General features: G+C 44.3%; 392 protein-coding genes, 27 tRNA genes, 13 rRNA genes, 1 other RNA gene, 1 pseudogene and 4 riboswitches (2 of these 438 running past the window's edge). Of the genes and pseudogenes, 262 read left to right on the top strand and 172 right to left on the bottom strand.

From position 1 onward, the window contains the following. Nucleotides 1-1,366: the 3' portion of a class I adenylate cyclase gene (locus Vgang_RS11720; RefSeq protein ID WP_105903715.1), read on the top strand. Its footprint begins 1,175 nt before the window's first position; 1,366 of the gene's 2,541 nt are visible here — the last part of the coding sequence; the start codon falls outside the window, past its left edge; its stop codon occupies nucleotides 1,364-1,366. A gap of 95 nt (nucleotides 1,367-1,461) precedes the next feature. Here the strand turns inward: Vgang_RS11720 and fadA are convergent, their stop codons facing one another. Continuing rightward, a complete protein-coding gene (gene fadA / locus Vgang_RS11715; RefSeq protein ID WP_105903716.1) occupies nucleotides 1,462-2,628 on the bottom strand; it encodes an acetyl-CoA C-acyltransferase FadA in 1,167 nt (388 codons plus the stop codon). A gap of 24 nt (nucleotides 2,629-2,652) precedes the next feature. Continuing rightward, entirely contained in the window at nucleotides 2,653-4,818 is a 2,166-nt protein-coding gene (fadB, locus tag Vgang_RS11710; RefSeq protein WP_105903717.1) for a fatty acid oxidation complex subunit alpha FadB, read from the bottom strand. Between the two features lie 213 nt (nucleotides 4,819-5,031). On the opposite strand from fadB, the gene Vgang_RS11705 reads away from it, so the two are divergent. From Vgang_RS11705 to thiH, 17 genes are all read left to right on the top strand, one after another. Then, nucleotides 5,032-5,652 (top strand): YigZ family protein, encoded by a 621-nt coding sequence (locus Vgang_RS11705; RefSeq protein WP_105903718.1) that lies wholly within the window; start codon nucleotides 5,032-5,034, stop codon nucleotides 5,650-5,652. A gap of 48 nt (nucleotides 5,653-5,700) precedes the next feature. Continuing rightward, the gene (locus Vgang_RS11700) at nucleotides 5,701-7,158 is read left to right on the top strand and encodes a TrkH family potassium uptake protein (protein ID WP_105903719.1); all 1,458 of its coding nucleotides are present in this window, start codon (nucleotides 5,701-5,703) and stop codon (nucleotides 7,156-7,158) included. Between the two features lie 6 nt (nucleotides 7,159-7,164). Then, on the top strand, nucleotides 7,165-7,680 hold the full coding sequence (gene hemG / locus Vgang_RS11695; RefSeq protein WP_105903720.1) for a menaquinone-dependent protoporphyrinogen IX dehydrogenase: 516 nt from the start codon (nucleotides 7,165-7,167) through the stop codon (nucleotides 7,678-7,680). Between the two features lie 516 nt (nucleotides 7,681-8,196). Next, a 16S ribosomal RNA gene (locus Vgang_RS11690) occupies nucleotides 8,197-9,738 on the top strand. A 93-nt stretch (nucleotides 9,739-9,831) separates the two neighbouring features. Beyond that, nucleotides 9,832-9,907: transfer RNA gene (locus Vgang_RS11685), tRNA-Glu, on the top strand. Between the two features lie 20 nt (nucleotides 9,908-9,927). Continuing rightward, nucleotides 9,928-10,003, top strand: a tRNA-Lys gene (locus tag Vgang_RS11680). Between the two features lie 41 nt (nucleotides 10,004-10,044). Further along, a tRNA-Val gene (locus tag Vgang_RS11675) sits at nucleotides 10,045-10,120 on the top strand. Nucleotides 10,121-10,463: 343 nt separating this feature from the next. After that, nucleotides 10,464-13,351 (top strand): 23S ribosomal RNA (locus Vgang_RS11670). A gap of 136 nt (nucleotides 13,352-13,487) precedes the next feature. Further along, a 5S ribosomal RNA gene (rrf, locus tag Vgang_RS11665) occupies nucleotides 13,488-13,603 on the top strand. The 16S, 23S and 5S rRNA genes sit together here with 4 tRNA genes alongside, the layout of an rRNA operon. Nucleotides 13,604-13,633: 30 nt before the next feature. Beyond that, nucleotides 13,634-13,710: transfer RNA gene (locus Vgang_RS11660), tRNA-Asp, on the top strand. A 200-nt stretch (nucleotides 13,711-13,910) separates the two neighbouring features. Further along, nucleotides 13,911-13,978, top strand: a riboswitch (Fluoride riboswitch). Between the two features lie 80 nt (nucleotides 13,979-14,058). Beyond that, the gene (locus Vgang_RS11655) at nucleotides 14,059-15,429 is read left to right on the top strand and encodes a voltage-gated chloride channel family protein (protein WP_105903667.1); all 1,371 of its coding nucleotides are present in this window, start codon (nucleotides 14,059-14,061) and stop codon (nucleotides 15,427-15,429) included. Between the two features lie 70 nt (nucleotides 15,430-15,499). Further along, a riboswitch (TPP riboswitch) is annotated at nucleotides 15,500-15,597 on the top strand. A gap of 118 nt (nucleotides 15,598-15,715) precedes the next feature. Then, nucleotides 15,716-17,680 carry a phosphomethylpyrimidine synthase ThiC gene (thiC, locus tag Vgang_RS11650; RefSeq protein ID WP_105903668.1) on the top strand — a complete coding sequence of 655 codons (1,965 nt, stop codon included), beginning with the start codon at nucleotides 15,716-15,718 and terminating at the stop codon, nucleotides 17,678-17,680. Further along, entirely contained in the window at nucleotides 17,673-18,899 is a 1,227-nt protein-coding gene (gene thiE, locus Vgang_RS11645; RefSeq protein ID WP_105903669.1) for a thiamine phosphate synthase, read from the top strand. The genes thiC and thiE overlap by 8 nt, the downstream gene beginning before the upstream one ends. A 26-nt stretch (nucleotides 18,900-18,925) precedes the next feature. Next, the gene (locus tag Vgang_RS11640; RefSeq protein WP_105903670.1) at nucleotides 18,926-19,684 is read left to right on the top strand and encodes a HesA/MoeB/ThiF family protein; all 759 of its coding nucleotides are present in this window, start codon (nucleotides 18,926-18,928) and stop codon (nucleotides 19,682-19,684) included. A gap of 36 nt (nucleotides 19,685-19,720) precedes the next feature. Next, nucleotides 19,721-19,924: a sulfur carrier protein ThiS gene (gene thiS / locus Vgang_RS11635; protein WP_105903671.1), complete on the top strand. Its 204-nt coding sequence runs from the start codon at nucleotides 19,721-19,723 to the stop codon at nucleotides 19,922-19,924. A gap of 4 nt (nucleotides 19,925-19,928) precedes the next feature. Beyond that, the gene (locus Vgang_RS11630; protein WP_105903672.1) at nucleotides 19,929-20,744 is read left to right on the top strand and encodes a thiazole synthase; all 816 of its coding nucleotides are present in this window, start codon (nucleotides 19,929-19,931) and stop codon (nucleotides 20,742-20,744) included. 5 nt (nucleotides 20,745-20,749) lie between these two features. After that, the gene (gene thiH, locus Vgang_RS11625; protein ID WP_105903673.1) at nucleotides 20,750-21,862 is read left to right on the top strand and encodes a 2-iminoacetate synthase ThiH; all 1,113 of its coding nucleotides are present in this window, start codon (nucleotides 20,750-20,752) and stop codon (nucleotides 21,860-21,862) included. Nucleotides 21,863-21,960: 98 nt separating this feature from the next. Here thiH and Vgang_RS11620 read toward each other — a convergent pair whose 3' ends face one another. Beyond that, complete coding sequence (locus Vgang_RS11620; protein WP_105903674.1) at nucleotides 21,961-23,742, bottom strand: aminopeptidase P family protein; 1,782 nt, start codon at nucleotides 23,740-23,742, stop codon at nucleotides 21,961-21,963. 289 nt (nucleotides 23,743-24,031) lie between these two features. Between Vgang_RS11620 and tsrA the strand changes: the two genes are divergently transcribed. Next, nucleotides 24,032-24,319, top strand: coding sequence for an H-NS-like global regulator TsrA (gene tsrA / locus Vgang_RS11615; protein WP_105903675.1), 288 nt, complete (start codon nucleotides 24,032-24,034; stop codon nucleotides 24,317-24,319). Here the strand turns inward: tsrA and Vgang_RS11610 are convergent, their stop codons facing one another. After that, complete coding sequence (locus Vgang_RS11610) at nucleotides 24,320-25,240, bottom strand: DMT family transporter (protein WP_105903676.1); 921 nt, start codon at nucleotides 25,238-25,240, stop codon at nucleotides 24,320-24,322. Between the two features lie 91 nt (nucleotides 25,241-25,331). On the opposite strand from Vgang_RS11610, the gene rmuC reads away from it, so the two are divergent. The 7 genes from rmuC to tatC all read left to right on the top strand — a co-directional run bounded on the left by rmuC (nucleotide 25,332) and on the right by tatC (nucleotide 31,522). Further along, nucleotides 25,332-26,846, top strand: a complete 1,515-nt coding sequence (gene rmuC / locus Vgang_RS11605; RefSeq protein WP_105903677.1) for a DNA recombination protein RmuC — start codon at nucleotides 25,332-25,334, stop codon at nucleotides 26,844-26,846. A gap of 50 nt (nucleotides 26,847-26,896) precedes the next feature. Further along, nucleotides 26,897-27,679, top strand: a complete 783-nt coding sequence (gene ubiE, locus Vgang_RS11600) for a bifunctional demethylmenaquinone methyltransferase/2-methoxy-6-polyprenyl-1,4-benzoquinol methylase UbiE (RefSeq protein ID WP_105903678.1) — start codon at nucleotides 26,897-26,899, stop codon at nucleotides 27,677-27,679. A 9-nt stretch (nucleotides 27,680-27,688) separates the two neighbouring features. Then, nucleotides 27,689-28,294 (top strand): ubiquinone biosynthesis accessory factor UbiJ, encoded by a 606-nt coding sequence (locus tag Vgang_RS11595; protein WP_105903679.1) that lies wholly within the window; start codon nucleotides 27,689-27,691, stop codon nucleotides 28,292-28,294. After that, nucleotides 28,291-29,934, top strand: coding sequence for a ubiquinone biosynthesis regulatory protein kinase UbiB (ubiB, locus tag Vgang_RS11590; protein ID WP_105903680.1), 1,644 nt, complete (start codon nucleotides 28,291-28,293; stop codon nucleotides 29,932-29,934). The genes Vgang_RS11595 and ubiB overlap by 4 nt, the downstream gene beginning before the upstream one ends. A gap of 57 nt (nucleotides 29,935-29,991) precedes the next feature. Next, complete coding sequence (tatA, locus tag Vgang_RS11585) at nucleotides 29,992-30,255, top strand: Sec-independent protein translocase subunit TatA (protein ID WP_105903681.1); 264 nt, start codon at nucleotides 29,992-29,994, stop codon at nucleotides 30,253-30,255. 3 nt (nucleotides 30,256-30,258) lie between these two features. Beyond that, the gene (gene tatB, locus Vgang_RS11580) at nucleotides 30,259-30,699 is read left to right on the top strand and encodes a Sec-independent protein translocase protein TatB (RefSeq protein ID WP_105903682.1); all 441 of its coding nucleotides are present in this window, start codon (nucleotides 30,259-30,261) and stop codon (nucleotides 30,697-30,699) included. Nucleotides 30,700-30,766: 67 nt separating this feature from the next. Then, nucleotides 30,767-31,522, top strand: coding sequence for a twin-arginine translocase subunit TatC (tatC, locus tag Vgang_RS11575; RefSeq protein ID WP_105903683.1), 756 nt, complete (start codon nucleotides 30,767-30,769; stop codon nucleotides 31,520-31,522). Between the two features lie 87 nt (nucleotides 31,523-31,609). Here tatC and Vgang_RS11570 read toward each other — a convergent pair whose 3' ends face one another. Continuing rightward, complete coding sequence (locus Vgang_RS11570) at nucleotides 31,610-32,374, bottom strand: TatD family hydrolase (protein WP_105903684.1); 765 nt, start codon at nucleotides 32,372-32,374, stop codon at nucleotides 31,610-31,612. Between the two features lie 211 nt (nucleotides 32,375-32,585). On the opposite strand from Vgang_RS11570, the gene hemB reads away from it, so the two are divergent. Beyond that, nucleotides 32,586-33,623 carry a porphobilinogen synthase gene (gene hemB / locus Vgang_RS11565; protein ID WP_105903685.1) on the top strand — a complete coding sequence of 346 codons (1,038 nt, stop codon included), beginning with the start codon at nucleotides 32,586-32,588 and terminating at the stop codon, nucleotides 33,621-33,623. A 96-nt stretch (nucleotides 33,624-33,719) separates the two neighbouring features. Here the strand turns inward: hemB and gppA are convergent, their stop codons facing one another. Beyond that, nucleotides 33,720-35,213: a guanosine-5'-triphosphate,3'-diphosphate diphosphatase gene (gppA, locus tag Vgang_RS11560; RefSeq protein WP_105903686.1), complete on the bottom strand. Its 1,494-nt coding sequence runs from the start codon at nucleotides 35,211-35,213 to the stop codon at nucleotides 33,720-33,722. A gap of 18 nt (nucleotides 35,214-35,231) precedes the next feature. Further along, a complete protein-coding gene (gene rhlB, locus Vgang_RS11555; RefSeq protein ID WP_105903687.1) occupies nucleotides 35,232-36,560 on the bottom strand; it encodes an ATP-dependent RNA helicase RhlB in 1,329 nt (442 codons plus the stop codon). Nucleotides 36,561-36,673: 113 nt separating this feature from the next. Here rhlB and trxA point away from each other — a divergent pair, with 113 nt between their 5' ends. The 13 genes and pseudogenes from trxA to rrf (Vgang_RS11495) all read left to right on the top strand — a co-directional run bounded on the left by trxA (nucleotide 36,674) and on the right by rrf (Vgang_RS11495) (nucleotide 48,585). Then, on the top strand, nucleotides 36,674-37,000 hold the full coding sequence (gene trxA, locus Vgang_RS11550) for a thioredoxin TrxA (protein WP_027695437.1): 327 nt from the start codon (nucleotides 36,674-36,676) through the stop codon (nucleotides 36,998-37,000). Between the two features lie 206 nt (nucleotides 37,001-37,206). Next, a complete protein-coding gene (gene rho / locus Vgang_RS11545; protein WP_105903688.1) occupies nucleotides 37,207-38,466 on the top strand; it encodes a transcription termination factor Rho in 1,260 nt (419 codons plus the stop codon). 121 nt (nucleotides 38,467-38,587) lie between these two features. Beyond that, nucleotides 38,588-39,598, top strand: a complete 1,011-nt coding sequence (locus tag Vgang_RS11540; protein WP_105903689.1) for a hypothetical protein — start codon at nucleotides 38,588-38,590, stop codon at nucleotides 39,596-39,598. Nucleotides 39,599-39,713: 115 nt separating this feature from the next. After that, nucleotides 39,714-41,091, top strand: a pseudogene (gene ubiD, locus Vgang_RS11535) (4-hydroxy-3-polyprenylbenzoate decarboxylase); the annotation flags it as partial. 26 nt (nucleotides 41,092-41,117) lie between these two features. Beyond that, on the top strand, nucleotides 41,118-41,579 hold the full coding sequence (locus Vgang_RS17110; protein WP_406708312.1) for a UbiD family decarboxylase: 462 nt from the start codon (nucleotides 41,118-41,120) through the stop codon (nucleotides 41,577-41,579). Next, entirely contained in the window at nucleotides 41,580-41,849 is a 270-nt protein-coding gene (locus Vgang_RS11530) for a 2Fe-2S iron-sulfur cluster-binding protein (RefSeq protein ID WP_105903691.1), read from the top strand. 12 nt (nucleotides 41,850-41,861) lie between these two features. Next, nucleotides 41,862-42,578 carry an NAD(P)H-flavin reductase gene (fre, locus tag Vgang_RS11525; protein WP_105903692.1) on the top strand — a complete coding sequence of 239 codons (717 nt, stop codon included), beginning with the start codon at nucleotides 41,862-41,864 and terminating at the stop codon, nucleotides 42,576-42,578. A gap of 526 nt (nucleotides 42,579-43,104) precedes the next feature. Continuing rightward, nucleotides 43,105-44,646 (top strand): 16S ribosomal RNA (locus tag Vgang_RS11520). 93 nt (nucleotides 44,647-44,739) lie between these two features. Then, nucleotides 44,740-44,815 (top strand) — tRNA-Glu (locus Vgang_RS11515). Between the two features lie 304 nt (nucleotides 44,816-45,119). Continuing rightward, nucleotides 45,120-48,007 (top strand): 23S ribosomal RNA (locus tag Vgang_RS11510). Between the two features lie 136 nt (nucleotides 48,008-48,143). Next, nucleotides 48,144-48,259 (top strand): 5S ribosomal RNA (gene rrf / locus Vgang_RS11505). An 86-nt stretch (nucleotides 48,260-48,345) separates the two neighbouring features. Beyond that, nucleotides 48,346-48,421: transfer RNA gene (locus Vgang_RS11500), tRNA-Thr, on the top strand. Nucleotides 48,422-48,469: 48 nt separating this feature from the next. Beyond that, nucleotides 48,470-48,585: ribosomal RNA gene (gene rrf / locus Vgang_RS11495) — 5S ribosomal RNA — on the top strand. Between the two features lie 54 nt (nucleotides 48,586-48,639). Here rrf (Vgang_RS11495) and ilvY read toward each other — a convergent pair. After that, complete coding sequence (ilvY, locus tag Vgang_RS11490) at nucleotides 48,640-49,533, bottom strand: HTH-type transcriptional activator IlvY (RefSeq protein ID WP_105903736.1); 894 nt, start codon at nucleotides 49,531-49,533, stop codon at nucleotides 48,640-48,642. Between the two features lie 156 nt (nucleotides 49,534-49,689). On the opposite strand from ilvY, the gene ilvC reads away from it, so the two are divergent. Next, nucleotides 49,690-51,174 (top strand): ketol-acid reductoisomerase, encoded by a 1,485-nt coding sequence (gene ilvC / locus Vgang_RS11485; protein ID WP_105903735.1) that lies wholly within the window; start codon nucleotides 49,690-49,692, stop codon nucleotides 51,172-51,174. Nucleotides 51,175-51,483: 309 nt separating this feature from the next. On the opposite strand, the gene ubiK is transcribed toward ilvC, so the two are convergent. The 4 genes from ubiK to Vgang_RS11465 all read right to left on the bottom strand — a co-directional run bounded on the left by ubiK (nucleotide 51,484) and on the right by Vgang_RS11465 (nucleotide 56,711). Continuing rightward, nucleotides 51,484-51,738, bottom strand: a complete 255-nt coding sequence (ubiK, locus tag Vgang_RS11480; protein WP_105903734.1) for a ubiquinone biosynthesis accessory factor UbiK — start codon at nucleotides 51,736-51,738, stop codon at nucleotides 51,484-51,486. 153 nt (nucleotides 51,739-51,891) lie between these two features. Continuing rightward, a complete protein-coding gene (locus Vgang_RS11475; protein WP_105903733.1) occupies nucleotides 51,892-54,978 on the bottom strand; it encodes a multidrug efflux RND transporter permease subunit in 3,087 nt (1,028 codons plus the stop codon). Between the two features lie 14 nt (nucleotides 54,979-54,992). Next, the gene (locus Vgang_RS11470) at nucleotides 54,993-56,099 is read right to left on the bottom strand and encodes an efflux RND transporter periplasmic adaptor subunit (RefSeq protein ID WP_105903732.1); all 1,107 of its coding nucleotides are present in this window, start codon (nucleotides 56,097-56,099) and stop codon (nucleotides 54,993-54,995) included. Between the two features lie 18 nt (nucleotides 56,100-56,117). Next, complete coding sequence (locus Vgang_RS11465; protein ID WP_245879977.1) at nucleotides 56,118-56,711, bottom strand: TetR/AcrR family transcriptional regulator; 594 nt, start codon at nucleotides 56,709-56,711, stop codon at nucleotides 56,118-56,120. A 134-nt stretch (nucleotides 56,712-56,845) separates the two neighbouring features. Between Vgang_RS11465 and rep the strand changes: the two genes are divergently transcribed. After that, complete coding sequence (gene rep / locus Vgang_RS11460) at nucleotides 56,846-58,861, top strand: DNA helicase Rep (RefSeq protein ID WP_105903730.1); 2,016 nt, start codon at nucleotides 56,846-56,848, stop codon at nucleotides 58,859-58,861. A 350-nt stretch (nucleotides 58,862-59,211) separates the two neighbouring features. Here rep and Vgang_RS11455 read toward each other — a convergent pair whose 3' ends face one another. Beyond that, nucleotides 59,212-59,622, bottom strand: a complete 411-nt coding sequence (locus tag Vgang_RS11455; protein ID WP_105903800.1) for a c-type cytochrome — start codon at nucleotides 59,620-59,622, stop codon at nucleotides 59,212-59,214. A gap of 267 nt (nucleotides 59,623-59,889) precedes the next feature. On the opposite strand from Vgang_RS11455, the gene Vgang_RS11450 reads away from it, so the two are divergent. From Vgang_RS11450 to Vgang_RS11405, 10 genes are all read left to right on the top strand, one after another. Then, a tRNA-Arg gene (locus tag Vgang_RS11450) sits at nucleotides 59,890-59,966 on the top strand. Nucleotides 59,967-60,002: 36 nt separating this feature from the next. Then, nucleotides 60,003-60,078, top strand: a tRNA-His gene (locus tag Vgang_RS11445). Between the two features lie 189 nt (nucleotides 60,079-60,267). Continuing rightward, nucleotides 60,268-60,344 (top strand) — tRNA-Pro (locus Vgang_RS11440). Nucleotides 60,345-60,386: 42 nt separating this feature from the next. After that, nucleotides 60,387-60,462: transfer RNA gene (locus Vgang_RS11435), tRNA-His, on the top strand. A gap of 89 nt (nucleotides 60,463-60,551) precedes the next feature. After that, a tRNA-Pro gene (locus Vgang_RS11430) sits at nucleotides 60,552-60,628 on the top strand. 687 nt (nucleotides 60,629-61,315) lie between these two features. After that, on the top strand, nucleotides 61,316-63,031 hold the full coding sequence (locus tag Vgang_RS11425) for a dipeptide ABC transporter ATP-binding protein (protein ID WP_105902812.1): 1,716 nt from the start codon (nucleotides 61,316-61,318) through the stop codon (nucleotides 63,029-63,031). Between the two features lie 115 nt (nucleotides 63,032-63,146). Continuing rightward, the gene (locus tag Vgang_RS11420) at nucleotides 63,147-64,694 is read left to right on the top strand and encodes an ABC transporter substrate-binding protein (protein ID WP_105902813.1); all 1,548 of its coding nucleotides are present in this window, start codon (nucleotides 63,147-63,149) and stop codon (nucleotides 64,692-64,694) included. Between the two features lie 169 nt (nucleotides 64,695-64,863). Next, on the top strand, nucleotides 64,864-65,841 hold the full coding sequence (locus Vgang_RS11415; protein WP_105902814.1) for an ABC transporter permease: 978 nt from the start codon (nucleotides 64,864-64,866) through the stop codon (nucleotides 65,839-65,841). A 2-nt stretch (nucleotides 65,842-65,843) separates the two neighbouring features. Then, on the top strand, nucleotides 65,844-66,788 hold the full coding sequence (locus tag Vgang_RS11410; RefSeq protein ID WP_105902815.1) for an ABC transporter permease: 945 nt from the start codon (nucleotides 65,844-65,846) through the stop codon (nucleotides 66,786-66,788). 156 nt (nucleotides 66,789-66,944) lie between these two features. After that, nucleotides 66,945-67,925, top strand: coding sequence for a Gfo/Idh/MocA family protein (locus tag Vgang_RS11405; protein WP_105902816.1), 981 nt, complete (start codon nucleotides 66,945-66,947; stop codon nucleotides 67,923-67,925). A gap of 115 nt (nucleotides 67,926-68,040) precedes the next feature. On the opposite strand, the gene Vgang_RS11400 is transcribed toward Vgang_RS11405, so the two are convergent. The 4 genes from Vgang_RS11400 to Vgang_RS11385 form a co-directional block, all read right to left on the bottom strand. Beyond that, entirely contained in the window at nucleotides 68,041-69,168 is a 1,128-nt protein-coding gene (locus Vgang_RS11400; RefSeq protein ID WP_105902817.1) for a hypothetical protein, read from the bottom strand. A gap of 281 nt (nucleotides 69,169-69,449) precedes the next feature. Beyond that, nucleotides 69,450-70,091, bottom strand: coding sequence for a DUF481 domain-containing protein (locus Vgang_RS11395; RefSeq protein ID WP_105902818.1), 642 nt, complete (start codon nucleotides 70,089-70,091; stop codon nucleotides 69,450-69,452). Nucleotides 70,092-70,582: 491 nt separating this feature from the next. Beyond that, nucleotides 70,583-71,938, bottom strand: coding sequence for a glutathione-disulfide reductase (gorA, locus tag Vgang_RS11390; RefSeq protein ID WP_105902819.1), 1,356 nt, complete (start codon nucleotides 71,936-71,938; stop codon nucleotides 70,583-70,585). Between the two features lie 136 nt (nucleotides 71,939-72,074). Continuing rightward, nucleotides 72,075-72,911, bottom strand: a complete 837-nt coding sequence (locus Vgang_RS11385) for a 23S rRNA (adenine(2030)-N(6))-methyltransferase RlmJ (RefSeq protein ID WP_105902820.1) — start codon at nucleotides 72,909-72,911, stop codon at nucleotides 72,075-72,077. Nucleotides 72,912-73,091: 180 nt separating this feature from the next. Between Vgang_RS11385 and prlC the strand changes: the two genes are divergently transcribed. Beyond that, nucleotides 73,092-75,146 carry an oligopeptidase A gene (prlC, locus tag Vgang_RS11380; RefSeq protein WP_105902821.1) on the top strand — a complete coding sequence of 685 codons (2,055 nt, stop codon included), beginning with the start codon at nucleotides 73,092-73,094 and terminating at the stop codon, nucleotides 75,144-75,146. 155 nt (nucleotides 75,147-75,301) lie between these two features. Here the strand turns inward: prlC and Vgang_RS11375 are convergent, their stop codons facing one another. Next, nucleotides 75,302-76,189 (bottom strand): ArgP/LysG family DNA-binding transcriptional regulator, encoded by an 888-nt coding sequence (locus Vgang_RS11375; protein WP_105902822.1) that lies wholly within the window; start codon nucleotides 76,187-76,189, stop codon nucleotides 75,302-75,304. A 108-nt stretch (nucleotides 76,190-76,297) separates the two neighbouring features. Between Vgang_RS11375 and Vgang_RS11370 the strand changes: the two genes are divergently transcribed. Then, a complete protein-coding gene (locus Vgang_RS11370; protein WP_105902823.1) occupies nucleotides 76,298-76,924 on the top strand; it encodes a LysE/ArgO family amino acid transporter in 627 nt (208 codons plus the stop codon). Between the two features lie 567 nt (nucleotides 76,925-77,491). Here the strand turns inward: Vgang_RS11370 and Vgang_RS11365 are convergent. Both Vgang_RS11365 and Vgang_RS11360 read right to left on the bottom strand, forming a co-directional pair. Continuing rightward, the gene (locus tag Vgang_RS11365; protein WP_105902824.1) at nucleotides 77,492-79,105 is read right to left on the bottom strand and encodes an isocitrate lyase; all 1,614 of its coding nucleotides are present in this window, start codon (nucleotides 79,103-79,105) and stop codon (nucleotides 77,492-77,494) included. A 202-nt stretch (nucleotides 79,106-79,307) separates the two neighbouring features. Beyond that, nucleotides 79,308-81,506 carry a malate synthase G gene (locus Vgang_RS11360; RefSeq protein ID WP_105902825.1) on the bottom strand — a complete coding sequence of 733 codons (2,199 nt, stop codon included), beginning with the start codon at nucleotides 81,504-81,506 and terminating at the stop codon, nucleotides 79,308-79,310. Nucleotides 81,507-81,705: 199 nt separating this feature from the next. Here Vgang_RS11360 and Vgang_RS11355 point away from each other — a divergent pair, with 199 nt between their 5' ends. Next, nucleotides 81,706-83,259, top strand: coding sequence for a DUF3612 domain-containing protein (locus tag Vgang_RS11355; protein ID WP_105902826.1), 1,554 nt, complete (start codon nucleotides 81,706-81,708; stop codon nucleotides 83,257-83,259). 212 nt (nucleotides 83,260-83,471) lie between these two features. Here the strand turns inward: Vgang_RS11355 and Vgang_RS11350 are convergent, their stop codons facing one another. Both Vgang_RS11350 and asnC read right to left on the bottom strand, forming a co-directional pair. Then, nucleotides 83,472-85,355, bottom strand: a complete 1,884-nt coding sequence (locus tag Vgang_RS11350) for a PhoX family protein (RefSeq protein WP_105902827.1) — start codon at nucleotides 85,353-85,355, stop codon at nucleotides 83,472-83,474. A 142-nt stretch (nucleotides 85,356-85,497) separates the two neighbouring features. Beyond that, entirely contained in the window at nucleotides 85,498-85,962 is a 465-nt protein-coding gene (asnC, locus tag Vgang_RS11345) for a transcriptional regulator AsnC (RefSeq protein WP_105902828.1), read from the bottom strand. Nucleotides 85,963-86,223: 261 nt separating this feature from the next. Here asnC and Vgang_RS11340 point away from each other — a divergent pair, with 261 nt between their 5' ends. The 4 genes from Vgang_RS11340 to Vgang_RS11325 all read left to right on the top strand — a co-directional run bounded on the left by Vgang_RS11340 (nucleotide 86,224) and on the right by Vgang_RS11325 (nucleotide 90,798). Beyond that, nucleotides 86,224-88,398, top strand: coding sequence for a sensor domain-containing protein (locus Vgang_RS11340; RefSeq protein WP_105902829.1), 2,175 nt, complete (start codon nucleotides 86,224-86,226; stop codon nucleotides 88,396-88,398). A gap of 52 nt (nucleotides 88,399-88,450) precedes the next feature. Beyond that, complete coding sequence (locus tag Vgang_RS11335; RefSeq protein ID WP_105902910.1) at nucleotides 88,451-89,233, top strand: class I SAM-dependent methyltransferase; 783 nt, start codon at nucleotides 88,451-88,453, stop codon at nucleotides 89,231-89,233. A 141-nt stretch (nucleotides 89,234-89,374) separates the two neighbouring features. Continuing rightward, nucleotides 89,375-89,893, top strand: a complete 519-nt coding sequence (locus Vgang_RS11330; RefSeq protein ID WP_105902830.1) for an ATP-dependent zinc protease family protein — start codon at nucleotides 89,375-89,377, stop codon at nucleotides 89,891-89,893. A 209-nt stretch (nucleotides 89,894-90,102) separates the two neighbouring features. Next, complete coding sequence (locus Vgang_RS11325) at nucleotides 90,103-90,798, top strand: hypothetical protein (RefSeq protein ID WP_105902831.1); 696 nt, start codon at nucleotides 90,103-90,105, stop codon at nucleotides 90,796-90,798. A gap of 100 nt (nucleotides 90,799-90,898) precedes the next feature. Here Vgang_RS11325 and Vgang_RS11320 read toward each other — a convergent pair whose 3' ends face one another. Together Vgang_RS11320 and Vgang_RS11315 are read right to left on the bottom strand one after the other, a co-directional pair. Then, complete coding sequence (locus Vgang_RS11320; protein ID WP_105902832.1) at nucleotides 90,899-91,771, bottom strand: carboxylate/amino acid/amine transporter; 873 nt, start codon at nucleotides 91,769-91,771, stop codon at nucleotides 90,899-90,901. A 73-nt stretch (nucleotides 91,772-91,844) separates the two neighbouring features. Continuing rightward, entirely contained in the window at nucleotides 91,845-92,270 is a 426-nt protein-coding gene (locus tag Vgang_RS11315) for a universal stress protein (protein WP_105902833.1), read from the bottom strand. Nucleotides 92,271-92,542: 272 nt separating this feature from the next. Between Vgang_RS11315 and ftnA the strand changes: the two genes are divergently transcribed. The 3 genes from ftnA to Vgang_RS11300 all read left to right on the top strand — a co-directional run bounded on the left by ftnA (nucleotide 92,543) and on the right by Vgang_RS11300 (nucleotide 94,807). Continuing rightward, nucleotides 92,543-93,073 (top strand): non-heme ferritin, encoded by a 531-nt coding sequence (gene ftnA, locus Vgang_RS11310; RefSeq protein ID WP_105902834.1) that lies wholly within the window; start codon nucleotides 92,543-92,545, stop codon nucleotides 93,071-93,073. Between the two features lie 88 nt (nucleotides 93,074-93,161). Beyond that, nucleotides 93,162-93,485 carry a universal stress protein UspB gene (gene uspB / locus Vgang_RS11305; protein WP_105902835.1) on the top strand — a complete coding sequence of 108 codons (324 nt, stop codon included), beginning with the start codon at nucleotides 93,162-93,164 and terminating at the stop codon, nucleotides 93,483-93,485. Between the two features lie 134 nt (nucleotides 93,486-93,619). Further along, the gene (locus tag Vgang_RS11300) at nucleotides 93,620-94,807 is read left to right on the top strand and encodes a BaiN/RdsA family NAD(P)/FAD-dependent oxidoreductase (RefSeq protein WP_105902836.1); all 1,188 of its coding nucleotides are present in this window, start codon (nucleotides 93,620-93,622) and stop codon (nucleotides 94,805-94,807) included. A 284-nt stretch (nucleotides 94,808-95,091) separates the two neighbouring features. Here Vgang_RS11300 and norW read toward each other — a convergent pair whose 3' ends face one another. Continuing rightward, complete coding sequence (gene norW, locus Vgang_RS11295; protein WP_105902837.1) at nucleotides 95,092-96,267, bottom strand: NADH:flavorubredoxin reductase NorW; 1,176 nt, start codon at nucleotides 96,265-96,267, stop codon at nucleotides 95,092-95,094. Further along, nucleotides 96,267-97,853, bottom strand: coding sequence for an anaerobic nitric oxide reductase flavorubredoxin (gene norV, locus Vgang_RS11290; RefSeq protein ID WP_105902838.1), 1,587 nt, complete (start codon nucleotides 97,851-97,853; stop codon nucleotides 96,267-96,269). Before norV ends, norW begins: the two co-directional genes overlap by 1 nt. Before the next feature lie 237 nt (nucleotides 97,854-98,090). On the opposite strand from norV, the gene norR reads away from it, so the two are divergent. The 4 genes from norR to Vgang_RS11270 all read left to right on the top strand — a co-directional run bounded on the left by norR (nucleotide 98,091) and on the right by Vgang_RS11270 (nucleotide 102,419). Next, complete coding sequence (norR, locus tag Vgang_RS11285) at nucleotides 98,091-99,656, top strand: nitric oxide reductase transcriptional regulator NorR (RefSeq protein WP_105902911.1); 1,566 nt, start codon at nucleotides 98,091-98,093, stop codon at nucleotides 99,654-99,656. An 80-nt stretch (nucleotides 99,657-99,736) separates the two neighbouring features. Continuing rightward, entirely contained in the window at nucleotides 99,737-100,114 is a 378-nt protein-coding gene (locus tag Vgang_RS11280; protein WP_051241245.1) for a DUF1971 domain-containing protein, read from the top strand. Nucleotides 100,115-100,258: 144 nt separating this feature from the next. Further along, entirely contained in the window at nucleotides 100,259-100,729 is a 471-nt protein-coding gene (locus tag Vgang_RS11275) for a Dps family protein (protein WP_105902839.1), read from the top strand. A 226-nt stretch (nucleotides 100,730-100,955) separates the two neighbouring features. Continuing rightward, nucleotides 100,956-102,419, top strand: coding sequence for an SLC13 family permease (locus tag Vgang_RS11270; protein ID WP_105902840.1), 1,464 nt, complete (start codon nucleotides 100,956-100,958; stop codon nucleotides 102,417-102,419). Between the two features lie 261 nt (nucleotides 102,420-102,680). Here the strand turns inward: Vgang_RS11270 and Vgang_RS11265 are convergent, their stop codons facing one another. Both Vgang_RS11265 and Vgang_RS11260 read right to left on the bottom strand, forming a co-directional pair. Then, entirely contained in the window at nucleotides 102,681-104,423 is a 1,743-nt protein-coding gene (locus Vgang_RS11265; RefSeq protein WP_105902841.1) for a lysophospholipid acyltransferase family protein, read from the bottom strand. Nucleotides 104,424-104,534: 111 nt separating this feature from the next. Next, complete coding sequence (locus Vgang_RS11260; protein ID WP_105902842.1) at nucleotides 104,535-104,843, bottom strand: DUF4870 domain-containing protein; 309 nt, start codon at nucleotides 104,841-104,843, stop codon at nucleotides 104,535-104,537. Between the two features lie 137 nt (nucleotides 104,844-104,980). Here Vgang_RS11260 and uvrD point away from each other — a divergent pair, with 137 nt between their 5' ends. From uvrD to pfkA, 3 genes are all read left to right on the top strand, one after another. Then, nucleotides 104,981-107,152, top strand: coding sequence for a DNA helicase II (gene uvrD, locus Vgang_RS11255; protein WP_105902843.1), 2,172 nt, complete (start codon nucleotides 104,981-104,983; stop codon nucleotides 107,150-107,152). A gap of 24 nt (nucleotides 107,153-107,176) precedes the next feature. Then, a complete protein-coding gene (gene fieF / locus Vgang_RS11250; RefSeq protein WP_105902844.1) occupies nucleotides 107,177-108,076 on the top strand; it encodes a CDF family cation-efflux transporter FieF in 900 nt (299 codons plus the stop codon). A gap of 363 nt (nucleotides 108,077-108,439) precedes the next feature. Next, nucleotides 108,440-109,402 carry a 6-phosphofructokinase gene (gene pfkA, locus Vgang_RS11245; RefSeq protein WP_105902845.1) on the top strand — a complete coding sequence of 321 codons (963 nt, stop codon included), beginning with the start codon at nucleotides 108,440-108,442 and terminating at the stop codon, nucleotides 109,400-109,402. 165 nt (nucleotides 109,403-109,567) lie between these two features. Here pfkA and tpiA read toward each other — a convergent pair whose 3' ends face one another. Continuing rightward, complete coding sequence (gene tpiA, locus Vgang_RS11240) at nucleotides 109,568-110,338, bottom strand: triose-phosphate isomerase (RefSeq protein WP_105902846.1); 771 nt, start codon at nucleotides 110,336-110,338, stop codon at nucleotides 109,568-109,570. Nucleotides 110,339-110,534: 196 nt separating this feature from the next. On the opposite strand from tpiA, the gene Vgang_RS11235 reads away from it, so the two are divergent. Continuing rightward, nucleotides 110,535-110,894: a 5-carboxymethyl-2-hydroxymuconate Delta-isomerase gene (locus Vgang_RS11235; protein ID WP_105902847.1), complete on the top strand. Its 360-nt coding sequence runs from the start codon at nucleotides 110,535-110,537 to the stop codon at nucleotides 110,892-110,894. 12 nt (nucleotides 110,895-110,906) lie between these two features. Then, the gene (locus Vgang_RS11230; protein WP_105902848.1) at nucleotides 110,907-111,329 is read left to right on the top strand and encodes a DUF805 domain-containing protein; all 423 of its coding nucleotides are present in this window, start codon (nucleotides 110,907-110,909) and stop codon (nucleotides 111,327-111,329) included. Nucleotides 111,330-111,451: 122 nt separating this feature from the next. Here the strand turns inward: Vgang_RS11230 and Vgang_RS11225 are convergent, their stop codons facing one another. The 3 genes from Vgang_RS11225 to glpX form a co-directional block, all read right to left on the bottom strand. Then, on the bottom strand, nucleotides 111,452-112,717 hold the full coding sequence (locus Vgang_RS11225; RefSeq protein WP_105902912.1) for an MATE family efflux transporter: 1,266 nt from the start codon (nucleotides 112,715-112,717) through the stop codon (nucleotides 111,452-111,454). Nucleotides 112,718-112,825: 108 nt separating this feature from the next. Beyond that, complete coding sequence (locus tag Vgang_RS11220) at nucleotides 112,826-113,443, bottom strand: helix-turn-helix transcriptional regulator (RefSeq protein WP_105902849.1); 618 nt, start codon at nucleotides 113,441-113,443, stop codon at nucleotides 112,826-112,828. A gap of 162 nt (nucleotides 113,444-113,605) precedes the next feature. Continuing rightward, nucleotides 113,606-114,613 carry a class II fructose-bisphosphatase gene (glpX, locus tag Vgang_RS11215; protein ID WP_105902850.1) on the bottom strand — a complete coding sequence of 336 codons (1,008 nt, stop codon included), beginning with the start codon at nucleotides 114,611-114,613 and terminating at the stop codon, nucleotides 113,606-113,608. Nucleotides 114,614-114,932: 319 nt separating this feature from the next. Between glpX and zapB the strand changes: the two genes are divergently transcribed. After that, on the top strand, nucleotides 114,933-115,175 hold the full coding sequence (gene zapB, locus Vgang_RS11210) for a cell division protein ZapB (protein ID WP_105902851.1): 243 nt from the start codon (nucleotides 114,933-114,935) through the stop codon (nucleotides 115,173-115,175). 91 nt (nucleotides 115,176-115,266) lie between these two features. Here the strand turns inward: zapB and rraA are convergent, their stop codons facing one another. The 7 genes from rraA to priA form a co-directional block, all read right to left on the bottom strand. After that, on the bottom strand, nucleotides 115,267-115,791 hold the full coding sequence (rraA, locus tag Vgang_RS11205; RefSeq protein WP_105902852.1) for a ribonuclease E activity regulator RraA: 525 nt from the start codon (nucleotides 115,789-115,791) through the stop codon (nucleotides 115,267-115,269). Nucleotides 115,792-115,941: 150 nt separating this feature from the next. Continuing rightward, nucleotides 115,942-116,856, bottom strand: a complete 915-nt coding sequence (locus Vgang_RS11200; RefSeq protein WP_105902853.1) for a 1,4-dihydroxy-2-naphthoate polyprenyltransferase — start codon at nucleotides 116,854-116,856, stop codon at nucleotides 115,942-115,944. A 379-nt stretch (nucleotides 116,857-117,235) separates the two neighbouring features. After that, nucleotides 117,236-118,573 carry an HslU--HslV peptidase ATPase subunit gene (hslU, locus tag Vgang_RS11195; RefSeq protein WP_105902854.1) on the bottom strand — a complete coding sequence of 446 codons (1,338 nt, stop codon included), beginning with the start codon at nucleotides 118,571-118,573 and terminating at the stop codon, nucleotides 117,236-117,238. 119 nt (nucleotides 118,574-118,692) lie between these two features. After that, nucleotides 118,693-119,211 carry an ATP-dependent protease subunit HslV gene (gene hslV / locus Vgang_RS11190; protein ID WP_105902855.1) on the bottom strand — a complete coding sequence of 173 codons (519 nt, stop codon included), beginning with the start codon at nucleotides 119,209-119,211 and terminating at the stop codon, nucleotides 118,693-118,695. 351 nt (nucleotides 119,212-119,562) lie between these two features. After that, on the bottom strand, nucleotides 119,563-120,144 hold the full coding sequence (locus tag Vgang_RS11185; protein WP_105902856.1) for an SPOR domain-containing protein: 582 nt from the start codon (nucleotides 120,142-120,144) through the stop codon (nucleotides 119,563-119,565). Nucleotides 120,145-120,297: 153 nt separating this feature from the next. Further along, the gene (gene cytR / locus Vgang_RS11180) at nucleotides 120,298-121,302 is read right to left on the bottom strand and encodes a DNA-binding transcriptional regulator CytR (RefSeq protein ID WP_105902857.1); all 1,005 of its coding nucleotides are present in this window, start codon (nucleotides 121,300-121,302) and stop codon (nucleotides 120,298-120,300) included. A gap of 685 nt (nucleotides 121,303-121,987) precedes the next feature. After that, the gene (gene priA, locus Vgang_RS11175) at nucleotides 121,988-124,189 is read right to left on the bottom strand and encodes a primosomal protein N' (protein WP_105902858.1); all 2,202 of its coding nucleotides are present in this window, start codon (nucleotides 124,187-124,189) and stop codon (nucleotides 121,988-121,990) included. Between the two features lie 259 nt (nucleotides 124,190-124,448). Between priA and rpmE the strand changes: the two genes are divergently transcribed. Both rpmE and Vgang_RS11165 read left to right on the top strand, forming a co-directional pair. Continuing rightward, nucleotides 124,449-124,667: a 50S ribosomal protein L31 gene (rpmE, locus tag Vgang_RS11170; protein WP_105902859.1), complete on the top strand. Its 219-nt coding sequence runs from the start codon at nucleotides 124,449-124,451 to the stop codon at nucleotides 124,665-124,667. A gap of 156 nt (nucleotides 124,668-124,823) precedes the next feature. Then, a complete protein-coding gene (locus Vgang_RS11165; protein WP_105902860.1) occupies nucleotides 124,824-126,083 on the top strand; it encodes a malic enzyme-like NAD(P)-binding protein in 1,260 nt (419 codons plus the stop codon). Between the two features lie 137 nt (nucleotides 126,084-126,220). Here the strand turns inward: Vgang_RS11165 and metJ are convergent, their stop codons facing one another. Beyond that, on the bottom strand, nucleotides 126,221-126,538 hold the full coding sequence (gene metJ, locus Vgang_RS11160; RefSeq protein WP_105902861.1) for a met regulon transcriptional regulator MetJ: 318 nt from the start codon (nucleotides 126,536-126,538) through the stop codon (nucleotides 126,221-126,223). A 281-nt stretch (nucleotides 126,539-126,819) separates the two neighbouring features. Here metJ and Vgang_RS11155 point away from each other — a divergent pair, with 281 nt between their 5' ends. From Vgang_RS11155 to metF, 3 genes are all read left to right on the top strand, one after another. Next, a complete protein-coding gene (locus Vgang_RS11155) occupies nucleotides 126,820-127,986 on the top strand; it encodes an O-succinylhomoserine (thiol)-lyase (RefSeq protein WP_105902862.1) in 1,167 nt (388 codons plus the stop codon). After that, nucleotides 127,987-130,398: a bifunctional aspartate kinase/homoserine dehydrogenase II gene (locus Vgang_RS11150; RefSeq protein WP_105902863.1), complete on the top strand. Its 2,412-nt coding sequence runs from the start codon at nucleotides 127,987-127,989 to the stop codon at nucleotides 130,396-130,398. 261 nt (nucleotides 130,399-130,659) lie between these two features. Beyond that, the gene (gene metF / locus Vgang_RS11145; protein ID WP_105902864.1) at nucleotides 130,660-131,547 is read left to right on the top strand and encodes a methylenetetrahydrofolate reductase; all 888 of its coding nucleotides are present in this window, start codon (nucleotides 130,660-130,662) and stop codon (nucleotides 131,545-131,547) included. 149 nt (nucleotides 131,548-131,696) lie between these two features. Here the strand turns inward: metF and ppc are convergent, their stop codons facing one another. Next, complete coding sequence (gene ppc / locus Vgang_RS11140; RefSeq protein ID WP_105902913.1) at nucleotides 131,697-134,327, bottom strand: phosphoenolpyruvate carboxylase; 2,631 nt, start codon at nucleotides 134,325-134,327, stop codon at nucleotides 131,697-131,699. Between the two features lie 373 nt (nucleotides 134,328-134,700). Continuing rightward, a complete protein-coding gene (gene argE, locus Vgang_RS11135; RefSeq protein ID WP_105902865.1) occupies nucleotides 134,701-135,855 on the bottom strand; it encodes an acetylornithine deacetylase in 1,155 nt (384 codons plus the stop codon). Nucleotides 135,856-136,157: 302 nt separating this feature from the next. Between argE and argC the strand changes: the two genes are divergently transcribed. The 8 genes from argC to oxyR all read left to right on the top strand — a co-directional run bounded on the left by argC (nucleotide 136,158) and on the right by oxyR (nucleotide 146,270). Next, complete coding sequence (gene argC, locus Vgang_RS11130) at nucleotides 136,158-137,159, top strand: N-acetyl-gamma-glutamyl-phosphate reductase (protein WP_105902866.1); 1,002 nt, start codon at nucleotides 136,158-136,160, stop codon at nucleotides 137,157-137,159. 9 nt (nucleotides 137,160-137,168) lie between these two features. Next, nucleotides 137,169-137,948 carry an acetylglutamate kinase gene (argB, locus tag Vgang_RS11125; protein WP_105902867.1) on the top strand — a complete coding sequence of 260 codons (780 nt, stop codon included), beginning with the start codon at nucleotides 137,169-137,171 and terminating at the stop codon, nucleotides 137,946-137,948. A 113-nt stretch (nucleotides 137,949-138,061) separates the two neighbouring features. Next, nucleotides 138,062-139,294, top strand: coding sequence for an argininosuccinate synthase (locus Vgang_RS11120; protein ID WP_105902868.1), 1,233 nt, complete (start codon nucleotides 138,062-138,064; stop codon nucleotides 139,292-139,294). Nucleotides 139,295-139,489: 195 nt separating this feature from the next. Then, nucleotides 139,490-141,364, top strand: a complete 1,875-nt coding sequence (gene argH, locus Vgang_RS11115) for an argininosuccinate lyase (RefSeq protein WP_105902869.1) — start codon at nucleotides 139,490-139,492, stop codon at nucleotides 141,362-141,364. A 327-nt stretch (nucleotides 141,365-141,691) separates the two neighbouring features. Then, on the top strand, nucleotides 141,692-141,928 hold the full coding sequence (locus tag Vgang_RS11110; RefSeq protein WP_170066848.1) for a DUF1656 domain-containing protein: 237 nt from the start codon (nucleotides 141,692-141,694) through the stop codon (nucleotides 141,926-141,928). A 1-nt stretch (nucleotide 141,929) separates the two neighbouring features. Further along, nucleotides 141,930-142,784 (top strand): efflux RND transporter periplasmic adaptor subunit, encoded by an 855-nt coding sequence (locus Vgang_RS11105; RefSeq protein WP_245879953.1) that lies wholly within the window; start codon nucleotides 141,930-141,932, stop codon nucleotides 142,782-142,784. A gap of 6 nt (nucleotides 142,785-142,790) precedes the next feature. Next, nucleotides 142,791-144,872, top strand: coding sequence for an FUSC family protein (locus Vgang_RS11100; protein ID WP_105902870.1), 2,082 nt, complete (start codon nucleotides 142,791-142,793; stop codon nucleotides 144,870-144,872). 510 nt (nucleotides 144,873-145,382) lie between these two features. Then, a complete protein-coding gene (gene oxyR, locus Vgang_RS11095; RefSeq protein ID WP_105902871.1) occupies nucleotides 145,383-146,270 on the top strand; it encodes a DNA-binding transcriptional regulator OxyR in 888 nt (295 codons plus the stop codon). Nucleotides 146,271-146,332: 62 nt separating this feature from the next. On the opposite strand, the gene Vgang_RS11090 is transcribed toward oxyR, so the two are convergent. Continuing rightward, the gene (locus Vgang_RS11090) at nucleotides 146,333-148,885 is read right to left on the bottom strand and encodes a penicillin-binding protein 1A (RefSeq protein ID WP_105902872.1); all 2,553 of its coding nucleotides are present in this window, start codon (nucleotides 148,883-148,885) and stop codon (nucleotides 146,333-146,335) included. Nucleotides 148,886-149,154: 269 nt separating this feature from the next. On the opposite strand from Vgang_RS11090, the gene pilM reads away from it, so the two are divergent. The 12 genes from pilM (at nucleotide 149,155) to trpS (ending at nucleotide 161,106) form a co-directional block, all read left to right on the top strand. Beyond that, nucleotides 149,155-150,165 (top strand): type IV pilus assembly protein PilM, encoded by a 1,011-nt coding sequence (gene pilM, locus Vgang_RS11085; RefSeq protein WP_105902873.1) that lies wholly within the window; start codon nucleotides 149,155-149,157, stop codon nucleotides 150,163-150,165. After that, nucleotides 150,155-150,754: a PilN domain-containing protein gene (locus tag Vgang_RS11080; protein WP_105902874.1), complete on the top strand. Its 600-nt coding sequence runs from the start codon at nucleotides 150,155-150,157 to the stop codon at nucleotides 150,752-150,754. The genes pilM and Vgang_RS11080 overlap by 11 nt, the downstream gene beginning before the upstream one ends. Further along, nucleotides 150,754-151,338, top strand: a complete 585-nt coding sequence (gene pilO / locus Vgang_RS11075; protein ID WP_105902875.1) for a type IV pilus inner membrane component PilO — start codon at nucleotides 150,754-150,756, stop codon at nucleotides 151,336-151,338. The genes Vgang_RS11080 and pilO overlap by 1 nt, the downstream gene beginning before the upstream one ends. Continuing rightward, nucleotides 151,335-151,844: a pilus assembly protein PilP gene (locus Vgang_RS11070; RefSeq protein ID WP_105902876.1), complete on the top strand. Its 510-nt coding sequence runs from the start codon at nucleotides 151,335-151,337 to the stop codon at nucleotides 151,842-151,844. Before pilO ends, Vgang_RS11070 begins: the two co-directional genes overlap by 4 nt. A 42-nt stretch (nucleotides 151,845-151,886) precedes the next feature. After that, complete coding sequence (locus Vgang_RS11065) at nucleotides 151,887-153,689, top strand: type IV pilus secretin PilQ (RefSeq protein WP_211294085.1); 1,803 nt, start codon at nucleotides 151,887-151,889, stop codon at nucleotides 153,687-153,689. A 230-nt stretch (nucleotides 153,690-153,919) separates the two neighbouring features. Next, a complete protein-coding gene (aroK, locus tag Vgang_RS11060; protein ID WP_105902877.1) occupies nucleotides 153,920-154,438 on the top strand; it encodes a shikimate kinase AroK in 519 nt (172 codons plus the stop codon). A gap of 24 nt (nucleotides 154,439-154,462) precedes the next feature. Further along, entirely contained in the window at nucleotides 154,463-155,545 is a 1,083-nt protein-coding gene (aroB, locus tag Vgang_RS11055) for a 3-dehydroquinate synthase (RefSeq protein ID WP_105902878.1), read from the top strand. A gap of 135 nt (nucleotides 155,546-155,680) precedes the next feature. Then, entirely contained in the window at nucleotides 155,681-157,087 is a 1,407-nt protein-coding gene (locus Vgang_RS11050; RefSeq protein WP_105902879.1) for an SPOR domain-containing protein, read from the top strand. A 111-nt stretch (nucleotides 157,088-157,198) separates the two neighbouring features. Next, nucleotides 157,199-158,020 carry an adenine-specific DNA-methyltransferase gene (gene dam, locus Vgang_RS11045; protein ID WP_105902880.1) on the top strand — a complete coding sequence of 274 codons (822 nt, stop codon included), beginning with the start codon at nucleotides 157,199-157,201 and terminating at the stop codon, nucleotides 158,018-158,020. Nucleotides 158,021-158,504: 484 nt separating this feature from the next. Then, complete coding sequence (gene rpe / locus Vgang_RS11040) at nucleotides 158,505-159,176, top strand: ribulose-phosphate 3-epimerase (protein ID WP_105902881.1); 672 nt, start codon at nucleotides 158,505-158,507, stop codon at nucleotides 159,174-159,176. A 77-nt stretch (nucleotides 159,177-159,253) separates the two neighbouring features. Then, nucleotides 159,254-159,940 carry a phosphoglycolate phosphatase gene (locus Vgang_RS11035; protein ID WP_105902882.1) on the top strand — a complete coding sequence of 229 codons (687 nt, stop codon included), beginning with the start codon at nucleotides 159,254-159,256 and terminating at the stop codon, nucleotides 159,938-159,940. Nucleotides 159,941-160,089: 149 nt separating this feature from the next. Continuing rightward, entirely contained in the window at nucleotides 160,090-161,106 is a 1,017-nt protein-coding gene (gene trpS / locus Vgang_RS11030; protein ID WP_105902883.1) for a tryptophan--tRNA ligase, read from the top strand. 96 nt (nucleotides 161,107-161,202) lie between these two features. Here the strand turns inward: trpS and Vgang_RS11025 are convergent, their stop codons facing one another. Continuing rightward, entirely contained in the window at nucleotides 161,203-162,774 is a 1,572-nt protein-coding gene (locus tag Vgang_RS11025) for a long-chain-fatty-acid--CoA ligase (protein WP_105902884.1), read from the bottom strand. A gap of 390 nt (nucleotides 162,775-163,164) precedes the next feature. Here Vgang_RS11025 and Vgang_RS11020 point away from each other — a divergent pair, with 390 nt between their 5' ends. The 3 genes from Vgang_RS11020 to Vgang_RS11010 all read left to right on the top strand — a co-directional run bounded on the left by Vgang_RS11020 (nucleotide 163,165) and on the right by Vgang_RS11010 (nucleotide 166,161). Beyond that, nucleotides 163,165-163,746 (top strand): aminodeoxychorismate/anthranilate synthase component II, encoded by a 582-nt coding sequence (locus tag Vgang_RS11020; RefSeq protein WP_105902885.1) that lies wholly within the window; start codon nucleotides 163,165-163,167, stop codon nucleotides 163,744-163,746. A 229-nt stretch (nucleotides 163,747-163,975) separates the two neighbouring features. Beyond that, nucleotides 163,976-165,190, top strand: a complete 1,215-nt coding sequence (locus Vgang_RS11015; protein WP_105902886.1) for an aspartate aminotransferase family protein — start codon at nucleotides 163,976-163,978, stop codon at nucleotides 165,188-165,190. A 170-nt stretch (nucleotides 165,191-165,360) separates the two neighbouring features. Beyond that, nucleotides 165,361-166,161 carry a DUF1338 domain-containing protein gene (locus tag Vgang_RS11010; RefSeq protein WP_170066849.1) on the top strand — a complete coding sequence of 267 codons (801 nt, stop codon included), beginning with the start codon at nucleotides 165,361-165,363 and terminating at the stop codon, nucleotides 166,159-166,161. Nucleotides 166,162-166,259: 98 nt separating this feature from the next. Here Vgang_RS11010 and spoT read toward each other — a convergent pair whose 3' ends face one another. From spoT to gmk, 3 genes are all read right to left on the bottom strand, one after another. Continuing rightward, on the bottom strand, nucleotides 166,260-168,389 hold the full coding sequence (spoT, locus tag Vgang_RS11005) for a bifunctional GTP diphosphokinase/guanosine-3',5'-bis pyrophosphate 3'-pyrophosphohydrolase (protein ID WP_105902888.1): 2,130 nt from the start codon (nucleotides 168,387-168,389) through the stop codon (nucleotides 166,260-166,262). A gap of 24 nt (nucleotides 168,390-168,413) precedes the next feature. Continuing rightward, nucleotides 168,414-168,686: a DNA-directed RNA polymerase subunit omega gene (rpoZ, locus tag Vgang_RS11000; RefSeq protein ID WP_105902889.1), complete on the bottom strand. Its 273-nt coding sequence runs from the start codon at nucleotides 168,684-168,686 to the stop codon at nucleotides 168,414-168,416. Between the two features lie 103 nt (nucleotides 168,687-168,789). Further along, nucleotides 168,790-169,413, bottom strand: coding sequence for a guanylate kinase (gmk, locus tag Vgang_RS10995; protein ID WP_105902917.1), 624 nt, complete (start codon nucleotides 169,411-169,413; stop codon nucleotides 168,790-168,792). A 204-nt stretch (nucleotides 169,414-169,617) separates the two neighbouring features. Here gmk and fdhD point away from each other — a divergent pair, with 204 nt between their 5' ends. After that, entirely contained in the window at nucleotides 169,618-170,457 is an 840-nt protein-coding gene (gene fdhD, locus Vgang_RS10990; protein ID WP_211294086.1) for a formate dehydrogenase accessory sulfurtransferase FdhD, read from the top strand. Nucleotides 170,458-170,583: 126 nt separating this feature from the next. Here fdhD and Vgang_RS10985 read toward each other — a convergent pair whose 3' ends face one another. The 3 genes from Vgang_RS10985 to Vgang_RS10975 form a co-directional block, all read right to left on the bottom strand. Next, nucleotides 170,584-172,914, bottom strand: a complete 2,331-nt coding sequence (locus tag Vgang_RS10985) for an FdhF/YdeP family oxidoreductase (protein WP_105902890.1) — start codon at nucleotides 172,912-172,914, stop codon at nucleotides 170,584-170,586. A gap of 219 nt (nucleotides 172,915-173,133) precedes the next feature. After that, the gene (locus Vgang_RS10980; RefSeq protein WP_105902891.1) at nucleotides 173,134-174,480 is read right to left on the bottom strand and encodes a Na+/H+ antiporter NhaC family protein; all 1,347 of its coding nucleotides are present in this window, start codon (nucleotides 174,478-174,480) and stop codon (nucleotides 173,134-173,136) included. 169 nt (nucleotides 174,481-174,649) lie between these two features. Beyond that, nucleotides 174,650-175,516, bottom strand: a complete 867-nt coding sequence (locus Vgang_RS10975) for a YicC/YloC family endoribonuclease (protein ID WP_105902892.1) — start codon at nucleotides 175,514-175,516, stop codon at nucleotides 174,650-174,652. Between the two features lie 174 nt (nucleotides 175,517-175,690). Here Vgang_RS10975 and rph point away from each other — a divergent pair, with 174 nt between their 5' ends. From rph to Vgang_RS10960, 3 genes are all read left to right on the top strand, one after another. After that, nucleotides 175,691-176,419 carry a ribonuclease PH gene (rph, locus tag Vgang_RS10970; protein ID WP_105902893.1) on the top strand — a complete coding sequence of 243 codons (729 nt, stop codon included), beginning with the start codon at nucleotides 175,691-175,693 and terminating at the stop codon, nucleotides 176,417-176,419. Nucleotides 176,420-176,542: 123 nt separating this feature from the next. Further along, on the top strand, nucleotides 176,543-177,184 hold the full coding sequence (gene pyrE, locus Vgang_RS10965; protein ID WP_105902894.1) for an orotate phosphoribosyltransferase: 642 nt from the start codon (nucleotides 176,543-176,545) through the stop codon (nucleotides 177,182-177,184). Nucleotides 177,185-177,411: 227 nt separating this feature from the next. After that, nucleotides 177,412-178,617 carry an aromatic amino acid transport family protein gene (locus Vgang_RS10960; protein WP_105902895.1) on the top strand — a complete coding sequence of 402 codons (1,206 nt, stop codon included), beginning with the start codon at nucleotides 177,412-177,414 and terminating at the stop codon, nucleotides 178,615-178,617. A gap of 339 nt (nucleotides 178,618-178,956) precedes the next feature. On the opposite strand, the gene crp is transcribed toward Vgang_RS10960, so the two are convergent. The 5 genes from crp to Vgang_RS10935 form a co-directional block, all read right to left on the bottom strand. After that, nucleotides 178,957-179,589 (bottom strand): cAMP-activated global transcriptional regulator CRP, encoded by a 633-nt coding sequence (crp, locus tag Vgang_RS10955; protein WP_086982043.1) that lies wholly within the window; start codon nucleotides 179,587-179,589, stop codon nucleotides 178,957-178,959. A 244-nt stretch (nucleotides 179,590-179,833) separates the two neighbouring features. Next, nucleotides 179,834-180,703, bottom strand: coding sequence for a phosphoribulokinase (locus Vgang_RS10950; RefSeq protein WP_105902896.1), 870 nt, complete (start codon nucleotides 180,701-180,703; stop codon nucleotides 179,834-179,836). A 109-nt stretch (nucleotides 180,704-180,812) separates the two neighbouring features. Then, nucleotides 180,813-181,028, bottom strand: coding sequence for a YheU family protein (locus Vgang_RS10945; RefSeq protein ID WP_105902897.1), 216 nt, complete (start codon nucleotides 181,026-181,028; stop codon nucleotides 180,813-180,815). A gap of 78 nt (nucleotides 181,029-181,106) precedes the next feature. Beyond that, nucleotides 181,107-181,577 carry a TIGR02444 family protein gene (locus Vgang_RS10940; RefSeq protein WP_105902898.1) on the bottom strand — a complete coding sequence of 157 codons (471 nt, stop codon included), beginning with the start codon at nucleotides 181,575-181,577 and terminating at the stop codon, nucleotides 181,107-181,109. 1 nt (nucleotide 181,578) lies between these two features. Continuing rightward, the gene (locus tag Vgang_RS10935) at nucleotides 181,579-183,486 is read right to left on the bottom strand and encodes an ABC transporter ATP-binding protein (protein ID WP_105902899.1); all 1,908 of its coding nucleotides are present in this window, start codon (nucleotides 183,484-183,486) and stop codon (nucleotides 181,579-181,581) included. A gap of 453 nt (nucleotides 183,487-183,939) precedes the next feature. Here Vgang_RS10935 and kefG point away from each other — a divergent pair, with 453 nt between their 5' ends. The 4 genes from kefG to slyD all read left to right on the top strand — a co-directional run bounded on the left by kefG (nucleotide 183,940) and on the right by slyD (nucleotide 187,367). After that, nucleotides 183,940-184,584 carry a glutathione-regulated potassium-efflux system ancillary protein KefG gene (gene kefG / locus Vgang_RS10930; RefSeq protein WP_105902900.1) on the top strand — a complete coding sequence of 215 codons (645 nt, stop codon included), beginning with the start codon at nucleotides 183,940-183,942 and terminating at the stop codon, nucleotides 184,582-184,584. A gap of 12 nt (nucleotides 184,585-184,596) precedes the next feature. Next, nucleotides 184,597-186,390, top strand: a complete 1,794-nt coding sequence (kefB, locus tag Vgang_RS10925; protein WP_105902901.1) for a glutathione-regulated potassium-efflux system protein KefB — start codon at nucleotides 184,597-184,599, stop codon at nucleotides 186,388-186,390. 56 nt (nucleotides 186,391-186,446) lie between these two features. Beyond that, complete coding sequence (locus Vgang_RS10920; RefSeq protein ID WP_105902902.1) at nucleotides 186,447-186,653, top strand: YheV family putative zinc ribbon protein; 207 nt, start codon at nucleotides 186,447-186,449, stop codon at nucleotides 186,651-186,653. Nucleotides 186,654-186,794: 141 nt separating this feature from the next. Next, complete coding sequence (gene slyD / locus Vgang_RS10915) at nucleotides 186,795-187,367, top strand: peptidylprolyl isomerase (RefSeq protein ID WP_105902903.1); 573 nt, start codon at nucleotides 186,795-186,797, stop codon at nucleotides 187,365-187,367. A gap of 103 nt (nucleotides 187,368-187,470) precedes the next feature. Here the strand turns inward: slyD and Vgang_RS10910 are convergent, their stop codons facing one another. Next, the gene (locus tag Vgang_RS10910) at nucleotides 187,471-187,701 is read right to left on the bottom strand and encodes a SlyX family protein (protein ID WP_105902904.1); all 231 of its coding nucleotides are present in this window, start codon (nucleotides 187,699-187,701) and stop codon (nucleotides 187,471-187,473) included. Between the two features lie 346 nt (nucleotides 187,702-188,047). On the opposite strand from Vgang_RS10910, the gene fkpA reads away from it, so the two are divergent. The 37 genes from fkpA (at nucleotide 188,048) to rplQ (ending at nucleotide 209,806) form a co-directional block, all read left to right on the top strand. Then, entirely contained in the window at nucleotides 188,048-188,839 is a 792-nt protein-coding gene (gene fkpA, locus Vgang_RS10905) for an FKBP-type peptidyl-prolyl cis-trans isomerase (protein ID WP_105902905.1), read from the top strand. A gap of 261 nt (nucleotides 188,840-189,100) precedes the next feature. Next, the gene (locus Vgang_RS10900) at nucleotides 189,101-189,805 is read left to right on the top strand and encodes a helix-turn-helix transcriptional regulator (RefSeq protein WP_211294088.1); all 705 of its coding nucleotides are present in this window, start codon (nucleotides 189,101-189,103) and stop codon (nucleotides 189,803-189,805) included. Beyond that, complete coding sequence (gene tusD, locus Vgang_RS10895) at nucleotides 189,802-190,206, top strand: sulfurtransferase complex subunit TusD (protein WP_105902906.1); 405 nt, start codon at nucleotides 189,802-189,804, stop codon at nucleotides 190,204-190,206. The genes Vgang_RS10900 and tusD overlap by 4 nt, the downstream gene beginning before the upstream one ends. Then, on the top strand, nucleotides 190,206-190,559 hold the full coding sequence (gene tusC / locus Vgang_RS10890) for a sulfurtransferase complex subunit TusC (RefSeq protein WP_105902907.1): 354 nt from the start codon (nucleotides 190,206-190,208) through the stop codon (nucleotides 190,557-190,559). The genes tusD and tusC overlap by 1 nt, the downstream gene beginning before the upstream one ends. Before the next feature lie 13 nt (nucleotides 190,560-190,572). Then, complete coding sequence (gene tusB, locus Vgang_RS10885) at nucleotides 190,573-190,854, top strand: sulfurtransferase complex subunit TusB (protein ID WP_105902908.1); 282 nt, start codon at nucleotides 190,573-190,575, stop codon at nucleotides 190,852-190,854. Nucleotides 190,855-191,041: 187 nt separating this feature from the next. After that, nucleotides 191,042-191,416 (top strand): 30S ribosomal protein S12, encoded by a 375-nt coding sequence (rpsL, locus tag Vgang_RS10880; protein ID WP_004737194.1) that lies wholly within the window; start codon nucleotides 191,042-191,044, stop codon nucleotides 191,414-191,416. Between the two features lie 115 nt (nucleotides 191,417-191,531). Next, a complete protein-coding gene (rpsG, locus tag Vgang_RS10875) occupies nucleotides 191,532-192,002 on the top strand; it encodes a 30S ribosomal protein S7 (protein ID WP_045957025.1) in 471 nt (156 codons plus the stop codon). 150 nt (nucleotides 192,003-192,152) lie between these two features. Next, a complete protein-coding gene (fusA, locus tag Vgang_RS10870; protein ID WP_105902909.1) occupies nucleotides 192,153-194,249 on the top strand; it encodes an elongation factor G in 2,097 nt (698 codons plus the stop codon). A 150-nt stretch (nucleotides 194,250-194,399) separates the two neighbouring features. Then, a complete protein-coding gene (gene tuf / locus Vgang_RS10865; protein WP_264923430.1) occupies nucleotides 194,400-195,584 on the top strand; it encodes an elongation factor Tu in 1,185 nt (394 codons plus the stop codon). Nucleotides 195,585-196,144: 560 nt separating this feature from the next. Beyond that, nucleotides 196,145-196,456, top strand: coding sequence for a 30S ribosomal protein S10 (gene rpsJ, locus Vgang_RS10860; protein ID WP_086982059.1), 312 nt, complete (start codon nucleotides 196,145-196,147; stop codon nucleotides 196,454-196,456). A gap of 13 nt (nucleotides 196,457-196,469) precedes the next feature. Further along, entirely contained in the window at nucleotides 196,470-197,099 is a 630-nt protein-coding gene (gene rplC / locus Vgang_RS10855) for a 50S ribosomal protein L3 (protein WP_105903563.1), read from the top strand. Between the two features lie 16 nt (nucleotides 197,100-197,115). Beyond that, on the top strand, nucleotides 197,116-197,718 hold the full coding sequence (gene rplD, locus Vgang_RS10850; protein WP_105903564.1) for a 50S ribosomal protein L4: 603 nt from the start codon (nucleotides 197,116-197,118) through the stop codon (nucleotides 197,716-197,718). Next, the gene (gene rplW, locus Vgang_RS10845; protein ID WP_105903565.1) at nucleotides 197,715-198,017 is read left to right on the top strand and encodes a 50S ribosomal protein L23; all 303 of its coding nucleotides are present in this window, start codon (nucleotides 197,715-197,717) and stop codon (nucleotides 198,015-198,017) included. Before rplD ends, rplW begins: the two co-directional genes overlap by 4 nt. Nucleotides 198,018-198,032: 15 nt before the next feature. After that, a complete protein-coding gene (rplB, locus tag Vgang_RS10840) occupies nucleotides 198,033-198,857 on the top strand; it encodes a 50S ribosomal protein L2 (RefSeq protein WP_105903566.1) in 825 nt (274 codons plus the stop codon). A gap of 19 nt (nucleotides 198,858-198,876) precedes the next feature. Beyond that, nucleotides 198,877-199,155 carry a 30S ribosomal protein S19 gene (gene rpsS, locus Vgang_RS10835; protein ID WP_004398469.1) on the top strand — a complete coding sequence of 93 codons (279 nt, stop codon included), beginning with the start codon at nucleotides 198,877-198,879 and terminating at the stop codon, nucleotides 199,153-199,155. Between the two features lie 10 nt (nucleotides 199,156-199,165). Continuing rightward, entirely contained in the window at nucleotides 199,166-199,498 is a 333-nt protein-coding gene (gene rplV, locus Vgang_RS10830) for a 50S ribosomal protein L22 (protein WP_086982064.1), read from the top strand. 20 nt (nucleotides 199,499-199,518) lie between these two features. Beyond that, the gene (rpsC, locus tag Vgang_RS10825) at nucleotides 199,519-200,220 is read left to right on the top strand and encodes a 30S ribosomal protein S3 (protein WP_017026389.1); all 702 of its coding nucleotides are present in this window, start codon (nucleotides 199,519-199,521) and stop codon (nucleotides 200,218-200,220) included. 11 nt (nucleotides 200,221-200,231) lie between these two features. Further along, nucleotides 200,232-200,642, top strand: coding sequence for a 50S ribosomal protein L16 (gene rplP, locus Vgang_RS10820; RefSeq protein ID WP_017026388.1), 411 nt, complete (start codon nucleotides 200,232-200,234; stop codon nucleotides 200,640-200,642). Beyond that, complete coding sequence (rpmC, locus tag Vgang_RS10815; RefSeq protein WP_105903567.1) at nucleotides 200,642-200,833, top strand: 50S ribosomal protein L29; 192 nt, start codon at nucleotides 200,642-200,644, stop codon at nucleotides 200,831-200,833. The genes rplP and rpmC overlap by 1 nt, the downstream gene beginning before the upstream one ends. Next, nucleotides 200,833-201,087, top strand: a complete 255-nt coding sequence (gene rpsQ / locus Vgang_RS10810) for a 30S ribosomal protein S17 (RefSeq protein WP_105903568.1) — start codon at nucleotides 200,833-200,835, stop codon at nucleotides 201,085-201,087. Before rpmC ends, rpsQ begins: the two co-directional genes overlap by 1 nt. Before the next feature lie 165 nt (nucleotides 201,088-201,252). After that, on the top strand, nucleotides 201,253-201,624 hold the full coding sequence (gene rplN, locus Vgang_RS10805) for a 50S ribosomal protein L14 (protein ID WP_017026385.1): 372 nt from the start codon (nucleotides 201,253-201,255) through the stop codon (nucleotides 201,622-201,624). A 14-nt stretch (nucleotides 201,625-201,638) separates the two neighbouring features. Beyond that, nucleotides 201,639-201,953, top strand: coding sequence for a 50S ribosomal protein L24 (gene rplX / locus Vgang_RS10800; protein ID WP_105903569.1), 315 nt, complete (start codon nucleotides 201,639-201,641; stop codon nucleotides 201,951-201,953). Nucleotides 201,954-201,967: 14 nt separating this feature from the next. Beyond that, nucleotides 201,968-202,507: a 50S ribosomal protein L5 gene (gene rplE / locus Vgang_RS10795; protein ID WP_086982067.1), complete on the top strand. Its 540-nt coding sequence runs from the start codon at nucleotides 201,968-201,970 to the stop codon at nucleotides 202,505-202,507. 17 nt (nucleotides 202,508-202,524) lie between these two features. Then, nucleotides 202,525-202,830 (top strand): 30S ribosomal protein S14, encoded by a 306-nt coding sequence (gene rpsN / locus Vgang_RS10790; RefSeq protein WP_105903570.1) that lies wholly within the window; start codon nucleotides 202,525-202,527, stop codon nucleotides 202,828-202,830. Nucleotides 202,831-202,859: 29 nt separating this feature from the next. Further along, nucleotides 202,860-203,252 (top strand): 30S ribosomal protein S8, encoded by a 393-nt coding sequence (gene rpsH, locus Vgang_RS10785; RefSeq protein WP_086982068.1) that lies wholly within the window; start codon nucleotides 202,860-202,862, stop codon nucleotides 203,250-203,252. 10 nt (nucleotides 203,253-203,262) lie between these two features. Continuing rightward, on the top strand, nucleotides 203,263-203,796 hold the full coding sequence (gene rplF / locus Vgang_RS10780; protein ID WP_105903571.1) for a 50S ribosomal protein L6: 534 nt from the start codon (nucleotides 203,263-203,265) through the stop codon (nucleotides 203,794-203,796). A gap of 9 nt (nucleotides 203,797-203,805) precedes the next feature. Then, entirely contained in the window at nucleotides 203,806-204,159 is a 354-nt protein-coding gene (rplR, locus tag Vgang_RS10775; protein ID WP_086982070.1) for a 50S ribosomal protein L18, read from the top strand. A 14-nt stretch (nucleotides 204,160-204,173) separates the two neighbouring features. Next, nucleotides 204,174-204,677, top strand: a complete 504-nt coding sequence (gene rpsE / locus Vgang_RS10770) for a 30S ribosomal protein S5 (protein WP_105903572.1) — start codon at nucleotides 204,174-204,176, stop codon at nucleotides 204,675-204,677. A 7-nt stretch (nucleotides 204,678-204,684) separates the two neighbouring features. Further along, a complete protein-coding gene (gene rpmD / locus Vgang_RS10765) occupies nucleotides 204,685-204,861 on the top strand; it encodes a 50S ribosomal protein L30 (protein ID WP_086982072.1) in 177 nt (58 codons plus the stop codon). 5 nt (nucleotides 204,862-204,866) lie between these two features. After that, a complete protein-coding gene (rplO, locus tag Vgang_RS10760; RefSeq protein WP_086982073.1) occupies nucleotides 204,867-205,301 on the top strand; it encodes a 50S ribosomal protein L15 in 435 nt (144 codons plus the stop codon). A gap of 20 nt (nucleotides 205,302-205,321) precedes the next feature. Continuing rightward, nucleotides 205,322-206,656: a preprotein translocase subunit SecY gene (gene secY / locus Vgang_RS10755; protein ID WP_105903573.1), complete on the top strand. Its 1,335-nt coding sequence runs from the start codon at nucleotides 205,322-205,324 to the stop codon at nucleotides 206,654-206,656. 41 nt (nucleotides 206,657-206,697) lie between these two features. Then, nucleotides 206,698-206,811, top strand: a complete 114-nt coding sequence (rpmJ, locus tag Vgang_RS10750; protein ID WP_000868186.1) for a 50S ribosomal protein L36 — start codon at nucleotides 206,698-206,700, stop codon at nucleotides 206,809-206,811. A 147-nt stretch (nucleotides 206,812-206,958) separates the two neighbouring features. Beyond that, nucleotides 206,959-207,315, top strand: a complete 357-nt coding sequence (gene rpsM, locus Vgang_RS10745) for a 30S ribosomal protein S13 (RefSeq protein ID WP_005450559.1) — start codon at nucleotides 206,959-206,961, stop codon at nucleotides 207,313-207,315. 21 nt (nucleotides 207,316-207,336) lie between these two features. Continuing rightward, complete coding sequence (gene rpsK, locus Vgang_RS10740; protein WP_105903574.1) at nucleotides 207,337-207,726, top strand: 30S ribosomal protein S11; 390 nt, start codon at nucleotides 207,337-207,339, stop codon at nucleotides 207,724-207,726. Nucleotides 207,727-207,755: 29 nt separating this feature from the next. After that, nucleotides 207,756-208,376 (top strand): 30S ribosomal protein S4, encoded by a 621-nt coding sequence (gene rpsD / locus Vgang_RS10735; protein WP_105903575.1) that lies wholly within the window; start codon nucleotides 207,756-207,758, stop codon nucleotides 208,374-208,376. Between the two features lie 24 nt (nucleotides 208,377-208,400). Then, entirely contained in the window at nucleotides 208,401-209,393 is a 993-nt protein-coding gene (locus tag Vgang_RS10730) for a DNA-directed RNA polymerase subunit alpha (protein ID WP_105903576.1), read from the top strand. A 26-nt stretch (nucleotides 209,394-209,419) separates the two neighbouring features. After that, nucleotides 209,420-209,806, top strand: coding sequence for a 50S ribosomal protein L17 (gene rplQ, locus Vgang_RS10725; protein ID WP_086982079.1), 387 nt, complete (start codon nucleotides 209,420-209,422; stop codon nucleotides 209,804-209,806). A gap of 238 nt (nucleotides 209,807-210,044) precedes the next feature. Here rplQ and Vgang_RS10720 read toward each other — a convergent pair whose 3' ends face one another. Together Vgang_RS10720 and Vgang_RS10715 are read right to left on the bottom strand one after the other, a co-directional pair. Further along, complete coding sequence (locus tag Vgang_RS10720) at nucleotides 210,045-210,509, bottom strand: DUF2780 domain-containing protein (protein WP_105903577.1); 465 nt, start codon at nucleotides 210,507-210,509, stop codon at nucleotides 210,045-210,047. Nucleotides 210,510-210,618: 109 nt separating this feature from the next. After that, complete coding sequence (locus Vgang_RS10715; RefSeq protein ID WP_105903578.1) at nucleotides 210,619-211,239, bottom strand: FKBP-type peptidyl-prolyl cis-trans isomerase; 621 nt, start codon at nucleotides 211,237-211,239, stop codon at nucleotides 210,619-210,621. Between the two features lie 176 nt (nucleotides 211,240-211,415). Here Vgang_RS10715 and Vgang_RS10710 point away from each other — a divergent pair, with 176 nt between their 5' ends. Then, nucleotides 211,416-212,060, top strand: coding sequence for a LysM-like peptidoglycan-binding domain-containing protein (locus Vgang_RS10710; protein ID WP_157946051.1), 645 nt, complete (start codon nucleotides 211,416-211,418; stop codon nucleotides 212,058-212,060). A gap of 61 nt (nucleotides 212,061-212,121) precedes the next feature. Here the strand turns inward: Vgang_RS10710 and Vgang_RS10705 are convergent, their stop codons facing one another. Beyond that, nucleotides 212,122-212,586, bottom strand: a complete 465-nt coding sequence (locus Vgang_RS10705; RefSeq protein ID WP_105903579.1) for a GNAT family N-acetyltransferase — start codon at nucleotides 212,584-212,586, stop codon at nucleotides 212,122-212,124. A 225-nt stretch (nucleotides 212,587-212,811) separates the two neighbouring features. Here Vgang_RS10705 and cobA point away from each other — a divergent pair, with 225 nt between their 5' ends. The 5 genes from cobA to cysC all read left to right on the top strand — a co-directional run bounded on the left by cobA (nucleotide 212,812) and on the right by cysC (nucleotide 218,635). Beyond that, nucleotides 212,812-213,693, top strand: coding sequence for a uroporphyrinogen-III C-methyltransferase (gene cobA, locus Vgang_RS10700; protein ID WP_406708276.1), 882 nt, complete (start codon nucleotides 212,812-212,814; stop codon nucleotides 213,691-213,693). Nucleotides 213,694-213,772: 79 nt separating this feature from the next. After that, a complete protein-coding gene (cysD, locus tag Vgang_RS10695; protein ID WP_105903581.1) occupies nucleotides 213,773-214,681 on the top strand; it encodes a sulfate adenylyltransferase subunit CysD in 909 nt (302 codons plus the stop codon). Between the two features lie 33 nt (nucleotides 214,682-214,714). Then, complete coding sequence (gene cysN, locus Vgang_RS10690) at nucleotides 214,715-216,166, top strand: sulfate adenylyltransferase subunit CysN (RefSeq protein ID WP_105903582.1); 1,452 nt, start codon at nucleotides 214,715-214,717, stop codon at nucleotides 216,164-216,166. A 24-nt stretch (nucleotides 216,167-216,190) separates the two neighbouring features. Continuing rightward, nucleotides 216,191-217,915: an SLC13 family permease gene (locus Vgang_RS10685; RefSeq protein WP_105903583.1), complete on the top strand. Its 1,725-nt coding sequence runs from the start codon at nucleotides 216,191-216,193 to the stop codon at nucleotides 217,913-217,915. A 108-nt stretch (nucleotides 217,916-218,023) separates the two neighbouring features. Then, the gene (cysC, locus tag Vgang_RS10680; RefSeq protein WP_105903584.1) at nucleotides 218,024-218,635 is read left to right on the top strand and encodes an adenylyl-sulfate kinase; all 612 of its coding nucleotides are present in this window, start codon (nucleotides 218,024-218,026) and stop codon (nucleotides 218,633-218,635) included. Nucleotides 218,636-218,752: 117 nt separating this feature from the next. On the opposite strand, the gene Vgang_RS10675 is transcribed toward cysC, so the two are convergent. The 5 genes from Vgang_RS10675 to Vgang_RS10655 all read right to left on the bottom strand — a co-directional run bounded on the left by Vgang_RS10675 (nucleotide 218,753) and on the right by Vgang_RS10655 (nucleotide 222,744). Beyond that, nucleotides 218,753-219,289 (bottom strand): DUF3299 domain-containing protein, encoded by a 537-nt coding sequence (locus Vgang_RS10675; protein WP_406708275.1) that lies wholly within the window; start codon nucleotides 219,287-219,289, stop codon nucleotides 218,753-218,755. Between the two features lie 2 nt (nucleotides 219,290-219,291). Continuing rightward, the gene (locus Vgang_RS10670) at nucleotides 219,292-220,551 is read right to left on the bottom strand and encodes an ABC transporter permease (protein ID WP_105903585.1); all 1,260 of its coding nucleotides are present in this window, start codon (nucleotides 220,549-220,551) and stop codon (nucleotides 219,292-219,294) included. After that, nucleotides 220,551-221,273, bottom strand: a complete 723-nt coding sequence (locus tag Vgang_RS10665) for an ABC transporter ATP-binding protein (RefSeq protein WP_105903586.1) — start codon at nucleotides 221,271-221,273, stop codon at nucleotides 220,551-220,553. Before Vgang_RS10665 ends, Vgang_RS10670 begins: the two co-directional genes overlap by 1 nt. 108 nt (nucleotides 221,274-221,381) lie before the next feature. Then, complete coding sequence (gene zrgA / locus Vgang_RS10660; RefSeq protein ID WP_264923428.1) at nucleotides 221,382-222,038, bottom strand: zinc uptake protein ZrgA; 657 nt, start codon at nucleotides 222,036-222,038, stop codon at nucleotides 221,382-221,384. Between the two features lie 154 nt (nucleotides 222,039-222,192). Further along, complete coding sequence (locus Vgang_RS10655) at nucleotides 222,193-222,744, bottom strand: YtfJ family protein (protein WP_105903588.1); 552 nt, start codon at nucleotides 222,742-222,744, stop codon at nucleotides 222,193-222,195. A 317-nt stretch (nucleotides 222,745-223,061) separates the two neighbouring features. Between Vgang_RS10655 and Vgang_RS10650 the strand changes: the two genes are divergently transcribed. Next, nucleotides 223,062-223,274, top strand: coding sequence for a DUF1107 family protein (locus tag Vgang_RS10650; RefSeq protein ID WP_105903589.1), 213 nt, complete (start codon nucleotides 223,062-223,064; stop codon nucleotides 223,272-223,274). 91 nt (nucleotides 223,275-223,365) lie between these two features. Here Vgang_RS10650 and msrA read toward each other — a convergent pair whose 3' ends face one another. Further along, nucleotides 223,366-224,004 carry a peptide-methionine (S)-S-oxide reductase MsrA gene (msrA, locus tag Vgang_RS10645; protein WP_105903590.1) on the bottom strand — a complete coding sequence of 213 codons (639 nt, stop codon included), beginning with the start codon at nucleotides 224,002-224,004 and terminating at the stop codon, nucleotides 223,366-223,368. A gap of 198 nt (nucleotides 224,005-224,202) precedes the next feature. Here msrA and tamA point away from each other — a divergent pair, with 198 nt between their 5' ends. The 4 genes from tamA (at nucleotide 224,203) to Vgang_RS10625 (ending at nucleotide 230,590) form a co-directional block, all read left to right on the top strand. Further along, nucleotides 224,203-225,939: an autotransporter assembly complex protein TamA gene (gene tamA, locus Vgang_RS10640; protein ID WP_170066863.1), complete on the top strand. Its 1,737-nt coding sequence runs from the start codon at nucleotides 224,203-224,205 to the stop codon at nucleotides 225,937-225,939. Beyond that, complete coding sequence (gene tamB / locus Vgang_RS10635) at nucleotides 225,939-229,727, top strand: autotransporter assembly complex protein TamB (protein ID WP_105903591.1); 3,789 nt, start codon at nucleotides 225,939-225,941, stop codon at nucleotides 229,725-229,727. The genes tamA and tamB overlap by 1 nt, the downstream gene beginning before the upstream one ends. Before the next feature lie 55 nt (nucleotides 229,728-229,782). Further along, nucleotides 229,783-230,136, top strand: a complete 354-nt coding sequence (locus Vgang_RS10630) for a gamma-glutamylcyclotransferase family protein (protein WP_105903592.1) — start codon at nucleotides 229,783-229,785, stop codon at nucleotides 230,134-230,136. A gap of 97 nt (nucleotides 230,137-230,233) precedes the next feature. After that, nucleotides 230,234-230,590 carry a DUF2799 domain-containing protein gene (locus tag Vgang_RS10625; RefSeq protein ID WP_105903593.1) on the top strand — a complete coding sequence of 119 codons (357 nt, stop codon included), beginning with the start codon at nucleotides 230,234-230,236 and terminating at the stop codon, nucleotides 230,588-230,590. A gap of 134 nt (nucleotides 230,591-230,724) precedes the next feature. Here the strand turns inward: Vgang_RS10625 and zur are convergent, their stop codons facing one another. After that, nucleotides 230,725-231,192 (bottom strand): zinc uptake transcriptional repressor Zur, encoded by a 468-nt coding sequence (zur, locus tag Vgang_RS10620; protein WP_105903594.1) that lies wholly within the window; start codon nucleotides 231,190-231,192, stop codon nucleotides 230,725-230,727. A 119-nt stretch (nucleotides 231,193-231,311) separates the two neighbouring features. On the opposite strand from zur, the gene dusA reads away from it, so the two are divergent. The 23 genes from dusA to Vgang_RS10505 all read left to right on the top strand — a co-directional run bounded on the left by dusA (nucleotide 231,312) and on the right by Vgang_RS10505 (nucleotide 255,738). Beyond that, nucleotides 231,312-232,298 carry a tRNA dihydrouridine(20/20a) synthase DusA gene (gene dusA / locus Vgang_RS10615; protein WP_105903595.1) on the top strand — a complete coding sequence of 329 codons (987 nt, stop codon included), beginning with the start codon at nucleotides 231,312-231,314 and terminating at the stop codon, nucleotides 232,296-232,298. A 290-nt stretch (nucleotides 232,299-232,588) separates the two neighbouring features. Then, nucleotides 232,589-232,801, top strand: coding sequence for an envelope stress response protein PspG (locus Vgang_RS10610; protein WP_105903596.1), 213 nt, complete (start codon nucleotides 232,589-232,591; stop codon nucleotides 232,799-232,801). Between the two features lie 160 nt (nucleotides 232,802-232,961). Further along, on the top strand, nucleotides 232,962-233,192 hold the full coding sequence (locus Vgang_RS10605) for a hypothetical protein (protein WP_105903597.1): 231 nt from the start codon (nucleotides 232,962-232,964) through the stop codon (nucleotides 233,190-233,192). A gap of 207 nt (nucleotides 233,193-233,399) precedes the next feature. Next, on the top strand, nucleotides 233,400-235,211 hold the full coding sequence (locus Vgang_RS10600) for an assimilatory sulfite reductase (NADPH) flavoprotein subunit (RefSeq protein ID WP_105903598.1): 1,812 nt from the start codon (nucleotides 233,400-233,402) through the stop codon (nucleotides 235,209-235,211). After that, on the top strand, nucleotides 235,211-236,938 hold the full coding sequence (gene cysI, locus Vgang_RS10595) for an assimilatory sulfite reductase (NADPH) hemoprotein subunit (RefSeq protein WP_105903599.1): 1,728 nt from the start codon (nucleotides 235,211-235,213) through the stop codon (nucleotides 236,936-236,938). Before Vgang_RS10600 ends, cysI begins: the two co-directional genes overlap by 1 nt. Then, nucleotides 236,931-237,713, top strand: a complete 783-nt coding sequence (locus Vgang_RS10590; protein WP_105903600.1) for a phosphoadenylyl-sulfate reductase — start codon at nucleotides 236,931-236,933, stop codon at nucleotides 237,711-237,713. Before cysI ends, Vgang_RS10590 begins: the two co-directional genes overlap by 8 nt. A gap of 632 nt (nucleotides 237,714-238,345) precedes the next feature. Continuing rightward, nucleotides 238,346-239,887: ribosomal RNA gene (locus tag Vgang_RS10585) — 16S ribosomal RNA — on the top strand. A 67-nt stretch (nucleotides 239,888-239,954) separates the two neighbouring features. Continuing rightward, nucleotides 239,955-240,030: transfer RNA gene (locus tag Vgang_RS10580), tRNA-Ala, on the top strand. A gap of 292 nt (nucleotides 240,031-240,322) precedes the next feature. Then, nucleotides 240,323-243,210, top strand: a 23S ribosomal RNA gene (locus Vgang_RS10575). Between the two features lie 136 nt (nucleotides 243,211-243,346). After that, a 5S ribosomal RNA gene (gene rrf / locus Vgang_RS10570) occupies nucleotides 243,347-243,462 on the top strand. 371 nt (nucleotides 243,463-243,833) lie between these two features. Further along, nucleotides 243,834-245,375: ribosomal RNA gene (locus tag Vgang_RS10565) — 16S ribosomal RNA — on the top strand. A gap of 93 nt (nucleotides 245,376-245,468) precedes the next feature. Next, a tRNA-Glu gene (locus Vgang_RS10560) sits at nucleotides 245,469-245,544 on the top strand. 20 nt (nucleotides 245,545-245,564) lie between these two features. Further along, nucleotides 245,565-245,640 (top strand) — tRNA-Lys (locus tag Vgang_RS10555). Nucleotides 245,641-245,681: 41 nt separating this feature from the next. After that, a tRNA-Val gene (locus tag Vgang_RS10550) sits at nucleotides 245,682-245,757 on the top strand. Between the two features lie 343 nt (nucleotides 245,758-246,100). Next, a 23S ribosomal RNA gene (locus tag Vgang_RS10545) occupies nucleotides 246,101-248,988 on the top strand. Nucleotides 248,989-249,125: 137 nt separating this feature from the next. Continuing rightward, nucleotides 249,126-249,241 (top strand): 5S ribosomal RNA (gene rrf, locus Vgang_RS10540). A gap of 30 nt (nucleotides 249,242-249,271) precedes the next feature. Next, nucleotides 249,272-249,348: transfer RNA gene (locus tag Vgang_RS10535), tRNA-Asp, on the top strand. Nucleotides 249,349-249,588: 240 nt separating this feature from the next. Continuing rightward, nucleotides 249,589-249,951, top strand: coding sequence for a YacL family protein (locus tag Vgang_RS10530; protein ID WP_105900683.1), 363 nt, complete (start codon nucleotides 249,589-249,591; stop codon nucleotides 249,949-249,951). 181 nt (nucleotides 249,952-250,132) lie between these two features. Beyond that, the gene (gene glnK, locus Vgang_RS10525) at nucleotides 250,133-250,471 is read left to right on the top strand and encodes a P-II family nitrogen regulator (RefSeq protein WP_086981597.1); all 339 of its coding nucleotides are present in this window, start codon (nucleotides 250,133-250,135) and stop codon (nucleotides 250,469-250,471) included. Nucleotides 250,472-250,498: 27 nt separating this feature from the next. Beyond that, nucleotides 250,499-251,716 carry an ammonium transporter gene (locus Vgang_RS10520; RefSeq protein ID WP_105900684.1) on the top strand — a complete coding sequence of 406 codons (1,218 nt, stop codon included), beginning with the start codon at nucleotides 250,499-250,501 and terminating at the stop codon, nucleotides 251,714-251,716. 152 nt (nucleotides 251,717-251,868) lie between these two features. Further along, a complete protein-coding gene (locus tag Vgang_RS10515; protein ID WP_105900685.1) occupies nucleotides 251,869-252,882 on the top strand; it encodes a Fe(3+) ABC transporter substrate-binding protein in 1,014 nt (337 codons plus the stop codon). An 87-nt stretch (nucleotides 252,883-252,969) separates the two neighbouring features. Next, nucleotides 252,970-254,610 (top strand): ABC transporter permease, encoded by a 1,641-nt coding sequence (locus Vgang_RS10510; protein ID WP_105900686.1) that lies wholly within the window; start codon nucleotides 252,970-252,972, stop codon nucleotides 254,608-254,610. Beyond that, the gene (locus tag Vgang_RS10505) at nucleotides 254,611-255,738 is read left to right on the top strand and encodes an ABC transporter ATP-binding protein (protein WP_105900687.1); all 1,128 of its coding nucleotides are present in this window, start codon (nucleotides 254,611-254,613) and stop codon (nucleotides 255,736-255,738) included. A 77-nt stretch (nucleotides 255,739-255,815) separates the two neighbouring features. Here Vgang_RS10505 and Vgang_RS10500 read toward each other — a convergent pair whose 3' ends face one another. The 4 genes from Vgang_RS10500 to Vgang_RS10485 are packed head-to-tail and all read right to left on the bottom strand — an operon-like array spanning nucleotide 255,816 to nucleotide 259,310. Next, on the bottom strand, nucleotides 255,816-256,526 hold the full coding sequence (locus tag Vgang_RS10500) for a BON domain-containing protein (protein WP_105900688.1): 711 nt from the start codon (nucleotides 256,524-256,526) through the stop codon (nucleotides 255,816-255,818). 5 nt (nucleotides 256,527-256,531) lie between these two features. After that, a complete protein-coding gene (locus tag Vgang_RS10495; protein ID WP_105900689.1) occupies nucleotides 256,532-257,122 on the bottom strand; it encodes a phosphoheptose isomerase in 591 nt (196 codons plus the stop codon). Nucleotides 257,123-257,125: 3 nt separating this feature from the next. Next, the gene (locus tag Vgang_RS10490) at nucleotides 257,126-257,515 is read right to left on the bottom strand and encodes a YraN family protein (RefSeq protein WP_105900690.1); all 390 of its coding nucleotides are present in this window, start codon (nucleotides 257,513-257,515) and stop codon (nucleotides 257,126-257,128) included. Next, nucleotides 257,478-259,310: a penicillin-binding protein activator gene (locus Vgang_RS10485; RefSeq protein WP_105900691.1), complete on the bottom strand. Its 1,833-nt coding sequence runs from the start codon at nucleotides 259,308-259,310 to the stop codon at nucleotides 257,478-257,480. Before Vgang_RS10485 ends, Vgang_RS10490 begins: the two co-directional genes overlap by 38 nt. A gap of 61 nt (nucleotides 259,311-259,371) precedes the next feature. Here Vgang_RS10485 and rsmI point away from each other — a divergent pair, with 61 nt between their 5' ends. The 17 genes from rsmI (at nucleotide 259,372) to lpxC (ending at nucleotide 278,738) form a co-directional block, all read left to right on the top strand. Continuing rightward, entirely contained in the window at nucleotides 259,372-260,238 is an 867-nt protein-coding gene (rsmI, locus tag Vgang_RS10480) for a 16S rRNA (cytidine(1402)-2'-O)-methyltransferase (protein WP_105900692.1), read from the top strand. Nucleotides 260,239-260,265: 27 nt separating this feature from the next. Continuing rightward, nucleotides 260,266-261,288: a beta-propeller fold lactonase family protein gene (locus tag Vgang_RS10475; RefSeq protein WP_105900693.1), complete on the top strand. Its 1,023-nt coding sequence runs from the start codon at nucleotides 260,266-260,268 to the stop codon at nucleotides 261,286-261,288. 66 nt (nucleotides 261,289-261,354) lie between these two features. Further along, nucleotides 261,355-261,781, top strand: an RNA gene (gene rnpB, locus Vgang_RS10470) — RNase P RNA component class A. A 184-nt stretch (nucleotides 261,782-261,965) separates the two neighbouring features. Then, on the top strand, nucleotides 261,966-262,916 hold the full coding sequence (gene rsmH, locus Vgang_RS10465) for a 16S rRNA (cytosine(1402)-N(4))-methyltransferase RsmH (RefSeq protein ID WP_105900694.1): 951 nt from the start codon (nucleotides 261,966-261,968) through the stop codon (nucleotides 262,914-262,916). Nucleotides 262,917-262,946: 30 nt separating this feature from the next. Further along, nucleotides 262,947-263,267 (top strand): cell division protein FtsL, encoded by a 321-nt coding sequence (gene ftsL, locus Vgang_RS10460; protein ID WP_105900695.1) that lies wholly within the window; start codon nucleotides 262,947-262,949, stop codon nucleotides 263,265-263,267. Further along, nucleotides 263,264-265,027: a penicillin-binding transpeptidase domain-containing protein gene (locus Vgang_RS10455; protein WP_105900696.1), complete on the top strand. Its 1,764-nt coding sequence runs from the start codon at nucleotides 263,264-263,266 to the stop codon at nucleotides 265,025-265,027. Before ftsL ends, Vgang_RS10455 begins: the two co-directional genes overlap by 4 nt. 12 nt (nucleotides 265,028-265,039) lie before the next feature. Beyond that, complete coding sequence (gene murE / locus Vgang_RS10450; RefSeq protein ID WP_105900697.1) at nucleotides 265,040-266,563, top strand: UDP-N-acetylmuramoyl-L-alanyl-D-glutamate--2,6-diaminopimelate ligase; 1,524 nt, start codon at nucleotides 265,040-265,042, stop codon at nucleotides 266,561-266,563. Beyond that, nucleotides 266,560-267,951, top strand: a complete 1,392-nt coding sequence (gene murF, locus Vgang_RS10445) for a UDP-N-acetylmuramoyl-tripeptide--D-alanyl-D-alanine ligase (protein WP_105900698.1) — start codon at nucleotides 266,560-266,562, stop codon at nucleotides 267,949-267,951. Before murE ends, murF begins: the two co-directional genes overlap by 4 nt. Then, entirely contained in the window at nucleotides 267,948-269,030 is a 1,083-nt protein-coding gene (gene mraY, locus Vgang_RS10440) for a phospho-N-acetylmuramoyl-pentapeptide-transferase (RefSeq protein WP_105900699.1), read from the top strand. The genes murF and mraY overlap by 4 nt, the downstream gene beginning before the upstream one ends. A gap of 36 nt (nucleotides 269,031-269,066) precedes the next feature. Further along, nucleotides 269,067-270,407 carry a UDP-N-acetylmuramoyl-L-alanine--D-glutamate ligase gene (gene murD / locus Vgang_RS10435; protein WP_105900700.1) on the top strand — a complete coding sequence of 447 codons (1,341 nt, stop codon included), beginning with the start codon at nucleotides 269,067-269,069 and terminating at the stop codon, nucleotides 270,405-270,407. Nucleotides 270,408-270,471: 64 nt separating this feature from the next. Beyond that, nucleotides 270,472-271,713 (top strand): cell division protein FtsW, encoded by a 1,242-nt coding sequence (ftsW, locus tag Vgang_RS10430; RefSeq protein ID WP_170066805.1) that lies wholly within the window; start codon nucleotides 270,472-270,474, stop codon nucleotides 271,711-271,713. Beyond that, nucleotides 271,700-272,758 carry an undecaprenyldiphospho-muramoylpentapeptide beta-N-acetylglucosaminyltransferase gene (gene murG / locus Vgang_RS10425; protein WP_105900701.1) on the top strand — a complete coding sequence of 353 codons (1,059 nt, stop codon included), beginning with the start codon at nucleotides 271,700-271,702 and terminating at the stop codon, nucleotides 272,756-272,758. The genes ftsW and murG overlap by 14 nt, the downstream gene beginning before the upstream one ends. A gap of 29 nt (nucleotides 272,759-272,787) precedes the next feature. Next, nucleotides 272,788-274,254, top strand: coding sequence for a UDP-N-acetylmuramate--L-alanine ligase (gene murC, locus Vgang_RS10420; protein ID WP_170066806.1), 1,467 nt, complete (start codon nucleotides 272,788-272,790; stop codon nucleotides 274,252-274,254). A 158-nt stretch (nucleotides 274,255-274,412) separates the two neighbouring features. After that, nucleotides 274,413-275,189: a cell division protein FtsQ/DivIB gene (locus tag Vgang_RS10415; protein ID WP_406708311.1), complete on the top strand. Its 777-nt coding sequence runs from the start codon at nucleotides 274,413-274,415 to the stop codon at nucleotides 275,187-275,189. Beyond that, nucleotides 275,186-276,463: a cell division protein FtsA gene (gene ftsA, locus Vgang_RS10410; RefSeq protein WP_105900704.1), complete on the top strand. Its 1,278-nt coding sequence runs from the start codon at nucleotides 275,186-275,188 to the stop codon at nucleotides 276,461-276,463. Before Vgang_RS10415 ends, ftsA begins: the two co-directional genes overlap by 4 nt. Before the next feature lie 33 nt (nucleotides 276,464-276,496). Next, nucleotides 276,497-277,714: a cell division protein FtsZ gene (gene ftsZ / locus Vgang_RS10405; RefSeq protein ID WP_105900705.1), complete on the top strand. Its 1,218-nt coding sequence runs from the start codon at nucleotides 276,497-276,499 to the stop codon at nucleotides 277,712-277,714. A gap of 100 nt (nucleotides 277,715-277,814) precedes the next feature. Beyond that, a complete protein-coding gene (lpxC, locus tag Vgang_RS10400) occupies nucleotides 277,815-278,738 on the top strand; it encodes a UDP-3-O-acyl-N-acetylglucosamine deacetylase (protein WP_105900706.1) in 924 nt (307 codons plus the stop codon). 471 nt (nucleotides 278,739-279,209) lie between these two features. Here the strand turns inward: lpxC and Vgang_RS10395 are convergent, their stop codons facing one another. Both Vgang_RS10395 and Vgang_RS10390 read right to left on the bottom strand, forming a co-directional pair. After that, nucleotides 279,210-280,340, bottom strand: a complete 1,131-nt coding sequence (locus Vgang_RS10395) for an HlyD family secretion protein (protein WP_105900707.1) — start codon at nucleotides 280,338-280,340, stop codon at nucleotides 279,210-279,212. Continuing rightward, nucleotides 280,340-280,726, bottom strand: a complete 387-nt coding sequence (locus tag Vgang_RS10390; protein WP_105900708.1) for a DUF3302 domain-containing protein — start codon at nucleotides 280,724-280,726, stop codon at nucleotides 280,340-280,342. Before Vgang_RS10390 ends, Vgang_RS10395 begins: the two co-directional genes overlap by 1 nt. 245 nt (nucleotides 280,727-280,971) lie before the next feature. Here Vgang_RS10390 and Vgang_RS10385 point away from each other — a divergent pair, with 245 nt between their 5' ends. The 4 genes from Vgang_RS10385 (at nucleotide 280,972) to ribB (ending at nucleotide 284,448) form a co-directional block, all read left to right on the top strand. Next, nucleotides 280,972-281,985: a bile acid:sodium symporter family protein gene (locus Vgang_RS10385; protein ID WP_105900709.1), complete on the top strand. Its 1,014-nt coding sequence runs from the start codon at nucleotides 280,972-280,974 to the stop codon at nucleotides 281,983-281,985. After that, a complete protein-coding gene (locus tag Vgang_RS10380; protein ID WP_105900710.1) occupies nucleotides 281,985-282,572 on the top strand; it encodes a mechanosensitive ion channel domain-containing protein in 588 nt (195 codons plus the stop codon). Before Vgang_RS10385 ends, Vgang_RS10380 begins: the two co-directional genes overlap by 1 nt. Before the next feature lie 201 nt (nucleotides 282,573-282,773). Beyond that, nucleotides 282,774-283,388, top strand: a complete 615-nt coding sequence (locus Vgang_RS10375) for an acetate uptake transporter (RefSeq protein WP_105900711.1) — start codon at nucleotides 282,774-282,776, stop codon at nucleotides 283,386-283,388. A gap of 122 nt (nucleotides 283,389-283,510) precedes the next feature. After that, nucleotides 283,511-283,672: riboswitch (FMN riboswitch) on the top strand. Between the two features lie 113 nt (nucleotides 283,673-283,785). Continuing rightward, nucleotides 283,786-284,448, top strand: a complete 663-nt coding sequence (gene ribB / locus Vgang_RS10370) for a 3,4-dihydroxy-2-butanone-4-phosphate synthase (RefSeq protein WP_105900712.1) — start codon at nucleotides 283,786-283,788, stop codon at nucleotides 284,446-284,448. Nucleotides 284,449-284,562: 114 nt separating this feature from the next. Here the strand turns inward: ribB and Vgang_RS10365 are convergent. The 5 genes from Vgang_RS10365 to rpsU all read right to left on the bottom strand — a co-directional run bounded on the left by Vgang_RS10365 (nucleotide 284,563) and on the right by rpsU (nucleotide 289,398). Further along, a tRNA-Ile gene (locus tag Vgang_RS10365) sits at nucleotides 284,563-284,639 on the bottom strand. A 175-nt stretch (nucleotides 284,640-284,814) separates the two neighbouring features. Next, nucleotides 284,815-286,665 (bottom strand): RNA polymerase sigma factor RpoD, encoded by a 1,851-nt coding sequence (gene rpoD / locus Vgang_RS10360; protein ID WP_105900713.1) that lies wholly within the window; start codon nucleotides 286,663-286,665, stop codon nucleotides 284,815-284,817. A gap of 117 nt (nucleotides 286,666-286,782) precedes the next feature. Then, entirely contained in the window at nucleotides 286,783-288,546 is a 1,764-nt protein-coding gene (gene dnaG / locus Vgang_RS10355) for a DNA primase (protein ID WP_105900714.1), read from the bottom strand. Nucleotides 288,547-288,709: 163 nt separating this feature from the next. Next, nucleotides 288,710-289,153, bottom strand: a complete 444-nt coding sequence (locus Vgang_RS10350; protein ID WP_105900715.1) for a GatB/YqeY domain-containing protein — start codon at nucleotides 289,151-289,153, stop codon at nucleotides 288,710-288,712. Between the two features lie 29 nt (nucleotides 289,154-289,182). Next, the gene (rpsU, locus tag Vgang_RS10345; protein ID WP_017024921.1) at nucleotides 289,183-289,398 is read right to left on the bottom strand and encodes a 30S ribosomal protein S21; all 216 of its coding nucleotides are present in this window, start codon (nucleotides 289,396-289,398) and stop codon (nucleotides 289,183-289,185) included. Nucleotides 289,399-289,626: 228 nt separating this feature from the next. On the opposite strand from rpsU, the gene tsaD reads away from it, so the two are divergent. After that, entirely contained in the window at nucleotides 289,627-290,649 is a 1,023-nt protein-coding gene (gene tsaD, locus Vgang_RS10340; RefSeq protein WP_105900716.1) for a tRNA (adenosine(37)-N6)-threonylcarbamoyltransferase complex transferase subunit TsaD, read from the top strand. A gap of 82 nt (nucleotides 290,650-290,731) precedes the next feature. Here tsaD and plsY read toward each other — a convergent pair whose 3' ends face one another. Beyond that, the gene (gene plsY / locus Vgang_RS10335; RefSeq protein ID WP_105900717.1) at nucleotides 290,732-291,337 is read right to left on the bottom strand and encodes a glycerol-3-phosphate 1-O-acyltransferase PlsY; all 606 of its coding nucleotides are present in this window, start codon (nucleotides 291,335-291,337) and stop codon (nucleotides 290,732-290,734) included. A gap of 228 nt (nucleotides 291,338-291,565) precedes the next feature. Between plsY and folB the strand changes: the two genes are divergently transcribed. Together folB and folK (Vgang_RS10325) are read left to right on the top strand one after the other, a co-directional pair. After that, nucleotides 291,566-291,925 carry a dihydroneopterin aldolase gene (gene folB / locus Vgang_RS10330; protein WP_105900718.1) on the top strand — a complete coding sequence of 120 codons (360 nt, stop codon included), beginning with the start codon at nucleotides 291,566-291,568 and terminating at the stop codon, nucleotides 291,923-291,925. Beyond that, nucleotides 291,922-292,404 (top strand): 2-amino-4-hydroxy-6-hydroxymethyldihydropteridine diphosphokinase, encoded by a 483-nt coding sequence (folK, locus tag Vgang_RS10325; RefSeq protein ID WP_105900719.1) that lies wholly within the window; start codon nucleotides 291,922-291,924, stop codon nucleotides 292,402-292,404. The genes folB and folK (Vgang_RS10325) overlap by 4 nt, the downstream gene beginning before the upstream one ends. A gap of 102 nt (nucleotides 292,405-292,506) precedes the next feature. On the opposite strand, the gene Vgang_RS10320 is transcribed toward folK (Vgang_RS10325), so the two are convergent. Beyond that, complete coding sequence (locus tag Vgang_RS10320) at nucleotides 292,507-293,271, bottom strand: undecaprenyl-diphosphate phosphatase (protein WP_105900720.1); 765 nt, start codon at nucleotides 293,269-293,271, stop codon at nucleotides 292,507-292,509. A gap of 140 nt (nucleotides 293,272-293,411) precedes the next feature. Beyond that, nucleotides 293,412-294,644 (bottom strand): multifunctional CCA addition/repair protein, encoded by a 1,233-nt coding sequence (locus Vgang_RS10315; protein WP_105900721.1) that lies wholly within the window; start codon nucleotides 294,642-294,644, stop codon nucleotides 293,412-293,414. A 415-nt stretch (nucleotides 294,645-295,059) separates the two neighbouring features. On the opposite strand from Vgang_RS10315, the gene Vgang_RS10310 reads away from it, so the two are divergent. From Vgang_RS10310 to acnB, 5 genes are all read left to right on the top strand, one after another. Next, nucleotides 295,060-296,817 (top strand): ExeA family protein, encoded by a 1,758-nt coding sequence (locus tag Vgang_RS10310; RefSeq protein ID WP_105900722.1) that lies wholly within the window; start codon nucleotides 295,060-295,062, stop codon nucleotides 296,815-296,817. Continuing rightward, complete coding sequence (locus tag Vgang_RS10305; protein WP_105900723.1) at nucleotides 296,817-297,722, top strand: general secretion pathway protein GspB; 906 nt, start codon at nucleotides 296,817-296,819, stop codon at nucleotides 297,720-297,722. Before Vgang_RS10310 ends, Vgang_RS10305 begins: the two co-directional genes overlap by 1 nt. Before the next feature lie 86 nt (nucleotides 297,723-297,808). Next, nucleotides 297,809-299,062 carry a uracil-xanthine permease family protein gene (locus Vgang_RS10300; protein ID WP_105900724.1) on the top strand — a complete coding sequence of 418 codons (1,254 nt, stop codon included), beginning with the start codon at nucleotides 297,809-297,811 and terminating at the stop codon, nucleotides 299,060-299,062. Between the two features lie 175 nt (nucleotides 299,063-299,237). Further along, nucleotides 299,238-301,457 (top strand): patatin-like phospholipase family protein, encoded by a 2,220-nt coding sequence (locus tag Vgang_RS10295; RefSeq protein WP_105900924.1) that lies wholly within the window; start codon nucleotides 299,238-299,240, stop codon nucleotides 301,455-301,457. 313 nt (nucleotides 301,458-301,770) lie between these two features. Beyond that, nucleotides 301,771-304,368: a bifunctional aconitate hydratase 2/2-methylisocitrate dehydratase gene (acnB, locus tag Vgang_RS10290; protein ID WP_105900725.1), complete on the top strand. Its 2,598-nt coding sequence runs from the start codon at nucleotides 301,771-301,773 to the stop codon at nucleotides 304,366-304,368. 99 nt (nucleotides 304,369-304,467) lie between these two features. On the opposite strand, the gene Vgang_RS10285 is transcribed toward acnB, so the two are convergent. Continuing rightward, entirely contained in the window at nucleotides 304,468-305,076 is a 609-nt protein-coding gene (locus tag Vgang_RS10285) for a TetR/AcrR family transcriptional regulator (RefSeq protein ID WP_105900726.1), read from the bottom strand. A gap of 265 nt (nucleotides 305,077-305,341) precedes the next feature. Between Vgang_RS10285 and hpt the strand changes: the two genes are divergently transcribed. Continuing rightward, the gene (hpt, locus tag Vgang_RS10280; protein WP_105900727.1) at nucleotides 305,342-305,872 is read left to right on the top strand and encodes a hypoxanthine phosphoribosyltransferase; all 531 of its coding nucleotides are present in this window, start codon (nucleotides 305,342-305,344) and stop codon (nucleotides 305,870-305,872) included. Nucleotides 305,873-306,037: 165 nt separating this feature from the next. Here hpt and can read toward each other — a convergent pair whose 3' ends face one another. Next, on the bottom strand, nucleotides 306,038-306,694 hold the full coding sequence (can, locus tag Vgang_RS10275) for a carbonate dehydratase (protein ID WP_105900728.1): 657 nt from the start codon (nucleotides 306,692-306,694) through the stop codon (nucleotides 306,038-306,040). A 93-nt stretch (nucleotides 306,695-306,787) separates the two neighbouring features. On the opposite strand from can, the gene Vgang_RS10270 reads away from it, so the two are divergent. Then, nucleotides 306,788-307,726 (top strand): ABC transporter ATP-binding protein, encoded by a 939-nt coding sequence (locus Vgang_RS10270; RefSeq protein WP_105900729.1) that lies wholly within the window; start codon nucleotides 306,788-306,790, stop codon nucleotides 307,724-307,726. Then, a complete protein-coding gene (locus Vgang_RS10265) occupies nucleotides 307,726-308,496 on the top strand; it encodes an ABC transporter permease (RefSeq protein ID WP_105900730.1) in 771 nt (256 codons plus the stop codon). Before Vgang_RS10270 ends, Vgang_RS10265 begins: the two co-directional genes overlap by 1 nt. 135 nt (nucleotides 308,497-308,631) lie before the next feature. Here the strand turns inward: Vgang_RS10265 and panC are convergent, their stop codons facing one another. The 7 genes from panC to sfsA form a co-directional block, all read right to left on the bottom strand. Then, the gene (gene panC / locus Vgang_RS10260; RefSeq protein ID WP_105900731.1) at nucleotides 308,632-309,507 is read right to left on the bottom strand and encodes a pantoate--beta-alanine ligase; all 876 of its coding nucleotides are present in this window, start codon (nucleotides 309,505-309,507) and stop codon (nucleotides 308,632-308,634) included. 17 nt (nucleotides 309,508-309,524) lie between these two features. Next, a complete protein-coding gene (gene panB / locus Vgang_RS10255) occupies nucleotides 309,525-310,319 on the bottom strand; it encodes a 3-methyl-2-oxobutanoate hydroxymethyltransferase (protein ID WP_105900732.1) in 795 nt (264 codons plus the stop codon). 49 nt (nucleotides 310,320-310,368) lie between these two features. Then, nucleotides 310,369-310,854: a 2-amino-4-hydroxy-6-hydroxymethyldihydropteridine diphosphokinase gene (gene folK / locus Vgang_RS10250; protein ID WP_105900733.1), complete on the bottom strand. Its 486-nt coding sequence runs from the start codon at nucleotides 310,852-310,854 to the stop codon at nucleotides 310,369-310,371. After that, nucleotides 310,851-312,227 (bottom strand): polynucleotide adenylyltransferase PcnB, encoded by a 1,377-nt coding sequence (gene pcnB / locus Vgang_RS10245; RefSeq protein WP_245879862.1) that lies wholly within the window; start codon nucleotides 312,225-312,227, stop codon nucleotides 310,851-310,853. Before pcnB ends, folK (Vgang_RS10250) begins: the two co-directional genes overlap by 4 nt. 178 nt (nucleotides 312,228-312,405) lie before the next feature. Then, nucleotides 312,406-313,314 (bottom strand): tRNA glutamyl-Q(34) synthetase GluQRS, encoded by a 909-nt coding sequence (gene gluQRS, locus Vgang_RS10240; protein ID WP_105900734.1) that lies wholly within the window; start codon nucleotides 313,312-313,314, stop codon nucleotides 312,406-312,408. A gap of 58 nt (nucleotides 313,315-313,372) precedes the next feature. Next, nucleotides 313,373-313,822: an RNA polymerase-binding protein DksA gene (gene dksA, locus Vgang_RS10235; protein ID WP_105900735.1), complete on the bottom strand. Its 450-nt coding sequence runs from the start codon at nucleotides 313,820-313,822 to the stop codon at nucleotides 313,373-313,375. Between the two features lie 135 nt (nucleotides 313,823-313,957). Next, nucleotides 313,958-314,674, bottom strand: a complete 717-nt coding sequence (gene sfsA / locus Vgang_RS10230; protein WP_105900736.1) for a DNA/RNA nuclease SfsA — start codon at nucleotides 314,672-314,674, stop codon at nucleotides 313,958-313,960. A gap of 71 nt (nucleotides 314,675-314,745) precedes the next feature. Here sfsA and hrpB point away from each other — a divergent pair, with 71 nt between their 5' ends. After that, the gene (gene hrpB / locus Vgang_RS10225) at nucleotides 314,746-317,259 is read left to right on the top strand and encodes an ATP-dependent helicase HrpB (RefSeq protein ID WP_264923427.1); all 2,514 of its coding nucleotides are present in this window, start codon (nucleotides 314,746-314,748) and stop codon (nucleotides 317,257-317,259) included. 64 nt (nucleotides 317,260-317,323) lie between these two features. After that, complete coding sequence (gene mrcB, locus Vgang_RS10220) at nucleotides 317,324-319,699, top strand: penicillin-binding protein 1B (protein WP_105900737.1); 2,376 nt, start codon at nucleotides 317,324-317,326, stop codon at nucleotides 319,697-319,699. An 80-nt stretch (nucleotides 319,700-319,779) separates the two neighbouring features. On the opposite strand, the gene emrD is transcribed toward mrcB, so the two are convergent. Then, nucleotides 319,780-320,985: a multidrug efflux MFS transporter EmrD gene (gene emrD / locus Vgang_RS10215; RefSeq protein WP_105900738.1), complete on the bottom strand. Its 1,206-nt coding sequence runs from the start codon at nucleotides 320,983-320,985 to the stop codon at nucleotides 319,780-319,782. Nucleotides 320,986-321,143: 158 nt separating this feature from the next. Between emrD and Vgang_RS10210 the strand changes: the two genes are divergently transcribed. Continuing rightward, nucleotides 321,144-321,812, top strand: a complete 669-nt coding sequence (locus Vgang_RS10210) for a hypothetical protein (protein ID WP_264923426.1) — start codon at nucleotides 321,144-321,146, stop codon at nucleotides 321,810-321,812. A gap of 16 nt (nucleotides 321,813-321,828) precedes the next feature. Here Vgang_RS10210 and Vgang_RS10205 read toward each other — a convergent pair whose 3' ends face one another. The 21 genes from Vgang_RS10205 to hemL all read right to left on the bottom strand — a co-directional run bounded on the left by Vgang_RS10205 (nucleotide 321,829) and on the right by hemL (nucleotide 354,985). Then, nucleotides 321,829-322,182: a hypothetical protein gene (locus Vgang_RS10205; protein ID WP_105900740.1), complete on the bottom strand. Its 354-nt coding sequence runs from the start codon at nucleotides 322,180-322,182 to the stop codon at nucleotides 321,829-321,831. A gap of 13 nt (nucleotides 322,183-322,195) precedes the next feature. Next, nucleotides 322,196-322,576: a hypothetical protein gene (locus tag Vgang_RS10200; protein ID WP_105900741.1), complete on the bottom strand. Its 381-nt coding sequence runs from the start codon at nucleotides 322,574-322,576 to the stop codon at nucleotides 322,196-322,198. A gap of 21 nt (nucleotides 322,577-322,597) precedes the next feature. Next, nucleotides 322,598-322,927 (bottom strand): hypothetical protein, encoded by a 330-nt coding sequence (locus tag Vgang_RS10195; protein ID WP_105900742.1) that lies wholly within the window; start codon nucleotides 322,925-322,927, stop codon nucleotides 322,598-322,600. An 18-nt stretch (nucleotides 322,928-322,945) separates the two neighbouring features. Beyond that, the gene (locus tag Vgang_RS10190; protein WP_157945980.1) at nucleotides 322,946-323,284 is read right to left on the bottom strand and encodes a hypothetical protein; all 339 of its coding nucleotides are present in this window, start codon (nucleotides 323,282-323,284) and stop codon (nucleotides 322,946-322,948) included. A 57-nt stretch (nucleotides 323,285-323,341) separates the two neighbouring features. Further along, nucleotides 323,342-323,917: a hypothetical protein gene (locus Vgang_RS10185; protein WP_105900744.1), complete on the bottom strand. Its 576-nt coding sequence runs from the start codon at nucleotides 323,915-323,917 to the stop codon at nucleotides 323,342-323,344. 9 nt (nucleotides 323,918-323,926) lie between these two features. Next, entirely contained in the window at nucleotides 323,927-330,985 is a 7,059-nt protein-coding gene (locus Vgang_RS10180) for an RHS repeat-associated core domain-containing protein (protein ID WP_105900745.1), read from the bottom strand. A 29-nt stretch (nucleotides 330,986-331,014) separates the two neighbouring features. Then, nucleotides 331,015-331,467, bottom strand: a complete 453-nt coding sequence (locus Vgang_RS10175) for a hypothetical protein (protein ID WP_157945981.1) — start codon at nucleotides 331,465-331,467, stop codon at nucleotides 331,015-331,017. 257 nt (nucleotides 331,468-331,724) lie between these two features. Next, nucleotides 331,725-333,137, bottom strand: a complete 1,413-nt coding sequence (locus tag Vgang_RS10170; protein ID WP_105900747.1) for a phosphoglucomutase/phosphomannomutase family protein — start codon at nucleotides 333,135-333,137, stop codon at nucleotides 331,725-331,727. Between the two features lie 141 nt (nucleotides 333,138-333,278). Then, the gene (locus Vgang_RS10165; RefSeq protein ID WP_105900748.1) at nucleotides 333,279-335,684 is read right to left on the bottom strand and encodes a GH36-type glycosyl hydrolase domain-containing protein; all 2,406 of its coding nucleotides are present in this window, start codon (nucleotides 335,682-335,684) and stop codon (nucleotides 333,279-333,281) included. Between the two features lie 65 nt (nucleotides 335,685-335,749). Beyond that, nucleotides 335,750-337,666, bottom strand: coding sequence for a beta-N-acetylhexosaminidase (locus tag Vgang_RS10160; protein WP_105900749.1), 1,917 nt, complete (start codon nucleotides 337,664-337,666; stop codon nucleotides 335,750-335,752). A 72-nt stretch (nucleotides 337,667-337,738) separates the two neighbouring features. Next, on the bottom strand, nucleotides 337,739-338,632 hold the full coding sequence (locus tag Vgang_RS10155) for an N-acetylglucosamine kinase (protein ID WP_105900750.1): 894 nt from the start codon (nucleotides 338,630-338,632) through the stop codon (nucleotides 337,739-337,741). Further along, the gene (locus tag Vgang_RS10150) at nucleotides 338,629-340,368 is read right to left on the bottom strand and encodes a glycoside hydrolase family 9 protein (protein WP_105900751.1); all 1,740 of its coding nucleotides are present in this window, start codon (nucleotides 340,366-340,368) and stop codon (nucleotides 338,629-338,631) included. Before Vgang_RS10150 ends, Vgang_RS10155 begins: the two co-directional genes overlap by 4 nt. Before the next feature lie 126 nt (nucleotides 340,369-340,494). After that, nucleotides 340,495-341,496: an ABC transporter ATP-binding protein gene (locus Vgang_RS10145; RefSeq protein WP_105900752.1), complete on the bottom strand. Its 1,002-nt coding sequence runs from the start codon at nucleotides 341,494-341,496 to the stop codon at nucleotides 340,495-340,497. Nucleotides 341,497-341,553: 57 nt separating this feature from the next. Beyond that, nucleotides 341,554-342,552 carry an ABC transporter ATP-binding protein gene (locus tag Vgang_RS10140; protein WP_105900753.1) on the bottom strand — a complete coding sequence of 333 codons (999 nt, stop codon included), beginning with the start codon at nucleotides 342,550-342,552 and terminating at the stop codon, nucleotides 341,554-341,556. 2 nt (nucleotides 342,553-342,554) lie between these two features. After that, a complete protein-coding gene (locus Vgang_RS10135) occupies nucleotides 342,555-343,580 on the bottom strand; it encodes an ABC transporter permease (RefSeq protein WP_105900754.1) in 1,026 nt (341 codons plus the stop codon). A 2-nt stretch (nucleotides 343,581-343,582) separates the two neighbouring features. After that, the gene (locus Vgang_RS10130; RefSeq protein WP_105900755.1) at nucleotides 343,583-344,569 is read right to left on the bottom strand and encodes an ABC transporter permease; all 987 of its coding nucleotides are present in this window, start codon (nucleotides 344,567-344,569) and stop codon (nucleotides 343,583-343,585) included. Between the two features lie 176 nt (nucleotides 344,570-344,745). Continuing rightward, nucleotides 344,746-346,428 (bottom strand): ABC transporter substrate-binding protein, encoded by a 1,683-nt coding sequence (locus tag Vgang_RS10125; RefSeq protein WP_105900756.1) that lies wholly within the window; start codon nucleotides 346,426-346,428, stop codon nucleotides 344,746-344,748. Nucleotides 346,429-347,445: 1,017 nt separating this feature from the next. After that, nucleotides 347,446-350,829: a response regulator gene (locus Vgang_RS10120; protein ID WP_105900757.1), complete on the bottom strand. Its 3,384-nt coding sequence runs from the start codon at nucleotides 350,827-350,829 to the stop codon at nucleotides 347,446-347,448. Between the two features lie 313 nt (nucleotides 350,830-351,142). Beyond that, nucleotides 351,143-352,168, bottom strand: a complete 1,026-nt coding sequence (rsmC, locus tag Vgang_RS10115) for a 16S rRNA (guanine(1207)-N(2))-methyltransferase RsmC (RefSeq protein WP_105900758.1) — start codon at nucleotides 352,166-352,168, stop codon at nucleotides 351,143-351,145. 85 nt (nucleotides 352,169-352,253) lie between these two features. Further along, on the bottom strand, nucleotides 352,254-353,339 hold the full coding sequence (locus tag Vgang_RS10110; protein ID WP_105900759.1) for an AI-2E family transporter: 1,086 nt from the start codon (nucleotides 353,337-353,339) through the stop codon (nucleotides 352,254-352,256). Nucleotides 353,340-353,695: 356 nt separating this feature from the next. Next, nucleotides 353,696-354,985 (bottom strand): glutamate-1-semialdehyde 2,1-aminomutase, encoded by a 1,290-nt coding sequence (hemL, locus tag Vgang_RS10105; RefSeq protein WP_105900760.1) that lies wholly within the window; start codon nucleotides 354,983-354,985, stop codon nucleotides 353,696-353,698. A gap of 324 nt (nucleotides 354,986-355,309) precedes the next feature. On the opposite strand from hemL, the gene erpA reads away from it, so the two are divergent. Next, on the top strand, nucleotides 355,310-355,651 hold the full coding sequence (gene erpA / locus Vgang_RS10100) for an iron-sulfur cluster insertion protein ErpA (protein ID WP_105900761.1): 342 nt from the start codon (nucleotides 355,310-355,312) through the stop codon (nucleotides 355,649-355,651). A gap of 113 nt (nucleotides 355,652-355,764) precedes the next feature. Here erpA and Vgang_RS10095 read toward each other — a convergent pair whose 3' ends face one another. Then, on the bottom strand, nucleotides 355,765-357,051 hold the full coding sequence (locus tag Vgang_RS10095; RefSeq protein ID WP_105900762.1) for a peptidoglycan DD-metalloendopeptidase family protein: 1,287 nt from the start codon (nucleotides 357,049-357,051) through the stop codon (nucleotides 355,765-355,767). Between the two features lie 139 nt (nucleotides 357,052-357,190). Here Vgang_RS10095 and tyrS point away from each other — a divergent pair, with 139 nt between their 5' ends. After that, entirely contained in the window at nucleotides 357,191-358,378 is a 1,188-nt protein-coding gene (gene tyrS / locus Vgang_RS10090; RefSeq protein WP_105900763.1) for a tyrosine--tRNA ligase, read from the top strand. Between the two features lie 314 nt (nucleotides 358,379-358,692). Further along, nucleotides 358,693-358,854, top strand: coding sequence for a hypothetical protein (locus Vgang_RS10085; RefSeq protein ID WP_157945982.1), 162 nt, complete (start codon nucleotides 358,693-358,695; stop codon nucleotides 358,852-358,854). A gap of 118 nt (nucleotides 358,855-358,972) precedes the next feature. Here the strand turns inward: Vgang_RS10085 and Vgang_RS10080 are convergent, their stop codons facing one another. After that, on the bottom strand, nucleotides 358,973-360,319 hold the full coding sequence (locus tag Vgang_RS10080; RefSeq protein WP_105900764.1) for a cation:proton antiporter: 1,347 nt from the start codon (nucleotides 360,317-360,319) through the stop codon (nucleotides 358,973-358,975). Nucleotides 360,320-360,827: 508 nt separating this feature from the next. Between Vgang_RS10080 and metH the strand changes: the two genes are divergently transcribed. After that, nucleotides 360,828-364,526 (top strand): methionine synthase, encoded by a 3,699-nt coding sequence (metH, locus tag Vgang_RS10075; RefSeq protein ID WP_105900765.1) that lies wholly within the window; start codon nucleotides 360,828-360,830, stop codon nucleotides 364,524-364,526. A 199-nt stretch (nucleotides 364,527-364,725) separates the two neighbouring features. Here the strand turns inward: metH and lysC are convergent, their stop codons facing one another. Beyond that, nucleotides 364,726-366,075, bottom strand: a complete 1,350-nt coding sequence (lysC, locus tag Vgang_RS10070) for a lysine-sensitive aspartokinase 3 (protein WP_105900766.1) — start codon at nucleotides 366,073-366,075, stop codon at nucleotides 364,726-364,728. A 128-nt stretch (nucleotides 366,076-366,203) separates the two neighbouring features. Continuing rightward, nucleotides 366,204-366,400: riboswitch (Lysine riboswitch) on the bottom strand. A gap of 352 nt (nucleotides 366,401-366,752) precedes the next feature. Here lysC and Vgang_RS10065 point away from each other — a divergent pair. Continuing rightward, nucleotides 366,753-367,874 (top strand): pyridoxal-phosphate-dependent aminotransferase family protein, encoded by a 1,122-nt coding sequence (locus tag Vgang_RS10065; protein WP_105900767.1) that lies wholly within the window; start codon nucleotides 366,753-366,755, stop codon nucleotides 367,872-367,874. Between the two features lie 189 nt (nucleotides 367,875-368,063). Here Vgang_RS10065 and Vgang_RS10060 read toward each other — a convergent pair whose 3' ends face one another. The 4 genes from Vgang_RS10060 to Vgang_RS10045 form a co-directional block, all read right to left on the bottom strand. Further along, the gene (locus Vgang_RS10060) at nucleotides 368,064-369,851 is read right to left on the bottom strand and encodes a PglL family O-oligosaccharyltransferase (protein ID WP_105900768.1); all 1,788 of its coding nucleotides are present in this window, start codon (nucleotides 369,849-369,851) and stop codon (nucleotides 368,064-368,066) included. Between the two features lie 283 nt (nucleotides 369,852-370,134). Continuing rightward, the gene (gene uvrA, locus Vgang_RS10055; RefSeq protein WP_105900770.1) at nucleotides 370,135-372,963 is read right to left on the bottom strand and encodes an excinuclease ABC subunit UvrA; all 2,829 of its coding nucleotides are present in this window, start codon (nucleotides 372,961-372,963) and stop codon (nucleotides 370,135-370,137) included. Nucleotides 372,964-373,114: 151 nt separating this feature from the next. After that, nucleotides 373,115-373,966, bottom strand: a complete 852-nt coding sequence (galU, locus tag Vgang_RS10050; protein WP_105900771.1) for a UTP--glucose-1-phosphate uridylyltransferase GalU — start codon at nucleotides 373,964-373,966, stop codon at nucleotides 373,115-373,117. Nucleotides 373,967-374,195: 229 nt separating this feature from the next. After that, on the bottom strand, nucleotides 374,196-374,846 hold the full coding sequence (locus Vgang_RS10045) for a helix-turn-helix transcriptional regulator (protein ID WP_105900772.1): 651 nt from the start codon (nucleotides 374,844-374,846) through the stop codon (nucleotides 374,196-374,198). 340 nt (nucleotides 374,847-375,186) lie between these two features. Here Vgang_RS10045 and Vgang_RS10040 point away from each other — a divergent pair, with 340 nt between their 5' ends. From Vgang_RS10040 to tldD, 16 genes are all read left to right on the top strand, one after another. Continuing rightward, the gene (locus tag Vgang_RS10040; RefSeq protein ID WP_105900773.1) at nucleotides 375,187-375,714 is read left to right on the top strand and encodes a single-stranded DNA-binding protein; all 528 of its coding nucleotides are present in this window, start codon (nucleotides 375,187-375,189) and stop codon (nucleotides 375,712-375,714) included. A gap of 450 nt (nucleotides 375,715-376,164) precedes the next feature. Continuing rightward, entirely contained in the window at nucleotides 376,165-378,177 is a 2,013-nt protein-coding gene (csrD, locus tag Vgang_RS10035) for an RNase E specificity factor CsrD (protein WP_105900774.1), read from the top strand. A gap of 17 nt (nucleotides 378,178-378,194) precedes the next feature. Beyond that, on the top strand, nucleotides 378,195-378,350 hold the full coding sequence (locus Vgang_RS10030) for a hypothetical protein (RefSeq protein ID WP_157945983.1): 156 nt from the start codon (nucleotides 378,195-378,197) through the stop codon (nucleotides 378,348-378,350). 45 nt (nucleotides 378,351-378,395) lie between these two features. After that, a complete protein-coding gene (locus Vgang_RS10025; RefSeq protein WP_105900775.1) occupies nucleotides 378,396-378,896 on the top strand; it encodes a hypothetical protein in 501 nt (166 codons plus the stop codon). 21 nt (nucleotides 378,897-378,917) lie between these two features. Then, nucleotides 378,918-379,649: a hypothetical protein gene (locus Vgang_RS10020; protein WP_105900776.1), complete on the top strand. Its 732-nt coding sequence runs from the start codon at nucleotides 378,918-378,920 to the stop codon at nucleotides 379,647-379,649. Further along, nucleotides 379,649-379,981 carry a type II secretion system protein GspM gene (gspM, locus tag Vgang_RS10015; RefSeq protein WP_105900777.1) on the top strand — a complete coding sequence of 111 codons (333 nt, stop codon included), beginning with the start codon at nucleotides 379,649-379,651 and terminating at the stop codon, nucleotides 379,979-379,981. The genes Vgang_RS10020 and gspM overlap by 1 nt, the downstream gene beginning before the upstream one ends. Then, entirely contained in the window at nucleotides 379,951-380,208 is a 258-nt protein-coding gene (locus Vgang_RS10010) for a hypothetical protein (RefSeq protein WP_157945985.1), read from the top strand. The genes gspM and Vgang_RS10010 overlap by 31 nt, the downstream gene beginning before the upstream one ends. Then, nucleotides 380,205-380,636 (top strand): DUF6701 domain-containing protein, encoded by a 432-nt coding sequence (locus Vgang_RS10005; RefSeq protein WP_105900779.1) that lies wholly within the window; start codon nucleotides 380,205-380,207, stop codon nucleotides 380,634-380,636. The genes Vgang_RS10010 and Vgang_RS10005 overlap by 4 nt, the downstream gene beginning before the upstream one ends. A 496-nt stretch (nucleotides 380,637-381,132) precedes the next feature. Continuing rightward, complete coding sequence (locus Vgang_RS10000; protein WP_105900781.1) at nucleotides 381,133-382,176, top strand: rod shape-determining protein; 1,044 nt, start codon at nucleotides 381,133-381,135, stop codon at nucleotides 382,174-382,176. 111 nt (nucleotides 382,177-382,287) lie between these two features. Then, nucleotides 382,288-383,169 (top strand): rod shape-determining protein MreC, encoded by an 882-nt coding sequence (gene mreC, locus Vgang_RS09995; RefSeq protein WP_105900782.1) that lies wholly within the window; start codon nucleotides 382,288-382,290, stop codon nucleotides 383,167-383,169. After that, the gene (gene mreD / locus Vgang_RS09990; RefSeq protein WP_105900783.1) at nucleotides 383,159-383,647 is read left to right on the top strand and encodes a rod shape-determining protein MreD; all 489 of its coding nucleotides are present in this window, start codon (nucleotides 383,159-383,161) and stop codon (nucleotides 383,645-383,647) included. The genes mreC and mreD overlap by 11 nt, the downstream gene beginning before the upstream one ends. Nucleotides 383,648-383,705: 58 nt before the next feature. Continuing rightward, nucleotides 383,706-384,320: a Maf family protein gene (locus Vgang_RS09985; protein ID WP_105900784.1), complete on the top strand. Its 615-nt coding sequence runs from the start codon at nucleotides 383,706-383,708 to the stop codon at nucleotides 384,318-384,320. Between the two features lie 124 nt (nucleotides 384,321-384,444). Continuing rightward, a complete protein-coding gene (gene rng, locus Vgang_RS09980) occupies nucleotides 384,445-385,914 on the top strand; it encodes a ribonuclease G (RefSeq protein WP_105900785.1) in 1,470 nt (489 codons plus the stop codon). Further along, entirely contained in the window at nucleotides 385,914-389,876 is a 3,963-nt protein-coding gene (locus Vgang_RS09975) for a YhdP family protein (protein WP_170066807.1), read from the top strand. The genes rng and Vgang_RS09975 overlap by 1 nt, the downstream gene beginning before the upstream one ends. Before the next feature lie 109 nt (nucleotides 389,877-389,985). Then, nucleotides 389,986-390,813 carry a carbon-nitrogen hydrolase family protein gene (locus tag Vgang_RS09970; RefSeq protein WP_105900786.1) on the top strand — a complete coding sequence of 276 codons (828 nt, stop codon included), beginning with the start codon at nucleotides 389,986-389,988 and terminating at the stop codon, nucleotides 390,811-390,813. Between the two features lie 13 nt (nucleotides 390,814-390,826). After that, complete coding sequence (gene tldD, locus Vgang_RS09965) at nucleotides 390,827-392,275, top strand: metalloprotease TldD (protein WP_105900787.1); 1,449 nt, start codon at nucleotides 390,827-390,829, stop codon at nucleotides 392,273-392,275. Between the two features lie 180 nt (nucleotides 392,276-392,455). On the opposite strand, the gene yjgA is transcribed toward tldD, so the two are convergent. Continuing rightward, nucleotides 392,456-392,977 carry a ribosome biogenesis factor YjgA gene (gene yjgA, locus Vgang_RS09960; RefSeq protein WP_105900788.1) on the bottom strand — a complete coding sequence of 174 codons (522 nt, stop codon included), beginning with the start codon at nucleotides 392,975-392,977 and terminating at the stop codon, nucleotides 392,456-392,458. Nucleotides 392,978-393,103: 126 nt separating this feature from the next. On the opposite strand from yjgA, the gene pmbA reads away from it, so the two are divergent. After that, nucleotides 393,104-394,447 carry a metalloprotease PmbA gene (gene pmbA / locus Vgang_RS09955; protein ID WP_105900789.1) on the top strand — a complete coding sequence of 448 codons (1,344 nt, stop codon included), beginning with the start codon at nucleotides 393,104-393,106 and terminating at the stop codon, nucleotides 394,445-394,447. A 286-nt stretch (nucleotides 394,448-394,733) separates the two neighbouring features. Here pmbA and mgtE read toward each other — a convergent pair whose 3' ends face one another. The 12 genes from mgtE to Vgang_RS09895 form a co-directional block, all read right to left on the bottom strand. Continuing rightward, nucleotides 394,734-396,104, bottom strand: a complete 1,371-nt coding sequence (gene mgtE, locus Vgang_RS09950; RefSeq protein WP_105900790.1) for a magnesium transporter — start codon at nucleotides 396,102-396,104, stop codon at nucleotides 394,734-394,736. Nucleotides 396,105-396,272: 168 nt separating this feature from the next. Continuing rightward, nucleotides 396,273-396,548, bottom strand: a complete 276-nt coding sequence (locus tag Vgang_RS09945) for an HPr family phosphocarrier protein (RefSeq protein WP_105900791.1) — start codon at nucleotides 396,546-396,548, stop codon at nucleotides 396,273-396,275. Continuing rightward, nucleotides 396,545-397,429 carry an RNase adapter RapZ gene (gene rapZ, locus Vgang_RS09940; protein ID WP_105900792.1) on the bottom strand — a complete coding sequence of 295 codons (885 nt, stop codon included), beginning with the start codon at nucleotides 397,427-397,429 and terminating at the stop codon, nucleotides 396,545-396,547. Before rapZ ends, Vgang_RS09945 begins: the two co-directional genes overlap by 4 nt. A gap of 3 nt (nucleotides 397,430-397,432) precedes the next feature. Further along, a complete protein-coding gene (gene ptsN / locus Vgang_RS09935) occupies nucleotides 397,433-397,876 on the bottom strand; it encodes a PTS IIA-like nitrogen regulatory protein PtsN (RefSeq protein WP_105900793.1) in 444 nt (147 codons plus the stop codon). Between the two features lie 2 nt (nucleotides 397,877-397,878). Then, complete coding sequence (hpf, locus tag Vgang_RS09930; protein ID WP_105900794.1) at nucleotides 397,879-398,166, bottom strand: ribosome hibernation promoting factor; 288 nt, start codon at nucleotides 398,164-398,166, stop codon at nucleotides 397,879-397,881. 27 nt (nucleotides 398,167-398,193) lie between these two features. Beyond that, nucleotides 398,194-399,624, bottom strand: coding sequence for an RNA polymerase factor sigma-54 (locus tag Vgang_RS09925; protein WP_406708310.1), 1,431 nt, complete (start codon nucleotides 399,622-399,624; stop codon nucleotides 398,194-398,196). Between the two features lie 308 nt (nucleotides 399,625-399,932). Continuing rightward, entirely contained in the window at nucleotides 399,933-400,658 is a 726-nt protein-coding gene (lptB, locus tag Vgang_RS09920; RefSeq protein WP_105900796.1) for an LPS export ABC transporter ATP-binding protein, read from the bottom strand. Between the two features lie 2 nt (nucleotides 400,659-400,660). Further along, the gene (gene lptA / locus Vgang_RS09915) at nucleotides 400,661-401,173 is read right to left on the bottom strand and encodes a lipopolysaccharide transport periplasmic protein LptA (protein ID WP_105900797.1); all 513 of its coding nucleotides are present in this window, start codon (nucleotides 401,171-401,173) and stop codon (nucleotides 400,661-400,663) included. Further along, a complete protein-coding gene (lptC, locus tag Vgang_RS09910; protein ID WP_105900798.1) occupies nucleotides 401,154-401,717 on the bottom strand; it encodes an LPS export ABC transporter periplasmic protein LptC in 564 nt (187 codons plus the stop codon). Before lptC ends, lptA begins: the two co-directional genes overlap by 20 nt. Then, nucleotides 401,717-402,274: a 3-deoxy-manno-octulosonate-8-phosphatase KdsC gene (gene kdsC, locus Vgang_RS09905; RefSeq protein ID WP_105900799.1), complete on the bottom strand. Its 558-nt coding sequence runs from the start codon at nucleotides 402,272-402,274 to the stop codon at nucleotides 401,717-401,719. The genes lptC and kdsC overlap by 1 nt, the downstream gene beginning before the upstream one ends. Next, a complete protein-coding gene (gene kdsD, locus Vgang_RS09900) occupies nucleotides 402,274-403,245 on the bottom strand; it encodes an arabinose-5-phosphate isomerase KdsD (RefSeq protein ID WP_105900800.1) in 972 nt (323 codons plus the stop codon). The genes kdsC and kdsD overlap by 1 nt, the downstream gene beginning before the upstream one ends. Before the next feature lie 86 nt (nucleotides 403,246-403,331). Continuing rightward, nucleotides 403,332-404,297 (bottom strand): calcium/sodium antiporter, encoded by a 966-nt coding sequence (locus tag Vgang_RS09895; protein ID WP_105900801.1) that lies wholly within the window; start codon nucleotides 404,295-404,297, stop codon nucleotides 403,332-403,334. 293 nt (nucleotides 404,298-404,590) lie between these two features. Between Vgang_RS09895 and mlaF the strand changes: the two genes are divergently transcribed. The 8 genes from mlaF to Vgang_RS09855 all read left to right on the top strand — a co-directional run bounded on the left by mlaF (nucleotide 404,591) and on the right by Vgang_RS09855 (nucleotide 410,235). Then, entirely contained in the window at nucleotides 404,591-405,391 is an 801-nt protein-coding gene (gene mlaF, locus Vgang_RS09890) for a phospholipid ABC transporter ATP-binding protein MlaF (RefSeq protein ID WP_105900802.1), read from the top strand. A 25-nt stretch (nucleotides 405,392-405,416) separates the two neighbouring features. Beyond that, complete coding sequence (gene mlaE / locus Vgang_RS09885) at nucleotides 405,417-406,193, top strand: lipid asymmetry maintenance ABC transporter permease subunit MlaE (RefSeq protein WP_406708309.1); 777 nt, start codon at nucleotides 405,417-405,419, stop codon at nucleotides 406,191-406,193. 73 nt (nucleotides 406,194-406,266) lie between these two features. Then, nucleotides 406,267-406,773, top strand: coding sequence for an outer membrane lipid asymmetry maintenance protein MlaD (gene mlaD, locus Vgang_RS09880; protein WP_105900804.1), 507 nt, complete (start codon nucleotides 406,267-406,269; stop codon nucleotides 406,771-406,773). A gap of 68 nt (nucleotides 406,774-406,841) precedes the next feature. Beyond that, nucleotides 406,842-407,453 (top strand): phospholipid-binding protein MlaC, encoded by a 612-nt coding sequence (gene mlaC / locus Vgang_RS09875; protein WP_105900928.1) that lies wholly within the window; start codon nucleotides 406,842-406,844, stop codon nucleotides 407,451-407,453. Further along, nucleotides 407,453-407,770 carry an STAS domain-containing protein gene (locus tag Vgang_RS09870; protein WP_105900805.1) on the top strand — a complete coding sequence of 106 codons (318 nt, stop codon included), beginning with the start codon at nucleotides 407,453-407,455 and terminating at the stop codon, nucleotides 407,768-407,770. Before mlaC ends, Vgang_RS09870 begins: the two co-directional genes overlap by 1 nt. Before the next feature lie 15 nt (nucleotides 407,771-407,785). Continuing rightward, complete coding sequence (gene ibaG / locus Vgang_RS09865; protein ID WP_105900806.1) at nucleotides 407,786-408,040, top strand: BolA family iron metabolism protein IbaG; 255 nt, start codon at nucleotides 407,786-407,788, stop codon at nucleotides 408,038-408,040. Nucleotides 408,041-408,121: 81 nt separating this feature from the next. After that, nucleotides 408,122-409,378: a UDP-N-acetylglucosamine 1-carboxyvinyltransferase gene (murA, locus tag Vgang_RS09860; RefSeq protein ID WP_105900807.1), complete on the top strand. Its 1,257-nt coding sequence runs from the start codon at nucleotides 408,122-408,124 to the stop codon at nucleotides 409,376-409,378. Nucleotides 409,379-409,509: 131 nt separating this feature from the next. Then, nucleotides 409,510-410,235: a 1-acylglycerol-3-phosphate O-acyltransferase gene (locus Vgang_RS09855; protein ID WP_105900808.1), complete on the top strand. Its 726-nt coding sequence runs from the start codon at nucleotides 409,510-409,512 to the stop codon at nucleotides 410,233-410,235. A 163-nt stretch (nucleotides 410,236-410,398) separates the two neighbouring features. Here Vgang_RS09855 and corA read toward each other — a convergent pair whose 3' ends face one another. Beyond that, the gene (gene corA, locus Vgang_RS09850) at nucleotides 410,399-411,352 is read right to left on the bottom strand and encodes a magnesium/cobalt transporter CorA (RefSeq protein WP_105900809.1); all 954 of its coding nucleotides are present in this window, start codon (nucleotides 411,350-411,352) and stop codon (nucleotides 410,399-410,401) included. A gap of 324 nt (nucleotides 411,353-411,676) precedes the next feature. Here corA and Vgang_RS09845 point away from each other — a divergent pair, with 324 nt between their 5' ends. From Vgang_RS09845 to Vgang_RS09835, 3 genes are all read left to right on the top strand, one after another. Next, complete coding sequence (locus tag Vgang_RS09845) at nucleotides 411,677-412,117, top strand: MarR family transcriptional regulator (protein WP_105900810.1); 441 nt, start codon at nucleotides 411,677-411,679, stop codon at nucleotides 412,115-412,117. Between the two features lie 77 nt (nucleotides 412,118-412,194). Continuing rightward, nucleotides 412,195-413,379 (top strand): efflux RND transporter periplasmic adaptor subunit, encoded by a 1,185-nt coding sequence (locus Vgang_RS09840; RefSeq protein WP_105900811.1) that lies wholly within the window; start codon nucleotides 412,195-412,197, stop codon nucleotides 413,377-413,379. A gap of 9 nt (nucleotides 413,380-413,388) precedes the next feature. After that, nucleotides 413,389-414,927 (top strand): DHA2 family efflux MFS transporter permease subunit, encoded by a 1,539-nt coding sequence (locus Vgang_RS09835; RefSeq protein ID WP_105900812.1) that lies wholly within the window; start codon nucleotides 413,389-413,391, stop codon nucleotides 414,925-414,927. A 114-nt stretch (nucleotides 414,928-415,041) separates the two neighbouring features. On the opposite strand, the gene Vgang_RS09830 is transcribed toward Vgang_RS09835, so the two are convergent. From Vgang_RS09830 to Vgang_RS09805, 6 genes are all read right to left on the bottom strand, one after another. Then, entirely contained in the window at nucleotides 415,042-416,751 is a 1,710-nt protein-coding gene (locus tag Vgang_RS09830) for a GGDEF domain-containing protein (protein ID WP_105900813.1), read from the bottom strand. Continuing rightward, nucleotides 416,748-417,236, bottom strand: a complete 489-nt coding sequence (locus Vgang_RS09825) for a hypothetical protein (RefSeq protein WP_105900814.1) — start codon at nucleotides 417,234-417,236, stop codon at nucleotides 416,748-416,750. Before Vgang_RS09825 ends, Vgang_RS09830 begins: the two co-directional genes overlap by 4 nt. 179 nt (nucleotides 417,237-417,415) lie before the next feature. Then, nucleotides 417,416-417,805, bottom strand: coding sequence for a RidA family protein (locus tag Vgang_RS09820; protein ID WP_105900815.1), 390 nt, complete (start codon nucleotides 417,803-417,805; stop codon nucleotides 417,416-417,418). Nucleotides 417,806-417,864: 59 nt separating this feature from the next. After that, nucleotides 417,865-418,326: an aspartate carbamoyltransferase regulatory subunit gene (pyrI, locus tag Vgang_RS09815; RefSeq protein WP_105900816.1), complete on the bottom strand. Its 462-nt coding sequence runs from the start codon at nucleotides 418,324-418,326 to the stop codon at nucleotides 417,865-417,867. Between the two features lie 14 nt (nucleotides 418,327-418,340). Continuing rightward, complete coding sequence (gene pyrB / locus Vgang_RS09810) at nucleotides 418,341-419,270, bottom strand: aspartate carbamoyltransferase (protein ID WP_105900817.1); 930 nt, start codon at nucleotides 419,268-419,270, stop codon at nucleotides 418,341-418,343. A gap of 271 nt (nucleotides 419,271-419,541) precedes the next feature. Then, nucleotides 419,542-420,546, bottom strand: a complete 1,005-nt coding sequence (locus Vgang_RS09805; RefSeq protein WP_105900818.1) for an ornithine carbamoyltransferase — start codon at nucleotides 420,544-420,546, stop codon at nucleotides 419,542-419,544. Nucleotides 420,547-420,773: 227 nt separating this feature from the next. On the opposite strand from Vgang_RS09805, the gene rraB reads away from it, so the two are divergent. Beyond that, nucleotides 420,774-421,208, top strand: a complete 435-nt coding sequence (gene rraB / locus Vgang_RS09800; RefSeq protein ID WP_245879858.1) for a ribonuclease E inhibitor RraB — start codon at nucleotides 420,774-420,776, stop codon at nucleotides 421,206-421,208. A gap of 94 nt (nucleotides 421,209-421,302) precedes the next feature. Then, entirely contained in the window at nucleotides 421,303-422,109 is an 807-nt protein-coding gene (locus Vgang_RS09795; protein WP_105900819.1) for a glycosyl hydrolase 2 galactose-binding domain-containing protein, read from the top strand. Between the two features lie 37 nt (nucleotides 422,110-422,146). On the opposite strand, the gene Vgang_RS09790 is transcribed toward Vgang_RS09795, so the two are convergent. The 5 genes from Vgang_RS09790 to pepA all read right to left on the bottom strand — a co-directional run bounded on the left by Vgang_RS09790 (nucleotide 422,147) and on the right by pepA (nucleotide 428,680). Then, nucleotides 422,147-422,635 (bottom strand): GNAT family N-acetyltransferase, encoded by a 489-nt coding sequence (locus Vgang_RS09790; protein ID WP_105900820.1) that lies wholly within the window; start codon nucleotides 422,633-422,635, stop codon nucleotides 422,147-422,149. A gap of 137 nt (nucleotides 422,636-422,772) precedes the next feature. Further along, nucleotides 422,773-423,228, bottom strand: coding sequence for a DUF2061 domain-containing protein (locus Vgang_RS09785; RefSeq protein ID WP_105900821.1), 456 nt, complete (start codon nucleotides 423,226-423,228; stop codon nucleotides 422,773-422,775). A gap of 385 nt (nucleotides 423,229-423,613) precedes the next feature. After that, entirely contained in the window at nucleotides 423,614-426,472 is a 2,859-nt protein-coding gene (locus Vgang_RS09780) for a valine--tRNA ligase (protein ID WP_105900822.1), read from the bottom strand. A 108-nt stretch (nucleotides 426,473-426,580) separates the two neighbouring features. After that, nucleotides 426,581-427,057 (bottom strand): DNA polymerase III subunit chi, encoded by a 477-nt coding sequence (locus Vgang_RS09775; protein ID WP_105900823.1) that lies wholly within the window; start codon nucleotides 427,055-427,057, stop codon nucleotides 426,581-426,583. Between the two features lie 108 nt (nucleotides 427,058-427,165). Beyond that, nucleotides 427,166-428,680 carry a leucyl aminopeptidase gene (gene pepA / locus Vgang_RS09770; RefSeq protein WP_105900824.1) on the bottom strand — a complete coding sequence of 505 codons (1,515 nt, stop codon included), beginning with the start codon at nucleotides 428,678-428,680 and terminating at the stop codon, nucleotides 427,166-427,168. Between the two features lie 246 nt (nucleotides 428,681-428,926). Here pepA and lptF point away from each other — a divergent pair, with 246 nt between their 5' ends. Then, nucleotides 428,927-430,033, top strand: coding sequence for an LPS export ABC transporter permease LptF (lptF, locus tag Vgang_RS09765; RefSeq protein WP_105900825.1), 1,107 nt, complete (start codon nucleotides 428,927-428,929; stop codon nucleotides 430,031-430,033). Next, entirely contained in the window at nucleotides 430,026-431,099 is a 1,074-nt protein-coding gene (gene lptG / locus Vgang_RS09760; RefSeq protein ID WP_105900826.1) for an LPS export ABC transporter permease LptG, read from the top strand. The genes lptF and lptG overlap by 8 nt, the downstream gene beginning before the upstream one ends. A 57-nt stretch (nucleotides 431,100-431,156) precedes the next feature. On the opposite strand, the gene Vgang_RS09755 is transcribed toward lptG, so the two are convergent. Beyond that, the gene (locus tag Vgang_RS09755) at nucleotides 431,157-431,642 is read right to left on the bottom strand and encodes an RDD family protein (protein ID WP_105900827.1); all 486 of its coding nucleotides are present in this window, start codon (nucleotides 431,640-431,642) and stop codon (nucleotides 431,157-431,159) included. A gap of 200 nt (nucleotides 431,643-431,842) precedes the next feature. Here Vgang_RS09755 and Vgang_RS09750 point away from each other — a divergent pair. The 4 genes from Vgang_RS09750 (at nucleotide 431,843) to Vgang_RS09735 (ending at nucleotide 436,576) form a co-directional block, all read left to right on the top strand. Beyond that, nucleotides 431,843-431,927: transfer RNA gene (locus Vgang_RS09750), tRNA-Leu, on the top strand. 271 nt (nucleotides 431,928-432,198) lie between these two features. Next, nucleotides 432,199-433,158, top strand: coding sequence for a glycosyltransferase family 2 protein (locus Vgang_RS09745; RefSeq protein WP_105900828.1), 960 nt, complete (start codon nucleotides 432,199-432,201; stop codon nucleotides 433,156-433,158). Next, a complete protein-coding gene (locus Vgang_RS09740; RefSeq protein WP_105900829.1) occupies nucleotides 433,127-434,917 on the top strand; it encodes a GtrA family protein in 1,791 nt (596 codons plus the stop codon). The genes Vgang_RS09745 and Vgang_RS09740 overlap by 32 nt, the downstream gene beginning before the upstream one ends. Nucleotides 434,918-435,145: 228 nt before the next feature. Further along, complete coding sequence (locus Vgang_RS09735; RefSeq protein ID WP_105900830.1) at nucleotides 435,146-436,576, top strand: NAD-dependent succinate-semialdehyde dehydrogenase; 1,431 nt, start codon at nucleotides 435,146-435,148, stop codon at nucleotides 436,574-436,576. 151 nt (nucleotides 436,577-436,727) lie between these two features. Here the strand turns inward: Vgang_RS09735 and Vgang_RS09730 are convergent. The 5 genes from Vgang_RS09730 to Vgang_RS09710 all read right to left on the bottom strand — a co-directional run bounded on the left by Vgang_RS09730 (nucleotide 436,728) and on the right by Vgang_RS09710 (nucleotide 437,268). Further along, nucleotides 436,728-436,803, bottom strand: a tRNA-Asn gene (locus tag Vgang_RS09730). A 34-nt stretch (nucleotides 436,804-436,837) separates the two neighbouring features. Beyond that, nucleotides 436,838-436,913: transfer RNA gene (locus Vgang_RS09725), tRNA-Thr, on the bottom strand. A gap of 38 nt (nucleotides 436,914-436,951) precedes the next feature. Then, nucleotides 436,952-437,027 (bottom strand) — tRNA-Asn (locus Vgang_RS09720). Nucleotides 437,028-437,061: 34 nt separating this feature from the next. Continuing rightward, nucleotides 437,062-437,137 (bottom strand) — tRNA-Thr (locus Vgang_RS09715). 55 nt (nucleotides 437,138-437,192) lie between these two features. Further along, nucleotides 437,193-437,268: transfer RNA gene (locus Vgang_RS09710), tRNA-Phe, on the bottom strand. A gap of 326 nt (nucleotides 437,269-437,594) precedes the next feature. Between Vgang_RS09710 and Vgang_RS09705 the strand changes: the two genes are divergently transcribed. Continuing rightward, nucleotides 437,595-438,467, top strand: a complete 873-nt coding sequence (locus Vgang_RS09705) for a polysaccharide lyase family 7 protein (RefSeq protein WP_157946061.1) — start codon at nucleotides 437,595-437,597, stop codon at nucleotides 438,465-438,467. A 113-nt stretch (nucleotides 438,468-438,580) separates the two neighbouring features. Here Vgang_RS09705 and Vgang_RS09700 read toward each other — a convergent pair whose 3' ends face one another. The 8 genes from Vgang_RS09700 to mutY form a co-directional block, all read right to left on the bottom strand. Continuing rightward, nucleotides 438,581-440,203: a lytic polysaccharide monooxygenase gene (locus tag Vgang_RS09700; RefSeq protein WP_105903783.1), complete on the bottom strand. Its 1,623-nt coding sequence runs from the start codon at nucleotides 440,201-440,203 to the stop codon at nucleotides 438,581-438,583. Between the two features lie 306 nt (nucleotides 440,204-440,509). Continuing rightward, a tRNA-Asn gene (locus Vgang_RS09695) sits at nucleotides 440,510-440,585 on the bottom strand. Nucleotides 440,586-440,638: 53 nt separating this feature from the next. Next, nucleotides 440,639-440,714, bottom strand: a tRNA-Phe gene (locus Vgang_RS09690). Between the two features lie 6 nt (nucleotides 440,715-440,720). Then, nucleotides 440,721-440,796 (bottom strand) — tRNA-Thr (locus Vgang_RS09685). 58 nt (nucleotides 440,797-440,854) lie between these two features. Then, a tRNA-Phe gene (locus Vgang_RS09680) sits at nucleotides 440,855-440,930 on the bottom strand. Between the two features lie 170 nt (nucleotides 440,931-441,100). After that, complete coding sequence (gene mltC, locus Vgang_RS09675; protein WP_105900831.1) at nucleotides 441,101-442,237, bottom strand: membrane-bound lytic murein transglycosylase MltC; 1,137 nt, start codon at nucleotides 442,235-442,237, stop codon at nucleotides 441,101-441,103. A 193-nt stretch (nucleotides 442,238-442,430) separates the two neighbouring features. Beyond that, the gene (locus tag Vgang_RS09670) at nucleotides 442,431-442,703 is read right to left on the bottom strand and encodes an oxidative damage protection protein (RefSeq protein WP_105900832.1); all 273 of its coding nucleotides are present in this window, start codon (nucleotides 442,701-442,703) and stop codon (nucleotides 442,431-442,433) included. 9 nt (nucleotides 442,704-442,712) lie between these two features. After that, entirely contained in the window at nucleotides 442,713-443,813 is a 1,101-nt protein-coding gene (gene mutY / locus Vgang_RS09665) for an A/G-specific adenine glycosylase (protein ID WP_406708270.1), read from the bottom strand. 209 nt (nucleotides 443,814-444,022) lie between these two features. Between mutY and trmB the strand changes: the two genes are divergently transcribed. Together trmB and glsB are read left to right on the top strand one after the other, a co-directional pair. Further along, a complete protein-coding gene (trmB, locus tag Vgang_RS09660; protein ID WP_105900833.1) occupies nucleotides 444,023-444,742 on the top strand; it encodes a tRNA (guanosine(46)-N7)-methyltransferase TrmB in 720 nt (239 codons plus the stop codon). Nucleotides 444,743-444,839: 97 nt separating this feature from the next. Further along, a complete protein-coding gene (gene glsB / locus Vgang_RS09655; RefSeq protein WP_105900834.1) occupies nucleotides 444,840-445,763 on the top strand; it encodes a glutaminase B in 924 nt (307 codons plus the stop codon). Nucleotides 445,764-445,857: 94 nt separating this feature from the next. Here glsB and hemW read toward each other — a convergent pair whose 3' ends face one another. The 7 genes from hemW to Vgang_RS09620 form a co-directional block, all read right to left on the bottom strand. Further along, nucleotides 445,858-447,033 (bottom strand): radical SAM family heme chaperone HemW, encoded by a 1,176-nt coding sequence (gene hemW / locus Vgang_RS09650; protein ID WP_170066808.1) that lies wholly within the window; start codon nucleotides 447,031-447,033, stop codon nucleotides 445,858-445,860. A gap of 3 nt (nucleotides 447,034-447,036) precedes the next feature. Then, complete coding sequence (locus Vgang_RS09645; RefSeq protein WP_105900836.1) at nucleotides 447,037-447,645, bottom strand: XTP/dITP diphosphatase; 609 nt, start codon at nucleotides 447,643-447,645, stop codon at nucleotides 447,037-447,039. Nucleotides 447,646-447,663: 18 nt separating this feature from the next. Continuing rightward, a complete protein-coding gene (locus Vgang_RS09640; protein WP_105900837.1) occupies nucleotides 447,664-448,104 on the bottom strand; it encodes a DUF4426 domain-containing protein in 441 nt (146 codons plus the stop codon). After that, nucleotides 448,101-448,415 (bottom strand): DUF167 family protein YggU, encoded by a 315-nt coding sequence (gene yggU / locus Vgang_RS09635; protein WP_105900838.1) that lies wholly within the window; start codon nucleotides 448,413-448,415, stop codon nucleotides 448,101-448,103. Before yggU ends, Vgang_RS09640 begins: the two co-directional genes overlap by 4 nt. Before the next feature lie 10 nt (nucleotides 448,416-448,425). Beyond that, nucleotides 448,426-448,980, bottom strand: coding sequence for a YggT family protein (locus Vgang_RS09630; RefSeq protein WP_105900839.1), 555 nt, complete (start codon nucleotides 448,978-448,980; stop codon nucleotides 448,426-448,428). Between the two features lie 39 nt (nucleotides 448,981-449,019). Next, nucleotides 449,020-449,838 (bottom strand): pyrroline-5-carboxylate reductase, encoded by an 819-nt coding sequence (gene proC, locus Vgang_RS09625; RefSeq protein ID WP_105900840.1) that lies wholly within the window; start codon nucleotides 449,836-449,838, stop codon nucleotides 449,020-449,022. Between the two features lie 134 nt (nucleotides 449,839-449,972). Continuing rightward, on the bottom strand, nucleotides 449,973-450,689 hold the full coding sequence (locus Vgang_RS09620; RefSeq protein ID WP_105900841.1) for a YggS family pyridoxal phosphate-dependent enzyme: 717 nt from the start codon (nucleotides 450,687-450,689) through the stop codon (nucleotides 449,973-449,975). Between the two features lie 25 nt (nucleotides 450,690-450,714). Here Vgang_RS09620 and Vgang_RS09615 point away from each other — a divergent pair, with 25 nt between their 5' ends. From Vgang_RS09615 to Vgang_RS09605, 3 genes are read left to right on the top strand one after another with little or no spacing between them, the layout of a single operon-like run. Further along, nucleotides 450,715-451,752: a type IV pilus twitching motility protein PilT gene (locus Vgang_RS09615; RefSeq protein WP_105900842.1), complete on the top strand. Its 1,038-nt coding sequence runs from the start codon at nucleotides 450,715-450,717 to the stop codon at nucleotides 451,750-451,752. Between the two features lie 29 nt (nucleotides 451,753-451,781). Continuing rightward, nucleotides 451,782-452,888 (top strand): PilT/PilU family type 4a pilus ATPase, encoded by a 1,107-nt coding sequence (locus Vgang_RS09610; RefSeq protein WP_105900843.1) that lies wholly within the window; start codon nucleotides 451,782-451,784, stop codon nucleotides 452,886-452,888. 18 nt (nucleotides 452,889-452,906) lie between these two features. Continuing rightward, nucleotides 452,907-453,332: a DUF3293 domain-containing protein gene (locus Vgang_RS09605; RefSeq protein ID WP_105900844.1), complete on the top strand. Its 426-nt coding sequence runs from the start codon at nucleotides 452,907-452,909 to the stop codon at nucleotides 453,330-453,332. A 16-nt stretch (nucleotides 453,333-453,348) separates the two neighbouring features. Here the strand turns inward: Vgang_RS09605 and ruvX are convergent, their stop codons facing one another. The 8 genes from ruvX to metK form a co-directional block, all read right to left on the bottom strand. Continuing rightward, nucleotides 453,349-453,771 carry a Holliday junction resolvase RuvX gene (gene ruvX / locus Vgang_RS09600; protein WP_105900845.1) on the bottom strand — a complete coding sequence of 141 codons (423 nt, stop codon included), beginning with the start codon at nucleotides 453,769-453,771 and terminating at the stop codon, nucleotides 453,349-453,351. A 55-nt stretch (nucleotides 453,772-453,826) separates the two neighbouring features. Next, complete coding sequence (locus Vgang_RS09595) at nucleotides 453,827-454,390, bottom strand: YqgE/AlgH family protein (protein WP_105900846.1); 564 nt, start codon at nucleotides 454,388-454,390, stop codon at nucleotides 453,827-453,829. 61 nt (nucleotides 454,391-454,451) lie between these two features. Next, nucleotides 454,452-455,402, bottom strand: a complete 951-nt coding sequence (gene gshB, locus Vgang_RS09590) for a glutathione synthase (RefSeq protein ID WP_105900931.1) — start codon at nucleotides 455,400-455,402, stop codon at nucleotides 454,452-454,454. Between the two features lie 63 nt (nucleotides 455,403-455,465). Continuing rightward, nucleotides 455,466-456,197 carry a 16S rRNA (uracil(1498)-N(3))-methyltransferase gene (gene rsmE / locus Vgang_RS09585; protein ID WP_105900847.1) on the bottom strand — a complete coding sequence of 244 codons (732 nt, stop codon included), beginning with the start codon at nucleotides 456,195-456,197 and terminating at the stop codon, nucleotides 455,466-455,468. A 130-nt stretch (nucleotides 456,198-456,327) separates the two neighbouring features. Further along, nucleotides 456,328-457,209, bottom strand: a complete 882-nt coding sequence (locus Vgang_RS09580; RefSeq protein ID WP_105900848.1) for a GGDEF domain-containing protein — start codon at nucleotides 457,207-457,209, stop codon at nucleotides 456,328-456,330. Between the two features lie 94 nt (nucleotides 457,210-457,303). Further along, nucleotides 457,304-457,786, bottom strand: coding sequence for a SprT family zinc-dependent metalloprotease (locus Vgang_RS09575; protein ID WP_406708308.1), 483 nt, complete (start codon nucleotides 457,784-457,786; stop codon nucleotides 457,304-457,306). 182 nt (nucleotides 457,787-457,968) lie between these two features. After that, nucleotides 457,969-458,745 (bottom strand): DUF2189 domain-containing protein, encoded by a 777-nt coding sequence (locus Vgang_RS09570; RefSeq protein WP_105900850.1) that lies wholly within the window; start codon nucleotides 458,743-458,745, stop codon nucleotides 457,969-457,971. Nucleotides 458,746-458,998: 253 nt separating this feature from the next. After that, nucleotides 458,999-460,150, bottom strand: coding sequence for a methionine adenosyltransferase (gene metK / locus Vgang_RS09565; RefSeq protein WP_105900851.1), 1,152 nt, complete (start codon nucleotides 460,148-460,150; stop codon nucleotides 458,999-459,001). 554 nt (nucleotides 460,151-460,704) lie between these two features. On the opposite strand from metK, the gene tkt reads away from it, so the two are divergent. Next, nucleotides 460,705-461,373, top strand: partial view of a transketolase gene (gene tkt / locus Vgang_RS09560; RefSeq protein ID WP_105900852.1) — the start only. 1,326 nt of this gene lie beyond the right edge of the window; only the first 669 of its 1,995 coding nucleotides appear in the window; its start codon is at nucleotides 460,705-460,707; the stop codon falls past the right edge of the window.

The raw sequence follows: 461,373 nt of genomic DNA, 5'->3' as shown, positions 1-461,373 counted from the left end.
TGCCTTAATGCTCAGTTATCGTAATTTGATTCAATTTGCGCGTCGACATGACATTACTTCGGCGATCAGCCCGCAAGATATTAGTATTTTAGCTCGAAAACTTTATGCGGCGTTTGAAACCTTGCCAGGTAAAGTGACGCTATTAAATACACAAATTTCACCAGACTTACATGAGCCGAATTTAACCTTTATTCAGGTGCCGGAAGGGCGAACCAATAAATCTGGTTGGTATTTATACAAACAGTCATTGAACCCGTATGACATTATTGGCCGAGCACCGCTCGAACATAACCAATATTTAAGTAAGCTGGTGGCGTGGGGATTTTTTAATGGCTTGATTACGGAAGCTACTCACCTAGAAGCCGTAGTTCGCCATGCTGATCTTGATATAGATAAGCTCTATCAGATGGTGAGTGATTTACGTAATACCTTCTCTTTACGTAAGCGTCAGCCAACCATGCAAGCTTTGGCTAGCCCTTGTGAAGTGAGTCAGTTGTCGATTTTCATCAACTTGGAAAGCGACCCCACTGCACAACTAAAACCGCAGCAACTCAAAACGGTTTCTAATACCAATGTGGATGTGTTTAGTTTTTCTGAGCAACAACAATGTTTGGTATCGAGTGTTGATTTGGTCTATCGCAACTCTTGGCATGAAGTCCGTACTCTGCATTTTTCTGGTGAAACTGCGATTATTGATGCGTTAAAAACGATTCTGGGTAAGATGCACCAAGATGCGCTTCCTCCTGAATCGGTTGACGTGTTCTGTTATAGCGAACACATGCGCGGCATGATGCGTAATATGGTGTATCAATTGCTAGCAGAGTGTATCGAATTACGTTTAAAACCGGTTGAAAATGAAAAGCGTCGCCGATTTAAAGTGCTGAAAGTGGCGAATCAGATGTATGGCTTGTTCTTTGAGCGTCGCGGTGTGTCAGTGATGAAGCTGGAAAATTCGATCGATTTTTATAGCAGCATTTCAACCAATAAACTGCAAGGTGCGCCCTTACTTAAAGTGGGTAAGAATCAAGAGTTACCGCCACCTGATGTAGTCGATGCCTATGCTAGTGAAGGTCTGATTCAATTCTTCTTTGAAGGTGATGATGACGGTTTCAATATTTACGTGTTAGATGAAAATAACCACGTCGAAGTGTATCGTCAGTTTGATGGTAGTCGTGATGATATGATCCGTACAGTGAACCGTTTTTACACCAATAACACTCAAGATTCAGGTTCTGATTCTCAATGTAACTTTAACTTACCGCAGTACTATCAGATTATTCATCCTGATGGTGGAGAGAGTTATGTGGTGCCTTATCGCAGTAATACCATGCATGTTACCACTCAAGCGGAAATGAATGTGAAATAGTTGGTGGCTTTAAAGATTGGTCGCAAATAAGAAGGGCTTCTCATCGAGAGAAGCCCTTTGTTTATTAATTTAGCTCTTCGTATTTAAGTGGATGCTTATTCCACTCGCTCAAATACTGTGGCGATGCCCTGACCTAAACCGATACACATAGTAGCAAGGCCAAACTGCACATCGTTTGCTTCCATGAGGTTAATCAGTGTGGTTGAGATGCGCGAGCCTGAACAACCCAGTGGGTGGCCAAGTGCAATCGCACCACCATTTAAGTTGACTTTTTCATCCATCACTTCAAGTAAGCCTAGGTCTTTCGCACAAGGTAATGCTTGCGCTGCGAACGCTTCATTGAGCTCAACCATTCCCATGTCTTCAATGGATAGGCCGGCACGTTTCAGGGCTTTTTGAGTCGCCGGTACCGGGCCGTAACCCATGGTGGATGGATCGCAACCAGCCACTGCCATCGCACGAATGCGCGCACGAATTGGTAGCCCGAGCTCTTTGGCTTTCTTCTCGCTCATGACAAGCATGGCTGAAGCTCCATCAGATAGAGCCGATGATGTACCTGCGGTTACCGTACCGTTTGCTGGGTCAAATACCGGGCGTAACTGAGACAAACTTTCTGCTGTCGTTTCTGGGCGAATCACTTCGTCAAAATCAAACAGTTGCAGTGTGCCGTCTGGAGCATGACCTTCCGTTGGCAGGATTTCATTTTTAAAGCGACCTTCTACCGTTGCAGCGTGAGCACGTTGATGAGAACGAGCACCGAACGCATCTTGCGCTTCACGGCTGATCCCGTGCACTTTTCCGAGCATTTCTGCGGTTAAACCCATCATTCCAGCGGCTTTCGCGACATTTTTGGCAAGACCTGGGTGGAAATCAACACCGTGATTCATTGGTACATGGCCCATGTGCTCGACACCACCGATTAGGCAGATTTCGGCATCGCCGACCATGATGGCACGTGATGCATCATGCAGAGCTTGCATCGATGAACCACATAAACGGTTAACCGTCACCGCCCCCACATTTTTAGGGATACCGGCAAGCAGTGACGCATTACGTGCAATGTTGAAGCCTTGTTCTAGTGTTTGTTGCACACAACCCCAGTACACATCTTCGATTTGAGTCGGATCGACTTTCGGGTTACGTTTTAAAATGCCTTTCATTAAGTGTGCTGATAGATCTTCTGCACGGACGTGGCGGAATGCACCAGCTTTAGAGCGCCCCATTGGGGTACGAATACAATCGACAATTACTACATTATTCATTTTGATGTTCCTTATCCCGCGTCGTTAAATGTCTACTTTCTGGCTTGAGTAAAATGTCTCGCCTTTTTCTGCCATATCAAGTAGCAGTTGTGGTACGCGATACATTGGACCTAAGTCAGAGTATTGAGACGCCGTTTGGATGTAGCTTTGTAGGCCAATACTGTCTAAGTAACGGAATACGCCTCCTCGGAATGGAGGGAAACCTAATCCATAAACCAGAGCCATGTCCGCTTCTTGAGGTGTCGCGATAATGCCTTCTTCAAGACACAATGCCACTTCATTAATCATAGGGATCATGGTGCGGTTAATGATGTCTTCATCAGAGAAGGTTTTGCTTTCAGTGGTGACCTCTTTAAACAGCTCTAATACGCTAGAATCGAATGTTTTAGCTGGTTTACCTTTCTTATCTAATGCATAAGTGTAGAAACCGCTGCCATTTTTCTGGCCGTATTTATTCGCTTCAAATAAAGCATCAATGGTATCTCGACCTTGTTTCCCCATGCGCTCAGGGAAACCTTCAGCCATGACTTCTTGTGCGTGGTGCGCGGTATCAATACCCACTACATCAAGCAAGTAAGCAGGGCCCATTGGCCAACCGAATTTACGCTCCATCACTTTATCAATTTGAGTGAAATCACCACCATCACGCATCAATAGGCTAAAGCCACCAAAGTATGGGAATAATACGCGGTTGACGAAGAACCCTGGGCAGTCATTAACCACGATAGGGGATTTACCCATTTGCGCCGCATAGGCAACGACTTTGTTAATGGTATCTTCAGAAGTGTGTTCACCACGGATGATTTCGACTAATGGCATACGATGCACAGGGTTAAAGAAGTGCATACCACAGAAGTTTTCTGGGTGTTTTACTGATTTTGCCAATTGATTGATTGGGATCGTCGATGTGTTTGATGCGATGATGGCGCCTTCTTTGGTTTGTTGTTCGACTTCGGCCAATACTGCGGCTTTGACTTTTGGATTTTCAACGACCGCTTCCACCACGATATCCGCTTGCTCGATGCCGGCGTAGTGTAGGCTAGGGGTAATAGAGCCTAAGACTTTTGCTAATTTAAAGCCGTCGATCTTGCCGCGTTCTAGCTGTTTGTTAAGCAGCTTAGAGGCTTCAGACATACCCAAATCAAGAGACGCTTGCGCAATATCTTTCATCAATACCGGTACGCCTTTCGACGCGGATTGATAAGCGATACCACCGCCCATGATACCTGCACCTAATACGGCTGCGCGCTCTGTTTTCGGCGCGGCTTTACCGGCTTTTTTGGCGAGAGATTTGATGTATTGATCGTTTAAGAACAAGCCGATCAGTGATTGAGCGACTTCCCCTTGAGCGACTTCGGCAAAGTATTTCCCTTCCACTTCAAGCGCGCCATCACGATCCAGTGTGGCCGCTTCTTCAATAGCTTTCACAGAAGCGATAGGGGCTGGGTAGTGAGGACCTGCTTTTGCTGAAATCATGCCTTTTGCCATGGTAAAGCTCATGAGTGCTTCAATCTTGCTTAATGGCAGAGGGGATTTTTTCTCTTGGCGACGAGCTTGCCAATCTATTTGGCCCGCTTGTGCTTGCTTTAATGTCGCGATGGCGGACTCGTGTAGCTTTTCGGTTTCAACCAGAGCGTCGAGTAAACCGAGCTTGATCGCTTCATCTGCTTTTTGCGATTTCGCGGTGGCAATCATTTCCATTGCGTTATCGGCACCAATGACGCGAGGTAAGCGTACTGTGCCACCGAAGCCAGGAATAATCCCGAGTTTGGTTTCTGGCAATCCAATTAATGCGGTTTGGTCGCCAATACGTAAATCGGTCGATAAGATCAACTCACAGCCACCACCGAGTGCGAAGCCTTTAATTACGGAAAGTGTCGGGAATGGTAGATCTTCAAGTTTACAGAAAATATCGTTGGCGAATTTACCCCAACGTTGTAATTCTTCTTTTGGCTTAGCAAAAAGGCCTAAAAACTCTTTGATATCGGCGCCAACGATAAAAGTATCTTTATCCGAAGCGAGAATTAATCCGGTAATACCTGGCTGTGCTTTGATGGCATCAAGTGCTTCATCCAGGGCTTTGAGTACGGCAGATCCGAGTGTATTGACAGAGGCATCAGCACTGAAAGTCAGTTGAGCAATACCATCCTGCAATTCCTTCACGTGTAGGGACGTATGTTGGTAAATCATTGTCTATCTCCATGACGAACAAACGTTATTGTTGTAGAGAAACTTATTATCTTTCTTCTCTGGTTTGACCAGGTTGTTATAGTTTTGATCGTCTCAATGTTAACTTCAATAACAATTCAAACAATTGTTTGAAATATGTGCGCGAGGTCATTTTGTGCATTAATTGCTCGTCATCACGTGATAGACTGTCGCACTTTATTTTGAGGGCGTGTTATGAATGACCAACCGTACTTAATTCCAACGGCTAGCGTCACGTTTGAAGAAGAAATTAAAAAGAGTGTGTTTATTACAAAGATTGCTCATACGCCAAGTGTAGAGACGGCTAAAGAGTTTATCGAACAAGTGAAAGCCGAGCATGCGAGCGCACGACATAATTGTTGGGCATTTGTGGCTGGACGCCCTGAAAATTCATTATTGTGGGGCTTTAGTGATGATGGAGAACCCTCGGGTACAGCAGGCAAGCCGATATTGGCACAATTGTCTGGCTCAGGCGTGGGGGAAATGACAGCAGTCGTCACTCGCTATTCTGGTGGGATTAAACTGGGCACTGGCGGTTTAGTGAAAGCTTACGGTGGTGGTGTTCAGCAAGCTCTTAAGCAACTTCAAACTATTGAAAAAAAGATCACGACACAATTGCGGCTAAGGTTAGACTATTCCTTATTGCCATTAGTACAAGCTATGATGTCGCAATTCGAGGCGATTCAATTAGATGCTTTATTTGAAAGTGATGTGATGCTGGTGGTTGAAATCGATAAACGCGATGCGGCGATTTTTTCACAAGCATTGATTAATAAAAGTGGCGCGAAAGTGCTGATTAATGAGGTAGAAAATTGACCTCAATAATAGAAAAAGGAATTTGGGAGCGCTTCGCTTCTTAGCATTATGCAGTTTCGTTCAATTATTCGAATTATTGGCTTATTACTGGCTCTGTTTAGCGTATCAATGTTAGTGCCTGCGCTGGTGGCATTGATTTATCGTGATGGGGCTGGTGTGCCTTTTGTGACAACCTTCTTTATTTTATTGCTTTGTGGCGGCCTATGTTGGTTTCCCAATCGCTATAAAAAGTCAGAATTAAAAGCCCGTGATGGCTTCTTGATTGTGGTGCTTTTCTGGACGGTAATCGGAAGCGCCGGCGCCTTACCGTTTTGGTTGTCACCCACCCCTGATGTGTCTGTAACGGATGCTTTCTTTGAATCTTTTTCTGCATTAACGACTACAGGTGCGACGACGATTGTTGGTTTGGATCACTTGCCCAAAGCGATTTTATTTTACCGACAGTTACTGCAGTGGTTCGGCGGTATGGGGATCATTGTTCTCGCGGTCGCGATATTACCGATACTCGGCATTGGTGGGATGCAGTTATATCGAGCTGAAATACCAGGCCCGGTTAAAGATAATAAAATGACGCCGCGTATTGCCGAGACGGCGAAAGTACTTTGGTATATTTATCTTAGCTTGACCATTGCTTGTGCTTTGGCATTTTGGTTCGCTGGCATGAGTGTATTTGATGCCATTTGTCATAGCTTCTCAACCATTGCGATTGGCGGGTTTTCAACTCATGACGCCAGTATGGGGTACTTTAATAGCCCTGTGATCAACATGATTACAGTGGTGTTTTTATTGATTTCAGCGTGTAATTTCTCATTGCACTTTGCTGCATTTGCTTCGGGTGGAGTGCATCCTAAGTATTATTGGCGAGATCCAGAGTTTAGAGCTTTTATTACCTTTCAAGTTATTTTGTTTTTATTGTGTTTTATCATTTTGCTGGCACACAATACCAATTTAACTACATTTGAAGCATTCGATCAGGTCCTTTTCCAAACGGTTTCGATATCCACCACGGCGGGCTTTACCACAACAGGTTTTTCTCAGTGGCCACTATTCTTACCCGTATTATTATTGTTTTCTTCTTTTATTGGTGGTTGTGCCGGTTCTACCGGTGGTGGTTTAAAAGTGATTCGAGTGTTGTTATTAACCTTGCAAGGTGGCCGTGAACTCAAGCGTTTGGTTCATCCTAAAGCCGTTTTCCCGATTAAGATTGGGGGCAAAGCACTGCCACAGAGAGTGGTGGATGCAGTATGGGGATTTTTCTCTGCCTATGCTTTGGTTTTCGTACTATGTATGTTGGGTTTGATCGCATCGGGTATGGATGAATTAAGTGCCTTTTCAGCGGTAGCTGCCACACTCAATAACCTCGGTCCTGGGCTGGGAGATGTGTCGGTGCATTTTGCTAATGTTAATGATACTGCTAAGTGGGTGCTTATTGTTTCGATGTTATTTGGTCGACTTGAAGTATTTACTCTTCTTATTTTATTTACTCCAACGTTTTGGAAAAGTTAGGTGAACGTGAAAAGACACATTATTTTGTATTCAAGCCGGGAAGGGCAGACGCATAAGATTGCGCGTTATATCGCTGAGCATTTAGGTCATGAACATTGCCAGTTAGCTGACTTACACCAAGCTGAGCAAGTCGATCTGTCTCATTTTGACAACATCATCATTGGTGCTTCCATTCGCTACGGCCACTTTAATAAGAGGTTATACGCTTTTATTGAGAAAAATCTTGAGCAGCTCAATCATTCCAATGCGTATTTTTATAGCGTCAACTTAACGGCACGTAAAGAAGGAAAGGATACGCCGGAAGGAAGTGCTTATATCCAGAAGTTTTTGAAAAAGTCTCCATGGAGACCTAAACATATTGGCGTGTTTGCCGGAGCATTATTGTACCCAAGATACAACTGGTTTGATCGAACTATGATCAGATTCATTATGACAATGACAGATGGTGAAACGGATACCAGTAAAGAAGTTGAATATACCGATTGGGAAAAAGTGACTCAATTCGCTCAAAAGATTCAATAATTGAAGAGAAAATAAGCACAAATAGCCGCTTTTGACTGAATTTTACTCGAATGAGAAAAAAGTCAGAGAAATCTTAAAAAAGGGCTTGCCAATGTGACTCAGGTCTCTATAATGCGCCCTCACTGACACGGAGCACGCAGCCAAGCTGCAGCACGGTTCAGAGGTCAAAACCTTCTCAAAAAGGTTTGCGAGAACAGCCTTGAGCTGGTTTGATTTCACTTTTCAAAGTGAATGAAAAAAAGTTTTAAAAAAGTGTTTGACACGAACTTTTAAATCGCTAAAATGGCCGCCCTGTTCAACGGGATGCGCTAAGCAATCTCAATAAGAACAACGCTCTTTAACAATTTAAACCTATCAATCTGTGTGGGCACTCGTTGATGATAATCAAAAAAGATTTATCAATGAACTGAGTGACCAATTTGATACTTCGGTATCGAGCACAGTCAATTCAACATTACTTAGTAATGCTAAATATCAGAATTCATTGAGCCGAAGCTTTTAGCTTCAACAAAACTTTAATTGAAGAGTTTGATCATGGCTCAGATTGAACGCTGGCGGCAGGCCTAACACATGCAAGTCGAGCGGTAACAGGAGAAAGCTTGCTTTCTCGCTGACGAGCGGCGGACGGGTGAGTAATGCATAGGAAGTTGCCCAGTAGAGGGGGATAACCATTGGAAACGATGGCTAATACCGCATGACCTCTTCGGAGCAAAGCAGGGGACCTTCGGGCCTTGCGCTATTGGATACGCCTATGTGGGATTAGCTAGTTGGTGAGGTAAGGGCTCACCAAGGCGACGATCCCTAGCTGGTCTGAGAGGATGATCAGCCACACTGGGACTGAGACACGGCCCAGACTCCTACGGGAGGCAGCAGTGGGGAATATTGCACAATGGGCGAAAGCCTGATGCAGCCATGCCGCGTGTATGAAGAAGGCCTTCGGGTTGTAAAGTACTTTCAGTTGTGAGGAAGGCGGTAAGATTAATACTCTTATCGTTTGACGTTAGCAACAGAAGAAGCACCGGCTAACTCCGTGCCAGCAGCCGCGGTAATACGGAGGGTGCGAGCGTTAATCGGAATTACTGGGCGTAAAGCGCATGCAGGTGGTTTGTTAAGTCAGATGTGAAAGCCCGGGGCTCAACCTCGGAAGGTCATTTGAAACTGGCAAACTAGAGTACTGTAGAGGGGGGTAGAATTTCAGGTGTAGCGGTGAAATGCGTAGAGATCTGAAGGAATACCAGTGGCGAAGGCGGCCCCCTGGACAGATACTGACACTCAGATGCGAAAGCGTGGGGAGCAAACAGGATTAGATACCCTGGTAGTCCACGCCGTAAACGATGTCTACTTGGAGGTTGTGGCCTTGAGCCGTGGCTTTCGGAGCTAACGCGTTAAGTAGACCGCCTGGGGAGTACGGTCGCAAGATTAAAACTCAAATGAATTGACGGGGGCCCGCACAAGCGGTGGAGCATGTGGTTTAATTCGATGCAACGCGAAGAACCTTACCTACTCTTGACATCCAGAGAAGCCAGTAGAGATACAGGTGTGCCTTCGGGAACTCTGAGACAGGTGCTGCATGGCTGTCGTCAGCTCGTGTTGTGAAATGTTGGGTTAAGTCCCGCAACGAGCGCAACCCTTATCCTTGTTTGCCAGCACTTCGGGTGGGAACTCCAGGGAGACTGCCGGTGATAAACCGGAGGAAGGTGGGGACGACGTCAAGTCATCATGGCCCTTACGAGTAGGGCTACACACGTGCTACAATGGCGCATACAGAGGGCAGCGAACTTGCGAGAGTAAGCGAATCCCAAAAAGTGCGTCGTAGTCCGGATTGGAGTCTGCAACTCGACTCCATGAAGTCGGAATCGCTAGTAATCGTAGATCAGAATGCTACGGTGAATACGTTCCCGGGCCTTGTACACACCGCCCGTCACACCATGGGAGTGGGCTGCAAAAGAAGTAGGTAGTTTAACCTTCGGGAGGACGCTTACCACTTTGTGGTTCATGACTGGGGTGAAGTCGTAACAAGGTAGCCCTAGGGGAACCTGGGGCTGGATCACCTCCTTACGTAAAGATTGTGCATTGATGAGTGTTCACACAGATTGATTAGGTTTATATAGAAGAGTTTATAAGAAAGCATCCCAATGCTTTCAATCCTGTGTCCCGTTCGTCTAGAGGCCTAGGACACCGCCCTTTCACGGCGGTAACAGGGGTTCGACTCCCCTACGGGATACCATTCTCCTTTGAGAATAAAAGGGGTCGTTAGCTCAGTTGGTAGAGCAGTTGACTTTTAATCAATTGGTCGCAGGTTCGAATCCTGCACGACCCACCATTCCTTCCATAGGAATGCTTACTTTAGGTAAGAGAAATTATGGGCGATTAGCTCAGTTGGGAGAGCACCTGCCTTACAAGCAGGGGGTCACTGGTTCGAGCCCGGTATCGCCCACCACTCTTTAAATACTTTTACGATGCATCGCATCCAATCTTTATTGTTGGATGGGGTTTAGTGACGATGAAAGTCTTTAAAAAGTGGTTTGTAATAACAAACTCTTTGCTCTTTAACAATTTGGAAAGCTGACTGATAAAACATTTTATGTTTTATCAAATAAAAGTTCTCAATGTTTATCTTTAAGATAAACACACAACACACATTCAAGTGTCTTGTATTCAAACAAACAATTCATTGTTTGTTCTATTGAGTCCGGCAACGATGACTAAGATTAACCCTCTTAATCATCAAAAACTAAAACCTTATTTAGTTGAACATACATAAAGACCCTTTTGGGTTGTATGGTTAAGTGAATAAGCGTACACGGTGGATGCCTAGGCAGTCAGAGGCGATGAAGGACGTAGTAACTTGCGATAAGCGTAGATTAGGCAGTAACAGCCACTTGAGTCTACGATTTCCGAATGGGGAAACCCACATGCATAAGCATGTATCTTAACATGAATACATAGTGTTAAGAGGCGAACTCGGGGAACTGAAACATCTAAGTACCCGAAGGAAGAGAAATCAACCGAGATTCCGAAAGTAGCGGCGAGCGAAATTGGATTAGCCCTTAAGCTTTATATGCGTCAGGTGAAGGCTCTGGAAAGTGCCGCGATACAGGGTGATAGCCCCGTAACCGACAACGTATACTAAGTGAAATCGAGTAAGGCGGGACACGTGATATCCTGTCTGAACATGGGGGGACCATCCTCCAAGGCTAAATACTCCTGACTGACCGATAGTGAACCAGTACCGTGAGGGAAAGGCGAAAAGAACCCCTGTGAGGGGAGTGAAATAGAACCTGAAACCGTGTACGTACAAGCAGTAGGAGCACCTTCGTGGTGTGACTGCGTACCTTTTGTATAATGGGTCAGCGACTTATATTTAGTAGCAAGGTTAACCGTATAGGGGAGCCGTAGGGAAACCGAGTCTTAACTGGGCGTCGAGTTGCTAGGTATAGACCCGAAACCAGGTGATCTAGCCATGGGCAGGTTGAAGGTTGAGTAACATCAACTGGAGGACCGAACCGACTAATGTTGAAAAATTAGCGGATGACTTGTGGCTAGGGGTGAAAGGCCAATCAAACCTGGAGATAGCTGGTTCTCCCCGAAAGCTATTTAGGTAGCGCCTCGGACGAATACTACTGGGGGTAGAGCACTGTTAAGGCTAGGGGGTCATCCCGACTTACCAACCCTTTGCAAACTCCGAATACCAGTAAGTACTATCCGGGAGACACACGGCGGGTGCTAACGTCCGTCGTGGAGAGGGAAACAACCCAGACCGCCAGCTAAGGTCCCAAAGTATAGCTAAGTGGGAAACGATGTGGGAAGGCTCAGACAGCCAGGATGTTGGCTTAGAAGCAGCCATCATTTAAAGAAAGCGTAATAGCTCACTGGTCGAGTCGGCCTGCGCGGAAGATGTAACGGGGCTAAGCTATACACCGAAGCTGCGGCAGCATACTTTAGTATGCTGGGTAGGGGAGCGTTCTGTAAGCCGTTGAAGGTGAACTGAGAAGTTTGCTGGAGGTATCAGAAGTGCGAATGCTGACATGAGTAACGATAAAGGGAGTGAAAAACTCCCTCGCCGGAAGACCAAGGGTTCCTGTCCAACGTTAATCGGGGCAGGGTAAGTCGACCCCTAAGGCGAGGCCGAAAGGCGTAGTCGATGGGAAACGGGTTAATATTCCCGTACTTCTTACAAATGCGATGGGGGGACGGAGAAGGCTAGGTGGGCCTGGCGATGGTTGTCCAGGTTCAAGTGCGTAGGCTGATTTCTTAGGTAAATCCGGGAAATCTTAAGGCCGAGACACGACGTCGAGCGCCCAAGGGCGTGAAGTCATTGATGCCATGCTTCCAGGAAAAGCCTCTAAGCTTCAGTTTGTAAGGAATCGTACCCCAAACCGACACAGGTGGTCGGGTAGAGAATACCAAGGCGCTTGAGAGAACTCGGGTGAAGGAACTAGGCAAAATGGTACCGTAACTTCGGGAGAAGGTACGCTCCTAGCGGTGATGAGACTTGCTCTCTAAGCTGCCGGGAGTCGCAGATACCAGGTGGCTGCAACTGTTTATTAAAAACACAGCACTGTGCAAAATCGTAAGATGACGTATACGGTGTGACGCCTGCCCGGTGCCGGAAGGTTAATTGATGGGGTTATCTTCGGAGAAGCTCTTGATCGAAGCCCCGGTAAACGGCGGCCGTAACTATAACGGTCCTAAGGTAGCGAAATTCCTTGTCGGGTAAGTTCCGACCTGCACGAATGGCGTAATGATGGCCACGCTGTCTCCACCCGAGACTCAGTGAAATTGAAATCGCTGTGAAGATGCAGTGTACCCGCGGCTAGACGGAAAGACCCCGTGAACCTTTACTACAGCTTGGCACTGAACATTGACCCTACATGTGTAGGATAGGTGGGAGACTTTGAAGCAATCACGCCAGTGGTTGTGGAGTCGTCCTTGAAATACCACCCTTGTAGTGTTGATGTTCTAACTTAGCCCCGTTATCCGGGGTGAGGACAGTGCCTGGTGGGTAGTTTGACTGGGGCGGTCTCCTCCCAAAGAGTAACGGAGGAGCACGAAGGTGGGCTAAACACGGTTGGACATCGTGTGGTTAGTGCAATGGCATAAGCCCGCTTGACTGCGAGAATGACAATTCGAGCAGGTGCGAAAGCAGGTCATAGTGATCCGGTGGTTCTGAATGGAAGGGCCATCGCTCAACGGATAAAAGGTACTCCGGGGATAACAGGCTGATACCGCCCAAGAGTTCATATCGACGGCGGTGTTTGGCACCTCGATGTCGGCTCATCACATCCTGGGGCTGAAGTCGGTCCCAAGGGTATGGCTGTTCGCCATTTAAAGTGGTACGCGAGCTGGGTTTAGAACGTCGTGAGACAGTTCGGTCCCTATCTGCCGTGGGCGTTGGAAGATTGAAGGGGGCTGCTCCTAGTACGAGAGGACCGGAGTGGACGAACCTCTGGTGTTCGGGTTGTCATGCCAATGGCATTGCCCGGTAGCTAAGTTCGGAATCGATAAGTGCTGAAAGCATCTAAGCACGAAGCGAGCCCTGAGATGAGTCTTCCCTGGCGCTTTAAGCGTCCTAAAGGGTTGTCGGAGACTACGACGTTGATAGGTTGGGTGTGTAAGCGCTGCGAGGCGTTGAGCTAACCAATACTAATTGCCCGTGAGGCTTAACCATACAACACCTAAAGGGTTTTGATGGACTCAAAAGAATACAGATAAGCACTTGAATGAGTGATGAGACTTTAGCTAGAGATAGCAAACAGCTTTCCGAATTAAGTTAAGCGCCTAACGGCGATTAACAAAAGAATTTGCTTGGCGACCATAGCGCTTTGGACCCACCTGATTCCATGCCGAACTCAGAAGTGAAACGAAGTAGCGCCGATGGTAGTGTGGGGCTTCCCCATGTGAGAGTAGGACATCGCCAGGCTTTGAATATCTATTACTGAATAGACGCTGCGGAGCGGTAGTTCAGTTGGTTAGAATACCGGCCTGTCACGCCGGGGGTCGCGGGTTCGAGTCCCGTCCGCTCCGCCACTTATTTTACGAAGCCTCGTCATCACTGACGAGGCTTTTTTGTATTTGTAGTAAATAAAGTTCTATCGCATGCAGCTATTATCATTAATTGGTGTTTATAACGAGGGCCTGAATTTTAGTTCTGCTTGATTGAAGTCAATTTCGTCTATATCTATTACCTTGCATAGTTAAGTAACAAATTATATGATCTTCGCGTGATGCTTATCATAGGTGATGGGGTTCCACCGTTAACCGCTCAAATTTTTGAGATAATGACTCCTGCTAGATGGGATAGATCTATCTGCAGGTTTTCAAATACTCTCAATGTATCTATCCTTTGCTTAAATCTTATTTATATTAGGAAGATACATGTCTCATCCATTAAAGGCTAATCCTAAGCTATTCCTCCAAATATTACGTTGGATTCTTATTCTCTTGCCGGTTTCTGCCGCTATTGGCGCTTTAAATGCTTTCTTCTTGTGGTTGCTTGCTGAAGCGACGACTACTCGTGAAGCTAACACCTGGCTATTATATTTATTACCTTTTGCCGGTCTGGTTATTCTCTATTTATACAAAGAATTGGGCAAAAATTCGGATGATGGTAATAACTTAATCATGGATGAAATACATCAGCCAGGTGCCGGTATTCCTACTCGAATGGGACCATTAGTTTTAATTACTACCGTTATGACACATTTGTTTGGAGGATCTGCTGGTCGAGAAGGAACGGCGGTCCAAATTGGTGGCGCAGCTTCGAATTATTTCGCTAAATTGTTTAAGTTATCAGAGTCAGATAAACGCTTACTGCTGATATCAGGCATTGCCGCTGGCTTTGGTGCAATTTTCGGTACGCCGTTAACAGGAGCAATTTTCGCTCTAGAAGTGCTCGCTATTGGACGTTTGAAGTATGATGCTATTGTTCCAGCCTTATTTGCTGCAATTATTGCAGATGTTGTCTGTACGGCTTTAGGGGCGCATCATACGCATTACCGAATAGATTTTCTGGAAACCTATCAATTGCTCGATCATGTTGTAAAAGTTGATCCATACTTGCTGCTTAAAATCTTAGTCGCTGGTGTTGGCTTTGGTTTGGCTGGTTATTTGTTTGGTGAATTAACCCATTCTTTAAAAGACTTCTTTAAATTAACGCTCAAAAATCCATATTTGATTGTTTTTGTCGGTGGTGTCTTAGTAATCATCATGACTAAATTGATTGGTAACTACGATTATACCGGTCTTGGCGTCTACAGTAGTCGAGAAGGAGGGGTTAGCATTCTCTCTGCTTTTCATCAAGGTGGTGCTGAGTGGTATAGCTGGCTACTCAAGCTGATTTTGACCGCATTGACACTATCAGTAGGTTTTAAAGGTGGTGAAGTCACGCCACTATTTTTTATTGGTGCAACGTTAGGAAATACATTAGCTTGGTTGTTAGGTGCACCTCCAGAGCTGTTTGCTGCCTTAGGCTTTATTGCAGTATTTGCCGCCGCCACCAACACACCTTTAGCTTGCACCATTATGGGCGTTGAGTTATTTGGTTCCGAATATATTTTGTATTTTGCTGTAGTCTGCTACACCGCTTATTACTTTAGCGGACATACCGGAATTTATTCTTCTCAAAGAGTGGCGGTGCCTAAATTATTTGATTTGAAAGAGGCGCCAAAGTTCGATGGAAAAATTGGCCAATTGCGGGAGACGCATTCGAGCTTGTTCGCTTCTTTGATCAATAAATTGAAAAAATAAAAGCATTGTATTTATTATCACAAATTTTGATGATTAAACTTGATGATAATATGTTCACTTTATATACTCGATAAACTTGTCGGAGTGCCATAAGGCTGAGACCGCGTTGCGGGATCCGTTGAACCTGAACAGGCTAATACCTGCGTAGGGAACGAGAGAAGAGTAATCTTTACTACAATTACCCCCTCTATAAATGTAGCTGTGTCTTACAGTTACTCTCTTGTGCATCAAATCCGTCAAGCATTTCCCGTTAAGGGTCTAACTTATACAGTTAAAGGAAAATGCTATGTCGTCAAGTCGTAAACAAGCCAGAATGGCAGCGAAAAACTTTATTGATTCGTTGTCTGTACAACCTTATCCCAACTCACAAAAAGTCTATATTGAAGGCAGCCGCCCAGACTTACGTGTACCTATGCGTCAAATTAGCCTCGCAGATAGTCTGATTGGTGGGACAAAAGATAATCCAGTTTTTGAGCCTAATGAACCCATTCAGGTTTACGATACCTCTGGTGTGTATACCGATCCTAATTATGAAATAAACCTGTATGAAGGGTTGCCAAAATTAAGAGAAAGTTGGATTGAGGAAAGGGAAGATACTGAATATCTGGAGCAAGTTTCTTCTCGTTTTACGCAGCAGCGTTTGGATGATGAGACGTTAGATGAATTGCGTTATGGCAATTTACCTAAAATTCGTAAAGCTAAAGCAGGAAAATGTGTCACCCAACTTCATTATGCGCGCCAAGGCATCATTACTCCTGAAATGGAATTTATCGCCATTCGTGAAAATATGGGGCGTCAAAAGTTTGCAGATGAACAGCTCAATCAGCAACATCCAGGACAAAGCTTTGGCGCACACTTACCCAAAGAAATTACCCCAGAATTTGTTCGTCGCGAAGTAGCAGAAGGCCGGGCAATTATTCCATCCAATATTAACCACCCAGAGTCTGAGCCTATGATTATTGGGCGTAACTTTTTGATTAAAGTGAATGCCAATATTGGTAATTCTTCTGTGTCATCGTCGATTGAAGAAGAAGTTGAAAAGCTGGTTTGGTCTACTCGATGGGGCGGCGATACGGTGATGGATCTATCAACTGGTCGTAATATTCATGAAACCCGAGAGTGGATTCTACGCAATAGCCCAGTACCAATCGGTACGGTTCCTATGTATCAAGCGCTAGAAAAGGTTAATGGTGTCGCTGAAAACCTCAACTGGGAAGTGATGCGAGACACCTTAATTGAGCAAGCCGAGCAAGGTGTTGATTATTTCACTATCCATGCAGGCTTATTACTACGTTATGTTCCAATGACGGCGAAACGTGTGACAGGCATTGTTTCTCGTGGCGGTTCGATCATTGCCAAGTGGTGTTTAGCCCATCATCAAGAAAGCTTTTTATATACTCACTTTCGTGAAATTTGTGAGATTTGTGCTCAATATGATGTGGCGTTATCACTTGGTGATGGTTTACGCCCTGGTTCGATCGCTGATGCCAATGATGAAGCACAGTTTGCTGAATTACGTACATTAGGTGAGTTGACGAAAATCGCTTGGGAATATGATGTTCAAGTCATGATTGAAGGCCCTGGTCATGTGCCAATGCATATGATCAAAGAGAATATGGATGAGCAATTAAAGCACTGTCACGAAGCACCTTTTTATACCTTAGGTCCTTTAACAACAGATATTGCCCCTGGCTACGATCACATAACTTCAGGGATTGGTGCCGCTATGATTGGTTGGTTTGGCTGTGCAATGCTATGTTATGTCACGCCCAAAGAGCACCTTGGTTTGCCGAATAAAGAAGATGTCAAAACCGGCCTTATCACTTATAAGCTAGCTGCACATGCGGGGGATTTAGCCAAAGGGCACCCAGGAGCACAAATCCGTGATAATGCTTTGTCTAAAGCTCGTTTTGAATTTCGTTGGCATGATCAATTCAATCTTTCCCTCGATCCAGAAACGGCGCTGGCATTTCATGATGAAACTTTGCCGCAAGAATCGGGTAAGGTCGCACATTTTTGTTCGATGTGCGGCCCTAAGTTTTGCTCCATGAAAATCTCTCAAGAAGTGCGTGAATATGCCAAAGATACCGAGCAGGTTGCCGCCGATCAGGCGATTGAAATTAAAATGCTTGATGATCCATTAGAGGGGATGAAGCAGAAGTCGGCTGAGTTTTTGGCCTCTGGTTCAGAACTTTATCATCCTGCTGTCGAGGCTAAGCCTTCAAAGCAAGAGGTTGAAACCAATGAATAGCGTTGAATTATCTTCCTCTGCAAACATGCAGTTATCAACCTTGATGCAATGTTGTCTTACTGCGGCTAATGACGTCGGGTTTCCGTCTCCTTCGATCAGTTTTGAGTCTGTTGGTTCGGACAACTTACTTACTAGCACGGTTTATTTTGCCGATAAAACACTACGTGTTATTCCTTATTTCCAGCCGCTAAATACGCATCCAACTGATGAAAATACTGTCAGTGATAATAGCGTTATCACCTTGTGTTACGGCTTTCAGAATGATGGTTTATCACCGCACGCTATTTCTATTGGCGTTGCGGCAAGTGGTAAAAATCTTGATATATATCGTAAGCCCAAATCACAAACCACAAAACTGGCCTACCCAAAACACATTAGTTTGAATGATCCTATGCATCATTATTGTTGGTTTGTATTGGCTTTAGCTTTGGAGTTTGAAATTGAAGATGCGCTTGTCATTGCTAATGCGGCTACATTTCATTCTTGTGTTTCACGTGAAACATCATGGCCGCACAAAGCAAGTGATTTTGAACATTTAACTACTTTAGAAACACAGCAATGTGCACCTTTCTTGCCTGTCAATACTGATGATTTAAGTTTGTATCCCGTTGTTGATTCATCCGCTTGGATCGAAAAGGTTTTATCTTCAGGGGTAAAAACGGTACAGCTAAGAATTAAATATAAAAACTCAGTCAGTTTAGAATCTGAAATTAAGCAAGCAGTGGCGCTAGGTGAACAATATGGTGCGCAAGTGTTTATAAACGATTATTGGCAACTGGCCATTAAACATGGCGCATATGGCGTTCATTTAGGACAAGAAGACTTAGCCAGTGCTGACTTGATGGCTATTCAGCAAGCGGGAATGAGATTGGGTATTTCAACGCATGGCTATCATGAGATCTTACGTGCAATGCATTTTAAACCTTCTTACATCGCGCTTGGGCATATTTTTGCTACGACGACAAAAGCTATGCCATCGCAGCCGCAAGGTATAACAAAGTTGACGTTATATCAGCAGTTAGTGGGGGAATTACTTCCTACCGTCGCGATAGGAGGAATTGATTTGCATAACGCTGCAAAAATATGGCAGACAGGTGTGAATAGCCTCGCGGTGGTTCGTGCTATTACATTGGCAGATGATATACAATTGGCGATAGATTCTTTCTATCAAATAATGCAGTCGCAGCACGCTAATCAGGCTGCTTGTATATCGCAGTGACACTAAAAGGTAATTAAGGAAACGGTATGAACGACCAACAATTTCAACGCTACCAAAGACAAATCATGGTGCCGGAAATCGCTGAAACCGGACAAGAAAAGTTAATGGCAAGCAAAGTATTGTTGGTGGGTTGTGGTGGTTTAGGCTCGGCTGCGGCGATGTATTTGGCTGGTGCTGGAGTGGGCAGCTTGGTTGTGGCTGATGGCGATAACGTTGACTCGTCTAATTTGCAGCGCCAAGTGGTCTATCGCGAAAGTGATTTAGGTAAAAATAAAGCGCAAGCGATGGCCGAGCAACTCAAACAGCTTAATCCACATTGTAAAGTTCGCAGTGTATCCAGCTACTTGCAAGATGCTCAGTTGAACTTAGAAGTGATGTTGGCCGATGTTGTATTGGATTGCAGTGATAATTTTCCTACGAGGCAAGCAGTCAATAAAGCCTGTCATGATGGAAAAACCACGTTGATTTCTGGTTCTGCCACTGGCTGGGTCGGACAATTGATGAGTTTTGATTTTCATAAACAACCGTCCCCTTGTTACCACTGCGCTGTGCCATACCAAGATAACAACGCAGGTTTAAAGTGTTCAGAATCGGGTGTAGTTGGTCCTGTCGTAGGTAGCTTAGGTAACCTACAGGCACTGGAAGCAATCAAATATCTTACTGGTAACGATAAATTTAAACCTGCGATTTTCAATTTATTTGATGGACAAACGCTTTCTTGGCAACGATTTAATATTGCGAGAGAGGCAAGTTGTCCTGTGTGTGGAAGCCTAGAGGAAATTTAGGACTTCTATACAAGGAAGAATCTAAGGAGATGCACCATGCAAGTCAGGGTGAATCAGCAAGTAAAAACGCTCAACAATGAACAAAATAACCTAGGTACATTTTTAACAAATTTAGATATTGATACCAAGCAAGTCGCGGTTGCAGTCAATTCAGACATCATTCCCAAATCATCTTGGTCAGCCTTTGAGTTGAAAGAAGGTGATGACATTGCGATCTTCAGTATGATTGCAGGAGGCTGATCTCATGTCTGAATTGAATGATACACAGGTTCTTAATGATGCGCTGGCTCTTAATGATACATTGCTTATTGGCAACACTTGCTTTCAATCACGACTATTTACGGGGACCGGGAAGTTCGCCAACTCAAAACTCATGCTTGAATCTTTGAGTGCATCGGGTTCGCAGTTGACGACACTGGCGCTTAAACGGATTGATTTACAGCAACAAAGCGATGATATCTTACGCCCATTGCAGCAATCTAATATCCAATTACTGCCTAATACCTCTGGTGCAAAAACAGCCAAAGAAGCGGTTTTCGCTGCGCAGTTAGCGCGTGAAGTCCTCGATACCTCATGGGTGAAACTTGAAATTCATCCCGATCCTAAATATTTGATGCCAGACCCGATCGAAACCTTAAAAGCAGCAGAGCAATTGGTTGAATTAGGCTTTACCGTTTTGCCTTATTGTCATGCTGATCCTGTATTGTGTAAACGTTTGGAGGATGTTGGTTGTGCTGCTGTCATGCCGCTCGGAGCCCCAATCGGTTCAAATAAAGGGTTAGTGTCTGAAGACTTTCTTAAAATCATAATCGAACAAGCTAAGGTACCTGTTGTTATTGATGCTGGTATTGGTGCGCCATCTCATGCGGCTTATGCCATGGAGTTAGGCGCTGATGCGGTATTAGTTAATACTGCGATGGCATCTTCTCCACATCCAGTACAAATGGCGACTGCATTTAAACAAGCGGTTGAGGCAGGGCGAAGCGCGTTTATAGCCGGCTTAGGGCCGCGTTCTGTACAAGCGAATGCATCCAGTCCACTCACTTCATTTCTGGAGTAAGTGCAATGACATTTAGACAAGTATTTGACTCATTAAATTGGGATGATATTGGCTTATCCATACAGAGTAAAAATGCCCAAGATGTGGAGCGTGCGTTAGGGAAAGAGCGCATAGATTTAGACGATTTTAAAGCGCTCATTTCACCCGCCGCCGAAAGCTATCTCGAAGTGATGGCACAAAAATCATACGCCTTAACTAGGCAACGGTTCGGACACAATATTGGATTATACATACCATTATATTTATCCAACCTGTGTGCCAATGCTTGTACATATTGCGGTTTTTCTATGGAAAATAAAATCAAACGTCGTACTTTGAATTTGGAAGAAATTGAAGCTGAAGTACAAGCGATTAAGGCAATGAAATTTGACAGCGTGCTATTAGTGACGGGTGAGCATGAAACCAAAGTTGGCATGAATTATTTTCGCCAAATGCTTCCTGCTATTAAATCCAAATTTTCTTATTTAGCGATGGAAGTACAGCCACTTGATCAGCAAGATTACGCAGAACTTAAAACCTTAGGTTTAGATGCGGTGATGGTGTATCAAGAAACTTATCATCCAAGTACTTATGCGAAGCATCATTTACGAGGTAATAAGCAAGACTTTTACTATCGATTAGAAACGCCAGATCGCATTGCCAGTGCTGGGATTGATAAGATAGGAATAGGGGCATTAATTGGGTTAGAAGATTGGCGAACGGATTGTTTTTTTAGTGCAGTACATTTGAAGTATTTAGAAAGACAATATTGGCAAACGCGATACTCCATTTCATTTCCACGATTGCGTCCTTGTGCCGGTTCATTGCAGCCTAAATCCGTCATGACAGATAAACAATTGGTACAGTTGATTTGTGCTTTTCGTTTACTCAGCCCTGAAGTTGAGCTGTCATTATCAACGCGTGAACAAGCGAGTTTTCGCGATAACTTACTGCCGCTGGGAATCACACATATTTCTGCCGCTTCAAAAACACAGCCTGGGGGCTATGCCAACGATGAGGTGGAATTGGAGCAGTTTGAAATTAGTGATGATCGCAGCGTAATTCAAGTTGAGCAGGCATTAAAGCAAAAAGGGTATGAGCCGGTTTGGACTGACTGGAATTCTGTCTATTCGGGATAATATATGTTCTGTGTTTCACGTGAAACACATGGGTAAAACAAAGCCCGCTCAAGAAATTGGGCGGGCTTTTCTGTTAGTTCTTAGCTGGTATGCACTTACTATATGGCTTGAGTTGCTTGTTGAAGCCAAGCTCGAACATTACCTTCCACTAATGGGCTGATATCGTTCCAAACCTTTTGATGATAATCATTGAGCCACTGTTTTTCTGGTTCGGTTAATAAGGCAGTATCAACCGCACGAACATCGATTGGACAGCGGGTTAACGATTCAAAACTAAGGACAGGGAAATCACCTTGAGTCGATTTTTCAGTGACCAGCTCCAAGTTTTCGATACGAATACCAAATTCATTGGCACGATAATAACCTGGTTCATTGGACAGAACCATACCAGGTTGTAGTGCCACACCATTGTATGCTGGTGAAATTCTTTGTGGACCTTCATGAACACTGAGGAAGTGTCCAACACCATGACCTGTACCATGGTCATAATTATAGCCTTCAGCCCACAGGTATTGACGTGCCAAAACATCAAGCTGACTACCGGTTGTGCCTGTTGGGAATCGGGCGTTGGCAAGAGCGATATGGCCTTTTAACACCAGAGTAAATTGCTTTTTCATAAAGGCGCTAGGTTCGCCAATTGCAACAGTACGAGTTATATCGGTTGTACCATCTAAATACTGACCACCTGAATCAACAAGATACAAAGTATTGAGTTGTAATCGACCGAACTCGGCTTGGTCAGCATGATTATAGTGACACATTGCTGCGTTGCTACCTGCCGCAGAAATAGTATCAAAGCTCAGATCCGCTAAACTAGGATCTTCTTTGCGGAAATCATGCAGAGTAGAAGCAAGTACATCTTCATCATGCAAGCGGCCAGCTGCCACTTCTTCATCGATCCAGCACAAAAATTTCGCCATCGCAGCACCATCTCGAACATGACAGTTGATCATTCCTTGTGCCTCTACCGAGTTTTTGGCTGCCTTTGGTAATAGGCAGGGATCACTAGTTGCGATAATCGCGGCACCAGCTTCATTTAATTTTTGGCTAAACCAAGCATTACTCGAATTAGGATCGACCAATACTTTTTTGCAGTGTAATGACTGTAACGCCTGTGCGAGTAACTGACTATCTTGCACACGTACATCGGTACCGACATGCTGCTCAAAATCGCTCGGAATTCGATTTGGATTCAAGAAGAGATCAACACTAGCATCTTGGTGTAAAATAGCATGGCAAAGAACAGCAGGCAGGCGAGGTACATCTAAACCACGCATATTGAGCAACCAACAGATAGAATCGATTTGCGTTAGCAAGGCTGCATCTGCATTTTTTTCACGAATTAATGCTGCAATTTCAGCACGTTTGTCTTGAGAAGATTGACCAACGACTTCAAGCGGCATTAAACGAATGGGTGACTCAACGGTTTGTGGACGATATTGCCATAGTTGATCAATTGGATTCTCTTCGATCGTCGCGATCGTGATCAAACCAGCCAATTTTTGTTGTGCTGACTCAAACCATGTGGCTGAATGCATGCGTGTATCAATGGCTAATTGACTACCTACTGATAAATTCTTTCGAATCCATTCAAGCGGCGGTTCTTGAATGAGATGATGGTAGCTAAAAATCTCACTTGGGACTTGTTTCGTCACTTGTACCGTGTAGCGCCCATCGACAAACATGGCCGCTTGATCTTTCGTAATAACAGCAGCCCCCGCAGATCCGGCAAAACCTGTTACCCAAGCTAGGCGTTCATTGTGTTCTGGGATGTACTCACCAAGAAATTCATCTTCATGAGGAATAATAAAAGCATCGCAATTGTGTTGTACCAACCAGTCGCGAATCTGTTGCACGCGTTGTGAAATGTCTTTCTGCATCTGAATCATCCTTATTGATATACTCGTACTGATCAGGCATGTCCTAATGTCGAGAATTGAGTAGATAATATCACTCGAAAGCCGGGTTGTAATTCGATAGGAGTAAAAAGACAATAAACAGGTTTCACGTGAAACTTTTGTTTGTGGTGGGGATACGCGAAGATAAAATCCATTAAATGTGAATTTTGGTTTTATAAATTGGATTTCAGGCGTATATTTATCACTCATTTCCGGTAGTGAATATTCTCAACTACTCGTTATTAAAAATAATTGGAACCTATATTTATTTATGTCATTGACTACTTATGAAATGGCTCGAATTTTAGAGCAACTGGACGAAAGCCCAGAGAAAGTCATGTATGGAAAATTGCTGACCGAACTTGGCAACCAAAGTCAAGAACGTATCCGCAGTGCTGCGAAACAAGTACCGCTCGAACTATTACGAGATCTGATTTATCAATTTCAAGTGATTGCAGATTCACGCAAATCAGAGCAGGTGCAAATTTTGGCTGAAAAATTAAAAGCACAAGGACTTTCAGCCGAGGATTTACAACGTTATATCGAAAATAAAAAATAATTAATTTGTATTTGTTCGCACGGACGATGTTTTAAATTTTAACTGCTGCACGGCTAATCCACCCAAGATTAATAGCAAACCAATAATGGTTGAGATATAAATCGTCTCACCAATAATTTGCGACAATAAGATGAGTGAAATAAAGGGAGAGAGAAAGATTAAGTTACTCACTCTCGCGGTATTACTCGTCTTTTTGAGGGCGGTTAGCCACAATACAAACGTAATACCCATTTCAAAAATACCCACATAGCTGACCGCTAACCAACCATGAATATCAACCCCAGCCCAAGATAATCCTTCATACCAAGCTAACGTGGCCGAAAATGGTAGCGACACTAAAAAGCCGAGTAAAACGACTATGATTGGATCAGCCTTATTTTTGGCATTTAAAATCCAATAGCCCGCCCAGAGTAAAGTTGATAATAAGGCGAGCCCAACCCCAAGCGGGCTATCAAAAGATAAAGCGAATAAATCACCTTTAGTGGCAATGACTAAGACGCCAAGATAACCAAGTAAGCATGCAAACCAATCTTGAGGGCGAATTTTTTGCCCAAGAAAAACAGCGGCCATCAGGGCAAGTGTGATCGCCCAACTGTAATTTAACGGCTGAGCTTGAGAAGCCGGCAATAAATCATAGGCCTTGAATAAGATCAGGTAATAGCCAAGCGGGTTGATCAAACCAAGCAGAATAAAATACAAAGGGTTACTGAAAAAGGTGGAAGTAATTTGACTGAGTGAGCCTCGGATAGCACATACGATGAAAAGTACGACAACAGAAACGAGACTTGCCACGAACAGCATTTGAATGGGCGAAAACTGCTGTAAGGTTAATTTAAATGCGGTAGCGACGGTTGACCATAGTAAGACTGCAGCTAAGCCAAATAACAATGCGCTACGTTCAGAATGCGATTCGGAATTCATTCTCATAACATCCTTTGTTATCTATAGACTGGACATTCATCCAGTATCCAATATGATTTGAACAATGAAAGCAAACAAATAAAGGGTATGTATGCAGTGGATAAACCATCATAGCGATTTGGTTGTATTAATGCTAATGACGATCATTGTGTTGATGATCGGAGCACAATTATGGCTAAGTAACCGTTATCGACATCAAATCGAATTGCTAAAACAGAGCCAATTAGCAGAGCAAACCCACCAAGCCGCTACAATCCAATCGTTACAAGACAAAGCCCAACAATTACAGCAAGAGTTGGATGAGTTGGATATTGAACGTGATAAATCTGAATATGAAGCTCGCAGCCATTATGGGCAGTTAATGGCGGCGAATGAACGGTTGAAATATCTCGATCAAATTCAAACTGAATATGGCCAATTAAAAACACGTTATGAGAAACTCACTACTGAGAATCATGAGTTAAAAGCGCAAATGCGTGAACAACATGCAATGCACGAGCAGCAACGTCAAGCCAATCAGGAAAAGCTAGCCATACTCGAACAAGCAGAGCAGAGGCTCAAGGCGGAGTTTGAACGTTTGGCGAATCAATTATTTGAAACCAAGGTCAAGAGTGTCGATGAGCAAAACAAACAAAGCTTGGAGCATCTGCTTAACCCGCTAAAAGAGCAGCTCAATGGTTTTAAAAAGCAAGTGACCGACAGCTACCATGCTGAATCAAAAGAGCGCCATACTTTGGTGCACGAAATTAAGCAGCTGCAAAAGCTCAATGAACAAATGGCGCAAGATGCCGTGAACCTAACCCAAGCGCTAAAAGGCGACAATAAGCAACAAGGCAACTGGGGGGAAGTGGTATTAGCCAAAGTGCTGCAAGATTCCGGTCTGCGTGAAGGCTATGAATACCAAACACAAGTGAGCCTAAATCATGATACGGGTAAACGTTATCAGCCTGATGTGATCGTCAATTTACCAGAGAATAAACAAGTGGTTGTCGATTCGAAAATGACTTTAGTCGCATTTGAGCGTTACTTTAATGCCGAGAATGATAGCCAGAGAGAAAAAGCGTTAAACGAGCATTTGGTTTCAATTCGAAGTCATATTAAGCAATTAAGCCAGAAAGATTACCATCGTTTAAAAGGCATCACTTCGCTTGATTATGTGTTGATGTTTATTCCTATCGAACCCGCTTTTCAATTGGCCATTGAACGCGATCCGAGCCTAATTCGAGATGCGATGGAACAGAATATTATCGTCGTCAGCCCAACGACATTGCTGGTGGCTTTGCGAACCATTAATAATTTATGGCGTAACGAGAGACAAAACCAAAACGCCAAAATGATCGCGGAGAAGGCCAGTAAGCTGTATGACAAAATGCGTTTATTTGTTGATGATATGGAAAATGTGGGGCAAGCCTTAACAAGAGCGCAAACGAGCTACCAAGGCGCGATGAATAAACTCAGCACTGGACGAGGCAACCTGATCCGTCAGGCGGAAAGTTTTAAATCGCTTGGGGTGGAAGTAAAAAAAGGCATCAGCCAAGAAATCACTGAAATTGCACAAAATGACCTCGACAACCACAGACAAGCGGTTGAGGATAAAGTAAACTAACCCAATTTAAATGAGCTCACATCTGTGCCCAAGTCGGAGTAATGGAAAAGATGACGGATAAGCAAATACAAGCAGACCACTCTAAATCACAAGATGAAACGACCCATTTTGGGTTTTCAACCGTGGCAAAAGAGCAGAAAGTTGAAAAAGTCGCTGAAGTGTTTCATTCCGTTGCCGCTAAATACGACATCATGAATGACTTGATGTCAGGCGGAATTCATCGTTTATGGAAGCGCTTTACTATTGATTGCAGTGGTGTTCGTCCTGGTCAAAAAGTATTGGATTTAGCTGGTGGTACTGGTGACTTAACAGCAAAATTTTCTCGCATTGTTGGTGATTCAGGTGAAGTGATTCTCGCTGATATCAATAACTCAATGCTTAAAGTGGGGCGCGATAAGCTACGTGATATCGGTATCGTGGGTAACGTGCATTATGTACAAGCGAATGCGGAAGAATTACCGTTCCCAGATGATTATTTTGACTGCATTACCATCAGTTTTGGCCTGCGTAATGTAACGGATAAAGACAAAGCCTTACGTTCAATGTTTCGTGTGTTGAAGCCTGGCGGTCGTTTATTGGTGCTTGAGTTTTCTAAGCCAAAATTTGAAGCATTATCGAAAATTTATGATGCGTATTCTTTCCATTTATTGCCGCGTATTGGTGAATTGGTGGCGAATGATGCCGATAGTTACCGTTATCTTGCCGAGTCTATCCGCATGCATCCCGATCAAGAGACATTGAAGGCTATGATGGAAGAGGCTGGCTTTGAGCAAACGAAATACTTTGACTTAACTGGTGGCATTGTTGCGCTGCACCGTGGATATAAGTTTTAAGGACGTCGTATGCCATTTGAGCCATTGGTAACAGGAGCGATTGAAACCACATTAAATCGTTTGATTGCAGACTCTCCGACCCATCAACAGCAAGTCGCTCGCCTAAAGGGCAAAGTCATTGTTGTGCACATACAAGAGTTCGACCGTCGTCTCGTGTTTGTGTTTAGTCACCAAATTGATGTGCTCAGTCATTATGAGGCTGAGCCAGATTGCTATTTAAGCCTTAAGCTTTCTGTTTTGCCTGAACTTAAAGACCATGCCAACATCACCAAATTAATCAAACAAGATAAGCTGGTTTTGGATGGTGATATTCAATTGGCACAAAAGTTTTCGCAACTCATGACCGCTATCAAGCCAGATCCGGAAGAGTGGCTTTCTCGCCTGATCGGAGACGTGCTTGCTCATACCGTCGTCCAAGGCGTAAAAGGGCAGATGAAATGGCTAAAATCCAGTGCTGAACGACAACAGAGAAAATTGTCGACGGTACTGATAGAAGAATGGAAAGTTGCCCCTAATCCGCTTGAAATAGCCCATTTTTGTGACCAAGTGGATGAGGTTTCTGGTAAGGCTGGTGTGTTGGAGCAACGTATTGCACGCTTAATGGAGAAAGCATGACATTTCGTGAGTTGAAGCGTTTATATCGAATTATTCAAATCCAACTAGAATACGGGTTAGAAGAATTATTACCCCACCACCAACTAACGAAACTTCCACGTATAGGGGTAAAAAGTTTATTTTGGATTCGTAAAAAGCACCAGGATAAACCGGTTGGTGAACGATTACGTTTAGCATTACAAGAACTTGGTCCCGTTTGGATTAAGTTTGGGCAAATGATGTCAACTCGCCGTGATTTGTTTCCTGACTATATCGCCGATCCTCTTGCCTTATTACAAGATAAAGTCCTGCCTTTTGATGGTGCGCGTGCTCAAAAACAAATCGAAAAATCTTTAGGTGGGCCGATAGAACAATGGTTTGATGAATTTGATATCGATCCTCTCGCTTCGGCTTCCATTGCTCAAGTGCATACCGCAAAAATTAAATCGACTGGCCAGGAGGTCGTTCTTAAAGTTATTCGTCCTGATATCCGCCCTATAATAGAGGCGGATTTGAGGCTGATGTATCGCCTTGCTCATATTGTGGCACGTTTTATGCCTGATGCTCGTAGGTTAAAGCCAGTAGAAGTGGTAAAAGAATACGAGCGCACCTTATTAAGCGAATTGGATTTACGCATGGAGGCGGCGAATGCGCTGCAATTGCGTCGTAATTTTATCGACAGTAAAGACTTATATGTTCCAGATGTGTACATGGATTTTTGTTCAGAGCACCTCATGGTGTCGGAGCGTATTTATGGTATCCAAGTCTCTGATCTTGAAGCATTAGCGAAAAATGGCACCAATATGAAACGCTTAGCGGAGAAAGGTGTCAGTGTTTTCTTTACTCAAGTATTTCGAGACAGTTTTTTCCATGCAGATATGCATCCTGGTAACGTGTTTGTTTCTTGGGATACACCTGAAGACCCACTATGGATTGGTTTAGACTGCGGTATCGTTGGGACCTTAAATAGCGAAGATAAACGCTATTTAGCCGAGAATTTCTTAGCCTTTTTTAATCGTGATTATCGTCGTGTGGCTGAATTGCATGTTGATTCTGGTTGGGTACCCGCAGACACCAATATTATTGATTTTGAAGCGGCGATTCGCACAGTATGTGAGCCGATTTTTGCCAAGCCTTTGTGTGAAATCTCCTTTGGTCATGTGCTGCTAAACTTATTCAATACCGCACGTCGTTTTAATATGGAAGTTCAGCCTCAGCTGGTTCTGTTGCAGAAGACATTGTTGTATATCGAAGGGCTCGGTCGTCAGTTGTATCCTCAATTGGATTTATGGCAAACCGCCAAGCCGTTTTTAGAAAATTGGATGATGGAGCAGGTTGGCCCCAAAGCAGTATTGAATGCAGTGAAAGATAAAGCGCCGTTGTGGGCGGAAAAGCTCCCTGAGCTACCTGAGTTACTGTATGAGACTTTGAAGCGAGGTCGTGACTTAGATCAAAATGTAGCACGTTACTTTGCCCTATATTCGGCAAGCAAACGAAAACAGACAACCGGTAAGTTTTTATTTGGCATTGGCGCAACATTAATCGTATGCTCAGCGATATTACAATTGAGTACGACCGATTGGCATCACCCGTTATCTGGTGGGTTTGCTGTGACTGGCGCCATTTTTTGGTTAGCAAGTTGGCGAGCTTACCGTAATTAAATCGTAAACTTTGCACATTATGATGTGTTTCTTTTTATTTGACCCGAGGTAAAACAAATGGGCGGAATCAGTATTTGGCAACTTTTGATCATCGCAGTTATCGTTGTATTGTTATTTGGTACTAAAAAATTACGTGGTATTGGTGGCGATCTAGGCTCTGCAGTAAAAGGCTTTAAAGAAGCCATGAATGATGGTGATAAAAAAGATGCAGCACAAAAAACAGCAGCGAAAGATGCCGATTTTGAAGCAAAATCGATTGATCAAAACAAAGTTGACTCAAGCGTAGAAACTGACGCGAAAAAAGAAAAAGAGCAGGGCTAATCGGTGTTTGATATCGGTTTTTGGGAGCTGGTATTAATATCGGTCGTGGCGCTGGTGGTTCTTGGGCCAGAGCGTTTGCCGGTCGCGATTCGTAGCGTGAGTAAGTTTGTGCGCACAGCGAAAACGATGGCAAATAATGTCAAAGAAGAATTATCGCAAGAGCTTAAGATTCAAGAACTGCAAGATAATTTGCGTAAAGCAGAACAAATGGGGATGAAAGATTTGTCTCCAGAATTGCAATCTTCAATCGAAGAGCTGAAAAAAGCGGCGCAAGATGTACAGCGTCCCTATGCGAAAGAAACCTCTTCCAGTTCATCGGCGGATAGTGATGAGCAAGCGCCTTCTGCGACAACTCAAGACGAACTCTTACCCGATGAAAACCACATCATGAAAGATGATTCGGAGTCGCAGCCGGCACAATCATCAACCGATAATAAAGCCTAGCTCCTGTTATTGATGGCTCATTAGCAACGAAAGTGGTTAATGAGCCTTGTGTGACCAAGAGGTTTCCATGTCCACCCAAGAAGAAACTCAACCACTTATCAGCCATCTTATTGAGTTGCGAAATCGAATCTTAAAAGCGATTGTGTCGGTTTTAGTGGTTTTTGTCTGCTTAGTTTGGTTTTCCAGTGATATCTACGAATTTGTGTCTGCGCCATTAATCGATCGTTTGCCTGAAGGCGCGAGTATGATTGCAACGGATGTCGCTTCACCTTTCTTTACCCCATTAAAACTCACTTTAGTGGCTTCGGTGTTTGTTGCGGTGCCATTAGTTCTGTATCAAATTTGGGCTTTTGTTGCGCCGGGTTTGTATAAGCATGAACGCCGTTTAATTGCACCTTTACTTTTTTCAAGTTCATTGTTGTTTTATTGTGGTGTGGCGTTTGCCTATTTTGTGGTTTTCCCACTTATTTTTGGTTTCTTCACCGCAATCTCACTTGGTGGGGTGCAGTTTGCAACCGATATTTCCAGCTACCTCGATTTTGTATTGTCGCTGTTTATGGCATTTGGTATCGCGTTTGAAGTGCCCGTGGCGATCATATTGCTATGTTGGACGGGTGCCACTGATGCGAAGTCTTTAGCTCAAAAGCGCCCTTATATAATTGTGATTGCATTTGTGGTGGGGATGTTATTAACCCCGCCGGATATGGTATCGCAAACTTTACTGGCTGTGCCTATGTGTATTTTGTTTGAGATTGGTTTGTTCTTCTCACGTTTTTATACCAAACGAGGGGAAGAAGAAGAGCAAGACCACGAGCAAGCGTAATTCCTCACACATTTTTTATATAAAACGCCGCCTTAATCGATTTAAGGCGGCGTTTTTGTTTCATGTGAAACCAAGCGGTTTAGATGTTTAAGCTAAACGGAATAATGCTTTGGTATTATGGTCTGTAAGCTCGGTGATAGTGGATAGAGGCACTTCTTTTAAGTCGGCAATCTTCTGTGCGACCAGTTGCATAAAAGAAGGCTCATTTCGTTTGCCTCGGTGAGGTGTTGGGGCCAGATAAGGGCAATCAGTTTCAAGAATCACATAATTCAAATCCAGCTCTGGAATAACTTTATCCATGCCGCCATTTTTGAAAGTCGATACTCCTCCAATGCCTAAATGGAAGCCAAGCTGGTTAATTGCTTTTGCTTCTTCAACGGTGCCACCAAAACAGTGGAAGACGCCGGTTAACGAGCCATCTTGCTCTTGCGATAAAATATCGAGCGTTTGCTCAATGGAGTCGCGAGTATGAATGACCACGGGTAAATTGAACTCTTTGGCCCATTGAAGTTGGGTACGAAAGGCATACTCTTGCTCGGATTGGTAGGTTTTATCCCAATACAAATCAATACCGATTTCACCAACGGCGATAAAATTATGTTGGCTAAACCAAGATTTTATCGTGGCTAAGTCTTGTTCTATGTCGGCATTCACATAGCAAGGATGTAGACCCATCATCGAATGGCAAACATCGGGATAGCGCGCTTCTGTCGCCAACATGGGTTCAATCGAATTCAAGTCAATATTGGGCAATAAGATCTTTGAAATACCCACCTCTTGAGCGCGTTGTACCACCTCGTCGCGGTCGTGTTCAAATTCTTCGGCATAAATGTGAGCGTGACTGTCTATCATGAAAAATCCAGTGTTGATGAATGTATGGCGTCCGGTTCGTGATTATGCTTCGCAGTGCATATACGAAGCTAATTATTACTAAGTATAAATGACTCAGCAGGGAAGATCATGGCATGAATTTATCGCTTGCCTAAGGATTGTTACTTTCATGCTGTAGCGACAGTGATATGATAGGTAGCAATAAAGAGAACTTGCCAAAAGGAGAGTCAAGGTGTCGGTATCTATTCAAGGTCAATTTCCTGGTCGTCGTTTGCGCCGTATTCGTAAGCATGATTTCAGTCGTCGTTTAGTGGCAGAGAATTCCGTCTCAGTGAATGATTTGATTTACCCAATGTTTGTTCTGATGGGGAAAAATCGTCGTGAAGCGGTTGAATCTATGCCAGGTGTTGAACGCTTATCGATAGACTTGCTACTTGAAGAGGCAGATTATCTTGCCAAGTTGGGCGTACCAGCTATCGCTTTATTTCCAGTGGTAAATCAAGATGTAAAATCACTGTGTGCCTCAGAAGCGTATAACCCTGAGGGCCTAGTACAACGTGCGGTACGCGCATTAAAAGAGCACGTGCCTGCAATGGGCGTGATCACGGATGTGGCGTTAGACCCGTACACCACTCATGGTCAAGACGGGATTATTGATAAAGATGGCTATGTGCTTAATGAAGAAACGACCGAGGTGCTTGTTAAGCAAGCTCTGTCACATGCGGCGGCGGGTGCTGATGTGGTCGCACCATCGGACATGATGGATGGGCGTATTGGTAAAATTCGTGAAGCGTTAGAAAAAGCCGGTCATATTCATACGCAAATCATGGCTTATTCTGCGAAATATGCGTCGAACTATTATGGTCCATTCCGCGATGCGGTCGGATCTAGCTCTAATTTAAAAGGCGCGGATAAGAAGAACTATCAAATGGATCCGGCCAACAGTGATGAAGCCATTCATGAAGTAGCGATGGACATCAATGAAGGGGCGGATATGGTGATGGTTAAACCGGGTATGCCTTATCTGGATGTGGTACGCCGCGTGAAGACTGAACTGCAAGTTCCGACTTTCGCTTATCAAGTGTCTGGCGAATATGCGATGCATAAAGCGGCAATTCAAAATGGTTGGTTAAAAGAAAAAGAGACTGTCATGGAATCCTTGCTGTGCTTTAAGCGCGCGGGAGCGGATGGCATTTTGACTTACTTTGCTAAAGATGTTGCAGAGTGGCTTGCGCAAGATAATATCTCAGCGGATAAGGTCGAAGATTAATTTTTCAAAAAATCTGCAACTAGAAACAACAAGGGCGTGAATATGATTATTCTCGCCCTTTTTAGTTTTATAGGATGCCCTGTGTTGAAGGGCGTTTTACAAATCGGTGAGGGTTAATGGCCAACCAATATCTGATTGACGGTTCACCTCAATTTCAAGTTCGGCTTGCGTTAGAGGGTTGGTTTTAAGCCACTCTGGATCCATTTTTAAAGTGAGATGATCGCCTTCAGCAATCAATTCAAATTCTGGTTGTAAATCGGCGCTACGACGATGTGTGAGTAGTACAGCTAAGCGCAACAGGCGAAGTAGGCGCTTACTGCTTTGTCCTGATAAGGCATGCTGCTCAGGTAAAGACGATAATTGCTCACGATAGCGACGTACCATTTCAGCCAGAAAATGTTTTTGCGCACGAGTAAAGCCTGGCAAGTCCAAGTGCTGTAATAAATACGCTCCGTGATCGCCGCCTTTTTTGAAATCAATACTCAGACCAATTTCATGTAGCTCGGCGGCCGATTGGAGCAAAAACTCGGCTTGGCTTTCAGGGATCCACTGCTGGTGGCCACATTGTTGCAGTAATTGCATCGCAACATTGGCCACTTGTGCGCCGTATTGACTGTCCACTTGATAGCGTTGCTGCACACTTGAGATGGTGCGCTGGCGTATATCGGATTGACGCATCTCCCCAATCATTTCATAGGCGAGCCCTTCGCGTAATGCGCCACCGGCTAGCGTCATAGATTCAATTTGCAAGCTTTCAAATATGGCAATCAAAATGGATAACCCACTCGGAAACACTAATGCACGTTCAAGGGTCAGACCTTCGATTTCAAGCTCTTCTAGGTGAGTCGCCATCATGGCTTGTTTTTGTAGACGCTTGAGTTTGGCAAGGGTGATGATTTCATCCATGCCTTGTGCCAACATGATTTCTTGTAATGCTTGTACCGTACCACTGGCGCCCACACAAACATCCCAACCTAATTCTGTATAACGTTTAAGAATCGGCTCAAGGGTGGCTTTTGCCGCTAAGATAGCGTTATCGAAGTTAGTTCGAGTCAGTTGGCGGTCATGAAAGTAATTATCTAGCCAAGTGACACAGCCCATAGAGAGGCTGACTAAGGCCTTGGCTTCAAATTCACGGCCAATAATCAGCTCAGTGCTCGCACCACCAATATCAACCACCAAACGATGGCCTAGACCGCCCGAAGTGTGCGCGACGCCTTTGTAAATCGTCGCGGCTTCTTCTTCACCAGAAATGATTTCTACCGGGTGACCTAGGATTTGATTGGCCTTTTCGACAAACACATCCACATTGATGGCTGAACGTAATGCTGCCGTTCCGACAATTCGGATGTTCTGTGCCGGAATATCTTGCAGGCGTTCAGCAAATAAGCTTAAACAGTCCCAACCTCTTTGCATCGCTTCTTGGCTTAATCGATTTTCCTGATCTAAGCCATTGGCCAAACGTACTTTACGTTTGATTTTTGCCATGGTTTGTACGCTGCCGTCAATATGTCTCACGACCAACATATGAAAACTGTTGGAGCCGAGATCGATAGCGGCATAAAGAGGAGAAGAGACTGTATAGCTCATAGGCCAATCATTCCTTACTTATTGAGTGTTACGTGCTTGGCGTGGTCGACGCGAGTTATTGCGAGAGCCATTGTTCCGCGAACTATTATTACGAGAATTGCCACGCGTACCACCGGTATTGGTTCGACGGTTGTTTTGCGGGCGTTTTTGCAATCGTATTGCTGGCGGAAGATCCGTCAATAACGCACTGGCATCATATTCCGACATTGGAATCGAGTGCTCAATATACTCTTCAATAGCTGGTAGGTTGATCGCATATTGCTCACAAGCAAAGCTGATCGATTTACCACTTGCACCTGCTCGGCCAGTTCGACCAATACGGTGAACGTAGTCCTCACAATCATCAGGTAGGTCGAAGTTAAACACGTGTGTTACTGAAGGAATATGTAAACCGCGTGCCGCGACATCAGTGGCAACTAAGAAATCCAAATCACCGCGAGTAAATTCTTCTAAAATGCGCTCACGTTTTTTCTGCGCAACGTCACCGGTGAGTAGGCCGACACGATGGCCATCTGCCGCAAGGCTACCCCAAACGTCTTCGCATTTATGTTTAGTATTAGCAAAAATGATGGCGCGTTCTGGCCATTCTTCTTCAATCAGGGTTTGTAGTAGCGCCATTTTGTGTTCATTCGAAGGGTAGAATAATTCTTCTTCGATGCGATGGCCGGTTTTTTGTTCTGCTTCAACCACAACATGCTCTGGATTATGCATGTGTTCAAACGCGAGTTCCTGAACGCGGTAAGATAAAGTGGCTGAAAATAGCATATTGAGACGATCGCTTGGCTGAGGCATGCGACGGAATAAGAAGCGAATATCTTTAATAAAACCGAGATCGAACATGCGATCGGCCTCATCCAAAACGACCGCTTGAATGTGGTTTAGGTTAAAGACCTTTTGCTTGTAGAAATCGATAATACGACCACAAGTGCCGATCAAAATATCGACGCCATCTTGCAATTTGTTTAATTGCTTGTCGTAGCTTTCACCACCATATGCTAACGCTGCTTTTAAGCCCGTACTCTCGATGAGACCTTCCGCATCGTTATAAATTTGGATCGCCAATTCGCGAGTCGGGGCCATAATAATGGCGCGCGGCTGTGTTTTTGCTCGGCCTTCTGGTTCGGCTGTTTTGAGCAAATGGTTAAAAGTCGCAGTTAAAAACGCGAGGGTTTTACCTGTACCCGTTTGGGCCTGGCCTGCAATGTCTTGGCCGGTGAGCAGGACCGGCAACGCCAAGGCTTGGATAGGGGTACAATACTCGAACCCTTTTTTTTCCAATCCTTCAATAACTTGGGGTAATAAATCCAAGTCGGCGAACTTTTGCTCTGTGATGTGTGTCTTTTTCATTGCTATAGAATATCAGCTTAAGCTTGCAATACGAAAGTAAATCCATTCCAATAGGGAATCTATTTGCTGGTTATCATCCAACCAGATCATAAATATATACATTGGAGTGGAAGATGAGTGACAAGATTATGCAGCTTTCTGATGAAGGTTTTGAAAATGATGTAATCAAAGCTGCGGGTCCAGTTTTAGTTGATTTCTGGGCAGAGTGGTGCGGTCCTTGTAAAATGATTGCCCCAATTCTTGATGAAATTGCTGATGAATACGAAGGTAAGCTGACAATTGGTAAGCTGAATATTGATCAGAACTCTGGCACCCCCCCAAAGTTTGGCATTCGTGGCATCCCAACACTATTGTTGTTTAAAGACGGCGGTGTTGCAGCAACTAAAGTTGGCGCATTATCAAAGACTCAATTGAAAGAGTTCTTAGATGCAAACTTATAATTGCTAATAAGATGACAAACTTAACCGCATATAACCTGTTTATATGCGGTTTTGTTTTTTTATAAAGCTAGACTAGTCTTAAGTTTAGTGATAATTTATCGCACGTTAATTACTCAAGTGTTCATTTCTTGGCCGTTCCTATAGGCCATACATTTCACATAAACAACCAACAGAATCCTATTTTGACAAAAAAAGCATCCACCACTATGAACCTAACAGAACTGAAAAACAGACCTGTATCTGAGCTTGTTGCGCTTGGTGAAAGCCTAGGTTTGGAAAACTTAGCCCGTTTACGAAAGCAAGATATCATTTTTTCCATCCTAAAAGCGCACGCGAAAGGTGGTGAAGATATTTTTGGCGATGGCGTATTAGAAATATTACAAGACGGTTTTGGTTTTCTTCGTTCATCAGACAGCTCATATTTAGCCGGCCCTGATGATATTTATGTTTCCCCTAGCCAGATTCGTCGTTTTAACCTACGTACAGGTGACTCGGTAGCAGGGAAAATTCGACCACCAAAAGACGGTGAACGTTATTTTGCTCTACTTAAAGTCAACACCGTTAATGATGACCGTCCTGACAACGCCCGCAACAAAATTCTTTTCGAAAACTTAACTCCGATTCATCCAAACGATCGCATCGTGATGGAGCGTGGTAATGGCTCAACCGAAGACATTACAGCTCGAGTTCTAGATTTAGCTTCTCCTATTGGTAAAGGTCAGCGTGGTCTGATTGTTGCTCCGCCAAAAGCGGGTAAAACCATGTTGCTACAAAACATCGCGCAAAGTATCGCTTACAATCACCCGGAATGTGAGTTGATGGTATTGCTGATTGATGAGCGTCCAGAAGAAGTAACCGAAATGCAGCGCCTAGTAAAAGGTGAAGTGGTGGCATCGACGTTTGATGAGCCAGCTTCTCGTCACGTACAAGTGGCAGAAATGGTGATTGAAAAAGCCAAGCGTTTGGTTGAACACAAAAAAGACGTTGTTATTCTGCTTGATTCAATTACTCGTCTTGCTCGTGCTTACAACACCGTTGTGCCTTCATCGGGTAAAATTCTAACCGGTGGTGTGGACGCAAACGCATTACATCGTCCGAAGCGTTTCTTCGGTGCGGCGCGTAATGTTGAAGAAGGCGGTAGCTTAACCATTATCGCGACAGCGCTGGTTGATACTGGCTCGAAGATGGATGAAGTAATCTACGAAGAGTTTAAAGGTACAGGTAACATGGAACTGCACTTAAACCGTAAGATTGCCGAAAAACGTGTTTTCCCTGCGATTGACTTTAACCGTTCTGGTACTCGTCGTGAAGAATTGCTAACTAAGCCTGATGAATTGCAAAAAATGTGGATTCTGCGCAAGATCGTTCACCCAATGGGCGAGATCGATGCGATGGAATTCCTTATCGATAAGCTTGCGATGACTAAGACGAACAATGAATTTTTTGATGCGATGCGCCGTCAATAATTCTGTATTGGTTGTATAAGTTCAATTAATTGAATCACCGCTCACATTGGGCGGTGATTTTTATTGTCTAAAGCAGAATAAATTTGCACTATATAATAGCCTCATAAATAGGAAGTGTAATATGCGACAAGGATTGTTAGCGATTATGTTTCTGCTGGTTGGACTATTTACTCGTGTTTCCTTGGCAACTCAAATGACACAAGATGATGTCAGTGCTTGGTTGGTGGATGTACAAGTTCAAATATCAGTAGAGCAGTTATACCAAGATGCAGTAAAAGACGATGCAACCAAGATTCAAGATACGTTGCAACGTATGCCTCTTCCCAAACAAGAAGTGGTGCGTTTTCTGTTATTAAAAAAAATAGAAAATGAGCAATTGGTACTGACCCCTCGATTGGCGATTTTTATTCAATCCCAAAAAAATCATCAACCCATTTATCAAGCGGTTGAGATTAGCGATGACTATTCAACTGAATACCCCGTATTTAACGCCTCACTGATTGCTAATCGACTCATTCGTACCTGGAAGCAAGATCAAACCAATATCGATTTTATTATTGCAGCAGAAAGTGGTGATTTACAGCTAGCCACTTGGATGCAGGGAGATGCCTTTCAGCAAAAACAAAGAGAAGAATTATTTCTTAATGAGGTGGAAAGTTTATCTCCAAGCGCATTACATTCACTTGCGGAACAACTTGTTGGGCCGGGGGTGGTTAAGTGGTTGCCTTCCTCACGAGTGGTGATTAAGTTAGCACAGCTGACGGAGGATCCGCGTTTGTATGACTTACTGTGGAAGATGAAAGTCAATGACTACAGCATTAAAGAAGTAAGTCGATTGGTACAGCAAGCTGATGCATTCTCTATTCAACAGCTTATGAATGCGACTAAGAACCCCGCGTTGAAATCGGATGCCATTGCTGGCCTGGTTCGATTGCAGCCTATGCCTGAATCGGTAGAGACGTTTCTGGTTGAGAAGCTTAAGCAAAACAGTGATGGTCTGATGGTTGCACGTGCATTGTCCGATAGTGCGCATCATAGTTGGCTAATCTCACTTCTGCAGCAAGGCCAAATTAGTCATGCTCAAGATCTATTAAAATCCGTCCAAGCTGAAGCGAATATCATCACACCTTAACTGATGAACATTTAATCAGTTAATGAGAATGATTTCACTTTTATGGCTATCACCATGTATATTGGAAAACTTGTGTATATAATGGCCACTTCAAATGGCAGCCAATAGGATGGTTATGAGCTTTAGAGACTTACGTGATTTCATTGAGCACTTAGAAAAAAAAGGATTGCTTAAGCGAATTTCCCACCCTGTCGATCCTCATTTTGAAATGACTGAAATTAGTGACCGCACGTTGCGCGCTGGTGGCCCTGCGTTATTGTTTGAAAACCCTATTGGTTATGATGTGCCCGTTCTGACCAATTTATTTGGTACCGCTGAACGTGTTGCTCTAGGCATGGGGCGACAAGAGGTTGGTGAGTTACGCGAAGTGGGTAAGCTATTGGCATTTCTTAAAGAGCCTGAGCCGCCAAAAGGGTTTAAAGATGCTTTTGGCAAGCTGCCACTGTTTAAGCAAGTGCTGAATATGCCAGTGAAAAGGTTACGCTCAGCAGCTTGTCAGAAAATCGTTTGGCAAGGTGATGAAGTCGATCTAGATCGTATACCTGTGATGAGCTGCTGGCCTGATGATGTTGCGCCACTATTAACTTGGGGTTTAACCATCACCAAAGGGCCAAACAAAAAGCGCCAGAACCTAGGTATATATCGCCAACAAAAAATTGCGAAAAATAAGATTATTATGCGTTGGCTAGCACATCGAGGTGGCGCGCTTGATCTTCGTGATTGGATGGAAAACTATCCCGGCCAACCATTTCCTGTTTCGGTGGCTTTTGGTGCTGATCCCGCCACCATTCTTGGCGCGGTGACGCCAATTCCAGATACCTTGTCGGAATATGCTTTCGCAGGGTTATTACGTGGCAGTAAAACGGAAGTCGTAAAATCCGTCAGTAACGATTTAGAAGTGCCAGCTAGTGCTGAGTTGGTACTCGAAGGTTACATCGATCCCGAAGAATTTGCTGATGAAGGCCCTTATGGCGATCACACTGGCTATTATAATGAACCAGAGAAACACCACGTTTTTACCATCACACATATCACCATGCGTGAGCAGCCAATCTATCACAGCACCTATACCGGTCGTCCACCGGATGAACCTGCGGTATTAGGTGTAGCACTGAATGAAGTGTTTGTGCCGATTTTACAAAAGCAGTTTCCTGAAATTACCGATTTTTATTTACCGCCAGAAGGGTGTTCGTATCGAATGGCGGTCGTGACCATGAAAAAGCAATATCCTGGCCATGCGAAACGTGTAATGATGGGTGTGTGGTCATTTCTTCGTCAATTTATGTATACCAAGTTTGTTCTGGTATGCGATGAAGAGGTCAATGCTCGCGATTGGTCAAGTGTTTCGCAAGCAATGGTCAATCATCTGGAACCAGAGCGAGATACTCTATTTATAGAAAACACTCCGATTGATTCGCTTGATTTCGCGTCACCGGTCGTTGGTCTTGGTTCTAAGATGGGGCTAGATATAACGAAGAAATGGCCGGCTGAAATTGAGATTGGAGATTTAGATAAAACAATGTCAAAAGCTGAGAGCCAGCGTTTATCACTCCAAACTGTTGAACAACTTACACAAACGTTTCCAGAAATCGAATCTTTGCATTTTCCGATTGAAGAACAGTCTCATCAAATGCTCATGGTAAAGATGAAAAAAGAGCATCAAAAGCAAGGGTTCACCTTAATTGAGCAAATTCGACACTTCTTAATTGATAAGATGTGTGTGAAGTTTATTGTCGTTTGTGATGGTGATGTCGATATCACTGATTGGAACGATATCGTTTGGGCGATTACCACCCGAATGGATCCAGCAAGAGATACACTCATGCTTAATGATGAGTTTGGTTCGACTATGGGGCTGGATGCAACCAACAAGCTAGCACAAGAGGTGACGCGTGAGTGGGGAAATCCGATTGTTAAAGATCCTAAGCTGGTCGAAAAAATTGATCACATTTGGGAGCGATTGGATATCTTACCGTCCTAAATGATTTATAACGTGCTTATTAAACCTGATGATATTGAGTTTGAAGTCGATTCACATCAAACCATTTTATCAGCTGCATTAGAGCAAGGTGTGTCACTAGCGCATCGTTGCAAAATTGGCGGATGTATGTCTTGCCTGTGTCGAAAATTAGAAGGGGAAGTGGAATATCAACTTGAACCTATGTTGACCGCGAAAGAGCAGCAACAAGGTTGGATATTACCTTGCCAAGCATACGCAAAAAGTCACTTAATCTTAACGATGGAAGAGTGACAAGAGGGAACCATGACCATTGAATGTAAAGTAAAATTGATTGAACCACTAGCCAGCAATACCTTTCGAATTTTATTGCATCCGGAAACGCCAATTGCCTTTAAGGCTGGCCAATATTTAATGGTGGTGATGGGAGAAAAGGATAAGCGTCCATTTTCAATTGCGAGTAGCCCGTGTCGCAATAATGGCGAACTCGAACTGCATATCGGCGCGGCAGAACATAATGCCTATGCGATAGAAGTGGTTGAAGCCATGAATCAAGCGTTTGCGGATGGGACTTGCATCGAAATAGATGCGCCACATGGCGATGCATGGCTGCAAGAAGATGAGCAGCATCCTTTGTTACTGATTGCTGGTGGAACAGGGTTTAGCTACGTGCGCTCTATTCTTGATCACTGCATTAGCCAGCAATTGTCTCAGGCTATCTATTTATACTGGGGTGCCAAAGATAGTTCACAGCTTTATGCTTTAGATGAGCTTAAATTAATTGCCGAGCAAAATAGCAATGTGCACTTTGTTCCTGTTATTGAAAACAATGAAGAGCACTGGCAAGGAAAAGTGGGCAATGTATTACAAGCCATAGAACAAGATTTCGATTCATTGGCTGATTTTGACATTTATATTGCTGGTCGATTTGAAATGGCAGGCGCTGCTCGAGATCAATTTACGGATCGTAAACAAGCGAATCGAGAAAGAATGTATGCGGATGCTTATGCTTTCATATCGTAAATCATACTGATTTGTTGGTTTTATATACAGAAATGGGGCATTTTGCCCCTTTTTTAATCGAACAAAAAATAAATATAAAAAAACCGGAAAAAGATCTTGCTAAGCAAAAAGATCTCCCTATAATGCGCCCTCACTGACACGGAGCACGCAGCCAAGCTGCAGCACGGTTAAGAGGTCAAAACCTTCTCAAAAAGGTTTGCGAGAACAGCCTTGAGCTGGTTTGATTTCACTTTTCAAAGTGAATGAAAAAAAGTTTTAAAAAGTGTTTGACACGAACTTTTAAATCGCTAAAATGGCCGCCCTGTTCAACGGGATGCGCTAAGCAATCTCAATAAGAACAACGCTCTTTAACAATTTAAACCTATCAATCTGTGTGGGCACTCGTTGATGATAATCAAAAAAGATTTATCAATGAACTGAGTGACCAATTTGATACTTCGGTATCGAGCACAGTCAATTCAACATTACTTAGTAATGCTAAATATCAGAATTCATTGAGCCGAAGCTTTTAGCTTCAACAAAACTTTAATTGAAGAGTTTGATCATGGCTCAGATTGAACGCTGGCGGCAGGCCTAACACATGCAAGTCGAGCGGTAACAGGAGAAAGCTTGCTTTCTCGCTGACGAGCGGCGGACGGGTGAGTAATGCATAGGAAGTTGCCCAGTAGAGGGGGATAACCATTGGAAACGATGGCTAATACCGCATGACCTCTTCGGAGCAAAGCAGGGGACCTTCGGGCCTTGCGCTATTGGATACGCCTATGTGGGATTAGCTAGTTGGTGAGGTAAGGGCTCACCAAGGCGACGATCCCTAGCTGGTCTGAGAGGATGATCAGCCACACTGGGACTGAGACACGGCCCAGACTCCTACGGGAGGCAGCAGTGGGGAATATTGCACAATGGGCGAAAGCCTGATGCAGCCATGCCGCGTGTATGAAGAAGGCCTTCGGGTTGTAAAGTACTTTCAGTTGTGAGGAAGGCGGTAAGATTAATACTCTTATCGTTTGACGTTAGCAACAGAAGAAGCACCGGCTAACTCCGTGCCAGCAGCCGCGGTAATACGGAGGGTGCGAGCGTTAATCGGAATTACTGGGCGTAAAGCGCATGCAGGTGGTTTGTTAAGTCAGATGTGAAAGCCCGGGGCTCAACCTCGGAAGGTCATTTGAAACTGGCAAACTAGAGTACTGTAGAGGGGGGTAGAATTTCAGGTGTAGCGGTGAAATGCGTAGAGATCTGAAGGAATACCAGTGGCGAAGGCGGCCCCCTGGACAGATACTGACACTCAGATGCGAAAGCGTGGGGAGCAAACAGGATTAGATACCCTGGTAGTCCACGCCGTAAACGATGTCTACTTGGAGGTTGTGGCCTTGAGCCGTGGCTTTCGGAGCTAACGCGTTAAGTAGACCGCCTGGGGAGTACGGTCGCAAGATTAAAACTCAAATGAATTGACGGGGGCCCGCACAAGCGGTGGAGCATGTGGTTTAATTCGATGCAACGCGAAGAACCTTACCTACTCTTGACATCCAGAGAAGCCAGTAGAGATACAGGTGTGCCTTCGGGAACTCTGAGACAGGTGCTGCATGGCTGTCGTCAGCTCGTGTTGTGAAATGTTGGGTTAAGTCCCGCAACGAGCGCAACCCTTATCCTTGTTTGCCAGCACTTCGGGTGGGAACTCCAGGGAGACTGCCGGTGATAAACCGGAGGAAGGTGGGGACGACGTCAAGTCATCATGGCCCTTACGAGTAGGGCTACACACGTGCTACAATGGCGCATACAGAGGGCAGCGAACTTGCGAGAGTAAGCGAATCCCAAAAAGTGCGTCGTAGTCCGGATTGGAGTCTGCAACTCGACTCCATGAAGTCGGAATCGCTAGTAATCGTAGATCAGAATGCTACGGTGAATACGTTCCCGGGCCTTGTACACACCGCCCGTCACACCATGGGAGTGGGCTGCAAAAGAAGTAGGTAGTTTAACCTTCGGGAGGACGCTTACCACTTTGTGGTTCATGACTGGGGTGAAGTCGTAACAAGGTAGCCCTAGGGGAACCTGGGGCTGGATCACCTCCTTACGTAAAGATTGTGCATTGATGAGTGTTCACACAGATTGATTAGGTTTATATAGAAGAGTTTATAAGAAAGCATCCCAATGCTTTCAATCCTGTGTCCCGTTCGTCTAGAGGCCTAGGACACCGCCCTTTCACGGCGGTAACAGGGGTTCGACTCCCCTACGGGATACCATCTTTAAGCATATTTATTAAGTATTCTTAAAAATGGTTTCGAAAACTGTTTGTTTAGAAACTCTTTGCTCTTTAACAATTTGGAAAGCTGACTGATAAAACATTTTATGTTTTATCAAATAAAAGTTCTCAATGTTTATCTTAAAGATAAACACACAACACACATTCAAGTGTCTTGTATTCAAACAAACAATTCATTGTTTGTTCTATTGAGTCCGGCAACGATGACTAAGATTAACCCTCTTAATCATCAAAAACTAAAACCTTATTTAGTTGAACATACATAAGACCCTTTTGGGTTGTATGGTTAAGTGAATAAGCGTACACGGTGGATGCCTAGGCAGTCAGAGGCGATGAAGGACGTAGTAACTTGCGATAAGCGTAGATTAGGCAGTAACAGCCACTTGAGTCTACGATTTCCGAATGGGGAAACCCACATGCATAAGCATGTATCTTAACATGAATACATAGTGTTAAGAGGCGAACTCGGGGAACTGAAACATCTAAGTACCCGAAGGAAGAGAAATCAACCGAGATTCCGAAAGTAGCGGCGAGCGAAATTGGATTAGCCCTTAAGCTTTATATGCGTCAGGTGAAGGCTCTGGAAAGTGCCGCGATACAGGGTGATAGCCCCGTAACCGACAACGTATACTAAGTGAAATCGAGTAAGGCGGGACACGTGATATCCTGTCTGAACATGGGGGGACCATCCTCCAAGGCTAAATACTCCTGACTGACCGATAGTGAACCAGTACCGTGAGGGAAAGGCGAAAAGAACCCCTGTGAGGGGAGTGAAATAGAACCTGAAACCGTGTACGTACAAGCAGTAGGAGCACCTTCGTGGTGTGACTGCGTACCTTTTGTATAATGGGTCAGCGACTTATATTTAGTAGCAAGGTTAACCGTATAGGGGAGCCGTAGGGAAACCGAGTCTTAACTGGGCGTCGAGTTGCTAGGTATAGACCCGAAACCAGGTGATCTAGCCATGGGCAGGTTGAAGGTTGAGTAACATCAACTGGAGGACCGAACCGACTAATGTTGAAAAATTAGCGGATGACTTGTGGCTAGGGGTGAAAGGCCAATCAAACCTGGAGATAGCTGGTTCTCCCCGAAAGCTATTTAGGTAGCGCCTCGGACGAATACTACTGGGGGTAGAGCACTGTTAAGGCTAGGGGGTCATCCCGACTTACCAACCCTTTGCAAACTCCGAATACCAGTAAGTACTATCCGGGAGACACACGGCGGGTGCTAACGTCCGTCGTGGAGAGGGAAACAACCCAGACCGCCAGCTAAGGTCCCAAAGTATAGCTAAGTGGGAAACGATGTGGGAAGGCTCAGACAGCCAGGATGTTGGCTTAGAAGCAGCCATCATTTAAAGAAAGCGTAATAGCTCACTGGTCGAGTCGGCCTGCGCGGAAGATGTAACGGGGCTAAGCTATACACCGAAGCTGCGGCAGCATACTTTAGTATGCTGGGTAGGGGAGCGTTCTGTAAGCCGTTGAAGGTGAACTGAGAAGTTTGCTGGAGGTATCAGAAGTGCGAATGCTGACATGAGTAACGATAAAGGGAGTGAAAAACTCCCTCGCCGGAAGACCAAGGGTTCCTGTCCAACGTTAATCGGGGCAGGGTAAGTCGACCCCTAAGGCGAGGCCGAAAGGCGTAGTCGATGGGAAACGGGTTAATATTCCCGTACTTCTTACAAATGCGATGGGGGGACGGAGAAGGCTAGGTGGGCCTGGCGATGGTTGTCCAGGTTCAAGTGCGTAGGCTGATTTCTTAGGTAAATCCGGGAAATCTTAAGGCCGAGACACGACGTCGAGCGCCCAAGGGCGTGAAGTCATTGATGCCATGCTTCCAGGAAAAGCCTCTAAGCTTCAGTTTGTAAGGAATCGTACCCCAAACCGACACAGGTGGTCGGGTAGAGAATACCAAGGCGCTTGAGAGAACTCGGGTGAAGGAACTAGGCAAAATGGTACCGTAACTTCGGGAGAAGGTACGCTCCTAGCGGTGATGAGACTTGCTCTCTAAGCTGCCGGGAGTCGCAGATACCAGGTGGCTGCAACTGTTTATTAAAAACACAGCACTGTGCAAAATCGTAAGATGACGTATACGGTGTGACGCCTGCCCGGTGCCGGAAGGTTAATTGATGGGGTTATCTTCGGAGAAGCTCTTGATCGAAGCCCCGGTAAACGGCGGCCGTAACTATAACGGTCCTAAGGTAGCGAAATTCCTTGTCGGGTAAGTTCCGACCTGCACGAATGGCGTAATGATGGCCACGCTGTCTCCACCCGAGACTCAGTGAAATTGAAATCGCTGTGAAGATGCAGTGTACCCGCGGCTAGACGGAAAGACCCCGTGAACCTTTACTACAGCTTGGCACTGAACATTGACCCTACATGTGTAGGATAGGTGGGAGACTTTGAAGCAATCACGCCAGTGGTTGTGGAGTCGTCCTTGAAATACCACCCTTGTAGTGTTGATGTTCTAACTTAGCCCCGTTATCCGGGGTGAGGACAGTGCCTGGTGGGTAGTTTGACTGGGGCGGTCTCCTCCCAAAGAGTAACGGAGGAGCACGAAGGTGGGCTAAACACGGTTGGACATCGTGTGGTTAGTGCAATGGCATAAGCCCGCTTGACTGCGAGAATGACAATTCGAGCAGGTGCGAAAGCAGGTCATAGTGATCCGGTGGTTCTGAATGGAAGGGCCATCGCTCAACGGATAAAAGGTACTCCGGGGATAACAGGCTGATACCGCCCAAGAGTTCATATCGACGGCGGTGTTTGGCACCTCGATGTCGGCTCATCACATCCTGGGGCTGAAGTCGGTCCCAAGGGTATGGCTGTTCGCCATTTAAAGTGGTACGCGAGCTGGGTTTAGAACGTCGTGAGACAGTTCGGTCCCTATCTGCCGTGGGCGTTGGAAGATTGAAGGGGGCTGCTCCTAGTACGAGAGGACCGGAGTGGACGAACCTCTGGTGTTCGGGTTGTCATGCCAATGGCATTGCCCGGTAGCTAAGTTCGGAATCGATAAGTGCTGAAAGCATCTAAGCACGAAGCGAGCCCTGAGATGAGTCTTCCCTGGCGCTTTAAGCGTCCTAAAGGGTTGTCGGAGACTACGACGTTGATAGGTTGGGTGTGTAAGCGCTGCGAGGCGTTGAGCTAACCAATACTAATTGCCCGTGAGGCTTAACCATACAACACCTAAAGGGTTTTGATGGACTCAAAAGAATACAGATAAGCACTTGAATGAGTGATGAGACTTTAGCTAGAGATAGCAAACAGCTTTCCGAATTAAGTTAAGCGCCTATCGGCGATTAACAAAAGAATTTGCTTGGCGACCATAGCGCTTTGGACCCACCTGATTCCATGCCGAACTCAGAAGTGAAACGAAGTAGCGCCGATGGTAGTGTGGGGTTTCCCCATGTGAGAGTAGGACATCGCCAGGCTTTGAATTAAAAAGAGCCCGTTTAAAGCGGGCTTTTTTATGTTCTAAGCAAAATTTGTGTCTTAAATAAAAAAGCTTAAAACATATGCTGATATAGCTCAGGCGGTAGAGCGCATCCTTGGTAAGGATGAGGTCCCCAGTTCGACTCTGGGTATCAGCACCACTAATTAAATGTATTCACGACTTTTTCAACCTTGTCGTACCAGATTTACTTAGCGACCATAGCACTTTGGACCCACCTGATTCCATGCCGAACTCAGAAGTGAAACGAAGTAGCGCCGATGGTAGTGTGGGGCTTTCCCATGTGAGAGTAGGACATCGCTAGGTTCATATTCTAAAGCCTTCCTAGTAATGGGAAGGCTTTTCTCGTTTTTGACACCATTAAACTTTAATGAACTTGGTTTGCGCTATCTGCCACAGCGCTTTAATCAGTGGGTTACTGAGTTGAGTTTCATGACAACATACGCCTAGCTGGAATGGGTCAATAGGTGCGACATTCAAACGCTGTACTTTATCTTTGACTGGGCTGTTATTGATCACCACATCTGGCGCAATGCCGACGCCTAACCCTAGCGCAACCATACTGACAATCGCTTCATGTCCTCCAGAAGTTTGACTATAAATCGTTGGCTTAAATTTCATCTTTTTAAACCAAGTGTTACTCCTTTCTCGCGCTGTTCCGGTAATTGGAATGATAAACGGGATATGCTCCCAATCTGGAGTGTCTTTCTGTAACTCAGAACTGAAGCTGCTGGGCTGTGTTGGAGCTATGACAGACAGTGGAATATCACCAATAGGATGGAAGCAAAGCCTTGCTGGTAAATGGCTTGGCATCGCACACAGTACAATATCAGCTTGATTCTCAATCAAACGTTCAATGGCTTGTGCCGGATCACCTGTCGATAATTTTAATTCGACTTTGGGGTAAGATAAGCGGAAGTCTCGCAGTAGTTGGGGTAAATGGCTGAAACTGGCGGTGACTGAGCAAAACAATCGAATTTCACCGCTGAGCTCTTGGTTGTCATCTTGTGCATCTAAACAAAACTGTTGCCATTGATTTGATATTTGACTCGCTACCTCTAATAACTTTTTTCCTGCTTCGGTTAACTCGACTCGACGATTATCACGTACAAATAATGGCTTACCGATTTGCTGTTCCAACTTTTGGATTTGTCGACTGAGTGCTGATGGGCTGATATGCATAGCATTAGCCGTTTGAGCGAAGTTTTGACTGCTGCATAGGTGCAAAAACAGCTGCAAAGTTTTAATGTTCATTCGTGACCTTTTGTACTGATATAAACAACAGCGTTGCATAAGTTGCAATGAATGATTGTGAATATATCACTTTTCGCAACTTTAAGCCTGTTTTAGTATGAATCCATCGAGTGAAAAGCTCACAACGGATAAAAATTAAAATAGGATATTGTTAATATGGCTAACTACTTCAATACACTGAATTTACGTGAACAACTAGACCAACTAGGTCGCTGTCGTTTTATGGACCGTGAAGAATTTGCTCAAGAAGCCGATTACCTAAAAGGGAAAAAAGTTGTCATCGTAGGTTGTGGTGCGCAAGGCCTAAACCAAGGCTTAAATATGCGTGATTCAGGTTTAAACGTAGCGTATGCATTGCGTCAGGCAGCTATTGATGAGCAACGTCAGTCATACAAAAATGCTAAAGATAATGGTTTTGAAGTTGCGAGCTATGAAGAATTAATTCCTCAAGCTGATCTGGTTGTGAACCTAACACCCGATAAACAACACACCAATGTTGTTGAAACAGTGATGCCATTAATGAAGCAAGGCGCAGCACTGGGCTACTCTCATGGCTTTAACATTGTTGAAGAAGGCATGCAGATCCGTAAAGACATTACTGTAGTAATGGTTGCGCCTAAATGTCCAGGTACAGAAGTCCGTGAAGAATATAAACGTGGTTTCGGTGTACCAACACTGATTGCGGTTCACCCAGAAAACGATCCTCAAGGCGAAGGTCTAGAGATCGCTAAAGCTTGGGCGGCAGCAACAGGTGGCCATCGTGCAGGTGTTCTAGAGTCGTCTTTCGTAGCTGAAGTAAAATCTGACTTAATGGGTGAGCAAACCATTCTTTGTGGCATGCTACAAGCGGGTTCTATCGTTTGTTATGAAAAAATGGTCGCTGAAGGTATCGACCCAGGTTATGCCGGTAAACTTCTGCAATACGGTTGGGAAACCATTACAGAAGCATTGAAGTTTGGTGGTATCACTCACATGATGGATCGCCTATCAAACCCTGCTAAAGTAAAAGCATTCGAACTATCTGAAGAGTTAAAAGATCTCATGCGTCCACTGTACAACAAGCACATGGATGACATCATCTCTGGTGAATTTTCTCGCACCATGATGGCTGATTGGGCGAATGATGATAAAAACCTGCTTGGCTGGCGTGAAGAAACGGGTCAAACGGCATTTGAAAATTACCCAGAGAGTGATGTGGAAATTTCAGAGCAAGAATACTTTGATAACGGTATTCTAATGATCGCCATGGTACGCGCTGGAGTAGAGCTTGCATTTGAAGCCATGACAGCATCAGGCATCATCGATGAGTCTGCGTACTACGAATCACTGCATGAATTACCACTAATTGCTAACACCGTTGCTCGTAAGCGTTTATACGAAATGAACGTGGTTATCTCTGATACAGCAGAATACGGTAACTACCTATTTGCTAATGTTGCAACACCTCTGCTACGTGAAAAATTCATGCCAAGCGTATCGACAGATGTTATTGGTAAAGGCCTAGCAGCAGAAAGCAACCAAGTTGATAATGCACAGCTGATTGAAATCAATGATGCACTACGCAACCACCCAGTTGAATGGATTGGTCAAGAGTTGCGTGGGTATATGAAAGACATGAAACGTATCGCCGTTGGGGGCTAAATTTTTTTGTGATAGCGGGATATTCGTTGTCGAAAATACTCATTTGCTCGCGCAAACTCCGTGTTTTCTCCTAGAATCTCCTCGCTATCACTTTGAAATTGATTTTATATGTGAATGCTCTATATTTTTGACGAGCGCAATTTGTAGACATTCAACGCTGAAAATACACGTCTATCAGTTTTAAATTAATAATAAAAAGGCTTGCCCAATCAGTGGCAAGCCTTATTCTTTTCTCGAAACTCGAAACTCGAAACTCGAAACTCGAAACTCGAAACTCGAAACTCGAAACTCGAAACTCGAAACTCGAAACTAGTCTTTTTCGCTTAGTTTGGCTTCAATTTCAGCCAGTTTGCTTTCCATTTCATTCAGTTTTTGGCGAGTGCGAAGTAGTACCTGAGTTTGCACTTCAAACTCTTCGCGTGATACCACATCTAATTTACTCAATTGGCCTTGTATAACCTGGCGAACTTTTTGATCGACATCTGCGCCAAGATCTTTCACTGGTTGAGGCATAGATTCGTGAATCTGCTTTGCAAGTTGTTCAATTTTTTTTGCGTCAAACATGTAACTGCTCCTAAATAATCTTGCCGATATTTTATGTAAATATAGTCAAAATGTCTTGCTGTCGGCTTCACAAATATGTGTTACCGGTGTACCAATAAAGAAAAGGCTACCGATGCAGGTAGCCTTTATAGTTAGTTTAGCCGTTCGCTTGGTTTAAGCGTGATGATTGGGATCCTCAATGGCAGGGACACTTTCATCAAACTCAGGTAGTGGCTTGTGCTCACTTGCTAAGTAGCTGTAAATAACAGGCAGTACAAACAAGGTGAACAAAGTACCAATCGCGAGACCAGCAACGATAACAATACCGATACTGAAACGCTGTGCCGCACCTGCACCACTGGCATAAAGTAGTGGAATAAGACCGGCAATCATCGCAGCCGTGGTCATCAAGATTGGGCGTAGACGAACCTTAGCCGACTCCATGACCGCATCCATTTTGGATTTACCGTGTAGCAACTGCTCTTCTTTCGCAACTTCACAAATCAAGATACCGTGTTTGGTGATAAGACCAACCAACGTAATCAAGCCAACTTGTGAGTAGATGTTCATAGTTGCGGCTCCCCAAGCCAGTGCGATTAATGCACCACAAATGGCGAGTGGTACCGATACCATGATAACCAATGGGTCACGAACAGATTCGAACTGGATTGCCAGAACAAGGAAGATAACTGCCAGTGCGAGGCCAAAGGTGGCGTAAAGTGCATTACCTTCTGTCACATATTGACGTGCTTCACCTAGATATTCATGGCTATAGCCTAGAGGTAATTTCTCTGCGGCAATATTTTCAAACCAATCCACCGCTTGCCCCATCGATGCTGTTGGCGAAGGAACTGCACCAATCGTTGCTGAGTTAAGCTGGTTCAAGTGAGGCAATGATAACGGTTGTGCAATGACATCAATGGTCACTAAACCACTTAAAGGTACCGCATCCCCATTTGATGCACGAACATAGTAGCCGTTCATCGATTCTGGGTTTAGACGGTCTTTACGCTCAACCTGAGGGATAACTTCATAAGAGCGGCCATCTAGGTCAATACGGTTTACATAGCCATCCGCCATCATGGTGCCAATTGTCGCTGCGATATCTTGCATCGTAACGCCATAAGCACCGGCTTTGTCTTTGTCGATGTTAATCTTCATCGTGGCTGAGTCAAAGTTTAAGTCCAAGGTTGAGTACACAAACAATGGGCTCTTACCGACTTCGGTCAGAATGTCACTGGCAATCTGGAACAAGCTCTCGAAGCTGTTTGGTGTGGTGATAACAAACTGCATTGGAAGACCCGAACCTGCACCTGGTAGCTCCGGCATTTGGAATGCAGAAATATTCATACCAGGGATGTCTTTCATCAACTGTCCGACTCGATCCGTTACTTCTGATTGGCTTGCTTCACGTTGGCTCCAAGGTTTCATTGAGGCAATACCAAAAGCTTGGTTACTTGCAGGAACACCAGTAAATGCTTGCGCATATTGGATTTCTGGTTGATCGACTAAGATATCGTTGACCTCATCCATGGTGTTTTGCAAGTAGTCCAAGTTGGCATTAGAAGCACCTGTGCCCATCAATACCACTACGCCTTTATCTTCCGATGGCGCCAATTCACTTGGAATGAACTTAAATAACATTGGCAAGCTCGCCATTACGATGACTGCAAAGGCAATGAATACAGGACGGTGCTTCATTACCGCATGTAACATGCGATCGTAACGATTGGTCATGCGGTCAAGCACACTGTGTACCGTCATTTCAAAACGACTTGGCTTGGTGTGTGCTTTGAGCATTTTCGAACACATTACCGGTGATAGCGTCAACGCGATAATACCGGAAACGAATACGGCACCCGCTAACGTTAATGCGAACTCTTTAAACAGAGATCCGGTAATACCACCCATGAGAGCAATCGGAGCGTACACGGCACCCAAGGTTAATGTCATGGCGATAACCGGTGTCGCAATTTCACGGGTACCAATAATGGCGGCACGGAATGGGGTTTCTCCGAGTTTGATGTGTCGGTCAACGTTTTCGAGTACCACGATGGCGTCATCCACCACTAGGCCGATAGCCAATACCATCGCCAGTAGTGTCATCAAGTTCCATGAGAAGCCCATCGCTTGCATGGCGACTGCAACACCCACTAAGGAAAGTGGAATGGTGATGATTGGGATTAACACCGCACGCAGTGAGCCCAAGAATAACGTGATAACGACTAATACGATCAGTGCTGCTTCCAAAATGGTATGGATAACTTCGTTAATCGATTCATTGATCGCGACGGTCGAATCATACAGCACGCGCATTTCGATGTTACTTGGCAAGTTTTTCTGAAGCTCAGGTAACATCTCTAAGATATCGTGCGCAATGTTGATTGGGTTAGCGGTAGGAGCAGCATCAATTGCGGCTACGACAGCTTCTGCGCCGTTAGACGTTGCACGGTAAGTGTCATGGCTTTTGGCAAGTGTTACCTTAGCAATATCGCTAAGACGTACCACTTGGCCTTTGTCTGACTTCACCACCAGACGCTCAAGCTCATCGGTATTCTCTACTTGAGTATTAGCGCTACCATTGTAAATAACATATTCACCCGTAGACTGACCGGTCGCTGACTGGTAGTTGTTGGCATTCAATATGCTCATGACTTCGGTTGCAGTGAGATCAAACGCCGCCATTTTGGCAGGATCCAACCAAATGCGCAGGGCGTACTGTTGGCCACCGTACAAGTTAACTTTTGATACACCGTTAACGGTAAATAGCTGTGGGTTGATCACGCGCTGCAAGTAGTCGGTGATCTGACTAGATACCAATTCATCAGAAGTAAAACCAATGTACAACACTGAGGTTGTTGAACCTGTCGACATGGTTACCGTTGGATCTTCTGCTTCTTTTGGTAGCTGAGAACGTACCGAGTTGGTTTGTGCCAAAATATCCGCTAGCGCACCGTTGGGGTCGGTATTCAATTTCATCGTTACCGTAATGGTCGATGAACCGAGAACCGACGACGATGTCATGTAATCGATATTATCAGCCTGAGCAATGGCCTGTTCTAAAGGTTGAGTAATAAAACCTTGGATCAAGTTTGCATCGGCACCGTAGTAACTGGTGGTCACCGTTACTACCGTATTTGTCATTTCAGGGTATTCACGAACCGACATTTTGAAAATTGCCTGGAAGCCAAGCAATGCAATCAAAAGACTGACCGATACCGCCAAAACTGGACGTTTTATAAAAACATCAGTAAAGCGCATTATTGTGCCTCCGGTTACAGCATTGGGGTTTTAGCTGGAGGAGTGGTTGCATCACTCTCAACAATTTTCACTTTTGAGCCGTTACTTAAACGTACTTGGCCAGAAGTCACGATAGTTTGGTTGGCTTTTAAACCTTCCATTACGTGAGCAATGCTGCCTTTGCGCTCACCAATTTTCACCACGGTTTGAACCACGCGCTTCTCACCGTCTTTCTCTTCCAACACATAGATGCTGTCACCGTATAAGGTGTAAGTAATCGCGGTTTGCGGCACGATGATTTGATCTTGTAGTGATGGCAAGATGATGCTGGCACGGGCAAACATACCACTGCGTAACTCGCCTTCAGTGTTTGGAATATGTGCCTGAACTTGGATTAAACCACTTTGTGCGTTAACGGCAGGAGCAATCGCGCTGATAGAGCCTTCAAAGGTTTTATCTGGGTAGGCATCCACGACAATATTCACTTGCTGATCAACATGAATCTTACTGATATCTGTTTGTGGCACGGTAAAACGCAAGCGCATCACGCTCATATCTTCAAGGCGAACCACATCGTGACCCGTTTCCAGGAATTGACCTAAGAACACATTACGTAAACCTACCGTGCCGTCAAAAGGTGCAGTAACAGTACGACGGTCGATAGAGGCTTTTAAGCTCGCGATATCCGCAGATAAAGACAAGTAGGTGGCTTGAGCTTCATCATAAGATTCTTTAGATACTGAACCTTTTGAGTAAAGATCTTTATAGCGTAAGTACTTGGCTTTTGCGGCTGGTAATTTGGCTTGAGAGCTTTGTAATTGCGCTTTTTCAACTTTGGAGTCCACTTCGACTAGCACATCGTCTTTTTTAACGTGGATACCTGAGTCGAAATTGATGCGATCAATCTGACCACTGGCTTGTGCTGTTAGCGTCACACCTTGAATCGGTTCAATAAAGCCAATCGCATTGATGGTTGGAGTCCAAGTTTCAGGCGAAACGGTGGTGACCGTCACCGGGAACTCTGGCTCAGGCATATTGGCCATGTACTCCGCGATTTTTTGATTCTTGAACATATTGAAGCCAATCACACTACCAAACAGCAGTATTGCGATGACTAACATGATGAAAGTCCACTTTTTCATTCTGATAAGAACTCCAAATTAATGTTGAATAACAGCATCCCAGCTTGCCTCAATAGCGGCATCTAGGGTTGCTTCAGTAATGGTATAACAGCCAAGAACATGCTTGCGGGCTATCGATAAACCTACATCTAGGCTAAGACTGGCGAGAATGTGATTATCCAATGGTTTGAACACGCCTAGCTTTTTACCTTGGTTAAACATAGCCTCGATTTTATGAAACATTTGACGTTCAATTTTTGTGCCACATTTTGGTTTTGAAGGAAGAGATTCATACTGTAAGCGATTAAGAATCACATCCACTTCATTTTGGGTAGTGGTAATATGGGAGACATTTTTCCAAATCAATATAAATCTTTCTTTTAAAGGCATGTGGTCTTCCACGCCTTGTTGTACCATATCGGCCACACGCTGTAAGACATGAAGGCGCACGGCTTCGACGAGATCATCTTTGTCTTGGAAATAGCGATAAATTGTGCCTGCTGCAATGCCGGCCTCTTGGGCGAGCTTATGCATCGACAATCCTTGAAAACCGGTTTTTACAATTAATTGCTCGGCGGTCGTCAAGATGAGTTGTCGCTTATCCAATGTTGGATGAGTTATCTGGTTGACCATAATTAAACATAGAATAAATGAACGTTTGTTCATTATATGCTTTACATTATATATCGCCACTAAAATTACAAAATAGTAGTAAATTGTTACATCTAGAAAAACGGTAACGATTCAAACAAAGTATTGAGAGCAAAATGAGATTAAATCCGAGACAAGACGAAGCGGTGAAGTATGTTTCCGGCCCATGCTTGGTTCTCGCAGGTGCGGGATCGGGCAAAACTCGCGTGATTACCAATAAAATCGCTTATTTAGTGCAGCAATGCGGTTATCAAGCCAGGCATATTGCGGCGGTAACCTTTACCAATAAAGCCGCACGTGAAATGAAAGAGCGCGTCGGGCAAACATTAGGTAAGCAAGAATCGCGTGGCTTGATGGTCTCAACATTCCACACGCTCGGGCTCAATATTATTCGTCGCGAATACAAAGCACTCGGCTTGAAAGCGGGCTTTTCGCTGTTTGATGATCAAGACCAACTGGCTTTATTAAAAGAGCTTACCGAGGAGCAACTTGATGGTGATAAAGACTTATTGCGTCAATTGTTGAGCGCTATTTCCAATTGGAAAAACGACATGCTTACGCCTGATCAAGTCAAGGCACAAGCACGTTCGGAGCAAGAGCAACTGTTTGCTTATTGTTTTGAAATGTACAGCAAACAAATGCGAGCTTATAACGCGCTTGATTTTGATGATTTGATTGCTATGCCGGTGTTGCTTTTAAAAACCAATCAAGATGTAAGAGAAAGGTGGCAAGCGAAAATCCGCTACTTGCTGGTGGATGAATATCAAGATACCAACACCAGCCAGTATGAATTAGTCCGTTTGATTGTCGGTGAACGTGCACGTCTAACCGTGGTCGGTGACGATGACCAATCGATTTATTCATGGCGTGGCGCGAGACCACAAAACTTGGTGCTGCTGAGCCAAGATTTCCCTCAGTTAAAAGTGATTAAGCTGGAACAAAACTATCGCTCAACCAGCCGCATTTTGCGTTGTGCCAATATTTTGATCGCCAATAACCCACACGTATTTGAGAAAACCTTGTTCTCAGAAATCCCTGATGGTGAAAAGCTCAAACTATTGACCGCCAAAAATGAAGAACATGAAGCAGAACGTGTTACGGGTGAAATCATTGCGCATAAGTTTTTAAATCGCACTCAATATAAAGACTACGCCATTTTATATCGTGGTAATCATCAATCGCGCTTAATAGAAAAGTCTCTAATGCAAAACCGAGTGCCATATAAAATCTCAGGCGGAACCTCATTTTTTGCTCGAGCGGAAATCAAAGACATCATGGCGTACTTGCGTGTGTTGGTGAACCCAGACGATGACAATGCATTTTTGCGTATCGTCAATACTCCTAAGCGTGAAATTGGCCCAGTGACACTCGAAAAGCTAGGCAGTTACGCCAACATGCGCGGCAAAAGTTTGTTTGAAGCCAGTTTTGAATTGGGGCTTGAGCAACATTTGTCGGGCCGCGGTTTGGAGTCGCTGCGCCGTTTTACCTCGTGGATTGTACAAATTGCCGATAACGCCGAACGTGGCAATACCGTGGAAGCGGTGCGTTCGCTAGTACGTGATATTAATTACGAAGACTGGCTATACGAAACGTCTTCCAGCCCTAAAGCGGCAGAAATGCGGATGAAGAACGTGTCGGATTTGTATTCTTGGATCACCGCAGACCTTGAAGGGGATAACTACGATCAAGAAGTGAAAACCTTAAAAGAAGTGGTTCAGAGACTCACACTGCGTGACATGATGGAGCGCGGGGAAGGCGAAGATGATGCTGACCAAGTACAACTAATGACACTGCATGCTTCTAAAGGTTTGGAATTTCCCTATGTGTTTTTGATGGGGGCGGAAGAGGGCATTTTGCCACACCAAACTAGCATTGATGAAGATAATGTTGATGAAGAACGTCGCTTAATGTATGTCGGGATCACTCGGGCGCAAAAAGAGCTTACGTTTACCATGTGTCGGGAACGTCGCCAATATGGAGAATTGATCAAACCGACTCAAAGCCGCTTTTTAGATGAGTTACCCTTTGATGATGTGGAGTGGGAATTACAGAAAAAACCACAAAGCGCAGAAGAAAGGATGGAAAAAGGCCAAGCTCACATTGCCAATTTAAGGGCGATGTTTAAAAAGTAGGTCTCAGAAGCCTTTTGGCGTCATGACCAATAAAAAGCCTCGCCGAATCTACAAACGGCGAGGCTTTTATACCCAAGTAACTTCAAGATGCGAGTTTCAGCAAGATTAAAACAAGTTTTAGGCAAGGCAAATTAAATATGATCATAGCTATTCTATCTCTATTTAATTTAACGCCGCATAAAGCTTGTTTTAACTTGCCCTTCGGGAGCTTCATCCAAGCCTTTACACTGCGTCAGATTCGTTTGAAAGGTGGCTACATTCCTGTACGAATCTTTCTTGTTTAAAGACTTGGATGACAGCTCTGAATTCTGCATCTTGAAGTCACTTGGGTATATTTGAATTAACGAAGATTATAAGCCCGCAGCCATGTGCTCAATTGCCGCTTTGATTTCATCGTCAGAACAATCCATACAAGTGCCTTTTGGCGGCATCGCGTTAAAGCCTTCGATAGCGTGCTTAATTAACGTAGCTTCACCTTGAGCAACACGAGGAGCCCAGTCGCCGGCATCACCTTTTTTCGGTGCGCCACTCACGCCCGTTCCGTGACAAGCAATACAGAAGGTTCCATAAACGGTGGCACCATCTCTTGGGCCTGAGGCTTCGGCAACAGGTTCACTACCGGCTAAGTACACATCACCAACAGGTTTAATGCGATCCGCAATGGCTTCGCGTTCCGTATCACTGATGCTAGAAGCAAAAGACATCGACGAAAAAGTTAACGCGGTGGTCAGAAGTATCAAAGTTGGGCGAATCATATCCATAAACTCACTCTATGCTCAGGTTCCAAATGGGAGATGTAGGCTCATATCGAGCTTATTTAGTTATAAATTTGTAAACAGAGAGTGATTGTATCCTTTTAATATCCCCTTATAAACGATAAGATCGCCGTGACATGGAGTGCGTCACATCCTAAAAGTGTTTATTTGTGCTTTAATTGTTGAAAAACACGCCAAACAGTAAAAAAAGTTCAAAAAACACTAGACGGCCTAGTGTGATATCCGTATTATTCCACTCCGCCGATAGGGCATGCGCCCGTAGCTCAGCTGGATAGAGCGTTGCCCTCCGGAGGCAAAGGTCGAAGGTTCGAATCCTTTCGGGCGTGCCATTCGGAAAGCTCTGGAAGTATCGGTAAAAAACATTGGTGGCTATAGCTCAGTTGGTAGAGTCCCGGATTGTGATTCCGGTTGTCGCGAGTTCAAGCCTCGTTAGCCACCCCATATAAAGTTAAGCGTTTTCGAATCGCGTCATTTGAGTTGAGTTTACTCCTCGAGTCACGAAAATCGTAAGACGAGTAACGTAAAAAATTTCGGTGAATAGCGCAGTTTTTTAGCGCATCTCCGGCTTTTAGGAATAAGCAGACCAGAGGGTGACCCTCAGTTTGATTAACTAAAGCGAATACAAGATTTCGGTGAATAGCGCAGCTTGGTAGCGCATCTGGTTTGGGACCAGAGGGTCGGGGGTTCGAATCCCTCTTCACCGACCATTTTAAATAAGCCCTGAAAGCTCAGGGCTTATCATTTTTATGGTGGCTGTAGCTCAGTTGGTAGAGTCCCGGATTGTGATTCCGGTTGTCGCGGGTTCAAGCCCCGTCAGCCACCCCATATAAAAGACGGTAAGCGTTTTTCGAATCACGTAGCTCGACAAAGACGTCGAAATACGAAAATCGAGCAACGAGTAACGCAAGAAATTTCGGTGAATAGCGCAGCTTGGTAGCGCATCTGGTTTGGGACCAGAGGGTCGGGGGTTCGAATCCCTCTTCACCGACCACTATAAGAAAACCGCATCAGCAGTGATGCGGTTTTTTGTTTATAACCCCGACGGTCGGGGGTTCAACTGATGTTAAAATCTTGGCTCTTCACCGACCACTATAGAAAAGGCTCTGCAGCAATGCAGAGCCTTTTTTACATCTAAATCCCGACGAGTCGTGGGTTCGCTTGATGTTAGAATTCTGGCTCTTCACCGATCACTATAAGAAAACCGCATCAGCAGTGATGCGGTTTTTTTGTTTATAACCCCGACGATCGTGGGTTTGCCTGAAGTGACAATTCTGGCTCTTCTCCAACCAAGATAGAAAAATTTTTGCTGTAATGCTGAGCTTTTGGGATTTGATGACCTTTTAGCATCCCTGACTTTTTATTCACCTTAGTAATAATTTCATAGCGAAAAATATATTTTTATAATTGTGATCTGTTGCATAAATTTTAAGCTAAATGTTTCGTGCTGTTTATTTTATTAGCAACTTTATCTATGCTTCGTTGAAATTTTGTTAATAAATGTGCTTTTAGTGGCTTTTTTTGCCGTTTAATATGCTGTTTTATTGCATTTTCATTAATTGTTTGCCAAATTTGGATGCACAATTTGTCTTCCTGCGCTTGTTAGCGCTGGGATTACAACGAATGGATTCGTTTTTTTACAGACAGGGCAGAAAGCTGTCAAAGCAGTAGAGGTCTGGTAATGCCACTTTTAGAAGTTAAAGATCTACGGATTGAATATCCGTCACGTCACGGTGTTCACGCCGCGGTTAAATCCCTTTCTTTCAACATTGAGCGCGGTGAAATTGTCGGGGTAGTTGGAGAATCTGGCGCGGGTAAATCCACGGTCGGTAACGCTGTTATAGATCTATTGAGTCCTCCAGGTCGTATTGCTGGTGGCGATGTGTACCTTGATGGCGACAAAATTTCCGGACTGACCCCAGAGCAAATGCGCTCAGTTCGCGGTTCAAAAATTGGATTTATCTTTCAAGATCCAATGACCTCACTTAACCCACTCTTTACCGTTGAGCATCAGCTAACAGAAACCATTCACGCGAATATGAAAGTATCGGAGCAAGAAGCTTACGATCGCGCGTTGAATTTGATGAAGCAGGTGGGCATTCCACAACCGGAAAACCGCTTAAAACAATATCCACACCAATTCTCTGGCGGCATGCGTCAGCGTGTGGTGATTGCGATTGCGCTGGCTGGTGAGCCGGATTTAATCATTGCTGATGAACCAACTACCGCATTAGATGTATCGATTCAAGATCAGATTTTGAACTTGATTCGCGAGTTGTGTATTAAAAATAACGTCGGTTGTATGTTAGTGACCCATGATATGGGCGTGGTATCGAATGTGACCGATCGCGTTGCGGTGATGTATCGCGGTGATTTGGTGGAATTTGGTCCAACGGCAAAAGTATTGGGTACACCAGAACATTCTTATACTCGCAGCTTAATTTCAGCGGTGCCTCGCTCAGATAAAAAGTTCGACCGTTTCCCACTGGTGAGTTACATCGAAGAAGCGCACGAGATGGAGCCACTGGATATTAAAACGCACTGGTTAGGTCAAAGCCAAGATCAGCGTGAATATACTGGCCCACTTTTGAATGTGGAAAATGTTAGCCTACGCTTTACCACCAAAGATTCATTTTTTGAGTCGCGTCGTGAGTATGTGCAAGCGTCAAACCATGTCAGCTTCCAAGTTCATGAGGGCGAAACTTTTGGTTTAGTGGGTGAATCGGGCTCAGGTAAATCGACAATTGCTCGTGTCATCGCTGGTCTCTATGCACCGAATGAGGGCAAGGTGACCTTTGAAGGCATCGATTTAACCGCGATCAAATCAGAAAGTGAGCGTCGTCCATTCCGTCGTCAAATGCAAATGGTGTTCCAAAACCCTTATACGTCGATGAACCCACGTATGAAAATTTTTGACATCATCGCCGAGCCGATCCGTTTCCACAAATTAACGCGTGATGAAAATGAAACCCGCAAGATCGTACATGATCTGTTAGATCACGTTGGGCTTGGGCGTATGGCTGGTGTGAAGTACCCACATGAATTTTCAGGTGGTCAACGTCAGCGTATTTCGATTGCGCGTGCCTTGGCGACTCGTCCACGTTTATTAATCTGTGATGAACCTACTTCGGCACTGGATGTGTCGGTTCAGGCACAGATCTTGAATCTATTAAAAGACTTACAAGACGAGCTGAATCTCACCATGTTGTTCATCAGCCACGATTTACCTGTGATTCGTCAAATGTGCGATCGCATTGGTGTGATGAAAATGGGTCAGCTTTTGGAAGTCTCTCCAACCGAACAACTGTTTACTGATCCTCAACACGAATACAGCAAACAATTGATTTCTTTGATGCCAGAATTCACTGGATTAAGGGAAGATCTGAAATCCGCCTAGCGGAAATACGTTGGGTGTGCGATGAGCATGTCTAACTCAACACAGATGTAGAAACACAACATTACACTCTAAATAAAAACAAGGGATGTCATTCCCGCATGAAGGAGTTATGCAAATGAAAATGATGAAGACCAAATTGGCGCTTGCTCTAGCAGCAACAGGTTTGAGTTTTAATGCTTTAGCTGCAGACATTACCGTGGCTTACGATGCTGACCCAGTATCACTTGACCCACAAGAGCAATTGTCTGGTGGTACACTTCAACTTTCTCACATGGTGTTCGATCCACTGGTTCGCTATACCCAATCACTGGAATTCGAACCTCGCTTAGCAACAAAATGGGAGCGTATCGATGACCACACTATGCGTTTCCACCTACGTCAGGGCGTAAAATTCCACTCAGGCAACACTATGACAGCAGACGATGTACTTTGGACTTTCCATCGCTTGCAAAAATCGGCTGACTTCAAAGGTATCTTCACACCATTTACAGACATGGTGAAAGTGGATGATTACACCATCGATATTAAAACCGAAGAAGGCTTCCCATTGGTGCTACAAACGGCTACTTACATTTTCCCAATGGACAGCAAGTTCTACTCTGAGTCACCAGATAAAGGTGAAATCGTTAAGCACGGTAACTCATTTGCATCTACTCATGAATCAGGTACAGGTCCATTTATCGTATCGGCTCGTGAGCAAGGCATCAAAGTCGATTTCACGCGCTTTAAAGATTACTGGGACAAAGACAGCAAAGGTAATGTTGATAACCTAACGCTGAAACCAATCAAAGAAAACGCCACTCGCGTTGCAGCATTGCTTTCTGGTGGTGTGGATATGATCGCACCGGTTGCACCAAACGACCAACAACGTGTGAAAGATGCGAAAGGTTTTGATCTCGTGACACTACCGGGTACTCGTATCATTTCTTTCCAATTGAACCAAGAAAGCAACCCAGCATTGAAAGATGCTCGCGTTCGTCAAGCGATTGTGTATGCCATCAATAACGAAGGTATCGCGAAACGCATCATGAAAGGTTTCGCGACCGCAGCTGGTCAACAAAGCCCTGAAGGTTACGCAGGTTACAATCCTGAGCTGAAACCACGTTATGACCTAGCGAAAGCGAAAGAGCTAATGAAAGAAGCCGGTTATGAAAAAGGCTTCAGCATGACCATGATCGCGCCAAACAACCGTTACGTAAACGATGCGCAAATCGCACAAGCGACAGCCGCAATGTTGTCTAAAATCGGCATCAAAGTTGACTTGAAAACCATGCCTAAAGCGCAATATTGGCCTGAGTTTGATAAGTGTGCGGCAGACATGTTGATGATCGGTTGGCACTCAGATACTGAAGATTCAGCTAACTTGACTGAATTCCTAACCATGACTCGTAACGAAGAGACTGGTAAAGGTCAGTACAACTGTGGTCACTACTCAAACCCTGAAGTCGATAAACTGATCACTGAAGCGAACGTGAATACCGATCCAGCATCGCGTGCACAGCAGCTACAAAAAGTGGAAGAAATTCTGTACAAAGATGCGGCTTTCGTTCCTCTACATTGGGAAAACCTAGCATGGGCAGCTAAGTCTAATGTTCACATTGCTCCAATCGTGAATGGCATGAACTTCCCATACTTTGGCGACCTAGTGGTTGACGAAAAATAATCATTTTGGTGATTAGAAAATAATAATAAGAGGCCGTATTCTCGACTCGAAACTCGAAACTCGAAACTCGAAACTCGAAACTCGAAACTCGAAACTCGAAACGAGAAGCGGCCCTATGGATTCGCTGACGCCGTAATGTTCAGCATTGAATGGATTTAAGGGGCAAGAAATGTTTACGTTTCTGGTCAAGCGCCTGTTTCAGGCACTGATAGTGATGTTTGTGATCAGTTTGGTTGCGTTTTCCATACAGGATAACCTAGGTGACCCGTTGCGTGAGCTCGTTGGACAGTCTGTCTCACAAGCAGAACGTGATGCTCTTCGTGATGAAATGGGCTTAAATGACCCGTTTGTGGTGAAATATCACCGCTTTGTCGTTAATGCTTTGCATGGCGATCTTGGCACATCTTACTTTTTCAAAAAGCCGGCCGCTCAAGTGATTTTAGAAAAGCTGCCAGCAACCTTAGAGTTGGTGTTTGGCGCATCGCTCATCATTATGTTTCTCTCCATCCCGCTTGGGGTGTATTCGGCGATTAACCCGAAAAGCATTTTTACCAAAGCCATTATGGCCATGAGTAGCATCGGTATTTCGATCCCTGTGTTCTTAACCGCCATCATGTTGATGTATATCTTCTCGATTGAACTGGGCTGGCTACCGTCGTATGGCCGTGGTGATACTAGCGATATTCTCGGTTGGGATTCTGGTTTATTCACCCTTGATGGCTTAGCGCACTTAGTGTTGCCGTGTATTTCTTTAGCCTCGATCATGCTGCCATTATTTATTCGCTTGGTTCGCTCTGAAATGCTGGAAGTGTTGGGCTCAGAATACATTAAGTTCTGTAAAGCCAAAGGCTTAGCGATGAACAAAATTTACTACCAACACGCACTGAAAAACACCATGCTGCCTGTTCTCACGGTGGGTGGTGTACAAATCGGTACTATGGTGGCGTACACCATTTTGACCGAAACGGTTTTCCAGTGGCCGGGTACTGGTTTTCTTTTCCTTGAAGCGATTAACCGTGTTGATACACCGTTAATTACCGCTTACGTGATCTTCGTTGGTTTGATCTTTGTGGTCACCAATACCATCGTCGATTTGTTATACGGATTGGTTAACCCAACCGTCGACATTACAGGGAAAGGAGCATAATCATGAATCAGACGACTTCAACCGTGGCTCCTAGTCGTTGGGAGCGCTTTAAACAATCCGACTTTTTGTACTATTTCTTGCGCGACAAAGTGGCCATGGTCAGCTTTGCAGTGTTTTTGGCTTTCTTTGTGGCCGCATTTTTGTCGCCGTGGATTGCACCAACCAATCCGTACGATTTAACCTCGATTGATATTATGAATTCCGAGTTGCCTCCATCATGGATGGATGGTGGTGACAGTGCATTTTGGCTTGGTACTGATGACCAAGGGCGTGATATTTTCTCGACTATTTTGTACGGTTCACGATTGTCACTCATGATTGGCTTTTGTGCGGTGGCGGTGCAGTTGTTCCTCGGCGTGATTATTGGGCTATCTGCTGGTTACTTTGGTGGCCGTATTGATAGCTTCTTGATGCGTTTTGCTGATGTGCAATTATCGTTCTCAACCATGATGGTGGCGATCATCGTTTCTGCTATCTTCAAAGCGAGTTTTGGCGGTGAGTTTTACAGTGAATATGCGGTGTTAATGTTAATCGTAATTATCGGTGTGGCAGAGTGGCCGCAATACGCGCGTACCATTCGTGCATCGGTATTGGCTGAGAAGAAGAAAGAATACGTCGAAGCGGCGCGTGTGATGGGTTTCCGGTCACCTCGCATCATGTTCCGTCATATTCTGCCAAACTGTTTGTCGCCAATCTTGGTGATTTCAACCGTGCAGATTGCGAATGCGATTATGTCGGAAGCGGCATTATCATTCCTGGGCTTAGGTTTGCCGGTTGATCAACCATCACTCGGTTCATTGATCAGCATTGGTTTTAACTACATCTTCTCGGGTTCTTGGTGGATCACCGCCTTCCCAGGGATTGTTCTGGTCACGATTGTATTGGTGATTAACCTACTGGGTGACTGGTTACGTGATGTGTTTAACCCTAAATTGTATAAAGGTTAACACCGTACTATTTAAGGTGGAAAAGGTTACTCAAGCGAGTAAAACTTACGTATGATGCAAACCGTAGAGGGAGACTTCTACGGTTTTCTTTTTTGTGTATTTGGATTTGGCCTCAATTGAAGTTATTGAGAAATAGAAGAGGTAAAGGAGCAACGCATGCTACGTTTGGCAATTATCGGCACCAACTGGATCACAGAGCGCTTTGTACAAGCTGCACTGGAAGTTAAAGAATTCGAACTCACCGCGGTCTATTCTCGAGACGCAGCTAAGGCAGCTGAATTTGCCGCGCCATTTAATTCTCAAGCAGAATGTTTTACCGATCTACAGGCCATGGCACAAAGTGATGCGTTTGATGCAGTGTACATTGCCAGCCCAAACTCATTGCATTATGAGCAAAGTGTTTTGATGCTCGAACATGGCAAACATGTGATTTGTGAAAAGCCGATTGCGTCGAACATTACCCAAGCTGAGCACATGTACCAAGTGGCAGAAGCGAATAACGTGGTGCTATTTGAAGCGTTCAAAACCGAATATCTGCCGAACTTTGCCCTAATTCATGAGCACCTACCTAAGTTAGGCCGTGTGCACAAAACCTTCATTAACTACTGCCAATATTCGTCGCGTTACCAACGTTACCTCGATGGTGAAAACCCAAATACTTTTAATCCTGCTTTCTCAAATGGCTCGATTATGGACATTGGTTTTTACTGTGTATCGAGCTCAGTAGCCTTATTTGGCGAGCCAAAAAGCGTCAAAGCGAGTGCCCACTTACTTGATTCCGGCGTGGATGCACACGGTACGGTCATTTTAAGTTACGACGATCAAGACGTGGTGTTGTCGCACTCAAAAGTGTCAGATTCGAATATTCCAAGTGAGATTCAAGGTGAAGCGGGCTCGATGATTATTGAGCACATTTCTGAGTGTGATCATGTGATTTTAAAACTGCGTGGTGAAGAGCCGATGCGTTTTGAAGTGCCACAAGTGGAAAACACCATGACCTATGAAGCGAGCGTGTTTGCAGAGCAAATTAAGCAAGGCAAATTGTGTCAAAAAGCCAAAGCGCGTGCACTTGGCGTATCGCGTATTACAACTGAAGTACGTAAGCAAACCGGTGTGGTTTTTCCTACCGATCAATAATCTTCCAATATAAAAAAACCTTGCTCGTACCTATGAGCAAGGTTTACCTTTTCTCGAAACTCGAAACTCGAAACTCGAAACTCGAAACTCGAAACTCGAAACTCGAAACTCGAACTTAGAAGCGTCCATTCACCATTAAAATAAACTGACGACGATCGCCTATCACGCCGGTGTATTCCATTGCCGCTGAGAAGTATTTATTCACATTGACGTTAAAGCCTAGAATACCTGCGTATTTATCTTTGTTTTCTTGATGAACATCGAAAGAAATAGTATGTGGCGCATCGTAGTCTTGGGTTGACTCCATGGTTTCTAAGTTAAATCCACCCTTAATGGTTTGCTGAATATCCATGTAGCTTAAGCCGGTATACAGGTTTAGATTCATCTTATACGGAAGGTCGAAGTTATAGCCTACGCGAGGTTGAATGTTTAAGGTGCCGCCACTGACATTGGTTTTCTTCATTTCGGTTTGAGTATAAACAATTGGCATGGTGTAAAACCAGTTACCATTAGCGCCAGCCAGCATTGCACCTAAGCTATAGTTGTAACCTTCGACATGTGCTTCTGCATTTAAACGCCAAGGTTCACCATTAAAAATATCCGGTTTTTGATCAGGCAGTAGCGCACTACCAGCTTTACACTTAAACGGGTTTTTGGCGCAGTAAGCTTGAATGCCATCATTAATCGCATTAGTAACGGGATCGCTGGTGACCACGCTGCCTTTGGGCATGCTCATGTGAATATCAATAGTGCCTTTGATGTGTCCGATGGTGGCAAATACGTTTAAGAATGGCAGAACCCACGCATCAAACTTTAGTTGTGGCGTGTTAGTTTTGGTACGAAAGCGGTCAAAGGAAAAAAAGTCGATATTGATATTAGGTTCGCCGCCATAACCGACTTTCATATTACTGATTTCTTGATCTTGCGCTATGTAGCTGTAAAGGAAACTGACCCCAAAAGGCAGCGGTAAATCATAGCCATTGATGATCGCCACTTCACCGCCAATGGGTAAAATATGATCCCACACTTTTGCTTTATCCGCAGGCCCATTTGGTTGAGGCTCAGCCTTTGGTGGAGTGGTAATCGGCACCGCCGTTGGCGTATTCGCTTGAGGAACGGTTTCAACCTCGCCAATTTTACTGGCTGCGTGCGCAGAACCTATGGCTAAGCATAAGCTGCATGCGGTTACAGAGAAACGCGCAGTTTTAGCTAGGTGAGTGATGTGGCGAGGTGACAGCAACATAGATCTTATCCGTAATTTCTATTTGAGAATATATCAAAATGGATGGAATTAACCGTCATCGTCTCGGTTAAGCTCGATAGAGTTTATCAATGTAATGTTTTAGTCCGTGCTGTAATGGTAATGAATCTTTACAACAATTACACACAATTACTTGCTGAATGATGGAAATATTTACAGTTTAGTGAACTTTTGAACTAGGTTGAAAATTGCAGTAATGAATAATGAGAGGAAAAGTCGTTAGCAGCTGAGAGGAGTCATCAGCTGCATAGCGTATGAAGACGTTAGTTTGAAACGCGAATATAAAAACCAATATGACCATCGTGGTCGTCGTAACTGGCTTGCCCGCCTAAAGCGATATTTTCAGTGAAGTAGTAGTTTAATTCGGCCGAAGTTTGTAGATAGGTGCGGTCATAAGCGTATTTAGCACCGATATCGGCCCCGACATCAATCTTATCGGTTAAGGCATAACGAACGCCAGTTAAGCCGCGTATACCGACACTGTGGTCGTCATAATCAATTCCCACAATTTGATCCGCGGTAGAACTTGAATCGCGATCTTTATACCAGTCATAACTTAATTGGCCGCCCATCACCCAGTCTAAAGAGGGGGTGATTGGGATACGATATAAACTGCCTATCGCAAAATCGCTTTGGTTAAATTTAGAACCGTACGCGTCTTTACCCGTTGGGAAATCACCATCGTGCAAAAAATAGTTTTGGTAATGGCCGGTTAAAATCCAGTTTTCATTCAGCATATAGCTGCCCGCTAATTTGATGTCTAAGCCATCGGTTTGCCAGCCCGCACCTATTTGTAAATGGTTGTAATTATAAGGCGAATTATAGGCGCGATAATCTGGATTGGTTAAACTCGTAATTGGCGTTCCTGTCCAATACGAGAGTAACGAAAAAAGCAAAATGAACATGAATATGTAAGATCCTAGCGATTTCTGTTCTAACGTTGATTTTATGTTAATCCAGAAAAAAAGCGATTAAAAACGCGTATTAAGCATAAATAAGAATTGTTTTCTATCCCGCCTAAACCGGTGCCCGAAGGGGTCGGCTAAAAGCGTTTTATGCTTCGTTAAGTCTCATTTACTTAGAATAACTAGGTTACAATCGACTTGCCTTGCCTAAAACGCTTTTATCGCGAACAAAATTTAACCACGAAAGGTCAACAGACCCTAGCTACTTTGTCTGCACTTTTAGCAGGTTAAAGTAGCATTTCCCATTTCATATATGGGTTACATCTTGTCAGGATATCCGAAGAGAATCGTAATAACCTTAAATTAAATGCGGATAATGCTCTTTTATGTGACCACTGTCACTGTTGGTGTTTTATTCAACGGGTGAGAAATAGAAAAAAGCCCCACTTGAATTGTGAGGCTTGCTTAAATAAAGCGTTAGCGATTAAAGGTTATCGCATAGTCACAAATTCTTCACTACCAGTTGGGTGAATGGCAACTACGGAGTCAAAGTCAGCTTTGGTTGCGCCCATCTTCATGGCAACCGCAAAGCCTTGGATCATTTCATCTACCGTGAAACCAATGCCGTGTAGGCCAACCACTTTTTCATCGTCTCCAGCACAAACCAGCTTCATTTTGCAAGGCTGACGGTGAGCCGTCACAGCGGTGTACATGGCGGTAAAGCCAGAAGTGTACACTTTGACGTTGTCTTCACCATATTGCGCTTTGGCTTCTTGTTCCGTTAAACCAATGGTGCCAATTGGTGGGTGGCTAAATACCACGGTAGGAACTAGGTTGTAATCCATTTTGGCTTCAGGTTTGTTGTTGAACAAACGCTCAGACAATTGACGACCTGCTTTAACCGCTACCGGAGTCAGTTCAATACCGCCTTCCATGATGTCGCCAACACAGTAGATGCCTTTAACATTAGTCTCTTGGTATTCATCCACTTTGATGTAACCACGTTCGTTGGTTTCTACGCCAGTGACATCAAGATTAATTGCATCGGTCGCTGGGTGACGGCCAATCGCCCAGATAAGCGTATCGACGTTTTGGCTTTCACCGTTTTCAAGGTGCAGAGTCAAACTGCCATCGGCTTCTTTCACCACTTCTTTGGGTACTGAATGCGTATGAAGCGTAGGCCCTTCGGTGTTCATCACTTCCACTAAGGTTTCAACGATCATTGGGTCGAAGCTGCGTAGCGGTGATTCTTTACGCACGAATAAATGGGTTTCAGTGCCGAGTGCGTGTAATACGCCAGCAATCTCAACCGCAATATAACCTGCGCCAACCACGGCAACGCGCTTTGGTTGCTCATTCAGTTCAAAGAAACCGTTTGAGTCGATACCGTATTCTGCCCCCGGTACATTTGGGATGGTTGGGCGGCCACCGACAGCGATAAGAATATGATCAGCAGTATAATGCTCGCCGTTAACTTCAACAGTTTTGCTGTCTACAAAGTGAGCAAAGCCACGGATCACTTCCACTTTATTGTTACCAAGAACGCGATCGTATGATTGATGAATGCGGCCAATGTAGGCTTGGCGGCTTTCGACTAGCTTGCTCCAATTTAGGCCTTTCACGTCGACATCAAAACCGTAATCTTTGGCGTAAAGGTGCATGGCTTCTGCAATTTGAGCGCCGTGCCACATGACTTTTTTCGGCACACAGCCTACGTTGACGCAAGTGCCACCTAGGTCTTGTGCTTCGATTAACGCCACTTTGGCGCCATACATGGCTGCACGGTTGGCAGACGCAATACCGCCACTGCCACCACCGATACAAATGTAATCAAAATGCTTAGCCATTTCGTTCTCCGTAACTGGTTAGTTAATTTGCTATTGTTGGATCTGAGGGTGGTTGATGTATAACACAACCACACCATTTAAATTATTCCGCTTGCTGGTTTTATTCTGCTTATTTATCTTATTTCACTATGCCTGTTTACTCGGGTACAACCCATTCCACGGTTGTGTGCCCGGTAGCTGGGGCAATAGCTTGCTTTAACAGCGGTAGAATCTCATTCATTTGGCTTTCAAGTTTCCAAGGTGGATTAATCACTATCATGCCAGATGCGGTCATGCCACGCTCATTGCTATCAGGGGAAACCCCTAATTCAATTTGTAGAATTTTGCGAATGCCGAGGTCTTTTAAGCCATTGAGTATTTCATCAATATTGCTGCGATACACCACAGGATACCAAATTGCGTACACGCCAGTAGACCAACGTTTGTAACTTTGTGCGATAGCTTTGACCACATCTTGATATTCGTGCGCCAGCTCATACGGTGGATCGATTAATACTAAGCCGCGGCGCTCTTTCGGTGGCAAGGTTGCTTTTAAATGCTCAAAACCGTCTTTTTTGTGAATGGACACTTGGCGATCGCGGTGAAATTCTTGTTCTAAAAGAGGATGATCGCTAGGGTGAAGTTCGGTTAACACCATACGATCTTGGCTACGCAAGTGAGCACGTGCTACGCGTGGAGAGCCCGGATAATAACGCAGCTCTTCGCTATCATTGAGCACCTTAATCGCATCCAGGTAGCTGGTCACTTCTTCGGGTAACTCTTGCTGCCAAATGCGCGCAATGCCTTGTTTGTATTCGCCGGTTTTTTCCGACCACTCGTGAGTTAAATCGTAGCGGCCGACGCCTGCGTGGGTATCGTGATACACGAATGGTTTGTCTTTTTGCTTTAAGGCATTAAGAATGAGGCTTTGTACGATGTGTTTGACTACATCGGCATGGTTGCCAGCGTGGAAACTGTGGCGATAACTCAGCATGGTTTGTCTCGTTAAATGATGTTCAATTGTTGACTATGATAACCAATATCAACGCCGCTTGCCTGATAAAAGAAACCGCAAATGAGTTTTTACTTTCGTCGCTATTGAAATTTCGTTACTGAGACTACATTTACAGTCTATAAAGATAGAAAAGAACGCCACTAAGTTAAGGAAGAATTCATGTCCAATCCGTTACTCTCGTTCACTGAATCCAAAGATGGTTTACCGCCATTTTCTCAAATCAAACCCGAACATGTGCAACCTGCGGTCGAACAAGCGATTGCCGATTGTCGCGCGCAAGTTGAAAAAGTATTAGCGGATGGTATTGAGCCAAGCTGGGCAACCATTTGTGAACCGTTAACGGAAACCGATGATCGTTTAAGCCGCATTTGGTCACCGGTAAGCCATTTGAATTCGGTGAAAAACAGCAGCGAATTACGTGAAGCCTATGAAGCTTGCTTGCCGCTATTATCGGAATACGGCACTTGGGTTGGACAACACAAAGGCTTGTATGAAGCCTATAAAGCGCTCAAAGCCAGTGAAGAATTTGCCACGTTGTCGACCGCACAACAAAAATCCATTACCGATGCATTAAAAGATTTTGAATTATCGGGCATTGGTTTACCTCTCGATCAGCAAAAACGTTATGGCGAGATCAGCAAGCGTTTGTCTGAGTTGGGCTCAAAATTCTCAAATAATGTGCTTGATGCCACCATGGGTTGGACGAAGCACATTACTGATGAAAAACAATTAGCCGGTATGCCAGAGTCGGCGATGGCCGCGGCCAAAGCCAATGCGGAAGCCAAAGAATTAGAAGGCTGGCTACTGACTTTAGAAATGCCATCTTATATCCCTGTGATGACGTATTGTGACAACCAAGCACTGCGCCAAGAAATGTACGAAGCGTTTGTGACGCGCGCCTCCGACCGCGGGCCGAATGCCGGTAAGTGGGATAACACCGAAGTGATGGCGGAAGAATTAAAACTGCGCCATGAAATCGCTCGTTTGCTTGGTTTTAGTTCTTACGCTGAAAAATCATTGGCAACCAAAATGGCGGAATCGCCTTCGCAAGTGATGGAGTTTTTGAATAATCTTGCCACCAAAGCCAAACCGCAAGGTGAACGTGAAGTGGAAGAATTGCGTCAATTTGCTGAGCAAGAATGTGGCGTAACCGAATTAAATTTATGGGACATCGCTTACTACAGCGAAAAGCAAAAACAGAAGCTATTCCAAATTTCTGATGAAGAGCTGCGTCCATACTTCCCAGAGTCAAAAGTCGTCGCTGGGCTATTTGAAGTATTAAACCGCGTATTCGGCATGACGGTGACGGAAAAAGCGGGTGTGGATACTTGGCATGAATCGGTGAAATTCTTTGAAATTACCGATGCCAATGGCGAGCTGCGTGGTAGCTTCTACCTTGATTTATACGCCCGTGAACATAAACGTGGCGGGGCATGGATGGATGAGTGCCGCGTACGTCGTACCCTTGCTGATGGCTCAGTGCAATCTCCGGTGGCGTACTTAACCTGTAACTTCAATAAGCCTGTCGGTGATAAGCCAGCGCTGTTTACTCATGATGAAGTGGTGACACTATTCCACGAATTTGGTCACGGCATTCACCACATGCTGACTCAAGTAGAAGTAGCCGCGGTCTCTGGTATCAATGGTGTGCCTTGGGATGCGGTCGAGTTACCAAGCCAGTTCCTCGAAAACTGGTGTTGGGAAGAAGACGCGCTGGCGTTCATTTCAGGTCACTATCAAACTGGTGAGCCATTACCAAAAGAAATGCTGGATAAAATGCTGGCGGCGAAGAACTTCCAATCGGCGATGTTTATTTTGCGTCAGCTTGAATTCGGTCTATTCGACTTCACGCTGCACTCGCAATACGATCCAGAAATTGGTGCGAAAGTGCTAGAAACGCTGGCAGAAGTGAAAGCCAAAGTCGCAGTCCTTCCAAGCCTAGAATGGAACCGTTTCTCACACGCTTTCAGTCACATCTTTGCGGGTGGCTACAGCGCGGGTTACTACAGCTACTTGTGGGCAGAAGTGTTATCGAGTGATGCCTATTCTCGCTTTGAAGAAGAAGGCATCTTCAACACAGAAACGGGTCAAAGTTTCCTCAATAACATCCTAGAAATGGGCGGCAGCGAAGAGCCGATGGAATTGTTCAAACGCTTCCGTGGCCGTGAGCCGCAAATCGATGCGCTATTGCGTCATGCGGGGATAGAAGGCTAACTTCGGATCTCGAGTCTCGGGCGCTTTGCTGCTCGTGTCTCGATGGACTTAAACGCATAAGCGATCAAGCGCTGTCTTGGTCGCTTTTTTATTTAGTGCTCGAATTCTTTTTCGCGATTCGAAACGCGCAGCGTCCGAGAAACGAGCTACCTTGTCTACCTTATCAACCCCTTCGTTTTCTCCCCAACCAACACTTGTGACAGCTTATTCAGCACCGATCCACTTTGATGCCAATAGTGCCAATATAGCGGGACATTGATTCCTTCTCGCTCAGGGAAAATATCCACCAATCGATCAGTGAAAGGTTCTGCCTGAATGACGGGCAAAATACCGTAACCTTGACCGTTTAAAATCATGTCGGCCAGTCCTTCACTGGATGGACAAATGTGGTAAGGGAATTGAGTGGGTAAGCCCCATAATTGAAATTGCTGCTTTTGCAGTTTGTCATCGGCACCAAAAATCACCGCGGGAGCGGTAGTTAAAGTAGCTTCTAATTCAGATTGGGTTTGCTTTTTAGGAAAGTAACGCTGCTTAAATTGTGGTGAGCAGTAAAAACGGTATTCCATACTGCCTAGGTATTCACAGCGGATGCCGGCAAGAGGTTTATTCGAACTGCATAAACAGCCCATAGCCAAGCCTTGCTCAAGGTGTTTTAACCCTTCGCTTTGATCTTCAACCAAAATATCAAACATCACATTGTGTTGTTGATGGAAACTTTCGGTTGCTTTAAACCACCATGTTGCCAAGCTATCGGCATTAATGACAATTTTCAGTGGGTGAGAAACCCCATTTTCACCAAGCACGTGATGCAATTCTAACTCGAGCTGCTTCACCTTAATGGCGTGGTTGGCTAACTCTTGTCCCATCGGGGTTAAAGTTAGGTTCTTACCACGTTGAATTAAAATCGCCCCAACGCGTTGCTCTAAATTGCTGATCCGTTGTGATACCGCCGATTGCGTAATGTTGAGCTCTTGCGCCGCAGCCTCAAAACTTTTTAATGCTGCCACACGTTCGAGCGATTCTAATAATTTGTAGTCAAACATAAGTAATTCTAATTATGGTTAAGATTTTTTAATTTTATCTTATGTTCAAGTGAGGGCAACATAATCACACTTTCTTTTGGTGATGATACGTTTTTGATAAGGATGAATATGATTTCAGTTGCGGTAAAAGGAGCGTTTGTCTCAGGCAGTTTGATCGTGGCGATTGGTAGCCAAAATGCTTTTTTATTGAAGTCTGGTTTGAAAAATAACTACGTGATGCTGGTGGCTACGCTCTGTTTTTTAGGCGATGTGTTATTAATTAGCACCGGCGTACTTGGCGTAGGCGCGTTATTGCATGAATCGCCGTTGTTGACCCAACTTCTTACCGCTTGTGGAATTGCTTTTTTATGTTGGTACGGCTGGTTATCGGCCCAGTCGGCATGGCGCGGGCAAAGTCATTTGGATATCGATAATTCAGAAGTGAGCCGTAATTGGGTCAAAGTGGCGTTGATGACCTTAGCGATGACCTTCCTCAACCCGCATGTTTATTTGGATACCATAGTGGTACTCGGCGGCATTACTTCTTCGCTGAATTTTGAAGAAAAGCGCTGGTTTTTAGTTGGGGCATTAACCGCTTCAGCGATTTGGTTTTATGGCGTGGCCTATATTGCTAAGAAGTTGATCCCATTGTTCGCTAATCCAAGAACCTGGCAGATTTTAGATAGCGTGATCGCGGTGATTATGTTTTCGATCGCCGCAGGGTTGGTGAAGACGTTGTTAGTATCGAGTTCCTAGTTCCTAGGGGCGAGGTTCGAGTTGCGAGGACGCTGCGCTCGAGAGCCGAAAAGAGAGGGTGCGTTACTCGGTGCTCGGGCGCTTCGCTGCTCGTGTCTCGAGAGGCGTAGCTCGTTATTCGGGCGCTTCGTTTCTCGTATCTCGAAGGGTGGCGGAAGCGTGAAATAAAAGTTGTCATCCCTGAAACGACGAAGGAGTTATCAGGGATCTACATTCAGCGTGTTGTGATTAGATTCCTGCTCTCGCTAAGGCTCGGCGGGAATGACGGAAAAAGAGTGTACGTGACTCGGTGCTCGGGCGCTTCGCTGCTCGTAATTCGAGTGTGGCTGGGAAGTAAATTAGTCATTCTGAAAAGCGACGAAGGAGCGCAGTTCAGAATCTCCCAAAATGATTGGAGTCTTTTTCGCGCTACGAGCAGCAACGCGCCCGAGATTCCGAGCCCCGAAAAACCATGAAAAAAAGCTTCACCATCTCCCGCCAACTGAGAGATGAGAAGCTTTTGGTTAAGGGAACTAGTTACATCTTTTTCGAGCCACGAGCAGCGTAGCGCCCGAGACTCGACCTCCGTTAAGAGAACTGATTCATCGTATTATTCTCACCCGATGCTTTCAGTGCTTGCTCACCAGAGAAGTACTCTTTGTGATCATCACCGATGTTCGAGCCCGACATGTCTTGGTGTTTTACTGACGCCAAGCCTTGGCGGATTTCTTTACGTTGAACGCCTGCCACGTAAGCCAACATACCTTGTTCACCGAAGTAGTCTTTCGCCAAGTTATCGGTTGAAAGCGCCGCAGTGTGGTAGGTTGGTAGCGTGATCAAGTGGTGGAAAATACCCGCTTGCGCTGCTGCATCGCGTTGGAAGTTTTGGATTTTCTCATCCGCAGCTAATGCCAATTCAGAGCCGTCGTACACTTGGTTCATTAGTTGGTCACGGTCGTAAGCCGATACGTCTTTGCCTTCTTCCGTCCATGCATCAAACACTTGCTGACGGAAGTTCAGAGTCCAGTTGAACGATGGGCTGTTGTTGTACACCAATTTCGCATTTGGGATCACTTCGCGAATACGGTTTACCATGCCTGCGATTTGGCCAATGTGTGGTTTCTCGGTTTCAATCCACAATAGGTCTGCCCCATTTTGTAGCGAGGTGATACAATCCAACACCACGCGGTCTTCACCTGTATTGGGTTTAAAGCGAATTAGGCCATTCGGTAGACGAGTCGGCTTGATTACCGCATCACCTTGTTTTAGCACCATATCGCCCGAGTTCAGTTCAGAAAGCGATTTGATTTCCACACCATCAATATACGCGTTGTATTGGTCAGCTAGGTCACCTGGTGTTTGTGATACAGGAATTTTTTGCGTTAGGCCCGCACCGAGTGAGTCAGTACGCGCAACAATCACGCCATCTTCTACGCCAAGTTCTAGGAATGCGTAGCGAACTGCGTTGATTTTGGCTAAAAAGTCCTCATGTGGCACGGTGACTTTACCGTCTTGGTGACCACATTGTTTGGCATCCGATACTTGGTTTTCGATTTGAATACAGCATGCGCCCGCTTCAATCATTTTCTTCGCCAGTAGGTAAGTCGCTTCTTCGTTACCAAAACCAGCGTCGATATCGGCAATGATTGGCACCACGTGAGTTTCAAAGTTGTCGATTTGTTTTTGAACCGCTTGTACCTTCACTTGATCGCCTGCTGCTTGCGCGGCATCCAGATCTTTAAATAGATGGTTCAGTTCACGTGCATCGGCTTGTTTTAAGAAAGTGTAAAGCTCTTCAATCAGCATCGGTACGGACGTTTTTTCATGCATAGATTGGTCGGGTAGAGGACCAAATTCAGAGCGCATTGCGGCTACCATCCAGCCAGAAAGGTATAGGTAACGGCCACGTGTGGTCTCAAAGTGTTTCTTAATCGAAATCATCTTTTGTTGGCCGATAAAACCATGCCAGCAACCTAGTGATTGGGTGTAGTTGGCTGGGTTTTGGTCATAGGCATTCATGTCTTCACGCATGATTTTTGCTGTAAAGCGCGCAATGTCTAGACCAGTACGGAAGGGGTTTTGCAGACGCATACGAGCCACGTATTCTGGTGTGATCGCATTCCAAGTTGCATTACCTTCAACCGCTTTGGTTGCTTCAGAGATTTGATTCTTATAGCTATTTTGAGTTGTAGAGTTTGGCATAATGATTCCCTTCTTACGGTATTGGATAATTAAGTTGTTACTGTCGATTTATTATTGGTTGTCAGTTAGTTGGTATTCTTTAATTAGTTCCTGGTTCCGAGAAGCGAGGACGCTGCGCTCGGGAGCCGAAAAGAGGATTTGCCTATGATGAATTAGTGCTCAAAATCTTCTCGGCTCTCGTTTTTTCTAGCAGCGTAGCGCCCTAGATTCGAGATTCGCTTTTTGCCCAAGCGCGATATTGATGCAACAACGGCTCGGTGTAGCCACTTGGCTGATTACGGCCTTGGAAAATCAATTCTCGTGCTGCTTGGAACGCCAGGCTTTGTTCTACGTTCGGCATCATAGGTTTATAGCCTTCTGAGCCTTGATTTTGTGTGTCCACCACTTGCGCCATCTTGTGCATGCTGTCCATTACTTGTTCTGGGCGGCAGATGCCGTGCAGTAACCAGTTGGCGATGTGTTGGCTGGAGATACGCAGTGTGGCGCGGTCTTCCATCAGTTCGATGTTGTTAATATCAGGCACTTTTGAACAGCCGATGCCCATTTCAACCCAGCGCACTACGTAGCCTAAAATGCCTTGGATGTTGTTATCTAATTCCGCTTCCACTTGCTGTTGTGTTAGCTCGTTGTCGCCTAGTAGCTCAAGGCTTAATAAGTCTTGCAACTTAGCCGGCGTACGCTCGCAAATGGTTTGCTGCTGTTCGAACACGTTCACTTGGTGATAATGCAGTGCGTGCAACGTGGCAGCAGTTGGCGAAGGTACCCAAGCGGTGTTTGCGCCTGCTTGTGGGTGAGCAATTTTCGCTTCCATCATCGCCTTCATTTCATCGGGCATTGCCCACATGCCTTTACCAATTTGTGCTCTGCCAGCAAAACCGCAGGCTAGGCCGACTTCGACATTGTTATTTTCATAAGCGCTGATCCAAGCTTGATGTTTGATTTCACCTTTTGGTTTAAACGCCCCCGCTTGCATGCTGGTGTGAATTTCATCGCCAGTGCGGTCAAGGAAACCGGTGTTGATGAACACCACGCGCGATTGTGCGGCGCGGATACATTCTTTTAGGTTGACCGTGGTGCGACGCTCTTCATCCATAATGCCCATTTTGATGGTGTTGGGTGCAAGTTCTAGCATCTTCTCCACACGTTCAAAGATTTCATTGCTGAACGCCACTTCTTCTGGACCATGCATTTTCGGTTTTACGATATAAATGCTGCCAGTGCGACTGTTGCTCACGCGACATGCTTGCGGGTTCTTGATTTCAATGGAGGCAATCAGCGCGGTGATCACTGCGTCAATCAAACCTTCCGGCATGTTTTGACCTTGAGCATCTTGCGCCAAATCACTGGTCATCAAGTGGCCAACATTACGAACGAGCAGTAGTGAACGGCCATGTAGGTTGTAGTCTTCGCCATTTTTATCGGTGTAGCTACGGTCGCAATTTAAACGGCGAATATGGGTTTGATTGCCTTTATTGATTGTCGCCGTTAGGTTGCCGGTAATGAGGCCAAACCAATTACGATATGCTTCGATTTTGTCTTCGCTGTCGACCGCGGCAACCGAGTCTTCAAAATCCATAATGGTTGAAACGGCAGATTCCACTTGAATATCATCCAGACCTGCGATGTCATTGCGGCCAATTGCGCCTTTGCGGTTGATGATCAGTTCAATATGCAAGCCATTGTTTTTCAATACGATAGACGTTGGCTCCACATCAGGGTTGCTTGACGCCACAAACTGACAAGGTTGCGCTAAGCCCGATTGGCTGCCATCTGGGAAGGTGGCCAATAGGTGGCGGAAGTACACGGTGTAAGCTTGAACATCGTGATGTGAACCTTGTTTTAGTGGGAAGTTTTGGTCCAAAAAGCCTTTGGCAAACTTAATCACATGTTGGCCACGCGCAGGGTTGTACTTTTTACCTGCTTTCAATCCTTCACTTTGTAGAATGATGTCGGTGCCGTAAGCCGCATCGTATAGGCTGCCCCAGCGAGCATTGGCTGCATTCAAAGCAAAGCGTGCATTTTTAATCGGCACTACCAATTGTGGGCCAGCTAAGGTCGCGATTTCTTCATCCACATTGCTGGTGGTGATGTGAAAATCGTCACCTTGAGGCACTAGGTAGCCGATGTCTCGCAAGAACGCTTGGTATTGCTCAGCGTTAAATTGCGGGTTGGCTTTGTGCCAAGCGTCAATGTGTTGTTGTAGTTGATCACGTTTTGCTAATAAAGCGTGGTTTTTCGGCGCAAGATCACTGAGCAATTTGTCAAAATCTGCCCAAAATTGCTGTTGATTCAGTCCAGTTAATGGCAGCACTTCTTGATTGACGAACTGAACTAGACCCGCGTTGATTGTGTGAGTGATGGCGTGTTTCTCGATAGTAGGTAGTGCTTGAGCTAAGTTCATAATCTTTCCCTCGTGTTGCCTGCGGTAACTTTGAGATCCGGTTTTTCGCGTCCAATTAGTGACTGGCTTCTTAAAACTGAACATCAAATGCTGCTTTTTTATCCTGTGACTAAAAGAATAGCGATAAATTAACTAAAATTTCACAAAGAAAATTACACAGTGTAAATTTTACAAATTACACGCGGGGTAGAGGTCAGGGATGAAGACGACAAATACACTGAATAGACAATCGCATTTTCTTGGTACAAAAGTGCGTAACTTACGGAAACGTAACGGATTAACGTTGGAGGATTTGTCCTCTCGCTGTATTAAAATCGATCCGGAAGATGCGCCATCGGTATCGTATTTATCCATGATTGAGCGTGGCAAGCGTGTACCTAGTGAAGCCATGTTGGATGTGATTGCGCAAGTGTTTCAAAAACCAATGCACTGGTTTTTAGACGATGCCAGTGAAGAGCAAGAAATCACGCCAGAAAAAGGCTCGCGCGGCGGTATCAATGGTATGGCGCTTGAGCCTAGCTTTTTGTTTTCTAATGATATTCTGCAAATTGCTATTCCTGAAATGTTGTCGCAAACCGGCACCACTGGCCATCAGTTTGCTCATTTACTTATTCGTGCCCATCAAGAGCACCATCAAAATCATTTCCCCGATCTAGAAAAAGCCGCCGAGCAAGTCGGGCAAAAGCGCATGCCGCTGTCAGTAGAAGACTTGCTTGATATCTGTAAAGACGTAGGCGTGAAAGTGAAATGGTTTGATGAGCCTTCGCAAGATGTGATTGATAGTCATGGGGTGAAATCCAAACATATCGTGCGCTCTTATGCTGAAGCGCCGGGCGTGATCCGCATTAACCGCGCATTAAAAGCCACGCCGGAAAAACTCAAATACGATTTGGCGGTGCACATTGGGCATAAAGTGCTGCACAACAGTGATGGTGAAAAACACATTATAGCTTCTGACAACCGCAACTTATCGACATTAAAGCCCGATACCATACGTGATGTGAATAATCTTGATTCCACTCATATTCTGCAAGCCTGGCGTGACTTTGAATGTTCGTTTTTTGCGGGTGCTTTGTTGTGTCCGAAAGTGCCATTTCGTCAATTACTCGATAGGCATGGTTATGAAATCAGCGTCAGTCAATTGATTGGTGTGTCAGAGTCGGTGGTGATGCGTCGTATGACTGCCGTCTCGCCTTATCCGCATTGGCATTATTTTGATGCGTATAACCCGGGTAAATTGAAAGCGGTGTATCGCGGCAATGGGATTCCACTACCGTGGGGCAATATGCGCATGGTGGAAGATCCGTGTCAGCATTGGTCGGTGTTTCGTATGATCGGCATTCCGGGTAATACCCCAGTGGCGCAAATCTCGGTGCTTAATCAAGATGGCGTGCCACATATCTACTGCTGTGAATCGGTCAAAGTGAAAGACATGGCGGGTAATTATCACGTGTTGTGTTCCGGCGTCGATCTCAACCCTGCATTAGAAGCGCAAGGGTTAGATGCCATCGAAATTGCCACAGCGCTACAAAAAGAATGCGTGCGGAAAGGTGGTCAGTGTGTGATCCCTTATACCATCAAACAGCAATTATTGACGGTGGCGAGAATCTTAAACATCAATTGGATTGAGCGCGGCATCGAAAATGAGGCGAGGGTGATTTGCTCTCGTGGTGGCATGTGCCCAAGGCAACCTAGGTGTTATAAAGAAAAAGCCGAATCTCGTAGCTCGAATGCTCGAATCCCGACTTTATAGCGGTGACTGAATCTTGTCTCTCGAGTTACGAGCACCCGAGAAACGTTGATGTCCCTAGTGTCGATTACCTAGTTTCTAGGTGGTGGATTAAGGTTGTCTAGGTATTACAAAGATAAAGCCGAGTCTCGTAGCTCGAATGCTCGAAGTTCGGCTCTGTAGTTGAAGCAATTGTGCGTCTCTCGAGTCACGAGCACCCGAGAGACGAGTAACGCTTACGCCCCTATCACTCCACCATCTTCACGGGTAATTTTCATTACCGTCGAGCGTGGTACGCCATCGATGGTTGAGAAGTTACCCGTTGGGTGCTGAACACCGATGAACATAGTGCGATTGTCTGGGCTAAAGGTGAGGCCAGTAATTTCACAACCCGTTGGGCCAGTTAAGAAACGTTTGATTTCACCTGTGTTAGGGTCACCACATAACATTTGGTTATTGCCCATGCCAGCAAAATCGCCCGAGTTTGAATAGTTACCGTCGGTTTGGATCCACAAACGACCTGCGTTATCAAAGCCGATACCATCTGGGCTGTTAAACATATTATCGGGCGTAATGTTGTCACTGCCAGAGCGAGGATTATCGTTACTGTACACTTCTGGGTTACCGGCCAACACATAAATATCCCAGAAGAAGGTATCCGAGCTGTGTTTGCCGTTTTTCGGTTGCCAACGAATGATGTGGCCGTAAATGTTGTTTTCACGAGGGTTAGCGACATTCACTTCCATGCCTTCATTACCACGTCTTGAGTTGTTGGTCAGCGTACAGAAGACTTGTTCGTTATCTGGGTGTACGGCGACCCATTCAGGACGGTCCATGGTGGTTGCGCCCACTTGAGTTGCCGCTTGACGAGCAAAAATCAAAACCTCAGCTTGGCTATTAAAACCGTTTTCAGGAGTTAAGCCATTTTTACCGAAAGTCAGCTCAAGCCATTCGCCGTTACCGTGCATGTCGCCCTCTTTCGCATCAAACTTAGCCACATAGAGTGTCCCTTCATCGAGTAAATCGCGGTTTTTCTCTGGCTTGTGCTCGTTGTATTTGCCTTTTGAAACAAACTTATAAATGTGCTCACCACGCTCATCATCACCGAGATACACCACCACGCGACCATTTTTATCAATGGTTAATGCCGCATTCTCATGTTTGAAGCGGCCAAGTGCGGTGCGTTTTTTCGGTTTAGAATTTGGATTCATCGGGTCAATTTCGACCACCCAGCCGTGGCGATGGTTTTCATTCGGCTCTTTTTCGATATCAAAACGCTCATCAAATTGATGCCAGTTAAAACCGCCGTTGCCTGAGTTGATCCCATAACGCTTGTCTTCTTCTGGTACTTCAATTTTATTGGTGCTGCCAAAGAAGCCATTGAAGTTTTCTTCACAAGTGAGGTAAGTGCCCCAAGGTGTTGAGCCATTGGCGCAATTGTTGAATGTACCTAATACTTGCGTGCCTGATAGGTCGGCATTGGTTTTGAGTTTGTCATCACCAGCGGCTGGGCCAGTGAGTTCCATTTCGGTATAGGCGGTAATGCGACGGTTTAAGCGACCGTTTACGTTCACTTGCCAGCCATCTTTACTTTTGCTGAGCTCAACAATAGAAACGCCCACGGCGGCTTGAGAGCGACGAACTTTATCCGCCGTTAAATTCGCACCTTTATCATCAAAAAGCGTATTGTAATCCGTGCTTTCATTGTTTACCGCCAACACCGCACGGTCACGGCTGAGCGGTAAGAACGTCATGCCGTCGTTGTTATCACCGAATTGCATCGCTTGATCGGCCGCAGAATTAAGTTGTGAAAAAGAAGCGGCCGAAGGGTGAATCGCATCGCCCCAAGCAATTAGAGGTTCAGCAATATAGCCTTGTGGGACAATCACCGCATCTTGAGTTGAAGCTGGGATCGCTTCAAAGCCAAGCAATTGTGGTGCTTTAGGTGGACGCGCCATGGCATTTGCCAGTGGAGAAGCGGCAAAGAAGGCGACTGAACTGGTCGCGGCTGTCGCTTGCAAAAAACGGCGTCGGCTGAGGCCCTTTTCTACGATTTGAGAAAAATCAGAAGGGGCAGAGTCTAGGTTGTTTGAATGTTCATCATGCTCAAAATGGCTCATCATTACTTTCCTTAGTCGGGTTAGCTTTTTTAGTTGGATTGGTGTTGAGTTGGCAAAAAGGCTAAGGAAGTAATGTTAAAATTGTGTGACTTTTCCTTTAATTAAATGTGTCTATGCTTTGGTTGGTGATTGGGCATGGTGATTAGGGATTCACACTGCGATTAATTGGATTTTGTAATGAAATCAACGTTTCGGTTGACTGAACTTCATCAATCGCCTGCAATTTATCAATCAAAACATACTGTAATTCTTCAATGTTTTTACACATCAATTTGACGAAAATATTGTACGCCCCCGTGGTGTAATAGGCTTCGACCACTTCATCTAATGCATTAAGCTTTTCGATTGCAGAATGATAATCTCGCGCCGCATTCAGATTGATACCGATGAAGCAACACACGTCGTAGCCAAGCTTTTTCTCATTGACGATAACTTCGGTGCCTTCAATCACTTTGGCGGCTTTCATTTTTTCGACTCGCACATGCACCGTCGCAGGGCTCACATCAAAACGTTTAGCCATTTCAGCGTACGGGGTACGGGCATCTTCCATTAAAATCTTCAAAATGGCGCGATCTAAATCGTCAAGGCGAACATTAGGATCAGGCATAAATTTTCCTTAATCAGTGTTAAATTTTTTGCATCATGCTACGAATATAACAAAGAATTTGGTAAAAGAGTTGGTAACCTCCCATACATGAGTCATTATTAGATGATTGATTTTTGATAATTATTTGTAACTTTAGTATGAGAGAATAGTTATCAGGGTGAGGATGCAAAGATATGTACCACCTGTATGACCAGTTATTGAATAATAACTCGTTACAATGCGATCCACTTTTCTATTTCCCATTTTTATAGTGCGCTGCTAATGAAACATGATGTGCTGTTAATCTTGATTCTTTTATGCCTCTTACTCGGTAGCCTGATTATCATCATCTATCGACACTTCCAACGTATCCGTCTTAGCGAACAAGAAACCAAACAAAATCAATATTTACTCGAATCTATTTATGATCTCAGCCAACAAGGCATCGGTATTCTTGACCAATATGGCCGTTTAGTCTCGAGTAATTTGACGTTGCAAGAAATAGCCTATGACGCTGAATTTGATTATGAGCTGCCAGTATGGACCTTTGCCGGTTGGTCTACCGCGAGTAAAGCCAAAGTAGAACAGGCCTTTGTTGAGGTGAAACAAAAAGGCGAAGTGCGTTTTGAGGGCGAATTGATTGATAGCAATATTGGCCCTGTGTACTTTGATTTGAGTTTGAAAAAGTTGCCTGCGGCTGAGCAAGGGGAAGAGCGTTATCTCTTTGAAGGCAAAGATATTACTTCACGGAAATTAACGGAACGGCGTTTGGTTGACAGTGAATCTCGCTTTCGTAATTACTATGAATTACAACCTGTCATGATGATGACAGTGGACGAACATGACTGTATTCAAGCGGCCAATAAGTTTACCGCTGAGCTATTGGGCTACGATGTTAATCAGATGCTAGGGCGTAAATTACAAGATTTTTACTCCAATGACGCGGATGTGACTGCTCGAGCGAGATTGCTACAACCCAATAAAAAACACGCATTAGTGGCAAGACGTGAAATTCGGTACCTTACTGCAGATAAGCGTTCGGTTTGGGTTCGAGAAAATATTCGCCAAGTGCCTGATTCCCGCCAATTATTGATTGTAGGGGAAGATATTTCAGAAACCTATTTGTTGGCGGAACAACTCGAATACCAAGCCCACCACGATGTCCTCACGGGTTTGTATAACCGCAATCATTTTGAATTGTCACTGGATGTGGCCTTAAAAGAAGTCAAAGGTCAGTTACGTTCCCACGCTCTGTTTTATTTGGATCTCGACCAATTTAAACTGATTAATGATACGGTCGGCCATGAGGTGGGAGATGCAGCCATCGTTTATAGTGCGCAATTGTTATCAGATTTATTGCCAGACACCGCTGAACTTGCGCGGACGGGCGGTGATGAATTTGCCATTTTATTACGTGATTGCCAAGAGTCAGAACTATTGGAATTCGCTCAGTGTATCCTGAAAGCCTTTGAGACCAATCAGTTTATTTGGCGTGGTATTCATCTTAACCTTAACTGCTCGATCGGGATTCGCATCATTGACCACAGCGTGAAATCAACGCAAATGGTGCATGCTCAAGCCGATACTGCGTGTAACTTAGCCAAAGAAGAAGGCCGTAATCGAGCGCATTTATACCGCGGTAATGATGAGAACTTCCGTCGTCGTGAGCAGGAAATGGAATGCGTTAACCAAGTGTATGATGCACTCAAGCATGACCGCCTCGAATTGTACGCACAACCGATCAAAGATATTTCAGCTCACCCTAGCGATAAGATGCACTTTGAAGTGTTAGTTCGTTTGCGTGATCACCATGACCAGTTAATGTCACCCGGTATTTTCATGCCCGCGATTGAGCGCTATAACCTGGCGCATCTCATTGACCGCCGTGTATTTCAACAAACCTTAGCTTGGTTTGAATCGAGACCGGATACGATAGATAAATTAGGGCGTTGCTCGATCAATCTATCTGGTCAATCCATGGGAGACAGAGATTTCACCCAATTTCTATTTGAGTTACTCAATAACACCAGCGTACCAAAACATAAAATTTGCATAGAAATCACCGAAACTGCAGCGGTGGGTAACATGCAAGTAGCGATGGAATTCTTTACCCGCTTGAAGCAATTAGGTTGTATGATTGCGCTCGATGATTTTGGCTCTGGTTTATCTTCGTTTGCCTATCTGAAAACACTGCCGTTGGATATCGTCAAAATTGACGGCTGTTTTGTGCGAGATATGCACCAAGACGAAATGGATCATATTTTAGTGAAGTCGATTCATGAGTTAGTTAAGCAACTGGGTAAACAAACGGTGGCGGAATTTGTCGAAAATGATGAGATACTGGCGCAGTTAAAAGCGCTTGGCATTGATTACGCCCAAGGTTACTTGATCAGCGCACCTAAGCCATTAGAGCAAGTGGTGAATAGCTTGATGAAGCACCCTGTTTCACTTGATTAAACTCGTCAACCTCATCGATATCTTTACCTCTCGTTTATTTATTGGAGCCAGTGTGCAGCTACATTTAAGTTGCGATGACCCGCAAAGACAAGCCGAATTGGATGCAATCGCCGCACGTTGGCAATTGACCCATCAAGACGACAGTGTGTTCGCGTTGGTGTTAACGGATCAACGTTTAGAGTTACGTAAATTGGATGAACCTAAGCTGGGCGCAATTTACGTCGACTTGGCTGGTGGCGCAGTGGCTCATCGCCGTAAGTTTGGTGGCGGTAAAGGCCAAGCCATTGCCAAAGCGGCGGGCTTAAATAAAGGCGCAACGCCAAGAGTGCTTGATGGTACAGCAGGATTAGGACGCGATGCGTTCGTGTTGGCATCACTCGGCTGTAAAGTGCAAATGGTGGAGCGCAATCCGGTTGTGGCGGCATTATTGGACGATGGGCTTGCTCGTGCCAAACAAGACCCGGAAATCGGTACTTGGGTGAGTGAACGAATGAGTTTGCTGCATGCGTCGAGCCATGATGCATTGCAACAATTAATGGCCAATCCCGATTTTGTTCAGCCGGATGTAGTGTATCTCGATCCTATGTATCCGCACCCTGAAAACAAAAAGAAAAGCGCCTTAGTGAAAAAAGAAATGCGCGTATTTCAGTCTCTTGTTGGCGCTGATAATGATGCCGATGCTCTACTCGAACCCGCGTTAGCTCTGGCGACTAAACGTGTCGTTGTGAAGCGCCCTGATTATGCTGACTGGCTCAACCAACAAAAACCCAGCATGGCGATAGAGACCAAGAAAAACCGCTTCGATGTCTACGTGTTAAGTGGCATGGCAAAGTAATGTTCGCCGTTTGGCTTGTTGAAATACAACCTTAGGGTGACAGAAAACTGACAAAAGTGCGGGAATTGTTAGGCTTAATATCGGTCTACAACACTGTTATTCAGATTCACATTCATGTACATCCAAATTATAAAGGTGATTATGAAATTTTCTCGTGTGTTATTAGTCGCTTCATTGTTTGTTCCTTTGTCTTCTTTCGCCGCCGAGGCGCAAAAAACGCAAGATGTGGCGCAACTGCTGCAAAATAAAATCGTCGTCGGGCAAAAAGAGTGGGTGACGGTACTCAATACTGATCAGCGTACCATTGCTAAAATAGATACTGGTGCCACGACGTCTTCAATTAATGCTGTTGATATTCATGATTTTGAGAAAGATGGCAAAGACATGGTGTCGTTTAAGATCAAAGCCAAAGACGATGTAAGTAAAGAAATTACGTTGCCAGTAAAACGTTGGGTGCATATTAAACAATCATCAAGCACAGAAACCTCACGTCGACCGATTGTTGAGCTCGATATCAAACTCGGTGACAAGACTTACAAAACGCCTTTTAACCTTGTCGATCGCGACCACATGATCAATGCGATATTAATTGGCCGTTCATTTTTGAACCCGATTGCCTTGGTTGACGTTGAACAAAAGTACATCCATAAAAATAAATAACCTTATAATTTTAAATAAATCAGCCCCTTAGTCATTTTTGATTTTGGGGCTGTTTTTTTACTTATTGATAGAAATCTAAATGCGACTAATTTTCACTTGTATTGCAGCTCGATCAGCTCTATAAATGACAGAAGCCAATGTGATCTTTCATCATCGCAGTGGTCAGTCATTTCACTGGGTCGTCATTCACTGAGGAAAGGTGTGTCGTTATGACAAAAGCGTTATGTAAATATTCTCGTCACGATATTAAAGCGGGCAAAGCTGAACCTTTGGTAGCTAATGCTCAGTTTTATTGCACCTCTTGCGCTCGCAGTTCCAATCAAAAGAAGGCCTTATGTAAGCCTGTTGTGTTAGGTTTAAAACACAAAGCCGTTCATGCTCAATCAACTTTAGTTAGGTTTGAGGCTAAACCGATGGCGCGTAAAGCACCGAATGTAGCGGATGTTGTCGCTAAAGCCAAGGCGCTCAAACAGCAAAGAGACTATTTAGAGCAAGCCAGTATTGAAGAAAAAGGCAATGGTGTGAATGTGATGATCCCGTCTCCCTTGCTAGAAAAACCTCAAACGCCAGTGATTGCCATGACAGAAGAAGTGCCGGTATTAGAGGCCGAGCCTATGCCAATCCTGACTAGCATCGAATTGGATATGAAGCGTTTGAAAGTAAGCTTGAAATCGCAGAAAAAGCAGCAAAAACAGCTGAAAAAATTACTCAAAAAACAGAAAAAATTGGCTAAGAAAAATAAGAAGGTACTCAAACAAGAGCGTAAACTCGCCAAACATCAGCAAAAAATCGCCAAACAAGAAGCAAAGATCGAAAGGCGCTTATCGGTATTTTCCCAAGCGCCTGAATTTGATATCGCCAAACCCAATAAGGCGAAAGTGACATCATTGAAAGCACTGCATTAATGCAAAAAAACAAAATAGCCGCTTAAATTAAAGCGGCTATTTTTATGAAGTTTTTGCTTTATTAAAGATGAAATTTAGGCTTCCCTCGCAACTCGCAAAACTAGGCGCTGCACGTAACGGCTTTACGCTTCACCCAAGTTTCGTTCACCCACAATGACAGCATGATCACTGCGCCCCCCATGAGTAAGCGGGTCAAATCCACATCTCGGTTCCAAATTACAATATTCACAATTAGACCAGCAGGCACTAAGGCATTGTTCATTACGGCTAGTGCGCCAGCATTGACCATACATGCCCCTTTGTTCCATAGGAAATAACCTAAGCCAGAAGCAATTAATCCAAGATACGTCAAAATACCCCATTGCAATGGCGTAGTCGGTAATTTTTCGGGGTTGCCAAGTAAAGCAAAAGCGATTGATGCGACGATCAGAGCGCCAATATAAAAGTAACCAAACACCGTGCGTTGAGAGACTTCAACTGGCGTTTGTTCCATCACATGTTTATAGCCAACTTGGCCGATTGCAAAACAAAGGTTAGAACCTTGAACCACGAGGAAACCGAGCAGGAAACTTTCGTTAACCTCAGCAAATTTGATGATGGCTGCACCCGCTACAGCAATCACAGCGGTTAGAAGATACCAAGGTGAGAATCGTCCTTTTAGGAGGTCGTAAATCAAGGTGACATAAATGGGAGTGAAAACGGTAAACAGCAACACTTCTGGTACGGATAACAGCAAAAAGGCTTGGTAATAGAAGCAATACATTAAACCCAGTTGCACGCCACCAATCGCCATGAGTTTAGCAATAAATGAGCTGGGTAACCCTTTGAATTTTAAGAAAGGAAGGAAAATGAGGCTGGCGAGCGCGATACGCATCCACACGGAAAACCACGCATCGACTTGGCCTGAAAGATAAACCCCAATTAAGCTAAATGAAAACGCCCACAATAACGTGACCGCAGAAAGATAAAACATGCCGCATCCTTTTGGTTAATATTTCTGTAAACCTAAAATAACGCGGCGAGTTTACCTTTGTTTGCGATAAAAGTTAATCTTCGAGTGGTACGATCAGCATATCCACGGAAGTATCGTTGATTAGCTGACGAGAAGTGGACAGTAACTTACTCCAGAAATCTTTATGGTGACCACAAAGCACGAGGTCGATTTGTTGAGTGTCAATCGCATGAGAAATCTCGTTGCACAGATCACCGCTGGAGACGATGGTTTCTGTGATCGGGAAATCGATGTCTTTGACTAATTGCTGAATCTTTTTCTGTGCTGATTCCAACATGGCATTTTGGGTTTCAGCGAAATTGATTTCCATAAAGCCGGTGTACATATCAGTGAAATTGACATCAATATGAATCAGAGACAACTTTGCGTTACAGGCTTTGGCGAGAGCCGCTGCTTTATTCATTAAAATAATACTGTCATCCGATAAATCGACAGCCACCAAGATGTGTTTATAAGCCATAATACGCTCTCCATTTTCATTATTACCGCAGACATATCATTGATTTTGAGTCTTTATTTGGGGTTGAGACTCTGATATCAGCCTTGAGTATTTGTCATCAGATTATCATTACCATAGCCTAAAAAGTGTCGTTCATCTCTCAGTATTTGGTGCTGAAAGCTAAGTTTTCATACTTGTCTATTCACGAAAAACGATACCTTTTCCCTGAATTTATTATTGAGCGTGTTATAGTTTATTTAAGCAGTTCTTACTATTTTTGAAAGGAGTCCAACATGCTATCACAAGCCATGGTTGAACAATTGAATGAACAAATTAACCTAGAATTTTTCTCATCTAATCTATACTTACAAATGAGTGCTTGGTGTGAAGATAAAGGGTTTGAAGGTGCAGCTGAGTTTTTGCGTAAGCATGCCACTGAAGAAATGGAACACATGCAGCGTTTATTTACTTATGTGAGTGAGACGGGTGGTTTACCGATTTTAGGTGCAATTGATGCGCCAAAACACCAATTCGCAAGCCTAGGTGAAGTGTTCCGTGAAACGTATGAGCATGAGCAAATGATCACTCAATGCATCAACAAGTTAGCGCATTTAGCTTTCACGAGCCAAGATTACTCTACCTTTAACTTTTTGCAGTGGTATGTGGCTGAACAGCACGAAGAAGAAAAATTGTTTAAAGGGATTTTAGACAAGCTAGAATTAGTAGGTGAAGACGGCAAAGCTCTGTTCTTCATCGACAAAGACCTAGCAGAATTGGCAAAACAAGGTACATCCTCTGTCATGGCAGGTTCGACAACGGTATAACAGTGATATGCCTATTATCAATATGATGGGCATTGACTAAGCCGGTTTGTCTTTTCCTCCAGTCACTTGAGGGTGTTTGGAGGGAAAGATGATCAGTGCAGATACATTACTAACCGCGTTATCGCTTGTTACCCTTATCAATTTTGTGCGTTACATTACCGCGCTGCGTTCACTTATCTTCATTATGCGAGAAGCTCACCCGCTGCTGTATCAGCAAGTCGATGGTCGAGGCTTTTTCAGTACCCACAGCAATTTTCCAAAACAAGTGCGGCTTTATCACTATTTGAAAGATAAAGAGTACCTACATCACCATGAAGATGTGTTTATTAATAAATGCAGTAAGGTGCGTGAATTGTTTGTGTTGACGTCCGGCTTAGCACTACTCACTTTGGTTATGGCTTTTATGGTGTGAAGCATTCGAAAATCGCAATGACAACCAGCGGTTCGACAATGAAAAGGATGTGATATGAAAAGGATGTGCGTTAAAATCGCGCGTCCTTTTATTTTGCCTGCAATTTGTGGGTGAGCAGAACAAGAGAAGTAGTTATGAGTACTCATTATGATGTGGTGATTATCGGTGCCGGTGCTGCGGGCTTAATGTGCGCAGCAGAAGCGGGAAAACGAGGTCGCACAACCTTAGTGATTGATCATGCCAAAAAACCGGGGCGTAAAATTCTGATCTCGGGTGGCGGTCGTTGTAACTTCACTAACTATGATGTCAGTGCTAATAACTATTTGTGTCAAAACCCGCATTTTGTTAAATCGGCCTTATCGCAATACACCAACTGGGACTTTATCAGCCTAGTATCCAAATACGGTATTGAGTTTGAAGAGCGCGATCATGGTCAGCTATTTTGCCTAGATTCCGCCAAGCAAATTGTCGATATGTTGCTGAAAGAATGCGATATGCCAAATGTGGCGCAGCGTTATCGTTGTGATGTGCATGACATCGAACAAACAGAGACGGGCTTTCGTTTTAAAGCCGATACCGACACCATCACTTGCGAGTCTTTAGTGGTAGCCACTGGTGGGCTTTCGATGCCAAAACTGGGCGCTACGCCTTTTGGTTATAAAGTTGCCGAACAGTTTGGATTATCAGTAATTTCCACAACCGCCGGTTTAGTGCCATTCACCTTGCACAAAGAAGACAAAGAAGATTTTGCCGAGCTGTCTGGTATTGCGATTCCAGCCGAAATTACTGCCCAAGATGGCACCGTATTCAAAGAGGCGCTGCTGTTCACTCACCGTGGTTTATCGGGTCCATCGGTACTGCAAATTTCTTCTTACTGGAAAGCCGGTCAAACTGTGACGGTGAACTTGATCCCACAAGTCGATGCTTTGGAATTGCTGACTCAATCTCGAGAAAAACACCCGAATCAAAGCTTGAAAAATACCTTGGCTAAAGTGCTGCCTAAGCGATTAGTGGAAGTGTTAATTGAGCGCAAAATGCTCGAAGATAAGCCGCTGAAACAATTTAACCAAAATCAATTGGAAGCGATTGATCATCAGTTGCAACATTGGCAAGTGCTCCCTAATGGCACAGAAGGTTACCGCACCGCCGAAGTTACATTAGGCGGCGTTGATACCAAACACCTGTCATCAAAAACCATGGAATGCAAAGACATTAAAGGTTTGTATTTTATTGGTGAAGTCATGGATGTCAGCGGCTGGCTTGGTGGCTATAACTTCCAGTGGGCCTGGTCGTCTGGCTTTGTAGCCGGGCAGTGGGTGTAGCCGGTATTTTTTTAAATATCGCAATGGATATTAAACAACATAAGAAGCCTTAAATCGGCCACTTATGTTGTTTCAGTATAGTCAAAAAAACACTTACTTGGTTGTTATCTGATAATACTCACAAGCTAGCTCATGGTGGAGTGGGGAGGATTCGAGTTCGCACTCTCTTGGCTTATGCAGCGTTCGGCGATTTATGATGTTCGCTGACCATTTAGCCCATGATGTTTGCAGTTCATTTATATAATGATTTATCAGTTTCATATCTCCTCCCTCCCTCGCTCTACCTACACTAATGCTGGTAATGTTTTGAGCATTTTCAACGCATTACTCATGTGGTTTTGTGTGGTGACAAAGCCCACTAGTTCATCATTGTCATCAAATGCACGGGCGGTTATGCCTTCCTGATCTAATTCAATCGACCACTTTGGTACGGATTGACCAGTTTGCCCGGCTAATTGAATGGGCAAATTAGGCGTTTTTACTTTTACCAGCATGGCCGGCAATTTTAACGTTGCGGCTGGGCCTGCTGTTTGTAATTCACCTTTTGTTTGTAATAAGACCTTAGCTAATACGTTGGCGCTTAATAAGGTTGGCTGTAGATATGAGAGGACTTTGTTCTCAATTTGAGCACAATCACCAAGTGCATAGATATTAGAATCAGATGTTTGTAATTGACGATTGACTACGATGCCTTTATCTACCGTTAAACCAGTCTGTTGTGCTAGTTGGATATTGGGCTTGAGTCCTGAAGCCGAAATAACACTATCGACAAGGAATTGTTCACCAGAATTGAGAATAACCTCTACGCCAAAGTCCGTTTGTTCGAGTGCTTGCACGGTATTATTTAAATGTAACTTCACGCCACCTTGGATTAACTTTTTCTGTAAAGGCGCAGAAATAGCATCTGGTAACATGGTTTGCATGACGCTGTCGCAAGGGTCAACAACCGACACGGTTTTACCTGATGTTGAAAGATCCATTGCCAGTTCAGTGCCAATTAAGCCCGCACCAATAATGAGTACATGCTCTGCTTGGTCCAGTTTATGCTGTGCTGCTTGATACTCGATACGGCTATTGAGTGTTATCACTTCCTTTACCGCAGATCCATTCATCGCTGGAATGAAAGTTGAAGCGCCGGTCGCCAAGACTAATTTTGAATAGCTAAGTACATCCCCTTTGGTTGTTGTCACGTTTTGTGCGTGGCGATCAATCGTTTCCACTTTGGTTTGGGTATAGATTATGATCTCATTATCTTGAGCGAAGCTATTTGCAGCTTGGCGGATAAGCGTATCGGCATTGTGTTTGTTGGTAAATACATGACTAAGATCGGGCTTATTGTAGTCATGCCCATCATCAGCGGTAATCACTGTAATTGGGGTTTGTTTATCTGAACGGCGTAATGCCTTCACTAATTGATAGGCAGCGAAACCACTGCCTATGATCATAATTGGATTACTCATTACGCCACCTGAGATTGGTTATCTTTGTCGATATTGTTGCCTAATGTGCTGGCGCAAGGTTCAAACACTTCTTTACCAATACCACATTCAGGGCATAAGAAGTCTTCAGGTACTTGTCCCCAAGCGGTTCCAGGTTCAACGCCTTGGTTGGGCTCACCGAGTTCAGGTTCATAGACCCATTGGCAAACGGTGCATAACATGGCTTGCTGATCTTCGGCTGACGAATTTGTGTTATTCGTTGGCTCGACAGTAGTTGGTTCAATTGCAAGCTCATTTTTTGCTTCAATCGCACTGGCAGCTTGAGTTGAATTAACTGGTTGAGCAACCGCTTTATTTGTCATGATATTGGTGACGTTTTTAGGCGCAGAATGACTCACATTGGATAGATCATGCAGTGCCCATTCTTTTGCTATTTGACGACCATAATCACGACATTCTTGCATTGCTTTGCCATCAGGACGCCATTTGGTTTTCTTGCTAATGGCGGTTTCAAAGCCACAGTCCATCAAGCGGGTGTGGATACGGTCAACTGCACCGCCATTCCACCCATAGCTACCAAATGCCGCCGCTTTTTTATTCTTAAAGCGTAATCCTGTGATTTCTTCTAGCATGCCAGCGACTTTAGGCATCATGACGTTGTTCATGGTAGAAGAGCCAACCAAGATACCTTTTGAACGGAATACATTAGATAAGATTTCATTTTTATCGTGTAAAGAGACGTTAAACACTTTCACCGCCACATTCGGATCAACATCATTAATGCCTTGAGCAATAGCATCAGCCATCATGCGAGTGTTGTTCGACATTGAGTCATAAAATAAAGTGATGCGATCTTCCTGATAGTTATCAGCCCACTCTAGGTATTGGTGAATAATTTGAGTTGGGTTATCGCGCCATACAATACCGTGAGCGGTTGCGATCATATCAACGGGTAGCTCTAGGCTAAGCACCTCTTTGATTTTAGAGGTCACTAATGGGCTAAATGGTGTCAGAATGTTGGCGTAATAACGTAAACATTGTTCATAAAGCTCAACCTGATCGACTTCATCATTAAATAGATGTTCATCACAGTAGTGCTGACCAAATGCATCGTTACTAAATAGCACGGCATCTCCGGTCATATAAGTCATCATGCTATCTGGCCAATGCAGCATCGGTGATTCAACAAACACTAAAGCTTTGCCATTGCCTAAATCGATGCTGTCTCCGGTTTTAACTACATTAAAGTTCCAATCAGGCTGGTGGTGGTGACCGGTAATCGAATCAACGGCATTTTCAGTACAATAAATTGGCGTGTTAGGGATTTTGGCTAATAGCGCGCCTAAAGCCCCAGCGTGATCTTCTTCAGCATGGTTGATAACGATGTAGTCAATCTGGTTAAGATCAATTTCCATTTCTAAGTTTTGGACAAACTGCTGGCTGAAACGATGATCGACGGTATCGATTAAAACGGTTTTTTCTTCTTTAATTAGGTAGCTGTTATAGCTGGTGCCACGTGTGATTTTATATTCTGTACCATGGAAATTTTGTACTTCCCAATCACGTTGGCCAACCCAGTGGATATTATTTTTAACATGAATAGACATAAAACGACTCCTAAGTATGAATTCTAAATTTGGATAAAAAGTAAATGAATAAATTTCTTACTCATACTATTGCAGCATGCGTGCCAACTTTTAAATGCATTACTTTTCAAGTGTTTATGTTTTTAAGGTTGTTTTTATTGTCATAATGACAGTATTTGTTTGGTGTCAAAAAGACATTTTATGTGTCATATTGACATGGTTATTAAAGAAAGTAAGAAAATTAAAGAGAGCAGGCAAATGCAGAAGTTTCATTCACAAATAACGCAACTCGCGCTTGATTTGACGCTAGGAATTTCCAATCAAGACCGTTTTGATCGCCTTCTAGAAGTATTAAGGAATATTTTAAATTGTGATGCAGCGGCACTGCTTGCTTATCGAAATCAACAGTTTGTGCCATTAGCGATTGATGGTTTATATGATGAGGTGATGGGGCGACGATTTAATCTTGATGAACATCCTCGTTTAGAAGCGATTGCACGAGCGGGGGATGTGGTTCGCTTTCCTGCCGATAGTGATATTGCTGACCCTTATGATGGGCTGATCCCAAATAAAGGGGATAAGTTACACGTCCATGCCTGTGTTGGATTACCGTTAATTGCACATGGCCATTTGATTGGGGCGCTGACGATTGATGGTTTTGATGCTCATCAGTTTGACACTTTCACCGATGGTGACTTACGAACCATTAGTGCGCTGGCAGCCGCGAGCTTACATACCTCCTTATTAGTGAAGCAATTGGAATCACAGGTGGTGAATACCAGTGATGCAGACTCTCATATCACCAAAGAAATGAATTTAACTGAGGAGATGGTTGGTCAGTCGGGCGCGATGATGGATTTAAGAATGCAGATCCAAGCGGTGGCGAATACTGACCTCTCGGTTTTGATTATGGGAGAAACGGGGGTTGGTAAAGAACTTGTCGCGACCGCTATTCATAATCAATCGAATCGTGCCAAGCAAAATTTGGTGTATTTAAACTGTGCGGCTTTACCTGAGTCGGTGGCGGAAAGTGAGTTATTTGGCCATGTAAAAGGGGCCTTTACTGGCGCGATTAGTCACCGTAAAGGCAAGTTTGAATTAGCCGATAATGGCACGCTATTTTTAGATGAAGTGGGGGAGTTGCCTTTAGGACTGCAATCCAAATTATTGCGAGTATTGCAATATGGCGATTTGCAGCGAGTCGGTGATGACAGTGTGCTTAAAGTGAATACCCGTATTGTGGCAGCAACCAATCGAGACTTACATCAAGATGTAGTGAACGGCAAGTTTCGGGCGGATTTATATCACCGCTTGAGTGTCTTTCCTATTCATGTTCCGGCGCTTAGAGAGCGAACTGGGGATATTACCTTGTTGAGTGGCTTTTTTATTGAAAAGTGCAAACACAAACTGAATTTGAATCATCTAAGTATCTCCCCTGCGGCTTTGCAGTTATTGGGGCAATATAGTTGGCCGGGTAATATTCGTCAGCTTGAGCATGCTATCCACCGTGCGGCCGTATTAGCAAAAACAGAAAATAATCAGTCTAGCCCGATTAGTTTACAGCCTCATCATTTTGAATTGATACAAGCAGAATCCACCTCACCACAAGGTATTGAAAATCAAAATCAGCTAGCGGATACCGTTAATTCTGATATAGCTAAGGACTACACCTTGGGTCTAAAAGCAGCGACTGAAACATTTCAAGCGCAAGTGATCATGGATGCACTAAACAATAATCAGCAGAACTGGTCAGCTACGGCTCGTGAGTTGAAAATAGACAGTGGTAATTTGCATCGACTAGCCAGACGCCTAGGATTAAAGTGATAGTATTGCCATACTCAATAAAATACGTTCACTAAACTGCGATACCTACCATGATATTAATAGGTACCTAAGGGGAATATATGAGTCATTTAGTTATACCAAAACATTGGAAAATCCGACGTTCTACTCACTTTTTTACTAAAGATAATATACCTAAAGCGTTACTGACTCATCACAATACCGCAGAAGGTGTGTTTGGGCAGATCTGTGTGATGCAAGGAACGGTTACTTTTTATGGATTTGCAAATGAAGAAGCCACTGAGCCAGAACAAGTGGTGGTGATTAATGCCGGTTCGTTTGCCACTAGTCCACCTCAATATTGGCATCGTGTTGAACTTAGCGATGATGCTCAATTTAATATTAATTTTTGGGCTGAAGAAGAAACCGGTAATAAAGCCATGTTTAAGAGCTCAAGAATTCATAGCAAACCAATCGATGGGTTATTAGATAACAAGTAAGCGGCTTAATCATTCTAAATGGCTAATAGTTTTTACCTATCAAAACGATAACTTTAATCTCTTTTACCTAAACTGAACGAAAGACTATTCTATATCCATAGCAAAATTAATGTTAATCACTCACTGTAAAAGAGAGGCGATAAAATGGAAAAGAATATGATTGGTTTAGATAAACAACAAACCGTAGCTCTGGCTGATGATCTCAACCAATTATTGGCAGACTACCAGATTTTATACACGAACGTACGTGGTTATCACTGGAACATTAAAGGGCGTGATTTTTTTGAATTGCATGTGAAATTTGAAGAAATTTATAACGACTTGGTGCTGAAAGTCGATGAAATTGCAGAGCGTATTTTGACGTTAGGTTCTACGCCGGTACATGGTTTCTCTCGTTATTTGGCGATGTCAGATCTGCAAGAAACCTTAAATGTGTCTAATGGTGCGGAAGCAGTCGGGCATATTTTATCGGCTTACCGTGTGCTATTGGCTAAGCAACGTCAAATAGTTAAAGCGGCGGCTGAAGTGGATGATGAGGGTACGGTGGCATTGATGAGTGACTACATCAGCCAACAAGAAAAAGAAGTGTGGATGTTAAACGCGTATCTTCAATAAGCCATTGAAATTGTAAAAGCAGACGAGCTTCCTCAACCTGAGTGATCGAGGTCACTCAGGTTTTTTTATAATGGAGATTAAGCCTTTATATTAATAAGGTTATTTCGATCACGTATTGTAAACAATAAGTTACGTGTTGATCACGAACTGACAACTTATTAATTCATTTTTACAGCAAAGCATCATTAAAATAGCGGTATAATTTGCATTATAGGTAGGTTGTGCTATGTCCGTACTACAAAAAGAGACAGTCATTCCAAGTAACTCGCGCTATTTAGGCCTTATTTTGGGGCCACTGGTGGTAATTCTTACCCTGATTCTTCCTGCTCCTTTTGAAGGCATGGGCGAACCTGCTTGGCGTATGGTCGGGTTGGCGACGTTTATGGCGATTTGGTGGGTCACTGAAGCTGCGCCAATTCCGGTGACGTCTTTTTTGCCGATTATCTTATCGCCGCTGTTAGGCACGGCGGACATTAAAACCGCCACTGCGGCTTATGCAAACCCCTTGATCTTTTTATTCCTTGGCGGCTTTATGCTGTCGATTGCGATGGAAAAGTGGAACCTGCATAAACGCGTGGCTTTGATTGCGATGCTGACGGTGGGCAATAAACCTGCGCACCAAGTGGGTGGCTTAATGTTGGTGACGGCATTTTTGTCTATGTGGATGAGTAACACCGCCACGGCAGTCATGATGTTGCCAATTGGTATGTCGATCATTGGTATTGTGTGTGGCGAAAAACGTGATAAAAATCCTGAATTTGCTAGCGCTTTATTATTAGGTATCGCTTATGCGGCCAGTATTGGTGGTTTGGCAACCTTGATTGGTACGCCACCGAATGCCTTATTAGCGGCTTATTTATCGAGCACTTATCATATCGAACTAGGTTTCGGTCAATGGATGTTGGTGGGCTTGCCCTTAACGATTGTGATGTTGGCATTAACTTGGGTATGGCTAACCAAAATTTCTTATAAGTTATCCAATACTGAATCTGGCGATGCACGCTCATTATTGAAAAAGCAATTGCACTCTCTAGGCAAATTAAGCAAAGGCGAAAAGTGGGTTGCGGTGGTGTTTGTTGGCGCGGCGGTCAGTTGGATCATTCGTCCGTTGTTAGCGAAATGGACTGGGTTGCCTATTAACGATACGTCGATTGCGATTTTTGCTGCATTATTGTTATTCATCATTCCGGTTAACTTTAAAAAACAAGAGTTTGTTCTGGATTGGGAAAGCACCAAAAACCTACCATGGGGCGTATTGCTATTGTTCGGTGGTGGTTTAAGTTTGGCAGCGCAAATTAAGTCTTCTGGTTTGGCTGACTTCATCGGTCAAAGCCTTGGGGCAACCAGCGGCATGCCAATTATTGTGGTGATGCTGATCGTGACGGCGGCGATTATCTTCTTAACTGAAGTGACCAGTAACACGGCAACGGCAGCCGGTTTCTTACCTCTACTTGGCCCTATTGCCGTAGCGATGGGCGCGCATCCTGCCATGCTTGCTATTCCTGCAGCACTGGCAGCAAGTTGTGCATTCATGATGCCGGTGGCAACCCCGCCAAACAGTATCGTGTTCGCGTCTGGGCAGCTCAAAATTAAAGAAATGATCCGCGCGGGTTTTGCACTGAATATCATGGGTATTTTCTTGATCACTGCATTGAGCTATACGCTAGCAGCGTGGGTGTTTGGGATGTAGGGGAACGTTGCTCGAGCGCTTTGCTTCTTGGGCGCTACGCTGCTCGTAACTCGATAAATGCGCTATAAAACAGAAATCAAGCCGAGAAACATTAATTGCTCTCGGCTTTTTTCTTTTTCAAGAATCGAGCGGATTGGACGAGCGCTGCGCTTCTAGGGCGCTACGCTGCTCGTGACTCGATAAAAGCGTAATAAAACAGAAATCAAGCGTTCTCGGCTTTTCTTTTTCTAGACACGAGCGACGATACGCGAAGCGTCCGAGCTACGCTTTCTTATGTTTCTTCAAATACTCCGCACTCTCTTCTTTCCCCATATATTTCGCGAGTGTTCGCTGTGGCACTTTACGCAAATCCACCACGATTAAACCATCGAGTGCATCATTAAAATCTTTATCCACATTAAAGCTGATCAATTTGCCATTGAGGTTGAGGTATTGTTTGAGCAGCACCGGCAGGCTTTTTTGACCGAGGCGGGTTAATACTTTGGATAGCAGTTGAATATCGGCTAATGAAGACAACATATCGGCACGCCAGAAACTTTTCGGATTCTTTTTCAGTGGATTCGTGGCTTTGACCAAGGTCGCGCTGTCTTTATCAAAGTGATGCATTTCTAAGGTTGAGACCATAAGTTCACGGGCGGTTGGGCTGTACTCGCTGCTGATACTGACAGGGCCAAATAAATGCGTGTAATGTGGGTGTCGGTAGGCATAAGTCGCAATACCTTTCCACAAAAGCATTAACGCGGTGAGGCTGCGTTGATAGGGTAAATCAATCACCGACCTGCCCATTTCAATGGCATGTCCAAATTGATTGATTAGCGTTTCATCGTAGCGAAATAGGGAGCGGGAATAGAGCCCTTTGACGCCTCGATGTTGCATGATTTTATCGGTTAACCCTAAACGGTAAGTACCAACTAAACGCTGATGTTCATTATCCCAAATAAATAGGTGTTGATAATAGTCATCATAATCGTCTAGATCGCAAGCTTTCCCTGTTCCTTCATTCACTAAGCGGAAATTGATTTCTCGGAGGCGACCTATTTCTTGCATGACATTTGGCATAGCACGGGCTGCTGAGCAGTACACATCAAATTGCTTAAAGCTGAGCAAATGGGCACGAGTGGGGAGTCGCTGAATCTCTCGGATCAATCGATCTTGTGGGATCGGCGCGATCACGGGTGTTTGCTGCGACAGTTGAGGCGGTTGATGTTCTGATCTAGGGGCAAGTAGGTAGGTATTCAGTCTTAAGTAATTAACCAGTTGTTGTTCTTCAGTAAGGCATTCTAGTTCTTTTCTTTCTATGACTTCACCAATAGCAATGTCGATGGTTTGCTGCTTTTTATTCAACATTTCACGACCAAGCATCGCCGTTCTTAGATAAGGGTGCACCTTCCCAGCCCAGTAGAAAGGTTTGCTATTGTGACCATTGATATGAATGGCGAGCGCATTGGCCTGACTACGTTTTATCAGTTTGGCAACCGAGCGGCTCCACGGTTTATCGTTTAATTGTCCGGTGCGATCAAAGGTAGAAACTTCACCAGCAGGAAAAACTAAAAGGACGCCACCGGATTGTAAATGGTGTAAACCTTGACGTAGGGCTTTGATGTTCTCGCTTACTGCATTTTTGCCCTCAAATACATCCACGCTAATAAATAGAGGCGCCAATTCAGGTACTCGTTTAAGAAACTGATTAGCCAGTACTTTGACATCAGAGCGTACCGTCAGCAGCATTTCGGCCAAAATCACGCCTTCGACTGCACCAAGTGGGTGATTGGCTACCACCACAAGTGGGCCAGTAGCGGGAATATCACTTAGCTGCCCCGATGTAATTTGATAGTCAATATTCAGCTTTTCTAGGGTGTGACGTAAGAAGGATTGACTGTCTAAACTGCTCGGGCGTTGTTGATAATAGCTATCGAGCGTACTCAGCCCTGTGACCTTTTCAGCTGCACGCTCAAGTAATCCAAATGGTGTGACGTTGGGTAGACGAAATGGACTGGTTTGCATACACAAGCTCCTTGAAAGCGAAAATCCAATAGGGTCCTCGTTTCAATCTACTTGTGAGATTTTGCAGTTTTTTTACAGCGGATAATGTTTTTCAAATAGGGTAGTTTACGACTATTTCACCAAGCGCAATGACCAAGGCAGAGTGTAGGCTTTGCCATTCCAGCAAGATAACATGGCCAGTAGGCAAACCAATAAGTGCACAAAACCGAGAATAGAAAACAGAATTTTGCTGCCCAATAACGAAATCGCTAATGCAATTAGCCATTGTGTGATACCCCAATTTAATGCTTCTCTGGCTTGTTGATGAATGAAAGGGTCATCGCGTTTAAAGAAGTAAAAAAATAAACCAGATAAAATGCTGAAAAAGATGCTAAAAAACCAAATGATGACGGCAACCATGTGTGAACGAGTTCGTGGCATAGCATTTCCTTTTTTCGCTAGAGGCTTATTTCAGTCTAGTTGTCAGCGCTGAAAATGAAACCTCATCTTGTGGTCTAAAATCCTAGTAAAAGTTCGTGTATACTCTGCTTTTATGTATAAATAACCAGTAGATGACGATGGATCCTTCTTTATTACTCGACGGTCTCAATGACAGACAACGTGAAGCGGTTGCCGCTCCATTGGAAAACTTACTTGTGCTGGCAGGCGCAGGCAGTGGCAAAACTCGCGTATTGGTTCATCGTATTGCTTGGTTATTGTCGGTAGAGCAAGCCTCGCCGTTTTCAATCATGTCGGTGACCTTTACCAATAAGGCCGCCAAAGAAATGCGTGGCCGAATTGAAGAGCTGATGATGGGTACGTCATCGGGTATGTGGAACGGGACTTTCCATGGCATCTGTCACCGAATTTTGCGTGCTCACTATATGGATGCCAAGTTGCCGGAAGATTTCCAAATTCTGGACTCAGAAGATCAGGTGCGTTTATTACGCCGCTTGATTAAAGCGCAAAATCTGGATGAGAAACAGTATCCTGCCAAACAAGCTAGCTGGTGGATCAACGGTAAAAAAGACGAAGGTTTGCGCCCAAGTCATATCGATACCTATCAAGACCCGGTGGCTAAAACTTACCTACAGATTTATCAAGCTTATCAAGACGCGTGTGATCGTGCCGGCTTGGTCGATTTTGCTGAAATTTTGCTGCGTTGCCACGAGTTGCTGCGTGACAAAGTGCATGTACGTGAACATTATCAAGCGCGTTTTAAGCACATTTTGGTGGACGAATTCCAAGATACCAACAATATTCAATACGCGTGGCTGCGCATGATGGCAGGCCCTGATGCGCATGTGATGATTGTCGGTGATGATGATCAGTCCATCTATGGCTGGCGCGGCGCGCAAATCGAAAACATTCAAAAATTCTTACGTGAATTTCCTGGTGCACATACCATTCGTTTGGAGCAAAACTACCGCTCGACCAAGAATATCCTCAATGCCGCCAATGAGCTGATCAGCAATAACACTGAACGTATGGGCAAAGATTTGTGGACTGACGGCAACGAAGGCGAGCCAATTTCCTTATATTCTGCTTATAACGATCTAGACGAAGCGCGTTTTGCGGTTAATAAAATCAAAGAATGGCACGAAAAGGGCACACCGTTAGTCGATTGCGCTATGTTGTATCGAAACAATGCTCAGTCACGTGTATTGGAAGAAGCCTTAATTCAAGCCCGTCTGCCGTATCGTATTTATGGCGGTATGCGCTTCTTCGAACGTCAAGAAATCAAAGATGCGCTAGGCTACTTGCGCTTGATGAATAACCGCAATGATGATGCCGCCTTTGAGCGCATTGTGAATACCCCAACCCGTGGTTTAGGTGATAAAACGCTGGAAACCATTCGTATGACCGCGCGCGATCGCGGCACCACATTATGGCAAGCAGGCGTTCAATTAATTGAAGAAAAAGTGCTGTCTGGCCGTGCGGCAAGCTCATTCAGTCGCTTTATCGAGCTGATTAATGCGCTTGAAGATGACACCTTCGATTTAGCCCTGCATGAGCAATTTGACCATGTGATCAAATCATCCGGCTTGTTTGCGATGTATGAAATGGAAAAAGGCGAAAAATCCAAGGCGCGTATAGAGAACTTGGAAGAATTGGTGACCGCCGCGCGTCAATTTGAAAAGCCGGAAGAAGCGGATGACATGAGCATGTTGTCGGCATTCTTATCACACGCGGCGCTAGAGGCAGGTGAAGGGCAAGCGGATGAATTTACCGATGCTGTGCAATTAATGACTTTACACAGCGCCAAAGGCTTGGAATTCCCACTGGTGTTTATGGTCGGTGTGGAAGAGGGCATGTTCCCTAATCAAATGTCAGCGGAAGATGCGGCGCGTTTGGAAGAAGAACGTCGCTTGTGTTATGTCGGCATGACCCGTGCGATGGAAAAGCTCTATATTACTTATGCGGAAATGCGTCGCGTGTATGGGCAAGATAAATACCATAAACCTTCGCGTTTTATCCGTGAGATCCCAGAAAGCTGTGTGGAAGAAGTGCGTATGAAAGCGCAAGTGAGCCGCCCGGCTACATCTGGTCGTTTTGGTGCCACCGCGGTAAAAGACAACTTTAACAGTACCGGCTACACCTTAGGCCAACGTGTCAAACACGCAAAATTTGGTGAAGGCACTATTATCAATTTTGAAGGCAGTGGCGCACAAAGCCGAGTACAAGTCGCGTTTAACGGCGAAGGCATTAAGTGGTTGGTCACTGAATACGCTCGCTTAGAGAAGTTGTGAAAAGTGGTAGCAAGGTAGGTTAGCGTGGATAAAAATTACTCGAAACTGGTCAACTCAGCGGCATGGGCCGCGATGATCATCGCGACCATTTTGCTGCTGGTAAAACTGGTGGCTTGGTGGCAAACCAACTCAGTCAGTTTATTGGCTTCATTGGTCGATTCGTTTTTGGATATGGCGGCCTCGTTAACCAATTTATTGGTGGTGCGCTACGCCACTCAACCTGCCGATGATGAACATCGATTTGGGCATGGAAAGGCGGAATCTCTCGCGGCTCTGGCGCAAGCGATGTTTATTTCTGGTTCAGCCTGCTTCTTGTTATTAAATGGTGTCGACCGTTTCTTCCGTCCGCAAGATCTTGTGTCTCCTGAGCTTGGGGTGTGGGTGAGTGGGTTTGCGATTGTTATGACATCGGTATTAGTGCTATTTCAAAAGCATGTGGTGCGCAAAACGGGCAGCCAGGCCATTGCCGCAGACTCTTTGCATTACCAAACCGATTTGTTTATGAATATCGCGATCATGATAGCGCTGGTACTAAGTTGGTACGGTTTAAAACAAGCGGACGCCGTGTTTGCCGTTGGGATTGGTTTGTACATTCTGTATAGCGCTTATCAAATGGCGAGTGAGGCGGTGCAATCGTTGCTCGATCGTCAATTACCGGATGAAGAAGTGCAGGCCATTCATGCGGCATGCTTATCGGTTGAAGGGGTGCTCGGAGCGCATGATTTACGCACTCGTATGTCGGGACCTGTGCGTTTTATTCAGGTGCATATTGAGCTAGACGATAACTTGCCATTACTTGAGGCGCATCGTATCACTGACCAAGTGGAAGATAAGTTAGACCAGTTATTCCCACATTCGGATGTCATTATTCATCAAGATCCTATCTCTGTGGTGCCGGCGGCCAAGTATCAGCCATTAAATTAATCAAATGATTTCGGTTGAGTTAGCTGAATTGAAGAATATCGGGTAAAATTATGTGACGTAGCGCATTAAAATAAAGACAAACTCATCACTATTGTCTATCTTATGGGCAGATAAAAATGCAGTGCAAAGTGATATGAATCAACATCATTAAGCGACAAACTTGTATATTACGCTTAGTGAAATTTATCTTTAGTGGCATGTCTTACGAGCCACATTAGAAACAACGTCATTGCCCCACTTCACATGTTGGGCTATGACGAAGAATTGGGGGTCGTTACCTGCTTAGTATTAGGCTAGAAAGAAATAGTCAGTTTGGGTAACGCAGCAAAAGAATTTGTTTTTTTATATTTTTAGAGGGTGATCATGGTTAAGAAGATCGGTGTTTTAACAAGTGGTGGTGACGCACCTGGTATGAACGCAGCGATTCGTGGTGTAGTACGTACCGCGTTAAGCAAAGGCATTGAAGTGTGTGGTATTTATGATGGCTACCTTGGGTTGTACGAAGGTCGCATCGAAAGCCTAGATCGCTCAAGTGTGTCTGATGTGATCAACCGTGGGGGTACTTTCCTAGGCTCAGCGCGTTTCCCTGAATTTAAAGAAGTGGCAGTGCGTGAAAAAGCAATCGAAAACTTAAAAGCACACGGCATCGAAGCGCTGGTGGTGATCGGTGGTGACGGTTCTTACATGGGTGCTAAGAAGTTAACTGAAATGGGTTACCCATGTATCGGTCTTCCGGGTACTATCGATAACGATATCGCAGGCACTGACTACACTATCGGTTACCTAACGGCGTTGAATACGGTTATCGATGCAATTGACCGTCTGCGTGATACTTCTTCTTCTCACCAACGTATTTCAATCGTTGAGATCATGGGTCGCCACTGTGGTGATTTGACTCTGATGTCTGCGATTGCCGGTGGTTGTGAGTACATCATCACCCCAGAAAATGACTTGGATAAAGAAGAACTTATTCAAAACATCCAAGACGGTATTGCGAAAGGTAAGAAGCACGCCATCATCGCATTGACTGAATTACAAATGGATGCGGATGAGTTAGCCAAAGACATCCAAAAAGCGACCGGTCGTGACACTCGTGCAACCGTACTGGGTCACATTCAACGTGGTGGCTGCCCAACGGCATTCGACCGTATCTTAGCCTCTCGCATGGGTAACTATGCCGTTCACCTATTGCTTGAAGGTCACGGTGGTCGTTGTGTGGGTATCCAAAAAGAAGAATTGGTTCACCACGACATCATTGACGCGATTGAAAATATGAAGCGTCCAGTGAAGAAAGAGCTTTATAAAGTGGCAGAAGAATTGTTCTAAGAGACTTTTCTACTCAAACCATAAAACCGTTGGTGAAACCCAGCGGTTTTTTTATGCTCTCGAGACACGAGACACAAAAAAAAGACTGACACAGGGCCAGTCTTAATGTTTATTCTTTCGAGCTTTCGAGCTTTCGAGCTTTCGAGCTTTCGAGTGACGAATAACTTACGCTTTCGCTTCTGCTGCTGCTTTCGCGATAGCTGCGAAGCTTTTCGCGTCAAGTGCTGCGCCGCCAACTAGAGCACCGTCGATGTCTGGTTGTGCAAAGTAAGCTGCTGCGTTTTCTGGTTTAACAGAACCGCCGTATTGGATTACAACGTTTTTCGCAACTTCTTCAGATTTCTCTGCGATGTGAGCACGGATTGCTGCGTGGATGCGTTGTGCATCATCAGCTGTTGCCGCTTTACCAGTACCGATAGCCCAGATTGGTTCATAAGCGATGATGGCACCGTTTAGCGCTTCAACGCCTTGAGTGTTGATCACAGCATCGATTTGGCGAGCACATACTGCAACTGTTTCGCCAGCTTCGTTTTGTGCTTCAGATTCGCCGATACAAAGAACAGGCGTTAAACCGTTTTCTTTTAGGAAAGCGAATTTCTTAGCAACAAACTCGTCTGATTCGTTGTGGTATTCACGACGCTCTGAGTGACCGATGATGATGTGAGTTGCACCGAATTCTTTCAACATGGCTGGAGACATATCACCAGTGAATGCGCCGCTGTTGTTTAGGTCAGTGTTTTGAGCACCAAGAATGATTGCGCTGCCTGCATCAGTTAGCGTGCGCTCAGCAAGGTCAATGAATAGTGCTGGTGGAGCAACTGCAACGTCGACGCCTGTTACGCCTTCAAGTTCCGCATTTAGACCAGTTAGCAAATCAACAACCATTTCTTTGCTGCCGTTTAGTTTCCAGTTACCCATAACTACAGGATGACGCATAGGATATTCTCCAATTCGATTAAATTAAAATTAAGATCGGAAAGCCCGATCTCAAATGAACTAGCAAAGAATATAGCAGATTAATGTGATGAGATCATGATTCTCGTCATGTCAAAATGAGTTTAAATTAGCCGATGACAGTGCGATGTTGAATAATAGGCTTAATCCAATTGGTGATTTTATTTAAGGACCTGATATGCCAAATGTTGTAATGGAGTATTCCAACTCAATTGAAGAGCGCGTTAACGTACAGGCGCTACTGGAAGATTTACACCAAACGACCATTCAAAGCGGTTTGTTTGGCGTGGGAGATGTGAAATCGAGAACCTTGCGTACCCATCATTGGTTAATTGGTGATTTGGAGGACAGTGTTGATTTTATTCATGTCACATTGGAATTGTTAGATGGTCGTACTGCCGAGCAAAAGAAAGCCTTGTCTGAAAGTTTAATGCAAGCTCTGCAAGCAAAAGCGTCTTTTGTCGCCAGTTTAACGGTGAATATTCGCGATATGGATCGCGCTTGTTTTCAGAAAGTGACTAACTTTGGTAATGAGTAAAGGGTATAGATAATGACAGCAAAGCAGTGGTTGTTTTCGTTTCAAGGTCGCATCAGTCGACAGCGTTTTTGGATGTGGAATCTTTTTTATTACCTAGTGATGTTAGGTGTTGTCGGTGTGGCGGCACAGAATATGTTTGCCAGTTACACTGGCGTGGTGATTTTTATCGTCAGTGCCGCGTTACTGTGGCCAGATTTGGCGGTGACCGCTAAACGTTGGCATGACCGCAATAAATCCAATTGGTGGCTACTCATGCATATTCCTTTATTGATTGGGCGCATTATGACGCCAACTGCAGGCATGGAAGCCGCACAGCCAATATGGCAGACTGGAATGAGTGTTTTGGCTTTGGTGTGCGGTATTTGGATGCTGGTGGAATGTGGCTTGCTGAAAGGGTCGCAAGGTGATAACCGTTACGGACCTGAGCCACAATAGCTTTGATAAAAAATAGCTTTGATAAGAAATAGTATTGATAAAAAATAGTGCTGATAAAAAGAAAGGCTGCCATGGTGCAGCCTTTCTTTTATGAGATCACGGTTACCGCTGCGTTTTAAGCATTAGCTTTCTGCTTGTATGATCTTGTTTAGGTTACGCTTAAATACCCAATAGGCGTTTATGCCCGCCAACATATTGCCAAGCAATGCACCGATGAATAATCCGTGAATACCGCCCAATTGCGACCCCAGCCATAAGCAAGGTAAGAAGAACACAAACAGGCGTAGCGCTGAGATGAATAACGCAGAGTAAGAGCGGCCAATCGCATTGGAAAGTGACACCATTAACATGCATACTCCTAGTGAACCGAGACTAATAGGCACAATGGTGAGATGCCAATGTAAGATGCTCGTTACTTCTGCATCACTGGTCATCAAATTAGAAAGCCCATTCGCAGCGAAGAAGGTGATCACCGCAATAGCCAATTGGAATAGCAAAATAAAACGAATCCCAATGTTGGTTAAGGTTTTAATATCACGATAGTTTTTTGCACCAAGTAGACGTCCAACCATAGGCGGCATTGACATGGTCAGTGCGAGCACGCCAACAATGGCAAAGAATTCATAGCGAGAACCAATCGCCCAGGCGGCCACCGCTGTTGTGCCGAAACTGGCTAAAAGTTTGGTGGCTAACATCGAAGAGAGAGGCGGCAGTAATTGACTGATCATCGCCGGGCCCATGATATTGGTTAGTGCTCGTATACTGGTGGCAATGTGTAAATCAGACCAATCAAAACTGATCCATTGTTTTGCCCATACTTTAGGGGCAACGATGAGTATTCCTAGGCTAAATGACAGTAACGTCGCGATGGCTGCACCATTGATACCGAGATCTAAAGTAAAAATGAATATAGGATCGAGCACAATATTGGTCAGGCTAGTTACCATCATCATGCTACCGGGCAGCATGGTATTACCATTAGCTCGACACACACTGTATAAGAAATACAACAGCGCCCCACACCAGGCGCTGAGCAGCCAGTAAATCCAGTAATGGCTTACAATTGGCTCAATGGTATCGGGTGCGCTTAATAAGCTCAAAATAGGTTGATGTAAGACATAAATCAGGCAAGCAAAAATGGCAATCCCGATCCCACCAATGATTACCACCAAGCCACCCAGTTGCTTAGCGTAGCGGAAGTTTTCTTGACCAAGTGCTTTAGATATTACCGCAGTAGTGGCAATGCCTAGCCCGACTTGCAAACCAATAATCACCATTTGAATCGGTTGAGTAAATCCTTGTGCCGCTAGCGGCAAAACGCCAAGCTGACCAATAAACGCACTATCGACTAACTGAAAGCTCATCAGTGATAATACGCCAAACAGCATTGGCCAAGTTTGTTGAAATAGCTGACGAGCCAGCGAAGGTTGAGACGTTGAATTCACAAGCAAAGGTATCCAAAAATTTGATGATAAGAATAGGGCATGCGGCCGCGGCTATAACGGTGTAATTTGGTAACAGCAGCGATTGGCACCTTGAATAATGTGTTCGCGTCGTTGAACCTGGCATTCATCGGCGAGTAAGGTTTGAAAAATGTGCAGTTCCGAGCGACACAACTGGGGGCATTGCTTTGCGGCTTGGCAAATCGGGCAATGATTTTCGATCAGTAGGTAACCAGAATCGCTTTCTTCCAGTTCCGCCATATAACCTTCTTGCTCACGCAGTTGTACCAGCGTTTGTAACTTTTGCTGGATAGTGTGGCAATGGGCTAATTGTTGTTGGTAACGCTCATAAATGGTGTGCTCTCGCTGAGTAATGACTTTGTTTAATCCACTAGAACCAAAGGTGTCATCAATGGCTGAGATAATATCGATGCTGAGATCTTGGTGACGGTCAATAAACTGATCGTGCCCTTGTTGGGTTAATGACCAGTGACGAGCCGGACGTCCCACTTTGACTTTGATATCGGTAAAGGTCAGAAACCCTTCTTCTTCAAGCGCTTGCAAATGTTGGCGAGCGCCCATGGTGGTGATCGACAAATCCTCCGCTAATTGACGCGCGGTGATTTTGCCCTCACGTTTAATTTTATTGAGAATTTTATCGCTGGTTTTCATATTGCCTTTTATTCATCTCTATCGATAGTGAAGGGCCGATATCCCACTCACTGGGTATATGATGGAGGAAAAATTTAATAAAGCAAATGCTTAACAAATACTTTTTAATGCAAATAAAAAAACGCAACCCGAGAGCTGCGTTGATTATCGTGACACTGAATCTTATAAAATGTGTTGTTTGACTTCGTCGTCTTTACGCTCAAGGTAGTGAATCGATTTGATGCGACGAATGGTGCGGCTCTTACCACGGATGACTAAGGTTTCTGTGGTTGCGATATTACCAGTACGAGTAATGCCTTCGAGTAGGTCACCTTTGGTAATACCGGTTGCAGCAAATACCACGTTATCGCTACGCGCCATGTCATCCATTTTCAGGATGGTGTTCGCTTGTACGCCCATTTCAGCGCAGCGTTGCAGTTCAAGTTCACCATGAGTGCGGTTTTCTGGCGTATCACCTTTTACTTCATGACGAGGTAATAAACGACCTTGCATGTCACCATCTAAAGCACGGATCACAGCCGCAGAAACCACACCTTCTGGCGCACCACCGATGCAGTACATCATGTCGACTTCACTGTCTGGCATACAGGTTAGGATGGACGCTGCCACATCACCATCTGGCACAGCAAAAACACGTGCGCCCATTTGCTGGATTTTCGCGATAACGGCATCGTGACGAGGTTTAGCAAGCGTGATCACGGTTAATTCTGATAATGGCTTATTCAACGCTTTAGCCACGTTTTGAATGTTTTCTTCAACCGGTTTGGCTAAATCAATGCAGCCTTTTGCACCAGGGCCAACCACCAATTTTTCCATGTACATATCTGGAGCTTTTAAGAAGCTGCCTTTTTCACCAGCGGCCAGTACAGCCAAGGCATTAGATTGACCCATTGCGGTCATACGAGTGCCTTCGATTGGATCCACCGCGATATCCACCGCATCGCCGCCTAGGCCAACTTGTTCACCGATATAAAGCATAGGCGCTTCGTCAATTTCACCTTCACCGATAACAATTTCACCGCTGATTTCAGTGTCATTCAGTAGGGTACGCATTACAGCTACTGCAGCGCCATCGGCTGCGTTTTTATCGCCTCGGCCTAACCATTTATATCCGGCAAGCGCAGCACCTTCAGTCACTCGAGAAAATGCCAATGCTAAATCGCGTTTCATACTGACTCCAAATAAAACAAACAAAGAGAAAAATCTGCGGCATATTCTAGCATAGCCAAAACGGTAACGTTTGCTTTTTTGAATTTGAATCCTGGCAAAGTCGGCTAAATTAACTCATCGGCGAGAATCATGGCGACAAATGTCATAATTAAGTAAGGTTTGCCGTTTTTTTGCGCAAGTAGGCAGAAATAGTTGAATAAGACGGTGGCGCAAAGATGCAAGCTGAGTAGAATGGGAACAAACGTGGATAAAGGCGGCGTAGGATTCGTTTCTTGTTTCGACTTTGTCGCTCATCATGATCATTTTATAGGTAGCAAAGATGTCTTTCGAAGTACTAGAACAGCTAGAAGCAAAAATTCAAACCGCGGTAGATACGATCGCATTACTTCAAATGGAAGTAGAAGAGCTTAAAGAAAAGAACGAGCAATTGGCGGCAGAAGCAGGTCAATTGCGTGAAGGTCGTGAAGAGCTTGAGCAACAAACTCAAGTGATGCGTCAAGAGCAACAAGCATGGCAAGAGCGCATCCGCAGCTTGCTTGGTAAAATGGACGACGTTGAATAATTCTCTGCTTACGTTTGAGTATTATATTCAAGATATAAAAAAACAGAGCTCATGTGGCTCTGTTTTTGTATGTCTAGCAACCAGTGAGAAATTAATCCTCTAAAGGCTCAAGCTCATCGTCGTCCAGCTCTAATTCCACATCAAGCGGCTCTTGCGAGATAATGACGCCGGTGTTGTCAGCATAGAGATAGTCTTCTGGTAAGAAGGTCACGCCGCCAAAGTTAACCGGTACATCGACTTCACCAATGTTGTTTTGCGTTGCACCGACAGGAATAGAAGCAATGGCTTGAATACCAATTTCCATTTCTTCCAAATCATCGATTTCACGCACGCAGCCGTAAACAACAAGGCCTTCCCAGTCATTTTCTTCTGCGATAGCGGCAATTTCAGCATCGATTAATGCGCGACGCAGTGAGCCGCCGCCATCGATTAATAATACTCTACCAGTACCGTCTTCTTGCAAGATTGAACGGATAATACCGTTATCTTCAAAACATTTGACGGTAGTCAGTTGACCCGAAAATGATGTTAAGCCACCAAAGTTGCTGAACATAGGTTCAACCACATCAACTTGATCTTGGTAAATATCACACAGTGCAGAGGTATTATATTCCATAGCGGTATTCTCTTTGCTTGCGGTAAAAGACTAACAACGAGTATATCGGCTCATTATGGCTTTGCAATGACAAAGCACAAATTCCTCAAAAGACTTTGATCTCACTACAGGTCGCGATAACAGTTTGATTCATTAAGAAATCTAAATGAATCAAACCCATTGGCTGAGCACTAATGTCACCGCAAACACGATATTGGTGATAAAAGCACATTTCACCATGTCCGGTAGCATAGGAATGAATTGGGTAGACTCTTTCACATTCCAAATAATGTGGCCGTGTTTAATGATACGAATGAGCGGTAACAGCATTAATACATTTATCCAAATGGGTTGAACGTGACTAATCAGGTACACCGCCATGGTTAACCAACCAAAGGCCAATAGCCCAATGTGATAGCGTTTGGCTCGTTCAATTCCAATGCGAACCACGAGTGTACGCTTGTTGCTCACTGTGTCATTTTCTACATCGCGCATATTATTGATATTAAGTACGCCCATTGAAAATAAACCGGAACCAATGGCTGGTAATAACAAGGATGCTTTAATGGTGCCAGTGTGTAGGAAATAGGTGCCTAGAATGGCAAGCAGTCCGAAGAAAATAAACACAGAAATATCACCAAGCCCAATGTAGCCATAAGGTTTACTGCCCATGGTATAGGCAATTGAGCTGATAATGGACAATAAGCCCAGCACAATAAATGCAGCGATGCTGGTGGGGCTTTGTAAGGCGTAAAAGACGAGGGCTAAGCCGCTGATGATGATAAAAACAATGTTAAGAGCGATCGCTTTTTTCATACCATCTTGAGTGATCATGCCTTGTTGCATACCACGAATGGGGCCGATTCTATTTTCGTTATCGGTGCCTTGTGCCGCATCACCATAATCATTAGCGAGATTTGATAAAATTTGCAGCAAGGTCGCAGTCAGTAACGCCAACAAAGAAATTGCGAAAGAAAAGTGATGGTCGGCGTAAGCAAGGCTGCTGCCCGTTGCGATTGCAGCAATGGCCAGAAGCAGGGTTTTAGGTCTCGCGGCATCTAGCCAAATAGCAAAAGAGGATTTCATATAAGTACAAGACGAATAAAATAATAGTAAAAAAAAGTATATCAGTGATATAGCGAAAATTAAAAAGCCCGCTTAATAGCGAGCTTCTTTATACCCAAGTAACTTCAAGATGCAAGTTTCAGCAAGATTAAAACAAGTTTTAGGCAAGGCAAATTGAATATGATCATAGCTATTCTATCTCTATTTAATTTAACGCAGCATAAAGCTTGTTTTAGCTTGCCCTTCGGGAGCTTCATCCAAGTTCTTAGCCTACGTCAGATTTAATTGAAAGGTGTTTACATTCCGCATAAATCTTCCTTGTCCAAGAACTTGGATGACAGCTCTGAATTCGGCATCTTGAAGCCACTTGGGTATATTATATCGAATAATGATGAATGTTTTATAGAATAAAGCGGCTTAAATCTTCATCTGCCACAAATTCGCCTAAACGTTGCTTAACGTAATCACCGTCGATTGACACTTTCATGCCAGGGTTATCTGTCGCGTCAAATGAGATGTCATCCATCAAACGCTCCATAACGGTATGTAAGCGACGTGCACCGATATTTTCTGTGGTTTCATTTACCTGCCAAGCGGCTTCAGCAATTTGCGTAATGCCATCTTCGGTAAATTCGATCTCAACATTTTCGGTTGCCATCAGTGCACGATATTGCTCTGTGAGTGACGCATGAGGCTCGGTTAAGATGCGTTTGAAGTCTTGACTGCTCAGTGCTTCAAGTTCAACACGGATTGGTAGACGACCTTGCAACTCAGGGATCAAATCCGAAGGACGTGCGACTTGGAAAGCACCAGACGCAACGAATAAGATGTGGTCAGTACGTACCATGCCATGTTTGGTTGAGACCGTGCTGCCTTCCACTAATGGTAATAAGTCACGCTGAACACCTTCACGTGATACTTCGCCACCGCCAGTTTGATCGCCACGCTTACAAATTTTGTCGATTTCATCGATAAATACGATACCGTTGTTTTCAACGTTGAAGATCGCTTGTTCTTTCAAATCTTCTTGATTCACTAGCTTAGCCGCTTCTTCTTCGGTTAAAGCTTTGAATGCATCCTTGATCTTCATTTTGCGGCTTTTCTTGGTGTCGCCAGCCAGGTTTTGGAACATGCCTTGTAGCTGGTTGGTCATTTCTTCCATACCAGGAGGTGCCATGATTTCAACACCCATTTGCGGTGCGGCGACATCAATTTCAATTTCTTTATCATCAAGTTGGCCTTCACGCAGCTTTTTGCGGAATACTTGGCGGGTATTCGAGTTACTTTCTTGCGTTTTTTCATCTTGTCCCCAACCTTCACGAGGTGGCGGCAGGAGTGCATCCAAAATACGCTCTTCTGCTTGTTCTTCAGCACGGAATTTTACTTTTTCCATTTCTTGCTGATGAGTGAGCTTGATAGAAACGTCGGTCAAATCGCGAATGATAGACTCAACTTCTTTACCGACATAGCCGACTTCGGTGAATTTAGTCGCTTCAACTTTGATGAAAGGCGCATTGGCAAGTTTTGCCAGACGACGTGCGATTTCCGTTTTACCCACACCGGTTGGACCGATCATCAAGATGTTTTTAGGGGTAACTTCTGAACGCAGGTTTTCATCAAGTTGCATACGACGCCAGCGATTACGGAGTGCAATGGCGACGGCGCGTTTGGCTTTATCTTGGCCGATGATGTGTTGGTTGAGTTCATGAACAATTTCACGAGGTGTCATTTCAGACATAAGGTTATCCTTTTACTCGAATAATGAGCGCGAAGCGTTACTTCGCACAGAGTGAACCTGTTTTCTGTCTTGGGCTAGAAAGCGAAAGGCAAAGCAGCAAACAGGCAAAATCAGTATGCTTATAGTTCTTCAATCGTATGATGGTGATTCGTGAAGACACAAATATCACCAGCAATTGTCAGCGCCTTTTCTGCAATGTCACGCGCTTCTAAGTCAGTATTCTCAAGTAGAGCGATGGCTGCCGCTTGTGCAAAGTTACCACCTGAACCAATCGCGATAAGATCGTGTTCTGGCTGAACCACATCACCATTACCGGTAATGATAAGAGACGCCGTTTCATCCGCGACCGCAAGCAGCGCTTCTAATTTACGCAGGGCGCGATCACTACGCCAATCTTTTGCTAGTTCAACCGCGGCTTTGGTTAAGTGACCTTGATGCATTTCCAGCTTATGTTCAAAACGTTCAAACAGCGTGAAGGCATCCGCGGTACCGCCCGCAAATCCTGCTAAGACTTTGTCGTTGTATAAACGGCGAACCTTTTTGGCATTTCCTTTCATCACCGTGTTGCCTAATGAAACTTGGCCATCACCAGCGATGACGACTTTGTTGTTGCGGCGTACAGATACAATAGTAGTCACGAGAAACCTCTTAATTATTCCGTCTTTTTATTCATATGAGGTTAGCGCAAAAAGAATTCAAGGGAAGGGGAATAAATTGTCGAGGAGGGGGATAATGGTTTCGAGATACGAGATACGAGATACGAGATACGAGATACGAGATACGAGATACGAGATACGGTACTCGGTTATCGGGCGTTATACTGCTCGTTGCTCGAAAAGGCTTGGAGCGAGCGGTAGGTCGATCCCTGATGTCGCCTTGCGGCTCCTCAGGGATGACTGTCTATATAGAGTTCAGAGATGTTGCTGGCTTTTTCTTTTTCGAGATACGAGCAGCAAAGCGTCCGAGCTACGAGCAACAAGAATCACTACTTACTTCAACGTATCTCGCATGATAATGCATGGCTCAATTTTAGCGCGTTGCAATACGTGTTGTTCTTTTACCGCATCACGCTTAAAGGTGTATGGGCCAAGAATAATGCGGTACCAGCTACTGCCTTCAAGTTTTACCACTTTACTCGCTAAGCCTTGGAAGGCGATATTGGCTTTGCGTTCTTGCGCCTGTGCTGAAGTTTTATAAGCACCACACTGCATGATGTAAGGGATCTTAGGAATTTCAATTTCTTTCGCTTGCACTTCGATTTCTCGATTCGGCAAGGTTTCCATGTAATCCCATTTTTCTTGTGGTGGCGGCGGTAAGGTTTCTTGAGTTTTTGGCTTTTCTGCAACGGTTACCGGTACCACGTTCGCTTCTGGAACTTGTGGTTCTGGATCATCATTGAGTTTAGAGAGTAACGCAATGAGGCCTGCGAGCAGAATCACAGCAATGATCGCGGCCTTCCAAGGGATAGCACGCGCTGCCGGCTTCTTTTTAGTCGCAGGTTTTCGGGTGTTTCTAGTTGTGCTTTTCTTATTGGAAGCAGGCGTTTTTCTTACGTAATCTCGATTGGCCACGGTCGTATGATAACTTAATTGATGAAATTAAAAGGAGGTATATGTTAATGCAGTTTTTGTGGCAATACCATTTTTTTCAGGGAAGGATAAATGCAGAAAAAGGCGATACCACTTAGGTGACATCGCCTTGATATTTAGCCGTAGACTAGGCCATCAACGACGTGGTGGCGCAGCGCTATTTCGTACGACAAGATTGGCTTCTAATAAACGAGAGCCAGCACGAACTTCACGACCTTTTAAAACTTCCAATAACATCAACATGGATTGTTTGCCGATTTCATAACGGGGTTGAGCAATAGTGGTCAACGGCGGATCGCAATATTGAGAGAATTGGATGTCATCAAAGCCAACAATGGATAAATCCTGCGGCACTTTAAAACCTTGTTTTTTGGCTTGCTGTATCGCGCCAATCGCCATGCTGTCGTTATGGCAGAAAATCGCCGTAGGTGGCTCTGGTAGTGAGAGCAATTTACTGGCTGCGGCGACACCGGATTCCAAACTGAAATCACCCGATACTTGGTAAGTTGGGTTCATCTCAATACCAGCACGACGCAGTGCTTGTTGGAAACCTTGGTGGCGGAATTGACATAGCGTGGCTTCTGCCGGCCCTGACATTTCAGCAATGCGTTTGTGGCCCATCTGAGTGAGATAATTGACGACATCAAAAGCGGCAGTCAGGTTATCAATATGAACGGTTGGCAGCTCAAGTTCAGGAGCGTACTCACAAGCCATCACTAACGGGGGTAAGTTTTTTTGCTCAGGTTTGCTGACATCAAAAGGCACATCCGTCCCAAGCAATAACATGCCATCCGCTTGTTTGGTGAACACCAAATTGACGAGTGTGCTTTCACGTTTTAATTGTTGGCCGCTATCGCCTAGAAGCACTAAGTAGTTATGCTCAGCAGCGGTATCTTCAATGCCACGAATGATTTCAGTGAAATAAGGGTCACAGATATCCGGCACGATAACAATAATGGTTTTAGACTCGTTTCTGCGTAAGTTACGAGCCAAAGAGTTGGGGGCGTAACCGGATTCTAATACTGCATCTTCTACACGTTTGCGCGTTGCACTGGAGACTTTTTCAGGGTTCATCAATGCCCGGGACACCGTAGCAGTGGAAACTCCTGCGAGTTGGGCAACCTCCTTCATTGTCGCCATAAAGTATTCCTCTCTTCACTTTTCCGCCCAAACGGGCAAATAAAAACGCTTACCAATAAATCTCACTGCAGTGATAAGCAAAATAAAATGGTTTCGCCACTCGATATTGAGCGTTAAATCGTGATGATCGACTCATTGAAGTGTCGCACGAAAAGCGAGTTTTCAACCTAGGTTGGGTCAATGAAATATCGGTTAATTCGATGTATTTCACGGATAACGACCGCGATACCAAAAGTACGGCTAGGTATTTATACCCAAGTAACCTCAAGATGCGAGTTTCAGCAAGAATAAAACAAGTTTTAGGCAAGGCGAATTGAATATGATCATAGTTATTCTATCTCTATTCAATTTAACGCAGCATAAAGCTTGTTTTAACTTGCCCTTCGGGAGCTTCATCCAAGTCCCCTTTTTTATAAACAGAGAAGCTACGTCAGATTTACTTGAAAGGTGTTTACATTCCGCATAAATCTTCCTTGTCCAAGAACTTGGATGAGAGCTCTGAATTCTGCATCTTGAGATCACTTGTGTATATGTTATTTAAACATTCTATGTTCTAAAACTAGCACTGAATAGCATTAGGTTAACAAATCCTACATGCTTTAGGTGACATGCGTCACATAGAGGCTTTTTTACTTTTATTTTCAGTGATCTATCATCAGATAAACCATAGTTTTATTCTGGTTAATTAGCTTAAATCTTGTGGTTCGATATCCATATTCCAGCGTACTTTTTTGGCAAGTGGCAGCAGTTGAATGGCCGCTTTAGAGGAAGCCAATAAGCGTTGCATTTGACTGCGGGTGCTGACTTGCAGCATTAATTGCCAGCGGAACTTGCCTGCTCGTTTAGCCAGAGGGGCGGGCATCGGGCCTAGCACTAGGCATTGCTCATCAAATAATGGGTGAGCTTCTAAGGTATGGCGCACTTGACGCAAAAAGGCTTCTACATTGTCATTGTTGTTTCCTTCGGCGCGAAATAGTGTCAGAAAACTGTACGGTGGCAATTGTGCTATTTTGCGTTCAGCCAAGGCCGTTTGAGCAAAGTGTTGATAATCTTTATGCAGCAAAGATTGCAGCAAGGCGTGTTCTGGATGGTGCGTTTGTAGCAGCACTTCACCAGGTTTGCTGGCACGTCCTGCGCGACCTGCAACTTGAATAAACAATTGCGCTAAACGTTCTGAGGCACGGAAGTCGCTGCTGTAGAGTGAGCCATCGACATCCAATAATCCCACTAACGTGACATTGGGGAAGTGATGTCCTTTAGCCAGCATTTGGGTGCCAATCAATATCTGAAATTCCCCGTTTTTAATCGATTCTAATGCGCTTTCTAAACTGCCTTTGCGTCGCGTACTATCACGGTCGATGCGAATGGTTTTGAATTCTGGGAATAGGGTTTCTAATTGTTTTTCTAGTTGCTCGGTTCCCACGCCAACGGACACTAATTGGGTAGAGCCGCAGCCATGACATTGCGAGATCACCGGGCGCTGTGAGCCACAATGATGGCAGCGTATTTCTTGGCTGCCTTGATGATAAGTGTAATAAGCATCACAGCGCTTACATTCTGCTATCCAGCCACATTCATGACACATTAATGCTGGCGAAAACCCGCGACGATTTAAGAACAGCATCACTTGGTTGCCTGCATTTAAGTGTCGGCGCATTTGGGCGATCAATGGAGCCGATAGCCCGCCTTCCAAATACAGTCCTTTGATATCGAGAACATGGTGTTTGGCTGGAATGGCATTGCCGGCCCGTTTGGTGAGCGTTAGATAATGATATTTGCCGGTTTGTGCATTGTGCAGCGTTTCTAAAGCCGGTGTGGCGGAGCCTAATACCACGGGAATGTTTTCTTTATGGCCACGCATCACTGCGACATCACGGGCATGATAGCGAAGCGTGTCTTGCTGTTTATAAGAGGCGTCGTGCTCTTCATCCACAATAATAATGCCAAGCTCAGCAAAAGGTGTGAGTAATGCCGAGCGGGTGCCAATAATAATACCGGCTTGTTTGTCTCGAGCTGCCAACCAAGCATTTAAGCGTTCGGTATCATTGAGACCGGAATGCATAACTTCGACCGGCACATGGAAGCGGCGTTTAAAACGATTAATGGTTTGTGGTGTGAGGCCAATTTCAGGCACAAGCACGAGAGCCTGTTTGCCTTGTTCCAGTACGGGTTTGATTAGGTTTAAATAGACTTCGGTCTTACCTGAACCCGTGACGCCATCAATTAAAAAGCAGCCAAATCCTGGGAAGTTGTTAATGGTGGCAACCGCGATAGATTGTTCCGCATTCAACTGGGGTTTATGTTGTGAATTTTCTATTGCATCAGGCCATACTGGTTTTGCCGGCTGACTATGTTTGGCTTCAATCCATCCTTTATCTTGCAGCGTTTTGAGAGTAGTGCTATTTACTTCTTCATCAATCATAGCTTGATGGCTTAATGGGCCATTTTCTAGCATGCGCACCACCTTGGCTTGCTGGTGGGCACGACCAAATCCAGCTATCAATTGGTTTTTACCCGCTTCGGTGATATGCCATTCTTTTAAACTGGTGAAATCGGCGGGCTTACCTTTTTTAAGTAGAGACGGTAGCGCCATAGCCAATGTATCACCAAGTGGGTATTGATAAAATTGGCTACACCATTGCAGTAATTGATATAGAGGTTTAGGCCAAACTGGACGTGCATCAAGACAGGCTTTGATGGGTTTAAGTTGCTCAAGCGGAAAATCAGAGTGATCGACAATATTGACCACAATGCCAATCAGTGTTTGACGGCCAAAAGGCACGGAGACTCGTCCGCCAATCACGGGAAACAAATAGTTGGGGATGAGGTAATCGAAGCACTTATCTAAAGGAACGGGCAGGGCAACTTGAGCAATATTTGGCTGCATAAGTAAGAAAAGCGTCCTTTAAAATGAATACAACAAAGAAAAGTCATGATAAAACAACCGTTATCGGAAATATAGAAGAAAAACTCAGCAAATGTATTGATCGATGCAGGGTTATTCACTATTATACTGCGCCTCTAACGGTGTATGTTTTTTACACCATTTTTTAGTAACTACGTATGGTGTCTGGCCGATCTTGTTGCCTTTGAGTAGCAAGAGGAAGATTCAGATAGCGATACGGACCAATATAAAGGTTTGTCCTATGAAAACTGGTATCCACCCAGAATACAAAGCTGTAAACGCTACTTGTTCTTGCGGTAACTCTTTCGAGTTCAACACTACGCTAGACAAAGACACAATCCACCTAGATGTATGTGACAAATGTCACCCGTTCTACACTGGTAAGCAACGTATCGTAGATACAGGCGGCCGTGTTGATCGCTTCAACAAGCGTTTTGGTACTCTAAGCAGCAAAAAATAATCTGCCACTATTTTTTAGTGTTAGACCGAATTGGAAAGGGATGCTTAGGCGTCCCTTTTTTCTTATCTAAAATTTAACACCTGCGCTACCAAGTTAATCTTCTATCCTTTAATATTACGATTTCTTGTTCCCCTCGTATTTTAGGATTACATCATTATGTCAGATGATCAGCAGCAAAATGATTTTCGCCAAAGAGCACTTGATTACCACGCTCAACCAACAGCGGGTAAAATTGCCATCTCACTTACCAAACCTGCCGATACCGCAGAAGATCTTGCTTTAGCGTATAGCCCAGGTGTGGCTGAGCCGGTTCGTGAAATCGCGCTGAATCCTGATAACGCTTATAAATATACCGCTAAAGGTAATACGGTTGCGGTGATTTCAAACGGTACCGCGATTCTTGGTCTTGGCAATTTAGGGCCATTGGCGTCTAAGCCTGTTATGGAAGGTAAAGCATTATTGTTCAAACGCTTTGCTAACCTTGATTCGATTGATATCCAAGTAAAACACCGCACCATTGATGAGTTTATCGATACCGTTGCCAATATTGCCGATACTTTTGGTGGCATTAACCTAGAAGATATTAAAGCGCCGGATTGTTTTGAAATTGAGCGTCAATTGGTTGAGCGTTGTGATGTACCCGTATTCCATGATGACCAACACGGTACCGCGATTGTAACGGCAGCAGGTATGTTGAATGCGATTGAGTTGCAAGGTAAGAAACTGGAAGACTGTAAAATCGTGTGTTTAGGTGCGGGCGCAGCGGCGGTGGCTTGTATGGAGCTATTGATCAAATGTGGCGCATTGCGTGAAAAAATCTACATGCTAGATCGTAAAGGCGTGATCCACACTCGTCGTGATGACCTAAATGAATATAAGCAATTATTTGCTAACAACACCGATATGCGCACCTTAGAAGATGTGATCAAAGGGGCTGACTTATTCCTCGGTGTATCGGGTCCAAACTTATTGCCACCAGAAGCATTAGCGTTAATGGCAGATAAACCTGTGGTGTTTGCTTGTTCAAACCCAGACCCGGAAATTAAACCTGAAATTGCTGCCAAAGTACGTAACGATTTGATCATGGGTACTGGCCGCAGTGATTATCCAAACCAAGTGAACAACGTGATTTGTTTCCCATTCATTTTCCGTGGTGCATTAGACGTACGTGCGAGCGAAATCAATGATGAAATGAAGCTGGCTGCCGTCGAAGCGATCCGTCAATTAGCCAAACAAGACGTGCCTGCAGACGTGTTAAAAGCGGCGGGTGTCGATAAGCTAGAGTTTGGCCCTGACTACATCATTCCAAAACCAATGGATCCACGTTTGTTATCTGAAGTGGCTGGCGCTGTCGCTCGCGCTGCGGTTGAATCGGGTGTGGCGCGTATTGAGTTGCCGGAAGAGTATCAGCGATAACGGAACTCGAATTTCGTTTCTCGTGATTCGAAAAAGCAAAAGCCAGAACGTTGATTCGTTCTGGCTTTTTTATAGTGAGGCATTACAGCGAGAAAAGATATTCGAGAAACGAGCCACGAGTATCCCGAGGCACGCTGTTAATCATCAAAATTCTCAAATTCAATGCCCATTTCTGTCATCAAACGTTTTACTTCGGCAGGAAGATCATCAGGGCGGTCTTTACGCAAATCTTCATCGGTTGGTAATGGTTGACCTGTATAAGCATGTAAGAAGGCTTCACATAGCAGTTCGCTATTGGTGGCGTGACGTAAGTTATTCACCTGACGGCGAGTGCGTTCATCGGTCAATATTTTAAGCACTTTTAATGGAATCGATACTGTGATTTTTTTCACTTGTTCGCTTTTTTTTCCATGTTCTGCATACGGGCTTATGTAGTCACCGTTCCAATCTGCCATCACGCACCTTCGTTCTGATTATTTATAAATAAGTCACGGCGCTAATTTTAGGTGCATTTACCGCCAAAAGTAAAGACATTTAGATGGCTAGAGGTCTTGACGTCTTTTGTGGTGAGAGATAAAGTACAGCAATGTTCGCTCATATATGAATAAGCGCGATTAGCTCCATTATTGATTGCAATAATTTTGATAAATTACGCCCGTCTAAATAGCGCTTTGAAAGTATTTGAGTATAGTGTCTGTATACAAAGATTGTGCACGCAAAGGAAAGGAATACGCCAATGAGTTCAAGAAAGCCCGCCACTGTCGCCGTTCGTACTGGAATTGAGTCTGATAGCCAATTTAATGCCGTCGTTCCGCCGATTTACCTTTCGACTAATTACGGCTTTCCTGCTTTTGGTGAAGTGCCAAAATACGATTATACCCGTTCGGGCAACCCCAACCGTGGCTTATTAGAGCAAGCGCTTTCAGAACTAGAGCAAGGTGCCGGAGCGGTGATTACCAACTGTGGTACTTCGGCACTGAATTTATGGGTGTCGGCGTTTATTGGCCCAGAGGATCTGATTGTTGCCCCGCATGATTGTTATGGCGGTACCTACCGTTTATTTAATACTCGTGCGCAAAAAGGCGATTTTAAAGTTCAGTTTGTCGATCAATCGAATCAAGCGGAATTTGATGCCGCGATCGCGAAAAAACCGAAACTGATTTTATTAGAAACACCGTCAAACCCTTTGGTGAGAGTGGTGGATATTGCTGCAGCTTGTGCAAAAGCTAAGCAAGTGGGCGCATTAGTCGCGGTGGATAACACTTTCTTGACACCTGTGTATCAAAAACCATTAACGTTGGGCGCTGATTTTGTGGTGCATTCCACCACTAAATACATCAATGGGCATTCTGATGTGATCGGTGGCGTGATCATCGCCAAACAAGCCGAACATGCCGAAACACTGGCCTGGTGGGGCAATTGTATTGGTGCAACTGGGACGCCGTTTGATAGCTATATGACCTTGCGTGGTCTACGTACGCTTGCGGCCCGTATGCGAGTGCATGAAGAAAGTTCACAAGATTTATTAGCATACTTACAAGACCAGCCATTGGTGGGAACGATTTATCACCCAAGCCTGCCGCAGCATCCTGGGCATGATATTGCTAAGGCTCAGCAGAGTGGGTTTGGTTCTATGCTCAGTTTTGAAATTAATGGCAGCATGGAACAGCTCAAGACCTTTGTGGGTCAGTTACAATTATTCTCTTTAGCGGAATCGCTAGGGGGAGTGGAAAGTTTAGTGTGTCATCCTGCGTCGATGACCCACCGAGCTATGTCAGATGAAGCGCAAGCAGAAGCGGGAATTTCTCCACTGTTGCTACGTGTGTCTGTGGGATTAGAAGACAGTCAGGATTTAATTGCTGATTTAGAGCAAGCTTTCAAAAAAGCACAAGAGGTAGCGTAAATGACATCTGCTCGTCAGTTACACAAGTTTGGTGGTAGTAGTTTGGCCAATCCAGAGTGCTACAAACGAGTCGCCAACATATTAAAAGAATATTCAGCGCCAGCGGATTTGATCGTGGTTTCCGCGGCAGGCAGTACCACCAACCGTTTGATCGATTGGATTAATGCATTAGAAAAAGATGGCCGAATTGCTCATGAAATTTTGCAGCAATTGCGTCAATTCCAAATTGGGTTAGTTGAAGAACTATTACCGGAAGAAAAAGCCGCGCCTTTACTGGAATTACTGAATAAAGAGTTCACGGCGCTAGGGGATATTACTGGTCCCATCAATGACGTGAAACGAGCCAGCATTCTTGGCCATGGTGAAGTGTGGTCATCTCGTGTTTTAGCTACATTGTTATGTCATCTTGATATGGAAGCAGCGCAAGTCGACTCTCGTGATTTCTTACGTGCAGAGCGTGGCGCGCAGCCAGAAGTCGATCGCGGTCGTTCGCTGCCTTTATTGAAAGATATTCTTGCTCAACATGGTAAACGCCGGGTCGTAATTACCGGTTTCATGGCTCGCAATGAAGCGGGTGAAACGGTACTTTTAGGCCGCAATGGCTCCGATTATTCTGCCACTGTGATTGGCGCCTTATCAGAAGCCATACGAGTCACTATTTGGAGTGATGTGGCGGGCGTGTATAGTGCGGACCCACGTAAAGTGAGTGATGCCTGTTTACTGCCGTTATTGCGTTTGGATGAAGCGAGCGAATTGGCTCGTTTAGCCGCGCCAGTTCTGCATAGTCGTACCTTACAACCTGTGGCACAAAGTGCGATGGATTTAAGCCTACGTTGTAGCTATCAGCCTGAATCAGGTTCGACTCGCATTGAGCGCGTGTTGGCATCGGGCCGTGGTGCCAAGATCATCACTTCATTAGACGAAGTGTTACTGATTCAAGTGAACTTTGGCGCCGGACATGATTTCTCTCGTTTAGAAGCCGAATTAATGCGTTCATTAACTCGTGCGCAATTACAGCCTTTGGCGACCCTATCTCAACCCGATCAAGGCAGTGTATCTCTGGCTTATACGGCGGAAATTGCCGCAGGGGCATTAACCTATTTACAAGACACCGCGGTTGGCGCTGAAATCAAACTGCTTGAAGGCTACTCTATGGTGGCGGCTGTGGGCGCAGGTGTAACCATTAACCCGAACCATTGCTACGGTTTTTATCAGCAGCTGAAAAATGCCCCTGTTGAATTTATGTCGGAATCAGAATCTGGCTTAAGTTTGGTCGCAATTTTACGCAAAACCGATGTGGCTAAACTGGTGGTTGGCATTCATACCCAGTTATTTCAAGCTCAGAAACGCATTGCGATTGCTCTATGCGGTAAAGGCAATATCGGTTCCAGTTGGCTGGAATTGTTTGCCGAGCAAAAAGCTGAATTAGAAAAACGTCGCGGTATGAGTTTCGACCTTGTTGCGGTTGTGGACAGTCAAACCTATTGGCTAGATTTAAACGGTATCGACCCTGAACAAGCGTTAACGCGTTTTGCTGATGAAGCGATTGAGAATGATGGCAAAACTTGGCTGGAAACTTTAGCTCATCAAACCGATTATCATGAAGTGGTGGTGATGGATGTGACAGCAAGTTCGGATCTTGCGGCGCAATATGAGCAAATCGCAGAACATGGTATGCATTTAATCTGTGCCAATAAAGTTGCTGGTTCGGCCTCAACCGAAGATTATCAGCGCGTGGTCAATGCGTTTGAAAAAACAGGTCGTCATTGGCTATATAACGCCACCGTTGGTGCAGGTTTACCGGTTAACTACGCCATTCGAGATTTACGCAATAGTGGCGATCAAATCACAGCGGTATCGGGTATCTTCTCTGGTACGTTGTCTTGGTTGTTCCAGCAGTTTGATGGCAGCATTCCTTTTACCGATTTAGTCGATTTAGCCTGGCAACAGGGGTTAACTGAGCCGGATCCTCGCTCAGACCTTGATGGCTCAGATGTCATGCGTAAATTGGTTATTGTCGCCCGTGAATCGGGTTTAGAAATTGAACCTGAAAGCGTTAAGGTGGAATCTCTAGTGCCTGATGAGCTAAAAGATTTATCTACCGATGATTTCTTCGAGCAAGGACATGTGCTGAATCAGCTCTTATCAGAACGCTTAGCGAAAGCGCAAAAGCAAGGTAAAGTGCTGCGTTATATCGCCCGTTTATCGCGTGATGGTAAAGCTACCGTTGGCGTTGAGGCGCTTTCTCCGGAGCATGCGTTAGCCAACTTATTGCCGTGCGATAACGTGTTTGCGATTGAGAGCAAGTGGTACAAAGATAACCCGCTTGTGATTAAGGGCCCGGGTGCCGGTCGTGCTGTGACGGCGGGCGCGTTGCAATCGGATCTCAACCGTTTATCTAACCTTATCTAAACTCTTAAAGACGCAAATATTCAATGCCACGCCTTACTTTAAGTCGTGGCATTGTTGTATTTAATACTTGCTCGATAAAATCATGAAGAAAATTCATGTTTATGGGATTGACATTCGATCCCATTCAATACATTCTGTAGACATATAGACGTCCAAATGAGTTTGATTTGAATATATCAGCGGCTAAGGATGCATCTGAGATATTTTCTAGTTTTTTAGGTAAGCGATTTTAGTGAGTGGCAAAGCCACAGGGAGTTAAACATGAGTTATTCACATGCAGGGCATATTGATGCGCTAAATCACAACGTGGCTGATTTAGCAGGTAAAATCAACGTATCGTTTGAATTCTTCCCACCTAGCAGTGAGAAGATGGAAGAAACCTTGTGGAACTCAATTCATCGCTTAAAGACACTTCAGCCTAAATTTGTTTCCGTGACGTACGGTGCCAACTCTGGTGAACGTGATCGTACCCACTCGATTATCAAAGAAATCAAAGATCAAACTGGTCTAATCGCAGCTCCACACCTTACTTGTATTGATGCTTCTCGTGAAGAATTAAAAGAAATCGCACAAGATTACTGGAACAACGGTATTCGCGATATCGTAGCGTTGCGTGGTGATCTACCACCAGGTGGCGGCAAGCCGGATATGTACGCATCAGATTTGGTTGAGTTGCTAAAAAGCGTGGCAGATTTTGACATTTCTGTGGCGGCTTATCCTGAAGTGCATCCAGAAGCGAAAAATGCGCAAGCTGATCTGATTAACCTGAAACGTAAAGTAGACGCCGGTGCCAACCGTGCGATTACCCAGTTCTTTTTTGATGTTGAAAGCTACCTGCGTTTTCGAGATCGCTGCGTAACAGCGGGCATTGATGTGGAAATTATTCCTGGCATTTTACCGGTTTCTAACTACAAGCAAGCGAAGCGTTTTGCTGATATGACCAACGTACGTATTCCAAGTTGGATGGCAAAACAATATGAAGGTTTGGATGACGATCCTGTGACGCGTCAAATGGTCGGAGCAAGCCAAGCGATTGATATGGTGCGCACATTAAGCCGTGAAGGGGTGAAGGATTTCCACTTCTATACGCTTAACCGTTCTGAAATGACTTACGCACTTTGCCATACTTTGGGTGTGCGTCCGCGTTAATTTTTCCTTTAAAGTTGTTTATATATGGCTGATAAATTTAGGTTTATCAGCCTTTTTTATACGTGACTTTTTAGAAGTGCATGGCAAAAACAAAAAACCGCGCTGACCTTAATCAGCGCGGTTTGATTTTATTGCTCAAAAGCCAAAGATTATGCGGTGTTGCGCATACCTGCTGCGATACCCGCAATGGTCAACATTAACGCTTCTTCGAGTTCAGAAGATGGGTTTTCTGTTTGACGTGTACGGTATAGCAATTCTGCTTGCAGCATATTCAATGGCTCAACGTAGATATTACGTAAGCGAATGGATTCTAAGCCCCAAGGATCGCTTTGCATCAAGTTCTCGTTATTCTCCACGTTCAGAACGGTGACAATGTCTTTTTGCAACTGTTCACGTAGACGCTCGCCAAGCGGCCATAATGACTCATCAGTTAAGCGGTGATCGTAGTAACGAGAAATATCAATGTTACATTTCGAGTAAACCATTTCTAGCATGCCAAGGCGCGTTGAGAAGAATGGCCATTCACGACACATTTCTTCTAGCATTGGCTGGTGGCCTTGATCGACCGCGTGCTGGATAGCTTCACCAGCGCCAAGCCAGGCTGGAAGCACTAGACGGTTTTGGCTCCAAGAGAAAATCCACGGAATCGCACGCAAGCTTTCAACACCACCGTTCGGGTTACGTTTTGATGGGCGAGAGCCTAGTGGTAATTTACCAAGCTCTAGCTCTGGCGTTGCTGCGCGGAAATAAGGAACGAAGTCTGGTTCACCACGGACAATGCCACGGTAAGCATCACAAGACACATCCGAAATGGTTTGCATCAATTCGCGCCATTCTTTTTTCGGCTCTGGTGGTGGCAGTAGGTTCGCTTCAAGGATAGCGCTGGTGTACAAGTTAAAGCTGTTAACCGCAACATCAGGTAAACCCAGTTTAAAGCGGATCATTTCGCCTTGTTCTGTTACACGCAAGCCGCCTTTTAAGCTGCGAGGTGGCTGTGAAAGTAGTGCAGCATGCGCTGGAGCACCACCACGTCCGACGGTACCGCCACGACCATGGAATAGCGTTAGCTCGATACCTTCCGCATCAGAGACTTTCACTAGTTTGTCCATCGCATCATACTGAGCCCAGCCCGCAGCCATTACACCTGCATCTTTTGCTGAGTCAGAATATCCGATCATCACCATTTGATGGTTGTTGATGAAGTTACGATACCAATCGAGTGAGAACAACTGCTTCATGACGGTTTCAGAGTTGTTCAAGTCATCCAGCGTTTCGAATAGTGGGCACACGTCCATGCGGAACTTGCAGCCGCACTCTTGCAAAATTAAGTGAACCGCTAATACGTCAGAAGCGGTACGCGCCATAGAAATAACATAAGAACCGAAGGCTTCACGAGGATGCTCCGCCATCACACGACAAGTATCTAGCACTTCTTGTACTTCAGGAGAAGGCTCCCAATTACGAGGCAGAAGAGGGCGTTTTGAGCTGAGCTCTTTAATTAAGAACTGTACTTTTTCATCTTCTGACCATTGGTCGTAGTCGCCGATTTCTAAGAAACGGGTCATTTCGGCAATCACATCAGAATGGCGGGTACTTTCTTGGCGAATATCAAGGCGCACAAGATGGATACCAAATGCCTTAACACGGCGTAGCGTATCAAGTAGTGAGCCTTCCGCAATGATGCTCATGCCACATTCGTGTAGTGATTGGTAACAGGCCAGTAGTGGGTCCCAAAGTTGCTCCACGCGCTCAAGGATTGGCAGGTTAGGAACTTCGGTGCCATTAATGCGAGCATCCAGCACGGCACAGGTGTTATTTAATAAAGTACGCAGACGTTTTAGGATAGCGCGATACGGTTCGTGTTCTTCACCAGATAGCTCACGGACTTTGTTATTGCATACTGTCATTGATAATTCAGTGATTAAATCTTGAATATCAGTGAGGTATAAATCGGCTGCTTTCCAGCGAGATAACAGTAGGACTTCCGCGGTAATTGGGTGAGTTACATTTGGGTTACCATCACGGTCACCGCCCATCCAAGAAGAAAAGTGCACAGGGCGAGCATCAATCGGCAGTGCTTCGCCAGTGAATGATTTCACACGACCGTTAAATTCACGTAGGAATTCAGGTACCGCTTGCCATAGAGAGTTTTCTACTACTGCAAAGCCCCATTTCGCTTCATCAAGCGGTGTTGGACGTTGCTGGCGGATAACATCGGAATGCCAAGACTGAGCAATTAAACCTTCTAGGCGGCGTTCAGTACGAACACGTTCACGGCTAGAAAGGTCACCAAGCTCGAGTTTAGATAGGCAATCGTTGATTTTGACCAGCTTATTGATCATAGTACGACGCGCAATCTCGGTCGGGTGGGCCGTCAGTACTAGCTCAATGTTTAATTCTTTAATGGCTTGCGCCGCATCTTCTTTACTGATGTTGTTGGACGCCAGTTTGCCAAATAATGATTCAATCGCATCAGGCTCACACACGTATTCTTCACAGTGGCGTGAAATAGTGTGGAATTGCTCTGCAATATTGGTCAAGTTAAGGAATTGGCTAAAAGCGTGCGCCACAGGAGTGAGTTGATCGTCAGGAAGGTTTCTGATCTCTTCGATCAAGTTTTCCCTGTCTTCCTGATTCCCTGCGCGAGCTGATTTAGAAAGCTTACGAATGGTTTCAACTTTATCAAGAATCTCTTCACCATGAGCTTCTTGAATGGTTGCGCCGAGTAAGTCACCGAGCATGCGAACATTGCTCTTTAAAGCGGCATATTTTTCATTCATCGTCGTTTCACCTTGTAATTTAATTACATCCATTTAATTTTTAAGCATTACAATCTAGCGAAATTATTTGCACTGAGTCAAATATTTGCCGCTATTGTGAAAAAATAATACCAACCTTCTTGATGTGAATCAGTTCTTTTTCATTGGTACAATTTTTCATCTTGTCGAGCGAACACTTTGTTATCTATACCATAATTCGGGTACAGCCCTCGGTATCGCCAAGCGCTTAATGCGGTGTGCTTCAATTTTTACTCATTAGGCCCAAAAGCCACGTTGTTTTCTTAATATCAATAAAGTAGCGATCAGGATAAAGCGTTAAATCTGCAAACTATCTTTACTTACTGATGTTACTAACTTCACCGAACCGATATTACTAGCGGAAGCAGTACTCATACATGGATTTGGTCAAGATATTGATGGTTGGATCGATAAATTCAAACGCTAAGAATTCATCAGGCTGGTGTGCTTGGTCAATCGAGCCAGGCCCCATGACGAGAGTTGGACACACTTGCTGTAAAAATGGCGCTTCAGTGCAATAGTTGACAGTTTCCGATGGCATATCGGTGAGTGATTCCATGCTTTGAATAAACGGATGATCATGTTGACATTCGTAACCTGGGATCGCTTCATGCAAAGGAGTAATATTAATACGACCTGGCCATTTCTCTTGCACCTCTTTGAGCGCGGCGGTGAGCATGTTGTTTAGCCCATCTAAGCTGATGCCCGGCAGTGGACGTACATCGTAGTGCAGTTCACAACAACCACAGATACGGTTGGCGCTGTCACCACCATGAATATGACCTAGGTTTAACGTTGGGGTTGGAATATCAAATCCTGGGTGGTGGTATTCTTTAATCAATTGATTACGTAGTTGCATTAATGCAAACAGCACTTCATGCATGATTTCAATGGCATTGACGCCCAGCGCTGGGTTAGACGAGTGTCCAGAGTGACCTGTAACGCGAATGGCGTTGGCAACGTGGCCTTTGTGGGCGCGAATGGGCTTGAGGCTGGTCGGCTCACCAATAATACAATAGTCGGGTTTATAGGGCGCATCCCCATTTAAACACGATTCAGTAAAGTGGCGAGCGCCAAGCATACTGGTTTCTTCATCGCAAGTAGCCAAAATATAAAGCGGCTTGGTTTGTTTTGACCAATCGACTTTTTTCACCGCTTCTAAGATAAACGCAAAGAAGCCTTTCATGTCGGCAGTGCCTAAACCATAGAAACGATTGTTATCTTCTGTTAAGGCGTGCGGATTATAATTCCAGCGACCTTCATCAAATGGCACCGTGTCGGAGTGGCCAGAGAGAAGCAGTCCACCTTCCCCTTGTCCTTTCTTCGCGATCAAATTGTGTTTGCCTTCGGCGACTTCAATGACTTCCACCGCAAAGTCTAAATCTTTCAGCCATTGCGCCAATTTAGCAATGACTTCCGTATTACCTTGATCCCAGGTTGGATCGGTCGCGCTAATGGAAGACGTGGAAATAAGGTCACGGTAAACCTCTTTAAAATTCGGTATTGTCATAATAATTCCATTTATTCTGATGCAAAGTTCGGTTTTTAGCTCGAACCAAATTGAGTCACGAAAGAAGACAGACCTTATCCATCAAGCTTTTCACCATTGTGCGTTATTCGCTTTCTATTGACAAGAAGCTAAGAAAACGATAAAACACATATTAAATCATTATTTGTGAATAAAAAATCACATATTGCAGTTTTTAAAGAGTGTGTAGTCAGATTGAACTCTCTCATTGCAGTGGTCATGAACCGCTGATATCGTAGAGACTAAATGGAAACATTAGCACACAAACAAATGGATAGGTGAGTATGCTAAAAACAGTGATTATTGGTGCCAGTGGCTACACAGGTGCAGAGTTGGCGTTAATGGTGGATAAGCATCCACAGCTCACGCTATCGGGTTTATATGTATCAGAGAATAGTGTTGATGCAGGTAAGCCTATCTCCGATCTGCACGGTAAATTGAAAGGCTTAGTTGATTTGCCTGTTTTGCCTTTGACTGACGCCAATGACATCGCTCAGCAAGCGGATGTGGTCTTTCTCGCCACCGCCCATGAGGTCAGCCACGATCTCGCTCCGACTTTCCTTTCCAATGACTGTACCGTATTTGATTTATCGGGCGCTTATCGCGTTAAAGCGGATGGCTTCTATCCGCAATATTACGGTTTTGAACATACGCAAACCCAATGGCTGGAACAAGCCGCTTATGGTTTAGCGGAATGGAATGAAGAGCAAATTGCTCAATCTCAGTTGATTGCCGTTCCAGGTTGTTATCCAACCGCTTCTCAATTGGCGATCAAACCTTTAGTTGAATCTCAACTGCTTGACCTTAACCAATGGCCGGTCATCAATGCCACCAGTGGTGTAACGGGCGCTGGTCGTAAAGCGACGATGACCAATAGCTTCTGCGAAGTGAGTCTGCAACCTTATGGTGTATTTAGCCACCGTCATCAACCTGAAATCGCTTCTCATCTTGGCTGCGATGTCATTTTCACACCTCATTTAGGTAATTTCAAACGCGGCATTCTTGCGACCATTACCATGAAATTGGCTGATGGCGTCAGTGAGCAGGATATTCAACAAGCATTTGAACAGGCATATCAAGGTAAACCTGCGGTACGTTTACTCGATACTATTCCACGTCTGCAAAATGTCGAAAATACGCCGTTTTGCGATATTCATTGGAAAGTACAAGGTTCACACATCATTGTGATGTCAGCGATTGATAACTTGCTTAAAGGCGCGTCTAGCCAAGCGATGCAATGTTTGAACTTGCGTTACGGTTTCCCGGTTTTAACCGCGTTAGTATAAGGCGAAGCAATGAGTTTAAATCCTTTAGTGATCAAATTAGGTGGGGCGGTATTATCGGATACCGACACGCTGGCGTTATTGTTCCAAACCATTGCGAATTATCAACAACAAGCTCAGCGTCAGATTGTCATCGTGCATGGCGGCGGTTACTTAGTTGATGAGTTAATGGATAAGCTGCAGCTTGAAACCGTGAAGAAAAACGGCTTACGCGTGACCCCTTTTGAGCACATTAATTACATCAGTGGTGCATTAGCAGGAACGGCCAATAAATTGTTGCAAGGCCAGGCGATGAAGCTAGGTTTGACGGCGGTAGGTTTGAGTTTAGCGGATGGCGGATTGTGCCAAGTCACGCAATTATCGGAAGAGCTAGGTGCGGTTGGTGAAGCAAAATCCGGTAATGGCGCGGTACTGCAGGCGATTTTAAATACTGGCGCGTTGCCGATCATTAGCTCGATTGGCATTACTCTTGATGGCCAATTGATGAATGTTAATGCAGACCAAGCGGCGGTAGCGGTGGCGACAGCCTTGGATGCCGAATTGGCGCTATTGTCTGATGTTTCTGGTGTGCTCGATGGTGATAAACAATTGATTGCCGCGCTCGATCAAACTCAAGCGGATGCGTTGATTGAGCAAGGCGTGATCACCGATGGCATGATCGTCAAAGTGCAGGCGGCTTTGGATGCGGCAAAAGAATTGGGCCGCGCGATCGAAGTCGCAGGCTGGAAGAATCCACAAAAATTAACTGAATTATTTGCTGGCAACAGCATTGGAACACGCTTCTTACCTTAATGGTGAGAGGGGATTTTATTTTACATTATCCACGGATCAACGCTGAACAAATGAACGCTAGATTAGCGTGCGTGATTCCAAGGAAGGCAATATCAAATTTTGGGAGAAGTACAATGGGTAAATTAAGCGTTGATAAATCAAGCATCAACAAAGTGGTAGTCGCTTATTCTGGTGGCTTGGACACTTCCGTTATCATTCCGTGGCTAAAAGAAAACTACGAATGTGAAGTGGTCGCTTTTGTGGCGGATGTAGGCCAAGGTGAAGAAGAATTAGTTGGCATCAAAGAAAAAGCCATTGCTTCGGGTGCCTCGGATTGCTACATCGCCGATCTTAAAGAAGAAATGGTGGCGGATTACATTTACCCAACCCTAAAAACGGGCGCCTTGTACGAAGGTAAATACCTGCTAGGGACTTCAATGGCGCGTCCAATCATTGCGAAAGCACAAGTAGAAGTGGCACGTAAAGTGGGCGCGGATGCTTTGTGTCACGGTTGTACCGGTAAAGGTAACGACCAAGTTCGTTTCGAAGGCGCATTTGCCGCACTTGCTCCTGATCTGAAAGTGATCGCACCATGGCGTGAGTGGGACTTAGTCAGCCGTGAAGAATGCTTGGACTACCTAGCAGAGCGTAATATTCCGTGTACTGCCTCTCTAACTAAGATTTACTCGCGTGATGCTAACGCATGGCACATTTCAACCGAAGGTGGTGTGTTAGAAGATACGTGGAATGCACCAAACGAAGATTGCTGGGTATGGACGGTTGATCCTGAGCAAGCGCCAAATGAAGCAGAATATGTGTCACTAAAAGTTGAAAAAGGCGCCGTGGTTGCCGTTGATGGTAAAGCGCTATCGCCATACCAAGCCTTGGTGTACTTAAATGAAAAAGGCGCGAAACACGGTGTGGGTCGTATCGATATCGTGGAAAATCGTCTAGTTGGAATGAAATCTCGCGGCTGTTACGAAACTCCGGGAGGCACCATCATGATGGAAGCGCTTCGTGCAGTTGAGCAATTAGTGCTAGATAAAGCCTCGTTTGAATTCCGTGAAGAGCTAGGTTTGAAAGCCTCTCACCTAGTATACGATGGTCGTTGGTTCACACCACTATGTAAGTCTATCTTGGCAGCTACAGAAGAACTGGCGCAAGATGTGAATGGTGAAGTGGTGATCAAACTGTACAAAGGCCAAGCGACTGTGACGCAAAAACGTTCTGAAAACAGCTTGTACTCAGAAGAGTTTGCTACTTTCGGTGCTGATGAAGTGTACGACCAAAGCCATGCAGGCGGTTTCATCCGTCTATACTCATTATCAAGCCGCATTCGCGCTTTGAATGAAGCGAAGAAGAAATAGAAACGAGTCTCGTGGCTCGAATGCTCGTGAATCGAAAGTGTACGCTTTGATTCATGAGCATTTTGTTTAACTATATTGAATACCAGACACACTAAAAATATAAAAAAGTGGAAACTCGAGAAGCGTAGCGTTCTAGCTACGAGAAACGAAGTGTTCGAAACTCGACAATACAATGGACTAAGCAGGAGATTCACAATGGCATTATGGGGCGGAAGATTTACCCAAGCAGCAGACACTCGGTTTAAACAGTTCAATGATTCATTGCGCTTTGATTACCGATTGGCTGAGCAAGACATTGTGGGGTCAATCGCTTGGTCTAAAGCGTTGCTTTCGGTAGGTGTACTGACGGAAGAAGAGCAGCAAAAACTTGAATTGGCATTGAATGAACTCAAACTGGCGGTGATGGAAGATCCGGAGCAAATTTTGCAATCGGATGCTGAAGACATTCACAGTTGGGTCGAATCACAATTGATCAGCCGTGTTGGTGATTTAGGCAAAAAGCTGCATACGGGCCGTTCACGTAATGACCAAGTGGCCACCGATTTGAAATTGTGGTGTCGTCAGCAAGGTCACCAACTACTTATTGCGTTGGATCGCTTGCAATCGCAAATGGTGTCAGTCGCCCGTGACCATCAAGGTACGGTTCTGCCGGGTTACACGCACTTACAACGTGCCCAACCCGTGACCTTTGCACACTGGTGTTTGGCGTATGTGGAAATGTTTGAACGTGATTATTCGCGTTTGTCTGATGCGATCAAACGTTTGGACACTTGCCCGCTTGGCTCTGGTGCATTGGCGGGAACGGCTTATCCGATGGATCGTGAGCAACTGGCACATAACCTTGGTTTTCAACGCGCGACTCGTAACAGCCTAGATTCGGTTTCCGATCGCGATCATGTGATGGAGCTGATGTCAGTAGCCTCGATTTCGATGCTGCATTTATCTCGCTTAGCTGAAGACATGATCTTTTATAACTCGGGTGAATCGGGCTTTATTGAATTGGCTGATACCGTGACCTCTGGTTCATCTCTAATGCCGCAAAAGAAAAACCCGGATGCGCTTGAGTTGATCCGTGGTAAAACTGGCCGTGTGTATGGCTCTTTAGCTGGCATGATGATGACGGTTAAAGCCTTGCCTTTGGCGTACAACAAAGACATGCAAGAAGACAAAGAGGGCTTATTTGATGCGCTCGATACTTGGAATGATTGCATGGAAATGGCGGCATTGTGTTTTGACGGCATTAAAGTGAACGGTGATAGAACCCTCGAAGCGGCGAAACAAGGTTACGCAAACTCGACAGAATTAGCCGATTATTTGGTGGCGAAAGGTATTCCATTCCGTGAAGCGCACCATATTGTCGGTGTGGCAGTGGTGAGTGCGATTGAGAAATCTTGTGCGCTGGAAGAATTGTCGCTGCAAGATTTGAAAGCCTTCTCACCTGTGATTGAAGAAGACGTGTACGAGATTTTAACCATCGACTCGTGCTTAGAAAAACGTTCAGCACTGGGTGGCGTTTCGCCGAAGCAAGTGGCGTATGCGGTGAATCAAGCTCAGAAACGTTTGGATGATCGTGATAACTCCGGTGTTACCGTGCGTGCGGCTCGTCTTACTGATATCGACGCGTTAGAAGGTATGGTGGCGTATTGGGCAAGCCTAGGTGAAAACTTACCACGTAGCCGTAATGAACTGATTCGCGATATTGGCTCGTTTGCAGTATCGGAGCATCACGGCGAAGTCACCGGTTGTGCGTCTTTATACGTATATGACTCAGGTCTTGCGGAAATTCGCTCACTGGGCGTTGAAGCCGGTTGGCAAGGTCAGGGCCAAGGCGCTGCCATCATTAAGCATTTGGTGGATAAAGCGCGTCAAATGGCGATTAAGAAAGTGTTTGTGCTAACTCGCGTGCCTGAGTTCTTTATGAAGCAAGACTTTATTCCGACTTCGAAAACCTTATTACCAGAAAAGGTACTGAAAGATTGCGACCAATGTCCACGTCAACATGCTTGTGATGAAGTGGCATTAGAAATCAATTTGAATGAACAAGTGATTATGAGAGTCAGCGTGGCATAAGCCATATCAATAATCGTTCAAAAAGCGCACCGATGAGTGCGCTTTTTGTTCTAAGTCTGCTTTTTTTATAAGGAAATGAACTAAACAAAAAACGGTGTTCAGAGTATAATTTCGCTTAATTCGTTGGATTGGCGGTACTCTTTGTTTAAACATTTTCTCACTGCAAATCCCAAAGCCGCTGCAAAAATCATCACGAAAGATAAACACGCCCTAATCATTTAAACGCTAGAATCATACATGGACTGTGTATTTACTTGTTATTTGACAGGTGAAATATCAGTTCGTGCTGTCTGCTGTCACTAAGGTCACTCACCAAAGGTATATGATGTGAACATTGATTTTTTCCATTTTGGATTACCACTGCCTGACTTGATTGTCGGGGCATCCATCTATTTTCCACCTATGTTCAAAGCGTTTCTTCTCGGGCTGTTAATTTGGGCGGGCGTTAACCGAGTATTACGTGATTGGATGTATTCTGGTGAAGTCTGGCATCCGACTTTGATGAATTTATCTCTCTTTATTCTTTCTATTTTTGTCGCATTACTACTGTTGATTGGGTACTAATTTGAAAACATTAAAATATTTCTCAACCTTAATTGTGTTTGCTGTAGCGCTGTGTGCGGCTTGGTGGATGTGGAATTACTACATGCAATCTCCTTGGACGCGTGATGGAAAAATTCGAGCCGATGTCGTGGATATTGCAGCAAACGTCAATGGCGTGGTGGTGAATCTTCCTATCCGTGATAACCAGTTTGTCAAAAAAGGCGATCTGTTGATGGAGATCGATCCTGTACCTTTTGAAATTGAAATCAAAGAAGCGGATGCCAGCTTAGCCACAGCCAAATCCAACTTAGAAAAAGCCAACAATGAATATACTCGTCGCCGTAATATGCGAGCGAATGTGATTTCAAAAGAAGAGTTAGATGAAGCACGCATTGCGGCTAATTCGGCTCAGGCACAATTAAAATCGGCGCAAGCCTCACTAGAAAAGGCACACTGGAAATTATCTCAAAGCAAAGTCTATGCACCGGTGGATGGTTACATTAGTCACCTTAAAGCCAAAGAAGGTCGCTATGCGTTGTTAGGGGTGGCGATGATTGGTTTGATTGATGCTAACTCGTTTTATGTGCAAGGCTACTTTGAAGAAACCAAGCTCAAACACATTCAAAAAGGTAATAAAGCCGATATCACTCTGTATTCAAATCAGCAAAAGCTCACCGGTGTGGTAGAAAGCATTGGCCGAGGCATTGTCGATCAAAGTGAAAGTGCATCGTCGGAATTGCTTGCCAATATTCAACCTAACGTTCCTTGGGTTCGTTTGGCCCAACGTATACCTGTTCGCTTTAAATTGACCGATTTACCGACAGACCTGCGTTTGATTGCGGGTACAACCTGTACGATTTCTGTGCATTACGAGTAAGCGAAGATGACGTTTCAATGGCTAGATATTCGTCAAACACCGTGGGGGAGAGCAACGGCTCCTCAATGGCGATATGCTCTTCGAAATTCGATTGCCATCATTTTAGCTTTGTATATAGGGTTTGTGCTGGAATTAGATAAACCCTATTGGGCGATGACCTCTGCGGCGGTAGTGGGGTTCCCGACTTTTGGTGGCGTGATCAGTAAAAGTCTAGGTCGAATTGTGGGAAGTTTTATTGGCGCATTTGCATCGATTTTGATTGTCGGTTACTCGATCAATGAGCCGTGGCTCTTTGTTTTTTACATGGCGATGTGGCTGTCTATCTGTACTTATGTCGCCAGCCATTTTGAGAATAATGTGGCGTATGCCTTTGCGTTAAGTGGCTATACAGCTGCGATTATTTCTTATGGTATGGTCAATACCACCGATATACATACGTTATTTACAGTCGCTCAAGCTCGGGTATGTGAAGTGGTACTAGGTATTGTCTGTGCTGGCGTGATGATGATGATTTTGCCTAGCACATCGGATGGACAAACCTTGCTTTCGACCTTGAGAAATACACAAAACCGCCTGCTGGAGCACTTTAACCTGTTACTGCAAAGTGACCATCCTAATCAAGAAACCATAGGTCAATCGCATCATTCAATGATCAATCAGATCTTGTCGATGAATCTATTGCGTATTCAAGCCTTCTGGACACATAAGCAGTTGAGAGAGCAAGACCCTTATTTACACCATGTTTTGCAACAGCAATTAAGCATCACCAGTTCGATGTCGAGCCTGCGTCGTATGTTGCTTAACTGGCCTGAAGCACCCCAAGAAATCAAAGAGACGTTACTTGAGCTGCAAACGTTTCTCGCCAGCGCGAATGTAAATCAATATGAGCTGTGTAAAATTCTCGCAACTATTCGCCCGCAAGAGCAGCATGATTATAAATACCACGCATTCTGGTTACGCTTAAGGGAGTTTTGTAAAGCTTTTTTGCGGACAGAGCAAATTCTACAAGGATTAGAAAACGGGACCAAAACCGGGGTGATTCAGCTTGGTGTGATGCCAAAACGCTCTCGGGTACGTCGTCATACTGACAGTATTGAAGCACTATTAAATGCCTTCCGCACTTTTTCATGCTTGATGTTAGTGAGTGTGTTTTGGATAGAAAGCAATTGGAGTATGGGCTATGGCGCTGCAATGCTGGCTGGAGTGAGCTGTGTGCTATTTGCCACTTATCCGGTAGCGAAGCCGGCTATGCTGGCACAAACGAATGCGTTGGTGGCTTTATTTGTTGTCTGCTTCTTCCTTAAATTCGGTTTAATGGTTCAGGTGTCAGAGTTCGTTCAGTTTGCGGTGGTGATTTTTGTCTTTTTGATCACGGCGCATTTATTGCGTTTACAGTACCCGAAGCAAGGGGCGTTTTGGGCATTGCTAGTGGTGATGCTGGGTTCCTTTATGATGATCACTAACCCACCAACCTATGATTTCGGCACGTATCTAAACTCTGGCATTGCAATGTTAATTGGCTCTATTGTGCCGATTTTTGCCTTTGGCATTATTAAGCCAAGTTCGGATCGCCGAAAAGGATTACGCATTGCCAAGTTCTTGCGTATGTCGATGGTGTATCAGTTGAGTGAGAACGGCAAGATTGATGGTGCAGAGTTTGAAGGCCTTGTATTCGATGGTATTAATCGATTGAGCCAAAGCCAAGATAAGGATACACGAATAGGTCTACTGCGCTTAGGGATTGTGATCCTAAATTGCCACAGCATTGTGGAGCGGTTACGTCAGCAACACAATGAAGAAGCGCGCTTGGTATTGACGGAAGTGACGCACTATTTAACGGTGGTGTTCAAAAATATCCGCATTCGCCAAGCCTATTTTAAATCGCATGACTGGCATTTTCATTATCAGCAAGATGAAGGGATATTAACGGATTCACTGCAGCATATTCAAGTGCTGGGTGAGCAATTAGCTCGCTCGGGAGAAGTGAAATTGGCGGGTTTAATTTGGCGGCTACATTGTTCGTTGTTGCCGTTGCAGCAAATAAAATTAAATAAAGAAGTGACTGAAATGGAACTTTCAACTCAATAGCGACTCATACTAAGTACACTGCTTTTTCTTAATTTAAAATCTCCCTATGGTTTTTTAAGAGCGCCCCGTAACCGGCTTGGATACGGGGTTTTTTCTTATTAGGCGATCTCTCATCATTATTCGTCCTCTTGCCAATAATAGTGAGTGTCGTGCTCTGCGCTGAAATAAAGGGCAGCGTAAAAGCCTGCTTGCATGCTGCGCATGTTGTTCAGAAGTTTTTTCATATTCTGCTCCTCTGTTTTTGTTTGGCAGAAAAAAGAGGCCAAAAGGGAGGCCTCAAAAGTAGTCGAGTGCGCGACTTGTTATAGAACGGCTAACCTTGTGCAGAAAGTCCGTGCTATAACTCCAACGCTTTAAATATGGTCAAAAATCTTTGATAGCTCCAATCATTTAGTGCTATTGTTTTGATAGTTTTTAACTATAGTTCTTCTCATTACTAATCTTTTAATAAACATAAATTTTTTAACCATAAATCTTTAATGGTTAAGTTTTAACTACGGAGTCTAAATCGTGAATATCCGAGATTTTGAATATTTGGTGGCATTAGCTGAGCATAAACACTTTCGCAAAGCTGCGGAGGCCTGTTTTGTGAGTCAGCCCACTTTGAGTGGCCAAATACGAAAAATGGAAGATGAACTGGGGACTTCTTTACTCGAGAGAAGTAGCCGTCGAGTTTTGTTTACCGATTCTGGTTTGCAGCTGGTGGCTCAAGCTAAGCGGGTACTTGGTGAGGTAAAAACCTTTACTGAGATGGCCAGTTTGCAAGGTAAAGACATGAGCGGTCCACTGCATATTGGTTTTATTCCAACGATTGGACCTTACCTTTTGCCTTTGATTGTGCAGCCGCTAAAAAAAGCCTTTCCAGATTTAGAGTTATTTTTACATGAAGCGCAAACCAATCAGCTAGTGCGTCAATTGGAAGAAGGCCGTTTAGATTGCATTATTTTAGCCTCAGTAGCGGAGACGGAGCCATTTATTGAACTTGATATGTTTAATGAGCCCTTGATGATGGCAGTGCCAGAAAATCATCCTTGGGCTCAAAACGATGAGTTGGATATGCATGAATTGAAAGGACATACGGTGTTGTCTCTTGGTGATGGGCACTGTTTGCGCGATCAAGCACTAGGCTTTTGTTTTGCAGCCGGAGCCAGTGATGATGAACGCTTTAAAGCGACCAGTTTGGAAACTTTACGTAATATGGTGGCTGCCGGTGGTGGGGTCACACTATTGCCGCAATTATCTGTGCCAAAAGAAAAGGTTAAAGATGGGGTCAGTTACCTAAAAGCGGTCAATCCTACACCAAGTCGTAAGATTGTATTGGTATATCGACCTGGGTCACCTTTGCGTAAGCGTTTTGAACAATTAGCGAAATTTGTTTCTCAAACGGTTGGAATTTAGTAAGACAAAAAAATAGGCCATCAATGCGATGGCCTATTGTTTATCAGTAGAAAGAATGAGGCTTAGAACAAGCTATCGCCATCTTCATCTTCTGAGTAAAGATCAGTACCTTGTTCGTCAGAGACATACTCCGTCGGCTCGGTGCCAGCTTCAAAGTATTCCCACATTGATGAATCATCGTTCTTACGTGTCAATAAGCCACTATCGCGGTCAATGCGCACGCGGATGATACCCGGTGGTAATTGTGTTTTTTGTTCTGGTACATCTTTTAGGGCAACTTTCATAAAGTCTACCCAGGCTGGTTGTGCTGTTGTGGCACCGGACTCACCGCCATTGTATTGCTCTTTGCGATCAAAGTTAGCATTCGCCGCAGTATAACCGAGTGGGCGGTTTGCTTGGTCAAAACCAACCCAAGTCGTGGCTACAATGCCTGGTGCGTAACCGTTATACCAAGTATCGACAGAGTCATTGGTGGTACCGGTTTTGCCGCCAATGTCACGACGTTTCAATACTTGACCACGCCAGCCTGTACCATTCCAGCCAGTCCCGTTACTCCAGACACCGCCACCCCAAATGTTGCTGTACATCATTTCGCGTACAAGGAATGCCGTCTGCGGTGAAATCACTTTTTCCGCATGTTTTGGCATTTCTTCAGTGCCTTTATCATCAACCACAATAGGCTGTTGTGAGCAGTTGTCACCACATACTTCGGTCGGATTAGCACGGAATAGCAAGTTACCGTACGGATCGTTAACATGGTCGATGTAGTATGGCTCTACGTAGTAACCTCCGTTAGCAAATACAGAGATACCTTGCGCCATTTTCAGCGGTGTTAAGCTTCCTGCACCTAATGCGATAGTTTCTGAATGTGGCAGTTTGTCTGGATCAAAACCAAAACGAGGTAAGTAATCAAGAACATTATCCAAACCGACACGACGGAGTGTTCTTACTGCCATCACGTTTTTCGATTGTGCTAAACCGCGACGGATCATGGTTGGGCCTAAATACACCGGTGGCGAGTTTTTCGGACGCCATGCAGTACCTTGACCTTCATCCCATTGGTTGATTGGCGCATCATTAATTAATGTTGCCAACGTTAAACCTTTATCCATTGCTGCCGAATAAATAAATGGCTTGATACTTGAGCCCACTTGACGCTCTGCCATCGTGGCACGGTCAAATTTACTGTGTACAAAGTTAAAGCCACCAACCAAAGATAACACTGCTCCATCATCTGGGTTAAGTGCAACAAAAGCCGTATTCACAATTGGCACTTGGCTTAGCTGCCATGCTGCATCAGCCAGTGGGTCATTGCTTTGCTGTTCAGCCAATGCATTTTCGGTTTCTTCTACGGCAGGTTTTTCTTGTAAAACCCTCATAGGACGAACCCAAATTTGCTGGCCAATTTCTAGCATGTCGGAGGCTTTGCTTGGTGCTGGCCCCTGGCGTTTATCGTTGTAGTATTTACGAGCCCATTTCAAACCATCCCATTCAATAGCTTGTTCGCCACGGTTTTTGATATACACCGTCGCCGAGCGCTGAGAAATGCTCGTCACTAGCGCAGGGTGAATAAGACCGAAAGTTGGCTTGTCTTTCAGGTATTTATCCATTTCTTCTTTGGTGAAAGGAGTATCCTGTGGTTTCCATGCCACCGCTTCTGCTCCACGGTAACCATGACGCTCATCGTAATTGAGTAGGTTGCCGATAGCCGCTTCATTGGCTGCTTCTTGTAGGTTCGATTTAACGGTTGTGTAAACTTGCATGCCGGAACTGTAGGCTTCTTCACCGTAGCGTTTCACTGCCCAAGAACGCGCCAGTTCAGCCACATAAGGGGCATTAACTTCAATGTGAGCACCGTGGTATTTGCCATCGATAGGTTCAGCATCCGCTTCATCAAACTCTTGCTGCGTGATGTAACCTTCTTCAAGCATACGCACTAGCACTACATGACGACGTGTTTTGGCACGATCCACTGAATAAATAGGGTTCATGGTCGAAGGCGCTTTTGGTAAGCCAGCAATAATGGCCATTTCACCTAAAGTTAAATCTTTTGGCTCTTTACCGAAGTAAGTTAAAGAAGCCGCACCGACACCGTAAGAGCGGTAGCCTAGGTAAATCTTATTTAGGTAAAGCTCTAAAATTTCTTGTTTATTCAGTACTTGCTCAATGTGGATTGCGATGAAAATCTCTTTGATTTTACGCATGATCTTTTTGTCATTCGACAAGAAGAAGTTACGAGCTAGCTGCTGAGTAATGGTACTCGCGCCTTGTTTCGCAGATCCTGCTACCGCCACTACCACTGCCGCACGGGCAATACCAATCGGGTCAATGCCGTAATGTTGATAGTAACGGCTGTCTTCTGTCGCAATGAAGGCTTCCTGCATTTGAAGCGGGATGTCATCAAGTTTCAGAGGAATGCGTCGTTTCTCACCAAATTGGGCAATCAGTTTCCCATCTTGACTGAAAACTTGCATTGGCGTTTGTAGTTGGACGTTCTTCAAAGTCGCAACATCTGGGAGCTGAGGTTTTAGGTAGTAATAGAACCCAAAAATTGTGGTCACTCCAAGAATCATGCAAACGAATGAAAATATGAGCAATGGCTTTATGAACTTCACCGGATATTCCCTGATTGAGTAAGGATGTGTCGATATAAACACCTGTACAGTAGGTGCTCATATTAGCATATCGCTAAAAAAATGCGTTCTTAACTTTTTATTTAGTCATGCCGTTATGTGGTTTTTAAGTCATGAGGATTTAACTCGTTGGTGCGACTTAACCACCTAGACCATAAAACGTCAAAGATGCGTATTTCATTAAAACAACGAAATCATTAATCCAACCTTTTTGATTGAGAGGCGATAACCTCTCGCTGGAGCCTAGCAATATGGGTAAATCTTTTGTCACGGGGATCGATATTGGTCATCACAGTATTAAAGCTGTGGTCATGAAACCCGCTGGAGAATTGTTTGAACTGGTTAGTTATAAAGAAGTGCCAGCAACAGACGCTATTTTTTCAGATAACCACACATTGAATCATCAAGAGATTGTCAAAAAATTAAAAGAGCTGAAAAAACAGCTGCCAATGATGGCTCGAAACGTGGTGCTTTCGGTTCCTGACAACGCGGTGATCAGTAAATTGCTGCATATTGACAGTGAACTGGATGAGCGTGAAAAAGAATTTGCGATTTATCAAGTGTTCGGGCAGCAATCGCCATTTCCAGTTGAAGAACTCAGTCTCGATTATGTTCGAGTCGAATCAGATGTCGTTAAACGTGCGCCTACCTCAACCTATCAAGTCTATGCCACACGTAAAGAAGTGATTGAAAGCCGGATGGATGCGGTTAAAAAGTCAGGCTTCAAACCTATCGTGATGGATATTCAAGCGCACGGTTTGCTACGTGTGTGGCAACTGGCTAGTCAGATCGAGGCCGAAAAAAGTAATTGGTTGTTGGTTGATATAGGTAAAAGCCAAACGTCGGTCTGTATTTTGCCTCCTGGTCGCCCTGCGTATTACAAAGATTTGCCGTTTGGTGCCAAAAGCATTAAGCCCGCTCCAGCTGCGGTGGACTCCAATTTAAGCCTGCAACTGGATGAACAAGATGAGTTTATTTCTGAGTTAGCCGAGCGACTCACTCGTCAATTAAGCATGTATGCCTCTGTTAATCAGCAGTACAAAATTGAAGGTATTTGGCTTACTGGTGGGGGGGCAACATTAGTCGCGATTGATGAAGCCTTATCTGACAAGTTAAACCTACCGGTAGAAGTGCTTAACCCACTGACCTTGCTACAAGGCAAAGTGAAAAATAAAGATGAGGTTGAGCCTTGTACTTTTGGGGTTGCGGCAGGCCTGGCCATTCGTGGTATTCAGTGGCAAGGAGGAAAGCATGTTGCATGACATTAACTTGCTGCCTTGGCGTGAAGAGAAGCGGCAGCAATATAAACAACGTTTTTACGGCATGGTGGTGCTTGGTGTTCTATTTGCAGCCTTTTTGCAGTGGTGCGGTAGCTTGTATATCGATCATTTGAAAAGTGAGCAGCAGGCTCGAAACCAGCAATTACAAGCGTATATCGCCAAGCTGGATAAGCAGTTGGTGAACCTGAAAGAAATCGAAGCTAAGCATAAATCGATTTTGACTCGTCTGCGCTTAGTGGAATCGCTACAAAATGAACGTAATAAAACCACAGACTTTATGAACTTGATGCCAGAGCTCGTCCCTGAAGGTGTCTATGTAGACAAAATTAAGATGAGCGGCAGAGAAGTTGAGATGGCTGGGGTAAGCGATAGCACAGCACGTTTGGCGACCATGTTAGATAACTTTGAAAACTCTACTTGGCTCGCGGATGTTGAAATGCACTCGATCATTTCAGGCAAAGTGTTATTTGGTAAGAAATTTCAAAGTTTCAAATTGTCATTCCGATTTGATGATCAACCCGTTGAAGTCGCAAATGAAGCGAACAAAGTGGCTAAAAAAGGAGCGCAGTAATGGTCGATTTTCGTGATCTTGATTTTGAAGATATGCCTGAATGGCCACTTTTACCGCAACTTGTGGTTATCGGAGCGTTAGTCATCGTATTGCAAGTGGTCGGCGCTTGGTTTTATTTGTCGCCGCAAAACGATGAACTGGAGCAAATTCGTCAACAAGAAGTGACATTAAAAAGTTCGATTCGAATCAAAGCCGCAAAAGTGGCGGCATTACCACAGTTGCAAGCCCAACTTGATGAGCTTAATACCCGTTACCAATACCTATTGAAGCAGCTTCCAGTACAAAAAGAATTGGCCAGCATGTTATCAGCGGTCAACGAACAAGGGCTCAAAAATGATCTGACTTTTACTCGTGTCGACTGGGGTGAGAAGCAGGTTCAAGAGTTTTTATATCGTCTTCCTTTGAACATTGAATTGACCGGTGCTTATAACGATATCGGTGATTTCTCGGAAGCGATCGCCAAGCTACCCCGAATCATCAGCCTGCATAATGTGGAGTGGCAACGTGTCAGTCAGGAAAGTAGCACATTGCACTTCCGTGTTCGCGCTTATACCTATCAATTTAAACCGGAGGAAAGCAAATGATAAAACCCACTTTAACCTTGCTTTCCGTCGCGTTACTAGCGGGCTGTGAGCAATCTAATGACTCTATTGAGAGCTTTATTTCTCAAGTTGAAAACCAATCGCGCAAAGAGATAGCGCAGCTGGAACCAGAAAAAACATTTAAAGCAACCAAGTACAACGGCGCACAGTTACGTGAACCGTTCAGTTTGCCTGCAGTTGCGGTCGCCAATCAGCCTCGTATTAAACAAGACTGTTGGCAACCTGGTTTGCGCAGTAAAACCGGAGCGCTTGAGCAATACCCATTAGAGCAATTGCATCTGCGTGGGGTGATGGGCAGTAAAGGCAGTATTTCCGGGTTAGTTCAAACGCCACAGGGCACATTGGTTGAAGTCCTGGCGGGCGAATACGTTGGCTTGAACAACGGCAAAGTGGCAGAAGTCACACCGCAATTTATTTTAATCAAAGAAACCCTCCCAGATGGCTTGGGATGTTGGCAACAGCGAAACGTGAAGTTAGCGCTGAAATAAATCATTTCCACAGACATGTAGATAATAATTGAGTATTAAATTATGCATAAAGGATTAACGCTAGCAGGTTGGACTTCTCGATTGGCAGTAGTATCGATGATGGCCTGTCTATTTATCTCGGAACAGTCGGCTTTTGCTGCCAGTGCTTCAAACAGCACCGCTAAGGCTTCTCAAACCAAACAACAAGCCATCAGTAACCAATTTCTTGGCTTAGATTTTCGATTAAATAAACAAAAAGAAGGGATGATTGTTGTCAAGATGGCCTCGTCGGCATCGGCAGTTGATATCAAGAAAAATGCTCAAGGTTTGAATATTGACTTGATTCAGACCTCAGTGACCGATGACAATCTATACGTCATTGATGTGAAAGATTTTTCCACTGCAGTTAGTACGGTGGAAGTTTTTCGCGAAGAAGAGAATACTCAATTACAAGCCAGCATTTCAGGCAATTTCACTTACGATTACCGCATCAAAGGGAATGATCTAGAGATCACGGTATCTGAAGTGAAGGCTCAAGCTAAATCTACCACTACAAAGCAAAAAACCGCATTGGATGCTGAAAACAAAAAGATTTCGATTAACTTCCAAGATATTCCGGTACGGAATGTGTTGCAGTTAATTGCCGATTACAATGGTTTTAACCTGGTGGTATCAGACTCAGTGACAGGCAACTTAACCTTACGTTTAGATGGTGTGCCGTGGCAGCAAGTGCTTGATATTATTTTGCAGGTTAAAGGTCTCGATAAGCGTGTGGAAGGTAATGTTGTTTTGGTTGCACCGAAAGCGGAATTGGATGCACAGCAAAAGCAACGTTTAGAACAAGCTCGTCTACAAGAAGAATTAGGAGACTTAAGTTCTGAACTGATCCAAATTAACTTCGCTAAAGCGTCCGATATCGCCGCTCTTATCGGTGGTGAAGGGGAAATCAGCATGCTGTCTAGCCGAGGTAATATTACGGTTGATGAACGTACTAACTCACTATTGATTCGAGATTTACCGAATAATATTGAGATCATTAAAGGCATTGTGGAGTCTCTGGATATCCCAGTAAAACAAGTGCAAATCGAAGCTCGTATCGTCACCGTGAGCGAGGGTAACTTACAAGATCTCGGGGTGCGCTGGGGGATTGCAGAAACTAATGGTTCATTTTCAACCGGTGGAACGATTGAGAGCACGGTCGGACAAGCGGGCATTGCATCAGGCCGAGATAGCATCGACTTTACTGGCGCTGGAGACTCCAAAGTTGGTATTGACGATTTCTTAAACGTGAATTTAGCCGCAACCAGCTCAAATGCATCCAGTATCGCTTTCCAAGTGGCGAAACTGGGCTCGGATACGTTATTGGATTTAGAATTGTCGGCTTTGGAGGCGGAATCTAAAGCGGAAATTATTTCTAGCCCACGTTTGATTACAACCAACAAACAGCCAGCCTATATTGAACAAGGTACGGAAATCCCATATTTAGAAGCGTCTTCTAGTGGTGCGACTTCAGTGAGCTTTAAAAAGGCGGTATTAAGTTTGAAAGTGACGCCACAAATTACCCCAGACAACCGTTTAGTATTGGATTTAAGCGTGACTCAAGATAGACCCGGTGAAGTAGTGAAAACGGGGGATGGTGAAGCCGTAGCGATTGATACTCAACGTATTGGCACTCAAGTTTTGGTTGATAACGGCGAGACGGTAGTGCTTGGTGGTATTTATCAGCATTCGGTGCAAACCAGTGTAGATAAGGTGCCATTGTTAGGCGATATTCCTTACCTAGGCGCCTTGTTCCGTCGTAGTTATGAAAACTATGGCAAAAGTGAACTATTGATTTTTGTGACACCAAAAGTGATTTTGCAGTAAGAAAATCCATTTTGGATGCCGAATGGACATCAAGATAAATTCACACTTAGTAAAATTAAAGTTGCATTAGTGGCACCATACTTAGATAATTTCGGGTCTGATCACGAATTATCTGTGAGGAATTAGGTGCCACAATGATATCTAATTTAGGCTTTGTTGCGTAAAAACAAAGTGTTAAATGATTTATCCGCTGGCAATGTCATTAAATTAACGTTGAATTACTGCTAAACATGGCCGAAAAACGCAATATTTTTCTTGTTGGCCCAATGGGTGCCGGCAAAAGTACAATTGGTAGACATCTAGCTCAACAGCTGCACATGGAGTTTTTAGATTCTGATACGGTTATTGAGCAACGCACTGGTGCAGACATCAGTTGGGTATTTGATGTAGAAGGTGAAGAAGGTTTCCGCGTTCGTGAAGAAGCGGTTATCGATGATTTAACTCAAGAGCAAGGCATCGTGCTTGCGACGGGTGGTGGCTCGATTAAGAGCAAAGAGAACCGCAACCGTCTTTCTGCTCGAGGTATTGTTGTTTACCTTGAAACCACCATTGAAAAACAATTGGCACGTACTAATCGTGATAAAAAGCGTCCTTTACTGCAAACGGGTGAACCGCGTGAGGTACTGGAAGCCTTGGCGGCAGAACGTAACCCTCTGTACGAAGAAATTGCCGATTATACGGTTCGTACCGATGACCAAAGTGCCAAAGTTGTGGCAAACCTTATTGTTAAAATGCTAGACGAAAATTAGCCCATAGCTTAGGAGACCCAAACCATGGAACGGATTAATGTGGATCTTGCTGAGCGAAGTTATCCGATCTCGATTGGCGCTGGATTGTTAAACGATCCTGCGCTTTTCTCACATCTAAAAGCGAAGCAAAAAGTGGTCGTGATCAGTAATGACACAGTCGCTCCCTTGTACGCTCCCCGCTTAATAGAGACGCTGCAAAGTCTAAAATGTGACGTAGCGTTACTGAGCTTGCCGGATGGTGAGCAATATAAATCGCTCGAAACTTTCAATACCATCATGACTTTCTTACTTGAAGGAAACTATAACCGTGATGTGGTTTTAGTGGCACTTGGTGGTGGGGTGATTGGTGACCTCGTGGGGTTTGCTGCCGCTTGTTATCATCGCGGTGTGGATTTCATTCAGGTGCCGACCACTTTATTGTCGCAAGTCGATTCATCGGTCGGTGGTAAAACCGCGGTCAATCACCCGCTGGGTAAAAATATGATTGGGGCATTTTATCAGCCTAAATCTGTAATTATTGATACTGATTGTCTGGACACTTTACCTGCGCGTGAGTTTGCAGCGGGCATGGCGGAAGTGATTAAGTACGGCATTATTATCGATAGTGAATTTTTTGCTTGGCTTGAACAGAATATGGATGACTTGGTTGCGCTGGATAATGCGGCGCTATGCCAGGCGATTGCACGTTGTTGCCAAATTAAGGCGGATGTCGTGAATGCCGATGAAAAAGAAGCAGGCGTTCGAGCGTTGCTTAATCTTGGTCATACTTATGGGCATGCGATTGAAGCTGAAATGGGGTATGGAAATTGGTTGCATGGTGAAGCGGTGGCGGCAGGAACTATGATGGCTGCACAAACTTCATTATTACGGGAACTCGTGACCGCAGAACAGGTCGAACGTATACGTGCAATTTTATTGAAAGCCAAATTACCGATTCATACACCCGAAACCATGAACTTTGACCATTTCATCAAGCATATGATGAGAGATAAAAAAGTATTGGCGGGGCAGTTACGTTTGATTCTGCCAACGGGTATTGGCTCAGCCGAAGTGCTCGGTGATACCGGTGAAACTATTATAAGGCAAGCCATAGAAGCCTGCCGATAATCGAAGGCCTTTGAGGTAGATTCATCTCAAAGGCTTTTTTAAGCGCTTGCGTAAATTTGTATTTATTTGACATATATAATTGACTAACGTGTTAATTAACAAACAATTATTCTTCTGTTTATTTAGAGGCAAGCAATGAGCATGACTCATGATGGTGCACCGATGGTGCAATTAGAATCGCAAACGCAATTATTAGACAGTTTGCAAAGGTTAACCCACCAAAATTCAAATCTGATTTGTGTCGAAGGTGAACCAGGTTCTGGTAAATCTTGGTTAGCTCAGCGCTTTCTGAATACCGATAAAGTTATTCAAACCTTATCTTTTTTAATTTGTTTACCATCGCAAACGGCAGAACATCAACGCAGTGTGTTGTTAGGGCAATTGTTGTCAGACAGCTTTTGTACTGGTGAAGAAACCTTACTGGAAAGTTTGCAGGCATTTCGTAAAGACCAAGATTGCAAAGCTACTATCATTGTCGATGATGCGAATTTACTAGCCGATCATTTGCTCGATGAGTTAGCGCAATTAGTTTTAGAAGCGCAAAACAACCCACTTTGGCAAATAAACGTAGTGTTATTTTCTTGCACTGGGTTAATCGATTCAGCTTCTGTTTCGACATCACCAAAACCTGAGTTTAAGCATCTTAAGGTGGAAGCGTTATCGCAAGATGAAGCCAATGAATTTGTTGAGCAATTGGTTATTCCTAGTAGTCATATTGACACTGAAAAGAAAAAACAATCAATATACAAAGAAATGCATTCAGTTGAGCTTTACCCTGCGAATCTGTTGGATTTGGCAGAGCATCATCGTCCGCCTGTTGTGTGTTGGGTCAAACGATCTCTGATTGCGATCATCATTATTTTATTAGCGCTTGGTGGCTGGTCTTGGTGGACAAGTTATCAAGCACGAGTTCAAGATCAACTCGTTGAAGTCGACAGCGCTGCTGAGTCGGTCTCGCAAGTTGTTGAGCCCGAGCTAGCAGTCAGCGGCGCCGATAGTAGCGTATCGGCAGCGGATGACTCACAAGTGAGCAACAATGAAAAAGAAGAGACATTACCTCAGGCGGTGACCGATAAAACCTTAACCGTTGGTGATGAATCCGAATCTGAACAAAAGCGTGTGGTTGTGCCTGCTAATGTCGTTGATGCTTTATTAGATGGTGATACGCCTAAAGATGCCAAGGTGACGAATTCAGAAGTAGAGGCGACTCAAGCCGCTCCAACCTTGGATAATGGAAGTATCGTCCTGGCAGATAAAGAGTTATTGGCGGTTCCTGAAACGCGTTATACCTTGCAACTCGCAGCCGTGACTCAAGAGAAAGAAGCGATTAACTTTATTAATATGTATGATTTGGATGGCAAAGTCCGTGTTTATCGAACGCTGCGCAACCAAGTTCATTGGTATATCGTGACTTACCAAGATTTCGCTAATATTCAGGAAACGAGAGATGCGGCGCAAGAGTTACCTCTTTCTTTGCAAAAAGAGCAACCTTGGCCAAAATCCATGGCGCAAGTACATCAAGAGATTGAACGTACGAAATAACGCTGAGTTTGTCGCTGAAATATGTTACATTCCCCAACCCATTGATATTGGTTAGTTTGACTGAGATTAGTGGGTTGGTGAAAACATTGTGGTCGGTGAGTAGTTAAGTAGATGAAAAAGCAGCGAGCTTTCCTCAAATGGGCAGGCGGTAAATACGGATTAGTTGAAGACATTCAACGTCACCTACCAGAAGGCAGAAAGCTAGTTGAACCTTTTGTTGGTGCGGGTTCGGTCTTTTTGAATACCGACTACGAACAATATCTATTGGCCGACATCAACCCTGATTTGATCAATCTTTATAACCTGCTAAAAGAGCAGCCAGATACCTTCATTCAAGAGGCGCAACGTTTCTTTACTGCGGAATATAATCGCAAAGAAGTGTATTTGGGCATTCGAGCCGATTTTAACCAAAGCCAAGATACCTTCTTCCGCTCATTGGCGTTTCTGTATATGAATCGTTTCGGTTTTAATGGCTTATGCCGTTATAACAAAAAGGGCGGTTTTAATGTGCCGTTTGGTTCGTATAAAAAACCCTATTTCCCTGAAAATGAAATGCTGCACTTTGCGGAAAAAGCCAAAAAAGCCACCTTCGTCTGTGAAAGCTACCCGCAAACTTTCGCACGCGCACGCAAAGGTTGCGTTGTGTATTGCGATCCACCGTACGCGCCGCTGGCACAGGCGAGCAACTTTACCTCGTATGCTGGCAATGGCTTTTCACTCGATGATCAAGCCGAGTTGGCTAGCATTGCAGAACAAACCGCAGCACAACGAGATATCCCGGTTCTTATTTCTAACCACGATACTGCATTAACGCGCCGCTTGTACAAAGGCGCGAAATTGAATGTAGTAAAAGTGAAGCGCACCATCAGCCGCAATGGCTCAGGCCGTAATAAGGTCGATGAGTTGTTGGCGTTGTTTGAAGCGAAAGGGTAGGTTCGTTACTCGGATTCTCGGTCGTTTCACTTCTCGTGGCTCGATGATTTCCATATTGTTGTTGATTTTGTTTTCAGTAAATAGTTTGTTAGGCGGGAAGAGTTGATTTAATCATTTCGTTACTCGGATTCTCGGTCGTTTCACTTCTCGTTACTCGAAGTTTTCCTATTTCGGTTCCCGATTTTGTTGTTGGGTTGTCGTTTTTTCGAGCTACGAGCAGCGCAGCGTCCGAGCAACGAGACTCGACCGAAACTATTCTCGCTGGGCTACTCATTCTTTTGTTACTTATTTTTATATCTTTATCGAGTCACGAGCAGCACAGCGCCTGAATAACGAAATCCGTGCTGAAATACCGTGACTATCCACCCGTAAACATCCTCCCGCCTTGTATCTAATCGTTTGCTTGGGTAAACTTGCGCCGAAATTATACTCAACGTGTTTAACGATTGAGCTTTGACTGATTTGGCCTTATTCGGAGTTATCCATGAAAGACTTTTTGATTGCCCCTTCCATTCTCTCTGCTGACTTTGCCCGCTTAGGGGAAGATGTAGAAAAAGTATTGGCGGCTGGTGCGGATGTTGTTCACTTTGATGTGATGGATAATCACTATGTGCCAAATCTGACTTTTGGTGCGCCAATCTGTAAAGCGCTACGTGATTACGGCATTACCGCGCCAATCGATGTTCACCTTATGGTGAAACCAGTGGACGCGATTGTGCCCGAGTTTGCCAAAGCTGGTGCCAGCATGATTACTTTCCATATTGAAGCCACAGAGCACGTTGACCGTACTTTGCAATTGATTAAAGAACATGGTTGCCAAGCAGGTGTGGTGTTTAACCCTGCCACGCCATTGCATCACTTAGACTACATCATGGATAAAGTGGATATGATCTTGTTGATGTCAGTGAACCCAGGTTTTGGCGGTCAATCGTTCATTCCATCCACTTTAGACAAACTTCGTGAAGTACGTAAGCGTATTGATGCGAGTGGTCGTAATATTCGCTTGGAAATTGATGGTGGTGTCAAAGTCGATAATATTCGTGAAATTGCGGAAGCGGGCGCGGATATGTTTGTCGCTGGGTCTGCCATCTTTAATCAACCGGATTACAAAGAAGTGATTGATCAAATGCGTGCGGAGTTGGAACAAGTTAAATAAGCACTTATTTAATAGGGTCGATATAAAAACAGGCTTGGGATACACTCAAGCCTGTTTTTTTGTAAATGGACGTTGTGATGGCATTACAAGATATTCAATTAATCGCATTTGATTTAGATGGAACCTTACTCGACAGCGTGCCTGATTTAGCCGAAGCGGCGGATTTGGCAGTGCGTAGCTTTGACTTTCCGGCGGTAACGGCAGAACAAGTACGCGACTGGGTCGGTAATGGTGCTGATGTGCTGATCGCTCGTGCGTTGAGCCAAAATATTGTGGTCGATAATCGTTTGGATGCAGATTTGGTTAAGCAAGCACGAGTGCGTTTTGATGAGTATTATCATCAAGGTGGGCATCGCTTAAGTCATCTGTATGACAATGTGAAATCGACCCTGCAAGCCTTGCACGCCGCCGGTTTTAAAATGGCGATTGTCACCAATAAACCGTCAGCTTTTGTTCCAGATATTCTCGCGCAACATGGCATTGCCGATTTATTTGTCGACGTGATTGGCGGCGATGATTTCCCGAATAAAAAGCCGGACCCTATGGCGTTAAACTGGCTGCTCGAAAAACATCAAGTCAGTGCGAACAATATGTTGATGGTCGGGGATTCGAAAAATGATGTATTGGCGGCGAAAAATGCCGGTTGTCATTCCTTTGCCTTAACTTACGGCTACAACCACGGCGAGCCTATCTCTGACTCAGCGCCGGATTTTGTGGCCGATAATATTGCTGAGCTTTTGGATGTGCTAGCCGTTTCTCATTAATTGCCTAAATCCCTGCAATTAGTCCGATAAAACGCTAGTCAAACCGAGCCAGATCAGTAAACTGAAATGCCTGTTATTTCCTGTTAAATGGAAAGCAGGCATTATTTTTAATTCGTCCTCATTGGATAAAACAGGTAAAGGAAAGAAGCATGAGCAAACCCATTGTATTAAGTGGTGTTCAACCGTCAGGTGAACTGAGTATTGGTAACTACTTGGGTGCTCTACGTCAATGGCAACAAATGCAAGATGACTACGACTGCCAATATTGTGTGGTTGATTTGCATGCGATCACGGTTCGCCAAGATCCGAAAGCATTACATGAAGCAACGTTAGATGCGTTAGCGGTCTGTCTTGCGGTTGGTGTTGACCCTAAAAAGAGCACGTTATTCGTTCAGTCACACGTACCAGAACATGCTCAACTAGGCTGGCTTTTAAACTGTTATACCCAAATGGGCGAACTGAATCGTATGACTCAGTTTAAAGACAAATCTCAGCGTTATGCGAATGATGTTAACGCTGGTTTATTTGCTTACCCAGTCTTAATGGCGGCAGATATTTTGTTGTATGGCGCGCATCAAGTGCCAGTCGGTAACGATCAGAAACAACATTTGGAATTGGCGCGTGATATTGCGAACCGTTTTAACAATGTTTACAGCCCAGATGAGCCGATTTTCCAAATTCCAGAGCCGTACATTCCGCAAGTGAATGCGCGCGTAATGAGCCTGCAAGATGCGACTAAGAAGATGTCGAAATCGGATGATAACCGTAAAAACGTGATTACGATTTTGGAAGAACCTAAGTCGATTTTGAAGAAGATCAACAAAGCACAAACTGATACCGAAATGCCACCACGCATCGCCCATGATGTCGAAAACAAAGCGGGCATTTCAAACTTGATGGGGTTGTATTCTGCTGCGACTGGTAAATCTTTTGCGGAAATTGAAGCGCAATACGCAGGCGTGGAAATGTACGGCCCATTTAAGAAAGACGTTGGTGAAGCCATTGTCGCGATGCTTGAGCCAATTCAAGCGGAATACAAGCGTATCCGTGAAGACCGCGCTTACATGGATGAAGTGATGAAAGTCGGCGCAGAAAAAGCGTCTGCCAAAGCGGCGGTTACTTTAGCTAAAGCCTATCAAGCGGTGGGCTTTGTGCCTCGCGCATAACCTTTTACGCTTTGGGCTTTCACGCTTCAACTAAAAATAAACCCCGCTTTAAGTGATATTAAAGCGGGGTTTATTATGCTCGTTAGTTAACGCTCATCAAGCACTACGCAACTCTCGGCGTAAGATCTTACCCACGGTTGATTTAGGCAATGATTCATGGAAATGAATTTGGCGAGGTACTTTATAAGCCGCTAGATTCTCACGGCAATAATCTTCAACTTGTTTTGTCGTAAGCTCGGAATCTTGATGTAACACAACGTGCGCAATTACGGCTTCACCACTTCTCTCATCAGGCCCACCAACGACCGCAGCTTCCAGAATTTCATCGTGTGAACAGAGAACTTCTTCCACTTCATTAGGGTAAACATTAAAGCCAGAGACAATGATCATATCTTTCATGCGATCAACGATTTTAAATGCGCCATTTGGCATTTGTAGGCCAATATCACCGGTTAGAAAGTAGCCATTAATAATTGCTTTGGCGGTTTCTTCCGGGCGATTCCAATAGCCTTTCATGACTTGTGGGCCTTTCACTGCAAGTTCACCGACCTCACCTTGAGGTAAAGGTTTATTATCTGGCCCCCAAACTTCCAAGATGGTATCAACAATCGGTGTGCCAATACTTCCTGGTATTTGTTTACCAAATTCATTTAATGTTAATACCGGAGAGGTTTCTGAGAGCCCCCAACCTTCTGAAATAGTGCATCCGGTAAGCTTTTTCCATAAATGGAAAGTCGATGTATTTAATGCTGATCCACCAGATATAGTGAGTTGTAGATTGGAAAAATTAATATTTGGGAATTCTGGGTGGTGGCACAGGGCAACAAATAAGGTGTTAATGCCTGCCATGCCTGTAATAGTATTGCTCTTGAATGTTTCGACTAAATTATCAATATCTCTTGGATTTGGGATAAGAATATTACACGCACCTATACTAAATAAACTAATCATATTCACTGTGAAAGCGAAGATATGGTACAGCGGTAAGGGGCAAATAAAATTACCATTTTCAATATTGTCTATTTGTAGAATACGTTCGCTCATTTGAGCTGCATTTGAAATAATATTGGATTGAGTGAGGCTTGCTCCTTTTGCCACTCCAGTGGTTCCACCGGTGTATTGTAAAATAGCTATATCTTCTAGTTGTGCTTCTGATGGGGATAAATTAGAGAGTGATTCAGACTGAGATAAGATAGACATGAAGTCGATATAGTTAGATTGGTTTTCAGTGGCTTGAATGAAGTCTGTCACCTTGGTTGTTATGACTTTTTCTATATTTACGTGCTCTTTAATCGCTTCGTATTTAGGTAGTAAATCTTCCAAAATAATCAGTGCTTTTGCACCCGAGTCATTGAATTGATGGTGCATTTCGCGCGGAGTATAAAGTGGATTAGTGTTTACAATGATCAATCCTGCTTTAATTGCGCCATAAGCGGCAATAGGATATTGAGTGATGTTAGGCAATTGAATCACGATACGATCACCCGCATTCAACCCACTTTCATGTTGTAACCATTTTGCAAAAAGAGTAGATAGATGATCGATCTCTGCATAAGTATGACTTTTTCCTAAGCACTGATAAGCCACTTTATGTTGATTCTTTTGGCAAATAGCGCTCAGAAAATGAGACAGGTTTTTATATTGTAAGATGGATTGCCAATCGTTCATGTTGCACTCCTTGCAGGAAATCTAAACAGTTGTACTTTACGCTTCAAAGTAAAATAAATTTCTATATAAAATTGTCGTTTTAACTAGCGCTCGAGAGATAAGTGTTAAATCGACCATTTTTCTTTTTATTGACGGAATATCATCAAATAGTAGGCTATGAAATCGCCTATTTTAATGAAATACATTATTAACATATCTATCACTAGTCTATAGGGAGAGATTGTAATTGTGTGCAGTCAAACACGCGTTTGATTCATTTTTGTGTGTTTTACTTGAGCGAAATCGCTTGCTGAAAAAAGAAAATTGTTGACCAATTTTGATGCTAAGCTTGCCTTTCTGCACTGGTGTTGCAGAATAAGCCGTCTTTTTCTATTCGAGTAGATTGCTGTCATGCTACTGATCATTGATAACTACGATTCTTTTACTTACAACTTGTACCAATACTTCTGCGAATTAGGGCAACAAGTACGTGTGATTCGTAATGATGAGATTGATATTGCTGGCATTGAAGCGTTAAATCCAAGCCATTTGGTCATTTCACCGGGTCCATGCACACCCAATGAAGCCGGTATCTCTTTGCAAGCGATAAAACATTTTGCTGGTAAGCTGCCTATTCTGGGCGTGTGTCTGGGTCATCAAGCCATCGCGCAAGTGTTTGGTGGGAAAGTGGTTCGTGCTCGGCAGGTGATGCATGGTAAAACGTCGCTTATTCGACACACAGGTGCCAGCGTATTTCGCCATTTGCCTAACCCACTCATGGTGACACGCTACCATTCTTTGGTGGTGCAAAAGGATAGCTTGCCATCCTGTTTTGAGTTGACCGCTTGGACGACCTTAGATAATGGTGAGATGGATGAGATTATGGGCTATCAACACAAAACCTTGCCGATTGACGCGGTGCAGTTTCACCCTGAATCGATCAAAACCGAATGTGGTCATCAAATCTTAGCGAACTTTCTTCAGCGTTATTAAAGGTAAAAAGTCAGAAGTGTTAGATGTGGCACAACCTGACGATGATTATTTTATCCTTATTTAAAATTACACTATCCTTATCTTATTCGTGTTGAGATGTCGGCATGAACCTCTTTTTAATAGTAGTTTGTGAATTTTTATTTATTTTTAATGAATGAAAATTTATTGATGATGTGGATTCAGTCCGATACATTAATGAGACTTTGTCGTTGGATAAAAAGGATTAGGGATGTCAGTAGATACTCAAGTAAAAAGAAGCTGGTTTGAAGAAGTCATGGTGCCTTGTTACAGCCCGATGGAAATGATTCCAGTGCGTGGCCAAGGTTCAGTGGTTTGGGATCAAGAGGGTAAAGAATACATTGATTTTGCTGGTGGTATTGCGGTCAGTTGCTTGGGTCATTGCCATCCTATTATGGTGGAAGCTCTAACCGAACAAGCACACAAAATTTGGCACCTCAGCAATGTGATGACCAATGAACCAGCGCTACGCCTAGCGAAAAAACTTACCGAAATTAGCTTCGCAGAAAAGGTCTTTTTTGCCAACTCAGGCGCAGAAGCAAACGAAGCCGCATTAAAATTAGCGCGTCGTTGGGCAAAAGAAGTGCACGGTGAAGACAAGAGTGAAATCATTGCTTTTGTGCAAGGCTTTCATGGCCGTACTTTCTTTACCGTCACTGTGGGTGGGCAGCCGGCTTACTCGGATGGTTTTGGCCCGAAACCAGGCAATATTACCCATATTCCTTACAACGACCTTGAAGCGTTAAAAGCGCACATTTCAGATAAAACTTGTGCGGTAATGATGGAGCCACTACAAGGTGAAGGTGGCGTGGTTTCACCGGATGCCGAGTTTGTACAAGCGGTGCGCGATCTTTGTGATCAAAACAATGCGCTATTGATCTTCGATGAAGTGCAAACTGGTAATGGCCGTACCGGTGAATTTTATGCTTATCAAGGCCTAGGTGTGACGCCAGACATTCTCTCTACTGCGAAATCTTTAGGTGGCGGCTTCCCGATTGGCGCAATGCTGACGACCACAGAACTTGCTCAACACATGAAAGTGGGCGTGCATGGTTCAACTTATGGCGGTAACCCGTTGGCGTGTGCGGTGGCTGAGGCGGTAGTCAATCACATCAGCCAACCGCAAGTGTTAGAAGGTGTGCTTGAGCGTGAACAATGGCTGAAACAAGGCTTAGAAAAGTTGAATCAAAAATACGGTATCTTTGCTGATATTCGTGGTAAAGGCTTATTGATTGGTGCCGAATTGACACAAGAGTGGCATGGCCGCGCGCGTGATATTCTGGTTGCAGCAGGCAAAAATGGTTTATTACTTCTGGTGGCGGGGGCGAACGTTGTGCGCTTTACACCTTCATTAGTGATTACTAAAAATGAAATTGAGCAAGGTTTAGAAAAACTCGATGCGGCTTTAGCGTCACTCATGGATTAATTGAATCTAAGAGCGTAAGTGGCATGGTTAGGATTTTAAAGGCGATCAGTGAGATCGCCTTTATTTTTTTGTGTTGTGTGAATTTTACGAAAGAAATGAATGTGTTATCCATTGCTTTTGATAACTTGAACTATAGTTAATTCAGTAGGTATCAATGGAGAGAGTCTATGGTGAGCGTTGAGCAATTATTTGAGCAGCTTTGGCAGGATTACACCCAGCGTTTGTGTCCCTCAGCGTTAAAAGTGCAGAAACTACTGACACATAAACATGAACAACCCGTGAACGATCATATTGCGCTGCGCACGTTTTCCGGCAGTAAACTGGGTTTGGCCCAATTGGCTAAACATTTTGTGCAATTGGGTTATCAACAAGCGGGCGAATATCATTTTGAAAGTAAAAAGCTGCTCGCACATCATTATCAGCACCCTGAACCTCAATATCCCAAAGTCTTTATTAGTGAGCTTTGCTTAGAATTATGTTCCGATAATCTCAAAGACATTGTTGGCAAGTTGATTCATGACTTGCCTCATCAGTATGCCGATGATGTGCGTTTTTTATTTCAGGGGCGCCCGTGGCGAATTTCAAAACAAGAATATTTAAGTTTGGCACAAGAAAGTGAATATGCAGCCTGGGTTGGAGCGCATGGGTTTGGTGCCAATCATTTTACTGTGAGTGTGAATGAACTTTCAGGCTTTGCAGATTTAGAGCAAGTGAATGATTTTCTTGTGTGGCACCATTTTGAAATGAATCATTCTGGTGGTGATATCAAAGGCAGTGCTGAGGTGGGGCTACAGCAATCTTCTACTATCGCAGATAAAGTGTCGGTAGAGTTTAGCGATGGCGAGCTGGAAATACCAGGTGGGTTCTATGAATTTGCTAAGCGTTTTCCTATGAAGAATGGAGAGCTGTATCAAGGCTTTGTGACGGCATCAGCGGATAAAATTTTCGAAAGTACAAATCGTGGAAGTTAAAGAGTAAAACAGCGGCAACAACGAAATAATAGAAAAGAGAACATCTCGTTTCCCGTTACTGAAAAGGAAGCTTTTTCAAGAAACGAGAAACGAGCGATCTAGTTGCGTGCGCGACGAACCTTTAAAGCATGTGGCATCACGCGAATACGCTTCATTATGCCGGCTAAATGAACGCGGTCTTTGGTGGTTAATAGCAAGGTGATGGTATACAAACGGCCATCACGCTCTTCGGTCGCAATCCCATGAATATTTGAACCTGTAGAGGCAACGACATTGGTTAATTCTGCCAACGCACCTTGACGGTTTTGCATATCGACTTTGAGCTCAGTAATAAACTCTTGCTCAATATCTTTCGACCATTCCACAGCCATATAACGTTCTGGCTCTTTTTGATAACCACGAACGTTTGGACAAGTTTCACGGTGGATAACCAAGCCACGACCCGGAGAAACATGGGCAATGATTTCGTCGCCTGGAATTGGGTGACAACACTTGGCGTAAGTCAGCAAAATACCTTCTGCGCCACGAATAGGCAGTTTCTTCTTGCTGGTGGTTACTTCTGGATCCGTGCTTGGCATTTCTGTTAGTTCATCCGCATCGCCTAATAAGCGACGTGCGATCACTATGCTCATCAACTCACCTAAACCAATCGCGGCTAACAAATCATCCAGCGTCTTGAGTTTAAGATCAGCAACCACATGTTTGATGTTGTCTTCACTGATGTCTTTTAGAGAAAGCTCACCCAGTGCGTGGTTGAGTAAACGACGACCTAATGCCACCGATTCTTCACGACGCATGGTTTTCAGCACTTGACGAATCTTAGTGCGGGCACGCGAAGTCACCACATAGTTTAACCATGCGGCGTTAGGGCGAGCGCCCGGTGCACTAATGATTTCAATGGTTTGGCCATTTTTCAGCGCTTTGCTGAGTGGGTACGGGTTACGATCGACCCGCGCACCGACACAAGTATTGCCGACATCAGTATGCACCGCATAGGCGAAATCGACCGCAGTCGCACCAGCTGGTAATTCAATGATGCGGCCTTTTGGTGTGAACACGAAAATCTCATCTGGGAACAGATCCGATTTTACGTTTTCGATAAATTCAAATGAGTTACCGGCACTTTGTTGCAGCTCAAGTAGGCTTTGCATCCAACGCTGCGCTTTAATTTGCGCTGTCGTGCCAGAGCTGTCGCCATTGGCTTTGTACGACCAATGCGCCGCGACACCTTTGTCGGCCATTTGATCCATATCTTCAGTACGGATCTGCACTTCAACCGGTACGCCGTGAGGGCCAACCATCGAAGTGTGCAAAGATTGATATCCGTTCGCTTTAGGTACCGCAATATAGTCTTTCATGCGGCCTGGGCGAGGTTTGTACAAGTTATGCACTTGGCCAAGTACGCGATAACAGGTATCTGGCGTATCCACAATCACGCGGAAAGCGTAAATGTCCATAATGGTGTGGAAACGTTGTTCTTTAGTACGCATCTTGTTGTAGATGGAGTACAAGTTTTTCTCACGACCCAAGACACGAACTTGTAGCCCCGCTTCTTGTAGGCGGCCTTCAATTTCACTGTGAATGCGTTGGATCATTTCCTTGCGGTTACCACGAGCGGCTTTCACCACTTCTTTTAAAACGCGGTAGCGGTTCGGGTATAACGCTTCAAAACCCAGCTCTTCTAGCTCAGTTTTAATGTTGTGAATACCTAAACGGTGGGCAAGGGGAGAGAAGATTTCTAACGTCTCACGCGCGATGCGACGACGTTTATCTGGACGTAATGCGCCGAGGGTGCGCATGTTGTGAGTACGGTCAGCCAGCTTAATTAAAATTACACGAATGTCTTGCACCATGGCTAAGATCATTTTGCGGAAGTTTTCAGCTTGAGCTTCTTTACGATCACGGAATTTGAGCTTATCGAGTTTCGATACGCCATCCACCAGTTCTGCCACTGTCTCACCAAATTGTTCGGCAAGATCTTCTTTGGTGACCTCAGTATCTTCGATTACATCATGTAACAACGCCGCCATTAAGGTTTCGTTATCGAGATGCATCTCTGCAAGAATGCGGGCTACCGCGACAGGATGGATAATATAAGGTTCGCCACTAGAACGGCTTTGACCTTCGTGGGCATCTTTTGCAACCAAAAAGGCTTGGCGCAGAGTCTCGATTTGAGACTCTGGCAAATATTCTTGGGCAACGGCCTTTAAACTTTCAAATAAGTACAATGTTATACGCCCAGAATAGAGAGATTAACGGTGGTGAACGATGCTGCTTACTGCTGCTAATTCTGCCGCGTCTTGCTCTTGTTGTTCTTGGCGCTCACGTGCGTCCAATACTTCTTTCGTGATTAAGCCTTCTTCGATCTCACGTAGAGCGATCACGGTAGTCTTATCGTTCTCTTCCGGAACCAATGCATCTTTGTTACCAGTTTGCATTTGACGAGCGCGGCGAGCCGCAATAAGAACTAGGTCGAAACGGTTACCGATTTTTTCAACAGCGTCTTGGACAGTTACGCGTGCCATGGTGACTCCAATTAGTGAATTTTATTTAGAATGACGGGAAATTATACAACCATACTTGTGTAGATTCTAGCAATAAGATCCCGTGTGTTCGCGTTAGCAGCAATTATTCCGCTAACAGTGCTTTCAACATGCCGTTGTATTTAACCGCTTGTTTCTCTTGTTTTAGACGCTCAGCACGAATGATGGCTTTAAAGTCCATCAGTGCGGCATCGAAATCATCGTTAATGATAAGGTAATCATACTCATTGTAATGAGAGATTTCCGATTTCGCCTTGCTCATACGGCCAGCAATGACTTCTTCGCTATCTTGACCGCGGGTATTTAAGCGACGTTCAAGCTCACCATTCGATGGCGGCAGAATAAAGATACCTTTCGCTTCTGGCATTTGCTCACGGATTTGACGCGCGCCTTGCCAATCAATATCTAGGAAAATATCGATGCCTTTATTGAGGCTTTCTTCAATCCACACACGAGACGTTCCGTAGTAATTACCAAACACCTCCGCGTGCTCAAGGAAAACACCTTGTTCCATCAGTTCAATGAAATGATCTTTTTCCACAAAGTGATAATGAACGCCATCTTCTTCACCTGGGCGCTGATCACGCGTGGTGTGAGAAATAGATACTTTCATCGCGTAGTTAGGGTTTTTCTCTAACATGGCTGCGATCAAGCTCGATTTACCTGCACCGCTTGGCGCAGAAACAATATAAAGCGTACCTTTACCGATCATGGTTCATTCACTTTTGTTGTGGTTTATCCTGAGTATTTTAGTTCATTGTAGCTGGCTACAAAGGTAAAAAGCATCAGGTAGAAAAATGGGGAGCGAAGAGTAGCACAAGCATTCACCAATTTGAATCTGTTGATGATTAATTCCACTTTAATTCGGTGGTTTCTGTATACTGACTTGGTGTGTTTTAAGAGCAATCATCCCATGCCTCAAATTGAACCTAATATTCGCCCTGATTTCATGATGGAAGAGCTTGTTCATCAAGGCTCAGTAACTCGTTTTCGTTCAGCGAATCATTTCACTATGCCACAGCAAGAAACCTTTGCGATCGAAACGCCGGTTGCATTGGTTTATAACGGTATCGCTCATACTGTGTTGATGTGCAGTCAAGCCGATTTGGACGATCTGGCGGTTGGCTTTTCCCTGTCTGAAGGCATTATTGGCCACGCGCGTGACATTCATGATATCGACACCGTGGAATCGAGCGCCGGTGTGGAATTGCATATCGAATTATCGAATCGTTGTTTTGAGCGTTTAAAGCAGGCGCGTCGTACCATGGCTGGACGTACCGGATGCGGGATTTGTGGCTCAGAAAGTTTGTCTCATGTGGTGCGAACGCAACCGACATTGCCGAATCAAAGTCAGTTCGATTGGCATTTGATCGATCAAGTATTAGCGGATCTCAAAGGGAAACAAACTCTCAACCAAATCACTGGGGCGACCCATGCGGCGGTGTATGTGTCTGAACAGGGAGACATTCTCGCGATTCGTGAAGATGTCGGTCGTCATATCGCGTTGGATAAACTGGTTGGTTATATTGCGCGTAATAAACTCGCGGGTGGGGCGATTTTGGTGACTAGCCGAGCCAGTTTTGAAATGGTGCAAAAAACCGTGAGTGCGGGGATCGAAATTCTGCTTGCCATTTCAGCGGCTACTAGCATGGCGGTGAAACTGGCAGAGCAGTCGAATTTAACCTTAGTCGGCTTCTGTCGCCCCGGCCGAGCCGATGCTTATACCTATCCGCAGCGGTTATTAGGTCAATAGACCCTAGTTAACTCTGCTACTTAAATGAAAGTACATGAGACGAATCTAATCAATAGATAAGAAATAAAAAACGGGTCGAACAAATGATGATGTTCGGCCCGTTTGTCTTTTAGTGAGTGTTAGAAATTAGTAGGAAACGACGTGGATATTTTCAGTGGTTTCCGCACTTTTCTTCACCGTGACCACAATCGCTTTCGACACTGGCGTATGGCTTAAATCACCGCTGTCATGCAGCGCAACCAGCGGGTTTGCTTCTGGGAAATAAGCGGCAATATTACCGGCAGGAATGTCGTATTCCACCAACTTAAAGCCAAACACTTCACGCTCATATTGATCGGCATACAGTGAGCGAATGTCGACTCGATCACCGGCTTTCATGCCCAGCTTTTCGATGTCTTGTGCATTCATAAACAGCACTTTACGCTCGCCAAACACGCCACGGTAACGATCATCAAATCCATAAACCGTGGTATTGTATTGATCGTGTGAGCGCATGGTTTGCAATACGAACACCGCTTGGTCGCTCATCTCACGCAATTTGGCCGGCATTAGGTGTTGAGGCAAATCGTGGCTTTTGATTTCCGCTTTGCCTGATGGTGTCTGCCAGTTATTGTCTCGCGCTGAATTGCCAAGATAAAAACCACCCGGTTGTTTGATCTTGTCATTGACGCCAGCAAAGCCTGGGATCACTTTTTCAATCAGCGATCGGATGCGATCGTAATCTTCAATTAGATGCAGCCAATCCACCGGATACGATCCCAATGTTGCGTGCGCCATGCCAGCAATGATCGCCGGCTCCGAGCGCATTTCCCCTTGATCGTTTTTGTCTTTATCGTTTTCTACTGCACCATAAGATGCGTGCACCATGCTGAATGAATCTTCCACAGTGACACACTGTTGCCCACCTTTTTGCAGGTCAACATCGGTGCGACCAAGGCAAGGCAAGATCAGTGAGTCTTTACCCGGAGATAAATGGGTGCGATTGAGCTTGGTCGCAATATTGACAGTCAGGTTACAGCTTTCTAGTGCTTGTTGAGTTAAGCGAGTATCCGGCGTAGCCGACACAAAGTTACCGCCAAGCCCAATGAAGATTTTACTTTCACCGGCCAGCATGGCTTTGATCGATTCCACCACATTGTGGCCTGGGTCTTTTGGCACCGTGAAGTTAAACACTTGCTCCATTTTGCCGTTAAACGCAGCGGAGGGTTTTTCATTGATGCCTACTGTGCGGTCACCTTGTACGTTACTGTGACCACGCACAGGGCACACACCTGCACCTTCGCGACCAATCTGACCGAATAAGAGTTGCAAGTTAACGATTTCTTGAATGGTGTTGACCGAATGCTTGTGTTGGGTAATGCCCATCGCCCAAGTGGTGATCACACGCTTCGCTTGGCGATAGGTGGTCGCTGCTGTGTCAATTTCTTCGCGTGTCAGGCCAGATTGCTCAATGATGTCATCCCACTTGGTTGCCGCCACTTTCGCTAGGTAGTCTTCCATGCCATTGGTGTGCTGCTGAATGTAATCATGATCGAAAATAGAGGCACGACCTTGAGCGAGTTCATTTTGATCAAATTCATACAAGGCTTTAACCATGCCGCGAACTGCCGCCATGTCGCCACCAAGTTTTGGTTTGAAGTAATGGCCACTGATTGGGGTGGAGCCATTAGTGAGCATTTCAATCTTGTTTTGTGGGTTGGTAAAGCGTTCTAGCCCACGTTCTTTTAAGTTGTTGAACGACACAATCGACGCACCACGTCGTGAGGCTTTATAAAGCGTATCCATCATACGCGGGTGGTTAGTTGCTGGGTTTTGGCCGAATAAGAAGATGGCGTCTGCTTTGCTGAAATCTTCCATACGCGTAGTGCCTTTACCAATGCCGATGGACTGAGCTAATGCAACGCTGGTAGCTTCATGGCACATATTAGAACAATCAGGGAAGTTATTGGTACCGACGGCACGCGCAAACAACTGATATAAGAACGCCGCTTCATTACTGGCGCGTCCAGAGGTGTAAAACTCAGCTTGATTCGGGGAGTCTAATTGCTTGATATGTTGCGCGATGAGGGCAAAAGCCTCATCCCAACTGATCGCTTCATAATGATCGGTTTGCGCATTGTAGCGAACCGGTTGGTTCAAACGGCCTTGATACTCAAGAAAATAGTCACTTTGTTTGCGCAGCCAATTCACAGGGTGCTGCGCAAAAAAATCACCATTCACTCGACGGCTTGTTCCTTCCCAGTTGACCGCTTTGGCACCGTTTTCACAGAAGTGGAAATAGCCTTTTTCGCCATCTTCGCCCCAAGCACAGCCCGGGCAGTCAAAGCCTTTGTCTTGGTTGGTACGAAGTAAATTACGGATATTTTTTGCGACGTTTTCGCTTTTGAGTAGATGCTTACTGGTGCTGATCAATGCACCCCAGCCGCCGGCGGCGTGGGTATATTTTTTAATGGCCATGAACGGTTCCTCGATGAGGTGAAAAATGTGAGAATTTGTTAGGAGAAACTCGATAATGTTGCGTCATGGTGACGAATTCATTAAAGATACACCCGCAGCTGGGAGGTTATCAATAAAATCCGTAAAATTTATAAGAGAATTTTAATAGCCCAACTTGCTGTACCTGCTAGTGTCAGTTTAGCAAGTTGGGAGAATAAGGAAGGGCTATTAGGTAATGAGTTAGCGATGACGATGTTGGATGAAGACGGTTAACACTGCGCAAGCGGCAAGTACAAAGCAGTAATAAGAATTGCTCACAATCTCTAACGGCGACAACTTAAACACCGAACCGAGCAATAGGATTTGTGCGCCATACGGCAAGATCCCTTGAGTGACACAAGAAAAAATATCCAGCAAACTTGCCGAACGACGAGCCGAAACGTCATTTTGCTCAGACAATTCAAGCGCCACGCTGCCAGAAACGATGATCGCGACTGTGTTATTTGCGGTACAAAAGTTGGTGAGAGACACTAAAATCGCGATGCCGAGTTCACTGGCTTTGGAGTTAGCATCATTGGCATGTTTGCGACCAAATTTCTTGATGACACGGCTAACTAGCTGAGTTAAGAAAGCCAGGCCACCTTGTCGACGCATGAGCTCACTTAAACCACCAATCAACATCGACAGAATGAAAATCTCCTGCATGTTGGTAAAGCCTGCGTAAATGTCTTTGCCCAGATGAGTTAACGCGTAATCCGGTACGGAAAATAAACTCACAGCACCTGCAAACACAATGCCTAAACTGAGCACAACAAACACATTCAGACCAGACACCGCCAATACTAAAATAGTGATGTAAGGTAAAATCTTTAACCACTCGATATCGGTTGTGGTCGGCGTTTGGGTGGCAGTGCTGCTAAAAGCGAAAATGATGAGCGCGATGATCGCAGCCGGCACGGCAATCTTAAAGTTTTCACGAAATTTATCTTTCATTTCACAGCCTTGCGAACGCGTCGCGGCAATGGTTGTATCAGAAATGATGGATAAGTTATCACCAAACATGGCCCCACTTAAGACCACGCCAGCGGTCAGCGGCAAGCTCATGCCTGCAGAATGGGCAATGCCAACCGCCACTGGCGCAACGGCGGCAATCGTGCCCATGGATGTGCCCATCGCGGTGGCAATAAAGGCTGAGATCAAAAAGATGCCCGGCAAAATCATGCTGGTTGGCAGCAGGGATAATCCAAGGTTAACCGTGGCATCGACACCGCCAGAGGCTTTGGCGACAGCAGCAAATGCACCTGCAAGTAGGTAGATCATACACATCGCAATGATGTCTTGATGGCCGACACCTTTCAAAAACTGCTCAATGGCTTTATTGATTTTGTCTTTGCTGAGTGCAATCGCCACCACAATCGCAGGCAAGGCCGCAATAGGCGCAGGTAATTGATAAAACGCGAAATCCACACCTTCAAACGTTAAGTAAGCACCCACTCCAATAAATAACGCCAGAAATACGCCGAGTGGTAATAGCGCCAGTGCAGAAGGCGTGATGTTATTGGATAAATTGGGTTTAGGCGCAGACATAATATTCCAAACAATTTTCAAACAGGGCGCGCAGAGTAAAGTGTGAACAGGGAAATGTCAACGTCTAGACGTCTAAATGGCTGTTTTGGGCTTTCATGATGAATCATACAAATAACAAAAAGCCCTCAACAAAGAGGGCTCGTTTGGTATTTAAGTAAAGCGCTATGGATTATTCAATATTCTGAATTTGCTCACGCATCTGCTCAATCAACACCTTCAATTCAACACCTGAAGCGGTGACATCAGTGCTGATCGACTTTGACGCGAGCGTGTTCGCTTCGCGGTTGAATTCTTGCATCATGAAATCGAGTTTTCTGCCACAAGCGCCGCCTTTTTTCATGATGTTAGTGGCTTCTTTAACGTGAGAATCTAAGCGATCAAGTTCTTCTGCTACATCAGATTTTTGCGCCAGTAGAATCAGTTCTTGCTCTACACGAGAGCTGTCGAGTTCAATTTTGGCTTCTTCAAATTTATTCAGTAGACGATCACGTTGCCATTGTAGGATTTCTGGCATGCGAGCACGTACTTTCGCGGCTTCTTCGGTAATCGCAGTTAAGCGTTGCTCAATCAGAGACTTCATGTTGTCACCTTCACGGCCACGCGCAGCGATGAAGTCAGCAATCGCTTCTTCAAAACCTTCAAGCAATGCTTTTTGGATGGTGTCCATGTCTTGCTCTGGCGCTTCCATCACACCTGGCCAGTTCATTACTTGGAATGGGTTGATGCGAGATTCTTCACCAGTTAAGGCCATCACTTGGTTGGCGGCTTTGATGACTTGCTTAGCCAAATCTTCATTGATGTTTAAATCGCTTTGCGCTTTAGAGTTAGCTTCAAAGCGTAAGTGGCATTCCACTTTACCGCGCGCTAAACGCTTACGAAAACGCTCGCGTAGAATCGGCTCTAGGCCACGAAATTGTTCTGGTAAACGGAAGTAAGTTTCAAGGTAGCGTTGGTTTACACTGCGGATTTCCCATACGGCGTTGCCCCAATCAGCTTTGATTTCTTTGCGGGCATAAGCGGTCATGCTGTAGATCATGAAAAGTTACCTAATCGAATTATGTGATGGTTTTCTGCGGTGGATATTATCACAGTCTAGGACAAGGTGGTTTGTTTAATCTAAGTGGTTTGATGAATCGTCGTTAAGATCGCTTTTTGATGACAAGATCGTTATAATCTCGCCCCAATTCTATTGCTAATCAGGGTTATCTTTATGTCTTCAACGTTACGTCCAAACGATCGCGCCGCGGATCAAGTTCGTCCTATTAAAATGACACGCAACTACACCGCTTATGCTGAAGGGTCAGTATTGGTGGAATTTGGTAATACCAAAGTGTTGTGTAATGCCAGTGTTGAAGAAAAAGTACCGGGTTGGCTAAAAGGTCGTGGTAAAGGCTGGGTCACAGCAGAATATGGCATGTTGCCTCGTGCAACGCATACACGTAACCGTCGTGAAGCGGCAAGTGGTAAACAAGGCGGCCGCACCATGGAAATCCAACGTTTGATCGCGCGAAGTTTACGTGCGGTGGTGGATTTAGATGTGCTGGGTGAAATGATGATCACGGTGGACTGTGATGTGATTCAAGCCGACGGTGGCACACGTACAGCCTCGATTTCAGGCGCAAGTGTGGCATTGGCCGATGCGATTCAATCGTTAGTGGATTCTGGCAAATTGAAAAAGAACCCGATGAAGTGTCATGTTGCTGCGGTATCGGTAGGTATCATTGGCGAGCACGCTTTATGTGACTTGGAATATGTCGAAGATTCGGCGGCGGATACAGACATGAATGTGGTGATGACCGAAGAAGGCAAGATGATCGAAGTACAAGGTACAGCAGAAGGCGAAGCGTTCTCTCGCGCTGAGCTTAATCAATTGCTCGATCTGGCTGAGAAAGGTATCCAAGATATTATTGAAGTTCAGAAGGCAACCTTAGCAATTTAATCAACGTTACTCGTTTCTCGAAAAAGCGATCTTTGCTCTGTCGAGAAACGCGCAGCGAAGCGCCCGAATAACGGCTCTTTCGAAATAATAAAGTTAAATACAAATACGACAGTCAGGATAATTATGAAAGCATATCAACGTGAATTTATTGAGTTCGCTCTTGAGAAACAAGTTCTTAAATTTGGCGAGTTTACTTTAAAGTCTGGCCGTAAGAGCCCGTATTTCTTTAATGCTGGTTTGTTCAATACTGGTCGTGATTTAGCGCGTTTAGGTCGTTTTTATGCTGCTGCTTTAGCCGATTCGGGTATTGAATTTGATGTGCTATTTGGCCCAGCTTACAAAGGTATTCCAATTGCGACTACCACCGCTGTCGCTCTAGCTGATCATCACGATATTGACACGCCATATTGCTTTAACCGTAAAGAAGCCAAAGATCATGGTGAAGGTGGCAACTTAGTGGGTAATCCATTAGAAGGCCGCATCATGCTGGTGGACGATGTGATCACCGCAGGTACTGCAATTCGTGAATCGATGGAAATCATTAAAGCGAATGGCGCTGATTTAGCGGGTGTATTGGTGGCAATCGATCGTCAGGAAAAAGGCAAAGGTGAGTTATCGGCTATCCAAGAAGTCGAACGTGACTTTGGCTGTTCGGTGATTTCAATCATCAGTCTAGGTGACTTGGTTACTTACCTTGAAGAGAAAGGTGATAATGCTGAGCAATTAGAATCTGTTAAAGCATATCGCGCTCAATACGGCATCTAATCTTAGCCAGAAAAACCGGTTAAACAGTGAACCCTGTGGCTACTTTGGTCTCAGGGTTTATTTTTATTTACATACTGTAATTATTTCGATACATATTAATAAAAGCGTAAATGGCGGCATTTTTGTAGAATATTTGCGCAAAACTGGGATTCTTCACCTCGATTTCATTCTGTAAAGTCGGTAATGTGTCAGATTAATATTCCACCTAATGATAAAAAGACAGACACATGAGTAATTCAAAGGTTTTTGGTAGTACTTTGATCATTGCTGGCACCACGATTGGCGCAGGCATGTTAGCTCTACCTATCGCATCTGCTGGCTTAGGCTTTAGCACTTCTCTCATCATCATGATTGGTATGTGGGCCTTGATGGCGTATACCGCATTATTAATGCTGGAACTGCATCAGCATGCGGATCACGATGCCACGCTACATACACTTGCCAAGCAATTTTTGGGCGAGAAAGGGAAATGGATTGCGACTTTTGCGATGCTGTTTTTGTTTTATGCGCTATGTGCCGCCTACATTGCCGGTGGTGGTGGCCAATTTAATGCCAAATTGCACAATTGGTTTGCACTGGATGTGTCCAATGGTATGGGCACGTTGATTTTTACCGTTATTATCGCGGCGATTGTGACTTTCGGTACCTCTTCAGTAGACCGAGTAAACCGCGTGCTGTTCACCTGTAAACTGGTTGCCATGGCGGTGATACTGTTTTTCTTAACGCCGAATATTGAGCCGGTACATTTAGTGAATATGCCACTAGAAAAAGGTTTGATCATTGCTGCGTTACCAGTGATTTTCACATCATTTGGTTTTCATGGCAGCATTCCTGCCGTTGTGCGCTATTTAGAATTGGACATGAAATCGCTGAAAAAAGTGATGGTGTTTGGCTCGTTGCTGCCGTTGGTCGTCTACATTCTGTGGCAGTTGGCCACGCTCGGGGTGGTGGATCAAGCCACACTTTCACAAGCGGGGGATGTGACGGCGTTAGTGGGGACGCTTTCTCAAGTAATTCATAATCCAATGATTGCTCAAGTTGTGTCTATATTTGCCGATCTTGCATTAATTACGTCTTTCTTAGGTGTGAGTTTAGGTTTATTTGAATTCCTTGGCGATAGCTTGAATAAGAATCAGAGCAAAAGCGGTCGTGTTGTGATTGCATTGGTGACCTTTGTTCCACCACTGTGTTTTGCATTGTTTTATCCACAAGGTTTCATTATGGCGCTGGGCTATGCAGCGATTGCTCTGGCTATCCTAGCGATTTTATTGCCAGTAGTAATGGTAATGAAATCACGTCAGCAGCACCAAGAGACACAAGCCTTTACTGTCGGTGGTGGCTCATTGGGCCTAGGATTAACTTTATCGATGGGTATTGTGATCATTGGGGTACAAGTGCTGATTAGTGCGGGAGTGTTGCCGGCGATAGGGTAGTTTCGATACTCGTGTCTAGGTCGCTGCGCTTCTCGAAGCTAGGAAAAAAACTAGAAGTGCAGTGGTTCTGGGACGCATACTCGGGAGCCGGACAGAATAATTGACATTAGTTTGTATCGGTGCAAAATTTTCTCGGCTCTCGGCTCTCGGCTCTCGGCTCTCGGCTCTCGGCTCTCGGCTCTCGGCTCTCGGCTCTCGGCTCTCGGCTCTCGGCTCTTATCCTTTTCGAGTTACAAGCAGCGTAGCGCCCGAATAACGAAACTCGAATACCAAAAAAGCCACTGAACTCTCATTCAGTGGCTTTGTTAATTTTTGCACTATGTATAAAACGAAAGGCGCTTAACGCGTTCCGTATACCACGATAGTTTTACCGTGTGCAGAAATCAGGTTTTGCTCTTCTAGCATCTTCAAGATGCGACCTACTGTCTCACGAGAACAGCCAACGATTTGGCCGATTTCTTGACGAGTGATCTTGATTTGCATGCCGTCAGGGTGAGTCATGGCATCCGGTTGTTTTGCTAGGTTCAACAAAGTCTGTGCGATACGACCTGTTACGTCTAGGAAGGCTAAGTCGCCAACTTTTTGGCTAGTGATTTGCAGACGTTTTGCCATTTGGCCTGAAAGACGCATTAGGATATCTGGGTTCACTTGGATAAGTTGGCGGAACTTCTTAAATGAAATTTCAGCGACTTCACAAGGCGATTTTGCACGGACCCAAGCAGTACGTTCTTGGTCTTCTTCGAATAGGCCTAATTCACCGATGAAGTCACCTTGGTTCAAGTAAGACAAGATCATTTCTTTGCCTTCTTCATCCTTGATTAATACCGCTACTGAACCCTTAACGATGTAGTATAAGGTTTCTGCTTTTTCGCCAGCATGGATCAAAGTACTTTTTGAAGGGTACTTGTGGATGTGGCAGTGTGATAGAAACCACTCTAGTGTTGGGTCTGTTTGAGGTTTACCTAGAACCATAATTTGTTACTTCCTCTACAAGGCTTGCTCAGTTTGGAGTCACTCATCCTGAGACCGTCTAAACTGGTCAAATAGAATAGGTGTTGATTAGTTTTTGCTGTAAGTTGTTTTTACAGTCGGCCCTAAATACTACCCCTTTCTCGATGGAATTTCTTGATTTTGATCGCCCAAGACAGGGGTTTTTCAGGTTTAAAACGTGCCCGAACTCACATACTCGACAGTAAGTGTGCTCTTGCTAGCAATTTTAGTCGATTTTTCCGGTTTCGATCAGCTGATGTAGCAACGGCTGAATGATCAGCTCCATGGCAAAACTCATCTTACCGCCCGGCACCACAAGCGTGTTATGGCGGGACATAAATGACCCTTCAATCATGGCGAGCAGATAAGGAAAATCGACATTTTTAATGCCTCGCAATCGGATCACCACAAAACTTTCATCGAGACTTGGAATGCCTTTGGCATTGAGTGGGTTAGATGTGTCCACTGTTGGTACGCGTTGAAAGTTAATGTGAGTTCGAGAAAATTGCGGGGTAATGTAATTTAAGTAGTCATCCATTGAGCGGACGATAGAATCCATCACGGCTTCACGCGAATGGCCACGGTCACGGGTATCGCGTACGAACTTTTGAATCCACTCCAGGTTGACGATCGGCACCATGCCTATCAAGAAGTCGACGTGTTTAGACACATTGACCTCGCCATCGACAACACCGCCATGCAATCCTTCATAAAACAGCACATCGGTATTTTCAGGCAGATCTTGCCACGGGGTGAAAGTGCCTGGCATTTGGTTGTATGGTACCGCCTCATCAAAGCTGTGTAGATAACGACGCACTTTGCCGGTGCCATCTTTGCCATATTGCTTGAAGAAGTTTGATAGTGCGGGGAAGTCATTGGCTTCCGGGCCAAAATAGCTGATGTGTTTGCCTTGCTCTTTGGCTTTACGAATGGCGACATCCATTTCCGGACGTGTGTAACGATGGAAGCTATCACCTTCAACCCAAGAGGCTTTGATGCCCATCATATTGAACATTTTACGGAAAGTTTCAGAGGTAGTGGTGGTTCCTGCACCGGATGAACCAGTTACCGCAATAATAGGATGTTTGGCCGACATGATAATCCTTTCTTTCGACTAAATATTGCCAAACAGTGTAGAGGAATGGCGGATAAGAATAAATAGCTGCTACTTTGCTTGGCTTCTCGTTATGACAAAATCAGGTTAGTTAACGGATTTCATTGATGGCGCGAATATCGACGCTTTCGTGCAGCTCGGAATACACAATCGCAATGCTGCCGGCTTTTAGTTGAGCTTTCACTTGTTTTATCTTGGTATCAAGCGACGTTTCTTGCATGCCGTAGTCGGTGCCTTCGCGCAAAATAAATTCTTTAATTAAATTTTCAAGCGTGTCGGGGGTGATGTCTTGCCAAGGAATAATCATTGTACTGCCTTAAATCAATGAGAGATGTTGGAAATGGAAATGCTCATGAAGATGAGTTTTCGTGTTATTGAGCGCTCATCATTTTTCGCTTTTCTTGGTGTTGAAGAAAATGTCACATAAGTGAGTCGCGCCGAGCTCTTGGCAATAAACATGCGTCATCGGCGTTGTGACTTTGTCGGATAACGTCATTTGATTAATGCAATGCACCAAGTCGGATTGTTGCTGACGCTCTAATTGCAGTTCAAATTGTAGTGACTCGCGGTAAAGGGTATCGGGCAAGTGTGGTTTGGCTTTACGGCGATAATAGCGAAATTGTTCAAGTAATCCTTCAGTGCGCTCTATGGCGGAATCCAATTGTTCCCACTGCTGTTCTGATAATGACAGTTGATGTTCATCTAACCATTTTAGTAATAAGACTAAGTTGACCTTACCGTTATATTGGTTTTGCAGGTGCAAACAGGCTTCTTTAATTTCACGCACACCGTAGTGCTGCAAACTAAATTGCCATAAGCGTTCAAAGGTTAAGGGCAGCGGTTGATAGTCGGTCATATTATGAGCTTAAAGTGTCCAGTTCTTCTTGTAATGTCATCCATTCCATTTCAATCTCTTCAAGTTGAGACTTGCTGGCGGCCTGTGTAGCTAATACTTGTGTAAGCTTAGACTTATTTTCGTCTTGATAGAGAGAAACATCACTCAATTCTTGTTCAGCATCAGCTAATTGTGCACTGATTTTGTCCATTTTCTCTTCGAGTTGTGTCAGCTTTTTGCGAATTGGTGCCGTTTGTTTACGTAATTCTGCCTCTAAACGCTTTTGTTCTTTACGAGCGGCAGCGCTATTCTGGCTTGGCTCGTTGCTGCTGGTCTCTTGTGCGTCTTTCTTATCTTGCTTTTGTTGCTCGGTGAGCCATTTGTAGTAATCGCCTAAGTCACCATCAAATGGCACCACTTGTTTGTCATCCACGAGGTAAAGATCATCGGTGGTCGCGCGCAATAAGTAACGGTCGTGACTGACGATAACCATTGCGCCCTCAAAAGTTTGCAGTGCCATCGTCAGTGCTTGGCGCATGTCGAGATCCAAGTGGTTGGTCGGTTCATCGAGCAAAAGTAAGTTGGGTTTTTGCCACACGACTAAAGCGAGAACTAAACGGGCTTTTTCACCGCCAGAAAACGGCGCGACTTTATCTAGCGCTTTATCACCAATAAACCCAAAGCTGCCTAAGTAGTCTCGCAGTTGTTGTTCGGTGTGATTCGGCGCGATTTGCATCATGTGTTGTAATGGCGTTTCTTCTGGGTGCAAGGTTTCCAATTGGTGCTGAGCAAAGTAGCCAATTTTCACTCCTTGCGAATAGGTGAGATCGCCACCTTGTGGTTTTAGCTCACCGGAGAGTAATTTGATTAAAGTCGATTTACCCGCGCCATTGCGACCGAGTAAACCAATGCGGCTGCCCGGCACTAAATTTAAGCGAATGTGTTTTAAGATCAGGTTGTCACCGTAACCGGCGGAGACTTGATCCATCATGATGATTGGGTTTGGCAAAGCCGCAGGTTCACGAAATTCAAAACTGAATGGGTTATCAAATTGCGCCGGGAGCACTTTTTCCATTTTCTCTAAGGCTTTAATTCGGCTTTGCGCTTGTCGTGCTTTCGAGGCTTTGTAACGGAAACGGTCGATGTAGCTCTGCATGTGTGCCATTTGCTTTTGTTGCTTCACATACATGGCTTGTTGTTGCATGAGTTTTTGTGCGCGTTGATTTTCAAACGAAGAATAGTTGCCGGTGTATTCATTCAATAACTGGTTTTCGACATGAATGATACGCCCGACAATTGGGTCGAGGAAATCACGGTCGTGCGAGATCAGAATCAAGGTGCCTGGGTAATTTTGCAGCCACTTTTCTAGCCACAGTACGGCGTCTAAATCTAAGTGGTTGGTCGGTTCATCGAGCAGAAGTAAATCAGAACGACACAATAGCGCCTGCGCCAAGTTCAAACGCATACGCCAACCACCCGAAAATTGAGTGAGGTTCCACTGCATTTGCTCTTGGCTAAACCCGAGGCCATTCAGTAACTCTGCGGCGCGTGATTTGATGGTGTAGCCGCCAACGGTTTCGAGTTTGCCGTGCAATTCTGCCACTAAAGTGCCGTCGTCAGCTTGTTCTGCAGCGGCGAGCTCGGATTCGAGTTGGCGATATTCTCGGTCGCCATCAATCACGTATTCTAAAGCGGCGCGCTCTAATGCTGGCGTTTCTTGAGCAACCCAAGCTAACTCCCAATGAGTTGGCATTTGAAAATTACCCGCATCAATCGAGAGCTCATCTTTCAAAAGGGCAAACAAGGTTGATTTACCACAGCCGTTTTTTCCAACTAGACCTACTTTGTCACCGGGATGAATCGTTGCAGAGGCTTGTTCTAATAAAGGTTTGCCGCCGCGCAGTAATTGGATATCTGAGAATATAATCATAAGGATCTTAGTTAGGTTTGGGGTTGGAAATCATCGACTGAAGTGAAGTGTTTTCGGGTTCTTCACTGGGGTAGGAATATTAGGGGTTTCAAGGATAAATGTCGATCATTATGCAATTTATACCCAAGTAACTTCAAGATGCTAGTTTCAGCAAGATTAAAACAAGTTTTAGGCAAGGCAAATTGAATTTGATCATAGCTATTCTATCTCTATTTAATTTAACGCCGCATAAAGCTTGTTTTAGCTTGCCCTTCGGGAGCTTCATCCAAGCCTTTACACTGCGTCAGATTCGTTTGAAAGGTGATTCACATTCCTATACAAATCTTTCTTGTTTAAAGACTTGGATGACAGCTCTGAATTCTGCATTTTGAAGTCACTTGGGTATAAGATATGATGAAGTTGTTAAGGACTTTTTCACTGTTATCTGTTTTTATTGATAATAGAGGGGCTAGGATGGCACAGACTCACCAAACATCGTCACATTCATCTTACGAGGGGAGCGATAAACCTCGGATTCTACTTATCTACGCGCACCCCGATCCTGAAAATTCTGTTGCCAATCAAACCTTACTGAAAGCCATTCAGGGGCTGTCTCACGTCACTGTTCACGATCTCTATGCACGCTATCCCGATTTTTTTATTGATGTGGCTGCCGAACACCGCTTGCTGCTTGAACACGATGTGATCGTGTTTCAGCATCCTCTGTTTATGTATTCTTGTCCTGCGTTAATGAAAGAATGGATGGATACGGTTTTGGGTAAAGGTTTCGCGTTCGGACAAGGCGCGGCGCTGAAAGGTAAATATTGGCGCAGTGTGATCACCACGGGTGGATCAAAAGAGGCGTTTTCCATACACGGCTATAACCAATACCCTTTAGAGCAAATATTGCAGCCGTTTGAGTTGACGGCCAAGTTATGTCAAATGCATTGGATGGAGCCGTTAGTGCTGTATTGGGCGCGTAATGTAAAACAAGCGGAACGGATTGAGCATGCGGAAGTGTATCGCGCTTGGTTGAATCATCCTTTGGATATGGCGGCTTCGTTTGACTCGAACAACCCGTCAGATTCGATAAAAAATTCAGGTTCGATAAAGAAATAGAAAGGATGCACCATGGTTTCAGCAACAATTGATTTTTTAGAAAGTGGTGTGGTGTTCTTATCGGCTGCGGTGATTGCCGTGCCTTTGGCGCAACGCTTCGGATTAGGCTCTGTACTTGGCTATTTACTTGCGGGTATTGTGATTGGCCCTTGGGGCTTGGGGTTGATCAGTGATGTGGATAGCGTCATGCATTTTTCCGAGCTTGGGGTGGTGCTGCTGCTGTTTTTGATCGGCTTGGAATTGAACCCCAAGAAATTATGGCAAATGCGAATGCCCATTTTAGGTTTAGGGGGCGCACAAGTTTTAGCCACGACATTGGTGATTTCTGCCATTGTGAATATGCTCGGCGTTGGTTGGCAAAATAGCTTAGTGGTTGGTATGGGCTTGGCGTTATCTTCGACGGCGATTGCTCTACGAGTCATTGAGGAGCAAGGGCTAGCGCGAACCGAAACCGGACAATCGGGCTTTGCGGTTCTCCTTTTCCAAGATATTGCTGTGATCCCTATGTTGGCGCTTCTGCCCTTGTTGGCGGGAAATGTCGGTGGTGATTGGCTCGATGCAGTGTGGATGATTGGTGGCATTGCTGCGTTATTAGTGGGTGGTCACTATCTTCTTCGTCCTATATTTCGCTATGTGGTGTTAAGCGGTGTTCGCGAATTGTTTACGGTCGCGGCCTTGCTCTTAGTGATTGGTATTTCCGTGCTGATGGACCAACTAGGGCTTTCCATGGCGCTCGGTACTTTCCTAGCCGGGGTTTTACTGGCGGAAAGTGAGTATCGTCATGAGCTTGAAAGTGCCATTGAACCGTTTAAAGGTTTATTGCTTGGGTTGTTTTTTATGTCGGTTGGTATGGCGGTCAACTTAGAGTTACTGACGTTATACCCGATCAAAATATTGGCTGCGGTGGTGGCATTAGTCACCATTAAAGGGCTGATTTTGTATTTATTGGCACGTTTAATGGGAACGCGACCTAAAGCGCGGAGCCGTATGGCTGCCATATTGAGCCAAGGTGGAGAATTTGCTTTTGTTTTATTCACCGCGGCAAAAGGCCACGGACTGTTGGGAGAGCAAATGACCTCAACCTTGCTGGTCGTGGTGAGCTTATCCATGATGACCACACCGCTTATTTTGTTGGTGCAGCAGAAGTGGTTTAGCCGCACTATTAATCTCAATGACGAGATGAAATCAGATGTGATTAATGAAGAGCCGCGCGTGATAGTGGCAGGCTTTGGGCGATTTGGGCAAGTGGTTGGTCGTTTGCTCTATGCTAATAAAATTCGTATTACTATTTTGGAAAGTGATGCCAGCCAAATCCAACTGTTGCGTAAGTTTGGCTATAAAGTGTATTACGGTGATGCGACCCAACTTGATTTACTGCGAGCGGCAGGGGCTGAACAAGCGGAAGCGATCGCGATTTGTACCGATTCACCGGAAGAAGTGTTGAAGATTGCCGAATTGTGTAAACAGCACTTTCCGAATCTAAAAGTGTTAGCTCGAGCACGAAGTCGAGTGGAAGCCTATCAATTGATGAATACTGGTGTCACTCTGTTTTCTCGCGAAACTTTCTTGGGGGCGTTGGATTTAGGGCGTCAAGTGTTGACCGAATTGGGTATGCATCCTTATCAAGCCAAACGAGCGGAAGCGCACTTTAGAAAACTCGATACCACCATGTTAAAAGATCTGCTTCCTCAACATACTGAAGATAAAGAGGTGGGAATTGGGGCGAAAGAGGCGCGTAAAGAATTGGAAGAGATCTTTGACCGAGAAATGGAAAGCGATAGAAAAACGCAGCATGATTGGGATTAAAGGCTGTATACCCAAGTGACTTAGGTATATTGGTTGAGACAATATTAGGAAGAGACATGAGAAAACGATTTATTGCCGGCGCTAAATGTCCGTTATGTGAACAAACCGATAGTCTGCGCGTGTGGGAACAAAATGACATTGAAGTGGTGGAATGTGTCGAGTGCGACTATGTTGAACAAAAGGTAGAACAAGCGACCGCGAAAGCAATCGAAAACACACCAAGACAATCTGACCAGTTGATAGGCATCTTCAAGCCAGAATGAAGCGAATAGTGAACACGGTTTTACCTCTACGCTGAAAAATAATCGACTGATAGATTGAAATCTAGCGCGCTTATCCCCATTATCTTGCACATAGAGATTAAGTGCTCACATTCTCACGCTTAATCTGAATTTGGAGCGAATATGAAAATTGAAAAAAACGTTGTTGTTAGCTTGGCATATCAAGTGAAAGTGGAAGATGGTGTGGTTGTTGATCAGTCAACGGTTGATGCACCATTAGATTACCTACACGGCCACAACAACCTAATTACAGGTTTGGAAAAAGAGCTAGAAGGTAAAGCGGCTGGTGACAAATTCACAGCGACTATTGCTCCAGAAGACGCTTACGGTGAGCACAACGAAGGTTTAGTTCAACGTGTACCGGCTAACGTATTCCACGGTGTGGATGAAATTGAAGTTGGCATGCGTTTCCTAGCAGACACAGACCAAGGTCAAATCCCGGTAGAAATTACCGAAGTGGACGGTGACGAAGTGGTGGTTGACGGTAACCACATGCTAGCAGGTCAAACACTCACATTTGATGTTGAAGTGGTTGCTGTTCGTGCGGCTTCTGATGAAGAAATTGCACACGGTCACGTACATCAAGCGGGTGGTCATCATCACCATGATCACGACGGTGATTGCTGTGGCGGCCACGGTCATGAAGAGAAAAAAGAAGGTTGTGATGGAAACGGTGGCTGCGGCTGCTCTCACTAATCTTTGATTCAATAAAAACGCCAACTGAAATAAGTTGGCGTTTTTGTATTCTGTTTAGATATTGATTTCATCGCTTATTTCGAAAAACCATCAAAGTCTTGAATTAATAATGCGGTGGTGGAGTTTCTTCGGAAGGGTCAGCAAGGTTCGATGTGTCTAAGTTTTTGACTTTAGACACGACAAATTTCATTTGATCTTGCATGCGAGAAATCAAAATTTGCTGTTGGCTTAATGCATCATTCAGTTCATTAATGGTTTGTTCTTGAAACGCCACTTGGCATTCCAGATCATCAATGCGTTGTTTTAGCTCAAGTTCAAGGTTGTTTGAATGCATGTTGTTCACTATATCGGTCTCAATAATGCATGCAGTATACCTGAAAGCTCAGAGAGTATTGAAGCGTGATAGTAAAAACAGAGAGTTTCTGAGCTAACATTTGCTCGATTTACAAATTTTTATGCACTTGGTTGAACTTTAAGAAAAAAAAACGGTCAGCTAACAAGAGCATAAAGAAACCCATGATAGGGTAACAATACGATCACCATCCTACTAAATATGGGCTAAGGTGAAGAAAACTTTCCAACAATACTATTTTGTTGATAGAAGTAGGAAAGTTTTTAAATACAGTTACAATTAAATTCCTAAATAAAATCGATGGCTCGCCATCATGCTGGAGAAGTTAATGAAACCGATTTTTAAAGTATCGCTGTTAGCTGCAACTGTTTTATTAGCAGTTGGCTGTCAGAAAGAAGAATCTACAGATGCACAACAAGCTGCGCCTCAAGCAGAACAAGCTCAGTCTGCTGCAGCATCAACACTGTACAAAACGGATGATGAAAAAGCAGCGTACGCAATCGGTGTTTCATTCGCAAACTACCTAAACACAAGCATTGAGAAACCAGCAGAAATTGGTATCAACCTAGATAAAGATATCGTGCTTAAAGGTATTGAAGATGTATTTACGAACAAAGCAGGTATGAGTGAAGAAGAAACGCACCAAGCACTGCAAGAGCTAGATAAGCGTGTGTCTGAGAAGATGCAAGCTCAAGCCGCAGAGAAAGCTGCCGCAGCGAAAAAAGAAGGCGATGAGTTCCGTGCTAACTTCGAAAAAGAAGACGGGGTGAAGAAAACAGAATCTGGCATTCTTTACAAAGTTGAGAAAGAGGGCGACGGCATTTCTCCAAAAGCCACCGATACAGTGGTAGTGAACTACGAAGGTACACTGGTTGATGGTACTAAATTCGATAGCTCATACGATCGTAACGAACCGGCAACTTTCCCGCTTAACCGCGTGATCCCTGGCTGGACGGAAGCGGTTCAGTTAATGAAAGTCGGCTCTAAATACAAAGTGGTTATCCCGCCAGAATTAGCGTACGGCGAACAAGACACGCCAACCATTCCTGCAAACTCAACATTGGTATTTGAAATTGAGTTAATGTCAGTGAAATCTGCAGAAGCGCCAGCAGCAAAATAATTTGTTTTTGGTGTGATCAAGAGGCTCATCTTAGTGATGGGCCTTTTTTATACCCTGTGAAGGTTGAGGCTGAAGACTTGGATACAAAAATAACCAATGAAATTTGTTCTAAATCATCATAATGCGGTTAGAGTCATACCTATTTCAAATTTTCTGATAAACTTACGTTAATTTGTTTAATTGTTCAGCGTTCTGCTGGGTGATTTATCGGCGATTTAATCAGGAAAGTAGCAAGAGGTGCCTGTGAGTCAATCTGAAGTAATGCATTCTGAAGCATTGTTAGAAATGGAATCTGTCCATGTGTTGCCTTTTACTGAACAGGATAAGTTTATCCTTCATTCCTATGAAGCGGTCGTGGATGGTCTGGCAAGTTTAATCGGTAGCTATTGTGAGATCGTGCTGCACTCGCTTGAAGACCTAAATACATCAGCCATTAAAATTGCTAACGGTGAGAATACTGGTCGCCAAGTGGGATCGCCTATTACTGATTTAGCACTCAAAATGCTGAAAGACATCGAAGGTTCTCAACGTAACTTTTCACGCTCTTATTTCACGCGTGCTAAAGGTGGTGTATTGATGAAATCGATCACGATTGCCATTCGCAATGGTGAGCAACGCGTGATTGGCCTGCTGTGTATTAATATCAATTTAGATGCACCATTTTCGCAAGTCTTACATGCCTTTATGCCAACCGCAGAAGCGGAAGAAGCGGCATCATCGGTCAACTTTGCCAGTGATGTGGAAGAGCTGGTGGACCAAACCGTTGAACGCACCATTGAAGAGATCAATGCGGATAAAACCGTTTCAAACAATACGAAAAACCGTCAGATCGTTATGGATCTGTATGACAAAGGTATTTTTGATATTAAAGATGCCATCAATCGGGTTGCAGATCGTCTTAATATTTCGAAACACACGGTATACCTTTATATTCGCCAACGTAAAATCGAGGATGGTGAGAAGTGAGTACCTCTCCCTCTTTGACATACAGCCTAGTTGTTAATGGTTCGGTGTATGGCAGTCAGTCCGCCCGTCATGCCTACCAGTTTGCGTGTGCTCTTATTGAAAAAGGCCATCAATTAGTGAGTGTGTTTTTTTATCAAGACGGGGTGCATAATGCATCAAGTTTGGTATTGCCGGCGAATGATGAATTCGATCTTACTAAAGCTTGGCAGCAGTTAAGCCAGCAACATCATGTACGTTTAGAGTCTTGCGTTGCTGCATCGTTGCGCCGGGGCATCGTGGATGCTAATGAAGCAAACACACATGCTCTCGATGCCAGTAATACCGCTAAAGGGTTTGAACTTGCTGGGCTAGGTGGCTTGGCTGAAGCGTTATTAACACAAGATAGAGTGGTGCAATTTTAATGCGTTTAGGATTTGTTTTCCGTTCATACCCACATTCAACTAGCCAAGGTCGAGAAGGTTTAGATGCACTATTGGCTGCCTCTGCCTACTGTGAAGACATTGATGTGTTTTTTATTGATTCAGGTGTTACGCAATTGATGGCATCACAGCAGCCTGAAAAAATCTTGTCTCGTGACTACATCTCCGCTTTTAAATTGCTTGATTTGTATGATATAGACAATGTGTATGTATGTGACTCGGCACTGCAAGATTATCAGTTGTCAGCGAAAGATTTGGTGCTTGATGTGCAAGTGTTAGACAGACCATCATTGGTTGAAAAGCTGCATCAATGCCAAAAGATCATGACGTTTTAAAAGGATCTTCACAATGTTACATATCATAAAGTCTCAGCAAGGATTGCAGTCTGCCATCAGCTTGAGCCAAGAAAATGATGCATTTTTATTGGTTGAGGATGCGGTTTACTTAGCCGTACAGGCCCAAATGGACATATTCACTGCGAATGATCTTCAAGATCGTTGCTGGGTGTTAGGTGAAGACGTTGAAGCAAGGGGGGTAGGGTTATCACCACACTGGCAAGCTCAATGCATTGATTTCGTAGGGTTTGTTGGCTTGACTGAGCAGCACGTTCAATCGATGACATGGCTATAAAGCGCTAATATTTTCCTGTTATTTTGTTTAAAGCTAAAAAAACTCCCTCACAAGATTGTATATTTCTTGACACACCCACCCTTGATGAATAAAATTTCGCGTCCTTATTTCTCGCTGCATACTCATATCAGTTAGATAAGGATTAGATTTTTCACAAGCTTATTTTCGTAAAATCAGGAGCTATTTAATGGCAACTATTAACCAGTTGGTACGCAAGCCACGTGTAAAGCAAGTTGTTAAAAGCAACGTGCCAGCACTAGAGGCGTGTCCACAAAAACGTGGTGTATGTACTCGCGTATATACTACTACTCCTAAAAAACCGAACTCAGCATTACGTAAAGTATGTCGTGTTCGTCTAACTAACGGCTTTGAAGTTACTTCATACATCGGCGGTGAAGGTCACAACCTTCAAGAGCACTCAGTTGTTCTAATCCGTGGTGGTCGTGTTAAAGACTTACCAGGTGTGCGTTACCACACCGTTCGCGGCGCTCTTGACTGTGCTGGCGTTAACGACCGTAAACAAGGTCGTTCTAAGTATGGTGTTAAACGTCCTAAGTCTTAATAGCTATTCTGTCATTTAACAGAAAGCGTTAAGTAAGGCCAAACACTACAATTATTGTATTTTGATGAAACTGAAAAGTTTTGGATAACCTGAAGAAGACAACGGAGAAACATCCATGCCACGTCGTCGCGTAATTGGTCAGCGTAAGATCCTTCCAGATCCTAAATTCAAATCTGAATTGCTGGCAAAATTTGTAAACATCCTTATGGTTGATGGTAAGAAATCAACTGCTGAAAAAATTGTTTACACTGCACTAGATACTATGGCTGAGAAATCTGGTAAAGATCACTTAGCTGTATTTGAAGAAGCTCTTGAAAATGTACGTCCAGCGGTAGAAGTTAAATCTCGCCGTGTGGGTGGTTCAACTTACCAAGTACCTGTAGAAGTACGTCCGGTTCGCCGTAACGCGCTTGCTATGCGTTGGTTGGTTGAAGCTGCGCGTAAGCGTGGTGAAAAATCTATGGCACAACGTCTTGCAGCTGAAATGCTAGACGCGTCAGAAAACAAAGGTACTGCTGTTAAGAAACGTGAAGACGTTCACCGTATGGCAGACGCGAACAAAGCATTCGCACACTACCGTTGGTAATTGGCGGCTTAGCCTCCAACCTATAACGTTAGTTATACCTTCTGTGCTGCGGGATCTCTCGCAGCACATTTTTGCTATTTATTGATATCAAATTATTATTGATAGGTAGTCTGAACAACCTAAGGGTTCCCTTAGTAAGAGGATACAATCGTGGCTCGTAAAACTCCTATTGAGCGCTACCGTAATATCGGTATTTGTGCGCACGTAGATGCAGGTAAAACAACCACAACTGAGCGTATTCTGTTCTACACAGGCCTTTCTCATAAAATCGGTGAAGTTCACGATGGCGCTGCAACCATGGACTGGATGGAGCAGGAGCAAGAACGTGGTATCACTATCACATCTGCTGCTACTACGACATTCTGGCGTGGTATGGAAGCACAATTCGAAGAACATCGCGTCAATATCATTGATACCCCTGGACACGTTGACTTTACGATCGAAGTAGAGCGCTCTTTGCGTGTGCTTGATGGTGCAGTGGTTGTTTTTTGTGGATCATCTGGTGTTGAACCTCAGTCTGAAACTGTATGGCGTCAAGCGGACAAATATCACGTACCTCGTCTAGTGTTCGTGAACAAAATGGACCGTGCTGGTGCAGATTTCTTGCGCGTTGTTAACCAAATTAAAAATCGTCTTGGTGCGACTCCGGTTCCAATCCAATTAAACATTGGTGCGGAAGAAGAGTTTAAGGGTGTCATCGACCTTATCAAGATGAAAGCGATTAACTGGAATGAAGCCGATCAAGGCATGACCTTCACCTACGAAGACATTCCAGCTGATATGCAAGAACTTGCTGATGAATGGCGAAATCACCTAGTGGAAGCGGCGGCAGAAGCTTCTGAAGAGTTGATGGAAAAATACCTAGAAGGTGAAGAGCTAAGTGAAGCTGAAATTAAGCAGGCACTACGCGCTCGTACTTTGAATAACGAGATTGTATTGGCAACTTGTGGTTCAGCCTTCAAAAACAAAGGTGTCCAAGCTGTTCTCGATGCAGTGGTCGATTACCTACCATCACCGACAGAAGTACCTTCAATTAAAGGTGTGGACGAAGATGAAAATGAAGTTGAACGTCATGCTGACGACAACGAACCTTTCTCGGCTCTAGCCTTTAAAATCGCAACTGACCCGTTTGTAGGTACATTAACATTCATGCGTGTTTACTCTGGTAAAGTCAATTCTGGCGATACCGTGTATAACTCGGTGAAACAAAAGCGCGAGCGTTTTGGACGTATTGTTCAAATGCACTCAAATAAGCGTGAAGAAATTAAAGAAGTGTTGGCGGGTGATATCGCTGCAGCCATCGGCTTAAAAGATGTGACCACAGGTGACACTTTATGTGCAATTGACCATAAAGTTATCCTAGAGCGCATGGAATTTCCTGAGCCGGTTATTCAAATTGCTGTAGAACCGCGTTCAACTGCTGACCAAGAAAAAATGGCAATTGCCCTAGGCAAACTTGCTGCAGAAGACCCATCTTTCCGCGTGGAAACAGATGATGAAACTGGCCAAACCTTGATTTCTGGTATGGGTGAGCTTCACTTAGATATCATCGTTGACCGCATGAAGCGTGAATTCAGTGTCGACTGTAACGTAGGTAAGCCGCAAGTGGCATACCGTGAAACCATTCGTGGTAAAACGGAAGTTGAAGGTAAATTCGTTCGTCAATCAGGTGGTCGTGGTCAATATGGTCATGTATGGCTTAAACTTGAACCATCAGAACCTGGCGAAGGGTTTGTTTTTGTTGACGAGATCGTGGGTGGTGCTGTTCCTCGTGAATACATCAGTTCAGTAGCGAAAGGTATTGAAGAGCAAATGAACAATGGTGTGCTGGCTGGCTATCCTGTATTGGATGTCAAGGCAACCTTGTTTGATGGTTCATACCACGATGTCGATTCAAATGAGATGGCATTTAAAATTGCTGGCTCAATGGCATTCAAAAAAGGCGCGTTGCAAGCACAACCTGTTCTGCTCGAGCCTATGATGAAAGTGGAAGTAACCACCCCTGAAGATTGGATGGGGGATGTGGTTGGTGACCTAAACCGTCGCCGCGGCATCATTGAAGGCATGGAAGAGGGTTATGGCGGCTTGAAAATTATCCGAGCTCAAGTACCTTTATCTGTGATGTTTGGTTACGCAACCGACTTACGTTCTGCAACTCAAGGTCGTGCATCATACTCAATGGAATTCTCTGAGTATGCTGAAGTGCCGAAAAATGTTGCTGAAGCAATCATTGCAGAGCGCGGTTAAGGTGTAATAAGTGGATCTTTTTTAAAGAGATCCGCTTCTTAGACCATGAATCTATTGCGTTGATGAAAATTGACGCATAAAATAGCAAATTCTGGCGCGTTTTGACTCTAACTTTGTCAAAACGAATCATAACTAGGAAGGAACACGATTGTGTCTAAAGAAAAATTTGAACGTACGAAACCGCACGTAAACGTTGGTACTATCGGCCACGTTGACCACGGTAAAACAACTCTTACTGCAGCTATCTGTACTACACTTGCTAAAGTGTACGGCGGTGCAGCTCGTGACTTCGCATCAATCGATAACGCTCCAGAAGAGCGTGAGCGCGGTATCACAATCGCTACTTCTCACGTAGAGTACGATACTCCATCTCGTCACTACGCACACGTAGACTGCCCAGGACACGCAGATTATGTTAAAAACATGATCACTGGTGCTGCGCAAATGGACGGTGGTATCCTAGTTGTTGCGGCAACTGACGGTCCAATGCCTCAAACTCGTGAGCACATCCTACTTGGTCGCCAAGTTGGTATCCCTTACATCATCGTATTCATGAACAAATGTGACATGGTTGATGATGAAGAGCTTCTAGAACTAGTTGAAATGGAAGTTCGTGAACTTCTTTCTGAGTACGACTTCCCAGGTGATGATCTACCAGTAATCCAAGGTTCAGCTCTAGGTGCCCTAAACGGTGAAGAGCAATGGGAAGCGAAAATCGTTGAACTAGCAGAAGCGCTAGACAACTACATCCCAGAGCCAGAGCGTGCAGTAGACCAACCATTCCTACTACCAATTGAAGACGTGTTCTCAATCCAAGGTCGTGGTACGGTTGTAACTGGTCGTATCGAGCGTGGTATCCTACGCGTAGGTGACGAAGTAGAAATCGTTGGTATCAAAGACACTACAGTAACGACATGTACTGGTGTTGAAATGTTCCGTAAGCTTCTAGACGAAGGTCGTGCGGGTGAGAACGTTGGTGCACTTCTACGTGGTACTAAGCGTGATGACGTAGAGCGTGGTCAAGTACTAGCAGCTCCTAAGTCAATCAACCCACACACAACTTTTGAATCAGAAGTATACGTACTTTCTAAAGACGAAGGTGGTCGCCACACTCCATTCTTCAAAGGTTACCGTCCACAGTTCTACTTCCGTACAACTGACGTAACTGGCGACATTCAACTACCAGAAGGTGTTGAAATGGTAATGCCTGGTGATAACGTACAAATGACTGTTACTCTAATCGCACCAATCGCGATGGACGAAGGTCTACGTTTCGCTATCCGTGAAGGTGGCCGTACAGTTGGTGCTGGTGTTGTTGCTAAAGTTATCGCTTAATTGCTGATAGCTAACAACCGTTAGTACTAATAAAAGAAGGGGAGCTTAGGCTTCCCTTTTTTGTATCTGGCGCTAAAATTATCTCGTATCTCGTATCTCGTATCTCGTATCTCGTATCTCGTATCTCGTATCTCGTATCTCGTATCTCGTATCTCGTATCTCGTATCTCGTATCGCGTATTTCCTTTTCTCGATTAATTTTCAAACAGTGCTTGCATAGCGTTTTGTGATCTGTATAATGCACGGCTCTGGTTAAGCCAGTTGTGAACCAATGAGCAGCGAGGATTCGCGTTAACACTCTTAATCTTTAAGAGATTATTCGGTGATTAACCATAATGTATACTCAGCTTATGTTCGCAGTTAATAAAATTAGTTACCTAGTTACCTAACTATTTATATCTATCGATTGGTATTTAGTTAAGTAGTATCTGATCAAAATTAACTGACAATGTACCCAATTAGGGCACTACGGTTTCACATAAATCAATCGGCATTCCTGCGAATTTACGCAGTTGAGTGGCGATATTGTTTGTGTAATTAATTAAATTGGAGCTCTGTCTCATGCAGAACCAACGTATTCGTATCCGCCTAAAGGCTTTCGATTATCGTCTAATCGACCAGTCTACTGCGGAAATCGTTGAAACAGCAAAGCGCACCGGCGCACAGGTTCGTGGTCCTATCCCACTTCCTACTCGTAAAGAGCGTTTCACTGTTCTTATTTCTCCTCACGTCAACAAAGACGCACGTGACCAGTACGAAATTCGTACTCACAAGCGTTTAATCGACATCGTTGAACCAACAGACAAAACTGTTGATGCATTGATGCGTTTAGATCTTGCTGCTGGCGTTGATGTTCAAATCAGCCTAGGTTAAGGGAGAAGAAATAATGATTGGTCTAGTCGGTCGTAAAGTGGGTATGACCCGCGTATTTACCGAAGAAGGCGTTTCTATTCCTGTAACAGTTGTTGAGGTTGAAGCTAACCGTGTTGCTCAAGTACGTACACTTGAAAACGATGGTTACTCTGCAATCCAAGTAACTGCAGGTTCTAAGAAAGCTAACCGTGTATCTAAGCCTGAAGCTGGTCACTTTGCGAAAGCAGGTGTTGAAGCAGGCCGCGGTCTTTGGGAATTCCGTTTAGAAAACGGTGAAGAGTTCGAAGTTGGCGCTGAGCTAAACGTAGAACTTTTCAATGAAATCAAAAAAGTAGACGTTACTGGTACTTCTAAGGGTAAAGGTTTCCAAGGTGCTGTTAAGCGCTGGAACTTCCGTACTCAAGATATGACTCACGGTAACTCTTTGTCTCACCGTGCTCCGGGTTCAATTGGCCAATGTCAAACTCCAGGTCGCGTGTTTAAAGGCAAAAAAATGGCTGGTCACATGGGTGCTGAGCGTGTAACGACTCAAAACCTAGAGATCGTACGTGTTGACGCTGAGCGCAATCTGCTTCTTATCAAAGGTGCAGTACCTGGTGCTATCGGTGGCAACGTAATCGTAAAACCAGCTGTTAAAGCATAACGTCTAGGAGTAAGTAATGGAATTGATGGTTAAAGGTGCTGATGCACTAACTGTTTCCGAGACTACTTTCGGACGTGAGTTTAACGAAGCTCTTGTACACCAAGTAGTTGTTGCGTACGCAGCAGGTGCTCGTCAAGGTACTCGTGCTCAAAAGACTCGTTCTGAAGTATCTGGTGGTGGCGCTAAACCATGGCGTCAAAAAGGTACTGGCCGCGCGCGTGCTGGTACAATCCGTAGCCCAATCTGGCGTACAGGTGGTGTTACTTTTGCTGCTAAGCCTCAAAACTACAGCCAAAAAGTAAACAAAAAAATGTACCGTGGTGCTATGAAAGCAATTCTTTCTGAATTAGTACGTCAAGAGCGTTTAATCGTTGTTGATAACTTCTCAGTAGAAGCGCCAAAAACTAAAGACCTAGTTGCTAAGCTTAAAGATCTTGAGCTAAACGATGTATTAATCGTAACTAGCGAAGTAGACGAGAATCTATTCTTAGCTGCTCGTAACCTATACAAAGTTGATGCACGCGACGCAGCTGGTATTGATCCAGTAAGTCTAATCGCATTTGACAAGGTTCTAATGACTGCAGAAGCAGTTAAGCAAGTTGAGGAGATGCTGGCATGATCAGTGAAGAGCGTCTACTAAAAGTTCTACGTGCTCCGCACATCTCTGAAAAAGCGACAATGGCTGCTGAAAAAGCAAACACTATCGTTTTTAAAGTTGCAACTAACGCAACGAAAAAAGAGATCAAAGCAGCTGTAGAAAAGCTATTTGAAGTTGAAGTTAAGTCTGTAAATACCCTAGTAGTTAAGGGTAAGACCAAACGTCAAGGTATGCGTGAAGGCCGTCGTTCAGACGTGAAAAAAGCTTACGTTACTTTGAAAGAAGGTCAAGATCTTGACTTCGTTGGCGGTGCTGAGTAACAGGAGTAGTTAAAAATGGCTATTGTTAAGTGTAAGCCGACTTCCCCTGGTCGTCGCCACGTTGTTAAAGTAGTTAATGCTGACCTACATAAAGGTAAGCCTTACGCACCTCTTCTAGAGAAAAACTCTAAGAATGGTGGTCGTAACAATAACGGTCGTATCACAGTACGTCACATTGGTGGTGGTCACAAGCAACACTACCGTGTAATTGACTTTAAACGTACTAAAGACGGTATCCCAGCGAAAGTTGAGCGTCTTGAATACGATCCAAACCGTAGCGCAAACATTGCATTAGTATTGTATGCAGACGGTGAACGTCGTTACATCATTGCACCTAAAGGCATTCAAGCTGGTGATGCGATCCAATCTGGTGTAGATGCGCCTATCAAAGCAGGTAACACTCTGCCGATGCGCAACATCCCAGTAGGTTCTACAATTCACTGTATTGAACTTAAGCCTGGTAAAGGTGCACAGCTAGCACGTTCTGCTGGCGCATATGCACAATTAGTCGCTCGCGACGGTGCATACGTAACTCTACGCTTACGTTCTGGTGAGATGCGTAAAGTGTTATCTGAAGGCCGTGCAACAATCGGTGAAGTAGGTAACTCTGAGCACATGCTACGTGAACTTGGTAAAGCTGGTGCTAACCGCTGGCGCGGTGTTCGTCCTACCGTTCGCGGTGTGGTAATGAACCCAGTAGACCACCCACACGGTGGTGGTGAAGGCCGTACTTCTGGTGGCCGTCACCCAGTTTCTCCATGGGGTATGCCAACTAAAGGCTTCAAGACCCGTAAGAACAAACGCACTGACAAGTACATTGTACGTCGTCGTAACAAATAATCTATAAAGAGGAATCGCCATGCCACGTTCTCTCAAGAAAGGTCCATTTATTGACCTACACTTGCTGAAGAAGGTAGAGAAAGCGGTGGAAAGCGGAGACAAAAAGCCTATTAAGACTTGGTCCCGTCGTTCAATGATCATTCCATCAATGATTGGTTTGACCATCGCTGTCCATAATGGTCGTCAACACGTTCCAGTATTCGTAACTGATGAAATGATCGGTCACAAACTGGGCGAATTTGCACCAACACGTACCTATCGCGGCCATGCTGCAGATAAGAAAGCTAAGAAGAAATAAGGAGTAAATAATGGAAGCTATTGCTAAACATAACTTTGCTCGCATTTCTCCACAGAAAGCTCGCTTAGTTGCAGATCAAATCCGTGGTAAATCAGTAGAGCAAGCGCTTGAAATCTTAACGTTCAGCAACAAAAAAGCGGCTGACTTAATTAAGAAAGTACTTGATTCTGCGATTGCAAATGCGGAACACAACGAAGGTGCAGATATCGACGATCTATCAGTCGCTAAAATCTTCGTAGATGAGGGTCCTATCATGAAGCGTATTATGCCTCGTGCTAAAGGCCGTGCGGATCGTATCTTGAAGCGTTCAAGCCACATCACTGTTGTTGTAGCAGATCGCTAAGAGACTAGGAGAGTAAGCAAATGGGTCAGAAAGTACATCCAAATGGTATTCGTCTTGGCATCGTTAAGCCTTGGAATGCTACATGGTTTGCTAATACCAACGAATTCGCTGACAACCTAGACGGCGACTTCAAGGTACGTCAGTTCTTAACTAAAGAACTGTCTAAAGCGTCTTTATCTCGCATCGTTATCGAGCGTCCAGCGAAGAGCATCCGTGTGACTATTCACACTGCACGTCCTGGTGTTGTTATCGGTAAGAAAGGCGAAGACGTTGAGAAGCTACGCGCAGCTGTAGCTAAAATTGCAGGTGTACCAGCGCAAATTAACATCGCTGAAGTACGTAAGCCTGAGCTAGATGGTCAATTAGTGGCTGATAGCATTTCGTCTCAGCTAGAGCGTCGTGTAATGTTCCGTCGTGCTATGAAGCGCGCAGTACAAAACGCAATGCGTCTAGGTGCTAAGGGTATCAAAGTAGAAGTAAGTGGTCGTCTAGGCGGCGCTGAAATCGCGCGTACTGAATGGTACCGTGAAGGCCGTGTGCCACTACATACCCTACGTGCTGACATTGATTACGCAACTTCTTCGGCTCACACTCAATATGGTGTGATCGGCGTTAAAGTTTGGATCTTCAAGGGTGAAATCCTTGGTGGTATGCCAGACGCTAACGCGGTAGAGCCAAAGGCTGACAAGCCTAAGAAGAAGCCACGTCAAAGCCGTAAGTAAGGAGTCGACTGATGCTACAACCTAAACGTACTAAATTCCGTAAGGTTATGACTGGTCGTAACCGCGGTCTAGCGAAAGGTACTGATGTAAGCTTCGGCGAATACGGCTTAAAAGCTGTAGGCCGTGGTCGCATCACTGCTCGTCAGATCGAAGCGGCACGTCGTGCAATGACGCGTCACGTTAAGCGTCAAGGTCAAATCTGGATTCGTATTTTCCCAGACAAGCCTATCACTGAAAAACCTCTTGAAGTTCGTCAAGGTAAAGGTAAGGGTAACGTAGAATATTGGGTTGCCCAAATCCAACCTGGTAAAGTGATGTACGAGATGGGTGGTGTACCTGAAGAGTTGGCACGTGAAGCGTTCCGCCTAGCGGCACGTAAACTGCCTATAAAAACAACTTTTGTAACTAAGCAGGTGATGTGATGAAAGCACAAGACCTACGCGAAAAAAGCGTTGAAGAGCTTAACGCTGAGTTATTGAATTTGTTACGCGAGCAGTTCAACTTGCGCATGCAAGCTGCAACTGGTCAGCTACAACAAACTCATACTCTTAAAGCTGTACGTCGTGATATCGCACGTGTTAAGACTGTTTTGAATAGTAAGGCGGGCGCATAATGAGCGAAACAACTCGTACGACTCAAGGTCGTGTAATTAGCGACAAAATGGACAAATCTATTGTTGTTGCTATCGAACGTTTTGTTAAACACCCTATCTACGGGAAGTTCATCAAACGTACGACAAAAGTACATGCACACGATGAAAACAACGAGTGTGGCCTAGGCGATACTGTTGAGATTCGTGAATGTCGTCCAATGTCTAAGACTAAGTCTTGGACTTTGGTGAAAGTTCTAGAAAAAGCGAAGATCTAATTTTTGCTTAATTTTTAGACTTTTAGAGCGGCTCCAAAACTTTTTTTGGGGCCGCTTGTTTTTTGGCTACCTTTTCTCAAGAAACGGTGGTACAATTCGCAGCCCTTATAAAGAGGCAGCCCGACCCGTGATGGGTCTAGTTTTAATATTTAGCGGAGCACTAACATGATCCAAATGCAAAGTACACTCGACGCAGCGGATAACTCCGGCGCTCGCAGAGTAATGTGTATTAAGGTTCTGGGTGGCTCTCACCGCCGTTATGCACATATCGGAGATATCATCAAAGTTACTGTTAAGGAAGCAATTCCTCGCGGTAAAGTTAAAAAAGGTGATGTTCTGAAAGCGGTAGTGGTGCGCACCCGTAAAGGCGTTCGTCGTCCAGACGGTTCTGTCATTCGCTTCGACCGTAATGCTTGTGTATTGTTGAACGACAATACTGAGCAACCAGTCGGTACACGTATCTTTGGTCCTGTGACTCGTGAGCTTCGTAATGCGAAATTCATGAAAATTGTGTCACTAGCACCTGAAGTTCTGTAAGGAGCGGCAATAAAATGGCAGCTAAAATCCGTCGTAATGACGAAGTAATCGTTCTTGCTGGTAAAGATAAAGGCAAGCGCGGTAAAGTAACTAAGGTTCTCGAAACTGGTAAAGTATTCGTAGAAGGTATCAACCTTGTTAAAAAACACCAAAAGCCTCAACCGGCTCTAGGTCAACAAGGTGGCATCGTTGAACAAGAAGCAGCTATTGATGTTTCTAACGTTGCAATCTTCAACGCATCTACTGGTAAAGCGGATCGTATCGGTTTCCGTTTTGAAGAAGGCAAAAAAGTGCGTTTCTTCAAGTCAAACGGTGAATTAATTAAGTAATTTGGAGTTCTACTATGGCGAAACTGCATGATTACTACAAGTCGTCTGTAGTCGCTGAACTGACCAAAGAGTTCAGCTACACAAGCGTCATGCAAGTCCCTAGGATTGAGAAAATCACCCTAAACATGGGCGTTGGTGAAGCAATCAACGATAAGAAACTACTAGAAAACGCAGCAAGCGATATGGCAACGATCTCTGGTCAAAAGCCACTTATCACTAAAGCTCGTAAATCTGTTGCTGGTTTCAAAATTCGTGAAGGCTACCCAATTGGTTGTAAAGTAACCTTGCGTGGCGAGCGTATGTGGGATTTCCTTGAGCGTTTGATTTCTATCGCTCTTCCACGAGTACGTGATTTCCGTGGTGTTAGCGCTAAGTCTTTTGATGGACGCGGTAACTACAGCATGGGCGTTCGCGAGCAAATCATCTTCCCGGAAATCGACTACGATAAAGTCGATCGTGTGCGCGGTCTTGATATTACTATCACGACTTCAGCAAACACTGATGAGGAAGGCCGAGCTCTGCTGGCTGCCTTTAACTTCCCATTCCGTAAATAAGGTGAAGGGTTACTGTTATGGCTAAACAATCAATGAAAGCACGTGAAGCAAAACGTGCCAAGCTTGTAGCACAATACGCTGAGAAGCGTGCTGCGCTAAAAGCAACCATCAGTGATGTTAACGCATCTGAAGAAGATCGTTGGAACGCAGTTCTTAAACTGCAAGCTCTTCCACGTGATTCAAGTGCATCGCGTCAGCGCAACCGTTGCAACCAAACTGGTCGTCCACACGGTTACCTACGTAAATTCGGTCTAAGCCGTATCAAAGTTCGTGAAGCTTGCATGAAAGGCGAGATTCCTGGACTTCGTAAGGCTAGCTGGTAATTGCCACTTAATCATTTGGAGTAAATCATATGAGCATGCAAGATCCGATTTCGGATATGCTGACCCGCATTCGTAACGGTCAGGCAGCAAACAAAGTTGCTGTAAAAATGCCTTCTTCAAAGCTTAAAGTTGCAATTGCTACTTTGCTAAAAGCTGAAGGTTATATCGCTGACTTCGCAATTGAAGGCGAAGTAAAACCTGTGCTAGAAGTTACACTTAAGTACTTCCAAGCGAAACCAGTAATCGAGCAAATCCAACGTGTTTCACGTCCTGGTCTACGCGTCTACAAGAAAAAAGACGAGTTACCATCAGTGATGGGCGGTTTGGGTGTTGCTGTTGTTTCCACTTCCAAGGGTCTAATGTCTGACCGTGCTGCTCGTAAAGCAGGTCTTGGTGGTGAAATCATCTGTTACGTAGCGTAAGGAGTAGAATATGTCTCGTGTTGCTAAGGCACCTGTCGCTATTCCAGCTGGCGTAGAGGTGAAACTGAACGGCCAAGAAATTACTGTTAAAGGTGCAAAAGGTGAGTTATCTCGCGTTTTACACGATGCAGTAGTGATCGCTCAGGAAGAAAACAACCTGACTTTCGGTCCACGTGAAGGTGTAGTTAATGCTTGGGCTCAAGCAGGTACTGCGCGTGCACTAGTAAACAACATGGTTGTTGGTGTTACTGAAGGCTTTACTAAGAAGCTAGTTCTTAAGGGTGTAGGTTACCGTGCTGCTATCAAAGGCAACTCTGTAGCACTTACTCTAGGCTTCTCTCATCCTGTAGAGCATGAACTGCCTTCAGGTGTTAAAGCTGAATGTCCAAGCCAAACTGAAATCGTATTAACTGCTTGTGATAAGCAATTAATCGGTCAAGTTGCTGCTGACATTCGTTCTTACCGTGAGCCTGAGCCTTATAAAGGTAAAGGTGTTCGTTACGCAGATGAAAATGTGCGTACTAAAGAAGCTAAGAAGAAGTAAGGTAACACTATGGATAAGAAAGCATCTCGCATCCGTCGTGCTACACGTGCACGTCGTAAGATTGCTGAGCTAGGTGCAAACCGCCTAGTAGTACACCGTACTCCACGTCATGTGTACGCTCAGGTTATCGCACCAAACGGCTCTGTGGTTATCGCTTCTGCTTCTACTGTAGAAAAGGCGATCCGTGAGCAAGTTAAGAATACTGGTAACGTTGACGCTGCTAAAGCTGTAGGTAAAGCTATTGCTGAGCGCGCTATCGAAAAAGGCATCACTGATGTTGCTTTCGATCGTTCTGGTTTCCAATACCACGGTCGAGTAGCGGCACTTGCAGATTCTGCACGTGAAGCTGGTCTGAAATTCTAAGGTAGGGTTGGAAGATGGCTAAACAACAAGAACAACAAGCTTCAGATTTGAATGAAAAGCTTATCGCTGTTAACCGTGTTTCTAAGACGGTTAAAGGTGGTCGAATCTTTAGCTTTACTGCACTAACTGTAGTTGGTGACGGTAATGGTCGCGTTGGTTTCGGTTACGGCAAAGCTCGTGAAGTACCAGCTGCGATTCAAAAAGCAATGGAAAAAGCGCGTCGTAACATGGTTACTATCGCACTTAACGAAGGCACTCTTCACCATGCGGTGAAAGGTCGTCACACAGGCTCTAAAGTTTACATGCAGCCAGCTGCTGAAGGTACAGGTATCATCGCCGGTGGTGCGATGCGTGCAGTACTTGAAGTTGTAGGTGTTCACAACGTACTTGCGAAAGCGTACGGTTCTACGAACCCTATCAACATCGTTCGTGCAACGATCGATGGTTTGAGCGGCATGAAGTCACCAGAAATGGTTGCTGCTAAACGTGGTCTAACTGTTGAATCTATTTCGGAGTAAGAACACCATGGCAACTATTAAAGTAACTCAAACTAAAAGCTCAATTGGTCGCCTACCAAAGCACAAAGCTACTTTGCGTGGTCTTGGCCTTCGTAAAATCAACCACACTGTTGAACTAGAAGATACTGCTTGCGTACGCGGCATGATCAATAAAGTTCAATACATGGTTAAAGTTGAGGAGTAATCAGAATGCGTTTGAATACTCTATCACCGGCTGCGGGTTCTAAACCTTCTAAAAAGCGTTTAGGTCGTGGTATCGGTTCTGGACTAGGTAAAACTGGTGGCCGTGGTCACAAAGGTCAAAAATCACGTTCTGGCGGCTCTGTTCGTCCAGGTTTCGAAGGTGGTCAAATGCCTTTGAAACAACGTCTACCTAAGTTCGGCTTCACTTCTCGTAAGAGCCTAGTGAGTGCTGAAGTTCGTCTAGCTGAGCTAGCGAAAGTAACGGCTGACGTTATCGATCTTGACAGCCTGAAAGCTGCTAACGTAATCACTAAGAACATCGAATTTGTTAAAGTTGTTCTTTCTGGTGAAATCAGCAAGCCAGTCACTGTTAAAGGTCTACGTGTGACTAAAGGTGCTCAAGCTGCTATCGAAGCTGCTGGCGGTAAAATCGAAGCTTAATCTTCGAAGGATAGGTACAGATGGCTAAAAAACCAGGACAAGATTTCAGTACTTCTAAACAAGGTACTGGTGAATTAAAATCGCGTTTATTATTCGTAATCCTCGCGCTTTTGGTATTCCGAGCTGGCTCTTTTGTGCCGATTCCTGGTATTGATGCGGCTGTACTTGCCGATTTGTTCGAGCAGCAAAAAGGTACCATCATTGAAATGTTCAACATGTTCTCTGGTGGTGCTCTTTCGCGTGCATCTATATTAGCATTGGGCATCATGCCGTATATTTCGGCTTCGATTGTTGTCCAATTGCTAACTGTAGTTCATCCAGCGTTAGCCGAACTCAAGAAAGAGGGTGAAGCCGGCCGTCGTAAGATTAGCCGTTACACACGCTATGGCACGCTTGTACTGGCAACATTCCAAGCAATTGGTATTGCAACTGGTCTTCCGAACATGGTCCAAAATCTGGTCGTTATCGATCAAACCTTGTTCACTATCATTGCTACCATCAGTTTAGTAACCGGTACCATGTTCTTAATGTGGTTAGGTGAACAAATTACTGAGCGCGGAATTGGTAATGGTATCTCGTTGATTATCTTCACAGGTATCGTTGCTGGTTTGCCTGCTGCAATCGGACATACAATTGAGCAAGCGCGTCAAGGTGAATTGAACGTGCTTCTTCTATTGTTAATCGCTGTGGTTGCGTTCGCTGTTATTTATTTCGTTGTTTTCATGGAGCGTGGTCAACGTCGTATCGTTGTTAACTATGCGAAGCGTCAACAAGGTCGAAAAGTATTTGCAGCTCAAAGCACGCATTTGCCACTGAAGATAAATATGGCTGGTGTTATTCCTGCTATCTTTGCTTCAAGTATTATCCTGTTCCCAGGTACTCTTGCTCAATGGCTTGGCCAAAATGGTGAGAGTAAAACATTTGGTTGGTTAACGGATGTGTCATTGGCACTAAGCCCTGGTCAGCCTTTGTATATAATACTCTATGCGACAGCAATTATTTTCTTCTGTTTCTTTTATACTGCGATGGTGTTTAACCCGCGTGAAACAGCAGATAATTTGAAGAAGTCCGGTGCATTCGTACCCGGCATCCGCCCAGGTGAGCAGACAGCTAGATACATAGATAAAGTAATGACTCGTTTAACACTAGTCGGTGCTTTATATATTACCTTTATTTGTCTAGTCCCACAGTTTATGATGACCGCTTGGAACGTTAAGTTCTATTTCGGTGGTACTTCGCTACTCATCGTAGTGGTAGTTATCATGGACTTTATGGCACAGGTACAGACTCATCTGATGTCTCAACAGTATGATTCTGTTTTGAAAAAAGCGAATCTGAAAGGCTATGGCCGCTAATCTAGCGGGTATAGTTCAGATTTCATTTACGGAGTTTAGCAATGAAAGTTCGTGCTTCCGTTAAAAAAATCTGCCGTAACTGTAAAGTTATCAAGCGCAACGGTGTTGTGCGTGTAATTTGCAGTGAGCCAAAGCATAAACAACGCCAAGGCTAATTAGCAGAAATTTTTACTTGAAATATGAGGGCAGGCCGAGTATATTCCTCGGCCTACCTTTTGCGTGCAAAAGAAGTAGTATGCCGCTGCGTATCCTCGACGGGCTTTGCAGCGGATAATTCTTTATATAAGTACTAGGAGTGAATAGTGGCCCGTATAGCAGGCATTAACATTCCTGATCAAAAACACGCTGTTATCGCATTAACTGCGATCTACGGCATCGGTAAAACTCGTTCTCAAGCTATTCTAGCTGAAGTGGGTATTGCTGAAGATGTTAAGATCAGTGAACTAACTGAAGAGCAGATTGATCAACTGCGTGATGGTGTAGCTAAATACACTGTAGAAGGTGATCTACGTCGTGAAGTATCGATGAACATCAAGCGTCTTATGGACCTTGGCTGTTACCGCGGTCTTCGTCATCGTCGCAGTCTACCACTACGTGGACAGCGTACTAAAACCAACGCACGCACTCGTAAGGGTCCGCGCAAGCCGATCAAAAAATAATCGGATAAGGTAGAGAGTACAATGGCAAAACAACCAACACGCACGCGTAAACGCGTTCGCAAACAAGTAGCAGATGGCGTAGCGCACATCCATGCTTCTTTTAACAACACAATCGTGACCATTACTGACCGTCAAGGTAACGCTCTTGCATGGGCTACTGCAGGTGGTTCAGGTTTCCGTGGTTCTCGTAAATCTACGCCGTTTGCTGCACAGGTTGCTGCTGAACGCGCAGGTGAAATGGCCAAAGAATATGGCTTAAAGAACTTGGAAGTTATGGTTAAGGGCCCTGGTCCTGGTCGTGAGTCTACTATCCGTGCTTTAAACGCATTGGGTTACCGCATCACTAACATCGTTGATGCTACTCCGATCCCTCATAACGGTTGTCGTCCACCTAAGAAACGTCGCGTTTAATTCGTTTCTAGGAATATTGGAGAAAGATCATGGCAAGATATTTGGGCCCTAAGCTTAAGCTTAGTCGTCGTGAAGGTACTGACTTATTCCTTAAGTCAGGTGTCCGCGCGATCGATACCAAGTGTAAAATTGATAACGCACCAGGTGTACACGGCGCTCGTCGCGGTCGTCTATCTGAGTTTGGCGTTCAGCTTCGTGAGAAGCAAAAAGTTCGTCGTATGTACGGCGTACTAGAAAAACAATTCCGCAACTACTACAAAGAAGCTGCACGCCTTAAAGGCAACACAGGTGAAAACCTGCTTCAACTTCTTGAAGGTCGTTTAGATAATGTCGTATACCGTATGGGTTTCGGTGCTACTCGCGCTGAATCACGTCAGCTAGTTAGCCACAAAGCTATCCTAGTAAACGGCAAAGTAGTTAACGTTCCTTCATTCAAAGTTTCGGCTAACGATGTTGTTTCTATCCGTGAAAAAGCTAAACAGCAATCACGTATTAAGGCTGCTCTAGAAGTTGCTGAACAACGCGAAAAACCAACTTGGATTGAAGTAGATGCTAGCAAGATGGAAGGTACTTTCAAACGTATCCCAGAGCGTTCTGATCTATCTGCTGACATCAACGAACACTTGATCGTCGAACTTTACTCTAAGTAAGGTTTAAACAAAAGAGAGGACACAATGCAGGGTTCTGTAACAGAATTTCTTAAGCCACGTCTTGTTGACATCGAACAAATCAGCACGACACATGCAAAAGTAACTCTTGAGCCTTTAGAGCGTGGCTTTGGTCACACTTTAGGTAATGCACTTCGCCGTATTCTTTTATCTTCTATGCCAGGTTGTGCTGTAACAGAAGTTGAGATTGAAGGCGTTTTACACGAGTACAGCACCAAAGAAGGCGTTCAAGAAGATATCCTTGAGATCCTTCTTAACCTGAAAGGTCTAGCTGTGAGTGTTGCCGAAGGCAAAGATGAAGTGTTTATTACACTAAAAAAATCAGGCTCGGGCCCTGTTGTTGCAGGTGACATCATCCATGATGGTGATGTAGAGATCGCTAACCCAGAACACGTTATTTGTCACCTAACGGATGACAAAGCTGAAATTGCTATGCGTATTAAAGTACAACGTGGTCGCGGTTACGTTCCGTCTTCAGCTCGTATCCATACTGAAGAAGATGAGCGTCCAATCGGTCGTCTACTTGTTGATGCTACTTACAGCCCGGTTGATAAAATCGCCTACTCTGTAGAAGCAGCACGTGTAGAACAACGTACTGACTTAGACAAGCTTGTTATCGATATGGAAACAAATGGTACTTTGGAACCTGAGGAAGCAATCCGTCGTGCAGCTACAATTTTAGCTGAACAATTGGATGCGTTCGTAGATCTTCGTGATGTACGTGTACCAGAAGAGAAAGAAGAGAAGCCGGAGTTCGATCCTATTCTACTGCGTCCTGTAGACGATCTTGAACTAACAGTTCGCTCTGCTAACTGTTTGAAAGCAGAAGCGATTCACTACATCGGTGATCTTGTACAGCGTACTGAGGTTGAGCTTCTTAAAACGCCAAACCTTGGTAAGAAGTCTTTAACAGAGATTAAAGATGTTCTAGCGTCGCGCGGTCTGTCTCTAGGTATGCGCCTAGAAAACTGGCCACCAGCGTCGATTGCTGAAGATTAATTGATATTAGTTAGAAGGATTAGGTCATGCGCCATCGTAAGAGTGGTCGTCAACTCAACCGCAACAGCAGCCATCGCAAAGCGATGTTTAGCAACATGGCTAGCTCTCTAGTTCGTCATGAAGTTATCAAGACAACTTTGCCTAAGGCAAAAGAGCTTCGCCGCGTAGTTGAGCCTTTGATTACACTAGCTAAGACTGACAGCGTTGCTAACCGTCGTCTTGCATTTGCTCGCACTCGTGATAACGAAGTTGTAGCAAAACTATTTAATGAATTAGGTCCACGTTTCGCAGCTCGCCAAGGCGGCTACACTCGTATCCTAAAAGCTGGCTTCCGTGCTGGTGACAAAGCTCCAATGGCTTACATTGAGCTTGTTGACCGTCCAGAAGCAGCGGCTGAAGAAGCTGCTGAATAAGCGATAGTTAAATAATGAAAAAACGCCGAACATATCATGTTCGGCGTTTTTTTATGTCTGAAATCTAGTTGTTATTTACTATCACTGAATTTGCAATGTAGTTTTGAATTTGATTAACAATCACCGATTTACAAATACGATTTAGTGTCGATGAACGACGAGGCTATCAATCAGAATGTCAGAATATGTGGTGCTAGCATGTCTCACCAGCTCCACATTCTAAGTTAATATAGTCGATTTATTTCCAAAGACTGGTTAGTGAGCTGAGTAGTCCGCTGCTGGCGCCTTCATCACCTAAGTAATCTAATACGATCGGTACGTATTGCTCTACCATAGAGCTATCTAGACCTAACTTCTCAAATGCCGTTTTGACTGCAGCCATACTATCTAGGCTAGTGCCTGTTGACTTGGCCGTTTCCAATAAACCACTGAGATTCGATGATAAACCTGATAATTCTTCGCCAGAAGCACCAGAAAGTTGACTTGAGGCCATTGCAAGTAATGCACCTGCACCGCCCGCTGCTTGTTCAGTCGATACACCAAGTTGGTCTTTTAGGCTATTCACCAATTCTGAGCTACTTTGTAGTTGGCCAGCCAGGCTAGTGACGGTATCCGAATCTTTATCACCTAAACCAAATAAGGCGTAGCTCGGGCTAGAGACAACTAAACTAGCTGTAATAAGTGTTAATGCGAGTTTCTTCATAGCGCAATCCATTTATGTTGTGATCGAGTTTATAGTTATAATCTTTTTTCACATATAAAAAAAGCAGCGATCGCTGCTTTTATGGAATTTAACAATGGAAAAACAATTGTTATAGAATCGCTAGAAGTTCAACTTCGAATACTAAGGCTGCAAATGGAGGGATCGCAGCACCTGCGCCACGCTCACCATAGGCTAGGTCTTGAGGAATGTATAACTTCCACTTTGAACCTACTGGCATTAATTGAAGTGCTTCAACCCAACCTGCGATAACGCCGGTCACTGGGAACTCAGCAGGTTGTCCACGAGATACTGAGCTATCAAATACGGTGCCGTCAGTTAATTGACCGTGGTAATGTACGCGAACTTGTTTATCAGATGTTGGGATCTCACCAGCGCCTTCTGTGATGACTTCATATTGAAGACCAGATGCTAGAACCGTAACTTCTGAACGCAATGCGTTATCTTTTAGGAAGGCTTCACCGTCAGCCGCTGCCGCTTTGGCTGCTTCTGCACGTTGTGCTTCTGCGCGAGTATGAAGTTCACGTAATGCATTGTTGATTTCGTCAACTTCGATTTCTGGCATGTCACCAGTTAATGATGTAGCGATACCTTTCGCGATAGCCGCTACATTCAGACCCTCAAGGCCACTTCCTGCAAGTTGTTGACCCATTTGTAGACCAATACCGTAACTTGCTTTTTGTTCGATTGTTTCTAATTTAACGTCAGACATGCGAATCTCTTGTTTGCTTAAATGAAGTGCTAAGGATAGCAGTTCTGATCCTTTGATGAAACTTTGAGTGTGAAAATGGTGCTAAAGCACGAGGGAGTGTAAAATTTTGTAATATACTGACAAAACGATTAGTTTATTGAATATCCTTAACGCAAACCAAAGTAGGATGATGGAACGTGAACCAACGTAAGCAAGATAACCAGAGCCGTATTCACTCTTTGAAAGAACAAGTGATTCAATCTCAAGTAGTGGAAAGTGTTATTCATTTTTGGCAAACGCTACCGAAACTCCATCAGCGACTCTTGATGGTATTATTGCCGTTAGTGCTTATATTACTCATTTGGCCAAGTTCAGAGAAAGAGCAGCCTGTACAGGACATCGTTAAAAAGCCCGCAGAACCTTCACGTATGGCCGTGCCACTGATCATAAACGGTGAAGAAACCAATGCTACCAAGCCAAAGCCTAAAGTTGATAACAATGAGAAGCGCGTTCAAGTCAGTGGACCTCAAGCCGAAGAAGAGCAACCTAAGCGTAAGGTGAGCAATGACGCTGGCCCTGAGCCTTGGCATGACTATACGGTACAGAAGGGCGATACTTTATCTCAGGTTTTCCGTAATAATGATTTACCTCTGTCTGATTTAACTCAATTGCTTGAAGTGCAAGGTAAAGACAAGCCATTAAGTCACATCAAAGCCGGACAGTTAGTCCGTTTTCGATTAAATAACCGTGGTGAACTGGTTATGTTACGAATCGAAAAAGAAGAGAGCGCAGTCATGTTCTTCCGATTAGACAGTGGTGGCTTTTACCGTAGCTCAAATTAGTGCGCTTCGATTCAAACGAATCATACTAAACGTTAATTAATCGTGTATCTGTGGGGGTTCGCTAAGCGACCGCCCTCGCCATATCAATATGAGGAATACCATCTTCCAAGTATTCCTCTGAGATTTTTTGAAACCCATGCTTGCCGTAATAGACTTCCAAGTGAGCTTGTGCACCAATGGTAATCTCAACATCTCCCCAAATTTTTTGACAAGCCTCGATGGAGGTTTGCATCAATTGATGCCCTAAACCATGTCCTCTCGCGCTAGCTAGTGTTGCGACTCGCCCGATACTTACGGTGTCAAAACTTACCCCCGCAGCTAATAAACGTGAGCAAGCGACCAACTGATCATCTTGGTATCCGAGTAATTGGTACACGCCATCCAAACAATCTTTGCCATCTAATTCTGGGTATGGGCAGGTTTGTTCGACCACAAAGACATCAACTCTTAATTTAAGTAATTGATACAGCTCTTGCGTGCTCAGTTGTTGGAATGATTTACAGTGCCATTGAATCGAGTTGGACATACTTCCTGCCTATTAAATAACGTTTTGCTTAACATAATCCCTTATCAAAATGAGTCAAGTATTCCGTACTTGTTGTTAACCACTATTTATCTTGGTGATTTTCTCTTAGCAGTTATTCGAATAAAAAATGAAATTTTAGAATTTCAGCTAAGGCAAGTGGATGGTCATAATGGCTATCAATTGAACATCAGGTTGTGAATTAATCACTGCAGTTAAGTACGAAGGATGAAGCGGATTAGTATGGATACGATCGCAAGGTTTCCGATAAACAGACAAAACACGGTCCGACAAGATGCGCTGACATTGCCAAGCAAGGTGGTAAAAAGCCGCTTAGTGTCAGGACAAGTAGCGTTGATTGGTGCAGGACCGGGGGATGCAGAATTGCTGACGGTTAAAGCCTTGTCTTATCTACAACAAGCTGATGTCGTTTTATATGACTACTTGGTGTCTGATGACATCATGGCGTTGATCCCTGACTCCACTATTTTGGTCTGTGTTGGGAAACGGGCCGGACACCATAGTGTTCCGCAGGATAAAACCAATCAGCTATTAGTGGATTTTGCGCAGCAAGGTTACAAAGTTGCGCGGATTAAAGGTGGGGATCCTTTTATCTTTGGGCGTGGCGGGGAAGAACTTGAAGTGCTGGCTCAAGCGGGCATTCGATTTGAGGTTATCCCAGGTATTACTGCAGCGGCGGGAGCAACCGCTTACGCTGGCATCCCGTTAACTCATCGTGATTATGCCCAGTCCGCCATGTTCATTACTGGCCATTTAAAATCAGAGCGTGACCAGATGGATTGGTCTACGTTGGCGCGAGGAAATCAAACACTGGTGATTTATATGGGCTTGATGAAGTCCACCTATATTCAGCAGCAATTGATTGAGCATGGACGCGCATTAACCACGCCGATTGCCATCATTGAACGTGGTACGCAAGCACAACAAAAAGTCTTTATCGGGACATTAGCTGATCTCGCCACTCTAGCGGAAGACGCTCAGTCACCATCGTTAATCGTGATTGGTGAAGTGGTGAAATTGGCCTCTACTTTGTCTTGGTTTGGCGAGAGTCCGAATCATGTTCAAGTCGAAAATTCGATTGCCGTTTAATCGCACTCCGATTCCGAGTTCTTAACTTAGAAAAGTATTTAATTTTAGAAAAGCATTCTGTGCACAAAGGATAGAAATCATGGAACAAGAACGTTTAACACACTTACAGCAACTGGAAGCGGAGAGTATCCATATTATCCGTGAAGTGGCAGCCGAGTTTGATAATCCAGTCATGATGTACTCGATTGGTAAAGATTCAGCTGTGATGTTGCACTTGGCTCGCAAAGCCTTTTACCCAGGCAAAATCCCATTTCCTCTTTTGCATGTAGATACGGATTGGAAATTTAAAGAAATGATCGAATTCCGCGATCGTACTGCCAAAAAATACGGTTTTGATTTATTGGTGCACAAAAACCCAGAAGGGTTAGCCATGGGTTGTAATCCATTTGTACATGGCTCATCAAAACACACCGACATCATGAAAACTCAAGGCTTGAAGCAAGCATTGAACAAATATGGTTTTGACGCGGCATTTGGCGGCGCACGTCGTGATGAAGAAAAGTCTCGTGCTAAAGAGCGTGTGTATTCATTCCGAGATAAAAACCACACTTGGGATCCAAAAAACCAACGCCCAGAGCTTTGGCATACTTATAACGGCCAGGTGAATAAAGGTGAAAGTATTCGAGTTTTCCCTCTCTCAAACTGGACGGAATTGGATATCTGGCAATACATCTACCTAGAAAATATTGAAATCGTTCCGTTGTACTTAGCGGCGGTTCGTCCTGTGGTCGAGCGCGATGGCATGCTGATCATGGTAGACGATGATCGTTTCCAATTTGAAGAAGGTGATGAAGTTCAGCATAAGAGCGTGCGTTTCCGAACTCTAGGCTGCTATCCACTCACTGGCGCGATTGAATCACAAGCTTCTACCTTACCTGAAATTATTCAAGAAATGTTGGTTGCGACATCGAGTGAGCGTCAAGGTCGAGCGATCGACCACGATCAATCAGGATCGATGGAATTGAAAAAGCGTCAAGGTTATTTCTAATCAGGTAATTAACGATATCAAAAGGATTTTATTATGAACGCAGTTGTTGAAGCTGAATTAGCTGAATTAGGCATCGAAGGTTACTTGACTCAGCATCAATACAAATCATTAATGCGATTTTTAACCTGTGGCTCGGTTGATGATGGCAAAAGTACGCTTATTGGTCGCCTGCTACACGATTCGAAACAAATTTATGAAGATCAGCTTGCAGCAGTGAATAACGATAGCCAGCGTGTCGGCACGACCGGTGAGCGCCCAGATCTCGCACTGTTGGTGGACGGCCTACAAGCTGAACGTGAACAAGGCATTACCATTGATGTCGCTTATCGCTATTTCTCGACCAAGAAGCGTAAATTTATTATTGCGGATACCCCAGGGCATGAGCAATACACGCGTAACATGGCAACTGGAGCCTCTACTTGTGATGTGGCCGTAATTTTGATTGATGCACGTAAAGGTGTACTCGATCAAACTCGTCGACATTCATTTATTTCGAGTTTACTCGGTATTCGTCACTTTGTTGTGGCGGTCAACAAAATGGATCTCGTGGATTATTCTCAGCAACGCTTTGAAGAGATCCGTGCTCAATACTTAGAGTTTGCTAAAAACTTAAATCCAGACATCAATATTCAATTGATCCCGATTTCAGCCTTAGAAGGCGATAACGTGGTGGATCAAACGCAAAATCTAGCTTGGTACCAAGGTCAGCCTTTACTGCAAATTTTGGAAGATATTGATTTAAGCCAAGAGCACACTCAAGGTGAGTTCCGTTTACCGGTGCAATACGTGAATCGTCCAAATTTAGATTTCCGTGGTTTTGCCGGCACTATCGCCAATGGCACCATTGCCGTTGGTGATAAGGTGACGGCTCTTCCTTCAGGGAAAACGTCGACGGTTGCACGCATTGTTACCTTTGATGGTGATTTGGATTCAGCACGTGCGGGTCAAGCAGTCACGATTACTCTGACCGATGAAATTGATATTAGCCGTGGCGACTTGTTAGTGCCGGCTGGCGCGACCATTAAAGCGACCAATCAATTTCTTGCCGATGTGGTGTGGATGACGGATCAGCCTTTTGCACCTGGGCGTCAATACGACATTAAAATTGCTGGTAAGAAAACCGTAGGTCAATTAGAAGCGGTAAAACATCAATATGACATCAACAATTTGGATGAGTTTGCCACATCTGAGCTGCCGCTTAACGGTATCGGTTTATGTGAAATCTCCCTGACGGAAACCGTCGCGTTGGATAAATATACCGAATGTGCGGATACGGGTGGCTTTATCATTATTGACCGTTTATCCAACGTGACAGTAGGCGCGGGCATGGTGCGCGAGCGTTTAACACAGCAGCAAGGTAAAGTGCCTCAGGCATCAAGCTTTGAAGTGGAATTGAATGCCTTGATCCGTAAGCATTTCCCACATTGGGAAGCGAAGGACATCAGTCAACTTTTCCAAGCTAATCAAGCAGACGAAAAACACTAACGCTCGGAAATGGTGGAGAATGCCATGTTGGAAAAATGGTTTGTGTTACTGCTGTTGATCGCCATTATTGGCAGTTTGATCTTCACCAAAGTGAAACCGAGCTTTATTTTCGCTACCGCCGCTCTGGTGGCTTTTATGACCGGAGCGGTGGATCTTGATGGCTTAGCGAAAAATTTTACTAACTCGTCATTACTGACTTTAGTGTTGTTGATCTTAGCTTCTTGCGCACTGGAGAAAACGCGTTTGATCAGTTGGATCAGTCGCCATATTTCTTCTGGGCGCTTGGGCTCTGTGGTGGCAAAACTGGGTTTATCTACCGCATTCCTATCGTCTTTTACCAATAATACCGCGGTTGTGGTGTCTTTGATTGGCGCGATCAAGCGTAACCAATCTCATGCCCCTTCTCGTTTATTGATTCCGTTATCTTATGCGGCGATCTTAGGGGGTACATTAACTCTTATTGGCACATCGACTAACTTGATCATTAATAGTTTTGTGGTTGATGCTGGGCTACCGAGTTTAGGTTTCTTCGCACCAACATACATAGGACTCGCAATTTTGTTGGTTGGTGTGGTGGTGTTGATCCCTTTGAGTTATGTATTGCCGCACAGCGATGTCAACGAGCAAGATGATCTTCCTTATTTTCTTGAAGCCAAAATTGAGTCTGGCTCGCCTCTGATTGGGCAAAGTATTGCGCAAAATAATTTACGTGCTTTGCGTAAGCTGTTTCTTGCTGAAGTGATTCGAGATGAGGTGACGATGCCTTCGGTGACGCCGGATCTTATTTTGTTAGAAAACGATCGCTTGCTATTTTGTGGTGATGTGGAAAGCGTTGCCACTCTCCAAGAGATCCCTGGGATCACCTTGTTTGGACAGCATCACCTTAACGGGCAAAGTTTTATTGAAGTGGTGGTGAGCCAATCCTCATCGATCTGTAATAAGACGTTAAAGTCGAGCCAATTTCGCGATCGCTTTGATGCCGTGGTGGTAGCGATCCGCCGAGGGCATGAGCGTTTGGAAGGTGGGCTAGGGAATATCAAGCTTGCCGCTGGCGATACCTTGGTTTTGGTACCGGGTAAGGGCTTTCAAAGCGCCAGACAAACTAATAATAAAGAGTTTGTTCTGATTAATGATCTTGATTCAAGTGCCAAGCTCGATTTCAAAAAATCCGCGTTGGTGTTACTTGGTTTTGCTGGCGTGATTGTTTTTTCCTTGTTGGGAATGATCCCCATTATTAAAGGTTTAGCGGCTTATCTTGTGGTGATGTTGGCGATGGGAGCCATCGGTATTAATGAGTTACGACGCCGCTTTCCGATTGATATTGTCATGATCGTGGGCTCTGCCTTGTGTTTGGCGCAGTTGATGATGTCTTCAGGCTTATCAAAGTCAATCGGTGATTTGTTTATTTACTTATTTAATGGCTCTGGCCCAATGGGCGCTTTAATTGCCACCTACTTACTCACCTTGTTATTAACCGAACTGATTACCAATAATGCCGCGGCGGCATTAGCTTTTCCGCTTGGTTATAGCATGGCTGTGGGCTATGGCGTTGATCCTATGCCGTTTATTATGGCCGTTTTATTTGGCGCCAGTGCCAGTTTTATTTCGCCGTACGGCTATCAGACCAACTTATTGGTTTACAGCGTAGGTAATTATCGTATTAGTGATTTTGTAAAAGTGGGCGTGCCTATTTCGGTTGTGTATTCCGTGGTGACACTCACTTTAATCCCGTATTTTTTCCCTTTTTAATATTTTAGTTCTACCCAAAGTCATTGCAGTGAAGCGAATGAAGACCAATTAACAACGCTATCGTTTCAACGACTAAGGGGATATAAAGCCATGAGGATGGATTCTTATATGACCGTAGTAAACAAAGATGAAAATGTGATTTGGCATCAACATCAAGTGACCAAGCAAACTCGCGCAGAGCTGAAAAAGCAAAAACCTGCTGTATTGTGGTTTACTGGTTTATCTGGCGCTGGAAAATCAACGGTGGCAGGTGCGTTAGAAAGTGAATTGACCCAGTTGGGGTATCACACGTATTTGCTGGATGGTGATAATGTTCGTCATGGTTTGTGCAGTGATTTAGGATTTTCGTCTCAAGACCGACGCGAAAATATTCGCCGTATTGGTGAATTAGCGAAGTTGATGGCGGATGCGGGGCTAATTGTGTTATCGGCTTTCATTTCGCCTCATCGAGCAGAGCGACAAATGGTGCGTGATTTATTGCCTCAAGGGGAATTTATTGAAGTGTTTGTGAATGCCCCTCTAGAAGTGTGTGAGCAACGCGATCCTAAAGGTTTATATAAGAAGGCGCGCGCAGGGGAAATTGCCAACTTCACCGGTATTGATTCAGAATATGAAGTGCCACTGAATCCTGACATTGACTTACCGGCTGGAGAAATAGCGTTGAGTGGGCTGGTGGAGCAATGCCTGCACACCTTACGTGAAAAAGGCATTATTGCTTAGGTCAATCAATTGCTTAAGGTTATCAAGAACAAGCCTAGCAAGAACAAGCTGAACAATAAAACAAAAAGGAGCGCTTGATGTGCTCCTTTTTGCTTATATCAATCATAGTGTTAGTCGTTATTGATCATCGTATTCTTCAATCGATTCACCCTGCAAAGTGTAGCCCGTCTGCGCTAACTCATGATCGAGCACTTGCGTTTCTAATGTGCCGATCACATAGACGACATCCCACAATTGTTGCACTGGAGCGCCTTTAGGGAATTTTACGTAAATGATTTGGTTGGGAGGTGGTGGTGGCACGTGAATACAAGCGCCGAAATACGGCACTAATAAGAACTCAGTAATGGTATTTTCATCGCCTTCTAAAGGGATCACGAACCCTGGGATTTTCACATAGCTATGGTTTAGTTCCGGGCGAGTATTGCCAATCAAATTTTGTTTTGCAGCACCGCCTTCATGCCCACCTGGTGCTGGCATGCCGAGCTTGTCGAAGTTTTTCTGTTCATCAACTGGGACTAAATCAATCCAATCTAGCTTTAGCGCTTCTTTGCTTTCATTAGCATGTACAACAGGCATATTGGTGGTTAAAAGCAGTAATGCGCTCCACAATAATCCAGACAAAATGAAGCGAGAAGACAATGAAATTCGTTGCATGTTTATACCTTAATCGTCATACCATCAACAATAGAATGGCGGTAAGCCTTCAATGCAGGCACTAACCCAATGATTATACCAGCACATTGAACCAATAGAAGTAACATAAGGTCGTGATGAGTTAAACCATTGAGCGCTATCTTTATGCCATATTGATGTTCGATGAGGGGGGCTGCGCCCGCGAGGACGAGGTAAAGACCTGCGGTGCCAGCTGCTATCCCCAATGCTGTTAGAAGGCTGGCTTCGCTGATTAATAGTAAGAAAATGTGTTTTGGTTGTGCGCCCATCGCACGTAAAATGGCCATCTCTCGACGCCTTTCATTCAAGCCGGTTAGTAAGCTGGTTAACATACCAAGTAAGCCAGCAACCACAACAAAGCTAGAAATCACCAAAAGCGCTTGTTCTGCGACTGACATCATTCCCCATAACTCACTTAAAGCAATGCCGGGTAAAATCGCACTTAATGGTTCTTTACTGTAATTATTGATTTGTCGTTGCAGCATGAAGGTTTGAATTTTGCTGTTCAATCCAAGCATAAATGCCGTAATTTGCTTAGGTTCAAATTGCTGTTTCTTTAACTCGTCAGCTGAAGGTGTGTGACCAAGGTGAGCGCCGGATTCCCATCCAACGTGGATAGCTTCAATCGCGCCTAATGAGACATGGACGGTTTTATCTACAGGCGTACCAGTGGGCGACAAGATGCCCACAATGGTGAAGGGCAAATTCTTATGGCGAGTAAATGACTTATCGCTGATGCCGTGTGCAATAACGATTTTATCACCGACATGATAGTTGAGGGTTTTGGCGACATCCGCGCCGATCACCGCATCAAATAAACCGTTAAAAGCTTTACCCTGAGCAAAGTTCAGCTGTTGCTTGCTGCCATATTGGTAAAACGAAAAATAATCTTGGTTGGTCCCCATTACCCGAAAACCACGGTGAGAATCACCTAATGAGATAGGAATTGACCATTTGACTTGGGGTAAGTGAGCGATTTCTTGGTAGCTGCGCCAATCGATGTTGTTAGTGGCATTACCGATACGAAATACAGAATAAAGCAATAGATTAATGTTGCCAGAGCGTGCACCGACAATGAGGTCGGTATTGGAAATGGTATTGGCAAAACTGCTTTTGGCCTGAGTTCGGATTTTTTCAACACCGAGCAGCAGAATGACGGAAATGGCGACCGTTAAAATGGTCAAGAACGCGGTGGTTTTTCGGTTAAGTAGGCTTTTCCAAGCTAGTGAAACGATAGCACTCATTATGGTCGCTCCTGGGTAGCCGTCTGTGTTGATTGATTCAATGCCGGTAATTCAATACAACGATCAAAATAGGTTTGTAAGCTGGCATCGTGGCTAACAAAAATAACCGTGGCTCCCGAACGGTTGGCTTCTTCAATTAATAATTCAATAAAGGCTTGGCGGTTATCTTGATCCAATGATGAGGTTGGCTCATCAGCGATCAACAATTCAGGTTGGCCAATCAAGGCTCGTGCGGCAGCCACTCGTTGCTGTTGACCAATACTTAATTCATTGACCGAGCGTTGGAAGCAGTCTTCCGGCAAATGTAAGCGAGATAAGAGTTGACGAGCTTGTTGTTCCATCGAGCCGTGCTGTTGAGCTTTTTTCTTACGACGGGATGAAAAACGACAAGGCAAAAGTACATTTTCAATAACCGATAAATACGGAAGCAAATTAAATTGTTGAAAAATATAGCCAATATGATCGGAGCGGAATTGATCACGCTGCGCTTGCGATAATACCGATAAACTTTTGCCTAAAATGATGGCTTCACCATGCTGAGCTTGAGTCATACCAGTCAGTAAGCTCAGTAGAGTGGATTTACCACTGCCACTGGGACCTTTGATAAAGACATGTTGCTGAGAGGGGATGGAAAGCTGATCAATATCCAGCACTGGAGAATCTTGCTTTGGCCAAGTGAAACGAATTTGGCGCAGTTCAACGGCATGAGAATGGGAAGCCATAATTATCCTATTGGTATGAGGTCACTTAGGTATATTTACCGTGTGCCACCTTCAAAGCGGTAAAGGTCGCTTTGAAAGTGGAATACTCTGATCTTATCCGAGCATTGTCTACCAACTTATTTGAGCATTATTAGCTTTTAATTCAAGGTGTTTTTGTGCTTTGTCAGTCAGTAAATTGACTTCAATAGTTTGTGTTGCAGGGAAGTGTTTAAACCATTGAGTATTAATTTGAGAAAGTTTAGCAATATCAGAACATTGGTATTGATATTGTAAATTAAAGGCACCATGCTCTTCGTGGTCGTGGTCGTGGTCGTGGTCGTGGTCGTGGTCGTGGTCGTGGTCGTGGTCGTGGTCGTGGTCGTGGTCGTGGTCGTGGTCGTGGTCGTGGTCGTGGTCGTGGTCGTGGTCATCATGCTCATGCGCGGCAATATTGTCATTGACTTGCGCGTCCACTAATTGGCAATCGGCACCACTGGTTAATGTGAATAGCTGGTTAGCGTCCGCTAAAAGAGTACGAGCTTGCTGGTAGACTTTTTGCTCTTCATCACTTTGTGGGGCATGTTCAAAGCCGAGTACATCTTGACCTGGTGATTGTACTTCAATTAACACATCCTTACCGTCTTGTACCATGCTGAATGTCACGATGCCATGAACATGGGCTTGATGCTGACGAAATTCATCGTGATCATCGGCTAGAGCTGAATGTGAAATGATTGCTAGGCAGGCTGCCGAAAGAGCGGATAATGCAAAATGTGTTTTTTTCATGAGGTTTCTCTTCATTCTATATGAAAGGATGTGAGAGAAGCTGACTCGAATGCGAGGGTTCCTTTCTCACCAAGATTCGACCGTTATACTATAACAATTATCATCTTGGCAAGAAGTGTTATGTTATTACATTTCTATTGCAAGAAAATGGCGACTAAATATTTTGTTTAATCAGTTGCAGTACTTGCTTGATTTGCTGCTCGTTTAAAGCCCCTTCTTGATTAAAAAGCACACGGCCTGTTTTATCTTGCACGATAATGGTTGAGGTCTTTGGGGTTAATTGCCATTGTTGTGCCACGACGCCATTTTCATCCAGCACCATAGATGACCACGGAAACTCTTCTTTGCCATCTTCAGCTGATGACTTTACAAAAGCACTGGTGCCCCAAATAGAATCGTCTTGGTTCACGATGCTGGTGGTTTGGTATTTATCTTCAGGGAAGTGAGAATTTGTGATGGCTTCCATTAAAGGTTCATTCATAGCTTTAGCACCTGAGCGTCCAGCAATCGCATGAATCACTCGTACTTTACCTAGCATCAATTCGGTATTCCAAGGCAAATAATTAAAGTCGCCATCTTGAATGAAAATTTCTCCACCTTTCTCGACACTGACCGCCGGAACGCTGCTACCAACTTTAATGTTGTTGGCATTAGCCATGAAACTGAACATGCCCAATAACAGTGCAATGGATATTTTTTTGATCATTGTTGTCTACCTAGTTAAATGATGGAAATGAGAAAGTCTTCATATAATAGCGCATAAATGAGTTTGAAAAGTACGAAATGTTGCTTGGCTCTAATTTTGCATAGCTTATATCAATTACAAAGGTATTTGACTCAGTTGCAATCTGCGCGTGGTCACTAATTTGAAGTCAACTTGCTCGATTAAGTGGCTGAATAAAAGATTAGCAACTATAAACACAGTAATACTTTCGTAATACATAGATGGAACAATGCCCTGCGTATTTCGGAGTTACGGCTTGTTAGCTCGTTGTTTTAAATAACAATAATTAGGATAGACAAATGAACATGCAGCCAATTTTTAATCGTTATCGTCCATTGCAAATTGCTCGCTTTGTCAAAGTGGTATTTAAAGGACACTTTGGTATTAAAGGCGTTGGGGAATTCTATTTTGATCAAGGCAAAGTGCTGCTGCCTGATGTATCAAATAAAAAACAGCTGAAGATCATGAAAGAGGTGAATTTGGCGATTGCTCAATTGTCGATGGAGTCGTAATCAAACTCGGCCAAATTGTTAATTCACGTTCCCTATGTTAACCAAGCTTAATTAAGGCATTAAGCTTGGTAGGCTGGTTTTGATTGACGAGTTACTCTGCCAGGCTTGGCGGGAAACACACTCCCGTGCCACCGATGCCGCAGTAACCTTGCGGGTTTTTCGCTAAATACTGCTGGTGGTAGGTCTCTGCTAAGTAATACTCTTGCATTAAAGCCACCTCGGTGGTGATGTCCTTGCTTAATGCTTCTCCTAGCGCTTGTTGATAGGTGCGCAGGCTTTGCTGGGCAATCTCTAAGTCTTGTTCATTTTCAGTAAAAATTACTGAGCGGTATTGGGTACCAATGTCGTTTCCTTGACGCATGCCTTGTGTAGGATCGTGCTTCTCCCAAAATACCACTAAAAGCGCTTGCAGGGATAAAACCGCAGGGTCGAAAATCACACGTACGACTTCGGCATGTCCCGTTTCTCCCGTACACACTTCTTGATAGGTTGGGTTGGGCGTAAAGCCACCGCTATAACCTACTGAGGTCGAAATGACGCCATCTAATTGCCAGAATACGCGCTCAGCTCCCCAGAAGCAGCCAAGTCCAAGTAGTACTTCTTTGCTACCAGCCGGTTTATCGGCGGTTAAATCGGTTTGATTGACAAAATGCAGTTCAGTGATGAGCATTTTCTCTTCGCGACCGGCTAATGCTGTCTCTTTAGTCACTAATTTCTCTTTATTCGACATATATAATCCTCATCCGACTTTTGAGAAAAGGGAAAGTCTGGTAGTTTAACTTACATAATAAAATGAGGTTAAGGTACAGCCTTCGACCTACAAACATATAGACCGTTTAATCCCTGTGGTCATTTCAAGTTTATTGATGCAGTTGCATTTGATCTGACAAACTACAGCAGTTTTGGGTATGAGTACAAACATTCACTTATGAAAAAATGCCGCCTGACTTCATTGCTGTTCTGCCTGCTGTTTTTTTCAGCGATGCCGAGCTATGCCGACACCGATCTGACCATTGAAGGGCTAGATGGCGAGTTGGACGATAACGTGTCGGCCTACCTTTCGTCGATCAAAGAAAGTGAATATTCCACGTCATTACGTTTTCAATCCCGAATCAAAGAAAATATTACCGATGCGTTGAAAGCATTAGGTTACTACAACCCAGACATCGAGTTTGTGATTGAAGGTGACGAAAGCGATCCTCAAGCTGATCATGAATTGATTGTGAATGTTGATCCGGGTTTGCCCACCATTATTTATGAAAGCGATATTGTGATTGAAGGGGAAGCACGGAACGATCCTGATTTCCGTCGCTTAGTCGATCGTTCGAATTTGAATCTAGGTCAAGTGATCAATCATGGTAATTACGAAGGGTTAAAAGGATCGTTAAGAAATTTAGCATTGCAAAAAGGCTATTTCGATGGTCAATTTGTGGCGACAAAATTGGAAGTTTCTCCGAGTCGTAATCAAGCTTTTGTGCACATTCATTATAAAAGTGGGCCGCGTTATAGCTTCGGTGCCACTACTATTCTTGGTAGCCAAATTGAAGAGCATCGAGTGCAATCGTTGGTGCCATACAAACCAGGCGATCCTTATCAATCGATTCAAGTGGGTGAGTTAAACCAGAACTTATCCAGCTCTGAATGGTTTTCTAGCATTTCAGTGGAGCCGCAAATTGACAGCGAAACGGAAGACAAGTCTCTACCTATGACGGTGCGCGTTGCTCCGCAAACTCGAAACCAAATTGAAACCGGTTTGGGATATTCAACCGATGTCGGGCCTCGCGGTAAGCTATCGTGGAAAAAGCCATGGCTGAATAAATATGGTCACAGTATTGGGGCCAGTGTGATGTTGTCGCATCCTGAAAAAACCTTCACCGCAAACTATAAAATTCCTCTAGAAGACGTGTTGCATGATTATTACTTAGTGCAATATGGCTTTAAAGATGAAGACGATAACGACACCGATAGCCAAGAACAAAATTTATCTTTTGAGCGCCATTGGCTGTATGACAAGGGTTGGCATCGTACTATTTATACTCGTATCTTGTATGAAGACTATGTGCAGGCATCAGAATCCGGCAATTCATTGTATGTTTTACCTGGGATTACCTTTTCGCGCGTGCGTTCACGTGGTGACACCATGCCGATGTGGGGAGATAAACAAAGTATCAATGTTGAATATGGCGATCCAAACTTACTATCGGATACACGTATTGTCCGCGTAACAGGACATACAGGCTGGATTCGAGGTATTGGTCGTAATCATCGCTTCTTAACGCGCCTTGATGCGGGCGGTGCATTTGCTGATGATTGGTCAGAAGTGCCGCCATCTTTACGTTTCTTTGTCGGGGGAATTAATTCCTTACGAGGTTATGGCTATGAAGAAATTTCGCCCAAAGATGATAATGACGAATTGGTTGGTGGTGCTTATATGGCGACCAGTAGCCTAGAATATCAATACCGAGTCGTGGGTAACTGGTGGGGGGCAGCTTTTATCGATGTTGGTGACGCATGGACAGACACGCCAGAATGGAAACGCGGCGTCGGCTTAGGCATTCGCTGGGCATCACCTGTTGGGCCTGTACGTCTAGATTTTGCTTATGGATTAGATGCCGATCCAGGAGATGAATTTAAAATTCACTTTACCTTGGGGCCGGAATTGTAATGAAACGCTTACTGAAGTGGCTGCTTGGTCTCATTCTTCTTATACCCACCACGGTATTGGTGACGATTTTATTGCTGGCGGTATTACTGTTTACCAATATTGGCTTGAGCAGCGGGTTATGGTTGGCGCAAAAGTTGGTCTCTCCATTATCCGTTGGCGAGGTCGAAGGCAGTTTATTGCCCGGTTTTACTTTGCATGATGTGCGTTACCAAGACCCGGACTTAGGTATTAATGCGGAATTACAGCGCTTTGATTTTTCAACCTCGATAGACTGTTTGTTTGAGCAGTCTATTTGTATCGATACTGTTGCGGTCAATGGATTAACATTCGACATGCCGACAGCACCAACTAGTGAAGAACAACCTGAGCCTGAAAACGATTCAGGCATGCCGGCTATTTTTATCCCTATTCCCATTTCACTCACCCATTTAAAACTGAATGATATTGATGTTAATGCTTTAGGTTATAAGGCCAGTTGGAAGCAGTTTTCTACCGGTTTGTATGTACAAGGTCGAACTTTAACGTTACGCCCTACGCAATGGAAAACCATCCGTCTAGCGTTACCCAATCAACCAGAGTCGACGACTCCTGAACCTAAAGATACAACACCGTTAGCGCAAAGACCGGATATCGAATTACCGACGGTTAATCTTCCTTTTACTGTGCAGGTTGAACAATTTGATGCGCGTGATTTTGTGTTACAGCAAGACTCACCATTCACGGTGAATCATCTTGGTTTCAAAGGAAGAGTGTCAGGTAGTCAAGTGAATGTTCAGTCATTGGTATTGGATATGCCAGAGTTGGACCTGAACTTAGATACCAAGGTGACCTTATCGGGGAATTATCCGCTGGATTTGAAAGCCAATGCGGACATCAAAATGCCTGATTACCAAGGGCAAAAAATTCAGTTAGCTGCCAGTGGCAGTGTGGCCGATCTTACCTTATCGTCGCAACTCTCAGGGCCTGCTCAAGCTTCGTTAAAAGGCAAAATCCAGCCATTAAAAGCCACCTTACCTTTTGCGATAACGTTGCATGATGCCAAAGCGCAATGGCCATTTAAGGGCGAAGCAGATTACAACCTCGATCTCGATCATTTGGATGGCAAAGGTTCATTAGAGCATTATCAATTGGCTTTAGAGGGGAAAGTCGCAGGTAAAGCGATCCCTCAAGCCGATATTGACCTCAACGGGCAAGGGTCGCTTGAACAAATCGATTTTGAAAAATTGTCGATTGATACTTTGGGCGGCAATCTTTCTGGTCAAGCCATGGTGAATTGGGCCGAGCCGCTCAATTGGAAAGCCACACTAGGATTAACCGACATTCAGCCAGGGATGCAGTGGCCGGAAGCAGAAGGAAGACTGAACGGTAGCTTTATTAATATTGGTAGCCTGACAAAACAAGGCGGCTGGCGCGTGAATTTCCCAAGTTTATCGATTGATGGTGATCTACGTGGTTATCCTTTAGTTCTTAAAGGCCAACTTAGTGCCAATGATGTCTCAGGTAAAGGTCAGTATCGAGCCAGAAGTACGGGGTTGAAGCTGGCGCATGGAGAGAATTTTGTCCGAGTAAAAGGCAAGCTCGATGATGCGTGGAATATGGATGCTACCGTTAATTTACCGAAATTGTCAGAGACTATTCCGCAGCTTTCGGGGCAAATTCGTGGCGACATTCAACTACGTGGACAGCAGAAAACGCCGTCCATTGTGACAGACCTTACCGCAAATCAAATTGATTGGAATAAAGGGGAGGCGACACTAAGCTCTTTATTGGTCAAAGGTCAGGTTTCGCCTTTGCCGGCCCCGAGTGGTGATATCCAACTTATCGCCGAAAATGGCTTTTATCAAGATCAACAATTGAAATATTTGACGGTCAATTTTAAAGGCGATCAACAAGCGCATCAGCTTGATTTAGATGCCACGACAAACCTAATTTCAGCTCAGCTTTCCGTCAACGGTGGGCTTATCACTAAGCCAAAACAAACCTGGCAAGGTCAATTGGAATCGGCACGAATCACTTTAATTGAGCCAAATACGCCACCAGAAAATGACCCGGTTTGGAAGATTGATCATCCGGTCAATCTTCGCTATGGATTAACGTCTCAAAGGGCAGAAGTGCAAGCCCATTGCTGGCAGCACCAGTCGTCGAACATCTGTTTAGATAAGGATTTGTCAGCGGGTGAGTCGGGGGAAGCGAACTTGTCCATTCAGCAGTTCTCATTTTCTGAATTAAAAGCGTTTTTGCCTCCGGATACGGAAATCAATGGCGAGCTGAATGCTACCGCCTGGGCGAAATGGGCACCGAATACTGCACCACAAGTTAAACTCGATGTTGATGTCCCTGCCGGCCGTGTGACACAAAAGCTGGATACGCCCCTGCCGGTTGATTGGGATAAGTTGCAGTTTTCGGCTGATTTGAAACAAAACAAGCTCGATCTTAGTTGGCTATTACAATTAACTCGTAATGGCAAAATTGAAGGCCAAGCCACGATCCCTAATGTGACAGCAAAGCAAATGTCGATCGATGGCAAAAATACGATTAATTCGATTCATTTTGGCTTCTTACGACCACTACTTGGCCAGCAAAATAACCTTAATGCCGAGTTGAACTCTGAACTGAGCTTTAAAGGGCCGATATTGAATCCTCAAGTGGTGGGGAATTTGGATATCGACGATTTGAAAATTGAAGGGCAAATGTTCCCGGTTGATATTCATAAAGGCGAAGTCAAAACTCAATTTAATGGCTACTCCGCGACGTTAAACAGCGTGCTGGAAACCGCCGATGGGAACTTGAATTTACAAGGCGAGGCTAACTGGGCGCAGCAAACTAACTGGTATGCCAATTTGCGCGCTTATGGTGATGAACTTAAAGTTGAAGCGCCACCTATGGTCAGCCTTAAAGTGAAGTCAGACCTCACTATTGCCGTGACGCCACAACTGGCCAAAATTACCGGTAATATTGATATTCCATGGGGACGCATTTTGGTGGAAGAACTACCAGAAAGCGCGGTTGGAGTCTCGAAAGATGAAGTGTTGTTGGATGAAAATTTAGAACCATTAGACGAAAATAATGGTTTGCCGATGGTGCTTGAAACCGATGTGACGATTAATATTGGTGACGATGTGAGCCTATCTGCATTCGGTCTGAAAGGTAACCTAGTCGGCAGCCTAAAAGTCTCGGAGAAAGATAAAGGTCCATTTATTCTTGGTGAAGTGCGAATTGAAAAAGGTTATTACCAATCTTTTGGGCAAGATCTCATCATTCAAGAAGGTAAGATTTTAATGAATGGGCCAGCCGATCAACCTTACTTAGCGATTAAAGCCATTCGTAACCCCGATAACACCGAAGATGACGTGATTGCAGGGATCCAAGTGACAGGCCCTGCCGATGCGCCTGAAGTGACGGTTTTCTCAGAGCCTGCGATGTCGCAAACCAGTGCATTGTCTTATTTATTACGTGGCCGCGATGTGGATGATGGTTCTGGCGGCAGCGCCATGACTACGGCTTTAATTGGATTGAGTTTGGCTAAGAGTGGCAAATTAGTTGGTGAATTAGGTGAAGCCTTTGGGGTACAAGATTTACAACTCGGTACTGCTGGTTCCGGTGATGATTCACAAGTCACCGTCAGTGGTTATATTGCTCCGGGTTTACAGGTGAAATACGGGGTTGGCATATTTAATGCCCTTGGTGAATTTACGGTGCGATATGAGTTATTAACTAACTTCTATGTCGAAGCGGTGACGGGGGTGGACAGCGCCGTGGATTTCCTTTATCAATTTAGCTTCAACTGATTGTTAGCGTTCATGGATTGACGCTGATTGTATTGTTTTATCTGGAGGCCAAGGCATGGCGCATCATGTGTTTGTTTACGGTACTTTACGTCAAGGTAAGTCAAATCACGGCTTATTAAATCAAAGTGAATTGCTCGGCGTGATCACGACCGAACCGTTATTTGATCTGTTTGATCTTGGTCCTTATCCTGCCGCAATCGAAGGGAGCAGAACCCTAGTTGGGGAAGTGTATCGAGTTGATGATTTGACCATGGCTCAGCTCGATGAGTTAGAAGATTACCCAGTGGAATACGATAGAAAACAAATTGATACCCCATTTGGGCTGGCATGGATTTATTTATATCAAAATCATCAGAACCTAACTCAATTAATCGAAAGTGGAGATTACTGCCAGGCTGGCCATCAATAAAAGTGAACCGTATTTAACGGTAATGCGTATAAACGGATTAAGTATATACGACAGACTATTCTTTATATGTGTCCCTTAATTGATAATGGAGACCATTATGAAACAGATACTTATTGTGATGACATTATTTGTGATCGCAGGTTGTACTACTCCAAATGGTATGCCTGACAACGGCAATAATTTACCTTGGCAAACTTATGGCCAGCAAATGGGTGAGAAGGGCTTAATTGAGCATTCCCAGCAACAATTGGCTAAACACTCTGACTACGTCACCGATGAAACCTATCAAGCTTATCAGCAAGGTTATCAAGCTGGGCTAAAAACGTATTGTAGCCAAAACGCTGCGTGGTTAGGCTCAACAGGCCAACCCTATCGCGGCGTGTGCGATAACATTGACCCTTTCTTTGCACAAGATTATTTATCGGGTGCTCAATCGCGTTCTTCTGGTTTATAGCCGTTTTGTAAAGTGTCAAAGCAAAAGAGAATCCGTTATGGGCTTCTCTTTTTAATTGAGTTCTTATACCAATCGTACTTCCGACGCAATTTCTGACCATCTAATTAGTGTGATTGGTATTACGACCAAATAATTTATTGGCAGTTTTTACAGATACCGTGGGTTTCAATTACGTGGTTGGTGAGTTTGAAACCATGTTCATTTATGTTTTTGGTGAGGCGCTTCACCAAAGCATCATCCTGAAGTTCAGCCACATCACCGCATTGGTCGCAGATCAGCAGGTGAGAGAAATGCTTATGTTGACCGTGGCAGTCGTGTTCATCGAAAAAGCAGCAAGAGACAAAGCTGTTGGTAGATTCTACACGGTGAATGAAACCTTGTTCGAGCAAAAATTCTAATGCACGATAAACCGTCGGTGGCTTAGCCTGAGGCTCCGTTTGCTTGAGTTTATCCAGCAATTCATAAGCGGTGGATGAACCTTTTTGTTGCCAGATCAGCTCCAGCACTTGCTGACGTTGTGAAGTGAGGCGAACCCCTCTTTGCTGACAAAGTTCAGTCACTTGTTGAAGTAAACGTGTATTCAAAATTCCAGCCTTAATCATGCCCTAACAGTGGTTAATAGATGGCTCCATCACCGTCGATATTTGGTTGATGTGCACTTCTGTCGCCTATGGTAAAATATTTGGCTTAATAAGTCAGAGATATTTATCCCATATAGATTATGAAAAATTACCCTATGCAACGTTTTTCCGTCGCGCCCATGCTCGATTGGACGGATCGTCATTGTCGCTACTTCCACCGTTTGTTATCTGAGCATACCTTGCTCTATACAGAAATGGTGACAACCGGTGCTATTCTCCACGGAAAAGGGGATTTTTTACAGTTTTCTCAGCCAGAGCATCCTATTGCCTTGCAATTAGGTGGTTCGAACCCTGTTGATCTCGCCAAGTGCGCAAAGTTGGCGGCAGAACGTGGTTATAATGAAATCAACCTAAACGTTGGTTGCCCATCAGACCGTGTACAAAATGGTATGTTTGGTGCCTGCTTAATGGCTGAACCTGAGCTGGTGGCAGAGTGTATGGCGGCAATGCGTGAAGTGGTGGATATTCCTGTCACGGTTAAAACACGTATTGGTATCGATGAGCAAGATTCCTATGAATTCTTAACTCGCTTTATTACTCTGGTGAGTGAAAAGGGTGGCGTTGACCAATTTACTATTCACGCGCGCAAAGCATGGCTTTCAGGTTTGAGTCCAAAAGAGAACCGAGAAATTCCAGAGCTGATTTATGAGCGCGCTTATCAAGTAAAAAAAGATTTCCCGCATTTAACCATAGCAATCAATGGTGGCGTAAAAACGCTGGATGAATGTGAAGCGCATCTTAAGCATGTAGATGGTGTGATGGTGGGGCGTGAAGCTTATCAAAATCCATATTTATTGGCTGAAGTGGATCAACGTTTATTTGGCGGTGATAAGCCAGTGAAAAAACGTCGTGAGATCGTCCGTGAGATGTTGCCATATATAGAAGATGAAATGGCGAAAGGGGCTAGTCTAGGTCATATTACTCGTCATATGCTAGGTCTATTCCAAGCAATGCCGGGCGCACGCCAATGGCGTCGACATATCAGTGAAAATGCCCATAAAGCGGGGGCTGGCATTGAAGTGGTTGAAGCCGCATTAGCTAAAATTCCAGCTGAGCTCGACGTTTAATTCTTGTTATTCATCCCCATATCTATTAATGGCTAATTTGACTGATAGTTGGTCAAATTAGTCACTTTTATATTTCTTCTCTATTGCGCTATTTTTAACTAATTGATTAGTAATGAGTTAAATTAAAAATAAGTTGGCCCAAATTCTGCAATGTTATTTCAGTGCCTATTGTCTATGCATAAGTTGACCCAGTTTCATTGGTTTATTTATGGGTCTATGTCTTAAACCTTTGCCGTATTCTTTGCGTGTTTTCATTTTAATGGCCAGATAGGTTTAACTAGGAGAGATGTATGTTCGAATTATTGTTTATCGTGATTTTCTTTGGTGTGCTGATGTTCACTGGGGTAACCATGGTGACTTTCTTTATTGCTATCGCCGCCGCGTTATTGTTGGGGTTTGTGATTAGCATGCTGGGAGCGGTGATCAAGTTGCTACCTTGGATTATCCTAGCACTGATCGGCTTATATATTTACAAACATTATAATAAGCCGAGCACATTCTAAAATTGGCAGCTCTAATAATAAGTTAGGCTCTTAAAGAAAACTTTAGCTTTCAATGCTTGAGTGAGGTGGCTCAATAAATACCCTTATTTTTCTCGCAAGTTTTCAAATTTGCGTCATGATTAATAAGTGAAGGTAATTGAGTAACACGGAAGGGCTCGTTATGACAGTGACAGAACTACGCCGCTTATACCAAGAGAAGCAATTGCTTGAGGCGATTATTGAATCTTCAATTGAAGAAGAAGATTGGATCGTAGAGTTTCGCCATAATCGTGGCGGGCTGGTGTTGCTCACAGATGAACATGGTAAAGAATGTCATTATCAAGATATGGATGAAGCTTCACGCTCTGCGTTAGATGTGGGGTTCAAACAAGTGCGCATTGCCAATAAATAAAGCCAAATCAAATTTATATTGCCGCTGTTTGCTTTGTGCAGACAGCGGCATTTCATTTCTTATTTCCAAAAAGTTATAAAACATACTTATCAATTCTTTCTCGACATTCATCAGAATCGTTAATCTAGCAACATGAAGCAATTTTATACCTAGATGCCTAAGTGAACCCTATTTGCTTAGACGAATAAAAAGATAGGATGTCGTGACATGTTACTAAAGGATCTTTCGGCTCTGGCTAGCCCGCTTAATGATCAACAAATTGGTCAATTGCAACAAGCGATGGCTGAGCTGTCTCCACAACAACTGGCCTGGGTCAGTGGTTATTTTTGGGGGCTGAGTCAAACCGGCCAGCCAGCAGGAGCAAACCCATCATCTCAATTATCTGTTGCAGCGCAGCCGGCAGGCAAATTGACCATCATTTATGCCTCGCAAACGGGTAATGCCAAAGGCGTCGCGGAAGCTCTCAAAAATGAAGCCGATGCTAATGGTATTGCGGTGGAATTATTTGATGCCAGTGATTACAAAGGCAAAAATCTCGCTAAAGAAACCCATGTGATCATTGTTGCTTCGACCAATGGTGAAGGTGAAGCACCAGATAATGCGATAGAACTGCATGAATTTTTGCAATCGAAAAAAGCGCCTAAGTTACCGAACCTGCAATATGCGGTGATCAGTCTTGGTGATTCCAGTTATGAATTCTTCTGCCAAACCGGTAAAGACTTTGACAGCTACTTAAGCAAATTGGGCGCGACAGCATTTTTAGATCGCGTTGATTGTGATGTCGATTATGAAGCGCCCGCAGCGGAATGGCGTAAGCAAGCACTAGAAAAAGTGAAAGAAGCTTTGTCATCACAAGATGCGCAAGTGGTGCAACTGCCGGTTGGACAATCTGCCCATGTTGAAAATCCATGGAATAAACAAAACCCTTATGCCGCAACCTTGCTGACTAGCCAAAAGATCACGGGGCGAGATTCTGGTAAAGACGTTCGTCATATTGAAATTGATCTAGAAGGATCAGGTATCAGCTATCAGCCGGGCGATGCGCTGGGTGTTTGGTATGAAAACAGCGCAGATTTAGTCGCGGCAATTTTAGAACAAGTCGGTTTATCAGGTATTGAAAGTATTGAGCTTGATGGTGACAGCATTTCTATTCACAGTGCTTTAGTGAGTAAATTTGAGATCACAGCATCAAACCCTCAACTTGTGACTAAATACGCTGAGCTTTCTGGAAGTAAAAAGCTGCAAAAGCTGGTGGAAGATAAAGACAAGCTGCGTGAGTATGCGGGAAACACACAAGTTATTGATGTGCTAAGAGAAAAGAAAACGACGCTGACTGCTGAGCAATTAGCGAGCCTATTCCGTAAATTAACTCCTCGTCTTTATTCTATCGCATCTAGTCAAGCCGAAGTGGAAGAAGAAGTGCATCTCACGGTTGGATTGGTGGAATATCAACAAGGTGAAGAAACTCGCTTTGGTGGTGCATCCCATTACCTAACTCATCGTTTGGAAGAAGGCGATAACGTTAAAGTCTTTATTGAGCACAATAATAACTTTAAGTTGCCTCAAGATGATAATACTCCTGTGATCATGATTGGTCCGGGAACCGGTATTGCTCCATTTCGCAGTTTTATCCAGGAACGTGAAGCGCGTGATGCCGAAGGGAAAAACTGGTTATTCTTTGGCGACCGTACTTTCACCCAAGATTTCTTATATCAAGTGGAATGGCAGAAGTATTTGAAGTCTGGAATCTTAACTAAGTTGGATGTGGCCTTTAGCCGTGATCAAGCGGAAAAAGTCTATGTACAAGATCGCATCTTAGAAAATGGGCCGGAAGTATGGCAATGGTTACAGCAAGGTGCCTACATTTATATTTGTGGTGACGCCAATCGCATGGCAAAAGATGTCCATAACGCATTAATTCAAGTTGCCAAAGAGCAAGGTCAATTAGGTCAAGAACAAGCCGAAGCATTTATTAATGACCTACGTAAAGCAAAACGTTATCAAAGGGATGTGTACTAATGAGCACGAAAGAACAAGTTGTATTAGGTGAAGTATTAGGTCCACTTTCTGATGGTGAGCGTTTAAAAGCTGAAAGTAATTTTTTACGTGGTTCGATTGCAGAAGATCTACAAAACCCAATTACCGGAGCAGTGACGGGTGACAATTTCACACTGATTCGTTTTCACGGGATGTACTTACAAGATGATCGTGACCTTCGTGCTGAGCGAGCCAAGCAAAAACTTGAGCCGCTACATACTTTGATGCTTCGTGCGCGCTTACCAGCTGGTGTTATCACTCCAACCCAATGGCTTGGTGTCGATAAGTGGGCGGATGAGCATACTTTATATGGCAGTATTCGCTTAACGACGCGTCAAACCTTTCAATATCACGGTATTTTAAAGCCTAATATTAAGAAGGTTCATAAAGCGCTTAACTCGATTGGTATTGACTCGATTGGTACCGCTGCAGATATGAATCGAAATGTACTATGTACGGCGAACCCATATCAATCTGAAGTACACCAAGAAGCGTATGAATGGTCAAAGAAGATCAGTGAACACTTTTTACCGCATGCTCGAGGCTATGCGGAAGTTTGGTTGGATGCGGAAAAAATCGATAGTACCGTTCAAGAAGAAGAGCCTATTTTAGGCCGCACCTACTTACCACGAAAATTTAAAACCACTATTGCGATTCCACCGCTGAATGATGTCGATGTTCATGCTAATGATTTGAACTTTGTGGCAATTGAAGAAAACGGTAAGTTAATTGGCTTTAACGTTTTAGTAGGCGGTGGTCTTGCTATGACCCATGGGGATACTTCTACCTATCCTCGTCGTGCAGATGATTTTGGCTTTATTCCTGTTGATCAAACTTTAGCGTTTGCTGAAGCTGTAGTAACAACGCAACGTGATTGGGGTAACCGTTCTAACCGTAAAAATGCTAAAACAAAATATACGTTAGACCGTGTTGGTATTGATGTATTTAAAGCGGAAGTTGAAAAACGCGCTGGGAGTCAATTTGCACCAAGTCGACTTTATGAATTTACTGAGCGTGGTGATCGCATTGGTTGGTCAGAAGGTATTGACGGTAAACATTACTTGTCTCTATTTATAGAGAATGGTCGTATTTTAGACTACCCTGGAAAACCACTTAAGACTGGTATGGCTGAACTGGCGAAAGTCCATAAAGGTGACTTCCGTATTACAGCAAACCAAAATCTAATTGTGGCGGGTGTATCTGCAGATGACAAAGACCTGATAGAAAGTATTGCTGTCGCGCATGGTCTAATGGATGTTTCTATTAGTGAGCAGCGTAAAAACTCGATGGCATGTGTGGCATTTCCTACTTGCCCACTAGCAATGGCTGAAGCAGAACGTTTTCTTCCTTCTTTTGTTACCGAGGTGGAAAGCATTTTAGCAAAACATCAGTTACCTAAAGAAGAAAACATTATATTACGTGTAACAGGCTGCCCCAACGGCTGCGGGCGAGCAATGTTGGCTGAGATTGGCTTAGTCGGCAAAGCGCCGGGTCGTTATAACTTGCACTTAGGCGGTAACCGCAGTGGTACTCGTGTGCCTAAAATGTATAAAGAGAACATTACGGATAAACAAATCTTAACGGACATTGATGAACTAGTCGGTCGTTGGGCTCAAGAGCGTAATGAAAATGAAGCGTTCGGGGATTTTGTGATTCGTGTTGGCATTATTGATGAGGTCGTGATCTCTAAGAGGGACTTCCATGCTTAATGACATAAAACAAGTTAATCAGTTAGAAGAGCTGCTTTCTCTTAATAAAGTAGAGCAAAGTTTAAAGCTCGCTGAGATTAATGAGCAGTTAGAGAAGCTTTCCGCCCAACAAAGAGTACGTTGGGCGCTCGATAACTTACAGGGTGAATTTGCGGTTTCATCCAGTTTTGGTATTCAAGCTGCGGTAATGCTGCATTTAGTCACGCAAGAAAAAGCGGATATACCGGTTATCTTGACCGATACTGGGTATTTGTTTCCAGAGACATACCGCTTTATTGATGAGCTGACTAAAAAGTTGAACCTTAACCTAAAAGTGTTCCGTGCAGAGCAAAGCCCAAACTGGCAAGAAGCCCTTTATGGTAAGTTGTGGGAACAAGGCGTCGAAGGAATAGAAAAGTATAACAAGATAAATAAAGTGGAACCTATGCGTCGAGCACTACAGGAGCTCAAGGTTTCAACTTGGTTTTCTGGTTTACGTCGCGAACAATCCAGTTCGCGTAATCACTTGCCTATTCTTGCGATCCAAAATGGTGTATTCAAATTTCTACCTATTATTGATTGGAGCAACAAAGACATTTATGACTATTTGCAAAAGCATGGTTTGTCTTACCATCCATTATGGGAAGAAGGTTACTTATCAGTAGGGGATACTCACACCACGAGAAAGTGGGAGCCTGGTATGTCTGAAGAGGAAACGCGCTTTTTTGGCTTAAAGCGAGAATGCGGTTTGCATGAAGATGACCCTGATGCGCAGAAAGATGGGTCAGGCATATAAAAGTAAGATTATTTAAATCAACTCTCTTTATTATGCTTTATAAAAGAAGATGGCTTTCGGGCTATCTTCTTTTTTATAGGTGAAAGTTAAGGTAGAAAAGAATAATTCTGTGGATAACTTGTGTTTATAACTTGAGTAAATAGGTATAAATAACTGGTTGGGTGGAAATTGAACATGTAACCTTTATTTTTCAAATTTTTTCTAAAAAGCGCTTGCCAATGTGATTCGGATCTCTATAATGCGTCCTCACTGACACGGCGGGGCTCACAAGGCAACGAAACGACAGTGAAAGGCCTCTTTCATAATCGCATGATGATTTAGAAAGAAAGCGAAAAAAGTTTTAAAAAGTGTTTGACACGAACTTTTAAATCGCTAAAATGGCCGCCCTGTTCAACGAGATGCGCTAAGTGATCTCAATAAGAACAACGCTCTTTAACAATTTAAACCTATCAATCTGTGTGGGCACTCGTTGATGATAATCAAATAGAGATACTTCGGTATCACATTGGTTTCAATGAACTGAGTGACCAATCAAGTTTTTAACTTGGCACAGTCAATTCAACATTACTAAGCTTTTTATTTTAAAAGTAAGGTGTATGTAATCAGTTATTCATTGAGCCGAACAAAATCTTAAATTGAAGAGTTTGATCATGGCTCAGATTGAACGCTGGCGGCAGGCCTAACACATGCAAGTCGAGCGGTAACAGGAGAAAGCTTGCTTTCTCGCTGACGAGCGGCGGACGGGTGAGTAATGCATAGGAAGTTGCCCAGTAGAGGGGGATAACCATTGGAAACGATGGCTAATACCGCATGACCTCTTCGGAGCAAAGCAGGGGACCTTCGGGCCTTGCGCTATTGGATACGCCTATGTGGGATTAGCTAGTTGGTGAGGTAAGGGCTCACCAAGGCGACGATCCCTAGCTGGTCTGAGAGGATGATCAGCCACACTGGGACTGAGACACGGCCCAGACTCCTACGGGAGGCAGCAGTGGGGAATATTGCACAATGGGCGAAAGCCTGATGCAGCCATGCCGCGTGTATGAAGAAGGCCTTCGGGTTGTAAAGTACTTTCAGTTGTGAGGAAGGCGGTAAGATTAATACTCTTATCGTTTGACGTTAGCAACAGAAGAAGCACCGGCTAACTCCGTGCCAGCAGCCGCGGTAATACGGAGGGTGCGAGCGTTAATCGGAATTACTGGGCGTAAAGCGCATGCAGGTGGTTTGTTAAGTCAGATGTGAAAGCCCGGGGCTCAACCTCGGAAGGTCATTTGAAACTGGCAAACTAGAGTACTGTAGAGGGGGGTAGAATTTCAGGTGTAGCGGTGAAATGCGTAGAGATCTGAAGGAATACCAGTGGCGAAGGCGGCCCCCTGGACAGATACTGACACTCAGATGCGAAAGCGTGGGGAGCAAACAGGATTAGATACCCTGGTAGTCCACGCCGTAAACGATGTCTACTTGGAGGTTGTGGCCTTGAGCCGTGGCTTTCGGAGCTAACGCGTTAAGTAGACCGCCTGGGGAGTACGGTCGCAAGATTAAAACTCAAATGAATTGACGGGGGCCCGCACAAGCGGTGGAGCATGTGGTTTAATTCGATGCAACGCGAAGAACCTTACCTACTCTTGACATCCAGAGAAGCCAGTAGAGATACAGGTGTGCCTTCGGGAACTCTGAGACAGGTGCTGCATGGCTGTCGTCAGCTCGTGTTGTGAAATGTTGGGTTAAGTCCCGCAACGAGCGCAACCCTTATCCTTGTTTGCCAGCACTTCGGGTGGGAACTCCAGGGAGACTGCCGGTGATAAACCGGAGGAAGGTGGGGACGACGTCAAGTCATCATGGCCCTTACGAGTAGGGCTACACACGTGCTACAATGGCGCATACAGAGGGCAGCGAACTTGCGAGAGTAAGCGAATCCCAAAAAGTGCGTCGTAGTCCGGATTGGAGTCTGCAACTCGACTCCATGAAGTCGGAATCGCTAGTAATCGTAGATCAGAATGCTACGGTGAATACGTTCCCGGGCCTTGTACACACCGCCCGTCACACCATGGGAGTGGGCTGCAAAAGAAGTAGGTAGTTTAACCTTCGGGAGGACGCTTACCACTTTGTGGTTCATGACTGGGGTGAAGTCGTAACAAGGTAGCCCTAGGGGAACCTGGGGCTGGATCACCTCCTTACGTAAAGATTGTGCATTGATGAGTGTTCACACAGATTGATTAGGTTTATAAGTTAAGAATTGAAGTTGGGGCTATAGCTCAGCTGGGAGAGCGCCTCGCTGGCAGCGAGGAGGTCTGCGGTTCGATCCCGCATAGCTCCACCATCTTTAAGTGTTTTCAGTGAAAATATTTAAAAATGGTTAATTCGAAAGACTTAACTTGCTCTTTAACAATTTGGAAAGCTGACTGATAACAACGATTGTTGTTATCGTAAAAGTTCTCAATGTTTATCTTTAAGATAAACACACAACACACATTCAAGTGTCTTGTATTCAAACAAACAATTCATTGTTTGTTCTATTGAGTCCGGCAACGATGACTAAGACTAACCCTCTTAATCATCAAAAACTAAAACCTTATTTAGTTGAACATACATAAGACCCTTTTGGGTTGTATGGTTAAGTGAATAAGCGTACACGGTGGATGCCTAGGCAGTCAGAGGCGATGAAGGACGTAGTAACTTGCGATAAGCGTAGATTAGGCAGTAACAGCCACTTGAGTCTACGATTTCCGAATGGGGAAACCCACATGCATAAGCATGTATCTTAACATGAATACATAGTGTTAAGAGGCGAACTCGGGGAACTGAAACATCTAAGTACCCGAAGGAAGAGAAATCAACCGAGATTCCGAAAGTAGCGGCGAGCGAAATTGGATTAGCCCTTAAGCTTTATATGCGTCAGGTGAAGGCTCTGGAAAGTGCCGCGATACAGGGTGATAGCCCCGTAACCGACAACGTATACTAAGTGAAATCGAGTAAGGCGGGACACGTGATATCCTGTCTGAACATGGGGGGACCATCCTCCAAGGCTAAATACTCCTGACTGACCGATAGTGAACCAGTACCGTGAGGGAAAGGCGAAAAGAACCCCTGTGAGGGGAGTGAAATAGAACCTGAAACCGTGTACGTACAAGCAGTAGGAGCACCTTCGTGGTGTGACTGCGTACCTTTTGTATAATGGGTCAGCGACTTATATTTAGTAGCAAGGTTAACCGTATAGGGGAGCCGTAGGGAAACCGAGTCTTAACTGGGCGTCGAGTTGCTAGGTATAGACCCGAAACCAGGTGATCTAGCCATGGGCAGGTTGAAGGTTGAGTAACATCAACTGGAGGACCGAACCGACTAATGTTGAAAAATTAGCGGATGACTTGTGGCTAGGGGTGAAAGGCCAATCAAACCTGGAGATAGCTGGTTCTCCCCGAAAGCTATTTAGGTAGCGCCTCGGACGAATACTACTGGGGGTAGAGCACTGTTAAGGCTAGGGGGTCATCCCGACTTACCAACCCTTTGCAAACTCCGAATACCAGTAAGTACTATCCGGGAGACACACGGCGGGTGCTAACGTCCGTCGTGGAGAGGGAAACAACCCAGACCGCCAGCTAAGGTCCCAAAGTATAGCTAAGTGGGAAACGATGTGGGAAGGCTCAGACAGCCAGGATGTTGGCTTAGAAGCAGCCATCATTTAAAGAAAGCGTAATAGCTCACTGGTCGAGTCGGCCTGCGCGGAAGATGTAACGGGGCTAAGCTATACACCGAAGCTGCGGCAGCATACTTTAGTATGCTGGGTAGGGGAGCGTTCTGTAAGCCGTTGAAGGTGAACTGAGAAGTTTGCTGGAGGTATCAGAAGTGCGAATGCTGACATGAGTAACGATAAAGGGAGTGAAAAACTCCCTCGCCGGAAGACCAAGGGTTCCTGTCCAACGTTAATCGGGGCAGGGTAAGTCGACCCCTAAGGCGAGGCCGAAAGGCGTAGTCGATGGGAAACGGGTTAATATTCCCGTACTTCTTACAAATGCGATGGGGGGACGGAGAAGGCTAGGTGGGCCTGGCGATGGTTGTCCAGGTTCAAGTGCGTAGGCTGATTTCTTAGGTAAATCCGGGAAATCTTAAGGCCGAGACACGACGTCGAGCGCCCAAGGGCGTGAAGTCATTGATGCCATGCTTCCAGGAAAAGCCTCTAAGCTTCAGTTTGTAAGGAATCGTACCCCAAACCGACACAGGTGGTCGGGTAGAGAATACCAAGGCGCTTGAGAGAACTCGGGTGAAGGAACTAGGCAAAATGGTACCGTAACTTCGGGAGAAGGTACGCTCCTAGCGGTGATGAGACTTGCTCTCTAAGCTGCCGGGAGTCGCAGATACCAGGTGGCTGCAACTGTTTATTAAAAACACAGCACTGTGCAAAATCGTAAGATGACGTATACGGTGTGACGCCTGCCCGGTGCCGGAAGGTTAATTGATGGGGTTATCTTCGGAGAAGCTCTTGATCGAAGCCCCGGTAAACGGCGGCCGTAACTATAACGGTCCTAAGGTAGCGAAATTCCTTGTCGGGTAAGTTCCGACCTGCACGAATGGCGTAATGATGGCCACGCTGTCTCCACCCGAGACTCAGTGAAATTGAAATCGCTGTGAAGATGCAGTGTACCCGCGGCTAGACGGAAAGACCCCGTGAACCTTTACTACAGCTTGGCACTGAACATTGACCCTACATGTGTAGGATAGGTGGGAGACTTTGAAGCAATCACGCCAGTGGTTGTGGAGTCGTCCTTGAAATACCACCCTTGTAGTGTTGATGTTCTAACTTAGCCCCGTTATCCGGGGTGAGGACAGTGCCTGGTGGGTAGTTTGACTGGGGCGGTCTCCTCCCAAAGAGTAACGGAGGAGCACGAAGGTGGGCTAAACACGGTTGGACATCGTGTGGTTAGTGCAATGGCATAAGCCCGCTTGACTGCGAGAATGACAATTCGAGCAGGTGCGAAAGCAGGTCATAGTGATCCGGTGGTTCTGAATGGAAGGGCCATCGCTCAACGGATAAAAGGTACTCCGGGGATAACAGGCTGATACCGCCCAAGAGTTCATATCGACGGCGGTGTTTGGCACCTCGATGTCGGCTCATCACATCCTGGGGCTGAAGTCGGTCCCAAGGGTATGGCTGTTCGCCATTTAAAGTGGTACGCGAGCTGGGTTTAGAACGTCGTGAGACAGTTCGGTCCCTATCTGCCGTGGGCGTTGGAAGATTGAAGGGGGCTGCTCCTAGTACGAGAGGACCGGAGTGGACGAACCTCTGGTGTTCGGGTTGTCATGCCAATGGCATTGCCCGGTAGCTAAGTTCGGAATCGATAAGTGCTGAAAGCATCTAAGCACGAAGCGAGCCCTGAGATGAGTCTTCCCTGGCGCTTTAAGCGTCCTAAAGGGTTGTCGGAGACTACGACGTTGATAGGTTGGGTGTGTAAGCGCTGCGAGGCGTTGAGCTAACCAATACTAATTGCCCGTGAGGCTTAACCATACAACACCTAAAGGGTTTTGATGGACTCAAAAGAATACAGATAAGCACTTGAATGAGTGATGAGACTTTAGCTAGAGATAGCAAACAGCTTTCCGAATTAAGTTAAGCGCCTAACGGCGATTAACAAAAGAATTTGCTTGGCGACCATAGCGCTTTGGACCCACCTGATTCCATGCCGAACTCAGAAGTGAAACAAAGTAGCGCCGATGGTAGTGTGGGGTTTCCCCATGTGAGAGTAGGACATCGCCAGGCTTTGATTTCTAGTAAAAACCCATATAAATACGGGTTTTTATTTTCACTCTAAAAGAGTGAAGTCAAAATAATGTTTTTAATGAAAATATTATCTTGACTTTAAATTTTGGAAGCGTATTATACGCATCCTGCTTGGGCGAGACCTAGTCAAGCCATTGAAAGCAAAGCTCTTTAACAATTTAAACCTATCAATCTGTGTGGGCACTCGTTGATGATAATCAAATAGAGATACTTCGGTATCACATTGGTTTCAATGAACTGAGTGACCAATCAAGTTTTTAACTTGGCACAGTCAATTCAACATTACTAAGCTTTTTATTTTAAAAGTAAGGTGTATGTAATCAGTTATTCATTGAGCCGAACAAAATCTTAAATTGAAGAGTTTGATCATGGCTCAGATTGAACGCTGGCGGCAGGCCTAACACATGCAAGTCGAGCGGTAACAGGAGAAAGCTTGCTTTCTCGCTGACGAGCGGCGGACGGGTGAGTAATGCATAGGAAGTTGCCCAGTAGAGGGGGATAACCATTGGAAACGATGGCTAATACCGCATGACCTCTTCGGAGCAAAGCAGGGGACCTTCGGGCCTTGCGCTATTGGATACGCCTATGTGGGATTAGCTAGTTGGTGAGGTAAGGGCTCACCAAGGCGACGATCCCTAGCTGGTCTGAGAGGATGATCAGCCACACTGGGACTGAGACACGGCCCAGACTCCTACGGGAGGCAGCAGTGGGGAATATTGCACAATGGGCGAAAGCCTGATGCAGCCATGCCGCGTGTATGAAGAAGGCCTTCGGGTTGTAAAGTACTTTCAGTTGTGAGGAAGGCGGTAAGATTAATACTCTTATCGTTTGACGTTAGCAACAGAAGAAGCACCGGCTAACTCCGTGCCAGCAGCCGCGGTAATACGGAGGGTGCGAGCGTTAATCGGAATTACTGGGCGTAAAGCGCATGCAGGTGGTTTGTTAAGTCAGATGTGAAAGCCCGGGGCTCAACCTCGGAAGGTCATTTGAAACTGGCAAACTAGAGTACTGTAGAGGGGGGTAGAATTTCAGGTGTAGCGGTGAAATGCGTAGAGATCTGAAGGAATACCAGTGGCGAAGGCGGCCCCCTGGACAGATACTGACACTCAGATGCGAAAGCGTGGGGAGCAAACAGGATTAGATACCCTGGTAGTCCACGCCGTAAACGATGTCTACTTGGAGGTTGTGGCCTTGAGCCGTGGCTTTCGGAGCTAACGCGTTAAGTAGACCGCCTGGGGAGTACGGTCGCAAGATTAAAACTCAAATGAATTGACGGGGGCCCGCACAAGCGGTGGAGCATGTGGTTTAATTCGATGCAACGCGAAGAACCTTACCTACTCTTGACATCCAGAGAAGCCAGTAGAGATACAGGTGTGCCTTCGGGAACTCTGAGACAGGTGCTGCATGGCTGTCGTCAGCTCGTGTTGTGAAATGTTGGGTTAAGTCCCGCAACGAGCGCAACCCTTATCCTTGTTTGCCAGCACTTCGGGTGGGAACTCCAGGGAGACTGCCGGTGATAAACCGGAGGAAGGTGGGGACGACGTCAAGTCATCATGGCCCTTACGAGTAGGGCTACACACGTGCTACAATGGCGCATACAGAGGGCAGCGAACTTGCGAGAGTAAGCGAATCCCAAAAAGTGCGTCGTAGTCCGGATTGGAGTCTGCAACTCGACTCCATGAAGTCGGAATCGCTAGTAATCGTAGATCAGAATGCTACGGTGAATACGTTCCCGGGCCTTGTACACACCGCCCGTCACACCATGGGAGTGGGCTGCAAAAGAAGTAGGTAGTTTAACCTTCGGGAGGACGCTTACCACTTTGTGGTTCATGACTGGGGTGAAGTCGTAACAAGGTAGCCCTAGGGGAACCTGGGGCTGGATCACCTCCTTACGTAAAGATTGTGCATTGATGAGTGTTCACACAGATTGATTAGGTTTATATAGAAGAGTTTATAAGAAAGCATCCCAATGCTTTCAATCCTGTGTCCCGTTCGTCTAGAGGCCTAGGACACCGCCCTTTCACGGCGGTAACAGGGGTTCGACTCCCCTACGGGATACCATTCTCCTTTGAGAATAAAAGGGGTCGTTAGCTCAGTTGGTAGAGCAGTTGACTTTTAATCAATTGGTCGCAGGTTCGAATCCTGCACGACCCACCATTCCTTCCATAGGAATGCTTACTTTAGGTAAGAGAAATTATGGGCGATTAGCTCAGTTGGGAGAGCACCTGCCTTACAAGCAGGGGGTCACTGGTTCGAGCCCGGTATCGCCCACCACTCTTTAAATACTTTTACGATGCATCGCATCCAATCTTTATTGTTGGATGGGGTTTAGTGACGATGAAAGTCTTTAAAAAGTGGTTTGTAATAACAAACTCTTTGCTCTTTAACAATTTGGAAAGCTGACTGATAAAACATTTTATGTTTTATCAAATAAAAGTTCTCAATGTTTATCTTTAAGATAAACACACAACACACATTCAAGTGTCTTGTATTCAAACAAACAATTCATTGTTTGTTCTATTGAGTCCGGCAACGATGACTAAGATTAACCCTCTTAATCATCAAAAACTAAAACCTTATTTAGTTGAACATACATAAAGACCCTTTTGGGTTGTATGGTTAAGTGAATAAGCGTACACGGTGGATGCCTAGGCAGTCAGAGGCGATGAAGGACGTAGTAACTTGCGATAAGCGTAGATTAGGCAGTAACAGCCACTTGAGTCTACGATTTCCGAATGGGGAAACCCACATGCATAAGCATGTATCTTAACATGAATACATAGTGTTAAGAGGCGAACTCGGGGAACTGAAACATCTAAGTACCCGAAGGAAGAGAAATCAACCGAGATTCCGAAAGTAGCGGCGAGCGAAATTGGATTAGCCCTTAAGCTTTATATGCGTCAGGTGAAGGCTCTGGAAAGTGCCGCGATACAGGGTGATAGCCCCGTAACCGACAACGTATACTAAGTGAAATCGAGTAAGGCGGGACACGTGATATCCTGTCTGAACATGGGGGGACCATCCTCCAAGGCTAAATACTCCTGACTGACCGATAGTGAACCAGTACCGTGAGGGAAAGGCGAAAAGAACCCCTGTGAGGGGAGTGAAATAGAACCTGAAACCGTGTACGTACAAGCAGTAGGAGCACCTTCGTGGTGTGACTGCGTACCTTTTGTATAATGGGTCAGCGACTTATATTTAGTAGCAAGGTTAACCGTATAGGGGAGCCGTAGGGAAACCGAGTCTTAACTGGGCGTCGAGTTGCTAGGTATAGACCCGAAACCAGGTGATCTAGCCATGGGCAGGTTGAAGGTTGAGTAACATCAACTGGAGGACCGAACCGACTAATGTTGAAAAATTAGCGGATGACTTGTGGCTAGGGGTGAAAGGCCAATCAAACCTGGAGATAGCTGGTTCTCCCCGAAAGCTATTTAGGTAGCGCCTCGGACGAATACTACTGGGGGTAGAGCACTGTTAAGGCTAGGGGGTCATCCCGACTTACCAACCCTTTGCAAACTCCGAATACCAGTAAGTACTATCCGGGAGACACACGGCGGGTGCTAACGTCCGTCGTGGAGAGGGAAACAACCCAGACCGCCAGCTAAGGTCCCAAAGTATAGCTAAGTGGGAAACGATGTGGGAAGGCTCAGACAGCCAGGATGTTGGCTTAGAAGCAGCCATCATTTAAAGAAAGCGTAATAGCTCACTGGTCGAGTCGGCCTGCGCGGAAGATGTAACGGGGCTAAGCTATACACCGAAGCTGCGGCAGCATACTTTAGTATGCTGGGTAGGGGAGCGTTCTGTAAGCCGTTGAAGGTGAACTGAGAAGTTTGCTGGAGGTATCAGAAGTGCGAATGCTGACATGAGTAACGATAAAGGGAGTGAAAAACTCCCTCGCCGGAAGACCAAGGGTTCCTGTCCAACGTTAATCGGGGCAGGGTAAGTCGACCCCTAAGGCGAGGCCGAAAGGCGTAGTCGATGGGAAACGGGTTAATATTCCCGTACTTCTTACAAATGCGATGGGGGGACGGAGAAGGCTAGGTGGGCCTGGCGATGGTTGTCCAGGTTCAAGTGCGTAGGCTGATTTCTTAGGTAAATCCGGGAAATCTTAAGGCCGAGACACGACGTCGAGCGCCCAAGGGCGTGAAGTCATTGATGCCATGCTTCCAGGAAAAGCCTCTAAGCTTCAGTTTGTAAGGAATCGTACCCCAAACCGACACAGGTGGTCGGGTAGAGAATACCAAGGCGCTTGAGAGAACTCGGGTGAAGGAACTAGGCAAAATGGTACCGTAACTTCGGGAGAAGGTACGCTCCTAGCGGTGATGAGACTTGCTCTCTAAGCTGCCGGGAGTCGCAGATACCAGGTGGCTGCAACTGTTTATTAAAAACACAGCACTGTGCAAAATCGTAAGATGACGTATACGGTGTGACGCCTGCCCGGTGCCGGAAGGTTAATTGATGGGGTTATCTTCGGAGAAGCTCTTGATCGAAGCCCCGGTAAACGGCGGCCGTAACTATAACGGTCCTAAGGTAGCGAAATTCCTTGTCGGGTAAGTTCCGACCTGCACGAATGGCGTAATGATGGCCACGCTGTCTCCACCCGAGACTCAGTGAAATTGAAATCGCTGTGAAGATGCAGTGTACCCGCGGCTAGACGGAAAGACCCCGTGAACCTTTACTACAGCTTGGCACTGAACATTGACCCTACATGTGTAGGATAGGTGGGAGACTTTGAAGCAATCACGCCAGTGGTTGTGGAGTCGTCCTTGAAATACCACCCTTGTAGTGTTGATGTTCTAACTTAGCCCCGTTATCCGGGGTGAGGACAGTGCCTGGTGGGTAGTTTGACTGGGGCGGTCTCCTCCCAAAGAGTAACGGAGGAGCACGAAGGTGGGCTAAACACGGTTGGACATCGTGTGGTTAGTGCAATGGCATAAGCCCGCTTGACTGCGAGAATGACAATTCGAGCAGGTGCGAAAGCAGGTCATAGTGATCCGGTGGTTCTGAATGGAAGGGCCATCGCTCAACGGATAAAAGGTACTCCGGGGATAACAGGCTGATACCGCCCAAGAGTTCATATCGACGGCGGTGTTTGGCACCTCGATGTCGGCTCATCACATCCTGGGGCTGAAGTCGGTCCCAAGGGTATGGCTGTTCGCCATTTAAAGTGGTACGCGAGCTGGGTTTAGAACGTCGTGAGACAGTTCGGTCCCTATCTGCCGTGGGCGTTGGAAGATTGAAGGGGGCTGCTCCTAGTACGAGAGGACCGGAGTGGACGAACCTCTGGTGTTCGGGTTGTCATGCCAATGGCATTGCCCGGTAGCTAAGTTCGGAATCGATAAGTGCTGAAAGCATCTAAGCACGAAGCGAGCCCTGAGATGAGTCTTCCCTGGCGCTTTAAGCGTCCTAAAGGGTTGTCGGAGACTACGACGTTGATAGGTTGGGTGTGTAAGCGCTGCGAGGCGTTGAGCTAACCAATACTAATTGCCCGTGAGGCTTAACCATACAACACCTAAAGGGTTTTGATGGACTCAAAAGAATACAGATAAGCACTTGAATGAGTGATGAGACTTTAGCTAGAGATAGCAAACAGCTTTCCGAATTAAGTTAAGCGCCTATCGGCGATTAACATAAAGAATTTGCTTGGCGACCATAGCGCTTTGGACCCACCTGATTCCATGCCGAACTCAGAAGTGAAACAAAGTAGCGCCGATGGTAGTGTGGGGTTTCCCCATGTGAGAGTAGGACATCGCCAGGCTTTGAATATCTATTACTGAATAGACGCTGCGGAGCGGTAGTTCAGTTGGTTAGAATACCGGCCTGTCACGCCGGGGGTCGCGGGTTCGAGTCCCGTCCGCTCCGCCACTTATTTTAAGAGACCTGATTCGAAAGAATCAGGTTTTTTTTCGTCTGTAGAAAATGAAGCATAGCGCAAGTCATTCTATGGCCATTGCCTTTATATTTATGCAATTAAATGACTAAACGGAGTTAGTCTCCAAAGCGAGTGTGATCGAGCTAGTCCTCATTGCTTGTTTACGGCACATCGCAATTACTTTGTTTAGCAAGTAAACTTACCCATATCTAATAAAGAAAAATAAGACATTTATGGATTTTCAATTTAAGAAAAATACCTTAGATGGTAGTTATCATGTTGTGTTTTCTTCTGGGCATGAAGCGATTGGTCATTGGCTGTTAGAAGAGTTAGGTTCTGATCTGGTAAAACTTGAGCAGCTTATGCAACAAATTGGTGCGCAGAAAGAAAACCTGCAAGAATGGCGTTTGTTAGGGCGAGAGTGGAGTCTTTTTATTGAACAGAATGAAGTGCATATTACTGCTAACCATCTGTTAAGTTTAGAGGATGAAGACTTATATGATGATCTTTCTGCCTACGATGAAGAGAGTGAATCTTGGTGCGGTGTGGAAGATTTTGAACAAGTTTTGCATTCTTGGCGTGCATTCATTGATTAATAATATTATTTAAACAGCTTTGCCTTTTCTTAGTGATCTCTTTGCACTGTCCTGGTGCATAAGAGGTCTCTGCTATTACCTTTATCAGTAAAATTTATTTTATTTCATTAACTTAAAAACTTGGCACGTAACTTGATTGCATATTAATCGTTGAAAGAATGCATCATGACGAGGGAATGCAATGAAATTAATTAGTGCAATTATTAAACCATTTAAATTAGACGATGTTCGTGAAGCTCTAGCGGATGTAGGTATCGAAGGTATGACCGTTTCTGAAGTTAAAGGCTTTGGTCGTCAGAAAGGTCATACTGAGCTTTATCGCGGTGCTGAGTATCAAGTTGACTTTTTGCCTAAGGTAAAAGTCGAAATTGCCACGCAGAGTGATAATGTTGATCGTGTGATTGAAGCGATAATGAAAGCGGCACAAACTGGGAAAATTGGTGACGGTAAAATTTTCGTATTTGACCTTCAGCATGCAGTCCGTATCCGTACGGGTGAAATGGATGATGAAGCGCTTTAAAGGATTAAAGGACTGGAGAATTACGTTATGGAAATGACAGAAATGAAATACGCATTAGATACATTTTTTCTACTGATATCTGGTGCGTTAGTAATGTGGATGGCCGCTGGCTTTGCCATGTTGGAAGCGGGCTTAGTTCGCTCTAAAAATACCACTGAAATTTTGACTAAAAACTTTGTTCTATTTGGTATTGCTTGCACCATGTTCTTATTGGTGGGTTATAACATCATGTACGTAGGTAATGCTGAGGGAGGGATTTTCCCATCATTTGGTGGCTTAATTGGTACGCAAGCCGATGATGCTGGCCATTCACTAGGTTCTGATTTCTTCTTCCAGGTGGTATTTGTTGCAACAGCTATGTCAGTGGTATCTGGTGCCGTTGCTGAACGTATGAAATTATCAGCTTTCTTGGTCTTCAGCGTTGTATTAACTGGCTTTATTTACCCAATTGAAGGTTATTGGACCTGGGGTGGTGGTTTCCTATCTGCAGCTGGATTCAGTGATTTTGCAGGCTCAGGTATTGTGCACTTAGCAGGTGCTGCTGCAGCATTGGCTGGCGTGTTACTTCTTGGTGCGCGTAAAGGTAAATACGGTAAAAATGGTGAGGTTCATCCGATTCAAGGTTCGAACATGCCACTGGCAACATTAGGTACATTTATCCTATGGTTCGGTTGGTTCGGTTTTAACGGTGGTTCTCAATTGGCGCTTTCTTCAGCTGATGATGCCACGGCTGTTGGTATGGTTTATCTAAATACCAACGCAGCTGCAGCAGCGGGTGCGGTTGCAGCTCTTATTGCTGTTAAGCTAATTTGGGGTAAAGCAGACCTTACTATGATTCTTAACGGTGCATTGGCTGGTTTAGTTGCGATTACTGCTGACCCAGCATCACCATCACCAGTAATGTCGGTTGTGATTGGCGCGATTGCCGGTGTGCTTGTTATCTTCAGCATCTTGTTCTTCGATAAAGTTAAAATCGATGATCCAGTTGGTGCACTGTCTGTACACGGCGTTTGTGGTATCTTCGGTCTTCTGATGGTGCCATTTAGCAATGACGGTGCATCATTTGGTGCTCAAATCTACGGTGCTGTTGTTATCTTTGCATGGGTATTTGTTGCTAGCCTAGTCGTATGGGCTATTTTGAAAGCAACGATGGGTATCCGTGTTACTGAAGAAGAAGAAATGGATGGTGTTGATATGCACGATTGTGGTGTTGCAGCTTATCCTGAATTTACTTCAACAAAATAACGCCTTAGTTAAACTTTGTTACAAAGCCCTGCTCAATTGAGTGGGGCTTTTTTCGCATTATGACTTTTCAGCGGTTGAGTTGGTCAATCTTATCTATATAATTCACGCCTATGATAACCATTATCATTTGTATTCATGTTAAGGATGAGTTGATGAAAAAATTATTATTATCTAGTGTGGTTGCAGTTTCTTCTTTTAGCCCTACCGTTTTCTCAGCAGAAGAAGTTAATGTGTATTCTTATCGTCAACCATTTTTGGTTGAGCCAATGCTGAATGAATTTACCAAAGAAACTGGCATTAAAGTGAATGTGAAATTTGCTAAAGATGGCATTGCTGAAAAATTAAAGCAAGAAGGGGAATACAGCCCAGCTGATGTCGTGTTAACCGTTGATATTAGTCGCCTATCTGAATTAAGCGAGAAAGATGTGGTTCAAGCTGTGAACAGTGACATCATTAATCATAACATTCCAGCTCAATATAGAGATAAAGAAGGGGAGTGGTTTGGCGTAACTACTCGTGCGCGTGCCGTATACTCCTCTAAAGATCGTGTTGGTAAACTGCCAGCTTCATTTGATTATATGGATCTCTCTAAGCCTGAATACAAAGGGAAGATCTGTACTCGTCCAGGTAAACATCCTTATAACGTTTCTTTGGTGTCTGCGATGATCGCTCACCATGGTGAAGCAGAGACTAAGCAATGGCTTGAAGGTTTAAAAGCGAATCTTGCGCGTAAACCTCAAGGTAGTGATCGTGGCCAAGTGCAAGCGATTAAAGAAGGTCTATGTGATTACTCGTTAGGTAACAGTTACTACTTTGGCAAAATGCTCAATGACAAAGAACAGAAACCTTGGGCTGAAGCTGTGTATATCAACTTCCCAGGTCAAGAAGCCTTTGGTACTCACGTCAATATCAGCGGCATGGCGATGGCAAAATACGCCCCGAATAAAGAGAATGCTCTGAAGTTGATGGAGTTCTTATCTGGTGAAACGGCGCAAAAAATGTATGCTGAGGATAACTTTGAGTCACCAGTGAAAGAGGGAGTAGCTCCATCTAAACTGGTTGCATCTTGGGGCGAGTATAAAGCGGATACTTTATCTTTAGATGAGGTTGCGGCTCACCATGAACAAGCGGTAAAACTCCTTGATGAAGTTAAATTCGATTTATAGCATTCAAATTTAGCACGCATGAGATAGGGAGGCTTCGGCTTCCCTTTTGTCGTTATAAAAAACTCAAAACGAACGTAAGTTAACGGGATGAAAGAAACCTATTTGCCATGGAAGATCAGTAGCTGGGTAACCGCACTGGCTTTGTTGTCTCCGATTTTGGCGATTTTTTATATAGCCGTTGGAAAAAGTGATGATTTGTTTAGTCACTTATTTTCCACGGTACTGCCTACTTACACGCTTAATACCTTTCTTTTGGTTGCTGGTACGGCTCTGCTTGCTTTGCTATTTGGTCTTCCTGCAGCCTGGTTTATGGCGATGTGTCGCTTACCTAGTGAGCGTTGGCTTCAGTGGGCTTTAGTTCTGCCACTTGCGATGCCTGGTTATATTGTTGGGTATATTTATACAGACTGGTTTGACTTTGCTGGGCCGATTCAAATTTGGTTAAGAGCCTTTTTTGCCTGGACACCTCAAGATTATTGGTTTCCAGACCTTAGAACCTTGCCCGGTGCCGCCGTTATTTTATCTTTGGTGCTTTATCCCTACGTCTATTTGTTAGCGCGTTCGGCGTTTATGGAACAAAGTCGAAGTCTACTGCAATCGGCACGTTTACTAAATTGCACTCCTTGGCAAAGTTTTATTCGTGTTTCTTTACCACTGGCTCGTCCTACTATCGCTGTTGGTTTGTCACTGGTTGCTATGGAAACGCTCGGCGACTTCGGTACGGTTAGTTATTTTGCGGTAAGTACATTAACCACGGCGGTTTATGATACTTGGTTAGGATATTCTAACTTAACCGCTGCGGCTAAAATTTCGGCCATGATGTTGCTTGTTGTTGTTTTGCTACTGAGTGCTGAGCGTTATAGCCGCAGAAAACAAAAGCATTACCAAGCACAATTTTCTAGCCATGAGGAAAGTCGCTATGTCTTGCGTGGCTGGAAAAAATACGCGGCTTTGAGCTGGTGTTGGGGGTTAGTTATTGTGGGTTTTATCCTGCCTGTTGCACAGTTGGGCAGTTACGCCTACCGGTATTTATCTCAGAGTTGGACATTAGAGTTTCAGGTTTATTCCTTGAATAGCCTCAAAGTTTCTCTTGGTGCGGCAGGGGTTTGCATTGTGGTTGCCTTGTTAGTGAACTTCTATCGACGCTTGAACGGACATATGTCGGATATTCAGTCTTCGAGTGTTGCTCCTATGCGCCTTTCTTCTTTAGGTTATGCTGTGCCCGGTACCGTGTTAGCCATTGGGATCATGGCGTCATTATTATTTTTAGATCATAGCGTGAATGATGTTGCGAAATTGATGGAGTGGCAGCGTCCCGGTCTGATTTTTTCCGGAAGTATGTTTGCGCTTATTTTTGCTTTTACCGTAAGATTTTCAGCCGTTGCGATAGGCAGTGTTGAGAGCAGTTTGATGAAAGTGCCACCGAGTTTAGATATGGCGGCTCGAACCATGGGTTGCAACGCATCACAAATGCTTAAGCGGGTGCATTTACCTTTATCATTTCGAGGGGCTTTAGTGGCAGGCTTGCTTGTGTTTATTGAATCGATGAAAGAGCTGAATGCTTCAATTTTACTTAGGCCGTTTAATTTTGAAACGTTGTCTACCTATGTTTATAACTATGTGTCGGATCAGCAGTTAGAGCTTGCCGCATTACCCGCCATTTTGTTGGTTGTAGTGGGCTTAATTCCTCTTATTCTCGTGAATCGCTCATTAGAAAAGGTGCATTAAATGTCGGTGTTACTCCAATCTTCATTCACTCATTCTACCTCTGTAGACTCAAGCCTGGTCGATATTAACCACGTCGCGTTGTCCATTGAGAATTTGACTTGCCGCTATCCGAATCATTACGGGGCTAAAGCCAATTTGGTATCACCTTCCGTATTAGAAAAATTGAGCTTATCAGTTCAGCAGGGCGAAATTGTTTGCTTACTAGGCGCGAGTGGTTGCGGCAAAACCACATTACTCAAAGCGATTGCTGGTTTATTGCCTTTGGCTTCTGGCGAGATTCGTTTGAATGGACAAACGTTAGATGATGGTGAACATTGGCTTGCGCCAGAAAAACGCAATATCGGCCTGATTTTTCAAGATTATGCCTTATTTCCACATTTAACTGTGGCTGAAAATGTCGCATTTGGATTGCGTGATAAAAGCACAAATGAAAAGGCTAACATAGTACAAGAAATGTTAGATCTCGTTCATTTATCGGGGCTAGGTGAGCGCTACCCTCATCAACTTTCCGGTGGGCAACAGCAAAGAGTCGCGATCGCACGGTCGTTAGCTTGTCAGCCAGATTTATTGCTATTGGATGAACCATTTTCAAATATCGACACTCAAGTTAGACATGGTTTGATTCGAGATATTCGCCATATATTTAAGCAGCAGGGGGTCACGGCGATTTTTGTCACACATTCGCGAGAAGAAGCCTTTGCTTTTTCCGATAAGATGGCGGTAATGAACAAAGGTGTTATCGAGCAATTTGGAACCGCTGCAGAGTTGTATTACCAACCTTCGAGTAAGTTTGTGGCCAATTTTCTGGGAGGTGGAGCTTATTTGCCTGCGGAAAAAACGGGTGAGCAACAATTCGATACGGTGTTAGGTTGTTTAGCTATTCAGACTCAATCGGACGTTAAAATCGGGCAAGCATGCGATGTTTTATTGCGTCCTCAGCAAGTGATATTACACCCCGATGAAGACAGCGATATTGAAGTCATAGAGCAACAATTTATGGGCGATCACTGTCGTTACTTGATTGATGTGCAGAGTATTCACCTACTGGCTCAAGCAAACCATTTGTTAGAGGTTGGACAAAAGGTGTCCGTTCAGGTCGACACCGATGGCGCGGTAGTGTTTACATGAGATGAAGCATAAAAAAGCAGAGCCTTTACATGAGCTCTGCTTTGGATTGGATATGAAGACCTTGTTGGGCGTGGTAGTTACATCACATCACTTTCATCAATAGGTGTTACAGATTCTTCCATAATTGGAACTTGGTGATCTTCAAGTGCACCTGTATCGTTGATTTCTACAGCAGGTTGGTCATCGGGGTTACTGCTTAACTCTGCGGTATTGTCACTGGGCTCTTGGGTCGCTTTAGTCGTTGCTTTTTGCTCTGAAGTATAAGTAAACGCCTTGATCACTTTTGATACTTTATCAATACGGCTTGCGATATCCGCGGCAATCTCAGCTTTTTCAGTCGTGATCTTACCCATCAAAAATACTTCTTTGTTCTCAGTGACCACTTTGATGTTGTAATTATCTAGGCGCTCATCCGATAACAATGCGCTTTTCACGCGTGTAGTGAGCCAAATATCGTAGCTAATTTGGTCGAATGAAATTGGTTTTCCGATTCGAATTTGATTATAAGTATCTTTCACGCCTTGCAGGTCTTGTACATAGGACTCCACCATTTGTCGATTATCTTCATCGACAGCTTGGCCCATTAACAGCACATTGCCATCAATGATCTCAGAGGTGACGCGAATCTTGCCACGAAATTGTGGTGCCTGATTTAACGCATTGACGTTAGATTGGATGTTTTTCGCTTGCCATTGTTGCTGTTGGGCGGTTTTAGATGAAGGTTGTGTTGCCGCACAACCGGCGAGAAAAAAACTAGAGAGTCCGAGAATAAGAAGAATTTTTTTCACAACGTTTATCCTTCATGTGAGGGGAAAATCACTTGATCGATCAGATCGCACAAACAGTGTAACGTCAGCATGTGAACTTCATGAATGCGAGCAGTACGATGCGAGGGAATGCGAATTTCAACATCGGATTCACCTAATAAACCTGCCAGTTCGCCACCATCTTTACCAGTAAGTGCAATAATGGTCATATCACGAGTAACCGCAGCTTCAACCGCTTTGATGACATTACTGCTGTTGCCGGCGGTAGAGATCGCAATGAGAACATCCCCTGCTTGGCCAAACGCTCGCACTTGCTTAGAGAAGATTTCTTGGTATTGGTAATCATTGGCGATCGCCGTCAAGGTCGATGTATCTGCGGTCAGCGCCATAGCTGGAAAGCTCGGTCTCTCGGTTTCAAAGCGGTTAACTAGACACGAAACAAATTGCTGTGCATTTGCCGCCGAGCCACCATTTCCACAACATAAAATTTTATTGCCATTTAATAGGCTACTCACCAAAATTTGCGCGGCATGAGTAATGGCATCAGGGAGTGATTCAGCTGCGGCAATTTGAATCTGTATGCTTTCTTTGAAGCTATCGTTAATGCTTTCTAGCATCATTTATCCTTGAGTAATTGCGTTCTTTATCCAATTAATATCTTGGCCGTGATTATGAATCGCCACGATATCAAAGCGAAATGACGTATTGTCGATAGAAAGGGACTGACGTTTAAGCCAAACCATTGCTGTTTTGATGAGCTTTTGACTTTTGCTGTAGGTAACCATTTCCGCGGCATGGCCATAGTGTTGGCTTGCGCGGTATTTGACTTCAACAAAAACGATGCCTTGCTGGTCTTGCATGATTAAGTCTATTTCACCAAAACGGTAAGAGACATTTTTATCGATAAGTTTGAGCCCTTGGCCTGTTAAATATTGGCAGGCCAAGGTTTCAAATTGAGAACCAACGTCTCGTTTAGTCTTGTGTTGAACCTGACGACTGAAAAGCTTCATGCTCAGCCCAGCTTAACTCTCGTTGTACTACGCACTGGTCATCAATGCTCAATTTGCCCGTTTGTCCCTGATAGTTATAGCTTTGGACCACTTTCATGGTTGGAAGTTGCGCTAATAAACTATAAGAATCCATACCAAGTGCGTGCAGACGTTTTTCGGTGTTACTGCTGTTTGGCCATAATTCGTTGTACTCTCTCATGGCTTTGCTGTCTTTATCGAGTAGCATTGGAATATCGCTGTACACGATACCTGCAACATCTTGGTATGCGCGAGCTTTGCCGTTATTGCTGCTTGAGTTTGAGAATAACTTAGGTGGCTGAGCATCAGGGTTAATCGCAACTTCAATAAACGGCTTCAATAAGGTTAACTCTGAACGATTAGCAATGATGTAAACGGAGTCAATATCACGGCGGCTACGAGCTTCTGTCTCTAAGTCCAAATTGGTAATTTGCTTGATTTGGTTGATACGAACTTGGCTGTCAGTTAGACCAAATGCACTTTTCACATTCTTTTGTAGGTCTGCTCGATTACCAAAATCTTGGCTTGCCACTGGCGTGTTACTTAATTCGTTCCACTTCGCAGTAAACGCCTCGGTAATACGATCACCTAGCGTACCTTTAGGTGCGAGCACCAGAGGATATTTAAAGCCTGATTTAAATAAATGCTTAGCCGCTTGAGCGCCTTCTTGCTCTGGCGATAAGGTCAAGTAACAGACTTGAGAACTTTGCTCTAGATCGTCAGGGAAGTTAAGTGCCAGCATTGGAATGGTATCGTCGTTGATACTTTGTAATTGCTCCACATTGTCTTTAATCAATGGACCGACAATAAAATCAGTACCGTTGGTTTGCAGTGTGGTGTAGATGTCTTGAAGACTTTGTGAAGACGTATCATAGATGGTCATTTTAAACGCCGGATCTTTATCCGCATCATTAGTCATCGCATGAATGAAACCGTCACGGATAAGTTTCGCCGGTTTTTCGTATTTCCCGCTTAAAGGCAGAAGCACGGCCACATTTTTAGGCGTTGTGATTTCTAAATCTAGAATTTTTTGCACATCTTCCGGCGTGTGGGTCACGATTGGGTGGCTGATGTTATTGCTGAACCATTGTTGCAATTCAGTTTGAAGACCCGCTGGATTTTTTAATTTGGTTTTCATTTGTATAGCAACATACAACCAACCTTGTAGCTCGGTTTCACTTGGTTGTGCTTTCAGTTGTACGATCTCATCGGCTGAATATTGTTCTAGGTTTTCCCAAATGCGTTGATCGGTCGCTTCCAGTTGGTTTGGTGTTTGGAATTCTTTGACTGCAATCCATTCACGATCAGCGTTGAAGTGGTCGTTGATATCTTCAAACAATTTTGCGCGCTGCTGGTGGTAGTTGCTCCATTGAACATCAGCAAGTTGCCACTGCTCTTGGAAGTTTAATCCCTTTAGTGCGGTTTCTGAGTCTACGGTCGCGGCGGTAATTTGTGCGCGCGCCATTTGCCACTCAGCTTGCTGCATATTGTTCATTGGCATTTTGATAAGACGATTTAATAAGGTTTGCCCTTGTGGGTAGTTCTTTTCTACCACTGAGGCTTTTAATGCCATGATCAGTAAGTCGGTCTGTTCGGTAGACGGATCGAGTTCTTCAGCTTGTTGAGTATAAGCCAAAGATGTTTGCGCAGGAGGCGCGGTAATGTCCACTTTGTCAGAGGTTGACGTAAGTGAAGAACACGCAGAGATCAACAACATCAAGGCGATAGAAGTGAATAAGCGTGATACACTGAAGCTCTTATGATTCATAATTTGCATGCGTTCTATTCTTTATGTGAAAGATTGACTCTATATTAATCGCTCAAGTGACGGTAAACAAATGATAGATAACAAAACTGCTCTTTTAGAAAGCCCAGCCTTGTATATTGTTCCCACGCCGATAGGCAATTTAGGTGATATTACTCAACGATCGCTCGACGTATTACATCAAGTTGACCTGATTGCCGCTGAAGATACAAGGCATACTGGCCGTTTGCTTTCGCATTTTGGTATTGCAACCAAAACCTATGCTTTACATGATCATAATGAACAGCAAAAAGCGCAAGTTTTAGTCGAAAAAGTTCTTGCAGGTGAATCGATCGCACTAGTGTCGGATGCGGGCACTCCCCTAATTAGTGATCCAGGATATCATTTAGTGACCAAATGTCGTCAGGCGGGGGTTAAAGTTGTTCCTCTTCCTGGAGCGTGTGCGGTGATCACGGCGTTAAGCGCATCGGGCTTACCATCGGATCGTTTCAGTTTTGAAGGTTTTCTTCCTGCTAAAAGTAAAGGTCGCAAAGACAAATTATTGGAAATCGCTAAAGCCGAGCGCACCTGCATTTTTTATGAATCACCGCATCGTATTACGGATTCCTTGCAAGATATGCTCAGTGTACTTGGCCCTGAACGAGAAGTTGTTTTGGCGCGAGAGTTAACCAAAACGTTTGAAACCATTTATGGTGCGCCTCTTGGTGAACTTATTGAATGGATTGAGCAAGATGATAACCGTAAGCGTGGCGAAATGGTGTTGCTTATTCATGGTCATCGTGAAGAAAAACAAGCGGATGCCTTGCCTGACGATGCTTTGCGCAGTTTGAAAATATTGACGACAGAATTACCTCTGAAAAAGGCCGCAGCGCTGGTGGCAGAAATTCACAATCTCAAGAAAAATGCGTTATATAAATGGGGCTTAGAGAATTTAGATTAACTAGATATAAAAATAAGGTCAGGGAAGATGAAGTGTGTTTATGTCTCGAGTCCAACTAGCCAGCAACTTCATGTTTTTGAGCTAAAGGCAACTGGCGGTTTAGAATTACTTCAAATTGTTGCCACGCCAGGCGAAGTGCAACCTGTGACCATCAGTGCCGACGGACTTTATTTGTATGCGGCAGTAAGGCCAAATTTTGCGGTGGTGACCTACCTGATTGAATCAGATGGTCGCTTAACGCATGTGGCTAACACTGCCTTGCCGAAAAGTGCCTCGTCGAGTTGTTTGGATGCAAGTGGACAGTTTTTATTGCTCACCTCTTATGCGCAAAATGGCTTGATGGTGTCTCCACTGGTGAATGATATAGCTCAAGCGCCGATGCAAGTGTTGGAAAACCTCACCAAAGCCCATTGTGTTATTAGCGTGAGCGATCCTGATTTGAGTGCTTCTACGGCAGATATAGAGCAGCAAACTTTGTTTGTGACTTGCTTGGGGGACGATAAGATCCGTTTGTATCGTTTTGATAAGCAAGGTCAATTACAGCCACATTCTCAACCTTGGCTTGAGACTCAATCTGGCGCAGGTCCTAGACATCTGGTCGCGAGTAAAAATGGTCGACATCTCTATGTGATTAATGAACTTGATGGTGATGTGCTGCATTTTACATTACAAGATGATCGCAATCATTGGCAGCTCGCGCAGAGACTCAGCTATATCGAATTACAAAATGATGAAGTGCATTGGGCGGCGGATATTCATTTGACGACCGATGAGAGACACCTGTTTGTCAGTGAGCGTACTCAACATACTATGACGTGTTTTAGCGTGGATCCTGATAGTGGAGATCTCAGCTTGCACGATCAACTTCTCACCGAATCGATTCCGCGTGGTTTTGATCTTGATCCGTATGATCAGTTTCTGCTGTGTGCTGGACAAGGATCGGATCATGTTAGTGTTTATGCTATCGACTCGAAATCACGCCATTTGGCTCGAGTAGAACGTCAGCCTGTTGGGCGTGAGCCTATGTGGGTCCGAGTGCTGCAAAGATAGCCATATTCACTGAGACAAGGCCGTTATTCCTTGTCTTCTAAAGCGGTTTGCGTATAATCCGCGGTCGGAGTTGACTGGATAGTCGCTGCTTCGTTGATGTCCCTTGCTAGCAATAGTGGGGAGACTGACGGAGGGGAGGAAAGTCCGGGCTTCAAAGAGCAGGGTGCCAGGTAACGCCTGGGGAGCGTGAGCTCACGACAAGTGCAGCAGAGAGAAGACCGCCGATGACGCTATTCTTATCTTTAGGTAAGAGGCGAACAGGTAAGGGTGAAAGGGTGCGGTAAGAGCGCACCGTGCGGCTGGCAACAGTTCGTAGCAAGGTAAACTCCACCCGAAGCAAGACCAAATAGGCTCCCACATTGCGTTGCTCGCGTAAGGGGGCGGGTAGGTTGCTTGAGCCAGTGAGCGATTGCTGGCCTAGACGAATGGCTATCGCCGCTTTTTCTTCGGAGAGAGTGGAGACAGAACCCGGCTTATGATGTCAACTCCCCCAATTGAGTGAACCCACTGCAGTATACTGTGGTGGGTTTTTTTATGCTTTTGACCTTCTATTAACGATTATTAGCAGAATTGGCATAAACTAGCGCAATAATGCTTAGAAATTCAGCTGATTTCTTGCGTTGCGTCGCTGACATGAATATCCTAAGCCCTCTACATTTAATTGAGTTTTAAACCCTATGACCGATACCTTCCAGCACGTTTCAGTTCTTCTTAATGAATCCATTGATGGATTAAATATTAAGCCAAATGGTATCTATATTGATGGTACTTTTGGTCGTGGGGGTCATAGCCGCACTATTTTGTCTCAGCTTGGTCCTGAAGGGCGCTTATATAGCATCGATCGTGATCCTCAAGCGATTGAAGAAGCAAAGAAAATTGATGATCCTCGCTTTACCATCGTACATGGTCCTTTTTCAGGTATTCAATCTTATGCTGAGCAATATCAATTGGTTGGCAAAGTTGATGGGGTATTATTTGATCTTGGTGTTTCCTCTCCACAATTAGATGATGCCGACCGTGGTTTCAGTTTTATGAAAGATGGTCCATTGGACATGCGTATGGATCCAACATCAGGTCAATCGGCGGCTGAGTGGTTAGCCGAAGCGGAATTGGATGATATTACATGGGTATTGCGTGAATTTGGCGAAGAAAAACATGCTCGTCGTATTGCGCGTGGGCTAGTTGAATATCGTGAAAATGAAGAGAACGAGCCATTGACGCGTACCGGCCAGCTCGCGAAATTGATTTCGGATGTCGCACCAAAGAATTTTAAAGAGAAAAAGCACCCAGCAACGCGTAGTTTCCAGGCCATTCGTATTTATATTAATAGTGAACTGGAAGAGATCGACTTTGCCTTAAAAGGGGCGATGAATATTCTCGCGCCACAAGGCCGTCTTTCAGTGATCAGCTTCCATTCGCTGGAAGATCGTATGGTGAAACGTTTTATGCGTCGTGAGAGCCAAGGTCCACAAGTGCCACACGGCATTCCAATGACTGAAGCACAAATTAAAGAGCTGGGATCGGCTAACATGAAGACCGTCGGCAAGGCCATTAAGCCATCGAAGTCGGAAGTGGAAGTGAATACGCGTTCACGCAGTTCCGTATTACGTATTGCTGAAAAGCTCTAGATCGAACATCAAGATGATCATCGATAAATTATGACAGACAAACAACCACCCAGTTTAATACGCTCGATTTGGACCGACTTAATTTCCGTTGGTCGAGTGCCATTAATTCTATTGTTGCTGATTTTCATCAGCTCAATCGCGGTCGTTTTGACCACGTACAATACCCGTCATCAAATCACTTTGCGCGATGAGTTATTAGAAAATCGTGAAAAGCTCGACAGTGAATGGCGCAACCTCATATTAGAAGAAAATGCCCTTGCAGAGCATACGCGTGTGCAAAAGGTTGCCATCAAAGATCTTGATATGAAACGCCCGGACTCGGATAAAGAAGTGGTTGTGAACCTGAGATGAAAAAGCCAACGAATAAAAAAATCACCAAAAATAAAAAGAGCCCAAATAAAAAGAAACCGAGTGCCTCTGACAACTCCTCTATCTTAATTTCATGGCGTTACAACCTCGTCATTGCTTTCGTTGCACTCGCTTTATTCATATTGATTGCCCGAACGGCTTATATTCAAGTGATTGAACCGGATCAATTGATTCAACAGGCTGACATGCGTTCAGTGCGTGTTAAAGCCATTCCAACGGCACGTGGCATTATTTCTGATCGTAATGGTGAGCCTTTGGCGGTCAGTGTTCCGGTGCAAGCAGTGTGGGCTGACCCTGCGACTATTTTCAAAGAACATGGTCTTGATGATCTGAATCGTTGGTATGCATTAGCTAACGTACTTGGACTGGATCAAAAGGGATTAGTGCGCAGACTTGAACAAAACAAACGTAAGCGTTTCATATATTTACAACGCCAAGTCAGCCCTGCTATGTCTAAATATGTGCGAGAGCTTAATTTACCAGGTATCGGTTTAAAAGATGAATCACGTCGTTTCTACCCATCTGGTGAGGTCAGCGCGCACGTGGTTGGGGTGACTGGAATCGATAGCCATGGTTTGGAAGGGTTAGAGCGTAGTTTTGATGATTGGTTGACTGGCGAAGCCGGCAAGCGAACCATTCGAAAAGACCGCTTTGGTCGCGTGGTCGAAAACATTTCACTTCAAACGCAAGAGCCGGGTAAGCCCCTGCAACTGACGATCGATCAGCGTTTACAAGCGATTTCTTATCGTGCTATCAAACAAGCGGTTGCTGATTTCCGTGCCACATCAGGTACAGCTGTGCTGGTGGATGTCAAAACCGGCAACGTGCTCGCCATGGTGAACGCGCCTTCTTACAACCCAAATAACCGCGATCAATTACAAAGTTTCCGTATGCGCAACCGCGCGATTACCGATTCGATTGAGCCGGGTTCCACCATGAAACCTTTTGTAATTTTGGCCGGTCTGGATCGGGGAGTGATTGATGATAAAACCGTGATTGATACCGGAAACGGCATCATGCGTGTTGGGGGCAGTCGCGTGCGTGATTCCGAGCAAGCCGGTAAAGCCGATCTCACCACTATCTTGAAAAAATCCAGTAACGTCGGTATTGCGACCATTGCTCTGAAAATGGATGTAAAAGAAATTCTTGGTATGTATAGCGCCGTTGGTTTTGGTGAAATATCTGGTATGCGTTTACCGGGTGAAGTGACGGGGATTTTCCCTGATCGTCGCCGCTGGTCACCGTTTGAAGAAGCCACTTTGGCATTTGGTTACGGGATTTCAGTGACGCCACTGCAATTGGCTCACGCTTACGCTACGCTCGGTAACATGGGCATTAATAAGCCATTGAATATTTTAAAAGGTGGCACACCAGGTAAAAGTTTCCGTGCTGCTGACGCGGAAGCATCACGCAAAGTGGTCGATATGTTAGAGCAAGTCACCCATAAAGGTGGTACTGCTCGTGCAGCGAAAGTGCCGGGATATCGTGTTGGCGCCAAAACCGGTACTTCGCGTAAAGCAAAAGCGGGTGGCTATAGCGATCAATATGTTGGCCTCACGGCGGGTCTTGCACCGATCAGCGATCCACGTTTTGCATTGGTGGTCGTAATTAACGAACCACAAGGTGATGAATTCTATGGTGGCTCGGTGGCTGCGCCTGTCTTTTCTGAAATCATGAAAGGGGCACTGCAAATCATGAACGTTGCCCCTGATGCCACTCAAGAATCGGAACAAGGTGAATAACAGGTGGAGACTATGTCGCTTACATTATCGCAATTATTAAAGCCTTGGGGTGAGTTTGAATTTCAGCATGATGTTGTGGTTCAGCAATTACAACTGGATAGTAGAAAAGTCACTCAAGGTGATGTGTTTGTTGCTATTCAAGGCCATGCGGTTGATGGCCGCCAGTTTATTGATAAAGCGATACTCAATGGTGCTAGTGCGGTTATTGCAGACAGTGATGCTCAACATGTATCCGACTCGATTGAGTATAAAGACAAGGTCGCCATTATTTATTTAGAGCACATTGGCACGCAGTTATCGCAATTGGCGGGGCGTTTGTATCATTTTGCGCCAATGCAATTAATTGGCATCACCGGCACTAATGGTAAAACCACTATTTCCCAATTGATTGCTCAATGGCTGGAGTTGCTTGGCCAAAAAGCGGCGGTAATGGGGACCACAGGCAATGGCTTTTTAGATAATTTGCAGCCAGCGGTTAATACCACAGGAAATGCGATTGAAATTCAGCAAACCTTGTCGCAATTGCAGCAGCAAGGAGCGGATTACACCGCGCTTGAAATCTCCTCACATGGCTTGGTTCAAGGCCGAGTCAAAACGCTTTCTTTTGCCGCCGCAGCCTTCACCAATTTAAGCCGTGACCATCTCGATTATCATGGCAGCATGGAAGAATACGCCAAGGCCAAGTTCAGTTTGTTTTCACAACACGATTGCCAGCATAAGATCATCAATGCCGATGATGCGTTTGGTCAGCAATGGCTACAGCAGTTGCCTGAAGCGGTATCGGTTTCACTTTCCGCGCCAACTGCACCGTTGTCACATAAAGCGTTATGGGCCACAGACGTTGAGTATTCTGATGCCGGTATCCGAATGGATATAGACGGAACGTGGGGGCAAGCTCAGTTACAAACTCCTCTCATCGGGGCCTTTAATGCCAGCAATGTGATGGTGGCATTGGCAACCTTATTGAGTTTAGGTTTTGAACTCGAGCAACTGGTATCGACCGCGCCGCAGTTAAAGCCGGTGATTGGCCGCATGGAATTGTTTCAGGCAGAAATATCTTCACTGACGGAAAGTTCTTCAATGACGGATAGTACTTCATACCCTAAAATCGTCGTCGATTATGCCCATACCCCTGATGCTTTAGAAAAAGCGCTAATGGCATTACGTGTGCATTGTAAAGGTAAACTATGGTCGATATTCGGTTGTGGTGGTGACAGAGATACCGGAAAGCGTCCGATGATGACAGAAATTTCAGAGCGTTTAGCCGATGTATCCATCATTACTGATGACAACCCTCGTAGTGAAGACCCGGCTCAAATTGTGGCGGATATGCTTAAAGGCGCGCAACATCCCGAACACATTCAGGTGATTCATTCTCGCTATCAAGCCTGTCAATATGCCGTCGAGCATGCACAGGAAAATGACATTATTTTATTGGCAGGAAAAGGCCATGAAGATTACCAAATTATACAAGGACAAACCTTGCATTATTCTGATCGAGAAACCGCGAAAACTTTATTAGGATTAGCGCTATGATCTCATTTAATTTACAACAACTTGCTCAAATCACGTCAGGCCAGTTAGTAGGCAACGATGCGGTGATTCAATCGGTCACCACCGACACACGCCAAGTGGAAGCGGGGAGTTTATTTATTGCATTAATCGGCGAGCGTTTTGATGCTCACGATTTTTGTCAGCAAGCGGTGGATAGTGGCGCAGTGGCATTGCTTGTTTCTCGCCACGTGGATTGTTCTATTCCACAAGTCGTGGTGAATGATACTCATCAAGCCTTAGGCCAACTAGGTCAATGGATGCACCAACAAGCCTCGGCTAAAACGTTAGCGCTGACCGGAAGCTGTGGCAAAACAACGGTAAAAGAAATGTTGGCTGCTATCTTAAAGCAAAAAGGCCAGGTTCTGTCGACCGCGGGTAATTTCAATAATGATATTGGCGTGCCATTAACGTTATTGCGCAGTGATAAACACGACGATTACGCCGTGATTGAATTAGGCGCAAATCATATTGGTGAAATCGCCTATACCACGGCACTTGTTCAACCTGATATTGCACTAGTCAATAACGTCGCGGCGGCACACCTTGAAGGGTTTGGCTCACTTGATGGTGTGGCTAAAGCGAAGGGTGAAATTTATCAAGGTTTACCTGCTGGTGGTTGTGCGGTGGTGAACCTAGACAGCAATGGTCTTCGTTTCTGGCAGGAGACGTTGGCTGACAAGCAGGTCGTGACGTTTTCGGTTGATGACCCTAAAGCTGACTTTTACGCAAAAAATATCGAAGTGAATCAACAAGGTGCAGCAACCTTTACTTTAGTTTGCCCGCTAGGTGAAAACAACATTCACTTGCCTATGATAGGTCGCCACAATATCAGTAACGCATTAGCCGCGGCGGCGATGGCAATCCAAGCTGGCGCAACCTTAGATGAAGTGGTATCAGGGCTACAAGTGCCAAGTCATGTAAAGGGCCGAGTAGAAGCCATTGATTTAAATTCGAATATTCGCATCATTGATGACAGCTATAATGCCAGTGTGCCTGCCATGAAAGCGGCCGCCGATTTATTGGCCAATTACCCAGGAAAGCGTTGGCTAGTGCTAGGCTTTATGGCGGAGCTGGGTGAAGAAAGTAAAGCATTGCACCAAGAGGTCGGTGAGCACGCCGCACAATATAATTTTGACTATGTCCTCACTTTTGGCGAGGATACCGCGCTAATTAGTCAGTTGTGTCAGCAAAATCCGACAACCTGTGGCAAACATTTTGCTTCTCATGACACAATGATTGATTTTATAAAGCAGCATTTACCTACTAAAAACGATACACAAGCAGACGAAAAACACACATTACTGATCAAAGGAGCAAACAGCTCTAAAATGAGTCAAGTGGTGACTGCTTTGAAGGAGACTTACGCATGATCATTTGGCTCGCAGAACTGTTACAGCCATATTTTTCTTTTTTTCGACTGTTTGAATACCTCTCTTTCAGGGCGATTATCAGTATTTTAACCGCATTGGGTTTATCTTTGTGGATGGGACCCAAACTGATCCAGCGTTTGCAATTGCTGCAAATTGGTCAAGTGGTTCGAAACGACGGCCCAGAATCACACTTTAGTAAACGTGGCACACCGACCATGGGTGGGGTAATGATCCTTGCTGCAATTACCATCACTGTTTTCTTATGGGCAGATCTTTCTAACCCTTATGTTTGGGCTGTGATGGCTGTGCTGCTTGGTTATGGCGTTGTTGGTTTTGTGGATGATTACCGCAAAGTGGTACGTAAAAATACCGATGGCCTAATTGCGCGTTGGAAATACTTCTGGCAGTCAGTGATTGCATTGGGCGTAGCATTTGCTTTGTACGCATTAGGGAAAGATACGTCGGCTACTCAACTCGTGGTGCCATTCTTTAAAGATGTAATGCCGCAATTGGGTTTGATGTATATCGTACTGACTTACTTTGTGATTGTTGGTACCAGTAATGCCGTTAACCTGACGGATGGCTTGGATGGCTTGGCAATTATGCCAACGGTATTAGTATCTGCCGGTTTTGCTGCCATTGCTTGGGCGACGGGTAACGTGAACTTTTCTGAATACTTACACATTCCATACGTGCCTTATGCCAGTGAATTAGTTGTGGTGTGTACGGCGATTGTCGGGGCGGGGTTAGGCTTCCTATGGTTTAACACCTATCCTGCTCAAGTCTTTATGGGTGATGTTGGTTCATTAGCCTTAGGTGGCGCATTAGGAACCATTGCAGTTTTGGTTCGCCAAGAGTTTGTGTTGGTGATCATGGGCGGCGTATTTGTAATGGAAACCTTGTCGGTAATCTTACAAGTCGGCTCGTATAAATTGCGTGGCCAGCGCATTTTCCGCATGGCACCGATTCATCACCACTATGAATTGAAAGGTTGGCCGGAGCCGCGCGTGATTGTGCGTTTTTGGATCATTTCTATCGTATTAGTGCTTATTGGTCTAGCGACTCTGAAAATTCGCTAATCCATTCTTTGCTTGTCTTTTGAGGATCATTACTTCATGTCACACTCAGCGTTAGATAAATGGCAAAACATTGAAAAAGTCGTGGTTGTCGGCTTGGGTGTGACGGGTTTATCCGTGGTGAATTATTTGCAAAATTTACCACAAGATTTGTCGATAAAAGTGATTGATACTCGCACTCAGCCGCCAGGACAGGAATCGTTACGTTCTGATGTGGATTTCCATTCAGGCAGTTGGCGAACAGACTGGTTGCTGGATGCGGATTTGATTGTCACCAACCCAGGTATTGCGTTGGCAACGCCAGAGATTCAGCAAGCACTGGCTCAAGGTATTCAAGTTGTTGGTGATATTGAGCTGTTTGCATGGGCGGCCAATGCGCCTGTGGTGGCTATCACTGGCTCCAATGGCAAAAGTACCGTGACCGACTTAACTGGCGTTCTGGCGAAATCAGTGGGCTTGAACGTTGGTGTGGGTGGTAATATTGGGGTGCCAGCTCTGGATTTATTGGCGGATGACGTTGATCTGTACGTATTGGAATTATCCAGTTTTCAGTTAGAAACGACGTCTTCTTTACACCTTGCCGCGGCCGCGTATCTCAATCTTTCTGAAGATCATATGGACCGCTATCAAGGCATGGAAGATTATGCTGCCGCTAAACAGCGTATTTTTATGCACGCCGATAAAGCCATTGTTAATCGTGATGATCGTTTTACTTATCCAAACAATGATATTCCAACTGTAAGTTTTGGCTTTGATGAGCAAGAGTTTGGTGTTGTTTGGTTAGAAGCGCAAGAGTATTTGGCCAAACAAGGTCAACCGTTGGTGGCGGTTGAAGAACTCAGTTTAGTGGGGCGTCATAATGTGGCAAATAGTCTGGTTGCTCTCGCTTTACTTGAATCGGTCGGCGTAGAATTGACGGCGGTGATCCCTGCGCTGAAAACTTACACAGGCCTAACACACCGATGCCAATTGGTTGCTGATAATCATGGCATTAAGTGGATTAACGATTCTAAAGCCACCAATTTAGCCAGTACCTTCGCAGCGCTGTCCGGTTTGCAATTAACAGGTAAATTACACTTGTTAGTTGGTGGCGTGGGTAAGGGAGCGGATTTTTCTTCGTTAGCGCCGGTTCTTAATAGCTTGAATGTGGCCTTGTATTGTTTTGGGCAGGATGGCGATGAGTTTATGCCTCTTCATGCCTCTGCTTTACGCTTTGAGACAATGGAACAAGCGATGGCCGACATCTCTACAAAAGTGAAGCAAGGTGATTTAGTGATGTTATCGCCAGCGTGCGCAAGCCTAGATCAATTTAAAAACTTCATGGCAAGAGGTGATGAGTTTACTCGTTTGGCTCACTATTATGCGAATCAGATTGAGTAATCTCAATGTGACCGTATTCGTGTTATTTAATTTTTTCATGCATATTTTGGGTTAGAAGCGAAACGTGGTTAAAACAAAAGTTAAAAATATTGGTAAAGGTGTGCAAGGTTGGGTAAAGCAACCGGCTCCCGACGCCCTTTATGATCGTCAATTAGTGTGGCTAGCTTTTGGCTTGATGCTTACTGGCTTAGTGATGGTGACCTCGGCGTCATTTCCTATCAGTACACGTCTTACCGGCGGTCCGTTTCACTTTATGGTACGCCACGCGGTTTTCTTATTTTTAGCCTTATGTGCCGCTGTAGTGGTAATACAAATCCCTTTAGAACGCTGGATGAAGCACAGTATGCATTTATTGCTGCTTTCTATGTTTCTATTGCTGGTGGTATTACTGGTGGGTCACTCAGTAAACGGTGCTTCCCGTTGGATCCCTCTGGGTTTATTTAACTTGCAGCCAGCTGAAGTCGCTAAATTGTCATTATTTGTGTTTATGTCGAGTTACTTAGTGCGCAAAAGTGATGAAGTAAAAGCTTCGTTTTTTGGTGGCTTTATTAAGCCAATCATCGTTTTTGCTTGTTTAGCGGTCTTGCTGCTAGCTCAGCCTGACTTAGGTACCGTGGTGGTAATGCTGGTGACCTTATTTGGCATGCTGTTTATTGCTGGTGCTAAGTTAACTCAGTTTTTAGCTCTATTGATGGCAGGCATCGGCGCAATCGTATTATTGATTTTGGCTGAGCCGTATCGTATTCGTCGTGTGACTTCTTTTATGAACCCGTTTGAAGACCCATTTGGTAGTGGTTATCAGTTGACCCAATCTTTGATGGCGTTTGGTCGCGGTGGTTTATTTGGGCAAGGGTTAGGCAACTCTATCCAGAAATTAGAGTACTTACCTGAAGCGCATACCGACTTTGTCTTTGCGGTAGTCGGTGAAGAGCTAGGTTTTGTTGGCGTTACTATTGTGTTGCTGATGATTTTTGCTCTGGTTTATAAAGCCCTTTCTATTGGCAAAAAGTCGCTGCAATCTGGCCAATTATTTGGTGGTTTTTTAGCGATCAGTATTAGTATTTGGTTTGCTTTTCAGACTTTAGTTAACGTGGGGGCGGCTGCGGCGATTGTTCCAACCAAAGGTCTTACTTTGCCACTCATTAGTTACGGTGGTTCGAGTCTCATTATTATGATGACCGCCGTGGCTATCTTATTGCGTATTGATTATGAAAATCGTGTGGCGGCCTTGAAGCAATATGCTGACAAAGCTCAACCTGCAACCCAACCTTCTCAACAAGAATTAAATGACAATGAATCAGACTAAACGTTTATTAGTAATGGCGGGTGGGACCGGCGGACACGTTTTCCCAGGATTGGCCGTAGCGAAACAATTACAGCAGCAAGGTTGGGAAATTCGTTGGTTAGGTACGCCCGATCGAATGGAAGCCGACTTGGTGCCAAAGCATGGCATTGAGATTGATTTTATTCATGTTAAAGGTCTACGTGGACAGGGCGTGTTGAAATTACTTAAAGCCCCGTTTCAAATCATCAATGCCATTATGCAAGCGCGTAAACACATTAAAGCATGGCAACCGGATGTGGTACTCGGGATGGGCGGTTATGTCAGTGGCCCGGGTGGCGTAGCTGCTTGGATGCAAGGCATTCCTGTGGTGCTTCATGAGCAAAATGCCGTGGCAGGTTTAACCAACCAATGGTTGTCTAAAATCGCTAAGCGTGTGATGCAAGCTTTTCCAGGAGCGTTTCCCAATGCTGACGTCGTCGGGAACCCTGTTCGTCTAGATGTGGTGAGCATTGATGCGCCAGAGCAACGTTTTCAAAACCGTACTGGTCCAATTCGAATCTTGGTGATGGGCGGTAGCCAAGGGGCAAGGATTTTAAATACGACGTTACCTCCGGTCATGGATGCGTTAGGCGATGGTTATGAAATTCGCCATCAAGCGGGTAAAGGCCAGCAAGTGATGGTGGAAGAGTTATATCAGCAACATGGTGTTCGCCAAGCCCAAGTGACGGAATTTATCGACGATGTGGCTGAAGCCTATGCGTGGGCCGATGTGTTAGTTTGCCGCTCTGGTGCTTTAACGGTATCTGAAGTGTCAGCGGCAGGGGTTGGAGCGATCTTCATTCCTTTTATGCATAAAGACCGTCAACAAGCGCTCAATGCCGATCATCTTGTCCAATGTGGCGCTGCGTTAATGATTGAACAACCTGATTTAACCGTTGAAGCTTTAACTAAGCAATTGCAGCAGCTTGATAGAGCAGCATTATTATCGATGGCGCAACAGGCTCGAGCGGCAGCCATTACCGATGCCGATACTCGCGTGGCTGATGCCATTATTGCCGTAAGCTAAGCAAGCCGTTTCCAACAATGAGAAAGAATATGTTAACCAAACAAAATCCGAATTTATCTGAGTTACGTGCCATTGTGCCGGAAATGCGTCGTGTAAAATGCATTCACTTTGTTGGCATTGGTGGTGCTGGCATGAGCGGAATTGCGGAAGTGTTACTGAACGAAGGCTACGATATCAGCGGTTCTGATTTGGCTGAAAATGCGGTGACGGAGCGTTTGAAAAGCAAAGGCGCGACCATTTACATTGGCCATCAAGAAGACAATATAAAACAAGCGAGCGTAGTCGTCGTGTCTACCGCGATTTCGCCTGAAAACCCAGAACTTGTTGCGGCAAAAAATTTACGAATCCCTGTGGTTCGTCGCGCTGAAATGTTGGCTGAACTGATGCGTTTTCGTCATGGCATTGCGGTAGCGGGAACTCATGGCAAAACCACAACGACAGCGTTAGTCACTCAAATCTATTACGAAGCAGGCCTAGATCCGACCTTTGTGAATGGTGGTCTAGTGAAAAGCGCTGGCACCAATGCTCGTTTAGGTTCAAGCCGTTATTTGATTGCGGAAGCGGATGAAAGCGACGCCTCATTCTTGCACTTGCAGCCTATGGTCAGCATTGTGACGAATATCGAAGCGGATCACATGGACACATACGGTGGTGACTTCGAAACCTTAAAGCAAACCTTTATCGACTTTCTTCACAACTTGCCATTTTATGGTCAAGCAATCATGTGCATTGATGATCCTATTGTACGCGAATTGATTCCACGCGTTAGCCGCCAAGTGATCACGTATGGTTTCTCTGAAGACGCTGATGTTCGTATTGTCAATTATCAGCAAATTGGCCAGCAAGGTAAGTTTACGGTGGTGCGTCAAGGGCGTGCTGACTTGGATATCACCTTAAATATTCCAGGTAAACACAATGCTTTAAATGCGTCAGCGGCGATTGCGGTTGCGACGGAAGATGATATTGCTGACGATGCGATTGTTCGAGCGTTAGAGAAAACGCAAGGTACAGGTCGTCGCTTTGATCACCTTGGTGTTTTTGAAACCGGTAATGGACAAGCTATGCTGGTTGATGATTATGGCCATCATCCGAGTGAAGTGGACGTGACTATTCAAGCCGCCCGTTCTGGTTGGCCTGATAAGCGTTTGGTCATGATTTTCCAACCGCACCGTTATAGCCGCACCCGCGATTTATATGATGATTTTGCCAACGTCTTGGAAAAAGTCGATGTTCTGATCATGCTAGATGTATACGCCGCTGGTGAAAAACCGATTGCGGGCGCAGATAGTCGTTCTCTTTGTCGTACTATTCGTAGCCGTGGGAAAATCGATCCAATTTTCGTGGATTCTTCAGATAAGTTACCTTCGGCTCTTGCTAGTTTGCTTGAGGATAATGACTTGGTATTAACTCAAGGTGCAGGCGATGTTGGCCGTGTTGCCAGGAATTTAGCCGAGCTCAAGCTGAATATTAAACAAATGAAAGTCATTAGTGAGTAAAATAGCGACGAGTTTTATTGGCACTCAGCGTTTCGGTCAGTATAATCCCTGCTAATTGTACCTATTTTCAGGGATGTACTGTAGTTAACAGCAAATTATGGGCATTTAATGAATAATTTAGAGTTTAGCTGCTCATTATGAATATCACTGCAGACACTATGCTCGAGGAAAAATATCGGGTTGAAGAAGACGCTCAACCTACGTCATCAAAACAGCAATGGATTGGTGGCGTGTTTTTGCTGTTGGTTATTATTAGCATTGTTACCTTGGTATATTCTACCTTCAGTTGGATGACTGACGATCAGCGCTTGCCACTTTCGCGCTTGATGGTAGAAGGTGATTTACAGCATGTCAGTTCACAGCAAGTACAAACAGTATTAGCCGATTTACCTCAGTTGGGCACGTTTATGACCCAAGATGTAAATCAATTACAGCAAGCTGTGCGCACCATTCCTTGGGTTGCACAGGTCTCTGTTCGTAAACAATGGCCGGACTTAGTTAAAGTCTATATTGTGGAATATAAAGCCCAAGCAATTTGGAATGGTAATTCGCTATTAACCCCTCAAGGTAAAGTGTTTAACGGCCATCCAGAAGATGCACCTGAAAACGCTGTCAATCTATATGGTCCAGAAGGATCAAGTGAGCAAGTGTTATCCGTGTGGCGCAGCAGCACTGAAAAATTGAAACCATTGGGTAGAACGATCACCTCCGTAGTTTTAAATGATAGACGTGCTTGGCAATTAATTTTAGATAACGGTATACGCTTAGAGCTAGGTAAAGATGCTCGTGAAGACCGTTTGAATCGATTCATACTGCTTTATAGCCGACTGGGTGACAAAGTAGATAAAATTAGCTACATCGATCTTCGATATGATACTGGGGCCGCCGTAGGTTGGATCCCAGATGATGATTCAGCACAAGAGAGAAATAAATGACGAAGACCGCAGAAGGTAACATTGTCGTTGGTTTGGATATCGGTACTGCCACAGTATCCGCCTTAGTGGGTGAAGTATTGCCGGATGGTCAGATCAATATTATCGGCGCTGGTACTAGCCCATCTCATGGTATGGATAAAGGTGGAGTAAACGACCTTGAATCCGTGGTTAAATCGGTGCAACGTGCGATTGACCAAGCTGAATTGATGGCGGAATGCCAAATCACTAGCGTCTATCTTTCTCTTTCTGGTAAGCACATTGCGAGTCGAATTGAAAAAGGTATGGGAGCAATTTCTGAAGAAGAAGTGTCTCAAGATGACATAGATCGTGTCATCCATACTGCAAAATCTATTAAAATTGGTGAAGAGCAGCGAATCCTGCACGTGATTCCACAGGAATTTACCATTGATTACCAAGAAGGCATTAAAAACCCACTTGGTCTTTCTGGTGTGCGTATGGAAGCGAGCGTGCATTTGATTTCTTGCCATAATGACATGGCGAGAAACATCATCAAAGCGGTTGAGCGTTGTAACTTAAAAGTTGAACAATTAATCTATTCAGGTTTAGCGTCAAGTAATGCGGTCATTACCGATGATGAACGTGAATTAGGCGTGTGTGTGATCGATATCGGTGCGGGTACCATGGAGCTGTCGATTTGGACAGGTGGTGCGCTACGTCACACAAAAGTATTTTCTTATGCTGGTAATGCCGTTACAAGTGATATTGCCTTTGCATTTGGTACGCCTGTCAGCGATGCTGAAGAGATAAAAGTCAAATACGGTTGTGCGCTAAGTGAATTAGTCAGCAAAGATGATACCGTAAATGTCCCTAGTGTTGGTGGCCGTCCTTCAAGAAGTTTACAACGTCAAACTTTGGCAGAAGTGATTGAACCCCGATATACTGAGCTTATGGGCATGGTTAATCAAACTATTGATTCAGTGCAAGCGAAGCTGCGAGAAGATGGAATTAAGCATCATCTTGCTGCGGGTATCGTACTTACTGGCGGTGCCTCACAAATTCAAGGTTTAGTGGAATGTGCCGAGCGCGTGTTCCGTAACCAAGTAAGAATTGGTAAACCCCTAGAAGTCAGAGGGTTAACTGACTACGTTAAAGAACCATATCATGCAACTGCAGTTGGATTGTTACATTACGCCAAAGACAGCCAGTTTTATGATGAGAGTGAATATCAGCACACTGCGCCGAAGCAACGCTCAGGCACATCGATTGCTGATTTCATTCAAAAGGTACGTAATTGGATTAAAAACGAGTTTTAACCTGAGGCGAACAGGAAGAAACGGAGAAAACACATGTTTGAACCGATGATGGAAATGTCTGACGATGCTGTAATTAAAGTCGTTGGAGTTGGTGGCGGTGGCGGTAACGCTGTAGAGCACATGGTGAGAGAATCCATCGAAGGGGTGGAATTCATCAGTGTGAACACGGATGCCCAAGCGCTGCGTAAAGTAAGTGTTAGCAATGTTATTCAAATTGGTGGTGATATCACTAAAGGTTTAGGTGCTGGCGCAAACCCACAAGTAGGCCGTGATTCTGCACTTGAAGACCGTGAAGCAATTAAAGCTGTGTTGGCTGGTGCTGACATGGTATTTATCGCTGCGGGTATGGGTGGTGGTACTGGTACAGGTGCTGCGCCAGTTATTGCAGAAGTAGCAAAAGAGCTCGGTATTCTAACGGTAGCGGTTGTAACCAAACCTTTCAGCTTTGAAGGCAAGAAGCGTATGGCTTTTGCTGAGCAAGGTATCGAAGAACTTTCTAAGCATGTTGACTCTTTAATCACGATCCCGAACGAAAAATTACTTAAAGTACTTGGCCGTGGTATCACTCTATTAGAAGCATTCGCGAAAGCAAACGATGTACTGAAAAATGCGGTACAAGGTATTGCAGAGTTGATTACTCGCCCAGGTATGATGAACGTGGACTTTGCAGATGTTAGAACCGTAATGTCTGAAATGGGGCACGCTATGATGGGTAGTGGTATCGCAACTGGTGAAGACCGTGCAGAAGAAGCGGCAGAAATTGCAATTTCAAGCCCGCTACTTGAAGACATCGATCTTGCTGGTGCTCGTGGTGTTCTAGTCAACATCACTGCTGGCTTAGATATGCGTCTTGAAGAATTTGAGACCGTTGGTAATACCGTTAAAGCGTTTGCATCAGACAATGCAACTGTGGTTATCGGTACATCACTTGACCCAGACATGAGCGACGAAATTCGTGTTACCGTGGTAGCAACAGGTATTGGTAACTCTCAGCAACCGGATATTACTTTAGTTAAAGGTGGCTCAGCGAAACCCGTAGCGGCTCCACAGCCTGCGGTACAAGCAGCTCCGGCTCAACCAAAGCAAGAGGAAGAGGCTCCACAGCCAATGCTTCGTACGAACAAAGCACTGGCGAGCGGTAGCTCAAGTTCTTCTTCATCCAATGGGCAGTCGAATACTGTGAAGAAACCGGATGAAAACGATAGCGGTTACCTTGACATTCCAGCATTCTTAAGACATCAAGCTGACTGATTTTAAATCGACTTGCTTGAAATGTTTCGAAAATGTGATAGCATATCTGACCAGTCATAAGACTGGCCACGATATGTGGTGTAAATTAGAGGCAATTTAGATGATCAGACAACGTACTATTAAAGAAATGGTGAAAACAACTGGTGTGGGTCTCCACTCTGGTCGTAAAGTCACCCTTACGCTACGTCCTGCGCCTGCTAATACCGGTATCATTTATCGTCGAACAGATATGAATCCACCTGTGGATTTTCCATCTGATCCAAGTTCAGTACGTGACACCATGTTGTGTACTGCTTTGGTAAACGATGAAGGCATTCGAATTTCTACCGTTGAGCACTTAAATGCTGCTTTGGCGGGGATGGGGATCGACAATATCATCATCGAGGTTGATGCACCTGAAATCCCAATTATGGATGGCAGTGCAAGCCCGTTTGTTTACTTACTGCAATCAGCAGGTGTCGAAACTCTAAACGCACAAAAACGCTTTATTCGTATTAAGAAACCTGTACGAATTGAAGACGGTGATAAGTGGGCCGAATTGGTTCCTTACGACGGCTTCCGTATGGATTTTGAAATTGAATTTGATCACCCTGCGATTGATTCAGAGCAACAGCACATGTTGTTTGATTTCTCATCTCAGGCGTTCATTAAAGATATTTCTCGCGCACGTACTTTTGGTTTCATGCGTGATATTGAGTACTTACAATCGCAAAACTTATGTTTAGGTGGTAGCTTTGACTGTGCCATCGTATTGGATGAGTACCGTATCTTGAATGAAGAAGGTCTACGCTTTAGTAATGAATTTGTAACCCATAAAGTATTGGACGCTATTGGTGACCTTTACATGTGTGGTCATAGCATTGTTGGTGAGCTTCGTGCTTATAAAACTGGCCATGCATTGAATAACCAATTACTACGTGCCGTATTGGCTGATCAAGAAGCTTGGGAATGGGCAACCTTCGAAGAAGAAGTCGGTTCTCCTGTTGCTTTTGGTGAAGTACTACCGAATACAGTATTAGCTTAATGCAGAATTAAGCAAAGATGACATTTGAAGCCAGGCTCTAAAGCCTGGCTTTTTTTATACCCAAGTAACTTCAAGATGCGAGTTTTAGCTTGCCCTTCGGGAGCTTCATCCAAGCCCCTTTTTTATAAACAGAGAAGCTGCGTCAGATTCGTTTGAAAGGTGATTACATTCCTGCACCAATCTATCTTGTTTAAAGACTTGGATGACAGCTATGAATTCTTCATCTTGAAGTCACTTGGGTATATATCTAATCTAAATCATCTTTCGGTATGTTTTTTTAAAGCGCTTCATCTGATTCATGGGTATTCGTTATTGATAAAAGCTTTTGTCATTAAGTTTCAAAAGTAATTGCCGAAGGCTGATGGATTTATTTATACGACTTGGTGGGCAGATTACTTTGAAAATAAAAAATCCCTCAATAGACGATTTAGTCTATAGAGGGATTGAGATGAGACGATTTATTATTGGGTATTAGTGATCAAAATACACATAGTTTTGCCAACTCTTCATACGAATTAATATCTTACGAATAATAGCAAAGTGCTCTAATTTCCCTGAATAAACCGCAATTTCAACATTGGTACCCATTGGCAGGTTGTATTGTGAAACATCATCAACCAATTCAAACTTCACCATAATACGGCCTTGGGTTTGCAGCGCGTTTGTCCCTAATAGCGCACCGTTTGCTTGAATTTGACTTTCAGCAATCGCAGGCAGTACTTGAGTCACCTTCGCTTTAAATGATTTTCCAGGCAGTGCTCTGAAAATCATATCAGCTTCATCACCCGCTTTAATATTCAAAGTGGAGTTTTGGCGGAAGGCGCCTACAAATTCGGTATCTTGAGTACTAACAAAAGTTAAAATGGGCTTAAATGGTAGTGGTACTGCCATCACACCTGGTTTTAAAGCTAGCTGAGTCACATAGCCATCTGTTGGCGCACGCACAACGGTTTGGTCTAAGTTGAATTGCGCTTTATCCAAAGTCGCTTGAGCTTCGGCAACGGAAGTGTTTACGCCATCAATTTGTGATTTATAGGCAGCTTCAGCGGCCTTTTCATTGGCAAGAGCAGCTTGATAAGCAGCTTCAGCCCCTTTTGCTGCTTGAACTTTGTCATCAACTTGTTGCAAGGTAAATGCACCACGTTTGTAACCTTTTTGATAGCGTTCAGATTCACGTTTAGTACGATCTCGTTCCGCCAGCGCTTGAGTTGATGTCGCAGCAGCTTGTTTATAAGCCGCTTCAAGTACGAGAACATTTTGTTTTGCAGCGGCCAATGCTGCTTTTTGTTGTACAACGGCTGCTTTGAACAGCGTGTCATCTAAATGAACAAGTGGATCGCCTTGTTTCACAAGTGTATTAGGCTGAACATCGACCGAGACGACACGAGCTCGAATGTTCGAGACCATTGGCGTCGTAGTATAAATTTGTCCGCCAACTTGTGTAAAAGGCTGAAAGTAGTTCATTGCAAGGAAGATAGAACCGAGTAATACCACGCCGCCTAATACAGCAGTAGGTACTGTCCATTTATTCAAAGGAATTCGGAAAATCTTAAAAATCGCAACACAAAAAGCGGTATAGGTAAGAATCAATATGGTTTCCATTAGTTTGATTCTCCTTTTTCGGCTTCATCTTTATTGCTTGGAGCGACCTTGCTATCCTTATTTAATGCAGCAAGTTGTTGTTGTAACTGAGCGATTTGATTGGTGAGGTCATCGACCTTATGGTGGATATTGTCTTGCTCATTTTTAATTTGAGTAAATCCCCATCCTCGATCTTCACGCCATAATGTTGCCCAAATCCATAAAAATGGCCATAAGACATGAAGGGTAAATAGGCTGACCCAACCAGCAACATGGAGTGCGTCTTGATGAGGGTGATTGCGTTTTTTCGCTATTTCATAGGGAATATCATGAATAACAATGATGCCGTAAAAGAGCACCAATACTACAAAGATAAGTATGCCAAGGGCAACGTAATCTAACGTCATTGTTTGTACCTGTTCGTTAATCGATAGGGTCGATAACACTTAAATATAGCCAATCCATGACTATCTATATAAGTGGGCGCTGGTTATATCTAACTGTATTTAGTTTAAAACAGAGCTTTGCTCTTTAGAAAGTATCCCATTATCTAGATGATATGTAATCATTTTTAATGACATTATTCATAAAATGTAGCCTAATTGATGGTGATTTGGGATTTATTTTGATTGAAATTTGAAGAGGTCAACACATGCTAGTCAGCACTAGGCAATGGGTAAAGAAAGAGTGGTTTTTAGTGGGCATGGTTGTCGCTATGCTGCTAGCAACTGTGATACCTGATGTGGGGCGAAGTGGGGGAGTGTTACAGCTCGATAATGTGACTTCTTTGGGTATCGCCATCATTTTCTTTTTACATGGTATTGGTTTATCGCCAAAAGCGCTGAAAGACGGGGTGAGTAACTGGCGTTTACACTTGTTTATTCAAACGGTGACATTTGTGATTTATCCTTTGATTTGGTTAGCTTTTGGTCAGGGGTTTTTAGCTATTATGCCAACGGCATTGGCTTTTGGTTTCTGTTTCTTATTGGTTTTACCAAGTACGATTTCATCTTCAGTCGCAATGACGGCGATTGGCAGAGGCAACATTCCGGGGGCAATTTTTAATGCCTCTTTATCCAGTATTCTCGGTATTTTCATTACACCGCTGCTTATTCAATTTTTTATGGGCTTACAAGGCATTTCATTTGATGTGATGGATTCCGTGATTTCTATATCAAAGATGCTGTTGTTACCCATGGTTGTTGGACAAGTTTTACGCCCTTTGGTTCTTACCACATTCGAAAAGCATAAAGCGGTCGTCAATAAACTCGATAAGTTTGTGATCCTATTTATTGTGTTTAATGCTTTTAGTGACTCGGTTCATGAGGGTATTTGGCATAGTTTTTCTATCGAATATGTTTTGATGTCGGTTGCCATTTGTTGTGCGGTGCTTGTATTCATCGTTAATGGAGTGAAGTGGAGCGCTAAACAATTTGGGTTTGGGCATGAAGACGAGGTGGCGGCTGTATTTTGCGGTAGTAAGAAGACGTTAGCCGCAGGAGTGCCAATGGCGAAAGTGATTTTTGGTACGGATCCTAGGCTTGGAATGCTTTTATTACCGATCATGCTTTATCATCCTTTACAAATATTCTATTGTGCAATTTTGGCAAACCGCTATCAAAAGAAGGCAATTGCAGCCGAGAATAACAACGAAGTGAGCGCATAATGTCAGACGTTATTTCAAATGATTGGTTGTTGTTTACCCAAGATTATTACAAGTGGTTTATCACCGCGCTTGTATTCATGTTCTATCCAATGCTACGCCGGATACCTGCTAAGGTTTTTTTGCGTGGTTCTAAAGCGGCGACTAGCCCCCATAGAAAGCAAAGAGTCCGTTTATTACTTAATACGATCACTTCAATTATCATCATTTGTTTACTTTTGATGATGTGGGGGATTGAGCTTAGAGGTTTATTGGTTGTCGGTTCATCCATGTTTGCTCTATTGGGTGTGGCCTTATTTGCAGGATGGTCACTGCTAAGTAACTTAACCAGCTTTTTGATCTTATTTACTCAGAATGATTGTCGAGTTGGCCGCTGGGTGAAAGTGGTTGATGGGGCAAATTTTATCGAAGGTGAAATTATAGAAATGGGCTTCATGAATGTACAACTACGTACTCTGGATGGTGACCAGGTGCTCTACCCAAATAACTTATTCATGACTCGTCCCGTTATTGTATTAAAAGAGGCGCCACAAAAGAAAAAAGCGACTGAAACAAAATCCAACAAAAGAAGCTTGCCAAGCAGCAAGTAAATTGAATTAAAATAATTAAAATCAATAGGTTAATTGTTTTATTTTTCGGCCTGAGTGACATCTATCATGATGAACTCAGGCTTTTTTATGACTTAAAATAGTTTTTTGTGACTTAGCTAACAAAATGTTTTACAAAGCGATAAGCATCGACAATAATACGCCGTTTTTTATATATCGATTACATTTTAAACAGGTAAAACTATGTCAACGGCAGCAACTACAAAACCAGCAAATCCAGGCCCATTAGGTTTAATGGCGTTTGGTATGACAACCATTCTTTTAAATCTACACAACGTAGGTTTATTCCCGCTTAGCACTGTGATTCTTGCTATGGGTATTTTTTATGGTGGTATTGCCCAAGTGATCGCGGGCATTATGGAATATAAGAACGGAAATACTTTCGGTACTACAGCATTTACTTCTTACGGTATGTTCTGGCTTTCATTGGTTGGCTTAATCTTGATGCCAAGCATGGGATTGGGTGAAGCAACATCGGCTCACTTCCTAGCATCATACCTAACTATTTGGGGTATCTTCACTGGCTTTATGTTTATTGCCACATTGCCTCGTTACCCAGTTGCTAAACAAGTGGTATTTGGCAGCTTAACGGTATTGTTCTTCTTATTAGCTGCTGGTGATTTCACTGGTAATGCTGCTATTGCTCACACTGCGGGCGTAGTAGGCTTGTTCTGTGGCTCAAGTGCGGTTTACCTAGCGGCAGCGACAATTATCAACTTAGAGTACGGCCGTACTGTTCTCCCTATTGGTGAGAAGAAAGTGGCTGCGCCTGTTGAGTCAATTAAAGCTGCAGCTTAATTTGACAAAAATTGGATGAATTAGAACCTCGGCTTCGGCTGAGGTTTTTTTTTGCGCTGAGTATTAGATTTTCTATTGTCGCTGTAATACTATGACCGCTCCACATCGTGTGGATTATCATTAATTATTCTCAGGGCGGGGCGCAATTCCCCACCGGCGGTATATAGCAGTTGTTTTTATTCAATATGTTATGAGCCCGCGAGCGCCTGATTTTTGGATCAGGGTCAGCAGATCTGGTGAGAGGCCAGAGCCGACAGTAATAGTCTGGATGGGAGAGGATAAATGTCGTGGGTGTGAACCTGACGGCTTTGTATTGATCGTACTTAGCGTTTTGCTAAGTGCAGTTCGATCCCTTCTTAAAATAGCCCTGATTCTGGTACCTATAGGAGCGTTTACCATGAATCAGAACCAACCTTCTTTACTTGCTGAATTTGGCAACCCAATTGAACGTGTTGAAGCTGCGCTGCTTGCACTGCAGCAAGGGCAAGGTGTTTTAGTTTTAGATGATGAAGATCGTGAAAACGAAGGCGATCTTATTTATTCTGCTGAAACCTTAACTGATGCTCAAATGGCACTTATGATCCGCGAGTGTAGTGGCATTGTGTGCTTATGCTTAACCGATGAGCAAGCCAATCAACTTGATTTACCGCCAATGGTGGTTGATAACAATAGCCAAAATCAAACCGCATTTACGGTATCTATCGAAGCGAAGCAAGGTGTGACAACAGGCGTTTCTGCTGCTGACCGTGTGACAACAATTAAAACGGCTATTTTTGCGGATGCTAAACCAGAAGATTTAGCGCGACCAGGCCATGTATTCCCGCTGCGTGCACGCCAAGGTGGTGTATTCAGCCGTCGTGGCCACACCGAAGGAACGACAGATTTGATGCAATTAGCAGGACTAAACCCTGCGGGCGTTTTGTGTGAAGTGACCAACCCTGATGGGACTATGGCTCGTGCCGAAGAGATCGTGGCGTTTGGTAAACTGCATAATATGCCAGTTTTAACCATTGATGATATCGTGCTGTACCGTGAATCATTAATAAAGAAACAAGCGTAATATAAATAACCTCAGCTGAGGTTAGATAAACTTACGGTAAGTCGATTAAAGAAAGCTTCCGAAACAAAAAGAAAAGCCCCGAAAACAAAATATGCTTTCGGGGCTTTCTGTATTTGGTGGCCCCACACAGACTTGAACTGTGGACCTAACGATTATGAGTCGTGCGCTCTAACCAACTGAGCTATGGGGCCAAATTGTTGCAAGATTATAGGGGAATGCGCTGTGAGTGTCTAGTTATCAGAGACTTGATTGCGCTTAGTTTTTATCCAGTTAGATTACAGACACAAAAAAGGTGAGCACAAGTCTCACCTTTTTAGTTAATCAATTTTGCGATGCTTTCGTTGAATTAATCGCAGATTGATTCCATTACTCGTCTAAGAAGCTACGTAGCGTTTCTGAGCGGCTTGGATGACGCAGTTTACGCAATGCTTTTGCTTCAATCTGACGGATACGCTCACGAGTTACGTCGAATTGTTTACCCACTTCTTCTAACGTATGGTCTGTGTTCATATCGATACCAAAGCGCATACGAAGCACTTTCGCTTCACGTGGTGTTAAGCCAGCAAGTACGTCTTTCGTTGCAAACTTCAAGCTGGTTGAAGTTGCAGAGTCTAAAGGTAACTCAAGCGTGGTATCTTCAATGAAATCACCTAGGTGCGAATCTTCATCATCACCAATAGGGGTTTCCATTGAGATTGGTTCTTTAGCAATCTTTAGAACTTTACGAATTTTGTCTTCAGGCATTTGCATGCGTTCAGCCAATTCTTCTGGTAACGGTTCACGGCCCATTTCTTGAAGCATCTGGCGAGAGATACGGTTCAATTTGTTAATGGTTTCGATCATGTGTACCGGAATACGAATAGTACGCGCTTGGTCAGCAATAGAGCGAGTGATCGCCTGACGAATCCACCATGTTGCATAAGTTGAGAACTTATAACCACGACGGTATTCGAACTTATCTACGGCTTTCATCAAACCGATATTACCTTCTTGGATAAGATCCAAGAATTGTAAGCCACGGTTGGTGTACTTCTTCGCAATGGAGATAACCAAACGAAGGTTCGCTTCAACCATTTCTTTCTTCGCACGGCGAGCTTTTGCTTCACCGATAGACATACGACGGCTGATGTCTTTGATGGTTTGCACATTCAAAGACGTTTCTTCTTCGATTGATTTTAGCTTGAAGATACAACGACGTAGTTCTTCTTCATTTTGCTTAATCTTATCGGCATAAGGCTTACCTGATGCTAAGATTTCATCCAACCACGCTTCAGATGACTCATTACCCGTGAATGCTTGAACAAAGGCTTTTTTCGGCATTTTGCCATATTCAACCACGGTACGGATAATCAAACGTTCTTGAGTACGCACGCGATCCATTGAGTTTTTTAAGTTATTGACTAAGTAATCAAATTGCTTAGGAACTAAACGGAACTGACGGAACACATCTAAAAACTCTTGTTTGCTGTCCGCAATTTGCGTACTTTCACGACCATGTTCGTTGATCGCTAACTGTAAGTTCTGATAAGTGTTGCGAAGCTCAGTGAAACGTTCCAGAGCAAGCTCAGGATCGATGCCTACTTCTTCCTCTTCGGCTTCTGAATCGTCATCATCATCGTCTTCGTCGTCATCTAGGTCATCATCATCGTCATCTGTGACAGATAATTCTGAACCAACGTGTGTGGCTGTTGGCGCAGCGTTACCTTCGTCATCTGGATCAACGAAACCTGAGATAATATCAGTAAGACGAAGTTCTTCGGCTTGAACTTTATCAAATTGCTCAAGAATATAACTGATGGTGCCTGGGTATTCGGCAACCGAGCATTGTACTTGATTGATGCCATCTTCAATGCGTTTAGCAATGTCGATCTCACCTTCACGAGTGAGTAGCTCAACGGTACCCATTTCACGCATGTACATGCGCACAGGGTCTGTAGTACGGCCAATTTCACTTTCAACACTTGAAAGTGCAGCTGCTGCAGCTTCGGCAGCGTCTTCATCTGCTACGGCCTCATTCAACATAAGATCGTCCGCATCAGGTGCGGTTTCAACGACTTGGATACCCATGTCGTTAATCATTTGAATGATGTCTTCTACCTGCTCTGAATCTACGATTTCTTCAGGTAGGTGGTCGTTTACTTCTGCGTAGGTCAGGTAGCCTTGTTCCTTACCTTTAGCGACAAGTAACTTTAGCTGTGACTGCGGATTTTGATCCATCGACGATATCCAACTTGGGTCTGAGTGAAGAATATTAGTATGCGAAATGCAAACCGCCAATTATAGCAAATTGATTCATTGCTCGCCACTTTAGAACTTTCTTTGGGCGGTGCTTAACTAAGGACGTTGAAGAATGAGATCTTGCAACTCCCGTTTTTCCTCGACTGATAAGCCGGAGCTTCTTTCTTTCGCTTGCAATGTTTCTATTTGCTTTTCAACACATTGAGCTAATATTTTATCCAATGTGTCTAAAAATACATCTTGTTCATTGTCATCATTGAGGGGGATATCCCAATTCATTAAACGTGACAATAATGCTTCATTTTTTTGATCGCGCCAGTGTTCAATGAGCTGTGCAGATTTGATATTGGGATTTTCTCGACAAATATCAAGTACCTTCAGCAATAAACTTAATCCTGGTAAGTCTATATGACGAATTGAATTTAAATCTGGTGCCAATTCAGCATAGCTGGGTTTTTGCAAAAGTAATGCAATGACCACTCGCATTGGTGTTCGTTTTATTTCTTTATGCGGTTGTGGCGTTGCTTGTGTTTGGCTGTCTTTAGCAATCAATTGTTGCAGTTGACGCTCATCCAAAAGCCCGAGTTTTTTACCCAGCAAGTCTCTCAAGTATAGTCGTAATGTACCACCTGGGACTTTTTCAATTAAAGGCACGGCTAAAGAGGTTAGCTTTGCTTTTCCTTCGTGGCTACTGGTGTCCACTTGCTGCATCAAGGTCGAAAATAAAAATTCCGATAATGAGGTCGCATGGAACACTTGCTGCTCAAATTGCTCTTTACCATATTCGCGAATGTAGGAATCAGGGTCCTCGCCATCGGGTAAAAACATGAATTTGAGTTGGCGACCATCGGTCAAATAGGGCAGTGCATTTTCCATTGCACGCCAAGCTGCCTCCCGGCCTGCACGATCACCATCGTAACAACACACCACAGTGCCTGTTTGGCGAAATAACATTTGCATGTGATCGCCTGTGGTTGACGTTCCCAGCGCTGCGACGGAATAGTCGACACCATATTGGGCCAGAGCCACGACGTCCATATACCCTTCGACCACAAGGATTTGTTGTGGTTCACGGTGGCTTTGCAACACGTCGTAAAGACCATACAACTCTTTACCTTTATGGAAGACAGGGGTTTCCGGTGAGTTCAGGTATTTAGGTTTTTCATCACCAAGAACCCGACCACCAAAGCCAATCACGCGCCCACGGCGGTCCCGAATAGGGAACATGATACGGCCACGAAAGCGATCGTAGCGGTTGCCTTTATCGTTTTCGATCAACATTCCGCCTTCAACCAGCATGTCTTGGACGGCTTTTTGTTGGCCAAAGTTTTTGCGCACGCTGTCCCATTCATCGGGCACATAGCCAATACCAAACTTCTGGACGATTTCACCAGACAAGCCACGATTTTTTAAATACTCAATCGCGGCTTTGTTAGCGCTCACTTTTAATTGAGAGCGATAATATTGGCTAATGCTGCCTAATAAATCGTATAAATTACGCTTTTGTTCCGCATTGGCACGAGGCGCATTATTGTTTTGAAAGTGGCCGCCACCCCGTTGTTCTCTTGGAACATCTAATCCTAAAAACCCGGCAATTTCTTCTATCGCTTCAACGAACTCTAAACGTTCGTATTCCATCATAAAATCAATGGCATTACCGTGTACACCACAGCCAAAGCAGTGATAGGTTTGACGATCTGGGCTAACAATAAAAGAAGGCGATTTTTCGTTATGAAACGGGCAACATGCCCCGTAGTTCTTACCTTGCTTCTTGAGCTTAACGCGTGGATCGACTAAATCCACGATATCCACTCGTGCAAGAAGGTCATCAATAAAACTACGGGGGATGTGTCCTGCCATAAAGAATAGAATCCGATTTACGAGTTTAGGGCGCTACGCTACTCGGGTTTCGATAAGGTTATCGAGAGACGAGTCACGAGCTTTCGATTATCGTGTTTATAAATACAAACAAGCCGTGCAACTCCAAAGAAGTGCACGGCTTGCTTTAATTTAATGTGGGTGATTAAGCCAGTTTAGCGCGAACCAAACCACTTACTTTACCCATATCTGCACGGCCTTGAAGTTGAGGTTTTAATACCCCCATTACGTTACCCATGTCTTGCATGCCCGCAGCGCCAGATTCAGTGATGGCTTTATCAATTAAAGCAGCCACTTCTTCATCGCTCAGCGGTTGAGGCATAAATTCCTCAAGAACTGTAATTTCAGCTTTTTCAGCATCTGCAAGATCTTGACGATTTGCAGCTTCATATTGCGTAACAGAATCGCGACGCTGTTTAACCATTTTAGTCAGCACAGCAAGGATATCATCGTCAGACAGAGTAATCTGTTCGTCGACTTCACGTTGCTTAATGGCTGAAAGAGCTAAACGGATAGTGCCAAGGCGCGCTTTGTCCTTGGCTTTCATCGCTAATTTTTGCTCATCTTTAAGTTGGTCAATCAGAGCCATAACTTAAGTCCTAAATGGGCGTTAAGTTATTAGTACAAGCGAACGCGACGTGCGTTTTCGCGAGCTAGCTTTTTAGCGTGACGCTTTTGAGCCGCTGCTTTAGCGCGTTTACGTACAGTTGTTGGTTTTTCGTAATGCTCACGACGACGCACTTCAGAAAGAACACCTGCTTTTTCGCAAGAGCGCTTGAAACGACGTAATGCTACGTCAAACGGTTCGTTATCACGTACTTTAACTACTGGCATATGCCTTTCACCTCAGGGGTTATTCGTTAATGCTGATCTTTGAATCGACCCAAACTTGGAACGAAATGTGATCAGCTAGATCAAAAATGGTGCGGAATTTTAATCCGATCGATACCCATTTGTAAAGCATTATCAAGGTAAGATCTGGTTAAATTTTTTCCGAAGCGGTAAGATTACGCCCAATTCAAGAAAAATCAACCGATGTACGGAAACTGTACCAGGATAACTATGCGAATTTTAGGTATTGAAACCTCATGTGATGAAACCGGTATTGCGATTTATGATGAAGAGCAAGGCTTGTTGTCTCATCAACTTTATAGTCAAGTGAAATTGCATGCCGATTACGGTGGTGTCGTGCCTGAGCTGGCCTCGCGTGACCACGTTAAAAAGACCATTCCACTTATTAAAGCGGCATTAAAAGAAGCGGGTTTAATTTCGAAAGACATTGATGGGGTTGCCTATACCGCTGGCCCTGGATTAGTCGGTGCTTTACTGGTTGGCGCGACAATCGGACGCAGTTTAGCTTATGCGTGGAATGTTCCTGCCGTGCCAGTGCATCACATGGAAGGCCATTTACTTGCGCCGATGTTAGAAGATAACCCGCCAGAGTTTCCATTTGTGGCGCTGTTGGTGTCAGGCGGCCATACCATGATGGTGGAAGTGAAAGCGATTGGTGAATATCAAATTCTCGGTGAATCGATTGATGATGCCGCCGGTGAAGCGTTTGATAAAACCGCTAAATTAATGGGATTGGATTATCCTGGTGGCCCATTGCTATCGCGTTTAGCCGAAAATGGCACGCCGGGGCGCTTTAAGTTCCCGCGTCCTATGACCGATCGCCCAGGGCTTGATTTCAGTTTCTCTGGTTTGAAAACCTTTGCGGCTAATACCATTGCGGCCAATGACGACTCTGAACAAACACGCGCCGATATCGCTTACGCTTTCCAAGAGGCGGTATGTGACACCTTAGTGATTAAGTGCCGTCGTGCATTAGAGCAAACTGGATTAAAGCGTATCGTTATTGCTGGCGGAGTAAGTGCTAACAAGCAGCTGCGTTTATCGTTGGAAACGTTAGCCAAAAAAGTCGGCGGGGCGGTCTATTATCCGAGAACGGAGTTTTGCACTGATAACGGCGCCATGATTGCGTATGCGGGCATGCAGCGCTTACGTAATGGTGAGATGACTGATCTTTCCGTGCAAGCGCAACCTCGCTGGCCAATTGATCAATTAGAGCCGATTGCGGATAAGTAAGTATTTACTCAATATGAATACAAAAAACGGTAGCCTTAGTGTTACCGTTTTTTGTGTGAATGGTTCAAGGCTTAGGATTCGCTTAGTGATGTTTAGCTTGCGATTTAGATTTTACTTTAGGTTCACTGCCATCAATTAAACGTTTGATGTTGGCGTAATGACGGAAAATGATTAAACAAGACAGCATTGCGACCGGAATGGTGTATTGCGGTTTGACTAACCAAGTGTAAAACGGTGCTAATAGGGTGGTGACAATTGCTGCCAATGATGAATAGCGTGTAGTAAAGAAGGTGATAAGCCACGTTGCCATCAGCATGCCGGTTAAATCAAAGCCAATGGGAGCCATAGTACCAATAGCCGTCGCCACGCCTTTGCCACCTTTAAAATGGAAGAAGATTGGGTAGATATGTCCAAGGCAAGCCGCTACGCCGATAAATCCGAGCATTAAAGGTTCAATGCCTAAATAATAGCTAAACCAAACAGGAATCATGCCTTTGAGAATATCGGACACCAGAACGCCGACCGCGGCAGCTTTTCCACCGACACGCAGGACATTGGTCGCTCCAGGGTTCTTGGAACCTTGCTGACGAGGGTCGGGCAGTTGACACATTCGGCAGATCAACACCGCACTCGATATAGAACCGAGTAAGTAAGCGAGTATGATCATAATAAGTGCCAGAATGCTCATGATTTTCCTTGGCGATAATAACGTTTTTTCACCCTAAAACTTGGCTCATATTACTTGAGGCAGCGTTCTAAGCCGCTTTGCCTTTCGTTTTGGCTTAGGGGTGTAGTATATTTTCCGCATATTACGTGTTTTTGTTTCGCTTGGGTATCCGATGAGTCGGAAACTTACAAATTCCTCGAAATAAATAATGATTAATCGATAAAGTTAAAGTTTGCATAAGGAAGTCTCATGGCTTTGGATAAAGTATTTATTGAACAACTGGAAGTGATCACCACCATTGGGGCTTATGATTGGGAACAAGAGATCAAGCAAAAATTGGTGCTTAATATTGAAATGGCTCACGACAATCGCCCTGCCGGTAAAAGTGATGACGTGAATGACGCCTTAGATTATGCCCAAGTCAGCCAGGCTGTTTTGCATCATATTGAAACTGGACGTTTTCTTTTGGTGGAGCGAGTTGCTGAGGAAGTGGCTGAGTTGATCATGACTCAATTTTCAGTACCTTGGGTTAAAATTCATTTGATCAAACCTGGTGCGGTTCCACAAGCGAAAGGCGTTGGCGTTATCATCGAAAGAGGCCAAATGTGACGCTAGCGTATATTGGCTTTGGCAGTAATCTTGAGCGAGAAAAGCATGCCCGTGCCGCCTATCAAGAGTTAGCACGTTTAGGTGCAGTGCGCGCTTCGACGGTCTATGAATGTCAGCCAGTCGGTTTTGAGAGTCACGCATTTTATAACTTTGTGTTTGAATTAGACACCACATTGAGTTTGCACGAATTACAACATGTGTTGCGTGAGATAGAAATAAAGTGGGGGCGTCGCATTGATGCGCAAAAGTTTCAAGACCGAACGTTAGATCTGGATATCTTGTTATTTGGCGATCGAGTGTCGAGCGACAAGCCGATTGTGCCGCGTAGTGATATTTTTAAGTATGAGTTTGTTATTCGACCATTAGTCGAGCTTTGCCCACAGTTCGTGATCCCAAATGATGGTCGTACTGTTGAGCAAATTTGGCAGCAATTTGATTCACCGAAAAACACGCTTACGTCTGTCGACTTTCGTTTTTAATCTCATCAGCTGTCACTTCATCAAAGCATAAAAAAACGAGCGCCATTATTACGCTCGTTTTTATGCTGCACATTACAAATGAATGTAAGTGTTTACTTATTTTTAAGCCATGGCCAATAAAAGAATGCCGAATAAGATTCGGTAAATACCAAAGCCCACAAAAGTAAATTTAGCTAAGAAGCTGATGAACCATTTAATGACAAAATAAGCCACGATAAAGGCGGTCACAAACCCTACTGCTAGATTGGTAAAATCCGCGCTGGTGAAATCTTGGTAGTGTTTGAGTAAGTCATAACCGGATGCGGCGGCTAATACCGGTAATCCAAGTAAGAATGAGAATTCAGCACAGGTTTTACGGTTTAGGCCGACTAGCATCGCACCAATAATGGTTGAACCCGCACGACTCGTGCCAGGAATGAGTGCGAAGATTTGTGCAAAACCAATCCACATTGCTTGCTTCATAGAAACATCATTGACGTCAGTGGTCGGGCACTCTTCCTCTTTATAAAAACGTTCTACCGCAATAAATATGATGCCGCCAACAATGAACATCACCGCCACCACAGTGACACTGAATAAGGCTTTGATGATATCGCTCATCAAAAAGCCAATAATGCCAATCGGTAAGAAGGCGACGGCAACTTTTACCCACAAATCAAAAAAACGAGGGTGAAATTTGTCTTTATAGTTGGCGATGACCGCCAAAATAGCCGCCACTTGAATGATGACTTCAAACGCTTGGTTGGTATCCGTATCGGCAACACCGAGCCAGTTACCAGCCACGATCATGTGCCCAGTGGAAGAAATAGGTAAAAACTCAGTAATACCTTCGATTATGCCGAGCACAATGGAATCAAAAATGGTCATTAGAAAGGTCGATCCTGTATATAAATTTTTGAGGTGTTAATGTTAAGTTAGAGGAGATTAGCACCTCTACCTTAAGATTGAGTTAAGACGGTTTTAAATTTTGAGCATTGTCGAGGTTTCTGGGTTTGAATTCAAACTTTTTACCCTTCTAAAAGTGAGTCTTTTGTTTGCTGAATCGCCAACGTGCGCTGTTTGTCTAATTCTTCTCTAATTGCCTTGCCTTGAGAGCCTTGCGCAATAATGCTTTGTACGTCAATGGCAACCGCATGTTGATAATATTGCTGGAATCGCTGTTTTTGTGGATAGGGCTGAGATTCGAATCCTAGTCGTCCTTGATGATCGGCTTGGCAACACAGTAAAACGTGCTCAAAGCGTTCGGGTTTGCGCCAGACATCCATTTGATTCAACAGTTTGAGCACCGTAGCAGCTTTGAGCTCGGCAGCACGATGAATATTAGAATGATATTGGCAAACTAATAACGCCAGATCGCGACATTCATTAGGTACAGTCAAACGTTGGCAAAGCTGTTTAATCAAGGCGAGACCGGTATGACAGTGCATTTTATGGCTTGGCCATTCGCTTTGTGGTGTGACGCCTTTACCCAGATCATGGACTTGAGCGGCAAAGCGTACCGCGATTGAGTCACTCAGTGTGGCCGCTTGTTTAGCCACCATTAAAGTATGAACACCCGTATCAATTTCAGGGTGCCATTTTTCCGGCTGAGGGACGCCAAACAGGGCATCAATTTCTGGCAGAATGACCGCTAACGCTCCGCATTGCTTTAAGACGTCAAGAAAGACTTGTGGTTCTTGAGTGGTGAGCGATTTTTGCCATTCCTGCCACACACGTTCAGCGGTTAAATGTTGCAATTCATCCGCCTGTACCATCTGTTGCATCAATTGCATGGTTTCTGGCGCAATAGTAAAGCCAAGCGGGGTGAGTTTGGCCGCAAAACGCGCGACACGTAATACCCGTAGAGGATCTTCACTAAAGGCTGGGGAAACATGACGCAAGATGCGCTTATCAAGATCGTCTTTGCCATGGTAAGGATCGTGCAATGTACCATCTGGGCTTTGCGCGATGGCATTGATGGTGAGATCGCGACGCGCTAAATCGTCTTCAAGGGTCACATCGGGGGCGTAATGACATGCAAAGCCCGTATAACCTTGACCTGATTTACGTTCCGTGCGCGCTAGGGCGTATTCTTCTTGTGTCTTAGGATGTAAGAAAACCGGGAAATCTTGCCCAACCGGGCGAAAGCCTTTTTCCAGCATTTGCTCTGGGCTACTGCCGACTACCATCCAGTCTTTATCATAACTAGGAATGCCTAAAAGCTGATCTCGAACGGCGCCGCCAACTAGATAAATGTCCACCCAATTTCCCTAACTTATCATTGATGAATGTCATCGCATTTTAGCAATAAACTCGCGTTGCGCCACATTGGCTGACGGTGCGCTATAAATTCGGGGCAGATTGGTGTAGCTTATATACCCAAGTAACCTCAAGATGCGAGTTTAGCAAGAATAAAACAAGTTTTAGGTAAGGCAAATTGAATATGATCATAGTGATTCTATCTCTGTTCAATTTAACGCAGCATAAAGCTTGTTTTAACTTGCCCTTCGGGAGCTTCATCCAAGCCCTTAGCCTGCGTCAGATTGACTTGAAAGGTGCTTACATTCCTTCGCCAATCTTCCTTGCCTAAAGGTTTGGATGATAGCTCTGAATTCTGCATCTTGAAGTCACTTGGGTATACCCTGTCAGCTTCTATGGATATGTTGAGTATTATGCATGTATAAGGATTTTTTCGGTCTCTCTGAGCTCCCTTTTACGATTGTTCCAAGTTCCCGTTATATTTTCCTCAGTGCCCGTCACCGTGAGGCGATGAATCATTTGCAAGCTGGCTTAGGTGGCGGCGGTGGTTTTGCTTTGCTAACTGGTGAAGTAGGTACGGGGAAAACCACAGTCTCTAAAGCCTTGCTGTCGGTATTGGATGACAATATCAAAACCGGTTTATTGCTAAACCCAACTTATACCAGCAGCGATTTATTAGAAGCGATATGCGATGAGTTTTCGATTGAATACCAAGAATCCGCGAGTTTAAAACAGCTGACTCAAGCCATTTATCATTACCTGCTCGATAATCATGGAAAAGGCGTGAAAACCTTATTATTGATTGATGAAGCGCAGCATTTGTCTGCCGATGTGCTTGAACAACTGCGCTTGTTGACCAATCTTGAAACGGAAAGCCAAAAACTGTTGCGAGTGTTACTGATTGGGCAACCTGAATTGCAATACAAGTTGCAAACGGAAGAGCTGCGCCAATTAGCTCAGCGCATTACTGGCCGTTATCACTTGTTACCCCTCACTATTGATGAAGTGGCGCAATATATTCAATTTCGTTTGCAAGTGGCGGGAAGCCAGTATGATATTTTCTCGACGAAAGCCATTAAGCTGATTGCTAAGCAAACACAAGGTGTACCGCGTTTAATTAATTTGGTGTGCGATAAGTGCATGCTGTATGCCTATTACAGTGGTGAAGCGCAGGTTTCTTATGCTAATGCAGACAAGGCTTGCCAAGATGTCATGAGTTTTCAGCGTCCTGTGGGGAGTGTTAATCAAGCTTTGCATGCCACGACGCCTCATGTATCTTCTGTGCTTCATTCAAATTGGTTGCGTTACAGTGTTTGCTTGGCGCTGGGGTGTGCGATTGCGTTTACGGCGTGGCAATGGCTGCCGTCTCAATTGAGCGCACCTTCTTTGAACGAGCCTTTATCGACCGCTTCAGTTATAGAACCCGCAGAGCAAGAACAACCGACACTCAATCAATCAGAGCTTGCCTCACAGGCTGTATCATCAAATGCGCAAACTAGCCAAGCTTTGTCCGTACCCGCTCAGCAGCAGAATGAAGCAAGCAGTATTGAATCTGTGATGTCTCCCCTGATTAATCAGAGCCATAATCCAATCGCAGCCATGCAGACGTTATTTTCGTTATGGGGCTATCACGTCGGCAGCAGTGACGCTAATTGTACCCAAGCCGAGCGTGCCAATCTTTATTGCTATCAAGACTCTGGTCGTTTAAATGATGTCGCTGTGATCAATCGCCCCGCGATGTTGACCATGCAGGATAATTACCGTACTTACTTTGCTATTTTGTACAAGCTGGTGGATGACAAAGCGCAACTGCTTCTTGCAGATCAACGAGTCGAGGTGCCAACTGAGTGGCTTAATGCGCATTGGACTGGTGAGTATCAATTGTTATGGCACAGCGAATTGGCTGACCAAACCTTAAAACTTCACTCTCAAGGTAAAGACGTGGAAATGTTGAATCGTTTATTGTCGCAAGTTTTAGGTGAGCCAATTCAAGATAAACAAGAATTTGATCAATCTCTTAAGCATAAAGTGGAAGCATTCCAAATGTGGCAAGGAATCAATGTTGATGGCATTGCCGGTAAGAGAACGTTAATGCTGCTTGACAGTTATGCCAACCACCAAGCGCCGAGTGTACTCGACTCACTTTCTGGTACAGCAGCGGGAGGCGCGCAATAATGTCACAAGTCATGAATGCGTTACAAAAATCTGAGCAAGCCTATCAAGCTCAGATGGCGCCTCATTACGCGGCTGGGCAACCGCGTCAGTTGCAACCCGTTAAACCGGGTAAAGGCATTATGACACTATTATTACTTTTGCCATTGTTGGTGGTTTTAGCTTGGCTTGGGTATCAGTCTTTTATTGCGCCCAAAGCATTGAGTTTACCTTCTCAACAGCCAGAGTCGTCACAAAAGCAAGTGGTTTCACAATCCAAATCAGCCTCATCTGCAGCAGCTACCGTGGAGCACGTTAAAACACCAACATCGCTCAATGTCGTTACGATTTTACCCTATCCAACTATGCCAGAAGCCAAGGCATTACCCGGAGATCCGATAGTGCCTGCTCCGGTAAAAGTGAGTCGTCGCACTGAAGTTATGCCGGTGAGTAATACTACGGATAAAACGTCATCATCCCCATCTCGTCAGGCAATGACACCCAGTTATCAATCTGCGGAAAAATCACAAGATTGGAATGTGGATGATCTCGATTTATCTGGCTTGTCTCCTGAGTTAGCGCAACGATTTCAAACGGCATTAAAAGGTTCAGATATTTCAAAAGGCCCTAATACTTCGGCGGCAACCAAGCCCAAAGCGACCGCTATCGAGCCACCTCAAGATGCGATTAACTTGATTGGGCATGAGTCGGACTATCGTGGCCGGTTACCGAAAATGAATTTTGAGACTCACATGTATTCATCAAAAGCGGATAGCCGTTGGATAAAAGTGAATGGCAACAATGTGCATGAAGGAGAATGGGTGATTGATAAGCTGGTTAAATTAGAACAAATCTTGCCAGGCAGTTTGATCATTCTTTTTGATAACCAGCATATTCAGATCCCAGCCTTATATGAGTGGGCGGGTTAAGGATAAGGTTGAGCGTACCTTTTCCTGGATAGCCGTAGCTTTAATGATAGAATTGATCGGTTTGTTTTTTGAAAGGATAAGACGTTATGTTGCAAATGTTGCAAGGCGCACAGATGTTATTCGTAGCATTCGGTGCATTGGTTATTGTGCCATTATTGACGGGGTTAGACCCGAGTGTGGCTCTGTTTGGTGCTGGTATCGGTACATTATTATTTCAACTGGTGACAAAGCGAAGCGTTCCCATTTTCTTAGCCTCTTCTTTAGCTTTCATTGCACCCATCATGTACAGCATTCAAACTTGGGGTGTACCTAGTACCTTAGGTGGCCTAATGGCAGCGGGTGCGGTGTATGTTGTCTTAGCCATTATTATTCGAATCCGTGGTGCGGGCTTTATTCATCACTTATTGCCACCGGTTGTGGTTGGCCCCGTTATCATGGTGATCGGTTTAGGCTTGGCTCCTGTTGCGGTGAATATGGCGCTAGGCAAAAGTGGCGATGGTGGTACTCAGTTGGTTACTCATGATGCAGCGATGTGGATTTCAGCAACCTCACTATTAGTGACCATAGCTTTAAGTATTTTCGGTAAAGGGATCTTTAAACTTATCCCAATTTTCGGAGGTATCTTCAGTGGGTACTTAATGAGTTTAGCATTGGGTGTGGTAGATTTTACTCCTATCCAACAAGCTGCTTGGTTTGCCTTACCCAACTTCACTTTCCCTGAATTTAATATCAACGCAATTTTGTTTATGTTGCCGGTCGCGATTGCACCAGCGGTGGAACATGTCGGTGATATTTTGGCGATTTCAAATGTAACTGGTAAAAACTACCTGAAAAAGCCAGGCTTGCACCGCACTATGGCCGGTGATGGTATTGCCACGATGGCGGCGACGTTCTTTGGCGCGCCACCGAATACCACGTATTCAGAAGTCACGGGTGCGGTTATGCTGACAAAAGCCTTTAATCCAGTGATCATGACTTGGACTGCCATCACCGCAATTACATTAGCCTTTGTGGGTAAATTGGGTGCCATTTTACAGACTATCCCTGTACCCGTGATGGGCGGCATTATGATTTTGTTGTTTGGGTCTATTGCCGTAGTGGGTTTAAACACACTGATTAAGAATCAAGTGGATCTGCATAAATCACGTAACCTTGTTATCGTCGCGGTGACGTTAGTGTTTGGTATTGGTGGCATGGCATTTGGTGTGGGTGAATTCAGCCTTCAAGGCGTGAGCTTATGCGGTATTGTCGCGATTGTGCTGAACTTAATTTTACCGAAAGACTTTGGTGAGAATCATATTGTTGATAACGCTCAAATGGAAGATATTGAAGAGCGTTAATGCTCGCCGCTTTCACTCATTGCGTTAAGTGATGAGTGAAAGCTTTTGGGTCAAATCCTTTGGTAACCAGTTCCTATTTCATGCATATAAGGATGTTTGATTGAAACTATTTCGTTTTGCTTTGGTGGCGCTGTCTGTCGCTACTTTCAGTTTTTCTCTTGCCGCTCAAGAAGTCATGCCTGATGGTTCGACTCGTCCAACCATTGCCGTCGTATTAGCGGGTGGTGGTGCCAAAGGCGCAGCGCATATTGGGGTGTTACAAGCGTTAGAAGAAATGCATATTCCGGTTGATATTGTTACCGGTACGAGCATGGGATCTTATGTTGGTGGCTTGTATGCCCTTGGTATGAGTGCTGAAGAGATTGATGAAACCGTAAAAAGTATTGATTGGAATAGTGGCTATAACGATCGAGTTGATCGAAGTGAGCGTCGTGTGCGTGATAAAGAGTACGACGATCGCTATCAATTACATACCGATTTAGGATTACGCTGGCTTGAAGTCAAAGTACCTAAAGGCGTGGTGCAAGGGCAGAACATGCTGCAGATCTTGCGTAAAAGTACGGGCAATTTACCAGCGTTTGATTCATTTGATGAGTTTCCAGTGCGTTACCGTGCGGTGGCGACCGATATCGTGAACCTTGAGCCAGTGGTCATGCAAGATGGCGAAATCGTTGATGCAATGATGGCCAGTATGTCGGTACCTGGTGCGTTGCCGCCTTATCCATATAAAGGCATGTTGTTAGTCGATGGTGGCGTAACCGATAATATGCCAGTAGCCCTAGCTCGCTCTATGGGGGCAGATGTCATTATTGCCGTTGATATCAGTACCGACTATAAAACCGGCGAGCAGCTCAATACATTCCTGAGTGTTGGCGATCAACTCTCCAATTACTTGGTGCGTCGTAGTACCCAAGATCAAACCCTGTTACTCACACCTGAAGATACGTTACTCAAACCCGCAGTGGGTAAAATGAGCACAACCGACTTTTCACAAATGCCGGAAGCCTATGGCCTAGGTTATCAAGCCGCGATTTCACAGCAAGCGCTACTGAACAGATATGCGATTAGCCCTGAAAACTATTCGGCCTATCAAGTATCGAAACAAGCCAAACGTAGCCGATTTAAAAGCGGTGCAGACTTGGAAATTAAGCAAGTCAACATCATCAATAATAGTCATTACAATGAGAAGTTACTGTTAAATCGTTTGAATATTCAAGCCGGTGAACAATATACCAGTGAGGATATTGAACAAAAGATTCGTGACCTTTATGCACTGGATCGGTTTGAAAGAGTGTCATATGACTATCAAGATAATGGCGATGGCACCACCGATCTGAATTTACAAGTGAATGAAAAAGAATGGGGGCCGAACTATCTCAATTTCCGTTTTTTCATGGAAGATAACTTTCAGAATGCCAGTAAATACTCAATTGGCATGACGAGCAATTTCACTGATCTGGATGATAATGGCGCTGAGTTACGCACCAATGTCGAGATAGGAACCGACAAGTTTTTTGGGCTTGAGTTATACTATCCATTGTCTTATGACCAACAATACTTTATGTCTTTGTCTGGGGCTTACAGTGATGAGAAATCAAATTTCTTTGTCCCTGATGGATTAGGAGCGACCCGAATTGAAGATGGAAGAACCGATTTATCGGATACGGATAATTCATTTCCTGTTGACTATTTAAAGTGGGTCGGGGATCTCGCCATTGGTTATCAGCCGACGTTGTGGCAAGAAGTTCGATTGGGGCTACGTTATACCGATGGTAATACGAGCATAACGGGATTACCCATCTTTGGTGACGAAGACTACACGCGACAAGCTGTATATGCTCGTTATCGACTCGATACCCTTGATGACTTTAGTTTTCCAACCAAAGGTTACTATGCTGATTTAGAGTATCTCTATTCATTTGATGACTATGATGATGAGACCGATGATCAGGTTGCGGAAATCAGCACCATGTTTATGTTGGCGAAGAGCTATCATAAACATACGTTAGTCGGTCGATTTGATTACGGTGTGGTAGACAGTGATAGCTCTGATTTACCGATCGATCCTAAAGAGCTCGGTGGTTTTCTGAATTTATCCGGTATCCCACGAGACAGTTTGCTAGGGCGAAATAAAGCTTTCACAAGTTTAGTTTACCGTTATAAATGGTTTGATAATGATTTTGGCCTATTTCAATCACCAGTATATCTCGGTGGTTCACTTGAGTATGGTGGCGTCTGGAATGACGCCAATAAAAAATGGGATAGTGATTCGATGTATGTAGCCGGTTCGGTTTTTACCGGCATTGATTCGCCGATAGGCCCTATTATTTTAGCCTACGGTCAAACAGAAGAAGGCTACCGCTCAGCCTATTTGATTATAGGGTCGATGTTTTAGAACAAGGGCTAGTCTTGTTTCATCACTTTTAACATGACCAACCTAAACTTGATATGCCGAAAAAGTATATAGAAGAAAAATCGACTTTTGACCAAGTTTTTCAGCAACTTTAGTGTCACTTTGCTAACTTGGTCAAACTCGCTAGATTTTAATTTTTAGTTAAATTTGTTATTCTCGAACCCAACACTTTGGCTCCGACCATATTCGATTATTAATACCAATTCATAATAAAACGTGGGCAGGAAGCCAAATTTCCAAGGATGTTTACCCTATTAAAACTAAAGAGGGTAAACCGCAATGAGAGGAAGAAGTCGTGCTTGAAGCCTACCGTAAACACGTCGAAGAGCGTGCCGCTGAAGGAATTGTCCCAAAACCTTTAGACGCCGAGCAGACCGCTGCTCTGGTAGAACTACTGAAAACCCCACCTCAAGGTGAAGAAGAGTTTATTCTTGACCTGTTTGTTAACCGAATTCCACCAGGTGTTGATGAAGCGGCTTATGTTAAAGCTGGCTTTTTAACGGCTGTCGCAAAAGGCGAAGCTGAGTCACCACTCATTTCTCGTGAAAAAGCAGCCGAACTGCTTGGCACGATGCAAGGCGGTTACAATATTGAACCGCTTGTGAGCTTCTTAGATGACGAATTGCTTGCATCCATCGCCGCTGAAGCATTGAAGCATACACTATTGATGTTTGATGCTTTCCACGATGTGGAAGAAAAAGCGAAAGCGGGTAATGAGTTCGCGAAAGAAGTTCTTCAATCTTGGGCGGATGCAGAATGGTTCCTGAAAAAACCGAAGCTAGAAGATAAAGTCACGCTTACTGTATTTAAAGTAACGGGTGAAACCAACACCGATGATTTATCTCCAGCCCCTGATGCATGGTCTCGTCCTGATATCCCACTGCATGCATTAGCGATGTTGAAAAACGAACGTGAAGGCATTACACCTGATGATCCAGGCAATGTTGGTCCTATCAAGCAAATTAAAGCACTTGAAGAAAAGGGTCATCCGCTTGTTTATGTTGGTGATGTCGTGGGTACGGGTTCTTCTCGTAAATCAGCGACTAACTCCGTGCTTTGGTTCATGGGGCATGATATCCCATACGTGCCAAACAAGCGCGCGGGTGGTTTCTGCTTAGGCGGTAAAATTGCACCAATCTTCTTTAATACCATGGAAGATGCCGGTGCACTGCCGATTGAACTGGACGTATCAAAAATGCACATGGGTGATGTGATTGATATTTATCCTCACGAAGGAAAAGTATGTAAGCACGGCACCGATGAAGTTATTTCTACCTTTAAGCTAAAAACTGATGTGCTTTACGATGAAGTACGTGCTGGTGGCCGTATTCCACTCATCATTGGCCGTGGTCTGACTGATCGCGCTCGTACTGCACTAGGTTTAGAGCCATCTGATGTATTCCGCCGTCCTGTGCCAGTGAAAGATTCCGATAAAGGCTTTACGCTAGCTCAGAAAATGGTCGGTAAAGCTTGTGGTGTAGAAGGGGTGCGTCCAGGCACTTACTGTGAGCCAAAAATGACGACAGTCGGTTCGCAGGATACTACCGGTCCAATGACGCGTGATGAGCTTAAAGATCTTGCTTGTCTTGGTTTCTCTGCAGATCTTGTTATGCAGTCTTTCTGTCATACCTCTGCGTATCCAAAACCAGTGGATGTAAATACTCACCATACACTACCGGATTTCATCATGAACCGTGGTGGCGTATCACTTCGTCCGGGCGATGGTATTATCCACTCGTGGTTAAACCGCATGTTGTTGCCTGATACTGTTGGTACTGGTGGTGACTCACATACTCGTTTCCCACTTGGTATTTCATTCCCAGCCGGTTCTGGTCTAGTCGCATTTGCTGCGGCAACGGGGGTGATGCCGCTTGATATGCCTGAATCAGTATTGGTTCGTTTCAAAGGCGAAATGAAGCCAGGGATTACGCTACGTGACCTCGTACATGCGATCCCATACTACGGCATCAAACAAGGTCTACTTACGGTAGAAAAAGCGGGTAAAGTCAATGAATTCTCTGGTCGCGTACTGGAAATCGAAGGTCTTGAACACCTAACCGTTGAGCAAGCATTTGAGTTATCTGACGCATCTGCTGAGCGTTCGTCTGCTGGTTGTACCGTGAAACTATCTGAAGAGTCGATTGCCGAATACCTCAACTCGAATATTGTGATGTTGAAGTGGATGATCTCTGAAGGTTATGGTGACCGCCGTACTATTGAGCGCCGCATCACTGCAATGGAAGAGTGGCTAGCCAACCCAGTATTGATGCGTGCTGATAAAGACGCAGAATACGCGCACGTGGTTGAAATTGATTTGGCTGAAATTGATGAGCCAATTCTTTGTGCGCCAAATGATCCAGATGACGCGCGTCTATTGTCTGATGTACAAGGCACAGAAATTGATGAAGTCTTCATTGGTTCTTGTATGACTAACATTGGCCATTTCCGTGCGGCTGGTAAGCTATTAGATAAGCACAAAGGTACGCTAGAAACTCGCCTCTGGGTTGCACCACCAACGAAGATGGATAGGGACCAGCTTACCGAAGAAGGTTACTACGGCATCTTTGGCCGTGCAGGGGTACGTATTGAAACCCCAGGATGTTCATTGTGTATGGGTAACCAAGCACGTGTAGCGGAGAAATCAACCGTGATGTCAACGTCTACTCGTAACTTCCCGAACCGTTTAGGTAATGGCGCGAATGTGTTCCTAGCCTCAGCTGAGCTATCAGCGGTTGGTGCGATTCTAGGCCGCATTCCGACGAAAGCTGAATACCTAGAATACGCAGAGCAAATTAATGCGACAGCGAAAGATACTTACCGCTACTTAAACTTCCATCGTATGGAACATTACACTAAGAAAGCGGATACCGTGATCTTCCAAGAGCCAGCATAAGCCTTTTGGGTTAGTGTCTAAAATTGAAAAACCGCTGAAATTTCAGCGGTTTTTTTATTGTTTTGTCTAAATCTGTGTATTTAATTTGCAGAGTAGTGATTAATCTTTATAGATACACAGCATATCTAAGAAACTGGTGACTAATTGGGTTAAATATTCTTTATCAGGCCGACGGTTGGCTTGGACAAAGATTGAATAGCAAATGCCGTGGAATAACTTAGCGATATTACTCGGGTGATGCTTATCATTGAGTTCGCCATTAGCAATCGCATTGACGAATAACTCACGGAAGTATTTCTGGTGTTTGCCGTGGGTGGCGACAAAAAGCGGCCAGACATCTTCACGGGTCGAGGTGCTCCATTCAAACCAAATCTTGATCCATTGTGTATCATCCAAACTCATATCGATAAGTTTTTGAGATAAGGCTTGTAGGTTGGTCCGAACCGGACGGCTTAGGTCAATGTTATCGTTTAAGAAGGCTTCAAAGTGCTGTTCAACATCGCTAAGAATGGCTTCGACTAAATCTTCTCGGGTCGGGAAGTAGTTAAACACAGTAGCAACAGAAACTTGTGCAATTTCTGCGATATCAGCGTGGCCACCTCTGCCAATCCCACGGCGAGCAAAGACCTCAATCCCGATATTTAGAAGTTGTTGTTTTCTTTTCTCCGGTGTTAACCGAGTCCTTGGGCGTTTGGTTATCATATCCATTATCAAGTCCTAAAATGGAACCAATTAAAATACGACGAATTGGTATTAATAAAAGAATAGTTGAGTTTGTTGTATTTATTGTATGAATTAGTCTACCTTTGTCGGATTTTGTGTCAATGCGAACAAAAAGTAGGCATAAAGAAGATTGTCGAGGGTAAAAGTTAACGTGAGCGGTTTGCAGTGCTAGAATAGATCACCTGACGTTGAATTTTTGCTGATTTAAGCAGAAGTTAATTTGCTCCAAAATCTAAATATTGAGAAAAATATGAAACACACTGTAGAAGTAATGATCTCTGAACAGGAAGTGCAAGATCGAGTGAAGGCGCTAGGTAAGTCAATTACAGAGCATTATCAAGGTTCGGAAAATTTAGTCATTATCGGTTTACTACGTGGTTCGTATGTCTTTATGGCGGATTTGTCACGTGCGATCGAATTGAACCATCAAATCGATTTTATGACGGCTTCAAGCTACGGCAACGGCATGGCCAGTTCTCGTGATGTTCGTATCTTAAAAGATTTAGATGATGACATTAAAGGTAAAGACGTGTTGCTAGTCGAGGATATTATCGATACTGGTAATACCTTAAGCAAAGTGCGCGAAATCTTGGATATTCGTGAACCTAACTCAATTGAAATTTGTACCTTATTAGATAAACCGTCTCGTCGTGAAGTGGAAGTTGATGCTAAATGGATTGGCTTTGAAATCCCTGATGAGTTCGTGGTTGGTGTGGGCATTGATTACGCACAGAATTACCGTCATTTACCTTACATTGGTAAAGTGGTTCCTCAAGAATAACCGTAATTATTTATTTAGTAGATAATCATTATGACTTGAGATCATTCGATTTCTCGTTAATAAAACGCTAGAATTTTTCATGAAAAAAGAGCGACGCTGTGGTCGCTCTTTTTTATGCATACCGTTCATTCCAACCACACAGATTTTGGTGATTGGATGAATCAATTACTCAGGTTTTGAGCCTAAGATTTTTGCAATAGAAGCTTGGTGAGAGATTTCCAGCGTTTCTTTGCTATTGCATCGAACGCCCAAATCATTAAGAACACCGTCGCCAATACCATAAACCCAGCCGTGAATCTGAATATTCTGACCACGTTCCCACGCTTGTTGAAGAATGGTGGAATTACCTAAGTTGTAGACTTGTTCTGCTACATTGATTTCACACAATTTGTTGGCCCAATCTTCTTTAGGGAATTGAGCAAGCCAATTACGGTGTTTTAAATATAAATCGCGAATGTGGAGTAACCAGTTGTTGATTAAGCCCAGCTGCGGGTTATCAATTGCAGCTTGTACACCACCACATCCGTAGTGACCACAAACAATAATGTGTTTGACTTTTAAAACATCGACCGCATATTGAACTACGGAAAGACAGTTTAAATCGGTATGAATAACTTGGTTTGCCACATTACGATGAACAAATAGCTCACCAGAATATAGCCCGGTTAGGCGTTCTGCTGGTACTCGGCTATCTGAACAACCAATCCATAGGTATTCAGGGTGTTGAGATTCTGAAAGTTTAGTGAAAAACTCTGGGCGTTCTGATTTGATCGACTGAGCCCAAGTCGAGTTGTTTTCAAATAACTGTTTAATGTCTGGCATGTTATCTTCCTCATTGATCTGCCTAACTATACACAAGATAGATAAAAATCAAATCCGATTTGTAATCTATTTCATACAAGGTGAAAAAATATTATGTATGCATTGCAAATACAAGACCTAAGAAAAACCTATTCAGGTGGCGTGGAAGCACTTAAAGGTGTGTCTTTGAATGTGGAGCAAGGGGATTTTTATGCTTTGCTAGGTCCCAATGGTGCGGGTAAATCAACCACCATTGGCGTGATCAGTTCATTGGTGAACAAAACGTCAGGCTCGGTAAAAGTGTTTGATTTTGATATCGATACCGACCTGGTTAAAGCGAAACAACAGCTTGGTTTAGTGCCGCAAGAGTTTAACTTCAACCCATTTGAATCGGTATTACAAATCGTGATGCAACAGGCGGGTTATTATGGTGTGCCGATTGCGCTTGCCAAACAACGAGCCGAAAAGTATTTAACGCAATTGGATTTGTGGGAAAAACGCAACGATCGTGCACGTAACTTATCCGGTGGGATGAAGCGCCGTTTGATGATTGCTCGTGCGTTAATGCATGAGCCAAAACTGCTGATTCTCGATGAGCCGACCGCGGGGGTGGATATTGAATTGCGCCGTTCAATGTGGGAATTCTTAAAGCAAATCAACCAAGAAGGTGTGACCATTATTTTGACCACACACTACCTAGAAGAAGCGGAAATGCTGTGTCGCAATATCGGCATCATTAACCGTGGTGAAGTGATCGAAAATACCTCAATGAAAGCACTATTGAACAAGTTGCATGTCGAGACGTTCATTTTAGATTTAAAAGACTGCCAACAGCAGCCACAATTGCAAGATGCCAAAATCACGCATTTTGATCGCAACAGTTTGGAAGTTGAAATTGAAAAAACACAAGGATTAAACCGAGTGTTTGAACAATTAACCGCGCAAGGCGTGCAAGTGCTTTCGATGCGAAATAAAGCGAACCGTTTAGAAGAATTATTTGTCACTATCGTGCGTGATGGTGAAAACAAGCAAGCTCAAGGAGTTAACTCGTAATGGCCGAATTATATTGGACCGCATTTAAAAGCCTAATGACAAAAGAGATTCGCCGTTTTATGCGAATTTGGGTACAAACCATTGTACCGCCTGCCATTACCATGACCTTGTACTTCATCATTTTTGGTAATTTGATTGGCTCTCGCATCGGTGAGATGAACGGTTTTACTTATATGGAGTACATTGTTCCGGGTTTGATCATGATGTCGGTGATCACCAACTCTTATTCCAATGTGGCATCGTCTTTCTTTAGTGCTAAGTTTCAAAAAAATATCGAAGAGTTGCTGGTGGCCCCTGTACCGCATCACATTATTATTTGTGGTTATGTGATGGGTGGGGTTGCGCGTGGCCTCATGGTTGGCGCGATGGTAACCGCAGTGTCTTTGTTCTTTGTGGATCTGCAAATCCATCACTGGTTAATTATCATTTCAACCGTGTTTTTCACTTCGGTGGTGTTTGCCTTAGGTGGCTTAATTAATGCTGTATTTGCTGATACCTTTGATGATATCTCTATCATTCCAACCTTTGTATTAACGCCATTAACCTACCTTGGCGGAGTGTTCTATTCTATCAGCTTATTGCCTGAATTCTGGCAGGGCGTATCGAAAATCAACCCAATCGTCTACATGGTCAACGCGTTCCGTTATGGTTTCTTAGGCGTGTCTGATGTGGGCATTTACACATCGTTTGGGGTGTTAACGGCATTTATCGTGGTGTTGTATTCTGTGGCTTATTACCTCGTCTCGCGCGGTATTGGTTTACGTAGTTAAGCTCGTCTCAGCTGAGGATAACTGACCTTTTGATACTAAAAAGCCTGAACAGGTTGAAATGTTCAGGCTTTTTCTCTTTTTCTCTTTTTTCGAGCTACGAGCAGCAACGCGCTCGAGCAATCGAGAAACGTATTCTTACTCTTCTTCGTCTTGAGTGCGAGGAGCCAAATCCACCACCAAGTTATCAATCAAACGCGCTTTACCTAAGAAAGCCGACATTAAGATCACGAGTTGTGTGCTGTCTTCGCTTGGCAATTGCAAAGTGGCCGCATCACGAATAAAGATTTCATCCGGTTCTAAATCTGCTGCACGGAGTTGGTCGTTTGCATCTTCAATCAGTGAGGTAATATCATCACGGCCACCACGAATTTGGCTGCCAATCCAACGCATCGTACGTGCAAGGACGGGCGCACGTTGGCGTTCGCTCAGGCTTAATAAACCGTTGCGCGAGCTCATCGCCAGTCCATCGAGTTCTCGAACGGTTGGTACGCCGATGATTTCAATATCCATAGCAAGGTCTGTCACCATTTTGCGGATCACAGCCAGTTGTTGGAAATCTTTTTCACCAAAACAAGCGACATCCGGTTGTACTATGTTAAATAGCTTAGTCACAATGGTACTGACGCCACGGAAGTGCCCCGGACGCGATGCGCCTTCTAGCATGTGAGAGAGACTAGGGACTTCAACAAAGGTTTGTTTGTCTAAACCTTCTGGATACATCAACTCAGGCGTCGGGGTAAACACAAACTCAACCCCTTCACCATTGAGCTTACTCAGATCGTCATCCAGCGTTCTTGGGTAGTTGTTTAAATCATCGGCACGTTCAAACTGCATTGGGTTGACAAAAATACTCACCACAACAATATCAGCGTGTTCACGTGCTTTTCTAACTAAAGTGAGATGACCTTCGTGTAAATTGCCCATCGTTGGGACAAAAGCGATACGGCGACCATCACGACGAGCGCTTTTTAGCTGATCTCTTAATGAGACAATATCAGCAAAAGTTTGCATACTTGTTCCTTACTCGCTTATTCGAAGCTGTGCTCTGGGCCAGGGAATACACCGGCTTCCACATCTTGAATATATTGCTGAACAGCGGCTTGCATGCTGCCGGTTTCAGTTAAAAAGTTTTTTGAGAATTTCGGCATATAGTTGGCTGAAATGCCGAACATGTCATGCATGACCAAGATTTGGCCATCGGTATCTTTACCTGCGCCAATACCAATGACCGGAATATGCAGTTCTTCGGTAATGCGCTTGGCCAGCTGGCTTGGCACACACTCGAGTACCAATAATTGTGCACCGGCATTTTGCAGTGCTATCGCATCATCAAGAATTTGTTGTGCTTTTTCTTGCTCACGACCTTGGATTCGGAAACCACCAAAAATATTGACCGATTGTGGCGTTAAACCTAAATGGGCACACACAGGAACAGAGCGTTCGGTTAATTGTTTCACCGTCTCGACTAACCAGCTTCCACCTTCGAGTTTTACCATGTTCGCACCTGCACGCATCAATACCGCGGCATTATTACAGGCTTGCTCTGGCGTGCCGTAACTCATAAAAGGCATATCTGAAAGCAACAAGCTGTTTGGGCTGCCTGCGCGAACACAGCGAGTGTGATACGCCACGTCTTCTATGGTGACAGGTAATGTGCTTTCTTCACCTTGCAGTACCATGCCAAGTGAGTCACCGACAAGGAGGAGTGGCATTTCTTGTTGCTCGAATAATTGAGCAAAACTGGCGTCATAAGCGGTCGAAGTGGCAAATTTTCGCCCTTCTTGTTTCCACTTGATTAAGGTGTTGATTGATACTTTTTTCATGATTGTTCCTTATTAAAGCAAGCCGCGTGTCAGTGAATAGACCATCGCCTTATGCTTGCCAAATAGAGAGCCCATTACGGTCAACGGTGTCGACTAAAGATTTGAGCTCTGTCCCATCGGGTAGGGATAAATTAGGTGCGATTTCGTATAAAGGATAAACCACGAACTCGCGAACTTTCATACCGTAATGCGGTACTGTTAAGCGTTCGTTATCGATCACTTTATCGCCGTAAAGCACAATATCGAGATCCAAACTTCTTGGACCCCAACGTTCTTCTTTACGCACACGCCCTTGTTCAAGCTCGATCGCCTGGGTGCAATCGAGTAATTCTAAAGGCGATAATTGGGTTTGAATTTCAGCCACGGCGTTAATGTAGTCGGGCTGATCTTGGGGGCCCATCGGCGTGCTGGAGTACAGCGATGAGCAAGCGATAAGCGTAATATGGGGATGATGACGCAAAGCTTCAATAGCTTTCCGTGCTTGAGCGACGGGATCAGACAAATTACTGCCAATCGCAATGTATGCAGTGATCATTCTTTGGCCTTTGGTTTACTACTTTTACGCTTAGAGTGTGGGCGTTTACGACGTCGGCCGCTTGGCTTTTCAGAGCCTACCGATTGCACCATATTTTGACGGTGAACCGATGGCGCATCTTGGAATTCTTGCCACCATGTTGCCAACTCTTTCGCTTGACCGCCTTCTACCTTGCCGCGCATTTCTAACATATCAAAGCCGGCGCGGAATTTATTTAACTCCAGCATTTGGAATGCACGCTTGCCACTGCGACGAGTTAGGCGCAGTTGCAGTTGCCAAATATCACGAATAGTGGCGCTATGACGACGTGGAATCGCCAAGTGACGGACTTGTTCATCTAAAATATCGTTGCTGGCCATCATGATGGCGTCGTAGTGATTCAACTTACGCGCTTCGGCCAATTCTTTGGCGCGATATTGCAATGGGTACCATAAAAAGGCGGCAAACATGAAGGCTGGGTTGATGCGTTTGCCTTCATTAATGCGTTTATCGGTCGATTTCAATACGATTTCGGCCATCTTCTCGACATCAGAATTTTGCTCTGGTGTGAAGTATTGTGCCACGGTTGGAAATAGGCATGAAAACAGATTGTATTCACGCAATAACAGATAGGTTGCCCAACCTTGACCGGATTGCAGTAGCTTCAACGATTCTTCAAATAAACGCGCGCCTGGTACACCGGACATTAAATGTACCAGCTCTTTGATTGGAGCAGCAGTATTAGGCTCAATCGTCATATTCAGCTTAGCCGCAAAGCGAATGGCACGGATCATGCGAACCGGATCTTCACGATAGCGCGTTTCCGGATCACCAATCATGCGGATCACGCCCGCTTTAAGATCGGCGACGCCATTGGCGTAATCGTGAATACTGAAATCAGCAATGTTGTAATACATGGCATTGATGGTGAAATCGCGGCGCTCAGCATCTTCTTCGACGGTGCCATAAACATTATCACGCAGTAGCATGCCTTCTTTCGATTGGGCTGACTGATTTTTTTCTGGTTCTTGATGATGACCGCGGAATGTGGCGACTTCGATGATCTCACGACCAAACATGATATGAGCCAAACGAAAGCGACGGCCAATTAAACGACAGTTACGGAACAGCTGTTTGATCTGCTCGGGTGTCGCATTGGTGGCGATATCAAAGTCTTTAGGCTCTTTGTCGAGTAATAAATCACGCACGCCACCACCTACTAAAAAGGCATCGTAGCCATGCTTATTAAGTCGATAGAGTACTTTCAGCGCATTGTCACTGATATGAGCACGAGAAATAGTATGCTCTTGGCGAGTGATGATATTCAGATTAACGTCTCCATGTGAACGATTCTGCGCCACGTTCGATTGGTCTGATTTTGTGTTGCTAAACAGTTTACGACACAAATTGGCAGCTTGAGTGAAAATAACCCACCTCAATAATGTTGTGATGCCACGATAAAAATCAGCCGATGGCACGAGTGCTCGAAAACCAAAAGGTCAAAGCGAAAACAAAAAGTTTGTCGCGATTGACCTTGGAAATTGCGCCAATAATAGCCCAGTAAGCGACATTTTAGAATGCTGAATGTCGGCTGAGTGAATTTGGCAACAAATCTAAGTGCCAATTTTTCACTCCCCAGTGCAACATTTGCTCAACGGAAGCGGACTCAAAATCGTCAGGTAAGGTAAAGCCGAGAAAGCGCATCGCCTGCATAATGGTGTGCTTAGGGCGCTTATTATCTACCGCTGGGGCATGATTTTGTTTAGATAATTTATTGCCATGCTGGTCTAACGCCAAGGGTAAATGAATGTAGCTCACTTCAGGTTGCTCTAAATAACGATATAAATTGATTTGTCGCCCGGTGGGTTCAATCAGATCGGCGCCACGCACCACTTGAGTCACACCTTGGTCAATATCATCGAGCACCACGGCTAGGTTATAAGCAAATAGGCCATCACGACGCTTGATGATGAAATCTTCTTGTGCCAGTTGAGCTGGGATCTCAATACGACCATGTTTTTCATCGTCAAAAAAAGCAATAGGATCGTCCACTTTTAATCGCACCGAGCATTGAGCACCATCGGTTAGCGCTTTGTTTCGGCAGGTACCAAGATAAAATCCACCGCCTTGTTTGATTTGCTTGCGCGTGCATTGGCAATAATAGGCACGTTCAGAGCGCAACCAGGTCTCAATTTGCTCTTGATATAAAGCGTGACGTTGGCTTTGGTAAACCACGGTTTGATCCCAAACCAGTCCGTGAGCGTCTAAAGTCTCTAAAATCATCTTGGCAGCCCCCGGCATTTCACGCGGCGGATCGAGATCTTCAATGCGGACGAGCCATTGGCCTTGTTGAGACTTGGTTTGGAAATAGCTTCCCAATGCGGCGACTAGAGAGCCAAAGTGCAATGGGCCAGAAGGCGAGGGCGCAAAACGGCCAACGTAATTGGAATGGTGAGTTTGCGATCCTTGTGGATTCGACATGATGAGGTTCTTTCTAAAGTAAAACGCCCCTAGCGTTAGGGGCGTTTTGATGTGTTACTTAGCCTTGCATTTGCTTTTCTTTCAGCTCAGCAAGGGTTTTACAGTCGATGCAAAGGTCTGCAGTTGGTCTTGCTTCAAGGCGGCGAATACCGATTTCGATGCCGCAAGATTCACAGAAACCAAAATCGTCATCTTCAATTTTCATCAAAGTTTTTTCGATTTTTTTGATAAGACGACGTTCACGGTCACGGTTACGCAACTCTAAGCTGAACTCTTCTTCTTGTGACGCACGGTCAACTGGATCTGGGAAGTTCGCTGCTTCGTCTTTCATGTGGCTCATGGTGCGGTTTACTTCTTCATGAAGCTGGTCACGCCATGCTTTTAAAATTTTTGTAAAGTGAGCCATTTGCTCTGGTGACATGTATTCTTCACCGGATTTTTCCTGGTATGGCTCAACACCCGCAATGGCTAGAATGCCTAGCGTTTTTTTCTTGTTTAGTTCTGGCATACAGCGCTCCTACTTGCTCTTGTTAACCTAGGCTGGTTAATAAGGGCGGTACATATAGCAGAAAGAATCTGGCTTGGCAAACAAATAAATTAGTGAATGTGAACCTTGGTCAGAAGATTTTATTTTCCACACAGTTTAGTCAATAAACTCAATGGCTGCGCGTAATTCTATTTGTTGCGGTGATATATCCGCTTGGTAGCAAATCACCTCGACACCGGCTTCTTTGGCCTGCTTTAAAAGTTGTGAATAATCTGCATCTATATGGTGAGCGGCAGAGACTTTTTCAATACCTGTGTGTAAAACAGCAAAAAAAAGTACTGCTCTGTGACCTTGCTCAACCATTTCTATCAATTCGCGCAAATGTTTTTGTCCGCGAGTGGTGACGGCATCTGGGAAAAAGCCTTGTCCTGCGCCGTATTCGGGTTGCAGCAAGGTGACGCTTTTGACTTCGATGTAGCAATCAGAGCGATTATCGTCTTGCAGTAAAATATCAATGCGGCTGTTTTCATTGCCATATTTCACTTCCGTGCGTAATACATCGTACCCGGTTAGTTCTGCAATGCGTTGTTTTTCGATGGCTTCGACCACAAGGGCATTGGCGCGGGCGGTGTTGATACAAATCATGTCACCTTGCGGGTTGACCGACAGCTCCCAACTATTAGGGTATTTGCGCTTGAGGTTATCTGAGGTTGAATACCAAATTTGATTGCCAACGTCGGCGCATCCTGTCATCGCACCCGTGTTCGCACAATGCATGGTTTTTACCTCGCCATTCGGCAAAGTCACATCAGTAAGGAAGCGTTTATAACGTTTGATCAAAGTGGCAGGTTGCAGCGGTGGTGAAAAAATCATGTTGGGTTTTGATGCTCTTATATTAATTGGGTAGAATCAGCGTCCAATCATCATGACATAAGGATTTGCGCTTGTCACAACAGCTTCCTATTCAATCGGTAATGACGGATCTTATGGCGGCGATACGCTCAAATAATCAAGTCATCTTAAAAGCTGCGCCGGGTGCGGGTAAATCCACTTATTTACCGAAAGCATTGTTGCAAGCATCGGTTGAGACCAGTGGCATTCGCGGCAGAATCATCATGATGGAACCGAGGCGATTAGCGGCGCGTAATATTGCCCAATATTTGGCTAGCCAACTCGGAGAAAAAGTCGGGGAAACCGTGGGCTTTCGTGTGCGTGGTGAGTCTAAGGTGAGTGGGAAGACTCGGTTAGAAATTGTCACCGAAGGGGTGATGGCGCGCATGATCCAGTCCGATCCGGAATTAAACGGGATCGATATGGTGATCTTTGATGAATTTCATGAACGCAGTATTCATGCCGATACCGCATTGGCGTTTTGCTTAGAAGTGCAGCAAGCGTTGCGGGATGATTTACACCTGCTTGTGATGTCGGCCACCTTAGATCAAATCGCGCTGCAAGGCTTATTGCCGCAAGCGAGTTATATTGAATCGCAAGGGCGTGGCTTTCCTATCGAATATCATTATGCGCCTTTGCAGCCCAACCAACATCTCGTGCCTAGACTGACGCAGTTAATTCCCAACTGGCTAACAAAAGAATCAGGCTCGATGTTGGTGTTCTTGCCCGGCACTCGCGAGATTCGTCAGTTGGCAGAAAAGCTGGAATCCTTATCTTTACCTAATGTCGACATTTGCCCTTTGTATGGTCAGCTTGATTACAAAGCTCAGCAGCAGGCCATTGCGCCAGCAGTCTTAGGGCGACGTAAAGTGGTGCTAGCGACCAATATTGCCGAAACCAGTTTAACCATTGAAGGGATTCGAATCGTGGTGGATTCTGGCTTAGAGCGATTGGCCAGTTTTGATCCCAAAACCGGTATAACCAAGCTAGACAAAACCATGATAGCCCAGTCATCAGCCGAGCAACGCGCGGGTCGTGCTGGGCGTTTAGAAACGGGTGTATGCGTGCGTTTATATAGCGAAGAGGCGTTAAAACGTCAGCCATTACAACCCAGTGCTGAAATTTTACGTAGTGATCTGACTCGCTTACAAATGGAGCTACTGCAATGGGGCGCTCATGATGTTAATGCGTTATCTTGGCTCGATACGCCCCCACAATCGAATTTACAACAAGCACAAGGGTTGCTCAAACAACTGGGATTGATTAACGAGCAAGGGCAGTTAACCGGCTTGGCACAGTCTAGTCAGCATTTGGGCGTCGACCCTCGTTTTGCTGCCATGTTAATGCGAGCGAAAGGCTTATCTGAATCTTACTTTCATACCGCATGCGCTGTTTTAGCCATGCTGGAAGAGCCGGAAAAGAACAGCGCAGATTTACGTCACGATTGGTACCGCTGGCAGCAAGGTTTACATCCTAAAACTTCATTATTGTTACGTCGTAGTCAGCAAATTGCACAGGCTTGTGGTGAGGGTTTTCAAATCGGGCAAGTGAAGGACGATTTGCTTGCTAGCTGTGCGGCATTGGCTTTTCCGGATCGAATTGCTCAATATCGGCATCAATCCCGTCATGCTCAGCAAAATCAGTTGTTATTGGCAAATGGCCACGGCGCGCAAATTGATGAGCAGAGTCCGTTGGTTCATTTGAATTCATCGCCTGATGATTTGCTGGTGGCGATTGAGGTAATGCGTACCGCTCATTCGAGTTCTAGTCAGATTTTTCGCGCGGTCAGTTTGAATTTGTCTGAATTTGAACGTTTGTTCTGTGATCAAATCGAAATTAAAGATAGTGTCGATTGGCATGAACAAAAAGGCCAAATCATGGCAGAACGTCAGCGTTGCTTCGGTGCATTAGTGTTAACGCGTGAGCCTATTCATGATCTCGACATGACAATGAAACAAAAAGCGCTGCTTAACTATATTGGGCGTAAAGGATTAGATATTCTGCCCTGGAATGAAACCAGTCGTAATTTATTGATTCGAATGAAAAATGCTGAAGAGTGGCTGCCGGAATATGAATGGCCTGGGGCGAGTGATGACATTCTTTTAGCAAATCTCGAACAATGGCTTGAACCTTACATGGTAGGAATAGATAGCATAGCGAAATTGAAAACGCTCGACATGCATCAAGTGCTGTCGGCGTATTTGGGTTGGCCGTTGAATCAACAGATAGATGAATGGCTACCGACGCATTATCGGCTGCCTACCGGCACTAAGAAGGCGATTCGTTACCAGCAAGGTGCGGAGCCGGTGTTGTCGGTACGAATGCAGGAAGTGTTTGGCGAATCCGATTCACCGCTGATTGCACAAGGACGTAAAAAATTGGTGTTAGAGTTACTCTCTCCCGCGCAACGTCCGTTGCAAGTAACGCAAGATTTGGCTGGCTTTTGGCAAGGTTCATATAAAGAAGTGCAAAAAGAAATGAAAGGTCGATACCCTAAACATATTTGGCCTGATGATCCGGCCAATCATGTGGCGACCAGTAAAACTAAGCGACATTTTTCATCGTAATTGATTACAGATTTTATTCGCATGGCATGAGGATATGTTGTGCGTGGCATAGGAAAGGCAAAAATTGAATACACCAAAGAAACCGACCACAACGCGTCGTAAACCTTCAGCAAATTCTGGTCGTAAAGCCGGGCCGGCAAGAGGACGAAAAACGCCGACGAAAAAAACAGCGAAGCAGACATCATGGCTGAAAAAGCTGTGGGGTATAGGTTGGAAGCTCGGTATTGTGTTTATTGCTTTGATGGTTGCTGCAGGCTTCTATCTTAATGGCATTGTGACTGAGCGCTTTGCCGGTCAATTATTTAAGTTACCCACCGTCGTTTATGCCCGAGTAATGAATCTCGAGCCGGGGAGTAGCCAAACCATTACTCAAGTTCGTCAAGAATTGGATGTTCTCAATTATCGCAAAGTGGCAAATCCTATCCGTGAAGGTGAGTACTCAGCCTCGTCAACCAAGATCGAATTGATCCGCCGTCCATTCACGTTTGAAAATGGGCCCGAGCCGGCGCGCCATGTGATGCTGTACTTTGATAATTCTGGTTTGCAGCGTATTCAATCTTTAGATTCGAAAGCCGATCTCGGTTTCTTACGCATTGAACCTAAGATGCTAGGGATGTTAGAAGCGCAAAAACAAGAAACGCGTTTATTCTTAAAGTTGGATCAATTCCCGCCTGAAATGGTAGAAGCCTTGATTTCAACCGAAGACCGTCATTTTTACGAGCATGGCGGCGTCTCTCCCGTGGCGATTGCACGCGCTTTTTTAGTGAACTTAAAAGCGGGTCGTGCGGTGCAAGGTGGCAGTACGCTAACTCAGCAATTGGCTAAGAACTTATTTTTAAGCAGTGAAAAGACCTTATGGCGTAAGTTTAAAGAAGCCTATATTGCCATTATTTTGGATTATCGTTTTAGTAAAGATCGCATTTTAGAAGCTTACCTAAACGAGGTGTATTTAGGGCAAAACGGTGGTGAAGCGATCCACGGTTTTGCGCTGGCCTCACGTTATTATTTTGGTCAGCCAATTCAAGAATTGCGCATTGATCAACTGGCGATGCTGGTGGGTATGGTGAAAGGGCCGTCGTATTACAACCCAATTCGTCACCCTGAGCGAACTAAAGATCGTCGTGATCTGGTGCTGGAATTGATGATGCAGCAAAATATCTTAACCGCATCTCAGTTTGGTGAGGCGGCGAGTCGAGAATTGGATCTGCAAAAAAATCCGCACTTAGGTAAACGCCAACCTGCGTACTTTGAGCAATTGCAACGTGAACTTAAAGATAAAGTGGGCGATAAGTTTAAATCGGATACCGGGTTACGTTTATTCACGACCTTAGATCCTGTTTCTCAGGCTTATTTAGAACAAGCGGTCAATAAAACGCTGCCGCAATTAGAGCAACGTTCGGGTAAAGGTTTGCAAACCGCCGTGGTGGCAGTGGATCGTCATACGGGTGAAATTCGCGCCATGATTGGTGGTCGAGACAGCGGTTTTGATGGCTTTAACCGTGCACTGAGTGCTAGCCGTCAAATTGGCTCCTTGGTGAAGCCATCTGTGTATCTGACCGCATTAGAGCAACCGGAGAAATACAATCTAGGCACTACGATTCAAGATAAACCGATCACGCTAAAAAATGAGCAAGGACAAACGTGGTCGCCGCAAAACTATGATCGCAAATTCCGTGGCGAAGTGCCTTTGTATCAAGCGATGGCAAAATCGTTGAACGTGCCGACGGTGAATTTAGGCATGCAGCTCGGCATTCCGGCGGTGATGGAAACCTTGACTAAGCTTGGCATAGATAAGCAAGAGATCCGTCCTGTACCGTCTATGTTCTTAGGTTCATTTTCATTGACGCCGTACCAAGTGTCACAAATGTTCCAAACCATTACCAACTCAGGTAAGCGTGCACCATTAACCGCCCTGCGTACCGTGATGGATGTGGATGGCAATGTACTGTACGAAAGCATTCCGCGTGCCTCGCAGCAAGTACCACAACAAGCAGCTTGGCTAACCACTTACATCATGAAAAAAGTGGTGACAGAAGGCACTAGCCGTTCGCTGCAAGGTAAATACGGGTGGGCGACATTGGCGGCGAAAACAGGAACCAGTAATGACAGCCGTGATAGTTGGTTTGTGGGTGTTGATGGCCGTGAGGTCGTTACGATTTGGACAGGGCGTGATGACAACAAGCCGACCAAATTAACCGGAGCAAGTGGCTCATTACAAACTTACGCTAATTACTTGGCACAGCGTGCGCCGGAGCGTCTCACTTTGCCTTGGCCAAGAGAAATCAGTACGGCCAAATTCGATCAAACTCAGGCGGGTGGTTATGTAGAAGACTTCTGTGGTGGGGATATTGAATTACCTCAGTGGGATCCAAAAGGCTTACTCAAACAAAAAGATTGCAGCAATAACCCAGTCGGCTGGTTTAAGTCCTTGTTTAATTAATTTCAGCTCAATCAAGATAGCAAAAAGCCCTGCCAATATATTGTATTGGCAGGGCTTTATTATTGCTTTGATTATGCGTATTAGTGAGCGGCACCCAAGGCATCTGGCGAGATAGGTGTTTTGTTAACACGATACAAGCCTAACACCGCCAACAACGCCATCGCGAGCATCAGTGCGCCAAGTGGCATTTGGTTTTGTGCTGGGATCATCGCGGCAATCAGTGTCGCTAGTCCTGCGCCAAAGTTTTGAATACCACCCAATAGTGCTCCCGCTGTCCCTGCGTGGTATGGGAATGGCGAAATCGCTCCGGTTGTTGCCGCTGGGAATAGCACGCCAGCGCCTAAGAAATAAATGGTTGCGCCACCCACAAGGCTCACCGCATTGGTATAGCCAAATACGCCAGGAATGAAAATGACTAGTGCGCCGATCGCAATCGCCACTAGGCCAAAATTCAGGGCGCGCTTTTCAGAGTGACGAGACGCAATCCAGCTCGACATCGCTGCCCCTAATAAATAGCCCGGGATCGGCACAATAAACAGCAAGCTCACCGTAGTTGCTGGCAGTTTTAGTTTACCGCCTAGTAATACTCCCGCCGCCGCTTCAAATAGTGCAACACCCGCAAAGGTCGCCACTAAGCACAATAAGTACCCTTGGAATTGGCGATTACCCAGTACATAACGGTAGCTGGTGGCGACAGAATCGTAACGACGTGATGCTTTTGGCAGTGTTTCCGTCATGTGAGTGAACATAATAATGGTCACACCAATGCTAAACAGTGCCAAGAATAAGTAACTGCTACGCCAGTGAAAGATTTCAGTTAAAAAGCCGCCTAATAAGGGAGCCATCAACGGTGAAAACATTAAGCACATGCTGATCAGGCTGTTGACTTTATGCAGCTGAGGGCCTGAAAAGCAGTCACGGCTTAACGTACGCGCCATCGCACCACCACAGCCAATCCCCATACCTTGGATAAAACTACCCACTAAGAATAAGCTGAAGTTATGAGAAAATAGCGCCACTAAAGAGCCGATAATGTACACCGCAAGGCCGGCCAAAATAATTGGGCGACGACCAAGACGATCCGATAAAGGCCCATAAATAAATTGTGATAATCCATAAGGGATCAAATAACACGCCATGACGGCCTGCATTGCGGCCGCTGAAACATGGAACTCTTGCGCCATGTAACCCATTGATGGGACGTACATGGTTTGCGTCATTTGACCCACGGCTGCCAAGATAGCAATCAAGAAGGTAAGTTTGGCGAAACTAAAAGGCGCAGACATGTTGTTACTCCACAAAAACAATCAATGAACACGGAAGAAAGTGGCTTCTAGAGCCAAAATAATTGCGGCGGGGATAGTAGAGTTAAAGGGGAAAGTCAGCAATAAAAATGTGAGTATTTTCACAAGATGAAAATCAATGGTTTGGATTAGTTTTTCTAATGATTAACGGTCGCTTCGCTGCTTGGTCGCTTCGCTGCTTGGTCGCTTCGCTGCTTGGTCGCTTCGCTGCTTGGTCGCTTCGCTGCTTGGTCGCTTCGCTGCTTGGTCGCTTCGCTGCTTGTCGCTTCGCTGCTTGGTCGCTTCGCTGCTTGGTCGCTTCGCTGCTTGGTCGCTTCGCTGCTTGGTCGCTTCGCTGCTTGGTCGCTTCGCTGCTTGGTCGCTTCGCTGCTTGGTCGCTTCGCTGCTTGGTCGCTTCGCTGCTTGGTCGCTTCGCTGCTTGGTCGCTTCGCTGCTTGGTCGCTTCGCTGCTTGGTCGCTTCGCTGCTTGGTCGCTTCGCTGCTTGGTCGCTTCGCTGCTTGGTCGCTTCGCTGCTTGGTCGCTTCGCTGCTTGGTCGCTTCGCTGCTTGGTCGCTTCGCTGCTTGGTCGCTTCGCTGCTTGGTCGCTTCGCTGCTTGGTCGCTTCGCTGCTTGGTCGCTTCGCTGCTTGGTCGCTTCGCTGCTTGGTCGCTTCGCTGCTTGGTCGCTTCGCTTACTTATCCCTCATGATTGCTTTTTCTTTTCATCTTTTTCGAGTTACGAGCAGCGCAGCGCCCGAGCTTCGATAAACGAAAAAGAGACCGCAGCTTTCACCACGATCTCTTCAAAAATTATAAGTTATTATTTTTAGTTGAAATGAAAAGTTTTTATTTCATCCATATAGCGTCAATTTTACACATTTTATTTAGTTTGGAACCAAACCAAATCTGATCGTCATATATTTGAAATTCAATATTAGATTTAGTCGTGTAAGCAGTTAGCAGAAACGATACTATGGTTGAATATCCTGGGGCATCTGGAGATATCCATACACCATTAGGGCATGTAGTAATGCCAGTATCAAAAAATGCAACTACATCAGCACCTTCGAACCGCTCTTGCGCTCCTACATCATCATAAGTAATAAGCTGAGTGATGGTTCCGGAAGATGTATGCAATATTTCAGCATTAACAGTGAAGCTTACTAAAAAGGAAAGTATTAGAAAAATGAATTTATTCACAGGAAAACTCTGATTATTGTGGGTTTAGCCAAATTCGATCAAATTTTAAGTAGCCAGATAATACGTCATACATTTGTATTGAAATGGTTTTTTGTGTCGATTGGGCTGTGAGGGCTGTAGAATAAAATAATTTAGCGAAATCTGGGTTGTCAGTAAGTTTATAGGCGGCTGCTTCATATTTAGTTACATTCAGACCTGATTTTGAAACCTCTGAACTGGAAAGAGGTGATTCAAAATAAATTAATATTAAGTTATTGTCATTTACATATACTCGTTCTATTTTTCCAGTATAAGTACAAAAACCACCGAGGTTGTCACTACATGCAAGATTAGCTGCAAAGCTTTTTATTGATAGAGAAATGGTGATAATTATAAGCATTATGATTTTTAACATATTACACCTTCATTTTTCATGTTATTTATATGCTCTAATGACATTAATATCTTCGCCATCCTTCCAGCGAATGCAAGAATTCATACCTTCGACAGTGACTTTAGTTTGCGATGCAAAAGCACTTAAAAGTAAAGAATATTGTTGTTTACCAGTATTGGAGTTTTCATCTCTGATCATCCAATAATTATAAGTGGCACATTCAGGTTTATTCTTAGTCTCGCCATTCATGTAAAAGTAAATCAATCCGTCACTGGCTCTCACCGTTAAGTTTGTTATAACTCCAGTTTGAGATCCAGCAAAAGAATGGGATGGTATTAATGTGGCCATTAGGAATGTGAGAAACTTCTTCATGTTTGATTTCCTTGTTGGTTAATTCGAAATATTTATATAATTAAAAGTTGGAAAAGCATCCTGATATAAATAACAGGAGTCAGATACAGCAAAGGATACTTTTTTACCTGAGAAAAAAGCAGCGTTGAGTAATGAAAATATTTCTTTTCCATTTGCATCTTTTTCGGTATTCCAGCGTAATGAATCGCTTTGGCATGCAGTAGGTCCAACTTTCTCACCATCGATAGTAACATAACAGGTGTTATCTCCTTTGTGGCAACCTATAAGCTTTATATTTCTATAACCGCTAAGAGTTGTTTGAGAAAAGCTGGTTATGGGAAATATAATTAAAGTAAAAACTAACATGTATTTTTTCATTATGTCACTCTTGGGGATTAATTTTATGGAGTTTTTCATGTTGGTATCTACTTGTTCTTAATTTGTTATATTTGAATTGTATGGTCTGCAAGCATCATCAATAGACTCTTCATCAGAAAGAGGTGTTGATTTTACTAATTTGCAATTGAATTTTAATTTTTCTAATGCATCATGATTGCCTGTGAAAAAGTTACTAATTAATGATATATTTCCGTTTTTATTTTTTTTAGGATACATGTATGCTGTGTAGTTTTTATTGTTGTTTGTTACTTTTAACTCAACTATAGCATCTTCCAATTTCATTTTTTTTGATTTTAAATTAGTGATTAAGAATGAGTTGTTTTTATAAAACTCTGCTGTTAAAGGGTTTAAGCTTAATGAGATTTGATCTGCGGCTGCTTGAATTGTTTTTTCCAACTCGTTTTCTTTGATTTTCAATTCTATTCTAAATGTAAATATGAAGCTTTTGAAATCATAATGCTCTTTTGATTCTATAAAGCATAAGTTGACTTTGTTTTTAATATTGTCACAGCTTAGTTTTGATTCTAAGTAAGGTTGATCTACTATATTGTATTCGCTTTTTGAGTAAGCGTTGAAGGATATGAGTAATATGATGAAAATGAACTTGTTCATAATTTCCTCTTAAAATTTATAATGTACTTGTGAGGGTATTGTTGGATCTATGTTTCTTCTTTCAAAATCTCTTACATTAATTTTAGATCTCTTTGCATTAGTTTTAAAAAGATGTGTCACTCTTCGCCCTGTATCTATTTTAGGGCCTCTTGTGTAAGTGGTTCCATCTGAAAATTGAATAGCTTCTCTTTCCATTACCTTGTATGTTACGCCAGTATAGCCCACTCTTTCTACTGGAACATCTTCTGTGCTTGCAATGGCAAGGTTTATGGCTGCTACGGCAGGTTTTAGTGGTTTTGGTGCTAGGGCCTCAGATATTACTCCTACGGTATCAGTTACAACTGTTGAGGGTAGCTCACCTTGCTTAGCCTTTTTTAAATCACTATTAAGTGATTGTTCTACACTTTCATCTTGTTCTATGGTTCTATATTTACCTTGTATTGGTCCGCTGGTGTTGAGATTTTGATTATCATCAGCTACAAATTGTCCTCCCTTCAAGTCAGCGTATTCTTTATCATCAATAACTCTATTTTTTTGTTGAGAGCTATTGAGCTGTTCACTATTCGAAGTGGAATTTTTCTTTTGTGCATCTTTATTATTACCATTGTCCCATCGTCCAGTTTTATTTCCTTTTAAATCACGATTACTACCATCGACATTACATGTTCCGGCATTCTCTCCCCAGAAAAAACCAGTCGGGTCATTGTATTTTAACGGGTTATTCATAGCATAAGTATAGCGGTTAAAACTATTGGTCAAAAATGGTGATTGAATATGTGGATCTGGACTAATAAATCTCGCTAGTTCTTGATCATAAACTCGGCCATTCATATGAATTAAGCCAATTTCAGTGATTTCTTCGTGGCCTGTGTATCCTCGATTGGTGATGGCCGCTTGAGCGACGGCCAGTGGGTCGTTATCTTGCCATGTGACTTTACGTTGCTTGCCCCAAGTATCGTAACTTCTACGTTCGACAATTAACCCATAGCCATCTGTTACCATGTCGACCGAGTTTAATGCATCGTAATGCAAGTAGCGGATTTGTTTGTCTTTAAGTTTATTGTCTGCGTCTTGGGTTTGGGTGTTTAAGGCGATTAACTTACCATCTGCAAAGACAAAATGTTGGTTTTGCACTTCGCCTGTAACGGTGTTTTTGACGCGTTCATAGTATTTGCCAAGGTAAACCGTTTCTTTGCCATCACTGGATTTTTTCTTGTAGCGGTTGTGATTAGCATCGTAGAAAAATTCGACCGTTTTACCGTTGCGAGTTATCTTGCTTGGTTTGTTAAAGGCTGTCCAAGTGAGGGTGCGTTCAGCGGTATTATTGGTGGCATTAGTGGCTTTTGCGCTGAGCATGTTGCCGTTACTGTCATAAGTATAAATCAAACCATTTGCGCTAGTGACAGCATGCGGACCCGCGCCGTTATTAGTGTAGTGATAATTCCCGATACCGGTTTTAAAGGTGATGTTACCTAGGTTGTCGTAGCGGTATTCATAAGTTGATTGCAGATCTGGGTTATTCAAGCCATGACGGGCTCTATCTACTAATGAGATGCTATTACGTGTAACCCGGTCTAGGCCGTCGTATTGCCATTGATCCGTGATGCCTAATTGATCATCTTCACGATAAACTACGTTATTGTGATTATCATAGCGGTAATATAACTGCCTAATGTTGCGCTCTGATGAGACAGTAGCGCTTAATTTAGGGTTAACCAGCGTATTGGCTCTGTGGGTGGATATGTAATCTGGGCGGCCAGTATTTGGGTTGTGGTTGTAGGTATTGACCAAGCCGTTACCTAACGTTTCAGATAGGGTGTGATCATAAGCATCGGTGTCTCGGCGTTGCCAATAATAGATATAAGCAGGGTTATTGGTTGAATCTTCTAACTCTGATTGGGTTAAAATTAAGTTAAGATGATCCGCTTGGCTGGTTTGATTGCTGTCGGCGCATTTTTTACGTTGGCTGTCATCAACAAATGTACCACCCAGTTGAGCAGATGCTTCACAATATAACCCACTGAGTTCGGCGACCTTTTCAGAAAGGTTGATCAATTGATTGGCTAAGTCGGTGTATAAGCGATAATAACTACCAGCAATGTTGGCTGCTTCTGAGAGATCATCGGCTGCAAACAGTAATTCTTCGCGTGTTTGTCCATCGGCCTTCGCGGCATACACTTCCGAAGTACTGACCAGATCCTGTTGACCATTTTTATCGTAATCGGCTAACACTAAATCAGTGGAAGGCGTTAGGCTTTGGCTATCAAATTCTGTTTTTGAGACAGAATGCAGCGTGGTGTTGTAGTTTCTAACTCCTGTCTTACTGCTATTTGATAACGCTTTGTTTAAACGATAGATGGCTCCATCTAAGGTGATGTCTAAAGGAATGGAAACATCATCATGCAAAATCACCCAAGTGGCAGGGCGAAGGTAGCATTCACCTTGGTTATTGCACCATTGTTTATAGCGATAGCCATTACCTAACAAGGCTGCTGATGAACTATCAAGGTTATTGACGTTGACGGTTTTCTTGTTGTATTCGTTGGCTTTATTAGTAAAAAAGCTTTGTTGTGTGGCGTACTTTTCCGCTTTTTGTAGGTATTGATTGGCTTGTGTTATTGCCTGTTGTAGCAATTGACGAATGTCCTCACGGAAGCTCGCGCTAGTGAACATGTCATCGGCATAGGTTTTGGGGCTACGCACGGCAGACATGTAACCATTTGGGTTGTAAATATATTCAACCGCTAGCCTATCTGTCGGATTATTTTTATTGGAAATGCGATTGGCAGTACCGATCAGCGTATTATCAATACCATTAGGTCTGACTTCGCGTGCTACTCGCTCAAAGCCATCATAAAAGTAATGAGTACTAAATTTTTCATTCCCTATTGTGACGGCGATTTCTTCGTTTAGTCCACTCTCATTATAGAAGTAGTCAGTCTGGCTGCCATTGCCAGAGAAGCCAGATAGCGTACCGATTGCGCCGCGTTCATCGTAGCGCCAAGTGGATTGCTGACCATTTTCAATTTGCTTGGTTTTTCTTCCTAAAGCGTCATAACTGATGGTGGTGACATTATTATTGGCGTCTTTTTTGTAAATTAATTCTCCCGCGGCATTATAAGTGTATTGCCATTTGCCCATATCAGGATCATCAAGATAGGTACGATAGCCTAAGTTATCGTAACGAATTTGAGTGATGTTCCCTTTTGAATCAGTACTGGAGCGCAACTTGCCATCTGGGTAATAGCTATAGAGCTGATAAGCACCTAGTGGCTCATCTTTACGTAATATATGGCCAAGTAGATTCGATTGCGTGCTGTGTGAGAAACCTCTTGCATCCACAATGGTGGTTTTTAACCCGGAGTAGTTAGTTTTAAAAACAGCGCGTGATCCATTGGCCGCAGGTTCGGATTTTTCTATTTCTCTATCAAGGTCATCGTATTTAAATGTGACTTTAGGCGCAGGTTTAGTATTCGTAATAAATTGGGGACGAGTGACTTGAATTTTGCGGCCGTTGCGATCCCATAGAGTGTCCACTGTCACCAATTTGCCATTAAACGCGGTATGAAGTTTACGTACTTCTCGACCAGCGTAGTCAAAATGCGTAATGACTTGACCACCTGCTGGTAGCTTGATGATTTCGCAGCTTGTTGTGCTCGAAATAGCGTTAGGGCAAGCCGCACTGAGTTTATAAACTTGCTTAGTGGTGTTATTGAGCCCTGGATTGGTTTCACTGATTTGTCGGCCAAACTCATCGTAATGATAAGTTGTGGTTCGGTTTTTAAGTGGGCTAATGGTTTTGATTAATCGCCCTTGATCATCATAGGTAAATTGTGTTCTATGCCCGAGCGCATTTTGGGAGCTTGTCGGATATAAACTTTGAGAATCATAAGTAATCGTGGTTTTTCTGGTTGGTAAATCACTGCCTGATAGTGCTTCTTCTGTGACGTTACCCTTGCTATCGTAGCGATAATTGCGAGTGAGCCATTTACCGCCATCAGATATATTGGCATCTGATTCATAACTTGAACTCTTGGTGGTTTGGGCTATAACAAGACCTTGGCTATTGTAAGAAAACGTGTCAGTGGTGGATTTTGAGCGATTGTTTAGAGTGTCGGTGATACTTGAGGTTGATTTAGTTAATGCGCCGAGTTTCCAGAAATTATCGCCAGATTCGGTAACGAGTTGGGTGATATTTTTACTTTCAGTACTAAATTCAATTTTGCCGTCTTGGTTAAAATCACCTTGGACATAATGACCGCAAGATTGAGGATTGGCATTATTAAACGTTGTTGCTGTGGTTGAGACAATTGAGCCTTGTTTTGAGGTGACATCACTGGCATTGGTTGTTGATGAGGATTGTTGGTATTTAAAGTATTGGTTGTATTTTTGTACCACGATCGGTGTGTCAATTTCACCGGAAATCAGCACGATTAAATCATTGGGTTTGAAATAAATATCGCCATTCGCCGCGCAATAACGTGTTAGCCCAGCTTCATAGGTATTAACGAGTGTGTTGAAGTTACTGATGCCACTGGTTGTATCAATGTTATAAATGACATGATTATTAGTGATGCCATTAGCAAGATAACTATTGATGGTTTGTGTGGTGTAATTACCCGTATTGCTTAGATTGCTTGATAGAGTCGTCGTTTCTTTAGTCACTTGGCCAAAGGTATTAACGGTTCGATTGGTGACCTCTTGTCGTTCAATAGTGTTATTGTTTAGGCCGTACTGCTTTTTAGTGACGGCTTTGGCATACACTTGATAATATTTCGCATGGGCACCAGTTTTAGTGTTGACTTGATAAGTGTATGAGTTTTCACTAACGAGTTTTTTATTTTTATAGACTTTGGTTGATTTGATCTTGCCAGCTAATGGCAATGAAAGTTGCTCAAACTCGGTAACGGTTTTCGTTTCAATGGCCCCACTTTCCGTTTCAGAGATTCGTAAAAATCCAAGAAATCCACCACCAGCTAAGTGAGATTTAGCGCCTTCATAGTAATAATTATAGGTAGTGCTAGCATAGCCTTTCGGGGACTTAACGACATCAGATATGAGATAACGAGTAGGTGTTGAATTGACTATAGGGTATTGATAATACGCTATTTGACGGTGAACTGATGTGTCCGACGCTGGTTTGTAGGTGAGTCGATATTCTACATTGTGTTCTTCTATTTTATTGATTTTATCTTGAGCATAAGGCTTGGAAGTCACCAGAGATAATTTATTGTCTTTTGATTGTACGTAATCGGGAAAACCGTCGGAATTGACATCTTCTGATTGAGTTACGTCATTGAGTTGATCCACGTATGAGGTAAAACTGATATTACCAAAGTGGTTGAGGTAAAATTTATTGTTGTAATAGAGCTCTGGGTAACCATCGGCATTATTGTCTATTAAGGCGATTTTTTCAGGAGATATTATGGTGGAATTGGTTTGGTAAGAGGCAGTACGAATAAATTGTTTGCCATTGAAAAGGTAAATATAAAAAGTATTTGAATTTAATAAAACAAAATCTAAATAACCATCATTATTTATGTCACCAAAAGCGATTTTTTTGATGGAACTTAAATTCGTATCTAGTGTGTATGGCGCATGGTTTTTGCTAGATAAATAAAAGATTAATTTATCACCACTTTGACTGTAGTAATCGTCTTTTCCATCGTTATCAATATCAAAAACACCTAATGTGGGTTGATTCGTACCTCCAGGATAAGAAGACAAAGTTTGCTTACCATCGCCATTTAAATCGGCAGCAAATTTCTCGCCTTCAAATTTGACTAAATTTCCATCTGCATTGGGCATGTAAGAATAAGGTAGTTTATTACCTTGTAATTGTTCACTGCATACTGTTCTATCATGGCGTTGCCCCGCAGAGACAGTTTTACAGACAGTTTTATAGCTGTAGCTTTGTATTGCAATTGAAGGGGAATTTAAGCTATTAACCAGAGCAAAGCCTTGCTTGCTAGCGGTTTTTTGCCCATTACCACCAAATGGCGATATCACTTGAAATGGACATCCCTGTTCGTAAGTGCATGGTTTGGTTCCGTAAGCCGATAAAGATCCATTTCGGTCATGATCAAAAAATCGCACATCGGCAAAGTCTAAGCTTTTGGTTGTTCTTTGAGAGCGATAAATCGATGAGTTATTCCAAGAAAATTGAATGGGTGTGCTGCAGTTATTATTGGCTGAACAATATTCGATAGATTGAATTTGGCTACGTTGAGTAGTCGAAGATGATTGATAACGAAGATTGTAACGTCCAATCGTAGTGCCCTGTGAATCGTATATGACAACTTGATTGATTCTTGCGGTACGTTGCAGCTTACTACCAAATAAATACTGTGAAATTTTATCTGTGCGGTCTTGATAATTGAATAAGACTTTTCCACCTACATAAGCGATGGTACTTAATCTATGAGTGCCATTAGTCTTATTTTCTTCATATTTATAGTTAATGGTGTTGTTGCTGCTATCGGCAATTTGATTGAGCGACCACTTATAAACCAGCGATTGATTAGGTAACTCTACTCTTGAATCTGAGGTGTTGCCATATTGATAGATGGAACCATCGGTTTTCCATATTTTAAAGTAAGCCGGTCCATTGCCACCAGTTTGCCCGTAAGAGACAATTTTTTGATAGCCATTTTGCTCGAGTCTATATTCAGTTAGGTTAGCGCCCGCTTTACCTGAGATAGCGATTAACCTTTGGCCATCCAGACAATATCGATCATTAGTATTAAAATTAACGCCTCCCCATTTTTTATCTTTTTCTAAATTTTGTCCGCAGCGAGTAATGCTTGATTGCTCTGATAAGCTCCAACCCAATCCAAAATGGCCATTAGGGGAATCACTACGATAGTCTAAGCTTAACTTTGGAGTTAAATCCTTTCTACCATTAGGGATGTGAATTGGGATAGAGTAGGTCGCTTCACCACCAGAGGTGGCATAACTGCCAGATAATTCGATCTGCTTTCCTGAGCTTGCTGTGAAAGCGTAAGCACTAAAAGGAAACCAAGCTAATAAAAAGAAAGAAAAAAATGGGTAGCTTGTTTGCTTGAGCATGAAGTTGAATTCCGTTGACTGAATAGTGGTTATTGCCCAGATGATGATAGTGACTCAAGCCTTTTTAACTTAAGTTTTAGTTCCACTAATTCATCGGTAGGTTCATATTCTTGAGTGATATTACTGGTTGCGAATGTTTCTAAATCCCCTTTTAAAAGAGGAAGCTTGGGGTTCGAGGTTTTTATCAACCCTTGTGTTACAGATTGCTGTAGTTGCTGAACTGGAGATGGGTAGCTAATGTTTTCACTTAATTGATGAGTATTGGTATCTTGCTCATTCTGTGCTTGAATTTGATTTTCCTGTTGTCTAGTTACATTGGTTAAACTGGCTGGTTTATTCACTGCTATTAACCATGTTCCGATAGATATAAAGACAATACTGAGTGCCCAGTAAATGCTCGTTTTTTTTGAGTGTTTTTTTATGGGAATAGAAATGCTACCGCCCTCCACAGTTAAGTGGTGAATGTGTTTTTTGTGATTCATTTTATTTTTATATGGGTTTTTACGTGTTTGGCAATGTATAGTTTACATTGTTATGACATGACGCATAAATTAGGAGGGTAAACGTTTAAAATCAGATTTTTCTTACGGGAGCGTATGTCTAACTTTGGGAGTTATATAAATAATTATTGGATAGAAATAATAGGTAGTGGATATTGGAATTATGCAAAAGAGACCGCAGCGCTCACCACGATCTCTTCCACCTAGAAACTAGGCACTCAAACCTAGCAACCCTATATTTATAACGCTAAAAACGCCTTCATTTGCGCCACGACACTTTCTGCGGTTGGCTTATCGGCCATTTCGGAGAAAATACGCAACAGTGGTTCGGTGCCAGAGAAGCGGGCGATCACCCAGCCGCCGTTTTTGAAGTACACTTTCGCGCCATCGTCATAACTGACTTTTTCAACTTCAAACTCAAAATCGGGGAGCTGCTTTTCTACGTAGATTTTGTTGTATAGCGCTTCTTTTTGTGACGGTTTGAAGGTGCAATCGCCTTCGGCGGTGTAGGCGTAACCATATTTGCCGTAGATTTCATCCAGCATTTCAGACAATTTCTTGCCCGTCACACTGATCATTTCGACTAATAGGCTTGATGCAAACACGCCATCTTTGCCTTTAATATGGCCGCGAATGGTTAAACCGCCCGAGCTTTCCCCACCAATCAGCGAGTCATCGGCTTCCATTTGACTACTGATGTGCTTAAAGCCTACTGGAACCTCAAAGCTCTTTTCACCATGGTCGGCCGCGATCTTATCCAGTAGGTGAGTGGTAGCAATATTGCGTACAACGGAGCCTTTCCAGCCTTTGTATTCCAGTAGGTAGTAATACAACAAAATCAGCACTTCATTCGGGTGAATGAAGTTGCCTTTCTCATCGATGATCCCTAAACGGTCGGCATCACCATCGGTTCCGATTCCGATGTCATAGCCTTCGGCTGCTACTAAGTGCTTTAAACGATACAGTGTGGCGGCGCTCGGTGAAGGCATCAAACCACCGAATGAGGGGTTTTCACCGTCGTTAATCACATCGACATCACAACGACCATTGATAAGCACGGTTTGCAGAGCATTTTTCGCCACCCCAAACATAGGGTCAATCAACACGCGCAAATTGGCTTTTTTGATCGCTTCCATGTCAATGGCATTAATGATCGAATCGACAAATTCGTTCATCGGATTAATGATTTCAATACTGCCATTTTCAAGCGCGTCATCAAATTCAACTAACTGAACATCTGCGTTTTGTAGCTCGGCAATTTGCGCTTCAATTTTTTGCGTGATTACTTCATCAGCATCACGTCCACCTTGAATGAAGACTTTAATGCCGTTGTAATCGGCAGGGTTGTGCGAAGCGGTAATGCAAGCCGAATAATGACAGTTCATGGCTTTGGCTTTAAACATTACAATCGGTGTCGGTACAAAGCGGTTGATAAAACTCACTTTCACGCCATTCGCCGCTAATACTTCGGCAAACCATTTGGCGGCTTTATCGGATAAAAAGCGGCGGTCATAGCCAATCACAAACCCGTTATCTGCCGCATTTTCTGTATTAATGATATTGGCCAACGCTTGAGCAACCAAGCGCACGTTGGCTTGGGTAAATTCTTCCCCAATAAAGGCGCGCCAGCCACCGGTTCCAAATTTGATCATAATGACATCCTTTTAAAAGAGCCGAAAAAGAACGAATACTCGTTGCTCGTGGCTCGAAATTATTGCTTTGAAATTCGAAGTTTTTTTAAGCTTTCTCCGAGACCCGAGACCCGAGACCCGAGACCCGAGACCCGAGACTGACTAGCCTAAAACCACCAGAACCTCGTTCACGCTGCCTTCCGCTTGAACTGGAATCGCGCCTTCAATCGCTTCGCCGTTTAGGGTAATAGAAGCAACGCCTTTGCTGACATTATTCGGGTTTTCGACTTTGATGTGGTAAGTCGCCCCGCGCCATTGACGAGTCACTTCGAAACCAGGCCATGAGGTTGGAATACATGGATCGACGGTTAATCCTTCAAAGCCTGTGCGTACACCTAGGATAAAGTTTGTAACCGCAAAGTAAGCCCAGCCTGAAGTACCGGTTAGCCAAGGGTGGTTGGCTCGACCATGATCTTGATGATCGCGGCCCATGATGAACTGCACGTAAGAGTAAGGTTCTGCAATACGAGTTTCGATCATGTCGTTTTGGTTGTATGGGTTGAGTGCGTCGTAGAACTTCATCGCTTTATCACCACGGCCAAGTTTGGCTTCAGCCACCCACGCCCATGGGTTTGGATGTGAGAAGATCGCGCCATTTTCTTTCACGCCTTGATACACACGAGTCACGAAACCGATATCATCATTTGGTGTAGCAAAAGAGGGTGCATTCAAATGCAAGCCGTAAGGTGAGTATAAGTGCTCATCAACAGAGTCCATTGCGCGCTCACCACGCTCTTGAGAGACTGCGCCAGACAATACCGCTAGGGTATTAGACTCAAGATGGATCTTACCTTCGGTTTGTTGTGCGGTACCGATTTTGTCGCCATTTTTAGTGAGGCCGCGAATGTACCAACCGCCTTCTTCATCCCACAAATGTGTTTCACACGCGTTGCGTACGCCTTCAGCCATGGTGCTGTATTTATCCACGTCTTCAGCTTTGCCTAGGTATTTGGCAAGGTCGATAAACTCTTGCAGTGCCCAGTAATGTAGGAAAGACACCATAGACGATTCACCGCCACCTAAGTTCAAGCAGTCGTTCCAGTCAGCGCGTAGACCTTTACAAATACCGGTGTTACCCACGTATTCTGCTGAGAAGTCCAATGCCGCTTTCATGTGTTCATACACGGTTGCATCGCCACCGTCTGCGTATGGGATCACTTCATCAAAGAAGCTTTGCTCACCGGTTTCCATCACGTATTTACAGATGGTCGGAACCAACCATAAATGATCGTCTGAGCAGGTGTCTTCAATGCCGTGGATCTTATCTTCATCACTTGGCGTTGGCACAACCGTTGGTGATTTTGATGGTTTGACATCGGCTTTTTCTGGATCGAACCAGTCTGGATCAAACAGGTGTAAACCATAGCCCGCTTTGACTTGGCCACGTAGTAAGTCAACCAGACGTTTACGTGTCATTTTCGGGTTGGCATGGGGGACAGAAATCGCATCTTGCGCGGTATCGCGGTAACCCAAACCAGTACGACCACCCACTTCAATGAAAGAAGCAAAGCGAGACCACACCACACAAGTTTCCGCTTGGTAGAGTGTCCAGGCGTTGATCATGGTATCCAAACCTTCATTTGGCGATTTGACTTGGAACTTATTACAACGCTCATCCCAGTGCGCTTTAATGCCAGCAAAGGCAGCGTCAACATTGGCAAGATCTTGGTATTTGGCGCGCAGTTTGTCGCCGTTGCCTTTACCAATACCTAAAATGTAGGCAAAGCGAACTTCTTCACCGGGTTGGATAACAAATTGCTTATGCAGTGAACCACAGTGGTTGTAGCAAGTTTGCGCTGAGTTGGAGCATTGGCCTTTTTCCACCGCAATTGGATTCGCTTCATCGCGGTATAGACCTAAGAAACTGTCGCGTTGGCCATCATAGGAATCCGGATCGAACGTTGAAGCTAAGTAATAGACACCTTCAAAATCATTGGTGTTGTAGTACAGATCGTATTCAATCACACCAGTACGATAAGCGGTGCCCGCCGAGTAGAGCGACATCTGATGGTTTTGGTTATCCGATTGAATGTGGCTGAATGAGAACTCCACAAATGAGAAAGCACTGATGGTGCGAGGTTTATCACCCGTGTTTTTAATCACGACGTCCCAAATTTCTGCGTCTTCACCTTTAGGTACAAATAAGGTTTTGGTGGCGGTAATGTCGTTGTATTCACACTTAAATTTTGAATATGACAAGCCATGGCGAACTTCATAGCTCGCTTCATCTAAACTTTTGGCTACTGGTTGCCATGAAATGGACCAGTAATCTCCGCTTTCATCATCACGCAAATACACATAGTGCCCAGGGCGATCGAATGTTGCGTTTGGACGGAATTTAGTGACACGATTGTATTCTGGTGAGTTATAGAATGAGTAACCACCCGCGTTGTGAGAAATCACGGTACAAAACTTTTCCGTGCCTAAATAGTTAGTCCATGGTGCCGGCACGTCAGGACGAGTGATGACATATTCACGATTGTCATTATCGAAAAAACCGTATTTCATAATGTATTCCTTACTAAAAATAAAACCGTGGTGGCGCTTATTGTGTGCGCTCCATGGATAATTGATTAATTCTCTTTATACCAAGGGCGATATTGAATGCCTTGGTGAGTTAAAGTGGCTTGATGCCCATTAAGGCGGGCTAAAAAGTCGAGCCAGTTTCTTTGGGATTTATTGGTCCAGCACGCTTCTGAAATTGCTAGCAAACGTGGGAAAAGCATGTGATCAATGCGATCTTGGTTATCGACAATTTCGCACCATAAGCCGCATTGAACGCCAAAAATATGTTGTCGACGCGGATCATCCGCATCTAACTCGGCCAATGGTTCATAGCTGTAGGCTTTTTCAAGCGGGGTGACGCCAGCCCAGTTAACGCCCATTTCTTCACAGTTAAAATCCTGCACTATGTCTAAATAGGTGTATTGCGCCGGTTGTAGAATGACATCGAAGCCTTTTTCTGCCCCTTCAAGGCCGGCTTTTTCACTTAGCCAAGAGCATACAATGGTGTCTTTACTGACTTTGTCGCCATGTTGCACTTCTTCCCAGCCAATCATGCGCTTGCCCAGTGACTTCAATTTTTCTTCTGCATATCGAAGTAGGTGGCCTTGAAGCTCTTTTTCATCGCTATAGCCTTGTTCTTTCATCAAAGCCTGACATTTTGGGCTATCCGTCCAAACGCCATGAGGCACTTCATCGGCACCAATGTGAACGTAAGGCGCAGGGAAGAGTTGAGCCACTTCTTCTAATACGGTATCGAGAAAGGTGTATGTGCCCTCTAGCGCAGGTGAGAGAACATTATCGGTGTAGTACTGAATGCTACGGTACTCAGAGTGATCATCAGGATCGACTAAGAGTTCTGGTAACGACTTGATCGCCGCTCGGCAATGGCCAGGAATGTCAATTTCAGGGATAACACTGATATTACGTTCCGCCGCGTATTGGATCAGATCACGAATTTGCGCTTGGCTGTAATAGCCGCCGTGCTTTCCTGCAAGGTTGGAATACTGTGGTTCAATTGGGGTGTCTAGTCCTCGCCAAGCACCGATTTCCGTCAATTGTGGAAAGGATTTAATTTCAATACGCCAGCCTTCGTCATCGGTTAAATGCCAATGGAAAACGTTGAATTTGAGTTGTGCTAATTGATTGATTAAGCGTTTTATTGTGTCAACAGGGTGAAAGTGTCGAGCACAATCAAGCATCATGCCACGGTGTTTAAAGCGCGGTTTATCGGTGATCAAGACACAAGGTAGTGAACGATTGCCACTGTGCACTTGGTGACTTATCCATTGCCATAATGACGCGCAGCCGTGCATAAAGCCGCTTGGTGAGTTGGCTTCGAGAATAATTTGGTGTGCCTGAACTTCCAGCTTATAAGCACCTTCCGATAAGTTCGGAGAAACCACTAAGCACAAGTTACCTTGAGTGCTCATTTTGATGGTGTTGTCTAAAATTTGGCTCAGTTCATGCGCGAGCCAATTTAATGCGCTTTTGGCTTGGCTAGAATGAGATTGAAATACCAAGGTTTGGTTTAAATCAAACTGCCCATCCATAGGTTGTATATTTTGCGGTTGTGGAATGATGCCACACAGGTTTGCTGCGACTTCAGGAACCGGAGTCTTTTGCTTGCTTGGGGATTTGAGCGCAACAGGTGTAAGAGCAACAGGAATTGATCCGGCTGCCGTTTGAATGATCGCATCATCGAAGCCATCATCTAATAATTGAAAGGCGGCAGTATGACAACCGAACTCGACGTAATAATGTGAGTTTGCACTCAGCGTTTGATTGTCTTGTGGTAGGAATGTGCATAACCCGCCCACTTGCTCAATAGCGCCTTGGCTGACACTGGCAGGTTGGATATAACGGCGAAAGCTCACACACAGTTTCCAGTCTTGTAAATCGACATCGCTTAAATTATGAAGCGTTAATGCGAGGCGAGAATAATTTTCTTGTTCTTCCAGAACAGCAAGGTCAATACGGTAATCCATGTGTCCACCTTTAAGACTGCTTTGAGTCGTCATCATTGTTAGTTATGTATTGGTTATTTAGGTATCGGTTATTTATTCGTTGGTATCGAGTTGAAAAAGATTATGTTGTGGCTGATTGGCCATCATTAATGCTCCTTCGATGGCATCTTGTTTGGCATCGACAAGGTAAGAGCGCACATGTTGACTTAGCCAAGGCGTAATACGTTCGCCAATCCCCCCCATTAATACGATTTTCTCTGCGCCTTTATTGATTAGGGCATTGAGGTACATCTCAATATCATCAGCGCTGTGTTGCAGTAGGTTGTTGGCCACTTGGTCGCCTTGGGCTGCACAAGCAAAAATTTGTGGTGAAAATTGACCATAATCGCAAGGTCGAGCAGTTTTGGACCAATCGACAATCGCATCAATATCGTGAGTAAAATGCTGCAACACGACGTCAGTAATAGCACTTGAAGGCTTGATGCCATCGACAGTGAGTAAGGTATATTGGATTAAACGCAACCCCATAATGGCCCCACCGCCGAGATCGGAAATGGGAAACTCACGGCCACCGACCACATATTGCTGGCCTTGTTTGAGCAATAAGCCACAAGAGCCAGTTCCTGCGATCATGATTGCGCCATCTTCACCTTGATGCGCTCCTAGGCAAGCGCCGTAGGCATCGGTATTGAGCACCATGCTGGCAAAAGGGTGGGCTTGAGCCATAAACTGTTGCCAAGCTTGCTTTTGTTCTGCTGCCGCCAAAGCCAAGCCAAGGTGCATGCGAGCAAAGTCTGCTGAGGTTAATTGGCTACTTTCCATCGCTTGTGAAATAGCTTGCTTTATTGAGCTCATGGCTACATCAACACCTAATAGGATATTGGCGCTGCCACTTTTTCCTTCGCCAATTAAACGACCTGATTCATCTCGAATGCGTGTGCGACAAGACGTGCCACCACCATCAATACCGACCAAATAGTGCGTCATTGTTTGGCTCCTTTTTGAGCGATAGATTGGGAGTCAGCTCCGGCATACTGTTGGCTGATGATCGCAAGTAGATACCAAGCGCCATGTGGGATCCATTGCTCGCCCCAGCGCCAGTTTTGTAGCATGTCATCTTTTTGTTCGGGTGGATTGAAGGCAATATCTCGCTCATCTTCAAAGCCCGCGGTAATGCCATTGCACACGCCTCCTTTGGCGTTGAAAAAGCCCAATTCAGGTAGGTAATCAGGGTTGTTGTAACCATGGCCATCGAGCATGCACATGTCGTAAGGATTTAAGCCTAAAATCCAATCCAATGCTGACTGAGCGTAGCTTTTGAGCGCGGCTTTTAAATCTGCATCTTGCACATGTGGCAGGGCTAAATTGGCCATAGTAGACAGTGACCCTAAGCGAGCATTTTCACCTTGCCACCAATAACCAGATTCGTTGTTATGAGCGATAAAAAAGGCGCTACGCTTATCTTCATCCATGCCTTTAACGTACTGGCGCGGATAGCCAAATGGATTCGCCACTTCTTGAGTGATCGCCAACTCAAATCTGAGCGCATTTTCGATAGTGGTGAGCGCGGTTTGTTTACGTGCATCTTCTGCTTCAATTGCTACATATTCCAATAAGGCAATCACAGGCAAACCCGCTTCAGCCGCATGAAAATAGGGGCGTGAGCCATTTTCATTCGCCGCCCAAAAGTGTTGGTATAACTCGTCACTGCACTGTCTTGCCATTAATGCGTTGGCCCAGTTTCGCGCTTGTTGAAAAAATGCATCATTTTGAGTGGCGTTAAATAACTCGGTTGCCGCTAATAGCGCACAATATTCATCAATAATGTTAGGTGTGCCGTCATTAAGATATTGGTGGTTGTGTTCGACTAAATGCCAATAACCTTTGATTGCGGCCTCTAAATATTGACTTGGTTGATATTCTCCGCCTTGCTCTAACTGAGACGTACGAGCTAAAGCCGCAATGGCAATACCGCCACCTTGACGGAAGCCAGCTTGATAATCTTCGCCTTTATGACCTTGTTGTGTTTCATAGGCACAGATCTCACGCTGCTTGATATCTTTGCTCCACTTATCAAACACCGTCATGTAAAAGAAACCTTGCTCGCTTTGCATGCGCATTAAAAAATCAGCACCAAATAGCGCTTCTTCCATTAAACGAATGCGAGAAAAACGGGCAAAGTCATCTTGTTCAGAAGTCAGAGATAAACCTTTGAGCATATTCCAAACCACCATTGGAATTTGCTGAGGATTGAGATAATTGGCATACGAGAGGTGGCTTAGATATTTACTCACATCACCGGAGGCATCGTACCAACCACCGTGCACATCAACGCGTTGTTCGCTATTGAGGAGTGGCACCGCTTTGTCTTGCTGATCAAATATCCCACCGCAACGTTGTGACTTGAAGTAATGCAGCACATCAGAGAAAGTACGTTGCATCAGTACATTTTCACAGATGCTAAAAGGATGTGATTGATGCTCGCCAGAGACCAAACGGTAAGTTCCAGCTTGAGTCCATGACGAAAAGTTAATTTGATAAAACTCACCATGATGCCAGTTATCGACACGGCCAACAGGCTGAGCATCAAACTCAGCGACGGTTTGATGTGTCTCCATATTCACTAGCATGACAGTGATGGGTAACTCTAACGTTGAGGCAAGTACGACGGCATTTTTGCTACTAAAGCGAGCGTAACCTAGGTGGTTAGTAAGTATTTGCATATCTGCTCTAAGCCTCTGTCTGAATTATCAGAGAAAGTTCAACGAATCCGTCATACCCATGCCTTTATCACATGGGTGACGGAGTGAATGATTGTTAAATTAACAAGTTACTTGTAAACCGATAATTTATTGCTCAAACAGGTAACAGCGAACGAAGTGGTTTTCACCCAGTTGAGTGACACCTGGCATTTTTTCACGGCACTTATCGGTGGCATGTAAACAGCGTCCGGCGAATGGGCAACCGAGTGATTCAGGTGTCCACAATGGGATTTCCCCTTTGTTACCTTTTAGTTTCTCGTGGATAGATTTCTTCGGATCTGGTACCGCAGAAACCAATAGTTGAGTATATGGATGCTGTGGATCGTGAATGATTTCATCGGTATCACCCCATTCAACCATGTGGCCAACATACATAACCGAAAGATCTTCTGCGATGTAACGCGCGGTGGCGATGTCGTGTGTGATGTAAAGCAGTGACATTTGTTTGTCGAACTTCATTTCTTCCATCAAGTTCAACACACCCGCACGAATCGATACATCCAGCATGGAAGTTGGCTCATCGGCCAAAACCACTTCTGCGCCAACCGCAATATTTCGAGCTAAGTTAACGCGTTGACGTTGACCACCAGAAAGTTGGTGTGGGAATTTTTGCGCGGTTTCTTTAGCAGGGTTTAAGCCCACTTGTTCAAGTAATTCATACACACGTTCTTCGAGCTCTTTTTTATTGCTGCTTTTCACTTTGTTGTGAATGATCAATGGGCGCGCAATGTGGTGGAAAATGTTATGGGTTGGGTTTAACGATCCGAACGGATCTTGCCATACCATTTGTACCCCTTCGCGATAGTGCATCAGATCTTGTTTCTTTTTGATCTCTTGAATATCACGGCCTTTGTACTCGATGGTACCGGCAGTTGGGGCGTACATTTTGGCGATCATTTTAGCGGTGGTGGATTTACCTGAACCGGATTCCCCTACGACCGCTAAGCCTCGGCTTTTGTACATTTTGAATGACACGTCATTAATCGCGCGCATCATAGGCTGTTTCAATGAATTACTGGTGATAGGGAAATCTTTAACGAGATTTTTGCCTTCAATCAGTAATTTTCCGTATTTGTCTGATGAGCTCATAATTATGTCTCCAGCTTTCCTAATTCTTATCTGGCATATCGCCGGTTTCAGTCCCGATTACGCTTTTACTTGGACTATCGGCTCACCATATAGATGGCAATTAGATAGTCTTCCTGGCTCAATTTGACGAAGTTGCGTCGGGACTTGACGACATGTGTCATGAACTCGCTCACAACGAGCTTGGAAGCGACAACCTTGCGGAATTTCGAGTAAGTTCAGTGGATTACCCGGAATACCTGTAAGTTTTGTTTTCGGCCCAGTTAAAGGTGGGAAAGACGCACCCAAGCCTTTGGTGTATGGGTGATATGGCGATTCCAAAATTTCTTTCGACGGTGCCACTTCAATTAATTCACCGGAATACATGATGCCAATGCGATCCGAAAACTCGACCATTAGGGATAAGTCATGGGTAATGAATAAAATAGAGAATCCAAATTCCTCTTTTAGTGCGTAGATCTTTTGTAAAATCTCACGCTGTACTACCACATCCAGTGCGGTGGTTGGCTCATCCATGATGATCATTTTCGGGTTCAGCGCTAATGCAATGGCGATAACCAAACGCTGACGTATACCGCCAGAGAACTGGTGAGGGTAGTCGCCTAAACGATCTGGGTGAATATCCACGATTTCCAATAAACCTTCGGCGCGTTTTTTCGCTTGCTCACGGTTTAAGTTGGTGTGACGCATGATCACATCGCAAAACTGTTCTTCCATTGGTAATACTGGGTTCAAAGCGTTCATCGCACTTTGGAACACCATCGACATCTCACTCCAACGGAAACTTTGAATACGTTGCTCGCTGTATTTCAAAATATTCTCACCGTTGAAGATCACTTCACCACCAGTAATGAAAGCGGGCGGCTTATGTAAACGCATCAGCGAAAAGGCAACGGTGGACTTACCACAACCCGACTCACCGGCGAGACCAAAGACTTCGCCTGGTGCAATATCAAAGCTAACGTTGTTTACCGCTCTTACATCACCTGCGTCGGTAATGTAGTCAACACAGAGATTGCGAATGGAAATCAGCGGTTCTTGGTTTTGAATAGTGCTCATAATTATTTATCTCCGCTCCATACTGCATTTTGTGGTGGCAACTCAGGCTCACGCGCTTTCTTGTCTTGCTCGGCAATTTTCTTCCAACGTTTCATGCCTTTGTGTGAACGTAATTGAGGGTTTGCCACTTCATCCACAGCAAAGTTCAACATTGCCAGGCCAACCGCTAGCGTCGTTAATGCTAGACAAGGGGTGATCAGCTCCCACCATGCACCAACTAGGATGGCTGATGAGGTTTGTACGTTGTAGAGCATGATGCCCCAACTGATGGTGCTTGGGTCGCCAAGACCTAAGAAAGAAATGGTGGCTTCCATCATGATGGCGTACATCACCGAACCGATGAAACTTGCACCGACAATTGAAATAAGGTTTGGCAGAATCTCAACAAAGATGATGCGGAATGAAGATTCACCTAATACTTCAGCGGCCTTAACGAACTCTTTTTCACGCAGTGCTAGAGTTTGTGAGCGAACCACACGTGCGCCCCAAGCCCAGGAAGTACAACCGATAATCAGGGCAATGGTTAATGGGCCAGCTTCACCGATAAAGGCAGCCAGTACGAATAGTAGTGGGTATTGAGGAATAACCAGCATGATGTTCATCGCTGCCGTGAGAATGTCATCGACACGACCACCAAAATAACCGGCTGAAACGCCAATCACAGTGGCTAAAAAACACACCACAAGGCCTGCACCAAAGCCTACACCGAGTGAGACTCGAGCACCGTAAGCAAGCTGTGACCACACATCACGACCCATGCGAGTTGTGCCTAACACATGATCTTCTTTTTTCGACATGATCATAGTGCGGCGATCATTGGCGAGGTTTTGCGCTACCCAACCATCCGGGTTTTGCTTAGCAAGATGAGTTACTGCACTTGGGTATTCATGTGGGTTACCAGTACGGCGATCTGGTTCATGTTTGGTAATTAAAGGGGCAAACAGTGCCATTAAAATAAATAGGGTTAGAATTACCACACCAATCATGGCTTTTGGGTTACCAGACAATAGTTTAATTAAAGCTTTCATGATTATTTACCTCCCTTGCGTAGGCGAGGGTCAAGTACGACATACAACATGTCGGCCAGTAAGTTAAAGAACAACATGAACAGTGTCATGATAAGCAACTGACCTTGTAGGACTTGGTAGTCACGTGCGTTGATGGCATTGAACAGAACCGTGCCAAGCCCTGGATAGTTAAAAATGATCTCAACAATCAGCTGACCACCAATTGCCATACCCAATGACATAGACAATGCGGTCACACTTGGTAGCATGGCGTTACGAGCTGCGTAGTTGAACACGACACGGTTTTCACTGAGGCCTTTGCCCTTTGCCATGGTGATGTAGTCTTCATTGAGAAGGTTAATCATGTTGTTACGCATGTTGATTAAAAAGCCGCCGATTTGAACAACAGAAGCACAGAATAAAGGCAGTACAGCGTGATAAGCCACGTCTTTAATAAATGCCCAGCTAGTCCAATCAGGTATATTACCTGCGGTATAGGCGTAACCGGTTGGGAACCAGCGCAAACCAACCGCGAAGATAAACATCGCGAGCATGGCGATAACCACTTGAGGTACGGCTTGAACTACCAGCATTCCCGGTGAGATAAAAGCATCGTATTTACTGCCGCGTTTCCAAGCTGCAAAAATGCCCAGGATAGAACCAATAGAGAAAGAGAAAATAACCGCAGTACCCGCTAAGAATAGTGACCAGCCGAACGCGCCACCGAGTAGCTTTTCAACCGAAAGCGGGTAGAACTGGATAGATGTCCCTAAGTTCCAGCTGAAAATGTTTTTAATGTAAGCCCAATATTGAGCAATGATACCGCCATCAACAAAGCCTAATAGCTCTTTCATAGCAGCAATACGCTCAGGCGTTACTTGAACTGTCGCGTGTGCAAACATCATGGTGACTGGGTCACCTGGCATGGCACGAGGAATCGCAAAGTTAATCGTGGCCGCCACCACGAGTGCGATAAAATAAAAACCTAAACGTTTTAAGAAGAATCCCATAACTTACACCTTCTACTTCCCCAGAATTTTTTGCCTGACTCTGGTTGCAGGCAGCCTAGTTCATTAGGCAAAGAAATCCCCTGACGACGAGCGCCATACATTTTTGTACTAGGAGGGGATTTTAAAAGCGGTACACTGCTAGCATCGAAGATGTGTGCACCGCTAAGTGGAGCGTGTTACTTAACTGGTTTTAGGTCCAGTACGTGTAGTAGACGCTCAGGAATACCAGCCCAAATTTGTGGACGACCTTTTGGATTTTTCTCGTTCCACCAGCCAGTGAATTTCTTAGTGTTGTATTGGTACATAGCCGCACCAGATAACACTGGGATAGTCACTTGGTTTTCAGCGATGATTTGCTGAATTTGGTGTGCAATGTTTAGCTGCTCATTCTTGTCTGCTGTTTTGTAGAAGCTGTTTAATAGGCTGTCTAGCTTAGCGTCTTTGAAGAAGTGCATTGCGAAACGAGGCATACCTTCACCACTTTGTAGTGCTGAGTTGTACGCAGAGTTCCAGTAAGTGTATGGATCCGCACCGTGGAAGTAGTTGGTATAAGCTACATCGTAGTTACCTTCTAGCATCGCTTGGTTGTAAACTGCGAATTCAGGTGTACGAGCTTTCGCTTTAATACCCACATCTTGAAGCTGTTCAACCGCAAGTTGTACTGTGTTGTTAAAGTCAGTCCAACCGTTTGGTGATTGAATTAATAGCTCGAAAGATTTGCCTGATGGCGTTTCGACGAATCCGTCACCGTCTTTATCAACGAAACCGGCTTTTTTCAGTAATGCTTTTGAGCCTTCCACGTTGTATGTGTTGTAGCCTTTGTATTTGTCGTGAATTTTCTCATCTGACCAAGCTTCAAATGTGTAGCCTAGGCCTGATGCGAAATCATTCGGTGTACCTGCACCATAGAACGCGATGTCAATAATAGTTTGACGGTCAAGCGCCATTGAGAATGCACGACGGAAGTCTACGTTACCTAATGCTTCTTTTTTCGCTGGATCTTTTTCAGCAAAGTTTACCATGAACGCTTGTGTACCTGCTGGTGGATACCAGTAGTGATGGTTAGGGCTAACTGATGCGTAAGTCTTGTCGATGTCTGGTACGAAAGAAGAAGTCCAATCTAGCTCAGAGTTAACGATTTTGCTAAGAAGCTGGTCGTTGTTTGCGATTTGAGGTACACGCAAACAGTCTACGTCTAGGTTGTCTGCATCCCAGTAGTTAGGGTTAGCGCACTGAATGTAAAGCTGTGGAGTAAAGGTGTCGATTTCAGTAAATGGACCCGTACCTACAGGGTTTTCGTTAGTGAAAGTCGTAGGATCTTTGACGTCTTTCCATACGTGTTCAGCAACGACAGGTACTTTAGAAATTTCGTAAGGAACGTTTGAGTTCGCTTCAGTTAGGTGGAAGATAACTTGGTAGTCGCCTTTTTTCTCAACACCTTTTACCCACTTGTTGATGCCTGATTGGTCAAGTGCTGGGTATTTTTTCAATAGCTCGTATGAGTAAACCACATCGTTTGCTGTGAACGCTTTACCATCCGACCATTTCACACCTTCACGGATGTCAAAAGTTACGGTCATTAGGTCGTCAGACATTTTGAAATCTTTAGCTAGACGCATTACCGGCGTATTGCCATGCATTTCATTAAAGATAACCAATGGCTCATAAATAAAGTCTGTGGTTGTTTTTAAGTTGGTTGCACCAAGGTACGGGTTAAAGTTACGCACCATTGTAGGGTAGAAATCAGGCACTACAGTCAGTTCGCTGCGCTCTGCAGCCGAAGCGACAGAAGTAAAGCCTGTTGCTGCGACAGAAAGGACTGCGGCAGCGATTGCTGTTTTCTTAATATTGGTAAGCATAGCTGTTCCTTACTTTTGCTTTTGTTTTAGCTTAATTAAAAGGAATGTCATCAATTGATAAACACTCGCTTAGACCTACCTCGCCATGCCAACTGATTTTCAGTGTGATGCTCAAACACTGAGTTGGTGATGTCGAGTGGCCTGTAGGCCTCGGCAGTAGTAAGAAAACACCTTGTCGTTGAAATCGTCAATTTCAATTCTCGTTAAAAACGTTAAAACAGCGGTATTAGACGTTAAAATCGTAAAAAAAAAACTCTGATCGTTTAAAAAGTGAACTCTATTCCGTTGTGATCTTCTTCTCAAAAGTTTTTTTGATTTTCTTTGTTTGTAAGTGTTTACTATCTTTTTTGTTCTTTACTTTTGGTGCTTTTTATTGGTTTTCTTTTACGGGTGATGAAGATCACTTCTTTGAATTAACCTTTATTTCCTTAGCGAAAATAATATTGCCAATTTGTTGTGAGTGGCTTCGCATTACCAGTAAATTAATACGGTTATTGGTTTTTCATCGGTGAGTTTGCACGAAATTCAGACAATGATTTAGACTGAAAATGAAGTTAATTAATGTTGGAAAATAAGTGGTTTTACTCTCTAATTGAGCCTATTCCTATATAACTGAGGTGTCACTAGGCTCATGATACGCGGTCATTACCTTCATGAGTCTTTAACTGTGTAGGCAGTCATTAATCCTTATTAAAGCGGTTTTTATAGTTAGGTTCTAAATAGTTAGGATGTAAATAGCTCGGTTGTAGTGAGTGGTGTGGCACTCGTTAGCGTCTTGACTGTGTGTTTCAGGGATGTGGTTAGAGTCAGTGGTCGGGATATGTGATTGGTAAAGCAAAAGAGTGGAAGTGAGTAAAATAAAGCCCATAAATCACATTATGGGCTTGAAAGTTTAATAGCAGTATGAAAAATCGAGCTTCCGAGCTTCCGAGCTTCCGAGCTTCCGAGCTTCCGAGCTTCCGAGCTTCCGAGCTTCCGAGCTTCCGAGCTTCCGAGCTTCCGAGCTTCCGAGCTTCTTTAGTTAGTAAGCAAGGTTTGTATCCTTTCTCGACATGCAATTAAGTGCTGACGTTGCGTATTCTCTGCCGAGGTATTTTCCAAGATGTAATCAATAGTATTGAGTACTGTGCGCCAACGTGGGGTTTTCGGTAGCGTTTCTATTCGCAAATATTTATCTAAGGTGCGAGTTTGTAGAGTGCTTCGGTCAAGGTATACACGCCATAGACCACTTTGTTCAGCTAGAGTAAATTTCGTCTGCCCGGTATCTGATTCCCAGTAATCTAGCGCGGTATTCATCGTTTCAACCAATATTTCACGCATGATTTGTTGTTTATCTTCACTCTTATGCGCCACTTTGTCGGCTAAACGGGTAAATTCTCCCCCTAGCTCTTTGAGTTGCTGAAGTTTGTTCTTATCCCCTTCAAAGGCATAACTGGATAGCGCTTCTATGGCTGTTTCGAGATTATCAATTCGTTGTGCGTTGACGCCGCCACCCATATTAAAGATATACATGTATTTCAGCCCTGAGCCTTCTGGCAGTGTGAGAATGTCGCAAATGAGATGCTCACGTTTATCCTCAATAAATACATCAATTTCGCCGCAGAAATGTTCTTGAGTAATTTTTAAGAACTTAGGTGCAATGATTTCATCGGCTTGTGAGCGCCTAAGTTGCTCTGGTGTGCGTCTAAATAATTTGGCGGCAGAATCATTGGCAAAGCGAATACGACCATCTTCACGCAAGCAGATAATGGCTTCAGGAGCGGATTCGAGTTGTTCTAATAGACGCCCTTGGGTTTCTAGTAGACTCGCTTCAACTTGCTCACGCAGACGTAGCTCTTGTTGCAGTTGTGCGTTTTCAATTCGTCTCAATTCGGCTTTGCTGGCCGTGAGATGTGCTCGAATACGAGCGGCAAGCTCTTGCTTATTAAAAGGTTTAGTGAGGTAGTCGTTTGCACCGGCTTCAAAGCCACGGATTCGATCATTGGTTTGGCTTAACGCCGTTAATAAAATGATCGGTAATTGGGCATGATCGTATGTTTGACGTACATCCTGACAGACTTCATAGCCACTCATGCCTGGCATCATAATATCCAGCAGAACCAATTCAGGCTTTTCATCTTCAATGAGTTTTAACGCTGTCAGTCCATCGGTTGCGGTTTTAACTCGGTAGCCTTCTAAACGTAGGAAACTGTCAAGAATCTGTAGGTTAACTGGCTCATCATCTGCCACCACCAATAGGGGGCCATTGGGGTTTTGTGGCAATGAAGAATCATCATTATTGACGAAGTTATGCACTTCTGGGGCTTGGAAGTGATGATTAATCTGGCTTTGCTGATAGGCTTCAATTTGCTCGTCGGTCGCGATCGGCAAAGTGAAACTGAAGGTGGTTCCGACCAGAGGTTGGCTGCTAACATAGAGCGTGCCACCCATTAACTCTATGAGTTGACGGCTGATCGATAAACCAAGACCAGCACCTTGGCGATAACGGCTAGAGTCTTGTCCAGCTTGGATGAGAGGTTCGAAAATGTGTTCGAGTTGATCGGATGGAATGCCTTGCCCCGTATCCACGACTTGAACACGAATGCTGTGCTCTAAAATCGTTGCGGAAATGATGATTTTACCTTCCGAGGTATACTTGATGGCATTACCAACCAGGTTATAAAGCACTTGTTCTAAGCGTTGTGCATCGGCTAGAACCAATGGCAGTTCGACCGGGATCTGATTAATGATGCGGATGGGTTTATTACCGAGCAAATGCTTTGACAGCTCTAGCACTAGGTGAGTCGTCGAGGATAAATCGACCGCGGTTTTTTGAATGTCCAAGTTACCGTAACGCATCTTATGGTAATCAAGTAAATCATCGACTAAGGTTGCCAAGCGTTGACCGCTATTGATGATAATAGAGAGTTGGTGTTTTTGGTGTGCAGGAACTGGGCCATTTGCACCTGAGTTTAACGCTTCGGCAATACCCACCATTCCGTGTAGTGGGGTTCTTAGCTCATGTGATGTGGTGGCTAAAAATTCATCTTTCAATTTGTTTGCTAGCTGTAATTCATCATTTTGCTGGCGAATGGTTTTAATATTTTCTTCTAATTTTGCGTTTTGAGATCCAATTAAATCAATCTTATCTTTGATGGATCGTTGCATGCGTGCAAAGCTGGTGGCAAGACGCCCAATTTCATCCTTTCGTTCTATATTGATGATATCTTGAGTCAGGTCACCAGCAGATACTCGTTCCGCGACCCAAGTTAGTTTCAGCAGCGGCAGGGTAATAAAGTTTGATAGATAGTGAGAGCAGATGATCACGACAGCCACTCCTATCAGCATCACTAGATAGAAAATATGCTCTAATTGCTGAACACGTGCGTAAGCTTCTTTTTCTGGTAATTCAACCACTAAGGCCCACGTCTTATCTTGTACTTTAACCGGTGTGTAAGCCGCGATAATTTTTTCATCATGGGTATTGGAAAACGAACCTACAGCAGTGTGACCGGCGAGAGCTTTGGTGATGACTTCTTCACTGGCCGTGATTTGTTCTGTTTTGAGCCCTTGTATCCTGGCTAGATTGTCTGAACCCACTAGCAATTGAGTGGTGTCTTTATTGGTTTCTGTGATGGTATTGGTGAGTGCGGTACTGGGTAGCTTAAACATCGCGTAGCTGTGTAAGTAGCCCTGTTGAATGATGGGCGCACCAATCCACATGACTTGCTGTCCATGCTCTTGACTGAAGTCGGAGACAAGAATGGGGGTGTAATCTTCATTGTTTTGGCGTGACGCTTTCACCACTTCCGTTAAACGCTTGAAAGTTTGCCCCAGCATAGAATCTTTATGCTTGCCGGTGAGTAAGTTGGTACCAAAATCGTCATTTTTCATCACCGAATAAGCAACATCGCCATCTAAATCAATCAGTAAAATATCACTAAAATCTGAACGTTTTAGAATATCAAGATAAGCCCAGTGATAGCGTTTATGCAGTAATCGATAGCGTTCGGTGCTCGCGTAATTTTTCGACTCTGGTAGCACCGAGGTTTTAATTTGATCGCCTGAGCCCAAAATATAGCGCTGCTGTGCATTGGCTCGAGATTCTTCTGGTGAATCCCCTAACTTGGTAAATGCGCTGATCAAACCATAAAAACGCCCACCACTGGCATAAGCTAATTCTGAACGAACAATGCCTAATACTTCGGATTGCTTGGACTTGATGTAGTCATTTATTTGTTGTTTTTTCGTGTCGCGAACTGAGACCAAATAAGAGGTACTTTGTTCTTGTAAGTCTTGGCTGTGCGAATGCAAGAAAAATAAACCAATAATGGTTAAAGGTGTGAGACTTAAAACGAGAAATGCCACCATTAAAGTGTGCTGAAGTCTTTGAAATTTATGAGTCTTACGTGACTTTAACATGATCGTGATGCTTGCCTGTGATTGATGGTTTGATAATGACGTAACCTAAATAGTCAATGTTATTACTTGTGAGTAAACGAGATAGAATTGCGATGCTACGCCCAGTTGTTATTTTATCTGCGAATGGATAAAGAAGCTTGATTTTCGATAGAAAAAAAGTTCTTCAAAAGTGATGAAGTTCACAAACTGCCAGATTGACTGCCTGAGTGAGGGGGAGAAAGTGAGATTGATTATTGTTAAAGCGGCTTTTCTAATGCTTTCTCACGCCATGTGAATAGTCAACACGGCGTGTGAAATGAAAGGCGGGTTGAATTTAGCCTTTTTGAGCGGCGTAAATCGCGAATTTATTATTTTTAGCTAAAGTCTCGCATTCGCCAAAAGCCGCTTGAATGATAGGTTGATACTTTAAGAAGTTATTCGCCACGATGAGCATTTTTCCTGCTGATTTGAGATAGCGAGGTGCTTGAGATAATAGGGTTTCTGCGGCGTTGTAATTGGTATCTAACCCGGAATGGAAAGGTGGGTTACTGACTAAATAATCGAATTGGCCTGTAATATCGGAATAAATATCAGAAGCGAACACTTTTCCTTCTAAACCATTCGCCTCTAACGTTGCTTGGCTAGAGACGACGGCTAAAGCACTAATATCACACATTTCTACTTGAATGCCTGGGTTTCGCGCTGCCATGACACAGCCAATGACGCCTGCGCCACAGCCAAAATCCAGTACTCGTCCATTCAGTTTTGGCAAGGTTTCTAATAGTAATTCACTGCCTTTATCAAATTCACCGTGACTGAATACTCCCGGCAAACTTTTTATGGTTAATGTCGTTTCTCCTACCGTGAGTGGGTAGGTCTTGAACCATTGCTCTAGCTCAAAAGGTGCCGCTTTATTTGATACTTGCCCCCAATAAAATGAGCATCGGCGAGCCGAATCGTACTTTTTAATATGACCATAATCGGCAAACATTTTCTCAATGCTTTTGACACCAGAACGGTTTTCACCAACGACACAAACTTCGGTGTTTGGTCCTAATTTATCCATTAGCATCGCTAATAAAAATTGCGCTTCGGCTTTGGCTTTTGGCCAGTAAAGTAAAAGCATGTCGGCTTGGGTATCGGCGGTAAACTGTGCACCAAAATAAGATTGAATATGCGAGTGCTGGTTAAATTGTTGGTGGTAACCATAGTGAGTCGTAAAAATAGAAACTGACTCGCAATGCTTAGCTAATTCTAGGCAAAACATGTCCTCAGCTTCACCGGCAATCAAAACATGCTTGCCATTGAAGTATTCAAGTTGACGTTGGGCAATTTGGCTTGGTGCAGTATATGTGGACATGGGTTTCTACCTAAAAATAAAACAGGCCCGATTTTCGCACAATCGAGCCTGGCAATGAAGTGTTGAGTCAAGTTAACTGCTGAAGCTAGCTATTATCTTGCATATTAAGGAAGTGTTTAAATTCTTCTTCATACATTTTGAAAAGTACCATGGTGATGGCAAAAATCAGCGGGCCATAGATTAAGCCGATCAAGCCAAATAATTGAATACCGCCCAGCAATGCAAAGAAGATCATTAACGTATCCATGCCAGCACTGCCTTGCATCAGTAACGGACGAAGTAAATTATCAATCGAGCCAATGACAGCGATACCCCATACCACAATGAAGATAGCCCAAGTGATTTCTCCGGTTAAGAATAAATAAGCTGCCGCAGGTACCCACACGAGCGCAGTACCGACAACCGGAATAAAAGACGCGGCGCCAATCATAGTACCTAAGAATAACCCAGGCAAACCGACAAACCAGAAGGCGAGACCACCGACAACCCCTTGCGCTACAGCGGTTAAAAATGATCCTAACACCGCTGATTTTGATACTTGTTCGATTTCACTTAACAAGCGATCTTCTTGGCTGCGTGAAAGCGGCAAAATATGGCGCATGGTATTCAGTAATCGTTCTTGGTCACGAAGTAAAAAGAACAGCACAAATAACATGAGGAAGAAATTCATTATAAAATTGGTGGCATCCCCCAGCACGCCAGCACTGATGGAGACCAACGTTGAGCCAAATTGAGAAATAAACTTGGCGGCACGTTGGGCGATCTCTTGCGGGCTGATGTGATCAAAAGGCAAGTAATGATTAATGATATCCAACACTTTAACCACATAAGGGTGAGCTAATAATTCTTGGATCCCGCCACTGGTAGCCCATGAATAAACGGTTTGTGACAGATGCGCCCCTTGTTGAACAATAGCTGCAAAGATGGCTAATAAAGGCAGTACAATCACCACGGTGAGTAACAAGCAAGACAGAAGGGCGGTAATATTTTTACACGAAGGCCAACGCTGAGAGAGTTTTGAATGTAAAGGTGACATCAGCAGTGAAATGATAAACGCCACTACAATAGAATTGAGATAAGGTGTTATCAATAAATAGCATGCATAAGCAGCGGCGAGGAGCGCAATGATCAAGACCCAATGAGTCGCGGTCATTCTAAATTTGTAAGGCATATTTCTTCCTTGCTGATGGAATTAATGGGGCATATGTTGTCTTAGTTATCCTGAGTTCAAGTGAGTTAAGACATCAAGCGTGCCTATAATGGCGATAATTTGATATACGATCAATCGTAAAGATGGGGGTGGAGAAGAAAGATGGGGTGTTGTGATAAGCAGTGCGGTTGCGATCAAAAAGCCAAAAGAAAGATCCCTTGGTTTTTATTGGGGGCTGTGGCCTTAGTGGTCTTAGTTGTGCTGAATTGGCATTAATCGTTTCCGAGAGCAGATAAAAAAGGGAAAGATCGATGATCTTTCCCTTCTTGCTTAAAAATAAATCTTAATGTTTTACGTTTGCTCTTGCGTCAGGTTTTTTATTCTTGCGCCATAATCGCAAAGCAACGATCAGCGGCTTCAATGGTCGCTTCAATTTCACGTGAAGAATGAGCTAAAGACATAAAGCTTGCTTCAAATGCAGAAGGAGCCAGGTAAATTCCGTGCTCAAGCATTAAATGGAAGAAACGTTTGAAGCGTTCAGTGTCGCACTGAGTTACATCTTGATAGCAAGTAATGTGTTTTTGCTCAGTAAAGAAGAAACCAAACATTGCGCCAACGCGGTTAACAGTAAACGGAATGCCGTGTTTTTCCGCTGCTTTTTTCAAACCCTTGGTTAATTGTTTAGTGCGTTTTGCTAGTCGAGCTTCGTTTTCTTCACCGCGTAATTCTTTTAAGCACGCAAGACCCGCAGCCATCGCAATTGGGTTACCAGATAACGTACCCGCTTGATACACAGGGCCTGTTGGTGCGATGTATTGCATTACATCTTTACGGCCACCGAAAGCACCGACAGGCATACCGCCGCCTATGATTTTACCTAGTGTAGTTAAATCCGGTTTGATGTCGTAGAAATCTTGCGCTCCACCTTCAGCCACACGGAATCCGGTCATTACTTCATCGAAAATTAGCAACGCTTTGTGCTCATCACAAATTTCACGTAGACCTTCTAAAAAGCCTTCAACCGGGGGAATACAGTTCATGTTACCCGCGACTGGTTCCACGATGATGCAAGCGATTTGTTCTGGGTTGGCGGCAAATAATTCACGCACAGAATCAAGATCGTTGAAGGTGGCCGTTAAGGTATGTTTGGCAAAGTCAGCAGGTACACCAGGAGAGCTAGGCTGACCAAGCGTTAAGGCACCAGAGCCGGCTTTGACCAATAAGCTATCAGCATGACCATGGTAGCACCCTTCGAATTTAAGGATTTTATCACGGCCAGTAAAGCCACGAGCAAGGCGAATTGCGCTCATCGTTGCTTCTGTACCTGAACTCACCATACGCAGTTGTTCCATCGATGGAACCATTTCAGAAACCAATTCCGCCATTTTGATTTCAGTTTTGGTTGGAGCGCCAAAGCTCAAACCGCGCTCTGCAGCTTTAATCACTGCATTGCGAATCGCTTTGTTATTGTGACCTAGGATCATCGGGCCCCAAGAACCAACGTAATCGATATAGGCTTTACCATCGGCATCAAAAATCAGTGGACCGTCAGCACGTTCGATGAAAAGTGGATCGCCACCGACACCGTTAAATGCTCGAACCGGTGAGTTAACACCACCAGGAATAGTCTGCTGTGCTTTTTGGTAGAGTTCTGCGGATTTGCTCATGCTTTATCCTTACATAGGTATTACAACTAGTGGCTACTTATCAGGCCTGATGACGAGATGAAGTAGCTCAGACTGTGATTGGTGCCCATATTGTATATAAGATGACGGGTTTTGCACTTGTTTAACCGGGGTTTTTAGCAATATGGGATTGTAATGTTATATTTCATCGACGGATTCAAGCAATTTTAATCAAGTGGCGATGAATACTTGAACGATAAGGTCAGGTATTGGATAATCAGGTCATCCGAATTCAAATGAATTCCCCCTAATTCGTGATACTAAGCAAAGCTAGGCTTGGTAACTACGCTAATGAGAGAGGTCGTCATGAGCGATGAGCAATTACCATTATCTTTTTCAGATGCCGCGGCATCTCGTGTAAAAACATTGATTTCTGAAGAAGAAAATCCAAATTTAAAATTGCGTGTATACATTACCGGCGGCGGTTGTAGTGGCTTCCAATACGGTTTCACTTTTGATGAAAACGTGAATGAAGGCGATACCACTATTGTAAAACAAGACGTGACATTAGTGGTTGACCCAATGAGTCTGCAATATTTGATTGGTGGCGTGGTGGATTACACTGAAGGCTTGGAAGGCTCCCGCTTTTTCATTGATAATCCGAATGCAACGACAACTTGTGGTTGTGGCGCGTCTTTTAGCGTTTAGTGTTCGTTATTGTTAAAGATAAATAAGATAAATAAGATAAAAAGAAATAAGAAAACGGCCAGTGAGTGATGAACTTACTGGCCGTTGTTATATTTTAGCTGTGATTATTATTTTTACTCTTTGGCGATCAAACGATGTTCGTAGCGCTTTAATTTGGCCAATTGCTGGCTTGCTTGAGCAACAAAACGTTCTTTCTTTTTCCCCGTAAGTGATTCCGCTTGTGGTAAATCGACCGTTCTTGGGTTTTTATGTACGCCATTCACTAAGAACTCATAATGCAAGTGTGGACCAGTGACTCGCCCAGTTCCCCCCAATGTACCTATTGTATCGCCTTGTTTTACACGCTGGCCTGTTTTGACTAAACGTTTTTGTAAATGCAGGTATTTCGTGATGTAGGTACTGCTGTGGCGGATGAACACATAGTTGCCATTAAACTGGTTGTAACCTGCTTTATCAACAATACCGTCTCCTGCAGCCCAAATCGGGGTGCCAACCGGAGCGGCGTAGTCTGTGCCACGGTGTGCAACGACTTTGCCTGTGACTGGGTGGCGGCGAGTGGGGTTAAAGTTAGAACTCACTCGACGGAAATCAACCGGTGAGCGTAAAAACGCCTTTTTCATCGCTCGGCCATTCTCATCGTAATAATTGCCATCTTCCGGGTTTAAAATGGCTTTGAAAGTCGAGCCTTGGTTGGTGAAAACTGCGGCGATAATGTTGCCGCCACCAATGTTTCGTCCTTCCACAAACTGCTCTTCGAATAACACTTCAAAGTGGTCTCCGGAACGAATGTCTAACGCAAAGTCGATGTCCCAACCAAAGATCCCGGCTAAGGACATGATTTGATTGGCGGTTAAACCAGATGAAACGCCAGCATTCCAGAAGCTTGAAGTAATCGTGGCTTCGGCATGATTAAAATGTTTGTTGATCTCTTTTTTCTCTATATGAGAGCGAAATCCATCTTTTACTTTCGAGATACGAAAAGATTCATAAGCCGAAATAGGGCGAATTAATTGAGTAAACTCATGGTCTTCATTGAATCCGAAAATCAACTTATCACCAGGGCGTAAGCGCGAGAGCTGGTTTTCAATTTCTTTATCAGCAGACACTAATTGATACAACAATTGGGCTGATAAACCGATTCTATTGAATAATACTGCAGTACTTTCACCCGGTTTGACAGTATAGGTTTCCCAATCGGTAAACACTTTAGGCGGAGCTTGAGAGGTCAGAATATCGTCAGGGATGGCGAGTGGATAATGCTTACCTACTTTTAATTTCGGTTCATTGCGAGTGAGCTCTTCGATATCAGGTAGAGAGAAGGCAAGCATAACGGTCAAGGCACTGATGAAACCGATCCCAGCTTTGTGAAAAAAAGGTAATTGATTGATGAAATCACGCATGATTGAGAATTATTCTGTCATTGTGGCAATTAATTGCTCGGAAAAAAGAGTTGTGCCAGTCTAACTGGTTTCCAAAAACAGCGCTATTGCGTATTATGTCCTGATATATATTTTTACAGAATTGTTGGAGTAACCCTACATGTCGAGTATTGAAGCAGCACTGGCTGAGATTAAGCGTGGTGTTGAAGAACTGATCCCAGAAGAAGAACTGATCGCCAAGTTAAAAGAAGGTCGTCCACTACGTATTAAATTAGGTGCCGATCCAACCGCACCGGATATTCATTTAGGTCATACTGTGATTTTGAATAAATTACGTGCTTTCCAAGAACTTGGTCATGAAGTGACTTTCTTGATTGGTGATTTCACTGGCATGGTAGGTGACCCGACCGGTAAAAATACAACACGTCCACCATTAACCCGTGAAGATGTGTTAGCCAACGCAGAGACCTACAAGCAACAAGTTTTTAAGATTTTAGACCCAGCTAAAACTAAAATTCAGTTTAACTCTGAATGGTTATCTGAACTTGGCGCAGAAGGCATGATTCGTTTGGCGGCTAACCAAACCGTTGCGCGTATGCTTGAGCGTGATGACTTCAAAAAACGTTACTCAAATAACCAACCAATTGCGATTCATGAATTTATGTACCCGCTGCTACAAGGTTATGATTCTGTTGCGATGGAAACGGATGTTGAGTTAGGTGGTACAGACCAAAAATTCAACCTACTTATGGGCCGTGAGTTACAAAAAGCCAATGGTCAAAAACCACAAGTGGTATTGATGATGCCATTACTTGTTGGTTTGGATGGTGAGAAGAAAATGTCTAAATCGGCTCACAACTACATTGGTGTGAGCGAAGCGCCGAGCGAAATGTTCGGTAAGATCATGTCGATTTCTGATGATTTAATGTGGAGCTACTACGAGCTGCTTTCATTCCGTCCATTAGAAGAAGTGGCGCAATTTAAAGCCGATGTTGAAGCGGGTAAAAACCCACGTGATATTAAAGTATTGCTGGCTAAAGAAATTATTGCTCGCTTCCACTCTGAAGCAGACGCTGATGCTGCGGAACAAGAGTTTGTGAACCGTTTTGCTAAGAACCAAGTACCTGATGAAATGCCGGAATTTGAGTTTGCTGCTGGTATTGCGATTGGCAACGTACTTAAGGAAGCTGGCCTAGTGTCTTCAACTTCTGATGCCATGCGTATGATCCGTCAAGGTGCGGCGAAAATGGATGGTGAAAAATTGGAAGATACTAAGTTTGTTCCAGAAGCAGGGACTGCGGTATACCAAGTTGGTAAGCGTAAGTTTGCACGCATCACGATTAAATAATCGAATTCGTTAGAATACATAACCTCTACTGAGGTTAAATAGGCTTGAGCTCGTGGGTTCAAGCCTTTTTTATTGCCGTATATTTATGGCTTCTTTCTCCCCATTCTATCAAAATGACCATTCTGATTTTCCTTTCTTCCCTATCTCGTTCAACCGTTTAATTGGCAGAACTTTGCCGAGGTGTTGGCAATTTCTTGCCAAATTAAAATTACCGAAAATGGGATGTTATTGATTTTATTAGTAAATATAGCCCCGATCTTCTCAATGCCATTCAGGATATTGATAGCACAATAGATCTGGCGTGGAATGAAGCAATGGAAAAAGGCTTTGATGAGGATCATACACAATCTTGGGTATTAGCCCGTTTGGTTGGGCTAAGCGATTACCCCTTAGAGCAGTTATTTCAGGAATTGAAAGTATCAGCGAAAGGGCAAGTTTTGATCAAAAATTATGTTGATGAAATGTGTCGTTCTTAGTCAGGATTATAGTTAATTTCAGCTGAGGTTAATGACTTAATCGATAATGTGTTTTCAATATACAAAAGCCCCCAGCCATAATGGTCAGGGGGCTTTACTTTGTGCTTTTTATTGGTGATTAAGCGTCTTTTTGTACAGTTTCACTCTGAGAATCGTTTGCAACTTGAGCTTTAAGTTGTTCAGCTTCTTCCATTTGTTTTTGTACCACTTTGGCTTTATTGATCATTGGCGTAATGGTTGAACCTTGAATCAGGATCGAGAACACCACTACTGCGTAAGTCATCACCATGATGATTTCTTTGACATCAATTTGATCGGCGGTAACGAAATACTTACCGTGTGGAATGGAAAGCGCCATTGCTAGAGCTAGACCACCTCGTAACCCGCCCCAGGTTAAGATCTTCACTGACCATTTATTGTAAGTTCTAAAGCGTTTGAAGCCGATGAATGGGATCCACACACTTAAGAAACGTGCTAATAAAACCAGTGGAACAGCAATCGCCATCATGATCCAATCTTCAGAGTGGAATTCAAATAATAGCAGAGACATACCGATCAACAGGAATAAGATGCCGTTTAAGAACTCATCGATAAGCTCCCAAAAATGATCCATGTGCTCGGTACTTTCTTTCGAGAATCCAACATAGCGAGTCCAGTTACCAATCATGATACTTGAAACCACCATGGCTAGCGGGCCAGAAACTTCTAGTGTTTCTGCAAAAGCGTAACCGGCTGTTGGAATACAGATCATCAATAGTAATTCCATTGAGTGATCGTTAGTTGAACTGATCAAATAGTGGAAAAGTAGACCAAGTACAAAACCATAAGCAATACCGCCCACTGCTTCTTGCATGAATAGAGACAGTACGCCACCAACGGTTGGGGCATGGCCACTGAATGCGACGGTGAAAATCGTCACAAAAATCACCAAACCAATACCATCATTGAATAGAGATTCGCCTTCAATTTGAGTGGAAATACGTTGCGGAGCTTTGAGTTTTTTTACAATCGCCAATACAGCTATCGGGTCGGTTGGTGAAATCAGTGCACCAAATAATAAGCAGTAAATAAGGTCAATATGGATATCAATGACATTACAGATGCCATATAAGCTAAAGCCGATAAAAAAGGTAGAAAACAGTGTGCCACCGAAAGCAAGGATTGCGATTTCCCATTTTTGGTCAGCGAAGTGAGGCAATTTAATGCCTAAGCCACCTGCGAATAGTAAAAAGCCGAGAATCCCGTTAAGCAAAAAGCTTTCAAAGTTAATCTCGGCCATGGTTTTCGAAGCAATGTCGACAAGGTTGAACCAGCCACTTTGACCGGCAATAAGAATGAGAAGTGAGAGCACCATTGCACCCGCAGTAATGGCAATCGTCGTCTGTAAACGACCAAACTTACTGTTTATCAATGCAATCACCATCGCTGCAAACGACAGGAAGCACAACGTATTATAAACCGACATATTCCAACCTTGGCTAGTGTAACAAATTGTAATCCCGCAATTTTCGTGCGCTTAAATATAAATATCAATATATTTTTAACAAGATTAGAGCAAAGCAGACAAAATGCATGTTAAAAAGGAAGATATTAGTCGATTAAACTTGTTTTAGACGTCTAGATTTCTATGGTAGGATGTGACTTATACCCAAGTGACTTCAAGATGCAGAATTCAGAGCTATCATCCAACCTTTTAGGCAAGGAAGATTGGCGAAGGAATGTAAGCACCTTTCAAACCAATCTGACGTAGTATAAAGGATTGGATGAAGCTCCCTAAGGGCAAGTTAAAACAAGCTTTATGCTGCGTTAAATTGAACAGAGATAGAATAACTATGATCATGTCCAATTTGCCTTGCCTAAAACTTGTTTTATTCTTGCTGAAACTCGCACCTTGAAGTTACTTGGGTATAGAACGAGTAAGATGTCGCCAGAATGGTGGCAATATCGAAAGATTGAAGGAAAGAGGTTGTATCGTGGCTGGAAGCTCAAATTCATATCGCAATGAAATAAAAAATCAAATTGAAGCATTATTGCAATCCCGCATTTTATTAATTGATGGCGGTATGGGTACCATGATCCAATCGCATCAATTACAAGAATCTGATTATCGTGGTGAGCGTTTTGCTGATTGGCCAAGTGACCTTAAAGGCAATAATGACCTGCTGGTATTAACTCAGCCACAACTTATCAAGCAAATTCATAGTGATTATTTGGCCGCAGGTGCCGATATTCTCGAAACCAACACCTTTAACGCCACCACCATCGCGATGGCTGATTACGATATGCAAAGTTTGAGCGCTGAAATCAACTTTTCTGCCGCTAAGCTAGCCAAACAAGCTGCGCAAGAATGGACAGAAAAAACACCGGACAAGCCGCGTTTTGTGGCTGGTGTATTAGGCCCAACCAACCGTACTTGTTCGATTTCGCCTGACGTGAACGATCCGGGTTTTCGAAATGTCTCTTTTGATGAGTTAGTCACAGCGTATTCTGAATCAACACGCGCCCTAATCGATGGCGGGGTTGATATCATCATGATCGAAACCATCTTTGATACTTTGAACGCCAAAGCCTGTGCGTTTGCTGTATTAAGTGTGTTTGATGAGATTGGCTACAAATTGCCAGTGATGATTTCTGGTACCATTACCGATGCCTCGGGCCGTACACTTTCAGGGCAAACGACCGAAGCGTTCTACAATGCTCTGCGCCACGTTGAGCCATTATCCTTTGGCCTTAACTGTGCGCTTGGCCCTGATGAATTGCGCCAATATGTCGAAGAGCTTTCTCGCATTTCTGAAACCTTTGTTTCTGCTCACCCTAATGCCGGTTTACCGAACGCGTTTGGTGAATACGATCTTGAACCACGTGAAATGGCAAAACACATTCAAGAGTGGGCGCAAAGTGGCTTTTTAAATATGGTCGGTGGCTGTTGTGGTACTACGCCAGAGCACATTCGCCAGATGGCACGGGTGGTTGAAGGTATTAAACCTCGTGCTTTGCCAGAGCTGCCGAAAGCTTGCCGTTTATCGGGTCTTGAGCCATTAACCATCGATCAAGATTCATTATTTGTGAATGTGGGTGAGCGTACTAACGTCACCGGTTCGGCTAAGTTTAAGCGTTTAATTGTTGAAGAAGCTTATGATGAAGCGCTCGATGTGGCGCGTGAGCAAGTAGCTAATGGCGCACAAATCATTGATATCAACATGGATGAAGGCATGCTGGATGCTAAAGCCTGCATGGAGCGTTTCTTAAACCTTTGTGCCTCAGAGCCAGAGATTTCCAAAGTGCCAATCATGGTTGATTCCTCAAAATGGGATGTGATTGAAGCCGGTCTGAAATGCGTGCAAGGCAAAGGCATTGTTAACTCGATTTCGATGAAAGAAGGGATAGATAAATTCATCGAACAAGCCAAATTGATCCGTCGTTATGGAGCGGCTGTGATTGTAATGGCGTTTGATGAAATTGGTCAGGCGGATACTCGCGAGCGCAAAACAGAGATTTGTACTAAAGCGTACCGCATTCTGGTCGATGAAGTGGGTTTCCCGCCAGAAGACATTATTTTCGACCCCAACATTTTCGCTGTTGCGACCGGTATTGAAGAGCACAACAACTACGCGGTCGATTTCATTGAAGCGGTCGGAGACATCAAGCGTGACTTACCTTATGCGATGATTTCTGGCGGTGTGTCTAACGTTTCATTCTCATTCCGTGGTAATAACTACGTGCGTGAAGCGATTCATGCGGTGTTCTTATATCACTGTTTCAAACGTGGTATGGACATGGGGATCGTGAATGCTGGTCAGCTTGAAATTTATGACAACGTGCCGGAAAAACTGCGAAATGCGGTGGAAGACGTGGTGCTTAATCGTCATCCTGATGCCACAGAAAACCTACTTGAATTAGCGGAAGAATACCGCACCAATGGGGTTGGGAAAGCCGAAGATCCTGCCTTGTTAGAATGGCGTACTTGGGAAGTGGAAAAACGTCTTGAACATGCGCTAGTGAAAGGCATTACCGAATTCATTGTTGAAGATACTGAAGAAGCGCGAGCCAAAGCTTCTAAGCCACTGGAAGTGATTGAAGGTCCGTTAATGGACGGTATGAACGTGGTCGGCGACTTATTTGGCGAAGGTAAGATGTTCTTGCCACAAGTGGTGAAATCGGCGCGAGTGATGAAGCAAGCGGTGGCGTATCTTGAACCATACATCAATGCGGAAAAACAGGTTGGTCAAACCAACGGCAAAATTTTGCTCGCGACAGTAAAAGGCGATGTGCATGATATCGGTAAAAATATTGTCGGCGTAGTGCTGCAATGTAATAACTACGAAATCATCGATCTTGGCGTGATGGTACCCACCGAAACCATTTTAAAAGTCGCTAAAGAAGAAAACGTCGACATCATAGGTTTATCTGGCCTTATCACGCCATCATTGGATGAAATGGTACACGTTGCTAAAGAGATGGAACGGCAAGGTTTTGATTTACCTCTACTCATTGGTGGCGCAACTACATCGAAAGCGCACACAGCGGTTAAGATTGAGCAAAACTACTCACAACCAGTGGTTTACGTGAATAACGCCTCACGAGCGGTAGGGGTCTGTTCTGCTTTGCTTTCTGAATCGCAACGACCAGCCTTTGTTGAAAAACTAGATTTGGATTACGAACGCGTCCGTGATCAACATGCGCGTAAACGCCCGCGTACTAAGCCAGTTACACTCGATAAAGCGCGCGACAATAAAGTGGCGATTGATTGGCAGGCTTATACTCCGCCAGCACCTGCTAAACCTGGCGTACATGTGTTTGAGCATATTGATACGGCTATCTTACGTGATTACATCGACTGGACACCGTTCTTTTTAACTTGGGGATTGATGGGCAAATACCCAGCGATTTTTGAGCATGAAGAAGTAGGGGAAGAAGCTAAGCGTTTGTATGACGATGCTAACGTATTCCTCGACCGCATTGAGCAAGAAGGCTTGCTTAAAGCGAGCGGCATGTGTGGCATGTTCCCGGCTAACAGCGTCGGTGATGACATTGAAGTCTATGCTGATGAATCGCGCAGTGAAGTAATTAAAGTGTTGCACAACCTTCGCCAACAAACCGAGAAACCGAAAGGGGCGAACTACTGTTTGTCGGATTACATTGCGCCAAAAGACAGCGGCAAATCGGACTGGATTGGTGGCTTTGCGGTGACCGGCGGCATCGGTGAGCGTGAATTGGCGGATGCTTACAAAGCACAAGGTGATGATTTTAATGCCATTATGATCCAAGCGGTAGCAGACCGTTTAGCGGAAGCCTTTGCCGAATACATGCATGAAATGGTGCGTAAAGAGATTTGGGGTTATTCACCAGAGGAATCGCTCAGTAACTACGATCTGATCCGTGAAAAATATCAAGGCATTCGTCCTGCTCCGGGTTACCCTGCGTGCCCAGAGCATACGGAAAAAGGCAGCTTATGGGAGCTTCTTAACGTTGAAGAAACCATTGACATGTCATTAACCTCAAGCTACGCTATGTGGCCGGGCGCGTCAGTATCCGGTTGGTATTTCTCGCATCCAGACTCTCGTTATTTTGCCATCGCTCAGATCCAACAAGATCAAGCAGAAGACTACGCCAAGCGTAAAGGTTGGGATGACGTTGAAATGGAGAAATGGCTAGGGCCGAATTTGAGTTAACGATCGTTACTAGGGCGCTTTGCTGCTAGGGCGCTTACGCTACTCGTAATACGAAAAAGAAAACGCTATCAGAGTGATATCTGCTAGCGTTTTTTGTCTTTTGTAGATAGAAATAAAAAACGGTACTGATCATTTTTCAGTACCGCTTTGCTTTTTCGAGAAACGAGCCTCCGAGAAACGAAGTGCCCGATAATCGAATCTATTCAAACAACTCTCTATGCAGCACTTCCACCGCACGTTTGGCTTCTAGTGCATCGACTAAGAAGCACAAGTTATGTGGGCTTGCGCCGTAGCAAATCATGCGTAAGTTAAAGTCTTCTAATGCACTGAATACTTGTTTTGCATAGCCTTTTTTCGCACTCATCTTATTACCAATTAGGGCAACTAGGCTTAGGTTATGCTCGACTTCTACGCTGCACAGTTCCGCCAATTCAGCACGGACCTCAGCTGGCAACTCAGGTGCTTTGCCTGAGGTGTTGGTTTGATCTAGCGTCAAAGAGACGCTCACTTCTGATGTGGTAATCAAATCAACAGAGATTTGGTATTTAGCCAAGATGTTGAACACTTGTGCCAAAAAGCCGTAAGTTTGGAACATATCAGGGCTACGCAATGTCACCATCGTTTGGTTGTTACGGATCGCCAAGGCGCGGAATAGTGGCGCACTTTCGACTTTCTGACGGATCCAAGTACCGCCTTTTTCTGGTTCACGAGAAGATCCAACAAAGACTGGGATCTGGTGTCGCAAAGCAGGAAGCAAAGTTGAAGGATGCAAGATCTTCGCACCAAAGTTGGCCATTTCTGACGCTTCACTAAAGCTGATCTCTGGGATCGGAGTCGCTTTTGGTGCAATGCGTGGATCGGTAGTGTAGATCCCTGGAACATCTGTCCAAATCTCTAGGCCAGAGGCTTTAACCGCTTCTGCAATTAATGCTGCACTGTAATCACTGCCACCTCGGCCAAGTGTGGTGGTATTGCCTTCCACATCACTGCCGATAAAACCTTGAGTGATCACCACAAAGTCCTGGCAAAGTGGGGTTAATTTTTGCTGAGCTAAAGCTGAAATTTCAGCAATATCAGGCTCGGCTTTGCCAAAATCGTTATTAGTACGTAGCACTTCACGAATATCAAAGCGCGCGGCATTGATACCACGTTCGATCATCAATTGAGTCAAAATATGAGTCGACATCAATTCGCCACATGCCACGATATGGTCAGTCAGTTTATCGCTTGATTGGAATGAGGCGGCTTCAGCCATACTAGCGAGTGCATCTAAAATAGAATCCACTGCTTGTCTGGTTTTCTCTTGTTCAGAAAATTGTTCAATGATGGAGTAATGGATCTCTTTCAATTGAGCAAAAATAGCATCACGGTCATTTGGGTTTTGTACCCCTAATGCCAACTCAACTAATAAATTTGTCACACCAGAACAGGCGCTGCTGACCACAAGTTTGGTCGATGGATTATTTTCGATGATGGCGGCACAGCGGCTCATGGCTTCAAAGTTTGCCACACTAGTGCCACCGAATTTTGCTACGTTGAATGCGCTCACGGCATTGTCTCCCAGATTACTTCAAAAAAGCTTATCAAAGTGCGATAAGCAAACGTCCAATGTTGAAGAGAGATTTCTTAGAGCAGGGAAATACATAGAGGCCATAACTGAATAGTGTGACCATGCAAAACCTGAGAAGCTCTTCACTATATACCTATGTCAAAATTCAACATACATAGTGACAGTTGCCAGGATTCAACCTGTACAACCGATGCGATAAACACCCGAGTATTTACCCATCTCGGCGTAACTCCCCCTGAATGATGGGTATTGGATATCGGGATCCACCTATCATCTGCCTGGGTTACGCTCCTCTTCTTAGTTAACCTTTTCGGTTAAATAAAGGCCCTGTGTGAGCCTTCGATTCATGCTTCATATCCTATGAAACAATGAGCCTACATTGAACGTTGTTGCACCAAAAAAGTCAATCATAAAAGTGTTGCTAACCTTGCTTAGGTGATGATTTTTTATGCTTGCTTTCGTTTTTATAAAATACAAAAATGTATACAATATTTTGAGCAAGATCACAGCTTCTTATCTAACCGTAAGAAAGCAAGGTTTAGCGTGGTAATTTATCAGGGCGTGTTTATCTCGAATAATATTTTGAAAGAAAATCACGTTTTAAAAGCACACACATATACCCAAGTAAAATATGGATTACACCATTAAGGATTAATATGACTTTTCAACGTTTTCTCCCGCCTCGCCGTATTCTTATGGGCCCAGGTCCATCTGATATATCTTCAGACGTTTTACAAGCATTAAGCCGTCCTACCGTTGGTCATCTTGACCCGTTATTCATTGGCATGATGGATGAAGTGAAAGCTTTGTTGAAATACGCATTTCAAACTGAAAATGACTTTACCATCCCGGTTTCTGCTCCCGGTAGCGCGGGTATGGAAGCGTGCTTTGTCAACTTGATTGAAGCCGGTGATAAAGTAATTATTTGTCGTAACGGTGTGTTTGGCGAACGTATGCGCGAAAATGCCATTCGTAGCGGCGCAGAAGTGGTGCTGGTGGACGACGAATGGGGCCAACCAGTGAGCGTTGAAAAAGTAGCAGAAGCTTTTGAGCAAAATCCCGATGCTAAAATCTTAGCCTTTGTACATGCTGAAACTTCAACCGGTGCATTAAGTGATGCTGAAGCGTTGGCGAAAGTGGCGCAGCAATATGATGCGCTGACCATTGTTGATGCGGTGACATCATTAGGTGGCGTGCCACTTAGAGTCGATGAATGGAAACTTGATGCCGTATATTCCGGTAGCCAGAAATGTTTGTCATGCGTGCCAGGTTTATCGCCAATTACATTTTCTGCTAAAGCGATTGCTAAGATCCAAGCGCGTAAAGCACCAGTACAAAGTTGGTTCCTCGACCAAAGTTTGGTTTTGGGTTATTGGAGTGGCGAAGGTAAACGCAGCTATCACCATACCGCGCCAGTTAATAGCTTATATGCCTTACATGAATCTTTGTTAGCTTTGTATGAAGAAGGCTTAGAAAATGCGTGGCAGCGTCATGCCGAAATGCACCAAAAGTTAAAAACTGGTCTAGAAGCGTTAGGCTTTAAATATGTGGTCGATGAAGCGCATCGTTTGCCTCAACTAAACTCGGTATACCTACCTGAAGGTGTCGATGATGCCAGTACCCGTCAACACTTACTCAATGAATACAACCTGGAAGTCGGCGGCGGTTTAGGCGCACTGGCCGGTAAAGTATGGCGTATTGGTTTGATGGGTTACAGCGCAAAAAGTGAAAATGTGGCGTTGTGTTTGAAAGCACTGCAGGAGACGATGGAAAAATAACGAATCTCGAGCGCTTCGCTTATCGTAGCTCGTTACTCGATTTACGCTTTACTTTTCTTGCCATGAGAAGCAAGGCGTTTGTGTAACGAGTTACGTTATATTGATCTTTAGATATTTTTTTTTACACCGAATTTTGCCTTGCTTTTTCGAGCGACGAGAAGCGAAGCGCCCTAGCAACGAGCCACGCTACTATTCTTTGGCTTCTTTCGCCCCAGACATCGCCTTCGCCTTTGATGCTCTTTCCTCTGGTGAAATATAACGGATCTTCGAAAAATCTTGTGCTGGGAATAAAAACTCCGCTTCTTTACGAATTTGTTCGGCTTTGTGGTTATCACCGATGCCTTGATACGCAACGATTAAGCTAGAATAAAACGCGGCGCGAGGTTTGCGTTTAATGATTTTGTTTGCCCAATCAATATAAGGTTGAATGTATTCAGGATTACCTAAATGCAGACCGATATTGAGTTGAGTGTGGTACACATCCCAATCGAATCTATCTTTCCAAACACTCGGGTTGGTAACTTGATTTAATAAGTCAGGGTTGAGCGGTCGGGTGTACTCAAACTTACTTAATACCGCATTAGTGTGAAGTGCGGTCAGCATAAAGAAGGCAGTGATGATCGGAATAACCAAGGAAAATACGCTCATCAAGCTTTTGGTGATTTTACTGAAATTCACTTCTTGATACTGAGAGGTCAACTGATCAACCCAATAAATCAAGATGATAAAAATAATCCAGTGAATCGCGGAGTGATAAAACGGATATTCCAATTGGGTGTGTAATACGATGGGGAAAAATAGAGCTACCAGAGCCAAACGAGTACCATGCTGGGCTTTTCGTACTTTTCTGAATACTTCTAATGCGGCCAATAACAGGCCGAGAATTGGCACAATACCGCCTTCTACCGCCCAATATAAAATCTCATTATGTGGGTGATCCATAGAAGGTAAGCCGGGATGATAATCTTCATTGAGTTGATGCTGTCTTGCGGTGTATAGCATGTAAGCCGGTTCAAAACGGCCGTATCCATAACCAGTCCAAGGCTTTTCAATCACCATGTCGAATGTTTGTGGGAAAGTATATCGACGTGGGCTTTCTAAATTCGATTTTTGTGCAATCAGTTCATTTCCGCCGTTAGCGCTAGCCAGTGTGTAACCGCCCGCTAAACCAACGATGACTGAAATCAACCATAAGGTCATGACTCGCTTTGGCAAAAATTTATGCAGGTAAGGGATTAATAGTACGGTTGCTACCGTCGCCCCTAACCAACCAGTGCGTGATGCCAATACCCAAAGGAGTGGTATGGTGATGGTGGGCATCAGTAATAAAAGAATCGAAAGTGCTTTGTGGTGCGAGACATGAGTTTGCTTTTGACGAGCCAGCAAATAAGAACCCACAGCGAGTCCTGTGGCTAAGAAGCTGGCCATGACATTTGGTTGTTGGAAAATGGCGAAAGGGCGGTTATTTTCAGTGTTGTAACCAAATGAGTTGCCTGCCTCCAAAAATAAATATTGGAAATAGCCATAAGCCGCTTCGGTACATACCGCACCAACGATCAGCATTAATAGCGTCTGTTTTTGTTTATTCGACAAAGGGTATTGGTGCAACAGCAGCAGTAATAGCCATCCTCCCCATAATCCGATTAAGCGTAATAACGCATCTGAACCTTGGGAAGCTGAATAAAAGACTGGAATGGTGAGAATAATACAGGCAACCAACATCACGATGGTGAGGCTGGTCAGGCGTAATTTTCTCATATTAGCCGTGGCGTACAGTCCAATCCCGATAACAACACTTATCGCTAACCAAGTGGTTGAATTGAAAGACAGCGCCAGCCCTGCACCGCCAGGATTAGGTTGAAAGTAATGCATGGCCAATAAAAACACAACGCCCAGTGCCCAGAGAAAAGGCTTAGCAAGAATATTGGGCTCAGGTACCTTTTCCAGTTCAGTGCCTTGTGTATGTAAAATCGCCATGAAAGTAACAACCCTAATTCGTCAATGAGTCAAAATTGCTGCTTATACTAACACTAATTAATTAAAAAATATGACCAAAGATCAAAGCTGCGAGCGGAATAACTGGAGGCGTTATAATTTGTTGAGTCCCTGAATTGACAGTTCCGTTAGAATCATCAAAATCTCCCGAGTCCCGAGTCCCGAGTCCCGAGTCCCGAGTCCCGAGTCCCGAGTCCCGAGTCCCGAGTCCCGAGTCCCGAGTCCCGAGTCCCGAGTCCCGAGACCCGAGACCCGAGCACGACATTTATTTCTTCAACAACGGCTTTAAGAAGTGCGCGGTATGTGAACCTTTTATTTTCACGACTTGTTCCGGTGTGCCTGCAGCAATGATTTCACCACCGCCACTGCCGCCTTCTGGGCCTAGATCGACAATCCAATCGGCGGTTTTGATTACATCAAGATTGTGTTCGATGACCACAATCGTGTTGCCGTGATCGCGCAGGCGATGCAATACCGTTAACAATTGCTGAATATCGTGGAAGTGTAGGCCAGTTGTCGGCTCATCCAGAATGTATAAGGTTTTACCCGTATCACGCTTAGACAATTCTTTGGCGAGTTTCACACGCTGCGCTTCACCGCCCGATAAGGTAGTCGCGGCTTGCCCTAATCGAATATAAGACAAACCGACATCCATTAAGGTTTTCAGTTTGCGAGCAATCACAGGCACCGGTTCAAAGAAGGTATGCGCATCTTCAACGGTCATTTCCAACACTTCATCAATACTCTTACCTTTATAGCGTACATCTAGGGTTTCTCGGTTATAGCGCTTTCCTTTACACGCATCACAAGGCACATACACATCAGGTAAGAAGTGCATTTCTACTTTAATTACGCCATCACCTTGGCAAGCTTCGCAGCGGCCACCGCGTACGTTAAAGCTAAAGCGACCGGGTTTATAGCCACGAGAGCGAGCTTCTTGAGTGCCGGCAAATAGCTCACGAATTGGGGTGAAAATCCCAGTGTAAGTGGCGGGGTTAGAGCGTGGCGTACGGCCAATCGGACTCTGGTTAATATCGATGACTTTATCAAAATGCTCAAGGCCATTGATTTTTTTATACGGTGCGGCTTCGGCTGTGGTCGCACCGTTTAAACGCGCATGCGCAATCTTAAAGAACGTATCGTTAATTAAGGTGGATTTACCCGAACCCGACACACCCGTTACACAAGTGAATAAACCCACTGGGATTTGCAGGTCAACATTTTGTAAGTTGTTTCCCGTCGCGCCAATCAGCTCTACCATTTTCTTTTTATCAACGGGTGTGCGCTGTTTCGGTACTTCAATTTGCTTCGTACCGCTGAGGTATTGACCGGTTAACGAATCCGGATTGTCTAAGATTTGCTGCATGGTGCCTTCGGCAATCACTTGACCACCGTGCACACCGGCACCTGGGCCAATATCAATCACATGATCGGCCGCGCGAATCGCATCTTCGTCATGTTCAACTACTAATACTGTGTTACCTAAGTCACGCAGATGGATAAGCGTTTTCAGCAAGCGTTCGTTGTCGCGTTGATGTAAACCAATCGAAGGTTCATCGAGCACATACATCACGCCTACTAAGCCAGCACCAATTTGGCTAGCAAGACGAATACGTTGCGCTTCACCACCCGATAGCGTTTCGGCACTACGGGATAGGTTGAGGTAGTTCAAGCCAACATTGATCAAGAAGTTCAGACGGTCATTGATTTCTTTTAGGATCTTTTCTGCAATTTGAGCGCGTTGTCCGGTTAATTGCAGAGACTCGAAGAACTGCAACGCGCCATGAATGCTCATTTCCACTACTTGTGGCAAGTTAGTATTGTCGATAAAGACATGGCGAGCTTCGGTTTTCAGGCGTGCGCCACCGCAGCTTGAACACGACTTATTGGAAATGTATTTGGCTAATTCTTCGCGTACCGAGTTGGATTCGGTTTCATGATAACGTCGATTTAAGTTATTTAAGATGCCTTCAAACGGATGACGTTTGACACGAATATCGCCGCGGTCGTTAACGTACTTAAATTCGATTTGTTCTTTCTTCGAGCCATTTAAGACCACATCGCGAATCTTTTTCGGTAGTTGATTAAAAGGCTGTTGCAAATCAAAACCATAATGCTCAGCAAGAGAGGTCAGCATTTGGAAATAGTAAAAGTTCTTTTTATCCCAACCGCGAATCGCCCCATTGGCTAGGCTTAAACTTTCATCCTGGATCACGCGCTCAGCATCAAAATATTGCTGTACCCCAAGGCCATCACACGTTTCACACGCGCCGGCTGGGTTGTTGAATGAGAATAAACGCGGTTCCAGTTCGCGCATGCTATAGCCACAATGTGAACAGGCAAAGTTGGCTGAAAAAACGATGTCTTCTTTGCTGTCGTCATCCATCCAAGTGACAGTAGCGGTGCCACCAGAGAGTTCTAACGCGGTTTCAAACGATTCCGCTAAACGTTGTTGAATACCGTCACGCACTTTAAAGCGATCCACCACCACTTCAATGGTGTGTTTTTTGTGTAATTCAAGCGTCGGTGGATCAGAAAGATCGCAGGTTTCACCATCTATACGAGCGCGAATAAAGCCTTGTGCTGCTAGGTTTTGTAGCGTTTTAACGTGTTCACCTTTACGCTCTTTAATGATAGGCGCTAATAGCATCAGCTTGCTGTTTTCAGGCATTTCTAACACTTTATCGACCATTTGCGAGATGGTTTGTGCGGCTAATGGGGTATCGTGCTCTGGGCAACGAGGTTCACCTACACGAGCATAAAGTAAGCGTAGGTAATCGTAGATTTCGGTAATCGTACCCACTGTTGAGCGCGGGTTGTGTGACGTTGATTTTTGCTCAATAGAAATGGCAGGTGATAACCCTTCAATATGATCAACGTCAGGTTTTTCCATCAAAGATAAGAATTGGCGTGCATAGGCCGACAGGGATTCAACATAGCGACGTTGACCTTCAGCGTATAAGGTATCAAAAGCGAGTGACGATTTACCTGAACCGGATAATCCTGTGATCACAATTAACTTGTCACGAGGAATGGTGAGGTTGATGTTTTTCAGGTTGTGGGTACGGGCGCCACGAACTTCTATCGTTTCCATGCTTCACGCTCTCATTGATTAAAGATGATGGAGATTAGTATTACATAAGTCTTAAAAAGTGGAAATAAAATACTGTACAAAATTACAGTTATAAAAAAGCCGCTTTCATAATGAGAGCGGCTAAAATGATTTCAATCTAATTGGTCAGCGATCAGTTTTTGCTCGTCTTGGTATCGTTTGATTTTAGATACATGTTTTCGTAGCAGTAGTTCGTCGCTTCGATGTAACCTTCAACACTACCGCAGTCAAAACGTTTACCTTTGAATTTGTAGGCAAGAACACAGCCTGATTTCGCTTGTTTAAGCAGTGCGTCGGTAATTTGGATTTCACCGTTTTTGCCCGGTTCGGTTTGCTCAATAAGCTCAAAGATATCTGGGGTCATAATGTAGCGACCAATGATCGCGAGATTGCTTGGCTCTGTGCCAGGTTCTGGTTTTTCAACCATGTCGTCGACACGGAAAAGATCGTCTTTGATCATTTCACCGGCAATCACACCGTATTTGTGAACTTCTTCTTTCGGCACTTCTTGTACCGCCACAATGGTGCAACGGAATTGTTTGTACAGCGATACCATTTGTGACAGCACGCCTTCATCAGGGTTAACGCATAGGTCATCGGCTAGAACCACGGCAAAGGGTTCATCACCCACCAGTTCACGACCCGTTAAAATGGCGTGGCCTAACCCTTTCATTTCACGTTGACGAATGTAAGTGAAATTGGCGCTATCAATGATGTCGCGGATATCCACTAACAATTCTTCTTTATTCGTGCCTTTAATTTGGTGCTCTAGCTCATAGTTTTTATCAAAGTGATCGGTCAGTGATTGCTTACCGCGACCCGTGACGATGCACATACCGTTCATTCCCGCTTGAATGGCTTCTTCTACGCCGTATTCAATTAGAGGCTTGTTAACAACAGGCATCATTTCTTTCGGCATAGATTTAGTCGCGGGTAAAAAACGTGTGCCATAACCAGCGGCAGGGAATAGACATTTTTTGATCATGATAGAAACCTTTTTGATTTTTATAACCTGAATGTAGGCGGTTTTAATATGCTGAGTAAAATAGCATTTTTCTTATCTGCAAGACAAATATATCAAATGAATAAAATGTGAATTTAGATAAGGCTGCAAGCGTGCTATTTACAACTTGATTACTCTAACGGGGGATTCAAGCCGGCCTAGTTTGCTCGATAACCAATAAAAATTAATGCAAATCAAATGCCAACTGTAGTTATAGGTGCAATTGAGCCCAATTGATGGCCTGGCGACGATTACTGACATTGAGCTTTTTAAATATACGATAGAGATGAGATTTTATGGTGTGCTCACTGACAAAAAGTTGGTCAGCAATATCAAGATTAGATTGATGGGCTTGCATTAAGGATAATATTTCTAGCTCACGTCGGGTCAAGGATAGGCGAGTTTTCAGTAAGCTGTGATCTTGATGTTTATTGAGGTTTTGCCAATGTTGAAACAGGTCGAGAAGGAGGGATTTGGGTAAACAATTTTCTCCTTGTAATAACCGCAGTACGTTTAGACGAAATTGTTCACTGGATATGGTGTCATAAAAATAGCCAGACAAATTTGTCCACATGGAAAGTAGCGCCAAGTTGGGCTGTTTTGGGGCAAAAATAAGCGCATTCGATTGGGAGCGTTGCAACAAGGGATGAGTTTGGAGTTCCATTAAAGTGACATCATTAAATCGAGCATCAACTAAAATGAGGTCACATTTTTCGATCGGCTGAAATTGCTGTAGAGCTTCAATATTCACAATACGAATGTGGAGGTTTTCAATCTCGTCTAGTTTTCTCAATAATGGATCATAGTGAGAAATAAACGGAGACAGCAAATAAATCGTTGGCGTATTATCTGAGCAAGTCATGACATCCTGTCCTGAGAATTACTTAAGTATGAAAATTGAGCTCAGACTGTAGGGGATGAACATACAGGATTGTAGCCCGAACGTTGGCTTGGTGAACATATTCTTGAATCTGAGAAGTACTTCATCATTTTTTTACTTTAATGAAGAGTGCCTTGTAATTTAAAGGTTTAGTGAGTGACACTCAGTAGTGAGTATGGAAGAACTCGCTTTTGATATTCAGTAACCTTAACTTCCCCTTCGGGAGCATCTTGAGGTCACTTGGGTATAGCTGTACCCTTGTGGGTAGAAAGCATGATATAATCGACCACTATTTTAGAAATACATTGAGACGGAGCAGAACATGGCTAGCCGCGGAATAAATAAAGTAATTTTAGTCGGAAACCTAGGCAACGATCCTGAGATTCGTTACCTACCAAGCGGTGGTGCAGTTGCAAATATTACCATTGCGACCTCTGAAACTTGGAGAGACAAAGCAACAGGTGAACAACGTGAAAAAACGGAATGGCACCGTGTGGCCTTATTTGGCAAATTAGCGGAAGTGGCCGGTGAATATTTGCGTAAAGGTTCTCAAGTGTACGTTGAAGGTCAACTACAAACTCGCAAATGGCAAGATCAAAGTGGCCAAGATCGTTACACTACAGAAGTTGTGGTTCAAGGCTTTAACGGTGTAATGCAAATGTTAGGTGGCCGTGCTCAAGGTGGAAATCAAGCACCAATGGGTGGCAATCAAGGTCAAGGTGCTGGTTGGGGACAACCTCAGCAACCACAAGCACAGCAGTCTCGTCCACCGCAACAGCAGCAACCTCAGCAGTCGGCTCCTCAATATAACGAGCCACCAATGGACTTTGACGACGACATTCCGTTCTAATTTTTGCTGAGTGCAAATAAAAATGATCGTCACCGCACGATTTCATTCAAAAGCCGCATGTTAATTGCGGCTTTTTGTTATTATTAAATACCCAAGTAACCTCAAGGTGCAGAATTCAGAGCTATCATCCAAGTTCTTAGGCAAGGAAGATTTATGCGGAATGTAAACACCTTTCAATTAAATCTGACGCAGGCTAAGGTCTTGGATGAAGCTCCCGAAGGGTAAGTTAAAACAAGCTTTATGCTGCGTTAAATTGAATAGAGATAGAATGACTATGATCATATTCAATTCGCCTTGCCTAAAGCTTGTTTTATTCTTGCTGAAACTCGCATCTTGAGGTTGCTTGGGTATAACATATATGAATTTTATTTCCTGTTTGGATAGCATTTTATTAGCACTGGAATGAGTGTTATCAAATAGGGGAAATGCCTTAAATGGAATTAAGCGTCAATGAGATATACCCCAACTTTGAAGCTGAGTACTCGTCTGGTGGCCTTTGTGACCATGATCGTTGTCAGCGCTATGTTTATTTTGTTTGTCGGCGGTGTGTTCACATTTAAAAAAATGGGTGGTCAATATGTTGATCAGAACCTGCAGCGTGTCACCAATATCATTGATAATGAATTAGCAACGCCACAAGACTTTGATGCCATGCGTCATTGGCTACCTAAATTGCTGCAAGCGAGTAATGTGGTGCAATTAAAACTGATATCGCCAGCCGGACAAGTTTATTTATTTAATAATAAATCGATGTTGCAAAATAACGACGATATTTTGCTTTATAACAAAACCTATCCACTCAAGCGTAATCCTGATTATTATGCGGAATATCAAACTGTCCCGCCTTACGCTAATAACAGTTATTCATTTGAAGCATTTTTCTCTTTAACATTGGCAGTTCTACTCGTTTTATTTTGCTTATTGAAAGGCTTGCAATGGTTGCGGACGCAGCTTTATGGTTCGGAATTGTTGGAAGAACGAGGCCGGATGATCCTCGCAGGGCAAGTAGAAAAAGTATCACAAGCCGATGAACGAGAATGGCCATATACAGCCAGTGAAGCGCTTACTCGTTTAATTGCCGAGTTAAATGACGCCCGACAAGAACGTAGCCGATTTGATACATTTATTCGCACACATACCTTTTTAGATCAATTAACTGGAGCGGCAAACCGAGTATTATTTGATAGTCGTTTAGAGGCTGCATTACAAGAAACCGACGCATCTGGCGGTGTTTTGGCGATCGAAATTAATGGTTGGGATGAACTGGTAGACACCGTGGATCAAGCAGAATCGGAAGCATTTATTGTTTCCGTTGGGCAAATCCTCACTAATTTGTCTCAAAAATACCCTAATGCTGTATTTGCTCGTTATTACGAAGGCCGTTTTGCTTTGATGATTCCACATCAATCTTCCAAGGAAATGACGACCTTAGCCAGACAATGTATAAACCAGTTGGCCAAACTCGAGCTACCTGAGTGGCTTGATGCCGAAAACTGGTGTCACATTGGGGTGACATCTTATTCACAAGGTGAGCGACGCGGTAAGATCATTGATGAAGTAGAAACCGCACTAAAAACCGCACGTATTGAAGAAGCCAATAACTGGGCTGAATTCGAAAAAAAACGGAATAAACAAAGAGAAGAACGCGGTGGGGTCCGTTGGCGGAATTTGTTTGATTCCGCGATAGACCCAAATAAGTTGTTTATTTATGAACAGCCTTGTTATTTAATAGGTAATAACAACGAAAAAGTCGTTGAACACTATGGATTATTTACCAGAATCATGGATGAGCGAGGGGCCAAAATTAAGGCGTCTCGCTTTTTAACAGCTATTGAACAGGTCGGTTACGAGAAAACCTTAGACCAAGCCACGCTTAAAGCGGTGCTGTCGTATTTGAAAACAGATCTGACTAATAAGCACTATGCCATGTGTTTATTTACGCAACCATTTAAAAATAAAGCGCATAAATATTGGTTACGTGATGAACTATTGCAATTACCCAAATCGCTAAGACAGCGAATAAGCTTTGAGTTTATAGAGCGAAATTTAGTCAGCGATCTTGATATTATGCGACCTGTCATTGCTATGTTAGCTGGGCTAGGTTGTCGGGTGATGGTGAATCAGGTGGGGAGAACCATTGTAAGTACCCACTACATTAAATTGCTGCCAATTACTTATTTGAAGTTGCACCGAAGTTTAGTGAAACAAATTGATCGAAGAAATGAGAATCAGCTTTTTATCCGTAGCTTATTAGGTTCTTGTGTTGACAGTAATACGAAAGTGATTGCGGTTGGGGTGGAAACCGAAAGTGAATGGGCTGTGTTATCCCGGTTAGGGCTAGATGGTGGACAAGGGCGTTACTTTGTTGAAGAAACGCAATTATTACCTACTATCGATGTATCGCAACCTTCACCGACTGCTCGCTTAATTAAGCCCGGAAGAAGAAATCGTTGGCGAAAATAAAGGAAAATATTCAATCTATGAGTATTAACTCGTTTATCCAAAAGTTTATTGATAAAGGCCCGCAAAAAGCCTCTCTCAGTATTGTGATGCTGACGGATGGGATTTATGTTGCTAAAGCCGATGACAATGGGGCAGAAACAGCCTCATTTTATGAGCTCACCGATAACAACTAGGACTTCGTTTTAAGCACGGCCTTGAAAGAGCATCATTGTCATAACATGCATGCTTCAGTCACGCTTGGCTCGCACCTATATCAAAGCTATCAAATTGATCAGCCAACAATACCAAAGGAAGAGTGGCCAGCCGCATTGCCGTTTTTATTAAAAGATCTGATTACCGAACGCGTCACGGATATTGTGGCGGATGGGGTGGTGTTACCCGGCTCAAATAAAGTCAAAGCCTACGTACTCACTAAACGTTTTGTCGAGCAAATTAAGGCGGTATTAGAGCAATACAGCAATAAGCTGGTTCGTATTTTGCCAGAAGATGAAGTCTGGGCTCGAACTCGACCGGATATTTCTTCTTTTATGCTGCTACACCGTTCGCAAAATAGTGAATTTAAAATCGGTGCTTATGTAGAAGAAGGTTCGGTTTCCCAGCGTACGATTCGTGGCGTCACTCCTCCTGTAACCGGAGAGTTTGAAAGTACCTTGCAACTGGATTCTCTTGCACTAGAACTGCAGCGTTCTATGGATTATTTGTCCTCGCAAATGAAGTAAATTCAGATCAACAAACTGTTTTTGTGTTGTGATGGTGAAAATGCCGAAGCGTTATTACAACAGTTACAAGAATGCCTCAATATATCGGTTGAACCTCTATTACTGACGGATGCTGCGCAAAAAAGCGGTGAAGTGTTAGCGGGAGAAGTATTTCAGCTTGGTTTACAAGGCGTAAACCTGTATCCCGCCCATCTACAGCCGAAAAAAGAAGTGTTTAACCTTAATCTAGTGGCGGCCAGTTGGGTTGTTCTTATTGTGATTATGTTGGGGATGTATTCAGCCTACAGTTATCAAAATCATCAATTGTCACAACAGGTTTCTGTACTGAGCCAGCAAGCGAAGCAATTATCTGATGAAGTCGCCGTATTAAATAAAAAGTTAGCGACACATAAACCATCTCCTGCAAAATTAGCGGCAGTGGAGCGTTTAAAGCAAGACGTAAAAACCAAACAAGCCTCATTGAAAGTCATCGAAAGTTTTGATGATCGTGACAAAGTGGGCTATTCCGGCATCATGAATGGCTTGTCCTCTATTGATCGCAGTGATATATCCCTGTCAAATATTTATATTTCTAACGGAAGAATGAACATTCAGGGCTTAGCTAAATCACCGGAAGTTGTGCCAAGCTGGGTCCAGCAGTTTAAAAGTGAAATGAATCTAGTGGGTCGTACGTTTCAAAGCCTATCGATTGGTCGTGATGAAAATAACGTCGTGGTCTTTTCTTTATACTCAAACCCAGGAGACCGTCGTTAATGGATGCTTTGAAAAAACAATGGGCTGAGTTGAGTGAGAAGTTCGCTAAATTATCAGAGCGCGAAAAATGGCTGACCACCATTGCTGGTTGGATAGCGATTTTATTTTTACTGTTTACGTTTGTGATTGAACCCATTCAAGAAGATAACAACGCCAAACGCGTTCGTATTGCTTCGCTTCAGGGGCAGATTGGTCAGCTGCAAGGCGATATTGCCATGATCAAACATAAACTTGAGCAAGATCCGAATGACAAGTGGATAAAGAGTACACTGTCTTACTCACAGAAAGCCAAGATTTGTCATTGCGTTTATCTAGCGTGGTGGATGGTTTAGTGACGCCAGAAGGCATGGCGGCGTTATTGGAAAATGTATTAGAAAAAACGCACAAATTACAACTGGTGTCTTTGACTTCCATGCCGAGTGAACCGATCTTGATTGATGGCTCGGATGAAACCATTGGTTACTATATTCATCCAGTGAAAATTAATTTAACCGGTAATTATTTTGATATTGCCGATTACTTGGCTCAACCGAATACTGGAATGGCAATAGTTTTGTGACCAATACAGATGATAGTGGCAGTGAGTTTAAGGCTAATGTGTATTACGTGCAGAGTAATGTCACTGGGAGTTCGGCTCAATTAAGTAGCAATAGCCCATCGAGCTTGCAGAAAGTGAGTGCAGGTAAATCTAGTGTGCTTAGAGCACAACAAGTGAACTCACAACGTGAAACCGTTCGTTTATTCTTGCGTCAAGGGAATAGCGACACTGTTGGTGGCTATGGCAACAATGCTGAACCGGCTGAAGATGATGAGCTAAAGGCGACCAACGAAGGTTGGAGTATTGAAGAGGATATTAAGCAACCTTGGCTGCAATATAATTGGCGTAATAAAGGTGATGAAGATCCTTCCACTGTCGTTAATTTTGGTTCCTATCGAGGCAATGATCGTATTATTTATCGGGGTGAGCCGAATTTAACGGGGAAGTGATAGGGGAGCGGGTCCTAGTCCCTAGGAAGAGTGGTTTCGGGGAGCGTCTTTTAGAGAAGGGAAATGTAACATCGTTATTCCAAAAGTGAGGTACGAACTGTTTGGAATCTCCTACAGCGGTTGGAGATCCTGAACTGCGCTCCTTCGTCGCTTTTCAGGATGACGGATTTTTTATCTAGTAACTCGCAACCTATCTTTTGTCTTTTTCGAGCCCCGAGCAGTGAAACGCCCGAGCACCGAGATACGCTCGCTCTTTCTTTTCCTATAAACCAGGGACTAGCACCTAGGAACCGCTCTTTGCTCTTTTCCGAGCCACGAGCAGCGAAGCGCCCGAGTATCGAGAGACGCACATCTTTTTTCCTTCCTTGGGTTAACTTTGTGTAAGAATCCCGCCTATTCTTACTCTGTATGAGGTTAATGCTTGCCGATAGTGCAACGCATTGGTACATTTAGCACAATTTTATTTCCTTCTATCGCTCTTAGGATAACGAAGAATATGTTTAAGAAACTTCGTGGTATGTTTTCGAACGATCTTTCAATCGATCTAGGTACCGCAAACACTCTAATTTATGTAAAAGGCCAAGGCATCGTTTTGGACGAGCCTTCTGTTGTTGCGATTCGTCAAGATCGCGCTGGTTCTGCTAAAAGTGTGGCAGCTGTTGGGCATGAAGCTAAGCAAATGCTTGGTCGTACACCTGGCAATATTTCAGCGATTCGTCCAATGAAAGACGGCGTAATTGCGGATTTCTACGTAACTGAGAAAATGCTGCAACACTTCATTAAGCAAGTGCATGACAACAGTGTATTAAAGCCTAGCCCGCGCGTATTAGTGTGTGTGCCGTGTGGTTCAACTCAAGTTGAGCGCCGTGCAATTCGTGAATCTGCTTTAGGTGCAGGTGCACGCGAAGTTTACTTAATTGATGAGCCAATGGCAGCCGCGATCGGTGCTGGCCTACGCGTTTCTGAGCCAACCGGTTCAATGGTAGTAGATATCGGTGGTGGTACAACTGAAGTGGCGGTTATCTCACTAAACGGTGTGGTTTACTCTTCTTCTGTACGTATCGGTGGTGACCGTTTTGATGAAGCGATCATTAATTACGTTCGTCGTAACTACGGCAGCTTAATTGGTGAAGCAACTGCTGAGAAAATCAAACACGAAATCGGCTCTGCTTACCCTGGCGAAGAAGTGATGGAAATGGAAGTACGCGGTCGTAACCTTGCAGAAGGGGTGCCACGTAGCTTTACTCTGAACTCAAACGAAATCCTAGAAGCGTTGCAAGAGCCTCTATCTGGTATCGTTTCTGCTGTCATGGTTGCACTTGAACAGTGTCCACCAGAATTGGCTTCTGACATTTCAGAAAACGGTATGGTGTTGACGGGCGGTGGTGCATTACTGAAAGATCTTGATCGTCTACTTACCGAAGAAACCGGTATCCCTGTCGTGGTTGCCGATGAGCCTTTGACTTGTGTTGCTCTAGGTGGCGGTAAAGCACTTGAGATGATCGATATGCATGGTGGCGATCTGTTCAGTGAAGAATAACTCCTTTATGTTTGGAATTGTAGCGTCATTGACGGCATTCATTCGCCTCTCTACAACACCAATGATTTAGGCGTTATCGACTAAGATTGAATCGATACACAATTTAACTGCATGAAATTGATATTTGGCCGCGGCCCATCTTTACAACTGCGTTTATTTTTCGCACTGATCTTATCAGCCGGCTTAATGCTGGCTGATAGTCGTTTAGACACATTCTCAAACGTACGTTATTTACTCAATAGTTCTGTCGCCCCCATTCAGTATGCGGCTAACTTACCTCGAAGCATGTTTGATGGCATGTACGAGCGTCTTAATAGTATGAAATCTCTTATTACAACGAACAGCGCATTGAAAAATGAGTTGCTGACTTTAAAAAGCGATCTCTTATTATTGAAGCAATACAAAGAAGAAAACGAACGTTTACGTGAATTGCTGGATTCTCCTTATGTGCGTGATGAACGAAAAGTCGTGACCGAAGTGATGGCGGTAGATTCTTCACCATATCGACATCAAGTGGTGATCGATAAAGGTCATACTGATGGCGTTTATGAAGGTCAGCCTGTTATCAATGAAAAAGGGATTGTTGGTCAGGTGATTAACGTATCGGCACATAACAGCCGTGTGTTATTACTGACGGACAGTAACAGCTCCATTCCTGTGCAAGTATTGCGAAATGATATCCGTGTTATTGCTTCCGGTAATGGGGATATAGATTCGATTCAACTTGAAAACGTGCCAACCAGTACCGACATTCAAACCGGTGATCTGCTGGTTTCTTCTGGTCTGGCTGGTCGTTACCCTGAAGGCTATCCTGTTGGTTATGTGACGGAAGTAAAAAACGATAATCGTATTCCTTTTGCTGAAATCACCGCCAAACCTGTGGTTGAGTTTGACCGTCTGCGTTACTTGTTATTGGTGTGGCCAGATCAAGAACGTCAAAAGCAAGCACAAACGATAGAGCAAACAGAACAGGCGGGTATCAATGGGCAATAATATACTACGCAGTAAATTTATTATTTGGTGCTCATTTGTTATTGCACTGATCTTACAAGCCGTGCCTTGGCCTGGGCCTCTTGAAATGATGCGTCCAACTTGGGTGATCTTAGTCTCCTGTTATTGGATTTTAGCCTTGCCGCATCGAGTTAATGTCGGTTCAGCGTTGATCTTAGGCTTACTTTGGGATCTTGTTATTGGAAGTACTTTAGGTATTCACGGTATAGTCATGTCTGTCGTGGCGTATTTAGTGGCGTTGAATTTCCAAGTCTTGCGTAACATGGCGTTATGGCAGCAAGGTGTTGTGATTGGTGCGTTAACCGTACTAGCGGAATTTTTAGAATTTTTCGGTGAGTTCCTAATCCAAGATGTGGAGTTTGATCCACATTACCTTTGGGCGGGAGCCATCAACTGTATTTTGTGGCCTTGGATGTTCTTATTACTGAGAAGGTTAAGAAGACACTGGCATATGCGTTAAACTGCTATTGAATGGCGTATGGCCGACGTTGTCTATTTTATTGGTACTATGAGGTCGTATGTCTGGTCAATTTCAATCGCAGCCGAGTTTTTATTTAGCGTCTAGCTCCCCAAGACGTAAAGAGCTTCTTATTCAACTCGGCTATCAATTTGGCATTGTCGTGCCAGATATTGAAGAGCAGCAACAATCTAATGAAACTGCGCCCGATTATGTGGCGCGTTTATCTTGTCAGAAGGCTCAAGCGGGCGTTGCAATGCTTGCCAAGCAAACTCCATCATTTTCACTACCGGTGTTAGGCTCGGATACGATCGTAGTTGTGGATGATCACGTTCTCGAAAAGCCGAATGATTTTTCCCACTTTTGTCACATGATGGCGTTATTGTCTGGTAGAAAGCATCAGGTGATGACAGCAGTGACGGTTGCGAATGCCATTCATAGCCAAACTCGTACCGTCGTAACGGATGTTTGGTTTAAAGCATTAACCGAGCACGAAATAATATCTTATTGGAATACAGGTGAACCATGCGATAAAGCCGGAGGTTACGGCATTCAAGGTATTGGTGGTCGCTTTGTTTCACGTATTGAAGGCAGTTTTCACGCTGTGATGGGGCTACCCTTACTGGAAAGCGATGAATTACTTAGCCTGCCCGAATTTGGTATTAGCAGTTTTTAGGGCTCCGGATTCGAACACAAAATTTCTAATTTATATTTAGGTCATCTCAGTTTTGGCGCAGCTTTTTATCATTTTTTGTTGGCCAAACCTGAGGTAGAACCTGACCAATTTGAGAGGCACAACCATGAGTGCAGAATTATTAATTAACGTCACACCGAGCGAAACCCGCGTTGCGATGATTGAGTCGGGGATGTTACAAGAAGTGCATATTGAACGTGAAGCACGCCGTGGCATCGTTGGTAATATTTACAAAGGAAAAGTCAGCCGAGTGCTACCTGGTATGCAGGCGGCGTTTGTGGATATTGGTTTAGATAAAGCCGCTTTTCTTCATGCCTCGGATATCGTACCGCATACAGAATGTGTCGCTGAGAACGAAAAGAAGCAATTTAAAGTACGCGATATTGCTGAATTGGTGCGTCAAGGCCAAGATTTGGTTGTTCAAGTGGTGAAAGATCCACTAGGAACGAAAGGCGCGCGTTTAACTACGGATATTACTTTGCCTTCTCGTTATTTGGTCTTTATGCCTGGCGCGGCGCATGTTGGTGTCTCACAGCGTATTGATGATGAAGTGGAACGCGAACGTTTGAAAAAAACCGTGTTGCCATATTGTGATGAAAATGGCGGCTTTATTATTCGTACGGCTGCGGAAGGGGCTGACAGCGAAGAATTGGCACAAGATGCCGCATTTCTAAAGCGTTTGTGGAATAAAATCAACGAACGACGCGCTAAATACAAAACGCGTTCCATGCTGTATGGCGAAATTGGCTTGGCACAACGTATTCTACGAGACTTTGTGGGGACGGAGATCAGCCGCATTCAAGTGGATTCCCGCTTAGCCTACGAAACCTTGCTTGAGTTTACATCTGAATTTGTGCCGAATCTGACTGACTTGCTGGTCTTGTATAGCGGTGATAAGCCCATCTTTGATATGTACGATACTGAGAATGAAATCCAGCGTTCTTTAGATCGTAAAGTGGAATTAAAGTCGGGCGGTTATTTGATCATCGACCAAACCGAAGCCATGACCACGGTAGATATCAATACTGGCGCTTTTGTGGGGAGCCGTAATCTCGAAGAAACCATTTTCAATACCAATATTGAAGCGACACAGGCCATCGCTCGCCAACTGCGTTTACGTAACCTCGGTGGCATCATCATCATTGATTTTATCGACATGTTAGAAGATGAGCATCGTCGTCGTGTATTGCAATCATTGGAATTGGCGTTATCTAAAGATCGTGTGAAAACCAATATTAACGGTTTTACACAGCTGGGATTAGTCGAAATGACTCGTAAGCGCACGCGTGAAAGTATTGAACATGTGCTGTGTTCCGGTTGTCCAACCTGTAACGGACGAGGTTCAGTCAAAACTGTTGAAACCGTGTGTTATGAAGTCCTGCGTGAGATTACCCGAGTGAATCGTGCGTATGATGCCGATAATTTTGTCGTCTATGCGGCGGTTGCGGTGGCTGAAGCGTTGCAAGGTGAAGAGTCACACGCATTGGCTGAGTTGGAGCTGTTTATTGGTAAGCAAGTAAAAATTCAAGCAGAGCCACTATATAGCCAAGAGCAATTTGATGTTGTGATGATGTAATGACAGAAAAAACACTGACATTGGCTACCCGTATTTGGCGTGGCATTCTGTGGGCGGTCCTGACGATTGTGGTGTTTTGGGCGATCAGCGTTACGCTATTACGCCTATTCTTACCTAACCTTGACCAGTTCCGTGAAAACATTGAAGCGCAGGTGCAAAAGGCGACCGGCGTGCAAGTGGAATTTGATTCCGTGCGCGCTTATTGGGGGAATTTAACGCCTGCATTAGCTCTCAAACATGTTCAGGTGTTTCTGCCAGGTGAAGAAATTCCTATTGTGACGATCGATCGCGCTGATGCCGAAATTGATTTTCTCGCGTCATTGATTCATTTCACGCCCAAACTAGCGGATGTCAAAATTCAAGGGTTACGGGCTGATGTCAGCCGTTGGCCATTAGTACCAGAAAAAAACTCATCGACAAATAAGCCGACAACGGACACGTCTTTAGACGCTTTAAAAGATGTTCAAAACTTGTTTTTGCGTCAATTAGGTGAGTTTTCACTGACCGATTCCAGTATTCAATATCTGGCTCCCAATGGCGAAATTCGTCTATTGGATATCGATCGTTTACGCTGGCAAAACAATGGCAATCAGCATAAAGCGGAAGGTCTGGTCAGCATTGCAGGGGTCAACCTCAATAAAGTGTCGGTGATTGCTAACTTTACTGAGCATGGCAATTTGCGTGATCTGGATGGCGAGTTCTATGTCTCCGCGCAAAATATCCGAGTTACGCCGTGGATGCCACAATACATCAAAAAAACCACTTCCATTGATTCAGGCCGTGTCAGCCTCAACACTTGGCTAACCTTGAAGCAAGGCAAGCCCACGGATGCCTTAGTTGAGCTGATGCCGTCGTATTTGATTTGGGGAGAAGAGGACGATGCTCACCAGTTGGATATTAAACATGGCGTAGTGCAGCTGCAGCCTGATGGCGAAGGCTGGAAGATCCAAGGTTCACAGTTTCAATTCAAAACTAATAACGACGACTGGCCAGCATTCCAGTTTGCGCTCGATTGGCAAAAAGATCATCAAGCCTTCAATATTTCTCGTTTAGATATTCAATATCTCGCGCCTTTAGTCGGGGTACTTCACTCACAAAACGATGCCATGACTTGGTTAAATAACTTGCAACCAAGTGGATCGATTGAAGACATTCGAGTGGATATTCCAAAGCAAAAAGAGCAATTCACGTATTCAGCTAAATTGACGGATGCCAAGATCAAGCAATGGGATTTGCTGCCGGGCGTCAATAAGTTGCAAGCAAGCGTGACGGGTAACGCCGACAATGCTTCAATTAAAGCCACACTTGATGACGATGTGGTGCCTTATGGTGAGGTATTCCAAGCGCCACTCAATATTGAACATAGTAAAGTTAACCTAGTGTGGCAGCGTTATGATGACGGTTGGAAAATTTGGTCTGATAAAATTCAGGTATCCAACGAAGATCTGTCTGCAATTGGTGAGTTTCAGCTCGATTTTAAAGCGGAGCAATCGCCATTTTTGTCTTTATATGTTGAAGCGGATGCGCATAAAGCCGGTGAAACATGGCGCTATTTACCAACTTTAGCACTCGGTCGTGATTTAACTGACTACCTTTCCTCAGCTATTCAAGCGGGTAGTGCCAAGACTGCGAAGATCTTATGGTACGGAGCATTAGAAGACTTTCCTTATACCAATCGTAAAGGGATCTTCCAAGCACAATTGTCTTTGAAAGACGCTCGTTTTAGTTTCGATACCGCATGGCCATCGATCACCAATTTACAGCTCGACTTGTTGTTTGAAAATCAGAGTATGTATCTACATTCCACTTCGGCGGATTTGATGGATGTACATGCGAATAAGATTGACGGTGTGATTCCAGATTTAGCCCCTGATGGTCATATTGAAATTCACGCTCAAGCACAAGGTGAAGGTGCATCAGTTCGTGATTATATGATGTCGACTCCGCTGGTGGATTCTGTTGGTGCGGCGTTAACGGCAGTGAGAGTGACTGGACCGGTGGACGCTGAGTTAAATCTGTCTATTCCATTCAATGGCGATGATGCCGATGTGAGTGGTTTCGCTAACTTGAAAGACAACCCGATTGAGGTACAAACGCCATCGATTCAACTTGAGCACGCCAACGGCAAAATCACGTTTAATAATGATGTGGTCTCAGGCTCAGGTTTAAAAGCTCAGTTACTAAATCAAGATATTGCGTTGGATTTCAACAGCCACAGCCAAGGTCAAGGGTATAGCGTTGGCATTGATGTGGTCGGTGATACCGATATGATCAAGCTGAAACAACAAATCGATTCTGTGTGGTTAAAACCGTTGGCGGGTAACGCACCGTGGAATCTTGGTGTCGATATTCAACTTAATGATATTGGCTTCACCTACCAGATTGATGGTAATGCGGATTTGGAGTTTTTAACCAGCCAATACCCTGCGCCACTTGGAAAAGCGCTTGGTATTAAAGGGAAAGGTCGAGTTCAAGCTGCGGGTAATCAAGAAACGGTTAATGCGCGTATTACCCTGCCGAATGTGAAGTACCAAGCCGATGTCGATATTCGCCAAGACACACCTGTATTGACGGCAACCAACTTAATTATCGGACGAGGTGACTTTAAAGTTAGCCCGATTGGCGGTCATTATTTATCGTTGAATAATAATAAGTTTAACGCGGATGAGTGGATTGACTTTGTCATGGATGGTGAGCATTCCTTGAAAGTGAAGCCTGCAGATAAAGATCCGGTTGTGGTGAACGTGGATTCGGGCAATGCCGATGTAAAAGCTGCGCAACAAAGCGGTGATAAAGCGGCTAAGCATGAAGTTGACATGCCTGCGATTCCAATGCCGGAAGTGATCAGCATTAATACTCAAACGTTGGTGCTCGGGGAATTGGATTGGCATAAAGTGAAGTTGAATGCGATTCATCGCCCTCAAAACTGGCGTTTTAATTTATCCAGTAGTGAGATTGTGGGGACAGGGGAGTTCCGTAATAAAAAAGATCTTAATTTAGATTTGAAGAGCGTGCATATCTTTGTACCGCAATGGGATAACTCTGAAGACAGCGAGCCAACACTCATTTCTGATAAAGCGAAAGATGAGCCACTGATCAGTGAGTTCGACCGTCAATTCCATCAGTACATGCCTAATCTGTCGTTAAAAATAAATGATTTGTGGTTGCAAGGCTATAAAGTCGGCACGGTAGACATGCAATTACAACGTGAAAAAAATCGTTTAGTCTGGAAAAATTTGGACTTTAAAACAGGCTCGAATCATTTAAAAGCCAAAGGTTGGTGGGAACTGGCTGGTGAAAAGAGTCATTCTAATTTTGATATGTCATTGACGGGGAAAAACAACTCGGAAGTGATGGCGCGCTTTGGGATTAATTCGGGGATCCAAAAAGCTTCATTCGATATTTCCATTGCGTCGAGTTGGGATGGTTCGCCTTGGTCAGTCAAAACCGATACTTTAAGTGGCCAAGTGAAAACGGAGTTTAAAGATGGCGTGATTACCGATGTAAATGGCGCGGCGCGTCTGCTCGGTTTATTCAGTCTTGATTCTATCGTGCGTAAAATGAAGCTTGATTTTACCGGTGTTTTTGATGACGGTATGACGTTTGATTCAATTAAAGGCAGCGGCAAAATCAGTCGTGGTGTGTTTGTCACTAATGACTTAGAAATGGATGGCGCAGCGGGTGATATGACCTTAAAAGGGAAAGCGGACTTGAATACACGTTTGGTGGATGCTGAAGTGACTTTCGTGCCGGATCTCACCTCCAGTATTCCGTTGGTATCGGCTTTTGCCGTTGCACCTCAAACGGCGCTGGCGATCTTTGCGATCACGAAAGTGTTATCACCTGTGGTCGATGTATTTACTAAGATCCGTTACGAGGTCAAAGGCCCATTGGATTCTCCGGAAGTTAAAGAAATTTCACGTAGTAAAGGGGAATATCAGCTGGATAAATCAGTCAAGTAACTCCCTTGGTCGTTGAAGTTGTCGCTTTGCTGACGCTGTTCATTCGTCTCACTGCAACTTCAATGACTTTGGAACGGGATAAATTGGGGCAGAATTCAAAGGAGTGAATATGTCAAAAGTCGGTTTGATTCAGATGACTTCGGGGCCAGATCCTGAAGTCAATTTGCTATTCATTGAGCAGCAATTACAACAAATGCAATCGCAACCACAGCATAAAGCCGACTGGGTGGTGCTGCCTGAAAATGCGATTGTGTTTGGGAGCAAACAGGATTATCACCAGCACGCCGAGCCACTGGGTTCAGGGCCGCTGCAAACTCGCCTTGCGCAATTAGCGCAACAATTTCAACTCTATTTATTAGTGGGTTCTTTTCCGGTTCGTTGTGAACAAGGCGTGAAAACCACCAGTTTGCTCTTGTCACCACAAGGCGAACTTATCGCTGATTATGACAAGTTACACATGTTTGATGTCGATGTGGATGACGGCCATAAACGCTATCGTGAGTCGGATACGTTTGTTGCAGGAAACCGCGTGGTGGTGGCTAATACTGATTTGGCTAACATCGGGATATCGATTTGCTATGACTTGCGTTTTCCTGCTTTATTCCAACAATTACGCTCACAAGGTGCGGATGTGATTACCGTACCGGCGGCATTTACTTATGTCACAGGTGAGGCGCATTGGGAAAGTTTATTACGAGCGCGCGCCATTGAAACTCAATGTTGGGTGGTGGCCGTGGGGCAAGTCGGTACTCATCCTTGTGGACGACAAACTTGGGGCCACTCAATGGTGATTGACCCTTGGGGACGAGTGGTGGGATCTTTATCCGAGACAGCCGGCTTTATAACCGTTACCATAGATCCCAAAATCAACCAAACCATCAGAGCGCAAATGCCCATCGCACAGCACGCTCGGTTTGATTCTATCTTGAAAGCATAAATGACAGGTATGTATGACACTGACTAAGGTTGAAGACGCATTATTAGCGCCGTCGGGTTTAACTGATGGCGACATTCACAACACATTAGCGAGCATTGCCACTCGTCATATTGATTATGCGGATATTTATTTTCAGTCGAGCTGGCATGAATCTCTGGTACTTGAAGACAGCATCATTAAAGACGGTTCATTTAATATTGATCGAGGCGTAGGTATTCGTGCTATTGCGGGTGAGAAAACCGGGTTTGCTTACTCTGATCAAATCGATCTCAATGGCTTACAACAAAGTGCGATTGCCGCTCGTGGTATTGCTCAGCAAGGGCAAAATGCGCAAGTCAAAGCCTTTACTCGACAAAGTACCCCTCAAATTTACCAAACGGTGAATCCATTAGAGAGCTTGGATAAGCAGCAAAAGATTGAATTGCTAAAACAAATCGATGCCTATATTCGCAGTAAAGAGCCGTTGATTCAGGAGGTGTCGGTTAGCTTAAGTGGTGTCTATGAACAAGTGTTGGTCGCGGCGACGGATGGCACTTATGCTGGCGATGTGCGTCCTCTTGTTCGCCTATCGATCAGTGTGTTAGCTCAACGTGGCGAACGCCGTGAACGAGGTAGCGCTGGCGGTGGTGGCCGTTACGGCTATCAAACCTTTATGCAAACCTTAGACGATGGCAAAACCCAAGCGATTCACTTTGCCGATGAAGCGATTCGTCAAGCCTTAGTGAATTTAGAAGCGGGCGAAGCGCCAGCCGGTACTATGCCAGTGGTGTTAGGTTCAGGTTGGCCAGGTGTTCTACTGCATGAAGCCGTGGGGCATGGTTTAGAAGGCGACTTTAACCGTAAGCAATCTTCGGTATTCTCAGGCAAATTGGGCCAAAAAGTGACGTCGGATTTGTGTACTATCGTTGATGATGGCACGTTAAAAGACTTACGTGGCTCACTCAATATTGATGATGAAGGTGTGGAAGGTCAATACAACACCTTGATTGAAAATGGCGTATTAAAAGGGTACATGCAGGATAAACATAATGCAGGCTTAATGGGCGTGGCGCCAACCGGTAATGGTCGTCGTGAATCTTACGCTCACTTGCCGATGCCACGCATGACCAATACTTATATGCTGCCCGGTGAACATACACCAGAAGAAATCATCTCTACCATCAAAAAAGGCTTATATGCACCTAACTTCGGTGGCGGCCAAGTGGATATTACCTCTGGAAAGTTTGTGTTCTCAGCATCTGAAGCCTACTTAATTGAAGATGGCAAAATTACTCGTCCAGTGAAAGGGGCAACCCTGGTTGGTTCTGGTATTGAAGCGATGCAGCAAGTCTCTATGGTTGGTAATGATTTATCGATTGATAAAGGCGTGGGTGTATGTGGTAAAGCCGGTCAAAGTGTGCCGGTTGGCGTTGGTCAGCCGACTTTGAAGTTAGATGCGATCACGGTTGGTGGGACGCAGTAAGCGTTCGTGACTCGAAGATCGGGCACTGCGTTGCTCGTTGCTAGAAAAAGAAAGTTAACCTTCTAGATACCAAAAAAGACTTCCTTGGTTCTCATTGATAGAGAGGTAGGGAAGTCTTTTTAGTTAGTCGAGCTGTATCGAGATACGAGCAGCGTAGCGTTCGAGCGACGAGATTCGCTGTTATAATCCCTTCAACGCCTTTAATATCTGAAAGATCTCTCTTGACGCTTTAGGTGGCTTATTGCCGCCTTTTTCTTTTTGTGCTTGGCGTGCTAATTGACGTAGACGTTGACGGTCTGCTTCAGGGTGCGCTTCCATCACATCTTCAATTGCAGGATCGATATCAGTGATAATGCGATCGCGCATTTGCTCGAGCTTGTGCAATTCAGCTGTTGCTTGAGAGTGTTTATTGCGCAGTTTATCCAGTTCAGCTTGAATTGGCTCTGGATCCACTTGGCGCATCAGCTTACCAATGTATTGCAGCTGACGACGCTTTGCTTCATTTTTGAAACGTTGCGCATCCGCAATCGCTTCACGCAAATCATCATCTAATGGAAATTTCTCTAGTGCAGCAGGTTTTAGGCCAACCAGCTCTTCACCTAATTTTTGTAGCGCATCCATATCGTTTTTCATTTCGGTTTTACTGACCCAAATGATTTCCTCTTCCTCTTCCCATGGTGCTTTTTGATTTTTACGAGCCATAATCTCTACTTATTTATTATATGGAGGTTTATTTGGCTATTTTAGCAAGAATTATGGGGAGAAAGCGAAATTCTTGTTATCCTAAAGCCAATGATAGTGAAATAAATAACATGATTAAGAGTGGATATGGACGCAAAACAGCAAATCGCACAGCAGAAAGTTGAATTAGAAGCCGCCGTTGCCAAAGCATTAGAAACCGCTCAAGTGAGTGCCGACGCGGTCGAAGTGGCGATCACGAAAACCACAGGGATCAGTGTGACCACTCATGCTTGTGAAGTGGAGAATGTTGAATTTAACAGTGATGGCGCATTAGGCATCACTGTATATCGAGGTCAATGTAAAGGCAGCGCGTCGACTTCTGATTTAAGCGATGTCGCCATCCAAAAAGCAGTCGCAGCGGCGTTGGATATTGCCAAGTTTACTTCCCCAGATCCGTATGCAGGTCCGGCACCAAAAGAATTGATGGTGAAGGATATCCCTGATCTTGATTTATTCCACCCAGATGAAACGAACCCAGATTACGCGTCAGAGATGGCGATTCGCGCAGAACGAGCGGCACTGGAATACAGCGATAAAATCAAACAAAGCGATGGTGCAAGCTACGATAGCCATTACGGTATTAAAGTGTATGGCAACAGCCACGGCTTATTAGTGAGTCAAGCCTCGAGCCGCCATAGTATCAGCTGTAGTGTGATTGGGGCGGGTAAAAATGGTGAGATGGAGCGTGATTACAGCTACACCATGGCGCGTCATAAAGATGATTTGTGGACACCTGAGACGGTAGGTTTGCAAGCGGCTAAAAAAACAGTAGAGCGACTTGATCCCCGCCAAGTGAAGACGGGTCAGTATCCGGTGTTATTTGAATCCAGTGTCGCGACAGGATTATTAGGGCATCTTGTGATGGCAATCAGCGGTGGCAATCTTTACCGTAAATCCTCTTTCTTGCTCGATCGTCTTGATACTCAAGTTTTACCTAGCTGGTTTAATATTTCAGAAAAGCCGCATATCTTACGCGGTTTGGCGTCTGGTGCTTTTGATAGTGAAGGCGTCGCGACACGTGATATGCAAATTATTACTGATGGCGTGTTATCCACTTACTTACTGACAAGCTACGCCGCGCGTAAGATGAATATGACCCCAACGGGTCATGCTGGTGGCATTCATAACTGGTTTGTCGATTCAACCGGTCAAGATTTCGCTCAATTGGTGAAAGAGATGGGCACAGGTCTTGTTGTCACCGAATTGATGGGGCAAGGTGTGAATATGGTCACCGGTGATTACTCACGAGGCGCAGCCGGTTTTTGGGTAGAAAACGGTGTGATTCAATACCCGGTATCAGAAATCACCATTGCGGGTAATTTGAAAGATATGTTCAACAACATTTCCGCTGTCGGCACTGATGTAGAAACCCGTTCCCAGATTCAAACCGGTTCGATTTTGATTGATGGAATGAAGATCGCGGGGGAATAGGTAGACGTTTATCGGAATCTCGTTTCTCGTGGCTCGAAAAAGCAAAACATCATGCACTGATAATAAACTAGAAGCAGGACGTTTCGAGTAACAAGCAGTAAAGGGCCCGAGATTTCGAATTTCGTTAAACATATATTCAACTATTGGTAGTCAGTAATATCGGTAGACGTTTATCGAAAGCTCGTTTCTCGTGGCTCGAAAAAGCAAAACGTCCTGCGCTAATAATAAACCAGTAGCAGGACGCTTCGAGTAACGAGCAGCAAAGCGCTCGAGATTTCGAGTTTCGTTAAATCATATGCAACTTAAGCATCAAGGTCGAAAGGCCAAGGAATGCTGATAACCCTACCATATCAGTCACGGTCGTTAATGCCATTCCGCCTGCCAATGCTGGGTCGATATTCATTTTCTTCAATAAGATAGGAATAGTCACTCCGGCAATACCTGCGGCAAGTAAGTTGGCGAGCATTGCGGTTGCCATGATAGCGCCAAGCACCAAACTGCCTTTCCAGAACACCACGATCCCGCCAATGATACTGGCCCATAAAATACCATTTAACAGCCCGATTCCTGCTTCTTTAAAGAGTAATGAACGTTGGTTAGTGCTACCGATGTGACCGAGTGCTAAGCCGCGAATAACCAGTGCGACGGTTTGGTTACCAGCCACACCGCCCATAGAGGGAACAATCGTCATTAATACGGCAACTGAGGCCATTTGTGCTAGCGTGCCTTCAAACATGTTAGAAACGGAGGCGGCAGCCAGCGCGGAGAGAACATTAGCACCGAGCCAAACACTGCGGCGACGTACGGATTTAACTACAGGGGCGAAGGTATCTTCATCATCATCCAGACCGGCCATACTCATCATGGAGTGTTCAGCATCTTCACGGATAACGTCGACCACGTCATCGATGGTGATACGGCCGACCAATTGGCCTTCATTGTTAACAACCGGCGCTGACACCCAGTTACGGCGTTCGAACAGGCTAGCCACTTCAGTGTCACTGGTGTCTACCGAAATAGCCTCATCAGCATCTTCCATTAATTCAGTGATCGGAGTGTCGGTTTGTGCGGTAATCAAAGCCGTTAATGATAAATGACCAATTAACTTACTGTCGCTATCGATCACGTACAAAGCATCGGTTGCAGCTGGCAATTCGCCTTTCATACGCAAATAACGCAAGACCACATCCACATCGACGTCACTACGAATAGTGATGACGTCGGTGTTCATTAACCCACCAGCAGTATCCTCTGAATAAGACAGTGCCATTTCGACACGTTGACGATCGGATGAATCCATTTGATCGAGAACTTCACGAGAAACGTCGTCTGGTAAGCTACGCAATACGTAGGCGACGTCATCGGTATCCATGCCTTCTGTGGCTTCAGCAAGGATTTCAGGTGCCATTTTCGAGACGATACTGTCTTTAATGTCTTCCGACAGCTCATCCAGAATTTCACCGTAGTCTTCTGGATCGGTCAGTTGCCAAAGAACATCACGGCTTTTATGTGGAGAGGCTTCTAAAAGGTGGGCAATATCCTCAGGTTCCATGTCTTGCAGCTGACGACGGACATGGACAAAGCGACCGCTATCGATGGCTTCACTAACTTCTTGGAGGGTCTGATGGGTGAGTTCAAACTCTTGTTGTTCAGCCATGGCTCCACCTATATAACCTGAGGGAATAAATGCGTAAAGATGAGGTCTGAATATTAGCTTAATTTATAGGGGAATGTCAGCTGTAAAGCCGCTTTAAGACAGAAAAATGCTTGAAAACTCGGGAGGTAAGAGCAGATAAGTGTGATTTTTGTATGGCGTAATGAGCCCTTATTCTTCTTCGTCAAATTTTTGCTCAATTAGTGCACAGATGGCTGTGAGTGCTTGTTGAGATTGTGGCCCTTCGGCAATGATATCTATGTATTGTCCCTGGGCGGAGTCGAGCAATAAAATGCCCATCACGCTGTCTGCCGTTACTTCTCGATCGTCGGACTTTATCCTGACTGTGGCATCAAAGCTTTGTGCCAGCTCGACTAACTTAATTGCTGCACGAGCATGTAAACCTAAGCGGTTGCGAATTAAAGCAGTCTGCTGGCATTTATTCATTTGTGGTTTTTCTCAAGGCTAGTGTGACGAATTTGAACTTGATGTCCAAGTGCTTTGAAGTGCTCACCTAATTGTTGAGTCAGGTAAACCGAGCGGTGTTTACCACCAGTACAACCAATCGCCACAGTTAAATAGCTACGATTATTTTTCTCTAACAAGGGAAGCCATTGCTTTATGAAGCCTTCAATGCTGCTTTGAAGTGCGACAACGTCTTCTTCTTGCGACAGAAAATCGATGATAGGCTGATCTAACCCGGTCAGTGGACGCAATTCTGGCACCCAGTGTGGGTTAGGTAAAAAGCGCACATCGAAGACGTAATCCGCATCATTGGGTAGGCCGTATTTGAACCCAAATGATTCAAACACCATGACCAACTCTTTGGAGTCGCGACCTTGTATGCGTATGCGTACGGTTTCACTCAATTCATGCAGCGACAAATTGGTACTGTCGAGAACGAGATCCGCTTCTTCTTTTAAATTGAGCAAAAGATCTTTTTCTAGCTTGATCGCTTGTTCGAGCGAGAGCTTTTCTTTGTGCATCGATAAAGGGTGAATACGGCGTGTTTCGCTGTAGCGTTTCAATAAAGTCGATTGATCGGCATCGAGAAACAGCAAGCTTACATCGTAGTGCTGTTTCAGATTTTGCAGCGTAGTAGAAACCTCTGTTGGATCTTGCGGTAGGTTGCGTATGTCGATACTAACGGCGACATTTTGCTTGCTGCTACGTACTGAGGCGACAAAGTCATCCAGTAGGTTAACCGGTAAGTTATCGACACAGTAATAGCCAAGATCTTCAAGAACCCGCAAGGCAACACTTTTACCTGCACCAGACTGACCGCTGACAATGGTGATGTGTAATGGTTTAGAATCTTCAGAAGTCATCAATCAGTTAACCATGATGTCATACAATTCTTGGTCGGACTGCGCATTGCGTAGTAGCTTTAACGTTGCTTTATCATTGAGCTTCTCAGCCATTAAAGACAAGGTGGTTAAATGCGTTTTACATTGATCGTCCGGTACCAGTAGAGCAAATAATATATCAACAGGGCGATTATCAATAGCATCGAAATCGACTGGTTCTTCACATTGAACCAGAACGGCGATGGCTTGTTCGCTGTCAAAAATGCGACCGTGAGGGATGGCGATTCCGTTGCCAATACCTGTGGTGCCGACTTTTTCGCGAGTTAACATGCACTCAAATAATTGGGTGGAATCTAGCCCGCTGTGTTGAGCGGCGATTTCACTGATGATTTCAAGTGCACGTTTTTTACTCGTACACTGAACTGCGCTCTTGGTGCAGTCCAGTGCTAATACTTCATTTAGTTGCATGATTAATGACTACTTAATTTCTCTTTGTGTTTACTTAATTGACGCGCCAGTTTATCGACTAAATCGTCAATTGAAGCATACATGTTCTCACTTTGCGAGGAAGCGTGGATTTCACCTTGATTGACATGCAGTGTGGCTTCGGCAATTTGTTGCACTTTTTCCACTCGTAATACCACATGAGTATTGTTGATGTGCTCAAAGAAACGTTCTAACTTTTGAAACTTTGTATTCACGTATTCTGTGAGTGCATCAGTTAAATCGACGTGATGACCTGTGATGTTGATTTGCATAAACTTTCCTCTTTATTTTGCTACTGGTTAGAGTAGGCGTTTACGTTGACTAGAAGGTGCAATACCAAGCGATTCACGATATTTCGCAATGGTTCTTCTTGCGACTTGTATTCCTTGTTCAACTAAAAGGGCTGCAATTTTACTGTCACTTAACGGCTTCTTACTGTCTTCGGCCGCCACCAATTTTTTAATTAAAGCACGAATTGCGGTAGAAGAGCATTCTCCTCCGGTTTCGGTGCTTACATGGCTTGAGAAGAAGTATTTAAGTTCGAAAATTCCTCTTGGTGTGTGCATGTATTTTTGGGTGGTGACACGTGAAATGGTGGACTCATGCATATCGACATCTTGTGCAATATCATTGAGGACCATTGGTTTCATCGCTTCTTCACCATATTCAAAGAAATCTTGTTGATGTTCAACAATACAACGAGCAACTTTGAGCAGTGTCTCGTTTCGGCTTTCAAGGCTCTTGATTAGCCATTTGGCTTCTTGAACATGGGTACGAATATATTGGCTATCACTGCTGCTGCCTTTGCCCAGTGCGGCATACTCTTGGTTCACTTTTAAGCGTGGCACACTGTCAGGATTTATAGCAACTGTCCATTTACCTTTATCTTTAAACACGGAAACATCAGGTACAACATATTCAATGTCATCGGCACTGATGTGGTTACCCGGTCTTGGATCTAACTGCTGGATTAAACCAAGAATCTGCTTGAGCTCATCCTCTTTGAGTTTAGTCTCTTTACAAATCAATTTGTAATCACGATTACCTAGCGCATCGATATGATCGTGAAGCACCATTTTTGCTTCGGCTAGCCAAGGTGTGTCTGTTGGGTAAATCGCCAGTTGCAGGAGTAAACACTCTTGTAGGTTACGTGAAGCCACACCAAGTGGATCAAATTGTTGAATGCGTTTGAGTACCGCTTCAATCTCATCGAGTTCAATCTCGTCATTGCCTAAACTTTGTTGAATATCTTCTAGGCTTTCTGTGACATAACCATATTGATCTAGGCTATCTAAAATCGCTAAGGCAATTGTGCGGTCAATATCGCTAAATGGTGTCAGTTCTAATTGCCATTCGAGGTAATCTTGCAAGGTTTGCGTTGTCTCACCTTGATAGACCGGGAGTTCATCATCGCTACTAATCCCCGTGCTGCCGGTATTGGCGCTGTACACATCATCCCAGGTTGCATCAATGCTGAGATCATCACTAATGGTGGATTGTTCGAATTGTTCAGAGCTATCGGTAAGTTCTGGCTCAGACGTTGCCTCTGCTTGTAGGGTTTCTGCTGTGCTGTTAGATTCATCATTTTTGGTTGCATCATTATTGATGTCATCGAAATTGTCATCGACTTCCAGTAATGGGTTGGAATCTAATGCTTCTTGAATTTCTTGCTGTAAGTCGAGTGTAGAAAGCTGCAACAAGCGGATCGCCTGCTGTAGCTGAGGAGTCATGGAAAGCTGTTGGCCAAATTTAAGTTGTAGTGATGACTTCATGCAATAATCAATGCCTTATGCAAATATCCCTATTATTCCCTTCGTCTTTGTTGTGTGGTTGTGAGACAACCTCGTTATATATTTCAGTTCGTCTAACGGATTCATCGCTAAACTTACGATGACAGCAAATACGTTGAGTTTCTTCCTATACCATTATCATTAATCGAATTCACAATTAATGATAATGGTATCATTTTTTGACTTTGATCTTTCTGGAGTGTGTCCTTTCACTCTAAAGGTCAAAGTTGGCTGATGAAGAATGATGATTACAGGCGGAATTGCTCGCCTAGGTAAACTTTCTTCACTTGTTCGTCATTCAGTACTTCTTCCGGTGTGCCATTGGCGATGAGATGCCCTTGGCTCACGATGTAAGCGTGTTCACAAACATCCAGTGTTTCACGTACGTTGTGGTCGGTGATGAGCACGCCTAAGCCACGATCGCGTAGGTGTTCGATGATCTTTTTGATATCAATAACCGAAATTGGGTCAACACCAGCAAAAGGTTCATCCAATAGAATGAATTTAGGATTGGCAGCTAGCGCACGAGCAATCTCAACACGACGACGCTCACCGCCGGATAGCGCCATACCGGCACTTTTACGAATGTGCTGAATATGGAACTCATCTAATAGCTCTTCTAAACGGTCGTGTTTATCTTCTTTTGATAACTCATCACGGGTTTGCAACACCGCCATGATGTTATCTTCGACTGATAATTTACGGAAGATCGAGGCTTCTTGCGGCAAGTAGCCGATACCCATGCGAGAACGTTGATGCATAGGTAAGATGCTGATATCGGTATCATCGATGCTAATGGTGCCTTCATCGCGTGAAACAAGACCCACGATCATATAAAACGACGTAGTTTTACCTGCACCATTTGGGCCTAATAACCCGACAATTTGTCCTGATTTTACTTCCAAACCCACATCACTCACCACGCGGCGGTTACCGTAAGTTTTGGCCAGTTTTTCTGCTTTCAGTGTTGCCATAATTATTTCTGTTCCAATTGCGCGGGTTGAATCACTGTTGATACACGTTCACCGTTACCGCCATTCGCTTTTAGGTTCTGGCTAGAAATATGGTAAGTGATGACTTTGCCTTTGATCGTGCTGTCATCTTGGTGTAATTCCGCATTGTCTGTCATCACCAGTTCATCACTGGCGACGTTGTACACCAATTTATTGGCTTGGCCTTTGAGTAACTTGCCGTCATCGGTTTTTTGTGAAAAATGCGATGGTTTACCATAGCCTTGGATTTCGGTTAATTCGCCGGTTTTGGCGTTACGAAATACAATCAATTTATCTGAGGTCAACAAGATGCTGCCTTGGGTCAATTTCACATTACCGGTAAATGTGACTTTATTGCTTTTCATATCAAGGTCTTGGCTATCAGACGTAATATGAATAGGCTGTTTTTGATCGCTAGTCAGTGCCCATGAAGCGGCAGGGATGAGTGCACAAAGTAATGCGCTAGCGAATAAGGATCTAAGGCGTAAGTTTTTCATAGGTACCTTGTACTTGATCAAATAAAGTCGCGAGGTTGGTTTCAAAATTACCTTTCATCGCATTACCAATATTGGTGAATTGCGGTCCGGTCATCGTGACTTGGGTATCGGTTTCAAAATCTTTGCTATCAAGATTAATCTGCATTTTTTCGGTAGTCAGACGCTCAAAACTGGCGCCTTCGAGCACATTTCTACCTAGAACATTGTTCTGTAAGGTTAAAATATGATCTTTACTTAGTACGGCATCATCGGCTGTGATGATCCATTCTTCAATTTCACCTTCGCGATAGATAATCAGTTTAGGTGAGTGGAAGACGGTATGACCATCTTGAGCAAAGTGCTCTAATGATTCCGAATACATTTTGTAATTACGTAAGCCGGTTTCATCATAACTGGTGTTATAAAGATGTTCGCCGGTGAACATAGGGGCTTCTAAACTAGGAATAGCTTGCTCAAAATCATCCCCTGACTGCTCATACAAGTAATAGGCAGACCATGAGGCGATAAAAATCAACAGCAGATAAATGAGTCTAGATATGCTCATTAAATACTTAATCCTTGATAAGCTTCGAGTTCATCACGTGCTTGTAAAATCAAATCACACACTTCGCGGACAGCGCCGTGGCCGCCTTGAATGTGAGTCACGTAGTTAGCACGTTGACGCAGTAGTGGATGACCGTCAGCAACACACACTTTCAATCCCACTTTTTCCATTACAGGCCAGTCAATCAGATCATCACCGATATAACCAACCTGCTCTGGTGCAATATTTAATTTTTGCAGAATATCTTGGTAAGCGACAAGTTTGTTATCTTGCCCCTGATAAATCAAAGTGATACCAAGTGCCTGCATGCGATTTTCGACGATTTGAGACTGTCGACCCGTGATGATGGCAATCTCAATGCCTGCTTGCATTAATGATTTTACGCCGTAACCGTCGCGAGTGTGAAAGGTTTTAAGCTCTTCGCCTTGGTTACCCATGTAGACTAGGCCATCAGAAAAGACCCCATCAACATCACAAATGAGTAATTGGATATTTTTGGCGATTTTCATGATCGCCGTTGGGGCCTGACCATAAGGGGTTGGCGTCATTCGACTCATTACATTACTCCGGCTTTCAGTAGGTCATGCATATTCAATGCGCCTACTAATTTACCATCTTGGCATAGCATTAAGCCATTGATACTTTTTTCTTGCATGATATTCAAACCTTCAACGGCCAGTAAATTTGGCGCTGCGATGGTTGGGTTCTTGGTCATTACTTGGCTAATTGGCGTGGTGTGAACATCAATACGTTGGTCGAGTAAGCGACGTAAATCCCCATCGGTGAAAATGCCGAGCAGTGTCATATCATCCTCGACAATCGCGGTCATACCGAGACCTTTTTGTGACACTTCCAGTAGGGCATCACGAATGAGTGCGTCTTTTGATACCGTAGGCAGTGCCTCACCAGAATGCATGATGTCTGATAATTTGAGCAGCAGTTTGCGGCCTAGTGCGCCACCAGGGTGAGACAAGGCAAAATCTTCAGAAGTGAAGCCACGTGCCTGCATAATCGCAATGGCTAGGGCATCCCCCATCACCAGTGTGGCAGTGGTGCTTGCTGTTGGCGCAAGATCGAGTGGGCAGGCTTCTTCTGGCACGGTAATTTGTAAATGCAAGTCAGCCAGTTTCGCCATGTTAGATTCAGGCTTGCCGGTCACGCCAATGATGCGAATGTGGCGGCGTTTCAATACTGGGTACAAGGCAAGAATTTCAGACGATTCACCTGAGTTTGAAATGGCGATAACAATGTCACCCGACTCGATCATGCCTAGGTCACCATGACTGGCTTCTCCTGGATGAACAAAAAAAGCAGAGGTGCCAGTGCTGGCGAGAGTGGCGGCAATCTTTTTACCAATATGGCCAGATTTTCCCATCCCCATCACAACCACTTTGCCTTGGTTGTGTAAAATCATGTCACACGCTTGGTCAAATTGTTCGTTGAAATACTGAGTTAATTGCTGCAATCCACGCATTTCAATCGATAAAACATCATTTGCTACAGAGCGATAATCAAAACAAGTCGACATAATTTTATTCCTAATAATTTTTATTTATCTCATCGAATTAGCAACGCGAGTGAGCGGTATCGCTGCTCGTAAGTGTGCTCGCTGAGTTAAGCGCTCATATTGTAAAACAGATAGCCGATATAAGCTAAGAAACACAAAAAGAGTGCTGCACCTTCGATACGGTTGATGCTACGAGATTTACCAAACGTCATTACAACCAGCAGTAATGATATCGCAAGCATGACCCAAAAATCACGGTTCATAACCAGTTCGCTGATCATGGATGGGTGAATGATTGCCGGTAACCCCATAACCGCAAGAATATTGAAGATGTTTGAGCCGATGATATTCCCTACAGCCATATCATCTTCCCCTTTAAGAACGCCAGCTAAAGAGGCCGCCAGTTCTGGCAAGCTAGTGCCGACAGCAATGATGGTTAAGCCAATCACAAGATCACTCATACCTAAGTATTTAGCGATGATCACGGCATTGGTTACCAATAAGTCTGCCGAAAACAGTAATAAGCCCAAACCCACCAAAACCCAAAACAGCGCTTTGCTGTTGCTTACGCCTTCTGGAATTTCAGACTCTTGTTGCTCAACCATCACATCTTGCTCGCCACGGTTGTCTTTGCTGATTTTAATCATGAATAAGATAAAGCCAACAAATAGAGCAATAAGGATTAAACCTTCAGTAAAGCCTAAGTAACCATCCCAAAATAAAGCACCGGCAATGAGTGTGACAATAATCATCAATGGGAGTTCGCGGCGTAATACAGTTGAGCTGATACTCAGCGGTTTCACCATCGCGGTGATACCTAAAATCAAAGCGATGTTGGCAATGTTTGAGCCCAATACGTTGCCGATTGCTGTATCGGTTCGACCATCAAAAGCTGCCGTGGCTGAAACAATCATTTCTGGCGCAGAAGACCCCATCGCCAGTACCGTCATGCCGATAACAAGAGGGGATATACCCATGTTTTTTGCCACCGCTGCGGAGCCATAAACTAATTTATCAGCACTCCAAACCAAGAGCGCGAGGCCAACAATAAGTAATACGACAGCAAGTAACATGATAATCCCTGTTTCGTTTGATCAATGACAATAGGCTTAGTCCATTCAACCATGGATAGATTAAATGACCGTAAAATTTAAGAGGCGCAATTTTGACGGTTAGCGTAACAAAAAGGAAGTCCTTGGACATATTTATTAATGATTTATCCCTTTCGAATGTGAAGCTGCTGCGTTATTAATGGCGTTGGATGAGAGAAAATTTGTTTTAAACAGGCTGAAATTCGCATCTTGGAGGGGTTTAGGTATATGATGCCGGAATGTAGGGTGTTTGTTATCTTTTATTAAGAGTTGCTATGACATCGGAATTGGTATCCATTAAATCATTGTCTTTTCATCGCAATCAACGCGCCATCTTTGATGACGTGAGCTTGTCGATCCCGAAAGGAAAAATTACCGCGATCATGGGGCCGTCAGGCATTGGTAAGACGACCTTGCTAAGGCTGATTGGTGGGCAAATTGCTCCGACACAAGGTGAGATTTGGTTTGATGGTGATAATATCCCCACGTTGAGCCGCCAGCGTTTGTATCAAGTGCGTAAGAAAATGAGCATGTTGTTTCAATCTGGCGCATTGTTCACCGACATGAATGTGTATGATAACGTCGCTTTTCCACTGCGAGAGCACACTCAATTGCCTCAAGAATTAATCGACACTTTGGTAAAGCTGAAATTAGAGGCGGTGGGCTTGAGAGGCGCGGCACAATTAATGCCAAGTGAGCTCTCTGGCGGTATGGCACGCCGCGCTGCGTTGGCAAGGGCGATTGCGCTTGATCCTGAACTCATTATGTATGACGAACCATTTGTTGGCCAAGATCCTATTACCATGGGCGTGCTGGTGGAGCTTATCAAAAATCTTAACCATGCACTTGGCGTGACTTCGATAGTGGTTTCACACGATGTGCCTGAAGTGATGAGCATTGCTGATCATGTTTATTTGCTCTCGAATGGTAAGGTGATTGCACAAGGTAGCCCAGATGAACTTAGACAGAATCAAGATCCGCGGGTACAGCAGTTTTTGTTAGGTCAAGAAGATGGCCCGGTACCGTTTCATTTTCCTGCCTTAGCGATAGAAAAGGATATTTTTGGCCGTGAATAAGCAGCAGTCTTTTGTTGAAGCTTTCCTGAATCGAATTGCTAGGCTAGGGGCGAGAACCTTATCATTGGCAGAGTCGTGGGGAAGAGCGTCATTAATGTTGTGGGGTGCTTTGGTTGGTGTGCCACAATTTAAGAAAAATACACCACTGTTGATTAAGCAATTGTACGCAGTTGGCGTGCAATCTTTGGCGATCATTGTGGTGTCTGGTTTATTTATCGGTATGGTGTTGAGCCTACAAGGCTACATTATTTTGGTCGATTATGGTGCGGAAGGTAGCTTAGGCCAAATGGTCGCATTGTCGTTGTTACGTGAACTTGGCCCAGTGGTGACAGCTTTATTATTTGCTGGCCGGGCTGGTTCTGCGTTAACTGCTGAAATCGGGTTAATGAAAGCCACCGAGCAGCTGTCGAGCTTAGAAATGATGGCGATCGACCCCTTACGCCGAGTTGTCGCGCCACGTTTTTGGGCTGGTGTGATTGCGATGCCACTCCTCGCGATGATCTTCATGGCGGTTGGCATTTGGGGCGGACAAATTGTCGGTGTGGAATGGAAAGGTATTGATGGCGGCAGTTACTGGTCAGCGATGCAATCGTCAGTTAGCTTGGGCTACGACATCGGAAACAGTGTGATAAAGAGCTTAGTGTTTGCCGTTACCATTATTTGGATTGCATTATTTAATGGTTACGACTGTGTACCCACCTCTGAGGGGATCAGCCGCGCGACCACACGTACTGTTGTGCATTCTTCACTCGCGGTTTTAGGGCTGGACTTTATTTTGACCGCGGTGATGTTCGGGCATTAATTGGTTTTTTAAGACGTTATTCAATCAATCGCCCATTTAATCAACAAGTTTGAATTTATATTGGAAGTAAATCATGCAAACGAATCGTCGTTTAGAATTAATGGTAGGTAGCTTTGTTCTTTTAGGCGTGATTGCCATTTTGGTGATGATGTTTAAAGTGGCGAATGTCACTAGCATTGGTCCAAGTGATAATTATATTTTGAAAGCGCGCTTTGATAACATCGGCAACTTAAAAGTACGTTCGCCGGTGAAAGTTGGTGGGGTTGTGGTTGGGCAAGTCACCAACATTAGTTTGGATACGACCGATTATGTGCCTGTGGTGAGTATGGCGATTGGTCGCCAATTTGGTGAATACCCTGATACGTCAAGTGCGCAAATTTTAACGTCCGGTTTGATTGGTGAGCAATACATCAGTTTAGTTCCAGGTTTTGTGATGGAAGGGGTCAGTACCACCTTACAAGATGGGGATTTTATTGAGGACACCAAGTCTGCGTTAGTGCTAGAGGATTTGATCGGCCAATTCCTCTATGGCAATAAAGACTCAGGTCAGAATGATTCAGATAAGAGTTCTGAGCAGTAAAAGACAAGGAGTAGATCATGTCTTACTTAAAACGTTTTTCTCATTTCTCATCGATTGCATTGGCTTTTATGCTGGCAATCTTTTCTTTTTCTTCACCAGCGGCAGAAATGGATTCAAGCAATCCGTATCAATTGATCCATGCTGTGGCGGATAAAACCTTTCAACGTTTAAAATCTGAACAGCCTAAAATTCAAGCCGATCCCAATTATTTAAAAACCATCGTTGATGAAGAAATGATGCCGTACGTCAATTATCAATACGCGGCATTGAAGTTATTAGGACCGAATTTACGCGGTGCGGATAAAAAACAAGTGGCTGAGTTTATTGATGAATTCCGAGCCTATTTGATCACCAACTACGCACAAGTGTTAACGCAATACACCGATCAAACCATTCAGTTTGCCCCTGAAAAGAATATTGCTGCCGATACACGCATTGTGTCGATTCCACTTGAAATCGTTGATAATCAACGACCAAATATCAAACTTGAGTTTACTTTATTGAAAAATAACAAAACCGGTGAGTGGAAAGCGTACGATATGGTGGCGGAAGGCATCAGCTTATTGTCGAGCAAGCAATCAGAATGGAACAGCAAAATTCGCCAAGAAGGCATTCCAGCAGTGAGCCAAGAGTTAGCTCAGCTTGCTAAGAAAGATATTGTTTTTGAAGGGAAAAAATAGTGAAGGCCTTGAGCTGGCAAACGCAATCGGAGACCAGAAGCGCGATTGTCGGGCCGCTAACCCGAGAAAGTGTGCCTCAACTTTGGCAACAATTACAAGCATGGCAGCCGCAAGTGAGCGAGTATGACGTATGCTTAAAGCAGGTTGAGCGAGTGGATTCTACCGGTATGGTGATGCTGATTCATTTAATACAGCATGCAAAAAATCAAAATTGCCATATAATGTTGCACTTTATGCCAAGCCAACTTCACACTTTGTTGGAATTAAGCAATGTGGATGGGTTGCTCTCAGAGCACATTCAGGCTACTGAACATTAAAAATTAGAGGGTTACGTGGACATTATCCAAGTAAAACAAATATTAGATGACGCTTTGTCATTACAAGAAATTCATGTCAAAGGTGAAGGCAGTCACTACGAAGTGGTGGCAGTCGATGCCATGTTTGACGGTATGAGTCGCGTTAAAAAACAACAATTAATTTACGCGCCCTTGATGGAATACATCCAAAGAAATGATATTCATGCCGTATCAATCAAAACATTTACTCCTGAAGAATGGGCTCGCGATAAAAAGTTAATGTCGCTATAGCTAGCCTTTGGCTTAAATTATCTTTCAGGCTTAAATTACTCATGTGACTTAGATATAAAAAGTTAACAAGCAAGGTTTTTAATGGAAAAATTTAAAGTACACGGCTCAGGTCCGTTACAAGGTGAAGTCACTATTTCTGGTGCAAAAAATGCAGCGTTGCCAATTTTATTTGCTGCGATTTTGTCAGAAGGCCCAGTCGAAGTGGCGAATGTTCCTGCATTACGCGATATTGATACTTCAATTGAATTACTTAAGCGCTTAGGTGCGGAAGTTGAGCGTGATGGCGAAGTCTTGCATGTTAATGCGGGCCCAATTCATGAGTATTGTGCACCGTATGATTTAGTGAAAACCATGCGTGCATCAATTTGGGCGTTAGGTCCATTGGTAGCACGTTTTGGTCATGGTCAAGTTTCTCTGCCAGGTGGTTGTGCCATTGGCGCTCGTCCTGTGGATCTTCATATTCACGGTCTTGAGCAATTAGGCGCCACCATCACTTTAGATGAAGGTTATGTCAAAGCCGAAGTGGATGGCCGCTTGAAAGGCGCACATATCGTGATGGACAAAGTGTCAGTTGGCGCAACCATTACCATCATGTGTGCGGCTACTTTAGCTGAAGGTACCACGGTACTAGAAAATGCAGCTCGTGAACCTGAAATTGAAGACACTGCGGCATTTTTGAATGCATTAGGCGCGAAAATTACTGGCGCAGGGTCTGGCACCATCACCATTGAAGGCGTAGAGCGTCTCGCTGGTGGTAAGCATACTGTGGTCGCTGACCGAATTGAAACCGGGACTTTCCTTGTTGCTGCGGCAGTGTCTGGTGGCAAGATTGTGTGTCGTAACACCAAAGCCTCTTTGCTTGAAGCCGTATTGGCTAAGCTTGAAGAAGCGGGTGCGAAGGTGGAAACGGGCGAAGACTGGATCAGCCTTGATATGACGGGTCGTGAACTGAAAGCGGTGAATATTCGCACTGCTCCGCACCCAGGCTTTCCAACCGATATGCAAGCGCAGTTTACTTTGCTCAACATGATGGCAAAAGGCAGCGGCGTGATCACTGAAACCATCTTTGAAAACCGCTTCATGCATGTACCTGAATTACTTCGTATGGGTGCAAAAGCGGAAATTGAAGGTAATACGGTGATTTGTGGCGACACCAAAGGGCTAACCGGTGCACAGGTGATGGCGACCGATCTTCGTGCTTCAGCAAGTCTAGTGATTGCTGGTTGTATTGCTAAAGGTGAAACCATTGTGGATCGTATTTATCACATCGACCGTGGTTATGACCGCATTGAAAATAAATTGAATGCGCTAGGTGCCAACATCGAGCGTTTTAAATAATTGGGAAGAGTGGGAGATTAATGGCTCTCACTTTTCTCGCTAAGAGAAGCTGAAGCCTTGCGGTTTCGGCTTTTTTATTGTGTACTGCGTAAAGTTTTTTCTATCTGCGCGTTACCCGTTGGAGACACTGAATGATTGCTTTACTACGCATTATTGCTGTCGCGATATTTGCTCTCTTCATGTTTATTTTTGGTTGTGGCTACTGTTTATTTAGCCCACGAAATCCCCGCCATGTCTTTACGTTTGGCCGCATGTTTGCCCGTATGTCGAAAGTTTTTGGGATTAAACTTGAATTACGTATTCCTGATAATGCTTACGAGCGTGGTCAACATATTTACCTTGGAAACCATCAAAACAACTGGGATCTCTTTACCATTTCAGCGGCAGTCACACCGAATGTCGTTACCGTTGGTAAGAAAAGCCTAGTGTGGTTGCCTTTATTCGGGCAACTGTACTGGCTGACCGGTAATATCTTAATTGACCGTGCAAACCGCAGTAAGGCGATGGACACCATCAGTCAAGTGGCCGAACAAATTAAAAAGAGCAAAGTTTCGGTGTGGATGTTCCCTGAAGGGACGCGTTCTCGTGGTCGTGGTTTATTGCCATTTAAAACTGGTGCGTTCCATGCTGCGATTGCGGCGCAAGTGCCGATTATTCCTATTGTGTGTAGCTCGACCGATAATCTAAAAATTAACCGTTGGAATAACGGCCATGTGATTGTTGAGATGTTACCGCCGATCAGTGTCGAAGGGTGCGATAAAGAAAACGTGCGTGAATTACTGAAGGAATGTCGCAATCAAATGAAAGCCAAACTAGAGCAGCTAGACGCTGAAGTGGCTGAGCGTAACGCAAAATAAATCACTGGGCTCATAGCAAGGAGTTGTCCCTTGAGAGCGTAACGGTTCGAATACCCAAAAGCCAATGAGCATCCAGTTCATTGGCTTTTTTCTTTTTTCTCCTTTTTCGGAGAAGGGAAAAGGAGATGGTCTGCTTCGAAATGAACAGGAGAAAGGAAGGACGTTATAACCAACCTTTGCGTTTAAAATAGAAGTAGGGCGCAAATCCAGAAGCGATCATGAGTATCAAGGCTAATGGGTAACCAAAAGTCCAATCGAGTTCAGGAATCAAATGGAAGTTCATACCATAAATACTGGCAATTAAAGTTGGCGGCAGGAACACCACCGCGGCAATTGAGAACGTTTTGATGATCTGGTTTTGTTCGATATTAATAAAGCCCTGCGCCGAATCCATTAAGAAATTTATTTTCTCAAATAAGAAAGTGGTGTGAGACATTAATGTTTCAATATCTCGCACGATTTCGCGAAGGGTTTCAAGTTGATCAGGGGTCGACTTTAAATGACGCAACAGGAACGAAATCACGCGCTGTGTATCCATCAAGCATAGGCGAATTTTTCCATTGCTATCCTCTAAGCGAGCTAAGCGACTGATGCAGTCTTCCCAATCGGCTTCCTCTTCTTCTAATACCGTATAGCTGATTTTTTCCAGCTGATGATGAATGTCTTCAATGGTATCGGCGTGGTTCTCAACTTTTTGCTCTAATATCGTAATAAAAAGCGACTGTACATCATCACATTGTACTTGGCCTTTACGGGCTCTCAGACGCAGTAAACGGAAATCGGCGATGCTGCCTTCTCGGATGGTGATCAGTCGGTCTTGCTGTAAAATTGAAGCAATGTTAACCGTTGTATGACGGCCTTCACTGGGTGATAAAAAGAGTGAGTGTACGTGTAGACCTTGTGGATCGACAAAGTAGCGTGATGAAGCCTCAATTTCTTCTACATCATTCGATGCGGGCAGCTCTAAACCTAACTGCTGAGAGAGCAAGTAGCGTTCTTCATTGCTCGGGCTATGCGCATCAATCCAGTCAGAGTCTTCGATCAAGGTCGCGATATCATCACCAGGGCTGTGTTGAATCTCTTGAATAAAGCCATTGTTGATTTTAAAAAATCGCATCGTCGTTCACTCCTATTCGATGACATCATTTACCATTATCTTAACAGCTCTGCTACGTTTTCCGAGTTCGAATCGCCATTCTAGCGCTTTAAGTCACTGTTTCATTAAGTCAGTAAATGAATTCTTAGTTACATTTTGAAATATTTATTGACACTTTGTTGCCTAGGCAATTAAAATCCCCATTTATTTGCCTAGGCAGGTAAGTTGTAAAAGAGATGTTGTATTAGACAAATATTTCTTAGAAACCAAAATTTCTTAGAAAAAATGGTTAAGAAAAATAGCGAAAGAACAAATCAACATAGCGGAGGCATTGAAGTTAGGCTCATGACAACTCTTTCTTATATGCAAGCACCCGGCATTCCGTTGGGTAAATTGATTGCCCTAGTGAACCACCATAAAGAACGACTTCTTACTCAATACCTTATGCCACTTGATATCACGCCAGCGCAGTTCAAAGTGTTAGCGACGATGCAGTTTGATGGTATGAAATCCCCCGCTGAAATCAGTAAATTATTGGCTATCGATTGTGGCTCAATGACGAGAATGGTTGAGCGATTAGTGAAGAAGTCTTTGTTGGAAAAACAGCCTAATCCAGAAGATAAACGCGGAGTGTTACTCATACTCACTCCTGCAGGTGAAGCGCTTTTATATCAGTGTATCGAGGTGATTGAAAATGACGTCAGCCCGTTACTGATAGGAGATTTATCAGCGCAAGAAGTGAAGCAGTTGAGTGGTTTATTAGAGCGCTTACTGCCGCGAGGTTAATTATTCTTGATGAGACATCGCTCTCTGAATAAAACTTTCGCAATACATAATTATATTGATGATCAAATGGTTGAATCATGGAAACTAAACAAGAAAATATTGAAGCTGCTGTAAAACCGAAAAGCAAACGTAAAACCTCTTTTCTTATCTTATTGATTGCTTTATTGGTGATCGGCGGTGGATGGTTTGCTTATTACGAACTGTATGCCAAGTTCGTTGAAGAAACCGATGACGCTTATGTGAATGGCAACCTAATTGCGCTATCTCCTCAAATTGCTGGTACCGTGACTAAAGTCGTGCCTGATGAAGGCGATTTTGTGAAGAAAGGGCAAGTTTTGGTAGAGCTTGATTCCAATGATACGCAAATCGCATTGCAAGATGCTGAAGCAAAACTGGCGAGTAAAGTTCGCGAAGTTCGCAGCATGTATGCGGCTGCGGATAACTATAAGGCGAAAGTGGAATCAAGCAAGGTAGCTTACCGTCAAGCCTTAAGCGATTACAATCGTCGTAAAAACTTGGTTGAACGTGGTGCAATATCAAAAGAAGATTTGATTCACTACCAAGACAACGTTGAATCAGCCAAAAGCCAATTAGAAGCGGCGGAGCAATCATTAGAAATGACGGTTGCTTTGGTTGATAACACCGTACTAGAAACACACCCAGGCGTGAAATCTGCAGTCGCTGCGTTACGTAAAAGCTACCTGGATAATATGCGTACTCAAATCGTGGCACCTGTAAGTGGTTATGTGGCAAAACGTGCAGTACAACTGGGTGCTCAAGTTCAGCCAGGTAGTCAGTTAATGACCATTGTGCCGCTGCATGAAGTGTGGGTCGATGCGAACTTTAAAGAAAGCCAAATGAAAGATATGCGTATCGGGCAACCAGTGACGCTAACTTCGGATCTGTATGGTGAAGATGTGGAATACAAAGGTGAAATTGAAAGCCTAGGTATTGGTACTGGTAGTGCTTTCTCTTTATTGCCAGCACAAAACGCCAGTGGCAACTGGATTAAAATCGTTCAACGTCTTCCAGTTAAAATTCGCTTAGAAGAACAAAACCAAGATAAATACCCATTGCGTATTGGTTTATCTATGCTCGCAAAAGTCGATATTCGTAATACCGATGGTAAAGTGCTAGCGAAATTACCTAAGCAAGAAGCACGCTACAATACCGATGTTTACCACAACTCATTAGAAGAAGTGGATAAATTGGTAGCTAAAATCTTACATGAAAATGTTGGCGTAACGACTGCAGCGCAGTAAGAGGCGTTCATGAACGAGCAAACTTATACGCCTCCGAGTCTCCCTTTAGCGGTTATTGCTTTGGCGCTAGCAACGTTTATGCAGGTGCTCGACAGTACCATCGCTAACGTAGCTCTGCCGACCATTGCCGGTAACCTCGGGGTCAGTTCGGAACAAAGTACTTGGGTGATCACCTCTTTCGCGGTGTGTAATGCAATCGCACTGCCACTGACGGGCTGGTTTTCGCGCCGCATTGGGCAATTACGCTTATTTATGGCCTCGGTAGCCTTGTTTACCTTGTCGTCATTTTTGTGCGGTATTGCAACCAGCATGCCGGAATTGATTGTATTCCGTGCATTGCAAGGCTTCTTTGCTGGTCCCATGTTTCCAATGTGTCAGACATTGCTGTTGGCGATTTTCCCATCAGTGAAGCGTGGTGCTGCGTTGGCACTCATTTCTATGGTCACCGTGGTCGCACCGATTGTTGGTCCTATTACGGGCGGTTGGATTACCGATAACTATTCGTGGCCATGGATCTTTTTTATTAACATTCCTATTGGTATTTTCTGTTGCTTAACGGTATGGCAGCAATTGAAAGATCGTGTGGATGTGACAGCCAAAATGCCGATCGATTTTATTGGTATTGCCTTGCTAGTGGTTGGTGTTGGCTTACTGCAAGTTGTACTCGATCTTGGGAATGATGCCGACTGGTTTGAGGCGACGCATATTGTTGTGATGACATGCATTGCGGTGGTGTGCCTTATTTCCTTTGTGATTTGGGAATTAACCGAAAAGCATCCGATCGTAAACCTTTATCTGTTTAAAGATCGTAACTATACCGTGGGTACTATCGCGCTTGTGTTAAGTTATGCCGCGTTTTTTGCGATTAACTTGATCTTGCCTCAGTGGTTGCAAATTTACATGGGCTACACCTCAATATGGGCTGGTCTTGCTTCCGCGCCGATGGGGGTTCTGCCTTTATTGTTGACGCCATTAGTCGGTAAATACGCTCATAAATCGGATATGCGATTATTAGCCAGCATCTCGTTTATGGTGATTGGGTTGTCATGCTTTATGCGTTCGTATTTCAATACGTTCGTTGATTTTGCCACGATTGCTCAAGTGCAGATGTTCATGGGCATCGGGATTGCCTTTATGTTTATGCCACTGACCACGATTTTCTTGTCAAACTTACACGGACAAGAAATTGCCGATGCGTCAGGTTTAACGACCTTCCTACGTGTGCTGGGGGGGAGTTTTGCATCCTCACTCACGACTTGGATGTGGACGCGTCGTGCTGATTTCCATCATGCCAACTTGACCGAGCATGTCAGCAACTACAACCCAGCAGCGGTGGATTATATTCAACGTATGGGCGGTGAAACTCAGACTAACCTGGCTGCGGTAGATCGCATTATTACCGTGCAGGCATATATGAATTCAACCATCGACTATTTCTACTTACTTGGTTGGTTATTCTTTGGTTTGATAGTGATTGTGTGGTTCGCCAAAGGGCCATTTATTAAATCTGGTGGGCCTGGCGCTGCATCGGCATCTGCGGGGCACTAGTCTTTATAATTTAGGAAATAACTGAAAAGGAGCGCTCACAATCGCTCCTTTTTTATTGTTCTCGAACAGGTCAACAGAGCTTAGGTGTTGATTTCACACGCACTGTTCACGAATTTAAACGGTGAGTTTATCCCGCTGTTTAATTAAATTTCCCGGCAATAAAATGGTTTTGTTGTATGCACGCGCCAGTTCAAATAAGGCTTGTTGTTTGGTGTAGGTACCCGGTAAATAGTTGGGCGTCCAAAACCTGACATGCTCAAATATGGCTTTTTCGATGAGATGTTCGGTAATAGCATTTTCCAAAGCAATACAAATACTTAATGAGCAAATAAGTTCAATCAGATGGGTATCGAGCTTCATCATTTGTGGTAGGCAATACACAAACTCTTTTTCCAACAAAGACGCCGGCATTGCTTTCAGTAATTGCTCTAGCTGATACGGACTCGATAAACGCAGCAGTATTGGCTTTGATTCTTGTTGATAAGCGATCTCTAGTAATTTGGGCATTGCCAGCGAATAGATTCGGTGCTCAATTAACCACTCAATACTGCATAAAGAATTATCGTGCTTCCAATTAAAGTAGATAGAAACAAATTCATTTTCTTGGCTTTCTGGGTTAAACATGGGTTGAGTTCGTATCATCAATGGACAAGGAGTATTGGATTCCTGTAGCCATTCATGGATTAACTGCCTTTTTTCTTGATCTTGTTCGATTCGGTCAATAGCTTCAGAGAAAAAAGCATAATCTTTACCGCTATTTTGTTTTGTTTCATTCAGTGCTTGGATGGCTTGCTCTAATAGTGCTTTGGCTTCTATTTGATGGTTATTGCCGAGTGAAGCATCGATAAAAGCAATGCCTAAGCGCGTGGTGGCGGCTATTTGATGCTCATGAGTTTGATAAGTGAATTCGATATGTTGTTTTAATTCTTGAATCCAGTTCGTTAAAGTTGCTTGATTGGCAACTTGTGAAATCATTAAGACAAACTCATCACCACCAAGACGATATGCGACACTTTTCGGATAGGTTGTTAATTTATGTGCAAATTCCACTAACACTTTATCGCCAATTTGATAGCCAATGTCATCGTTGATTTGTTTAAAGCGTTTTAAATCAATGGCGCACAGTGTGATTGGTTTTTTATGACGTATTTGATGACGCAGGTGCTGGGTGAGCGCTCGGCGGTTACCCAGTTGAGTTAATGGGTCGAGTTCCGCTAATTTCGATGCTCGACGAGATAAGCGAAACAGAATAAAGGCGAATATCGTTGTGATGAAAAACACCACAAATTGCCAATATTGAATCAGTTCATTATTGGTACGTATGCCTTGGCTAATGGTACCACTCAACACTTTACTCAAAGAGTAATTTAAATTTAATAAGCCACTTTTCACATCCGCCACTTTGGTTTGATATTCAGCATTTCCTATCATTTCAGGGTGATCGAAAAAAACTTCCATTGAACGAATAGTGTTAAATAGGGTTCTCACATCCTCGGTTACATCGGGATGTTCGCTGCGTAATAAATCAGTGGAGTTGGCTTCTAAAAAAAGTTGCAAGCGATTCCAGACTAAATCATAACTTAGCTTTAAATCATTTAATTCGGTTGCATGTAATTCGTATAATTTCGTTTGATACAGAAACTTTTCAGATTGGTATAACATGCGATTGGCATACCAATTGGTCGAGCGATAAAAACGGTCGATGTTTTGATTATTCTCTTTCTGTAAATAAAAACTCCACAGAAATCCGCTAGTAAATAACGTAAATAAAAGAATGAACGTTAAGTTGAGGGCAACCGGTTTTGTGATAAAGCGACTCATCATAAAGCCTTAATTTTATCGACTTGCCAGACGCTCTGATTTAGCAGTTTTTGGTTAGTGGCATAACCTGCATTTTGATCAAATGGCAGCAGCACCCACAATGGCCCTTTGTTACGAACGGTAAGGTTACGGCCATCTTGCTTTAGCGCCAAAGTATACGGGTAGGTCTTCAATTCAGCATCAGTAATATCATAAGCATAACCATTGATCGCAAAAATGCGGATAGACTGGAGCGGTTGAGGCAGCTTATCGGTGAGTAAGCTTAGTTTTGGCCCTTGATAGGTATGCGTGCCTTTGGTCCAAGGGGTTGTGGTTGAGAACTCTGTTTGTGGCAGGGCTTCAAGATCTTCACGAGTAAAGCTAACTTGATTTCCCGCTTTATCTTCTAATGTTAGGAAGATCTGGCCATGCTGCGCAAAACTGAAAGGCGAAAAACATATAGCGAAAAAAGCGATAATCGCAAGGCGTGCGGGAATGAGATGCTTCATAATTCAGACTCCGGCTGTATGAAATTTCATCTATTCTAACACTACTCTGACAATATTTTCTATTAATACGACTGCTGTATTAGAGCTCCGTCATCGCAGTAGGAAAATGGAAGTGTCGATGGAATATAAGCAAGGCCCACTGGTATTAGTGAGCCTTTGATATAAATAATCGGTATAAATTATTTACGTACTGCAATGGCTTCTATTTCGATACCAACATCTTTTGGTAAGCGAGCCACTTCAACACATGAACGTGCTGGGTAGTTGGCCACGTTATGCTCATCAAAGAAAGCGCCATACACTTCGTTAACCGCGGCGAAGTCGTTGAGATCTTTTACAAACACGGTCATTTTTACGATATCGGCAACGGTAAGACCTGAAGACTCTACCACCGCTTTGACGTTATCAAGAGATTGACGCGCTTGCGCTGTGATTTCAGCTGGTACATCACCTGTAACTGGGTTAACTGGGATTTGGCCAGAAGTCATGACCATGTTGCCTAAATCTACGCCTTGTACGTATGGGCCAATGGCGGCTGGAGCGGATTCTGTATGTAGTACTTTTGTCATCGTTATATCCATGATTGATGTGAGTGTCTGTACATGTCTGGCTCGCTTGCCAGACAACATTATTTCTCAGTCATAATCTCGCGTGAGAAGCTTTTTTCACAATACTTACATTTTAAGCGAATGTCGTTGGCTTTTTCGATAACAGTAAAGCTGCTGGCGACAGGCTCATTATGAGTAATGCAATTGCTATTAGCACAGTTAAACACATCCGTGACCACTTTAGGTAGTGTTAGGGCTAACTTTTTCACCACTTGGTATTCTTCAATTTGATTAACCGTTGCGTGCGGTGCATACAAAGCCAACTTCTGTGCTTGTTCTTCGGTAATGAAGGTGTTTTCGATTTTTAGTAAATCTTTATGCCCGAGCGCCGATGATGGCAAGTTCAAGCCAATGGTCACTTTTTCTTTTGAGTTATCCATTTCAAACAACTTCAGTACCTTGATACCGATGCTGGCAGGAATGTGGTCAATCACGGTACCGTTTTTAATTGCTTCAACTTGTAATTGAGTTTGTTTAGACATGATGGGCCTCGTGATTATAAGGTTTGGTTTAAAACTAGAGCGAGCAGAGCGGTGCGAGCGTAAACACCATTTTCTGCTTGTTGGAAATAATAAGCGTATGGAGTTTTATCGACATCCACTGTGATTTCATCGACTCGTGGTAGTGGATGAAGCACTTTTAAATTGCTCTTAGCGGGCTCTAAAGCGGCGGCGGTTAAGATGTAAGCCGATTTAATGTGCGCGTATTCAGATTCATCAAAGCGCTCTTTTTGAACGCGCGTCATGTATAAAATATCCAGCTCAGGGATCACTTCATCCATATCAGTATGCAGGCTGTATTGAATGCCAGCATCGTCCAGTTCTTCACATAAGTAATCCGGCATGGCCAAGGCTTCAGGGGCCACAAAGTAGAAACGCACATTGTTGAATTTCGCCAGCGCTTGAGTCAGAGAGTGGACGGTTCGGCCATATTTCAAATCGCCAACAAAGGCAATGCTGATGTTATCGAGCGTGCCTTGAGTTTCGTAGATGCTGTACAAATCCAACAAGGTTTGAGTCGGGTGCTGGTTAGAACCGTCACCCGCATTGATAATGGGTGTGCCATTGGAAAATTCAGACGCCAAACGCGCCGCACCTTCTTGTGGGTGACGCATGACAAAGGCATCAACGTAAGAAGAAATAATGCGGATTGAATCGGCTAAGGTTTCGCCCTTGTTAGCGTGTGATGTATTGCCCGCGTTATCAAAGCCAATCACGCTGCCGCCGATACGTTGAATGGCGGTTTCAAAGGATAGGCGGGTACGCGTTGAAGGTTCAAAAAAACAGCTAGCGACCACTTTTCCTTTAATCAATTCTGGTTGAGGCTCATCTTTAATTTGAGCTGCGGTTTGAACGATCAATTCAAGCTCCTGACGAGACAGTTCAGGAATAGAAATAATGTGCTTTTGATAGAGCGAGTTCGCCATGATTTGTCCTTAGATTCACGCTTTAATATAGCTTCAGATACAAAAAAGCCCCCAATAAAGGAGGCTTGATCATGAAGGAATAACAGCAATAACAACATCTAACAAGCAAAAAGGCCCGTTATTCAATGAATGATTGTGATGTTGCAGTCGCATAGTTACTCCTTGTTAGTTGGGCAAATTATACTCCCAAACAAGGCGATCGCAAGCGATTGCTTCACTGGTTTTTGACTAATTCAGTCAGTCTTGATCTGACTACGAATTCATTCAGTGACTATTGACCTAAGGTAGCCACCATCACCGCTTTGATGGTGTGCATGCGGTTTTCCGCTTGGTCGAATACGATGGAGTAATCGGATTCGAACACCTCTTCGGTCACTTCTAATCCTTTCATGCCGTATTTGTCGGCCACTTCTTTGCCAACGGTGGTTTCATCGTTATGGAAAGCGGGTAAGCAGTGCATGAATTTCACATCGGAATTCCCTGTTGCCTTGATGACATCCATATTGATTTGATACGGCGTCATTAATGCGACGCGCTCATCCCAGGCTTCCGCTGCTTCACCCATCGAAACCCAAACGTCGGTATAAAGGAAATCACAGCCGTGAACGCCTTCTTTGACTTCTTCCGTAAGCGTGATTTTAGCGCCAGTGGTTTTGGCAATTTCTTGGCAGGTTTGAACCAGTGATTCTTCAGGCCAAAAGGCTTTAGGAGCGACCAGGCGAATATCCATGCCCATTTTTGCTGCGCCTACCATGAGAGAGTTGCCCATGTTATTCCGCGCATCGCCTAAGTAAGCAAACGAAATGTCATTCAAATTCTTATCTTGGCTGTATTCCTGCATCGTAAGGAAATCCGCTAAGATTTGGGTTGGATGGAATTCATCCGTCAGGCCATTCCAAACGGGCACGCCTGCGTGTACTGCTAATTCTTCAACAATGGCTTGGCCGTAACCACGATACTCAATGCCATCGTACATTCTGCCTAATACACGTGCCGTGTCTTTCATTGACTCTTTATGGCCAATTTGTGAGCCTGATGGGCCAAGATATGAGACTTGAGCGCCTTGATCGAATGCCGCAACTTCGAAAGCACAGCGAGTACGAGTGGAAGACTTTTCAAAGATTAACGCGATATTCTTTCCAACCAGTGTTTTCTTTTCACAACCTGCGTATTTGGCACGTTTTAGATCACGAGAGAGACTTAATAAGAATTCAATTTCTTTTGGTGTGAAATCCAGTAATTTTAAAAAGTGGCGGTTACGTAAGTTGAAAGCCATAAACACGTCCTTGTTGATTGAGTGTAAAAATAAACTCTACATAAAAATGCCAATAATGTGAATTTTTATTTATATAGTTTTGAGCTAATTTGAATGAATCAGAATGCCATACTTGTCTAAGGATAGGAAATCATTGTTGCTCTCGTGCAAAAAGGTGATTAGTTGTTGGTTTCATGGCAAAATATCAGCTATATATTTTGTTTGAGCCTCACGATTGGAGCCTGGTTATGTCTAACAACGATCAATCTATGCAAGACGACTACATGTCGGTTGAAGAACTGATTGAATTTCAAAAAGAAGAAACACGTGAAATTATCGCAGCATTGATTGAAGATGGCAGTGATCCTGATGCACTTTATGATATTGAGCATCATTTGTTTGCTGAAGATTTCGAAACACTAGAAAAAGCGGTTATCGAAGCCTTTAAAATGGGCTTTGAAGTGTTAGAAGCTGAAGAAACAGAAGACGAAGATGGTTCTAAGGTATTATGTTGTGATGCTATTATGCAGTCTGCTTTAGATGCAAATCTGATTGATGAGCAAGTCGAAAAGCTGGTGAACTTGGCTGAAAAATACGACATCATTTACGATGGTTGGGGCACTTTCTACGAAGGTGAAGACGCCATTTATGATGAAGAAAACGACGATTACGACGCTGAGTAAGTTTTCATTCGTCGGTTAAAAAGTACCAGCCTTGTTGCTGGTATTTTTGTATCTAATCTAGATTCAACGAAACCCAATACATTCATGGACGATTATGCATTTTCAACTTGATGGCTTATGGCAGCTTTCACCTTTGACGGATCTTTCTATCCCCCAAACCGATATTACTTTTCCGGCTGCTTTAAGTTCCGTGTTACCTGATACGCTCAGTGAAGAAAACATTAAGCAACAAGAATGGCATTTGATGCATGACATTGAAGTTGATGAGGCTATGTTAGCGCTTTCTGGTATTGATTTGGTTATTGATGGCATTGAAGGGTATGCCGAAGTCCGTGTCAGTGGCGTAGCGGTTTTTGATTGCGATGGTAGCCAGTATCGCTATCAAAAAGACATTAAAGAGTATTTGGCACTAGGTCGAAATCGAATCGAAATTTTGTTTTTAGAGCCGGATGATGATGATTTGATCGATGAAGTGAATTCAGTCTGTCATCTTGGTGAAATACCCGCTAAGACTCACTTTACCCCGATGGGAATTGCCTGTACGCCATTTCTGCGCTTAGTCAAAAACGTGCGTTTACAGCATGTGGTAACAGAGCAGATTTGGCATCACGGTGGTGGGTGTGAGTTAAAAGTCGATGTTTATTATCACACGCTAAAACCAGGCCTTGTGTCGACGAATATTAAATATGAAGGTATGACATACACCATACCTTTGGATATGCGTAATGATCATGTGACAGCGATTTTTCAGGTAGATGCACCGAAGCAAGCCGTTATTGATAGAGATAGTAACCAACCATTATCTGGCAGCACTGAGCTGTATGTGCATTTAGATGGTTACCACTTCAAGTTTGATGTGGCGCTTTCTGAAACGCAAAGTGTCCGCCATTTTCCGTTATGATTGTGTATTCAATGCCTTTCTCTTTGATGTATCTCTGTTATGACAAGATTTTAGCCATCACCACTTCACAGTCACTATGACCGGTATTTCCCCAAGGGGCATCCAAGTGTTGAAAGCCGTTTTTTTCATATAAAGTCAGGGCGGCTTTAAGCTCAGCTGTTGACTCTAAATAGCACTGTTTATAGCCGAGGCGCTTTGCTTGATGTAAGCACTGGTCTATCAGTTTTTGAGCAAGCCCTTTCCCTCGAGCGCTATTAAGCATGTACATTTTTTGCAATTCACACACTTCAGGCATACCAGCCAAAGGCGCAATACCTGCACCACCGACAATGTTGTTTTGCTCATTAATCAGAACCCAGTATTGAGATTTTGGCACTTGGTACACTTCAAATAAAGTATCTAGGGTTGGATCGGCTACGCTATAGCCTTTGTCGGCGGTGAGACCAAACTCAGCGGACACGTCACGGATGACTTGAGCGATATGAGGGTTGTCTGAAGGTTGGATTGGGCGAATATGCAAAGTCATTAATATGCTTATCTTATTAAGGTTCAAAACATCTTTTATAACGGATTCGTTTGGTCTTGTCATCTTGGGAGGGTAATGAAAAGCCCACCAATGGCGGTGGGCTAAGGAATGCAGGGGATGGTTTAATACATTAAGATTTATAAGTAAATGTTGCTTTCGTTTTGTTGAGGTTCTGTAATCTCATTGCTGTGCTGGTGCAATTCTTTATGGTGACAATGTAAAGTCACTTTCGCTTTCTCGTTAAGAATCCATAAGCGTTCATGGAAGTAGAATACAACGGTGTTAATGGTTGGCTCTAACGCGGCCATTAAGCCCCCAACGAATAAGTCACCGGTTAAGAAATAAACCACAGTAAATGCAACGCTGAAGTGCAGCACGGCAAAACTGGCGGTTTTACGGCTTGGCGACATCAGTGCAATTCGGTGAAGTTTTTTACTTTGCCATACTTTTTCATGGAAATAGAAGGCTACGGTATTGATCATAGGTTCAGTCATAGCGATCAAGCTACCAATGATAATATCGCCTGTTAATACATACGCTAATGTGAATGCAACGCTAAAGTGTAATACCGCAAAAGTCAGTGTCTTTTTCATAATTCCCCCAGATAAGCAATCTTGCTTGGTTAAGGTTATTATTGCGAATAATTATCATTACGTAAAGTAAGGAATCAGTTATTTATTTGATAGGTAATGACTATTAATCCAGATCAACCAATCATTAACCAATTCCTTGCAAATAATATGTGTTATTTGTGCCCGGTTTATAATAGCTTTTCTATAAGTGTTTTTTCTTTAAAATTAATTAGTTAGCTTGCGTTGCCAAAGGTGGAATAGGAAGTGAATGATTTTGTTTTAGCTAAGGTTTGTTAACGAAAAATATGGCTGAATCATGGAGGATAAAAAAGGCCAACCCGAAGGTTAGCCTTTAATTTTTTGAAGTGACGAGCGGTATCGCGCCGAGAAAGTGAATTTCGCTGCTTTATAGTGCTGCGATGGTCGCTTTTTGCTCTTCCAGTTTCACTAAGGTTTCTTGATAACCTTCTAGTTTGGCTCGTTCTGCTGCTACAACGGCTTCAGGTGCTTTTGCAACAAAGCCTTGGTTGTTTAGCTTGCCTTCGATGCGTTTGATCTCACCGTGAGTTTTCGCTACTTCTTTATCTAAACGCGCGAGCTCAGCGTCTTTATCAATCAAACCAGCCATTGGGATCATAATGGTCGATTTACCAACAAGTGCCGTTGCACAAGCTGGCGTCGCTTCGCCTTCCGCAAGAACTTTCACATCTTCTAGCTTACCTAGCGAGCTTAATACCGCTAGGTTGTCTTCAAGACGTTTCGCATCGATAGCATCGGCTTTGAGCATGACAGAAAGTGGTACGCTTGGCGCGATATCGTATTCTGCACGTAGGTTACGAATGCAAGTGATGAATTGTTTGACCCACTCGATGTCGTGAAGGGCTTTTTCATCAACGTTGCTTTCATCAAACTGAGGCAGAGCCTGAGTCATGATGGTTTCACCTTCAACCCCTTCAACAAGCGGTTTAACGCTTTGCCAGATAGATTCTGTGATATATGGAATAACTGGGTGCGCTAGACGTAGCGTTTTCTCAAGTACCGTAATCAAAGTACGACGAGTTGCGCGTTGTTTCGCTTCTGTGCCTTTCCATAGAACAGGTTTCGTTAATTCTAAATACCAGTCACAGAATTGGTTCCAGATGAATTCATACAGAGTGTTGGCCGCCATATCTAAACGGAAGTTATCAATGTGCGCGTTGAATTCCTTAGCGGCAATTTCAAACTGCGCTTCGATCCACTTGTCGGCTAATGAGTATTCCAGTTCAGCATCTGCTGCAAAACCACAATCTTGATCTTCTGTGTTCATCAATACGTAACGGCTGGCGTTCCATAGTTTGTTACAGAAGTTACGGTAACCTTCAAGACGCTTCATATCCCAGTTAATATCACGACCGGTTGAAGCCATGGCTGCGAGAGTAAAGCGCAATGCGTCAGTACCGTATGGTTCAATGCCGTTTTCGAATGTTTTACGCGTATTTTTCTCGATCTTCTTCGCAAGTTGCGGTTGCATCATGTTGCCACAACGTTTTTCAACTAAAGACTCAAGATCAATACCGTCGATCATGTCGATTGGGTCAAGTACGTTGCCTTTTGATTTCGACATTTTATCGCCGTTTTCATCACGGATAAGACCGGTCACGTAAACGGTTTTGAATGGGACTTGAGGCTTGCCATTTTCATCTTTACAGAAGTGCATGGTCATCATGATCATACGAGCAACCCAGAAGAAGATGATGTCAAAGCCTGTTACCAACACATCAGATGGGTGGAATGTTTTTAGCTCTGGCGTTTCTTCTGGCCAGCCTAATGTACCAAATGTCCAAAGTGCAGAAGAGAACCAAGTATCGAGTACGTCATCATCTTGGCGTAACACGACCACTGGTGCTAGGTTATTTTGCTCACGAACTTCTTCTTCAGTGCGACCAACGTAAACATTGCCGTCGTTGTCATACCAAGCCGGAATACGGTGACCCCACCAAAGCTGGCGAGAAATACACCAATCTTGAATATCACGCATCCAAGAGAAGTACATATTTTCATATTGTTTTGGTACGAATTGGATATCGCCATCTTCAACCGCTTTTACTGCTGGCTCAGCTAAGGTTGCAGCGCGCACGTACCATTGGTCGGTCAGCATAGGTTCAATTACTACGCCACCACGGTCACCATAAGGCACGGTTAGGTCGTGATCTTTGATTTCATCAAGTAGACCAAGAGTGTCCATTTCTGCCACTAAAGCTTTACGCGCAGCAAAACGCTCTAAACCTTGGTATTGAGCAGGAATGTCTGTGCTGTAAACGTCGCTGGCTTCGCCGTTGCTATTGAATACTTCCGCTGCATCACGAATGTTGGCGTCAAACGTCAGTACGTTGATCATTGGAAGTTGGTGGCGTTTGCCGACTTCATAGTCATTGAAATCGTGCGCAGGAGTGATCTTCACACACCCTGTGCCTTTTTCCATATCCGCGTGCTCATCACCAACGATAGGAATGCGGCGGTTGACGATGGGTAGAATGATTTCTTTGCCAATTAAATCTTTATAACGTGGATCTTCAGGGTTAACAGCCACACCGGTATCACCAAGAACCGTTTCTGGGCGAGTGGTTGCTACCACGATGTAGTCTTTGCCTTCCGCTGTTTTTACGCCATCAGCAAGTGGGTAACGGAAGTGCCACATGTGGCCTTTTTTATCTTTGTTTTCTACTTCAAGATCAGAAATAGCGGTGTGCAGTTTTGGATCCCAGTTTACTAGGCGTTTGCCACGGTAAATTAAGTCTTCTTGGTACAAGCGAACAAACACTTCTTGTACGGCATTTGATAGGCCCGCATCCATGGTAAAGCGTTCGCGATCCCAGTCTACTGATGCACCTAAACGACGTAATTGCTTAGTAATGGTACCGCCAGATTCGCCTTTCCATTCCCAGATTTTGTCGATGAACGCATCACGACCGTAATCGTGCTTGGTTTTACCTTCTTCGGCTGCAATTTTACGCTCAACCACCATTTGAGTGGCGATACCAGCGTGGTCAGTACCGACTTGCCATAAGGTGTTTTTGCCTTTCATGCGCTCACAACGGATAAGCGTATCCATAATGGTGTCTTGGAAAGCGTGACCCATGTGAAGGCTACCAGTGACGTTCGGTGGCGGGATCATGATGCTGTACGCGTCTTTTGATGTGTCACCGTGAGGCTTAAAGTAACCAGCCTCTTCCCAACGCTGATATAGCGCCTGTTCAATTGATGTTGGGTTGTATGTCTTTTCCATAGTCTTCTTTTACTAATACTGTGAGCGTGAAATTACGGAGTTCGAGCGCTTCGCTTCTCGTTGCTTGATCGCTTCGCTTCTCGATATTCAAATTAAAGCTTTCTCGATTTACGTGCTTTTCTCTTCCGAGCTTCGAGTAACGTTTTCAATATTTATTGTCTGCATTTCAAAGCCAGCTTGTCGGTAGATTTTATACCTTTCTCGTGCTTGTTGCTTTGCTTTTTGTTCGCAAGGGACGAAGTCTACCACTTGTGCAAAGGTCTGGGCAAAATTTGTCTCATTATCCGCCATGTTAATGACGATCTGACGATTACGATGTGGCCTTGCTTCGTGGTAACCAATCTCGATGGGGGTGCCGTAATGAGGCCCTTCGCCAATTAAGTTGTGAGCTTGAAAGTTTGTAGGTTCTTGCTGCCACAACGCTTCATCGATGGCTTCAGCTTGAGTTTTATCATGCGCATGGAGATACACCTTGGCACCTTGCTTGGCAAAGTAACAGGCAAGATAAATCGCATAAGCTATTCGTCCATCAAGTGTATCTTGAGGGCTGTCTGGCTCAATAATGTAGAAGGTTGCGATTGCCATAAAGGGATTTATACGCTCGATAATAAAAACAGGAAAGGGGCCGCTTGGCCCCAATCGTTCAACAGATAGAGATGATCTGTTGTTTCATCTTACTCTTAATTGCTCAGATTATTCTTCAAGAATTTGTGAGCCAGAAGAGCGGTTCACTAAGAACTGAACAAGCAGAGGAACAGGGCGACCGGTTGAACCTTTCTGTGCGCCAGATTTCCAAGCTGTCCCAGCAATATCTAAGTGAGCCCAGTTATATTTCTTAGTAAAACGAGATAAGAAACAGCCCGCGGTGATCGCACCACCTGGGCGGCCACCGATATTCGCCATATCAGCAAATGGGCTATTGAGCTGTTCTTGATATTCGTCTGCCATTGGTAAACGCCATGCACGGTCACCCGCTTGTTCAGAAGCGTTCACAATTTCATGCGAAAGCGGGTTGTGGTTAGCAACAACACCGCTGATGTGATGACCTAGGGCAATCACACAAGCACCGGTGAGTGTGGCCACATCGATAACACAATCCGGGTCAAAACGCTCAACGTAGGTTAAGGCATCACATAACACTAAGCGACCTTCCGCATCGGTGTTAAGTACTTCAACCGTTTGGCCTGACATGGTAGTCAAAATATCACCAGGGCGATAAGCATTGCTGCCCGGCATGTTTTCACAGCCAGCTAAAACACCAACCACATTAATTGGTAGGTTAAGTTTAGCCAATGCTTTCATGGTGCCAAAGACTGAAGCTGCGCCACACATGTCGTACTTCATTTCATCCATGCCTTCGCCTGGTTTTAATGAAATGCCACCTGAATCGAAGGTTAAACCTTTACCAACTAAAACAATCGGCTTGGCTTCAGGATCTGGATTACCTTTATAGCTGATAACCGACATCATGGACTCATTACGAGAGCCACGACCGACCGCTAGGTAAGAGTGCATGCCGAGTTTTTCCATTTCTTCTTCACCGATCACTTTGGTAGTGATGGTGTCAAATTCATCGGCAAGGCGACGAGCTTGAGAAGCAAGGTAAGCTGGGTTAGCTACGTTGGGTGGCATGTTGCCAAGATCTTTACAGGCTTTAACACCGGATGCGACGGCAAGTCCGTGTGCAATGGCTTTTTCGCCTAGGTTTAAATCACGACGAGTTGGGACGTTAAAGACCAATTTACGTAATGGACGGCGAGTTTCTGGCTTATTGCTTTTGAATTGATCAAAGGTGTACAAACTGTCTTTAGTGGATTCAATCGCTTGGCGAACTTTCCAATAGGTGTCACGACCTTTGACATGCAGCTCTGTTAAAAAGCATACTGCTTCCATTGAGCCGGTATCATTCAAGGTACCGATGGTTTTTTGGATAATATCTTTGTACTGACGTTCACCCAGTTCGCGTTCTTTACCACAACCAACTAAAAGAACACGCTCTGACAACATGCCTGGTACTTGGTGTAATAATAACATTTGGCCTGGTTTTCCTTCGAGATCACCTCGGCGCAATAATGAACTGATATAGCCGTCGCTGATTTTATCGAGTTGTTCTGCGACAGGAGAAAGGCGACGTGGCTCAAATACACCGACAACGATACAAGCGCTGCGTTGTTTCTCTGGGCTGCCACTTTTTACACTGAACTCCATGCGTACTCCTACATCCTAAAGACAAATAGAACTAAATGTTGGATAATGCTTTATCTTGCTTATCAGTCGGTAAACTGAGCTAGAATTAAGCAACACAAAATTTAGTCGAATAGTGAATCGAGTAATCTAAGAAAATTCACTCGATATTTACAGATTAATATAGTTAAAAAATATTAAAAATAATAGACTCATCGGAAAACTATAGTGATTCCGTCAAAAAAACAAGTTTTGTATAGGTAATGCTGCGTGATTATTGTTAGATATTTGATCCGTGAAACACTCAAAAGCCAGTTCGCCGTCTTTTTCGTGCTTTTTTTGGTGTTTTTAAGCCAAAAATTTATCCGCGTATTGGCTGATGCGTCTGATGGTGACATTCCTGCCAATATGATTATGTCGATTGTTGGGTTGAACATGCCTGCAATGGGCTTATTAATGCTGCCTTTAAGTTTATATGTAGGTATTTTACTTACCTTTGGTCGCTTATACGCAGAAAGTGAAATCACGGTGATGAACGCCACTGGTATTGGTAATAAATTCCTTGTTCAAGCCGCCTTGTATCTCGCTATCATTACTGGCGTTATTGCCGCTGTGAATTCTTTGTGGCTTTCTCCTTGGAGCCAAGAAAAAGTGACACAGCTTATGGAGCAAGTGGCGACTACAAGCAGTGTCGACTTACTTAAAAAAGGTCAATTCCAACAATCACCAGACGGCAGTGCGGTTGTGTTTGTTGATGATATTAAAGACAAAAAACTTACCAACGTGTTTGTCGCGCAAGCTCAGCCTCGTGATTCCATCCGCCCTAGCGTCATGTTTGCTTCATCGGGCGTGGTACAAGAGTTCCCTGATGGCCGACAGATGCTCACACTAAAAGATGGTACTCGTTATGAAGGTATTCCAAACTCATTGGATTATCGAAATACCAATTACGATGAATATTCAGCCTTAATCGGTCAACGTGAAGCTAAAAAGAAAAAGCGTAAATGGGAAGCGATTCCAACGTTAGATCTTATCGGTCAAGGTAACCTTGAAGCAAAAGCTGAATTGCAATGGCGAATGACCCTGATTGTATGTATCCCACTTTTAACTTTGGTGGTCGTGCCACTGTCGGCGGTGAACCCGCGCCAAGGTCGCTTTGCTAAGTTAGGCCCAGCGGTTCTGATTTATTTGGCTTATTTCTTAGCCATCAGTGCAATGAAATCGGCAATTGAAGATGGTAGTGTGCCCGCTGGATTAGGCATGTGGCTTATCAATGGTTGCTTATTAATTGCAGGTATTATTCTCAATAGTTTAGATAGCTTATTTGTGCGTGGCCTAAGAGACAAATTAAGAAAAAGGAAGTTGAGCCGTGTTTAAAATTCTTGATTGGTATATTGGCCGAACCATCATTGCCACTTCGTCTTTATGCTTAGCTACTTTGGTTGGCTTGTCTGCGATCATTAAATATGTAGAACAGTTACGTAAAGTCGGCAGAGGCACATACGATTTAATGGAAGCCTTGTACTTCGTGGTATTAAGTATTCCTCGTGATATTGAAATGTTCTTCCCTATGGCGGCATTACTAGGCGCGCTTATTGGTCTTGGTATGTTAGCGGCCAGTTCTGAGCTCGTAGTTATGCAAGCTTCAGGCTTTTCTAAGTTAAACATCGGTATGTCGGTATTAAAAACCGCGGTTCCTTTGATGTTGATGGTAATGGTTCTTGGGGAATGGGGCTCGCCGCAAGCGCAAAAATTAGCGCGTGATTCTCGAGCCATGGCGATTGCTGGTGGAGATATTGTATCGGTTCAAAATGGAGTTTGGGCCCGAGATGGCAATAATTTCATTTATATTGGTCGTGTTAATGGTGAGCATGAGCTTGATGCGGTGACCATCTGGCAATTCAATGAAAATAAAAAATTAAATGATATTTTAGTGTCGAAAGTCGTGCGTTATGAAGATGATAACCGTTGGATGATGAAAGACGTTCAAATCACTAAAATGGATAACGATGTTCAACTGACAAAAGAAAATATTGGTAACTACGAATGGCAAACGACACTAACGCCGGATAAGCTCGCAGTGGTTACGGTTAAGCCTGAAGAATTATCTATGACTGGCTTGTATAGCTATGTGACTTATTTGAAAGAGTCTGAGCAAGATGCTTCGCGTTACGATTTGGCATTTTGGCGTAAAGTATTTCAGCCATTATCGATAGCGGTGATGATGTTGATGGCGCTGTCGTTTGTATTTGGCCCACTGCGTAGTGTGACTATGGGCGCACGTATTTTATCTGGTGTAATTGCGGGCTTTACTTTCTATATTTCTAGTGAAGTATTTGGACCAATGAGTTTGGTGTATGGTATACCGCCGATAATAGGGGCACTGGCACCAAGCCTGATATTCTTAGCGGTCGCTATCATGCTGATGAGACGAAAAGCGTAACCGCCGAACTTAAAAAAGGGATACCATGCGGTATCCCTTTTTCGTTGGTGTCTTTTGTTAGCGTTTAGCGTAATCAACATGAGGTAGGTGTACGACTTGGCATTTTGACCACATGTCTTGCAACGCACGTTTTTCTGGATCAAACAAGACTGTGATATTTCCCAGACCAAGGAAAGAAGTTGCAGCTCGCAACAGCGATTGTCCAAAGCCAATATTGCTGCCATCTTCATTTTGTACTCGTAACTTCCATGCACGCATGCCAAGCGTTTGACCTTTCATCCAAAAGAAGCTTAAAAACCCCACCCAAACAGCTGCAATATAAAGATGAAATACAATGCTCCACACAGGGTGATGATTGAGTAAGTCGCTGGCATCTATATAGGAACCGTAGTTAATGACACCTTGCGATAACAGAGCTTCCATGGTCGCAATCACCACACCGACCGCAATCATTTCAATTGCGATAATAATCAAAGCATCATAAAAAATGGCGGCCAAACGGCGTAAAAAGCCAGCTGGTTTTACTTGAGTTGTCGAATTCATAAGTGTTCTAATTGCAAAGTTTGAAAGCAGAATAGCGAGTTGAATAGGGGATTTAAAGTACAAAAATGTATCAAGCTAGCATTTATGGTGAAAATATCGGCGATTGAATCAATTTGTACATTTAACACTTGCGCGCCTTAAATGCATACGTATAATTCCAATCATTCCTTAGCGATGAATAATTCGCAAGGTGACAATTTGGCGGTGTGGTGAAATTGGTATACACGACGGATTCAAAATCCGTTGCCTTCGGGCGTGGCGGTTCAAGTCCGCCCACCGCTACCAAATTTAAGAAAGGCGTTCATGAAAGTGAACGCCTTTTTTGCATTTATCTTTTCTCTATTTCTTCTCTGTCAGCTCAATGTCTCCATTGTAAAAACTGCGACAAACTTGCATTTATTTCGTGACTCTTTATTAATTTGAATTATCTTAGATACAAATTGTTACATTCTGTGTGGCTTTTTGATGTCGTTTACTCGCTCCTGTTTATGCCTTTCTTTTTATTAGAAAAGTAATACGACTCGCACTTGTTTTGGTGTTTATTTGTGGGGGATTTATGAAAACGGTTTCGATTGTTGTACCTTGTTTTAATGAAAGTGAAGTCATTGATGCAACGGTTGCTGAGTTGCTTTCAGTTACGCAAAATATTGAGGGTTATGTCTTTGAGTTAATTTTTGTGAATGATGGCAGTGCGGATGATACCGAAGCTAAATTGCTCGCACATAGCCGGCAGCATGACAATATCCGTACTTTATCTTTCTCTCGTAATTTTGGTCATCAACAAGCGGTCAGTGCTGGGCTTGAAATCAGTACAGGTGATGCTGTGGTGTTGATCGATGCTGATCTGCAAGATCCTCCTAAGTTGATTGCTGACATGATCGATAAATGGCAGCAAGGTTTTGATGTGGTGTACGCCACACGCCTTAGCCGTGAAGGTGAATCTGCATTTAAACGTTGGTCTGCTAAGTTGTTTTATCGCTTATTAGACGGTTTATCGGAAGTGCCTATTCCTCTTGATACCGGAGACTTTCGTTTGATGGATCGCCAAGTGGTCGATCATTTAAATGCGATGCCTGAAAAAGCCCGTTTTATTCGAGGTATGGTGAGTTGGATTGGCTTTAATCAAACCTCCATCAGTTATGAACGTGCGGCTCGATTTGCTGGTGAATCCAAATACCCGCTGACTAAAATGATTAAGTTCGGTATTGATGGCATTTTGTCGTTTTCTGTTAAGCCTCTAAAACTGTCAATTATGTTGGGGTTTGTCTGCTCCGGTATTGCCCTGTTGATGTTGTTGTATTCCGTGTATGTACGCTTAATGACTGATCATTGGGTGTCCGGTTGGACTTCCATTTTGGTATCGATATTGTTTATGGGCGGTGTACAACTGATTTCAATTGGCATTCTAGGTGAGTACGTGGCCCGCATTTATAACGAATCCAAAAATCGTCCTGCTTACATTATCAAAAAAGATCGAGAAGCCCATGCCGCACAGTCGCGTCAAAATGCTGCCTAGTTTTATTCATCATGATTTAGGGCAAAAGCTGAGGTTTGGCTTGGTTGGGCTTATCAATACCGCTTCCGCCTATCTTGCCTTTATTTTGATTTACCAGCTTTCTGGGCGCTATTTAGTGGCGTCTGTGTTGTCTTATGGGATTGGGATGCTCATAAGCTATGTGTTAAATCGCAGTTTTGTGTTTCAAGCCGATAAGAAAACAGGGCAATTTATACCATTTTGCTTGGTTAATTTAACCTCATTACTGTGCTCCACCAGTGTGCTTTATTTGCTGGTGGAAGGATTCTCTATGTGGGTTTATTTGGCTCAAGTCTTAGCGGTCGGAGTATCCATGGTGGTTAACTATCTTGGGTATAGACAAGTATTTTCACGAGGGTTTTCAATGTCAGGGTTTGCTGCGGTATTCAAACAAGAGAGCCGTTATTTTGATGTTTGGGCATTAACTCAGTGGTTGCTGTTTATCATCTTATTGGCGGCAACCTTGTATAACGTACAGATGTCGGTATTTTCAGATATTGCCCACGACGCATTACCTTATATGACTGGATACAGCGACAAGTTTGTTTCCGAAGGGCGTTGGATTAACTTTGCTTTGTTTTATAGCTTACGTGAGATGCCTTCTTCTCTTGCTGTGATCATCTGTGATACGGCCATTTTCTATTTTGGCTATAAATTGGCGCTTGGGATAAGAAAAGACACTTGGTTTGCACTTTGCTTTGGCTTGTTAATCGTCAATGTGCCGTATTTTACCATGCTGTTTAAATGGCCGATGACGCTGGTTCCCGGTTGTGTAATGTTGGCTTTTTTTGCTTATGTGAAAGATAAGTTTAATCCGTCGGCATTTTTGTTGGTGTCTGGTGTATTACTGTTTGCCACTTATCCGGCGTTTTATTTCTTAATGCCATTATTGTTTTTATCGACGTTACGCACAGCGAGTTGGCGTGAAATAGCCAGTTTTGTGGCGGTTTGGATATTGGGCTATGTCCTTGGTTATCTGGTTGCCAATAGCCTTGTGTATGCCTATAGCTATTTTTTTTCTGATCATGCTAGCTTTATTCAGTTTGCTCATTGGCGACGTTCTACGCCTTCCACTGACTTGGCGAGTTTGATGGATAATATTGCCAAAAGTGCGGCCAATTTTGAGCGTAACGCTTTATATATTTCTGAGTTGAGTGGATGGTTGTATTTGCCACTGGCTTGCACCGTATTATGGGCACTAAAGCAACATGTTAAATATTGTATTGTCGTGTTGCTGGTGGTGTTTTCTATTTACGCCAGTGTGCTTCCTCTTGGGGTTCAAGTTCCGCTGCGTTCTGGAATTACCTTGCCAATAGGTTTGGCGATGGTGATGTTGTTGGTTGAGAGCAATAAGTGGCGAACTTTGTTATTGGTTTTGCTGTTTATACCGCTCGGTTATCAAATGCATGATTATAACTACGGCTATACTAATACGCGTCAAATTATGGCCAGCATTATGGAGGCCCACCCTGGCAGTGAAAATTTCGAACACCCAGAGAAATTCGACAAGGTTGTGATCAGTGTTGATGAGCCGAAAATGACGGCGTTTATGTTGCAGCGTACCGGTTCTAATGCTTTTAAAGTTCCTAGCAACCTGCGCTACCACTTTATTCAACCTTACTTGTATAAACATGGTTGGCCGAGATCTAAGATAGACATTATCAATGATCCTCGTATTGAAGTTAACGGTGATATTAAGGTGAAACCAGAAGGTCGAGTCCTATTTGTGAGTCTTGATTAGGGTTTTCTGCTGCTATGAATCATTCTCTGCCCCGGCCAATGGTCGGGGCTTGTTTTTAGTCGATGTCTGTTTTTATTGTTGCTATCAGTGGTGCTTATTTTCTAAGGTGGATTTTCTTACTTTTGAAGCGCATTATGAAAATCATCACTAAAGGTCACCAGACCCTATTCACTTAGGTCTAAATTATTTAGCTAAACTGAGTGTGCAGAATAATTAAAAGGAACGAATATGAAGCAAATAAAAAATCAAACTTTACTCGCCTCAGTCTTAACCGATGGCAAAGGGCAGCAAGTATTCAATCCATTCGATAACAGTTTATTAGCGACGCTGCCGATGTCATGCCAGGCGCGCATTGAACATGACGTACAAGAATTAGAAGCGGGTCAAAAAGGGTGGCAAAAGCGTCCTGCGGCAGAACGATGTCAGTTAATGAAAAAATGGCATCAGCTGATTTTAGAAAATGAAGACGATCTGGCGATGTTGATCACTTTAGAGGGTGGGAAGCCACTTAAAGAATCGCTAGGTGAAGTGCGCTATGGTGCTTCTTTCATTGAGTGGTTCGCGGAGGAAGGGCGCAGAGCTTATGGCAATACCATTCCTTCAGCCAGTAATGACAAAACCATTTTAACCGTTAAGCAAGCCATTGGTGTCGCTGCCGCGATTACTCCGTGGAACTTCCCGTTGGCAATGATTACTCGTAAAGCCGCACCAGCTCTGGCAGCGGGTTGCAGTTTTATTTGTAAGCCTTCTGAACTCACTCCATTAACCGCGTTTGCCGTTGCAGAATTAGCCTATCAAGCCGGCATTCCTAAAGACGTATTGCGCATGGTTGTTGGCGAGAATTCTCATGATGTGGGAGAGGTGTTTACCTATCATCCTTCTGTTCGTAAGTTTTCCTTCACTGGTTCAACGCTGGTGGGCCGTAAACTACAAATGCAGTGCGCTTCCACCATTAAGCGTACCTCGATGGAGCTTGGCGGTAATGCGCCCTTTATCGTGTTTGATGATGCGGATATCGATAGTGCGGTACAAGGCGCGATTGCCAGCAAGTTCCGTAACGCGGGGCAGACTTGCGTGTGCGCGAATCGTTTTTATGTGCAAGATGCCGTGTACGATGAATTTGTCGCTAAGTTGGTTGAGGCGGTCGATAAGCTCAAAGTCGGAAATGGGTTAGATGAAGGCACCGATATTGGCCCGCTGATCACCAAAGAAGCGAAGCAACGCGTGTCCGATCTGATTGAAGAAGCCAAAGGACGCGGTGCTAAACAAGTTAACCGTGAGCAGGTACTTGATGGTCAATTTGTTGCGCCAACGGTGCTGGTAGACGTCGAGCACGATAGACCTTTAGTTCAAGGCGAAATCTTTGGTCCTGTATTACCTATTATTCGTTTTTCTGAGGAAGAAAAAATGATTGAGATGGCGAACGATACCATTTATGGCTTGGCCGCTTACTTCTACTGCCAAGACATGAACCGTATCTGGCGTGTGGCGCATAATTTGGAATACGGCATGGTTGGTGTTAACGAAGGGATTATCTCAACCGAAGTAGCGCCGTTTGGTGGCATGAAGCAATCGGGTAATGGCCGTGAAGGCGCAAAAGAAGGATTGGAAGAATACCTAGAAACCAAATACGTGTGTATTGGTGGGTTAGAACGTTAGAACGTTTCAATCATGTGTATGGCGGTAAGCGTCACCGTCATACTCTCTCCGAGAACCGAGAACCGAGAACCGAGAACCGAGAACCGAGAACCGAGAACCGAGAACCGAGAAACCAAAAAGCCCGATCAAAATTGATCGGGCTTTTCGAAAGTGGCTCCCCCTGCAAGACTTGAACTTGCGACATACGGATTAACAGTCCGCCGTTCTACCGACTGAACTAAGGGGGAATTGTTTGTTTTAATTCTTCACGTTTAAGAAGAATGGTGCCGACTACCGGAATCGAACTGGTGACCTACTGATTACAAGTCAGTTGCTCTACCTACTGAGCTAAGTCGGCACATTAAGTTATTCGATGTTTATCCAATAACTTGAAAGTGGCTCCCCCTGCAAGACTTGAACTTGCGACATACGGATTAACAGTCCGCCGTTCTACCGACTGAACTAAGGGGGAATTGTTTGTTTTACTTCTTCACATTAAAGAAGAATGGTGCCGACTACCGGAATCGAACTGGTGACCTACTGATTACAAGTCAGTTGCTCTACCTACTGAGCTAAGTCGGCACACTTTATTTTTTATTTGATGTCTTATCTAAGTGAGACACCAAACTATAAATAGTGGTGCCCGGAGGCGGAATCGAACCACCGACACGAGGATTTTCAATCCTCTGCTCTACCGACTGAGCTATCCGGGCGACGGGGGGTATTAAACGGTTTTTCGTGACTAACGTCAACAGTAAAGTATAAAAAAATATTCGTTTGAACGTTTTCTAGTCGCAATTGTGTATTTATTCACACTTAAGTTCAAAAAAAATGCAGTTTTTACCCGACTTCAATCCTAATTGAAACCAAGCGGGTAGGCTTTATCTAATAACGCTTTGCACCAAATTTAACGCCATTATGTCTATTTGACTTAAAACCGCAGGCAATATTTGTCGGTATCATGAAATGGGAGGCATATCTCACACTCAGATCGTACGCTTAGTTATGCTTTTCGCTGTCAAAATACTAAGGAAATATGATGAATAAGTTGACTGCTGGTCGTTTACTTTGTGCAGGCTTGTTACTAGGGCTCTCTGCTTGTAGCAACACCAGTGCAAGTTTACCGCTTGCGATGCAAATCCCCGGTGAGAATAAAGCCATCCCAGATGAATTTGAGCAATTTAAACCGATTTTCTCACAAGCTAAGCTTCAAATTTCTGATCCCAATGGTAAACCCGGCAACATCACTAATGCGGCAAAACCCAATCAGTATGCGGGGGTGATGAATGAACATTTCTACGTAGATAAGAGCGATAGCAGCCTGGTGTTCAGTATGTATGGCGTGAGAAAGCGTGCAGAGTTACGGTTTATGGATAACTTTACTACTGAAACACCGACGCTTTATCACTTACGGGCGACGGTAAAACCGATTAACCCCCAAGATTCGGTTGCACAATCTGATTATAAGCAAGATGAAATTACTTACATGCAAGTCCACAGTAGTGAAGTGCTTTCTGATGGTAAAAGTCAGTTTCCTCATCCATTGTTAAGAATTGTTTGGAAAAAAGAACGGTGGGGAATCAAAAATCATTATTGGGCGACAGTGAAAAGCAATACTTTAATTTGTAAAGGTGTGGATGCGACGCCATCGGATCCTAACTGTGACAGTAAAAAAGCGTACAGTTTTTATGATCTTGGACCATGGGATGAAGGGAAATCGAGTCAATTTGAAATCATTGTTGGCCAGCAAACTTTGGTAGTGAAGCGAAATGATGTGGTCAAACTTAAGAAAGATATTAGCTATTGGGATGGGCAGAGCAGTTACTTTAAAGCTGGGGTATATAATCAGTTTACCCATGGTACTAGCCTAGCGAAATTTAAAGACCTCCGCTATTGGGTTGAGAATAAGTAGCTGTGGTATTTATTACTAGCTCAACAGACGCTAGGTAAGAAAAAGTAGGCCGATTGGGCCTACTTTGGTTTTTGGGGTTTTACTTTTTTAGAGGAGTGGCTTTAAGTAAGCGATTAAACCTCTACCCAAGCTCCGCCTTGAGTTGGATTATCACCTTTTGTCCACCATTGTGCTTTATAGGTTTTACCTTGGTAGGTAGCCGTATCACCTGATGTATAGACTTTGTCGCTACTCCATTCGCTATCTCCTGAGCTTTGAGCGGCTTGCCATACATTGGAGCTGTCAGGTTGATCGCCCTGTGTCCACCATTTGGCGGTATAAGTGATACCAGCGTAGATCACCGTATCACCCGTGTTGTAGGCGGTTGAAGCATCCCAAGTGGTTTCATTGCTATTATCACCACCATTATTTCCACCATCGCCGTTATCTTCAGCGGGTGTCACCGTTACGCCAATGATGGCTTTAGTGGTGCTGATCGCATCGCCGACGGAAACCGTAATGTTTTCGGTCATAGATTCAGAAGTGCTCGGCGCTTGATAGTTGACGGTAATGCTATTACCAGTTTTAGCAATGATGCTACCTTTATCGACGCTAAATACTAATGGGTCGTTGTCGCCATCGGTCGCAGTGACATCAAAGACCAAGCTAGCGCCGCTTTGTACGCTAAGGGTAGTCGGCGCATCAACAACAGGCGCTTGGTTACCGCTCTTCACTTCAAGTTGGTAGGTATAATCACTGTTGGTGACGTAGACGAGGTTGCTGTATAAATCTTGGCTTTGATAGACAATTTTTTGTTGGGCATTATCTTTGAGGCCAATCTGCACAATTTGCGAATATTGCTGATTAATATGTTGGGCCAGAGATTCCCCCCAGATACTTTCCGTATCATTGTCGACAGCAAATTTATCGAATACTACTTCATTGCCATTGGCATCAAAAATTCTAAACCAAACGGTATCACCTTGGTTAGCATCTAAGGTTGAAGCTAGGAAGTTTCCGCTGCTGACCCAAGCATCAAGTGGATTGTCTGGGTTGCTGCCACCATCATTTCCTCCGAAGGTAATATCACTACAGTTGTAGAAACCTTCGCCAGCCGGATCTTGACGCTGCCAACGAGTATAGATGATGGCATCTCCTGTGCGATCGGTCGGTAAGGTGACTTCCATTTGATAATATTTGAGGCCATTAAGATCAACGGTCGATAGATTGCCAAACTCAGCGATTAAATCGAGATCACTCCAAGCCAGTGGCATGGTGGCGGAGTCATAGCTTGGTTTACTTAGGTAGACTTTCCAAAAGCTTGGGTTATGCGGAGTATTGGCGCGATATTGTAGAGTGATCTTGCCATTGTTGCTGAGGTCGACTTTGGTTTTTTGCCAATCCGGTGAAGGTAAATCAATACCGTGCTTGGCGTTATCGCCTGCCGAACAAAGTTGCCCGTCAGGAATGGCCACTTCCACAGCCGCTTGGTTATTGTAATTGGCGACTAAGGTGGAAAATTCTGGTTTTTGGACAAACGGTGTCCAGCTGGACTCTAAAAATGCAGCGCGACAAGCGGCATTCGGAATGGTGCTGCCATCATACGAATCCCAATAGCCACCATCCATATCACAGATTTGTTGGCGTGCGGCAGGGTAATCTAGGTAACCATGCGCTTGCGCTAGGCTCGAGAGTAAAGTGAGTCCTAAGCCCGCCGAAGATAAGGAGAGTGGGGCGAGTGTAAGTTTGCGTTTCATGCACATCTCCATTGTTTGAATAAATGCGTGGCAGTGAAGCCTCGCGGTTTAAATGCCAATGGAGTGTGGTCTTGATAGCAGGAAATTTAGAATAAAGAATTGTTAGTTTTAATTCCATTTCCAATAAATTATCAGTGAATTTCATTAACCGCACAAGAAATGTGTGTTCGATTGTAAAGATGAGGTAATTAACCAAAAGTTGACGTAAAACTGGGTGTTGAGGTTAGCAATTACTGAAAGTTGAATTATGGGATAAGAAAAATGGAGATAAAAAAAGCCTCATCATCTGATGAGGCTTTCTTAAAGTGGCTCCCCCTGCAAGACTTGAACTTGCGACATACGGATTAACAGTCCGCCGTTCTACCGACTGAACTAAGGGGGAATTATTCTTGTCACGCTAAACGCAATTAAGTCGTTCAGTCGATAACTAAATAATGGTGCCTCGAGGCGGAATCGAACCACCGACACGAGGATTTTCAATCCTCTGCTCTACCGACTGAGCTATCGAGGCAATAAATGGTGCCGACTACCGGAATCGAACTGGTGACCTACTGATTACAAGTCAGTTGCTCTACCTACTGAGCTAAGTCGGCACACTGTATTTATTGCTTATTGATGTTGAATCAAATTGAACACCAACAATCTAAATTGTGGTGCCCGGAGGCGGAATCGAACCACCGACACGAGGATTTTCAATCCTCTGCTCTACCGACTGAGCTATCCGGGCAACGGAGCGCTATTAAACGGATTTTCATTGCAACCGTCAACTTGTTTTTGCAAAAAATATGAAAAAAAGGTCTATTTGCTGTCTATTTAAACAAAAAACGTGATTTTGCTGATTAATGCAACACTTTGCTTACAAAACCAATGTTATGGGTGTGTATCGACAGTCAGCCATTATTTCATATTGTGAAACTCTTTTTGGTAAGCGGTTACTTTTTCTAAGTAGCGTCGAGATTCCGCATTCGGGTGCTTTTTCGTTAATGCCCAGTAAACTTGGCTTGTTTGTAGGCTGTTGATGTCATTAATCGCCGATGTCTTACCGCCACCAAACGTATTAAACACGCCTCCAGAGCCGCCGTTATAGGCTGAAATCATACTGTATTGCATGGATGTGCTGTTTTGTATCCCTTTCAAGTAACGAGTTTTCAGCAAGTAAAAGTAGGCGACACCTGTGTCTATATTATTCGCTGGATTATATAAATACTTAGGTGTTGGCATGCCTGATCTGCCTTTGACTAAGTTAAATACATCGTGACCTGCCGTTTTAGGCACCACTTGCATTAAGCCATAGGCGTTTGCCCAACTGACCGCGTACGGGTTAAAGCTACTTTCGGTTTTAATGATGGCGTAAATTAAATCTTCAGGAATACCATATTGCTTAGAGGCTTTACGTACGATGTCTGCGTATTGATAGCTACGTAATTTTGCGTGGTTTTGTACCATAGGGATGGTGACAAAGTAGGATTTCTTATAATCCACCGTGCGAGTTTGTAGCTTGTTTTTGATTAAGTAATCTGCAAATTGATTGGCACGCCACGACCACTGAATGGATTGACCATTTTGATCGACCACCTGATCGGACAAAAACGGTTTACCGCCCATGGCGATTTCTTTGGATGAAAATAAATCGACATTAGCAGGATTATTAGGAGTCAGTAGGGTAGTGACGATAGCGCGCTTTAAGTGCTCTTTAGGTTCGGTTGGGGCAATGGTTTCTACCGTCACGGTGCCATTGTCAAAGTCAATATCGGCGCGGTTTAGATAGCCATCGGTGTATTTCACGTAGGTCTTAGCTCCCGCCATCTTGATATTGTCTTGCCCCCATTTATTGGCAACTTGACCTGAAAACTGATTCATTAAACTGTCTAATGCCGCGGTATCTTTAGCAAATTGGCCCGGAAGCGGAGCGAGATTCTTTGCAAAGCGGTTCGTCGGCGTGTAGTCGACATCGTAGACGCTTTCAATAAATTCACGGCTACAGCCACTTAGCAGCAAACAACAAATAATAAAGAGCCAGCTTTTCTTTTTCATCAGAGGAGTTTTGATTCAGTATTGGCAAACCAGAAAGGACACATCTAGCTTTGCTAAAAACAAAACAGGCATTGATTGGTTTTTAGTTAGCCTTAATTGGTAGCTAAAAAAAACCTCAATGCCTGTGCGACAATTAGACGGAATTATACCGAATTAATTGTTGATCACCAGTTATTCACTCGGTGGCGTATAACTATTCACTTGGTGGAGTGTAGCCATCAATAACGATGTCTTTACCTTCAAATAAGAAACTGACCATTTCTGTCTCAAGCAGTTTACGATGCTCTGGATCCATCATGTTCAATTTCTTTTCATTGATCAGCATGGTTTGTTTGTGTTGCCACTGCGCCCAAGCTTCTTTACTGATGTTGTCGAAAATACGTTTACCAAGATCGCCAGGGTAAAGTTGAAAATCTAATCCTTCGGCTTCCTTATTTAAGAAAACACAATTTACAGTACGGCTCATGGGAGCTCCTTAATCATTCAGTTCGTAAGGTAGGCTGTGCAGCAGTTGTTTCACTGGTGCCGCAAGCCCCACTTCTTTCGGTTGAGATAAGTTATACCAAAGACCTTGTTGGCCTTCCATCACCAAACTCGGTTGTTGGTTTAATTTTACTAAAATTGGCGTGATATCGAGATGATAATGGCTAAAAGTATGACGAAACGCGGTGAGTATGCGTATATCGTCGACCATATTTTCTTTTATCGCTCGCTGATCGAATAGCTGTTCAATGTGTTGGTTCTCATGCTGAGGAAAGCAAAACAACCCGCCCCAAATACCCACTTGAGGGCGCTGCTCTAGCCACACTTGATCGTCGTGATACAACATCGCAAACCAGGTTTCTTTGACCGGTTTTTCTTTTTTCGGCTTTTTACCCGGGAAGTCCAGTTGGCGCTGCTGTGCTTTGGCTTGGCACATAAATTCAACCGGGCATAAATCGCATTTGGGCTTACTACGCGTACAAACCAGCGCCCCCATATCCATCATAGCTTGATTGTATTTATCGACATCCTGCTCAGGTGTGTGGGTTTCAGCAATTTGCCACAATTGATTCTCAACGCTTTTTTGCCCAGGCCAACCCTCTACGGCAAAGCTGCGCGCTAGAGTGCGCTTAACGTTACCATCTAAAATGGCATGAGGCAGTTTATACACGGATGACAAAATCGCAGCGGCGGTAGATCGGCCAATGCCGGGCAGTGCATTTAATTGCTCAATATTAGTTGGAAATTCACCTGAGTAGTCACGGGCTACAATTTGGGCTGCTTTATGTAAATTGCGCGCACGAGCGTAGTAGCCAAGGCCAGTCCACAGATGCAACACTTCATCTTGATGACCATTGGCGAGCTCAATGATTGTTGGAAATCGCTGTAAAAAACGCTCGAAATAGGGAATAACAGTAGTGACTTGAGTTTGCTGTAACATGATTTCAGACAACCAAACTTTATAGGCCGTTTTCTCTTGCTGCCACGGTAAGGTTTTACGTCCGAACTTTTCATACCATGCTAAAATAGCGTCTGAAAATGCACTCACGATTTGCTCTTTATTTGAATAATAATTAGGCGCGAATTGCATCATAGCTTGGGGTGTAAGTAAACCATGTAAATACCGTGGGCTTTGTTGCAACTATCTATTGGCCACTGTTCGCTCACTTTCGAGCAAATAAGATCGAGATAATGTGCTTTTTTGGTGAGAAAAGCTTGCACCGTGCGCGTATCTTTGGATAATTCTCACCCTATTTTTCGAACACGCCAATCACTAACTTGGCACAACCTTTAGGCAGAAACATGGCAGAAGTAACAACAAACGAAGTGAATGAAGAAGGCAAAATCGTACGAAGAATTCGTAGTTTTGTTCGTCGTGAAGGTCGCTTAACTAAAGGTCAAGAAAAAGCGATTGAAGAATGCTGGCCAACGATGGGCATTGATTTTGTTCAGCAGCGTCTTGATTGGCAACAAGTGTTTGGCAATAACAACCCTGTTGTACTTGAAATCGGTTTTGGTATGGGCGCGTCATTAGTTGAAATGGCGAAAAACGCACCCGAAAAAAACTTTATCGGCATTGAAGTACACAGCCCAGGTGTCGGGGCTTGTTTGGCTTCTGCGCAAGAAGCGGGCGTGACTAACCTACGCGTGATGTGTCACGATGCGGTGGAAGTGTTTGAACACATGATCCCAGACAGCAGCTTGACTACACTACAGCTGTTCTTTCCAGACCCATGGCATAAAAAACGTCACCATAAACGTCGTATCGTTCAGCTTGGCTTTGCTGAAATGGTGCGTCAAAAGCTGATTCTAGGCGAAGGTATTTTCCACATGGCGACCGACTGGGAAAACTACGCTGAGCACATGATCGAAGTGATGAATGAAGCGCCAGGATTTGAAAACATTGCCACTGATGGCGATTACATTCCTCGTCCTGATGAACGCCCACTGACTAAATTTGAAGCGCGCGGTCATCGTTTAGGTCACGGCGTTTGGGATATCAAGTACCGTCGTAACGCATAATTTATCCGTATTATTTATTGCATTTAAAATCTGAATTGCTAAAAGCCAGTTGCTATGCCGCTGGCTTTTTTGCCCTTAAATCGGAGTTGTTAATACTATGCCGCAACCTACTCAAGCATTATTAGAAAATATTCTGGAGCAAGTTCGTCCTTTGATTGGTAAAGGTAAAGTCGCCAATTACATTCCGGCATTAGGCTGTATTGCTAATGATAAGTTGGCGATAGCGATTTACACCAATGATGGGCAAGTGATCAAAGCCGGTGATGCCGATGAAGCCTTCTCGATTCAATCCATTTCCAAAGTATTGAGTTTAACCTTGGCGATGCAAATTTATCAGCCTGAAGAAATTTGGCGTCGCGTTGGCAAAGAGCCATCGGGCCAAGCGTTCAATTCCATGATTCAGCTTGAAGTTGAGCAGGGCATTCCACGTAACCCGTTTATTAATGCCGGCGCGATTGTGGTGGCAGACATGCTACAAACACGCCTGTCTGCGCCAAGACAGCGATTGCTTGAGTTTGCTCGTCAGCTTTCTGGTGACACCCATATTGTGTATGACAAAGTGGTGGCGGCGTCTGAAATGCAGCACAGTGACCGAAATGCCGCGATTGCCTACTTGATGCGCTCATTTGGCAACTTTGAAAACGAAGTGATACCTGTGTTGAATAACTACTTCCACGCTTGCGCACTTAAAATGAGTTGTGTTGATTTGGCGAAAACTTTTAGCTACCTCGCCAATCAAGGGCAATCGGTGCAAACTAAAAAACAGATCATCGCGCCGAATCAAACTAAGCGTTTAAATGCATTGCTGGCGACTTGTGGCTTATACGATGGTGCTGGTGAATTTGCGTTTCGGGTTGGCATGCCGGGCAAATCAGGTGTTGGCGGCGGCATTATTGCTGTGATCCCGGGTGAGATGAGTATTTCGGTGTGGTCGCCAGAGTTGGATAAATCCGGTAACTCGCTAGCCGGTACAGCGGCGTTGGAAATATTGTCGACGGAGTTAGGTCGGTCGATATTTTAAAGAGACGTACGGTCAATCGGAATCTCGGTACTCGTCGCTCGATAGGACCTTCAAGCGACGAGAAGCAAAGCGTTCGAGAAACGAGATTCGTTTTTTATTCTTCTTCGACAAACAATTCAATCAGATCGTTAAAGAACAGCTTACCTTTTTGCGTCACTTGCCAGTGGCTGTCACTTTCTGTGATAAAACCTTGTAGCTTGGCTTGCGAAATAGGGCCGTCAATATCATCCAGCTTGAGACCAGTACGCTGAATAAATTCCGCTTTAGGACAAGCTTCAATTAAGCGGAAACGATTCATGAAATATTCAAATGGTCGATCTTCACTTTCAACTTGGGTTTCATTGTCTAAGTAAGGCTTAACCAAATTATTCAAAGCGGCCAAATAACCACGAGGGTGCTTCACTTTGGTGGTGCGCACAATGCGTCCATCGGCAAAGCTTAATTTGCCGTGTGAACCGCAGCCAATCCCTAAGTAGTCACCAAAATGCCAATAATTCAAATTATGACGACATTGGTAGCCCGGTTTGCTGTAGCCAGAAATTTCATATTGCACGTAACCTGCTTCCGTTAATCGCTGGTGACCTTGCTCAAAAATATCCCACAAATCATCATCATCCGGCAGAATGGGCGGCTTGGAATAAAACAGCGTATTTGGTTCAATAGTGAGCTGATACCAAGATAAATGATACGGGTCGAGTTCAATCGCTTTATCAAGGTCGGCCAAGGCTTGTGCTTGGGTTTGATTCGGCAAGCCGTGCATTAAATCGAGGTTAAAGCTTTTTAGGCCAATTTGATGCGCCAGTTTTGCGGCATTAATGGCTTCTTGTTGGCCGTGAATTCTGCCTAGCGCTTGCAGTTTTTCTTGCTCAAAACTTTGTACGCCGATGGAGATTCGGTTGACGCCTTGGGTTTGAAATTGGGCAAAACGTTCCGCTTCAATGGTGCCAGGGTTGGCTTCCATGGTGATTTCAATATTGTCTTCAAAGGGCAGCAGCGCTTCAATGCCACGCAATAAACGGCCAATTTCTTGAGGCGAGATCAGGCTAGGTGTGCCGCCACCGATGAAGATCGAATGCAATAATCGTGGCGCATTTTCAAGTTGATACTTTTCAATATCGGTTTTGAGATCTTCCAGTAAAGCGTCGATGTATTGGCTTTCTGGGATCTCACCTTTTTGCGCGTGCGAATTAAAATCACAATAAGGGCACTTTTGTACACACCATGGAATATGTACATATAAACTGAGCGGTGGAGGCGTTAACACTGGCATCCCTTATGCGGTAAATTGAGGTGAATCAGCCAATGCCGCAAACAGCTTTTTGAGCGCTTTGCCACGATGCGACAATTGTTTTTTACGCGCCGGTTCTAGTTGTGCGGAAGAGCAATTTTCTTCCGGAACCCAAAATACCGGATCATAACCAAAGCCGTTGTCACCTTGTGCTTGTTCTAAGATTTTGCCTTCCCATTGGCCGTGACAAACCAAAGGCGTCGAATCGTTTTCATGGCGCATTAACACCAGGACGCAATGAAAGCGGGCGGTGCGTTGTTCACTTGGAACGCCTTGCATTTCAGTCAGCAGCTTTTCGAGATTTTTTTGATCGGTCGCACCTTCACCAGAAAAGCGTGCTGAATAAATACCTGGTGCACCTTTTAGATAATCGACTTCTAACCCTGAGTCATCGGCAATGGCTGAAAGGCCGGTTTCTTTAGCCGCATGGCGAGCTTTAATAATGGCGTTCTCAATAAAGGTGGTGCCGGTTTCGGCCACATCCGATACGTTGTACTGGCTTTGCGCTTCAACATTGAAACCAAAATCAGCCAGTAAGTCTGCCATTTCTTTGACTTTGCCTTGGTTGCCTGTGGCTAATACGAGTTTTTTCATGGGATTTCTCTAAGTAAATTATTCTTCGACATAAAAGGTCTGATGAAAACTGAATGGGCCACTGCCTACTTGGCCGGCGTCCACATCAATGTTAAAGGTGAGCTGTTCTTCGTTGGTGATTGGAAACTCTGCCAGATAATAAATAGCGTCACCTTCTTTGACTTGTTTAAAGGTTAACTGGCGTGTTTGCCCGAGCAAGTTTTTACTACTACCTGAAATCTTGGCATCCACTGCGGGAGTACCGAGCTTACTGGTATCCAATACGCTCACGTTTAAAATAGCCGAGTACCCATTGCGTTTTAATTTATATTGTCTTGCTACTTCTGGTGTGAGCATGGCGGAATTAAACGCAGAATAATGAATTTGACTATTTTTAATGGTTTTAAATTGTTCGGCGTAGCTTGGTGATGCGAGCAACGCGGAGACGATGATCAAACTTGATGTAATCCATTTTTTCATTGGTTAATCCTTTCATTGTTTGACAGTAAAGCCTCAACCTCTGCTGGAATTTGCGTCGGCGATATGATTCGAATCGTTTTGTGCCTGCCTAGCTCACCTTTTTCAATGTTGACATTGCCTTTGGCGACTTTGAACTGCTTGGCTAAATATTTGCTCAAATAGGCATTGGCTTTGCCGTCTATGGGCGGAGCGGTAATGGCAATTTTTAATTCATCGCCATGCTGCCCGATGATGGCATCCCGACTGGCTTTAGGCTGAATATAAACGCGCAGGAGCAAATCGTCTCCTGCGCGTTGAATAAGATGATTCATGTCAGTGAAATTATAGCTGATACCAAATCGGGCCAATTAAATCGCCCATTAGGTAGTTAGCAAATTGCAGCACCAAAAATAGCACTAATAAACTGAAATCAAATCCGCCCATTGGAGGTAAAAGACGGCGAATTGGAGATAGCATTGGCTCAGTTAATTGCACCATCACATACTCAACAGGGCTACGACCTTGGCTTACCCAGCTTAAGATCGCGCGGATCAATAAAATCCAGAATAGTAACCCACCAGCTGCTTTAATCAGTGCCAAAGCGCCAAACATTAAGAAGCTAGCGCTGAATACCAAGCTGCCATTTGAAATTAGAATCAGGCAGACAAATTTTAATACGCTCAATGCATAAGCAAACAGCACCGTGGCTAAATCAATATTGCCCACAGATGGGATCACGCGGCGTAATGGGGCAACGACCGGCTGAGTCGCTTTGACGACAAATTGTGAAAATGGATTGTAAAAATCTGCGCGAGCCAGCTGTAGCCAGACTCGTAAAATCACGACCATGATGTAGAGGTCGAATACGGTTGAAACTAAAAAAGTCATTGAGTTCATGTGTTGAAACCTTGTAATGAGTAAACTTAAGTCTAAAAATTAAATCAGTTTTTCCATCTCTTCCGCTCGGTTTACTGCAGCTTGCATCGCTTTAGCTACGATGTCTGAGAGATGATGTTCATTAAAAGTACGAATGGCTTCGGCTGTGGTGCCACCTTTTGATGTTACTTGTTCACGTAAGGTGGATAAATCCAGCTCAGGATTCGCCACTACCATTTCCGCAGCACCTAATGCCGCTTGTTGGACTAATAAACGCGCGGTGTCTTGATTGAAGCCTTGCGCCATGGCTTCTTTTTGCATCGCTTCCATAAACAAGAAGAAGTAGGCTGGCGCACTGCCCGCGGCTGCAATGATATTGTTGATGCCAGATTCTTCATCTACCCAACAAATCTCACCGACTGCCGACATTAAATCGCCAGCGAAATCTTTGTCGTCTTCCGATACGGTATCGGTGGCGTATAAACCACTCATGCCTTTGCCAACCAATGATGGGGTATTTGGCATGACGCGGACTAATTGTACTTGCTGGCCGAGCATGTCATTTAAACGGCTTGCTGAGATACCTGCTGCGATAGAAATGATCAACTTATTGCTTAAATCCAATGATTGAAAGTCCGCACACACATCGGCCATCATTTGTGGTTTCACCGATAAAATCACTACATCTGCGCTTTCCACTGCTGCGATATTATCCGTAGTGGTATGGATACCATAACAGTCAGATAAATTTTTCAGCTTGTTTGTATCACGTCCTGTGGCAGTAATATTTCCGGCTTTATAACCACTTGATAGCATGCCTGCGAATATTGAGCGTGCCATATTGCCTGAGCCGATGAAGCTGATTTTACGTTGTTCCATGTCGTCTATCCTTTAATCTTGGCAAATCCATTTGCTCGCCATTATATCGAATCTGTTCGCTAGCGTTTTGAATTTTCACGCAAAACGAAAGCCTTGTTACGTTTTAAAGTGAATTATATCCAGCTCAACGCGAGCTAGCGGTAATCACGGGCACCAAAAATCGCGGTACCGATACGAACCATAGTGCTGCCTGCTTCAATCGCCGCTGGCATATCACCGCTCATTCCCATCGATAACGTATCCATTTGCGGATAAAGGGCGTGCAATTTACTTTGAATTTCAGCCAATTGATTGAAAGCTGCCAGTTGAGACTGATGGTCTGAAACGTTTTCAGGTATCGACATCAACCCTCTTAATGTGAGGTTCGGCAAGCGATTTATCAACTCTGCCAAAGCAAAAACTTCGTCTTGCTGAATGCCGGATTTGCTGGCTTCACCACTGGTATTGACTTGAATCAGTACTTGTAAAGGAGGTAACTCGGCAGGACGTTGATCATTGAGACGCTGAGCAATTTTTTCACGATCAATCGAGTGAACCCAGTCGAAGTTTTCTGCGATAGGTCGAGTTTTATTGGATTGAATTGGGCCAATAAAGTGCCATTCGAGTTCGCTGTGGTTATAGTGTTGAGCAAAGTATTGAATTTTATCAACGCCTTCTTGAACGTAATTTTCGCCGAACTGGGTTTGACCTGCGTCAATCGCCTGTTTTATTGCTTCAATTGGCTTAGTTTTGCTCACTGCAAGTAGCTGTACTGAGTTAGAATGGCGGGAGTATTGTTGTTCTGCCGCTCGAATTTGCTGTCGGATTTGTTCAAGGTTTTGTTGAATACTATTTTTATCAGAACACATCATAGTTTTTCTTCGATAAGGAATTTAAATGGACATCGCTGAGTTATTGGATTTTAGTGTAAAGCATAATGCATCAGATCTACATCTTTCTGCAGGTGTGCCTCCCATGTTACGCATTGATGGCGATGTAAGAAAGTTAGATATGGAAGCATTTAGCCATTCTGATGTTCATGCTTTGGTGTTCGATATTATGAATGATGCTCAGCGTAGTGAATTTGAAGAAAAGCTTGAAATCGACTTTTCGTTTGAACTACCTAATGTGGGCCGTTTTCGTGTCAATGTGTTTAACCAGTCTCGTGGTTGCGCAGCGGTTTTTCGTACCATCCCAATGATCATTCCTTCGTTTGAAGACATTGATGCGCCAGAAATCTTTGAAAAAATTTCCAATTATGAAAAAGGCTTAGTGTTAGTCACTGGCCCAACCGGATCGGGTAAATCCACGACCTTGGCGGCGATGGTTGATTACATCAATAAGCACCATAAAAAACATATCTTAACCATTGAAGATCCTATCGAATTTACTCATACCAGCTATAAGTGCTTGGTAAACCAGCGTGAAGTTCATCGTGATACCCATAGCTTTGAAGCCTCGTTACGTTCGGCTTTGCGTGAAGACCCTGATGTGATTTTGGTGGGTGAGCTACGTGATAAAGAAACCATTAGCCTAGCTTTAACTGCAGCGGAAACGGGTCACTTGGTGTTTGGTACTTTGCATACCAGTTCGGCGGCTAAAACCATCGACCGTATTATTGATGTGTTCCCAGGGGCGGATAAAGACATGGTGCGTTCGATGTTGTCTGAATCTTTACGTGCGGTTATTGCTCAAAAACTGTTAAAGCGCAGTGATAAAGGCCGTGTAGCCTGCCATGAAGTGATGATTGCCACCCCTGCGATTCGTAACCTGATCCGTGAAGATAAAGTGGCGCAAATGCTATCGATGATCCAAACGGGCTCGTCAATTGGTATGCAAACCATGGAGCAAGCCGCACGTCAGCTATTGCTGCAAGGTTTGGTGGAAAAAGAAGAAGTTGAAACCAAAATTGAAACGATGGCCTCTCCATACTAATGGCTCAGTCAGAATAAATAGGAATCGTAATGCAGTTGTCTCAAGTATTAGAAATCATGGTGTCTTCGAAAGCATCGGATATTTATTTAACGGTTGATGCACCATGTTTATATCGCATTAATGGCGAGCTTAAAGCACATGGTGAGCCTTTAGATCGTAGTGGGGTAGAAGCTCTGTTATTTGAAATGATGGATGCTGAGCGACAAGCCGAATTTCAAACAACCCATGAAGCGAACTTTGCCATTGTAAGTTCTAGTGGACGCTTTCGTGTCAGTGCCTTTTTCCAACGAGAATTACCTGGTGCGGTGATTCGTCGCATTGAAACGCGCATTCCTACGATGGAAGAGCTGAGCCTACCCGAAGTACTGAAAGATCTGGCTAGTGCCAAACGTGGTTTAGTGCTGGTGGTTGGGGCGACCGGTTCGGGTAAATCAACGTCGATGGCGGCGATGACAGGGTATCGTAACTTAACTCAAACCGGCCATATTTTGACGGTAGAGGACCCCATTGAATTTGTGCATGAGCATAAAAAATGCATCGTCACACAACGTGAAGTGGGGCTTGATACAGAAAGCTATGAAATTGCGTTGAAAAATTCATTACGCCAAGCGCCAGATATGATTTTGATTGGTGAAATTCGTAACCGTGAAACCATGGAATACGCCATGACCTTTGCGGAAACGGGGCATTTATGTATGGCGACCTTGCACGCCAACAACGCCAACCAAGCGCTTGAACGTATTTTGCATTTAGTGCCGAAAGAGCAAAAAGAGCAATTCTTGTTTGATTTATCACTAAACTTAAAAGGTGTGGTCGCTCAGCAATTAGTGCGAGATAAAAATGACAATGGTCGTCACGGGGTATTTGAAGTCTTACTTAATACACCTAGGGTGTCGGATTTGATTCGCCGTGGTGAATTGCATGAGTTGAAAACAACCATGATGCGTTCAAATGAATCAGGTATGCAGACCTTTGACCAAGCGTTATTTAATTTATTACAGCAAGATAAAATCACCTTGGATGATGCGATGCATTGCGCAGATTCTGCCAATGATTTGCGTATGATGTTGAAGTCTTCTGGTACTGGCTCGAGCTTTGAAACTAGTAAGTTAAAAGACATTAAAATCGATTTATAGCTCTGAGGATAATTGATTATGGATCAAGATCTCGTACATCAATATGAAAAAACCACCTATCAAGTGGCTGTAGGAGGGCGTCAATTTGATTTGAAAATTGACCACCATCATTCTGAATTCGAGATTTTTTGCCAAGCATCGGGAATAGGGCAATGGGCGATCATTACCGCCTTTAATCCGTTTTCCTATAACACCACGACCGAAGCAGATAATCAGCTAGCCAACCAAAAGCTACAACAAGAACTGACGGAACTCGGTTTTATGATCGGTTCTGGCGACGGTATTCCAAGCCCTGATTCTGATTGGGATACCGAATACGGATTCTTTATTGCCAATATTGATTTGGAACGGGCAAAAGCGCTGGGGGAGAAGTATCAGCAAAATGCCATTGTTTTTGGTGATGTTGGACGAGACATCCCGCCCAACCTGATCAAACTGGTTTAATTAACCTTAGTTGAGGTTAATATTGATTTTCGAACCAGCTTTCTAGGATAACCACCGCCGATTGGCAATCGACGTTACCTTTGCTGAGTGCTTTATAGCCTCCCATCGAAAATAACTCTGAGCGAGCTTCTTGAGTGGAAAGGCGCTCATCATGCAGCTCGACCTGAACTCCAAAGCGACCATGAAGGCGGTTAGCAAACTTACGGGCACGAGCGGTAATGTCAGTTAAGTCTTTGCCATGCAAATCGGTAGGAAGTCCAACGACCACGAGATCCGGTTGCCATTCTTTAATTTGCTTTTCGATATCGTCCCAATTCGGGATGCCGTCTTGTGCTTTAAACGCCTTTAATGGTGAGGCAGTACCTGTAATGGTTTGGCCTATGGCACTCCCAATGCTTTTGGTACCGTAATCAAATGCCATAATGGTTTGGTTGGTCATGGAGTTTCTCTATATCGAATTGGAGTTAAGCTATCCCGAGTTCAGGTTAAGGGCGTTAAGCGTGACCAGCATCGCCAGACAGTTGCGCTACGCTGATACCCAATAATTGCACCGCTTTTTTCCAGCGTGAGTGTATTGGAGTATCAAATAATAAATCTAAATTGGCCGGTGCTGTGAGCCAAGCATTGTCTAATAATTCTTGTTCTAGTTGGCCTGCATCCCACCCTGAATAGCCTAAAGTAACAATAAAGCGTTTCGGTTCAGCTTCCGTGCCCAGAACTGTCAGTATGTCTTTTGACGTGGTGACGGCAAGCTCATTACTGATATCAATACTAGACTGATAATTGTCTTTGCGAGTATGCAACACAAAGCCTCTATCATTAGCTACTGGCCCACCATTTAATACTGGTGCAGCGAGGCTTTGTTGGCAAATTCGAGGATGAACTGGCTCAATATCAATTTGATTGAGCATGTTGTTTAAATCGATACCAACAGGATCATTGATAACCAACCCCATAGCACCGTCATCATTGTGCTCACAGACGTAAATAACACTACGAGTAAAGTGCGAATCTTGCATACTAGGCATGGCGATCAGAAAGTGATTGGTTAAATTCATCCGTTTTCCTTTCTGTTAAAAAATGGCCGCGCACTTATACACGGCCATGATTTGAAGGTGATTAACGAGCTTGCACGTAACGTTCAATCGCATCCATCAACTTGCCTGTAATCGAAATATTAAAGGCGGCTTCGATTTCTTTAATGCAAGTTGGGCTGGTTACATTAATTTCGGTTAGCTTGTCACCAATGACATCTAAACCAACAAAAATTAAGCCTTTTTCTTTCAATGTTGGAGCAACAGCTTGAGCGATCTTGAGATCAGTTTCGCTGAGTGGGCGGGCTTCACCACGACCACCGGCGGCCAAATTACCACGCGTTTCTCCTTTAGCGGGAATACGAGCCAAGCAGTAAGGCATAGGTTCGCCATCCACCACCAAAATACGTTTATCGCCATTACTGATATCAGGAACGAAGGTTTGCGCCATGGCGTAGTTTTGGCCGTGATTGGTGAGAGTTTCGATGATAACAGAAACGTTTGGATCGTCTTGTTTCACGCGGAAAATGGACGCGCCACCCATACCGTCTAGTGGTTTTAAAATCACATCACCATGCTGGTCACGGAAGGCTTTGATTTTATCTGCTTTACGAGTAACCAGTGTGGTTGGAGTCAATTCAGGGAACCAAGCGGTGAACAGTTTTTCGTTACAGTCGCGTAGGCTTTGTGGCTTGTTCACAATCAAAGTGCCTTGTTCTTCCGCGCGTTCCAAAATGTAGGTGGCGTAGATGTATTCAGTATCAAACGGAGGATCTTTACGCATTAATACCGCATCAAGTTCCGACAATTCAATTGATTGCTCAGACGTGAATTCATACCATTTGTTTTTATCGTCAAACAAGGTCACGATTTTGGTATCGGCCAGTGGTTTGCCTTGCTCAAGGTGTAGATCGGACATTTCCATGTAATGGATTTCCCAGCCACGACGTTGCGCTTCTAACAGCATAGCGAAGCTTGAATCTTTCTTGATGTTAATAGTAGAAATCGGGTCCATTACGATGCCAATTTTCATTATTGATACTCCATAGTTGGCGAGTTTACACACCTAGCTGGTGGACTAGGCATAAGTGTATTTGGATTAGCCAAGATCGCCAAAGCGAACTTGTAGGGCGGTAATTGCCGCTAAACCTGCGGTTTCTGTACGTAAGACGCGAGGACCAAGCAGAGTTTCTTCAAACTGATATTGTTCGGTCATTTGAATTTCTTCATCAGACAACCCACCTTCTGGGCCTATCAATAAGCGCACTTTATTCACCGGTTCAGGCAAAGTGTTGATTGAGTACTTGGCTCTTGGGTGTAAATTAAGTTTGAGGCCATCGTAATCTTCTGCGCACCACTGTTCTAACTGCATTAAAGGGCGAACTTCAGGTACGACATTTCGACCACATTGTTCACATGCCGCAATCACAATCTTTTGCCATTGTTGCAGTTTTTTCTCGAATCGCTCTGCATTGAGTTTAACGCCACAACGTTCTGAAATAAGTGGTGTAATGGTATTTACGCCAAGTTCAACGGCTTTTTGAATGGTGAATTCCATTTTGTCGCCACGAGAAATGACTTGGCCAAGGTGCAGATTCAAAGAAGATTCAATGCTACGTTCAATACGCTCTTTGACCTCAACCGTCACGTTTTTCTTGGAGACTTCGTTGATGGTAGCTGGAAATTCAGCGCCAGAGCCATCAAACAGGAGCACGTCTTGTCCGGTTGTCATACGCAGGACACGTCCAACGTGACCGGCGGCATCGTCAGATAAGCTAAGTGTCCCCAAACCATTAATGGTCTGAGGGTGATATATTCTAGGGATTCTCATGTAATGACCTGTATAAGGTTAACCGCTTTTCATAACATGGATGTTTTTGTTGTAAAAAACAAGGGGTAGCAGCGGTTAACTTGCTGGTATGGAATGTGTGATTAAAACTTGCTTGAACGAATAGGGGACATTAATCGTTGATAAGCACGACTTTATTACGACCAGTTTGCTTCGCTTGATAAAGGGCTTTGTCTACGCGACGGTAGCTTAAGTCTAGCGCTTCATTGGGTTGAATTTGTGTCGCGCCGATCGATAAAGTACAGCGAAGAGATTGATTTTCTTTCTTATTGACACAAAAGGACGTTTGCTCAACCAAGCGGCGTAAATCATTCAGCCGTTGTTCAATATTATCGATGTTGTGTTCTTTGAGTAAAAGAATAAATTCCTCTCCACCAAGACGGGCAAGGTGGTCTTCTTGTCTGACAAAACATCTTAGGATTTGTGCAAATTGCTGCAGCACTTTATCACCGGAATAATGGCCGAATTGATCATTCACTCTTTTAAAATGATCAATATCGAGAATCGCTTCAAAATACTGATTTGAGGTGCCCGATAGGCTCAGCTTATCCAGAACGCGTGATATATAGCGTCGATTAGGCAGCTCAGTAAGATAATCTTGCTCGGCCATTTGCTTTAAGTGGCGTTCTTTGTTGATGGTATCTGTGACCACACTAATGTAAGTGCACAAGGCTTGCTGACTTTGCCAAGTGACTTTTTTATCTATGATTTCGACTAAGACAGGGTTGCCATTTAAATCGGTATGTGCAATGACTCTAGGTTCAGTCTGGCTGTATTGGATTGCATCTTGATAACGCTGACGTGAATCTTCGTGTTCTTCAGGGTTAATCAAGACCATTAAAGAGTCGAGTTCTAATACTTGCGCAACACTCTCAAGGCCACTGAATTGTGCGAAGGCTTCATTGGCGTAAAGAGGCTTGAAATTGACGTGCACAACAAATGGATTGGGGTGCAATTCCAATATGTGTTGTAACTCATCTTGATCTAGTGACATGGTTTGAACTCATTGCTTAAAAACACGATGAACTTACTATTCATAGGGATAATATACGAATCTCACTTCCTTTTGCTATCACAAATCTAAATATTCATGCTGGGGTGAGCTTTGATCCACATAAAGTACAGTGGTACTGAGTTTGATTGCGTAAGATTTTATTATGACGACGAATAGTCAGTTGGTGTTCTCTGCATTGGCATAAGTAAGAAAAAGTCTGGCCTTGTACGGAGGACACATCAAAGCTATGGCGCGTTTCTGGGAGCAGGTCAAACACCTGACTCATGACATACTGCCATTCTTTACCGTGCGGTTTTACTCGTCCAAATTGATGGTAAACCACCAGGTGAGCTAATTCGTGCGGTACCACTTGCTCAACAAATTCTTTGGTATTTTCAATCAACAGTGTTGGGTTGAATCGAATCTGCCATTGATTTAGGTAGGCTTTACCTGCGACTTTGCCTCGTACCGTAAATTGCACTTCAGGCAAAGGGAATGGGTATTGAAAAACACGTTCAGCCTTATTCAAATGCTTGATTAAGCTTTGCTGTATGGCTTGTTGAATGTTTTGAGGAATAGCGACTGTGGGCACTGCGGTTCTCTAACAACGATAGTATCTTGTATAAGAAAGCGCTCCTCCAAATGAAAGGTGGCGCAATAAATGAACTCTGCCTTTAAAATAAAAGCAGAGCCCAAGTGTAATCGACTTGATTAGGAGAAGCCATCCTTGGCGATATGATGCATGTGCAATGCGGAGAATTAATGTTTACGTTGTATGGTTTGTCGATAGCCATGCCAAGTCGCAAAGCCGAGTACGGGCATAGTGATGATCATGCCGATCCCTGTCGTTAGAAAGCCAATCGCAATACCTAGCACAATCAATAGCGCCCAGAGGATCATCGGAGCGAGATTATTTTTTACTGCGTTGTAGCTAGTAAAGACCGCCGTCATTATATCGACTCGTCTTTCCATCATCAGCGGAATTGAAAAGGCGGATATAGAAAAAATCACACATGAAAAAATCAAACCAACAACAGAGCCACTAATTAAGAAGGGGAGGAACGCTTGTAGCGAAGCCCCTTGCATTTCAGGATAAAGAGCATGCAACAACGAAGCGACTCGCATCCAGAAGATCATTGCCACACAAAGTAGAACCGCAAAGCTCCATTGTGATACGCCGTTACGTCGAATGGCTTTAATTGAGTGAAAGAGTTTGGGTTTATGATGCTTTTCTACCTGCCAGCTAGCGTCATACAAGCCAAGAGCAAGAAAAGGCCCGATCAGCATATATACGATCAAGCTGGGGAAAATAACTAAGTGTGAGTCTTGTAAGTAAACCAGATATTCAATTCCGGCTGCGGCAAGGGCAAAGCAAATCCCGTAGAAGAAACTGATGATTGGCGCTTTGAAAATATCGGCAAAGCCTTGCTTCACCCAACTGAGTGGGGCGGAAAATGGAATAGCGGCACAGGGTATGGTTCGTGCATATTCGCTATCCGGTGTTTTAAAATCTGATGGTTTTGCAGTTCGAGGCATACATCCTCCTTGTCTTTATTCAAGACGGTCCCAGAAATAATCATTACCTAGAGCATTTTTATCTTATCGGCTCAGGCACTTTTACATCTTATGTATAACTATTGTTGGGCTTGGGCAAAATTACAAATAAAGTGGTCAAAAAATACCCACAAAAATGGTTTATGAAAAAGTGATAGGCAATAAAAAACCCTCACCGAGTGGTAAGGGTTTAAAGTAAGTTTTTGAAAACGCAATGAGATTAAAAACTAGCCGATTATAAACCAGCGAAAGCGCGAATTGATTCTGCTTTGTCTGTTTTTTCCCAAGGGAATTCTTCACGACCAAAGTGACCGTAAGCAGCCGTTTTCTTATAGATAGGCTGAAGTAGGTTCAACATTTCTTGTAGGCCGTATGGACGTAGGTCGAAGTGTTGACGTACCGCTTCAATGATGATGTCAGAAGGCACTTTCTCAGTACCAAAGGTTTCCACCATGATTGATGTAGGATCGGCCACACCGATGGCGTAAGAAAGTTGGATTTCACAACGATCTGCCAAACCTGCTGCCACGATGTTTTTTGCCACGTAACGAGCCGCGTAAGCTGCTGAACGGTCTACTTTTGATGGATCTTTACCTGAGAACGCACCGCCACCGTGACGAGCTGCGCCGCCGTAGGTATCAACGATGATTTTACGACCCGTTAGACCACAGTCACCCATTGGACCACCGATAACAAAACGACCGGTTGGGTTGATGAAGAATTTCGTTTCTTTCGACAACCATTCAGAAGGCAATACTGGCTTGATGATCTCTTCCATTACCGCTTCACGTAGATCCGGCGTTGAGATTGAATCACAGTGTTGAGTTGAAAGCACCACTGCATCAATACCTACAATTTTTCCTTGGTCGTACTGGAAAGTGACCTGAGATTTCGCATCAGGACGTAACCAAGGTAGGGTGCCGTTTTTACGTACTTCTGCTTGCTTTTGCACCAGCAAGTGAGAGTAAGTGATTGGCGCAGGCATTAATACCTCAGTTTCGTTACAAGCATAGCCAAACATGATGCCTTGGTCACCAGCACCTTGTTCTTTAGGATCGGCTTTATCAACACCTTGGTTGATGTCTGGAGATTGCTTACCGATTGTATTTAATACAGCACAAGAATCTGCATCAAAGCCCATGTCAGAATGAACGTAACCAATGTCACGTACGGTTTGACGAGTCAGTTCTTCAATATCAACCCAGGCAGAAGTGGTAACTTCACCACCCACCATAACCATGCCGGTTTTTACGTAAGTTTCACACGCCACGCGTGCTTTCGGGTCTTGCTCTAAAATCGCATCTAATACTGCATCAGAAATTTGGTCAGCAATTTTATCTGGATGGCCTTCAGATACTGATTCTGATGTAAATAAATGTTTAGACATTCGTGAATGCTCCACTTTAGATCACCCTGACTCACACGCTTTTCGGGGGGAGGGTGATTGAGTTAGAAAAGACGCGTTAGCAATTCATCTCTATGTTTATTCAAATATACTTTGATTCAAACCAGAGATTACTGTTTGGCTTAACGCGTCTTATTAAAATCGTTAATTAAAAACACTCATTTTGTAGGTGTTTCTACATCTAGACGTCTATTCTAGTTTTGATTGGTCGAATTACAAGCCTTTTTTGCAATTAAACAGCAACAAGATAGAACCAATTGTGCATGAGAGTGGCGCAATACTGTACATCGATATGGCGATATCCTCTATTGACGTATTCGATTGCGTTCCCATAATTACTGGCGCTGTTGACGAATTATGTGACTTTGCTAAAAAAGCCCATAAAAGAGCGAAAAAAACGCAATTTTGACCTCGTTAATATTTGCAGTCATGCGGGGGCTTTGCGACAATACCGCGCAGCATTAGAAGTAGGTTTTTCCCAAAAATCTACTTTTCCAACCTTAATAAAATCGCTTACGCAAAAACCAGGAGCAGACATGACGTCTCGTAAAGATCTAGCAAATGCAATCCGCGCACTGAGCATGGATGGTGTTCAACAGGCTAATTCAGGTCACCCAGGTGCACCAATGGGCATGGCCGATATCGCTGAAGTGCTTTGGCGTGGTCACCTAAATCATAATCCACAAAACCCAGAGTGGTTTGATCGCGACCGTTTCGTTCTATCGAATGGCCACGGCTCAATGTTGATTTACTCTTTGCTTCACCTTTCTGGTTACGACCTTCCTCTTTCTGAACTGAAAAACTTCCGCCAATTGCACTCTAAAACTCCGGGCCACCCAGAGTACGGTTATGCACCAGGCGTTGAAACAACCACAGGTCCTTTAGGTCAAGGTATCACCAATGCTGTTGGTATGGCATTAGCTGAAAAAGCGTTAGCGGCTCAATTTAACCGTGAAGGCCACGACATTGTTGATCACTTCACATACGCATTCCTAGGCGATGGCTGTTTGATGGAAGGTATCTCACACGAAGCTGCATCTCTTGCGGGCGTGTTAGGTCTTGGTAAGTTAATCGCATTCTGGGATGACAACGGTATTTCTATCGATGGTCACGTAGAAGGTTGGTTTGCAGACGATACTCCTAAGCGTTTTGAGTCTTACGGCTGGCATGTCATTCCTGCGGTTGATGGTCACGATTCAGATGCG

Origin of the sequence: Vibrio gangliei, assembly GCF_026001925.1 — a bacterium.
Classification (GTDB): domain Bacteria; phylum Pseudomonadota; class Gammaproteobacteria; order Enterobacterales; family Vibrionaceae; genus Vibrio; species Vibrio gangliei.
The sequence above is the reverse complement of the archived record's forward strand: the minus strand, read 5'-3'. Positions and strand labels throughout refer to the sequence as shown.

What these genes read in the sequence shown, in the direction of transcription:
- fadA (WP_105903716.1), bottom strand. Translation starts at nt 2,628, where the DNA reads ATGAATAATGTAGTAATTGTCGATTGTATTCGTACCCCAATGGGGCGC.
- fadB (WP_105903717.1), bottom strand. Translation starts at nt 4,818, where the DNA reads ATGATTTACCAACATACGTCCCTACACGTGAAGGAATTGCAGGATGGT.
- Vgang_RS11705 (WP_105903718.1), top strand. Translation starts at nt 5,032, where the DNA reads ATGAATGACCAACCGTACTTAATTCCAACGGCTAGCGTCACGTTTGAA.
- Vgang_RS11700 (WP_105903719.1), top strand. Translation starts at nt 5,701, where the DNA reads ATGCAGTTTCGTTCAATTATTCGAATTATTGGCTTATTACTGGCTCTG.
- Vgang_RS11655 (WP_105903667.1), top strand. Translation starts at nt 14,059, where the DNA reads ATGTCTCATCCATTAAAGGCTAATCCTAAGCTATTCCTCCAAATATTA.
- thiC (WP_105903668.1), top strand. Translation starts at nt 15,716, where the DNA reads ATGTCGTCAAGTCGTAAACAAGCCAGAATGGCAGCGAAAAACTTTATT.
- thiE (WP_105903669.1), top strand. Translation starts at nt 17,673, where the DNA reads ATGAATAGCGTTGAATTATCTTCCTCTGCAAACATGCAGTTATCAACC.
- Vgang_RS11640 (WP_105903670.1), top strand. Translation starts at nt 18,926, where the DNA reads ATGAACGACCAACAATTTCAACGCTACCAAAGACAAATCATGGTGCCG.
- thiS (WP_105903671.1), top strand. Translation starts at nt 19,721, where the DNA reads ATGCAAGTCAGGGTGAATCAGCAAGTAAAAACGCTCAACAATGAACAA.
- Vgang_RS11630 (WP_105903672.1), top strand. Translation starts at nt 19,929, where the DNA reads ATGTCTGAATTGAATGATACACAGGTTCTTAATGATGCGCTGGCTCTT.
- thiH (WP_105903673.1), top strand. Translation starts at nt 20,750, where the DNA reads ATGACATTTAGACAAGTATTTGACTCATTAAATTGGGATGATATTGGC.
- Vgang_RS11620 (WP_105903674.1), bottom strand. Translation starts at nt 23,742, where the DNA reads ATGCAGAAAGACATTTCACAACGCGTGCAACAGATTCGCGACTGGTTG.
- tsrA (WP_105903675.1), top strand. Translation starts at nt 24,032, where the DNA reads ATGTCATTGACTACTTATGAAATGGCTCGAATTTTAGAGCAACTGGAC.
- Vgang_RS11610 (WP_105903676.1), bottom strand. Translation starts at nt 25,240, where the DNA reads ATGAATTCCGAATCGCATTCTGAACGTAGCGCATTGTTATTTGGCTTA.
- rmuC (WP_105903677.1), top strand. Translation starts at nt 25,332, where the DNA reads ATGCAGTGGATAAACCATCATAGCGATTTGGTTGTATTAATGCTAATG.
- ubiE (WP_105903678.1), top strand. Translation starts at nt 26,897, where the DNA reads ATGACGGATAAGCAAATACAAGCAGACCACTCTAAATCACAAGATGAA.
- Vgang_RS11595 (WP_105903679.1), top strand. Translation starts at nt 27,689, where the DNA reads ATGCCATTTGAGCCATTGGTAACAGGAGCGATTGAAACCACATTAAAT.
- ubiB (WP_105903680.1), top strand. Translation starts at nt 28,291, where the DNA reads ATGACATTTCGTGAGTTGAAGCGTTTATATCGAATTATTCAAATCCAA.
- tatA (WP_105903681.1), top strand. Translation starts at nt 29,992, where the DNA reads ATGGGCGGAATCAGTATTTGGCAACTTTTGATCATCGCAGTTATCGTT.
- tatC (WP_105903683.1), top strand. Translation starts at nt 30,767, where the DNA reads ATGTCCACCCAAGAAGAAACTCAACCACTTATCAGCCATCTTATTGAG.
- Vgang_RS11570 (WP_105903684.1), bottom strand. Translation starts at nt 32,374, where the DNA reads ATGATAGACAGTCACGCTCACATTTATGCCGAAGAATTTGAACACGAC.
- gppA (WP_105903686.1), bottom strand. Translation starts at nt 35,213, where the DNA reads ATGAGCTATACAGTCTCTTCTCCTCTTTATGCCGCTATCGATCTCGGC.
- rhlB (WP_105903687.1), bottom strand. Translation starts at nt 36,560, where the DNA reads ATGAAAAAGACACACATCACAGAGCAAAAGTTCGCCGACTTGGATTTA.
- trxA (WP_027695437.1), top strand. Translation starts at nt 36,674, where the DNA reads ATGAGTGACAAGATTATGCAGCTTTCTGATGAAGGTTTTGAAAATGAT.
- rho (WP_105903688.1), top strand. Translation starts at nt 37,207, where the DNA reads ATGAACCTAACAGAACTGAAAAACAGACCTGTATCTGAGCTTGTTGCG.
- Vgang_RS11540 (WP_105903689.1), top strand. Translation starts at nt 38,588, where the DNA reads ATGCGACAAGGATTGTTAGCGATTATGTTTCTGCTGGTTGGACTATTT.
- Vgang_RS17110 (WP_406708312.1), top strand. Translation starts at nt 41,118, where the DNA reads ATGTCAAAAGCTGAGAGCCAGCGTTTATCACTCCAAACTGTTGAACAA.
- Vgang_RS11530 (WP_105903691.1), top strand. Translation starts at nt 41,580, where the DNA reads ATGATTTATAACGTGCTTATTAAACCTGATGATATTGAGTTTGAAGTC.
- fre (WP_105903692.1), top strand. Translation starts at nt 41,862, where the DNA reads ATGACCATTGAATGTAAAGTAAAATTGATTGAACCACTAGCCAGCAAT.
- ilvY (WP_105903736.1), bottom strand. Translation starts at nt 49,533, where the DNA reads ATGAACATTAAAACTTTGCAGCTGTTTTTGCACCTATGCAGCAGTCAA.
- ilvC (WP_105903735.1), top strand. Translation starts at nt 49,690, where the DNA reads ATGGCTAACTACTTCAATACACTGAATTTACGTGAACAACTAGACCAA.
- ubiK (WP_105903734.1), bottom strand. Translation starts at nt 51,738, where the DNA reads ATGTTTGACGCAAAAAAAATTGAACAACTTGCAAAGCAGATTCACGAA.
- Vgang_RS11475 (WP_105903733.1), bottom strand. Translation starts at nt 54,978, where the DNA reads ATGCGCTTTACTGATGTTTTTATAAAACGTCCAGTTTTGGCGGTATCG.
- Vgang_RS11470 (WP_105903732.1), bottom strand. Translation starts at nt 56,099, where the DNA reads ATGAAAAAGTGGACTTTCATCATGTTAGTCATCGCAATACTGCTGTTT.
- Vgang_RS11465 (WP_245879977.1), bottom strand. Translation starts at nt 56,711, where the DNA reads ATGGTCAACCAGATAACTCATCCAACATTGGATAAGCGACAACTCATC.
- rep (WP_105903730.1), top strand. Translation starts at nt 56,846, where the DNA reads ATGAGATTAAATCCGAGACAAGACGAAGCGGTGAAGTATGTTTCCGGC.
- Vgang_RS11455 (WP_105903800.1), bottom strand. Translation starts at nt 59,622, where the DNA reads ATGGATATGATTCGCCCAACTTTGATACTTCTGACCACCGCGTTAACT.
- Vgang_RS11425 (WP_105902812.1), top strand. Translation starts at nt 61,316, where the DNA reads ATGCCACTTTTAGAAGTTAAAGATCTACGGATTGAATATCCGTCACGT.
- Vgang_RS11420 (WP_105902813.1), top strand. Translation starts at nt 63,147, where the DNA reads ATGAAAATGATGAAGACCAAATTGGCGCTTGCTCTAGCAGCAACAGGT.
- Vgang_RS11415 (WP_105902814.1), top strand. Translation starts at nt 64,864, where the DNA reads ATGTTTACGTTTCTGGTCAAGCGCCTGTTTCAGGCACTGATAGTGATG.
- Vgang_RS11410 (WP_105902815.1), top strand. Translation starts at nt 65,844, where the DNA reads ATGAATCAGACGACTTCAACCGTGGCTCCTAGTCGTTGGGAGCGCTTT.
- Vgang_RS11405 (WP_105902816.1), top strand. Translation starts at nt 66,945, where the DNA reads ATGCTACGTTTGGCAATTATCGGCACCAACTGGATCACAGAGCGCTTT.
- Vgang_RS11400 (WP_105902817.1), bottom strand. Translation starts at nt 69,168, where the DNA reads ATGTTGCTGTCACCTCGCCACATCACTCACCTAGCTAAAACTGCGCGT.
- Vgang_RS11395 (WP_105902818.1), bottom strand. Translation starts at nt 70,091, where the DNA reads ATGTTCATTTTGCTTTTTTCGTTACTCTCGTATTGGACAGGAACGCCA.
- gorA (WP_105902819.1), bottom strand. Translation starts at nt 71,938, where the DNA reads ATGGCTAAGCATTTTGATTACATTTGTATCGGTGGTGGCAGTGGCGGT.
- Vgang_RS11385 (WP_105902820.1), bottom strand. Translation starts at nt 72,911, where the DNA reads ATGCTGAGTTATCGCCACAGTTTCCACGCTGGCAACCATGCCGATGTA.
- prlC (WP_105902821.1), top strand. Translation starts at nt 73,092, where the DNA reads ATGTCCAATCCGTTACTCTCGTTCACTGAATCCAAAGATGGTTTACCG.
- Vgang_RS11375 (WP_105902822.1), bottom strand. Translation starts at nt 76,189, where the DNA reads ATGTTTGACTACAAATTATTAGAATCGCTCGAACGTGTGGCAGCATTA.
- Vgang_RS11370 (WP_105902823.1), top strand. Translation starts at nt 76,298, where the DNA reads ATGATTTCAGTTGCGGTAAAAGGAGCGTTTGTCTCAGGCAGTTTGATC.
- Vgang_RS11365 (WP_105902824.1), bottom strand. Translation starts at nt 79,105, where the DNA reads ATGCCAAACTCTACAACTCAAAATAGCTATAAGAATCAAATCTCTGAA.
- Vgang_RS11360 (WP_105902825.1), bottom strand. Translation starts at nt 81,506, where the DNA reads ATGAACTTAGCTCAAGCACTACCTACTATCGAGAAACACGCCATCACT.
- Vgang_RS11355 (WP_105902826.1), top strand. Translation starts at nt 81,706, where the DNA reads ATGAAGACGACAAATACACTGAATAGACAATCGCATTTTCTTGGTACA.
- Vgang_RS11350 (WP_105902827.1), bottom strand. Translation starts at nt 85,355, where the DNA reads ATGAGCCATTTTGAGCATGATGAACATTCAAACAACCTAGACTCTGCC.
- asnC (WP_105902828.1), bottom strand. Translation starts at nt 85,962, where the DNA reads ATGCCTGATCCTAATGTTCGCCTTGACGATTTAGATCGCGCCATTTTG.
- Vgang_RS11340 (WP_105902829.1), top strand. Translation starts at nt 86,224, where the DNA reads ATGAAACATGATGTGCTGTTAATCTTGATTCTTTTATGCCTCTTACTC.
- Vgang_RS11330 (WP_105902830.1), top strand. Translation starts at nt 89,375, where the DNA reads ATGAAATTTTCTCGTGTGTTATTAGTCGCTTCATTGTTTGTTCCTTTG.
- Vgang_RS11325 (WP_105902831.1), top strand. Translation starts at nt 90,103, where the DNA reads ATGACAAAAGCGTTATGTAAATATTCTCGTCACGATATTAAAGCGGGC.
- Vgang_RS11320 (WP_105902832.1), bottom strand. Translation starts at nt 91,771, where the DNA reads ATGTTTTATCTTTCTGCGGTCACGTTATTGTGGGCGTTTTCATTTAGC.
- Vgang_RS11315 (WP_105902833.1), bottom strand. Translation starts at nt 92,270, where the DNA reads ATGGCTTATAAACACATCTTGGTGGCTGTCGATTTATCGGATGACAGT.
- ftnA (WP_105902834.1), top strand. Translation starts at nt 92,543, where the DNA reads ATGCTATCACAAGCCATGGTTGAACAATTGAATGAACAAATTAACCTA.
- uspB (WP_105902835.1), top strand. Translation starts at nt 93,162, where the DNA reads ATGATCAGTGCAGATACATTACTAACCGCGTTATCGCTTGTTACCCTT.
- Vgang_RS11300 (WP_105902836.1), top strand. Translation starts at nt 93,620, where the DNA reads ATGAGTACTCATTATGATGTGGTGATTATCGGTGCCGGTGCTGCGGGC.
- norW (WP_105902837.1), bottom strand. Translation starts at nt 96,267, where the DNA reads ATGAGTAATCCAATTATGATCATAGGCAGTGGTTTCGCTGCCTATCAA.
- norV (WP_105902838.1), bottom strand. Translation starts at nt 97,853, where the DNA reads ATGTCTATTCATGTTAAAAATAATATCCACTGGGTTGGCCAACGTGAT.
- norR (WP_105902911.1), top strand. Translation starts at nt 98,091, where the DNA reads ATGCAGAAGTTTCATTCACAAATAACGCAACTCGCGCTTGATTTGACG.
- Vgang_RS11280 (WP_051241245.1), top strand. Translation starts at nt 99,737, where the DNA reads ATGAGTCATTTAGTTATACCAAAACATTGGAAAATCCGACGTTCTACT.
- Vgang_RS11275 (WP_105902839.1), top strand. Translation starts at nt 100,259, where the DNA reads ATGGAAAAGAATATGATTGGTTTAGATAAACAACAAACCGTAGCTCTG.
- Vgang_RS11270 (WP_105902840.1), top strand. Translation starts at nt 100,956, where the DNA reads ATGTCCGTACTACAAAAAGAGACAGTCATTCCAAGTAACTCGCGCTAT.
- Vgang_RS11265 (WP_105902841.1), bottom strand. Translation starts at nt 104,423, where the DNA reads ATGCAAACCAGTCCATTTCGTCTACCCAACGTCACACCATTTGGATTA.
- Vgang_RS11260 (WP_105902842.1), bottom strand. Translation starts at nt 104,843, where the DNA reads ATGCCACGAACTCGTTCACACATGGTTGCCGTCATCATTTGGTTTTTT.
- uvrD (WP_105902843.1), top strand. Translation starts at nt 104,981, where the DNA reads ATGGATCCTTCTTTATTACTCGACGGTCTCAATGACAGACAACGTGAA.
- pfkA (WP_105902845.1), top strand. Translation starts at nt 108,440, where the DNA reads ATGGTTAAGAAGATCGGTGTTTTAACAAGTGGTGGTGACGCACCTGGT.
- tpiA (WP_105902846.1), bottom strand. Translation starts at nt 110,338, where the DNA reads ATGCGTCATCCTGTAGTTATGGGTAACTGGAAACTAAACGGCAGCAAA.
- Vgang_RS11235 (WP_105902847.1), top strand. Translation starts at nt 110,535, where the DNA reads ATGCCAAATGTTGTAATGGAGTATTCCAACTCAATTGAAGAGCGCGTT.
- Vgang_RS11230 (WP_105902848.1), top strand. Translation starts at nt 110,907, where the DNA reads ATGACAGCAAAGCAGTGGTTGTTTTCGTTTCAAGGTCGCATCAGTCGA.
- Vgang_RS11225 (WP_105902912.1), bottom strand. Translation starts at nt 112,717, where the DNA reads ATGCTGTTTGGCGTATTATCACTGATGAGCTTTCAGTTAGTCGATAGT.
- Vgang_RS11220 (WP_105902849.1), bottom strand. Translation starts at nt 113,443, where the DNA reads ATGAAAACCAGCGATAAAATTCTCAATAAAATTAAACGTGAGGGCAAA.
- glpX (WP_105902850.1), bottom strand. Translation starts at nt 114,613, where the DNA reads ATGAAACGCGATTTAGCATTGGCATTTTCTCGAGTGACTGAAGGTGCT.
- zapB (WP_105902851.1), top strand. Translation starts at nt 114,933, where the DNA reads ATGTCTTTCGAAGTACTAGAACAGCTAGAAGCAAAAATTCAAACCGCG.
- rraA (WP_105902852.1), bottom strand. Translation starts at nt 115,791, where the DNA reads ATGGAATATAATACCTCTGCACTGTGTGATATTTACCAAGATCAAGTT.
- Vgang_RS11200 (WP_105902853.1), bottom strand. Translation starts at nt 116,856, where the DNA reads ATGAAATCCTCTTTTGCTATTTGGCTAGATGCCGCGAGACCTAAAACC.
- hslU (WP_105902854.1), bottom strand. Translation starts at nt 118,573, where the DNA reads ATGTCTGAAATGACACCTCGTGAAATTGTTCATGAACTCAACCAACAC.
- cytR (WP_105902857.1), bottom strand. Translation starts at nt 121,302, where the DNA reads ATGGCGACAATGAAGGAGGTTGCCCAACTCGCAGGAGTTTCCACTGCT.
- priA (WP_105902858.1), bottom strand. Translation starts at nt 124,189, where the DNA reads ATGCAGCCAAATATTGCTCAAGTTGCCCTGCCCGTTCCTTTAGATAAG.
- rpmE (WP_105902859.1), top strand. Translation starts at nt 124,449, where the DNA reads ATGAAAACTGGTATCCACCCAGAATACAAAGCTGTAAACGCTACTTGT.
- Vgang_RS11165 (WP_105902860.1), top strand. Translation starts at nt 124,824, where the DNA reads ATGTCAGATGATCAGCAGCAAAATGATTTTCGCCAAAGAGCACTTGAT.
- metJ (WP_105902861.1), bottom strand. Translation starts at nt 126,538, where the DNA reads ATGGCAGATTGGAACGGTGACTACATAAGCCCGTATGCAGAACATGGA.
- Vgang_RS11155 (WP_105902862.1), top strand. Translation starts at nt 126,820, where the DNA reads ATGAGTTCAAGAAAGCCCGCCACTGTCGCCGTTCGTACTGGAATTGAG.
- Vgang_RS11150 (WP_105902863.1), top strand. Translation starts at nt 127,987, where the DNA reads ATGACATCTGCTCGTCAGTTACACAAGTTTGGTGGTAGTAGTTTGGCC.
- metF (WP_105902864.1), top strand. Translation starts at nt 130,660, where the DNA reads ATGAGTTATTCACATGCAGGGCATATTGATGCGCTAAATCACAACGTG.
- ppc (WP_105902913.1), bottom strand. Translation starts at nt 134,327, where the DNA reads ATGAATGAAAAATATGCCGCTTTAAAGAGCAATGTTCGCATGCTCGGT.
- argE (WP_105902865.1), bottom strand. Translation starts at nt 135,855, where the DNA reads ATGACAATACCGAATTTTAAAGAGGTTTACCGTGACCTTATTTCCACG.
- argC (WP_105902866.1), top strand. Translation starts at nt 136,158, where the DNA reads ATGCTAAAAACAGTGATTATTGGTGCCAGTGGCTACACAGGTGCAGAG.
- argB (WP_105902867.1), top strand. Translation starts at nt 137,169, where the DNA reads ATGAGTTTAAATCCTTTAGTGATCAAATTAGGTGGGGCGGTATTATCG.
- Vgang_RS11120 (WP_105902868.1), top strand. Translation starts at nt 138,062, where the DNA reads ATGGGTAAATTAAGCGTTGATAAATCAAGCATCAACAAAGTGGTAGTC.
- argH (WP_105902869.1), top strand. Translation starts at nt 139,490, where the DNA reads ATGGCATTATGGGGCGGAAGATTTACCCAAGCAGCAGACACTCGGTTT.
- Vgang_RS11100 (WP_105902870.1), top strand. Translation starts at nt 142,791, where the DNA reads ATGACGTTTCAATGGCTAGATATTCGTCAAACACCGTGGGGGAGAGCA.
- pilM (WP_105902873.1), top strand. Translation starts at nt 149,155, where the DNA reads ATGGGTAAATCTTTTGTCACGGGGATCGATATTGGTCATCACAGTATT.
- Vgang_RS11080 (WP_105902874.1), top strand. Translation starts at nt 150,155, where the DNA reads ATGTTGCATGACATTAACTTGCTGCCTTGGCGTGAAGAGAAGCGGCAG.
- pilO (WP_105902875.1), top strand. Translation starts at nt 150,754, where the DNA reads ATGGTCGATTTTCGTGATCTTGATTTTGAAGATATGCCTGAATGGCCA.
- Vgang_RS11070 (WP_105902876.1), top strand. Translation starts at nt 151,335, where the DNA reads ATGATAAAACCCACTTTAACCTTGCTTTCCGTCGCGTTACTAGCGGGC.
- Vgang_RS11065 (WP_211294085.1), top strand. Translation starts at nt 151,887, where the DNA reads ATGCATAAAGGATTAACGCTAGCAGGTTGGACTTCTCGATTGGCAGTA.
- aroK (WP_105902877.1), top strand. Translation starts at nt 153,920, where the DNA reads ATGGCCGAAAAACGCAATATTTTTCTTGTTGGCCCAATGGGTGCCGGC.
- aroB (WP_105902878.1), top strand. Translation starts at nt 154,463, where the DNA reads ATGGAACGGATTAATGTGGATCTTGCTGAGCGAAGTTATCCGATCTCG.
- Vgang_RS11050 (WP_105902879.1), top strand. Translation starts at nt 155,681, where the DNA reads ATGAGCATGACTCATGATGGTGCACCGATGGTGCAATTAGAATCGCAA.
- dam (WP_105902880.1), top strand. Translation starts at nt 157,199, where the DNA reads ATGAAAAAGCAGCGAGCTTTCCTCAAATGGGCAGGCGGTAAATACGGA.
- rpe (WP_105902881.1), top strand. Translation starts at nt 158,505, where the DNA reads ATGAAAGACTTTTTGATTGCCCCTTCCATTCTCTCTGCTGACTTTGCC.
- Vgang_RS11035 (WP_105902882.1), top strand. Translation starts at nt 159,254, where the DNA reads ATGGCATTACAAGATATTCAATTAATCGCATTTGATTTAGATGGAACC.
- trpS (WP_105902883.1), top strand. Translation starts at nt 160,090, where the DNA reads ATGAGCAAACCCATTGTATTAAGTGGTGTTCAACCGTCAGGTGAACTG.
- Vgang_RS11025 (WP_105902884.1), bottom strand. Translation starts at nt 162,774, where the DNA reads ATGAACGATTGGCAATCCATCTTACAATATAAAAACCTGTCTCATTTT.
- Vgang_RS11020 (WP_105902885.1), top strand. Translation starts at nt 163,165, where the DNA reads ATGCTACTGATCATTGATAACTACGATTCTTTTACTTACAACTTGTAC.
- Vgang_RS11015 (WP_105902886.1), top strand. Translation starts at nt 163,976, where the DNA reads ATGTCAGTAGATACTCAAGTAAAAAGAAGCTGGTTTGAAGAAGTCATG.
- rpoZ (WP_105902889.1), bottom strand. Translation starts at nt 168,686, where the DNA reads ATGGCACGCGTAACTGTCCAAGACGCTGTTGAAAAAATCGGTAACCGT.
- fdhD (WP_211294086.1), top strand. Translation starts at nt 169,618, where the DNA reads ATGCCTCAAATTGAACCTAATATTCGCCCTGATTTCATGATGGAAGAG.
- Vgang_RS10985 (WP_105902890.1), bottom strand. Translation starts at nt 172,914, where the DNA reads ATGGCCATTAAAAAATATACCCACGCCGCCGGCGGCTGGGGTGCATTG.
- Vgang_RS10980 (WP_105902891.1), bottom strand. Translation starts at nt 174,480, where the DNA reads ATGTCTGCGCCTAAACCCAATTTATCCAATAACATCACGCCTTCTGCA.
- Vgang_RS10975 (WP_105902892.1), bottom strand. Translation starts at nt 175,516, where the DNA reads ATGATCTACAGCATGACCGCTTATGCCCGCAAAGAAATCAAAGCTGAT.
- rph (WP_105902893.1), top strand. Translation starts at nt 175,691, where the DNA reads ATGTCTTCAACGTTACGTCCAAACGATCGCGCCGCGGATCAAGTTCGT.
- pyrE (WP_105902894.1), top strand. Translation starts at nt 176,543, where the DNA reads ATGAAAGCATATCAACGTGAATTTATTGAGTTCGCTCTTGAGAAACAA.
- Vgang_RS10960 (WP_105902895.1), top strand. Translation starts at nt 177,412, where the DNA reads ATGAGTAATTCAAAGGTTTTTGGTAGTACTTTGATCATTGCTGGCACC.
- crp (WP_086982043.1), bottom strand. Translation starts at nt 179,589, where the DNA reads ATGGTTCTAGGTAAACCTCAAACAGACCCAACACTAGAGTGGTTTCTA.
- Vgang_RS10950 (WP_105902896.1), bottom strand. Translation starts at nt 180,703, where the DNA reads ATGTCGGCCAAACATCCTATTATTGCGGTAACTGGTTCATCCGGTGCA.
- Vgang_RS10945 (WP_105902897.1), bottom strand. Translation starts at nt 181,028, where the DNA reads ATGATTATTCCTTGGCAAGACATCACCCCCGACACGCTTGAAAATTTA.
- Vgang_RS10940 (WP_105902898.1), bottom strand. Translation starts at nt 181,577, where the DNA reads ATGACCGACTATCAACCGCTGCCCTTAACCTTTGAACGCTTATGGCAA.
- Vgang_RS10935 (WP_105902899.1), bottom strand. Translation starts at nt 183,486, where the DNA reads ATGATTATATTCTCAGATATCCAATTACTGCGCGGCGGCAAACCTTTA.
- kefG (WP_105902900.1), top strand. Translation starts at nt 183,940, where the DNA reads ATGGCACAGACTCACCAAACATCGTCACATTCATCTTACGAGGGGAGC.
- kefB (WP_105902901.1), top strand. Translation starts at nt 184,597, where the DNA reads ATGGTTTCAGCAACAATTGATTTTTTAGAAAGTGGTGTGGTGTTCTTA.
- Vgang_RS10920 (WP_105902902.1), top strand. Translation starts at nt 186,447, where the DNA reads ATGAGAAAACGATTTATTGCCGGCGCTAAATGTCCGTTATGTGAACAA.
- slyD (WP_105902903.1), top strand. Translation starts at nt 186,795, where the DNA reads ATGAAAATTGAAAAAAACGTTGTTGTTAGCTTGGCATATCAAGTGAAA.
- Vgang_RS10910 (WP_105902904.1), bottom strand. Translation starts at nt 187,701, where the DNA reads ATGCATTCAAACAACCTTGAACTTGAGCTAAAACAACGCATTGATGAT.
- fkpA (WP_105902905.1), top strand. Translation starts at nt 188,048, where the DNA reads ATGAAACCGATTTTTAAAGTATCGCTGTTAGCTGCAACTGTTTTATTA.
- Vgang_RS10900 (WP_211294088.1), top strand. Translation starts at nt 189,101, where the DNA reads ATGCATTCTGAAGCATTGTTAGAAATGGAATCTGTCCATGTGTTGCCT.
- tusC (WP_105902907.1), top strand. Translation starts at nt 190,206, where the DNA reads ATGCGTTTAGGATTTGTTTTCCGTTCATACCCACATTCAACTAGCCAA.
- tusB (WP_105902908.1), top strand. Translation starts at nt 190,573, where the DNA reads ATGTTACATATCATAAAGTCTCAGCAAGGATTGCAGTCTGCCATCAGC.
- rpsL (WP_004737194.1), top strand. Translation starts at nt 191,042, where the DNA reads ATGGCAACTATTAACCAGTTGGTACGCAAGCCACGTGTAAAGCAAGTT.
- rpsG (WP_045957025.1), top strand. Translation starts at nt 191,532, where the DNA reads ATGCCACGTCGTCGCGTAATTGGTCAGCGTAAGATCCTTCCAGATCCT.
- rpsJ (WP_086982059.1), top strand. Translation starts at nt 196,145, where the DNA reads ATGCAGAACCAACGTATTCGTATCCGCCTAAAGGCTTTCGATTATCGT.
- rplC (WP_105903563.1), top strand. Translation starts at nt 196,470, where the DNA reads ATGATTGGTCTAGTCGGTCGTAAAGTGGGTATGACCCGCGTATTTACC.
- rplD (WP_105903564.1), top strand. Translation starts at nt 197,116, where the DNA reads ATGGAATTGATGGTTAAAGGTGCTGATGCACTAACTGTTTCCGAGACT.
- rplW (WP_105903565.1), top strand. Translation starts at nt 197,715, where the DNA reads ATGATCAGTGAAGAGCGTCTACTAAAAGTTCTACGTGCTCCGCACATC.
- rplB (WP_105903566.1), top strand. Translation starts at nt 198,033, where the DNA reads ATGGCTATTGTTAAGTGTAAGCCGACTTCCCCTGGTCGTCGCCACGTT.
- rpsS (WP_004398469.1), top strand. Translation starts at nt 198,877, where the DNA reads ATGCCACGTTCTCTCAAGAAAGGTCCATTTATTGACCTACACTTGCTG.
- rplV (WP_086982064.1), top strand. Translation starts at nt 199,166, where the DNA reads ATGGAAGCTATTGCTAAACATAACTTTGCTCGCATTTCTCCACAGAAA.
- rpsC (WP_017026389.1), top strand. Translation starts at nt 199,519, where the DNA reads ATGGGTCAGAAAGTACATCCAAATGGTATTCGTCTTGGCATCGTTAAG.
- rplP (WP_017026388.1), top strand. Translation starts at nt 200,232, where the DNA reads ATGCTACAACCTAAACGTACTAAATTCCGTAAGGTTATGACTGGTCGT.
- rpmC (WP_105903567.1), top strand. Translation starts at nt 200,642, where the DNA reads ATGAAAGCACAAGACCTACGCGAAAAAAGCGTTGAAGAGCTTAACGCT.
- rpsQ (WP_105903568.1), top strand. Translation starts at nt 200,833, where the DNA reads ATGAGCGAAACAACTCGTACGACTCAAGGTCGTGTAATTAGCGACAAA.
- rplN (WP_017026385.1), top strand. Translation starts at nt 201,253, where the DNA reads ATGATCCAAATGCAAAGTACACTCGACGCAGCGGATAACTCCGGCGCT.
- rplX (WP_105903569.1), top strand. Translation starts at nt 201,639, where the DNA reads ATGGCAGCTAAAATCCGTCGTAATGACGAAGTAATCGTTCTTGCTGGT.
- rplE (WP_086982067.1), top strand. Translation starts at nt 201,968, where the DNA reads ATGGCGAAACTGCATGATTACTACAAGTCGTCTGTAGTCGCTGAACTG.
- rpsN (WP_105903570.1), top strand. Translation starts at nt 202,525, where the DNA reads ATGGCTAAACAATCAATGAAAGCACGTGAAGCAAAACGTGCCAAGCTT.
- rpsH (WP_086982068.1), top strand. Translation starts at nt 202,860, where the DNA reads ATGAGCATGCAAGATCCGATTTCGGATATGCTGACCCGCATTCGTAAC.
- rplF (WP_105903571.1), top strand. Translation starts at nt 203,263, where the DNA reads ATGTCTCGTGTTGCTAAGGCACCTGTCGCTATTCCAGCTGGCGTAGAG.
- rplR (WP_086982070.1), top strand. Translation starts at nt 203,806, where the DNA reads ATGGATAAGAAAGCATCTCGCATCCGTCGTGCTACACGTGCACGTCGT.
- rpsE (WP_105903572.1), top strand. Translation starts at nt 204,174, where the DNA reads ATGGCTAAACAACAAGAACAACAAGCTTCAGATTTGAATGAAAAGCTT.
- rpmD (WP_086982072.1), top strand. Translation starts at nt 204,685, where the DNA reads ATGGCAACTATTAAAGTAACTCAAACTAAAAGCTCAATTGGTCGCCTA.
- rplO (WP_086982073.1), top strand. Translation starts at nt 204,867, where the DNA reads ATGCGTTTGAATACTCTATCACCGGCTGCGGGTTCTAAACCTTCTAAA.
- secY (WP_105903573.1), top strand. Translation starts at nt 205,322, where the DNA reads ATGGCTAAAAAACCAGGACAAGATTTCAGTACTTCTAAACAAGGTACT.
- rpmJ (WP_000868186.1), top strand. Translation starts at nt 206,698, where the DNA reads ATGAAAGTTCGTGCTTCCGTTAAAAAAATCTGCCGTAACTGTAAAGTT.
- rpsK (WP_105903574.1), top strand. Translation starts at nt 207,337, where the DNA reads ATGGCAAAACAACCAACACGCACGCGTAAACGCGTTCGCAAACAAGTA.
- rpsD (WP_105903575.1), top strand. Translation starts at nt 207,756, where the DNA reads ATGGCAAGATATTTGGGCCCTAAGCTTAAGCTTAGTCGTCGTGAAGGT.
- Vgang_RS10730 (WP_105903576.1), top strand. Translation starts at nt 208,401, where the DNA reads ATGCAGGGTTCTGTAACAGAATTTCTTAAGCCACGTCTTGTTGACATC.
- rplQ (WP_086982079.1), top strand. Translation starts at nt 209,420, where the DNA reads ATGCGCCATCGTAAGAGTGGTCGTCAACTCAACCGCAACAGCAGCCAT.
- Vgang_RS10720 (WP_105903577.1), bottom strand. Translation starts at nt 210,509, where the DNA reads ATGAAGAAACTCGCATTAACACTTATTACAGCTAGTTTAGTTGTCTCT.
- Vgang_RS10715 (WP_105903578.1), bottom strand. Translation starts at nt 211,239, where the DNA reads ATGTCTGACGTTAAATTAGAAACAATCGAACAAAAAGCAAGTTACGGT.
- Vgang_RS10705 (WP_105903579.1), bottom strand. Translation starts at nt 212,586, where the DNA reads ATGTCCAACTCGATTCAATGGCACTGTAAATCATTCCAACAACTGAGC.
- cobA (WP_406708276.1), top strand. Translation starts at nt 212,812, where the DNA reads ATGAAGCGGATTAGTATGGATACGATCGCAAGGTTTCCGATAAACAGA.
- cysD (WP_105903581.1), top strand. Translation starts at nt 213,773, where the DNA reads ATGGAACAAGAACGTTTAACACACTTACAGCAACTGGAAGCGGAGAGT.
- cysN (WP_105903582.1), top strand. Translation starts at nt 214,715, where the DNA reads ATGAACGCAGTTGTTGAAGCTGAATTAGCTGAATTAGGCATCGAAGGT.
- Vgang_RS10685 (WP_105903583.1), top strand. Translation starts at nt 216,191, where the DNA reads ATGTTGGAAAAATGGTTTGTGTTACTGCTGTTGATCGCCATTATTGGC.
- cysC (WP_105903584.1), top strand. Translation starts at nt 218,024, where the DNA reads ATGACCGTAGTAAACAAAGATGAAAATGTGATTTGGCATCAACATCAA.
- Vgang_RS10675 (WP_406708275.1), bottom strand. Translation starts at nt 219,289, where the DNA reads ATGCAACGAATTTCATTGTCTTCTCGCTTCATTTTGTCTGGATTATTG.
- Vgang_RS10670 (WP_105903585.1), bottom strand. Translation starts at nt 220,551, where the DNA reads ATGAGTGCTATCGTTTCACTAGCTTGGAAAAGCCTACTTAACCGAAAA.
- Vgang_RS10665 (WP_105903586.1), bottom strand. Translation starts at nt 221,273, where the DNA reads ATGGCTTCCCATTCTCATGCCGTTGAACTGCGCCAAATTCGTTTCACT.
- zrgA (WP_264923428.1), bottom strand. Translation starts at nt 222,038, where the DNA reads ATGAAAAAAACACATTTTGCATTATCCGCTCTTTCGGCAGCCTGCCTA.
- Vgang_RS10655 (WP_105903588.1), bottom strand. Translation starts at nt 222,744, where the DNA reads ATGATCAAAAAAATATCCATTGCACTGTTATTGGGCATGTTCAGTTTC.
- Vgang_RS10650 (WP_105903589.1), top strand. Translation starts at nt 223,062, where the DNA reads ATGAACATGCAGCCAATTTTTAATCGTTATCGTCCATTGCAAATTGCT.
- msrA (WP_105903590.1), bottom strand. Translation starts at nt 224,004, where the DNA reads ATGTCGAATAAAGAGAAATTAGTGACTAAAGAGACAGCATTAGCCGGT.
- tamA (WP_170066863.1), top strand. Translation starts at nt 224,203, where the DNA reads ATGAAAAAATGCCGCCTGACTTCATTGCTGTTCTGCCTGCTGTTTTTT.
- tamB (WP_105903591.1), top strand. Translation starts at nt 225,939, where the DNA reads ATGAAACGCTTACTGAAGTGGCTGCTTGGTCTCATTCTTCTTATACCC.
- Vgang_RS10630 (WP_105903592.1), top strand. Translation starts at nt 229,783, where the DNA reads ATGGCGCATCATGTGTTTGTTTACGGTACTTTACGTCAAGGTAAGTCA.
- Vgang_RS10625 (WP_105903593.1), top strand. Translation starts at nt 230,234, where the DNA reads ATGAAACAGATACTTATTGTGATGACATTATTTGTGATCGCAGGTTGT.
- zur (WP_105903594.1), bottom strand. Translation starts at nt 231,192, where the DNA reads ATGATTAAGGCTGGAATTTTGAATACACGTTTACTTCAACAAGTGACT.
- dusA (WP_105903595.1), top strand. Translation starts at nt 231,312, where the DNA reads ATGAAAAATTACCCTATGCAACGTTTTTCCGTCGCGCCCATGCTCGAT.
- Vgang_RS10610 (WP_105903596.1), top strand. Translation starts at nt 232,589, where the DNA reads ATGTTCGAATTATTGTTTATCGTGATTTTCTTTGGTGTGCTGATGTTC.
- Vgang_RS10605 (WP_105903597.1), top strand. Translation starts at nt 232,962, where the DNA reads ATGACAGTGACAGAACTACGCCGCTTATACCAAGAGAAGCAATTGCTT.
- Vgang_RS10600 (WP_105903598.1), top strand. Translation starts at nt 233,400, where the DNA reads ATGTTACTAAAGGATCTTTCGGCTCTGGCTAGCCCGCTTAATGATCAA.
- cysI (WP_105903599.1), top strand. Translation starts at nt 235,211, where the DNA reads ATGAGCACGAAAGAACAAGTTGTATTAGGTGAAGTATTAGGTCCACTT.
- Vgang_RS10590 (WP_105903600.1), top strand. Translation starts at nt 236,931, where the DNA reads ATGCTTAATGACATAAAACAAGTTAATCAGTTAGAAGAGCTGCTTTCT.
- Vgang_RS10530 (WP_105900683.1), top strand. Translation starts at nt 249,589, where the DNA reads ATGGATTTTCAATTTAAGAAAAATACCTTAGATGGTAGTTATCATGTT.
- glnK (WP_086981597.1), top strand. Translation starts at nt 250,133, where the DNA reads ATGAAATTAATTAGTGCAATTATTAAACCATTTAAATTAGACGATGTT.
- Vgang_RS10520 (WP_105900684.1), top strand. Translation starts at nt 250,499, where the DNA reads ATGGAAATGACAGAAATGAAATACGCATTAGATACATTTTTTCTACTG.
- Vgang_RS10515 (WP_105900685.1), top strand. Translation starts at nt 251,869, where the DNA reads ATGAAAAAATTATTATTATCTAGTGTGGTTGCAGTTTCTTCTTTTAGC.
- Vgang_RS10510 (WP_105900686.1), top strand. Translation starts at nt 252,970, where the DNA reads ATGAAAGAAACCTATTTGCCATGGAAGATCAGTAGCTGGGTAACCGCA.
- Vgang_RS10505 (WP_105900687.1), top strand. Translation starts at nt 254,611, where the DNA reads ATGTCGGTGTTACTCCAATCTTCATTCACTCATTCTACCTCTGTAGAC.
- Vgang_RS10495 (WP_105900689.1), bottom strand. Translation starts at nt 257,122, where the DNA reads ATGCTAGAAAGCATTAACGATAGCTTCAAAGAAAGCATACAGATTCAA.
- Vgang_RS10490 (WP_105900690.1), bottom strand. Translation starts at nt 257,515, where the DNA reads ATGAAGCTTTTCAGTCGTCAGGTTCAACACAAGACTAAACGAGACGTT.
- Vgang_RS10485 (WP_105900691.1), bottom strand. Translation starts at nt 259,310, where the DNA reads ATGCAAATTATGAATCATAAGAGCTTCAGTGTATCACGCTTATTCACT.
- rsmI (WP_105900692.1), top strand. Translation starts at nt 259,372, where the DNA reads ATGATAGATAACAAAACTGCTCTTTTAGAAAGCCCAGCCTTGTATATT.
- Vgang_RS10475 (WP_105900693.1), top strand. Translation starts at nt 260,266, where the DNA reads ATGAAGTGTGTTTATGTCTCGAGTCCAACTAGCCAGCAACTTCATGTT.
- rsmH (WP_105900694.1), top strand. Translation starts at nt 261,966, where the DNA reads ATGACCGATACCTTCCAGCACGTTTCAGTTCTTCTTAATGAATCCATT.
- ftsL (WP_105900695.1), top strand. Translation starts at nt 262,947, where the DNA reads ATGACAGACAAACAACCACCCAGTTTAATACGCTCGATTTGGACCGAC.
- Vgang_RS10455 (WP_105900696.1), top strand. Translation starts at nt 263,264, where the DNA reads ATGAAAAAGCCAACGAATAAAAAAATCACCAAAAATAAAAAGAGCCCA.
- murE (WP_105900697.1), top strand. Translation starts at nt 265,040, where the DNA reads ATGTCGCTTACATTATCGCAATTATTAAAGCCTTGGGGTGAGTTTGAA.
- murF (WP_105900698.1), top strand. Translation starts at nt 266,560, where the DNA reads ATGATCTCATTTAATTTACAACAACTTGCTCAAATCACGTCAGGCCAG.
- mraY (WP_105900699.1), top strand. Translation starts at nt 267,948, where the DNA reads ATGATCATTTGGCTCGCAGAACTGTTACAGCCATATTTTTCTTTTTTT.
- murD (WP_105900700.1), top strand. Translation starts at nt 269,067, where the DNA reads ATGTCACACTCAGCGTTAGATAAATGGCAAAACATTGAAAAAGTCGTG.
- murG (WP_105900701.1), top strand. Translation starts at nt 271,700, where the DNA reads ATGAATCAGACTAAACGTTTATTAGTAATGGCGGGTGGGACCGGCGGA.
- murC (WP_170066806.1), top strand. Translation starts at nt 272,788, where the DNA reads ATGTTAACCAAACAAAATCCGAATTTATCTGAGTTACGTGCCATTGTG.
- Vgang_RS10415 (WP_406708311.1), top strand. Translation starts at nt 274,413, where the DNA reads ATGCTCGAGGAAAAATATCGGGTTGAAGAAGACGCTCAACCTACGTCA.
- ftsA (WP_105900704.1), top strand. Translation starts at nt 275,186, where the DNA reads ATGACGAAGACCGCAGAAGGTAACATTGTCGTTGGTTTGGATATCGGT.
- ftsZ (WP_105900705.1), top strand. Translation starts at nt 276,497, where the DNA reads ATGTTTGAACCGATGATGGAAATGTCTGACGATGCTGTAATTAAAGTC.
- lpxC (WP_105900706.1), top strand. Translation starts at nt 277,815, where the DNA reads ATGATCAGACAACGTACTATTAAAGAAATGGTGAAAACAACTGGTGTG.
- Vgang_RS10395 (WP_105900707.1), bottom strand. Translation starts at nt 280,340, where the DNA reads ATGGAAACCATATTGATTCTTACCTATACCGCTTTTTGTGTTGCGATT.
- Vgang_RS10390 (WP_105900708.1), bottom strand. Translation starts at nt 280,726, where the DNA reads ATGACGTTAGATTACGTTGCCCTTGGCATACTTATCTTTGTAGTATTG.
- Vgang_RS10385 (WP_105900709.1), top strand. Translation starts at nt 280,972, where the DNA reads ATGCTAGTCAGCACTAGGCAATGGGTAAAGAAAGAGTGGTTTTTAGTG.
- Vgang_RS10380 (WP_105900710.1), top strand. Translation starts at nt 281,985, where the DNA reads ATGTCAGACGTTATTTCAAATGATTGGTTGTTGTTTACCCAAGATTAT.
- Vgang_RS10375 (WP_105900711.1), top strand. Translation starts at nt 282,774, where the DNA reads ATGTCAACGGCAGCAACTACAAAACCAGCAAATCCAGGCCCATTAGGT.
- ribB (WP_105900712.1), top strand. Translation starts at nt 283,786, where the DNA reads ATGAATCAGAACCAACCTTCTTTACTTGCTGAATTTGGCAACCCAATT.
- rpoD (WP_105900713.1), bottom strand. Translation starts at nt 286,665, where the DNA reads ATGGATCAAAATCCGCAGTCACAGCTAAAGTTACTTGTCGCTAAAGGT.
- dnaG (WP_105900714.1), bottom strand. Translation starts at nt 288,546, where the DNA reads ATGGCAGGACACATCCCCCGTAGTTTTATTGATGACCTTCTTGCACGA.
- Vgang_RS10350 (WP_105900715.1), bottom strand. Translation starts at nt 289,153, where the DNA reads ATGGCTCTGATTGACCAACTTAAAGATGAGCAAAAATTAGCGATGAAA.
- rpsU (WP_017024921.1), bottom strand. Translation starts at nt 289,398, where the DNA reads ATGCCAGTAGTTAAAGTACGTGATAACGAACCGTTTGACGTAGCATTA.
- tsaD (WP_105900716.1), top strand. Translation starts at nt 289,627, where the DNA reads ATGCGAATTTTAGGTATTGAAACCTCATGTGATGAAACCGGTATTGCG.
- plsY (WP_105900717.1), bottom strand. Translation starts at nt 291,337, where the DNA reads ATGAGCATTCTGGCACTTATTATGATCATACTCGCTTACTTACTCGGT.
- folB (WP_105900718.1), top strand. Translation starts at nt 291,566, where the DNA reads ATGGCTTTGGATAAAGTATTTATTGAACAACTGGAAGTGATCACCACC.
- Vgang_RS10320 (WP_105900720.1), bottom strand. Translation starts at nt 293,271, where the DNA reads ATGACCATTTTTGATTCCATTGTGCTCGGCATAATCGAAGGTATTACT.
- Vgang_RS10310 (WP_105900722.1), top strand. Translation starts at nt 295,060, where the DNA reads ATGTATAAGGATTTTTTCGGTCTCTCTGAGCTCCCTTTTACGATTGTT.
- Vgang_RS10305 (WP_105900723.1), top strand. Translation starts at nt 296,817, where the DNA reads ATGTCACAAGTCATGAATGCGTTACAAAAATCTGAGCAAGCCTATCAA.
- Vgang_RS10300 (WP_105900724.1), top strand. Translation starts at nt 297,809, where the DNA reads ATGTTGCAAATGTTGCAAGGCGCACAGATGTTATTCGTAGCATTCGGT.
- Vgang_RS10295 (WP_105900924.1), top strand. Translation starts at nt 299,238, where the DNA reads ATGCCTGATGGTTCGACTCGTCCAACCATTGCCGTCGTATTAGCGGGT.
- Vgang_RS10285 (WP_105900726.1), bottom strand. Translation starts at nt 305,076, where the DNA reads ATGGATATGATAACCAAACGCCCAAGGACTCGGTTAACACCGGAGAAA.
- hpt (WP_105900727.1), top strand. Translation starts at nt 305,342, where the DNA reads ATGAAACACACTGTAGAAGTAATGATCTCTGAACAGGAAGTGCAAGAT.
- can (WP_105900728.1), bottom strand. Translation starts at nt 306,694, where the DNA reads ATGCCAGACATTAAACAGTTATTTGAAAACAACTCGACTTGGGCTCAG.
- Vgang_RS10270 (WP_105900729.1), top strand. Translation starts at nt 306,788, where the DNA reads ATGTATGCATTGCAAATACAAGACCTAAGAAAAACCTATTCAGGTGGC.
- Vgang_RS10265 (WP_105900730.1), top strand. Translation starts at nt 307,726, where the DNA reads ATGGCCGAATTATATTGGACCGCATTTAAAAGCCTAATGACAAAAGAG.
- panC (WP_105900731.1), bottom strand. Translation starts at nt 309,507, where the DNA reads ATGCAAACTTTTGCTGATATTGTCTCATTAAGAGATCAGCTAAAAAGC.
- panB (WP_105900732.1), bottom strand. Translation starts at nt 310,319, where the DNA reads ATGAAAAAAGTATCAATCAACACCTTAATCAAGTGGAAACAAGAAGGG.
- folK (WP_105900733.1), bottom strand. Translation starts at nt 310,854, where the DNA reads ATGATCACTGCATACATTGCGATTGGCAGTAATTTGTCTGATCCCGTC.
- gluQRS (WP_105900734.1), bottom strand. Translation starts at nt 313,314, where the DNA reads ATGTCGAATCCACAAGGATCGCAAACTCACCATTCCAATTACGTTGGC.
- dksA (WP_105900735.1), bottom strand. Translation starts at nt 313,822, where the DNA reads ATGCCAGAACTAAACAAGAAAAAAACGCTAGGCATTCTAGCCATTGCG.
- sfsA (WP_105900736.1), bottom strand. Translation starts at nt 314,674, where the DNA reads ATGATTTTTTCACCACCGCTGCAACCTGCCACTTTGATCAAACGTTAT.
- emrD (WP_105900738.1), bottom strand. Translation starts at nt 320,985, where the DNA reads ATGTCTGCGCCTTTTAGTTTCGCCAAACTTACCTTCTTGATTGCTATC.
- Vgang_RS10210 (WP_264923426.1), top strand. Translation starts at nt 321,144, where the DNA reads ATGATTAACGGTCGCTTCGCTGCTTGGTCGCTTCGCTGCTTGGTCGCT.
- Vgang_RS10200 (WP_105900741.1), bottom strand. Translation starts at nt 322,576, where the DNA reads ATGTTAAAAATCATAATGCTTATAATTATCACCATTTCTCTATCAATA.
- Vgang_RS10195 (WP_105900742.1), bottom strand. Translation starts at nt 322,927, where the DNA reads ATGAAGAAGTTTCTCACATTCCTAATGGCCACATTAATACCATCCCAT.
- Vgang_RS10190 (WP_157945980.1), bottom strand. Translation starts at nt 323,284, where the DNA reads ATGAAAAAATACATGTTAGTTTTTACTTTAATTATATTTCCCATAACC.
- Vgang_RS10185 (WP_105900744.1), bottom strand. Translation starts at nt 323,917, where the DNA reads ATGAACAAGTTCATTTTCATCATATTACTCATATCCTTCAACGCTTAC.
- Vgang_RS10180 (WP_105900745.1), bottom strand. Translation starts at nt 330,985, where the DNA reads ATGCTCAAGCAAACAAGCTACCCATTTTTTTCTTTCTTTTTATTAGCT.
- Vgang_RS10175 (WP_157945981.1), bottom strand. Translation starts at nt 331,467, where the DNA reads ATGAATCACAAAAAACACATTCACCACTTAACTGTGGAGGGCGGTAGC.
- Vgang_RS10170 (WP_105900747.1), bottom strand. Translation starts at nt 333,137, where the DNA reads ATGATCAAATTTGGAACCGGTGGCTGGCGCGCCTTTATTGGGGAAGAA.
- Vgang_RS10165 (WP_105900748.1), bottom strand. Translation starts at nt 335,684, where the DNA reads ATGAAATACGGTTTTTTCGATAATGACAATCGTGAATATGTCATCACT.
- Vgang_RS10160 (WP_105900749.1), bottom strand. Translation starts at nt 337,666, where the DNA reads ATGGATTACCGTATTGACCTTGCTGTTCTGGAAGAACAAGAAAATTAT.
- Vgang_RS10155 (WP_105900750.1), bottom strand. Translation starts at nt 338,632, where the DNA reads ATGACGCACTATTTGGTCGGTATTGATGGTGGTGGCACGTCTTGTCGC.
- Vgang_RS10150 (WP_105900751.1), bottom strand. Translation starts at nt 340,368, where the DNA reads ATGCAAATACTTACTAACCACCTAGGTTACGCTCGCTTTAGTAGCAAA.
- Vgang_RS10145 (WP_105900752.1), bottom strand. Translation starts at nt 341,496, where the DNA reads ATGAGCTCATCAGACAAATACGGAAAATTACTGATTGAAGGCAAAAAT.
- Vgang_RS10140 (WP_105900753.1), bottom strand. Translation starts at nt 342,552, where the DNA reads ATGAGCACTATTCAAAACCAAGAACCGCTGATTTCCATTCGCAATCTC.
- Vgang_RS10135 (WP_105900754.1), bottom strand. Translation starts at nt 343,580, where the DNA reads ATGAAAGCTTTAATTAAACTATTGTCTGGTAACCCAAAAGCCATGATT.
- Vgang_RS10130 (WP_105900755.1), bottom strand. Translation starts at nt 344,569, where the DNA reads ATGGGATTCTTCTTAAAACGTTTAGGTTTTTATTTTATCGCACTCGTG.
- Vgang_RS10125 (WP_105900756.1), bottom strand. Translation starts at nt 346,428, where the DNA reads ATGCTTACCAATATTAAGAAAACAGCAATCGCTGCCGCAGTCCTTTCT.
- Vgang_RS10120 (WP_105900757.1), bottom strand. Translation starts at nt 350,829, where the DNA reads ATGTTAAAGTCACGTAAGACTCATAAATTTCAAAGACTTCAGCACACT.
- rsmC (WP_105900758.1), bottom strand. Translation starts at nt 352,168, where the DNA reads ATGTCCACATATACTGCACCAAGCCAAATTGCCCAACGTCAACTTGAA.
- Vgang_RS10110 (WP_105900759.1), bottom strand. Translation starts at nt 353,339, where the DNA reads ATGCCTTACAAATTTAGAATGACCGCGACTCATTGGGTCTTGATCATT.
- hemL (WP_105900760.1), bottom strand. Translation starts at nt 354,985, where the DNA reads ATGAGCAAATCCGCAGAACTCTACCAAAAAGCACAGCAGACTATTCCT.
- erpA (WP_105900761.1), top strand. Translation starts at nt 355,310, where the DNA reads ATGAGCGATGAGCAATTACCATTATCTTTTTCAGATGCCGCGGCATCT.
- Vgang_RS10095 (WP_105900762.1), bottom strand. Translation starts at nt 357,051, where the DNA reads ATGCGTGATTTCATCAATCAATTACCTTTTTTTCACAAAGCTGGGATC.
- tyrS (WP_105900763.1), top strand. Translation starts at nt 357,191, where the DNA reads ATGTCGAGTATTGAAGCAGCACTGGCTGAGATTAAGCGTGGTGTTGAA.
- Vgang_RS10085 (WP_157945982.1), top strand. Translation starts at nt 358,693, where the DNA reads ATGGAAAAAGGCTTTGATGAGGATCATACACAATCTTGGGTATTAGCC.
- Vgang_RS10080 (WP_105900764.1), bottom strand. Translation starts at nt 360,319, where the DNA reads ATGTCGGTTTATAATACGTTGTGCTTCCTGTCGTTTGCAGCGATGGTG.
- Vgang_RS10065 (WP_105900767.1), top strand. Translation starts at nt 366,753, where the DNA reads ATGACTTTTCAACGTTTTCTCCCGCCTCGCCGTATTCTTATGGGCCCA.
- Vgang_RS10060 (WP_105900768.1), bottom strand. Translation starts at nt 369,851, where the DNA reads ATGGCGATTTTACATACACAAGGCACTGAACTGGAAAAGGTACCTGAG.
- uvrA (WP_105900770.1), bottom strand. Translation starts at nt 372,963, where the DNA reads ATGGAAACGATAGAAGTTCGTGGCGCCCGTACCCACAACCTGAAAAAC.
- galU (WP_105900771.1), bottom strand. Translation starts at nt 373,966, where the DNA reads ATGATCAAAAAATGTCTATTCCCTGCCGCTGGTTATGGCACACGTTTT.
- Vgang_RS10045 (WP_105900772.1), bottom strand. Translation starts at nt 374,846, where the DNA reads ATGACTTGCTCAGATAATACGCCAACGATTTATTTGCTGTCTCCGTTT.
- Vgang_RS10040 (WP_105900773.1), top strand. Translation starts at nt 375,187, where the DNA reads ATGGCTAGCCGCGGAATAAATAAAGTAATTTTAGTCGGAAACCTAGGC.
- csrD (WP_105900774.1), top strand. Translation starts at nt 376,165, where the DNA reads ATGAGATATACCCCAACTTTGAAGCTGAGTACTCGTCTGGTGGCCTTT.
- Vgang_RS10030 (WP_157945983.1), top strand. Translation starts at nt 378,195, where the DNA reads ATGAGTATTAACTCGTTTATCCAAAAGTTTATTGATAAAGGCCCGCAA.
- Vgang_RS10025 (WP_105900775.1), top strand. Translation starts at nt 378,396, where the DNA reads ATGCATGCTTCAGTCACGCTTGGCTCGCACCTATATCAAAGCTATCAA.
- gspM (WP_105900777.1), top strand. Translation starts at nt 379,649, where the DNA reads ATGGATGCTTTGAAAAAACAATGGGCTGAGTTGAGTGAGAAGTTCGCT.
- Vgang_RS10000 (WP_105900781.1), top strand. Translation starts at nt 381,133, where the DNA reads ATGTTTAAGAAACTTCGTGGTATGTTTTCGAACGATCTTTCAATCGAT.
- mreC (WP_105900782.1), top strand. Translation starts at nt 382,288, where the DNA reads ATGAAATTGATATTTGGCCGCGGCCCATCTTTACAACTGCGTTTATTT.
- mreD (WP_105900783.1), top strand. Translation starts at nt 383,159, where the DNA reads ATGGGCAATAATATACTACGCAGTAAATTTATTATTTGGTGCTCATTT.
- Vgang_RS09985 (WP_105900784.1), top strand. Translation starts at nt 383,706, where the DNA reads ATGTCTGGTCAATTTCAATCGCAGCCGAGTTTTTATTTAGCGTCTAGC.
- rng (WP_105900785.1), top strand. Translation starts at nt 384,445, where the DNA reads ATGAGTGCAGAATTATTAATTAACGTCACACCGAGCGAAACCCGCGTT.
- Vgang_RS09975 (WP_170066807.1), top strand. Translation starts at nt 385,914, where the DNA reads ATGACAGAAAAAACACTGACATTGGCTACCCGTATTTGGCGTGGCATT.
- Vgang_RS09970 (WP_105900786.1), top strand. Translation starts at nt 389,986, where the DNA reads ATGTCAAAAGTCGGTTTGATTCAGATGACTTCGGGGCCAGATCCTGAA.
- tldD (WP_105900787.1), top strand. Translation starts at nt 390,827, where the DNA reads ATGACACTGACTAAGGTTGAAGACGCATTATTAGCGCCGTCGGGTTTA.
- yjgA (WP_105900788.1), bottom strand. Translation starts at nt 392,977, where the DNA reads ATGGCTCGTAAAAATCAAAAAGCACCATGGGAAGAGGAAGAGGAAATC.
- pmbA (WP_105900789.1), top strand. Translation starts at nt 393,104, where the DNA reads ATGGACGCAAAACAGCAAATCGCACAGCAGAAAGTTGAATTAGAAGCC.
- mgtE (WP_105900790.1), bottom strand. Translation starts at nt 396,104, where the DNA reads ATGGCTGAACAACAAGAGTTTGAACTCACCCATCAGACCCTCCAAGAA.
- Vgang_RS09945 (WP_105900791.1), bottom strand. Translation starts at nt 396,548, where the DNA reads ATGAATAAATGCCAGCAGACTGCTTTAATTCGCAACCGCTTAGGTTTA.
- rapZ (WP_105900792.1), bottom strand. Translation starts at nt 397,429, where the DNA reads ATGACTTCTGAAGATTCTAAACCATTACACATCACCATTGTCAGCGGT.
- ptsN (WP_105900793.1), bottom strand. Translation starts at nt 397,876, where the DNA reads ATGCAACTAAATGAAGTATTAGCACTGGACTGCACCAAGAGCGCAGTT.
- hpf (WP_105900794.1), bottom strand. Translation starts at nt 398,166, where the DNA reads ATGCAAATCAACATCACAGGTCATCACGTCGATTTAACTGATGCACTC.
- Vgang_RS09925 (WP_406708310.1), bottom strand. Translation starts at nt 399,624, where the DNA reads ATGACTCCTCAGCTACAGCAGGCGATCCGCTTGTTGCAGCTTTCTACA.
- lptB (WP_105900796.1), bottom strand. Translation starts at nt 400,658, where the DNA reads ATGGCAACACTGAAAGCAGAAAAACTGGCCAAAACTTACGGTAACCGC.
- lptA (WP_105900797.1), bottom strand. Translation starts at nt 401,173, where the DNA reads ATGAAAAACTTACGCCTTAGATCCTTATTCGCTAGCGCATTACTTTGT.
- lptC (WP_105900798.1), bottom strand. Translation starts at nt 401,717, where the DNA reads ATGAGCATATCTAGACTCATTTATCTGCTGTTGATTTTTATCGCCTCA.
- kdsC (WP_105900799.1), bottom strand. Translation starts at nt 402,274, where the DNA reads ATGAGTCGAATGACGCCAACCCCTTATGGTCAGGCCCCAACGGCGATC.
- kdsD (WP_105900800.1), bottom strand. Translation starts at nt 403,245, where the DNA reads ATGTCGACTTGTTTTGATTATCGCTCTGTAGCAAATGATGTTTTATCG.
- Vgang_RS09895 (WP_105900801.1), bottom strand. Translation starts at nt 404,297, where the DNA reads ATGTTACTTGCTGTCGTATTACTTATTGTTGGCCTCGCGCTCTTGGTT.
- mlaF (WP_105900802.1), top strand. Translation starts at nt 404,591, where the DNA reads ATGACATCGGAATTGGTATCCATTAAATCATTGTCTTTTCATCGCAAT.
- mlaD (WP_105900804.1), top strand. Translation starts at nt 406,267, where the DNA reads ATGCAAACGAATCGTCGTTTAGAATTAATGGTAGGTAGCTTTGTTCTT.
- mlaC (WP_105900928.1), top strand. Translation starts at nt 406,842, where the DNA reads ATGCTGGCAATCTTTTCTTTTTCTTCACCAGCGGCAGAAATGGATTCA.
- murA (WP_105900807.1), top strand. Translation starts at nt 408,122, where the DNA reads ATGGAAAAATTTAAAGTACACGGCTCAGGTCCGTTACAAGGTGAAGTC.
- Vgang_RS09855 (WP_105900808.1), top strand. Translation starts at nt 409,510, where the DNA reads ATGATTGCTTTACTACGCATTATTGCTGTCGCGATATTTGCTCTCTTC.
- corA (WP_105900809.1), bottom strand. Translation starts at nt 411,352, where the DNA reads ATGCGATTTTTTAAAATCAACAATGGCTTTATTCAAGAGATTCAACAC.
- Vgang_RS09845 (WP_105900810.1), top strand. Translation starts at nt 411,677, where the DNA reads ATGACAACTCTTTCTTATATGCAAGCACCCGGCATTCCGTTGGGTAAA.
- Vgang_RS09840 (WP_105900811.1), top strand. Translation starts at nt 412,195, where the DNA reads ATGGAAACTAAACAAGAAAATATTGAAGCTGCTGTAAAACCGAAAAGC.
- Vgang_RS09835 (WP_105900812.1), top strand. Translation starts at nt 413,389, where the DNA reads ATGAACGAGCAAACTTATACGCCTCCGAGTCTCCCTTTAGCGGTTATT.
- Vgang_RS09830 (WP_105900813.1), bottom strand. Translation starts at nt 416,751, where the DNA reads ATGATGAGTCGCTTTATCACAAAACCGGTTGCCCTCAACTTAACGTTC.
- Vgang_RS09825 (WP_105900814.1), bottom strand. Translation starts at nt 417,236, where the DNA reads ATGAAGCATCTCATTCCCGCACGCCTTGCGATTATCGCTTTTTTCGCT.
- Vgang_RS09820 (WP_105900815.1), bottom strand. Translation starts at nt 417,805, where the DNA reads ATGACAAAAGTACTACATACAGAATCCGCTCCAGCCGCCATTGGCCCA.
- pyrI (WP_105900816.1), bottom strand. Translation starts at nt 418,326, where the DNA reads ATGTCTAAACAAACTCAATTACAAGTTGAAGCAATTAAAAACGGTACC.
- pyrB (WP_105900817.1), bottom strand. Translation starts at nt 419,270, where the DNA reads ATGGCGAACTCGCTCTATCAAAAGCACATTATTTCTATTCCTGAACTG.
- Vgang_RS09805 (WP_105900818.1), bottom strand. Translation starts at nt 420,546, where the DNA reads ATGGCTTTCAACTTACGTAACCGCCACTTTTTAAAATTACTGGATTTC.
- rraB (WP_245879858.1), top strand. Translation starts at nt 420,774, where the DNA reads ATGTCTAACAACGATCAATCTATGCAAGACGACTACATGTCGGTTGAA.
- Vgang_RS09795 (WP_105900819.1), top strand. Translation starts at nt 421,303, where the DNA reads ATGCATTTTCAACTTGATGGCTTATGGCAGCTTTCACCTTTGACGGAT.
- Vgang_RS09790 (WP_105900820.1), bottom strand. Translation starts at nt 422,635, where the DNA reads ATGACTTTGCATATTCGCCCAATCCAACCTTCAGACAACCCTCATATC.
- Vgang_RS09785 (WP_105900821.1), bottom strand. Translation starts at nt 423,228, where the DNA reads ATGAAAAAGACACTGACTTTTGCGGTATTACACTTTAGCGTTGCATTC.
- Vgang_RS09780 (WP_105900822.1), bottom strand. Translation starts at nt 426,472, where the DNA reads ATGGAAAAGACATACAACCCAACATCAATTGAACAGGCGCTATATCAG.
- Vgang_RS09775 (WP_105900823.1), bottom strand. Translation starts at nt 427,057, where the DNA reads ATGGCAATCGCAACCTTCTACATTATTGAGCCAGACAGCCCTCAAGAT.
- pepA (WP_105900824.1), bottom strand. Translation starts at nt 428,680, where the DNA reads ATGGAGTTCAGTGTAAAAAGTGGCAGCCCAGAGAAACAACGCAGCGCT.
- Vgang_RS09755 (WP_105900827.1), bottom strand. Translation starts at nt 431,642, where the DNA reads ATGAATTCGACAACTCAAGTAAAACCAGCTGGCTTTTTACGCCGTTTG.
- Vgang_RS09745 (WP_105900828.1), top strand. Translation starts at nt 432,199, where the DNA reads ATGAAAACGGTTTCGATTGTTGTACCTTGTTTTAATGAAAGTGAAGTC.
- Vgang_RS09740 (WP_105900829.1), top strand. Translation starts at nt 433,127, where the DNA reads ATGCCGCACAGTCGCGTCAAAATGCTGCCTAGTTTTATTCATCATGAT.
- Vgang_RS09735 (WP_105900830.1), top strand. Translation starts at nt 435,146, where the DNA reads ATGAAGCAAATAAAAAATCAAACTTTACTCGCCTCAGTCTTAACCGAT.
- Vgang_RS09705 (WP_157946061.1), top strand. Translation starts at nt 437,595, where the DNA reads ATGAATAAGTTGACTGCTGGTCGTTTACTTTGTGCAGGCTTGTTACTA.
- Vgang_RS09700 (WP_105903783.1), bottom strand. Translation starts at nt 440,203, where the DNA reads ATGAAACGCAAACTTACACTCGCCCCACTCTCCTTATCTTCGGCGGGC.
- mltC (WP_105900831.1), bottom strand. Translation starts at nt 442,237, where the DNA reads ATGAAAAAGAAAAGCTGGCTCTTTATTATTTGTTGTTTGCTGCTAAGT.
- Vgang_RS09670 (WP_105900832.1), bottom strand. Translation starts at nt 442,703, where the DNA reads ATGAGCCGTACTGTAAATTGTGTTTTCTTAAATAAGGAAGCCGAAGGA.
- mutY (WP_406708270.1), bottom strand. Translation starts at nt 443,813, where the DNA reads ATGATGCAATTCGCGCCTAATTATTATTCAAATAAAGAGCAAATCGTG.
- trmB (WP_105900833.1), top strand. Translation starts at nt 444,023, where the DNA reads ATGGCAGAAGTAACAACAAACGAAGTGAATGAAGAAGGCAAAATCGTA.
- glsB (WP_105900834.1), top strand. Translation starts at nt 444,840, where the DNA reads ATGCCGCAACCTACTCAAGCATTATTAGAAAATATTCTGGAGCAAGTT.
- hemW (WP_170066808.1), bottom strand. Translation starts at nt 447,033, where the DNA reads ATGCCAGTGTTAACGCCTCCACCGCTCAGTTTATATGTACATATTCCA.
- Vgang_RS09645 (WP_105900836.1), bottom strand. Translation starts at nt 447,645, where the DNA reads ATGAAAAAACTCGTATTAGCCACAGGCAACCAAGGCAAAGTCAAAGAA.
- Vgang_RS09640 (WP_105900837.1), bottom strand. Translation starts at nt 448,104, where the DNA reads ATGAAAAAATGGATTACATCAAGTTTGATCATCGTCTCCGCGTTGCTC.
- yggU (WP_105900838.1), bottom strand. Translation starts at nt 448,415, where the DNA reads ATGAATCATCTTATTCAACGCGCAGGAGACGATTTGCTCCTGCGCGTT.
- Vgang_RS09630 (WP_105900839.1), bottom strand. Translation starts at nt 448,980, where the DNA reads ATGAACTCAATGACTTTTTTAGTTTCAACCGTATTCGACCTCTACATC.
- proC (WP_105900840.1), bottom strand. Translation starts at nt 449,838, where the DNA reads ATGGAACAACGTAAAATCAGCTTCATCGGCTCAGGCAATATGGCACGC.
- Vgang_RS09620 (WP_105900841.1), bottom strand. Translation starts at nt 450,689, where the DNA reads ATGATGTGTTCTGATAAAAATAGTATTCAACAAAACCTTGAACAAATC.
- Vgang_RS09615 (WP_105900842.1), top strand. Translation starts at nt 450,715, where the DNA reads ATGGACATCGCTGAGTTATTGGATTTTAGTGTAAAGCATAATGCATCA.
- Vgang_RS09610 (WP_105900843.1), top strand. Translation starts at nt 451,782, where the DNA reads ATGCAGTTGTCTCAAGTATTAGAAATCATGGTGTCTTCGAAAGCATCG.
- Vgang_RS09605 (WP_105900844.1), top strand. Translation starts at nt 452,907, where the DNA reads ATGGATCAAGATCTCGTACATCAATATGAAAAAACCACCTATCAAGTG.
- ruvX (WP_105900845.1), bottom strand. Translation starts at nt 453,771, where the DNA reads ATGACCAACCAAACCATTATGGCATTTGATTACGGTACCAAAAGCATT.
- Vgang_RS09595 (WP_105900846.1), bottom strand. Translation starts at nt 454,390, where the DNA reads ATGAATTTAACCAATCACTTTCTGATCGCCATGCCTAGTATGCAAGAT.
- rsmE (WP_105900847.1), bottom strand. Translation starts at nt 456,197, where the DNA reads ATGAGAATCCCTAGAATATATCACCCTCAGACCATTAATGGTTTGGGG.
- Vgang_RS09580 (WP_105900848.1), bottom strand. Translation starts at nt 457,209, where the DNA reads ATGTCACTAGATCAAGATGAGTTACAACACATATTGGAATTGCACCCC.
- Vgang_RS09570 (WP_105900850.1), bottom strand. Translation starts at nt 458,745, where the DNA reads ATGCCTCGAACTGCAAAACCATCAGATTTTAAAACACCGGATAGCGAA.
- metK (WP_105900851.1), bottom strand. Translation starts at nt 460,150, where the DNA reads ATGTCTAAACATTTATTTACATCAGAATCAGTATCTGAAGGCCATCCA.